At 47.7% G+C, this 461,373-nt stretch carries 232 protein-coding genes, 4 tRNA genes and 2 pseudogenes (2 of these 238 running past the window's edge); 141 read left to right on the plus strand and 97 right to left on the minus strand.

Translation table 11 applies throughout. The annotated features are described in order from the left end of the window. The 22 genes from ACOMHB_RS18745 to ACOMHB_RS18850 form a co-directional block, all read left to right on the plus strand. On the plus strand, positions 1-1,863 hold the final stretch of the coding sequence (locus ACOMHB_RS18745; RefSeq protein ID WP_448217756.1) for a coiled-coil domain-containing protein. Its footprint begins 4,146 nt before the window's first position; 1,863 of the gene's 6,009 nt are visible here — the last part of the coding sequence; the start codon falls outside the window, past its left edge; its stop codon occupies positions 1,861-1,863. An 81-nt stretch (positions 1,864-1,944) separates the two neighbouring features. After that, positions 1,945-8,247, plus strand: coding sequence for a coiled-coil domain-containing protein (locus tag ACOMHB_RS18750; protein ID WP_448217757.1), 6,303 nt, complete (start codon positions 1,945-1,947; stop codon positions 8,245-8,247). A 124-nt stretch (positions 8,248-8,371) separates the two neighbouring features. Continuing rightward, entirely contained in the window at positions 8,372-14,656 is a 6,285-nt protein-coding gene (locus ACOMHB_RS18755) for a coiled-coil domain-containing protein (protein WP_448217758.1), read from the plus strand. Between the two features lie 86 nt (positions 14,657-14,742). After that, positions 14,743-19,752, plus strand: coding sequence for a hypothetical protein (locus ACOMHB_RS18760; protein WP_448217759.1), 5,010 nt, complete (start codon positions 14,743-14,745; stop codon positions 19,750-19,752). 88 nt (positions 19,753-19,840) lie between these two features. After that, positions 19,841-24,898, plus strand: a complete 5,058-nt coding sequence (locus ACOMHB_RS18765; RefSeq protein WP_448217760.1) for a coiled-coil domain-containing protein — start codon at positions 19,841-19,843, stop codon at positions 24,896-24,898. Between the two features lie 88 nt (positions 24,899-24,986). Continuing rightward, positions 24,987-27,560 carry a hypothetical protein gene (locus ACOMHB_RS18770; protein WP_448217761.1) on the plus strand — a complete coding sequence of 858 codons (2,574 nt, stop codon included), beginning with the start codon at positions 24,987-24,989 and terminating at the stop codon, positions 27,558-27,560. Next, positions 27,557-28,834 (plus strand): IS4 family transposase, encoded by a 1,278-nt coding sequence (locus ACOMHB_RS18775; protein ID WP_448218607.1) that lies wholly within the window; start codon positions 27,557-27,559, stop codon positions 28,832-28,834. The genes ACOMHB_RS18770 and ACOMHB_RS18775 overlap by 4 nt, the downstream gene beginning before the upstream one ends. Then, complete coding sequence (locus tag ACOMHB_RS18780) at positions 28,834-33,066, plus strand: hypothetical protein (RefSeq protein WP_448217762.1); 4,233 nt, start codon at positions 28,834-28,836, stop codon at positions 33,064-33,066. Before ACOMHB_RS18775 ends, ACOMHB_RS18780 begins: the two co-directional genes overlap by 1 nt. A 263-nt stretch (positions 33,067-33,329) precedes the next feature. After that, positions 33,330-39,089, plus strand: coding sequence for a coiled-coil domain-containing protein (locus ACOMHB_RS18785; protein ID WP_448217763.1), 5,760 nt, complete (start codon positions 33,330-33,332; stop codon positions 39,087-39,089). Between the two features lie 86 nt (positions 39,090-39,175). Further along, positions 39,176-45,601 carry a hypothetical protein gene (locus ACOMHB_RS18790; RefSeq protein ID WP_448217764.1) on the plus strand — a complete coding sequence of 2,142 codons (6,426 nt, stop codon included), beginning with the start codon at positions 39,176-39,178 and terminating at the stop codon, positions 45,599-45,601. Between the two features lie 124 nt (positions 45,602-45,725). Continuing rightward, complete coding sequence (locus ACOMHB_RS18795; protein WP_448217765.1) at positions 45,726-51,557, plus strand: coiled-coil domain-containing protein; 5,832 nt, start codon at positions 45,726-45,728, stop codon at positions 51,555-51,557. A 98-nt stretch (positions 51,558-51,655) separates the two neighbouring features. Continuing rightward, complete coding sequence (locus ACOMHB_RS18800) at positions 51,656-51,889, plus strand: hypothetical protein (RefSeq protein WP_448217766.1); 234 nt, start codon at positions 51,656-51,658, stop codon at positions 51,887-51,889. 63 nt (positions 51,890-51,952) lie between these two features. Continuing rightward, the gene (locus tag ACOMHB_RS18805) at positions 51,953-53,038 is read left to right on the plus strand and encodes an IS630 family transposase (protein ID WP_448218589.1); all 1,086 of its coding nucleotides are present in this window, start codon (positions 51,953-51,955) and stop codon (positions 53,036-53,038) included. Between the two features lie 145 nt (positions 53,039-53,183). Next, a complete protein-coding gene (locus ACOMHB_RS18810; protein WP_448217767.1) occupies positions 53,184-58,949 on the plus strand; it encodes a hypothetical protein in 5,766 nt (1,921 codons plus the stop codon). Between the two features lie 83 nt (positions 58,950-59,032). Beyond that, entirely contained in the window at positions 59,033-62,011 is a 2,979-nt protein-coding gene (locus ACOMHB_RS18815) for a hypothetical protein (protein ID WP_448217768.1), read from the plus strand. A 266-nt stretch (positions 62,012-62,277) separates the two neighbouring features. Then, the gene (locus tag ACOMHB_RS18820) at positions 62,278-68,754 is read left to right on the plus strand and encodes a coiled-coil domain-containing protein (protein WP_448217769.1); all 6,477 of its coding nucleotides are present in this window, start codon (positions 62,278-62,280) and stop codon (positions 68,752-68,754) included. 87 nt (positions 68,755-68,841) lie between these two features. Continuing rightward, positions 68,842-74,196, plus strand: coding sequence for a hypothetical protein (locus tag ACOMHB_RS18825; protein WP_448217770.1), 5,355 nt, complete (start codon positions 68,842-68,844; stop codon positions 74,194-74,196). A gap of 123 nt (positions 74,197-74,319) precedes the next feature. Next, positions 74,320-79,956, plus strand: a complete 5,637-nt coding sequence (locus ACOMHB_RS18830) for a coiled-coil domain-containing protein (protein WP_448217771.1) — start codon at positions 74,320-74,322, stop codon at positions 79,954-79,956. A 331-nt stretch (positions 79,957-80,287) separates the two neighbouring features. Beyond that, positions 80,288-87,097: a hypothetical protein gene (locus ACOMHB_RS18835; protein ID WP_448217772.1), complete on the plus strand. Its 6,810-nt coding sequence runs from the start codon at positions 80,288-80,290 to the stop codon at positions 87,095-87,097. Between the two features lie 117 nt (positions 87,098-87,214). Beyond that, complete coding sequence (locus ACOMHB_RS18840) at positions 87,215-94,975, plus strand: coiled-coil domain-containing protein (RefSeq protein ID WP_448217773.1); 7,761 nt, start codon at positions 87,215-87,217, stop codon at positions 94,973-94,975. Between the two features lie 73 nt (positions 94,976-95,048). After that, the gene (locus tag ACOMHB_RS18845; RefSeq protein ID WP_448217774.1) at positions 95,049-100,508 is read left to right on the plus strand and encodes a hypothetical protein; all 5,460 of its coding nucleotides are present in this window, start codon (positions 95,049-95,051) and stop codon (positions 100,506-100,508) included. Positions 100,509-100,602: 94 nt separating this feature from the next. After that, positions 100,603-107,415 carry a hypothetical protein gene (locus tag ACOMHB_RS18850; RefSeq protein ID WP_448217775.1) on the plus strand — a complete coding sequence of 2,271 codons (6,813 nt, stop codon included), beginning with the start codon at positions 100,603-100,605 and terminating at the stop codon, positions 107,413-107,415. A gap of 90 nt (positions 107,416-107,505) precedes the next feature. On the opposite strand, the gene ACOMHB_RS18855 is transcribed toward ACOMHB_RS18850, so the two are convergent. After that, positions 107,506-107,664: a hypothetical protein gene (locus ACOMHB_RS18855; RefSeq protein WP_422411613.1), complete on the minus strand. Its 159-nt coding sequence runs from the start codon at positions 107,662-107,664 to the stop codon at positions 107,506-107,508. A 44-nt stretch (positions 107,665-107,708) separates the two neighbouring features. Here ACOMHB_RS18855 and ACOMHB_RS18860 point away from each other — a divergent pair, with 44 nt between their 5' ends. The 8 genes from ACOMHB_RS18860 to ACOMHB_RS18895 all read left to right on the plus strand — a co-directional run bounded on the left by ACOMHB_RS18860 (position 107,709) and on the right by ACOMHB_RS18895 (position 154,435). Then, entirely contained in the window at positions 107,709-114,551 is a 6,843-nt protein-coding gene (locus ACOMHB_RS18860) for a hypothetical protein (protein WP_448217776.1), read from the plus strand. Between the two features lie 78 nt (positions 114,552-114,629). Then, on the plus strand, positions 114,630-120,815 hold the full coding sequence (locus tag ACOMHB_RS18865) for a coiled-coil domain-containing protein (RefSeq protein ID WP_448217777.1): 6,186 nt from the start codon (positions 114,630-114,632) through the stop codon (positions 120,813-120,815). A 52-nt stretch (positions 120,816-120,867) separates the two neighbouring features. Further along, positions 120,868-127,143, plus strand: a complete 6,276-nt coding sequence (locus ACOMHB_RS18870) for a hypothetical protein (protein ID WP_448217778.1) — start codon at positions 120,868-120,870, stop codon at positions 127,141-127,143. Between the two features lie 71 nt (positions 127,144-127,214). Continuing rightward, complete coding sequence (locus tag ACOMHB_RS18875; protein ID WP_448217779.1) at positions 127,215-133,022, plus strand: AAA family ATPase; 5,808 nt, start codon at positions 127,215-127,217, stop codon at positions 133,020-133,022. Next, a complete protein-coding gene (locus ACOMHB_RS18880; protein WP_448217780.1) occupies positions 133,019-137,677 on the plus strand; it encodes a hypothetical protein in 4,659 nt (1,552 codons plus the stop codon). The genes ACOMHB_RS18875 and ACOMHB_RS18880 overlap by 4 nt, the downstream gene beginning before the upstream one ends. Positions 137,678-137,950: 273 nt before the next feature. Then, positions 137,951-142,846, plus strand: coding sequence for a hypothetical protein (locus ACOMHB_RS18885; protein ID WP_448217781.1), 4,896 nt, complete (start codon positions 137,951-137,953; stop codon positions 142,844-142,846). After that, positions 142,843-148,668 (plus strand): coiled-coil domain-containing protein, encoded by a 5,826-nt coding sequence (locus ACOMHB_RS18890; protein WP_448217782.1) that lies wholly within the window; start codon positions 142,843-142,845, stop codon positions 148,666-148,668. The genes ACOMHB_RS18885 and ACOMHB_RS18890 overlap by 4 nt, the downstream gene beginning before the upstream one ends. A gap of 97 nt (positions 148,669-148,765) precedes the next feature. Beyond that, complete coding sequence (locus tag ACOMHB_RS18895; RefSeq protein WP_448217783.1) at positions 148,766-154,435, plus strand: hypothetical protein; 5,670 nt, start codon at positions 148,766-148,768, stop codon at positions 154,433-154,435. 160 nt (positions 154,436-154,595) lie between these two features. Here the strand turns inward: ACOMHB_RS18895 and ACOMHB_RS18900 are convergent, their stop codons facing one another. Both ACOMHB_RS18900 and ACOMHB_RS18905 read right to left on the minus strand, forming a co-directional pair. After that, positions 154,596-155,102 carry a hypothetical protein gene (locus tag ACOMHB_RS18900; protein ID WP_448217784.1) on the minus strand — a complete coding sequence of 169 codons (507 nt, stop codon included), beginning with the start codon at positions 155,100-155,102 and terminating at the stop codon, positions 154,596-154,598. Positions 155,103-155,104: 2 nt separating this feature from the next. Further along, the gene (locus tag ACOMHB_RS18905; RefSeq protein ID WP_448217785.1) at positions 155,105-156,112 is read right to left on the minus strand and encodes an AAA family ATPase; all 1,008 of its coding nucleotides are present in this window, start codon (positions 156,110-156,112) and stop codon (positions 155,105-155,107) included. A gap of 32 nt (positions 156,113-156,144) precedes the next feature. Here ACOMHB_RS18905 and ACOMHB_RS18910 point away from each other — a divergent pair, with 32 nt between their 5' ends. Next, a complete protein-coding gene (locus tag ACOMHB_RS18910; RefSeq protein ID WP_448218684.1) occupies positions 156,145-156,312 on the plus strand; it encodes a hypothetical protein in 168 nt (55 codons plus the stop codon). Between the two features lie 206 nt (positions 156,313-156,518). On the opposite strand, the gene ACOMHB_RS18915 is transcribed toward ACOMHB_RS18910, so the two are convergent. From ACOMHB_RS18915 to ACOMHB_RS18925, 3 genes are all read right to left on the minus strand, one after another. Continuing rightward, positions 156,519-157,409 carry a nucleotidyl transferase AbiEii/AbiGii toxin family protein gene (locus tag ACOMHB_RS18915; protein WP_422413905.1) on the minus strand — a complete coding sequence of 297 codons (891 nt, stop codon included), beginning with the start codon at positions 157,407-157,409 and terminating at the stop codon, positions 156,519-156,521. A gap of 1 nt (position 157,410) precedes the next feature. Then, a complete protein-coding gene (abiEi, locus tag ACOMHB_RS18920) occupies positions 157,411-157,935 on the minus strand; it encodes a type IV toxin-antitoxin system AbiEi family antitoxin (RefSeq protein ID WP_422134649.1) in 525 nt (174 codons plus the stop codon). 290 nt (positions 157,936-158,225) lie between these two features. Continuing rightward, positions 158,226-159,116 carry an ankyrin repeat domain-containing protein gene (locus ACOMHB_RS18925; RefSeq protein WP_448217786.1) on the minus strand — a complete coding sequence of 297 codons (891 nt, stop codon included), beginning with the start codon at positions 159,114-159,116 and terminating at the stop codon, positions 158,226-158,228. Positions 159,117-159,213: 97 nt separating this feature from the next. Here ACOMHB_RS18925 and ACOMHB_RS18930 point away from each other — a divergent pair. Next, positions 159,214-159,747, plus strand: a pseudogene (locus ACOMHB_RS18930) (DUF4277 domain-containing protein); the annotation flags it as partial. Positions 159,748-159,796: 49 nt separating this feature from the next. On the opposite strand, the pseudogene ACOMHB_RS18935 reads toward ACOMHB_RS18930, so the two are convergent. Then, a pseudogene (locus ACOMHB_RS18935) lies at positions 159,797-160,738 on the minus strand (AAA family ATPase); the annotation flags it as partial. Continuing rightward, on the minus strand, positions 160,735-160,860 hold the full coding sequence (locus tag ACOMHB_RS18940; RefSeq protein ID WP_448217787.1) for a hypothetical protein: 126 nt from the start codon (positions 160,858-160,860) through the stop codon (positions 160,735-160,737). The pseudogene ACOMHB_RS18935 and the gene ACOMHB_RS18940, both read right to left, overlap by 4 nt. Before the next feature lie 469 nt (positions 160,861-161,329). On the opposite strand from ACOMHB_RS18940, the gene ACOMHB_RS18945 reads away from it, so the two are divergent. From ACOMHB_RS18945 to ACOMHB_RS19000, 12 genes are all read left to right on the plus strand, one after another. Next, the gene (locus ACOMHB_RS18945) at positions 161,330-167,221 is read left to right on the plus strand and encodes a coiled-coil domain-containing protein (RefSeq protein WP_448217788.1); all 5,892 of its coding nucleotides are present in this window, start codon (positions 161,330-161,332) and stop codon (positions 167,219-167,221) included. Positions 167,222-167,389: 168 nt separating this feature from the next. Next, positions 167,390-167,896 carry a hypothetical protein gene (locus tag ACOMHB_RS18950; RefSeq protein WP_448217789.1) on the plus strand — a complete coding sequence of 169 codons (507 nt, stop codon included), beginning with the start codon at positions 167,390-167,392 and terminating at the stop codon, positions 167,894-167,896. After that, the gene (locus ACOMHB_RS18955; protein WP_448217790.1) at positions 167,874-171,425 is read left to right on the plus strand and encodes a hypothetical protein; all 3,552 of its coding nucleotides are present in this window, start codon (positions 167,874-167,876) and stop codon (positions 171,423-171,425) included. The genes ACOMHB_RS18950 and ACOMHB_RS18955 overlap by 23 nt, the downstream gene beginning before the upstream one ends. Before the next feature lie 200 nt (positions 171,426-171,625). Continuing rightward, the gene (locus ACOMHB_RS18960) at positions 171,626-181,720 is read left to right on the plus strand and encodes a hypothetical protein (RefSeq protein ID WP_448217791.1); all 10,095 of its coding nucleotides are present in this window, start codon (positions 171,626-171,628) and stop codon (positions 181,718-181,720) included. Between the two features lie 161 nt (positions 181,721-181,881). Continuing rightward, on the plus strand, positions 181,882-186,549 hold the full coding sequence (locus tag ACOMHB_RS18965; protein ID WP_448217792.1) for a hypothetical protein: 4,668 nt from the start codon (positions 181,882-181,884) through the stop codon (positions 186,547-186,549). 200 nt (positions 186,550-186,749) lie between these two features. Continuing rightward, positions 186,750-193,076, plus strand: coding sequence for a hypothetical protein (locus ACOMHB_RS18970; RefSeq protein ID WP_448217793.1), 6,327 nt, complete (start codon positions 186,750-186,752; stop codon positions 193,074-193,076). A 117-nt stretch (positions 193,077-193,193) separates the two neighbouring features. Continuing rightward, positions 193,194-197,882, plus strand: coding sequence for a hypothetical protein (locus tag ACOMHB_RS18975; RefSeq protein ID WP_448217794.1), 4,689 nt, complete (start codon positions 193,194-193,196; stop codon positions 197,880-197,882). Between the two features lie 251 nt (positions 197,883-198,133). Next, positions 198,134-203,341: a hypothetical protein gene (locus tag ACOMHB_RS18980; RefSeq protein WP_448217795.1), complete on the plus strand. Its 5,208-nt coding sequence runs from the start codon at positions 198,134-198,136 to the stop codon at positions 203,339-203,341. 28 nt (positions 203,342-203,369) lie between these two features. Further along, the gene (locus tag ACOMHB_RS18985) at positions 203,370-210,488 is read left to right on the plus strand and encodes a hypothetical protein (protein WP_448217796.1); all 7,119 of its coding nucleotides are present in this window, start codon (positions 203,370-203,372) and stop codon (positions 210,486-210,488) included. A gap of 185 nt (positions 210,489-210,673) precedes the next feature. After that, positions 210,674-215,875, plus strand: coding sequence for a coiled-coil domain-containing protein (locus ACOMHB_RS18990; RefSeq protein ID WP_448217797.1), 5,202 nt, complete (start codon positions 210,674-210,676; stop codon positions 215,873-215,875). Positions 215,876-216,055: 180 nt separating this feature from the next. Continuing rightward, positions 216,056-217,039, plus strand: coding sequence for a transposase (locus ACOMHB_RS18995; protein ID WP_448217798.1), 984 nt, complete (start codon positions 216,056-216,058; stop codon positions 217,037-217,039). A gap of 344 nt (positions 217,040-217,383) precedes the next feature. Beyond that, entirely contained in the window at positions 217,384-218,106 is a 723-nt protein-coding gene (locus ACOMHB_RS19000; RefSeq protein WP_448217799.1) for a transposase, read from the plus strand. Here the strand turns inward: ACOMHB_RS19000 and ACOMHB_RS19005 are convergent. Continuing rightward, positions 218,103-219,667 (minus strand): IS3 family transposase gene (locus ACOMHB_RS19005; RefSeq protein WP_448215008.1). Its coding sequence is split into 2 segments (ribosomal slippage): positions 218,103-219,214 and positions 219,214-219,667, totalling 1,566 coding nucleotides; the frame shifts between segments, so codons are not numbered across the junction. The genes ACOMHB_RS19000 and ACOMHB_RS19005 overlap by 4 nt on opposite strands. Positions 219,668-219,742: 75 nt before the next feature. On the opposite strand from ACOMHB_RS19005, the gene ACOMHB_RS19010 reads away from it, so the two are divergent. The 5 genes from ACOMHB_RS19010 to ACOMHB_RS19030 all read left to right on the plus strand — a co-directional run bounded on the left by ACOMHB_RS19010 (position 219,743) and on the right by ACOMHB_RS19030 (position 240,704). Further along, positions 219,743-220,318, plus strand: coding sequence for a transposase (locus tag ACOMHB_RS19010; protein WP_448218653.1), 576 nt, complete (start codon positions 219,743-219,745; stop codon positions 220,316-220,318). Between the two features lie 572 nt (positions 220,319-220,890). Then, complete coding sequence (locus tag ACOMHB_RS19015) at positions 220,891-226,485, plus strand: coiled-coil domain-containing protein (protein WP_448217800.1); 5,595 nt, start codon at positions 220,891-220,893, stop codon at positions 226,483-226,485. Beyond that, positions 226,482-231,851 (plus strand): hypothetical protein, encoded by a 5,370-nt coding sequence (locus ACOMHB_RS19020; RefSeq protein WP_448217801.1) that lies wholly within the window; start codon positions 226,482-226,484, stop codon positions 231,849-231,851. The genes ACOMHB_RS19015 and ACOMHB_RS19020 overlap by 4 nt, the downstream gene beginning before the upstream one ends. Positions 231,852-232,052: 201 nt before the next feature. Further along, the gene (locus ACOMHB_RS19025; RefSeq protein ID WP_448217802.1) at positions 232,053-238,259 is read left to right on the plus strand and encodes a coiled-coil domain-containing protein; all 6,207 of its coding nucleotides are present in this window, start codon (positions 232,053-232,055) and stop codon (positions 238,257-238,259) included. Positions 238,260-238,376: 117 nt separating this feature from the next. Next, a complete protein-coding gene (locus ACOMHB_RS19030; protein WP_448217803.1) occupies positions 238,377-240,704 on the plus strand; it encodes a response regulator in 2,328 nt (775 codons plus the stop codon). Positions 240,705-240,736: 32 nt separating this feature from the next. Here the strand turns inward: ACOMHB_RS19030 and msrB are convergent, their stop codons facing one another. Continuing rightward, positions 240,737-241,129 (minus strand): peptide-methionine (R)-S-oxide reductase MsrB, encoded by a 393-nt coding sequence (gene msrB / locus ACOMHB_RS19035; RefSeq protein WP_422134672.1) that lies wholly within the window; start codon positions 241,127-241,129, stop codon positions 240,737-240,739. Continuing rightward, positions 241,126-241,377, minus strand: a complete 252-nt coding sequence (locus tag ACOMHB_RS19040; RefSeq protein WP_422138591.1) for a hypothetical protein — start codon at positions 241,375-241,377, stop codon at positions 241,126-241,128. Before ACOMHB_RS19040 ends, msrB begins: the two co-directional genes overlap by 4 nt. A 44-nt stretch (positions 241,378-241,421) precedes the next feature. Between ACOMHB_RS19040 and ACOMHB_RS19045 the strand changes: the two genes are divergently transcribed. The 5 genes from ACOMHB_RS19045 to ACOMHB_RS19065 all read left to right on the plus strand — a co-directional run bounded on the left by ACOMHB_RS19045 (position 241,422) and on the right by ACOMHB_RS19065 (position 245,889). Further along, positions 241,422-242,639, plus strand: a complete 1,218-nt coding sequence (locus tag ACOMHB_RS19045; protein ID WP_422138592.1) for a pyridoxal phosphate-dependent aminotransferase — start codon at positions 241,422-241,424, stop codon at positions 242,637-242,639. Positions 242,640-242,705: 66 nt separating this feature from the next. Continuing rightward, on the plus strand, positions 242,706-243,134 hold the full coding sequence (locus tag ACOMHB_RS19050; protein WP_422134674.1) for a hypothetical protein: 429 nt from the start codon (positions 242,706-242,708) through the stop codon (positions 243,132-243,134). A 101-nt stretch (positions 243,135-243,235) separates the two neighbouring features. Then, complete coding sequence (htpX, locus tag ACOMHB_RS19055; protein WP_422134675.1) at positions 243,236-244,123, plus strand: protease HtpX; 888 nt, start codon at positions 243,236-243,238, stop codon at positions 244,121-244,123. Positions 244,124-244,451: 328 nt separating this feature from the next. After that, the gene (gene rnd, locus ACOMHB_RS19060) at positions 244,452-245,597 is read left to right on the plus strand and encodes a ribonuclease D (RefSeq protein ID WP_422134676.1); all 1,146 of its coding nucleotides are present in this window, start codon (positions 244,452-244,454) and stop codon (positions 245,595-245,597) included. A gap of 43 nt (positions 245,598-245,640) precedes the next feature. Beyond that, the gene (locus ACOMHB_RS19065) at positions 245,641-245,889 is read left to right on the plus strand and encodes a YcgL domain-containing protein (RefSeq protein WP_422134677.1); all 249 of its coding nucleotides are present in this window, start codon (positions 245,641-245,643) and stop codon (positions 245,887-245,889) included. A 51-nt stretch (positions 245,890-245,940) separates the two neighbouring features. On the opposite strand, the gene ACOMHB_RS19070 is transcribed toward ACOMHB_RS19065, so the two are convergent. After that, the gene (locus tag ACOMHB_RS19070) at positions 245,941-246,252 is read right to left on the minus strand and encodes a hypothetical protein (protein ID WP_448217804.1); all 312 of its coding nucleotides are present in this window, start codon (positions 246,250-246,252) and stop codon (positions 245,941-245,943) included. Positions 246,253-246,337: 85 nt separating this feature from the next. On the opposite strand from ACOMHB_RS19070, the gene ACOMHB_RS19075 reads away from it, so the two are divergent. After that, positions 246,338-250,501, plus strand: coding sequence for a hypothetical protein (locus tag ACOMHB_RS19075; protein ID WP_448217805.1), 4,164 nt, complete (start codon positions 246,338-246,340; stop codon positions 250,499-250,501). A 49-nt stretch (positions 250,502-250,550) separates the two neighbouring features. Continuing rightward, positions 250,551-251,000 carry a YcgN family cysteine cluster protein gene (locus ACOMHB_RS19080; RefSeq protein WP_448217806.1) on the plus strand — a complete coding sequence of 150 codons (450 nt, stop codon included), beginning with the start codon at positions 250,551-250,553 and terminating at the stop codon, positions 250,998-251,000. 113 nt (positions 251,001-251,113) lie between these two features. Here the strand turns inward: ACOMHB_RS19080 and ACOMHB_RS19085 are convergent, their stop codons facing one another. From ACOMHB_RS19085 to ACOMHB_RS19110, 6 genes are all read right to left on the minus strand, one after another. Then, on the minus strand, positions 251,114-251,389 hold the full coding sequence (locus ACOMHB_RS19085) for a hypothetical protein (RefSeq protein ID WP_422134680.1): 276 nt from the start codon (positions 251,387-251,389) through the stop codon (positions 251,114-251,116). Positions 251,390-251,626: 237 nt separating this feature from the next. Next, on the minus strand, positions 251,627-252,451 hold the full coding sequence (queF, locus tag ACOMHB_RS19090; protein ID WP_448217807.1) for an NADPH-dependent 7-cyano-7-deazaguanine reductase QueF: 825 nt from the start codon (positions 252,449-252,451) through the stop codon (positions 251,627-251,629). Positions 252,452-252,542: 91 nt separating this feature from the next. Next, positions 252,543-253,256 (minus strand): ABC transporter permease, encoded by a 714-nt coding sequence (locus tag ACOMHB_RS19095; RefSeq protein WP_422137128.1) that lies wholly within the window; start codon positions 253,254-253,256, stop codon positions 252,543-252,545. Positions 253,257-253,318: 62 nt separating this feature from the next. Then, the gene (locus ACOMHB_RS19100) at positions 253,319-254,290 is read right to left on the minus strand and encodes an ABC transporter ATP-binding protein (protein ID WP_422137129.1); all 972 of its coding nucleotides are present in this window, start codon (positions 254,288-254,290) and stop codon (positions 253,319-253,321) included. Positions 254,291-254,549: 259 nt separating this feature from the next. Beyond that, the gene (locus tag ACOMHB_RS19105; RefSeq protein ID WP_422134682.1) at positions 254,550-255,455 is read right to left on the minus strand and encodes a TIGR01777 family oxidoreductase; all 906 of its coding nucleotides are present in this window, start codon (positions 255,453-255,455) and stop codon (positions 254,550-254,552) included. Positions 255,456-255,868: 413 nt separating this feature from the next. Continuing rightward, a complete protein-coding gene (locus tag ACOMHB_RS19110) occupies positions 255,869-257,563 on the minus strand; it encodes a hypothetical protein (RefSeq protein ID WP_448217808.1) in 1,695 nt (564 codons plus the stop codon). Positions 257,564-257,939: 376 nt separating this feature from the next. Between ACOMHB_RS19110 and ACOMHB_RS19115 the strand changes: the two genes are divergently transcribed. The 3 genes from ACOMHB_RS19115 to ptsG all read left to right on the plus strand — a co-directional run bounded on the left by ACOMHB_RS19115 (position 257,940) and on the right by ptsG (position 260,889). Further along, positions 257,940-258,254 (plus strand): PTS lactose/cellobiose transporter subunit IIA, encoded by a 315-nt coding sequence (locus tag ACOMHB_RS19115; protein WP_448217809.1) that lies wholly within the window; start codon positions 257,940-257,942, stop codon positions 258,252-258,254. Further along, entirely contained in the window at positions 258,254-259,258 is a 1,005-nt protein-coding gene (locus tag ACOMHB_RS19120) for a LacI family DNA-binding transcriptional regulator (protein WP_448217810.1), read from the plus strand. The genes ACOMHB_RS19115 and ACOMHB_RS19120 overlap by 1 nt, the downstream gene beginning before the upstream one ends. Before the next feature lie 194 nt (positions 259,259-259,452). Beyond that, positions 259,453-260,889, plus strand: a complete 1,437-nt coding sequence (gene ptsG, locus ACOMHB_RS19125) for a PTS glucose transporter subunit IIBC (RefSeq protein ID WP_422138600.1) — start codon at positions 259,453-259,455, stop codon at positions 260,887-260,889. 5 nt (positions 260,890-260,894) lie between these two features. On the opposite strand, the gene ACOMHB_RS19130 is transcribed toward ptsG, so the two are convergent. From ACOMHB_RS19130 to ptsI, 12 genes are all read right to left on the minus strand, one after another. Next, complete coding sequence (locus ACOMHB_RS19130) at positions 260,895-261,629, minus strand: copper homeostasis protein CutC (RefSeq protein WP_448217811.1); 735 nt, start codon at positions 261,627-261,629, stop codon at positions 260,895-260,897. 288 nt (positions 261,630-261,917) lie between these two features. Continuing rightward, on the minus strand, positions 261,918-262,619 hold the full coding sequence (locus tag ACOMHB_RS19135) for a hypothetical protein (RefSeq protein ID WP_448217812.1): 702 nt from the start codon (positions 262,617-262,619) through the stop codon (positions 261,918-261,920). Between the two features lie 326 nt (positions 262,620-262,945). Further along, positions 262,946-263,452, minus strand: a complete 507-nt coding sequence (gene crr / locus ACOMHB_RS19140; protein WP_422134688.1) for a PTS glucose transporter subunit IIA — start codon at positions 263,450-263,452, stop codon at positions 262,946-262,948. 292 nt (positions 263,453-263,744) lie between these two features. Further along, complete coding sequence (gene pfkA / locus ACOMHB_RS19145) at positions 263,745-264,725, minus strand: 6-phosphofructokinase (protein WP_422134689.1); 981 nt, start codon at positions 264,723-264,725, stop codon at positions 263,745-263,747. Between the two features lie 77 nt (positions 264,726-264,802). Beyond that, the gene (gene pyk, locus ACOMHB_RS19150; protein ID WP_448217813.1) at positions 264,803-266,239 is read right to left on the minus strand and encodes a pyruvate kinase; all 1,437 of its coding nucleotides are present in this window, start codon (positions 266,237-266,239) and stop codon (positions 264,803-264,805) included. Between the two features lie 393 nt (positions 266,240-266,632). Then, on the minus strand, positions 266,633-267,640 hold the full coding sequence (gene gap / locus ACOMHB_RS19155) for a type I glyceraldehyde-3-phosphate dehydrogenase (RefSeq protein ID WP_448217814.1): 1,008 nt from the start codon (positions 267,638-267,640) through the stop codon (positions 266,633-266,635). Between the two features lie 709 nt (positions 267,641-268,349). Next, positions 268,350-268,607, minus strand: a complete 258-nt coding sequence (locus ACOMHB_RS19160; protein ID WP_422134692.1) for an HPr family phosphocarrier protein — start codon at positions 268,605-268,607, stop codon at positions 268,350-268,352. A gap of 319 nt (positions 268,608-268,926) precedes the next feature. Continuing rightward, positions 268,927-270,309 (minus strand): N-acetylglucosamine-specific PTS transporter subunit IIBC, encoded by a 1,383-nt coding sequence (nagE, locus tag ACOMHB_RS19165; protein WP_448217815.1) that lies wholly within the window; start codon positions 270,307-270,309, stop codon positions 268,927-268,929. A gap of 315 nt (positions 270,310-270,624) precedes the next feature. Continuing rightward, entirely contained in the window at positions 270,625-271,140 is a 516-nt protein-coding gene (locus ACOMHB_RS19170; protein WP_448217816.1) for a YgjV family protein, read from the minus strand. A gap of 25 nt (positions 271,141-271,165) precedes the next feature. Continuing rightward, complete coding sequence (gene hemA, locus ACOMHB_RS19175; RefSeq protein WP_448217817.1) at positions 271,166-272,371, minus strand: 5-aminolevulinate synthase; 1,206 nt, start codon at positions 272,369-272,371, stop codon at positions 271,166-271,168. Between the two features lie 437 nt (positions 272,372-272,808). After that, entirely contained in the window at positions 272,809-275,427 is a 2,619-nt protein-coding gene (gene adhE, locus ACOMHB_RS19180) for a bifunctional acetaldehyde-CoA/alcohol dehydrogenase (protein WP_448217818.1), read from the minus strand. Positions 275,428-275,606: 179 nt separating this feature from the next. Next, positions 275,607-277,328: a phosphoenolpyruvate-protein phosphotransferase PtsI gene (gene ptsI / locus ACOMHB_RS19185; protein WP_448217819.1), complete on the minus strand. Its 1,722-nt coding sequence runs from the start codon at positions 277,326-277,328 to the stop codon at positions 275,607-275,609. Positions 277,329-278,285: 957 nt separating this feature from the next. Here ptsI and fba (ACOMHB_RS19190) point away from each other — a divergent pair. Further along, positions 278,286-279,143: a class II fructose-1,6-bisphosphate aldolase gene (gene fba, locus ACOMHB_RS19190; protein ID WP_448217820.1), complete on the plus strand. Its 858-nt coding sequence runs from the start codon at positions 278,286-278,288 to the stop codon at positions 279,141-279,143. Positions 279,144-279,515: 372 nt separating this feature from the next. Beyond that, complete coding sequence (gene fba, locus ACOMHB_RS19195) at positions 279,516-280,580, plus strand: class II fructose-bisphosphate aldolase (RefSeq protein WP_422134699.1); 1,065 nt, start codon at positions 279,516-279,518, stop codon at positions 280,578-280,580. Positions 280,581-280,762: 182 nt separating this feature from the next. On the opposite strand, the gene ACOMHB_RS19200 is transcribed toward fba (ACOMHB_RS19195), so the two are convergent. Next, positions 280,763-281,866, minus strand: coding sequence for a hypothetical protein (locus tag ACOMHB_RS19200; protein ID WP_448217821.1), 1,104 nt, complete (start codon positions 281,864-281,866; stop codon positions 280,763-280,765). A gap of 486 nt (positions 281,867-282,352) precedes the next feature. On the opposite strand from ACOMHB_RS19200, the gene nagK reads away from it, so the two are divergent. The 3 genes from nagK to ACOMHB_RS19215 all read left to right on the plus strand — a co-directional run bounded on the left by nagK (position 282,353) and on the right by ACOMHB_RS19215 (position 285,575). After that, positions 282,353-283,258, plus strand: a complete 906-nt coding sequence (nagK, locus tag ACOMHB_RS19205; RefSeq protein ID WP_448217822.1) for an N-acetylglucosamine kinase — start codon at positions 282,353-282,355, stop codon at positions 283,256-283,258. Positions 283,259-283,487: 229 nt separating this feature from the next. Then, positions 283,488-284,354, plus strand: coding sequence for a hypothetical protein (locus ACOMHB_RS19210; protein WP_448217823.1), 867 nt, complete (start codon positions 283,488-283,490; stop codon positions 284,352-284,354). Positions 284,355-284,591: 237 nt separating this feature from the next. Continuing rightward, the gene (locus tag ACOMHB_RS19215; protein ID WP_448217824.1) at positions 284,592-285,575 is read left to right on the plus strand and encodes a hypothetical protein; all 984 of its coding nucleotides are present in this window, start codon (positions 284,592-284,594) and stop codon (positions 285,573-285,575) included. A 28-nt stretch (positions 285,576-285,603) separates the two neighbouring features. Here the strand turns inward: ACOMHB_RS19215 and ACOMHB_RS19220 are convergent, their stop codons facing one another. The 3 genes from ACOMHB_RS19220 to ACOMHB_RS19230 form a co-directional block, all read right to left on the minus strand. Beyond that, a complete protein-coding gene (locus ACOMHB_RS19220) occupies positions 285,604-286,458 on the minus strand; it encodes a hypothetical protein (protein WP_448217825.1) in 855 nt (284 codons plus the stop codon). Between the two features lie 240 nt (positions 286,459-286,698). Continuing rightward, the gene (locus ACOMHB_RS19225; RefSeq protein ID WP_448217826.1) at positions 286,699-288,432 is read right to left on the minus strand and encodes a WD40 repeat domain-containing protein; all 1,734 of its coding nucleotides are present in this window, start codon (positions 288,430-288,432) and stop codon (positions 286,699-286,701) included. Positions 288,433-288,893: 461 nt separating this feature from the next. Then, complete coding sequence (locus tag ACOMHB_RS19230) at positions 288,894-289,229, minus strand: PBPRA1643 family SWIM/SEC-C metal-binding motif protein (RefSeq protein WP_422134705.1); 336 nt, start codon at positions 289,227-289,229, stop codon at positions 288,894-288,896. A gap of 431 nt (positions 289,230-289,660) precedes the next feature. Between ACOMHB_RS19230 and ACOMHB_RS19235 the strand changes: the two genes are divergently transcribed. The 10 genes from ACOMHB_RS19235 (at position 289,661) to ACOMHB_RS19280 (ending at position 303,133) form a co-directional block, all read left to right on the plus strand. Next, the gene (locus ACOMHB_RS19235; protein ID WP_448217827.1) at positions 289,661-290,674 is read left to right on the plus strand and encodes an ArsJ-associated glyceraldehyde-3-phosphate dehydrogenase; all 1,014 of its coding nucleotides are present in this window, start codon (positions 289,661-289,663) and stop codon (positions 290,672-290,674) included. 218 nt (positions 290,675-290,892) lie between these two features. Next, the gene (locus ACOMHB_RS19240; protein WP_448217828.1) at positions 290,893-291,648 is read left to right on the plus strand and encodes a metalloregulator ArsR/SmtB family transcription factor; all 756 of its coding nucleotides are present in this window, start codon (positions 290,893-290,895) and stop codon (positions 291,646-291,648) included. Positions 291,649-291,661: 13 nt separating this feature from the next. Next, positions 291,662-292,897, plus strand: coding sequence for an organoarsenical effux MFS transporter ArsJ (arsJ, locus tag ACOMHB_RS19245; RefSeq protein ID WP_448217829.1), 1,236 nt, complete (start codon positions 291,662-291,664; stop codon positions 292,895-292,897). Positions 292,898-293,139: 242 nt separating this feature from the next. Further along, positions 293,140-293,919 (plus strand): FKBP-type peptidyl-prolyl cis-trans isomerase, encoded by a 780-nt coding sequence (gene fkpA / locus ACOMHB_RS19250; RefSeq protein WP_448217830.1) that lies wholly within the window; start codon positions 293,140-293,142, stop codon positions 293,917-293,919. Between the two features lie 176 nt (positions 293,920-294,095). Further along, entirely contained in the window at positions 294,096-296,078 is a 1,983-nt protein-coding gene (locus ACOMHB_RS19255) for an amidase (RefSeq protein ID WP_448217831.1), read from the plus strand. A gap of 344 nt (positions 296,079-296,422) precedes the next feature. Next, positions 296,423-298,501 (plus strand): amidase, encoded by a 2,079-nt coding sequence (locus tag ACOMHB_RS19260; protein WP_448217832.1) that lies wholly within the window; start codon positions 296,423-296,425, stop codon positions 298,499-298,501. 188 nt (positions 298,502-298,689) lie between these two features. After that, on the plus strand, positions 298,690-300,666 hold the full coding sequence (locus ACOMHB_RS19265; RefSeq protein WP_448217833.1) for an amidase: 1,977 nt from the start codon (positions 298,690-298,692) through the stop codon (positions 300,664-300,666). 102 nt (positions 300,667-300,768) lie between these two features. Next, a complete protein-coding gene (locus ACOMHB_RS19270; RefSeq protein ID WP_448217834.1) occupies positions 300,769-301,851 on the plus strand; it encodes an SbmA/BacA-like family transporter in 1,083 nt (360 codons plus the stop codon). 140 nt (positions 301,852-301,991) lie between these two features. Beyond that, positions 301,992-302,474 (plus strand): RING finger domain-containing protein, encoded by a 483-nt coding sequence (locus tag ACOMHB_RS19275; RefSeq protein WP_448217835.1) that lies wholly within the window; start codon positions 301,992-301,994, stop codon positions 302,472-302,474. A gap of 203 nt (positions 302,475-302,677) precedes the next feature. Beyond that, positions 302,678-303,133, plus strand: coding sequence for a DUF29 domain-containing protein (locus ACOMHB_RS19280; protein ID WP_448217836.1), 456 nt, complete (start codon positions 302,678-302,680; stop codon positions 303,131-303,133). Between the two features lie 87 nt (positions 303,134-303,220). On the opposite strand, the gene ACOMHB_RS19285 is transcribed toward ACOMHB_RS19280, so the two are convergent. The 6 genes from ACOMHB_RS19285 to argR form a co-directional block, all read right to left on the minus strand. Continuing rightward, the gene (locus ACOMHB_RS19285; RefSeq protein WP_448217837.1) at positions 303,221-303,802 is read right to left on the minus strand and encodes a PqiC family protein; all 582 of its coding nucleotides are present in this window, start codon (positions 303,800-303,802) and stop codon (positions 303,221-303,223) included. A gap of 4 nt (positions 303,803-303,806) precedes the next feature. Next, positions 303,807-304,775, minus strand: coding sequence for an MlaD family protein (locus tag ACOMHB_RS19290; protein WP_448217838.1), 969 nt, complete (start codon positions 304,773-304,775; stop codon positions 303,807-303,809). Next, on the minus strand, positions 304,772-305,653 hold the full coding sequence (locus ACOMHB_RS19295) for an ABC transporter ATP-binding protein (protein WP_448217839.1): 882 nt from the start codon (positions 305,651-305,653) through the stop codon (positions 304,772-304,774). The genes ACOMHB_RS19290 and ACOMHB_RS19295 overlap by 4 nt, the downstream gene beginning before the upstream one ends. Before the next feature lie 2 nt (positions 305,654-305,655). Next, positions 305,656-306,729: an ABC transporter permease gene (locus tag ACOMHB_RS19300; protein ID WP_448217840.1), complete on the minus strand. Its 1,074-nt coding sequence runs from the start codon at positions 306,727-306,729 to the stop codon at positions 305,656-305,658. A gap of 16 nt (positions 306,730-306,745) precedes the next feature. After that, positions 306,746-306,901 (minus strand): hypothetical protein, encoded by a 156-nt coding sequence (locus ACOMHB_RS19305; RefSeq protein ID WP_422138615.1) that lies wholly within the window; start codon positions 306,899-306,901, stop codon positions 306,746-306,748. Positions 306,902-306,985: 84 nt separating this feature from the next. Further along, positions 306,986-307,444, minus strand: a complete 459-nt coding sequence (gene argR, locus ACOMHB_RS19310) for a transcriptional regulator ArgR (protein WP_422134720.1) — start codon at positions 307,442-307,444, stop codon at positions 306,986-306,988. A gap of 378 nt (positions 307,445-307,822) precedes the next feature. Between argR and ACOMHB_RS19315 the strand changes: the two genes are divergently transcribed. From ACOMHB_RS19315 to ACOMHB_RS19335, 5 genes are all read left to right on the plus strand, one after another. Then, on the plus strand, positions 307,823-308,560 hold the full coding sequence (locus ACOMHB_RS19315) for an ATP-binding cassette domain-containing protein (RefSeq protein ID WP_448217841.1): 738 nt from the start codon (positions 307,823-307,825) through the stop codon (positions 308,558-308,560). Positions 308,561-308,747: 187 nt separating this feature from the next. Then, positions 308,748-309,524: a lysine/arginine/ornithine ABC transporter substrate-binding protein gene (locus tag ACOMHB_RS19320; protein ID WP_422134722.1), complete on the plus strand. Its 777-nt coding sequence runs from the start codon at positions 308,748-308,750 to the stop codon at positions 309,522-309,524. Positions 309,525-309,577: 53 nt separating this feature from the next. Further along, a complete protein-coding gene (gene artQ / locus ACOMHB_RS19325) occupies positions 309,578-310,240 on the plus strand; it encodes an arginine ABC transporter permease ArtQ (protein ID WP_448217842.1) in 663 nt (220 codons plus the stop codon). Continuing rightward, positions 310,240-310,917, plus strand: coding sequence for an arginine ABC transporter permease ArtM (artM, locus tag ACOMHB_RS19330; RefSeq protein WP_448217843.1), 678 nt, complete (start codon positions 310,240-310,242; stop codon positions 310,915-310,917). The genes artQ and artM overlap by 1 nt, the downstream gene beginning before the upstream one ends. A 57-nt stretch (positions 310,918-310,974) precedes the next feature. Continuing rightward, positions 310,975-311,667: an HD domain-containing protein gene (locus ACOMHB_RS19335; RefSeq protein ID WP_448217844.1), complete on the plus strand. Its 693-nt coding sequence runs from the start codon at positions 310,975-310,977 to the stop codon at positions 311,665-311,667. 20 nt (positions 311,668-311,687) lie between these two features. On the opposite strand, the gene ACOMHB_RS19340 is transcribed toward ACOMHB_RS19335, so the two are convergent. After that, the gene (locus tag ACOMHB_RS19340) at positions 311,688-312,296 is read right to left on the minus strand and encodes a TetR/AcrR family transcriptional regulator (RefSeq protein ID WP_448217845.1); all 609 of its coding nucleotides are present in this window, start codon (positions 312,294-312,296) and stop codon (positions 311,688-311,690) included. A 137-nt stretch (positions 312,297-312,433) separates the two neighbouring features. Between ACOMHB_RS19340 and ACOMHB_RS19345 the strand changes: the two genes are divergently transcribed. Further along, complete coding sequence (locus ACOMHB_RS19345; RefSeq protein WP_448218654.1) at positions 312,434-314,482, plus strand: oxidoreductase; 2,049 nt, start codon at positions 312,434-312,436, stop codon at positions 314,480-314,482. 779 nt (positions 314,483-315,261) lie between these two features. On the opposite strand, the gene ACOMHB_RS19350 is transcribed toward ACOMHB_RS19345, so the two are convergent. From ACOMHB_RS19350 to ACOMHB_RS19365, 4 genes are all read right to left on the minus strand, one after another. Further along, complete coding sequence (locus ACOMHB_RS19350) at positions 315,262-315,942, minus strand: hypothetical protein (protein ID WP_448217846.1); 681 nt, start codon at positions 315,940-315,942, stop codon at positions 315,262-315,264. Between the two features lie 175 nt (positions 315,943-316,117). After that, the gene (locus ACOMHB_RS19355) at positions 316,118-316,666 is read right to left on the minus strand and encodes a BUD32 family EKC/KEOPS complex subunit (protein ID WP_448217847.1); all 549 of its coding nucleotides are present in this window, start codon (positions 316,664-316,666) and stop codon (positions 316,118-316,120) included. A gap of 40 nt (positions 316,667-316,706) precedes the next feature. Beyond that, a protein-coding gene (locus ACOMHB_RS19360; protein WP_448215008.1) for an IS3 family transposase occupies positions 316,707-318,271 on the minus strand; the annotation gives its coding sequence in 2 pieces (ribosomal slippage) (positions 316,707-317,818 and positions 317,818-318,271; 1,566 coding nt in all). Between the two features lie 37 nt (positions 318,272-318,308). Then, positions 318,309-318,827: a hypothetical protein gene (locus ACOMHB_RS19365; RefSeq protein ID WP_448217848.1), complete on the minus strand. Its 519-nt coding sequence runs from the start codon at positions 318,825-318,827 to the stop codon at positions 318,309-318,311. Positions 318,828-318,997: 170 nt separating this feature from the next. On the opposite strand from ACOMHB_RS19365, the gene ACOMHB_RS19370 reads away from it, so the two are divergent. After that, complete coding sequence (locus ACOMHB_RS19370; RefSeq protein WP_448217849.1) at positions 318,998-319,120, plus strand: hypothetical protein; 123 nt, start codon at positions 318,998-319,000, stop codon at positions 319,118-319,120. A gap of 52 nt (positions 319,121-319,172) precedes the next feature. Here ACOMHB_RS19370 and ACOMHB_RS19375 read toward each other — a convergent pair whose 3' ends face one another. After that, positions 319,173-320,300: a BUD32 family EKC/KEOPS complex subunit gene (locus tag ACOMHB_RS19375; RefSeq protein WP_448217850.1), complete on the minus strand. Its 1,128-nt coding sequence runs from the start codon at positions 320,298-320,300 to the stop codon at positions 319,173-319,175. 279 nt (positions 320,301-320,579) lie between these two features. Between ACOMHB_RS19375 and ACOMHB_RS19380 the strand changes: the two genes are divergently transcribed. Then, positions 320,580-321,110 (plus strand): hypothetical protein, encoded by a 531-nt coding sequence (locus ACOMHB_RS19380; protein ID WP_448217851.1) that lies wholly within the window; start codon positions 320,580-320,582, stop codon positions 321,108-321,110. Positions 321,111-321,232: 122 nt separating this feature from the next. Here ACOMHB_RS19380 and ACOMHB_RS19385 read toward each other — a convergent pair whose 3' ends face one another. From ACOMHB_RS19385 to ACOMHB_RS19405, 5 genes are all read right to left on the minus strand, one after another. After that, the gene (locus tag ACOMHB_RS19385; RefSeq protein ID WP_448217852.1) at positions 321,233-322,396 is read right to left on the minus strand and encodes a hypothetical protein; all 1,164 of its coding nucleotides are present in this window, start codon (positions 322,394-322,396) and stop codon (positions 321,233-321,235) included. A 137-nt stretch (positions 322,397-322,533) separates the two neighbouring features. Continuing rightward, a complete protein-coding gene (locus ACOMHB_RS19390) occupies positions 322,534-322,878 on the minus strand; it encodes a hypothetical protein (RefSeq protein ID WP_448217853.1) in 345 nt (114 codons plus the stop codon). A 197-nt stretch (positions 322,879-323,075) separates the two neighbouring features. Next, the gene (locus tag ACOMHB_RS19395) at positions 323,076-325,004 is read right to left on the minus strand and encodes a DNA topoisomerase III (protein ID WP_448217854.1); all 1,929 of its coding nucleotides are present in this window, start codon (positions 325,002-325,004) and stop codon (positions 323,076-323,078) included. Between the two features lie 130 nt (positions 325,005-325,134). Next, the gene (locus ACOMHB_RS19400) at positions 325,135-326,991 is read right to left on the minus strand and encodes a hypothetical protein (RefSeq protein WP_448217855.1); all 1,857 of its coding nucleotides are present in this window, start codon (positions 326,989-326,991) and stop codon (positions 325,135-325,137) included. Between the two features lie 823 nt (positions 326,992-327,814). Next, complete coding sequence (locus ACOMHB_RS19405; protein ID WP_448217856.1) at positions 327,815-329,623, minus strand: hypothetical protein; 1,809 nt, start codon at positions 329,621-329,623, stop codon at positions 327,815-327,817. Between the two features lie 485 nt (positions 329,624-330,108). On the opposite strand from ACOMHB_RS19405, the gene ACOMHB_RS19410 reads away from it, so the two are divergent. From ACOMHB_RS19410 to ACOMHB_RS19435, 6 genes are all read left to right on the plus strand, one after another. Next, positions 330,109-335,046, plus strand: coding sequence for an OTU domain-containing protein (locus ACOMHB_RS19410; RefSeq protein WP_448217857.1), 4,938 nt, complete (start codon positions 330,109-330,111; stop codon positions 335,044-335,046). Positions 335,047-335,408: 362 nt separating this feature from the next. Then, positions 335,409-340,481: an OTU domain-containing protein gene (locus tag ACOMHB_RS19415; RefSeq protein WP_448217858.1), complete on the plus strand. Its 5,073-nt coding sequence runs from the start codon at positions 335,409-335,411 to the stop codon at positions 340,479-340,481. Between the two features lie 529 nt (positions 340,482-341,010). After that, positions 341,011-346,167, plus strand: a complete 5,157-nt coding sequence (locus ACOMHB_RS19420) for a hypothetical protein (protein WP_448217859.1) — start codon at positions 341,011-341,013, stop codon at positions 346,165-346,167. Positions 346,168-346,357: 190 nt separating this feature from the next. Further along, positions 346,358-347,620: an SGNH/GDSL hydrolase family protein gene (locus tag ACOMHB_RS19425; protein ID WP_448217860.1), complete on the plus strand. Its 1,263-nt coding sequence runs from the start codon at positions 346,358-346,360 to the stop codon at positions 347,618-347,620. Between the two features lie 317 nt (positions 347,621-347,937). Next, positions 347,938-349,386 (plus strand): dGTPase, encoded by a 1,449-nt coding sequence (dgt, locus tag ACOMHB_RS19430; RefSeq protein WP_448217861.1) that lies wholly within the window; start codon positions 347,938-347,940, stop codon positions 349,384-349,386. A gap of 153 nt (positions 349,387-349,539) precedes the next feature. Then, positions 349,540-349,857, plus strand: a complete 318-nt coding sequence (locus ACOMHB_RS19435; RefSeq protein WP_448217862.1) for a hypothetical protein — start codon at positions 349,540-349,542, stop codon at positions 349,855-349,857. Between the two features lie 70 nt (positions 349,858-349,927). Here the strand turns inward: ACOMHB_RS19435 and purL are convergent, their stop codons facing one another. From purL to tadA, 4 genes are all read right to left on the minus strand, one after another. Then, a complete protein-coding gene (purL, locus tag ACOMHB_RS19440; RefSeq protein ID WP_448217863.1) occupies positions 349,928-353,833 on the minus strand; it encodes a phosphoribosylformylglycinamidine synthase in 3,906 nt (1,301 codons plus the stop codon). 171 nt (positions 353,834-354,004) lie between these two features. Next, complete coding sequence (locus ACOMHB_RS19445) at positions 354,005-355,177, minus strand: RNA-guided endonuclease TnpB family protein (protein ID WP_448217864.1); 1,173 nt, start codon at positions 355,175-355,177, stop codon at positions 354,005-354,007. 234 nt (positions 355,178-355,411) lie between these two features. Then, positions 355,412-355,714: a hypothetical protein gene (locus ACOMHB_RS19450; RefSeq protein ID WP_422412116.1), complete on the minus strand. Its 303-nt coding sequence runs from the start codon at positions 355,712-355,714 to the stop codon at positions 355,412-355,414. A gap of 111 nt (positions 355,715-355,825) precedes the next feature. After that, positions 355,826-356,326: a tRNA adenosine(34) deaminase TadA gene (gene tadA / locus ACOMHB_RS19455; RefSeq protein WP_448217865.1), complete on the minus strand. Its 501-nt coding sequence runs from the start codon at positions 356,324-356,326 to the stop codon at positions 355,826-355,828. 235 nt (positions 356,327-356,561) lie between these two features. On the opposite strand from tadA, the gene ACOMHB_RS19460 reads away from it, so the two are divergent. From ACOMHB_RS19460 to sctU, 9 genes are all read left to right on the plus strand, one after another. Beyond that, a complete protein-coding gene (locus tag ACOMHB_RS19460; protein ID WP_317145613.1) occupies positions 356,562-357,059 on the plus strand; it encodes a type III secretion system chaperone in 498 nt (165 codons plus the stop codon). Between the two features lie 110 nt (positions 357,060-357,169). Then, a complete protein-coding gene (gene sctN / locus ACOMHB_RS19465; protein ID WP_422134746.1) occupies positions 357,170-358,501 on the plus strand; it encodes a type III secretion system ATPase SctN in 1,332 nt (443 codons plus the stop codon). A gap of 5 nt (positions 358,502-358,506) precedes the next feature. Next, entirely contained in the window at positions 358,507-358,968 is a 462-nt protein-coding gene (gene sctO, locus ACOMHB_RS19470) for a type III secretion system stalk subunit SctO (protein ID WP_422134747.1), read from the plus strand. 27 nt (positions 358,969-358,995) lie between these two features. Continuing rightward, positions 358,996-359,730, plus strand: coding sequence for a type III secretion HpaP family protein (locus tag ACOMHB_RS19475; protein ID WP_448217866.1), 735 nt, complete (start codon positions 358,996-358,998; stop codon positions 359,728-359,730). A gap of 67 nt (positions 359,731-359,797) precedes the next feature. Continuing rightward, positions 359,798-360,823, plus strand: a complete 1,026-nt coding sequence (gene sctQ / locus ACOMHB_RS19480) for a type III secretion system cytoplasmic ring protein SctQ (protein WP_448217867.1) — start codon at positions 359,798-359,800, stop codon at positions 360,821-360,823. Between the two features lie 30 nt (positions 360,824-360,853). Further along, the gene (gene sctR / locus ACOMHB_RS19485; RefSeq protein ID WP_422134750.1) at positions 360,854-361,513 is read left to right on the plus strand and encodes a type III secretion system export apparatus subunit SctR; all 660 of its coding nucleotides are present in this window, start codon (positions 360,854-360,856) and stop codon (positions 361,511-361,513) included. 9 nt (positions 361,514-361,522) lie between these two features. Then, on the plus strand, positions 361,523-361,786 hold the full coding sequence (gene sctS / locus ACOMHB_RS19490; protein WP_317145607.1) for a type III secretion system export apparatus subunit SctS: 264 nt from the start codon (positions 361,523-361,525) through the stop codon (positions 361,784-361,786). Positions 361,787-361,800: 14 nt separating this feature from the next. Then, positions 361,801-362,592 carry a type III secretion system export apparatus subunit SctT gene (gene sctT, locus ACOMHB_RS19495; RefSeq protein ID WP_422134751.1) on the plus strand — a complete coding sequence of 264 codons (792 nt, stop codon included), beginning with the start codon at positions 361,801-361,803 and terminating at the stop codon, positions 362,590-362,592. Beyond that, on the plus strand, positions 362,589-363,644 hold the full coding sequence (gene sctU / locus ACOMHB_RS19500) for a type III secretion system export apparatus subunit SctU (protein ID WP_448217868.1): 1,056 nt from the start codon (positions 362,589-362,591) through the stop codon (positions 363,642-363,644). Before sctT ends, sctU begins: the two co-directional genes overlap by 4 nt. 24 nt (positions 363,645-363,668) lie before the next feature. On the opposite strand, the gene ACOMHB_RS19505 is transcribed toward sctU, so the two are convergent. Then, a complete protein-coding gene (locus ACOMHB_RS19505) occupies positions 363,669-364,949 on the minus strand; it encodes a DNA polymerase Y family protein (RefSeq protein WP_448217869.1) in 1,281 nt (426 codons plus the stop codon). A 202-nt stretch (positions 364,950-365,151) separates the two neighbouring features. On the opposite strand from ACOMHB_RS19505, the gene ACOMHB_RS19510 reads away from it, so the two are divergent. Further along, complete coding sequence (locus ACOMHB_RS19510; protein WP_448217870.1) at positions 365,152-366,405, plus strand: hypothetical protein; 1,254 nt, start codon at positions 365,152-365,154, stop codon at positions 366,403-366,405. Between the two features lie 317 nt (positions 366,406-366,722). On the opposite strand, the gene ACOMHB_RS19515 is transcribed toward ACOMHB_RS19510, so the two are convergent. From ACOMHB_RS19515 to ACOMHB_RS19525, 3 genes are all read right to left on the minus strand, one after another. Beyond that, positions 366,723-368,009 (minus strand): WD40 repeat domain-containing protein, encoded by a 1,287-nt coding sequence (locus ACOMHB_RS19515; protein WP_448217871.1) that lies wholly within the window; start codon positions 368,007-368,009, stop codon positions 366,723-366,725. A 124-nt stretch (positions 368,010-368,133) separates the two neighbouring features. Beyond that, positions 368,134-369,408, minus strand: coding sequence for a WD40 repeat domain-containing protein (locus ACOMHB_RS19520; RefSeq protein WP_448217872.1), 1,275 nt, complete (start codon positions 369,406-369,408; stop codon positions 368,134-368,136). 358 nt (positions 369,409-369,766) lie between these two features. Beyond that, on the minus strand, positions 369,767-371,089 hold the full coding sequence (locus tag ACOMHB_RS19525) for a WD40 repeat domain-containing protein (protein ID WP_448217873.1): 1,323 nt from the start codon (positions 371,087-371,089) through the stop codon (positions 369,767-369,769). A gap of 275 nt (positions 371,090-371,364) precedes the next feature. Here ACOMHB_RS19525 and ACOMHB_RS19530 point away from each other — a divergent pair, with 275 nt between their 5' ends. The 3 genes from ACOMHB_RS19530 (at position 371,365) to ACOMHB_RS19540 (ending at position 374,381) form a co-directional block, all read left to right on the plus strand. Next, positions 371,365-372,228 (plus strand): hypothetical protein, encoded by an 864-nt coding sequence (locus ACOMHB_RS19530; protein ID WP_448217874.1) that lies wholly within the window; start codon positions 371,365-371,367, stop codon positions 372,226-372,228. A gap of 164 nt (positions 372,229-372,392) precedes the next feature. Further along, complete coding sequence (locus ACOMHB_RS19535; RefSeq protein ID WP_448217875.1) at positions 372,393-372,923, plus strand: general stress protein; 531 nt, start codon at positions 372,393-372,395, stop codon at positions 372,921-372,923. A 285-nt stretch (positions 372,924-373,208) separates the two neighbouring features. Further along, positions 373,209-374,381: an alpha-hydroxy acid oxidase gene (locus ACOMHB_RS19540; protein ID WP_422134758.1), complete on the plus strand. Its 1,173-nt coding sequence runs from the start codon at positions 373,209-373,211 to the stop codon at positions 374,379-374,381. A 49-nt stretch (positions 374,382-374,430) separates the two neighbouring features. Here ACOMHB_RS19540 and ACOMHB_RS19545 read toward each other — a convergent pair whose 3' ends face one another. The 9 genes from ACOMHB_RS19545 to ACOMHB_RS19585 all read right to left on the minus strand — a co-directional run bounded on the left by ACOMHB_RS19545 (position 374,431) and on the right by ACOMHB_RS19585 (position 382,464). Beyond that, positions 374,431-375,408, minus strand: a complete 978-nt coding sequence (locus ACOMHB_RS19545) for a hypothetical protein (protein ID WP_448217876.1) — start codon at positions 375,406-375,408, stop codon at positions 374,431-374,433. Between the two features lie 511 nt (positions 375,409-375,919). Next, entirely contained in the window at positions 375,920-376,087 is a 168-nt protein-coding gene (locus ACOMHB_RS19550; RefSeq protein ID WP_422137131.1) for a phospholipase A, read from the minus strand. 90 nt (positions 376,088-376,177) lie between these two features. Next, positions 376,178-377,101: a hypothetical protein gene (locus ACOMHB_RS19555; RefSeq protein ID WP_448217877.1), complete on the minus strand. Its 924-nt coding sequence runs from the start codon at positions 377,099-377,101 to the stop codon at positions 376,178-376,180. A gap of 319 nt (positions 377,102-377,420) precedes the next feature. Next, complete coding sequence (locus ACOMHB_RS19560) at positions 377,421-378,344, minus strand: hypothetical protein (RefSeq protein WP_448217878.1); 924 nt, start codon at positions 378,342-378,344, stop codon at positions 377,421-377,423. A gap of 672 nt (positions 378,345-379,016) precedes the next feature. Next, complete coding sequence (locus tag ACOMHB_RS19565) at positions 379,017-379,139, minus strand: phospholipase A (RefSeq protein ID WP_448217879.1); 123 nt, start codon at positions 379,137-379,139, stop codon at positions 379,017-379,019. Further along, a complete protein-coding gene (locus tag ACOMHB_RS19570; protein WP_448217880.1) occupies positions 379,136-380,020 on the minus strand; it encodes a hypothetical protein in 885 nt (294 codons plus the stop codon). Before ACOMHB_RS19570 ends, ACOMHB_RS19565 begins: the two co-directional genes overlap by 4 nt. A 347-nt stretch (positions 380,021-380,367) precedes the next feature. Further along, on the minus strand, positions 380,368-381,426 hold the full coding sequence (locus tag ACOMHB_RS19575; RefSeq protein WP_422134763.1) for a phospholipase A: 1,059 nt from the start codon (positions 381,424-381,426) through the stop codon (positions 380,368-380,370). Between the two features lie 124 nt (positions 381,427-381,550). After that, positions 381,551-381,904 carry a hypothetical protein gene (locus ACOMHB_RS19580; protein WP_422476129.1) on the minus strand — a complete coding sequence of 118 codons (354 nt, stop codon included), beginning with the start codon at positions 381,902-381,904 and terminating at the stop codon, positions 381,551-381,553. Between the two features lie 134 nt (positions 381,905-382,038). Beyond that, a complete protein-coding gene (locus ACOMHB_RS19585; protein WP_422413226.1) occupies positions 382,039-382,464 on the minus strand; it encodes a YybH family protein in 426 nt (141 codons plus the stop codon). A gap of 167 nt (positions 382,465-382,631) precedes the next feature. Here ACOMHB_RS19585 and ACOMHB_RS19590 point away from each other — a divergent pair, with 167 nt between their 5' ends. The 5 genes from ACOMHB_RS19590 to ACOMHB_RS19610 all read left to right on the plus strand — a co-directional run bounded on the left by ACOMHB_RS19590 (position 382,632) and on the right by ACOMHB_RS19610 (position 388,083). Then, positions 382,632-383,993 carry a DUF6829 domain-containing protein gene (locus ACOMHB_RS19590; protein WP_422134766.1) on the plus strand — a complete coding sequence of 454 codons (1,362 nt, stop codon included), beginning with the start codon at positions 382,632-382,634 and terminating at the stop codon, positions 383,991-383,993. Between the two features lie 54 nt (positions 383,994-384,047). Beyond that, positions 384,048-384,713, plus strand: coding sequence for a metallophosphoesterase (locus ACOMHB_RS19595; RefSeq protein WP_448217881.1), 666 nt, complete (start codon positions 384,048-384,050; stop codon positions 384,711-384,713). 81 nt (positions 384,714-384,794) lie between these two features. Continuing rightward, a complete protein-coding gene (locus ACOMHB_RS19600) occupies positions 384,795-385,301 on the plus strand; it encodes an 8-oxo-dGTP diphosphatase (protein ID WP_448217882.1) in 507 nt (168 codons plus the stop codon). A gap of 8 nt (positions 385,302-385,309) precedes the next feature. Beyond that, positions 385,310-386,071 (plus strand): sulfite exporter TauE/SafE family protein, encoded by a 762-nt coding sequence (locus ACOMHB_RS19605; protein ID WP_422138645.1) that lies wholly within the window; start codon positions 385,310-385,312, stop codon positions 386,069-386,071. Positions 386,072-386,688: 617 nt separating this feature from the next. Continuing rightward, a complete protein-coding gene (locus tag ACOMHB_RS19610) occupies positions 386,689-388,083 on the plus strand; it encodes a hypothetical protein (protein WP_448217883.1) in 1,395 nt (464 codons plus the stop codon). Positions 388,084-388,199: 116 nt separating this feature from the next. On the opposite strand, the gene ACOMHB_RS19615 is transcribed toward ACOMHB_RS19610, so the two are convergent. After that, entirely contained in the window at positions 388,200-389,321 is a 1,122-nt protein-coding gene (locus ACOMHB_RS19615; RefSeq protein ID WP_448217884.1) for a tetratricopeptide repeat protein, read from the minus strand. A gap of 379 nt (positions 389,322-389,700) precedes the next feature. Between ACOMHB_RS19615 and ACOMHB_RS19620 the strand changes: the two genes are divergently transcribed. Beyond that, the gene (locus ACOMHB_RS19620) at positions 389,701-391,197 is read left to right on the plus strand and encodes a carboxypeptidase M32 (RefSeq protein WP_448217885.1); all 1,497 of its coding nucleotides are present in this window, start codon (positions 389,701-389,703) and stop codon (positions 391,195-391,197) included. A 159-nt stretch (positions 391,198-391,356) separates the two neighbouring features. Here ACOMHB_RS19620 and ACOMHB_RS19625 read toward each other — a convergent pair whose 3' ends face one another. After that, positions 391,357-391,749: a hypothetical protein gene (locus ACOMHB_RS19625; RefSeq protein WP_448217886.1), complete on the minus strand. Its 393-nt coding sequence runs from the start codon at positions 391,747-391,749 to the stop codon at positions 391,357-391,359. Positions 391,750-392,117: 368 nt separating this feature from the next. Here ACOMHB_RS19625 and ACOMHB_RS19630 point away from each other — a divergent pair, with 368 nt between their 5' ends. Further along, on the plus strand, positions 392,118-393,215 hold the full coding sequence (locus ACOMHB_RS19630; protein ID WP_448217887.1) for an AI-2E family transporter: 1,098 nt from the start codon (positions 392,118-392,120) through the stop codon (positions 393,213-393,215). A 60-nt stretch (positions 393,216-393,275) separates the two neighbouring features. Beyond that, positions 393,276-393,902, plus strand: coding sequence for an NUDIX hydrolase (locus ACOMHB_RS19635; RefSeq protein WP_448217888.1), 627 nt, complete (start codon positions 393,276-393,278; stop codon positions 393,900-393,902). A gap of 29 nt (positions 393,903-393,931) precedes the next feature. Here ACOMHB_RS19635 and tldD read toward each other — a convergent pair whose 3' ends face one another. The 7 genes from tldD to ACOMHB_RS19670 form a co-directional block, all read right to left on the minus strand. Beyond that, positions 393,932-395,371 carry a metalloprotease TldD gene (gene tldD / locus ACOMHB_RS19640; protein WP_448217889.1) on the minus strand — a complete coding sequence of 480 codons (1,440 nt, stop codon included), beginning with the start codon at positions 395,369-395,371 and terminating at the stop codon, positions 393,932-393,934. Positions 395,372-395,721: 350 nt separating this feature from the next. Continuing rightward, on the minus strand, positions 395,722-399,678 hold the full coding sequence (locus ACOMHB_RS19645) for a YhdP family protein (protein ID WP_448217890.1): 3,957 nt from the start codon (positions 399,676-399,678) through the stop codon (positions 395,722-395,724). A 31-nt stretch (positions 399,679-399,709) separates the two neighbouring features. After that, complete coding sequence (gene rng / locus ACOMHB_RS19650; RefSeq protein WP_422134779.1) at positions 399,710-401,182, minus strand: ribonuclease G; 1,473 nt, start codon at positions 401,180-401,182, stop codon at positions 399,710-399,712. 209 nt (positions 401,183-401,391) lie between these two features. Further along, positions 401,392-401,991: a Maf family protein gene (locus ACOMHB_RS19655; protein WP_422134780.1), complete on the minus strand. Its 600-nt coding sequence runs from the start codon at positions 401,989-401,991 to the stop codon at positions 401,392-401,394. A gap of 5 nt (positions 401,992-401,996) precedes the next feature. Then, positions 401,997-402,485, minus strand: coding sequence for a rod shape-determining protein MreD (gene mreD / locus ACOMHB_RS19660; protein WP_448217891.1), 489 nt, complete (start codon positions 402,483-402,485; stop codon positions 401,997-401,999). Beyond that, positions 402,482-403,387 carry a rod shape-determining protein MreC gene (gene mreC, locus ACOMHB_RS19665; RefSeq protein ID WP_448217892.1) on the minus strand — a complete coding sequence of 302 codons (906 nt, stop codon included), beginning with the start codon at positions 403,385-403,387 and terminating at the stop codon, positions 402,482-402,484. Before mreC ends, mreD begins: the two co-directional genes overlap by 4 nt. Positions 403,388-403,485: 98 nt before the next feature. Further along, positions 403,486-404,523 carry a rod shape-determining protein gene (locus ACOMHB_RS19670; protein ID WP_317145571.1) on the minus strand — a complete coding sequence of 346 codons (1,038 nt, stop codon included), beginning with the start codon at positions 404,521-404,523 and terminating at the stop codon, positions 403,486-403,488. Between the two features lie 473 nt (positions 404,524-404,996). On the opposite strand from ACOMHB_RS19670, the gene ACOMHB_RS19675 reads away from it, so the two are divergent. The 4 genes from ACOMHB_RS19675 (at position 404,997) to gatB (ending at position 409,340) form a co-directional block, all read left to right on the plus strand. Continuing rightward, complete coding sequence (locus ACOMHB_RS19675) at positions 404,997-405,686, plus strand: tellurite resistance TerB family protein (RefSeq protein ID WP_448217893.1); 690 nt, start codon at positions 404,997-404,999, stop codon at positions 405,684-405,686. Positions 405,687-405,959: 273 nt separating this feature from the next. Beyond that, the gene (gene gatC, locus ACOMHB_RS19680; protein ID WP_448217894.1) at positions 405,960-406,247 is read left to right on the plus strand and encodes an Asp-tRNA(Asn)/Glu-tRNA(Gln) amidotransferase subunit GatC; all 288 of its coding nucleotides are present in this window, start codon (positions 405,960-405,962) and stop codon (positions 406,245-406,247) included. 60 nt (positions 406,248-406,307) lie between these two features. Next, positions 406,308-407,759 (plus strand): Asp-tRNA(Asn)/Glu-tRNA(Gln) amidotransferase subunit GatA, encoded by a 1,452-nt coding sequence (gene gatA / locus ACOMHB_RS19685; protein ID WP_448217895.1) that lies wholly within the window; start codon positions 406,308-406,310, stop codon positions 407,757-407,759. Between the two features lie 78 nt (positions 407,760-407,837). After that, positions 407,838-409,340, plus strand: a complete 1,503-nt coding sequence (gene gatB, locus ACOMHB_RS19690; protein WP_448217896.1) for an Asp-tRNA(Asn)/Glu-tRNA(Gln) amidotransferase subunit GatB — start codon at positions 407,838-407,840, stop codon at positions 409,338-409,340. Positions 409,341-409,497: 157 nt separating this feature from the next. Here the strand turns inward: gatB and ACOMHB_RS19695 are convergent, their stop codons facing one another. The 3 genes from ACOMHB_RS19695 to ACOMHB_RS19705 form a co-directional block, all read right to left on the minus strand. After that, positions 409,498-410,553, minus strand: a complete 1,056-nt coding sequence (locus tag ACOMHB_RS19695; RefSeq protein WP_422134786.1) for an endonuclease/exonuclease/phosphatase family protein — start codon at positions 410,551-410,553, stop codon at positions 409,498-409,500. A 137-nt stretch (positions 410,554-410,690) separates the two neighbouring features. Beyond that, on the minus strand, positions 410,691-412,031 hold the full coding sequence (locus ACOMHB_RS19700; RefSeq protein ID WP_448217897.1) for a hypothetical protein: 1,341 nt from the start codon (positions 412,029-412,031) through the stop codon (positions 410,691-410,693). Next, positions 412,015-413,328 carry a hypothetical protein gene (locus ACOMHB_RS19705; protein ID WP_448217898.1) on the minus strand — a complete coding sequence of 438 codons (1,314 nt, stop codon included), beginning with the start codon at positions 413,326-413,328 and terminating at the stop codon, positions 412,015-412,017. Before ACOMHB_RS19705 ends, ACOMHB_RS19700 begins: the two co-directional genes overlap by 17 nt. A 472-nt stretch (positions 413,329-413,800) precedes the next feature. Between ACOMHB_RS19705 and ACOMHB_RS19710 the strand changes: the two genes are divergently transcribed. Both ACOMHB_RS19710 and ACOMHB_RS19715 read left to right on the plus strand, forming a co-directional pair. Continuing rightward, positions 413,801-415,411 carry an AbgT family transporter gene (locus ACOMHB_RS19710; protein WP_448217899.1) on the plus strand — a complete coding sequence of 537 codons (1,611 nt, stop codon included), beginning with the start codon at positions 413,801-413,803 and terminating at the stop codon, positions 415,409-415,411. A 248-nt stretch (positions 415,412-415,659) separates the two neighbouring features. Beyond that, a complete protein-coding gene (locus tag ACOMHB_RS19715) occupies positions 415,660-416,034 on the plus strand; it encodes an STAS domain-containing protein (protein ID WP_448217900.1) in 375 nt (124 codons plus the stop codon). Positions 416,035-416,057: 23 nt separating this feature from the next. On the opposite strand, the gene ACOMHB_RS19720 is transcribed toward ACOMHB_RS19715, so the two are convergent. Both ACOMHB_RS19720 and upp read right to left on the minus strand, forming a co-directional pair. Then, entirely contained in the window at positions 416,058-417,317 is a 1,260-nt protein-coding gene (locus ACOMHB_RS19720) for a uracil-xanthine permease family protein (protein ID WP_448217901.1), read from the minus strand. 18 nt (positions 417,318-417,335) lie between these two features. Then, entirely contained in the window at positions 417,336-417,962 is a 627-nt protein-coding gene (gene upp, locus ACOMHB_RS19725; protein ID WP_448217902.1) for a uracil phosphoribosyltransferase, read from the minus strand. Between the two features lie 291 nt (positions 417,963-418,253). Here upp and ACOMHB_RS19730 point away from each other — a divergent pair, with 291 nt between their 5' ends. Further along, the gene (locus ACOMHB_RS19730; RefSeq protein WP_422137133.1) at positions 418,254-418,811 is read left to right on the plus strand and encodes a hypoxanthine-guanine phosphoribosyltransferase; all 558 of its coding nucleotides are present in this window, start codon (positions 418,254-418,256) and stop codon (positions 418,809-418,811) included. A gap of 52 nt (positions 418,812-418,863) precedes the next feature. Here ACOMHB_RS19730 and ACOMHB_RS19735 read toward each other — a convergent pair whose 3' ends face one another. Further along, positions 418,864-420,303, minus strand: a complete 1,440-nt coding sequence (locus ACOMHB_RS19735) for an AAA family ATPase (protein ID WP_448217903.1) — start codon at positions 420,301-420,303, stop codon at positions 418,864-418,866. 120 nt (positions 420,304-420,423) lie between these two features. On the opposite strand from ACOMHB_RS19735, the gene ACOMHB_RS19740 reads away from it, so the two are divergent. The 9 genes from ACOMHB_RS19740 (at position 420,424) to ACOMHB_RS19780 (ending at position 426,208) form a co-directional block, all read left to right on the plus strand. Then, on the plus strand, positions 420,424-420,588 hold the full coding sequence (locus ACOMHB_RS19740) for a hypothetical protein (RefSeq protein ID WP_422138657.1): 165 nt from the start codon (positions 420,424-420,426) through the stop codon (positions 420,586-420,588). After that, entirely contained in the window at positions 420,557-420,847 is a 291-nt protein-coding gene (locus ACOMHB_RS19745; protein WP_448217904.1) for a PA4642 family protein, read from the plus strand. Before ACOMHB_RS19740 ends, ACOMHB_RS19745 begins: the two co-directional genes overlap by 32 nt. Before the next feature lie 50 nt (positions 420,848-420,897). After that, positions 420,898-421,347, plus strand: a complete 450-nt coding sequence (locus tag ACOMHB_RS19750) for a rhodanese-like domain-containing protein (protein ID WP_448217905.1) — start codon at positions 420,898-420,900, stop codon at positions 421,345-421,347. A gap of 156 nt (positions 421,348-421,503) precedes the next feature. Beyond that, complete coding sequence (locus ACOMHB_RS19755; protein ID WP_448217906.1) at positions 421,504-421,905, plus strand: cytochrome b562; 402 nt, start codon at positions 421,504-421,506, stop codon at positions 421,903-421,905. Further along, complete coding sequence (locus tag ACOMHB_RS19760; protein ID WP_448217907.1) at positions 421,898-422,392, plus strand: cytochrome b/b6 domain-containing protein; 495 nt, start codon at positions 421,898-421,900, stop codon at positions 422,390-422,392. The genes ACOMHB_RS19755 and ACOMHB_RS19760 overlap by 8 nt, the downstream gene beginning before the upstream one ends. A 587-nt stretch (positions 422,393-422,979) precedes the next feature. Continuing rightward, positions 422,980-423,675 carry a ZrgA family zinc uptake protein gene (locus ACOMHB_RS19765; RefSeq protein ID WP_448217908.1) on the plus strand — a complete coding sequence of 232 codons (696 nt, stop codon included), beginning with the start codon at positions 422,980-422,982 and terminating at the stop codon, positions 423,673-423,675. Position 423,676: 1 nt separating this feature from the next. Further along, positions 423,677-424,396, plus strand: a complete 720-nt coding sequence (locus ACOMHB_RS19770) for an ABC transporter ATP-binding protein (protein WP_448217909.1) — start codon at positions 423,677-423,679, stop codon at positions 424,394-424,396. After that, on the plus strand, positions 424,396-425,658 hold the full coding sequence (locus tag ACOMHB_RS19775; protein ID WP_448217910.1) for an ABC transporter permease: 1,263 nt from the start codon (positions 424,396-424,398) through the stop codon (positions 425,656-425,658). Before ACOMHB_RS19770 ends, ACOMHB_RS19775 begins: the two co-directional genes overlap by 1 nt. Positions 425,659-425,671: 13 nt before the next feature. Further along, a complete protein-coding gene (locus tag ACOMHB_RS19780; protein ID WP_448217911.1) occupies positions 425,672-426,208 on the plus strand; it encodes a DUF3299 domain-containing protein in 537 nt (178 codons plus the stop codon). Between the two features lie 94 nt (positions 426,209-426,302). Here the strand turns inward: ACOMHB_RS19780 and cls are convergent, their stop codons facing one another. From cls to ychF, 7 genes are all read right to left on the minus strand, one after another. Beyond that, positions 426,303-427,769 (minus strand): cardiolipin synthase, encoded by a 1,467-nt coding sequence (gene cls / locus ACOMHB_RS19785; RefSeq protein WP_448217912.1) that lies wholly within the window; start codon positions 427,767-427,769, stop codon positions 426,303-426,305. A 110-nt stretch (positions 427,770-427,879) separates the two neighbouring features. Beyond that, a complete protein-coding gene (locus ACOMHB_RS19790) occupies positions 427,880-428,659 on the minus strand; it encodes a TSUP family transporter (RefSeq protein ID WP_448217913.1) in 780 nt (259 codons plus the stop codon). A gap of 318 nt (positions 428,660-428,977) precedes the next feature. Further along, positions 428,978-429,052, minus strand: a tRNA-Gln gene (locus ACOMHB_RS19795). A gap of 6 nt (positions 429,053-429,058) precedes the next feature. Continuing rightward, positions 429,059-429,135, minus strand: a tRNA-Met gene (locus ACOMHB_RS19800). 7 nt (positions 429,136-429,142) lie between these two features. Next, positions 429,143-429,217 (minus strand) — tRNA-Gln (locus tag ACOMHB_RS19805). Positions 429,218-429,306: 89 nt separating this feature from the next. Next, a tRNA-Met gene (locus ACOMHB_RS19810) sits at positions 429,307-429,383 on the minus strand. A 271-nt stretch (positions 429,384-429,654) separates the two neighbouring features. Beyond that, entirely contained in the window at positions 429,655-430,746 is a 1,092-nt protein-coding gene (gene ychF, locus ACOMHB_RS19815; RefSeq protein WP_448217914.1) for a redox-regulated ATPase YchF, read from the minus strand. A 293-nt stretch (positions 430,747-431,039) separates the two neighbouring features. Between ychF and ACOMHB_RS19820 the strand changes: the two genes are divergently transcribed. The 7 genes from ACOMHB_RS19820 to ACOMHB_RS19850 all read left to right on the plus strand — a co-directional run bounded on the left by ACOMHB_RS19820 (position 431,040) and on the right by ACOMHB_RS19850 (position 436,862). Then, on the plus strand, positions 431,040-431,747 hold the full coding sequence (locus ACOMHB_RS19820; protein WP_448217915.1) for a TIGR04282 family arsenosugar biosynthesis glycosyltransferase: 708 nt from the start codon (positions 431,040-431,042) through the stop codon (positions 431,745-431,747). Next, positions 431,740-432,792, plus strand: coding sequence for a methyltransferase domain-containing protein (locus ACOMHB_RS19825; protein WP_448217916.1), 1,053 nt, complete (start codon positions 431,740-431,742; stop codon positions 432,790-432,792). The genes ACOMHB_RS19820 and ACOMHB_RS19825 overlap by 8 nt, the downstream gene beginning before the upstream one ends. Further along, positions 432,783-433,712, plus strand: a complete 930-nt coding sequence (locus tag ACOMHB_RS19830; RefSeq protein WP_422476149.1) for a radical SAM protein — start codon at positions 432,783-432,785, stop codon at positions 433,710-433,712. The genes ACOMHB_RS19825 and ACOMHB_RS19830 overlap by 10 nt, the downstream gene beginning before the upstream one ends. A 27-nt stretch (positions 433,713-433,739) precedes the next feature. Then, positions 433,740-434,213, plus strand: a complete 474-nt coding sequence (locus ACOMHB_RS19835; protein ID WP_422476151.1) for an arsenate reductase ArsC — start codon at positions 433,740-433,742, stop codon at positions 434,211-434,213. Beyond that, a complete protein-coding gene (locus ACOMHB_RS19840; protein WP_422134809.1) occupies positions 434,201-435,061 on the plus strand; it encodes an MTAP family purine nucleoside phosphorylase in 861 nt (286 codons plus the stop codon). The genes ACOMHB_RS19835 and ACOMHB_RS19840 overlap by 13 nt, the downstream gene beginning before the upstream one ends. 2 nt (positions 435,062-435,063) lie before the next feature. Further along, positions 435,064-435,777 (plus strand): glycosyltransferase, encoded by a 714-nt coding sequence (locus ACOMHB_RS19845; protein WP_448217917.1) that lies wholly within the window; start codon positions 435,064-435,066, stop codon positions 435,775-435,777. Between the two features lie 83 nt (positions 435,778-435,860). After that, the gene (locus tag ACOMHB_RS19850) at positions 435,861-436,862 is read left to right on the plus strand and encodes a D-alanine--D-alanine ligase family protein (protein ID WP_448217918.1); all 1,002 of its coding nucleotides are present in this window, start codon (positions 435,861-435,863) and stop codon (positions 436,860-436,862) included. A 2-nt stretch (positions 436,863-436,864) separates the two neighbouring features. On the opposite strand, the gene pth is transcribed toward ACOMHB_RS19850, so the two are convergent. Beyond that, complete coding sequence (gene pth / locus ACOMHB_RS19855; protein WP_448217919.1) at positions 436,865-437,458, minus strand: aminoacyl-tRNA hydrolase; 594 nt, start codon at positions 437,456-437,458, stop codon at positions 436,865-436,867. Between the two features lie 54 nt (positions 437,459-437,512). After that, on the minus strand, positions 437,513-438,145 hold the full coding sequence (locus ACOMHB_RS19860; protein ID WP_448217920.1) for a 50S ribosomal protein L25/general stress protein Ctc: 633 nt from the start codon (positions 438,143-438,145) through the stop codon (positions 437,513-437,515). A 552-nt stretch (positions 438,146-438,697) separates the two neighbouring features. Here ACOMHB_RS19860 and ACOMHB_RS19865 point away from each other — a divergent pair. The 7 genes from ACOMHB_RS19865 (at position 438,698) to ACOMHB_RS19895 (ending at position 443,598) form a co-directional block, all read left to right on the plus strand. After that, positions 438,698-439,363: a hypothetical protein gene (locus tag ACOMHB_RS19865; RefSeq protein WP_448217921.1), complete on the plus strand. Its 666-nt coding sequence runs from the start codon at positions 438,698-438,700 to the stop codon at positions 439,361-439,363. 41 nt (positions 439,364-439,404) lie between these two features. Then, a complete protein-coding gene (locus ACOMHB_RS19870; RefSeq protein WP_448217922.1) occupies positions 439,405-440,556 on the plus strand; it encodes a hypothetical protein in 1,152 nt (383 codons plus the stop codon). A gap of 161 nt (positions 440,557-440,717) precedes the next feature. Then, positions 440,718-440,876, plus strand: a complete 159-nt coding sequence (locus ACOMHB_RS19875; protein ID WP_448217923.1) for a hypothetical protein — start codon at positions 440,718-440,720, stop codon at positions 440,874-440,876. Positions 440,877-440,896: 20 nt separating this feature from the next. After that, positions 440,897-441,058: a hypothetical protein gene (locus ACOMHB_RS19880; RefSeq protein WP_448217924.1), complete on the plus strand. Its 162-nt coding sequence runs from the start codon at positions 440,897-440,899 to the stop codon at positions 441,056-441,058. A gap of 137 nt (positions 441,059-441,195) precedes the next feature. Then, a complete protein-coding gene (locus ACOMHB_RS19885) occupies positions 441,196-441,702 on the plus strand; it encodes a hypothetical protein (protein WP_448217925.1) in 507 nt (168 codons plus the stop codon). Positions 441,703-441,896: 194 nt separating this feature from the next. Next, positions 441,897-442,472 carry an IS607 family transposase gene (locus tag ACOMHB_RS19890; protein WP_448217926.1) on the plus strand — a complete coding sequence of 192 codons (576 nt, stop codon included), beginning with the start codon at positions 441,897-441,899 and terminating at the stop codon, positions 442,470-442,472. Between the two features lie 22 nt (positions 442,473-442,494). Beyond that, positions 442,495-443,598, plus strand: coding sequence for an RNA-guided endonuclease InsQ/TnpB family protein (locus ACOMHB_RS19895; RefSeq protein WP_448217927.1), 1,104 nt, complete (start codon positions 442,495-442,497; stop codon positions 443,596-443,598). 160 nt (positions 443,599-443,758) lie between these two features. Here ACOMHB_RS19895 and ACOMHB_RS19900 read toward each other — a convergent pair whose 3' ends face one another. Further along, positions 443,759-444,196: a hypothetical protein gene (locus ACOMHB_RS19900; protein ID WP_448217928.1), complete on the minus strand. Its 438-nt coding sequence runs from the start codon at positions 444,194-444,196 to the stop codon at positions 443,759-443,761. Between the two features lie 28 nt (positions 444,197-444,224). Further along, complete coding sequence (locus tag ACOMHB_RS19905) at positions 444,225-445,280, minus strand: hypothetical protein (protein WP_448217929.1); 1,056 nt, start codon at positions 445,278-445,280, stop codon at positions 444,225-444,227. 305 nt (positions 445,281-445,585) lie between these two features. On the opposite strand from ACOMHB_RS19905, the gene ACOMHB_RS19910 reads away from it, so the two are divergent. Then, complete coding sequence (locus ACOMHB_RS19910) at positions 445,586-445,699, plus strand: transposase DNA-binding-containing protein (protein WP_448218655.1); 114 nt, start codon at positions 445,586-445,588, stop codon at positions 445,697-445,699. Between the two features lie 272 nt (positions 445,700-445,971). Here ACOMHB_RS19910 and ACOMHB_RS19915 read toward each other — a convergent pair whose 3' ends face one another. After that, the gene (locus tag ACOMHB_RS19915) at positions 445,972-446,220 is read right to left on the minus strand and encodes a hypothetical protein (RefSeq protein WP_448217930.1); all 249 of its coding nucleotides are present in this window, start codon (positions 446,218-446,220) and stop codon (positions 445,972-445,974) included. 286 nt (positions 446,221-446,506) lie between these two features. On the opposite strand from ACOMHB_RS19915, the gene ACOMHB_RS19920 reads away from it, so the two are divergent. Next, positions 446,507-448,378 (plus strand): hypothetical protein, encoded by a 1,872-nt coding sequence (locus tag ACOMHB_RS19920; RefSeq protein WP_448217931.1) that lies wholly within the window; start codon positions 446,507-446,509, stop codon positions 448,376-448,378. Positions 448,379-448,552: 174 nt separating this feature from the next. Here the strand turns inward: ACOMHB_RS19920 and ACOMHB_RS19925 are convergent, their stop codons facing one another. After that, positions 448,553-449,563 carry an RNA-guided endonuclease InsQ/TnpB family protein gene (locus ACOMHB_RS19925; RefSeq protein ID WP_448217932.1) on the minus strand — a complete coding sequence of 337 codons (1,011 nt, stop codon included), beginning with the start codon at positions 449,561-449,563 and terminating at the stop codon, positions 448,553-448,555. A 551-nt stretch (positions 449,564-450,114) separates the two neighbouring features. Then, positions 450,115-461,373, minus strand: the 3' end of a protein-coding gene (locus tag ACOMHB_RS19930) for an anthrax toxin-like adenylyl cyclase domain-containing protein (protein WP_448217933.1). The gene runs 18,570 nt beyond the window's last position; only the last 11,259 of its 29,829 coding nucleotides appear in the window; its start codon lies beyond the right edge, outside the window — the gene reads right to left on this strand; the stop codon is at positions 450,115-450,117.

Consider the following 461,373-nt stretch of genomic DNA (forward strand, 5'->3'; position numbering starts at 1 on the left):
TTGCAGGCACTGGTCGGAGACGATCTGACGTTTAATCAGGCCAGTCGGATTGTAGAAGTCTTCAAAAGCCTGAAGACGAGCTTCCCGCCCTTCCCTTTTGAGCCTGTTGAAGATCAGCCTCAGAATGTCATTGAACAAGTTCAGGCTCTGGCAGACAGGGCCAGGAATGAGATGAAAACCGGGGCTCAGGAATACGACGATGAAATACGCGACATGGGCAAAAGAGCTATTCACTTCGTCGAACATGAATCTGGGGATCTGAAAGGTTTCTCGGAATATTTGGCAACCTATTCTACCAGTGGCAACAAGATCATAGCTCTGCTGCGTGAGGGACTGATCAGCAAGATTGAACTTGGGAACTACATAAAGGCCGTCAGAGGAATTGATGGTTATCAGACAGTGGACGAATTTGAACATTTCCTTGGCTACAAACACGGCATCAATCTGCCTCACTTCAAAGCCGTTATCCAGATGCTTTCCGACAAGGGTGTTGATGAATTCGTGCAGAGTGCCTTTACTCCTGTGACCGTGACTGCAACTGGCCCGGCAGGTATGAAAGAGTCGGTTGTCGGCATGAAAGAGTACGCCGTTGCGGTCATCGCCAACTATGTTCTTGACGATATCGCCTTTGACAATGGCCGCAGGACGGCAGCATTTCTGGCCAATGTTCAGGATACCCTGACACCTTACGCCAATGCTGCCGGACTCTCTGAATCAGAACTGATCAAGGCTATCCATGGCACCTTGATGCAGGCTCATGCCGCAGCGGTTGAGCAACAGCTCAATGATTACTGGGTCAAACCTTCAACCTCTCTGGTACAGGCTGTCACCTGGTACTTCTCCAGCTACAAACCGCTACTGGCGACCCGTACCGCCTGGCAGGCTGCCGCGCTGTCCCTGGCAAATATGTCGTTCCTCTATCTTCTGGATCTGACCAACCGGGGGGATTACCTGCACCGGGTGCTGACACCTTTCCAGCACTGGCTGGAAGGCTATGGTGTTGATCTTGACCGAACCGGGCAATATGCCTACCACAGCGACCTTGAACAAGTCACTGAAGTGGGCGGGCTGGCCATGCCATTGGGTAAAGCCGCTTCCTCCGTCATTCTGCTGAGAACCGGCTCTATGCTGTTTGCCCGACAGTACAACGCCAACCCGCAGAGGTATCGCAGCATTTCTCGTCTGGTGCCCGAACTAGTGAAATCCATAGGTTCCGGACAAGGGGTTCAAGTACCCCTGCTGCACAGGGCGACACCACAAAAAGTAAAAACCCTGGCCTCGGCCACCACCGGTCTGGTGCTGGGTCCGGTAGCCACGGTCGGATCATACGCCCACGGTCTTATATCAGGGTTTACCTATGCCCAAACCTTCGTGTTCGCGCTGGCGTCGGGTCTCACTTTCGATTTCTTTATGAACGACAACAAGATGCTCACTCAATGGCTCGGTGGCCCTCTGGGTCGCAGTCTTGACAAGATTAATCGCTGGCTGGGCGTGGGTGAAAGGCAAGATAACTATGTAAAACGTACGACAGTTGCTACACCTCAACGCTTCAATGAAAACGATGAAGCCTACGCAAACCGTATTAAAGCAAACAGCACCCTGTATGGCTGGACTCGACATGAAAATTACCTGCAGTTCCGTGAACGCCGTGATCGCACCATGAAACTGTTTGAGAATGGCTGGGAGAAATACTTCAGGGAGAATGTGCCTAAATGGTCGTTCTCCCATGCAGAAAGTATTCCTTACTTCTACACTCTTGGAGTCTTTTACGAATGGCAAAAGGGCGATGATCAGAAAGACGGTCATGATAAGAGAAATTACCATCAATCAAGCTTTCCATCTGAAACCTCAAGATCACCATGAGCGATTTTAAAAGTTGCTTCCTCGCCCGGTACGGCAATCACTTTCCAGGGTAATAAAAGTACTCAGCTCTGAGGTAGTGGAATGACAAATGCTCATCCCAAGGTATTAACTCTTACAGTGGCCATTGCAATCAGCTCTTCCATTGTTAGCACACAGGCGCTGGCCGATCGCAGGCTGCAGACAAAGTCTGTCAAGATTCTGGTGGATGAACATACAGAATATACCCAGAGTGACGTCATGGTTCGACCAACTCCAGGTCTTGACCAGCAGCCAATACCGAAATGCTTTACAACCACCTACCCTTATCAGGTTCGAGACAGAGTGGACCCGCACCTTCCCACTATAAGTTTTACAGAAGTTCTTCATAATATTGATGGTGGCGTTGCCACTGTTGATCTGTTTGAAACAGACGCAAATAACCTTGCTCAGAAATACACCAAAGTTCTGAAAGTGGGTGATGAGAGAGTCTTCAGATTTACCCATAACCTTGAAGAAAAGGAACTGTTCATTGAAGTCAGAGCCGGAATGACCGATCAGGATTCAGTTAAGGCTGTTCAAGCACAACATCCCGGGCTATTTGGCATGGAGCCGTTAACGAAAATCGCCACCCCTCATCAACTGGCTGACTTGCTGATAGCAGCTAATGACAGGGCAGGAGACCTCGGCACCAGTGACCACTACGTCGCCCTTGCCACCATTGAAGTAGAAAAAGTTGCAGTAAACGGACGCACCTTCATGCGTCTTATCGCATCAGGCGACCAGCCCCCTGAACTGCATAGCCTGGGTCAATCACTGTTTGTCAATGACGAGGCTCTTCTGGCAGCGGCCACCTCTGCCTATTTCCAGGTTCATGTTTTCGGAAAGGATTTACAACAGCAGGCTCTTAATGAACTGTTGGCACACAGCAAACCCGTCGGCTACGTTGTACACGTTGGCGATGGCGCACAGGTTTCTCCAGTGCCTGCGGGTTATCCAAAGCTGGAAGTCGCAGAAGCTCCGGGGGAGATTATCGTTTTTCGTGGTCAGAAGCTGAATGCCCATGACAGCGCTTTTGTAGAAAAGCTCCACAACCTCTGGCAAGAAGCTGAGGGCAATAACCCGGCCCCTGCATTGGTAGCAAAGATTAATAAATTTAAAGTCAACAACTATCAGCACATTATTCGAAACAGGCAAATGGCCGTGTTAGAGGAGCTTGCTGCACGGCACGCTGCTGAAGTGAGCGAAAGTCAACCGCCGATTCTGACAAACGAAGATAAACGGTCGGCATCTGCGCTTGCATTCTACGAATATCTCCAGCAGGCATTGGCCAGTCAAGATCGGGCAACTACAACAGTAGATTTTGAATTCACACTGGAAAACATCAGAGCCGCCTCGTCTGCCATCACGCCAACCTGGCTGCAGATTCAACTGACAAAACACTTCAGCTTCAAACCCGAACTGAGAGAACTTCTGAGTAATCAGAATCTTGTTGAGGGTATTATGGGTCTTGTACCCGTTGTCGACGAATCACAGTTCGATATTTCTTACGACAACGACCGCTTTACTTTCAAAGTCCTGAGCGACATGGCCAGGCAGCTGATTGAGAGGGAAAAGAAACTGACAGACCAGCTGAAAAGAGAATGGACACTCACCAAGGTAAACAACCACTTAAAGACCATGTTGGGGAAAGCCAGTACCATTGAAAAACAAAAGCTCGTAGTACGTCAGCTTAAGCAGCAAGCTGAGCATAAGCTTCAAGATCTTCGTGGCGGAACGGAAAGAATGCGAATCCTGTTACGGGAATATCGGCAGAAAGTCGAACGAATCCCGGAGCTGGAAAAACAACTTCGAAATGCCAGAGCGGATGCCACAAAAGCCCGCAACGCCAGACTGGCAGAAGAGCTTGGCATTGAAAATTGGGATGATAGCCAGCCGTCGGAAAAACAAACCAGACTCATCAGTGTAAAAATTCATGAAATCAACCAGGCATTGTCGGCAAGAGGACCGGCAAGAGCACCGGCAAGAGGACAGCCTGAGGGAGATTCTATAGAAACAACACCGGCGGCTCTTCAGCACCAGAGCACCAGAACAGAGGCTGACATCAAAGCCTGCTATGCAACCATTGCCATACATTTGAACCTTCAGGATTTTGATAGCAATGCAGATATTGACGTTCAACTCGACCACCTGCTTCGGAGAATTGAGGTACTGAACGCTCAATTACAAGGTGAACATATACTGAATCTTCAACAAAAAAGCCTGTTTGACAGATTTCAGTCACTGAATACCCGGGGCAATATTCGCAACGAAGATCAGGAACATTTGCTTCAGGAAATCCGGGCACTGAATGCTCAATGCTGTACGGAAGAACCTGACGTCAAAACCGGGCAGGATGGTCTGGCACTGATTTTACGTGTCAGGCTGGATGACGGCGCGATGGAAGAACACCCTGCCCTGAAAACAGCAATGTATAAGAGGTTCCGCAGTCTTGAATATTTAGATGAAGAGCTGAAAGACATCAGAACACCAGGCCACCCCAAAGCCATGCCTGCACTACTGGAGAAACTGTCTGACGTGGAAAAAGCCCTTGATATGGATGACCTCATTAGTCAGGAAGATGTGTATTACCGTCGTAACGCCATTTCTGAGGCAATTCAGGCACGTCTGGCAAAGGTCAGGCAGCGAGAGGAGGAAGTGGCTCTGAAATTTCTGAAAGCAGCAGAAGAAATACTCAAAATCGAAGTCAATAATGAAGATCACAAAACAGCAAGGCTTGACAGGGTTCGAACAAAACTTGACGGCGGTGATGTCTCAGAAGCCATGGTGGATGAGATAGAGCATTCACTCCGGAAAGAAGACATCACATTCCGGAGCAGAACAGGGAACACAAAACTCCAGGATCTTCAAAGGAGCCTTGACTTTTATGTCAAAGATATGGGCAGCGTGGCCGGGAAAAGACTGACAAGTACACTCAAAAGAGTAGAAGGGAAACTGCACATCTTCGACTTTGTACGCGAAGAGGCTGATGAAAGAGGCACGGCTTTCGTTGCTAAACTGGCCAATGATCTGGGGGTAGAACTTAGACGGAAAGCTCACCTGCCTGAAAACAGGGATGTTCTTGAAAACAAAATTTTGGCATTAATGACAGAAGTAGACCAAGCCTGTGACAATGAGGATGTCAGAAGAAACAGAAACAATAAAATCGCTCATCAACTCAGCATTGATTCCTATAAAGATGACGCCGCTATAGACGACCAGAACATTTTAATTAAAGAAAAACTCCAGGAGCTTTATGAAGAAGTTCCCAAGGCAGATGTTATCACCGATGATGAGCATATCACAGCCATTAATGCTGAGCTTGACAGGCAAATGGCTCGGCTGGGACCTAAACCCCGATATGTTCTTGATCGCGAGCTAGCCAGCGCCAGACAAACCCTACAAAAAGCTGAAAGTGAACTGGCAGCCGCTCATCGCAGGCTAATTGCTGTTCGTGGCAAACACATATTGTTTGCGGGGCATCCCGCTGAGCTACAAGATCTCTCGAATGAAGAGAACATGGCCCTCAATCAGGCAATGAAACAAGTTCAGATAGAGTTGGATCTGGCTGCTGTTGACGAACAAACCCCTGAGGAGCGACTAGGGGACTTCAGGCATTTCCTGCGGGGATACAATACAGAAGTGAGACGGGATGAAATCCTTAATGAACTGAAGGCCAAAACAGGTCTGAGCATCCAGATAAAGGGTGACTTCGATTCAGTGGCAGACGACGCTGTTGACTTTTTCAGCCTCGCAGCCTTTCCAGATTCTGATGGTCAGGATGAAGACAATGAAGCATTGGGTGAAGTGTTTGTAAACAGGAAAAAGTACTGTCAAATCGCGGAATTCCTGAATGAGCACTACAGAAAAGGCATTAAATTGGGGGAAGCACGGCGTCAACAGAGGAATGCAAAAGAGAATCTGGATCGTAAAGAAAAGGAGATGATCGATTCTGGCAACATCGATCAGAAAGCTAAAACCCTGCATATGAACGAAATGGACAGGCTGAGCTTAATATTGAAGCGAGCAAATGCTGCAGTATCAAAAGCAGAAAAGGCTCTGTTGGATCATCATAAAGCGACTCTTGACGCCACTGAAGAAACTGCGGGCCTCAAACCAGACTCTTCTGACACCCGTGAACATCGGATTAATGCCCTGAGAAACAGAAAGCTGCAACTGGGCGGGCGTGATGGTAAAGGCGGCAAGCAACATCAACTGATTCAGGAATGGATTCACCTGAAAGATGAGATTGGAGCCAGGAAAGCAGACATTAAGAGAATGAAGGAAGTCCTGAGGGCCGCAGAGGAAGCGGTGGAAAATGACGGCGGCCCCTTCCAGTTCACGCCGAGACAAGTAAAAGTTCTGACCGATATGAACACCTTCACAGAGCAGCACCCTCTCAGGCAAGAGGCTCTGGATGCTGCACTGGGCCTGGCAGAGTCAGCAATCAAAAACGGTAAAACAATACCCAACCTTGCGACCTTCGATTTTAACGATGAATTTGCACCGATTCGTTTGCAGGCGCTGGCCGGAGACGATCTGACATTTGCTCGGGCCAGTCGGATGGTGGAAGTCTTCAAGAGCCTGAAGACGAGCTTCCCTTTCGAGCCCGCAGAAGATCAGCCTCAGAATGTCATTGAGGAAGTCCATAATCTGGTGCACAGGGCCAGGAATGAGATAAAAACCGGGACTCAACAATACGACAACAAAATTCATGGCATGGGTAAAAGAGCGATTCACTTCGTCGAGCATAAACCAGGGGACCTGAAAGACTTTTCAGAATACTTCGCTGCCCACTCTGCCAGCGGTAACAGAATCATGGCTCTGCTGCACGAAGGCCTGATCAGCAAGGTTGAGCTTGAGAACTACGTGAAGGCCATCAGAGGTGTTGATGGTTATCAGACAGTGGATGAATTTGAACACTTCCTTGACTACAAACACAGCGTCCATGTAGCCAACTTCAGGAAGGTTGTCCGGATGTTGTCCGACAAAGCTGTTGAGAAACTCATGCAAAGTGCCTTTAACCCTGTAGCAGTCACAGCCACTGGCCCGACGGGTATCAAAGAGTCGGTTGTCGGAATGAAAGAGTACGCAGCTGCGGTCATCGGCAACTACGTTCTTGACGATATCGCCTTTGAAAACGGCCGCAGGACGGCAGCCTTCCTGAGCAATGTTCGGGATACCCTGACACCTTATGCCCATGCTGCCGGACTCTCTGAATCAGAACTGATCAAGGCTATCCATGGCACATTGATGCAGGCTCACGCCACAGCGGTTGCGCAGCAGCTCAATGACTACTGGGTCAAACCTTCAGCCTTTCTGGTACAGGCTGTCACCTGGTACTACTCCAGCTACAAACCCCTGCTGGCGACCCACACCACCTGGCAGGCTGCCGGGCTATCTCTTTCCAACATGTCATTCCTCTACCTTCTGGATCTGACCAACAGGGGTGATTACCTGCATCGGATGCTGACACCTTTCCAGCACTGGCTGGAACACTACGGCGTTGATCTTGACCGCACCGGGCAAGATGCCTGCCACAGCGAAATTGAAAAAATTTCTGAAGTGGGCGGGCTGGCCATGCCATTGGGTAAAGCCGCTGCCTCTGTCATTCTGCTGAGAACCGGTTCAATGTTGTTTGCCAGACAATACAATGCCAACCCGCAGATGTATCACAGCAGTTCCCGTCTGGTAACAGAACTAGTGAAATCCATGGGTTCCGGACAAGGGGTTCAGGTACCGCTGCTACACAGAGTGACACCACAAAAAGTAAAAACTCTGGCCTCGGCCACAGCAGGTCTGATGCTGGGCCCGGTAGCTATCTTCGGAACATACGCCCACGGTCTTTTATCCGGTTTTACCTACGCCCAAACCTTCGGATTCGCGCTGGCTTCGAGCCTCACTTTTGACTTCTTTATGAACGACAACAAAATGCTCACGCAATGGCTGGGTGGACCTCTGGGCCGCAATCTTGACAGGATTAATCGCTGGCTGGGCGCAGGTGAAACGGACGATGACTATATGAAACGTACAGCCATTACCTCACCTCAACGTTTCGGTGAAAACGATGAAGAGTACGCAAACCGTGTTAAAGCAAACAACACCCTGTATGGCTGGACTCGATACGAAAATTACCTGCAGTTCCGTGAACGCCGTGATCGCACCATGAAGCTGTTCGGGAATGGCTGGGAGAAATACTTCAGGGAGAATGTGCCTAAATGGTCGTTTTCCCATGCAGAAAGTATTCCTTACTTCTACACTCTTGGAGTCTTTTACCAATGGCAAAAGGGCGATCATCAGAAAGTTCATGGTCATAACAAGAGTGATGCCCCCCGATCGGGATCTCTATCTGCAACCATGACCCATTGACAGCCATGGGCGACTAACAGCCATGAGTGACTAAAAGCCATCAGCGATTTTAAAAGTTCCATACTCGCCCTGTACGGCAATCACTTTTCACGGTAACAAAAGTACTCAGCTCTGAGGTAATGGAATGACAAATGCTCACCCCAGGGTATTAAATCTTGCAGTGGCCATTACAATCAGCTCTTCCATTATTGGCACACAGGCACTGGCCGATCGCAAGCTGCAGACAAAATCTGTCAATATTCTGGCCGATGAACAAGCCGAGTATATCCATAGTGAAGTCATGGTTCGGCCAACTCCCGGACCTGACGGGCAGCCAATACCGAAATGCTTTACAACCACCTACCCTTATCAGGTTCGGGAGAGGGGTTTTGCTCTTCCCACTACAAGTTTTACAGAAATTCTTTATATGACTGATGGTGGCGTTTCCACTGTTGATCTGTTTGAAACAGACGAAAATAACGTTGCTAAAAAATACACCAAAGTTCTCAAGGTGGGTGATGAGGGCATCTTCAGATTTACACATAACCTTGATGAAAAGGAATTGTTCATTGAAGTCAGAGCCGGAATGACCGACCAGGATTCAGTTAAGGCTTTTCGAGAACTATCTTATGGGCTATTTGGCATGGAGCCGTTAATGAAAATCAACAGCCCCGGACGACTGGCTGACTTGCTGGAAGCGGCTAATGTCAGAGCAGGAAACCTCGGCTCCAGTGACCACTATGTCGCCCTTGCCACCATTGAAGTAGAAAAAGTTGAAGTGAACGGACGCACCTTCATGCGTCCTATCGCGTCAGGCGATCAGCCCCCTGAACTGCATAGCCTGGGTCAATCGCTGTTTGTCAATGATGAGGCTCTCCTGGCAGCGGCCACCTCTGCCTATTTCCGGGTGCATGTTTTGGGAAAGGATTTACAACAGCAGGCTCTTAATGACCTGTTGGCACAGAGCAAACCCGTCGGCTATGTTGTACACGTCGGGGATGGCACACAGGTTTCTCCTTTGCCTGCGGGTTATCCAAAGCTGGAAGTCGCAGAAGTTCCGGGGGAGGTTATTGTTTTTCATGGCCAGAGGCCGAATCCCCATGATACCGCCTTTGTAGAACAGCTCCACAACCTCTGGCGAGAAGCCGAGGGCAATAACCTGGCTCCTGCATTGGCAACAAAGATTAATGTATTTAAGGTCACAAGCTACCGGCACGTTATTCGAAGCAGGCAGATGGCAGTGTTAGAGGAGCTTGCTGCACGGCACGCTGCTGATGTAAGCGAAAGTCAACCGCCGACACTGACAAACGAAGATAAACTGTCGGTATCTGCGCTTGCATTCTACGAATATCTCCATCAAGCATTGCACAGTGCCAGTTATGATCGGGAAACTACGGATATAGAATTTGATTTCACACTTGAAAAAATCAGAGCCGCCTCGTCTGTCATCACGCCGACCTGGCTGCAGATTCAACTGACAAAACACTTCAGCTTCAAACCCGCACTGAGAGACCTTCTGAGTAATCAGAATGTTGTTCAGGATATTATGGATCTTGTACCCGTTGTCGACGAATCACCGCCAGATGTTTCTTACGACAACGACCACTTTGCTTTCAAAGTCCTGAGCAACATGGCCAGGCAGCTGATTGAGAGGGAAAGCATACTGTCAGACCAGCTGAAAAGGGAACGCAAACTCACCCGGGTTAATAACCACTTAAAGATCATGTTGGGGAAAGCCACTGCCATTGAAAAGCAAAAGCTCATAGTACTTCAGCTTAAGTATCAGGCTGAGCATGATATCCGAGAACATCATGACGCAACGGACAAAGAGCTAAGCCCGTTACGGGAACTTGGGCAAAAAGTCGACGGAATCCCGGAGCTGGAAAAACAAATTCGAACTGCCAGAGCGGAAGCCACAAAAGCCCGCAACACCCGACTGGCAAAAGAGCTTGGCATTAAAAACTGGGATGATAGCCAGCTGCCAGAAAAACAAGCCAAACTCATCAGTATAAAAATTCATGAAATCAACCAGGCATTGGCGGCAAGGGGACCGGCAACAGGACGGCCCGAGGGAGATTCTATAGAAACAACACCGGCGGCTCTTCAGCACCAGAGCACCAGAACAGAGGCTGAAATCAAAGCCAGCTATGCAACCATTGCCGCACGTTTAAACCTTCAGGATTTTGATAGCAACGCAGATATTGACGTTCAACTCGATCAGCTGCTTTGGAGAATCGCTTTACTGAATACTCAATTACAGGGTAAACGTATACTGAATCTTCAACAAAAAAGCCTGTTTGACAGATTTCAGTCACTGAATACCCAGGGCAATACTCGCAACGAATATCAACAACATTTGCTTCAGAAAATCCAGGCACTGAATGCCCAATGTTGTACAGAAGAACCTGACGTCAAAACCGGGCAAGATGGTCTGGCACTGATTTTAGGTATCAGGCTGGATGACAGCACGATGGAAGAACACCCTGCCCTGAAAACAGCAATGTATAAGAGGTTCCGCAGTCTTGAATATTTGGACGAAGAACTGAAAGACATCAGAACACCAGACCACCCCAAAGTCATGCCTGTGCTTCTGGAGAAACTGTCTGACGTGGAAAGAGTCCTTAAGATGGGTGACCTCATTAGTCAGGAAGATGTGTATTACCGTCGTAACGCCATTTCTGAGGCAATTCAGGCACGTCTGGCAAAGGTCAGACAGCGAGAGGAGGAAGTGGCTCAGAAATTGCTGAAAGCAGTAGAAGAAATGCTCAACATCGAAGTCAGTAATGAAGATCACAAAACAGCAAGGCTTGACAGGGTTCGAACAAAACTTGACAGCGGTGATGTCACAGAAGCCATGGTGGATGAGATAGAGGATTCACTCCGGAAAGAAGACATCACATTCTGGAGCAGAGTAGGGAACACAAAACTCCAGGATCTTCAAAGTAGCCTTGACTTTTATGTCGAAGATATGGACAGCGTGGCCAGAATACAACTGATAAGTATACTCAACATTGTACAGGGCAAGCTGCACATCTTCTACTTTGTACACGATGAGGCTGATGAAAGAGGCAGGGCTTTCGTTGCTAAACTGGCCAATGATCTGGGGGTAGAACTTAGACGAAAAGCTCGCCTGCCTGAAAACAGGGAGGTTCTTAAAAACAAAATTTTGGCATTAATGACAGAAGTAGACCAAGCCTGTGACAATGTGGATGTCAGAAGGAGCAGAAACAATGAAATCGCTCATCAACTCAACATTGAGTCCTATAAAGATGACGCCGCTATAGACGACCAGAATATTTTAATTAAAGAAAAACTCCAGGAGCTTTATGAAGAAGTTCCCAAGGCAGGTGTTACCACCGCTGATGAGCATATCACAGCCATTAATGCTGAGCTTGACAGGCAAATGGCTCGCCTGGGACCTAAACCCCGATATGTTCTTGATCGCGAGTTAGCCAGCGCCAGACAAGCAATACAAAAAGCTAAAAGTGAACTGGCAGCCGTTCATCGCAGGCTGATTACTGTGGGTGGCAAACACCTGTTATTTGCGGGCCAACCTGCTGACCTCCGGAATCTCCTGGATGAAGAGAACATGGCTCTTAATCAGGCAATGAAACAAGTTCAGATCGAGTTGAATCTGGCTGCTGTTGACGAACAAACCTCTGAGGAGCGATTGAGGGACTTCAGTCATTTCCTGCGGGGGTACAACAGAGAAAGACAAGCTGAAATCCTTGATGAACTGAAGGCCAAAACAGGTCTGAGCATCCAGGTAAAGGATGACTTCGCTTCAGTGGAAAATGCTGTTTATTGCATTGGCCTTGCCTATACGGATTCTCATGTTCAGGACGAAGACAATGAAACATTTGGTGAAGTGTTTTTAGCCAGAACAAAGTACGTTCAAATCAGGAAATTCGTGAGTCAGCACCATATAAAAAGCAGTAATTTGGTGAATGCACAGACTCAGCAGTGGAGTGCAAAAGAGAAGCTGGAGCATAAAGAAAAGGAGATGATCGATCTTGGCGACATCGATCAGAAAGCTAAAACCCTGCATATGAATGAAATGGACAGGCTGGGCTTAATCTTGAAGCAGGCAAGTGATGCTGTATCAAAAGCACACAAGGCTCTGGTGGATCATGAAGCGGCTCTTGATGCCACTGAAGAAGCTGCGGGTCTCAAACCAGACTCCACTGACACCTGTGAACAGCGGATTAGTGCCCTGGTAAAAATATATTTACAACTGGGTGGGTATGATGGTTCTGGTGGCAAGATCCAGCAACTGCTTCAGGAACAGGCTCACCTGAGAAGTCAGATTGGAGCCAGAAAAGCAGACATTGAGAGAATGAGGGAAGTCCTGAGGGCTGCAGAGGAAGCCGTGGAAAATGACGGCGGTCCCTTCCAGTTCTCACCGAAACAGGTCAAGGTTCTGGCCGATATGGAAGCCTTCACAGAGCAGCACCCTCTCTGGCAACAGGCTCTGGATGCGGCACTGGGTCTGGCAGAATCAGCAGTCAAAAGCGGTAAAACAGTCCCCTGCCTGACGACGTTCGATTTTAACGATGAATTTGCACCGATTCGTTTGCAGGCACTGGTCGGAGACGATCTGACGTTTAATCAGGCCAGTCGGATTGTAGAAGTCTTCAAAAGCCTGAAGACGAGCTTCCCGCCCTTCCCTTTTGAGCCTGTAGAAGATCAGCCTCAGAATGTCATTGAAAAAGTCCAGGTTCTGGCAGGCAGGGTCAGAAATGAGATGAAAACCGGGGCTCAACAATACGACGATGAAATACGCGGCATGGGCAAAAGAGCCATTCACTTCGTCGAGCATGAACCAGGGGATCTGAAAGGCTTCTCGAAATACTTCGCAACCCATTCTGCCAGTGGCAACAAGATCATAGCTCTGCTGCGTGAAGGACTGATCAGCAAGATTGAACTTGGGAACTACATAAAGGCCGTCAGAGGAATTGATGGTTATCAGACAGTGGACGAATTTGAACATTTCCTTGGCTACAAACACGGCGTCAATCTGCCTCACTTCAAAGCCGTTATGCAGATGCTTTCCGACAAGGGTTTTGATGAATTCTTGCAGAGTGCCTTTATTCCTGTGACTACCACTGGCCCGGCAGCTATGAAAGAGTCGGTTACCGGCATGAAAGAGTACGCAGCAGCGGTCATCGCCAACTATGTTCTTGACGATATTGCCTTTGACAATGGTCGCAGGACGGCAGCCTTTCTGACCAATGTTCAGGATACCCTGACACCTTATGCCAATGCTGCCGGGCTGTCTGAATCAGAACTGATCAAGGCTATCCATGGCACATTAATGCTGGCTCATGCCGCAGCGGTTGAGTATCAGCTGAATGATTACTGGGTCAAACCTTCAGCCTTTCTGGTACAGGCTGTCACCTGGTACTTCTCCAGCTACAAACCGCTACTGACAACCCATACCGTCCGGCAGGCTAAGGCGCTGTCCCTTGCAAATATGTCGTTCCTCTATCTTCTGGATCTGACCAACCGGGGTGATTACCTGCACCGGATGCTCATACCTTTCCAGCACTGGCTGGAAGGCTTCGGTGTCGATCCTGACCGAACCGGGCAATATGCCTATCACAGTGGAATTGAAAAAGTGTCTGAAGTGGGCGGACTGGCCATGCCATTGGGTAAAGCCGCTTCTTCAGTCATTCTGCTGAGAACCGGCGCCATGCTGTTTGCCAGACAGTACAACGCTAACCCGCAGATGTATCGCAGTATTTCCCGTCTGGTGCCCGAACTAGTGAAATCCATGGGTTCCGGACAAGGGGTTCAGGTACCGCTGCTGCACCGGGCGACACCACAAAAAGTGAAAACCCTCGCCTCGGCCACCGCCGGTCTGTTGCTGGGTCCGGTAGCCACGGTCGGAGCATACGCCCACGGTCTTATATCCGGATTCACTTATGCCCAAACCTTCGTATTCGCGCTGGCGTCGAGTCTCGCTTTCGACTTTTTTATGAACGACAACAAGATGCTCACTCAATGGCTGGGTGGCCCTCTGGGTCGTAGTCTTGACAAGATTAATCGCTGGACAGGTGTCGGGGAAACGACAGATAACTATGTGAAACGTACAACGATTGCCAGGCCCCAACGCTTCGATGAAACCGATGCAGCCTATGCAAGCCATGTTAAAGCAAATAACACCCTGTATGGCTGGACGCGACACGAAAATTACCTGCAGTTTCGCGAACGCCGGGATCGCACCATGAAACTGTTTGAGAATAGCTGGGAGAAATACTTCAGGGAAAATGTGCCTAAATGGTCGTTCTCCCATGCAGAAAGTATTCCTTACTTCTACACTCTTGGAGCCTTTAACAAATGGCCAAAGGACAATGATCAGAAAGTTCACGGTAATGATCGGAGCAATGCCCCTCAATCAGGGTCTCTGTCTGCAACCACGACTCGCTGACAGCTATGAGCCATTAAAAGCCGCTTCCTCATTTGGCTTGGTTATCAATTCGGGGTAATAGAAGTACTCAGCTCTAAGGTAGTAGAATGATAAATGCTCGCCCCAATGCATTAAGCCTTGTTGTAGTCGTTGCAATCAGCTCCGCCATCACTACTCAGGCTCTGGCGGATCGCAGGCTACAGACAAAGTCTTTCGATATTCATGGCAATAAACCCGTGGAGTTTACCTGGGGTGAGGTCATGGTTCAGCCAACTTTAGGTGATGACCAGCAGCCAATACCGAAATCTTTTACAACCACTTACCCTGATCGTACTCAAGTCAGGGCGGACTATGACATTCCTTCTGAAGGCTTTACAGACATTCTTTCTGGCATCGAGGGTGGCGTTTCCAGTGTTGATCTGTTTGAAACCAACGACAATGACATTGCCCGGAAGTACACCAAAATCCTGAAAGTCGGTAATGAAGGAATCTTCAGGTTCACCCATAACCTTGCAGAAAAAAAACTGGTCATTGAAGTCAGAGACGGAATGACCGATCAGGATTCCATTGAAGCTATTCGAAATCAATCTGATGACATCCAGCTATTAGATACGTTAACAAAAATCGCCAGTCCCGAACAACTGGCAGGATTGCTGAAGGGTGCCAATGAAAGGGCAGGAAACCTTGGTGAAGTTGATAAGTATGTCGCCCTGGCCACCGTTGCAGTAGACGAAGTTGAAGTCAATGGGCGCACCTTCATGCGTCTTGTCGCTGCTGGCGATGAGCCTCCCGAGTTGCAGCGTCTTGAGCAATCGCTCTTTATCAACGATGAAGCGCTTCTGGCAGCAGCCACCTCTGCCTATACGCAGGTTCATGTTCTGAGAGGCGATTTACAACAGGAAGCTCTGAACGAGCTGTTGTCCTATCAAAAACCCGTCGGCTATGTTGTTCACGTCGAGGATGAGACACAGGTTTATCCTCTGCCTGCGGGTTATCCAAAGCTGGAAGTGGATCAGGTTTCGGGGGAAATTATTGTTTTCCGTGGTCAGAAACAGAATCCCAGCGATATTGCCTTTGTGGAAAGCCACTATGATCTCTGGAAAAAATTTAAAGACCAGAGTACACAGGTTAAAAAAGACAAGGTTAAAAGCTATCAGTACGTTATTAGAAACAGGCAAATGGAGCTGCTGGAGGAGTTTGCTGCTGATTTGGCTGCACAAAATGATGCTGAGCTGAACGAAGATAAACTGTCGAAGCTTACCTACTATGAATCTCTTCAGCAGGCATTAGCCAGTGCCACTCCAGATGAAACCGATGAATTTGAGTTCACGACAAGGCATATCAGAGACGCCTCCTCAGTCATCAAACCTATCTGGGTGCAGTTTCAACTCATAAAAAATTTTAGCTTCAAACCTGTACTTAAAAATCTTCTGACCCACCATAATTTTGTTCAAAATTTTTTACTCTATCAGCACGAGGACTCCAGAACAGATGCTGAAATAAAAGCTCGTTATGCAACCATTGCCATGCATTTAAACATTCAGGATTTTGATAGCAATACCAATGTTGACGCTCAACAGGAACACCTGCTGCAAACATTTAAGACAATGAAAGCCCGGGAAGAAGGTCTGCGTCAACAACTTGAGGCAATGAGTTATCAGCTCGATATAGAGGATGTTTACACCCAACTCAGAAAAGACACTCTGGCAGTGGTTCTTGGTATTGATCCAGCCAAAGATACCCGTCTTGAAGACCGCGCCAGTATGGAATCACAGGTAATTGACAAGCTCTCCGAGCTTTCAAAACTGAAAATTGAACTGGAAGACATCAAAACACCCGGCCATCCCAAACTGATGCCCGAGGTACTGGAGACAATTCGTAGGGTATTAATAGCTCTGGAAGGGGGTAGATACTTCAAACAAAAGCAGAGTGTGTATGTCCTTCGTCAGTTCATTTCTATAGGCATAAATCATGACATCAGAGAGGCCAGAAAGCAGTCAGAAGAAAAGGCCCATTCCATGCTGGACCGTGTGGAAAGATTACTCAACATCGAGATCAATGAAGGTGATTATAAAACAGCAAGACTCGAAAGGATTCTTACAAAGCTTGATGCCGGTGATATCTCAAAAGACGAGCTGGATGGGATGCACAAGACGATCTGCCAGGAAGACTGTCCAGACTGGGAGGATCTGGAAGGGAACTCTTCGGAAATGGATATCAAACGCATGACAGTTCGTGATCGTCTCAACTATATAATCGAAGAATCGGATCAGCGAGCCAGAGAACAACAAGCAAGTCGTCTTATCGTTCTGGAGAACGAGCTGGATATCGACCCTCATGAAAACCCTCATACTATAGAGAGAGGCAAAAGTTTCACAGCTAAACTGGCCAGTGATCTGGAGGTAGAGTTTGAAGACGATGCCAGCCTGTCTGTCCGGCAATATGTTCTAAGCAGCAGAATTGAGGAATTATGGAATAGAGTAGAGGAACTCTATGAAGATGAGAGTGCCAGGAGAATCTGTAACAATAAAATTGCTCATCAACTCAACATTAAAGATTATGAAGATGATGCCAGGATCGACGACCAGGACTGTCTTATTGCAGCAAAACTCCGACAGCTGGATGATGAAGTTCTCAAAGCGGGTCAGCCTGACGTTAATGAGCGTATTGCAGCCATTGATGATGAGCTTGAGAGGCAGATCGCTCGCCTGGGACCAAAACCACGACACGTACTTGACCGTGAAGCAGCCACAGCCAGGTTCTTAATAGCAAGAGCTGAAAGTGAGCTGGCAGGTTTTCATGGTCGGCTGAGCAGGCTTCGTAGCAGTGAAGATTACACAAATGCCCATGGTCGGGACGAATCCCATGAAGTCGAGGGTGAACTGCTCTTAACCAGGAAAAAATACACTCAAGTCACGGGTGGGGGTGATGGTACTGACGGCAAGATCCGGCATCTGGTTCAGGAACAAGCCTATCTGGAAGATGAAATTGAAATCAAGAAAGCAGACATTGAGAGACTGAAGGAAGTCCTGAAGGCGGCTGAGCGGGCCGTCAAACATGACGGGGGTCCCTTCCAGTATTCGCCGCAACAGGCAAAAGTTCGGACCGATATGGACGCCTTCGTAAAGCAAAACTTTCTCAGACAACAAGCTCTGGAAACGGCGATGGGTCTGGCAGAATTAGCAGCAGAAAACGGTAAGACAATATCCTACCTTCCGATTTTCGATTTTGACGATGAATTTGCACCGAATCACTTGCAGGCAATGGTCGGAGACAAACTGACGCTTAAACAGGCCAGTCGGATTGTGGAAGTTTTCAAGAGCCTGAAGACGACCTTCCCGGAATCCTCTGTAGAGCCTGTTGAAGCTCTGTTCGGAAATGATCTGAAAGAAATCTTCAGGCTTGTGCGCAAGGCCAGGCATGGGATGAAAAAAGGGGCTCGACAATACGACGACGAAATTCGCAGCATGAGCAAAACAGCCGTTCACTTCATTCAGCATCAATCAGAGGACCTGAAAAGCTTCCCGGAATACTTCGCTACCCATTCTGCCATTGGTAACAAGATCATAAGTCTGCTGCGTGAAGGCCTGATCAGCAAGGTTGAACTTGAGAACTACATAAAGGCTGTCAGAGGTGCTGAAGGTTATCAGACAGTGGATGAATTTGAGCACTTTCTTGGCTACGAACACGGCGTCAGGTCGCCCGAGTTCAGGAAGGTTGTCCAGACGCTGTCCGATGAGGGGGCTGATGAATTCATGCAGAGTGTCTTTACTCCTGTGCCCGTAACCGCTTCTGGCCCGGCAGCTATGAAAGAGTCGGTTGCTGGCATGAAAGAATACGCAGCAGCGGTCATCGCCAACTATTTTCTTGACGATATTGCCTTTGACAATGGCCGCAGGACGGCAGCCTTTCTGACCAATATTCAGGATACCCTGACACCTTATGCCAATGCTGCCGGACTCTCTGAATCAGAACTGATCAAGGCTATCCATGGCACCTTGATGCAGGCTCATGCCGCAGCGGTTGAGAATCAGCTCAATAATTACTGGGTCAAACCTTCAGCCTTTCTGGTACAGGCCGTCACCTGGTACTACTCCAGCTACAAACCTCTGCTGGTAACCCACACCACACTGCAGGCTGCCGAGCAGTCTCTCTTGAACATGTCCTTCCTTTATCTTCTGGATCTGACCAACCGGGGTGATTACCTGAACCGGATGCTCATACCTTTCCAGCACTGGCTGGAACGCTTCGGTGTTGATCCTGACCGAACCGGGCAATATGCCTACCACAGCGGAATTGAAAAAGTGTCTGAAGTGGGCGGGCTGGCCATGCCATTGGGCAAGGCCGCTTCCTCCGTCATTCTGCTGAGAACCGGCGCCATGCTCTTTGCCAGGCAGCACAACGCCAACCCTCAAATGTATCGCAGCATTTCCCGTCTGTTGCCCGAACTAGTGAAATCCATGGGTTCCGGACAAGGGGTTCAGGTACCGCTGCTGCACCGGGCGACGCCACAAAAATTGAAAACGCTGACCTCGGCCACAGCCAGTCTGATGCTAGGTCCGGTAGCCACGGTCGGAGCATACGCCTACGGTCTTATATCCGGATTCACTTATGCCCAAACCTTCGGATTCGCGCTGGCGTCGAGTCTCGCTTTCGACTTCTTTATGAACGACAACAAGATGCTTACTCAATGGCTGGGTGGACCTCTGGGCCGCAGTCTTGACAAGATTAATCGCTGGGCAGGCGTGGGGGAAACGACAGATAACTATGTGAAACGTACAACGATTGCCAGACCCCAACGCTTCGATGAAACCGATGCAGCCTATGCAAACCATGTTAAAGCAAATAACACCCTCTATGGCTGGACGCGACACGAAAATTACCTGCATTTCCGCGAACGCCGGGATCGCACCATGAAACTGTTTGAGAATGGCTGGGAGAAATACTTCAGGGAAAATGTGCCTAAATGGTCGTTCTCCCATGCAGAAAGTATTCCTCACTCCTACACTCTTGGAGCCTTTTACAAATGGCCAAAGGGCGATGATCAGAAAGTTCACGGTAATGGTCGGAGCAATGCCCCTCAATCAGGTTCTCTGTCTGCAACCATGACCCACTGACAGCTATGAGTAATTAAAAGCCGCTTCCTCGTCTGGCGTGGCCATCACTTTTCAGGGTAAAAAAAGTACTTGGCTCTGAGGTAATAGAATGACAAATGCTCGCCCCAATGCATTAAGCCTTGCTGTGGTCGTTGCAATCAGCTCCTCCATCATTGCTACTCAGGCTCTGGCGGATCGCAGGCTACAGACAAAGTCTTTCGATATTCTGGGCAATAAGCCTGTGGAGTTTACCTGGGGTGAGGTCATGGTTCAGGCAACTTTAGGTGATGACCAACAGCCAATACCGAAATCTTTTACAACCACTTATCCTGATCGTACTCACGTCAAAGCGGACTATGACGTTCCTTCTGAAGGCTTTACAGACATTCTTTCTGGCATTGAGGGTGGCGTTTCCAATGTTGATCTGTTTGAAACCGACGACAATGACACTGCCCGGAAGTACACCAAAATCCTGAAGGTCGGTAATGAAGCGATCTTCAGGTTTACCCATAACCTTGCAGAAAAAAAACTGGTCATTGAAGTCAGAGACGGAATGACCGATCAGGATTCCATTGAGGCTATTCGAAATCAATCTGGTGACATCCAGCCATTAGATCCGTTAACAAAGATCGCCAGTCCCGAACAACTGGCAGGATTGCTAAAGGGTGCCAATGAAAGAGCAGGAAACCTTGGTAAAGTTGATCACTATGTCGCCCTTGCCACCGTTGCAGTAGACGAAGTTGAAGTGAATGGGCGCACCTTCATGCGTCTTGTCGCCGCTGGCGATGAACCTCCCGAGTTGCAGCGTCTTGGTCAATCGCTCTTTATCAATGATGAAGCGCTTCTGGCGGCAGCCACCTCTGCCTATACGCAGGTTCATGTTCTCAAAGACGATTTACAACAGGAAGCTCTGAATCATCTGTTGTCCTATCATAAACCCGTCGGCTATGTTGTTCACATCGAGGATGAGACTAAGGCTTATTATGTGCCTGATGGTTATCCAAGACTGGACGTGATTCAGGCTCCGGGAGAAGAGATTATTGTTTTCCATGGTCAGAAGCAGAATCCAACCGATATTGCTTTTGTAAAAGGCCTCTTCAACCTCGGGGAAGAAGTTGTCAGTAATGACCCCGCTCCAGCAGTGACGGCACAGGTTAAAAAAGACAAGCTTAAAAGCTATCAGTACATCATCCGAAGCAGGCAGATGGCGCTGCTGGAGGAAGTTGCTACTGACTTCGCTGTGCAGTTCGATGCTGAATTTGAAGAAGGTAAACTGTTGGCGCTTGCCCGCTATGAAGTGCTGCAGCAGGCATTGACCAGCGCTACCCCCAATAATGACGATGAATTTGAATTCACAGCAACACACATCAGAGTCGCTTCCTCGATCATGACGCCAACCTGGATGCAGGTTCAACTCGAAACACACTTCAACTTCAAACCGGTACTGAGAGATCTTCTGGCTAGCGAGGCATTTGTTCAAAGTGTTCAGAGAGTTATACCCCTTGTAGCCAAATTGCCTGCCGATGCTTTTGAAGACAGTGTCAAGCTGGCTACCAAAGTCTTAAACGTACTGAAAGAGAAAGGAACTCCGGGCCACCGAGCCTGGCCTGAAGTACTCTGGAAACTGGGTGCTGTGGAAGAAGCTATAGAGTTAGCAGGTCTCTATAAAGAGCAAGATGTTCATTTCCGTCGTCAGGCTATTTCTGATGAGATGCAGTCGCACATCGAAGAAATCGCAAAGTGGGCAGAGGAAGACGCCCTGCAAATACTGAAAGCAATGGAAATAATACTGAACCTCAAAGTCAAAGTCAGAGCCAAAGTTAATAAAGATGATTACAAAGCAGCAAGGATCTCCAACGTTCGTTTAAAACTTGACGACGATGATATCCCGGAAGACATACTGGATCAGATGCTGATTGCCCTCTGGGAAGAAGACAGTACACTTCTGGATGAGAGGGCTATCAAATTAGAGAGGCTTCGAGCGCGTCTTTCCTATAGTGTCGAAGATTCGAAGGAGCGAGCCAGAGATCAACAGAGACATTGGCTTGAAGCTGTAGAGGAAAAGCTGAACATCAAAACGAGTGAGCCTGATGTCACTGAGCGCATCGCAGCCATTGATGATGAGCTTGACGAACTCATGGCTCGCCTGGGACCAAAGCCCCGATACGTTGTTGATCGTGAGCTGGCTGTTGCCAGGCGAGAAATGAAAGAAGCAGGGGATGAGCTAATAAGCGCATATCGCAAGCTGGGTAGGCTTAAAGGCAAAAACGTGAAATTTGCGGGGAACCGTGCTGACATCCAACACCTCTCGGATGAAGACAACAAGGCCCTCAATCGGGATATGAAAAAAGTTCAGATCCACTTGGGTCTGGCTGCCGATGATGATCAAACCTCTGAAGGGCGAATAAAAGACATAAGACTGTTATTGCAGAAAAACAGTGCAGAAAAACGCGATGAAATGCTTGAGAATCTGAGAGCCAAAACAAATCTCAACATTGAGATAACCAGTGGTCTCAGTCTGCTGGAAGACTCTGATTACTTTATTGCCATTTCTTTTTGTGCAGATTCTCATGATCAGGAAGAAGTATTGGGTAGACTGCCTTTAACCAGAAAAAGATACACTCGGATCGCGGAATTCCTGCGTGAGCATGACAGGAGAAGTATGGAACTAGCCAATGCACGGCTTGAAGAGAGGAATGCAAAAGAGAAACTGGATCGTAAGGAAAAAGAGATTATGGATCCTGTAGCAATGGATCAGAATGCTAAAACCGTGCATGAGGACGAAATGGTCAGGCTGGGTTCAGTCCTGAAGCAAAAAAGTGATGCGGTATCAAAAGCAAAAGTCGCTCTGACGGATTATCACAAAGCAGTTCTTGACGCCACTGAAGCGTCTGCGCGTCTTAAACCAGATGCTTCTGACACCATTAAACAACGGATTAATGCCCTGAGAAACAAACAGCTACAAATGGGCGGTGATGATGGTACTGGCGGCTGGATCGGGCAACTGTTTGATGAACAGGCCCATCTGGAAGATGAGATTGAAACCTGGGAAGCATGCATTGAGACAAGGTTCAAAGCCCTGAGTGCTGCCAGGTACGCTGTCGAGAACGATGACAGTCCCTTCCAGTACTCGCCAAAACAAGCAGAAGTTCTGGACGCTATCTACAAATTCACGCAGCAGCATACTCTCAAAAAACAAGCTCTGGAAGCCACACTGGGTCTGGCAGAATTGGCAACAGAAAGCGGTAAGTTTATACAGGACACTAACTATTTCGATTTTGATGATGAATTCGCACCGGTCCGCCTGCGGGCATTGATCGGAGACGGTCTGGGGTTTGATCAGGCCAGTCGGATCGTGGAAGTCTTCAGGAACCTGAAGACGACCTTCCCGGACCCGCCTTTCGGGCCTTTAGAACATCGGCCTCTGAATGCATTGCAAACAATCGAGTGGCTGAAGTGCATGGCCAGAAATGAGCTGGAAACCGGGGCTCAACAATACGACGAGGAAATACACCGCATGGCCGCAGCAGCCATTCACCAGGTCGAGCATGAACCAGGGAACCTGAAAAGCTTCTCAGACTACTTCGCCAGCCATTCTGCCAGTGCTAAAAAAATTATCACTCTGCTGCGCGAAGGTCTGATCAGCAAGATTGAACTTGAGCACTACATGAAGTCCTTCAGAGGTGTCGGCGATTATCAGACAGTGGATGAATTTGAACACTTCCTTGGTTATAAACATGGTGTCAGGCTGCCTGAGTTCAGGAAGGTTGTCCAGATGCTGTCCGACGAGGGTATTAAGGAACTCATGCAAAGTGCCTTTAACCCTGTGACCTTGACCACCACCTGCCCTGCGGGTATGAAAGAGTCTGTTGCCGGCATGAAAGAGTACTCAGCAGCGGTCATCGCCAACTCTGTTCTTGACGATATTGCCTTTGACAATGGCCGCAGGACGGCAGCCTTTCTGACCAATATTCAGGATACCCTGACACCTTATGCCAATGCTGCCGGACTCTCTGAATCAGAACTGATCAAGGCTATCCATGGCACCTTGATGCAGGCTCATGCCGCAGCGGTTGAGCAGCAGCTCAATGACTACTGGGGCAAACCTTCAGCCTTTCTGGTACAGGCTGTCACCTGGTACTTCTCCAGCTACAAACCTCTGCTGGTAACCCACACCACACTGCAGGCTGCCGAGCAGTCTCTCTTGAACATGTCCTTCCTTTATCTTCTGGATCTGACCAACCGGGGTGATTACCTGCACCGGATGCTCATACCTTTCCAGCACTGGCTGGAAGGCTTCGGTGTTGATCCTGACCGAACCGGGCAATATGCCTACCACAGCGGAATTGAAAAAGTGTCTGAAGTGGGCGGGCTGGCCATGCCATTGGGCAAGGCCGCTTCCTCCGTCATTCTGCTGAGAACCGGCGCCATGCTCTTTGCCAGGCAGCACAACGCCAACCCTCAAATGTATCGCAGCATTTCCCGTCTGTTGCCCGAACTAGTGAAATCCATGGGTTCCGGACAAGGGGTTCAGGTACCGCTGCTGCACCGGGCGACGCCACAAAAATTGAAAACGCTGACCTCGGCCACAGCCAGTCTGATGCTAGGTCCGGTAGCCACGGCCGGAGCATACGCCTACGGTCTTATATCCGGATTCACTTATGCCCAAACCTTCGGATTCGCGCTGGCGTCGAGTCTCGCTTTCGACTTCTTTATGAACGACAACAAGATGCTCACTCAATGGCTGGGTGGCCCCCTGGGTCGCAGTCTTGACAAGATTAATCGCTGGACAGGTGTCGGGGAAACGACAGATAACTATGTGAAACGTACAACGATTGCCAGACCCCAACGCTTCGATGAAACCGATGCAGCCTATGCAAGCCATGTTAAAGCAAACAACACCCTGTATGGCTGGACGCGACACGAAAATTACCTGCAGTTCCGCGAACGCCGGGATCGCACCATGAAACTGTTTGAGAATGGCTGGGAGAAATACTTCAGGGAAAATTTGCCTGGATGGTCGTTCTCCCATGCAGAAAGTATTCCTTACTTCTACACTCTTGGAGCCTTTTACAGATGGCAAAAGGGCGATGATCAGAAAGTTCACGGTCATGACAAGAGCAATGCCCCTCAATCGGGATCTCTATCTGCAACCATGACCCACTGACAGCTATGAACCATTAAAAGCTGCTTCCTCGTCTGGCGTAGCCATCACTTTTCAGGGTATTAAAAGTACTCAGCTCCGAGGTAGTAGAATGACAAATGCTCGTCCCAATGCATTAAGCCTTGCTGTAGTTGTTGCAATCAGCTCCTCCATCATTGCTACACAGACTCTGGCGGATCGCAGGCTGCAGACAAAGTCTTTCGATATTCAGGGCAATGAGCATGTGGAGTTTACCCATGGTGAGGTCATGGTTCAGCCAACTTTAGGTGATGACCTGCAGCCAGTACCGAAATCTTTTACCACCACCTACCCTGACCGGACTGAAATCAGGGCCGAGCATGAGGTTCCTTCGAAAGGCTTTACAGACATTCTTTCTGGCATCGAGGGTGGCGTCTCCAGTGTTGATCTGTTTGAAACCGACGACAGTGACATTGCCCGGAAGTACACCAAAATCCTGAAAGTCGGTAATGAAGGGATCTTCAGGTTCACCCATAACCTTGCAGAAAAAAAACTGGTCATTGAAGTCAGAGACGGAATGACCGATCTGGACTCCATTGAGGCTATTCGAAATCAATCTGGTGACATCCAGCCATTAGATCCGTTAACAAAGATCGCCAGTCCCGAACAACTGGCAGGATTGCTAAAGGGTGCCAATGAAAGAGCAGGAAACCTTGGTGAAGTTGATAACTATGTTGCTCTGGCCACCGTTGCAGTAGACGAAGTTGAAGTGAATGGGCGCACCTTCATGCGTCTTGTCGCTGCTGGCGATGAGCCTCCTGAGTTACAACGTCTTGGTCAATCGCTCTTTATCAATGATGAAGCGCTTCTGGCGGCAGCCACCTCTGTCTATACGCAGGTTCATGTTCTGAGAGGCGATTTACAGCAGGAAGCTCTGAATAATCTGTTGTCCTATCATAAACCCGTCGGCTATGTTGTTCACGTCGAAGATGAGACACAGGTTTATCCTGTGCCTGCGGGTTATCCAAAGCTGGAAGTGGATCAGGTTTCGGGGGAGATTATTGTTTTCCGTGGTCAGAAACAGAATCCCACCGATATCGCCTTTGTGGAAAGCCACCATGATCTCTGGAATAAATTTGAAGACCAGAGTACACAGATTAAAAAAGACAAGGTTAAAAGCTATCAGTACGTTATCAGAAGCAGGCAAATGATGCTGCTGGAGGAGTTGGCTGCACAAAATGATGCTGAGCTGAACCAGGATACACTGTCGAAGCTTAGATACTATGAATCTCTTCAGCAGGCATTAACCAGTGCCACTCCAGATGAAACCGATGAATTTGAGTTCACAACGGGTCATATCAGAGACGCTTCGTCAGCCATCACGCCAACCTGGATGCAGTTTCAACTGATAAAAAACTTCAACTTCAAACCTGTACTTAAAAATCTTCTGATCCACCATAATTTTGTTCAGAATATTGAGAATTTTTTACTCCACAATGCGATGAAGGCTTTTGCTGTTGGCAAAGACACAGAGTTTGCCTCCAAAGTCGTGGCCGACATTGCCGAACAGATGCTTGAGATGGTAAGCACGCTGGAAAAGCTGAAAGCAAGAGAGGCCGAACTCGTCGAGACAGTGAAAACATCAGATGCCGGTGCCGATACCACAAAAGCACGCTACGCTCACGCGGCAGCAGTACTTGGTATTGCTGAATGGGATGGTACCCGGTCACTGGAAGAACAAGCCATAATCCTCAGAGAAAAAACTCATGAATTGCAACAATCCGTGACCGCAACAGGACTGTCTCGGGAAAAGGCTTTAAAAGAAACACTGGCAACAATTGAAGGCCGGCTCGGGATTACTTCATACAATGAAATCAGTCTGGGTGGCCGCTATGAGTTGATTATGCAGCATCTCGGTCAACAGGCAGACCAGACCGATGAGGTCTTATGGGAAAAACTGGCTATCGTTGAAGGTCAGCTCGGTCTGGTTGCAAATAAAGAAGATACTCCGGAACACCGTCAAAAGACCATCCGGAAACACCTTTGGACGATGTGTGCCGGGGTCATTCTGCAAGAAAGATTTCAGCGTCAACATCAACTAAAGCTCGAAGCACAGAAAAACTCCATTCTGAACTTTCATCACCTCATCAATCAAATGCCAATGATTGACAAAAAGGTTCGTGATGCCGTCGCAAAAGAAAGAGCCGCTTTCAATACCAGGCTCGCAGCAGAGCTGGTTATTGATGGCTGGGACGATACCCGGCCACTGGAAAAACAAGCCAGAATTATCAGAGAGAAAATTCTTGAAATGGACAAACCGGTTGCTGCAGAAGATGACTCAACAGTTGCCACAACAGGACAGTCACGGGAAAAAGCTATAAAAGCAAAACTGGCCGCCATTGAAAGCATATTCGGTATTACTCTGAACAATGGCAAGGATCTGGATGCTTTCTATCAGCACACTCAACGACACCTGCAAAAAAAAGCAGAACCGAACAATGTAGTCATCCAGAACTTTCTGACTTACATTGAAAGTAAGCTTGGTCTGGTCTCAGATAACGCACTTAGGGTAGACATTAAGCTCAAAAAAGCTTCATTTCCAGCGGCAGAACTCACCTTGAACAGCCAAAATAAAGCTTCGCGAAAAGTATCAAGGCTGAACAAGATGAGTATCGCAAATAGTAGACTAGTTCAAAAAAACTGCTGACGTGTTTCGACCGGTCTGAACTTCTCAGTATGGCGGAACAGCTTGGTTTTACTATACGACAGCGAGATATCCGCCCCTTGGACTTTATCCTTTCACTGATTGATGCCCTTGCTGGTGATGGAAACTGCGATACTCAAGCCGATCTCCACCGTAAATTTAATGAGTTGACGGGGCTGAATGTCTCCTATCGTTCCTGGGCAAATCAAGCTAAAAAAGACGCGATGCCTGCTCTTGTCCTCTGGCTATGGGTGCAGTGTCTGGAAGTCTTTACCCGCAAAGTCATGGCGTTTGATGAGGACAGTCCATTTTCAGAGTTCGAGCACATTCTGATTCATGACGGCTCATCGCAGGCTGTCTACAATGCCCTAAAGGAAACATTTCCCGGCAGGTTCTCAACGGTCAGTCCTGCTGCTGTAGAACTTCATACGACAATGGATCTTCTTACCAACAATCTGGTGCGCGTGCAGCTCACTGAAGATACCCGTTCAGAAAGAGACTGTCTGCCACCACTGCCAACCTCCATGGCTAATATCCTGATGCTGATCGATGCCGGTTATTTTGAGTTGGAACGCTTTGCTGCCATTGATGATCGGGAAGGTTCTTTTATCTGCAAGGCACCTCAGAGTATCAACCCGACGATACTCAGCGCAGTACGGGAGGATGGCAAAAATCTGAATCGCTACAAAGGGAAAAAACTTAAGGAAGTGTTGTCTGGCTTCCCTAAAGATCAATGCCTCGACCTGGATGTAGAATGGCCAGGATTCAAAGCCTGGCCATATCGTTTGGTTGTCCGCTGGAATGACAGGAAACTGAAATGGGTATTCGTTGTAAGCAACCTTAACCGGGTTGAGTTCACCCTGAATGAAGTACTTCAGGCCTATCGTCTACGATGGCAAATAGAGCTTATCTTCAAAGAGATCAAGTCCTATTCAGGGTGGCATCGTTTTAACACTAAATCAGCGACACTGGTGTTTAGCCTGATTCTGATGTCCTTCGTGGTTGTGACGTTGAAAAGGTATCTTGCCCATGCTGCACAGGCGAACCTCTATGAAAGTGGAGCCATTGAAGAAATCTCGACGCATAAGGCGATGAAAAGTGGAACCCGACTGTTTGGTAATGTCATTTTATCCCTTATGAATGCAGGAAAGTCTCTGCTCTCACATACAAGGAAGCTGCTCAACTTCTGGGCAGATAATGCGAAACGTGAACACCCTGCACGAGATGGTTGTTCAGGGCGTACAAGATTAGGTCTTTGTGCTGTGGGTGGGGCTTAATGTCTACCTTAAGAGATAACGCAAAGGGCCCGGAAGCACGTCGTCAGGCCATACAGCAACACCTGGTTCAACAGCAAACCGAGATTGAAAAACAACTTCTTCAGCAACAGAGCACCAGAGCAGATGCTGACGTTCAACAAGAACACCTGCTCCAAAAACTGAAGACAATGAGTGAACAGAATGAACGCCTGCATCAACAACTTAGAACAATCACTGCTCAACATGAACTCCTGCTTCAGAGAGTTCAGACAACGATTAATCAACAGGATACAGAGGATTCTTACAACAGGGCCAAAAAAGAGCTTCTGGCAACAATGCTCGATATTGAGCTGAGTGATGACACCTCACCAGAAATCCTCAGCGACCTGGAATTTGAATTACATATCAAGCTCCTCAAGCTTGCAGAGCTGGAAAAAGAAATCCATCACATCAAAACATCAGGCCACTCCGGCGCCGAGCCTGAAGTCATTGAGAAACTGACTGCCGTAGAAAAAGCCCTGAAGATGGATGAACTCAGTAGCGAGGAAGATCTGTATTACCGTCGTAACGCCATTTCTGAGGAGATTCAGGCATACATCACAAACGCGAGACAGGAGGCAGAGAGAGAAGCCCTGAAAATACTGGAAACGGTAGAAAAAATATTCAAAATCGAGGTCAACAAAGATCTTCACAAAGCAACAAGGTATGGGAATGTTTATGCAAAACTGAAGGACGGAGATTTCTCAGAATCCATGCTGGATGAGATGGAAAATACCCTCTGGAAAGAAAACGTCTCGCCTGCAGGCAAAAAAAGTGCAACCAGAATCTTGAAACTTATGGAGCGTCTTGCCATTCATATCCACACCCCGGATGTGGATGCCCGTATCTCAGGCCAACAGAGGAAGATGCTTGAAGCTGTAGAGCAGGAGCTGAACATCTACACGAGTGAAAACCCTTCTGCCAGAGAAAGACTCAAGAATTATATTGCCGCAAGAGCCAGGGATCTAAAAGTTGAATTTGAAAAAGGTGTCAGCCTCAATGACCAGAAGAATGCACTAAGAGACAAAATTCAGGCATTAAGAGTAAATGTAGGCGACTTCCTTGATAGTGAAGATTTCACAGTGGCTACAAACAATGAAATGGCTCATCAACTTAATATTGGTGAATATAAGGTTACTGTTTCTTTGGATGAGCAGAAAAACCTGATTAAAGAAAAACTCCGGGAGATAGATGAAGGATTCTGCATAGCAGGTCGGCCTACCATTTGTGAGCGTATCACAGTCATTGAGACTGAGCTTGACAGGCAAATGGCCCGGCTGGGGCCTAAACCCCGATATGTTCTTGATCGCGAGCTAGCCAGGGCCAGGCAAACAATACAAAAAACTGAAAGTGAAGTGGCAGCCGCTCGTCGCAGGCTGATGACTCTTCGTGGTAAACGGATATTTTTTGCGGGACACACTGCTGACATCCAGGATCTCTCGGATGAAGAGAACATGGCTCTCAATCAGGCAATGAAACAAGTTCAGATCGAGTTGGATCTGGCTGCTGGTGACAAACAGACCACCGAGGAGCAATTAAAGGACTTCAGGCATTTCCTGAGGGGATGCAGTAGAGAACGACGGGATGAAATCTTTAATGAGCTGAAGGCCAAAACAGGTCTGGTCATCCAGATAAAGGATGACTTCGGTTCAGTGGCAGATGCTGATGACTTTATTGGCATTGCAGCCTCTGTAGATTCTCTTGGTCAGGATGAAGACAATGAAGTATTGGGTGAACTGCTTTTAACCAGGAAAAAGTACCTTCAAATCGACAAATACGTGAATCAGGAACTCATAAAAAGCACTGAATTGGGGAATGCACTGATTAGAGAGTGGAATGCAAAAGAGAAGCTGGATCGTAAAGAAAAGGAGATGATTGATGCTGGCGACATTGATCAGACAGCTAAAACCCTGCATATGAACGAAATGGACAGGCTGGGTTTAATATTGAAGCAGGCAAATGATGCTGTATCAAAAGCACAAAAAGCTCTGGTGGATCATCAAGCGGCGCTTGACGCCGCTGAAGAGGCTGCGGGTCTCAAACCAGACGCCACTGACACCTTTGAACAGCGGATTTGCGCCCTGAGAATAAAAAAGATAGAACTGGGCGGGCATGATGGTAGTGGCGGCAAGATCAATCAACTGATCCAGGAATGGGCTGACCTGAGAAGTGAGATTGAAGCCAGGAAAACAGACATTGGGAGAATGAAGAAAGTCCTGAGGGCAGCAGAAGAAGCCGTCGAAAATAATGGCGGTCCCTTCCAGCTAACGCCGAGACAGGCAAAAGTTCTGACCGATATGGACACCTTCATACGGCAGCACCCTCTCAGGCAACAGGCTCTGGATGCCGCAGTGGGCCTGGCAGAATCGGCAGTCAAAAACGGTAAACCAATGCCCTGCCTTGCGACTTTCGATTTTAACGATGAATTTGCAACGATTCGCCTGCAGGCGGTCGGAGACGATCTGACGTTTTATCAGGCCAGTCGGGTGGTGGAAGTCTTCAAAAGCCTGAAGACGAACATCCCGCCCTCCCCTGTCGAGCCTGAAGAAAATCAGCCTCAGAATGTCATTGAACAAGTCATGGCTCTGGCAGACCGGGCCCGGAATGAGATGGCAACCGGGGCTCAACAATACGACGATGGAATACACGGCATGGGCAAAAAAGCCATTTACTTCGTCGAACATGAATCAGAAGATCTGAAAGGCTTCTCGGAATACTTTGCCAGCCATTCTGCCAGTGGCAACAAGATCATGGCCCTGCTGCGGGAAGGACTGATCAGCAAAATCGAGCTTGAGAACTACATGAAGGCCGTCAGAGGTGTCGACGGTTATCAGACAGTGGATGAATTTGGACACTTCCTTGGCTACAAACACGGCGTTCATATACCCAACTTCAAGGAGGTTGTCCGGATGTTGTCCGACAAGGCTGCTGAGGAATTCATGCAAAGTGCCTTTGACCCTGTAGCTGTCACAGCCACTGGCCCGACGGGTATAAAAGAGTCTGTTACCGGCATGAAAGAGTATGCAGCTGCGGTCATCGCCAACTACGTTCTTGATGATATTGCCTTTGACAATGGCCGCAGGACGGCAGCCTTCCTGAGCAATGTTCGGGATACCCTGACACCTTATGCCCAGGCTGCCGGAATATCTGAATCAAACCTGATGGAAACTGTTCATGGCACATTAATGCAGGCCCATGCCGCAGCGGTTGAACGACAGCTACCGGATTACTGGGTCAAGCCTTCGGCCTTTCTGGTACAGGCTGTCACCTGGTACTTCTCCAGCTACAAACCCCTGCTGGCTGCTCACACCACCTGGCAGGCTGCTGAGCTATCCCTCTCGAACATGTCATTCCTCTATCTTCTGGATCTGACCAACAGAGGTGATTACCTGCATCGGATGCTGACACCTTTCCAGCATTGGCTGGAATCTTATGGTGTTGATCCTGATCGAACCGGGCAATATGCCTATCACCATGAAATTGAACAAATCTCTGAGGTGGGCGGGCTGGCCATGCCATTGGGTAAAGCCGCTTCCTCCGTCATTATGCTGAAAACCGGCTCTATGCTGTTTGCCCGACAGTACAACGCCAACCCGCAGATGTATCGCAGCATTTCCCGTCTGGTGCCGGAGATACTGAAATCCATGGGTTCCGGACAGGGAGTTCAGATACCGCTGCTGCACAGGGTGACACCACAAAAAGTGAAAACCCTGGCCTCGGCCACAGCCGGTCTCGTATTGGGTCCGATAGCCACTGTCGGAACATACGCCCATGGCCTTTTATCAGGATTCACCTATGCCCAAACCTTCGGGTTCGCGCTGGCGTCGAGCCTCACTTTCGACTTCTTTATGAACGACAACAAGATGCTCACTCAATGGCTGGCTGGACCGCTGGGCCGCAGTCTTGACAGGATTAATCGCTGGACAGGCGTGGGGGAAACGTCAGATGAATATGTGAAGCGTACGGCTATTGCCGGGCCTCAAAGCTTCAGTGAAACCGGTAGAGACTACGCAAACCGTGTTAAAGCAAACAACACTATGTATGGCTGGACACGACACGAAAATTACCTGCAGTTCCGCGAACGCCGGGATCGCACTATGAAACTGTATGAGAATGGCTGGGAGAAATACTTCAGGGAGAATGTGCCCAAATGGTCGTTCTCCCATGCAGAAAGTATTCCTTACTTCTACACTCTTGGAGCCTTCTACGAGTAGCAACGGGGCAATAAGAAAGTGCCGGTGAATTAATCACGCAACAAGCAACTACCATAAGAACCACACCGGTGACAAAACATCGGTGATGGTGCCGTCTGTGAGTTCTCCTTCTCAGCCCACAGACATTTCTCCGTTAAAGTAAAAAAGCCTTGAAGCCACTCGAATAAGTGATTGACAGCCATAAGCGATTGGAAGTTGCCGTCTCGTTTGGCGTAGCAATCACTTTTTACAGTAATAAAAATACTCAGCTTCGAGGTAGTTGAATGAGAAATATCCGCCCCAATGCATTAAGCCTTGCCGTGGCCGTTGCCATCAGCTCTTCCATCATTGCTACAGACGCACTGGCTAATCGCAGGCTACAGACAAGATCTGTTGATATTTCGGGCAATGAACAAGTGGAGTTTACCCAGAGCGAGGTCATCGTTAAGCCAACGTTGGATGATGACTCGCAGCCAATAGCCAAATCCTTTACCACCACCTACCCTGATCAGGCTGAAGTCAGAGCAGGCTATGACATTCCTTCTGAAGGCTTCACAGACGTTCTTTCCGGTATCGGGGGTGGCGTTGCCAGTGTTGATCAGTTTGAGACAGACGAGAATAACGTTGCTCAGAAATACACCAAAGTGCTGAAGGTGGGTAATGAGGGGATCTTCAGGTTCACCCATAACCTTGCAGAAGAGAAACTGCTTATCGAAGTCAGAGACAGTATGACCCATCAGGATTCAATTCGGGCTGTTCGCGCTCAATCAGGGGTCGCCTGGACATTGGAACCCTCTACTGAAATGGCCAGCCCCGATCATCTGGTGAGGGTACTGAAAGGTGCGCACGAAAGAGCAGGAAACCTGGGCGAAGCCAATAACTATGTTGCCCTTGCCACCCTTGAAGTAGACGAGGTTGAGGTGGACGGGCGCACCTTCATGCGCCTTGTCGCTGCGGGTGATCAGCCCCCTGAGCTGCAACGTCTGGGTCAGTCACTTTTTGTCAATGATGAGGTGCTTTTGGCAGCAGCCACCTCTGCCTATACCCAGGTGCATGTTCTTGGGAAAGAGATACAACAGGATGCCCTGGAAAATCTGCTGTCATACCATAAACCCGTCGGCTATGTTGTGCATGTCGAGGATGAGACTCGGGCTTATCCTGTCCCTGCTGGTTATCCAAAACTGGAAGTGACTGAGACTCCGGGGGAGATTATTGTCTTCCATGGTCAGAAACAGAACCCCACCGATATTGCCCTTGTGCAAAATCTCTATCGCTTTACCAATTATTTTAACAAGGACACTGCACAGGTTAAAAAAGACAAGGTCAAAAGCTACCGGTACATCATTCGAAGCAGGCAGATGACAATACTGGAGGATTTAGCCGCAAAGCACCATGCCGGACTCAACTTCGTTGAAGAAGTCGGTGATGAGGTGGAGGAGCTTGCAGACTTTGAAGGGCTTCAGCAGGCATTAGCCAGTGCTACTTCAGATGGAGCAGATGAAGTTGAATTCACTTCACAACACGTCAAATTCACTTCGCCGTTGATCACGCCAACCTGGGTGCATATTCAACTGTTAAGACACTTCGGCTTCAAACCTGTACTTAGAAATTTTCTGGCTAACGGGCTATTTGTTCAGAATATTCATAATGATTTAATCTTTATCGCCAGTTCGCATGATTTTTCTGATGATGCTCCTGACCTGGGCGAAGGCTTTACTGCCAGAGTCATTGGTGACTTTGTCGGGCAACTGCTTGAGATGGAAAGCGCGTTGAAGAAGCTCAGGACAATAGAGACCTTGCTGGCAAAACAAAGTGAATTAACCGATCGCTTTTTGGCATCAGCCGCTCAAGGTATCGGGCAAAACTTGAGAATGGAGGAGTTAAATCAGCAACTTGTGGATGAGCTTGCGAAGACTCATGGCAGGGTAGATGCTCTAATAAACCAGATAGAGACGCTGCAACGGGAAGCCAATCAAATTCCATTGCTAAAAAAACAAGTTTATGGTGCCAGAACAGATGCCACAAAAGCTCGCAACGCTCAAACAGCAGCAGAGCTTGGTATTGAGGACTGGGATGATACCCAACCACTGGCAGAGCAAGCCAGGCTGATCAGCAGAAAAATTAATGAAATCTTCAGATTGGTAGCCGCAACAGCACAGTCACAAAAACAGGCTCTGGAGGAACATCTGGCGGCAATTGGCGCCAAGCTGATTATTGTTCCACTTGATGAAGACGACCTGGAGCCTCATCAGCAAGCCTTCCGGCAACAAATCACCAGCTCAGAGGCTAAAAAAGTAGCAGAAATAAAAAAACGCTTTACGACTATTGCCGCATATTTAAACATCAGGGATTTTGATAGCCATGCAGATATTGACGATCAGCAAGAACATCTGATTCAAACACTTATGAAAATGGCTGAGCAGCTCAATATGGAGGATTATTACACTGGGCTCAGACAAATTTCTCTGGCAGCAGTTCTGGGTATTGATCTGAATGAAGACAGAAGTCTGGAAGACCGCACCAACCTGGAGTTAATGGTACATGACAAGCTCTTCGAGCTTTCAAAGCTGGAAGACGAACTGGAAGACATCAGAACACCGGGCCACCCCAAAGTCATGCCTGAAGTATCCAGGACCCTTCTTGCCGTGGAAAGCGTTTTTGAGAAAGAAAACCTCCGTGAAGAGAACGATGTGTATTACCATCGTCAGGTCATTTCTGGAGCTATCCGGATATACATCAGAGAAGCCCGACAGCGGTCAGAGGAAGAGGCCCTGACCGTACTGAAATCTATGGAAGGGTTACTCAGCATCCACATCAATGAAGGTGATGACAAAGCAGCACGACTGGCAAGGGTTCTCTCGAGGCTTGATGGCGGTGATATCTCAAATCACGAGCTGGGTCAGATGGACAAGATCCTCGGGTGGGAAGGTAAAGGGCCAGATCTGATGGGAGATCTGGAGAAAGATCTGGAGCGGGGTCTGGTGCGGATGGATGTGGTACTCCAAAGTATTCGTGATGGCCTTACCTTCAAAGTCGAAGAATCGGATCTGCAGGCCAGAGAACGACAGGCAGATTACCTTATCGCTCTGGAGGACAAGCTGGATATTGACCCTCATGAAAACCCTGCTGCTCAGGAAAGAGAAAAAACTTTCATAGCTAAACTGGCCAATGAACTGCGTATAGGGTTTGAAGACGATGCCGACCTGTCTGACCAGAAGGATACCCTGAGAGAAAGACTTCAGGAATTAATGAAAGAAGTAGAGAAAACTTATAACAATAAAGGTGTTAAAAGGGTCAGTAACAATAAAATTGCTGATCAACTCAACATTAATGGCTACAGAAATGATGCCAGCATAAACGAACAAAAGAGCCTGATTAGAGAAAAGCTTCAACAGCTGAATGAAGAAGTTTTCAAAGTGGGTCAGCCTGACATCAATGAGCGTATTGCAGCCATTGAGAATGCTCTTGACAGGCAAATGGCTCGCCTGGGACCCAAACCCCGATACGTTCTTGATCGTGAGTTAGCGACAGCCAGGCGGGCAGTCGAAGAAGCTGGAAGTGAGCTGGAGGCTGCTAATCACAATCTGGATGCTATTCATCGCAAACAGTTGGTACCTTTGGGTAGCCATACTGACTTCAAAGATACTTCAGAAAAAGACGATACGACGTTCAATCGGGCAATGAAACATTATCAGACCGAACTGGGTCTGTCTGCAGGTGAGGAGCAAACTAATAGAGAGCGAGCAGAGGACATTATAAATTTCCTGCTGGAATTCAGTGTCGAAATACGAGATCAAATCGTTGCGGAACTGAGAACCAAAACAAATCTGGACGTCCGGATATCTGGCGACCCCGCTTCGCTGGAAGCAGCTCATTACACTATTGCTATTAAAGGCCATTCAGATACTTATGCCCGGGACGCAACTGATGAAGTCGATGCAGGATTGGGCAACAAGATCCAACAACTGATTCAGGAACAGGCCTGCCCGAAAGCTGGAATTGAAGCCTCCGGAGCAGATATTGAGAGACTGAAAAAAGTCCTGAAGGCTGCCGAAGAAGCTGTCAAAAATGATGCTGGTCCCTTCCAGTACACACCGAAACAGGCAAAGGTTCTGGACGCTATACACACATTCACTCAGCAGCACCTTCTGAAAAAACAAGCTCTGGGAGTCGCGATGAGTCTGGCAGAATCTGCAGTAAAAAGCGGTAAGACAATACCCTGCCTCAAGACTTTCGATTTTAATGATGAATTTGCACCCATTCGCTTACAGGCACTGGCCGGAGACGAACTGACGTTTACACAGGCCAGTCGGATTGTGGAAGTTTTCAAGAGCCTGAAGACGATCTTCCGGGATTATCCCTTCGAGCCTGCGGAGTATCATTTTCGGAATGCCATTGAAGAAGCTCAGATTCTGGTGCGAAGAGCCAGGAATGAAATAAAAACCGCGTCTCAACAATACGACAACGAAATTCGTGACATAGGCTCAACGGGCATTCACTTTATCGAGCATGTTCCCGGGGACCTGAAAAGCTTCCCGGAATACTTCGCTGCCCGTTCTGCCAGTGCTAACAAGATCATGGCTTTGCTGAGTGAAGGGCTGATCAGCAAGGTTGAACTTGAAAACTACATGAAGGCCGTCAGAGGTGTCGACGGTTATCAGACAGTGGCTGAATTTGAACACGTCCTTGGTTATAAACACGGCGTCAGGGTGCCTGAGTTCAGGAAGGTTGTCCAGATGCTGTCCGATGAGAGTGCCGAGGCTTTCATGCAGAGTGTCTTTGCTCCAGTGACTCTAACGGCAACGGGTCCGGCGGCTATGAAAGAGTCGGTTGTCGGCATGAAGGAGTATGCAGCCGCAGTCATCGCCAACTACGTGCTTGATGATATTGCCTTTGATAATGGCCACAGGACAGCAGCTTTCCTGAGCCATGTTCAGGATACCCTGACACCTTATGCCAATGCTGTCGGCCTGTCTGAATCAGACCTGATCAAGGCTATCCATGACACCTTGATGCAGGCTCATGCCACAGCGATTGAGTGGCAGCTGAAGGAATACTGGGTCAAACCTTCAGCCTTCCTGGTACAGGCTGTCACCTGGTACTTCTCCAGCTACAAACCGCTACTGGCGACTCATACCGTCTCGCAGGCTAAGGCACTGTCCCTCTCAAACATGGCGTTCCTCTATCTGCTGGACCTGACCAACAGAGGGGATTATCCGCACAGAATGCTCACACCTTTCCAGCACTGGCTGGAACGCTACCGTATTGATCTTGACCGAACCGGACAATATGCCTACCACAGTGGCATTGAACAAATCTCTGAACTGGGCGGACTGGCCATGCCATTGGGTAAAGCCGCGTCCTCAGTCATTCTGTTGAAAACCGGCTCTGCGCTCTTTGCCAGACAGCACAACGCCAACCCCCACAAGTATCGCAGCATTGTCCGTCTGGTGCCCGAAATGATGAAGTCCATGGGTTCCGGACAAGGGGTTCAGGTACCGCTGCTGCACAGAATGACACCACAAAAAGTAAAAACTCTGGCTTCTGCCACTGTCGGACTTGTGCTGGGTCCGGTAGCCACTTTCGGAGCATACGCTAATAGCCTTATATCCGGATTCACCTATGCACAAACCTTCGGATTCGCAATGGCGTCAAGTCTCACTTTCGACTTTTTTATGAACGACAACAAGATGCTCACTCAATGGCTGGGTGGACCTCTGGGCCGAAGTCTTGACAAGATTAATCGCTGGACAGGCGCGGGTGAAACGGACGATGAGTATTTGCAACCTGACGCTATTGCTTCACCTCAGGGCTTCAGTGAGACCGATGAAGAATATGCAAGCCGTGTTAAAGCAAACAACACCCTGTATGGCTGGACTCGACACGAAAATTATCTGCAGTTCCGTGAACGCCGTGATCGCACCATGATGCTATTCGAGAATGGCTGGGAGAAATACTTCAGGGAAAATGTACCTAAATGGTCGTTCTCCCACGCAGAAAGTATTCCTTACTCTTACACCCTGGGTGCCTTCATGAGCAACTGACAGCCATGAGCGATTAGAAACCGTTTCTCCACTTGAGGTAAAAATCACTTTTCACGGTAAACAGTACTCAGCTCTGAGGTAGTAGAATGACAAAAGCTCGCTCCAATACGTTAAGCCTTGCTCTGACTTTTGCAATCAGTTCTTCCATCATTGCTCCACAGGCACTGGCCGATCGCAAGCTGCAGACAAAGTCCGTCGATATTATAAATAATGGACATGTGAAGTTTACCCACAGTGAGGTCATGGTTCGGCCAACCCTGGATCAGGACCAGCAGCCAATACCCAAATCCTATACAACCACCTATCGTGACAAGACTGATTACAGGGCAATCTATGCCTTTCCTTCTAAAGGCTTCACAGAAGTTCTTGCTGATGTTGATGGCTGCGTTTCCAGTGTTGATCTGTTTGAAACAGGCGAAAATGGCGTTGCTCAAAAATACACCAAAGTCCTGAAAGTGGGTAATGAGGCAGCTTTCAGGTTCACCCATAATCTTAAAGAAAAGAATCTGGTCATTGAAGTCAGAGGTGGAATGACCGATCAGTATTCAGTTGAGGCTGTTCGTTACCAATTAGTTAACAGCGAATTAGAACCGTTAACGAAAATCGCCAGCCCCGGACAACTGGCTAATTTGCTTAAAGCTGTCAATTATGTGGCAGGAAACCTCGGCGCAAATCATCACTATGTTCCCCTTGCCACCCTTCAAGTAGAAGAAGTTGAAGTGAATGGGCGTACTTTCATGCGTCTTCTCGCTGCTGGCGATCAGCCTCCTGACCGACAACGTCTGGGACAATCACTCTTTGTCAATGATGATGTTCTCCTGGCAGCAGCCGCATCTGCCTATATCCAGGTTCACGTGCTGGAAGAGGACTTACAACAAAAGGCCCTTAATGAACTTCTGGCACACAGCAAACCCGTCGGCTACGTTGTCAACGTCGAGGATGACACACAGGTTTATCCTGTGCCTGCGGGTTATCCAAAGCTGGAAGTGACAGAAGCTACGGGGGAGGTGATTGTTTTTCATGGTCAGAGGCTGAACCCCCATGATATCGCTTTTGTAGAAAACCTCTATGACCTCTGGAAAAAAGCTGAAGTTAATCCCCCCTCCCCCGGAGTGGTAACAAAGGTTAAAAAATATAAGGTCAAAAGCTACCAGTACGTCATTCGAAGCATGCAGATGACAGTGCTGGAGAGGTTTGTTGCGAGACATGGTGCTACCGCTAACAAAGAGCAACCGAAGACACTTGCAGACGAAGATCAACGGATGATACATGCACTTACATACTATGAATCTCTCCAGCAGGCATTAGCCAGTGCTACTCCCTATGGCATTTATGGAAACGATGAATTTGAGCTTACACTGGAACACATCAGAGTGGTTTTGACAGCCATCACACCGACCTGGCTGCAGATTCAACTCACAAAACATTTCAGCTTCAGACCCCAGCTGAGAGATCTCCTGACTAAACAGCGTTTTGTTCAGAGCATGCTGAACCTTATAACCGGTGTCTCCGAACCACTGACCGATATTTTTCGCGACGACCCGTTTGTTTCCAAAGTCCTGAGCGATATGGCCAGACAACTGATTGAGAGGGAACTCATGCTGGAAGATCATCTGGCAACAGAAGCCGAACTCGCCCGGGTTGTAAGCCTGCTAAGGCTGGTATCAGAAGAAGTCACTATCAGTGAAAGGGAGAAACAGAGAGCAATCTATCTCCATCGGCAACTTGAGAATAAGCTTTTACATTTTCATGCCGAGCAGGAAGAACTGGAAAACCTGCTTCGGAAACTTCAACACGAAGTCAGACGAATCCCGCACCTGGAACGACATGCCCGTGATGTCAGAGCAGAAGCCAACAAGGCTTACAAAGCTCAACTGGCAGAAAAACTTGGTATTGATAACTGGGATGATACCCGACCAGCAAAAGAACAAGCCAGACTCATCTCAATAAAACTGGATGAAATCAACCAGGTGATGGCCGCAACAGAACAGTTTGACGAAGAAGCAGCAAAAGTAAAACTGGCAGCGATGGAAGGCCCGCTCGATATCATTCCGATCAATGAAAACGATCTGAGTGCACGCTTTCAGTCCATTCAACATTGTATGCAACAAAATGCAGCAGCCACCCATGTCGAGGCCCGCCACAAGCTGGCTATCGTTGAAAGTCAGCTCGGTCTGGTGCGCGTCAGTGAAGCTAGACCGGAAGCTCGTCACCAGGCCATTCTGAAGCACCTTAATCAGCAGGGAACTCTATTCCGACAGCATCTTCAGAAGACCAGTACAGAGGCTGGAAAAAGAGCTGCAATGAAAGCCCATTATGCCGCCATTGCCGTACATTTAAATATTAAGGATTTTGATAGCAATGCAGATATTGCCGTTCAACAAAAACGCCTGGTTCGGAGAATTCAGTCACTGAACACTGAACTAGGGAAGATTAACAGACTGAATCTTCGGCAGGCAGACCTGCCTGACAGACTTGATAATCAGGACAATTCACCAGACGAACACCAGGAATATATCTTTCAGAGTATCCGGGCACTGCCTGCTCAAAGGGGCATAGAAGACATTGACGCCAAACTCATTGGAGATTATGTGACAGACTTTTATGACCCTATGGAAGAAGGCAGCACAATAGAACAACGCAACACACAGATAGAAGCAACACGTAACAGGTTATTCAGTCTCGCAGATTTGGAAACAGAACTGGAAGACATCAGAACACCAGGGCACCCCATAGCCATGCCTGAAGTGCTCAGGAAACTCACTGATCTGGAAAACGCCCTGGCGATGAATATTCAGGGTAGTGAGGACGATGTGTATTATCGTCGTGACGCCATTGCCAGGGAAATTCGGTCATACATTGAACAAGTCAGACAGCAGGTAGAAGAAGAGGCGCTGGACGTACTGGAAACCCTGGAAGAAATACTCAAGATCGATGCCATTGACGATGATGACAACCAGGAAAGACTCGACAGGATTCTTGCCAGACTTGAGGACGAAGATATCACCGAAAAAATGCTGGATGACATAGACTCCCCTTACTGGAAAGGAGACATTTCACCTGCTTACGAACAAAGAGAAACAAGACCCTGGAGGCTTCAGAGATGTCTTAACTTTTTTTTCGAAGATGCGTATGAACGAGCCATAAGACAACAGACTTCTATGCTAAAAACTATAGAGGACAAGCTAAACATCGACATTAGCGAAAACTCTGCTGCTCAAAAAAGAGGTCAGGTTTTCACTGTCAAACTGGCCAAAGATCTGGATATAGCATTTGACATGGATGACGACCTGTCTGACCGAAAGGATGCCCTGAGAACCAAAATTCAGGAATTAATCGCAAAATCAAACGCACTTTACGACGATGAAGCCGCCAGAAGAGTCTGGAACAATGAAATAGCTTTTCGACTCAACATTGAGGACTATAAAGATGATGCCACCCTCGAAGACCAGAACAGTCTGATTGAAACAAAACTCCAGCGGCTGGACGAAGAAGTTGTCAATGTCGGCCTGCCTGACGTCAATGAGCGTATCGCCGCCATTGATCATGAACTTGACAGGCAAATGGCTCGTCTGGGAGCTAAGCCACGATTCGTTCTTGATCGTGATGCAGCCAGGGCCAGACGGGCACTGAAAGAGGCTGAAAGTGAGCTGACAAATGTTCATCGCAAACTGAACAGGCTGCGTGGCAAACGCGTGGTATTTGCAGGGAGCCGTGCTGAGCTGCAACCTATCCCTGATGAAGACAACACGATTGTCAATCAGGCAATGAAAAAACTTCAGACCGACCTGGGCCTGACTGCAAATGACGCACAAGTTCCCGAAGAGCGGATGGAGGACGTCAAACATTACCTGCGGGAATACAGCGAAGAAAAACGAGATGAAATCCTTGAGCAACAGAAAACCCTGACCAATGCGAATATCCTGACAGATGGAGATGACCTCAGTTTACTGGCAGAAGCTGATTACTCTGCTGTCGTTGCAGACAATAAACATACTGGTAGTCTGGACAATAACGATGAACTGTATGAAGCATTGGGTGAACTGCCTTTAACCCGGGACAAGTACGCTCAGATTTTGCAATTTCTTCGTATTCACGACAGAGAAAGCATGAAGGTGAGCAATGCACGGCTTGACGAGAGGAATACACAACAGAGGCTGGACCTTAAAAAGGAGGAGCTTAACACCGATGAGTCCACTGAGACCCTCCATAAGAACGAAATAGCCCTGCTGAATTTAGCCCTGGAGCAGAAAAGTAAAGCGTTATCAAAAGCAGAAGAAGACCTGATAGATTTTCATAAAGCGTTTCTTGACCCTTTAGAAAAAGCAGTGGGTCTTAAACCAGACCCCACTGACACCAGTGAACACCGGGTTAATGCCCTGAGAAGCAAACTGGTACAGCTGGGCGGACATGACGGTAACGGCGGCAAGATCCGGCAACTGACTCAGGAACAGGTCCGTCTGGAAGATGAGATTGAAGCCAGGAAAGCAAACATTGAGAGAATAAAGGAAGTCCTGAAGGCGGCAGAGAAAACCGTCGAAAATGATGGTAGCCCCTTCCAGTACTCGCCAAAGCAGGCAAAAGTTCTGAATTCTATCCACAGATTTTCGCAGCAGCATCCTCTCAAAAAACAAGCTCTGGAAGCCGCCATTGGCCTGACAAAAGCAGCAAAAGAAAACGGTAAGGCAACACCATCCCTTGCGACTTTCGATTTTGACAATGAATTTGCACCAGTTCGCTTGCAGGCGCTGGCCGGAGACAAACTGACGTTTATACAGGCCAGCCGGATTGTGGAAGTTTTCAGGAGCCTGAAGACGACCTTTCCGGAATCCTCTCCCGAGCCTGAAGAAGGTCAACCCCTGAATGCCTTCGAAGAAGTCCGGATTCTGACGCACCAGGCATTGTCTGAGATAGAAAATGGGGCACAAGAATACGACGACGAAATTCGCGGCTTGGGCTTGGCAGGTATTCACTATGTCGAGCGGGACCTGAAAGACTTTTCGGAATACTTATCTGTCCATTCTGCCAGTGGTAACAAAATCATAGCTTTGCTGCGTGAGGGTCTGATCAGCAAGATTGAACTTGAGAACCACATTAAGGCTGTCAGAGGTGTTGAAGGTTATCAGACAGTGAATGAATTTGAACACTTCCTTGGCTACAAACACGGCGTCAACCTGCCTCGCTTCAGAGCCATTGTCCAGGTGCTCTCCGATGAAGGGGTTGATGAATTCATGCAGAGTGCCTTTACTCCTGTGACCGTGACTGCTTCTGATCCGGCGGGTATAAAAGAGTCTGTTGCTGGCATGAAAGACTACGCTGCTGCGGTCATCGCCAACTATGTTCTCGACGATATTGCCTTTGAAAACGGCCACAAAATGGCAGCCTTCCTGAGCAAAGTTCAGGATACCCTGACACCTTATGCTCATGCTGTCGGCCTGGCTGAATCAGACCTGGTCAAAGCTATCGATAGCACCTTGATGCAGGCCCATGCCGCAGCAGTTGAGCACCAACTGAATGATTACTGGGTCAAACCTTCAGCTTTTCTGGTACAGGCTGTCACCTGGTACTTCTCCAGCTACACCCCCCTGCTGGCAACCCACACCACCTGGCAGGCTGTCGAGCTATCCCTCTCGAACGTTTCATTTCTCTATCTTCTGGATCTGACCAACAGGGGTGATTACCTGCACCGGATGCTCACACCTTTCCAGCACTGGCTGGAAGGCTATGGTATTGATCTTAACCGAACCAGCCAATACGCAAACCACATTGGCATTGAACGAGTCTCTGAAGTGGGCGGGCTGGCCATGCCATTGGGTAAAGCCGCTTCCTCAGTCATTCTGCTGAGAACCGGCTCCATGTTGTTTGCCAGACAGTACAACGCTAACCCGCATATGTACCACAGTATTCTCCGTCTGGTGCCCGAAATAGTGAAGTCCATGGCTTCCGGTCAAGGGGTTCAGGTAACACTGTTGCACCGGGTAACACCACAAAAAGTGAAAACGCTGACTTCTGCCACAGCTGCTCTCGCTCTGGGCCCGATTGCCACTGTTGGAGCATACGCCCAGGGTCTGGTATCCGGATTTAGCTATGCTCAAACCTTCGGCTTCGCTCTGGCATCGAGTCTTACTTACGACTTCTTTATGAACGACAACAAGATGCTCACTCAATGGCTGGGTGGGCCTCTGGGCCGAACTCTTGACAAGATCAGTCGCTGGGCAGGCCTGGGTGAAACGGACGATGAATATGTGAAACGTGCGTCTGTTGCTACACCTCAACGCTTCAATGAAACCGACAAAGAGTATGCAGGCCGCGTTGAAGCAAGTGACTTGATGCATGGCTGGACCCGGCACGAAAATTATCTGCAGTTCCGTGAACGCCGGGATCGCACCATGAAACTGTTTGAGAATGGCTGGGAAAAATACTTCAGGGAAAATGTGCCTAAATGGTCATTTTCCCACGCAGAAAGTATTCCATACTCCTACACTCTGAGTGCCTTCTGCGACTGGCGATGAGAAAGTTCATTTCCACCTGCAACCTCAGCAGACTACCTTAATTAAGTACTTAAAAGCTGATCCCTCTGTGTGTGTGACAATCACTTTTCACGGTAATAAAAGTACTCAGCTCTATGGTTGTAGAATGACAAATGCTCACCTCAATGCGTTAGGCCTTGCTGTAGCCGTTGTAATCAGCTCTTCGATCATTGCTGCAGACGCAGTGGCTGGTCGCAGACTGCAGACAAAATCTGTCGATATTTCGGACAATGGACATGTGGAGTTTACCCAGAGTGAGGTCATGGTTGGACCCACTTTAGGTCATAACCGGCAGCCAATACCCAAATCCTTCACAACCACCTACCCTGATCAGACTCAGGCCAGAGCGGGCTATGTCGTTCCCTCTGAAGGTTTCACGGACGTTTTTCCTGGTATTGATGGTGGCGTTTCCAGCGTTGATCTGTTTGCAACAGGTGAGAATAACGTTGCTCAGAAGTACACCAAAGTCCTGAAGGTCTCTGACGAGGAAGTCTTCAGGATCACCCATACTCTTGCAGAAAAGAAACTGGTCATTGCAGTCAGAAAAGGAATGACCGATCAGGATTCAATTGCGGCGGTTCGTGCTCAACTGGGTGACAACCTGCAATTAGAACCCCTGACAAAAATCGCCAGTCCCGAACAACTGGCCGGAGTGCTCAGAGGTGCACATGAAAGAGCGGGAAACCTCGGCGAAGCTGATAACTATATTGACCTCGTCACTATTGAAGTAGGCGAAGTTGATGTGAGCGGGCGTTCCTTCATGCGCCTTATCGCCGGAGGCAATCAGCCTCCCAAACTGCAGCGTCTGGGCCAATCGCTCTTTGTCAATGATGAAGCGCTTTTAGCAGCTACCACCTCTGCTTATATCCAGGTCCATGTTCTGGGGAATGATTTACAACAGGATACTCTGGACGCTCTGTTGTCATACCAGAAACCCGTAGGCTATGTCGTACATGTCGAGGATGAGACACAGGTTTATCCTGTGCCTGCTGGTTATCCTAAACTGGAAGTGACTGAGACTCCGGAAAAGATTATTGTTTTCCGAGGTCAGAAACAAAACCCGACCGATGTCGCTTTTGTGGAAGGTCTCCATGACATCTGGGATAAGTATGGCTGCAATGCCCCCACTCCTCAAACAACAGTACGGGTTAAAAAAGACAAAGCCAAAAGCTACCAGTACGTTATTCGAAGCAGGCAGATGGCAATGCTGGAGGAGTTCGCTGAACGGTACAATGCCGGACTTGACTCGGGTGAAGAATACGATGAGAAACTGGGGACGCTTGCATTCTTCGAATATCTTCAGCAGGCACTGACCAGTGCTACTTCAGTTGGAGCAGATGAATTTGAATTAACAATGCCACACGTCGGATTCACCTCGCTGTACATCATGCCAACCTGGATGCATATTCAGTTCGCTAAACACTTCGGCTTCAAACCTGCGCTTAGAAATTTTCTGACCAGTCAGCATTTTGTTCAGGATACTCACGAAGTAATACCCGTTTTCAACAAAGCCAATAGCGATTATTTTTATAATGAGCCGTCCAGCGATTCTTTTGACAAAGGCGATAGATTTGCCTCCAGGCTCATTGGCGATTTTGCCGGGGAGCTGCTTGAGATGGAAAGCAAGCTGGAAAAGCTGAAGACAATAGAGGCCAGGATCGCAACAGAGGATTCTTTCATCGGAGCCACAAAATCTGTTCTGACAGCGGCTCTGGGTATTGAACTGAATGAAGATAACACACCAGAAGAACGCGTCGCCCTGGAGTCAACCTTACATTCCAGGCTCTTCAGACTTGCAGAGCTGGAGAAAGAGCTGGATGACATCAGAACACCAGGCCACCCCAAAGCCATGCCGGAGGTACTTGAAACACTGAGTGACGTGGAAAAAGCCCTTGAGATGAGTGATCTTGATGAAAACAACGATGTTTATATCCGTCGCCATGGGATTTCTGAAGACATGCATAGATTCATCAGTAACGCCAGACAGCGGTTAGAGGAATTTGCTCTGGACCTTCTGAAAGCCACAGCAGAAGTACTCAACATCAAAATCAGTGAAGAGGATGACAAAATAACAAGATTGACCAAGGTTCGTAGAATGCTTGACGGCGATAACCTCTCCGATGGCATCCTGGATGAGATAGATAATACCCTCTGGACCTATCAAAGCGAAGCTATGGACGAGAAGGACCTCAAATTCATAAAGCTTGTTGCACATCTTCGCTACAAATTCGGAAAATCGGGCCCGGGTAAGCGAGCCATAGAACAACCAGAACTGCTGGAAGCAATAGAAGAAATACTCAACATCAGGTTCAATGAAGAGAATGACCAGGCAGCAAGACTTACCTGGATTCTTGCAGCAATTGATGACGATAATATACCGGAATCCATTCTGGATCAGATACATCAAACCCTCTGGAAAGAAGCCAGGACAACTCTGGACGACAGGGGTCTCAAACTAAAGATGCTTCATGCGAGCCTTGCCTATAATGTTGAAGATTTGTACCTGGATGAACAAGCCAAAGAAAATCAGATAAATCTGCTCGACGCTATAGAGTTCGAGCTGGGTATCTGTCCTCATGAAAACGTTGCCGCCAAAAAAAGAGGCCGGGCTTTCATTGCCAAACTGGCCAAAGATCTGAATATAGTATTTGAAGAGAATGATAACCTGTCAGATCAGAAGGAGGTTCTAAGAACCGAAATTCAGACATCCATGGATGAGCTACACAATGTCTTTGATGAAGGTATCAAAAGAGCCATAAACAATGAAATGGCTCATCAACTCGATATTAAGGATTATGAAGAAGACGCCACTATAGACGACCAGAACAATCTGATTGAAACAAAACTCCAACAGCTGGATAACGAAGTTTTCAATGCAGGCTGGCCTGACGTTGATGAGCGTATTGAAGCCATTGAAATTGAGCTTGACAAGCTAATGGCTCGTCTGGGCCCTGAACCCCGATACGTCCTTGATCGTAATGTTGCCTATGCCAGAAAGATATTAAAAGAAGCTGAAAGAATGCTGGCAGGTGTTCGCAGCAAACTGAGCGTTCTTTGCCGAAAAAAAATGGTAATTCTGGCTCATCCTGACGTCGGTACTGCTAGCGTGGATGAAGACGCAAAGCTTCTCATTCAGGCAATAAAAGAAATTCAGCTTGAATTAGGCCTGCCTGCAGATACCGAGCAAACCATTCGAGAGCAAATAGACGACATTAAACGCATTCTTCGAAGAGACAGTGCAAATAGACGAAAAGAAATCTTTGATAAACTGCATGCTGTCGTAAAAACTCATAACATTCGGATTAAAAGTGACCTCGGTTTACTGGAAGAAGATGATTACTATATTGCCATTTCAGCCTATGCGGATACTCATGCCCTGGACAAAACCAATGAAGTTGAGGATGAACTGTCTGTAACCAGAAAAAAATACACTCAGATCACGGAATTCCTGCATGAGCACGACAGGAGAAGTATGGAATTCACCAATGCCCGGCTTGAACAGACGAATACACAAGAGGATCTGGACCGAAAAAGACAAGAGATGATCAATGTTGGAGGCAGCGATCTGCCGGATTTAGTCCTTGAGCAGAAAAGTCAGGCTGTCTCAAAAGCAGAAAACGCTCTGAGGGATTATCATAGAGCGGCTCTTGACGCCGCTGAAGAAGCCGCAGGTCTCAAACCAGAAGCATCTGACAGCTATAAAGACCGGGTTAATGCCCTGAGAAAAAAACAGCTAAAACTGGGTGGTGATGATGGTAATGGCGGCAAGATCTGGCAACTGATTCAACAGGCCCGTCTGGAAGCTGAGATGGATGTCAGGGAAGCAGACATTAAGAAAATAAAGCAAGTCCTGAAGGCTGCAAGGGAAGCTGTCGAAAATGACGGTGGTCCATTCCAGTACACGCCGGAACAGGCAAAAGTTCGGGCCACTATGGATGCTTTCACAGAACAGCACTCTCTCAAACAACAGGCACTGGATGCTGCCCTGGGTCTGGCACAATTAGCATCAGAAAGCGGTAAGACAGTGCACTGGATTACGACTTTCGATTTTGACGATGAATTGGCCCCCATTCATTTGCGGGCGATGGTTGGAGACAACCTGACTTTTAATCAGGCCAGTCGGATTGTGGAAATCTTCACAAGGCTGAAGACGAGCTTCCCGGAACCCGTTCTCAAGGCTTCAGAAGATCAGCCTCTGAATGTCCTGGAAGAAGTCTACAGACTTGTGTCCAGGGCCAGAAATGAGATGGGAAGTGGGGCTCAACAATACGACGACGAAATTCATGGCATGGGCAAAAGAGCCATTCACTTTATCGAACATGAACCGGGTAGCCTGAAAAGCTTCCCGGAATACTTCGCTGCCCGTTCTGCCAGTGGTAACAAAATCACGGCTTTGCTTCGTGAAGGTCTGATCAGCAAGGACGAACTCGAGAACTACATAAAGGCCGTCAGAGGGGTCGACGATTACCATACAGTGGATGAATTTGAGCACTTACTTGGCTACAAACAGGGTATCAAGGTGCCTGAATTCAGGAAGGTTGTCCAGTTACTGTCCGACAAGGGTGCTGAGGAATTCATACAATGTGCCTTTAATTCTGTAACTGTGACTGCCACCGGCCCGGCAGGTATGAAAGAGTCTGTTGCCGGCATGAAAGAGTATGCAGTTGCTATCATCGCCAACTATGTTCTTGACGATATTGCCTTTGAAAATGGCCGCAGGACAGCAGCGTTTCTGGCCAATATTCAAGATACCCTGACGCCTTATGCCGCTGCTGCTGGCCTGCACGAATCAGACCTGATCAAGGCTATCCATAACACATTAATACAGGCCCATACCGCAGCGGTTGAGCATCAGTTAAGTGATTACTGGTTCAAACCTTCAGCCTTTCTGGTACAGGCTGTGACCTGGTACTACTCCAGCTACAAACCTCTCCTGGTGACTCACACCCTCTCGCAGGCTGCCAGACTGTCCCTCTCAAACATGTCATTCCTCTATCTGCTGGACCTGACCAACAGGGGTGATTATCTGCACAGAATGCTCACACCTTTCCAGCACTGGCTGGAACGCTATAGTGTTGATCTTGACCGAACCGGACAATATGCCTACCACAGTGGCATTGAACAAATCTCCGAAGTGGGCGGACTGGCCATGCCATTGGGTAAAGCCGCTTCCTCAGGCATTCTGTTGAAAACCGGCTCTATGCTGTTTGCCAGACAGCACTATGCCAATCCCCACAGGTATCGCAGTATTTCCCGTCTGGTGCCCGAAATAGTGAAATCCATGGGCTCCGGACAAGGGGTTCAGGTACCACTGCTGAACCGGGTGACACCACAAAAAGTGAAAACCCTGGCTTCTGTTACAGCCGGTTTCGTACTGGGCCCTATTGCCACTGCCGGTGTATACGCCCACAGCCTTATATCCGGGTTTACCTATGCTCAGACGTTCGGATTTGCCCTGGCGTCGAGCCTCACTTTTGACTTCTTTATGAACGACAACAAGATGCTCACTCAATGGCTGGGTGGACCTCTGGGCCGAAGCCTTGACAGGATTAATCGCTGGATAGCCGTGGGTGAAACCCGGGATGAATATGTGCAACGTACGGCTATTGCTTCGCCTCAAGGCTTCAGTGAAACCGATGCAGCCTATGCAAACCGGGTTAAAGCAAGTGACAGGATGCATGGCTGGACCCGACACGAAAATTACCTGCAGTTCCGTGAACGCCGCGATCGCACCATAAAACTGTTTGAGAATGGCTGGGAGAAATACTTCAGGGAAAATGTGCCTAAATGGTCCTTCTCCCATGCAGAAAGCATTCCTTACTTCTACACTCTTGGAGCCTTCTACGAATGGCAAAAGGGCGATGATCAGAAAGTTCACGGTCATGATAAGAGAAATGCCCCTCAAGCAAACTTTCTACCTGCGGCCCCAGCAAACTAACTTAACCAAAAGCTGCATCCTCGCCTGTCGTTGCAATCACCTTTCACAGTAATAACGGTAACAACGGTAATAAAAGTACTCGACTTTGAGGTAGCAGAATGACAAATGCCCGCCCCGATGCATTAAGCCTTGCAGTGGCCGTTGCAATCAGCTCCTCCATCATTGCTACACAGACGCTGGCCGATCGCAGGCTGCAAATAAAGTCTGTCGATATTCAGGCCAATGAACAGGTGGAGTTTACCCAAAGTGAAGTCATGGTTCAGCCAACCTTAGGTCATGATCAGCAGCCTATCCCGAAATCCTTTACCACTAGTGTAGTGCGACCTAATTAACAGTACATAAAGACTCCTAACGGTCTACTATGGATGTTATTCCAACCACTGCCTGTTTTTACTATGCGAGTTGCCACAGAGATAATACTTGATGCTTCTGAAGAAATACGACTCAGAAAGATTACTTCATCAAATACTTGCCCTCTTCGCTTGGCCCGCCGTGCCCAGATTGTTCTTCTCTCTGCAGAAGGAAAAAGCAATCTTGAGATTGCGCAAATACTGAAGATCGGTCGTCATCAGGTCAGCCGCTGGCGTGACCGATATGCTCAGGAAGGCTTCTCCGGGATTGAACAGGATCGAGCTCGCAGTGGCCGTAAAAAGAAGATTGATGCTGCTGAGATTGTGAGTCTGACCACAAACACCCTTCCGGAAAATGCCACTCACTGGAGCACCCGAACTATGGCTGCTGTTAGCGGTATCAGTGAGAGAAGTGTTCGCCGGATATGGCATGCATATGGCCTCAAGCCTCACCTGGAAAAGACATTCAAGGTGTCCCGAGACCCGAAATTTGTGGAGAAGCTTGAAGATATTGTCGGACTCTATCTGTCTCCTCCTGAACATGCGTTGGTGCTGTGCTGTGATGAAAAAAGTCAGGTTCAGGCACTCGATCGAACACAGCCTGGCTTACCGTTGAAGAAAGGGCGTGCCGCAACAATGACTCATGATTATAAACGACATGGTACAACCACTCTCTTTGCAGCACTGAATGTACTTGATGGTGCTGTCATCGGTCAGTGCCAGCAGCGTCATACCCATGTGGAATGGTTGAAGTTTCTTAAACAGATAAATAGGGAAACGGCAAAAGACAAAGAGCTGCACCTGATTTGCGACAACTATGCGACTCACAAACACCCGAAGGTGCGAGAATGGCTGGAAAAACATCCTCGTTTTCATATGCACTTTACGCCAACGTCAGCATCATGGTTAAACATGGTTGAGAGATTTTTTCGGGATCTCACGAGTCAGCGTTTACGCCGTGGTGTGTTTGTCAGTGTGCCACAGCTAGTCAGTGCGATTGATGAATATATTGAAAAGCATAATCAAAATCCAAAGCCGTTTATCTGGACTGCTAAGGCAAATGATATCTTAGAAAAAGTCGTTCGGGCTAATCGCCGGTTAAGTTGCAAAAAGAACGACGCACTACACTAGCTACCCTGATCAAACTGAAGTCAGAGCAGGTTATGAGGTTCCTTCTGAAGGCTTCACAGACGTTCTCTCTGGCATCGGGGCTGGCGTTACCAGTGTTGATCTGTTTGAAACCGACGACAATGACGTTGCTCAGAAGTACACTAAAGTGCTCAAGGTCGGCGATGAAGGTGTCTTCAGGTTCACCCATAACCTTGCGGAGGAGGAACTGGTCATTGAAGTCAGAAAAGGAATGACCGATCAGAATTCAATTGCGGCTGTTCGTGCCCAATCAGGTGACATTGAACCATTAGAACCCTTAACAAAAGTTGCCAATCGCGAACAACTGACCGGAGTGCTCAAAGGTGTCGGCGAAAGAGCAGGAAGTCTTGGCGAAGCTGATGACTATGTTGCCCTTGCCACCATCGAAGTAGAGAAAGTTGCAGTGAACGGGCGCAGCTTTATGCGTCATATCGTTTCGGGCGATCAGCCCCCTGAAATGCAGCGTCTGGGTCAATCGCTCTTTATTAACGACGAGGCTCTTCTGGCAGCGGCCACCTCTGCCTACGCCCAGGTTCACGTTCTGGGGGAAGATCTGCAACAGGAAGCGCTCGACAATCTCTTGTCGTACCATAAACCCGTCGGCTATGTCGTAAACGTCGAGGATCACACACAGGCTTATCCTGCGCCTGCTGGTTATCCAAAGCTGGAAGTGGATCAGGCTTCGGAAGAGGTAGTTGTTTTCCGTGGTCAGAAACAGAATCCAACCGATATCGCTTTTGTGGAAAGCCAGCATATCCCCTGGGAACAGCATCAGTTTCTGGAGCTCACTGCCGAGGTTAAAAAAGCCAGCATCAGAAGCTACAGGCACGTCATCAGAAGCAGTCAAATGGCGCTGTTGGAAGAGTTTGCTGCTGATTTGGCTGCACAGCACGATGCCAAACTTAACGAAGATAAACTGGCTAAGCTTGCCAAGCTTGCCTACTACGAATCCTTTCAGCAGGCTTTAACCGCTGCTAATCCGGATGGAACCGATGAATTTGAGTTCACAACAGGATACATCAGAATCGCTACATCGCTCATCACGCCAATCTGCATGCAGTTGCAGCTCATAAAAACCTTCAGCTTCAAACCCTTACTTAAAAATCTTCTGACTAACCATAATTTTTTTCAGAATTTGCACAACTTTATATCCTTCGCCAACAAAGTGATGAATCTCTTTGCTGATGCCGAAGAAACAAGGTTTTCTTCCTTTTCCTCTAAAGTCCTGGCCGACATTAGAGAACAGATGCTTGAGATAGTAAGTACCCAGGAAAAGCTCAAGGCAAGCAGGACCGAACTCATCATGACGGCCAAAAAATTAGAAGACAGGTTGACGGCAATGACCATTGCCAATGATGAGGAAAAACAGAAACTGAAGCGAACCGAACAGACACTTGAGCGTGAGTCTGATCGGCTTCGTCAAGATTTCCTGACGACGAAAAACATGATAGATCAGCTTCGGCAGGAGCTCAAACGAATCCCTGAACTGCAAAAACAGGTCAGAGATGCCCTGGCAGAAGTCGCAAAAGTTCGCAGCGCCCATGCGGCAGCAAAGCTTGGTATTGATGGCTGGGATGATACTCTGGCACCAGAAGAACAAGCCGGACTTCTGGAAAACAAAATTCATGAAACCGGCCAATCAACCTATTATGTTGCATCAGGACAGCCCTGGGAACAGGATATGAAAGTAACACTGGCAGCGATTGAAGGCCAGCTCGGCATTGTTCCGGGCAATGAAAACAATCTGGGTGGCCGCTGTCAGTCCATTCTGAATCATCTGCAGCAACAGGCAGATCAGTCCAGTGAGGTATTCCTGAATCAACTGGCTTTCGTTGAAGGTCAACTCGGTTTGGTTACGAATAGCAATGATGACCCCAAAGACCGTCAAAAGATCATTCTGAAGCAACTTTTTCTGCAATTGGCTCAGGTCAGTCAACAACAACCTCGGCGTCAATATCAACAAAACCTGAAAGCACAGAAAAACCACTTACAGAAACTGCAGCAGATGATCGATCTGATTACAACGATGAACAAAAACGTTCGTGATGCCGAAGCAGAAAAAAGAGCAGATATCAACACTCAAGTGGCAGCAGAGCTTGGTATTGATAACTGGGACGATACCCAGCCCCTGGATAAACAAGCCAGTGCCATCAGAGAGAAAATTCTTGAAATCAAGAGATCGGTTGCTGCAACAGATGGCGCAACAGATGCCGCAGCAGTGCAGCCATGGGAAGAAGCGGTAAAAGCCAGACTGGCGCCCATGGAAAGCATGCTCGGTATTACACTGAACAATGAAAACGATCTGTATGCTTACTATCAGTCCATGCAACAGCAGCTGCAACAAAAGGCAGAACTGAACAATGTGGTAATCCAGAGTGTACTGACCAGCCTTGAAAGTCAGCTCGGTCTGCCCCAGGACAATGGCAAGGATCTGGAAGACCGTCACCAGACCGCTCAGCAACAGCTTAATCAACGCCAGGCCCTGATCGCTCAACAACTTATTCAACAACAGAACACCAGAACAGATGCTGAAAAAGACGCAGAAAAGCAAATCCGCTATTCAAACATTGCCGCATATTTAAACATTCAGGATTTTGATAGCAATGCAGATCCTGACGTTCAACAAGAACACCTGATTCAAAAACTTGAGACAATCAACGCTCAACAAGACAGTCTGCGTCAGCAACTTAAGGCAATGAGTAATCAGCTCGATAGGGAGGATTCTTACACCAAAGCCAGAAAAGACGCTCTGGCAGCAGTTCTCGGTATTGATCCGTCCGAAGACACCCGTCTGCAAGACCGCACCAGTCTGGAATCAAAGGTAAATGACAGGTTCTTTGAGCTTTCAAAGCTGAAAATTGAACTGGAAGACATCAAAACACCAGGCCATCCCAAACTCATGCCTGAGGTATTGGCGACACTTCGTGACACATTAAGGGCCCTCCAGGGGCACATTTACTTCGACCAAATGGACAGTGTGTATGTCCTTCGTCAGTATATTTCTGAACATATTCGGTTTTACATCAGAGAAGCCAGACGGCAGTCGGAGGAAGAGGTCCGGGTCAGACTGGACCATGTGGAAAGATTACTCAACATCAAAATTAATGAAGCTGATTACAAAACAGTAAGACTGGAAAGGATTCTAACAAGGCTTGATGCCGATGATATCTCCAATTACGAGCTGGACGAGATGCGCAAGGTGCTCTGGTGGGATAACAGGCCAGACTGGGAAGATCTGGAGGGAAACCCTTTGGAGGTGGATATCAAACGCACGACGATTCGTGATCGTCTTAATCATATCGTCGAAGCATCGGATCAGCGAGCCAGAAAACAACAGGAAAGTCACCTTATCGTTCTGGAGAACAAGCTAAATATCCACCCCCATGAAAACCCTGCTGCTAAAGAGAGAGGCAAAAGTTTCACAGCAAAACTCCAACAGCTGGATGAAGAAGTTTTCAAAGCGGGTCAGCCTGACGTTAATGCGCGTATCGCAGCCATTGATAATGAGCTTGACAGACAACTCGCTCGCCTGGGAACTAAACCACGATACCTGCTTGACCGTGATGCAGCCAGAGCCAGGTGGTTATTAGCAGAAGCTGAAAGTGAGCTGGAAGTTTTTCATCGCCGACTGAGTAGGCTTGGTAGCAATCAAGACTACGCAAACGCCCATGGTCGGAGCGAATCCCTCGAAGTCGGGGGTGAACTCTTTTTAACCGGGGAAAAGTCCTCTCAAGTCACGGGCAGGAATGAGGGTACTGTCGGCAAAGTCCGGCATCCGGTTCAGGAACAGGCCTATCTGGAAGATGAAATTGAAATCAGAAAAGCAGACATTGAGCGATTGAAGGAAGTCCTTGAGACTGCAGAACAGGCCGTCGAAAATGACGGAGGTCCCTTCCAGTATTCGCCGGGACAGGTAAAAGTTCGGACCGCTATAAACGCTTTCGCAGAGCAGCACTCTCTCAAAAAGCAAGCTCTGGAAGCGACAATGGGTCTGGCACAGTTAGCACTGGAAAGCGGTAAGAAAATACCACACCTTTCGGCTTTCGATTTTGACGATGAATTTGCACCGATTCACTTGCAGGCACTCGTCGGAGACAAACTGACGTTTAAACAGGCCGGTGGGATTGTGGAAGTTTTCAAGAGCCTGAAGAAGGCCTTCCCGGAATCCTCTTTCCAGTCTGCTGGGGATCTGCCCGGGAATGACCTGAAAGAAGTCTACAGGCTTGTTCGCCGGGCCAGGCACGAAATGAAAAAAGGGGCTCTGGAATACGACGACGAAATTCGCAGCATGGGCAAAGCAGCCGTTCACTTCATTAAGCATCAATCAGGGTACCTGAAAAGCTTCCCGGAATACTTCGCTACCCATTCTGCCAGCGGTAACAAGATCATAAGTCTGCTGCGTGAAGGTCTGATCAGCAAGGTTGAACTTGAGAACTATATAAAAGCCGTCAGAAATGTCGACGGTTATCAGACAGTGGCTGAGTTTGAACACTTCCTTGGCTACCAACACGGCGTCAGGGTGCCTGAGTTCAGGAAGGTTGTCCAGATGCTGTCCGATCAGGGTGCTGATGAATTCATGCAAAGTGCCTTTACTCCTGTGCCCTCTACCGCCTCAGGCCCGGCAGGTATGAAAGAGTCTGTTACCGGCATGAAAGAGTATGCAGCTGCAGTCATCGCCAACTACGTTCTTGACGATATTGCCTTTGACAATGGCCGCAGGACGGCAGCCTTCCTGGTCAATGTTCAGGATACCCTGACACCTTATGCCAATGCCGCTGGAATATCTGAGTCAGTCCTGATCGAAACTGTTCATGGCACATTAATACAGGCTCATGCCGCAGCGGTTGAACGACAGCTACTGGATTACTGGGTCAAGCCTTCAGCCTTTCTGGTACAGGCTGTCACCTGGTACTTCTGCAGCTACAAACCCCTGCTGGCGGCCCATACCGCCGGGCAGGCCACCGCGCTGTCCCTCTCGAACATGTCGTTCCTCTATCTTCTCGATCTGACCAACAGGGGTGATTACCTGCACCGGATGCTGACACCTTTCCAGCACTGGCTGGAAGGCTACGGTGTTGATCCTGACCGAACCGGGCAATATGCCTATCACAGTGGCATTGAACAAATCTCTGAACTGGGTGGGCTCGCCATGCCATTGGGCAAGGCCGCGTCTTCAGTCATTCTGCTGAGAACCGGCTCTATGCTGTTTGCCAGACAGTACAACGCCAACCCGCAGATCTATCGCAGCATTTCCCATCTGTTGCCGGAAATAGTGAAATCCATGGGTTCCGGACAGGGAGTTCAGATACCGCTGCTGCACAGGCTGACACCACAAAAAGTGAAAACACTGGCCTCGGCTACAGCCGTTCTCGTGTTAGGTCCGATAGCCACTGTCGGCGCATACGCCCACGGCCTTATATCAGGGTTTACCTACGCTCAGACCTTCGGATTCGCGCTGGCATCGAGCCTGACTTTCGACTTCTTTATGAACGACAACAAGATGCTCACTCAATGGCTGGGTGGACCCCTGGGCCGCAGTCTTGACAAGATTAATCGCTGGACAGGCGCAGGGGAAACGACAGATGAATATGTAAAACGTACGACTATTGCCAGGCCCCAACGCTTCGATGAAACCGATGCAGCCTACGCAAACCTTGTTACAGCAAACAACACCCTGTATGGCTGGACGCGGCACGAAAATTACCTGCATTTTCGCGAACGCCGGGATCGCACCATGAAACTGTTTGAGAATGGCTGGGAGAAATACTTCAGGGAAAATATGCCTAAATGGTCCTTCTCCCATGCACAAAGCATTCCTTACTTCTACACTTTTGGAGCCTTCTACAAGTGGCAACAGGACAATAATAAAAAAGTGCCTGTTCCTGAGAAGTGAAATGCCCATCAATCAAGCTTTCGAACTGCCGCCTCAGACGATCAGCTTGAAACTGATGAGAAGTGGGACAAGTAGGAAAATCGATGAGCAATACCCGTCACAATGTATTAAGCCTTGCAGTGGCCGTTGCAATCAGCTCTTGCATCATTAATACAGAGGCACTGGCCGCTCGCAAACTGCAGACAAAATATGCCTGGCTTCTGGACAATGGAGGTTCTGAGGATACCCGCAATGAGGTCATGGTTCAGCCAACTTTAGGTGATGACCAGCAACCAGTACTCAAATCTTTTACCACCACCTATCCCTATGCGCCTTCAGAAAATGACGACTATTCTCGTCCCACTATAGGTATAAGTTTTACAGAAGCTCTTTATGGTATCGGTAATGAGGGCGTTGCCAGTGTTGATCAGTTTGAAACAGGCGAGAATGACGTTGCTCAGAAATACACCAAAATCCTTAAGGTAGATGGTGAGGGAATCTTCAGGTTCACCCATAACCTTGCAGAAGAGAAACTGGTCATTGAAGTCAGAGGCGGAATGACCGAGCAGGGTTCAGTTGCGTTTGTTCGTGAACATTTAGATATCAGGCCACCATTTGAACCCTTAACGAAAATCACCACCCCCATGCAACTGGCTGATCTGTTGGAAGCTGCCAGCACCAGAGCAGGAATCCTCGGCTCAAGTGATCACTATCTTGCCCTTGCTACCATTGAAGTCGAAAAAGTTGCAGTGGATGGACGCACCTTCATGCGTCTTATCGCTTCCGGCGACCAGCCCCCTGAGCTGCATCGTCTGGGTCAATCACTCTTTATCAATGATGAGGCTCTTCTGGCGGCTGCCGCCTCTGCCTACATCCAGGTTCATATCCTGGGAGAGGACTTACAACAGCAGGCGCTTAACGAACTATTGGCACACAACAAACCCGTCGGCTATGTTGAGCACTTCGAGGATAACACACAGGTTTATCCTGTGCCTGCGGGCTATCCAAAGTTGGAGATAACAGAAGCTCTGGGGGAGGGTATTGTTTTTCATGGTCAGATGTTGAATCCCCATGATGTCGCTTTTGTAGAAAACCTCTATAAACTCTGGGTACAGTCCGGAGGTAATAACCCCGCCCCTGCAGTAATCACAATGCTTAGAAGATATAAGATCAGAAGTTACGAGTTCGTCATTCGAAACAGGCAGATGGCACTGCTGGAGAAGTTTGTTGCGCGGCGCAATGCTGGCGTTAACAAAGTTCAACCGACGATCCTTTCCCGCGAAGATAAACTGGCGGCGCGTTCACTTGCATTCTATGAATCTCTCCAGCAGGCATTGGCACTGGCTACTCCAGATAAAACATATGGAACAGAAGAATTTGAGTTCACACTGGAGCACATCAGAATCGCTTCATTAGTCATCACGCCAACCCAGATGTGTAATCAACTCGCAAAACAGTTTGACTTCAAACCCGTACTTGGAAATCTTCTTAAGAACCCGCACTTTTTTCAGATTATTCGCAAGGCGATACCCGTCATCGGCGATATCAATGAAGCGCAGATCGATTCCGAAAAAGACGACGAGTTTACTTCCAAAGTCATGATTGACATGGACAGACAGCTGCTTGAGTTACAAAACAATCTGGAGCAGCAACGGGCAAAAAAGACCAAATTCAAGAAGCAGGAAGCTCTGGTCAAGCGACACCTTCAGACAACCGTTACAGACGCTGAAAAAGCAGCGACTGAAGAGTCTGTGGGACTAAAATCAGACGCTTCTGAAACCAATAAACAACGGATTAATGCCCCGAGAAACAGGCAGGCACAGCCGGGCGGGGGTGATACTGCCCCGCGCCCGGCAGGTATGAAAGAGTCTGTTACCGGCATGAAAGAGTTCGCAGCTGCGGTCATTGCCAACTATGTTCTTGATGATATTGCCTTTGACGATGGCCGCAGGACGGCAACATTCCTGACCCATGTTCAGGATACCCTGACACCTTATGCCAATGTTGCCGGACTGTCTGAATCAGACTTCATCAAGATTATCCATGGCACATTCATGCAGGCCCACGCCGCAGCGGTTGAACGACAGCTACTGGATTACTGGATCAAACCCTCAGCCTTCCTGTTACAGGCTGTGACCTGGTACTACTCCAGCTACAAACCCCTGCTGGCGACCCACACCTCCCGGCAGGCCGCCGGGCTATCTCTCTCAAACATAGCATTCCTCTATCTTCTGGATCTGACCAACAGAGGTGATTACCTGCACCGGATGCTGACACCTTTCCAGCACTGGCTAGAAACTTATGGTGTTGATCTTGACCGAACCGGTCAATATGCCTATCACCGTGGCATTGAACAAATCTCTGAGCTGGGCGGGCTGGCCATGCCATTGGGCAAAGCCGCGTCTTCAGTCATTCTGCTGAAAACCGGCACCACGCTGTTTGCCCGACAGTACAACGCCAACCCGCAAATGTATCGAAGCATTTCCCGTCTGGTGCCGGAAATAGTCAAATCCATGGGTTCCGGTCAGGGAGTTCAGATACCGCTGTTGCACAGGGTGACACCACAAAAAGTGAAAACCCTGGCTTCGGCCACAGCCGGTCTCGTATTGGGTCCGGTAGCCACTGTCGGAACATACGCCCATGGTCTTTTATCAGGATTCACCTATGCCCAAACCTTCGGATTCGCGCTGGCGTCGAGCCTCACTTTCGACTTCTTTATGAACGACAACAAGATGCTCACTCAATGGCTGGGTGGACCACTGGGCCGCAGTCTTGACAGAATTAATCGCTGGACAGGCGCAGGGGAAACGACAGATGAATATGTGAAACGTACGACTATTGCCAGGCCTCAAAGCTTCGATGAAACCGATACAGACTATGCAAACGGTGTTAAAGCAAACAACATTCTGTATGGCTGGACTCGACACGAAAATTACCTGCAGTTCCGCGAACGCCGGGATCGCACCATGAAACTGTATGAGGATGGCTGGGAGAAATACTTCAGGGAAAATTTGCCCAAATGGTCATTCTCCCATGCAGAAAGTATTCCTTACTTCTACACTCTTGGAGCCATCTACGAGTAGCAACAGGACAATAATAAGAAAGCGCCGGTGAATAAATCAGACAACTAACAACCACCAGCATTGTCACAGCAGTGACAAAACACCGGTTATGGAGACATGTGTAAGCTTACCTTCTGAGCCCACAGACATTTCTCCATTAAAGTAAAAGAGCCTTGAGGCCACTCGAATAAGTGATTGACAGCCATAAGCGATTGGAAGTTGCCATCTCGTTTGCCGTAGCAATCACTTTTTACAGTAATAAAAATACTCAGCTTCGAGGTAATAGAATGAGAAATATCCGCCCCAATGCATTAAGCCTAGCCGTGGCCGTTGCCATCAGCTCTTCCATCATTGCTACAGAGGCACTGGCCAATCGCAGGCTGCAGACAAGATCTGTTGATATTTCGGACAGTGAACAGGTGGAGTTTATCCGTAGCGAGGTCATTGTTAAGCCAACGTTGGATGATGACTCGCAGCCAATACCCAAATCCTTTACCACCACCTTCCCTGATCAGACTGAAATCAGAGCAGGCTATGACATTCCTTCTGAAGGCTTCACAGACGTTCTTTCTGGCATCGAGGGTGGCGTTGCCATTGTTGATCAGTTTGAGACCGGCGAGAATGACGTTGCCCGGAAGTACACCAAAATCCTCAAGGTGGGTAATAAGGGGGTCTTCAGGTTTACCCATAACCTTGCAGAAGAGAAACTGCTCATCGAAGTCAGAGACAGTATGACCCGTCAGGATTCAATTCAGGCTGTTCGCAGTCAATCAGGGGTCGCCTGGGCATTGGAACCCTTTACCGGAATGGCCAGCCCCGGTCATCTGGTGGGAGTGCTGAGAGGTGCGCATGAAAGAGCAGGAAACCCTGGCGAAGCCGATAACTATGTTGCCCTTGCCACCCTTGAAGTAGACAAGATTGAGGTGGACGGGCGCACCTTCATGCGCCTTATCGCCGCAGGCGACCGGCCTCCTGAGCTGCAGCGTCTGGGTCAGTCACTTTTTGTTGATGAAGAGCCGCTTTTGGTAGCGGCCACCACTGCCTATACCCGGGTGCATGTTCTCGGGAAAGATATACAACAGAGAAACCTGGAAGATCTGCTGTCAGACCATAAACCCATCGGCTATGTTGTACACGTCGAGGATGAGACACAGGTTTATCCTGTCCCTGATGGTTATCCAAAACTGGAAGTGACTGACACTCCGGGGGATGTTGTTGTTTTCCGTGGTCAGAAACAGAACCCCAGCGATATGGCTCTTGTGGAACGCCTCTATATGGTCTTTTGGGGAGGAGGCGGTGATGATCATAAGACAACTGCACGGGTTAAAAAAGACAAGGTCAAAAGCTACCAGCACATCATTCGAAACATTCAGATGACAATACTGGAGGATTTAGCTGCAAAGCACGATACCGGACTCAACTTCGGTGAAGAGTACGATGATAGTGTGGTCGAGCTTGAATACTATGAAAATCTTCTGCATGCACTGGCCAGTGCTACTTCATATGGATCAGAGGAAGTTGAATTCGCATTCAAACACGTTGAATTCACTTCGGCGTACATCTCGCCGACTTGGGTGCATATTCAACTGTTAAGACACTTCGGCTTCAGACCTGTACTTAGAAATCTTCTGACTAACCAGCACTTTGTTCAGGATATTCATGAAACTTCACTCTTTCCCAACAGTCATTATGGTGCTCCCAATAATGAACCTTTTAGTGACTCTTCTGGCCATGACGAAGGCTTTGAACCCAAAGTCATTGGCGACTTTATCGGGCAGCTGCTGGAGATGGAAAGCGAGCTGGAGAAACTCAGGACAATAGAGGCCGTGCTGGTAAAACAAAGTGAATTGAGAATGGAGGAACTAAATCAGTATGTTGAGGATCAGCTTGCGGAGGTTCATGGCAAGATAAATTTTCTGGTAACCCAGATAGAGACGCTGCAACGGGATGTCGATCAAATTCCATTGCTAAAAAAACAAGTTCATGATGCCAGAACAGATGCCACAAAAGCTCGCAACACGCAAACGGCAACAGAGCTTGGTATTGATAACTGGGATGATACCCAGCCTCTGGAAGAGCAAGCCAGACTCATCAGCAAAAGAATTAATGAAATTTACGGATTGGTCGCCGCAACAGCAGAGTTTCAAAAACAAGCTCTGGAAGAATCGCAACAAAGCACCAGCTCAGAGGCCAAAAAAACAGCACACATCAAAGCCCGTTATGCAAACATGGCCTTGCATTTGAACATTCCGGATTTTGATATCAATGCAGCTGTCGACGATCAGGAAAAATGCCTGCTTGAAAAACTTATGGCAATGCATGCTCAACAGGCAGTTCAACGTCAACAAATTAAGACAATGGGTGATCAACTCGATATACAGCAGGCTTTCATCAAGGCGACAAAAGCAGTTCTGGCTGAGACTCTTGGTATAGATCTGGAAGACCCAACCAACCTGGAATCAGTGCTGCATAACAAACTCTTCGATCTTTCAAAGCTGGAAAATGAACTGAAAGACATCAGAACACCAGGCCACCCCAAAGTCTTGCCTGAAGTATTCGAGACACTTCTTGCTGTGGAAAGCGTTCTGGAGGAAGACCCCCTCCCCGAAGAGGAAGATGTGTATTTCCATCGTCAGGCCATTTCTGAAAAAATGCGGGCACACATCAGAGCAATCGGAGAGCAGTCAGAGGAAGAAGCCCTGGCCATACTGCAATCCCTGGAACGATTACTCAACATCGAAATCAATCAAGGTGATAACAAAGCAGCAAGACTGAATAGGGTTCGTGCCAGGTTTGATGGCGGTGATATCTCGAATCACGTGCTGGATCAGATGGACAAGATCCTGTTATGGGAAGGTGAAAGACCAGACGTGGTGCGAGATCTGAAAGAAGATCTGGAGAGAGGTCTGCTGGAGACGGATCAGGTGCTCTCAGGTATTCGTCACGGTATTACCTTTAAAATCGAACAATCGGATCAGCGCGCCAGAATACGACAGGAAGAGTATCTTATTGCTCTGGAGCAGAAGCTAAATATCGACCTTTATAAAAACCCTGCTGCTAAAGAAAGAGGCAAAACTTTCATAACTAAACTGGCCAGTGATCTGCAGGTAGGGTTTGAAGACGATGCCGACCTGTCTCACCAGAAAAAGGTCCTGAGAAACAAAATTCAGGAATTACGGATAAAAGTAGTCGCAAAATATAGCGATGAAGCCGTCAAAAGAACCTTAAACCATCAGATTGCAGGTCAACTCAATATGAAGGACTATGAGGATCATGTCGGCACAGACGAACAGAACAGTCTGATTAAAGCAAAACTTGAACAGCTGGATGATGAACTTTTCAGAGCAGGTCTGCCTGACCTTAATGAGCGTATTGCAGCCATTGAGAATGAGCTTGACAGGCAAATGGCTCGCCTGGGACCTAAACCCCGATACGTTCTTGATCGTGAGGTAGCCACAGCCAGGCGAGCATTAGAAGAAGCTGAAACTGAGCACGAAGCTATTTTTCAAAAAAAAGTGGGTAGCCTTTCTGATCTCCGGTATATCCCGGATGAAGAAACGCCCCTCAATCTGGCATTGAAACAATTTCAGATCGGCCTGGGTCTGTCTGCAGGTGACAAGCAAACCGATCAAGAGCGAAAAAGGGACATCGTAAATAACCTGCTGGAATACAGTGTAGAAGCACGAGCTGAAATCATTAAGGAACTGGAAGCCAAAACAAATCTGAATGTCTGGATACAATGCTACCCCGATTCGGTGGAAGCAACTTTTTCTATTCAAACCTATCCAGTGCCTGGTCGGGACGCAACGGTTGAAGACGATAGAGCGTGGGGTGGGCTGCCTTTTACCCGTGAAAAGTACAGTCAGGTCACGGAATTCCTGCTTGAGCACGACAAGAAAGCTATGGATTTAGCCAATGCGATGGCGGCAGAGGTTATTGCACGAGAGACTCTGGCTCGTAAAGAACAGGAGCTGTTCGAATCAGGAGACGTCAATGAGAAGTCTGCAACCTCAAACAAGATCGACATGGATCCGCTGAATTCAGACCTGAATGATAAAAGTGAAACGGTATCAAATGCAAAACAAGACCTGGAGGATCATGACGCGCTTCTTGAACCCACTGAAATATCCCTCGGTCTTAAACCAGGCACTTCTGACAGCAGAGAGCAACGGATTAATGCCCTGAGAGACAAACAGTTACAACTGGGCGGTAATGATGGCACTGGCGGAAAAATCGGGCAACTGCTTCAGCAAGAAGCCCGAGAGGCAGCTGAAAATGCAGACTGGATAGCAAAAATTGCAGCCTCCAGAGCAGAGCTTGAGAGAATGAAAAAAGTCCTGAAGGCTGCTGAAAAAGCCGTCAAAAATGATGGCGGCCCCTTCCAGTACACACCGAAACAGGCAAAAGTTCTGAAAGCTATACACACATTCACTCAGCAGCACTTCCTCAAAAAACAAGCCCTGGAAGCAGCGATGGGTCTGGCAGAATCAGCAGTAGAAAGCGGTAACACAATACCCTGCCTCAAGACTTTCGATTTTAACGATGAATTTGCACCGATTCGCCTGCAGGCATTGGCAGGAGACCAACTGACGTTTAAACAGGCCAGCCGTGTTGTGGAAGTTTTCAAGAGTCTGGAGACGATCCTCCGAAAATATTCCTTCGAGCCTGCAGAGTATCAATTTCAGAATGCCATTGAAGAAGTTCAGATTCTGGTGCAAAGGGCCAGGAATGAGATAAAAACCGCATCTCAACAATACGACGACGAAATTCGTGGCATAGGCTCAACGGGCCTCCACTTTGTCGAGCATGTATCAAAGGACCTGAAAAGCTTCTCGGAATTCTGCGCTACCCATTTTGCCAGTGGTGACAGGGTCATAGCTTTGCTGCGTAATGGTATGATCAAAAATGCTGAACTTGAAAACTACATAAAGGCCATCAGAGGTGTCGACGGTTATCAGGTATCGGATCAATTTGAGTACTTACTCAGTTATAAACACGGCGTCGGGCTGCTTGAGTTCAGGAGGGTTGTCCAGATGCTGACCGATGAGGCTGCTGAGGCGTTGATCCAGAATATCTTTGCTTCAGTGACCGGGACGGAAGGCATTGACGAGCATCTGCCAGAGTACCTGAAAAGCTTCCCGGAATACTTCGCCAGCCATTCTGCCAGTGCTAACAAAATCATGGCTTTGCTTGGTGAAGGTCTGATCAGCAAGGTTGAACTTGAAAACTACATGAAAGCCGTCAGAGGTGTCGACGGTTATCAGACAGTGGCTGAATTTGAGCACTTCCTTGGTTACCAACACGGCGTCAAGGTGCCTGAATTCAGGGAGGCTATCCAGATGCTGTCCGATGAGAGTGCCGAGGCACTCATGCAGAGTGTCTTTGCTCCTGTGACCGTAACGACAATGGGCCCGGTGGCCATGAAAGAGTCGGTTGTCGGCATGAAGGAATATGCAGCCGCAGTCATCGCCAACTACGTGCTTGACGATATTGCCTTTGAAAACGGCCGCAGGACAGCAGCCTTCCTGACTAATATTCAGGACACCCTGACACCTTATGCCAGTGCTGCCGGCCTGTCTGAATCAGACCTGATCAAGGCTGTCCATGACACCCTGATGCAGGCTCATGCCGCAGCGGTTGAGTGGCAGCTAAAGGAGTACTGGGTCAAACCTTCAGCCTTTCTGGTACAGGCGGTCACCTGGTACTTCTCCAGCTACAAACCGCTACTGGCGACTCACACCGTCTCCCAGGCCACCGCTCAGTCCCTCTCGAACATGTCGTATCTCTATCTGCTGGACCTGACCAACAGGGGGGATTATCTGCACAGAATGCTCACACCTTTTCAGCACTGGCTGGAACGCTACCGTGTTGATCTTGAGCGAACCGGGCAATATGCCTACCACAGTAGCATTGAACAAATCTCTGAAGTGGGCGGACTGGCCATGCCATTGGGTAAAGCTGCGTCCTCTGTCATTCTGTTGAAAACCGGCTCTGCGCTGTTTGCCAGACAGCACAATGCCAACCCACATAAGTATCGCAGCATTGTTCGTCTGATGCCCGAATTGGTGAAGTCCATGGGGTCCGGACAAGGGATTCAAGTACCGCTGCTGCACAGAGCGACGCCACAAAAAGTGAAAACTCTGGCCTCTGCCACCGCCGGGCTTGTGCTGGGGCCGGTAGCTACTGTTGGAGCATACGCCCACGGCCTTATATCCGGGTTCACCTATGCTCAAACCTTCGGATTCGCACTGGCGTCAAGTCTCACTTTCGACTTTTTTATGAACGACAACAAGATGCTCACTCAGTGGCTGGGTGGACCTCTGGGCCGGAGTCTTGACAAGATTAATCGCTGGACAGGCGTGGGGGAAACGGACGATGAGTATTTGCAACGTACCGCCATTGCTTCGCCTCAGGGCTTCAGTGAAACCGATGAAGAATACGCTAGTCGTGTTAAAGCAAACAACACCCTGTATGGCTGGACTCGACACGAAAATTATCTGCAGTTCCGTGAACGCCGTGATCGCACCATAAAGCTGTTTGAGAATGGCTGGGAGAAATACTTCAGGGAAAAACTGCCCAAATGGTCATTCTCCCACGCAGAAAGTATTCCTTACTTCTACACTCTTGGAGCCCTTTACGAATCGCAAAAGAGCGATGATCAAAACGTTCACGGTCATGATACGAGAAATGCCTCTCAATCAAGCTTTCCACTGCAACCTCAGCAGACCACTGTGGCTGGTGAACCTTTCAGCTTGCCGGAATAGCCATGAGCGATTTTAAAAGTTGCTTCCCCGCACGGTGAAGCAACCTCTTTTCACGGCAATAAAAACACTCAGCTCTGAGGTAGTAGAATGACAACTGCTCCCCTCAATGCATTTAGCCTGGCAGTGGCCGTAGCAATCAGCTCTTCCATCCTTGCTACACAGGCGCTGGCCGATCGCAGGCTGCAGACAAAATCTGTCGATGTTTCGAGCATCAGTCATGAGGAGTTTACCCATAGTGAGGTTATGGTTCGGCCAACTTTAGGTCATGACCAGCAGCCAATACCTAAATCCTTTACAACCACTTACCCCGATCAGACTCAGGCCAGAGCGGGCTATGAGGTTCCTTCTGAAGGCTTTACGGATGTTCTTTCCGGCATTGAGGGTGGTGTTTCCAGTGTTGATCTGTTTGAAACCGACGAAAATGACGTTGCTCAGAAATACACCAAAATCCTGAAGGTGGGTGATGAAGGGATCTTCAGGTTCACCCATAACCTTGAAGAATATGAACTGGTCATTGAAGTCAGAGGCGGTATGACCGACCAGGATTCAATTGCGGCAGTTCGTTCTCAATCAGGCAATATCCAACCATTAGAACCCTTAACGAAAGTCGCCAGTCCCGAGCAATTGGCCGCAGTGCTGAGAGCTGCCCATGGCAGAGCTGGAAACCTTGGCGCAAGCGATAACTATGTTTCCCTTGCCACCATTGAAGTAAAAAAAGTTGCAGTGCACGGGCGCACCTTCATGCGTCTTATTGCTTCGGGCGATCAGCCCCCTGAACTCCAGCGTCTGGGGCAATCGCTGTTTGTCAATGATGAGGCGCTTTTGGCAGCAGCCACTTCTGCTTATGCTCAGGTTCATATTCTGGGGGAAGATTTACAACATAAAGCTCTCAACAAACTGTTGTCGTACCATAAACCCGTCGGCTATATCGTACACGTTGAGGATGACAGGCAGGTTTACCCCGTGCCTGCCAGTTATCCAAAACTGGAAGTGACTGAAGCCACGGGGGAGACAATTGTTTTCCTTGGTCAGAAGGAGAATCCGGCCGAGATCGCCGTTGTAAAAGGACTCTATAAGCACTGGGATAAACATGATTCTGATGCCGCCACTGCCACTGATGTATCAACACAGGTAAAAAAAGACAAGGTCAAAAGCTACCTGTACGTCGCTCGAAACAGGCAGATGGAAATGCTCAATGCCATGTTTACAAATCCCGGTGCTAATAAATTTAGCGAAGCCAGGCTGGAGGATCAACTGGAGAAGCTTGCATACTATGAATCTCTCCAGCAGGCATTGATCAGTGCCAGTACGGATAATGGCGATGAATTTGAATTAACCTTAGGACACGTCAGAGTCGCTTCGTCACTCATCACGCCATTCTGGATCTATGATCATCTCCTGAAAAACTTCGGCTTCAACCCCATATTCAGAAATATTCTGGGTAACCCGCACATAGTTAAGAATATTCAGAAAGTGATCCCCGATATCAGCCATAACAACCGGGCGCAGCTCGCTAATCCCGGTGAAGACGAACAGTTTGCCTCAAAAGTCATCAACGACATGTCACTCAGGCAGCGGGTTGAATTTGACTGCGCACTGGCAGAACAGCAGGCAAAAGAGGCACAACTCGCCGAGCTAAACGAAAAATTAAAAATTCATGACACCCATCAGGCAGAGGCCGTAATAAAAATTCATGACACCCATCAGGCAGAGGCCGTAACAGAACAGTTTGACGAAGTGGCTGAAAAAGAAGTTGCAGGCAAAGCCCGATTTGCAAACATTGAGAATTTTGATAGCAATGAGGATATTGACGTTCCGCAAGAGCTTCTGCTTCTGAAATACAAGGCATTGAATGAGCAAGAAGGACAACTGATTCGCGGTCTTCAGGCAGCGAAGGCTCAGATCAATTTAGTAGATTCTCAAATCAGTGCCAGAAAAGTTGCTCTGGAAAAAGAACTGGATGACATCAGAACACCAGACTATCCCAGGATCAGGTCTGAAGTCATTGAGACACTGAGTGCCGTGCACAAAGCTCTGAAAATGCCTGATTTTGATCAAAACAACGATGTCTATCTTCATCGTCAGTACATTTCTGAAGACATCCAGAAATATATCAAAGACGCCAGACAGAGGGCAGAGGAAGAGGCCCGGGACATGCTGGATGTGGTTGAAAAAGAACTCAACATCAAAGCCAATGAAGAGGATTACAGTAAAACAAGACTCACCAGGATTGTTAAAGTACTTAACAAGGGTGATCTCTCAAACAGGATACTGGACAGAATTTTGTTTGGGATAGAAACCATTCTCTTGTACCGTGAACGCAGAATGCTGGACATGAAGGATATCAAACTCATCAAGCTTCATGCGAACCTTCACTATAAAGCCGAAAACCCCGACCCGAATAAGCCTGCCAGAAAACAACGGGCCGACCTGCTGGAAGCCGCAGAAAAAGCACTCAACCTAAAAAGCTATGAAGAGGACGGCCAGATAGCAAGACTTGCCCGGGTTCATGCAATACTTGACAGCGAAGATCTTCCTGAACACTTGCTGGATCAGATAGATCAGGCCCTGTGGCAAGAAGAAAGCACAGCCCTGAACAAGAAGGATCTCAGAATCAGGAAGCTTTGTGCAATTCTTAACTATAAAGTCGAAGATTCGTACCTTGATAAGCAAGTCAAAAAACGACAGACAGGTCTGCTTCAAGCTGTAGAGAAAAAGCTGTACATCCATCCTCGTGAAAATCTTGCTGCCTGGGAAAGAGGCAAGGCTTTCACTGCTAAACTGGCCCGAGATCTGAATGTAGCATTTGCAGAGGATGACAGCCTTGCTGAACAGAGTGAGGCACTAAGAGAAAAAATTGAGGCATTAATAGAAGAGCTATACCAGACCGGCGACGACGAAGGTGTCAGAAGAGCCAGAAACAATGACATGGCTTATCAACTCAACATTGAGGATTATGAAGAAGATGCCATTATCGACGACCAGAACAGTCTGATTGAAAAAAAACTCGGACAGCTGGATGAAGCAGTTATGAATGCAGGTCTGCCTGACGTTAACGAGCGCATTGCAGCCATTGAGAATGAGCTTGACTGGCAAATGGCTCAAATGGGTCCTAAACCCAGATACGTTCTTGATCGAGAGGTAGCCATTGCCAAACGGGAGATAGAAGACGCTATAGCTGAGCTGGAGACAGTTTATCGCAGGCTGGCTGCTCATGGTCACAATGAAGTCGATAACGCATCGGGTGAACTGCCGTTAGCCAGAAAAAAATACGTTCAGATCTCAGAATTCCTGCGTGAGCACGACAGGGAAGGTATGGATGAAACCGATGCAATGCCTGGAGGGGCTGCTGCACCAGCAAATCAGGAATCAACCCGTCTGAAAGGTGAGATTGAAACCAGAAAAGCAAACATTGAGAGAATGAGGGAAGTCCTCAGGGCTGCAGAGAAGGCCGTCGAAAATGACGGCGGTTCCTTCCAGTACACGCCGGAACAGGCAGAAGTTCGGGCCGCTATGGAAGCCTTCATACAGCAGCACCCTTTCATGCAACAAGCTCTGGAAGCCGGAATAGCTCTGGCAGAGTCAGCGGCAAAAAGCGGTAAGGTAATACGCGACATTACAACTTTCGATTTTGGCGATGAATTTGCACCGATTCGCTTGCAGGCAATGGCCGGAGACAATCTGATGTTTAATCAGGCCAGTCGGATTGTGGCAATCTTCAAGAGCCTGAGGACGAAAGTCGATTGGCATCAGGGTGCCCTGATAGAAATCCAGAGACTGGTGTACAAGGCCAGAAATGAGATCGGCAAAGGCGCTCAACAATACGACGACGAAATTCGTGGTATGGGAAAAAGAGCCATTCACTTCGTCAAGCATGAACCGGAGAACCTCAAAAGCTTCTCGGAATACTTCGCTACCCGTTCTGCCAGTGGTAACAAAATCATGGTTTTGCTTCGTGAAGGCCTGATCAGCAAGGTTGAACTTGAAAACTACATGAAGGCCGTCAGAGGTGTCGACGGTTATCAGACAGTGGCTGAATTTGAGCACTTCCTTGGTAATAAACACGGCGTCAAGGTGCCTGAATTCAGGAAGGTTGTCCAGATGCTGTCCGATGAGAGTGCCGAGGCATTCATGCAAAGTGTCTTTGCTCCTGTGACCGTAACGGCAACAGGCCCGGCGGGTATGAAAGAGTCGGTTGTCGGCATGAAGGAGTACGCAGCCGCAGTCGTCGCCAACTACGTGCTTGACGATATTGCCTTTGAAAATGGCCGCAGGACGGCAGCCTTCCTGACTAATATTCAGGACACCCTGACACCTTATGCCAGTGCTGCCGGCCTGTCTGAATCAGACCTGATCAAGGCTATCCATGACACCCTGATGCAGGCTCATGCCGCAACAGTTGAGTGGCAGCTAAAGGAATACTGGGTCAAACCTTCAGCCTTCCTGGTACAGGCTGTCACCTGGTACTTTTCCAGCTACAAACCGCTACTGGCGACTCACACTGTCTCGCAGGCTAACGCGCTGTCCCTCTCGAACATGTCGTACCTCTATCTGCTGGACCTTACCAACAGGGGGGATTATCTGCACAGAATGCTGACACCTTTCCAGCACTGGCTGGAACGCTATAGTGTTGATCCTGACCGAACCGGGCAATATGCCTACCACAGGGGTATTGAACAAATCTCTGAAGTGGGCGGACTGGCCATGCCATTGGGTAAAGCCGCGTCCTCAGTCATTCTGCTGAAAACCGGCTCTATGCTGTTTGCCAGACAGGTCAACGCCAACCCACACAGGTATCGCAGCATTGTCCGTCTGGTGCCCGAAATAGTGAAGTCCATGGGGTCCGGACAAGGGATTCAGGTAGCGCTGCTGCACAGGGCGACGCCACAAAAAGTGAAAACTCTGGCTTCTGCCATCGCCGGACTCGTGCTGGGTCCGGTAGCTACTGTTGGAGCATACGCTCATAGTCTTATATCTGGATTTACCTACGCCCAAACCTTCGGATTCGCACTGGCGTCGAGTCTCACTTTCGACTTTTTTATGAACGACAACAAGATGCTCACTCAATGGCTGGGTGGACCTCTTGGACGTAGTCTTGACAAAATTAATCGCTGGCGGGGCGTGGGTGAAACGGACGATGAGTATTTGCAACGTACCGCTATTGCTTTGCCACAAGGCTTTAGTGAAACGGATGAAGAATACGCTAGTCGTGTTAAAGCAAACAACAGTATGTATGGCTGGACTCGACACGAAAATTATCTGCAGTTTCGTGAACGCCGTGATCGCACCATGAAACTGTTTGACAATGGCTGGGAAAAATACTTCAGGGAAAATGTACCTAAATGGTCGTTCTCCCATGCAGAAAGCGTCACTTACTCCTACACTCTGGGTGCCTTCTATGAGTGGCAAAAGGGCGATGTTCAGAAAGTTCATGATCATTAAGAGAAATATTTCTACCTGCAATCGTGGCCCTCTGACGGCCACGAGCGATTAAAAGTCGCTTCTTCGCCTGCAATGGCAATCACAGCTCACCGTTATAAAAATTCTCAGCTCTGAGGTAGTAGAATGAGTAAGTTTTGTCCCAATGCATTAAGCCTTGCAGTGGCTGTTGCGATCAGTTCTTTCATCATTAGTACCCAGACACTGGCCGATCGCAGGCTGCAGACAAAAGCTGTCGATATTAAAGACAATGAACATGTGGAGTTTACCCAGAGTGAGATCATTGTTCGGCCAACGTTAGGTGATGACCAGCAGCCAATACCCGGATCTTTTACGACCACCTACTCTTATTACACTGATGTCAGTGCAGGCTATGCCATGCCGGCTAAAAGTTTTACAGGTTTTGCTTCTCATTTCTGTGGGGGTGTTTCCAGTGTTGATCTGTTTGAAACAGGCGAAAATGACGTTGCTCAGAAATACACCAAAGTCCTGAAGCTGGGTGATGAGGAAATCTTCAGGTTTACCCATAATCTTGAAGAAAAAGAACTGGTCATTGAAGTCAGAAGCGGAATGACCGATCCGGATTCAGTTGCGGCTGTCCGTTTTCAATTGACTGGCATGGAATCATTGGAACCGTTAACGAAAATCGCCAGATCCGCGCAACTGCTCTGGCTGCTGGAAGGTGCTGAGAAGAGAGCGGGAAACCTGGGCAAAAGTGATCACTATGTTACCCTGGCCAGCATTGAAGTAGACAAGGTTGAAGTGAGTGGGCGTACCTTCATGCGTCTTGTCTCAGGGGGTGATCGGACACCTGAACCGGAGCGCCTGGGTCAATCACTCTTTGTCAATGATGATGCTCTCCTGGCAGCGGCCACTTCTGCCTATATCCAGGTTCATGTCCTGGGAGAAGCGTTACAACAGCAAGCTCTTAATGAACTGCTGGCACACAGCAAACCCGTTGGCTACGTCGTACACGTCAAGGATGGCTCACGGGCTTATCCTGTTCCTGCGGGTTATCCGAAGCTGGAAGTAGCAGAAACTCCGGGGGAGGTGATTGTTTTCCATAGTCAGAGGCTAAACCCGGATGATGTCGCTTTTGTAGAAAAGCTCTATGAAATATGGCAGGAAGCTGAGGGTCCCCTACCCTCCCCAGCAGTATTAACAAAAGTTAAAACCCATCAGGTCAGAGCCTACCAGTACGTCATTCGAAGCAGGCAGATGACAGTGCTGGAGGAGTTTGCTGCGCGGCAGAATGCTGTATTCAATCAGGATCAACCGACGACACTTTCAAACAAAGATAAACGGGCGATGCGTGCGCTTGCATTCTATGAATCTCTCGATCAGGCATTGGTCAGTGCCACTCCAGATAAAATACATAGAATAAGGGAGTTTGAAGTCACACTGGAAGACCTCAGAGTCGCTTCGTCGTTCATCACACCCATCTGGATGCACAATCAACTTGAAAAACATTTCGGCTTCAAACCCGTACTCAGAGATCTTCTGACTAATCAGCATTTTGTTCAGAAGATTGTCGATCATATACCCGTTGTCGTCAAATTAAAGACCGACGGTTTATACGACGATAAACGTTTTGTATCCAAAGTTCTGAGTGAAAGGACCAGACAGATGGCTGAGATGTTCAGCAAGCTGGATGAACTATATAGTGCAGAAGCCGAGTTCCTCGTGCTCAAATATAAGTTAGAGATTGAATCGGATAGAGCCGATGCCAGTGATGAGAAAAAACTGGAATGGCAACGAATCTACCAGAAAGTTAAGGCTAAACATGCATGGACTCTTGCTAAGCTGCAAGATCAGAAAAGTCTGGTAAAGAAACTTATGCAGGAGGTCAGGCAATTCCCTCTGCTGGAACAACAAGTTTCTAATGCCAATTTAAAAGCCATAAATGCTCGCCATTCTAAAATAGCAACAAAACTTGGCATGGATGACTGGGATGACACCCAACCAGAAGTTGAACAAGTCGAACGCCTCTTGAAGAAAATTGATGATATCTGCGATCCGGCTTCCATTAAAAGTCAGCTCGCCCCAATCAACAAAGCTGATCTGCAAGCCCGCCACCAGACCCAACACCTTCAGCAACAGAGCACCAGAAAAGAGGCTGACAGCGAAGCTGAAATAAAAGCCCGTTATGCAACCCTCTCTATTCATTTAAACATTAAGGATTTTGATAACAACGCAGACATTGACGTTCAAGAAGACCATCTGCTTCAGAGAATTGAGTCACTGACTGCCGAAATACAGCATGCTTATAGACTGAATGACGAACAAAAACACCTGCTTAACAAACTGCAGTCAACGAATGCTCAACTCAACCCGATTCAAGAAAGTTTGCTTCAGAAAATCCAGACACTGAATGATGATGGCGATATGAAAAAACCTGACGTCAAATTCATGCAAGACGGTATCGCAGCGATTTTGCGTATCGTAATGAGTAAAGACGACTCATTGGCAAAACACATTCCACAGATAGAAGCAATGCATCAGAGTCTTGCAGATTTGAAACAGGAACTGGAAGACATCAGAACACCAGGCCACCCCAGAGCCATGCCGTTAGTCCTTGAGAAACTGGCTGCCGTGGAAAAAGCCCTGGAGATGGATGACCTCAATAGCAAGGGCGATGTCTATTACCGTCGTGACGCCATTTCCAAGGCAATTCAGACATCTATGACAAAGGCCAGTCAGGCAGCAGAGAAAAAGGCCCTTGAGACACTGGAAGATTTAGAAGAACTAGTCAACATAAAAGTCAATGAAGGTGATGACAACACAGAAAGAGTTGTCAGGCTTCGTGCCAAGCTTACGGAGGCAAAGAAAGAGGCTCTGGAGATACTGGAAGAGTTAGAAGAAGCACTCAACAGAATAGCCAATGAAGGTGATGACAACACAGAAAGAGTTGATAGGCTTCGTGCCGGGCTTACGGACGATGACATAAACGAAAAAGCGCTGGAAGGTACAGATTATTACCCCTGGAAAGAGGCTATGTTCGAAATAAGAGGAGTAAAACGGGGGGGAATTGATGGGATTTTTGCCTTTTATGTCGAAGAAGTGGATGAGCGAGCCATAGAAGAACAGAAAAAGATACTTAGAGCTGTAGAGAACAAACTGAACATCGACATCAGCGAAAACACTGCTGCTAAAGAAAGAGGCAAGCATTTCCTTGCTAAACTGGCCGATGATCTGAAACTGGAATTAAAAAAAGATACCAGCCTGGATGACCAGAAGAATGCCCTGAGAGAAAAAATTCGGGCATTAAGGGACATAGTAGAAGGCTTCTATGACAATAGAGGTTCCAGAAAAGATACAAACAATGAAATTGCTCGTCCACTCAACATCGAGGGTTATGAAGAAGATGCCGATCTCATCTACCAGCAAAGTCTGATTGGACTAAAACTCCGAGAGCTGAATGATGAAGTTTACCTTGCCGGTCAGCCTACCGTTAATGAGCGTATCGCAGCCATAGAAGATGAGCTTGACAAGCACATGGCTCACCTGGGACCTAAACCCCGATTCGTTCTTGATCGTGAGCTAGCCAGAGCCAGTCGGGTAATAGAAGAAGCTGAAAGTGAGCTGGAGACTGCTCATCAAAAACTGGAGGCTATGTTACAACCGCACGGTGATGACAGTACTGGCAGCAGGACCCGGGAACAGGCCCGTCTGAAAGCTGAGATTGAAGTCAGGAAAGCAGACATTGAGAGAATGAAGGATGCCCTTGAGGCAGCCGGGAAAGCCGTCAAAAGTGACGACGGCCCCTTCCAGTATACTCCGGAGCAGGCAGAAGTTCTGGACGCCATCCACACCTTCACACAGCAGCACTCACTCAAGAAACAGGCCCTGGAAGCCGCCATGGGTCTGGCAGAATTAGCCCTGGAAAGCGGTGAGGCCATACCCGACTTGACGACTTTCGATTTTGGCGAAGAATTTGCGCCGGTTCACCTGCGGGCATTGGTCGGAGACGCTCTGACCTTTGATCAGGCCAATCGGATTGTGAAAATTTTCAAAAGTCTGAAGAAGACCTTCCCGGCCCCCCTTTTCGAGCCTTTAGAAAATCAGCCTTCGAATGTCCTGAAAATAATCCAGCAGCTGGTAAACAACGCCAGACATGAGCTGCAAAGCGGAGCTAAACAATACGACGACGAAATTCACGGCATGGCCAAAACAGCCATTCACTACGTCGACTATGAACCGGGAGACCTGAACAACTTCCCGGACTACCTGGCTGCCCGCTATGCCAGTGCTAACAAGATCATCGCTCTGCTGCGTGAAGGTCTGATCAGCAAGGTTGAACTTGAGAACTACATGAAAGCCGTCAGAGGTGTCGATGGTTATCAGACAGCGGATGAATTTGAACATTTCCTTGGCTACAAACATCGCGTCAATTTGCCTCACTTCAATAGCATTATCCAGATGCTGTCCGACAGAGGTGCTGAGGAATTCATGCAGATGGCCTTTAACCCCGTGCCCCTGAGTGCCACTGGCCCGGCGGGTATGAAAGAGTCTGTTGCCGGCATGAAGGAGTACGCAGCCGCAGTCATCGCCAACTATGTTCTTGACGATATTGCCTTTGACAATGGCCGCAGGACGGCAGCATTTCTGGCCAATATTCAGGAAACCCTGACACCTTACGCCAACGCTGCTGGCCTGTCTGAATCAGACCTGGTCAAGGCTATCCACGACACATTAGTACAAGCTCATGCCACAGCGGTTGAACGGCAGCTGTCGGATTACTGGGTCAAACCTTCCGCCTTCCTGGTACAGGTTGTGACCTGGTATTACTCCAGCTACAAACCGCTACTGGCGACCTATACCAGCTTGCAGGCTGCCGGGCAGTCTCTCTCAAACATGTCGTTCCTCTATCTTCTGGATCTGACCAACAAGGGTGATTACCTGCACCGGATGCTGACACCTTTCCGGCAGTGGCTAGAACACTTCAGTGTTGATCCTGACCGAACCGGGCAATATGCCTGCCACAATGGCATTGAACAAATCGCTGAAGTGGGCGGGCTGGCTATGCCATTGGGTAAAGCCGCGTCCTCAGTCATTCTATTGAAAACCGGCTCTATGTTATTTGCCCGACAGCACAATGCCAATCCTCATAGTTATCGCAGCATTTCCCGGCTGGTGCCGGAAATAGTGAAATCCATGGGTTCAGGACAGGGAGTTCAGATACCGCTGCTGCACAGGATGACTCCACAAAAAGTGAAAACCCTGGCTTCAGCCACCACCGGCCTGGTACTGGGTCCGGTCGCCACTGTCGGAGCATACGTCCACGGACTTATATCCGGGTTCACCTATGCACAAACCTTCGGATTCGCCCTGGCGTCTAGTCTCACTTTCGACTTTTTTATAAACGACAACAAAATGCTCACTCAATGGCTGGGCGGGCCTCTGGGCCGGAGTCTTGACAAGATTAATCGCTGGACAGGCCTGGGGGAGACGCAAGATGGATATTTGCAACGTACGGCTATTGCTTCACCTCAAGGCTTCAGTGAAACCGATGAAGCCTATGCAAACCGTGTAAAGACCAACAACACGATACCTGGCTGGACTCGACAGGAAAATTATCTGCAGTTCCGTGAACGCCGTGATCGCACCATGAAACTGTTTGACAATGGCTGGGAGCAATACTTCATGGAAAATGTCCCCAGATGGTCATTCTCCCATGCAGAAAGTATTCCTTACTTCTACACTCTTGGAGCTTTTTACGGTTTGCAAAAGGGCGATGATCAGAGAGTTCACGGTCATAATTAGAGAAGTGCCTCTCAATTAAGCCTTCCACCTGCAACCCTGGCAGACCAACATGACAGGTCTGGTGAACGTTTCATGCCGGAACAGGAATGAGCGATTTTAAAAATTATACCAATCGTATTTTCTAACTCCCGCAATGAGCATGGAGATTTGAGCCTTAAGACAAGGCGGCGTGAGGAGTCATAGCCTTAGCTATGGCGACGATCGCCAACGCAGGATTAAGGCTCAAATCTTCAGCGCAATAGGGAGTTAGAAAGTTCGATTGGTATTACTTCCTCGCCTGCCAGCAATCTCTTTTCAAGGTGATAAAAATACTCAGCTCTGAGGTAGAAGAATGACAACTGCTCGCCCCGATGCATTGAGCCTTGCAGCGGCCATTGCAATCAGTTCTTCGATCATTGCTACACAGGCACTGGCCGATCGCAGGCTACAGACAAAATCTGTCGATTTTCCGGACAATGGACATGTGAAGTTTATCCAGAGCGAGGTTATGGTTCGGCCAACTTTAGGTGATGACCAGCAGCCAATACCCAAATCCTTTACAACCACTTACCCCGATCAGGATCAGGCCAGGGCTGGCTACGACGTTCCTTCCAGGGGCTTCACAGACGTTCTTTCCGGCATCGAAGGCAGCGTTTCCAGTGTTGATCAATTTGAAACAGACGAGAATAGCGTTGCTCAGAAATACACCAAAGTTCTGAAGGTCGCTAATGAGGAAGTCTTCAGGTTCACTCATTGCCTTGAAAGCAACCTACTGCTCATTGAAGTCAGAATCGGGATGATCGATCCTGACTCAGTTGCAACTGTTCGTGCTCAATCAGGTAACGACCTGCATTTAGAACCTTTGACAAAAATCGCCCGTCCCGAACACCTGGCCGGAGTGCTGAAAGGCGCCAATGAAAGAGCGGGAAACCTTGGCGCAAGTAATGACTTCGTTCATCTTGCCAGTATTGAAGTCGAACAAGTGAAAGTGGACGGGCGCACCTTTATGCGTCTTGTCGCTGCAGGCGACCAATCTCCTGAACTGCAGCACCTGGGTCAATCGCTCTTTGTCAATGATGAGGCGCTTTTCGCAGCAGCCACCACTGCCTATACCCAGGTTCATGTTCTGGGGGAAGAATTACAGTATGAAGCTCTGAATGAACTATTGTCATACCATAAACCTGTCGGCTATGTTGTCCACGTCGAGGATGACACAAAGGCTTATCCTGTGCCTGCTGATTATCCAAAGCTGGAAGTGGAACAGGCTTCGGAGGAGATCATTATTTTCCGTGGTCAGAAACAGAATCCGACCGATATCGCTTTTGTCGAAAGCCACTATGAATTATGGGATGTATATAGTGTTCAAGAACTCACTGCAGAAGTTAAAAAAGCCAGAATCAAAAACTACCAGTACGTGATCAGAAGCAGGCAGATGGCGCTGCTGGAAGAGCTTGCTGCCGGGTTGGCCACACAGCAAGATGCCGGACTTGACCTGGATAAACTGTCGAAGCTTACCTATTACGAATCTCTTCAGCAGGCATTAACCAGTGCTACTCCAGATGAAACCGATGAATTTGAATTCGCAACAGGGCACATCAGGGAGGCTTCATCAGTCATCACGCCCACCTGGGTGCAGTTTCAACTCATAAAAAACTTCAGCTTCAAACCCGTCCTTAAAAATCTTCTGACTCACCATAATTTTATTCAGAATATTCAGAGCCTGATGCCCTATGTCACCGAAATGATAAACGCGGTTGCGCTTGGCAAAGGCACAAAATTTTCCCAAAAAGTTGTGGGCGACATTGCCACACAGATGCTTGAGACGGTAAGAACGCTGGAAAAGCTGCGGGCAAAAGAGGCCGAACTGACCGCAGAACAAGTCACTGATTCTTCAGCAGATGTCACAAAAGCTCGCCACGCTCATATAGCTGCAGCACTGGGTGTTGATGACTGGGATGATACCTGGTCATCAGAAGAACAAGCCAGACTCCTCAGCAAGAAAATTGATGAAATAAACCAGTCGGTGGCGGCAACATTTATCGACACAGAATTGACTCCGGAGCAAGCTGCAAAAAAAACACTGGCAGCGATTGAAGGCCAGCTCGGCATTGTTTCAGACAATGAAGACGATCTGGGTGGTCGCACTGATCTCATTCTGAAGCATCTGCAACAACATCCAGACCAGACTGGTGAGTTATTCGGGGATAAACTGACGATAATCGAAGGTCAGCTCGGTCTGGCTCCAACTAAGAAAGATGACCCGGCGGCCCGTCAAAAGATCATTCGAATGCACCTTCTGCTAAGACTGGCCAAGGTGGGTCAACAGCCACATTTTCAGCGTCAATATCAACAAAAACTGGAAGCAAAGAAAAGTCAGCTACAGAAACTTCAGCACCTGGTCAATCTACTTCCAACGATTGACAAAAACCTTCGTGATGCCGCAGCAAAAGCAAGAGTAGATATCAACACTCAACTGGCAGCAGAGCTCGGTACTGATCACTGGGACGATACCCGGCCACTGGAGGAACAAGAAAGAATCATCAGGGAGAAAATTCTTGAAATCAAAACATCTCCTGACGAAAGAAATGCCGCAACAGGACAGCCATGGGAAGAAGCTGTAAAAGCAAGACTGGCGCCCATTAAAAGCAGGTTAGACATTACTTTGAACAATGAAGATGATCTGGATACCTACTATCAGTCCATTCAACAACAGCTGCAACAAAAGGAAAAACTGAACAATGTGGCCATTCAGAAATCACTGACTGACTTGGAAAGTAAGCTCGGTCTGGCCTCAGACAACGAAAAGGACCCCGAAGTCCGTCGCCAGATCATTAAGCAACAGCTCGGGCAACAGCAAGCATTGGTCGCTCAACACCTTCGTCAGCAGCAGGGCACCAGAACAGATGCTGAAATCAAAGCCCGTTATAGAACTATTGCCGCACATTTAAACATTCAGGATTTTGACAGCGATACAAATGTTGACGCTCAACAGGAACAACTGCTTAAAAAACTTACGACAATGAAAGCCCGGGATGAACGTCAGCGTCAACAAATTAAGACAATGTATGCTCAATATGAGCTCCTGCTTCAGAAAGTTCCGTCAACGAGTGAGCAACCAGACCCAGAGGATGTTTACAATCGGGCCAAAAAAGGTGTTCTGGCAGCGATGCCCGGTGTTGAGCTGAGTGATGACATCACACCAGAAGGTCTCAAAGCCCTGGAATTGGCAGTACATTCCAGGCTGCTCAGGCTTGCTGACCTGGAAGAAGAAATAGGTCAGCCCCCGGGCCACCCCGGAGTCAAGCCTGAAGTACTTGCTAAACTGGCTGCCCTGGAAAAAGCCCTGAAGATGGATGACCTCAATGGCGAGGACGATGTGTATAAACGTCGTAACGCCATTCCTATGGAAATGGAGTTATACATGGCAAAATTCAGGCAGAAGGCAGAGAAAGAGGCTCTGGCAATACTGGAAAAAGTAGAAGAAATATTCAAAATCGATGTCAACAAAGATGATCACACAGCAGCAAGGCTTGAGAGGATTTTTACAAAACTGGACACAGGTGATTTCTCAGAATCCATGGTGGATGAGATAGAAGATACCCTCTGGCAAGAAGACATCCCACCTGTGAGGGAAAAATGGGAAAGAAAACTCGAGAAACTTAAAGGGCGTCTTTCCTTTTATATCGAAATCCCGGATCTGGATGAACGCACCATAAGAGAAGAGATAAAAATGCTTGAAGCCATAGAGGAAGAGCTGAACATTGACACAAGTGAAAATCCTGCTGCCAGAAGAAGAGACATGGATTTTATTGCTGAACTGGCTTCGGATCTAAAAGTGGAATTTGAAGAAGGAGCCAGCCTGAATGACCAGAAGGATGCCCTGAGAGGCAAAATTCTGGCATTAAAGGAAGAACTAAACAACCTCTTCGACAATGAGGATCTCACAAGAGAGACACACAATGAAATTGCTCGTCTTCTGTGCATCGAGGACTATAAAGATGATGCCTCTGAGGATGAACAGGCTTGCCTCATTGAAGACAGACTTCGGGAGCTGGATGAAGAAATTTGCATGATGAGTTGGCCTAGTATTTATGATCGTACAGAAGCCATTGAAAATGAGCTTGACAGGCAAATAGCTCGCCTGGGACCTAAACCAAGATACGTTCTTGATCGTGAGCTTGCAGTAGCCAGACAAGCAGTACAAGACGCTGAAAGTGAGCAGGAAGCTGCTCGTCAAAAACTGGATGCTATTCGTAGCACAAATTGGGTATTCGCCCAGAGCCATACTGACCTCCAAACTGTTCCGGATGAAGGCGACACATCCCTCAATCAGGCAATGAAGGATATTCAGACTGAGTTGGGACTGGCTACAGATAATGAGCAAACCTTCAAAGAGCGAGTAGACGACATCAAATACTTCCTGAGTGGATGCAGTGCAGAAAAACGCGATGAAGTCATTGAGAAAACCACAAAAGCCATGAACCTGCGAATAAAAGGTGAGCTCGGTTTACCGGAAGAAGCTGATTACTTTAGTGCCAATACAGCCTCTGAAAAAACCTGTGGTCGTGATGAAACCCATGCAGTTGAGGGTGAACTGCCTTTGACCAGGAAAAACTACAATCGGGTCACAAAATTCCTCCATGAACACGACAGGAAAAGGGCAGAATTGGCCCATGCACTGCTTGAAGAGACTGTTGCACAGGAGAATCTGGATCGAAAAAAAAAGCTGTTTAGCAATCCTGAAAACACCGCTAAGCAGGCTAAAACCGTCCATAAGAACGAAATAGCTATGCTGGATTCAGTTCTGGATCAGAAAAGTGAAGATGTATCCGTTGCGAAAAAGGCTCTGGCGAATCAGGAAGCACTTCTTGGCGCTGCTGAAAAAGCCGTGGGTCTTACACCAGATCCTGCTGACACCAATGAACAACGGATTAATGCCCTGAGAAACAAACAGATACAACTGGGTGGACATGATGGCACCGGCGGAAAAATCGAGCAACTGACCAAGGAACAGGTTCGTCTGGAAAGGGAGATTAAAAACAGACAAGCAGACCTTGAGAGAATGAAGGAAACCCTGAAGGCTGCACAGGAAGCTGTCGAAAATGACGCTAGCCCCTTCCAGTTCTCACCGGGACAGGTCAATGTTCTGGCCGCTATAAACAGCTTCACGCAGCAGCAGTCTCTCCGGCAACAAGCGCTGGATGCTGCAATCGGCCTGACAGAATCAGCAGTAAACAGCGGTAAGCTGATACCAGACCTTGCAACTTTCGATTTTGACGATGAATTTGCACCGATGCGCATGCAGGCATTGGTCGGAGACGATCTGACGTTTAACCAGGCCAGCCGGATTGTGGAAGTCTTCAAAAACCTGAAGGCGAGCATACCGCCCTCCCCTGTCGAGCCTCTGGAAGGTCAGCCCCGGAATCTCATTGAACAAGTCCAGACTCTGGCAGCCAGGGCCAGGAATGAGATGAAAACCGGGGCTCAACAATACGACGACGAAATACGCAGCATGGGCAAAAGAGCCATTCACTTTGTCGGGCATGAACCAGGAGATTTGAAAAGCTTCTCGGAATACTTCGCCGCCCGTTCTGCCAGTGGCAACAAGATCATAGCTCTGCTGCGTGAAGGACTGATCAGCAAGATTGAACTTGGAAACTACATAAAGGCCGTCAGAGGAATTGATGGTTATCAGACAGTGGACGAATTTGAACATTTCCTTGGCTACAAACAGGGCGTCAATGTCCCTCACTTCAAGGCCGTTGTCCGGATGCTGTCCGATAAAGGTGCTGAGGAATTCATGCACAGTGTCTTTACCGCTGTGACCGTGACTGCAACTGGCCCGGCAGCAATGAAAGAGTCGGTTGCCGGTATGAAAGAGTACGCAGTTGCGGTCATCGCCAACTATGTTCTTGACGATATTGCCTTTGATAATGGCCGCAGGACGGCAGCGTTTCTGGCCAATGTTCAGGATACCCTGACACCTTATGCCAACGCGGCCGGACTTTCTGAATCAGAACTGATCAAGGCTATCCATGGCACATTGATACAGGCTCACGCCGCAGCGGTTGAGCACCAGCTCCATGATGACTGGGTCAAACCTTCAGCTTTTCTGGTACAGGCTGTCACCTGGTACTTCTCCAGCTACAAACCGCTACTGGTAACCCATACTGCCTGGCAGGCCAGCGCGCTCTCCCTCTCAAACATGTCGTTCCTGTATCTTCTGGATCTGACCAACAGGGGGGATTACCTGCACCGGATGCTGACACCTTTTCAGCACTGGTTGGAACGCTATGGTCTTGATCTTGACCGAACCAGCCAATATGCCTATCACAGTGGCATTGAACAAATCTCTGAAGTGGGCGGACTGGCCATGCCATTGGGTAAAACCGCGTCCTCAGTCATTCTGTTGAAAACCGGCTCTGCGCTGTTTGCCAGACAGCACAACGCCAACCCGCAGATGTATCGCAGCATTTCCCGGCTGGGGCCCGAAATAGTGAAATCCATGGGTTCCGGACAAGGGATTCAGGTACCCCTGCTGCACAGGGTGACACCACAAAAAGTGAAAACTCTGGCCTCTGCCACAGCCAGTCTGGTGCTGGGTCCGGTAGCTACTGTTGGAGCATACGCTCATAGTCTTATATCCGGATTCACCTATGCACAAACATTCGGGTTCGCTCTGGCATCGAGTCTCACTTTCGACTTTTTTATGAACGACAACAAGCTGCTCACTCAATGGCTGGGCGGACCTCTTGGACGTAGTCTTGACAAAATTAATCGCTGGCGGGGCGTGGGTGAAACGGACGCTGAGTATTTGAAACGTACGGCTATTGCCTCGCCTCAGGGTTTTAGTGAGACCGATGAAGCCTATGCAAATCAGATCAAAGCAAATAGCACGATGTATGGCTGGACTCGACAGGAAAATTATCTGCAGTTCCGTGAGCGCCGTGATCGCACCATGAAACTGTTTGAGAATGGCTGGGAAAAATACTTCAGGGAAAATGTACCTAAATGGTCGTTTTCCCATGCAGAAAGTATTCCTTACTTCTATACCCTCGGAACTTTCTACGAATGGCGACGAGGCGATGATAAAAAAGTCCACGGTCATACAACTCGTTCCCTCGCTCTGCGTGGGAATGCATACCCCCACGTAAAAAACTGATTTTACACGCGAGATAAGGTATGGGTTGCCAGCCATGGTCTATTCTAAGTTGCTTCTTTGCCTGCTGTGGAAATCACTTTTCACGGTAATCAATCTACTCAGCCCTGAGGTAGTCGAATGACAAATGCTTGCCCCAATGCATTAAGCCTTGCTGTGATCGCTGTAATCAGCTCTTGCATCATTGGCACACAGGCAATGGCCGATCGGAAGCTGCAGACCAGATCTGTCAATATTCTGGTCAATGGACATAAGAAGTTTACCAATAGTGAAGTCATGGTTCGGCCGACTTTAGGCTTTGACGGGCAGCCAATACCCAAGTCCTATACAACCACATACCCTGTTAAAGCTGATGAAGAGAGAAAATATGCCAATGACATTCCTACATTAAGCTTTACACCATTTCTTGCTGAAATTAGTGTCGCCGTTTCCAGTGTTGATGTGTTTGAAACAGGCGAGAATGACGTTGCTCAGAAATACACCAAAGTCCTGAAGGTAGGAGATGAGGGAGCCTTCCGTTTCACCCATAACCTTGAAGAAACAGAACTGGTCATTGAAGTCAGAGCCGGAATGACTGTTCAGGATTCAGTTGATGCTGTTCGTGCATTTTATGCGCTATTTGATAATAGTGAAGAACCGTTAACGAAAATCGCCAGCCCCTTACAGATGGCTCAATTACTGGAAGCTGTCTACGACAGAACAGGAAACCTGGGCGCAAGCGATCACTATGTTGCCCTTGCCACCATTGAAGTAGAAAAAGTTGAAGTGAATGGACGTACCTTCATGCGTCTTATCGCTTCCGGCGATCAGCCCCCGGAACTGCAGCGTCTGGGTCAATCAATCTTTATCAATGACGATGTCCTCCTGGCAGCCGCCGTCTCCGCCTACACCCAGGTTTATATCCTGGAGGGGGATTTACGACAGCAGGTTCTTAATGAACTGTTGGCACGCAGCAAACCCGTCGGCTATGTTGTTCACGTCGAAGATGACACAAAGGTATACCCTGTGCCTTCAGGTTATCCAAAGCTGGAAGTAGCAGAAGCTCCGGGGGAGGTGATTGTTTTCCATGGTCAGATGCCGAAACCGGATGATATCGCTTTTGTAGAAAGCCTCTATAACCTCTGGAAAGAAGCTGAGGCTAATGACCTCGCCCCTGCATTGGCAGCAGTAGTAAAACATCAGGTCACAAACTACCGGTACGCCATTCGAAGCAGGCAAATGACAATATTGGAGGAGTTTGTTGCGCGGCACGATGCTCAAGTTCACGAAGATCAACCGATGACGCTCACAAACGAAGATAAACTGGCAATGCGTGCGCTTGTTGACTACGAATATCTCCAGCAGGCATTAGCGAGTGCTGGTGCAGCTCGCTCGACGGATCTCAGTAAATTTGAATTCACAATGGAACACATCAGAGTTGCTTCGGCGGTTATCACGCCGCCCTGGATGCATACTCAACTCCTGGAACACTTCGGCTTCAGACCCGCATTTAGAAATCTTCTGATTAACCCGCATTTTGTTCAGAATCTTGAGAATTTTATACCCGTTTTCAACGATATAAACCAAGCGCAGACCGATCCTCTTGAGAAGGACAAAAAGTTTGCTGCCCAAGTCATAGGAGACATGACCAAGCAGCTACTAAAGAAACTGGACAAGCTGCAGGAAGCAGAAGATAAACTCCTCAGAAGTCGAGACAACTTAAAGCACACTTTGGAGCAAGCCCATGTCAGTCGTAAGGAAAAACTGAAAGCACAATACCGGTATCGGAAAGTTGAGGACAAGCTTGCAAAGCTTCATGTCGAACTGGAAGATCTGGAAAATCTGAGGCTGAAACGTCTGCTGGAAGTTCGACAAGTCCCGAAACCGGAAACACAATTTCATATTATCAAAACGGAGGCCATAAAAGCGATTAACGCTCAAATGGCTGCAGAGTTTGGTATTGATAACTGGGATGATACCCTGCCACTAGACGTACAATTCACACTCATAGAAAAGATAATTAATGAAATTTACAGATCGATGGCCGCAACAGGGCAACCTGATGAAGAAACTCTAACCGCAGAACCAACGGCCATTGGTGGCTGGCGAGGCATTGCTCCGGTCAATAAAATCAATCCGCGCACCCTTCTGTTCATTCATCAACGGCTGCGACAAAACATTATACGACCCGAGCAGGAAATATTGGAAAGGCTGACTATCTTTGAGAATTATCTCGGTCTGGTTCCGGAAAACAAAGATGACCTTAATGCCCGTCACCAGGCCATTCATCAGCACCTGCAGCAGCAGATAACCGAGATCGTTCTACAACCCTTCCAGGATCAACAACAGGAAGCCAGACAAACTCCAGAGCTGGGACAACTCGTTCGGGATACCAGAGCAGATGCCATAAAAGCCCGCAACGCGCAACTGGCAGCAGAGTTTGGTATTGATGACTGGGATGATACCCTGCCACTCGAAGAACAGGCCAGACTCATCAGAAATAAAATCCAGGAAATAAAACCATCGGTTACCGAACAGTCTGAAGAAGAAACTGTAAAGGCAAAAACGGCGGGCATTGGAAACAAGGATTGCTTTATTTTGGTCAATGAAGATGAGCTGGCGACCCTGGAAGCTCAGCTGGGCATTGTCCCGGATAAAGAAGATGACCTGAAAGCTCGTCACGAGAGGCTTCTGGAAAACCTTGAGCAGCACGCAGAACTGAAAAACCGGTTACAGAAACTTCAGCAGCAAGCCGATCAGGTTCCCGACCTGGAAAGGATACTTCTTACCGTCAGGAGAATTGCCAGAAAAACTCACTACGCTTATACAGCAGCCAAGCTGGGTATTGATGACTGGGATGATACCCTGCCACTGGACGAACAATTCACACTCATAGAAAAGATAATTAATGAAATTTACAGATCGATGGCCGCAACAGGGCAGCCTGATGAAGAAACTCTAGCCGCAGAACCAACGGCCATTGGTGGCTGGCGAGGCATTGCTCCGGTCAATAAAATCAATCCGCGCACCCTTCTGTTCATTCAAAAACGGCTGCAACAAAACATTATACGACCCGAGCAGGAAGTATCGGAAAGGCTGACTATCTTTGAGAATTATCTCGGTCTGGTTCCGGAAAATAAAGATGACCTTAATGCCCGACACCAAGCCATTCATCAGCACCTGAGGCAGCAGGCGACCGAAATCGTTCAACAACCCTTCCCGGATCAACAACAGGAAGCCAGACAAACTCCAGAGCTGGAACAACTCGTTCGGGATACCAGAGCAGATGCCATAAAAGCCCGCAACGCTCAACTGGCAGCAGAGCTTGGTATTGATGACTGGGATGATGCCCAGCCACCCGAAGAACAAGCCAGGCTGATCAGAGAAAGAATTGCTGAAGTCAACCCATTCTTAGCCGCAACACCCGACGAAGACGCCGTAAAAGCAAAACGGGTAGCCATTGAAAGCGATCACGGTATTACCCCAAACAATGAAAACAATCCGGATGCCCGCTATCGGTTCCTTCAACAGCACCTGCAGCCAGGGAGCACCAGCAAAGAGACTGGAAAAGACGCTGAAATAAAAGCCCGCTATGCAATCATTGCCGCACATTTAAACATTGAGAATTTTGATAGCAATACAGATAAAGACGCTCAACACGAACGCCTGATTCAACGGCTTGATACAATGGAGGCTCAACTGCAACGGCAGCGTCAACAACTTTATATAATGGCCTTGGAACAGGATTCAGAGAACTCCTATACCATAGCCAGAAAAAATGCTCTGGCAGCGGTTCCTGGTGTTGATCTGACTGAAGACAAGACACTGAAAGATCGCGCCGGCCTGGAGTTAACAATACGCTCCAAACTCTTCAGGCTTAGAGATCTGGAAAAAGAACTGGATGACATCAGAACACCAGGCCACCCCAAAGCCACGCCTGTGGTGCTTGGGAAGCTGCTTGCCGTGGAAAAAGCCCTGGAGATGAATCCCCCCAGTGAAGAGCAGGATCAGTATCAACGCCGCCAGGCCATTTCTGACGACATCAAGTCACAGATCGCAGACGCCAGACAGCGGGCAGAGGAAGAGGCTCTGAGTCTACTGGCAGCCGTAGAACAAGTTTTCGACATCAATGTCAATGAAGATGATGACAGAGTAGCAAGACTTGTCAGGGTTCGTGCAAGACTTGGTGGCGATGACGTCTCAAAACAGATGCTGGATGAGATCGTTAACATTCTCTGTCAAGACGACACATTGGTGATGATGAAGAACTTCAAACCCGTGGTCGAGAGCCCTCACCAAAGTATTACCCCTGCTGATGAGAAAGAAGGAAGGCAAGAATGGCTTGATCTACTTGACAGGCGTCTGACCTATAAAGTCGAAGAAGTGGATCAGCGTGCCAGGGAACAACAAAATCGTTTGCTTGCGGCCCTGGAGGACAATCTGCAGATATACCCTTCTGTATACATTGCTGCCAGAGAAAGGAGCAAGGTTTTCACTACTGAACTGGCCAGTGATCTGCAGGTAAAGTTTGAACACGATGTCAGCCTGTCTGACCTGAAGGATGCTCTAACAGCCAGAATTCAGGCAATTCGGGATGAAGTCAACGAAGTCTATGACGATGAAGCTGTGAAAAGAATCCGGAACAATCAAATAGCTCATCAACTCAACGTCTGCGGCTATAAAGAGCATGAAAGTATCGACGACCAGAACGGCCTGATTAATGCAAAACTTCAATGGCTGGATGAAGAAGTTTTCAAAGCGGGTCAACCTGATGTTAATGAGCGTATCTCCGCCATTGAGGATGAGCTTGACAGGCAAATGGCCCGCCTGGGGCCCAAGCCCCGATACGTCCTTGATCGTGAAGTAGCCGGAGCCAGGCGAGCACTGAAAGCAGCTGAAAGTGAGCTGGAGACAGCTAATCGCAAACTGGATGCTATGGGTCGCAAACAATGGCTATCTGCACAGAACCCTACTGACCTACAACATCCCTCGGATGAAGATGACCCGGCTGACAATCAGCCGGTAAAAAGGATTCAGATTGAGCTGGGTCTGCCTGCAGGTGACGAGCAAACCGATGCAGATCGATTACTCATGATCGAGAATTTCCTGCTGGAACAGAGTGCAGAATTACGAGATGAAGTCCTGAAGGAACTGAGAGTCAGAACCCATCTGAACATCCAGATGCATCCCAACCCCGAATCAGTGGGAGAAGGTGAATGCATTATGTCTATTGAATACAATTCAGATAGTCATGGCCGGGACACAACCGATGAAATCGATGAAGCGCGGGATGGATTGCCTTTGACCGGGAAAAAGTTCGCCCAGGTCACAGAATTCCTGCGTGAGCACGACAGGAAAAGTAAGGATTTAGCCGAGGCAATCACTGAAGAAGCTGTTGCGCGAAAGAATCTGGTTCGTAAAGAGCAGGAGATTTTTGCGCGAGCGAATACCGTTCCTAAAGAACCGGAGATGTTCGAATCTGAAAACATTAATGAGCAATCGACAAGCTCAAATAAGCTCGAGTGGGATCTGCTGAGTTCAGCCCTGAATCAGAAAAGAGAAGCTGTATCAGAAGCAGAAAAAGCTCTGGCAGATCATCATGAAGCGACTCTTGACGCCACTGAAGAAGCCCTGGGTCTAAAACCAGACGCCTCTGGCACCCATGAACAACGGATTAATGCCCTCAGAAACACACAGAGACAACTGGGCGTTAACGACCGCAGGATCCGACAACCGATTCAGGAACTGGTCCGTCATGGTCGTCTGAAAGCTGAGATTAAAGTTAGGAAAGCAGACATAGAGAGACTGAAAAAAGTCCTGGAGGCTGCCGAAGAAGCCGTCAACAATGATGACGGGCCCTTTCAATACACGCCGGAACAGGTAAAAGTTCTGGACGCTATCCAAAGATTCACGCAAAACCCTCTCAAAAAACAAGCCCTGGAAGCTGCAATGGTTCTGGCAGAGGCAACAACCCTGAGCGGTAAACCAATGCCACTCCTTACGGCTTTCGATTTTGACGATGAATTTGCACCCATTCGTTTGCAGGCAATGGCCGGAGACGCTCTGACCTTTGATGAGACCCGCCAGATTGTGGAGGTCTTCAGGAATCTGAAAACCAGCTTCCCGCAAAGCCCTGACCAGCCTGCAGGATATCGGACCCTGAATGTCCTGGAAGAAGTCCACAGGCTTGTGCAATTGTCCAGGCAAGAGATAGAAACAGGAGCACAGGAATACGACGAAGAAATTCGTGACATGGGCTCAGCAGATAGTCACTACGTCCAACATGAATCAGGAGACCTGAAAGGCTTCTCGGAATACCTCACTAGCCGTTCTGCCAGCGGTAACAAGATCATAGCCCTGCTGCAGGAAGGTCTGATCAGTAAAGTTGAACTTGAGAACTATATAAAAGCCGTCAGATTTGTCGAAGGTTACCCGACAGTAGCTGAATTTGAACACTTCCTCGGCTATAAACACGGCGTCAATGTGCCCCACTTCAAAGCCGTTGTCCAAATGCTGTCTGACAAGGGGGTTGAGAAATTCATGCAGAGTGCCATTACTCCTGTGAGCATAAAAGCAACTGGTCCGGCGGGTATGAAAGAATCTGTTGCCGGCATGAAAGAATACGCCGCTGCTGTCATCGCCAATTACGTGCTTGATGATATTGCCTTTGACAACGGCCGCAGGACGGCAGCATTCCTGACCAATGTTCAGGACACCCTGACACCTTATGCCAATGCTGCTGGCCTGTCTGAATCAGACCTGATCAAAGTGGTCCATGGTACGTTGGAGCAGGCTCATGCCGCCGCAGTTGAACGGCAACTGTCGGATTTCTGGGTCAAACCTTCTGCCTCCCTGGTACAGGCTGTCACCTGGTACTACTCCAGCTTCAAACCACTACTGGCGACCACTGACAGCCGGAATGCGGCCAAACTGTCTCTCTCAAGTATGTCGTACCTCTATCTTCTGGATCTGACCAACCGGGGTGATTACCTGCACAGAATGCTCATACCTTTCCAGCACTGGTTGGAACATTACGGCATTGATCCTGACCGAACCGGCCAGTATGCCTATCACAGTGGCATTGAACAAATCTCTGAAGTGGGCGGGCTGGCCATGCCATTGGGCAAGGCGGCTTCCTCAGTCATTTTGCTGAGAACCGGCTCTATGTTATTTGCCCGGCAGCACAACGCTAATCCTCAAATGTATCGCAGCATTTCCCGTTTGGTGCCGGAAATAGTGAAATCCATGGGTTCAGGAGAGGGTGTTCAGATCCCCTTGCTGCACAGGGTGACACCACAAAAAGTGAAAACGCTGGCCTCCGCCACTGTCGGCCTGGTGCTGGGCCCGGTAGCCACTGTCGGAGCATACGCCCACGGCCTTATATCCGGGTTCACCTACGCCCAAAACTTCGGGTTCGCTCTGGCATCGGGCCTCACTTTCGACTTCTTTATGAATGACAACAAGATGCTCACTCAATGGCTGGGCGGACCTCTGGGCCGCAGTCTTGACAAGATTAATCGCTGGCTGGGCGCAGGGGAAACGACAGAGGAATATGTGCAACGTACGACTATTGCCAGGCCCCAGCACTTCGATGAAACCGATGAAGCCTATATAAACCTCGTTAAAGCAAATAACACCCTGTATGGCTGGACTCGACATGAAAATTACCTGCAGTTCCGTGAACGCCGTGATCGCACCATGAAACTGTTTGAGAATGGCTGGGAGAAATACTTCAGGGAAAATTTGCCCAAATGGTCATTCTCTCATGCAGAAAGTATTCCTTACATTTACACTCTCGGAACCTTCTACGACTGGCAACAGGGCAATAATAAGAAAGCGCCTGCTGGTGAAAAGACAAATGCCCCTCAATCAAGCTTTCTACCTGCTGCCTCCGCAGACTAACTTAATTAAAACCCGCCGGGTGTGACAATCACTCTTCACGGTAATAAAAATACTCAGCTCTATGGTTTTTAGAATGACAAATGCTCGCCCCAGTGCATTAAGCCTTGCAGTGGCCGTTGCAATCAGCTCTTCCATCATTAGTACACAGACACTGGCCGATCGCAGGCTGCAGACAAGATCTGTGGATATTTCGGGCAGTGAACATGTGGAGTTTATCCAGAGTGAGGTCCTGGTTCAGCCAACTCCAGGTGATGACCAGCAACCCATTCCCAAATCCTTTACCACCACCTACCCTGGTCAGACAGAAGTCAGAGCGGGCTACGACATACCTTCTGAAGGCTTCACAGATATTCTTTCTGGCATCGAGGGTGGCGTTACCAGCGTTGACCTGTTTACAACCGGCGAGAATGACGTTGCTCAGAAGTACACCAAAGTTCTCAAGGTCGGCGATGAGGGTGTCTTCAGGTTCACCCATAACCTTGCAGAGGATAAACTGGTCATTGAAGTCAGAAAAGGAATGACCGATCAGAATTCAATTGCGGCTGTTCGTGCTCAATCAGGTGACATTCAACCATTAGACCCCTTTACAAAAATTGCCAATCCCGAACAGCTGGCCGGAGTGCTCAAAGGTGCCAACGAAAGAGCAGGAAGTCTTGGCGAAGCTGATCACTATGTTGCCCTTGCCACCGTTGAAGTAAAAAAGGTTGCAGTCAACGGACGCACCTTCATGCGTCTTATTGCTGCAGGCGATCAGCCTCCTGAACTTAAACGCCTGGGACAATCACTCTTTGTCAATGATGAGGCGCTTTTTGCAGCAGCCACCTCTGCCTATACCCAGGTTCATGTTCTGGGAGGAGATATACAACAGCAGGTCCTGGAGGATCTGTTGTTTGATCATAAACCCGTCGGCTATGTTGTATACGTTGAGGATGACACTCAGGCATATCATGTAGCTGAACATTATCCAAAACTGGAAGTGACTGAGACTTCAGAGAAGATGATTGTTTTCCGTGGTCAGAAACAGAATCCAGCCGACATTGCTCTTGCGGAAGCTCTCTATTCCACCTGGCATCAATATGGCGGCAATTACCCCGATCCTGCAATAACAACACTAGTTAAAAAAGACAAGCTCAGAAGCTACCAGTACTCCATTCGAAGCAGGCAGATGCAAATGCTGGAGGAATTAGCTGCATATCAGGATATTAAATTTGATGCATATCAACCGGAGATGCTTGCGTACTATGAATCTCTTCTGCAGGCATTGACCACTGCTACTCCAGACAAGGCAGATGAATTTGAATTGACATTAGGACATATCAGAGTCGCTGCCTCGGTCATCACGCCAAGCTGGCTACAAATTCAACTCGCAAAACACTTCCGCTTCAAACCCAGACTCAGAAATCTTCTGAATAATCCGCACTTTGTTAAGAGAATTCAGGAGATCACAACCTTTCTCGCCGATATCAATCGAACAAGGATTCCCGAGGAATACGAAGAGTTTACTTCCGAAGTCATAAACAACAAGGACAGACAGCTGCTTGAAATTTACAACAAACTGGAGAAGCTGAGGGCAAAACAACCCGAAATACGTAAGCCAAACAAAAAATTGCTTCGCGCAATGGCAGCAGAGCCTGGTATTGATGACTGGAACGATATCCAACCCCCCGAAGAAAAAGCCAGGCTCATCAGAAAGAAAATGCGACCGGTTCCTGCAACAGGAAAGTCTCGGACAAAAGCTATAAAAGAAATACTGACGGCTCTTGAGAACACACTCGAAATCACTCCTGACAATGAAAACGATCTGGATTTACGCTATCAGGGTATCCAACAATACCTGCTTCAAAATGAAGAACTAATCCATGGGCCAGTCCAGCATAAACTGGCTATCTTTTTTGAAGGTCAGCTTGGTCTGGTCCCCGATAACAAAATGGACACGCAAGTGAGCAGCATTACAGAGTCTGAAAAAGACGCTGACATCAAAGCCCTCTGTGCAACCGTTGCCAGGTATTTAAACATTCAGGATTTCGATAGCGATGCAGATGTTGAAGTTCAACAAGAACGCCTGATTCAAAAACTTAAGACAATGAATGTTCAGGGAGAAACTCTGCGTCAGCAACTTAAGGCAATGAGTGCTCAGGAAGAAAGTCTGCGCGAACAACTTAACGCAATGAGAAACCTGCTCCATAGGGAAGCTTTTTACACCAGGGCCAGAAAAGACGCTCTGGCAGAGGTCCTTGGGATCAGTCCGGGTGAAGACCCCTTTCTGGAGGACCGTGCCAGCCTGGAATCAAAGGTAAATGACATGCTCTTCGAGCTTTCAGAGCTGGAAACAGAATTGGAAGACATCAAAACACCAGGCCATCCCAAAGTCATGCCTGAAGTATTGGGGACACTTCTTGCCACGTTAACAGGTCTGGAGGGAAAGAGTTATTTCTATTGCAGAGAAAAGGAGAATGTCTATGACCTTCGTCAGTCCCTTTCTGAAAAAATGGATCTACGCATCAGAGAAGCCAGAAAGCGGTCAGAGGAAGAGGCCCTGAACGCACTGCACTGCCTGGAAATATTATTCAACATCAAAGTCAATGTAAGTGATTACAAAGCGGCAAGACTGGAAAGGCTTCTTGCAAGACTTGATGCCCGTCATGTTTCAAATTTTGAGCTGGATGAAATGCGCAGGATACTCTGGGAAGCTGGCGGGCCAGGCTGGAGAGATCTGGAGGGGAATCCAGAAGAGATAAAAATCAAGCTCAACAGCATTCGTCATCGCCTCAGGTATATTGTTGAAGAACCGGATCAGCGGGCCAGAATACGACAGGCAGGTCATCTTATCGTTCTGGAGGACCAGTTAAATATCGCCCCTTATGAAAACTCTGCTGCCAGAGAGAGAGGCAAAAGTTTAACAGACAAACTGGCCAGTGATCTGAATATAGGATTTGAAGACAATGCACAACTGACTGACCGGCAGTATGCTCTGGGAGGCAGAATTCAGGAATTACGGGATGAACTGCACGAAGTCCATGCAAATGAAGATGCCAGGAGAGCCTGGAACAATAACATTGCACATCAACTCAAGGTTATAGATTATGAGGATGATGCCAGCATCGACGACCAGAACCGTTTAATTAGAGCAAAACTCCAACAGCTGGATGAAGAAGTTTTCAAAGCCGGTCAGCCTGACGTTAATGAGCGTCTGGCAGCCATTGATGAAGAGCTTGACAGGCAAGTGGCTCGTCTGGGACCTAAACCCCGATACATTCTTGACAGTGATGCAGCCAGAGCCAGACGAATGATAGCAAAAGCCGAAAGCGAGCTGGCAGATGTTCATTGCAGACTAAACAGGCTTAGTAATAATAAGGACGACACCGACCGTATACGAAGCATTAAAGCACTTCAGAGCGAGTTGAATCTGTCTGGTAAAGTGCAAACCCTCGCAGAGCGGGAACAGGCCCGTCTGGAGGACGAGATTGAAACCAGGAAAGCAGATATTGAGAGAATGAAAGGAGTCCTGATGGCGACAGAGAAAGCCATCGAAAGTGACGGCGGTCCCTTCCAGTTCACGCTGGAACAGGCAAAAGTTCTGAAGGACATTCACAAACTCACACAGCAGCACCCTCTCATAAAACAGGCTCTGGAAGCCGCTATTGGCCTGAGAAAAGCAGCAAAAGAAAGCGGTAAGGCAGTACCTGGCCTTGTCACTTTCGATTTTGACGATGAGTTTGCACCGATTCGCTTGCAGGCAGGGGTCGGAGACAAACTGACGTTTAAACAGGCCAGCCGGATTGTAGAAATTTTCAAGAGACTGAAGACGACAAGCTTCCCAGCCCCCACTCTCGAGCAACCCCGGAATGCCATCAAAGAAGTCAACTCTCTGGCGCACCGGGCATGGGATGAGACAGGAAATGGGGCACAAGAATACGACAACGAAATTCACGGTATAGGCTTAGCAGGTATTCACAGCGAAGATCCTGAACCGGAGGATCTGAAAAGCTTCCCGGAATACTTTGCTGGCCATTCTGCCAGTGGCAACAAGATAATCACTTTGCTACATGAAGGTCTGCTCAGCAAGGCTGAACTTGAGAACTACATAAAGGTCGTCAGAGATGTCGATGGTTATCAGACAGTGGACGAATTTGAACATTTCCTTGGCTACAGACACGACGTCAATGTGCCTCACTTCAAAGCTGTTGTCCGGATGCTGTCCGACCAGGGTGCTGAGAAATTCATGCTGAGTGCCTTTACACCAGTGTCCGTGACCACGACTGGCCCGGCAGCTATTAAAGAGTCGGTTGTCGGCATGAAAGAGTACGCCACTGCTGTCATCGCCAACTACGTGCTTGATGATATTGCCTTTGAAAACAGCCGCAGGACGGCAGCATTTCTGGCCAATGTTCAGGATACCCTGACACCTTACGCCCATGCTGCCGGAATATCTGAATCAGAACTGATCAAAGCTATTCATGGCACATCGTTACAGGCTCACGCCACAGCGGTCGAGCAGCAGCTCAATGATTACTGGGTCAAACCTTCAGCCTTTCTGGTACAGGCTGTGACCTGGTACCACTCCAGCTACAAACCACTATTGGTGACCCATGACGTATGGCAGGCTGCCGAGCTGTCCTTCTCGAACATGTTGTTACTCTATCTTCTGGATCTGACCAACAGGGGTGATTACGCCCACAGAATGCTCACACCTTTTCAGCACTGGTTGGAACTTTACGGTGTTGATCCTGATCGAACCGGGCAATATGCCTACCACAGCGGAATTGAAAAATTCTCTGAAGCGGCCGGGCGGCTGGCCATGCCATTGGGCAAGGCGGCTTCCTCAGTCATTCTGCTGAAAACCGGCTCCATGCTGTTTGCCAGACAATACAACGCCAGCCCGCACAGGTATCGCAGCATTTCCCGTCTGGTACCGGAAATAATGAAATCCATGGGTTCCGGACAAGGGGTTCAGGTACCGCTGCTGCACAGTCTGACACCACAAAAAGTGAAAACTCTGGCCTCGGCTACTGCCGGTCTGGTGCTGGGTCCGGTAGCCACTATCGGAGCATACGCTCATGGTCTTGTCTCCTGGTTCACCTATGCTCAGGCATTCGGCTTTGCTCTGGCGTCGAGTCTCACTTTTGACTTCTTCATGAACGACAACAGGATGCTTACTCAATGGCTGGGTGGACCTCTGGGCCGAGGTCTCGACAAGATTAACCGCTGGCGGGGCCTGGGTGAAACGGACGCTGAATATTTGAAACGTACGGCTATTGCCTCACCTCAACGTTTCAGTGAAAACGATGAAGAGTACGCAAACCGCGTTAAAGAAAATGACATGATGCATGGCTGGACTCGACACGAAAATTACCTGCAGTTCCGTGAGCGCCGTGATCGTACCATGAAACTATTTGAAAATGGCTGGGAGAATTACTTCAAGGAAAATGTGCCTAAATGGTCGTTTTCCCATGCAGAAAGTATTCCTTACTCCTACACTCTGGGTGCCTTCTACAATTTGCAACAGGGCGATGAACAGAAAATAAGCGATTGACATTGACAGCCATAAGGGATTAGCAGCGGCTTCCCCACCTGTTGTGCCAGTCACTTTTCACAGTGCTAAAAATACTTAGCTCTGAGGTAGTAGAATGACAAGTGCTCGCCTCAATGTATTAAGCCTGGCTGTGGCCGTTGCAATCAGCTCTTCCATCATTGCCAGCCAGGCACTGGGTGATCGCAGGCTGCTAATAAAGTCTGTTGATATTCTGGACAGTGTACACGTAGAGTATACCCAGAGCGAGGTCATGGTTCAGCCAACCTTAGGTGATGACCGACAACCCATACCCAAATCCTTCACAACCACCTTCACTTATCTGACTCAAACCAGAGCAGGCTACGAGGTTCCTTCTCAAGGCTTCACGGACGTTCTTTCTGGCATCGAGGGAGGTGTTTCCAGTGTTGATCTGTTTGAAACAGACGAGAATGACGTTGCCCGCAAATACACCAAAGTCCTCAAGGTAGGTAATGAGGGGGTCTTCAGGTTTACCCATAACCTTGCCAAAAAGGAACTGGTCATTGAAGTCAGAAACGAAATGACCGATCAGAATTTAATTGAAGCTATTTTAACTCAATCAGGCGACACCCAACCATTAGAACCCTTAACAAAAGTTGCCAGCCCCGAACTACTAACCGCAGTACTGAAAGGCGTCAGTGGAAGTATAGGAAACCTTGGCGAAGTTGATAATTACGTTGCCCTTGCCACTATTGAAGTAGACGAAGTTAAAGTTGACGGGCGTACCTTCATGCGTCTTATCGCAACCGACGATCAGCCCCCGGATCTGCAACGCCTGGGTCAATCGCTCTTTGTCAATGATGAAGCTCTTTTCGCAGCCGCCACATCTGCCTATACCCAGGTTCATCTTCTGGGGAAGGATTTACAACAGGAAGCCCTGAATGATCTGTTGTCCTACCATAAACCCATCGGCTACGTTGTATACATTGAGGATGACTCACAGGCTTGTCCTGTGCCCGCTGGTTATCCAAAGCTGGAAGTGAAACAGGCTCCGGGGGAAGCTATTGTTTTCCATAGTCAGAAGCAGAATCCGACTGACATCGCTTTTGTGGAAAGCCTCTATAACCTCCTTCAAAAAGACATCACTGACAACAGCATTCCTCCGGCAACAGCTCAGGTAGAAAAAGATAAGGTCAAAAGTTACCAGTACGTCATTCGAAGCAGGCAAATGGCATTGCTGGAGGAGATAGCTGTTCAGCTCAATAGTGAATCTGGCAGAGCAAAACTGATTACGCTTGCATACTATGAAACTCTCCAGCAGGCATTAACCAGTGCTACTCCGGAAAAAGCAGATAACTTTGAATTCACATCAGGACACATCAGATTGGCTTCGTCAATGGCCACGCCAACCTGGATGCACAGTCAACTCGTAAAACACTTCAGTTTCAAACCCGCCATTAAAAATTTTCTGACCAGTCAGCTCTTTATTCAGAATGTTCAGGAAGTAACAACCATTATAAGCCGTATCAACGAAATGCAGGCCGATGTCTTTGAGGACAACAGAAAGTTTGCTTTCAAAGTCACAGACGACATGGCCAGACAGCTGAATAAGATAGAAAGCGAGCTGGAAGAGCAGCAGCAGGTAAAAGAAGTCAGACTCATCCAGCTTGAAAAGGAGTTAATGCTCATAAGGAACAGAGTCTCTGATGATGTAAAGAGTAAAGTCAGACTTCTTCAACGCAGGAAACAAGTTGAGGATGAGTTTTTAGAGGTTCGTAACCTGATGAGAGGACTGCAAAACCAGTCACAGAAACTTCAGCAGGAAGTCAGAGGAATTCCAAAGCTGGAACAACGCGTACGTGATACCAGAGCAGATATCGCAGCTGTCAGAGCAAATGCCAAAAAAGCATTCAACGCTGAACTGGCAGACGATCTTGGTATTGATGACTGGGATACTAGCAAGACACTCAAAGAACAAGTCAGACTGATCAGAAAAAAAATTGATGAAGTCTTCAGGCTGACGGCCTCAATGGATCCGCCTGTGGGAGATTCTCCCAAAGAAATACTGGCGGCCCTGGAATTACGGCTTGGTATTTTTCTGGTCACTGAAAAGGATCCGGCTGCCCACTTTGAGTTCATTCAAAGACAATTTCATAAATACGCAGAACAGAACCATGAGGTGCTCCTGGAGAAAATGGGTATCGTTGAAAGAGTGCTGGGTCTGGCTCCGAAAAACAATGATGACCTGATAGGCCGTCAATATGCCATTTATCAGGCCATTGAGCAGTGCCTCAAGCAGTCGACAGTTCCGCTCGACCAGGAACATTCTTTTCCGCAACAGGGCACCAGAACAGATGCTAAAAAAGAAGCTGAAATCAAAGCCTTCAATGCAGCCACTGCCAGACATTTAAACATTAAGGATTTTGATAGCAATGCAGACATTGACTCTCAACAAAAGCGGCTGTTTCACAGATTTAAGTCACTGAATGCTGCATTAAAGCGTCTTGATGAAATGAATGTTGAACAAGATCAACTGTTTAACAGATTTCAGTCAATGAATGCTGAAATCGACGAATATCTGGAAAAGCTGCTTTGGAGTATTCGGAAACCAGATGCTAAATACCGCTCGCAAGAAGATGACGTCAAAGTCAGGCAAGATGCTGTGGCAAAAGATTTACCTGTTCCAATGGATGAAGAAAGCACAATAGAACAACGCGACACACTGATAGAAGGAACACATGGCCGTTCCTCCAGCCCTGCAAATTCAAAAGAACAACTGGACGACACCAGAAGAGCGCCCCCCTCCATAGCCAGGCCTGAAGTAACCAGAGAGCTGAGAGCTTTGAAAACAGCTCTGCAGAAGCGCCTCAGTGAAGAAAAAGATTTGTATTTCCATAGCATGGTCATTGCTGAAGACATCAAGAAATACATCAGAGAAGCCAGAAAGCAGTCAGAGGAAGAAGCCCTGATCGTACTGGAAAACCTGGAAAGTTTATTCAACATCAAAATCAATGAAGGAGATGACAAAGCAGTAAGACTTCAAAGGCTTCGTACAAGGCTTGATGATGGTGGTGATATCACGCCCTACGAGCTGGACGAGATGGACAAGATCCTGTTTTGGGAAGCTGACAGCACTGCTCAGGAGGAACCGGCAGAGAGGGATATCAGACTCGGCAGGTTTCGTGAGCGTCTTACCTTTAAAGTCGAAGAATCGCAGCAACGAGCCAGAGAAAAACAGGCAGAATATCTTGCCACTGTGGAGGATGAGCTAAATATCGATCCTTATGAAAACCCTGCCGCTAAAGAAAGAGGCAGAACTTTGACAACTAAACTGGCCAGTATTCTAGAGGTAAAGTTTGCTACAGGTGCCAGCCTGTCTGACCATCAGTATGATCTGAGACGCAGAATTAAGGTAGTACGGAATAAAGTAAACACAGCCGTTAAAGATAAAAATGATGAATCTATCAAGAGAGTCTATAACCATAGAATTGCTCATCGACTTAACATTGAAGACTATCAGGATGATGCCACTATAGCCGACCAAAACAGTCTGATTGATGCAAAACTCCAGCAGCTGGACAAAGACGTCATTGTAGCGGGCCAGCCTGATATTGATGAACGTATCGCCGCCATTGAAGATGAGTTTGACAGGCGAATGGCTCCTCAGGGATCCAAGCCCCGATTCGTGCTTGATCGTTGTCTGGCTGAAGCCAGACGAGGACTGGAAGAAGCTGAAAGTGAACTGGCAGATGTTAATCGCAAACTGAATGCTATTGGTCACAAACAAGTCGTTTTTGTGAGTCGTGATGACGTTGAACCCATCTCGGATGAAGACGACAGAGCTTTCAATCAGGCAATGAAACATATTCAGACCGAACTGGGTCTGCCTGTGGGTGATGAACAAACCCCTGAAGAACGAGTAGACGACATCAGACATTTCATGGGGGAGCAAGGTGCAGATAGACGAGATGAAATCGTTGAGCAACTGGGAGCTGTCGCAAAAGCTCTGAACATCCGGATAAAAGGCGGCCCGGGATCACCGCTAAAAGCTGACTACATTATTGCCATTTCCGCCTCTGCAGAGGCTCATGATTGGGACGAAATCAATGCAGCCGATGAAGCATTGGGTGAACTGCCTTTAACCAGGAAAAAATATTCTCAGGCCAAAGAATTCCTCCATGAGCATGACAGAAAAGCTAAGGACGCAGCATCTGCATTGTTGCAAAAAATTAGTGCACAAGAGAATCTGGATCTTAAAAAGGAGGAGATTAACCGTTCCGGAGACGCAGATCAAAAGGCTAAAACCGGACTTGAAAACAAAATGGCACTGCCGAAGACAGCCCCGGAACAAAAAAGTGACACTGAACCAGAAACATTGAAAACCCCGGAGGCTCATGAGGCAGAGATTAAAGCCACTGAAGATGCCCAGGGTCCTGAACCAGACTTTACTGAGAACAGAAAACGGGTTAATGCCCTGAGAAACAAACCTCAGGTCAGGGAATTCCTGGATAAGCATGACCGAGAAAGTATGGACGCGGCATTAGCAGAATTTCAAAAGAGTATTGCGTTGAAGTACCCGGATCATAGTAGAGAGGAGACTGAGAACGAAATTGAACCGCTGAATGCAGTCCTGAAGAAGAAAAGTGACGCTGCAGCAAAAGCTTTGGAAGTTCTGGAGGCTCATGAAGCGGATATTAAAACCACTGAAGAAGCCGTGGGTCTCAAACCAGGCACCAGTGACATCAGAAAAAGGGTTAATGCCCTGAGAATCAAAAGGGTAGAACTGGGTGGTAATGATGGTCATGGCTGCAAGATTCAGCAACTGATTCAGGAACAGGCCCGTCTGACATTTGAGAGAGAAGTCTGGAAAGCAGACATTAAGAAAATGAAGGAAAACCTGAAGACTGCTCAGGAAGCCGTCGAAAATTATCGCGCTCCCTTCCAACACACGCCGAGACAAGTAAAAGTTTTGGACGCTATCCTCGAATTCATGCAGCAGCACCCTCTCAAAAAACAAGCCCTGGAGGCTGCATTTGGCCTGACAGAAGCAGCAATAGAGTACGGAACACCTTTCCTTACAACTTTCCATTTTGACGATGAATTTGCACCCATTCGCTTACAGGCATTGGTCGGAGACAGACTGACGTTTGAGCAGGCCAGTCAGATTGTGGAAGTCTTCAGGATTTTGCAGAGGGACTTCCCGGTAAGCCTTTACAAGCCTCTGGAAAATCAGCCTGTGGATGCGCTGGAAGAACTCGAGTATCTGGTTTTCAGAGCCAGGAATGAGATGGAAACAGGGGCTCAACATTACGACGATGTCATTAAACGCATAGGCTCAACAGGCATTCAACACTTCGGGCACGAAACAGAGAATTTGAAAGGCTTCTCGGAATACTTCGCCAGCCATTCGGCCAGTGGTAACAAGATCATAGCTCTGCTACGGGAGGGTCTGATCAGCAAGGTTGAACTTGAGAACTATATGAAGATCAGCAGAAGTATTGATGGTTATCTGACAGGGAACGAATTTGAACACTTCATTGGCTGTAGACAAGGCGTCCATGTGCATCAGTTTAAAATGGTTGTCCGGATGCTGTCCGACAAGGGTGTTGAGGAATTTATGAAAAGTGCCTTTACACCTGTGCCCACGATCGCAACTGGTCCGGTAGCGATGAAAGAGTCTGTTGTCGGCATGAAAGAGTATGCCACCGCTGTCGTCGCCAACTACATACTTGATGATATTGCCTTTGAAAATGGCCGCAGGACGGCAGCATTCCTGACCAATGTTCAGGATACCCTGACACCTTATGCCAATGTTGCTGACCTGTTTGAGTCAGACCTGATAAAGATTATCCATAGCGTATTGATGCAGGCTCACGCCGCTGCGGTTGAGTACCAGCTAAAGGATTACTGGCTCAAACCTTCAGCCTCTCTGGTACAAGCTGTCCCCTGGTACTACACCAGCTACAAACCACTACTGGCAGTGACTGGGGCCTGGAAAGCTGCCAAAGCGTCCTTGTTAAACACGGAGGAACTCTACATTCTGGATCTCACCAACAGGGGGGATTATACGCACAGAATGATCATACCTTTTCAGCACTGGTTGGAACACTATGGTATTGATCTTGATCGAACCGGCCAATATGCCTACCACGGCGGAGTTGAAAAAGTCTCTGAAATGCTCGGGCTGTTCATGCCCTATGGCAGGGCCGGTTCTTCAGTCATACTGTTGACAACCGGCTCCAGACTGTTCACCAGACAGTTCCATGCCAACCCGCATATGTATCGCAGTATCTCCCGTCTGGTGCCCGAAATGGTGAAATCCATGGGTTCCGGACAGGGGGTTCAGGTACCCCTGCTGCACAGGGTAACACCACAAACAGTAAAAACGCTGGCCTCCGCCACAGCCGGTCTGGTTATGGGCCCGGTCTCCACTGTTGGAGCATACGCTCATGGTCTTATATTCGGATTTACCTGCGCTCAAATGTTAGGTTTTGCACTGGCGTCTAGCCTCACTTTCGACTTCTTTATGAACGACAACAAGCTGCTCACTCAATGGCTGGGTGGCCCCCTGGGCCGCAGTCTCGACAAGATTAATCGCTGGCGGGGCGTGGGTGAAACGCACGATGAATATTTGCAACGTACGGCTGTTGCCTCTCCTCAACGCTTCACTGAAACCGATGAAGAATACGCAAACCGTGTTAAAGCAAACAACACGATGTACGGCTGGACTCGACATGAAAATTATCTGCAGTTTCGTGAACGCCGTGATCGCACCATGAAACTGTTTGAGAATGGCTGGGAGAAATACTTCAGGGAAAATGTGCCTAAATGGTCGTTTTCCCATGCAGAAAGTATTCCTTACTCCTACACTCTGGGCACCTTCTACAATTGGCAACAGGGCGATGACAAGAAGGCGCCTGTTCATGGTAAGAGAAACGCCTCTCAATAAAGCTTTATATCGACCACCTCAGGCGAGCTCGAAACTGATGACAAGTGGGGCAAGCAGGAAAAGTAGCATAAGCGGAAAAGTCCTGTTGAATTAATCAGGCAACAGGCAACGACCTGCAATGACCGCTAAGACGCTAACGTCAAGTGTCACCTTTCCTTCTGAGCCCGACTTCTGAGCCAGCAAAGTCTGAAGCCAATCAAACAAGCGATTAAAAGCCGCTTCCTCATTGGTTGTGGCAATTTGTGGCAATCGATTTTCACAGTACTGAAAATACTTAGCTCTGAGGTAGTAGAATGACAAATGCTCGCCCCAATGCGCTGAGCCTTGCAGTGGCCGTTGCAATCAGCTCTTTCATTATTGCTACCCAGGCACTGGCCGATCGCAGGCTGCAGACAAAATCTGTCGATATTTCCGACAATAAACATGTAGAGTTTACCCACAGCGAGGTCAGGATTCAGCCAACTTTAGGTGATGACCAGCAACCCATACCCAAATCCTTCACAACTACCTACCCTGATCAGACTCAGGCCAGAGCAGGCTATAACGTTCCTTCTGAAGGTTTCACGGACGTTCTTTCTGGCATCGAGGGTGGTGTTTCCAGTGTTGATCAGTTTGAAACAGGTGACAATGACGTTGCTCAGAAATACACCAAAGTTCTGAAGGTTGGTAATGAGGGGATCTTCAGGTTTACCCATAACCTTGCAGAAAAGGAACTGATCATTGAAGTCAGAGACAGGATGACATCCCGGAATTCAATCAGGGCTGTTCGCGCTCAATTGGCCGACACCGAACGTTTAGAACCTCTGACAAAAATTGCCGACCCCGAACAACTGGCCGGAGTATTGAAAGCCGCCAGTGAAAGAGCAGGAAGCCTTGGCGCAGCGGATAAGTACACTGTTCTTGCCTCCATTAAAGTAGACGACGTTGAAGTGAACCGGCGCACCTTCATGCGTCTCGTCGCTTCAGGCGATCAGCCTCCTGAACTGCAGCGGCTGGATAAATCGCTCTATATCAATGATGAGGTTCTTTTAGCCGCAGCCACCTCAGCCTATACCCAGGTTTATGTTCTGGGAGAGATTTTACAACAGGAAGCTCTGAATGAACTTTTGGCATACCAGAAACCTGTCGGATATGTTGTACACGCTGAGGATGAAACAGAGGCTTATTATGTGCCTGATGGTCATCCAAGACTGGAAGTGACACAGACTCCGGGGGAGATTATTGTTTTCCGGGGTCAGAAGCAGAATCCGACCGATATTGCTTTTGTACAAGGCCTCTTAAACCTGAGAGAGGAAGATATCGCTGATACCCCCGCTCCAGCAGTCAGGGTAAAGGTCAAAAAAGACAGGCTCAAAAGCTATCAGTACATCATCCGAAGCAAGCAGATGGCAATGCTTGAGGAGTTTGCTACGGATCTGGCTGCCTATTTCGGTGTTGAATTTAAAGAAAATAAACTGTTGATGCTTGCACGCTATGAAGCGCTTCAGCAGGCATTGACCAGTGCTAATCCCGATAATGCAGATGAATTTGAATTCACACCAGCACATATCAAAGTCGCTTCCTCGGTCATGACGCCAATCTGGATACAGGTGCAACTCGAAAAGCACTTCAACTTCAAACCGTTACTGAGAGATCTTCTGACCAGCGAGCAATTTGTTCAACAAGTTCAGAAAGTTATACCCGTTGCAACGGAATTGTCTGCCGATACTTTTGGAGACGACGCCAGGTTTGCTACCCGAGTCTTTGGCGACATGACCAGACAGCTGCTTGAGATGGAAGACAAGCTGGAGGGGCTGAGTTTAAAAGCAGGCAAACTCGGCGAGCTTAAAAACTTCTTACAGTATTTAAGTGAAATAGCCAATATCAGCGTAGCGAAAAAGCAGAGAGCACAAGAACTCAAGAGGCTAATTGACGAGCAGCTGGAATGGCTTTTTCAAGATTGGAAACACGTGAAAAAATGGGTCGATAAACTTCGCCAGGAAGCCGATCAAATCCCGGAGCTGGAACAACAAGTTCGTGTCGCCAGAGTGAAAGCCACAAAATTTCGCAACTCTCAACTGGCAGCAGAACTTGGCATTGATGACTGGGATGATACCCAGCCCGACAATGAGCAAGAGAGACTCATCATAGAGAGGATTGATGAAATCATCAGAGCAGTTGCCTCAACGGCTGCCGTAACAGAAAAGTCTAAGGAAAAGACAGTTAAAACAAAACTCGCGGCTATTGAGGATCTGCTGGGTCTGGATCCGGATAACCAGGATGATCTGGAAGCTCGTCATCAGGCCATTAATCAGCAACTTGAGCAACGGGTAGCTCAGGCAGGTCATCAAGTTTTTCAGCATCAACAACTGGAAAACCGATTATGGTTAAAGGATCTTCAGGAAGAAGTCAGTCGAATTCCAGCGCTGCAAAAAGAATTTCGTGACTCAATACTGACAGAAAGAGAAGATTACAACACTCAAATGGCAAAAGAGCTTGGTATTGAGAACTGGGATAATACTGAACCACCAGAAGAGCAAGCCAGACTCATCAGACAGAAAATTAATGAAATCAGCCGACCTGTTGCGACAACAGATGCCCCGACAGAACAGCCTCGGGGAGACGCTGTAAAAGCAAAACTGGCGGCCATTGAAAACGAGCTTGAGATTAATCCAGCCAGTGAAAACGATCTGGATGCCCGCTACCACTTTATTCAAGAGCACCTGCAAGAAAAGTTAGAACTCACTGATAAGGCAATCGACAACAGACTGGCTACCATTGAAGTACAGCTCGGACTGATCCCGAATAACGACAATGAGCCGGAAGTCCGTTGCCAGACCATTCAAAAACAACTGAAGCAGAAGCTGAAGCTGGCCCAGTTCGATAAGGAACTTCTTCAGAGCACCGGAACATATAGTGAAGAACTGACTGCAGTCAAAGCCCGCTATTTAAACATTGCTGCGCAATTAAACATTGAGGATTTTGACGGCAATGCCGAAATTTTTGCGCAGCAGGATCGCCTGCTTATGAAACTACAGACCATCAATGCGCATCAAAAACACCGGCTTAAGAAACTTGAGGCAATCAATGTTCAGGACGGGATGAAAGAAGCTTCCCTCAAGGTCAGGGAAAATGCTCTGGCGAACATTCTCGGTATTGAGATGAATGAAGAGCGCACATTAGAGGATCGAAGCGCCCTGATAGATGCAGCCTATAGCAAGGTTATCGAGTTTGCAGATTTGCAAGAAAAACTGAAAGACATCAGAACTCCGGGGCACCCCAGAGCCAAACCGGAAGTCCTCCGGAAACTGGGTGCTGTAGAAAAAGCTCTGAAGATGAAAGACCTCAATGAAGAGGACGATGTCTACCACCGTCGTCAGGCTATTGCTGATGACATGCAGACATACATCAAAGAAGCTGCCCAGCGGGCAGAGGAAGAGGCTCTGGAAATACTGGAAACAATGGAGGAAATACTCAACATCAAAGTCAATGAAGATGATGACAAAGCAGCAAGGCTTTGCAACGTGCGCTTAAAACTTGACGGCGAAGATGTTTCAGAAGACCTGCTGGATCAGATACATAATGCCCTCGGAGTTGAAGTCAGAACACTACTGGATGAGAAGGCTATGAAACTCGATTGGCTTCGAGTGCGTCTTGACTATAAAGTCGAGAGTTGGGAGGAGCGAGCCAGAGATCAACAGACAAAATGGCTTAAAGCAATAGAGGAAAAGCTGAACATCAAACCGGATGAAAACGCTTTTGCCAAAGAAAGAGACGAGGTATTGGTTTTTAGACTGGCCAGGGATCTGGAGGTGGAATTAGAAAAAGATACCAACCTGTCTGACCAGAAGGATGTTCTGAAAGCCAGAATTTACGCATTATTGGATGAAGTAAACGAAGTCTATGAAGATGAAAGTGTCAGAAGAGACAGAAATAATGCAATGGCTCGTCAACTCAACGTTGAAGACTATAAGGACGATGCCAGCATCGACGAACAGAACAGTCTGATTGAGCAGAAACTGTACCAGCTGGATGTCGAAGTTAAAAAAACGGCTGAGCCTGATGTCGATGAGCGTATCGCCGCCATTGATGATGAGCTTGACAGGCTAATGGCAGGCCTGGGACCTAAACCCCGATACGTTCTTGATCGTGAACTGGCCACCGTCAGGCGAGCAATAAATGAAGCTGAAAGTGAACTGACAGATGATCATCGCAGACTGGCGACTCTGAATCCTCATCGCAAACCATCGTTGTTTGAGATTCACGATGGTGTCCAGCCTGTCTCGGATGAGGACGGCAGCGCTCTCAATCAGGCAACGAAACGAACTCAGAGCAAATTGGTTCCGTCTGCAGATGATAAGAAAAACCTCGAAGAACGTTTAGAGTACTTAACACGTTTACTTCAGATGATCGATGCCAAATTACAAGGTCAGGACATTGATACACTGGAAGCTGCTGCAAAAGATCCGAACATCCAGACAAAAGGTGACTCCGGATCACTGAAAGCATTTGATTATCTCATTAAAGTCTCCACAAGTTCTCATGAGCCTGACGTAATCGATACCGCCGACGAGGCATTGGGGGAACTGCCTTTAACCAGGAAAAGGTACTCTCTGATCACGCAATTCCTGCATGATTACGAGAGGAAAATTGTCGGTCTGGCCTCTGAAATGGTTGAAATGAATTCTGCACAAGAGAATCCGGATCCTGAAAAGCAGAAGACTACCGATTTTGGAAGCATCGATGAGAAGGCTGAAACCAGGAATAAGAACGAAAGAGAGCAGCTGATTCCCACCCCGAGGAAGAAAAGTGATTTTTTTTCAAGAGCGAAAAAAATTCTGTCGGAGAATGAAGAGGCTCTTGAGGTCACTGAAAAAGCCCTGGGCCTAAAGCCAGACCCTTCAGACACCAGTGCACAACGGCTTATTGCCCTGAGAGACAAACGGATAGAACTGGGCGGGTTTGATGGTACTGGTGGCAAGATCCAGCAACTGATTCAGGAACAGGCCCGTCTGGAAGCCAGGATTGAAGCCGGGAAAGTAAACATTGAAAGAATGAAGGAAACTCTTAAGACTGCAGAAAACGCCGTCCAGAATGAGGGTGGCCCCTCTCAGTTTACACTGAAGCAGGAAAAAGCCCGCAAAGCTATGCTCCTGTTCATGCAGCAGCACTCTCTCAAGAAGCAGGCTCTGGAAGCCGCAATGGGTTTGGCAGAGTCTGCAGAAAGGAATGGTAAGTTAGTACCCTACCTTGCGACTTTTAATTTTGACGGTGAATTTGCACCGATTCGCTTGCGGGCTATGGTCGGAGACGACCTGACGTTTGATCAGGCCGGACGGATTGTGGAAATCTTCAGGAGCCTGAAGACTCAATCCCCGGCAACCCCACTGGAAGATCAGCCTCTAAGTGCCCTGGAAGAAGTCCAGCGTCTGATGGACAGTGCCAGAATGGAGTTGAAAAAAGGCACACAGCTATACGACGATGAAATCTTTGGCATGGGCTCAGCAGCCATTCATTACGTAGCGCATGAACCAGGGGACCAGAAAAGCTTCCCGGAATACTTCGCCAGCCATTCTGCCAGTGGTAACAAGCTCATCACTTTGCTCCGTGAAGGTTTGATCAGCAAGGTTGAACTTGAGAACTTTATGAAGGCCGTCAGAGGTGTCGATGGTTATGAGGTAGAGGGTGAATTTGGACACTTTATTGCCTGCAGACACGGTGCCGACATGCTTCACTTCTGCAAGGTTGTCAGGATGCTGTCCGACAAGGGTGCTGAGGAGTTTATGCAGAGTGCCTTTATTCCTGTGACCGTGACTGCCCCTGGCCCGGCAGGTATGAAGGAGTCTGTTGCCGGTATGAAAGATTATGCAGCGGCTGTCATCGCCAACTACGTGCTTGACGATATTGCCTTTGAAAATGGCCGCAGGACAGCAGCATTTCTGGCCAATACTCAGGATACCCTGACACCTTACGCCAATGTTGCCGGACTATCGGAATCAGAACTGATCAAGGCCATTCATGACATATTGATGCAGGCTCATGCTGCAGCGGTTGAGCGCCAGCTAAAGGATTACTGGGTTAAGCCTTCAGCCTTTCTGGTACAGGCTGTCACCTGGTACTACTCCAGCTACAAACCCCTACTGGTGTTGGCTGACGCCTGGCAGGCTGCAGTACTATCGCTCACAAACATGTCTTTCCTCTATCTCCTGGACCTGACCAACAGGGGTGATTACACGCACAGGATGCTGACACCTTTCCAGCACTGGATGGAGCGCTACCGTGTTGATCTTGACCGAACTGGCCAATATTTCGGGCACACTGAACTTGAAAAACTCTCTGAACTGGGCGGGCTTGCAATGCCGCTGGGTAAGGCTGCTTCTTCAGTCATTCTGCTCAGAACCGGCTCCATGTTGTTTGCCAGACAGCACCATGCCAACCCCCGGATGTATCGCAGCATTTCCCGTCTGGTACCCGAAATAGTGAAATCCATGGGTTCCGGACAGGGGGTTCAGGTACCGCTGCTGCACAGGGTGACCCCACAAAAAGTGAAAACGCTTGCCTCTGCCGCAGCCGGTGTCGTATTAGGTCCGGTAGCCACAGTCGGATCATACGCCCACGGACTTCTATCTGGGTTCACCTATGCTCAAACCTTTGGATTCGCTCTGGCGTCGAGTCTCGCTTTTGATTTCTTCATGAACGACAACAAGATGCTCACTCATTGGCTGGGTGGACCTCTGGGGCGAAGTCTTGACAGGATTGATCGCTGGTGGGGCCTGGGTGAAACAGACGATGAGTATTTGCAACGCACCGCTGTTGCTTCGCCTCAGGGCTTCAGTGAGACCGATGAAGAATATGCAAGCCGTGTTAAAGCCAACAACACGATGTATGGCTGGACTCGACACGAAAATTACCTGCAGTTCCGTGAACGCCGTGATCGCACCATGAGACTATTTGAGAATGGCTGGGAGAAATACTTCCGGGAAAATGTACCTAAATGGTCGTTTTCCCATGCAGAAAGTATCCCTTACTCCTATACTCTTGGCGCCCTTTACCAATCGCAAAAGGGCGATGATCAGAAGTTTCACAATCATGATAAGAGAAATGCCCCTCAATCAGGCTTTTTACCTGCAACCTCGGCAGCATACAGTCTTGATTAAAAGCTGCTTGTCCGTCCAATCATTTTTCACAGCAATATTTTTCACAGCAATAAAAGCACCCTACTCTGAGGCAGCAGAATGACAAATGTCGGCCCCAATGCATTAAGCCTTGCAGTGGCCATTGCAATCAGTTCTTCTGTTATTGGAACAGAGGCACTCGCTGATCGCAGGCTACAGATAAAATCTGTCGATATTCAGGGCAATAAACATGTGGAGTTTATCCAGAGTGAGGTCATGGTTAAGCCAACTTTGGATCATGACCAGCAGCCAATAGCCAAATCCTTTACCACCACTTACCCTGATCAGACTCAAGTCAGAGCAGGCTATGACGTTCCTTCCGAAGGCTTCACAGACGTTCTTTCTGACATCCAGGGTGGCGTTTCAACTGTTGATCAGTTTGAAACAGACGACAATGACGTTGCTCAGAAGTACACCAAAATCCTGAAGGTGGGTAATGAGGGGATATTCAGGTTCACCCATAACCTTGAAGACAGCAAACTGGTCATTGAAGTCAGAGACGGAATGACCCGTCAGGATTCAATTGAGGCTGTTCGCACTCAACCAGGTGGTATCCGACCATTGGAACCGTTAACAAAAGTCGCCAGTCCCGAGCAACTGGCCGGGGTGCTGAAAGGCGCGCATGAAAGAGCGGGAAATCTTGGCGAAGCTGATCACTATGTCACCCTTGCCGCCCTTACAGTAGGTGAGATTGAAGTGAACGGGCGCACTTTTATGCGTCTTATCGCTGCAGGCGATCAGCCTCCTGAACCGGAGCGTTTGGGTGAATCGCTCTTTGTCAATGATGAGGCGCTTTTCGCAGCAGCCACCTCTGCCTATACCCAGATTTATCTTCTCGGAGAAGATTTACAACAGCGAGCTCTGGATAAGCTCTTCTACTACAATCAGCCTCTTGGCTATGTTGTCACTGTCGAGGATGACACTCAGGCTTATCCTGTGCCTTGGGGTTATCCAAAACTGGAACTAACTGAGGCTACGGGAAAGGTTATTGTTTTCCGTGGTCAGAAGCAGAATCCGACCGATCTCACTTTTGTGGAAAGCCTCTATGCCCCCTTGGATGGATTCGACCTTAATGATAATGACCCCATTGCACAGTTTAAAAAAGGTAAGGTCAAAAGCTACCAATACGTCATTCGAAGCAGGCAGATGGAGCTGCTGGAGAAGTTTGCTGCTGATTTAGCTATACAGCACGATGCTGAACTTGAAGAGGATAAAATAGTATTGCTTGCGTACTATGAATCTGTTCAGCAGGCATTAACCATTGCTACTTCATACGGAACCGATGAATTTGAACTCAAAGTAGGACATGTCGGTGCTGCGTCATCGGCTATTGCGCCGGGCTGGATGTTGTTTCAACTCGAAAAACGCTTCAGTTTCAAACCCGCATTCAAGGATCTTCTGACGAGTCGACATTTTCTTCACAACGTTCAAAAAGGTACAGACTTTGTCAACAAACTGATGCAGCAATTTGCTATTGGAGAAGATACAACATTTGTTAAAAAAGTGATTGGTAACGTGGCCCGTCAGCATCTTGAGTTAGAAAACACGCTGGAAGAGGAGCTGGCAAAAGCGGCCGAACTTGGCGAGCTAAACAAAAAATCACTTCACGAAATGAAGGAAGACGTTGAAAGAATGGCTATTGCCATTGATCAGAATGAGTATAAGCTCAGAGTAGAGCAAATCGAACAGAAACTTGAGAAGAATATTGAGCTGTTTGCTATCGAACTGAAAGATCTGAAAAATCAGAATCAGATGCTTCAGCAGGAAGCCGATCGAATTCCATACCTGAAACAAGAGGTGCTTGACGTTGCAGCAAAAACCATAAGGGCTCGCAACACAGAACTGGCAATAGAGCTTGGCATGGCTGACTGGGATGATACTCAGCCACCCGAAGAACAAACCAGACTCATCAAAAATAAAATCCATGAAAACAATCAGGCCAAAGCCGCAACATTTACTGCAAGTGGACAGCCTGATAAAGAAACTGTAAAAGCAAAACTGGCAGCCATTGAAAGCGAGCTCAGTATCACCCCGGTCGATGAAAACAATCTGGATGCCCGCTTTCAGTCTATTCAACAGCATATGCAACATCAGGCAACACTGGCCAATGAGAGAACCCGGCGCAGACTGGCTACCATTGAAGGTCAGCTCGGTCTGAGCCCGGATAACGACGCTGACCTTGAAGCCCGTCACTGGGCCATTCAGCAGCGCATTCGGCAGCAGGGATCGGAGGTGTTTCAACATCTTCAGCAACAGAGCACCAGAACAGATACTGCAAAAGCAGCTGAAATCAAAACCCGCTTCGCAACCATTGCCGCACGTTTAGACATTCAGGATTTTGATAGCAATGCAGATATTGAGACTCAACAAGAATGCCTGCTCGAAAAAATCAAGACAATGAATGTCCAACCAGAACGCCTGCATCACAGTACTCAAACAATCAATAAACAACAGGACTCAGAGAATTCTTACACCAGGCCCGAAAAATCTGCTCTGGCAGCGCCCCCTGGCCAAGACCAGAGTGAGCTGAATGAAGTCATCACGACAGAAGAGCTCAATGCTCTGAGGTCAACAATGCATTCCACGCTTCTCAGGAATGCAGCACTGGAAGAGCAACTGAAAGACATCATCACACCAGGCCAGTCCAAAGCCACGCCTGAAGTTCTTGAGACACTTCGTGCCGCAGAAAGAATTCTGCAGCAGAGTCACGTCAATGAAAGGGAAGATATATATTACAATCGTCAGATCATTTCTGAAGACATACGTCGATACATCAGTGAAGCCAGACAGCGGGAAGAGTCAGGGGCCTGGATCATATTGCAACTCCTGGAAGACAATCTCGGCATCGGTCACAGAGTCAGTGAAAGTGATGGCACAGCAGCAAAACTGGCAAGGGTTCTTACAAAACTTGATGGCGGTGATGTCTCAAATGACCAATTGGCTGACATAGACCAGCTTCTCCGGATGGCAACTGACAGGCCAGATCTGGAGGGTGATCCGGTGCCGGTGGATGTCTTGCTCTCCGATATTCGTGACTGTCTCAACTTATTGATCAACGAATCGGATCAGCGAGCCAGAAAACGACAGGCAAATCAGCTTATCGCTTTGGAAAACGCGCTAAGTATCTCACCTCAACATCGGGATGAAGAAGTGTTCAAAGTGGGTCAGCCTGAGGTTAATGAGCGTATCGCAGCCATCGAGAATGAGCTTGACAGACAAATGGCTCGCCTGGGACCCAAGCCCCGATTCGTCCTTGATCGTGATGTCGCCTTGGCCAAACGAGAAATTAAAGGAGCTGAAAATGATCTGGCAGCTTTTCATCACAAACTGAATAAGCTTCGTGGCAAAAACCTGGTATTTGCGGGGAACCTTGCTGATCTCCAACATATCCCGGATACAGAAAACCTGGCTCTCAACCAGAGAATGAAAGAAGTTCAGATCGACTTGGGTCTGGCTGCAAGTGACGAGCAAACCACTAAAGAGCGACTAAAAGACATCAGGCATTTCCTGCAGGAATCCAGTGCAGAAAAACGAGATGAAATCCTTGGGGAACTGAGAATCAAATCAGGTCTGGACATCCAGACAACAGGTGACCCCGGTTTAGAGGAAGCATCTTATTATTTGATTGCCACCGCATCCTGTGCAGATTCTCATGGTCAGAACGAAGACGATGAAGCCTTGGGTCAACTGCTTTATAACAGGAAAAGGTACACTCAGCTCACAGACTTTCTGCGTGAACACGACAGGAAGAGTATGAAAGTGACCATTGCAAAGAATACACAAGAGTATCTGGAGCGTAAAAAATGCGAGGTTATCGATCCAGGAGACTTCGATGAGCAGGCTAAAGCCGAACGGGAAAACGAAATGGCCTGGCTGAATTTAGCCCTTGAGCAATCCAGTGATGCGGTATCAAAAGCAGAAACCGCTCTGACGGATTTTCATAAAGCGGTTCTTGAAACCACTGAAAAAGACGTGGGTCTTGAACCAGCCCCTGCTGACACCCTTGAACAAAGGCTTAATGCCCTGAGAAACAGAAAGGTAGAGTATGGAGGAAATGATGGTTATGGTGGCACTGTCCGACACCTGATTCAGGAACAGGCTGATCTGCAAGGCAAGATTGAATTAAGGAAAGCAGACATTGAGAGAATAAAAGGAGTCCTTAAGGCTGCAGAGCAAGCTGTCGACAGTGACTCTGGTCCCTTCCAGTACACGCCGAAACAGGTAAAAGTTCTGGACACTATCCGTAAATTCACGCAGCAGCACCCTCTCAAAAAACAGGCTCTGGAAGCCGCAATTGGCCTGAGAAAAGCGGCAAGAGAAAGCCGTAAGTTAGCACCCACGCTTTCAGCTTTTGATTTTGACAATGAATTTGCAGTGATTCACATACAGGGGCAGCTCGGGGACAAACTGTCGTTTGAACAGGCCAGTCGGGTGGTGGAAATTTTCAAGAGCCTGAAGACCTTCCCGGAATCCACTCTCGAGCCTATTGCAAATCGACCTGAGAGTGCTATCAAACAGGTCGAAACTCTGTCGGCATGGGCCACCCGTCAGATAGAAACAGGGGCCCAACAATACGACGACCTGATTCGCGACATGGGCAAAACAGCCATTCACTTCGTCGAGCATGAACCTGGGGGCCTGAAAAGCTTCCCGGAATACTTCGCCAGCCATTCTGCCAGTGGTAACAAGATCATCACTTTGCTCCGTGAAGGTTTGATTAGCAAGGTTGAACTTGAGAGCTACATAAAGATCATCCGAATTGTAAAGGTCGTCAAAGGAGGTGCCCCTGGTTATCCGGCACAGGGCGAACTTGATTACTATATTCGCCACAAACACGGCGTCGACACGCACCACTTCTGGAGGGCTGTCAGGACGCTGTCCGAAAAAGGCGCTGAAGAGTTTATGCACAGCGCCTTTATTCCCGTGACCGTGACTGCAACCGGCCCGGCAGGTATGAGAGAGTCTGTTGCCGGTATGAAGGAGTACGCAACAGCTGTTATCGCCAACTACGTGCTGGATGATATTGCCTTTGAAAATGGCCGCAGGACAGCAGCATTTCTGGCCAATATTCAGGATACCCTGACACCTTACGCCAATGCTGCCGGAATATTGGAATCAGAACTGATCAAGGTTACCCATGACACATTGATGAAAGCTCAGGCCACCGCAGTTGAGCTTCAGCTAAAGGATTACTGGGTCAAACCTTCAGCCTCTCTGGTACAGGCTGTCACCTTGTACTACATCAGCTACAAACCACTACTGGCAGCGACTAAGACCTGGGATGCTGCCGGAGTGTCCTTGTTAAACACGCTGGGCATCTACATTCTGGATCTCACCAACAGGGGGGATTACATGCACAGAATGATCATACCTTTTCAGCACTGGTTGGAATACTATGGTATTGATCTTGACCGAACCGGCCAATATGTCTACCACGGCGGAGTTGAACAAGTCTCTGAAATGCTCGGGCTGGCCATGCCCTTTGGCAGGACCGAATCTTCAGTCATACTGCTGGCAACCGGCGTTATGCTGTTTACCAGACAAAACCATGCTAACCCGCATATGTATCGCAGTATTACCCGTCTGGTGCCCGAAATAGTAAAATCCATGGGTTCCAGGCAAGGGGTTCAGGTACCTCTGCTGCACCGGGTGACACCTCAAAAAATAAAGACTCTGGCCTCGGCCACAGCTGGTCTGGTGCTGGGTCCGGTAGCCACTTTCGGAGCATACGTTCATAGCTTTTTATTCGGAATCACCCATGCACAAATCTTCGGATTCGTACTGGCGTCAAGCCTCACTTTCGACTTTTTTATGAACGACAACAAGATGCTCACTCAATGGCTGGGTGGACCTCTTGGACGTAGTCTTGACAAAATTAATCGCTGGTGCGGCCTGGGTGAAACGTACAATGAGTATTTGCAGCGTACCGCTATTGCTTCACCTCAGGGCTTCAGTGAAACCGATGAAGAATATGCAAGCCGTGTTAAAGCCAACAACACCCTGTATGGCTGGACTCGACACGAAAATTACCTGCAGTTCCGTGAACGTCGTGATCGCACCATGAAACTGTTTGAGAATGGCTGGGAGAAATACTTCCGGGAAAATGTACCTAAATGGTCGTTTTCTCATGCAGAAAGTATTCCCTACTTCTTCACTCTCGGAGCCTTTTACGAATCGCAAAAGAGCGATGATCAAAAATTTCACAATCATGATAAGAGAAACGCCCCTCAATCAAGCTTTCCGTGATACGAGAAATGCCCCCTCAATCAAACTTTCTACCCAGCGCTGAGGTATCCGGATGACAAATGCCCGCCCCCGTGCATTAACCCTTGCAGTGGCCATTGCCATCGGCTCTTCCATCATGGCAACTCAGGCACTGGCGACACGCAGACTTCAGACAAAATTTGTCGGTATTCAGGACAATGGACAAGTGCAGCTCTTCCGGAGTAATGTCATAGTTAAACCAACTCTTGATGATAACCAGCAGCCAATACCTAAATCCTTTACCACCACCTACCCTGATATGTCTCATTTCAGTGACGACTATATCTTTCCTACTTTTATAGGCGTTCTTCCTGGCATCAACGAGGGCGTTTCCATTGTTGATCTGTTTGAAACAGATGAGAATAGCGTTGCTCAGAAATACACCAGAACCCTGAAGGTGGGTGATGAGGGCGTCTTCAGGTTCACCCATAACCTTGAAGAAGAAGAACTGGTCATTGAAGTCAGGGCCGGAATGACCGATCGGGATTCAGTTGCCGCTGTGCTTGAGCAAATGGAAGGCTTCGAATCACTGGAACCCTTAACAAAAACTGCCTCACCCTACATACTGGACGAAGTGCTCGTAGCTGCCGGAAACAGGGCAGGAAAACTCGGCACAAGTGATCATTATGTTGCCCTTGCCACCATTGAAGTAGACAAGGTTGCAGTGAATGGGCGCACCTTCATGCGTCTTGTCGCTGCAGGCGACCAGCCCCCTGACCTGCAGCGTCTGGGTCAGTCACTCTTTGTCAATGATGATGTTCTGCTGGCAGCCGCCACCTCTGCCTATTTTCAGGTTCATGTACTGGAACGGGATATACAACAGCAGGCTCTTAATGAACTGTTAGCACACAGCAAACCGGTCGGATATGTTGTGCACGTCGAAGATGACACGCGAGCTTACCCTGTACCTGCCGGCTATCCAAAGCTGGAAGTAACAGAAGCGCCGGGGGAGGTTATTGTGTTCAAGAGTTATTCACAGTATCCGACCAATGTCGCTTTTATAGAAACCCTCCTTAAATTCTGGCGAGAAGATGATGGTAAAAACCTGCCTGATGCAATAAAAACACAGGTTAAAAGCTATGAAACCAGATACTACCAGTACATCATCCGGAGCAGGCAGATGGCAGTGCTGGAGGAGATGGCTGCAAAACACGAACATCACGATGGTGAATTTAGCCTGTATCCAATGGCGATGCTTGCATACTATGAATATCTCCAGCAGGCATTGACCAGTGCTACTCCCGATAGTGCCTCTCAATTTGAATTCGCATTGGAACACATCACAACAGCTGCATCTGTCATCACGCCATCCTGGTTACATTTTCAACTCGAAAAACACTTCGGCTTCAAGCCTGTACTTGGAAATCTTCTGACTAAGCATCGCTTTATTGACACGTTAATACCTGTTGTCGGCGTAATCAACAAAGAGCAATCCGATGCTTTTGGGAACGACGAAGCCTTTGCTGGCAAAGTCATTAGCGACATAGCCAGACAGCTGCCTGAAATGTACAACTTAATGGAGGAGCTACATATAAAAGAAGCCAAAATCCTGGAGATCAACAATGAGTTGCAGCATGCAGTGGATACGCAGGTTGCTGGAGTAAAGGAAAAATTCGAAGCACTGGAAATCAAGGTACGAATCAATGATGAGCTTGAAAAGCTCCGTTTCAAACTGGCATCCCTGAAAGACCAGGAACAGAAACTTCGGCAGGAAAGTAAACGACTTCCAGCCCTGGAACAACAATTTCATAATGCCAGAAATGTTTACAATTCTGAAAAAGCAGCAAAGCTTGGCATAGTTGACTGGGATGATTCCCTGCCACTAGAAGAGCAAGCCAGACGAATCATAGAAAGAATTAATGACATCTTCGCAGCAGTTATCGCAACAGAACCGCGTCAGCAAGAAACTGTAGAACCCAGTCTGACGGCTATTGAACGTCAGCCCCGTATTATTCCAGAAAATGAAAACCATCCGGATGCCCGCTCTCAATCCCTTTCACAGTACCTGAAGCAGCAAGCAGCTGAGGTCGAGCAGGAAAATTTTCAGCAACGAAGCATCAGAACAGAAGCCGAAAAAATAGCGGCAACCAAAGCTCGCTTTGCAACCCTTGCCGAACATTTAAACATTCAGGATTTTGATGGCAATGCAGATATTGACGTTCAGCTGGAATGCCTGCTTGATAAAATCGAGACAATGGCTGCGCAACAAAAAAGCCTGCTGCAAATAGTTGAGACATTGAATGATCAATTGGATATAGAGAATTCTTATACCAGGGCCAGAAAAGCTGCTCTGACAGCCGTTTCAGGTATTGAGCTGAGTGGAGACAGCACGCCAGAAGACCGCAAGACACTGGAATCAAGGGTAAACTTCCAGCTCCACAGGCTTGCAGAACTGGAAGCAGAACTGGAAGCAGAACTGCAAGACATCATAACCCCTGGCCACCCCAGAGCCAGGCCTGAAGTAATTGAGACACTGAGATCCGCAGAAAATGTCCTTGAGATGAATGACGTTGATGAAAACGATGGTGAGTACCTCCGTCGTGATGCCATTTCTGAGAAAATTCAGACATACATTGCAGAAACCAGCCAGAGGGCAGAGCAACAAGCGCTGGTTGCTCTGAAAACCGCAGAAGAAATACTCAAGATCAATGTCAACGAAGCTGATGACAAAGCAATCCGACTTGAAAGGGTTTGTACAAAACTTGACAACAATGGTGTTTCGCAAGCCACGCTGGATACCATAGAGCAAACCCTCTGCAAAGAAGACATCACACCTGCCGACCAAAGGGATCTGCAACGCGAGAAGCTTCATCGGCGTCTTACTTTTCATGTCCAGGAGCCGGACAGGCAAGCCAGAAGACAACAGAAAAAGCTGCTTATAGCAATAGAAGAGAAACTGCAGGTCGACTCCGTTGTAAAAAATGAGGCTATAGAAAAGGGTAAAGCCTTCCTCGCCAGGCTGGCCAATGATCTGGGGGTGAAATATGAAAACGATGCTCACATGACTTACAACAAGTATCAAATTAGCGAAAAAATTATGGCATTAATGGACGAAGTTGACGAAGCCTATGTCCATGGGGATGTCAGAAGAAACAGAAACAATGAAATTGCTCATCAACTCAACATTGACGACTATAAAGATGACGCCACCATAGAAGACCAAAACATTCTAATCAGTAAAAAACTGCAACAGCTGGATCAAAAAGTATACCAGGCAGGTTTTGCTGAGGTTAATGAGCATATCACGGCCATTGAGAATGAGCTTGACAGGCAAATGGCCCGGCTGGGACCAAAACCCCGATACGTTCTTGATCGTGCAGTAGCCAGAGCCGAGCAAGCAGTAGAAAAAGCTAAAAGTGAGCTGGGGTCTGCTTATCAAAAACGGGATGCTATTGATGTCACACAGCTTTTGCTTAGCTTGAACCCTGTTGTCCGCCAAGGAATCTTGGATGAAGAAAAAGAAGCTCTCAATCAGGCAATAAAACAACTTCAGGTCGAGTGGGGTCAGACTGCAAGTGATGAGCAAACCCTTGAAGAGCGAGCAAAGGACTTCAAGCACTTCCTTTTAGAGCGAAAAAAAACCGTAAAACATTTCCTGCGGAGTTTCAAAGGAAGTCGAGATGAAATCGCTGAGAAAGTGAAAGCCAGAATAGATCATGAAACTCAGACAACAGATGACACCATTTTACTGAAACAAGCTTATTCCTCCATTCATTCTGACGGCAATTATAGAGACAGGATTATTCACAAAGCAATCGATGAAATCGATGAGGTATTGGATGAACAGACTTTAATCAGGAAAAAGTACGCTGATGTCACAGTATTCCTGAATGAGCACGACAGGAAAAGTATGGAATTGACCAATACCCGCCTTGAAGAGGGGAATGCGCAGGAGGGTCTGGTTGCTAAAAGACAGGAGATTATCCATTCCGGAGACATGGAGCCGGGTTCAGCCCTGAAGCAGAAAAGTGAAGCTGTATCAAAAGCAGAAGTCGCTCTGAGGGATTATCATAAAAAAGCTCTTGAAACCGTCGAAGAAGCCGTGGGTCTTAAACCAGACGCTACTGCCCCCCTGGAACAACGGATTGATGCCCTGAGAAACAGACAGTTACAACTGGGCAGTGAAAACGTTATCAGCGACAAGGTCCGGCAACTGATTCAGAAAAGGGCCTCCCTGGATGGTGAAATTGCAACCAGGAAAGCACACATTGAGAGAATGAAGGCTGCCCTGGAGGCTGCCCAGAAAGCCGTCGAAAATCAAGGCGGTCCCTTCCAGTACACGCCGAAGCAGGCAAAAGTTCTGGACGCTATCCAGACATTCACGTGGCAACAACCTCTCAAACGACAAGCTCTGCAAGCCGCAATGGGTCTGGCAGTAATAAACGGTAAGACAATACCCCATCTTCCGGATTTCAATTTTGACGATGAATTCGCGCCCATTCACTTGCAGACAGTGGTCGAAGACTTAACGTTTAAACAGGCCAGTCGGATTGTGGAAGTCTTCAAGACCCTGAAGAGGGATTACCCGGCCTACCCTTCCGAGCCTGCGGAAGATCAGCCTGTGAATATTCTGGAAGAAGTCCAGAATCTGGTACATAGAGCCAAGCATGAGATGGAAACAGGAGCACCAGAATACGATGACGAAATTTACGCCATCGGCTTAGCAAGCATTCACTTCGTCGAGCGTGAACCAGAGGACCTGAAAAGCAGCTTCTCGGAATACTTCGCTACCCATTCTGCCACCGGTAACAAGATCATAGCTCTGCTGCGTGAAGGTCTGATCAGTCAGGTTGAACTTGAGAACTACGTGAAGGCCATCAGGGGCGCCTATGGTTATCAGACAGTGGCAGAATTTGAGCACTTCCTTGGCTACAAGCACGGCGTCAATGTGCCTCACTTCAAAGATGCCGTCCAGATGCTGTCCGACACGGCTGCCAGGGAATTCATGCAGGATGCCTTTACGCCTGTGACAGCAACTGGCCCGGTGGCTATGAAAGCGTCGGTTGCCGACATGACAGAGTACGCTGCTGCAGTCATCGCCAACTATGTTCTTGACGATATTGCTTTTGACAATGGCCGCAGGACGGCAGCTTTCCTGACCAATGTTAAGGACACCCTGACACCTTACGCCAATGCTGCCGGAATATCTGAATCAGAACTGATCCGGGTTATTCATGGCACCTTGAAGCAGGCTCATGCTGCAGCGGTTGAACAGCAACTCAATGATTACTGGGTCAAACCTTCAGCCGCTCTGGTACAGGCTTTTACCTGGTACTTCTCGAGCTACAAACCGCTACTGGTAGCCCATAACGCCTGGCAGGCTAACTTACTCTCCCTCTCAAACATGTCGTTACTCTATCTTCTGGATCTGACCAACAGGGGGGATTACCTGCACAGGATGCTGACACCTTTCCAGCACTGGTTGCAACACTACGGTATTGATCTTGACCGAACCTTCCAATATTCCGAACACAATGACATTGAACAAGTCTCTGAAGTCGCAGGGCTGACAATGCCATTGGGCAAGGCCGCTTCCTCAGTCATTCTGCTGAGAACCGGCTCTATGCTGTTTGCCAGACAGTACAACGCCAACCCCCTCATGTATCGCAGCCTTTCCCGTCTGGTACCCGAAATAGTGAAATCCATGGGTTCCGGACAAGGGTTTCAGGTGCCGCTGCTGAACAGGGTGACACCACAAAAAGTGAAAACCCTGGCCTCTGCCACAGCCGGTCTGGTGCTGGGTCCGGTAGCCACTGTCGGAGCATACGTTCACGGTCTGGTATCCGGGTTTACCTACGCTAAAACCTTCGGCTTCGCTCTGGCATCGAGTCTCACTTACGACTTTTTTATGAACGACAACAAGATGCTCACTCAATGGCTGGGTGGACCTCTGGGTCGTAGCCTTGACAGGATTAATCGCTGGCGAGGCGTCGGTGAAACGCAGGACGATTATGTGAAACGTACGGCCATTGCCACACCTCAGCGCTATGTTGAAACCGATGAAGAGTACGCAAGCCGAGTCAAGGCAAATAACACCATGTATGGCTGGACTCTGCACGAAAATTATCTGCAGTTCCGTGAACGCCGTGATCGCACCATGAAACTGTTTGAGAATGGCTGGGAGAAATACTTCAGGGAAAAAGTGCCTAAATGGTCATTTTCCCATGCAGAAAGTATTCCTTACTCCTACACTCTGGGTGCCTTCTATGAGCAGCAACAGGGCGATGATCAGAAAGTTCAGGGTCATGACAAGAGAAATACTCCTCAATCAAGCTTTCCACTTGCCGCCCCGGCAGACCACCCTGATTGAAAGCTGCTTTCACTCCGGTTGTGGTAATCACTTTTCACGGTAATAAGAGTACCCAGCTCTGAGGCAGCAGAATGACAAATGCCCGCCCCAATTCATTAAGACTTGCAGTGGCAATTGCAATCAGCTCTTCCATTGCTGCTACACAGGCAGTGGCCGATCGCAGGTTACAAGTCAGGTCTGTCGATATTCAGGGCACTGGACATGTGGAATTTACCCAGAGTGAGATCATAGTTAAGCCAACTTTGGGGAATGACCAGCAGCCTATACCCAAATCCTTTACAACCACCTACCCTGATCTGACTCGGGCAAGAGCAGGCTATAGGGTTCCTTCTGAAGGTTTCACGGATGTGCTTTCTGGCATTGAGGGCAGCGTTTCCAGTGTTGACGAGTTTGAAACAGACGAAAATTATGCTGCTCTGAAGTACACCAAAGTCCTGAAGGTTGGCAATGAGGGGGTATTCAGGTTCAGCCATAACCTTGAAGACGACAAACTGGTCATTGAAGTCAGAAACGGAATGACCCTTCTGGATTCAATTGCGGCTGTTCGTGCGCAATCAGGTGATATCCAACCATTAGAACCGTTAACAAAAATCGCCAGCCCACAACAACTGACCGGATTACTCAGAGGCGCGAATGAAAGAGCAGGAAACCTTGGCGAAGTTAATCATTATGTTGCCCTTGCCACCATTGAAGTAGATGACGTGAAAGTGAACGGGCGCACCTTCATGCGTCTTATCGCAGCGGGCGATGAGCCTCCCGGGTTGCAGCGCCTGGGTCAATCGCTCTTTGTCAATGATGAGGCACTTTTCGCGGCAGCCACCTCTGCTTATACCCAGGTTCATGTTCTGGGGAAAGATTTACAACAGGAAGCCCTGAATGATCTGTTTTCATATCATCCACCCGTCGGCTATGTTGTCAACGTTGAGGATGACACAAAGGTTTATCCGGTGCCTGCTGGTTATCCGAAACTGGAAGTGACTGAGGCTCCGGGTGAAACTATTGTGTTCCATGGTCAGAAACATAATCCGGCCGATATCGCATTTGTGGATGGCCTTTACGACACCTGGGCGAAAGGATTTGCCTGCACCTCCTCCTCTGAAACAGCAGTAAAGGTTAAAAAAGACAAGGTCAAAAGCTACCAGTACACCATTCGAAGCAGGCAGATGGCACTGCTGGAAGAGTTAGCTGCAGGGCACAATGCTAAACCTGACGGAGGTGGACAAACGACGCTTGCTTACGAAGATGAACTGAGAACACTGTCATACTATGAATATCTCCAGCAGGCATTGTTAACCAGTGCTACTTCCGATGGAGTGGATGAATTTGAACTCACAATAGGACACATCGAGGTCACTTCATCGGTCGTCACGCCAACCTGGATTCATAATCAACTCGAAAAACACTTCAGCTTCAAGCCTGCACTTGGAAATCTTCTGACTAACCCGTTATTTATTCAGAATATTCTGAAAGTGATACCGGATGGCAGTCATACCGATCAGGCACAGACCGATGTTCCCGGGGACTTGGAAAAGTTTACTTCCAAAGTCATGAGAGATATTTCCAGACAGCTGATTGAGGTGGAAAGCCAACTGGAAGCCCAGCAGACACAAGAAAGACAAATGATCCAGCTTAGAGTCCACTTAAAACACGCCACGGAGAAAGACGCTGCCACCGAAACGGAAAAACCCTTAGCAATTGTGCTCAATCAGGGAATTGAGAATGGGCTTGCAGAGACCCGAAAAGCGATAGGAGAACTGCAAAACCAGTTAAATAAACTTCAGCAGGAAATCAAACGAACGCCAAAGCTGGAACAACAACTTTGTGATGCCAGAGAAGAGGCCAGAAAAACTTACAACAGCCGAAGGGCAGTAGAACTGGGTATTGATGACTGGGATGATACCCAACCACTCGAAGAACAAGCCAGATGCATCGAAAAAAGAATTGATCAAATCCATCAGACGGGGGTCGCAGCAATTACTGGAAAAGGACCGTTTTATGAAGAAGCTGTAAAAGTAACATATGCAGCCATTAAAGGCCGTTTTGGTCCTATCCTGAGCGATGAAATCGATCAGGGAACCCTCTTTCAGTATATGCAACGACATCTGCAACGGAATACAGACCCCATCGATGAAGAGATTCGGCTGGCTGAAATTGAAGAAGAGTTCGGTCTGACTCCGAAAAGCGAAAACGACCTGGAAGCCCGTCACCAGGAAATTCTGCAGTACCTTCACGAGAAGGCGATTAAGCTCATTCAACAACCTGATCAGAATCGACAAGAGCAGGAAGAACAGAAAAACCCGTTACAAAAACTTCAGCAGATAACCGATCGAATTACAGCGCCGAAACAACAAACTCATGATGCCAGAGCAGATGCCATAAAAGCTCTCAATGCTCAAACGACAGAGGACCCCGGTATTGATGACCAGGACAATACCCGGCCACCAGAAAAAAAAGCCAGGCTTATCAACCAGAAAATTCATGAAATCAGGCAACCGGTTACCACAACATCAATTGCCCCAACGCCGGTTAGCACAGCGCCGGTTAGCTCAACAGCAGTTGCCGCAACGATGGTTGCCGCAACATCAACTGCTGCAACAGCACACTCTGGGGAAGTCACCACACTGGACAACCGCGCCATCCTGGAGTCGACAATAAGAGACAAGCTCTCCAGAATTAAAGAGCTGGAAGAACAACTGGAAGACATCAGAACACCAGGCCACCCCAGAGCCATGCCTGAAGTACTCAAGATATTGAGTGACGTAGAAGAAGCCATGGAGATACATGACCCCAATCAAAACGACGATGTGTATCTCCGTCGCCAGTCTATTTCTGAAGAAATGCAGGAATTCATCACAAAATCAAGAGAGTGGGCAGAGGAAAAAGCTGAGGACCTGCTGGAAGCCATAGAAGAAGTATTTAACATCGAAATCGATGAAGATGATGACAATGCAGCAAGACTTGCCAGGGTTCGTGCAAGGCTCAATGACGATAATATCCCGGAGTACATGCGGGATAAACTACAAAATATCTGGCAGACAGACAACCTGCGTGTGGCCTTTGAACTTGTGTACTTCAAAGAAGATCCCGAACCTGAAAGCCCTGATGCTCATATTATCTTTTCTCGTGGGAAGCAAAGGCGGCCAAAATGGCTTGATATGCTTCGCAGGTGTCTTACCTATAAAGTCGAAGAGGTCGATAAGCGAGCCATTGAAGGATATGGCTATTATCCTGATCTTACCGACGCAGAACGCAAACTGAAAATCTGCTCTGATCAAAACGTTGCAGCTAAAGAAAGAGGTCTGGCATTGACTGCAAAACTGGCCAGAGACCTGGAGGTAACCTTTGCAGAAAACCATGTCAGCCTGCTGCGTCGCCAGAAGTCTGTTCTGAGAGCAAAAATCCGTGAATTACTGAATCAAGTTCACAAAAACTATGATGATGAAGTTGCCAAAAGAGCCTGGAACAATGAAATGGCTCATCAACTCAACATTAAAGACTATCAAGATGATGCCATTATCGACCTCCAGACCGATCTGATTGATGAAAAACTCCGACAGTTGGATGTTGAAGTTTTTAAGGCGGGTGAGCCTGACGTTTATGAGCGTGTAGCCGTCATTGAGAATGAGCTTGACAGGCAAATGGCCCGCCTGGGACCTAAGCCCCGATATGTTCTTGATCGTGAGGTGGCCAGCGCCAGAGAGGAAATAGAATGGGTTGAAAGTGTGCTGAAGTTAAAACTGGCTACTCTTCGTCGCGATCAGAAGTTGTGTGAAGGGAGCCGCACTGACCTTCAGGTTCAGTTGGAAGCTGAGATTGAAACCAGGAAAGCAGACATTGACAGACTGAAAGTAGTCCTGGCGATTGCGGAGAAAACGGTCGAAAATGACGGTGGCCCCTTCCAGTACACACCGAAACAGGTAAAAGTTCTGGACGCCATCCACACATTCATGCAGCAGCACCCTCTCAGGAAACAGGCTCTGGAAGTCGCAATAGGCCTGGAAGTATTTGCAGCAAACAGCAAGAGGCTGGTATATCTCAAGGGTTTCGATTTTGACGATGAATTTGCAACCATCCTCTTGCAGGCAGAGGTTGGCAAAGATCTGACGTTTGACCAGGCCAGCCGGGTAGTGGAATTCTTCAAAAGTCTGAAGAGGAACTTCCCGGTAAACCCCTCAGAGCCTTCAGAAGATCGGCACGTGAATATCCTGGAAGAAATTCAGAATCTGGTTCACAGAGCACGGAATGAGATAAAAACAGGGGCTCAACAATACGACGACCTGATTAAAAGAACAGGCTCAGCAGGTATTCACTCCGTCGAGCATGAACCGGTTGACCTGAAAGGCTTCTCGGAATACTTCGCCAGCCATTCTGCCACTGGTAACAAGATCATCACTCTGCTGCGTGAAGGTCTGATCAGCAAGGTTGAACTTGAGAACTACATAAAAGCCGTCAAAAGAATCGACAGTTATCAGACAGTGGATGAATTTAAACACTTTCTTGGTTACCAACATGGCGTCAGATTGTCTGGGTTCGAGAGCCATGTCTGGAAACTGTCCGATGAGGGTGCTGAGGCACTTATGCAGCGTGCCTTTATGCCTGTGACCGTGATGGCATCCGGTCCGGCGGGAATGAAAGAATCGGTTGTCGGCATGCAAGAGTACGCAGCGGCAGTCATCGCCAACTACGTGCTTGACGATATTGCCTTTGATAATGGCCGCAGGACAGCAGCTTTCCTGAGCCATGTTCAGGATACCCTGACACCTTATGCCAATGCTGCCGACCCGTCTGAATCAGACCTGATCAAGGTTATCCATAACGCATTGATGCAGGCCCATGCCGCAGCGGTTGAGCAGCAGCTAAAGGATTACTGGGTCAAACCTTCTGCCTTCCTGGTACAGGCTGTCGCCTGGTACTTCTCCAGCTACAAACCGTTACTGGCGACTCATACTGCCTCGCAGGCTACCACGCTGTCCCTCTCAAACATGGCGTTCCTCTATTTGCTGGACCTGACCAACAGGGGGGATTATCTGCACAGAATGCTCACACCTTTCCAGCACTGGCTGGAACGCTACCGAGTTGATCTTGACCGAACCGGCCAATATGCCTATCACAGTGGCATTGAACAAATCTCTGAAGTGGGCGGACTGGCCATGCCATTAGGTAAAGCTGCATCCTCAGTCATTCTGCTGAAAACCGGCTCTATGCTGTTTGCCAGACAGCACAACGCCAACCCCCGGAGGTATCGCAGTATTTCCCGTCTGGTGCCCGAAATAGTGAAATCCATGGGTTCCGGACAAGGGGTTCAGGTACCGCTGCTACACAGAGTGACACCACAAAAAGTAAAAACTCTGGCTTCTGCCACCGCCGGGCTTGTGCTGGGTCCGGTAGCCACTGTCGGAGCATACGCCCATGGTCTTATATCCGGGTTCACCTATGCCCAAACCTTCGGATTCGCCCTGGCGTCGAGTCTCACTTTCGACTTTTTTATGAACGACAACAAGATGCTCACTCAATGGCTGGCTGGACCTCTTGGACGCAGTCTTGACAAAATTAATCGCTGGCGGGGTCTTGGCGAAACGGACGATGCGTATTTAAAACGTACCGCTATTGCATCACCTCAGGGCTTCAGTGAAACCGATGAAGAGTATGCAAGCCGCGTTAAAGCAAACAACAGGATGTATGGCTGGACGCGACACGAAAATTATCTGCAATTTCGTGAACGCCGTGATCGCACCATAAAACTGTTTGCGGATGGCTGGGAGAAATACTTCAGGGAAAATGTACCTAAATGGTCGTTCTCTCATACAGAAAGTATTCCTTACTCCTACACTCTGGGTGTCTTCTTCGAGTCATTCGGCAGCTCTGAGGTAGTAGAATGACAAATGTTCGCCCCAATGCGTTAAGACTTGCAGTGGCCGTTGCAATCAGCTCTTCCATCATTACTGCACAGGCAATGGCCGATCGCCGACTGCAGACAAGATCTTTCGGTATTTATGCCAAAATACCTGTGGAGTTTACCCAGCGCGAGGTCATAGTTCAGCCAACTGTAGGTGACGACCGGCAGCCAATACCCAAATCTTTCACAACCATCTACCCTTACCAGACTCAGACCGTAGCGGGCTATCATTTTCCTTATGAGTGCTTCACGGATGTTCTTCCCGGCATTGATGGCGGCGTTTCCAGCGTTGATCAGTTTGAAACAGGCAAGAATGACGCTGCTCAGAAATACACCAAAGTCCTGAAGGTGGGTGATGAGGGGGTCTTCAGGTTCATCCATAACCTTGCAGAAAAGAAACTGGTCATTGAAGTCAGAAACGGAATGACCGATCAGGGCTCCATTGAGATTGTTCGAACTCAGTCAGGTGACATCCAACCATTAGATCCGTTAACAAAAATCGCCAGCCCCGAACAACTGGCTGCAGTGCTGAAGGGGGCCCATGGAAGAGCAGGAAAGCTTGGCGAAGTTGATGACTATGTTGCCCTTGCCACAGTTGAAGTAGACCGGGTTGAAGTGAATGGGCGTACCTTCATGCGTCTTGTCGCTGTCGGCGATCAACCTCCCAGGCTGCAGCGTCTGGGTCAAACGCTCTTTATCAATGATGAAGCACTTTTAGCAGCAGCTTCCTCTGCCTATACCCAGGTTCATGTTCTGGGAAAAGAATTACAACAGGAAGCTCTGAACGATCTGTTATCATTCCATAAACCCGTCGGATACGTTATACACGTCGAGGATGACACACAGGCTTATGCTGTGCCTGAGAATTGTCCAAAACTGGAAGTGACTGAGGCTCAGGGAGAGGTTATTGTTTTCCATGGTCAGAAGCAGAACCCGGCTGATGTCGCTTTTGTAGAGCTTCTGTATGACATCTGGTTGCAATGGTATGACTGCAATTGCCCCCCTTCTGAAGCAATAACACGAGTTAAAAAAGACAAAGTCAAAAGCTACCAAAACATCATTCGAGGCAAGCAGATGGCACTGCTGGAGAGGATAGCTGAACAGCACAATCCTGAACCTGGCAAAGATGAAAAAACGACACTTGCCATCAAAAAGAAACTGTCAATGTTCTCATACGAACAGCAGCTGACGACGCTTTTATACTATGAATATCTTCAGCAGGCGTTGACCGTTGCTATGCAAGATGGAGCAGATGAATTTGACCTCTCAATAGGACAGATTAAAGTCACTTCATCGATCTTCACGCCTGCCTTGATGTTTAATCAACTCGAAAAAAACTTCAGCTTTAAACCTGCACTGGAAAATCTTCTGAATAACCAGCGCTTTATTCAGGACATTCATGACCTGATGCCTGCTTACAATCGTATCAACCAAGAGCTGGGTGATACTCGTGAGACTAAAAAAAAGCTTGTTTTCAAGGTCGGAAGCGAGACTACCAGACAGATAATTGAGACGGAAAACAATCAGAAAATATTGCTGTTAAAAGAATACGGTCTCACCCATCTTAGACGGCAAGTGCTGTTTAAAATAGAAAAAACCACTACCAGTGAAAAAGAACATCTCAGAATAGCTCAACTCAAAAAACGAATTGATGATGAGCTTATGCAGCTTCGTTATGAGCAGCAACAACAGAACAACCTGTTACAGAAACTTCAGCCGGAAGTTGAACGATTTCCAGAGCAGAAACAACAAATGCGTTTTGACCTGACAACAGCTCGCAACGCTCAAATGGCGGCAGAGCTTGGTATTGATGACTGGGATGATATCCAGCCATTTAGAGAACAAGACCGACTCATCAAAAAAAAAGTGCTCAAAATCAACCAATTGGTTGCCGCACTATTTGCCGTAACAGGGCAGTCTGATGAAGAAGCTGTCAAAGCAAAAGCGGTAGCCACTGAAGGCGAGTGCAGTATTGTTTCGATCGATGAAAACGGTCTGGGTTACCTTCAGTTCATTCGACAACTGCTGCAACAAGACATACAAGTAACCAATGAGAAAGTCCCTAAAAGACTGGCTGTCTTTGAAGTCAGGCAGCTGGAAGCTCAGAGTGATCAACAACCTGTTCAGCAACAGAGCACCAGAACGAAACTTCAGCAGAAAGTCGAACGAATTCCAGAGCTGGAGCGACAGACTCATGATGCAACAACAGACACCACAAAAGTTCGCAACGCTCAACTGGCAGCAGAGCCTGGTATTGATGACCGGGATGATACCCGACTACCCGAAGAACAAACCAGACTCATCAGAAAAAGAACGAATAAAATCAGGCAATTGATACACGCAACAGCACTGCCTGATGAAGAAGCTGTAAAAGCAAAAACACCGGCCACAGAAGGCAAGCGAGATATAACTTCGGTCAATAAAGGTGACCTGCGTATCCTTCAGTCCTTTAAACAATACCTGCAACAAAAGAAAGAACTAACCGAGCGGATAATCCATAAGAAGCTGGCTCACATTGAAGTTCAGCTCGGTCTGGTTCCGGATATCGAAAAGGACCCGGAAATCCGTTGCCAGGCCATTCATCAACACCTCAGGTTACAGGGCCTTCAGATGGCAAAAGAAATGACAGAACGGAGAAACTGGTTAAAGAGTCTTCAGGAGCAAACCGATCGAATCCCACCTATGAAAAGAGTAATTAGTGTCGCTGTAGAAGAAATCAGTCAAGATTACATCACTCAAATGGTGGCAAAGCTTGGTATTGATAAACGGGATGGTACCCAGCCACCAGAAAAACAAGCCAGACTCAGCCACCAGAACATTCATGAAATCAGTCAACCTGTTACCCCGGCATCGATTGCCCCAACATCGATTGCCCCAACACCGGTTGTCGCAACACCGGTTACCCCCACACCGGTTGCCGCACACTCAGGCATGCAGGATTTTGATGCTCAGACAGATTCTTTCAGCCATGCCAGAAAAGACACACAGCTATACGACGATGAAATTCTGGACATGAACTCAGCAGCCATTCATTACGTTGAACATGAGCCAGAAGATCTGAAAAGCTTCATGGAATACTTCTCTGCCCGTTCTGCCAGTGGCAACAAGATCATCACTTTGCTCCATGAAGGGCTGATCAGCAAGGTTGAACTTGAAAACTACATGAAGGCCGCCAGAGATGTCGGCGGTTACGAGATTGAGCAGGAATTTGAGCACTTCCTTGGCCATAAACACGACATGGGGGTGGCTGAGTTCAAATCCGTTATCCAGATGCTGTCAGAAAAAGGTATCGAGGAATTCATACAGACTGCCCTCACTCCTGTGACCGCAACCGCTCCGGCAGGTATGAAAGAGTCTGTTACCGGCACGAAGGAGTACGCAGCTGCGGTCATTGCCAACTACATTCTTGACGATATTGCCTTTGACAATGGCCGCAGGACAGCAGCTTTCCTGACCCATCTTCAGGATACCCTGACACCTCACGCCAATGCGGCCGGAATATCTGAATCAGAACTGATCCAGACTATCCATGGCACATTGATGCAGGCTCATGCTGCCGCAGTTGAGCAGCAGCTCAATGATTACTGGCTCAAGCCTTCAGCCTTCCTGCTGCAGGCAGTGACCTGGTACTACTCCAGCTACAAACCACTACTGGTGACTCATACCGCCTCGCAGGCTACCACGCAGTCCCTTGCAAACATGTCATTCCTCTATCTGCTGGACCTGACCAACAGAGGTGATTATCTGCACAGAATGCTCACACCTTTCCAGCACTGGTTGGAACGATACGGTGTAGATCTTGACCGAACCGGACAATATGCCTGCCACGGCAGGATTGAAAAAATCTCTGAAGTGGGCGGACTGGCCATGCCATTGGGTAAAGCCGCAGCCTCAGTCATTCTGCTGAAAACCGGCTCCATGTTATTTGCCCGACAGCACAATGCCAATCCTCATAGGTATCGCAGTATTTCCCGTCTGGTGCCTGAAATAGTGAAATCCATGGGCTCAGGACAGGGAGTTCAGATTCCGCTGCTACACAGAGTGACACCACAAAAAGTAAAAACTCTGGCTTCTGCCACCGCCGGTCTGGTGCTGGGTCCGGTAGCCACTGTCGGTGCATACGCCCACGGCCTTGTATCCGGGTTTACCTTCGCCCAAACCTTCGGACTCACACTGGCGTCGAGTCTGACTTTCGACTTTTTTATGAACGACAACAAGATGCTTAGTCAATGGCTGGGTGGGCCTCTGGGTCGTAGTCTTGACAAGATGAATCGCTGGACAGGCCTGGGTGAAACGCAGGATGAATATGTGCAACGTGCCGCTATTGCCTCGCCTCAGCACTTCAATGAAACCGATGCCGCCTATACGAATCGTGTTAAAGCGAGCAACAGAATGCATGGCTGGACGCGTTACGAAAATTACCTGCAGTTCCGTGAACGCCGGGATCGTACCATGAAGCTGTTTGCCGATGGCTGGGAGAAATACTTCAGGGAAAATGTGCCTAAATGGTCATTCTCCCACTCAGAAAGTATTCCTTACTCTTACTTGCTGGGTGCCTTCTTCGAGCCAAAAGCAGCGCTGACTGATCACAAGGTTGAGAAGTTCGATCATGACAAGAATACCCGCGACGAACTTTGATATCAGAAACCAGAGGATGCCCCCCTTCATAACTATCCAAATGGAACCAGTATCAGGGACTACATACTGGTTTCTTTCAGAATGGGCTATCGGCTAAATTCACTCACCAGCTTAACGTATTTGCCACTGTGAACTAAATTCACTCAACAGCTTACCGCCACAACCATGAACGATTGACAGCCTTGAGCGATTGACAGCCTTGAGCGATTAAAAATCGCTACCTCTCCCGGTGTGAAAATCGCTTTTCACGGTACTCAGCTCTGAGGTAATAGAATGACAGATGCCCGCCGTAATGCATTCAGCCTTGCTGTGGCCCTTGCAGTCAGCTCTTCCATTATCGTTACACAGGCACTGGCCGAGCGCAGGCTGCTGACAAAATCTATCGATATTGTGAAAGATGGACAAGTGGAGTTTACCCGGAGTGAGGTCAGGGTTCAGCCAACTTTAGCTGAAGACCGGCAGCCAATACCCAAATCCTTTACCACCACCTACCCCGATCTGACGCCAGCCAGAGAGGGCTATATCGTTCCTTCTGATGGCTTTACAAACATTCTTTCTGCCATCAGTGCTGACGTTTCCAGCGTCGACCTGTTTACAACAGGCGAGAATGATGTTGCTCAGAAATACACCAAAGTCCTGAAGGTAGGTGATGAGGAAGTCTTCAAGTTCACCCATAGCCTTAACGAAAAAGAACTGGTCATTGAAGTCAGAAGCGGAATGACCGATCAGGATTCAGTTGCGACTGTGCATAATCGATTTCCTGGCATCGAACCATTAGAACCGCTAACGAAAATTGCCGGGCCCGGAGGACTGGCTAATGTGCTCGAAGCTGCCAGTATCAGGGCAGGAAAACTCGGCGCAAGTGACCACTATGTCCCCCTTGCCACCATTGAAGTAGAAGAAGTTGAAGTGAACAGACGTACCTTCATGCGTCCTCTCGTCGCAGGTAATCAGCCTCCTGAACTGCAACGTCTGGGTCAGTCACTCTTTGTCAATGATGATGTTCTCCTGGCAGCAGCTACCTCTGCCTATATCCAGGTTCATGTCCTGCAAGAGGCTTTACAACAGAAGGCGCTTAATGAACTGCTGGCACACAGCAAACCCGTCGGATATGTTGTACACGTCGAGGATGACACACAGGTTTATCCTGTGCCTGCCGGTTATCCAAAGTTGGAAGTGACAGAAGCTCCGGGGGAAGTGATTGTTTTTCATGGTCAGATGCAGAGTCCGGATGATGTCGCTTTTGTAGAAAACCTCTATAAATCCCAGGCACAAATTGGGGCTAATCACCCGGCTCCTGCAACAGCCCGGGTTAATAAACATAAAGTCAAAAGCTATCAGTACGTCATTCGAAGCAGGCAGATAGCAGTGCTGGAAAAGATTGCTGCTCAGTTGGCTGCTGCCGACCTTGACGAAAGTCAACTGATTACGCTGGCCTACTACGAATCTCTCCAGCAGGCATTGACCAGTGCTACTTCAGATCAGGCAGAGGGATTTCAGTTCGCACTGGAACACTTCAGAATTGCTTCGTCAGTCATGACGCCAACCTGGTTGAAGATTCAACTCTCAGAGCACTTCAGTTTCAAACCCGCACTTAGAAATCTTCTGACTAACCAGCATTTTGTTCAGAATATTCTCAATACCATACCTGTCTACTCCCATTTAATGACCGATTTTTTTTACGAAGACGAACAGTTTGCTGCCAAAGTCCTGAGTGACATGGCCAAAGAGCATATTAAACTGGACAGCAGGCGAGAACAGCTACAGATCTCAGAGGCCAGGCTCTCCCAGCTTAAAAGTCAGTTGCAGCACGAAACGGAAAGAGCTGACGCCGGTGATAAGGAAAAACAGAAAGCACGAAGTCCCTGTTGGGAAGACGGGAATGAGCTTGAAAAGCCGGAAGAAACAATAACCCAAATCCCAGGCCACCGCAAAGCCAGGCCTGAAGTACTCAATAAACTGAAAGCCGTGGTAAGAGCCCTTGAGGACGACCGCCTCAGTTATGAAGACGATGAGTATCTCCATCAACAGATCATTTCTGAAGACATACAGAAATACATCAGAGAAGCCAGAGAGCGTTCAGAGGAAAAGGCCCTGAACATACTGGCAAGCATAGAAAAAATGTTCAACATAGAAATCAATGAAGGTGATGACCAGGCAGCAAGACTTGAGAGGGTTTATAAAAGGCTTGATGGCGGAGATGTCTCAGCTGACGACCTGGATAAGATGGACAAGATCCTCTGGGAGGATTTCAGCACAGCCCCGGAAGATCTGGAAGGAAGGGATGTCAGACTCAACTCGATTCATGGGCGTCTTACTTTTAAAGTCGAAGAATGGGAACAACGAGCCAAAGAACAACAGACCTATTATCTTTCGTCTTTAGAAGATGAGCTGGAGATCTACCCTTATAAAAGCGATGCCGCTATAGAAAAAGGCAAGACTCTGACTGCCAGACTGGCCAATGATCTGCAGGTGGAGTTTGAAAAGGATATCAACCTCTCTGACAAGAAGCATATTCTATTAGCCAAAGTTTGGGCACTCACTGATGAAGTCTCAGATGTCTATGAAGATGAAAGTATCAAAAGAGACAGAAACAATGAAATAGCCCATCAACTCAACATTGAAGACTATCAGGATCATGCCACTATTGACGACCAGATCAGTCTTATTAAAGAAAAACTCACACAGCTGCGTAAAGAAGTTCTCGGGGCGGGCAAGCTTGATGTTAATGAGCGCATTGCGGCTATAGAGGACGAGCTTGACAAGCAAATGGCTCGCCTGGGATCTAAACCCCGATACGCTCTTGATCGTGAGTTAGCCACAGCCAGGCGCTTATTGGAAGAAGCTGAAAATGAGCTGAAAACTGCTCATCAAAAACTGGATGTTATGCGCATCAAACAACTTGTATTTACCGGGACCCGTGCCTACCTCCGACGTATCTCGCAACAACCCACTCTTAGCACCATTGAAGAAGCCGTGGATCTTGAACTGGACACTACTGACAGCAGTGAACAACCGGTTAAGGCCCCGGGAAAAAGACAGACACAAGCGGGCGGTAATGGTGGTACTGGCAGCAAGATGAGCCAGCAACTGACTCAGGAAAAGACCCGTCTGGAAGCTGAGGTTGAAGCCAGAAAAGCAGACGTTGAGAGAATGAAAGAAGTCCTGAAGTCTGCAGTGGAAGCCATCGAAAATGACGGCGGCCCCTTCCAGTTCACGCCAAGACAGGAAAAAGTTCGGGCCGATATGCACGCCTTCGTGCAGCAGCACTCTCTCAGGAAACAGGCTCTGGAAGCCGCAATGGGTCTGGCACAATCAGCAGCAAAAAGCGGTAAGGCAATACCCTGCCTTACGAGTTTCGATTTTGACAATGAATTGGCACCGGTTCGCTTGCAGGCACTGGTCGGCGATGAACTGACGTTTGCCCAGGCCAGCCGGATTGTGGCCGTTTTCAGGAGCTTTAAAACCAGCTTCCCGGAACCTTCTCCCGAGCTTATGGAGGATCAGTCACAGAATGTTCTGGAAAAAATCCAGTCGCTGGTGCAAAGGGCCAGGAATGAGATACAGAAAGGGCCTGAACAATACGACGAAGAAATTCACAACCTGGGCAAAACCGCCATTCACTACGTTGATCATAAATCAGGTGACCTGAATAGCTTCACGGAATACTTCGCCAGACATTCTGCCAGCGGTAAAAAGATCATGGCTCTGCTGCATGAAGGCCTGATCAGCAAGGTTGAACTTGAGAACTACATAAAGGCCATCAGAAGAGTCGATAATTATAAGACAGTGGATGAATTTGAACATTTCCTTGGCTACAAACACGGCGTCCAGTTGACTCACTTTAAGGCCGCCTTACGGATACTGTCTGACAAAGACGTTGAGAAATTCATGGAAAGTGCCCTTACTCCTGTGACCGGGGCTGACCCGACGGCTATGCAAGAGTCTGTTACCGGCATGAAAGAGTACGCTGCTGCAGTCATCGCCAACTATGTTCTTGACGATATTGCCTTTGACAATGGCCGCAGGACGGCAGCTTTCCTGACCCATGTTCAGGATACCCTGACACCTTATGCCCATGCTGCCGGAATATCTGAATCAGAACTGATCCAGACTATCCATGACAACTTGATGCAGGCTCATGCCGCAGCGGTTGAGCAGCAGCTAAAGGATTACTGGGTCAAACCTTCAGCCTTCCTGATACAGGCTGTGACCTGGTACTTTTCCAACTACAAACCCCTGCTGGTGACCTGCAGTGCCCGGCAGGCTGCCGAGCTGTCGCTCTTGAATATGTCGTTCCTCTATCTTCTGGATCTGACCAACAGGGGCGATTATACGCACAGGATATTGACACCTTTCCAGCATTGGCTGGAACGCTATGGTGTTGATCTTGACCGAACCGTTCAATATGCCTGCCACAGTGCAGTTGAACAAGTCTCTGAAGTGGGCGGACTGGCCATGCCATTGGCTAAAGCCGCTTCCTCAGTCATTCTGCTAAGAACCGGCTCCATGCTCTTTGCCAGACAGCGCAACGCCAATCCTTACAGATATCGCAGCATTTCCCGCCTGGTACCCGAAACAGTGAAATCCATGGGTTCCGGGCAAGGGGTTCAGGTGCCACTGGTGCACAGGCTGACACCGCAAAAAGTAAAACAACTGGCCTCTGCTACAGCCGGTCTGGTGCTCGGTCCAGTAGCTACTATCGGAGCATACGTTCACGGTCTTGTATCCGGGTTTACCTATGCTCAAACATTCGGATTCGCACTGGCATCGAGTCTTACTTTCGACTTCTTTATGAACGACAACAAGATACTCACTCAATGGCTGGGCGGACCTCTGGGCCGGAGTATTGACAGGATAAATCGCTGGCGAGGCATCGGCGAAACCGACGATGAATATGTGAAACGTTCGGCTATTGCCACGCCTCAACGCTTCAATGAAACCGATGAAGAATATGCAAACCGTGTTAAAGCAAACAACACGATGCATGGCTGGACTCGACACGAAAACTATTTGCAGTTCCGAGAACGCCGGGATCGCACCATGAAACCGTTTGACAATGGCTGGGAGAAATACTTCAGGGAAAATGTGCCGAAATGGTCATTCTCCCATGCAGAAAGTATTCCTTACTCCTACACTTTGGATGCTTTGTTCGAGGTAGTAGAATGACAAATGCTTACCCCAGTGCATTAAGCCTCGCAATGGCGATTGCAATCAATTCTTCCATCATTGCTACACAGGCACTGGCCGACCGCAGGTTGCAGACAAAATCTGTTGATATTCAGGGCGACCGACATGTGGAGTTTACCCAAAGTGAGGTCATAGTTCGGCCAACTTTAGATGATAACCAGCAGCCAATACCTAAATCCTTTACAACTACCTACCCTGATCCTGATTTCTCTGGACTCAGAGTGGGCTATGTCAGCCCTGCCGGAGGCTTTACAGACATTCTTTCTGATTTCGATTGTCATGTTTCCAGTGTTGATCTGTTTGAAACCGGCGAGAATGACGTTGCTCAGAAATACACCAAAGTCCTCAAGGTGGGAGATGAGGGAGTCTTCAGGTTCAGCCATAACCTTGAAGAAAAGAAACTGGTCATTGAAGTCAGAGGCGGAATGACCGATCAGGACTCTGTTAAGATGGTTCTTTCTCAATGGGCTGACATGAAATCCCTGGAACCTTTAACGGAAATCGCCAGACCCACACAGATGTTAGCAGTGCTGGAAAGCGTTGATGAGAGGGCAGGAAACCTCGGCTCGAGTGATCACTATGTTGCCCTTGCCACTATTGAAGTAGACAAGGTTGATGTCAGTGGGCGTACCTTCATGCGGCTTATCTCGGGGGGTGAACGGCCTCCAGAACCGGAGCGTCTGGGACAATCGCTCTTTGTCAATGATGAGGTTCTCCTGGCGGCGGCCACCTCTGCCTATATACAGGTTCATGTACTGGCAGGAGAGTTACAACAGGAAGCTCTCAACAAGCTGCTGTCATACCATAAACCCGTCGGATATATAGTACACGTCGAGGATAACATGCAGACTTACTCTGTGCCTGCCGGTTATCCAAAACTCGAAGTGACCGAGGCCCCCGGAGAGGTTATTGTTTTCCATGGTCAGAAACAGAGCGCGACCGATATCGCTTTTGTAGAAACCTTCAATAACCTCCTGAAAGAAGCTGAGGGTAATGACCCCGTTCATAAAGTAACAACAGAGATTCAAGAACATAAGGTCAATAGCTACCGATACGTCATTCGAAGCAGGCAGTTGGCAGTACTGGAAGAGTTTGTTGCACGGCACGAAGCCGGAGTTAACAAAGATCAAATGACACTTGCACAGGAAGATAAATTGACGGCGCTTGCGCTTGCCAACTATGAATCTCTGCAGCAGGCATTGAGCAGTGCGACTCCGGATCAAACACATAAATTTGAGTTCACACTGGAACACATCAAAGCTGCTTCGTCAGTTATCACGCCAACCTGGATGCAGGACCAACTCTTAAAACACTTCAGCTTCAAACCTGTACTCAGAGATCTTCTGACTGACCCGCATTCTGTTCAGAAGATGCTGAGCTATATACCCACTGTCGTCAGTTCCGCCAACAACATGGACCGACAGCTGACTGAGGTCGATGACCAGCCGGAACAACTAGTCCGTGATGCCAGAAGTGTTTACAACTCTGAAATGGCAATACTGCTTGGCATAGATGACTGGGATGATACCTGGTCACCGGATGAGCAAGCCATTCGTCTCCTGGAAAAAATTAACGACATGCACAGAGCGGTTGCCGACTCTCACTTCATTCAACAGTATCGGCAACAACAGACAGACCTGTCAGACCCGGAGAAACTGGCACTGGTGACAGAGAGGCAACCAGGCATCAGCACAGAGGCTGAAAAATCAGCTGAAATCAGAGCCCGCTTTGCAGCTCTTGCCGAACATTTGAACATTCAGAATTTTGATAGCAATACAGATATTGACGCTCAACAAGAACGCCTGATTCAGAGCATTCAGACCCTGAATGCTCAAGTCACTGAGGACGAAGCTTTCATCAAATTAAGGAAAGATAGCGTGAGGGAGGTTCTTGGTTTTGGACTGACTGAAGGCAACAGGTTAGAAGACCGTCAGGTACTGTCAGAAGACACTAAGCGCGGGGTCGACAGACTTGCAGGTGTGGAAAATCCCCCCGAATTCAAGCTTGAAGTACTTCATAAACTGAGTGCTCTGGAAGCAGCCCTGGACATGGATGTCCTCGATAGAGAAGACGATGAGTACAGTCGTCGTCAGGCCATTTCTGAAGAAATTCAGACATTCATCACAAAAGCCAGACAGCGGACAGAGGAAGAGGCACTGGAGTTACTGAAAAACGCCGAAGGAATCCTCGGGATCGAGGTCAATGAAGGTGATCCCAACAAAACACGACTTCACAGAATTCTTATAAAACTTGTCAGCAATAATATCACCGAAAAAAAACTGGATCATATAGAGCATGCCTTCAGGCAAGAAGACTTCAAACCTGAGAACGAAAACCGGGAAGATAAAATTCGGAGGCTTGTTAAACGTCTTGTCTTTTATATCAAAGACGCCGGTCATCGAGCCTTACAGCAACAGACAAGGATGCTTGAAACTGTAGAAGACGAGCTGGGTATCGACACAAGTAAAAACGTTGCTGCTAAAAAAGCAAGCCGGACTTTCATTGCTACACTGGCCGATACTCTGGAAATAGAATTTGAAAAAGATGCCAGCCTGAATGAACAGAAGGAAGTTATGGCAGCCAAAATTCAGGCACTGATTTATCAGCTAGACGAACTCTACGATAACGAAGGTATTATAAGAACCAGAAATAACGAGATTGCCCATCGCCTTGGCATTGGGAACTATAAAGACGATGCCGCTGTGGATGTTCAGTCCAATCTCATTAAAGAAACTCTCCAATATCTGCATGAAATCGTTTTAAAAGTAGATCAGCCCGACGTTCATGAGCGTATCGCAGCCATTAATGAAGAGCTTGACAGGCAAATGGCGCGCCTGGGACCTAAGCCTCGATTCGTCTTTGAACGTGATCTGGCCATGGCCAGTCGCGCATTAAAAGAAGCTGAAAGCGAGCTGAATGATGTTCATCGCAAACTGAATGAAATTCGTGGCAAAAATGTGTTATTTGCGGGGAACCGTGCTGACGTCCAACATATCTTCGATGAAGACGACACGCTTTTAACTAAGGCAATGAAACAATTGCAGACCGGCCTTGGCCTGGCTGCAGGTGATGAACAAAGACCTGCTGGGCGAATTGAGGACATCATGCATTTCCTGGGGAGGTACAGTAAAGCGACACGGAATGAAATCCTTGAGCAACTGGGAGCCAAAACAAATGCGAACCTCGAGATGAAAGGAGATGTCGAAAGTTTTCGGGAAGATGATGATTACTTTTTTATCTTTCGGAGCAATCCAGATAATAATGATCAAGACCAAGATGATAAAGTTGCTGAACCATTGGGTGAACTGCCTCTGGCCAAGGCAAAGTACATTCAAGTCAGGCAATTCCTGCGTCGTCACGACAAGAAAAACAGGCAGGTGACCAGTGCACTGCTTGAAGAGAGGAATGCACGAGAGAATCTGGAACTTAAGAAAGAGGAAATCAAGCGTTTTGAAAACACCGATGAGAAGACTGAAACCGTATACAAGAAAGAAATAGTTCAGCTGAATAAAGCCCTGGAGCAGAAAAGTAAGGCTGTAGCAAAAGCAGAAGAGGACCTGGAGGATCTTGAAGCCCGTCTTGACTCGATGGAAAGACTCATCGGTCTTAAACCAGACGCCACTGACACCAATGAATACCGGGTTAATGCCCTGAGAAACAGGCTGACAGAGCTGGGCGGTGATGATGGTAGTGGCGGCTATATCCAACAACTGACTCAGGAACAGGCCCGCCTGGAAGAGGAGATTGAAACCAGGCAAGCAGATATTGAGAGGTTAAAGGAAGCCCTGGGGGCTGCAGAGGAAGCCCTGGGGGCTACAGAGAAAGCTCACGAAAATGAGGGTAGTCCCTGCCAGTACACGCCGGGGCAGTTAAAAGTTCTGACCGATATGCACACCTTCATGGAGCAGCACCCTCTCAAGAAACAAGCTCTGCACGTCGCATTAGGTCTGGCAGAATTAGCAGCAAAAAAACCTGAGAATATACGCCCTCTTACATGTCTCGACTTTGACGATGAATTTGCGCCAATTCGCTTGCAGGCGTTGGCCGGAGACGATCTGACGTTCAGTCAGGCCGGTCGAATTGTGGAATTCTTCACGCGTTTGAAGACAAACTTTCCGGAATGCCCTTTCGAACCTGTTGAAGATCGGCCCTTGAATATTCTGGAAGAAGTCCAGACTCTGGCAAACAGGGCCAGAAAAGAGATGAAAACCGAGTCTCAACAATACAACGACGAAATTAACGACATGGCCAAAACAGCCATTCACTTCGTCAAAGATGCACCAGGGAAACTGAAAGATTTCCCGGAATACTTCGCTAGCCATTCTGCCAGTGGTAACAAGATCATAACTCTGCTGCGTGAAGGCATGATCAGCAAGATTGAACTTGAGAACTACATGAAGGCCATCAGAGATGTCGACGGTTATCAGACAGTGGATGAATTTGAGCACTTCCTTGACTACAAACACGGCGTCGATATGCCTCGCTTCAGGAATATTGTCCGGATGCTGTCCGACAGGGGGATTGATGAATTCCTGGAAAGTGCCTTTAACCCTGTGACGGTGGCTGGCGCGGCGGGTATAAAAGCTTCTGTTGCCGACATGAAAGAATACGCATTTGCTGTCATTGCCAACTATGTTCTTGACGATATTGCCTTTGACAATGGCCGCAGGACGGCAGCGCTTCTGGCCAATGTTCAGGATACCCTGACACCTTACGCCAATGCTGCCGGACTCTCTGAATCAGAACTGATCAAAGCTGTCCATGACACATTGATGCAGGCTCATGCCGCAGCGGTTGAGCAGCAGCTCAATGATTACTGGGTCAAACCTTCAGCCTTTCTGGTACAGGCTGTCACCTGGTACTTCTCCAGCTACAAACCCCTGCTGGCGACCCAGACCACCTGGCAGGCTGGCACACTGTCTCTCTCAAACATGGCATTCCTCTATCTTCTGGATCTGACCAACAGGGGTGATTACCTGCATCGGGTGCTCATACCTTTCCAGAACTGGTTGCAAGACTATGGTGTTGATCTCGACCGAACCGGGCAATATGCCTATCACAGTGGAATTGAACAACTCTCTGAAGTGGGTGGGCTGGGCATGCCGTTGGGTAAAGCCGCCTCCTCCGTCATTTTGCTGAAAACCGGCTCCATGCTGTTTACCCGACAGTACAACGCCAACCCGCAGATGTATCGCGGCATATCCCGTCTGGTACCGGAAATAGTGAAATCCATGGGTTCCGGGCAAGGGGTTCAGGTCCCGCTGCTGCACAGGGTGACACCACAAAAAGTAAAAACTCTGGCTTCTGCCACAGCCGGTCTGGTACTGGGCCCGGTAGCCACCTTCGGAACATACGCCCACGGTCTTTTATTCGGTTTTACCTACGCTCAAACCTTCGGGTTCGCCCTGGCGTCGAGTCTCACTTTCGATTTTTTTATGAACGACAACAAGATGCTCACTCAATGGCTGGGTGGCCCTCTGGGCCGAACCCTTGACAGCATTAATCGCTGGCAAGGCAGCGGTGAAACGCGGGATGAATATATAAAACGTACGCTTATTGCCACGCCTCAACGCTTCAGTGAAACCGATGAATCTTATGCCAACCGTGTTAAAGCAGGTAACACAATGTATGGCTGGACCCTCCATGAAAATTACCTGCAGTTTCGTGAACGCCGTGATCGCACCATGAAGATGTCTGAGAATAGCTGGGAGAAATACTTTAAGGAAAATGTACCTAAATGGTCGTTTTCCCACGCAGAAAGCATTCCATACTCCTACACTCTTGGAGCCTTTTACCAATGATAAAAGGGCGATAATGAGAAAGCGCCTGTTCATGATAAAACGAATGCCCCGCAATCAAGCCTCTCCTTCTGAGCCCACAGACCTCTGAGGTATTGGAATGACGAATGCTCGCCCCAGGGCTTTAAGCCTTGCAGTAGCCATTGCCATCAGCTCTTCGATCATTGCCACACAGACACTGGCCGATCGGAAGCTGCGGACAAAATCTATCAATATTCTGGTCAATGGACATATGGAGTTTACCCACAGTGAAGCCATGGTTCGGCCAACTTTAGACCCTGACCAGCAGCCAATACCCAAATCCTGTACAACCACCTACATTGCCCTGGCTGCAGACAAGGAGAACCAGGTCCTTCCTGCCGTAAGCTTTACACAAGTTCTTTCTTTTGTTGATGGCGTCATGTCCATTGTTGATCTGTTTGAAACAGACGAGAATGACGTGGCTCAGAAATACACCAAAGTACTGAAGGTAGGTGATGAGGGAGTCTTCAGGTTCACCCATAACCTTGAAGAAAAGGAGCTGGTCATTGAAGTCAGAGCCGGAATGACCGATCAGGATTCTGTTGAGGCGGTTCGTGCTGGATTCCCCTGGCCACTTCACGGCGCCCAATCATTAGAGCCCTTAACGAAAATCGCCAACCCCTTTCGACTCAATGATTTGCTGAATACTGTCTATGACAGAACAGGAAATCTCGGCACCAGCGATCACTATGTTGCCCTTGCCACCATTGAAGTAGAAAAAGTTGCAGTGAACGGGCGCACCTTCATGCGTCATATTGCTTCGAAAGATCAGCCCCCTGAACTGCGGCGCCTGGGTCAATCACTCTTTGTCAATGACGATGTTCTCCTGGCAGCTGCCACCTCTGCCTATATCCATGTTCATGTCCTGGGAGAGGAGTTACAACAGCAGGCTCTTAATAAACTGTTAGCACACAGCAAACCCGTCGGCTACGTTGTACATGTCGTGGATGACAAGCAGGTTTATCCTGTGCCTGCGGGTTATCCAAAGCTGGAAGTAGCAGAAGTTCCGGGGAAGATGATTGTTTTCCATGGACAGAAGCTGAACCCCCATGAAATCGTTTTTGTAGAAAACCTCTATGAGCTATGGAATGAAGTTGAGGGTCATACCCACGCCGCCGCATTGGTAACACAGGTTAAAAAATATAAGGCCAAAAGCTACCGGTACGCCATTCGAAGCATGCAGATGGCAATACTGGAGGAGTTTGTTGCGCGACACGGTGCTGAGCTGCCGACGACGCTCACAAACGAAGACAAACCGGCAATGCATGCGCTTGTTTACTACGAATATCTCCAGCAGGCATTAGCCAGTGCGACTCCCGATCATACGATTTTTGCCAGTGAATTTGAATTCACACTGGAACACATAAGAGTCGCTTCGTCGGTCATCACCTCACCCTGGGTGCATACTCAACTGGTAAAACACTTCGGTTTCAAACCTGTACTCAGAAACCTTCTGATTAACCCACATTTTGCCAGGAATATTCAGAATTCTGTACCCGTTATCAACGATATCAACCAGGTGCAGACCGGTTCTCGTGGTAACGACAAAAAGTTTGCTGCCAAAGTCATAAGAGATATGACCAGACAGCTGCTTGAAAAACTGGAGGAACTACAGGCAGAAGAAGAGGAACTCGTCCAACTTCATAACAACTTACGGCGCACAACAGAGAGAGCGAATGTCAGTCAGAAGGAAAAACTGAGAGCACAGCAGCGCTATCGGGAAGTTGAGGAGGAGCTTGCAAGGGTTCAAATCGAGCTGGAAGATCTGGAAAATCAGGAACTGAAAATTCTGCAGCAAGTTCAACGAATCCCGGAGCTGGAAAAACAAGTTCGTAATATCAGGGCAGAAGCCACAAACGCAGTTAACACTCAAATGGCCGCAGAGCTTGGTATTGATAACTGGGATGATGCCCAGCCACCAGAAGAACAAGCCAGGCTCATCAGAATGAAAATTTATGAAATCAAACAATGGGTGGCGGCAGGAAGATCCAGTCTGGAAACTCTGACGGCAGAACTGGCCGTCATTGAAGGCCAGTTCGGTATTATCCCGGTGGATGAAAACGATGTCGATGCCCGCTATCAGACCATTCAACAGCATATGCAACAAATGCCAGACCCATCTGATGGCGCAGCCTACCTGAAACTGGCGCGCATTGAAAATCGGCTCAATCTGGCACCAGATAACGAAGCTGATCTGGTAGCACGTCACCAGGCCATTCTTGATCGGTTACAACGGCATCTTCTGGCCACCAGCACAGTGGCTGCAATAAAAAGCCAATATAAAACCTTTGCCGTACATTTAAATGTTGAGGATTTTGATGTCGATGCAGATATTGACTTTCAGCAAAAAAGCTTGCTCCAAAGAATTAAGACAATGGCTGTCCAAGAACAATTTCTGCTTCAAAAACTTAAGACAATGGAGAGTTACGAAGACATCATTTACGAGAATCATGAGTCTTTGGCTGAGAAAACCCAGAAATTGAGCAATCAACAATATCTGGAGAATTCTTACACCAGGGCCAGAAAAGATGCTCTGGCAGCGGTACTTGGTAAAGAGCTGAGTCCAGACAACACACCAGAAAACCGTGACCTTCTGGAATCAACAGTCAATGCCAAGCTCTTCGAGCTTGTAGAGCTGAAAAAAGAACTGGATGACATCAAAAACCCCGCCCCCCCCAAAGTCATGCCTGAAGTACTTGGGAAACTCAGAGCCGTGGAAAGCGCCCTGAAGATGGATCTCTTCTCTGTAGAAGACGATGCTTATCTCCGACGCCAGGCGATTTCTGATGTTATGCAAACCCATATCAAAGAAGCCAGACAACGATCGGAAGAAGAGGCCCTGAAGATACTGGAAGCCTTAGAAGAATTATTCAACATCAAAATCAATGAAGGTGATGACAAAACTGCAAGATTAGACCAGGTTCGTATAAAACTTGCTGGCGATCAGATTTCGGAATACATGCTGGACCAGATGGATAAAGTCCTTTGGGAAGATGGCAGCACAGCTTCGGAGAAGATGGTGGCCAGGGTCAGACTCAACAATATTCGTGAGCGTCTTACCTTTAAAGTCGAAGAGTCGGATAAACGAGCCGAAGTAAAACAGGCATTTTATCTAATGGCTATAGAAGAAGAGCTAAAAATCGACCCTTATAAAAGCTTTACTGCTATGGAAAAAGGCATGGCTTTAACCACTAAGCTGGCCGATGATCTGGGGGTAGAATTTGAAAAGGATCTCAGCCTGTTTCAGCGCAGGCGTGATCTATGTATCAAAACTTTTGTACTGATGGATAAGGTAAACGAAGACTATGAAGATGAAAATGTCAAAAGACTCAGAAACAATGAAATGGCTCATCAACTCAACATTGAAGACTATAAAGTTCATGCCCCTGTTGAGGAACAGAACAGTCTGATTACAGAAAAACTCATACAGCTTAATGAAGCTGCTTTCAGAGGGGGTCGGCCTGATGTTAATGAGCGTATCTCATTCATTGAGAATGAGCTTGACAGGCAAATAGCGCGCCTGGGACCTAAACCCCGATACGTTCTTGAGCGTGAGCTGGCCATCGCGAAACGAGTATTAGAAGAAGCTGAACGTAAGCTGTCGGTCCGGGAACAGGCCCGTCTGGAAGATGACATTAGAACCAGGGAATCAGACATTGAGAAAATGAAGGAAGTCCTGAGTAATGCCGGGAAAGCCGTCGAAAATAATCCTGGTCCCTTCCAGTACACGCCGAAACAGGCAGAAGTTCGTGACGCTATCCAGACATTCGCGCAGCAGCACGCTCTCAATAAACAAGCTCTGGAAGCCGCATTTGCTCTGGCAGAATCAGCAGCAAAAAGCGGTAACACAATACCCAGTCTTACAAGTTTCGATTTTGACAACGAATTTGCACCGATTCGCATGCAGGCACTGGTAGGTGACGAACTGACGTTTGCCCAGGCCAGTCGACTTGTGGAACTCTTCAAGCGCCTGAAAACGAGTTCTCTGACGGCCCTGGAAGAAGTTCAGATTCTGGTGCACAGAGCCAGGAATGAGATAAAAACCGGAGCACAAGAATACGACGACGAAATTTACGGCATGGGTAAAACAGCCCTTCACTTCGTCGAGCATGAACCAAAGGACCAGAAAGGCTTCTCGGAATATTTCGCTGCCCATTCTGCCAGTGGCAACAAGATCATAGCTCTGCTGCGTGAAGGTCTGATCAGTAAGGTTGAACTTGAGAACTACATGAAAGCCGTCAGAGGGGTCGACGGTTATCAGACAGTGGACGAATTTGAGCACTTCCTTGATTATAAACACGGCATCAGGGTGCCTGAGTTCAAAAAGGTTGTACAAATGCTGTCCGACAAGGGTGTTGAGCAGTTCATGCAGGCTGTCTTGACTCCTGAGACCCTGACTGCCAATGGCCCGGCAGGTATGAAAGAGTCGGTTGCTGGCATGAAAGAGTACGCAGCTGCTGTTATCGCCAACTATGTTCTTGACGATATTGCCTTTGACAATGGCCGCAGAACAGCAGCATTCCTGGCCAACGTTCAGGATACCCTGACACCTTATGCCAATGCTGTTGGAATATCTGAATCAGAACTGATCAAGGCTGTCCATGACACATTGATGCAGGCCCATGCCGCAGCGGTTGAGCAGCAGCTAAAGGAGTACTGGGTTAAACCTTCAGCCTTTCTGGTACAGGCTGTCACCTGGTACTACTCCAGCTACAAACCTCTTCTGATAGATCGTAGCGCCTGGCAGGCTGCCGGGCTGTCCCTGTCAAACATGTCCTTTCTCTATCTTCTGGACCTGACCAACAGGGGCGATTATCTGCACAGAATGCTCACACCTTTCCAGCACTGGTTGGAACACTGCGGTGCTGATCTTGACCGAACTGACCAATATGCCTACCACAGCAGAATTGAACAAATCTCTGAATTGGGCGGACTGGCCATGCCACTCGGCAAGGCCGCTTCTGCAGTCATTCTGCTGAAAACCGGCTCCATGTTGTTTGCCAGACAGCACAACGCCAACCCTCAAATGTATCGCAGCATTTTCCGTCTGGTGCCGGAAATAGTGAAATCCATGGGTTCCCGACAAGGGATTCAGGTACCGCTGCTGCACAGGGTGACACCACAAACAGTGAAAACGCTGGCCTCCGCCGCAGCTGGTCTGGTGCTGGGTCCGGTAGCCATCACCGGTACATACGTCCATAGCCTTTTATCAGGGTTTACCTATACCCAAACATTCGCATTCGCGCTGGCGTCGAGTCTTACTTTCGACTTCTTTATGAACGACAACAAGATGCTCACTCAATGGCTGGGTGGACCTTTGGGTCGCAGTCTGGACAAAATCAATCGCTGGATAGGCATGGGCGAAACAGACGATGAATATGGAAAACGTACCGCTGTTGCTTCGCCTCAACGCTTCACTGAAACCGATGAAGACTATGCAAACCGTGTTAAAGCAAGCAACAGTTCGCACGGCTGGACCCGACACGAAAATTACCTGCAGTTCCGTGAACGCCGGGATCGCACCATGAAGCTATTCGAGAATAGCTGGGAGAAATACTTCAGGGAAAATGTACCTACATGGTCATTTTCCCATGCAGAAAGTATTCCTTACTCCTACACTCTGGGAGCCTTCTACAAGTGGCGACAGGGCGATGATCAGATAGCTCCTGTTCATGATAACAGAGGTATCTCTCAACCAAGCTTTCTGACTGTTGACTCAGGCGCTCAGTCTGAAACTGAGCAGAAGTGAGATTACTCAGCTGAAGTGCCTTCATGATGGAGGGTGTTGCGAAATCCCGGCCAGCCGTGCGGAACCACTCTAAACAGAGGTGTTCTAGTTGACCTTCGGTCATCATAAGAAAGTTCGCAGAAGAACGGGGCAAGTCACCCCGAAAAAATGGAAAAAAATGTTATTGGCAGAGGGCTTTTCTTTGAGCGATGTCCCGATTTAAAACTTGAATATTGGCTTCCTTAATATTCCAGACTTTTAAAAACCAGGTTGAAAACTTCTTTCTAAGCTTATCAGTAAGGCCGGGTAAAAACATCGGTGGCACGCCCGGAATGACCAGTACAAGCTGAATGGTCAAACCCGACCAATCAGAGTTTTTAAATTCTGCAGGCAGTTCCTTATTGATCGGCTGATAACGTCCGGCCAGCCCCAAAACAGCGAGTTGCAAAGAGTTATAGAGTTTTTCATAAATCGCTTGCAACTCAGCTTCAAACGCCTCTTTGCTTTTCTGTTCATTTGGGAACGTTGTCTTTGCTTCCAACACCCATAAGTTATTACCAGCGTCGATGTAAAGAAACTCGGCCTTTTTTATCCCTTCACCAACGCCAATGGCTCCCTGAGCATTCTCAATACGATAACAACGGTCATCCTCAAAACAGAACGACAAACCGGATTCTGTAAACTCCAAGATCAGGCTACCCCTATTTCCTGCTCAAACAGTCGAATGGATTCGTTGATGATTTCGTTATCGGGCATACCCTCATTCAGAGAGGTTTGCTGCCACTGTCCATCGGTGCAAATCATGACCGGGATGTCCATCTCTTCTCGCTGCGCCATGATGTAGAGCTTTTTCACCACAAAATAGGAGTGACTGGCGATGAAAAACTGTACGCCCAGTCTGGCAAGGGCATCAATAATATTAAACAGCTTGGTAATGGCTGTCGGGTGCAATGCTGACTCAGGTTCGTCGATAAAGATGATGGAATTTTCTGTGAGGAATCCGTTGCGGATTAAAGTATCCAGAATACCAATCTTCTTCACGCCTTCAGCCGTGGCATTGATGGAGTAGCGAGCTTTTTTATGCTTGTAAAACCAATCACTGCGCTGGCGATCATACTCGATACGACCGCCATCAAACATTGACTCAAGCTGCTGGCTGGTTTGAGAGAGGGCTGAATTGGATTTGTCGGCGGGCATCTGTTTCTGCAAGGCGACAACCAGATCAGAGTAAGTGCTATCAAAGCCGAACACCCGATCCTGATAGGCCAACTGGAAAATAATTTTATCCAGCGACAGCACTTCCTTGGGCGGCAAAAAAATTGAATTGGCACTGCGACGCTCAGAAATTTCTACATCGACTTGCTTGGTTGTGTCCGGGCCAAAACCGAAAGTAATCGGCGGCAGGTCTTTCAGGGTTACGGAAGCTGAAAGTTTTTTGCTTTTCCCTTTGGTGACAATATCCCCAAGTTTATCCGGTTGAAACGTCCAGTAGAGCTTTTCACTCAATACCTCGGATGCTGAGCGGCGATCATCGCCCCGTCCGGTTTCTTCCAGAGTGCGCACGGCAGCGTAGAGTGCCTTCATCAGCCAGGTTTTGCCAGAGCTGTTAGGCCCGATAATCAGGTTGATCTGACCAAGGTTTTCTGCAGTGCCCTTTTCCAGCGGCCCGAGGTTATTAAACTCAAACGCCTGTATCATTTTGTTATCCACTTTTTGCGGCGACAGAGGCAATGGTTCCTGAGACTGAGGTAGACTACCACCTCTACAGGAACGCTTCCTGCATTGAGCATATCACTTTCTGGTGGGTTTGCCTTGGTTGGGGAAAAGCCCTGCCAGAACCCAACAGCAAGATGGGTATTTTTCTGTTTCCAGGGGCTGAGTGTATTAACGGTCAATAATCAGGAGGAACATGTGATTGGCTTGAAGGAAAGGCAGTGGACGATCGTTCAAATTTTGGGCATTTTTTACGAGTCCATGTATTCCTGATAGGGGTGGTGAAAGGCGGTTATATGGATGTCCTGTTTCACTTCTGAGAACCAGCAATGTTCAAAAGGCCGGTATGACTGTCAGAATTAAGAGTTGAGTATTTTAATGAGCAGTAATGTCAAAGGCTCATGTCAAACTTGTTACGGGGCTCGTCGCCATCAAGAAGAAGCTTAGCCATGGACTTGATCTCGTTCTGGATGTAATCCCAATACTCCGGATTGTCGAGTGTTCTCTGCTTTATGCTTTCAGGAACAAAGCGACTTATCTCAGTATTGAAATTAATGCGTACCTCATCGTCTTTTAATATTTTGGTTACTTGGTTGCTGAGCATTTCCATGAAGTCTTTCCTGTTTTTTTCTCTTGCTTCCAGTTTTTTATTGACTAGCTCTGCAGAGACATCAATTCCTTTTTGTTTTATCCAAACGATATCCCAGACATCACGAGGTTTTATGTGTCTGGCCCGATAGGCCAGAGCAATAAACTTGTCCGCCAACGTCTCTTCGAGAGACTGGACCGGTACCAGCAGGCCTTCGGTGGGCGTCACAATATTGTAGTGATTGATCAGGGGTCTTTTTTTCGCGTCAAACGAGGGAATGGCGCAGATGTCTATGTGCATTTTCTGCCTTGGCAGATCAGGCCGGTTGGCCTCCTTCTCTATGCTGATTTTCCACGACGACGTGTCGCCCTGCTCATCTTGGTCAGGCTTGTTGACCCAAACGTTGGTCTCGTACTTGTTCTGGATGAATTGTTGGATTTCGGTTTCCAGCCCGTCAAAGTCGGAGGGCTTGAAATCAAGCCCTCCATTAAAATCCAGATCTTCCGACAAACGGGAGCTGTTATGGCACATCCTGAGTGATGTGCCCCCTATGAAGGTGAGTGACTGCATAGCCCCTTGCTTAACCAGCACGTGCACAATGTCGTGATGAAGAATTTCCTTCTCGATCACTGGCGTGATGGCTGCATATTCCGGATTTGCTTCCACGATTCTTTTTAGTTGTTCCTTTAGCACATTAGCTCTCCAGCATATGGGTATTTCTTTTGCAGTTCTTTAGGTCTTTGATGGCTTGCGAGGATTGTGCCCTGTACATGCCAACAGATTCATCAAAATACAGGTTTGGTGCAATATTTCTGATAGTTTTTTTTGAGTGAGTGAATTCAATGACGCCATAGGGTGTTGAGAAGGTGCCGCTGCGGCCTTTCGTCACAATCGTCAGCCTTCCCATGGGTATTTGAGAGATGTCCCCAGTATGACTAAGTTGACTCTCAAGGCTTATGTAGCTTATGACATTGGCGCGAAGTTTTTTCGCTATCTTATAGATCGCAGTCGTTGGGTCTGGAGGCGTCAACGTGCTCTCAAACACGCCTTTGGCGACCCTGCGTATCAAGCCTTTTTTTGCACAAACAGTGAGAAACTTGGTGAACGCGGGAGTGAGTCTCTCGCCAACCATATAGGCTAACTCTGCCGCTGTGTTGATACCACCTCCCGCTTTGGTTGACTCTGATAGTGCAGCAACTAGTCTATCTTTCTTGGTCATAAAGGTCTACATATTGTTACCTATAATGTAATTTATTGTAGACCTGCATTTGATTTTGTCAAAGAGAAAAAATAAGGACATCCATAAAATTCGCGCCGAACCAGAATCTTCAATCGGGCTCGAAAAAAAAATGAGGACATCCAAAAAGAGAAAAAATGAGGACATCCAAAAAGAGAAAAAATAAGGACATCCAAATAAAGAAAAATAAGGACATCCAAACAGAAAAATAAGGACATCCATAAAATTCCCATCTCAAAAGCTCAGAAGATGGGAACGCCTGAAAGCCGTGTTTACAGGATAATACAATACCCTTCATTTGTTCCCTTCGCCGCCCCGGCCTCGGTAAGGGCTTCCGCGCAGTCATTGTTGCCCATTTCAGTTGCGACGGACAGCGGGGTGGTGCCATCCGACAAGGCGGCGTTGAGATCCGCCCCAGCCTTGATCAGGAGTCTCACGCAATCGATGTTATTTTGTTGAGCAGCTATGAACAGAGGGGTGTCGCCATCCGAAGTCCGAGGGATGTTGAGATCCGTCCCGGCGTTGATCAGGAGTTCCACGCATTCGGTATTGCCTTTCGCAGCGGCGGCGAACAGTGGGGTGGCGCCATCCGAAGTCCGAGGGATGTTGGGATCCACCTCGGCGTTGATCAGTATTTTTACACAGTCGATATAGCCAGTCACAGCAGCTAAGAACAGCGGGGTGGCGCCATCCTCATCCCGAGCAGTGTTGACGTCTGCGCTGGCGTTGACCAGACGTTCGACGACGTCAGTTTGCCCCTCGCGGGATGCCAACATCAAGGCAGTGAGACCATTATTCATAACGGCATTAACATTGACACCTTCTGCCAGTGACTTCTCCACCTGATCCAAATCCCCGTCAGAACAGGCATCATAAAATGTCCAATCGGGGAAAAATGTATCCGGGTGAGATTCACTGGTGTTCTCATTCACCACAGGCATCGGGTCTTTCCGACACATTGCGCAGCGACGTGAGCCGATGGGCTGATCAACAAAACACCTCGAAATACAGTCCAGATCGAAGCGATGGCCGCAACATTGGGTTTTGACGACCACAGGCGCTACATAACGGTCATGGAAGTGAGCTAAACAAATAGGACAGGGATCGGCTTCCAGTGTCCATGGGGAGAGGGTAGCGAGCAATGCCACATACAAGAAGAACATCTGTGTTGGTCAATAAGTAGTGTGGGTTGGATACAAAAAAAGCAATGGTAGTACATTTGTATCTGCCTTTCACCACACCGATTGATATCTGCCTAAAATCTGTTGTCAAAGAAATAAACAGACATTCAGGTACACCAACAAGCCTCAAGCCCAATACCAGTCTAAGAACCTCAACCACCTTGGCTTGGGTGCCGCTACGTGTCGGGAGTTAAAGATAGCCGAATACATTGATGCCCGTATCACAAATGACTCCGATGTTCGTAATGTCACTATTGGACAAGCTGTAGTCGCAATGATCATCAATGGCTTGGGCTTTACGGGGCAAACTCTGTACATGCTCCCTGAGTTTTTTGAGGATAAGCCGATTGACCGCCTTATCGGGGAAGGTACACAGGCTGAACACTTGAACGACAAGGTACTTGGTCAGGCTCACGACAGTTTGTACGACGCTGGTGTTAGCGACTTGTATCTCAACAAAAAGCGCGGACTTAGTGAACGGAAAACACTGTCCCGAAAGATGCAAAAGCAGTCATTGAAAGAGGCCCGTGATCTGGAGAAGCTGAGCAAAAAGGCCTTTTTGTGCCGGGACGATGCATTGAAGGCTTTTGCCTTGTGGCAGAAACAATCGTTACCTGGCCACCCTGTTCGGCATAACTGCAAAACTCCTCCGCCAGCTCCACCAACAGGCTAGGGTAGAGCTGGTTTTCCGGCTCCTCGACACAGAGCAATGGATGGGGCGACGGGTCGTTCAGCAACAGCAAATAAGCGAACATCTTGATGGTGCCATCGGAGACATAACGAGCCACAAACGGGTCTTTAAAGCTGCCATCCTGAAATTTCAGGACAATGCGCCCATCGTCAGTTTCTACTGCCTGTACATCTTCAACTCCCGGCACCCGCTGTTTCATTTTATCCAGTACATGCTGGAAAATATCCGGGGGTTGCTCGTAGAGGTACTGGGCCACCAGCGCGGCATTTTCCCCTCGGGGCGATAAATGCTCTGCATAGCCAGCGTCCCGTGCCTGGCGGGCATCGCTGATATGAAAATCGGAGACATGCCAGTTTTCAATAAGCTGGCGAAAGGCATTGGCCGCCCGGAATCGCTGAAATTGCCCGAGTCCTTTTACGGCCAGAATATCCGGACTATCCAGCGTCTGCTCTTCCCGTTCCAGCTCTGAATCGGCTTTATTAAAGTCTTCTTCATTGAGAATGGCGTAACCGCGACCTCTCCGGAAATCCAGAAAATGAAACGGTGAACCCTGACTGCCCCGCTTATAACGGAGTACCTCCCGGGCAACAATAGGCCGACCTTTGTCCTGTCGAATTTCCAACAGATAAGTCACCAGTCGATCAACGCCGCCAATGGGTAAGCGAAACTGCAGGGTAAACTCGATAGGCTGATCAATACCACCACGGGTGGCGACTTCCCGAAACCCGCCCCGTTTCTGAAGGGCGGTGCGGACATTACCGTGCAGGGCATCCCTGAGAAAACCAAACACATCAAACAGGGTGGTTTTACCGCTGCCATTGGCGCCGACAAACACGCACATGCCGGGCAGTTTTTTCAGCTCCACATGCTGAAAAACCTTGTAGTTTTTGATTGTCAGGGACTCAAGCTTCATCCGGCGGCTTCCGTCAGTGGCTGTTGTTGTGATCGTTGTCCTTCCAGAGTATCACTTTCTGGCGAGTTTGCCTTGGTTGGAGTGGTGTCGGGTAGAGTCAGTTTTTCAGGGGAGGTATGCATTCCCGCGCAGAGCACGAGAACGAGTTGAAAAATAGGCCTGAACGGTCATTTTCCCATGCAGAAAGTATTCTTTACTCCTACACTCTTGGAGCCTTCTACAAGTGGTAAAAGGGCGATAATAAGAAAGCTCCTGTTCATGATAACAAAGGTATCTCTCAACCAGGCTTTTTAACGACCGCCTCAGGCGCTCAGCCTGAAACTGATCAGAAGTGAGGCAAGTGCGAAATCCCCGGTGAATTAATTACACGTCAAGTAATGACCAGCAATACTGAACCAGTGCCCCATGAAACACCGGTGATGGTTCCAGGCTTAACGTTTCCTTCTGAGACCACATAGGTTTCTCTGGTAAAAGAACCTGAAGCTGCTCTAACAAGCGATTAACAGCCATGATTAATTAGAAGTCGCTTTCTCGCCCGGTTTGGCAATCACTATATACGGTAGTGGAAGTACTCTGCCCTGAGGTAATAGAATGACAAACACTCGCCCCAATGTATTAAGCCTTGCTGTAACCGTTGCAATCAGTTCTTCTATTATTGCTTCACAAGCATTGGCCGAGCGAAGGCTGCAGACAAAATCTGTCGATATTACCGGCACTGGACATGCGGAGTTTACCCATAGTGAGGTCATGGTTCAGCCAACCTTGGGTGATGACCTGCAGCCAATACCCAAATCCTGCACAACCACCTACCCCGATCAGACTCAGGCCAGAGCTGGCTATGACGTTCCCTCTGAAGGATTCACAGACGTTCTTTCGGGCATCGACGGAGGTGTTTCCACTGTTGATCTGTTTGAAACAGACAAGAATGACGTTGCCCGGAAATACACCAAAGTCCTCAAGGTTGGTAATGAAGGGATCTTCAAGTTCACTCACAACCTTGCAGAGGAACGACTGGTCATTGAGGTCAGAGACAAAATGACCCATCAGGATTCCATTGCAGCTGTACACGCTCGATTAGACGACAACCGGATATTAGAACCGTTAACGAAAGTTGCCAGCCCCGAACATCTGGCGGCAGTTCTGAAAGGGGCGAATGAAAGAGCAGGAAACCTGGGCGAAGTTGATGACTATGCTGTCCTTGCCACTCTTCAAGCAGGAGAAGTGGAGGTGAACGGGCGCACCTTCATGCGTCTTATTGCTGCAGGCGACCAGCCTCCTGAACTGCAACGTCTGGGTCAATCGCTTTTCGTCAATGATGAAGTGCTTTTAGCAGCAGCCACCTCTGCCTATGTCCAGGTTCACGTTCTGGGTGAGGGTCTGCAACAGGAAGTACTGAATAAGCTGTTTTCATACCATAAACCCGTCGGCTATGTAGTACACACTGGGGATGATACGCAGACTTATCCTGTACCTGCAGGTTATCCAAAACTGCAAGTGACTGAGGCTCCGGGAGAGATTGTTGTTTTCCATGGCCAGAAGCAGAATCCAACCGATATCGCTTTTGTGGAAGGACTCTTTGACATCGTGGATAAAGCTGATGCTAATCCCCCCGTTACTGAATTATCAACACAGATTAAAAAAGACAAAGTCAAAAACTACCAGTACGTTATTCGCAGCAGGCAGATGGAACTGCTGGAGAAGTTAGTTGCGCGGCTCGATATTACAGTAAACAAAGCTCAACCGATGAGGTTTGCATTGGAAGATCAGGTGGCGACACTTGTGCTTGCATTCTATGAAACTCTCCAGCAAGCATTGACCAGTGCTACTGCAGATCAGGCAGATGAATTTAATTTTTCAATAGAACACTTCAGAGTCGCTGCGTCTCTCATTACGCCAGCCTGGATGCATAATCAACTCGCAAAACACTTCAGCTTCAAACCCGCACTGAGAGATCTTCTGACTAACCAGCATTTTGTTCAAAATTTTCTGAACCTTTTACCCGCTGCCTATGTATTAAAGACCGATGTTTCTCACGAAGGAGAACTTTTTGCTTCCAGAGTCTTGAGCGACATAGCCAGACAACTGATTGAGAGGGAAAACAAGCTGCAAGAGCTGCTGCAAAATGAAATCGAACTCACCCGGGTTAGAAATCAGTTAAAGCTCACATCGGAGAAAGCCATTAAAAGTGAAAGGCAAAAGCGCATAGCACTTCAATTTAAGCAGCTGGCTGATAAGGAGCTTGATCAGCTTGTTAATGCAATGGAAGAACAGCAAAAACAAATACGGAAACTTCGGGAGGAAGTTGCACGAATCCCGGAGCTGGAACAAGAAGTTGCTAATGTCAGAGCAGAAGTCATAAAGGCCCGCAACACTGAACTGGCAACAGAGCCTGGTATTGAAAACCTGGACGAAACCCAGCCACCAGCAGGACAGACTGAGGAAGATTCTGTAGCGGTTCCGAAAATACTTGAGACACTGAGAGCTGTGGAAAAAGCCCTTGAGATGATGGGCCTTACTCAAGATGACGATGTGTATCTTCGTCGCCAGTACATTTCAAACAACCTACAGATGTACATCAGAGACCACAGACAACTGGCAGAAGAAAAGGCCCTGGACGTACTGGAAGTCGCAGAAGAAAAGCTCAACCTCCAGGTCAATGACAAGAATGATAAAACAACAGGAATCAGAGAAGATACGTCGCTGACAGAGCAAGAGAACCTGGACATACTGACAGCCTTGGAAGAAACCTCCAATATGAAAGTCAGTAAAGAGGATGGCATAGAAAAAAGGCTCGCCAGAATTTTTATAATACTTGACAAGGTTGATCTCTCAAATGAGGTACTGAATGAGATACTGGATGGGATAGATATCATCCTCTGGATGCATGAAAGAAAAATTCATCCAGACGCTAAAGATATCAAACGTAACAGGCTTCTTGCTCACCTTCACTATAAACTGGAAGACCCTGACCCGGATATGCCAGCCGGAGAACAAGGGACCGATCTGCTGCCAGCCGTAGAAAAAATACTCAACATCAAACTCAATGAAGAGAATGACAAAGCAGCAAGAATTGCCCGGGTTTGCAGCCTGCTTTACGACGACGATGTCTCAGAAGCTATGCTGGATCAGATAAGTCAGACCCTCTGGAAAGATGACAGCACAGCTCTGAACGAGAGGGATCTCAATCTCAGCAAGCTTCGGGCAATTCTCGAATATAGAGTCGAAGATTCGTCCCTGGATAAGCAAACCATAGAAAAACAGGCAAGTTTGCTTGCCGCCATAGAGGACAAGCTGAACATCGACATGAGCAAAAGCTCTGCTGTTAAAGAAAGAGGCAAGACTTTCACTGTCAAACTGGCAAAAGTTCTGGATGTAGCATTTGACATGGATGACGACCTGTCTGATCAGAAAGATATCCTGAGAACCAAAATTCAGGAATTAATCGAAAAATCAGACGCTCTCTACGACGATGAAGCTGCCAGAAGAGCCTGGAACAATAAAATAGCTCATCAACTTAACATTGAGGATTATCAAGAAGATGCCTCTATCGAAAACCAGAACAGTGTGATTGAAACAAAACTCCGACAGCTGGAAAAAGAACTTCTCAATGCGGGCCAGCCTGACATCAATGAGCGTATCACAGCTATTGAAAATGAGCTTGACAAGCATATGGCCCGCCTGGGACCTAAACCCCGATTCGTCCTTGATCGTGAGCTAGCCGTCGCCAGACGGGTACTACAAAAAGCTGAAAGTGAGCTTACAGAGGTTCATCGCAAACTGAGAGGTCTGGCTCGCAAACCAGTTATATTTGATTTACGGGATGAGGCTGATAGCGCTATTACCATTAGAGCCAACGTACAGACTTCTGGCGGGGACGAAACTGATCAATTCGATGAAACCTTGGGGGAACTGCCTCTCATCAGGAAAAAGTACGCTCAAATTACGGAATTCCTGCATGAGCACCACAAAAAAAGTATGGAAGTGACCTATGCACGGCATGAAGAGAGGAATGCACAAGAACACCTGGATCTTAAAAAACAGGAGATGATCCATTCTGAAAATATTGATGAGAAGGCTAAAGCCTTACAAGAGAACGAAATAGCTCGCCTGGATTTAGCCCTGAAGCAAAAAAGTGATGCCGTTTCAAAAGCACAAGAGGTTCTGAGGGATTATCATAAGGCAGCTCTTAACGCTATTGAAGAAGCCATGGGTCTTAAACCTGACTTTACTGACAGCAGTGAACAACGGGTTAATGCCCTGAGAAACCATCAGGCAGAACTGGGCGGGCATGATGGTAACGGCGGCAAAATCCAGCAACTGACTCAGGAACAGGCCCGCCTGGAAGGTGAGATTAAAACCAGGGAAGCAGACATTGCAAGAATGAAGGAAGACCTGAATGTTGCAGAGCAAGCCGTGGAAAATGATGGCGGTCTCTTTCAGTTTACGCCCAGACAGGTAAGAGTTCTGACCCGTATACAAGACTTCATGCAGCAGCACACTCTCAAGAGACAAGCGCTTGAAGCCGCCATAGGTCTGACAGAATTAGCAGTGAAAAGCGGTAAGCCAAAACTCCAGTTCACGACGTTCAATTTTGACGATGAACTTGCGCCTTTTCACCTGCAGGGACTGGTCGGAGACGGTCTGGCAGTTGGTCAGGCCAATCGGATTGTGAAAGTCTTCAGGAGCCTGAAGAAGACCTTTCCGGCCCTCCATAACTTTCCGGCTCACCCTGAGCCTTTAGAATTTCAGCCTCCGATAGTCCTGACAAAAATTCAGTGGCTGGTGAACGATGCCCGGGATGAGCTGCAAAACGGGGCTCAAGAATACGACCAAGTCATTAGCGGCATGGGCGAAATAGCCATGCACTTCGTCGAGCATGAAGCAAAGGACCAGGAAGGCTTCCCGGAATACTTCGCTAACCGTTATGCCAGTAGTAACAGGATCACAGCTCTGGTTCGTGAAGGTCTGATCAGCAAGGTTGAACTTGAGAACCACATGAAGGCCGTCAGAGGTGTCGATGGTTATCAGACAGTGGAAGAATTTGAGCACTTCCTTGGCTATAAACACGGCGTCAATCTGCCTCACTTGAATGCCGTTATCCTGATGCTGTCCGACAAGGGTGCTGAGGAATTTATGCAGATTGCCTTTACTCCTGTCACCGTCACTGCAACGGGCCCGGCAGGTATGAAAGAGTCGGTTGCTGGTATGAAAGAGTTCGCAGCTGCTGTCATCGCCAACTACGTTCTTGACGATATTGCCTTTGACAATGGCCGCAGGACGGCTGCATTTCTGACCCATGTTCAGAATACCCTGACACCTTATGCCAATGCCGCTGGCCTGTCTGAATCAGACCTGATCATGGCTCTCAATGATACACTGATGCAGGCACATGCTGCAGCCCTTGAGCACCAGCTGACTGATTACTGGGTCAAACCTTCAGCCTCTCTGGTACAGGCTGTCACCTGGTACTTCTCCAGCTACAAACCTCTATTGGTGACCCGTACCGCTCTGGAGGCTGCCAGGCTGTCCCTGACAAACATGTGGTACCTCTATCTTCTGGATCTGACCCACCGGGGTGATTACCTGCACCGGATGCTGACACCTTTCCAGCACTGGCTGGAACATTACGGTGTTGACCTTGACCGAAGACGGCAATATGCCTCCCACACCAGCATTGAACAAATCTCTGAAGTGGGCGGACTGGCCATGCCCCTGGGCAAGGCCGCTTCTTCAGTCATTCTGCTGCAAACCGGCTCTATGCTGTTTGCCAGACAATACAATGCCAACCCACACAGCTATCGCAGCCTTTCCCGTCTGGTGCCCGAAATAGTGAAATCCATGGGTTCCGGACAAGGGGTTCAGGTACCGCTGCTAAACAGGGTAACACCCGAAAAAGTAAAAACGCTGGCCTCTGCCGCAGCCGCTCTGGTGCTGGGTCCGGTAGCTACTGTGGGAGCATACGCCCACGGCCTTATATCCGGATTCACCTATGCTCAAACCTTCGGATTGGCCCTGGCGTCGAGTCTCACTTTCGACTTCTTTATGAACGACAACAAGATGCTCACTCAGTGGCTGGGTGGACCTGTGGGCCGCAGTCTTGACAATGTGAAGCGCTGGAGATGCGCGATAAAAACGCGAAATAAGTGCGCGAAACCCAAGGCAATTGCTTTACCTCAACGCTTCAATGAAACCGATGAAGAGTATGTAAACCGTGTTAATGCAAAAAACACGGTGCATGGCTGGACGCGGCACGAGAATTACCTGCAGTTCCGTGAACGCCGTGATCGCACCATGAAACTGTCTGAGAAAAGCTGGGAGAAATACTTTAGGGACAATGTGCCTAAATGGTCATTCTCCCACGCACAAAGTATTCCCTACTCTTACACCCTGGGTGTCTTCTACGATCGGAAGGCGGCAGCAACTGATCATGACGTTGAGAAGTTCGATCCAGATAAAAATAAGAACACCCGCAACGAACTCTGATGAAAGGGATAAGCTTACCGGATTTGCCGCAATGAACTAGATTCTCTCAACGGCTTATCGAAACAGCCATGAGCGATTAACAGCCATGAGCAATTAGCAGCCGTTTCACCGCCCAAGGTGTAAGTCACTTGCCACAGTAATAAAAATACTCAGCTATAAGGTAGTAGAATGACAAATGCCCGCCCCAATGCATTAAGTCTTGCAGTGGCCGTTGCAATCAGTTCTTCCATCATTAGTTCACAGGCACTGGCCGATCGCAAGTTGCAGATAAAAGCTGCCAATATACCGGGCAATGGACATGTGGAGATGACCCTGAGTGAGGTCAGGGTTCAGCCAACTTCAGGGGATGACCAGCAACCAATACCCAAATCCATCACCTACCCTGCTCAGCCTCCTGACAGGTTTAGCCATCACTTTAATTCTGTGGGCTTTACGGAAGCTCTTGCTGACGCTCTTGAGGACGTTTCTGTTGTTGATGTGTTTGCAACAGACGAGAATGACGTTGCTCAGAAATACACCAAAGTCCTGAAAATGGGTGACGATGGCATCTTCAGGTTTACCCATAACCTTGCAGAAAACGAACTGGTCATAAAAGTCAGAAGCTACCAGTACGTCATACGAAGCAAGCAGATGGCTCTGCTGGAGGAGGTTATTGCACGACACGGGTGGATTTAACAATGACCAACCGCCGACGATGACAAACGAAGACAGGGAGGCGATGCATGCATTTGGATACTATGAATTTCTTCAGCAGGCATTGGTCAGTGCCACTCCTGCTGCAGCGGCTCGAACGAATCAATTTGGGCTCACACTGGAACACATCAGGCTCACTTCATTAGCCATTACGCCAACCTGGCAGCAGATTCAACTGGCAAAATACTTCAGCTTCAAACCCATGCTCAGAGATAGTCTGACTGAACAGCATTTTGTTAAGAGTATTCTGAATCATCTACCCTCTGTTGACGCCTCACAAAGAAATGCCCTTCGCAACGACGACCCGTTTCTGTCCAAAGTCCTGAGCGATATGACCCAACAGCTGATTGAATGGGAAAGCTCACTGGCAGAGAATCTGGCAACAAAAGGCGAACTCATCCAGGTCAGAAAGCAGTTAAAGCTCATAACGGAGAAAGACATCAGAACACCCGTTGACCCAGAAGCCATGCCTGAAGTCATTGAAAAACTGACTGCCGTGGAAAAAGCCCTGGCGATGAATATCCTCGGTAGAGAGGACGATTTGTACTACCGTCGTGAAGCCATTTCCGGGGAAATTCAGAGATACATCACAAAAGTCAGTCAACAGGCAGAGGGAGAGGCACTGAAAGACGCGAATGAGCGAGCCATAAGACAACAAAAAGCGATACTAAAAACGTTAGAGGACAGGCTGAACATCGACATTAGCGAAAACTCTGCTGCTAAAAAAAGAGGCAATAGTTTCACTGACAAACTGGCAAAAGATCTGCATGCAGCATTTGACATGGATGACGACCTGTCTGATCAGAAAAATACCCTGAGAACCAACATTCAGGAATTAATCGAAAAATCAGAGGCACTCTTCGACGATGAAGCTGCCAGAAGAGCCTGGAACAATGAAATAGCTCAGCAACTCAACATTGAGGATTATAAAGCAGATGACCCTATCGAAAACCAGAACAGTGTGATTGCAACAAAACTCCGACAGCTGGACAAAGAAATGATCAATGAGGATCAACCTGAGGTTAATGATCGTATCGCCGGCATTGAGAATGAACTTGACAGGCAAATGGCCCGGCTGGGACCCAAACCCCGATATGTTCTTGAACGTGAGCTAGCCAGAGCCAGACAAGCAATACAAAAAAGTGAAAGTTGGCTGGAAAGAATGGATGAAGTCCTGAGGACAGCAGAGGAAGCCATCGAAAATAACGTCGGTCCATTCCAGTTCTCGCCGAGACAAGCCAACGTTCTGGCCGATATGGGCACCTTCACGCAGCAGCACTCTCTCAAACAACAGGCTCTGGATGCCGCACTGGGTCTGGCAGAATCAGCATTAAACAGCGGTAAGGTAATACCAGACCTTACGACTTTCGATTTTGACGATGAATTTGCACCGATTCGCTTGCAGGCACTGGCCGGAGACGAACTGACGTTTAATCAGGCCAGTCGGATTGTAGAAGTCTTCAAGAACCTGAAGAAGATTTTTCCGCTCACCCCTGTCGTACCTATGGAAGATCGGCCTCCTGCCGTGGCTAAAAAGCAACAGTCTCTGGATGCTGCACTGGGTCAGGTAGAGTCAGCAATCAACACCGGTAAGACAATACCCAACCTTGCGACTTTCGATTTTGACGATGAATTTGCACCACTTGGCCTGCAGGCGCTGGTGAGGGACGATCTGACATTTGATCGGGCCGGTCAGATTGTGGAAGTCTTCAAAAATCTGAAAACGAGCTTCCCTGCCGAGCCTCTGGAAGATCAGCCTCAGAATGTCATTGAACAAGTCCAGGCTCTGGCAGACAGAGCCTGGAATGAGATGAAAACCGGGGCTAAACAATACGACGACGAAATTCACAGCATGGGCAGAAGAGCCATTCACTTCGTCGGGCATGAACCAAAGGACCTGAAAGACTTCTCGGAATACTTCGAGGCCCATTCTGCCAGCGGTAACAGGATAATGGCTCTACTGCGGGAAGGTCTGATCAGCAAAATTGAACTTGAGAACTACATGAAAGCTGTCAGAGTTGTCGATGGTCATCAGACAGTGGATGAATTTGAACACTTCCTTGGCTACAAACACGGCATCCATATGACTGAGTTCAGGAAAGTTGTCCAGATGCTGTCGGATCAGGGTGCTGAGGAATTCATGCAGAGTGCCTTCACTCCTGTAGCCGCTACTGCAACTGGCCCGGCAGGTATGAAAGAGTCGGTTGTCGGCATGACAGAGTACGCAGCTGCAGTCATCGCCAACTACGTTCTTGATGATATTGCCTTTGACAATGGCCGCAGGACGGCAGCGTTTCTGGCCAATGCTCAGGAGACCCTGACCCCCTACGCCAATGCTGTCGGGATGTCTGAATCAGACCTGATCAAGATTGTCCATGACACATTGATGCAGGCTCATGCTGCGGCGGTTGAGCGGCAGCTGTCGGATTACTGGATCAAACCTTCAGCCTTCCTGGTACAGGCTGTCACCTGGTATTACTCCAGCTACAAACCACTGCTGGTGAGCACTAACGCTCGGCGGGCTGCCGAGCTATCCCTCTCAAACATGTCGTTCCTCTATCTGCTGGACCTGACCAACAGGGGTGATTATCTGCACAGAATGCTCACACCTTTCCAGCACTGGCTGGAACGCTACGGCGTTGACCTTGACCGAACCGGCCAATATGCCTATCACTGCGGCATTGAACAAATCTCTGAAGTGGGCGGACTGGCCATGCCACTGGGCAAAGCCGCTTCATCAGTCATTCTGTTAAAAACCGGCTCTGCGCTGTTTGCCAGACAGTACAATGCCAACCCACACAGGTATCGCAGCATTTCCCGTCTGGTGCCGGAAATAGTGAAATCCATGGGTTCCGCGCAAGGGGTTCAGGTACCGCTGCTGAACAGGGTGAGACCACAAAAAGTAAAAACGCTGGCCTCTGCCACAGCCGGTCTGGTGCTGGGTCCGGTAGCCACTGTCGGAGCATACGCCCAGGGTCTTATATCCGGGTTCACCTATGCTCAAACCTTTGGCTTTGCTCTGGCGTCCGGTCTCACTTTCGACTTCTTCATGAACGACAACAAGATGCTCACTCAATGGCTGGGTGGACCTCTGGGTCGTAGCCTTGACAGGATTAATCGCTGGCGCGGCGTCGGTGAAACCCAGGATGAATATCTGAAACGTACGACCATTGCGACACCTCAACGCTATAGTGAAACCGAAGAAGAGTACGCAAGCCGCGTTAAGACAGACGACACTGTGTATGGCTGGACTCGACACGAAAACTACCTGCAGTTCCGTGAACGCCGTGATCGAACCATGAAACTGTTCGAGAATAGCTGGGAGAAATACTTCAGGGAAAATGTGCCCAAATGGTCGTTCTCCCATGCAGAAAGTATTCCTTATTCCTACACTCTGGGTGCCTTTTTTGAGTCGGGGACCGCAGAGCCTGAGCAACCTTCCGCAACCGTGAAAGCAGCACCGGTTGGGGGAGGTATGCATTCCCACGCAGAGCGTAGGAACGAGTTGTAATTTCACTGGCATTGAACTTTGCCACGTGAATTAAATTCGCTTAACAGCTAGCGGATTTGCCACTGTGAACTAAATTCTCTCAACAGCTTACCGGAACAGCCATGAGCGATTGACAGCCAAGAGCCTTTGTAAGCTGTTTCCTCGCCAGGTGTGGCAAACACTTTTCAATGTAATCAAAGTACCAACTCTGAGGTAGTAGAATGACAAATGCCCGCCCCAATGCATTAAGCCTTGCAGTAGCCATTGCCCTCAGCTCTTCCATCATCAGTACACAGGCAATAACCGAGCGCAAGCTGCAGACAAAATCTCTTGATATCTCTAACGAAGGACATTTGTCGTTTACACAGAGTCTGGTCAGTGTTCAGCCAACTTTAGCGGGTGACCAGCAACCAATACCCAAATCCTTTACCACTACTTACCTTGATCAGACTCAAGACAGAGAAGGCTATGCGGTTCCCTCTGAGGGTTTTACAGACATTCTTTCTGCCGTTAGTGCTGACGTCACCAGTGTTGATCTGTTTGAAACAGGCGAGAATGACATTGCTCAGAAATACACCAAAGTCCTGAAGGTAGGCGATGAGGAAGTCTTCAGGTTCACCCATAGCCTTGAAGAAACGAAACTGATCATTGAAGTCAGAGCCGGAATGACCGACCAGGAGACCGTTGACGCTGTTCGTGATCAATTAACGGTCAAACCGTCATTAGAACCCTCAACGAAAATAGCCAGACCCGAACAACTGCATGCAGTCCTGGAAGGTGCCGATGACAGAGCAGGAGACCTCGGCACAAGCAACTACTATGTTGCCCTCGCCACCATTAAAGTAGAACCCGTTGAAGTGAATGGGCGAACGTTTATGCGTCTCATCGCTTCGGGCGATCAACCCCCTGAACTGAACCGCCTTACTCAATCGCTCTTTGTCAATGATGAAGCGCTTCTGGCCGCAGCCACCTCGGCCTACATCCAGGTTCATGTCCTGAAAGAGGAGTTGCAACAGGAAGCTCTTGATAGACTGCTGGCACTGAGCAAACCCGTCGGATATGTTATGCAAAGAGAAGATTCCACAAGGGTTTACCCTGCGCCTTCGGGTTATCCAAAGCTGGTACCCAGTCATACTCTGGAAGATACTATTGTCTTCTATAGTCAGAAACTGAATCCAGCCGATGTCGCTTTTGTAGAAAACCTCTATAAACTTCTGGCAGAAGCTGAGCCTGATGGCCTCACTCACGCAACAACAAAGGTTAAAACATATAAGGTCAAAAGCTACCAGCATGTTATTCGAAGCAGGCAGTGGGCACTGCTGGAGGAGTTGGCTGCCCAGGGCAATACTGAATTCAGCAAGGATAAACTGACTTCGCTTGCATACTATGAATCTCTCCGGCAGGCATTATACAGCGCCAGGCCTTATAGAACGGATGAATTTGAACTCACATTAGAACATCTCAAAGTCACTTCATCAGTCCTCACGCCAACCTGGATACATTATCAACTGGTAAGACACTTCGGTTTCCGTAGCGCAATGAAAACTCTTCTGACTGACCAGCGCTTTATTCAGAGTATGGAGGAATTGATACCCTTTATCAGAGTTATCCACAAAGTGCAGGTCGATGGAGATGAAGAGTTTGCTGCCAAAGTCGTGAAAGGCATGTCAGCGCAGATGATTAATACCTATAACAAAATAGAGGCGCTGCGGACAAAAGAAGGCGAGTACAACAGGCTTCTAAAACACCTGGAGGACAATGCAAAGGAAAAACTCAGAGCCCTTGAACTCAAACATGAGCTTGCGCAGAAGGCTGAAGATGAGCTTGCGCAGAGTCGTAAAGCGCTGGAAGAACTGCGAAACCGGTCACAGAAACTGCAGCAGGAAGTCGAACGAATTCCGGCATTGGAAAAACAAGTTCTTGATGCCAGGGCAGACGCCTCAAAAGTATACAACAGTCAACTGGCAAAGGAGCTTGGTATTGAGAACTGGGATTATACCCAGCCAACCGAAGAACAAGCCAGAATAATCATAAATAAAATTGATGAAATCAACCAAATGGTGGCGGCAACAGGAAAAGCTGATTTTTATAAACAGGCTATACGTATGGAAATGGCAGCCATTGAAACCATTTTCCAAATTACTCCGGCCGATAAAGACGATCTGGATGCCCGCTTCAGTTCCATTTACGAGCAGTTGCTACAAAAGTCAGAGCCAGCCTTTAAGGGGGCTCAACAGGCACTGGCTATGGCAGAAGATAAGCTCGGCCTGACAGCGGATAACAAAGAAGACCTTATAGCCCGCTTCCGTAGCATTCTCGAACTTCTCAGGCAGATGGGGCGCGAGTCCGCTCAACAACTTTTTCAGGATCAACAGGAGCAGGAAGAACAGAAAAACCAGTTACAGAAACTTCAGCAGGAAGCCAAACGAATTCCAGAGCTGGAACAAAAGGTTCATGATGCCAGAACAGATGCCACAAAAGACCGCAACGCTCAAACGGCAGCAGAGCTTGGTATTGAGAACTGGGACGATACCCTGCCACTGGAAGAACAAGCCAGACTCATCAGAAAAAAAATTCAGGCAATCAAACCATCGGTTGCCGCAACAGAAGAGCCTGATGAAGAAACTGTAAAAGCAAAACCGCCGGGCACTGGCAACAAACGTCGCATTATTTTGGTCAGTGAAGACCAGCTGCAAACCCTTATGCTCACCCGCGAGCAGCTGCAACAAAATCCGGAACAACCCGACGAGGACTTTCGGGAAAAACTGTCTAACCTGGAAGACCAGCTCGGCTTGGTCCCGAATAAAGAAGAGGACCTGGAAGCCCGTCATCAGAACATTCTGAAACACCTTGAGCAAAAGACATTTGATGCCTATCAACGAGAGCAGAAAGAACGAAAAAAACGCTTAGAGATGCTTCTGCAGATAGGAGAGGAAAACCAGTTAGAGAAACTTGTGCAGAAAGCCGGTAGGGTTCCAGAGCTGGAAAAGGAACTTCTTACTGTCAAGAGATATGCCAGAAAAATTCGCTGCGCCCAGAGAGCAGCAAAGCTTGGTATTGATGACTGGGATGAAGCCCGGCCACTCGAAGAACAACGCAGACTCATAGAAGAAAAAATTAATGACATATACAGATCAATGGCCGCAACAGGCCATCCTGATGAAGAAACTGTAACAGCAGAACCGGCGGCCATTGGTGGCAGGCGTGTTATTGCTTCGGTCAATAAAAACAATCCGGCGATCCTTCTGTTCATTCAAAAGGAGCTGCAACAAAACACCAAACTATCCGATGAGGAAGTGCAGGAAAAACTGACTATCTTTGAAAGTCATCTCGGCCTGGTTCCGGAAAACAATGATGACCTTGAAGCCCGTCATCGGGCCATTCAGCAACACCTCAAGCAGCAGGCACCCGAGATTGTTCAACAACCCCTTCTGATCACCCACGAGCAGCGGCAACAAAATCCGGAACAACCCGACGAGGACTTTCAGGAAAAACTGTCTGACCTGGAAGACCAGCTCGGCTTGGTCCCGAATAAAGAAGAGGACCTGGAAGCCCGTCACCAGAACATTCTGAAGCACCTTGAACAAAAGGCATTTGATGTCAATCAAAGAGAGCTGAAAGAACGGAAAAACCGGTTGGAGAAGCTTCTGAAGACTGGAGTAGAGAAACTTGTGCATAAAGCCGATACGGTCCCAGAGCTGCAAAAGCAACTTCTTACTGTCAGGAGAATTGCCAGGAACACTAACTACGCTCATACAGCAGCAAGGCTTGGTATTCATGACTGGGACGATACCCTGCCACTCGAAGAACAACAAAGACTCATAGAAGAAGAAATTAATGATATATACAGATCAATGGCCGCAACAGGTCAGCCTGATGAAGAAGCCGCAACGGGAGAGCCAGCGGCCATTAGTGGCAGGCGTGGGATTGCTTCGGTCAATAAAAACAATCCGGCCACCCTTCTGCTCATTCAACAGCGGCTGCAAGGAAACACCAAACTGACCGATGAGGAAGTTCGGGAAAAACTGACTATCTTCGAAGATCATCTCGGCCTGGTTCCGGAAAACAATGATGACCTCAAAGCCCGTCACCGGACCATTCAACAGCACCTCAAGCAGCAGATAACCGAGATCGTTCAACAACCTTTTCAGAATCAACAGCAACAGGAAGACAAACGAATTTCAGAGCTGAAACGACAAGTACTCACTGCCAGAGCAGTTGCCACAAAAGTTCGCAACGCTCAACTGGCCGCAGAGCTTGGTATGGAGGACTGGGATGATACCCAGTCACCCGAAGAACAAGCCAGGCTCATTAGAGAAAAAGTTAATGAAATGAAACCATCGGTTGTCACAACAGCTCAGTCTGATGAAGAAACTATAGAGGCGGAACCGTCGGCCATGCAGATAGGAGAGGAAAACCAGTTAGAGAAGCTTGTGCAGAAAGCCGATATGGTTCCAGAGCTGCAAAAGCAAATTCTTACTGTCAGGAGAATTGCCAGGCAGGCTAATTACGCTCATACAGCAGCAAGGCTTGGTATTGATGACTGGAATGAACTCCTGCCACTCGAAGAACAACACAGACTCATAGAAGAAAAAATTAATGACATATACAGATCAATGGCCGCAACAGGTCAGCCTGATGAAGAAGCTGTAACGACAGAACCTGCGGCCATTAGTGGCAGGCGTGGGATTGCTTCGGTCAATAAAAACAATCCGGCCACCCTTCTGCTCATTCAAAAGCGGCTGCAAGGAAACACCGAACTGGCCGATGAGGAAGTTCGGGAAAAACTGACTGCCTTTGAAAGTCATCTCGGTCTGGTTCCGGAAAACAATGATGACCTTAAAGCTCGTCACCAGGCCATTCAGCAACACCTGAAGCAGCAGGTAACAGAGACTGCTCAACAACCTTTTCAGAATCAACACCAACAGGAAGACAAACGAATCTCAGAGCTGGAACAACAAATACTCACTGCCAGAGCCGATGCCACAAAAGTTCGCAACGCGCAACTGGCAGCAGAGCTTGGTATGGATGACTGGGATGATAGCCAGTCATCCGAAGAACAAGCCAGGCTCATTAGAGAAAAAATTAATGAAATAAAACCATCGGTTGCCACAACAGGACAGTCTGATGAAGAAGCTGTAAAAGCAAAACCGCCGACCATTAGCCAAAAGCGCGGCATTACTTCGGTCGATGAAGAAGATCCGGCTGCCCTTCATTTCACTCCACGGCGACAGCGCCTGGAACAAAACGAAGAACTACCCTATCCGGAAATTCTGGAAAGACTGACTTTCTTTGAAAATAAACTCGGCCTGGTTCCGGAAAACGAAGATGACCCTGAAGTCCGCCTCCTGAGCCTGCATCAGGGCATTCAGAAGGAGTCACGCAGGGCTTATCTGCAACATGTTGAGAACCAGGAAGAACTGGCAAAACGGAGAAACTGGCTAAAGTTTCTTCAGGATGAAGTTAATCGAATTTCAATACCGAAAAAAGAAGCCCCTGAGTCAATGGAGGAAAACAGAAAAAATTACAACATTCAGTTGGCAGCAGCGCTCGAAATTGATGACTGGGATGATACCCAGCCACTGGAACAACAAGACAGCCTCATTAGACAGAAAATTCGTGGTCTCAAGCAACCGGCGACCGTAGCTCAGATTACCGCATCATCAATGACCCCGACAACGATTGCCCCAACACCGGTTATCGCAACATCATTGGTGACTGCAACATTATCGGTGACCACAACGAATGCCGCAACCGCACAAACTCCGCAAGAAGCTTTCAAAGAAACTCTGGCGGCCATTGAAAGCAGGCACAATATTACTCCAGACGACGAAAATGATCTGCTTGCCCGCTGTCAGTTTGTGCAACAGTACCTGCAGCAAAAACATGCAGAATTAGCCGATTTTAGCGAAGTCAAGAATAAACTGGCCTGGATTGAAGGTCAGCTCGGCCTGACCCCTGGTATCGAAAGAGACCCGGAAGTTCGCTGTCAGACCATTAGGCAACACCTTGGGGAGCAGAATGCCCAAATCGCTCAACAACAGCAGTTTCTTCAGCAACAGAGCATAGGCACAGAGGCTGAAATAGAAGCTGAAATCAAAGCCCGCTATGCAACCATTGCCGCACATTTAAACATTGAGAATTTTGATAGCAATGCAGATATTGGCGATCAACAAAAACATCTGCTTCAAGAACTCAAGAAACTAAATCTTCAACAGGATCTGCTTCTTTCAAAACGGAAACCACAATTCCCTGATACCAGAGAAGAGGACTATGGAGATGTTGCCGGTATATCGGTTACCGTAAAATCCATTGCCTCAAGACCGGTTAGCGCAACGCCGGTTGCGACAGCTTCGATTGCCCCAACACCCGTTAGCGCAATGCCAGTTGCAACGGCTTCTATTGTCTCAACACCCGTTAGCGCAATGCCGCTTGCAACAGCTTCCATTGCCTCAACACCCGTCAGCGCAACGCCGTTTGCAACAGCTTCCATTGCCTCAACAGCACACTATCAGGAAGAAAAATTAAAGAAAAAACTGCCTGCCATTGCAAGCTGGTACGATTTTACTTCAGACAATGAACCGGAAGTCCTTCATAAATCCGTTAAACGAGACATTAAGCAGCGGTTAGCCCGGATCACTCAACAAAAGCAACATCTTCAGCAAAATCTTCAGCAACTTCTTCAGCAACAGAGCACTGGGACAAGCGCTGAAAAAGAAGCTGAAATAAAAGCCCGCTTTGCAACCATTGCTGAACATTCAAACATTGAGGGTTTTGATAGCCATGCAAATATTGACGTTCAACAAGAACTCCTGATTCAAAAATTTGAGGAAATAAATGCCCGGGAGCAAGATCTGCGTCAACAACTTTATGCAATGGCCAATCAACAGGATATAGAGCATTCTTACACCCTGGCCAGAAAAGATGCTCTGGCAGCGGTTATTGGTTTAGATCAGGTTCCTGAAGATCGTGCCGCCCTGGAGTTAATAGTTCATGACAAGCTCTCCCAGCTTGGAGAGCTGGAACAAGAACTGGAAGACATCAGAACACCAGGCCATCCAAAAGCCATGTCTGAAGTATTGAGAACACTTCGTGCCGCAGAAAAAGTACTGAAGAATGAACGCCTCACTAAGGAGCAAGATGTGTATTTGCGTCGCCTGTACATTTCTGCAGACATGAGGGCATTCATCAGAGAAGCCAGAAAGCACTCAGAGAATAAGGCCCTGATGACACTGAGTTATCTGGAAAACTTACTCAACATCAAAGCCGATGAAGATGATCACAAGGCAGCAAGACTGAAGAGCGTTCTTACAAGGCTTGATGATGGTGATATCTCCAATTATCAGCTGGATCAGATGGACATGAACCTCTGGCCGGAAATTGACAGGTCGCGGGAAAATCTGGAGCAGGTGAGAATGGATCTCAGACTCTTATGTATTCGTGATCGTCTTATCTTTATAGTCAAAGAATCGGATAAGCGAGCCATAGAAAAACAGGCAGAGTACCTTGTTGCTCTGGAGAAAGAGCTCAATATCGATCCTGATAAAAACCCTGCTGCAAAAGCAAGAGGCAAAACTTTCCTGGCCAAACTGGCCACTGATCTGCAGATAGAGTTTTATGACGACGATTCAAAACTGTCTAAACAGTACGCACTGAGAAGCAGAATTCAGAAATTAAGGGTAGAAGTAAACGAAATCCATGACGATGAAGGTGTCAGAAGGATCAAAAACAATAAAATTGCTGAGCAACTTGATATTAAGGACTATGGAGATGATGCCGGTATAGACGAACAAAATAGTCTGATTGAGGCAAAACTTGAGCAGCTGGAGGCAGAATTTTTCAAAGCGGTCCAGCTTGACGTTAATGAGCGTATCGCAGCTATCGATGATGCGCTTGACAGGCAAATGGCTCGCCTGGGACCTAAACCCCGCTACGTTCTTGATCGTGATGTTGCCATGGCCAGGCGAGCAATACTGGCAGCTGAAACCAAGCTGGAATGGCTTCATCGTAAGCTGAATGATCTTCCACGCAAAAAATTGGCCGTTATGATTGCCAATGACGTTCACCCTGTTCCGGATGAAAACGACGAAGCTGCCGCAAAAAATCTGAACACCCGGATAAAAGATGACCTCGGATCACTGGCAGAGATTCAGGAACAGGCTCGCCTGGAAGGTGAAATTGAAACCCAAAAAGCAGACATTGTGAAACTGAAGGAAGCCCTGAATACTGCAGAAAAAGCCGTCATAGGTGATGGCGGTCCCTTCCAGTACTCCCCGGATCAGGAAAAAGTTCTGAACGCCATCCACAAATTCACGAAGCAGCACCCTCTCAAAAAACGAGCTCTGGAAGCCGCAATTGGCCTGACAGAAGCAGCGATAGAGCGTGGCAAGGCAATACCATTCTTTACGAGTTTCGATTTTAACGATGAATTTGCAGCCATTCACCTGCAGGCAATGATCGGAGACAAACTGACGTTTGAACAGGCCGGTCGGATTGTGGAAATTTTCAATGACCTGAAGGCCACCTTCCCGGAATCCCCATCCGGGTCTGTAGAAGATCAACCCCGGAATGTGCTGAAAGAAATCGAGATTCTGACGGACAGGGCCAGGATGCACTTAGAAGCCGGGGCCCGACAATACGACGTCGAAATTCGCGGCATGGGCTTAGCAGGCATTCACTACGTCGAGCAAGAATCAAAGGACCTGAAAAGCTTCTCGGAATACTTCGCTACCCGTTCTGCCAGCGGTAACAAGATCATTGCTCTGCTGCGTGAAGGTCTGATCAGCAAGATTGAGCTTGAGAATTACATGAAAGCTGTCAAAGGTGTTGATGGCTATCAGACAGTGGATGAATTTGAACACTTCCTTGGCCACAAACACGGCATCAGGGTGTCTGACTTCAAAGCCGTTGTCCAGATGCTGTCCGACCAGGGTGTTGAAGAACTCATACAGAGTGCCTTTACTCCTGTATCCGTGACTGCAACTGGCCCGGCGGGGATGAAAGAATCGGTTACCGGTATGACAGAGTACGCAGCGGCTGTCATCGCCAACTACGTTCTTGATGATATTGCCTTTGACAATGGCCGCAGGACGGCAGCCTTCCTGAGCAATATTCAGGATACCCTGACACCCTATGCCAATGCTGTCGGGATGTCTGAATCAGAGCTGATCAGGATTGTCCATCACACATTGATGCAGGCTCACTCCGCAGCGGTTGAGCAGAAACTCAATGATTACTGGGTCAAACCTTCAGCCTTCCTGGTACAGGCTGTCACCTGGTACTACTCCAGCTACAAACCTCTTCTGGCAACTCATAGCGACTGGCAGGCTGCCCAACTGTCCCTTGCAAACATGTCATTCCTCTATCTTCTGGATCTGACCAACAGAGGTGATTACCTGCACAGAATGCTCACACCTTTCCAGCACTGGCTGGAACGCTACGGTGTTGATCTTGACCGAACCGGCCAATATGCCTATCACAGCGGCATTGAACAAATCTCTGAAGTGGGCGGGCTGGCCATGCCACTGGGCAAAGCCGCTTCTTCAGTCATTCTGTTGAAAACCGGCTCTGCGCTGTTTACCAGACAGTACAATGCCAACCCCCGCAGCTATCGCAGCCTTTCCCGTCTGGTGCCGGAAATAGTGAAATCCATGGGTTCCGGACAAGGGGTTCAGGTACCGCTGCTAAACAGTGTGACACCACAAAAAGTAAAAACGCTGGCCTCTGCCACAGCTGGTCTGGTGCTGGGTCCGGTGGCCACTGTCGGAGCATACGCCCACGGACTTCTATCCGGTTTCACCTATGCTCAAACCTTCGGCTTCGCTCTGGCGTCGGGTCTCACTTTCGACTTCTTTATGAACGACAACAAGATGCTCACTCAATGGCTGGGTGGACCTCTGGGCCGTAGCCTTGACAGGATTAATCGCTGGCGCGGCGGCGGTGAAACCCAGGATGAATATGTGAAACGTACCGCCATTGCCACACCTCAACGCTATAGTGAAACCGATGAAGAGTACGCAAACCGCGTTAAAGCAAATAACACGATGTATGGCTGGACTCGACACGAAAACTATCTGCAGTTCCGTGAACGCCGGGATCGCACCATGAAGATGTTCGACAATAGCTGGGAGAAATACTTCAAGGAAAATGTGCCCAAATGGTCATTCTCCCACGCAGAAAGTATTCCTTACTCCTACACTCTGGGTGCCTTATTTGAGTCAGGGACTGCGGCGCCTGAGGCCGCCTCCACAGCTATGAAAGCAGCACTGGCTGATCACGAGTTTGATAAAGGTAAAAATACCCGCGACGAACTTTGATATCAGAAACCAGTACAAAACTCCAACAACGCGTTCTCACGCTTTTAGGCCCTGTGGCTGCGTGGGAATGCATACCTCTCCAGAAAATCGGACTCTGCAGCAGATTCTCTCAACGGCTTATCGAAACAGCCATCAGCGACTGACAGCTCTGAGGTAGTAGCATGATCAATACTTGCCCCAATGCATTACGACTAGCAGTGGCCGTTGCCATCAGCTCTTCCATCATTACTACAGACGCACGTGCCGAGCGCAGTCTGCAGACAAAATCCGTCGATATTTCGAACAATGGATATAGTGTGTTTACCCAGAGTCTGGTCAAGGTTCAGCCAACTTTAGGGGATGACCAGCAGCCAATACCCAAATCTTTTACCACCATCTACCCTGACCAGACTCCAGTCAGAGAAGGTTTCAGGGTTCCTTCAGATGACTTTACAGACGTTTTTTCCGGCGTCAGTACTCTTGTCTCCATTGTTGATCTGTTTGAAACAGGCGAGAATAACGTTGCTCAAAAATACACCAAAGTACTGAAGGTGGGTGATGAAGCCGTCTTCAAGTTCACCCATAGCCTTGAAGAAAAGGAACTGGTCATTGAAGTCAGGGGCGGGATAACCGATCAGGTTACCGTTGACACTGTAAGTGATCAATTGGCTTGCATCTCATCATTAGAACCCTCAACGAAATTAGCCAGACCCGAACATCTTTATATAGTGCTGGAAGCTGCCAATGACAGAGCAGGAAACCTGGGCACAAGCGATCACTATGTTGCCCTTGCCACCATTAAAGTAGAACAAGTTGAAGTGAATGGGCGTACATTCATGCTTCTTATCTCAGGGGGTGATCAGCCACCTGAACTGAAGCGTCTGGGTCAATCACTCTTTGTCAATGATGAAGCTCTCCTTGTTGCAGCCACTTCTGCCTATATCCAGGTTCATGTTCTGAAAGAGGAATTACAACAGGAGTCTCTTAATAATCTGATGGCACACAGCAAACCCGTCGGATATGTTGTACACGCCGAGGATAACCCGGAGCTTTATCCTGTGCCTGCGGGTTATCCAAAGCTGGAAGCAGTGCAAGCGCGGGAAGACATTATTGTTTTTCATGGTCTGACGCAGAATCCAGCCGATGTCGCTTTTGTAGAAAACCTCTACAAACTCCTGAAAGAAGCTGGGGCTAAAGACCCAGCTCAGACAGTATCAACTAAGGTTAAAAAATATAATGTCAAAAGCTACCAGCATATTATTCGTAGCAGGCAGATGATACTGCTGGAGGAGTTAGCTGCACAGCACGATGCTGAATTCAGTAGAGATAAACTGATTTTGCTTGCATACTATGAATCTCTCCAGCTGGCATTAAGCAGTGCTACGCCAAGTAGCGCCTATGAATTTGAATTCACATCAGGACACTTCAAAGTAACTTCGTCTGTCGTCACGTCAACCTGGATGCATTATCAATTGGTAAAATACTTCGGCTTCAAACGCACACTTAAAAATCTTCTGACTGACCAGCGATTTATTAAGAATATGGAGAAAGTGATACCCATTCTAAGCGATATCGACAAAGCACAGGCCGATACTGGTGACGACGAGAAGTTTGCTGCCAAAGTCATGGAAGACATGTCCAGGCTTCTGAGTGTGACCTATAAAAACATAGATGAGCTGCGGGAAAAAGAAGGCGAATTTAATCGTATTCTAAACCATTTAAAGTGCATAGGTGAGATAGAAACTGGCTTTGAAAGGGAAAAACTCAGAGCACTTAAACTCAAGCAACAAGCTGAGGATGAGCATGCACAGACTCGTAAAGTGCTGGAAGAACTGCAAAACCAGTCACAAAAAATGCTGCAAGAGGTCGAACGAATAGCGCTGGAACAACAAGTTCGTGATGCCAGAGAAAAAGTCACAACAATTCACAACACTGAGCTGGCTGAAGAGCTTGGTATTGATAACTGGGATGATACCCAGCCACCAGAAGAGCAAGCCTCACGCATCAGAGAGCGAATTAATAAAATCTTCACAGCAGCTGCCGCAACAGGACAGCCTGAAAAAGACACCGTAAGAACAAATCTGGCCGCTATTGAAGGCCAACTCGGTATTGTTCCAGATAATGAAAACGATCTGGATGCCCGCTTTCAATCCATTCAACAGCACCTGCAACAACACCTGCAACAACAAGAAAAATTAACTCATAAAGAAGTCTGGAACAGACTGACTAACTTTGAAGGTCAGCAACATCTTCAGCATATACAAAAGCTGGAAAAACAAAAAAACCGGTTGCAGGAATTTAAGCAGAAAGTTGATCATATGCCAACGCTGAGAGAAAAAGTCCGTGCCCCCCTATTAATAACCATGGAAGATTACAACTTTCAACTGGCAGATGAGCTTGGTATTGAATTGGATGTGTTCGAGTTACCTGAAGAGCAGGCCAGACTCGTCAGCAAAAAAATTCGTAAAATCAGCAAATCGGAGCAGCCTCAGAAAGAGGCTGTAAAAAAAATACTGGCGTCCATTGAAAGCGAGCATGGTATTACTCCAAAAAATGAAAATGATCTGGCTGGCCGCCTTGAGACTATTCAGCAGGAACTGCGATATCAACTGCAAGAAGAGACAGATCTGATCGACAATAGAATCCACTACGACCTGGCTGACATTGAAGGTCAATTCGGCCTGGTTCCGGATAACGTAAATGACCTGGAATACCGTCAATACACTCTTCAACAGCATCTGAAGCAGCAGATAGCCGAGGTCGGGCAAGAATATCATCGGCAACTGAACATCAGAACAGAAGCTGAAAAAATAGCTGCAACCAAAGCACGCTTTGCAACCATTGCCACACATTTAAACATTCAGGATTTTGATAGCGATGAAGATATTGACGTTCAGCAGGAACGCCTGCTTGAAAAAATCCAGACCATGGAGGCTCAACAAAAAATCCTGTTTCAGAGAGTTGAGGCATTAAATGATCAACAGGATATAGAGAATTCTTACATCCGGGGCCAGCAAAAAGCCGAACATGAAGTACTTGAGACACTCAGTGCAGTAGAAGAAGCGAGGGCTGCAAAGAAAGCCGTCAAGAATGATAGCGGTCCCTTCCAGCTCTCGCCAAGACAGAAGCACATTCTGTACATTATGGGCCACATCGTACAGCAGCACCCTCTTAAGAAACAAGCCCTTGAGGACGCAATGGGTCTGGCAGAGCTGGCAGTAGAGAGCGGTAAGGAAATACCCGACCTTACGACGTTGGAATTTGACGATGAATTGGCACCGATCCGCCTGCAGGCAATGATCGGAGAAGGCCTGATCAGCAAGATTGAACTTGAGAACTACATAAAGGCCGCCCGGGCTGTCGATGGTTATCAGACTGTGGCTGAATTTGAACACTTCCTTGGCTACAGACACGGCGTCAAGCTGCCTCACTTCAAGAGCGTTGTCCAGTTGCTGTCTGACGAGGGTGTTGAGGTGTTCACAAAGAGTGCCTTTACTCCTGTAACCGTGACGGCGACTGGCCCAGCGGGTATAACAGAGTCTCTTGACGGCATGAAAGAGTATGCAACGGCTGTCATTGCCAACTACGTTCTTGATGATATTGCCTTTGACAATGGCCACAGGACGGCAGCCCTCCTGACCAATATTCAGGATACCCTGAAACCCTATACCAATGCTGTCGGGATGTCTGGAACAGACCTGATCAATATTATTCATGACACATTGATGCAAGTTCATGCCGCAGCGGTTGAGCGACAGTTGTCGGATTACTGGGTCAAACCTTCAGCCTTCCTGGTACAGGCTGTCACCTGGTACTACTCCAGCTACAAACCGCTTCTGGTTGTTCATACCCACTGGCAAGCTGCCAATCTGTCCCTGGCAAACATGTCATTCCTCTATCTGCTGGATCTGACCAACAGAGGTGATTACCTGCACAGAATGCTCACACCTTTCCAGCACTGGCTGGAAAGCTACGGCATTGATCTTGACCGAACCGGCCAATATGCCTACCACAGCGGCATTGAACAAATCTCTGAAGTGGGCGGACTGGCCATGCCACTGGGCAAAGCCGCTTCATCAGTCATTCTGTTAAGAACCGGCTCTGCGCTGTTTGCCAGACAGTACAATGCCAACCCTCAAAGCTATCGCAGCCTTTCCCGTCTGGTGCCGGAAATAGTGAAATCCATGGGTTCCGGACAAGGGGTTCAGATGCCGTTGCTGAACAGTGTGACACCAGAAAAAGTAAAAACACTGGCCTCTGCCACAGCCGGTCTGGTGCTGGGTCCGGTAGCCACTGTTGGAGCATACGCCCACGGTCTTATATCCGGGTTCACCTATGCTCAAACCTTTGGCTTCGCTCTGGCGTCGGGTCTCACTTTCGACTTCTTTATGAACGACAACAAGATACTCACCCAATGGCTGGGTGGACCTCTGGGTCGTAGCCTTGACAGGATTAATCGCTGGCGGGGCGTCGGTGAAAGCCAGGATGAATATGTGAAACGTACCGCCATTGCTACACCTCAACGCTATGGTGAAACCGATGAAGAGTACGCAAACTGCGTTAAGAAAGACGACACTGTGTATGGCTGGACCCGAGACGAAAACTACCTGCAGTTCCGTGAACGTCGGGACCGCACTATGAAACTGTCTGAGAATAGCTGGGAGAAATACTTCAGGGAAAATGTGCCCAAATGGTCATTCTCCCACGCAGAAAGTATTCCTTATTCCTACACCCTGGGTGCCTTCTTTGAGTCAGGGACTGCAGCGCCCGAGCAACCCTCCGCAACCCCGAAAGCAGCACCGGTTGGGGGATGTATGCATTCCCACGCAGAGCAAGGGAACGAGTTGTAATTTCACTGGCAGTGAACTTTGCCACGAGAATTAAATTCGCTTAATGGCTAGCGGATTTACCACTGTGAACTAAATTATCTCAACAGCTTACCGGAGCGGCTATGAGCGTTAAAGAGCTATGAGCCTCTGTAAGTTGTTTCCTCGCCAGGTGTGGCAATCGCTTTTCACGATAACCAAAGCACCAACTCTGAGGTAGTAGAATGACAAATGTCCGCCCCAATGCATTAAGCCTTGCAGTAGCCATTGCCATCAGCTCTTCTATCATCAGTACACAGGCGCAAGCCGAGCGCAAGCTGCAGACAAAATCTCTTGATATTTCGAACAGTGAATTCGTGTCGTTTACCCAGAGTCTGGTCAGGGTTCAGCCAACTTTATCGGGTGACCAGCAACCAATACCCAAATCCTTTACCACTACTTACCCTGATCAGACTCAAGCCAGAGACGGCTATACGGTTCCCTCTGATGGTTTTACAGACATTCTTTCTGCCGTTAGTGCTGGCGTCTCCAGTGTTGATCTGTTTGAAACAGGCGAGAATGACATTGCTCAGAAATACACCAAAGTCCTGAAGGTGGGTGATGAGGAAGTCTTCAGGTTCACCCATAGCCTTGAAGAAACGAAACTGACCATTGAAGTCAGAGGCGGAATGACCGACCAGGACACCGTTGACGCTGTTCGTGATCAATTAACTGTCATACCGTCATTAGAACCCTTAACAAAAATAGCCAGACCCGAACAACTGTATGCAGTGCTGGAAGGTGCCGATGACAGAGCAGGAAACCTCGGCACAAGCGACCACTATGTTGCCCTTGCCACCATAAAAGTAGAACCCGTTGAAGTGAATGGACGAACATTTATGCGTCTTATCGCTTCGGGCGATCAGCCCCCTGAACTGAAGCGACTGGGTCAATCGCTCTTTGTCAATGATGAAACGCTTCTGGCCGCAGCTACCTCGGCCTATATCCAGGTTCATGTTCTGAAAGAAGAGTTACAACAAGAGGCTCTTGATAGACTGTTGGCACTGAGCAAACCCATCGGATATGTTGTGCACGAAGAAGATTGCACAAAGGTTTATCCTGCCCCTTCGGGTTATCCAAAGCTGGTACCTGGTCATACTCAGGAAGATACTATTGTTTTCTACAGTCAGAAACTGAATCCAGCCGATATCGCGTTTGTAGAAAACCTCTACAGCCTCCTGACAGAAACTGAGCCTGATGGCCTCACTCACGCAACAACAAAGGTTCAAAAATATAAGGTCAAAAGCTACCTGCATGTTATTCGAAGCAAGCAGTGGGCACTGCTGGAGGAATTAGCTGCCCGGAGCGATGCCGGATTTAGCAAGGATAAACTGACTTCGCTTGCATACTATGAAGCTCTCCAGCAAGCACTGGTCAGCGCTACGCCTCAGATAGCAGATAAATTTGAACTCACATTAGAACATCTCAAAGTCACTTCGTCAGTCATCACGCCAATCTGGATGCACTATCAACTGGTAAAATACTTCGGTTTCTGTGGCGCAACGAAAAGTCTTCTGACTGACCAGCGCTTTATTCAGAATATGGAGGAATTGATACACGTTATCAGAGATATCTACAAAGTTCAGGCCGATGCTCCCGGAGATGAAGAGTTTGCTTCAAGAGTACTGAAAGCCATGTCCCGGCAGATGTTGATTGACACCTATGACAAAATAGATGCGCTGCAGAAAATAGAAGGCGATTACATCAGGCCTATAAAACACTTGGAGCTCACAGCAGAGAAAGACAGGGACAGTGAAAGGGAAAAGCTCAGAGCACCTGAACTCAAGCAACAGACTGAGCATGGGCTTGCAAAAACTCGTAAAGCGCTGGAAGAACAGCAAAACCCGATACAGAAACAGCAGCAGGAAGCCAAACGATTTCCGTCGCGGGTACAACTAGTTACTGATGCCATGGAAAAAGCCACAAAAATTCGCAACGCTGAACTGGCCGAAGAGCTTGGTATTGGCAAATGGGATGATACCCAGACATCAGAGGAGCAAGCCTCACGCATCAGAGAGAGAATTCATAAAATCTTCAGTGCAGTTGCCGCAACGGGACAGCTTGAAGAAGACACTGTAAGAACAAATCTGGCCGCTATTGAAGGCCAGCTCGGTATTGTTCCAGATAATAAAAACGATCTCGATACCCGCTTTCAATCCATTCAACAGCACCTGCAACAACAGGAAAAACTCACCGATAAGGCCGCCTGGAACAGGCTGGCAAACATTGAAGGTCAGCACCGTAAGCAGCATCTTCGGCATCTGCAAAAGCTGGAAAAACAAAAAAACTGGCTACAGGAACTGAAGCAGAAAGTCGATCGAATTCCAGTGCTGAGAGAGGAACTTCGTGATCCCGTAATAGAAACCATAGAAAATTACAACGAGCAACTGGCAGATAAGCTCGGTATTGACAACTGGGTTGAGACCGAGCCAACAATGGCAGAACAAGCCACAATCATCAGAAAAGAAATTCATAAAATCAGCAAATCGGGACAGCTTCCGCAAGAGGGTTTAAAAGAAATACTGGCATCCATTGAAAGCAAGTACGATATTACTCCCAACAATGAAAACGATCTGGCTGCCCGCATTGAGTCCATTCAGCAGCAGCTGCAACAGGAACTGCAACAAAAGACAGAACTCATCGACGACTTAATCTGCACGAGACTGGCTAACTTTGAAGATCAGCTCGGCCTTCCGGATAACGATTATCACCTGGAATACCGGCAATATGCCCTTCAACAACACCTCAAGCAACGGATAGAACAGGTTGGGCAAGAACATCTTTTGCAACTGAGCATCAAAAGAAAAGCTGAAAAAATAGCTGCAACCAAAGCACGCTTTGCAACCATTGCCGCACATTTAAACATTGAGGATTTTGATCGCAATGCAGATATTGACGTTCAACAAGAACGCCTGCTTGAAAAAATCAAGACAATGGATGCTCAAAAAGAAATGCTGTTTCAGAGAGTTGAAACATTGAGTGATCAACAGGATATAGAGAATTTTTACACCCGGGCCAGAAAATGTGCTCTGGCAGCCGCTCTTGATATTGATCTGAGTGAAGACAATACACCAGAAGATCGCAGAACCCTGGAATCAACGGTCAATCTCAAGCTCTTCAGGCTTGCAGAGCTGAAAGAAGAAGTGAAAGAGTCCAGAACCCGGGGCCACCACAAAGCCAAACCTGAAGTACTCGAGACACTCAGAGCCGTAGAAGAAGCCCTTGAGATGAGCGACGTTGATGAAAACGATAGTGTGTATCTTCGTCGCGAGGACATTTCTGAAAACATGCAGGAATTCATCACAGAAGCCAGAGAGCGGGCGGAGGAAGAGGCCTTGGAAATACTGGAAGCCCTGGAACAAGTATTCGAGATCAAAAGCAATGAAGGTGATGACAATGCAGCAAGGCTTGCCAGAGTTCGAACAAGGCTTGATGGCGATCTTTCAGAGGTCATGCAGAATAAGATACATAGTATTGTCTGGCAAGAAGACAGCAGCCTTGTAAATATGAAGGATCTCAAACCCGAGAGCCTTGATACAGATATTACCCTTTCTTATCCAAAAAAAGGGGGGCCAGAATGGCTCGATATACTTCGCAGGCGTCTTACCTATAAAGTCGAAGAGGTGGATGAGCAAGCCAGTGAAATACAGACAAATTATCTTGCAGCTATAGAGAACAGGCTAAAGATCTACCCTCATGAAAACAATGCAGCTGAAGCAAGAAGCATGGTTTTCACTGCCAGGCTGGCCAGAGACCTGCAGGTAGAGTTTGCAAACGATGCCAACCTGCCTGATCGGAGGGATGCCCTGAGAGCCAGAATCAGCACATTATTGGATGAAGTGTACCAAGACTATGAAGACGAAGCGGCCAGAAGAGCCTGGAACAATGAAATCGCTCATCAACTCAACATTAAAGCCTATAAAGATGATGCCACTATCGACGATCAGGTCCGTCAGATTGATGCAAAACTCCGACAGCTGGATGATGAAGCTTTCAGTGCCGGTGAGCCTAACGTTCAAGAGCGTATTGCCGCCATTGAGGATAAGCTTGACAGGCAAATGGCCCGCCTGGGACCTGAACCCCGATATGTTCTTGATCTCAAGGTGACCAGAGCCAGACAAACAATGCAAGAAGCTGAAAGTGAGTTGGAAGCGGCTAATCAGGAACTGAATGCTATTCGTATCAAACACCTTGCATCTGCCGGAACCTTTGCTTTCCTGAAACATATCCCGGATGAAGCAGTTCCTGATATTATTGAAAAAACCGTGGCTGTTAAGCCGGAGTCCGCTGATACCAGTGAACGATGGGTTAAGGCCCTGAGAAACAAGCAGTTACAACTGGGCGGTGATGATGGCGCTGGCGGCGAGATCCGGCAACTGATTCAGAAACACGCCTTTCTGGAAGCAGAAATTGAAACCAGAAAAGCAGACTTTGAGGGAATGAAGGATGCCCTGAAGGCTGCCGAAAAAGCCGTCGAAAATGATGACGGCCCCTTCCAGTACACGCCGAGACAGGCCGATGTTCTGGAAGCTATCCACAAATGCATGCAACAACACCCTCTTAAACGACAGGCTCTGCAAGCCGCAATGGGTCTGGCAGAATCAGCAGCACAAAGCGGTAAGATAATGCCCTGTCTTACGACTTTCAATTTTGACGATGAATATGCGCCCATTCACTTGCAGGCACTGGTCGGAGATAAACTGACGTTTAAACAGACCAGTCGAATGGTGGAAGTCTTCAAGCACCTGAAGACGACCTTCCCGGAATCTTCTCACCAGCCTCTGGAAGAAGTCCAGACTCTGGTACACAGGGCCAGGAATGAGATGAATAAAGGGGCACAACAATACAACGACGAAATTGACGGCATAGGCTCGGCAGGCATTCACTATGTCGAGCATGAAACGGGGGATCTGGAAGGCTTCTCGGAATACTTCGCCAGCCATTCTGCCAGTGGTAACAAGATAATAGGTCTGCTGCGTGAAGGTCTGATCAACAAGGTTGAACTTGAAAACTACCTAAAGGCCATCAGAGGTGTTGATGGTTATCAGACAGTGGATGAGTTTGAACATTTCCTTGGTTATAAACAGGGTGTCAAGGTGCCCGAGTTCAGGAAGGTTATCCAGATGCTGTCCGATGAGGGTGCTGAGCAATTCATGGGGATTGCCATTACTCCTGTGACCATGACCGCAACTGGCCCGACAGCCATGAAAGAGTCTGTTGACAGCATGAAAGAGTACGCCGCTGCTGTCATCGCCAACTACGTTCTGGATGATATTGCCTTTGAAAATGGCCGCAGAATGGCAGCATTTCTGGCCAATGTTCAGGAGACCCTGACACCTTATGCCAACGCTGTCAGCCTGTCTGAGTCAGAACTGATCCAGGCTATTCATGACACATTGATGCAAGCTCATGCCGCAGCGGTTGAGCAGCAGCTCAATGATTACTGGGTCAAACCTTCTGCCTTTCTGGTACAGGCTGTCACCTGGTACTACTCCAGCTACAAACCACTGCTGGTGAACACTAACGCCCGGCGGGCTGCCGAGCTATCCCTCTCAAACGTGGCGTTCCTCTATCTGCTGGACCTCACCAACAGGGGTGATTACCTGCACAGAATGCTCACACCCTTCCAGCACTGGTTGGAACGTTATGGTGTTGATCCTGACCGAACCGGCCAATATGCCTACCACAGCGGCATTGAACAAGTCTCTGAAGTGGGCGGTTTGGCTATGCCATTGGGCAAGGCCGCTTCTTCAGTCATTCTGCTGAGAACCGGCTCCATGTTGTTTGCCAGACAATACAATGCCAATCTGCAGAGGTATCGCAGCATTTCCCGTCTGGTGCCTGAAATAGTGAAATCCATGGGTTCCGGGCAAGGAGTTCAGGTACCACTTCTGAACAGGGTGACACCACAAAAAGTAAAAACACTGGCCTCGACCACAGCCGCTCTGGTGCTGGGTCCGGTTGCCACTGTTGGAGCATACGCCCATGGCCTTATATCCGGATTCACTTATGCGCAAACTTTTGGATTCGCTTTGGCGTCGAGTCTCACTTTCGACTTCTTTATGAACGACAACAAGATGCTCACTCAATGGCTGGGTGGTCCCCTGGGCCGAAGTCTTGACAAATTTAACCGCTGGCGAGGCGCGGGTGAGTCTGACGATGAATATGTGAAACGCACGGCTATTGCCACGCCTCAATACTTCAGTGAAACCGATGAAGAGTACGCCTACCGTGTTAAAGCCAACAACACGATGTACGGCTGGACGCGACATGAAAATTATCTGCAATTCCGTGAACGCCGGGATCGCACCCTCAAACTGTTTGAGAATAGCTGGGAGAAATACTTCAGGGAAAATGTGCCTAAATGGTCGTTCTCCCATGCAGAAAGTATTCCTTACTCCTACACTCTGGGTGCCTTATTTGAGTCCACAACCGTAAAAGCAGCACCGGTTGGTCTTGAGGTCAAGAAATTCGATCTTGATAAAAATAAAAATACCCGCGACGAACTTTGATATCAGAAACCGCTAGAAAACTCTGGTTCCCGTGCTTTCAGGCCCTGTGGGTCCTTGCGTGGGAGCGGGTTGTTCACTTTTCACAGGAATCAAAGTAATCAGCTTCGAGGTAGTAGGATGAAAAATACCTGCCCCAATGCATTAAGCTTTGCAGTGGCCCTGGCAACCAGCTTTTCCATCATGAGTACAGAGGCACTGGCCGTTCGCAAACTTCAGACATACGCCTATATTCTGAACACTGGAGATTTTCAGTTTCCTCGAAGTGAGGTCATGGTTCAGCCAACTTTAGGTGATGACCGGCAGCCAATACCCAAATCTGTTACCACCAGCTACCCTTATGAGCCTCCACCTTCAAAATGTCACCCTCGTATCTCTCCCACTATAAGCTTTTCAGCAATTCTTTATGGTATTGGTGACGGCGTTTCCAGTGTTGATCAGTTTGAAACAGACGAGGGTGGCATTGCTCAGAAATATACCAAAGTTCTTAAGGTAGGTGATGAAGGAATCTTCAGGTTCATCCACAACCTTGAAGAAAAGGAACTGGTCATTGAAGTCAGAGGCGGAATGACCGATCAGGATTCAGTTGCGGTTGCTCGTGGTAAATTATTTTCTACATCATTAGAACCGTTAACGAAAATCGCCAGCCCCGCGCAACTGTCTGACGTTTTGAAAGCTGCCGTTGCAAGAGCAGGAAACCTCGGCTCAAGTGATCACTTCGTTGCCCTTGCCACCATTGAAGTTGAAAAAGTTGCAGTGAATGAGCGTACCTTCATGCGTCTTATCGCTTCGGGCGATCAGCCCCCAGAACTGCGACGCCTGGGTCAATCACTCTTTGTCAATGATGAAGCCCTCCTGGCGGCTGCTGCCTCTGCCTACATACAGGTTCATCTCATGAAAGAGGACTTACAACAGCAGGCGCTTAACGAACTTTTGCTACACAACAAACCCGTCGGCTATGTTGTACACGTCGAGGATGACACACAGGTTTATCCTGTGCCTAAGGGTTATCCAAAGTTGGAAATAACAGAAGCTCCGGGGGAGGATATTATTTTCCATGGTCAGATGCAGCGTCCGGATGACGTCGCTTTTGTAGAAAAACTCATCAAACTCTGGGTAGAAGCTGAGGTTAATAATCGCATAGTCATAACAGAGCTTCTCAGAAATAAGATCAAAAGCTACGAGTTCGTCATCCGAAGCAGGCAGATGGCACTGCTGGAGGAGATTGTTGCACGACACGATATCGGCGTTAACAAAGATCAACCGACGATGTTTTCTAACGAAGATAAACTGGCGGTGCGTTCCCTTGCAAATTACGAATCCCTCCAGCAGGTATTGGCGCTGGCTGCTCCAGATAAACCATATCGAACACGTCGTCGTCCATTTGAGTTAACACTGGAAGACATCACAGCCGTTTCATCAATCATCACGCCAACCCGGATGTATGAGCAACTCGAAAAACACTTTGGCTTCAAACCCGTAGTTAAAAATCTCCTGATGAACCCGCACTTTCTTCAGCATATTCGGAAAGTGATGCCCGTTAGCGGCGATATCAAACCAGCGCAGATCGATCCCGAAAAAGACGAAGAGTTTACTTCCAGAGTGATGACCGACATGGCCAGACAGCTGCTTGAATTATCCAGGAACCTGGAAGACTTGCGGGCAAGACATGCCACACCGGGCATGAGAACAGAAGCTGAAAAAACAGCTGCAACCAAAGCTCGTTTTGCAACCATTGCCGCACATTTGAACATTGAGGACTTTGATAGTGATACAGATATTGACGCTCAGCAAGATCGCCTTATTCAAAAACTGGAGACAATGAAAGCTGAAGCACAAGATCTGCGTCAACAAATCAATCCTATGACCTTCCGACTCATTGTGGAGGATTTACACACCGTTACCAGGAAACATGCTCTGGCTCAGGTACTTAGCATTAATCCAAACGACAACACCGCACTATCAGACCGTGAAGCCGTAGAGTCAGCAGTATATACCAAGCTTAACAAGCTTAAATTTCTGGACACATATCTGGATTACGTCAGAACAGATCACTCCGAAGTTATACCGGGAGTCCTTAAGACACTGAGTGACGTGGAAAAAGCCCTTCAGATGACTGTTCCCGATGAAAATGATGATGTCTACCTTCGTCGCCAGAGCATTTCTGAAGAGCTGCAGGATTTCATCGGAAAAGCCAGACAACGGGCTGAGGAAAAGGCTCTGGCGATACTGAAAGCCATAGAAGAAATACTCGATATCAAAGTCAATGAAGGGGATGACAAAACAACAAGACTTATCAGGGTTCGAAGAATGTTTGACGGCGATGACCTCACAGATCATAGGCTGGACAGGATAGATAATACCCTCTGGGCAGATGAAAACGCAGCTCTGAACGGAAAGGATCTCAAAGTCGCGAAGTTTCTTGCCTATCTTCACTATAAAATCGGAGGCCCTGACCCGGATAAGCGAGCCAGAGAACAACAGACAGATCCGCTGGCAGAAGTAGAAGAAGCACTCAACCTGGACTCCATTGAACGAAAGGACAGAGCAACAAGGCTTGCCATGGTGCTTAAAATGATTAACCACCCTGACGCCGGAGAATACCTGCTGGGTGAGGTAGACCAGGCACTCTGGAAAGAAGACAGCAAAGCGCTTGACGAGAGAGGTCTCAGACTCAGGAAGCTTGATGCGAGCCTCACTTATAAAGTCGAAGATCCGTACCATGATAAGCAGGTCAGAGAACAACAGGCAGGGTTCATTGCAGCCGTAGAGAACAAGCTGCATATCCATCCTCTTGATTACGTGGCTGTCATAAACAAAGTCAAGGCTTTCACAGCGAAACTGGCCAGTGATCTAAGGATGAACTTTGACGAGGATACCAGCCTGTCTGACCAGAAGGATGCTTTAATAGCCAGAATTCAGACATTTCGGGATGAAATCAACGAAGGCTATGAAGATGAAACAGCCAGAAGAGTACGGAACAATGAAGTGGCCCGTCAACTGAACATTAAAGACTATAACGATGATGACAGTATAGACGACCAAAATAGTCAAATTAAAGCAAAACTCCAACAACTGGACGACAAAGTTATCAAAGGGGTTCAGCCAGATGTTAATGTGCGTATCCTGATCATTGAGAAAGAGCTTGACAGGCATATGGCTTGCCTGGGACCCAAACCCCAATACGTTCGTGAGGTAGCCACAACCGGACAAATATTGGAAGAAGCTGAAAGTGAGCCGGAGACCATTCATCAAAAACCAGAGGGTGATGATGGTATTGTTGGTGTGCTGCGAGAAGGTCTGATCAGCAAGGTTGAACTGGAAAAGTACCTAAAGGCCATCATAGGTGTTGATGGTTATCAGACAGTGGCTGAGTTTGAACATTTCCCTGGTTATAAACAGGGTGTCAAGGTGCCCGAGTTCAGGAAGGTTATTCAAATGCTGTCCGATGAGGGTGCTGAGCAATTCATTGAGATTGCCATTACTCCTGTGATCGTGACCGCAACTGACCCGACGGGCATGAAAGAGTCTGTTGACGGCATGAAAGAGTATGCCGCTGCTGTCATCGCCAACTACGTTCTGGATGATATTGCCTTTGAAAATAGCCGCAGAACGGCAGTATTTCTGGCCAATGCTCAGGAGACCCTGTCACCTTATGCCAATGCTGTCGGCCTGCCCGAATCAGAACTGATCCAGGCTATTCATGACACATTGATGCAGGCTCATGCCGCTGCGGTTGAGCAGCAGCTCAATGATTACTGGGTCAAACCTTCAGCTTTTCTGGTACAGGCTGTCACCTGGTACTACTCCAGCTACAAACCACTGCTGGTGAACACTAACGCCCGGCGGGCTGCCGAGCTATCCCTGTCAAACATGGCGTTCCTCTATCTTCTGGATCTGACCAACAGGGGTGATTACCTCCACAGGATGCTTACACCTTTCCAGCACTGGTTGGAACGTTATGGTGTTGATCCTGACCGAACCGACCAATATGCCTTTCACAGCAGCATTGAACAAATCTCTGAGGTGGGTGGGCTGGCCATGCCATTGGGTAAGGCAGCGTCCTCAGTCATTCTGCTGAGAACCGGCGCTTTGTTGTTTGCCAGACAATACAATGCCAATCCGCAGAGGTATCGCAGCATTTCCCGTCTGGTGCCTGAAATAGTGAAATCCATGGGTTCCGGGCAAGGGGTTCAGGTGCCACTTCTGCACAGGGTGACACCGCAAACAGTTAAAACGCTGGCCTCCGCCACAGCTGCTCTGGTGCTGGGTCCGGTAGCCACTGTTGGAGCATACGCCCATGGCCTTATATCCGGATTCACTTATGCGCAAACCTTTGGTTTCGCTCTGGCGTCGAGTCTCACTTTCGACTTCTTTATGAACGACAACAAGATGCTCACTCAATGGCTGGGTGGCCCTCTGGGCCGAAGTCTTGACAGGATTAACCGCTGGCGAGGCGTGGCTGAGTCTGACGATGACTATGTGAAACGCACGGCTATTGCCACACCTCAATACTTCAGTGAAACCGATAAAGAGTATGCCTACCGTTTTAAAGCCAACAACACGATGTATGGCTGGACACGACATGAAAATTATCTGCAGTTCCGTGAACGCCGGGATCGCACCCTCAAACTGTCTGAGAATAGCTGGGAGAAATACTTCGGGGAAAATGTACCTAAATGGTCGTTCTCCCATGCAGAAAGTATTCCTTACTCTTGCACTCTGGGTGCTTTCTTCGGGTCCGGGACTGCAGCGCCTGGGCAACCCCGGGCAACCGTAAAAGCAGCACCGGTTGGTCTTAAGAAGTGAGTCACAGCGTGGGAACGAGTTCCGGACATTGAACTTTGCCACTGAGAATTAAATTCGCTCAACAGCTTAGCGGATCTGCCAGTGTGAACTAAATTCTCTCAACGGCGTACAGAAACGGCCATGAGCGAACAGCCATGAGCGATTGACAGCCATGAGCGATTGACAGCTATTGGTTATCAGGAGTCGCTTACTCGCGAGGTGCGGTAATCACTTTTCACGATAGTCAAAGTACTCAGCACTGAGGTAGTAGAATGACAAATATTCGCCCCAATGCCTTAACACTTTCAGTGGCCATTGCAATCAGCTCTTCCATGATTGGCACACAGGCACTGGCGGATCGCAGGCTGCAGACAAAATCTGTCGATATTCATGGCAATGGACATGTAGAGTTCATCCAGAGTGAGGTCATAGTTCAGCCAACTTTAGACGACGACCAGCAGCCAATACCCAAATGCTTTACTACCACTTACCCTGATCAGACTGAAGTCAGAGCGGGTTATGACATCCCTTCTGAAGGTTTCACCGACGTCCTTTCCGGCATCGAGGGTGGCGTTTCCATTGTTGATCAGTTTGAAACAGACGAGAATAACGTTGCTCAGAAGTACACCAAAGTTCTGAAGGTCGGTAATGAGGGGGTTTTCAGGTTCACCCATAACCTTGCAGAAAGGAAACTGCTTATCGAAGTCAGAGACAGGATGACCCATCAGGATTCAATCAAGGCTGTTCGCGTTCAATCAGGCAACACGCAAACATTAGAACCGTTTACGAAAGTTGCCAGCCCCGAACATCTGGTCGGAGTGCTCAAAGGTGTACATGAAAGAGCAGGAAACCTTGGCGAAGTTGATAACTATGTTGCCCTTGCCACCCTTGAAGTAGACAAGGTTAAGGTGGGGGGGCGCACCTTCATGCGCCTTATCGCCGCAGGTGACCGGCCTCCTGAGCTGCAGCGTCTGGGTCAATCGCTTTTTGTCGATGAAGAGGTGCTTTTGGCAGCGGCCACCTCTGCCTATACCCAGGTTCATGTTCTGGGGGAAGAGATACAACAGCAAGCTCTCAACGAACTGTTGTCGTACCATAAACCTGTCGGCTATGTTGTTCACGTCGAAGATGACACACAGCCTTATCCTGTGCCTGAGGGTTATCCAAAACTGGAAGTGACTGAGGCTCCGGGGGAGATTATAGTTTTCCGCAGTCAAAAACAGAATCCAACCGATCTCGCTTTTGTGCAAGGTCTCAATGACATGTGGGCGCAAGAATCTGGCTACTGCCCCCCCTCTCAAGCAAAAACACAGATCAAAAAAGATAAGGTCAAAAGCTATCAATACATCATTAGAAGCAGGCAGATGGCATTGCTGGAGGGGTTAGCAGCAGTGCACGCCGGACTTGAAGAAGATGGAGAAATGACGCTTGCATACGACCATGATCTGATGACGCCGCTGTCACAATATGAATATCTCCATCAGGCATTAGCCAGTGCAAATTCAGATGGAGCGGATGAATTTGAACTCACAATAGGACAGATCAAAATCGCTTCGACGGTCGTCACGTCGACCTGGATGCAGAATCAACTCAAAAAATACTTCAGCTTCAAGTCGGCATTCAGAAATCTACTGACTAATCAGTTCTTTATTCAGAATATTCAGAAAGTGAGACCGGATGACAGTGATATCCTCCAAGTGCAGGCCGATGATCCCGGGGACGAGGAAGAGATCGCTTCCAATGTCTTGAGCGACAAGCCCAGTAAGCTGATTGAGATAAAAGTCAGGCAAGAAGAGCTGCTGGCAAAAGAAAGAGAGCTCACCCTGCTTAGAAACCAGTTAAAGCAGACAACCGATAAAACCAGTACCAGTGCAAAGGAACAACTAAGAGCACTTCAACTCAGTCAACAAATTGAAGATAAACTTATACAGTTTCATCAGGAGCTGGGACAACAGAAAAACCAGATACAAACACTTCAGAGGCAAGTCAATCGAATTCCAACACTGGAAAAAAAACTTAGTAACATCAGAGCGTATGCGTTACTGGCTCAATACTCTGTAACAGCATCAAGGCTTGGTATTGATGACTGGATTGACACCCTTCCACTGGAAGTGCAATCCAGGCGCATCAGTGAAAGAGTTAATGAAATCTTCAGAGTATACGCCGCAACAGAACAGCCTGATGAAGAAGCGTTAAAAGCCAAACCGGCGGCCATTGGCGGCAAGCAAGGTATCGCTCCGGTCAGTAAAAAAAATCTGGCTATCCTTCAGTCCATTCAGCAGCAGCTGCAACAAGCCCTTAGACGACCCGAGTTACTCGATTCGGAAAAACTGACTACCTTTGAAGGTCAACTCGGGATTACGAACAGCCAACATGACCCTTTAGAGCGTCGCCGTACCATTCTGCAGCACCTCAAGCATGAGGCCATTAAGATTTTTCAAACACATATTCAGAATCAACAAGAGCACCAGGAACCGAAAAAATGGTTACAGAAACTTCTGCAGGAAATCGAACAAATTACAGAATTGAAACAAGAGGCCCATGATGCCAGCGCAGGTGATCTGAAAGTTCGCAACGCTCAAATAGCAATAGAGCTTGGTATTGATTACTGGGATGTTACCCAGCCACTGGCAGAACAAGCCAGGATCATTAGAAAAAAAATTCTTGAAATCAAGCAATTGGCTGGCGCAACAGCACAACCTGATAAAGGAGCTGTAAAAGCAAAAGCGTCGACCAATGAAGACGATCTTGCCAGCCTTCAGTTCATTCGCCCGCCAAAGCAACAGCGACTGCAACAAAACGAAGAGCCAACTGATGGGGAAATCCGGGAAAGACTGGCTTTCTATGAGGGTAAGCTTGATCTGGTTCCGGAAAGCGAAGACGACCTTGAAGCTCGTAACCTGGGACTTCAGCAGCGCATCATGCAACTGTCAATTGAGATCCATCAACAAAATATTGAGAATCAGCAAAAGCTGGCAAAACGGAGCACCTGGTTACACTTTCTTCAGGAGGAAGTCGACCGAATTCCAATACTGAGAAAAAAAACTCGTGAAGTAACAGCTGCAGCCATACAGGATTACAACACTCAAATTGCAGCAAAGCTTGGTATTGATAACTGGGATGGTACCCAAACCCTCGAAGCACAAACCAGACTCATCAACCAGAAAATTAATGAAATCAAGCAAGCCGCTGCAGCCACATCAGCTACCGCAACTTTGATTATCCCAACACCGGTTACCGCAACAGCGATTGCCCCAACTTCAATTGCCCCAACTTCGATTGCCCCAACACCGGTTACCGCAACACCAGTTGCCACAACGTCGGTTGCCGCAACACCAGTTACCGCAACAGAACAGACTCAGATCCGGCAACTGACTCAGGAACAGGCCCGTCTGGAAGCTGAGATTGACGTCAGAGAAGCAGATATTGAGAGAATGAAGGCTGCCCTGAAGGTTGCCGGGAAAACCGTCGAAAATGATGGTGGTCCCTTCCAGTACACGCCGGGACAGGTAGAAGTACTGACCGATATGTACGACTTCATCCACCAGCACGCACTCAAGAAACAGGCTCTGGAAGCCGCAATGGGTCTGGCAGCGTCTGCAGCGAAAAGCGGTAAGGTGATACCCCAGCTTTCGACTTTCGATTTTGATGATGAATTTGCACCCATTCGCTTGCAGGCCATGGTCGGAAAAGATCTGACATTTCATCAGGCCAACCGGATTGTAAGAATCTTCAGGAACCTGAAAAGAAACTTCTCACCCTCCTCTTTCGAGCTAGTCGATGATCAACCTCAGAACGTCCTGGAAGAACTCGGGATTCTGGTGCAGAGGATCAGAAATGAGTTAGGCAAAGGGCCTCAACAATACGACGAAGTCATTAATGGTATGGGCAAAACAGCCATTCAATTCGTCAAGTATGAAGAAGAGGACCTGAGAAGCTTCATGGAATACTTCGCGACCCGTTCTGACAGTGGTAACAGGATAATAGCTCTGCTGCGTGAAGGTTTTATCAGCAAGGTTGAACTTGAAAACTACATAAAGGCCGTCAGAGGTGTTGATGGTTATCAGACAGTGGATGAGTTTGAACACTTCCTTGGTGATAAACAGGGTGTCAAGGTGCTGGAGTTCAGGAAGGTTATCCAGATGCTGTCCGATGAGGGTGCCGAGCAATTCATGAAGATTGCCATTACTCCTGTGACCTTGACTGCAACTGGCCCGGCGGGCATGAAAGAGTCCGTTGACGTCATGAAAGAGTATGCCGCTGCGGTCATCGCCAACTACGTTCTGGACGATATTGCCTTTGAAAATGGTCGCAGAACGACAGCGTTTCTGGCCAATGTTCAGGAGACCCTGACACCTTATGCCAATGCTGCCGGCCTGTCTGAATCAGAATTGATCCAGGCTATCCATGATACCTTGATGCAGGCTCATGCCGCAGCGGTTGAGCAGGAGCTAACTAACTACTGGATCAAGCCTTCAGCCTTTCTGGTGCAGGCTGTCACCTGGTACTACGCCAGCTACAAACCGCTACTGATAACCCATACCGCCCGTCAGGCTGCCGAGCAGTCTGTCATAAACATGTCATTCCTCTATCTGCTGGATCTGACCAACCGGGGTGATTACCTGCACAGAATGCTAACACCTTTCCAGCACTGGTTGGAACGTTATGGTGTTGATCCTGACCGAACCGGCCAATACGCCTACCACAATGGAATTGAACAGGTCTCTGAATTGGGCGGTCTGGCCATGCCATTAGGCAAGGCCGCTGCTTCAGTCATTCTGTTAAAAACCGGTTCCATATTGTTTGCCAGACAGTACAACGCCAATCCGCAGATGTATCGCAGCATTTCCCGTCTGGTACCTGAAATATTGAAATCCATGGGTTCCCGACAAGGGGTACAGGTGCCGCTTCTGCACAGGGTGACACCACAAAAAGTGAAAACTCTGGCCTCGACCACGGCCGCTCTGGTGCTGGGTCCGGTAGCCACTGTCGGAGCATACGCCCATGGACTTATATCCGGATTCACCTATGCCCAAACCTTCGGATTCGCTCTGGCGTCGAGTCTCACTTTCGACTTCTTTATGAACGACAACAAGATGCTCACTCAGTGGCTCGGTGGCCCCCTGGGACGAAGTCTTGACAAATTTAAACGCTGGCGAGGCATGGGTGAATCGGACGATGACTATGTAAAACGCACAGCTATTGCCGCGCCTCAATATTTCAGTGAAACCGATGACGAGTATGCCTACCGTGTTAAAGCCAACAACACAATGTATGGCTGGACACGACATGAAAATTATCTGCAGTTCCGTGAACGCCGGGATCGCACCATCAAACTGTTTGAGAATGGCTGGGAGAAATACTTCAGGGAAAATGTGCCTAAATGGTCGTTCTCCCACGCAAAAAGTATTCCTTATTCCTACACTCTGGGTACCTTCTACGAATGGGGTGACAAAAAGATGAGAAATTTTTCACGGTAATCAAATTACTCTGCTCTGAGGTAACAGAATGACGAATACTCGCCCCCATGCATTAAGCTTTGCTGTGGCCGTTGCAGTTAGCTCTTCCATCATAAGTACACAGGCACTGGCTGATTCAAGGTTGCAGATAAAATCTGTCGATATTTCGGACAATGGACAGGTGGAGTTTACCCAGAGTGTGGTCATAGTTCAGCCAACTTTAGGTGATGATCAGCAGCCAATACCCAAATCCTATACAACCACCTACCCTGATCAGGCTCAAGCCAGAGCGGGCTACGAGGTTCCTTCCGAAGGCTTCACAGACGTTCTTTCTGGCATCGAAGGGGGGGTTTCCAGTGTTGATCAGTTTGAAACAGACGACAATGACGTTGCTCAGAAATACACCAAAGTCCTCAAGGTGGGTGATGAGGGAGTCTTCAGGTTCACCCACAACCTTGCAGAAGAGAAACTGGTCATTGAAGTCAGAAAAGGTATGACCGACCAGCATTCAATTGCGGCCATTCGTGCTCAATCAGGTGACATCGAATCATTAGAACCATCAACGGAAATCGCCAATCCCACACAGCTGGCCGGAGTGCTGAATGGTGCCCATGGAAGAGCGGGAAACCTTGGCACAAGCGATCACTATGTCGCCCTGACCACCATTCCAGTTAGAAAAGTTGAAGTGAACGGGCGCACCTTTATGCGTCATATTGTTGCGGGCGATCAGCCCCCTGAACTGGAGCACCTGGGGCAGTCGCTCTTTGTTAATGATGAGGCTCTTTTAGCAGCAGCCACTTCTGCCTACATCCAGGTCCATGTTCTGGGAAAAGATATACAACAGAAAGCGCTCAAAAAACTGCTGTCATACCATAAACCTGTCGGCTATGTTGTACTCGCTGAGGATGACACACAGCCATATCCTCTGCCTGAGGATTATCCAATGCTGAAAGTGACTGAGGCTCCCGGAGAGGTTATTGTTTTTCACGGTCAAAAACAGAATTCGGCCGATGTCGCTTTTGTGGAAGGTCTCTATGACATGTGGGTGCAGGAATCTGACTACAGTCTCCCCTCCAGAGCATCAGCACAGATTAAAAAAGATAAGCTCAAAAGCTACCAGTACACCATTCGAAGCAGGCAGATGGCACTGCTGGAGGATTTAGCGGCACAGCGCAATGTCGAACCTGACGAAGATGGAAAAATGATACTTGCTTGCGAAGGCGAACTGAGGGCGCTGTCACATTATGAATATCTCCATCAGGCATTGACCATTGCAACTAAAGATGGAGCCGATGAATTTGAACTCACAACAGGACAGATCGAAGTGGCTTCCTCGGTTGTTACATCAACCTGGATGCATGATCAACTGGAAAAACACTTTAGCTTCAAACCTGCAATCAGAAACCTTCTAACGGATCAATTCTTTATCGAGAGTATGCGGGAAGTGATACCGGATGGCAGTGATATCATCCTGGCGCAGACCGATACTTCCGGGGACAAGGAAGAGTTTGCTGCCAAAGTCACGAGCGACACGCCCGAACAGCTGATTGAGATGAACACCAGGCAAAAAGAGCAGCTGACAAAAGAAAGCGAACTCATCCAGCCCGGAAACCAGTTAAAGCTTACAACGGAGAAAAACAGTAACAGTAAAAAGGAAACAGCAAGTGTGCTTAAACTCAGGCAGCAAACTTTAGGTAAACTTACACTGTTTCATCAAGAGCTGGAACGACAGAACAAACTGATACAAAAACTTCAGCTGCAAGTCGATCGAATTCCAACGCTGGAAAAAAAAACCAGTAGTGCCAAAACCCATGCCTTGATAGCTCAGTACGCCACAATGGCAGCACGGCTTGGTATTAATGACTGGGATGATAGCCTTTCAATGGAAGAGCAATCCAGACGTATCATTGAGAGAACTAATGAAATCTTCAGAGTATACGCCTCAACAGGTCAGTCTCATGAGGAAGCGGTAAAAGCAAATCCGGCGATCATTGGCGGCAAGTGCATTATTGCTTCGGTCAATAAAAAAAATCTGGCTACCCTGCATTCCATTCAAAGACAGCTACGACAAAATGCTAAACTGCCCAACGCTCAAGCTTTGGAAAAACTGACTGCCTTTGAAGGCCAGCTCGGCCTGGTGACGAATAACCGATGTACCCCTGCAGACCGTCGCAGGGCCATTCAACTGCACCTTATGCATCAGGCCATTGAGATTTTTCAAACACATATTCAGAACCCACAAAAGCATGAAGAACCGAAAAAATGGTTACAGAAACTTCTGCAGGAAATCGAACAAATTCCAAAGCTGAAACAACAAGCTCGTGATGCCAGAGCAGATGCCTTAAAAGTTCGCAACGCTCAAATGGCAATAGATCTCGGTATTGATCACTGGGATGAAAAACTGCCACCTGAAGAACAAGCCAGCATCATTAGACAAAAAACTCTTGAAATCAGGCAATTGGCTGCCTTAACAGAACTGCCTGATAGAGAAGCTTTGCAAGCAAAAACGTCAGCCATTGGAAGCAAGAGGCGTTTTGTCTGGGACAATAAAGAGGATCTGGCTGCCCTTCGGTTCATTCGCCCGTCAAAGCAACAGCGGCTGCAAGATAACGAAGAACTAACTGATGGGGAAATTCGGGAAAGACTGGCCTTCTATGAAGGTAAGCTCGATCTGGTTCCAGAAAACGAAGATGACCTTGAGGCCCGCAACCTGGGGCTTCAGCAGCGCATCAAGCAGCTGTCACTGGAGATCCATCAACAAAATGTTGAGAATCAGGAAAAGATCGTAAAACGGAGCACCTGGTTACGCTTTCTCGAGGAAGAAGTCGACCGAATTCCAGTGCTGAGAAAAAAAGCTCGTGAAGCAACAGCTGCAGCCATACAGGATTACAACAGTCAAATTGCAGCAAAGCTTGGTATTGATAACTGGGATGGTACCCAAACCCCCGAAGAACAAGCCAGAATCATCAGCCAGAAAATTAATGAAATCAAGCAACCCGCTGCAGCCACATCAGCTACCGCAACATTGATTGCCCCAACATCGGTTACCGCAGCACCGATTGCCCCAACATCGGTTGCCCCAACACCGATTGCCGCAACATCGGTTGTCGCAACCTTAATTGCTCCAACACCGGTTACCGCAACACCGGTTGCCGCAACGTCGGCTGCCGCAACATTGGTTGCCGCCAATTCCCAGCCTGTTCTATCTCTGGACAAGTCAAGACTAACCGTTGGCGATGTCTCGCAGAACCTGGCTGCCGTTGAAAGTCAGCTTGGTTTGGTCCCGGTCGACTTAGCAGACCTGGAAGCCCGTCAACAGGCCATTGAACAACACATTGAGCAGCTGAATGCCCAGGCCCGTGCAGAGGCTGACAAAGCTGCTGCAATGAAGGCCGACTATACAACCATTGCCGTACATTCTGACATTGATGATTTTGATAGCAATGCAGATATTGACGTTCAACAAGTAAGTCTGGTTGAAAAACTGGAGGCAATGAAGGCTAAAGCGCAATCTCTGCGTCAACAACTTTATACTACGAGCAAGCAACTCGATGAGGAGTTTCTTTACACTGCTGGCAGAACAGCTGCTCTGGCTGAGGTTCTCGGTGCTGATCAGAATGACAACACCTTACTATTTGACCGCGCCGCTGCGGAGACAGCAGTCGTTATCAAACTTCTCAAGCTTAAATTTTTGGACACACAGCTGGATTACATCAGAACAGGCCACTCCGAAGTGATGCCTGAAGCCCTTGAGACATTGAGTAACCTGGAAAAAGCCCTTCAGATAAGAGCCCCTGATAAAAACGATGACGTGTATCTTCGTCGCCAGGCCATTTCTGAAAACATGCAGAGGTTTGTCAGAAAAGCCATACAACAGTCAGAGGAAAAGGCTCTGGAGATACTGAAAACCTCAGAAGAAATACTCAACATCAAAGTCAATGAAAAGGATGACAAAACGACAAGATTTAACAGGATTCAGAGAATGCTTTACGGCGATGATCTTACAGATCAGACGCTGGATAAGATAGATAACACCCTCTGGGCAGATGAAAACACAGCTCTGGACGGGAGGGCTCTCAGACTCGAGAAACTTCTCGCGCATCTTCACTATAAAATCGGAGTCCATGCCCCTGATCAGCGGGCCAGAGAACAACGGACTGATCCGCTGAGACAAGTAGAAGAATTACTTAAGGTCGACCTCATTGAACGGGATGACAGAGCGCTAAGACTTGCCAAGGTTATTAATATATTTGACAGCGATTCTGTCAGAGAACAGCTACTGGATCAGATAGAGCAAACTTTCTGGAAAGAAGACTGCAAAGCTATCGACGAAAGAGGCCTCAGACTCAAAAAGCTTGATGCTAGTTTTACTTATAAAGTCGCAGATCCTTACCATATTAAGCTGTTCAGAGAACTGGAGAAACGTTCACTTGCAGCCATAGAGCACCAGCTGAAAATCCCCCCTCTTGATTTCATTACTGCTTTAAGAAAAGTCAGGTTTTTCACAGCTAAACTGGCCAGTGACCTGATGATAAACCTTGACAGGGATGCCAGTCTGTCTGACCAGAAGGATGTCCTGATAGCCAGAATTCAGGCATTTCGGAATGAAGTCAACCAAGCCTATGACGATGAAGCAGTCAGGAGAGTCCGGAACAATGAAGTGGCCCGCCAACTCAACATTAAAGGCTATAACGATTATGCCAGTATAAACGACCAAAATAGTCTAATTAAAGCAAAACTCTTACAGCTGGAAGAAGAAGTTATCGACAAGGTTCAGCCAGACGTTAATATGCGCATCCAGATCATTGAGAACGAGCTTGACAGGCATATGGCTCTCCTGAGACCTAAGCCCCGATACGTTCTTGATCGTGAGGCAGCCACAGCCAGACGAGTATTGGAAGAAGCTGAAAGTGAGCTGGCGACTGCACATCAAAAACTGGATGCTATGGCACAACCGGACGGGGATGATGCCAGTGACAGCAAGATCCGGCAACTGACTCAGGAACAGGCCCGTCTGCAAGCTGAGATTGAAGTCAGGAAAGCAGACATTGAGAGAATGAAGAATGCCCTGAAGGCTGCCGGGAAAGCCATCAAAAATGATGGCGGCCCCTTCCAGTACACGCCGGGACAGGTAGAAGTTCTGACCGATATGTACGACTTCATCCACCAGCACGCGCTCAAGAAACAGGCTCTGGAAGCCGCAATGGGTCTGGCAGCATCTGCAGCCAAAAGCGGTAAGGTGATACCCTGGCTTTCGACTTTCGATTTTGACGATGAATTTGCACCCATTCGCCTTCAGGCAAAGGTCGGAAAAGATCTGACGTTTCATCAGGCCAGCCGGATTGTAACCGTCTTCAGGAACCTGAAAAGGAACTTCCCACCCTCCTCTGTCGAGCTGCTAGATCATCAGCCTCAGAACGTCCTGGAAGAAGTCGGAATTCTGGTGCAGAGGATCAGAAATGAGTTGGGCAAAGGGCCTCAACAATACGACGAAGTTATTAATGGTATGGGCAAAATGGCCATTCACTTCGTCAAGTATGAAGAAGAAGACCTGAAAAGCTTCCTGGAATACTTCACTACCCGTTCTGCAACTGGTAACAGGATAATAGCACTGCTGCAAGAAGGTCTGATCAGCAAGGTTGAACTTGAAAATTACATTAAGGCCGTCAGAGGTGTTGATGGTTATCAGACAGTGGCTGAGTTTGAACACTTCCTTGGTGATAAACAGGGTGTCAAGGTGCCGGAGTTCAGGAAGGTTATCCAGATGCTGTCCGATGAGGGTGCCGAGCAATTCATGCGAATTGCCTTTACTCCTGTGACTGTCACTGCAACTGGCCCGGCGGGCATGAAAGAGTCCGTTGACGGCATGAAAGAGTACGCCGCTGCGGTCATCGCCAACTACGTTCTGGATGATATTGCCTTTGAAAATGGTCGCAGAACAGCAGCGTTTCTGGCCAATGTTCAGGAGACCCTGACACCTTATGCCAATGCTGCCGGGCTGTCTGAATCAGAACTGATCCAGGCTATCCATGACACCTTGATGCAGGCTCATGCCACAGCGGTTGAGCAGGAGCTAACTAACTACTGGGTCAAGCCTTCAGCCTTTCTGGTGCAGGCTGTCACCTGGTACTACGCCAGCTACAAACCGCTACTGATAACCCATACCGCCCGGCAGGCTGCCGAGCAGTCTGCCATAAACATGTCATTCCTCTATCTGCTGGATCTGACCAACCGGGGCGATTACCTGCACAGAATGCTCACACCTTTCCAGCACTGGTTGGAACGTTATGGTGTTGATCCTGACCGAACCGGCCAATACGCCTTCCACAATGGAATTGAACAGGTCTCTGAAGTGGGCGGTCTGGCCATGCCATTGGGCAAGGCCGCTGCTTCAGTCATTCTGTTAAAAACCGGTTCCATATTGTTTGCCAGACAGTACAACGCCAATCCGCAGATGTATCGCAGCATTTCCCGTCTGGTACCTGAAATAGTGAAATCCATGGGCTCCCGACAAGGGGTACAGGTGCCGCTTCTGCACAGGGTGACACCACAAAAAGTGAAAACTCTGGCCTCGACCACGGCCGCTCTGGTGCTGGGTCCGGTAGCCACTGTCGGAGCATACGCTCATGGACTTATATCCGGATTCACCTATGCCCAAACCTTCGGATTCGCTCTGGCATCGAGTCTCACTTTCGACTTCTTTATGAACGACAACAAGCTGCTCACTCAATGGCTGGGTGGTCCTCTGGGCCGCACTCTTGACAAGATGAATCGCTGGATAGGCTTGGGGGAAACGCAAGATGAATATGAGCAACGTAACGCTATTGCCTCGCCTCAACGCCTCAATGAAACCGATGAAGCCTATACAAACCGGGCTAAAGCCAGCAACAGCATGTATGGCTGGACTCGACACGAAAATTATCTACAGTTCCGCGAACGCCGTGATCGCACCATGAAACTGTTTGAGAATGGCTGGGAGAAATACTTCAGGGAAAATATGCCTGAATGGTCATTCTCCCATGCAGAAAGCTTTCCTTACTCCTACACTTTGGGAGCTTTCTTCGAATGGCGACATGGCAATAACAAGAAAGCTTCTGTTCATGATAAGAGACAGAACCCCGCTGAATGCGTCATGCAACCAGCAACCAGTTACACCACTGAACGATGAAATACAGGTGATGGCTGCAGGTGTGAGCGTTTCCTCCTCCAGTCCACAGAGGTTTCTCTGCTAAAAGAGCCTGAAGCTATTCACACAAGCAAATGACAGCCATGAGCGATCACAAGTTGCTTCCTCGCCTGGTGTGGTCATCACTTTTCGCGGTAATAAAAAGTACTCAGCTCTGAGGTAGTAGAATGACAAATGCTCGCCCCAAAGTATTGAGCCTTGCTGTGGCCTTTGCAATCAGCTCTTCCATCATTGCCACAGAGGCACTGGCCGGTCGCAGGCTGCAGATAAAACCTGTCGACATTCAAGACAATGAACATGCGGAGTTTATCCAGAGTGAGGTGGAGGTTCGGCCAACTTTAGGTCTTGACCAGCAGCCAATACCCAAATCCTTTACAACCACCTACACTCCTCAGGTTGAGTTCAGGGAGGGCCATATTTGTCCTTCAAAAAGCTCATTTGTCGGCCTTTGTTTTTATTTCGATAGAGGCGTTTCCATTGTCGATCAGTTTGAGACAGGCGAGAATGACGTTGCTCAGAAATACACCAAAGTCCTGAAGGTGGGCGATGAGGGAGTCTTCAGGTTTACCCATAGCCTTGACGCAGAGGAACTGTTGATTGAAGTCAGGGCAGGAATGACCGATGAGGATTCAGTTAACTCTGTTCGTGCTGGATTATCTGGCGGCCAACCATTAGAACCGTCAACGAAACTAGCCAGCACCGAAGAACTGTATTCAATGCTGTTGTGTGCCGATGACAGGGCAGGAAGCCTGGGTTCAGGCGATCACTATGTCGCCCTTGCCACCATTAAAGTAAAACAGGTTGCAGTGAATGGGCGTACATTCATGCGCCTTATCTCAGGGGGTGCTCAGCCTCCCGGGCTAAAGCGCCTGGGCCAATCGCTCTTTGTTAATGATGGGGCTCTGCTGACGGCTGCCACTTCTGCCTATATTCAGGTTCACGTCCTGGGAGGAGATATACAACAGAGGGCTCTCAATGAACTGTTGGAACACAACAAACCCGTTGGCTATGTTGTACACGCCGATGATGACACGCTGGTTTATCCTGTGCCTTCGGGTTATCCAAAACTTGAAGTGACTCAGACTGCCGAGGATATCATTATTTTCCGTGGCCATAATCCGAATCCAGCCGATGTCGCTTTTGTAGAAAACCTTCTTAACCTCAAAGAAGCTGAGGCTCACAACTCCGCTAATCCAGTATCAGTTCTTGTTTTAAAATCTAATGTCAAAAGGTACCTGCGGTTCATTCGAAGCAGGCAGCTGGCGCTGCTGGAGGAGTTTGTTGCGCGGCACAATGCTGGAGTGAACGAAGATCAAACGACGCTTGCACGCGAAGATAAAGAGACGGCGCTTGCACTGGCAAAATATGAATCTCTGCAGCAGGCGCTGAGCATTGCTGAACAAGATGAAACATTTCGGTTTGCGTTCACAGCAGACCACATCAGAGCTGCTTCGTCACTCATCACGCCAATCTGGATGCAGGCCCAACTCTTAAAACGCTTCAGCTTCAACCCTGTACTCAGAGACCTTCTGACTAGCCAGCATGCTGTTGAGAATATTCTTAATCATATATCCACTGTCGTTAAATTAGAGACCGACGGCATACACGACGACGAACAGTTTGCTGTCAAATTCAAGGACAACATGGCCAGACAGCTGGCTGAACGGGACAGCGACCTGCAAGAGCTTCTTCAGAAAGAGGCAGTCGAACTCTTGCAGCTTGAATACAGGTTGCAGCGGGCACCGGAAATAGCCGATACCGGCGATGAGATAAAACTGGAAGTGCAACAACTCCTTCAGATCATTAAGGGTAAAGTTGCAAAGCTTCTTGTGCAGCTGGAAGATCAGCAAAGCCTGCAAAATACAATTATTCAGAAAATCGGGCGAATTCCTGAGCTGGAACAGGAAGTTCTTTTTGCCAGAAGTCTTTACAACGCTGAACTGGCAGTAGCACTTGGCAAGGATGACTGGAGTGATACCCGGTCACTGGATGAGCATGCCAGACGCCTCCTGGAGAAAATTAATGGTATGCACAGAGCGGCTGCCTCAGCAGGACAGCCTCAGGAAGAACCTGAAAAGACGACACTGAATACTCAAGCCACTAAAGAAGCAACTTTCGTCAAACTCAGACAAGATGCTCTGGCTGAGGTTCCTGATCCTGAACTGAATGAAGACAGTAAATTACAAGACCGTCAGGCACTGAATGTACTGGAATCCGTAGAAAAACTACTCAAGATCAAAGTCAATGAAGGAGATGACATGACAGCAAGGCTTGAGAGGGTTCGAACCAGGCTTGTCAGGCAAATGGCTCGTCCGGGATCTCAACCAGGATACGTTCCTGATTCAGAGGTAGTCAAAGGCGACATAGAAGAAGCTGAAAGTGCGCTGGAGGAACTTCATCGCAAACTGGATGCTGTTCATGGTAAACAAGTGCTATTTGCACATTCTACTGACGTCCGCCCTGACACGGTCAGAGATACCACTGCTCTCAATCAGGCAATGAAACAAATTCAGACCGGGTTGGGTCTGACTCAGGATGATAATCAAACCCCTGAAGACCTGATAGACGGCATTAAACGTTTTCTGAAAAGAAACAGGGACGAGACAGATAGACGAGTTGAAACCTTTAAGAAACTGGGTGCTGCCATCAAAGATCTCAGACCCCCTTTTGAGAGTGACCCTGATAAAATGTCAGAAGAGGATTACATGAATGCTGTCAGAAACTATGTAGCCGCTTATGGTCGGGATGAAGTCGATTTCGCAATAGGCGAACTGCCTGAAACCAGAAGAAAGTACACTCAGGTTACGAAATACCTGCATGAGCACGAATTTAGAGAAATGGAATTGGCTCATGCACAATTTCGAGAAAAACAAGCACAAGAGGCTCTGAATAGAAAAAATCAGGACATTAACCATTCCAAAGACATTGATCCGCAAACTAAAACCTCACTTGAGGACGAGAGAGCTGAGCTGGATTTAGTCCTGGAACAGAAAAAAACGCTGAAGTCAGAAGCACAAAAAGCTCTGGAGGATCATAAAGCGAGCCTTAAAGCCATTGAAGAAACTGTGGGCGTTAAACCAGATTCTACTGCTAACTATGATGACCGGGTTAATGCCCTGAGAAACAAAAAACTGGAACTGGGTGGGAATGATGGCAATGGCGGCAGGATTCAGCAACTGATTCAGGAACAGGACCGTCTGGAAAGTGAGATTGAAGCCAGAGAAGCAGATATTGAGAGAATGAAGGAAGTGCTGAGAGCGGCAGGCAAAGCCGTCAAAAATGACGGCGGTCCCTTCCGGTATACCCCGGGACAGGTAAAAGTTCTGGCCGAGATGCACGACTTCATAAAGCAGCACTCTCTCAAGAAACAAGCTCTGGAAGCCGCAACAGGTCTGGCAGCCTCTGCGTTAAACAGTGGTAAGGTCATACCCTGTCTTACCACTTTCGATTTTGACGATGAGTTTGCCCCCATTCGCTTGCAGGCGCTGGTCGGAAAAGACCTGACGTTTAATCAGGCCAGTCGGATTGTGGGAGTTTTCAAAAGCCTGAAAAGAAGCTTCCCGCTCTCCCCCTCTGAGCCAGATATCATGGAACAAGTCGAGAGTCTGGCGCACAGGGTCAGGAGTGAGATAGGAAGTGGGGCTCAACAATACGACGAGGTCATTAACGGCATGGGCGAAACAGCCATTCACTTCGTCGAACATGAATCAGGAGACCTGACAGACTTCTCGGAATACTTCGCTACTCATTCTGCCAGTGGTAACAAAATTATAGCTCTGCTGCGTGAAGGACTGATCAGCAAGATTGAGCTTGAAAACTACATGAAGGCTGCCAAAGATGTCGGTGGTTATCTGACAGCGGCTGAATTTGAACACTTCCTGGGCAACAAACATGGCATCAATGTGCTCCGCTTCAAAGCCGTTGTCCAGATGCTGTCCGATGCAGGAGTTGATGAGTTCATACAGAGTGCCTTTACTCCTGTGGCCGTTACTGCTATAGAACCGGCAGGAATGAAAGAGTCGGTTGCCGGTATGAAAGAGTACTCTGCCGCGATCATCGCCAACTATATTCTTGACGATATTGCCTTTGAAAATGGCCGCAGGACGGCAGCCTTTCTGACCAATGTTCAGGATACCCTGACGCCTTATGCCAATGCTGCCGGCCTGTCTGAGTCAGACCTGATCAAGGCTATCAATAGCACCTTGATGCAGGCTCATGCCGCAGCGGTTGAGCACCAGCTGAATGAGTACTGGCTCAAACCATCAGCCTTTCTGGTACAGGCTGTCACCTGGTACTTCTCCAGCTACGCCCCCTTGCTGGCGACCCACACCACCTGGCAGGCTACCGAGCTATCCTTCTTGAACATGTCATTCCTCTATCTTCTGGATCTGACCAACAGGGGTGATTACCTGCACCGGATGCTCACACCTTTCCAGCACTGGTTGGAACGCTTCGGTGTTGATCTTGACCGAACTGACGAATATGCCGACCGCAGTGGAATTGAACAAGTCACTGAAGTGAGCGGACTGGCCATGCCAATGGGTAGAGCCGCTTCCTCAGTCATTTTACTGAGAACCGGCTCCATGTTGTTTGCCAGGCAGTACAACGCCAACCCGTATATGTACCACAGTATTTTTCGTCTGGCACCCGAAATAGTGAAGTCCATGGGTTCCGGACAAGGGCTTCAGGTACCACTGCTGCACCGGGCGACACCACAAAAAGTAAAAACCCTGGCCTCGGCCACAGCCGGTCTGGTGCTGGGTCCGGTAGCCACTGTCGGAGCATACGCTCATGGCCTTATATCTGGATTCACTTATGCTCAAACCTTTGGATTTGCTCTGGCGTCGAGTCTCACCTTCGACTTTTTTATGAACGACAACAAGATGCTCACGCAATGGCTGGGTGGACCTCTGGGTCGAAGCCTTGACAGGATTAATCGCTGGCTCGGCCTGGGGGAAAACCGGGATAAATATGTGAAACGTACGGCTATTGCTTCGCCTCAACGCTTTAATGAAACCGATGAGGCCTATGCAAAGCGTGTTAAAGCAGGCAAAAAAATGTATGGCTGGACGCGACACGAAAATTATCTGCAATTCCGTGACCGCCGTGATCGTACCATGAAGTTGTTTGAGAATGGCTGGGAGAAATACTTCAGGGACAATGTGCCTAAATGGTCATTCTCCCACGCAGAAAGTATTCCTTACTCCTACACTCTGGGAAACTTCAATGATTGGCAAAAGAGTGATGATCAGATAAATAACCCTCAAACCAAATCAACCACCATCCCCACAGCCGAGAAAGCAGCGCTGGCTGGTCTTGAGGTTAAGAAGTCCGATCTGGAAGACAAGAATACCTATGACGAACTTTGATATCAGAAACCAGTGAATGACCCCTTTAGAAAAGAAGAAAAAAAAAGAAAAAAAATAAAAAAAAAGATAAAAAAAAAGACACCCATAAAAAAAGAAAAAAGACACCCATAAATTTGCTTTACCACCCATCTGGTCTACTTTTTCACCCATCACTGATTTTTTACCCAAACAGGTGAGTCCATGGCTCAGGCCCGCAATACACTGATTGACCCCAGCTCAACGCCCTATTACCACTGCATGGCAAGATGTGTTCGTCAGGCTTACCTCTGTGGAGAGAACCACCTGACTGGCAAGAACTACGAGCATCGCCGCCAGTGGGTGGTGGATAAACTCCGGGAACTGGTTTCAGTCTTTGCTATCGAAGTCTGCGCTTACGCAGTCATGTCAAACCATTATCATGTGGTTTTGCACATCAATCAGTCATCTGCCAGAGGCTGGTCACGGAATGAAGTGCTTCATCGTTGGACAACCTTGTTCAGAGGTCCGCTTCTGGTGCAAAGGTATCTGGCCGCTGACAGACTGGGCAGCGCTGAGTTGGCCCGTATTGATGAATATGCTGAGGAATACCGGCGTCGTTTAATGGATATCAGCTGGTTTATGCGCTGCCTGAATGAATACCTTGCTCGTGAGGCCAATAAAGAAGACCAGTGTAAAGGACGCTTCTGGGAAGGTCGCTTTAAAAGCCAGGCATTGCTGGACGAGGCAGCTTTACTGACCTGCATGACCTACGTTGACTTGAATCCGATTCGGGCTGGAGAAGTAGAAACACCCGAAGAGTCCGACTACACGTCGATTCAGGAACGAGTGGATCAATTTACACATTCTGAGACTAAAAATCAGCCGCTGACCCTGAAACCTTTTTGTTTGCAGGGCCAGAACACGGACGTTGCCCTTCCCTACCTTCTTCATGACTATCTGGAACTGGTTGACTGGAGTGGCCGGATTGCCAAGACAGATAAGAAAGGTTCCATCCCGTCGTGTACCCCTCCTATTCTTCAAAGATTGGACATTGATTCGAATGAGTGGCTAAAAACCATGCAATGGAATAATCGTTTTTATCGGGCAGTTGGCCGTTTGGAGGCGATGAAGGCCTTTGCACTTGAAGCCGGACAGAAGTGGCTTCGAGGTTTAAACGCCTGCAGTCGTTTGTACCTGACAGGTTAGCGTAGAAGTCAGTTAAGACGTCAAAGACCCTCGCTTTATCTCTCTTCGACTTATGTCGGAATGGATTTGTACTGCCTGAGTTATGGCTTGAAAGACTCTGTGCGTTTAATGGCTCTGTGTGGCTCGTTGATACGCTACTTGAGGATAGATTTTCTGATACTTTTTGGGAATACGGTTTTTGAGTGTCTTATTTTTTTATTTGAGTGTCTTATTTTTTTATTAATTTTGGCTCTTCAGGGATATCTGTGGGTAAAAATGAGTCAATTTGATAGGTAGAAGCACCAGCGGCTGATTTTTGATAGTTTTTTTGTTAGCAGACAAAATAACCACAAGAGACACCGCTGATGCTAATAAAAACTATCCTCAATAAAGTTCATAAACTCAAGTCATTTGTTTATCAGGATGTGAAACTTGGCTTCTACCAAGGCTCTGAAGTATTCAATGTAGCCGTTGTTCCACGAAAGAACAGTCACGCTATCTGCTCAGGATGCCAGAAACCTGCTCCGGGCTACGATCATCTTTCTGAGCGTCGTTTCGAGTTTGTTCCTCTCTGGGGAATCAGAGTTTTCTTGCTCTATAGAATGCGCCGGGTGGAATGTAAGACGTGCGGCGTAAAGGTTGAGCAAGTCCCATGGGCTGAAGGTAAGAAGGAGCTGACCAAAGCCTATATGCAATTTCTGGCAAACTGGGCCAGAAAGCTGTCTTGGAAAGAGGTTGCCAGTACTTTCAATACCTCATGGGAGAAAGTATTTCATGCTGTGGAGTACATGGTTGAGTGGGGCAAAGCGCATCGTTCACTCGACAATATCAAGGCCATTGGCGTTGATGAAGTGGCTTACCAGGTCGGACATAAATACCTGACAGTGGTTTATCAGATTGATCGCAGTTGCACCCGGCTATTATGGGTTGGTCAGGATCGTACTGAAGCCACAATTAGAAACTTTTTCTTCTTTTTTGGCCCTGAGCGTAGTCAACAACTGAGGTATGTCTGCTCTGACATGTGGAAGCCCTATGTAAAGGCGATCGCGGAGTTTTTCAAGATAGTTGTCCCGAAAACTGAATTTTAGGCTGCCTTTTTCTCGTTAATTCTTGCTTCAGACAACCGCTCAGGATTCAGTGCAACCGCACCTACAGGCTCCCAGTTTCTGATAACTCCTGACCAGCGCGTTGGATTAGCTTCTCGCGCTTTGGTATACACCTGTTTCCGGTGATTCAGGATTTCCTGATCTCTTTTCTCATGCCGTTGCGCAGGTGTCACAAAGCGGATTGAGCTATGGCGGTGTTCATTGTTATAAAAGCGCTCAAACTTCAGCATCCACTGTCGACTGTGTTCTAACGTCAGAAAACCTTGAGATGGCCACTGAGGACAGTACTTCACCGTTTTAAAGATCGATTCTGCAAATGCGTTATCGTTACTCACCCTTGGGCGACTATGAGAGGGAATAATGCCCAATTCCTCAAGCTTGGCCTTAAAGGTACTCGACGTCATTGGAGCCCCATTGTCTGAGTGCAGTACAAGCGGTGTTTTAGTGCATTTTTCAGCCACCATTGTCCGGTTAATCAGTTCACTGGCTAACTCACCAGACTCACGGCTATGAATCTCCCAACCAACAATCTTACGACTGTAAACGTCCAGTATCAGGTAGAGGTACCAGAACTGGCCGCGTACCCTGGAAGGTATGTAACTGATGTCCCAACACCAGACCTGGTTAGGGCCAGTAGCAACATAGGTTGTCGGCTTGTTGCTTTTCGATCGCTTTCTTGAACGACCGCGGTGGTGCAACTGACCATACTTTTTCAACACACGGTAAAAGCTAGATTCAGAAGCAACGTATACTCCCTTGTCTGCAAGGGCTGGCACGATCTGCGATGGTGGCAGGCTCGCATACTCATCTTCATTACTGATAGTCAGAATACGTTGCTCCTCTTCCTCAGTCAGTTTGTTAGAGGGTACCGGGCGCAAGGCATCCGGGCGTTTGTCCGTTAACACTGCACCATTGTCATCGCGCCAGCGATTCAGTGTTTTCAGGGATATTTCCAATTGTTCAGCAGCCTTCCAGCGAGAAGCGCCGTTTGCTATAGCCTCATCAAACCATGTCAGCAGTTGGCGGCGCTTATCGACAGGTGTCAGTTGTCCTCGCTGTCTATCCCGTAGAAGGCATCGAGCTTTTTTGATAGCACCAGCAGGGCTGCAGCTTCTGCCAACGCCTTGTCTTTACGGCGAAGCTCTTTTTCAAGGCTCTGATTGCGCTTACGCTCTTGTTTTAATTGCTTGCTTTCCTGGTCTGCACGCTGAGAAGCCTGAACAGCACCTGAAATACAAGCGTGCTTCCACTCCTTGACTTGTTGAGGATAAAGCCCTTTTTTACGGCAGTATTCACTTAACTCTGTTTCTGACAAAGCAGCGGTTTCGACGACCACGGCAAACTTGCTTTCAGCAGACCATTGTTCTGATTTTTGTTCGTTCCCTGGCACAGGTAATCCTTTGTCCCGTAGTTTTTTACGCCAATTATACAGGGTTTGTTCGCTGATACCTTCCTCTCTGGCAACATCCGGCACAGAGCGATTGTGTGGTGGTAACAGTTTTTTCAAAACAGCTGATTTACGTTCCTCTGAAAAACGAGGCATATTCAACGTCCATCGCCCACTGTCTAGCTTTTATTGGTTAATCAGTGAGCGGGACAACTATCCTGACACAGCGGGATCGCCGAGTTTGCCAATCAGGCGCTGCATATTCTGGATCGATTTCACATTGTGGCCATGCTGAACAAGGCCATCGATGAGGTCAGGGCATCAGAACACAAACAGCTTCAGGCTGATGGCTATGAGCCTGTTTTGAAAAAGACCCGTTGGTGTCTGCTGAAACGGAAGGAAAACCTGACCGAGAAAGAAGAGATCAAGTTAAATACAGTGCTTCAGTATAATCTCAAAAGTGTCAGGGGCTATCTGCTCAGAGAGGAGTTTCAAGTGTTCTGGGGTTACATATCACCACACTGGGCAGGAAAGTATCTGGACCGGTGGTGTACAAGAGTCATGCGGTCAAAGATAGAGCCGATGAAGAAAGTAGCTAAAACTGTTCGGCGGCACAGGCCACTGATCCTGAATTGGTTCAGGGCAAAAAAAGCATTTTCCAGCGGAATTGTGGAAGGTCTGAACACCAAGATAAAACTCACTACGAGAAAATCGTATGGTTTCAGAACCTATAGATGTGCAGAAATCGCTTTATATCATGCACTGGGCAACCTGCCCGAACCAGAAATGCCCCACAGATTTTGCTGACGAGGCTTAATTTTTATGGGTGTCTTATTTTTCTCTGACGAGGCATTTTTTTATTAATTTTTATGGGTGTCTTATTTTTCTTTTTGATACGCTACTTGAGGATAGATTTTCTGATACTTTTTGGGAATACGGTTTTTGAGTGTCTTATTTTTTTATTAATTTTTATGGGTGTCTTATTTTTCTTGTCTCATTTTTTCATTATGGGTGTCTTATTTTTTTTTATTAATTTTTATGGGTGTCTTATTTTTCTTTTTTATTCTTTGGGTGTCTCATTTTTTCATTATGGGTGTCTTATTTTTTTTCTGCAGAAAGCATTCCTTACTTCTACACTCTTGAAGCCTTCAATAAATTGCAAAAGGATGATGAACTGTAAGTACACGGTGATGATAAGAGAAACACCTCTCAATCAAGCTTTCCACCAGCAACCTCAGCAATTCACCATGAAACAGGTGAACACTTCAGCTTACCGTATCAACCATGAGCAATTAACAACCATGGGTGATTTTGAAAGTTGCTTCCTCGTCTGGTGCAACAATCACTTTTCACGATAACAAAAGCAGTGAGATCGCAGAATGACAACTATTCACCCCACTGCATTAAGCCTTGCAGTGGCCATTGCAATCAGCTCTTCCATCATCAGTACACAGGCACTGGCCGATCGCAGGCTGCAGACAAAATCTTTTGATATTCTGGACAATGAATCTGTGGAGTTTATCCAGAGTGAGGTCATAGTTCAGCCAACTTTAGGTCATGACCAGCAACCCATACCCAAATCTTTTACAACCACCTACCCCGATCAGACTGAACCCAGAGCAGGCTACGAGACTCCTTCTGAAGGCTTCACAGACGTTCTTTCCGGCATCGAAGGTGGCGTTTCCAGTGTTGATCTGTTTGTAACGGACGATAATGACGTTGCTCAGAAATACACCAAAGTCCTCAAGGTCGGTGATGAGGGAATCTTCAAGTTCACCCATAATCTTGCGGAAAAGAAACTGGTCATTGAAGTTAGAAAAGGAATGACCGATCAGAATTCAATTTCGGCTGTTCGTGCTCAATCAAGTGATATCCAACCACTGGAACCGTTTACGAAAGTCGCCGACCCTGAACATCTGGTCGGCGTGCTGAAAGGTGCGAATGAAAGAGCAGGAAGTCTTGGCGAAATTGATAACTATGTTGCCCTTGCCACTATTGAAGTAGACCAGGTTGAAGTGAAAGGGCGCACCTTTATGCGACTGATCGCTGCAGGCGATGAGCCACCAGAACTGCAACGTCTGGGTCAATCGCTCTTTGTCAATGATGAGGTGCTTTTAGCAGCAGCCACCTCTGCCTATGCCCAGGTTCATGTTCTGAGAGAAGATTTACAACAGGAAACTCTGAATAAACTCTTGTCCTGCCAGAAACCCGTTGGCTATGTTATCTACGCTGAGGATAACACGCAGGCTCTCCCTGTGCCTGCAGGCTTTCCAAAACTGGAAGTGACTGAGACTCCGGGGGAGATTATTGTTTTCCGTGGTCAGAAGCAGAATCCGACGGATATCGCTTTTATGGAAGCTATCTATGACGTCTGGATGGAAGAGTTCCGCAACAGTCCTCGCCCTCGAGAAACGATACAGATTAAAAAAGACCGGCTCAAAAGCTACCAGTACAACATTAGAAGCAGGCAGATGGCAGTGCTCGAGGAGTTAGCTGCAGAGCACGAGAAGGGCATTGTCAGTACAACAGGTACGTCTTTTTTATACTTTGGCAACGTGGTGACACTTGCATACTATGAATATCTCCAGCAGGCATTGACCTGTGCCTGTTCAGATCGAGCCGATGAATTTAAATTAACAATACCACAGATCAGATTTGTTTCGTCGTTCATCACGCCGACCTGGATGCATGTCGAACTTGTCAAACGCTTCAGCTTCAAACCCGTACTTGGAAACCTTCTGAATAACCGGTATTTCATTCAGAATATTCATCAAATAATTAAATCCGATACCACCGTATTTTCTGACGATTATTTTGACGATCCTTCCAGCGAACAGGAAGGCTTTGCTTCCAAAGTCAAGCGCAAATTTGCCATGCAGCTGATTGAAATGGAAAACGAGCTGGAAAAGCTGAGGGTAAAAGAGCCCGAACTCACCGATGAAGACGAATTAACAGAACTAATACATTACTATGAGGTTAAGCTTGAACAGCTTCGAGCCAGAGTAGAAGAGCAGGAAAACCAGATAAAGACACTTCGATGGGAAGACGATCAAATTCAACTGCTAAAAAAACATGTGCGCAATGATGCCGCAAAAGCTCACAACGCGCAACTGGCAAAAGAGCTTGGCATTGATGACTGGGATGTCACTCAACCCCCCGAAGAACAGTCCAGACTTATCAGCAGAAAAATTCATGAAATCCACCAATCAGTTGCCACAAAGCTTGCTGCAACAGAAGCTGGAACGCCAAGCCATCGCCCTGAAGTACTTCGGAAACTGACTGCTGTAGAAAAAGCACTGAACATGGTCGACCTCAATAGCGAGGGGGATGTCTATGATCGCCGGAACGCCATTTCTGAGAAAATTCAGACATACCTCAAGGAGGCCAAACGGCGGACAGAAGAAGAGGCGCTGGATGTGCTGAAAACTGCAGAAGAAATACTCGAGATCCAAGTCAGTGAAGGTGATAACAACCTGAAACGACTTGACAGGGTTCGTGATAAACTTCTGGAGGATGATGTCATCGAAAAAATGACGGAGTATCAATTTCATGCCCTCTGGAGAGAAGATCCCAAACCTGATTACAAAAGAAGGAAAGGTACACTTGAGAGGCTCCAGCTTTGCGTGCGTATTACCTCTTATGTTGAAACGGACGAGCTAGCCACAAGACGACAGATAAGGATGCTTGAAGCTGTAGAGAACAGGCTGGGCATCGACAAGAACGAAAACGCTCCTGCTATAGAAAGAGGCAAGGCTTTCATTGCTAAACTGGCCGACAATCTGGAAGTGGAATTAAAGAAGGATGCCAGTATGCGTGAACATATGATTGTTCTGTTAAAAAGCCTTTCAGAATTAAAGATTGACGCAATCAGGCGCTGTAAAGATGAACCTGTCTCAGGAGATAAAAACAATGCCTGTCAGAATGACCGGATCAGTCTCCTTGATAAAACATTCTCAAAAATGATTAGAGACGTTTTCAACGTCGATAAGCCCACCATTAATGAACATATCGCAGTCATTGAGAATGAGCTTGACAGGCAAATGGCTCTGCTGGGGCCAAAACCCCGATGCGCTCTTGATCACGAGGTAGCCAGAGCCAGGCGAGCAGTGATGGAAGCTGAAAATGAGCTGGAAAAAGCAAACTACAATATGGATGTTTTGCTCCAGCGTACCCCGGAAGACATTGCTATCAATCAGGCAATGAAACAGTATCAGACCCAGCTGGGTCTGTCTGCAGGTGACGGGCAAACCAACAAAGAGCGGGCAGAGGACATCATATATTACCTGCTGGGATACAGAGCAGACATACGAGATAAAATCATTGAGGAGCTGAAAGCCAAAACCAATCTGCGCGTCTGGATAAAAGGCGACCCCGCTTCGCTGGAAGAAGCTGATGATTACGTTCTTACTTTTAATGGTTATTCATATACTCCGGGTCGGGAAACAACCGGTGAAATGGAAAGATTGTGGAATGAACTGCCTTTAACCAGAAAAAAGTACACTCAAGTCACGGAATTCCTGCGTGAGCACGACAGGAAAAGTATTTATTTAGCCAATGCAATGGCTGAAGAAGTTGCTGCACGAGAAAATCTGGTTCGCAAAGAACAGCAGATGTTCGACTATGAAAACATCAATAGGAACCCATCGAGCTCGGATAAAATCGATCGGGATCGGCTGAATTCAGCCCTGACTCATAAATATCAAGCTGCATTGATTGCAAAACAGGACCTGGCGGATCATGACGCGCTTCTTGAAGCCACTGAAGCAGCTGTGGGTCATAAACCAGACGCTTCTGACACTAATGAACAACGGATTAATGCCCTGAGAAACAAACAGGTAGAACTGGGCGGTGACGATGGTACTGGCGGCAAGATCCGGCAGCTGATTGAGGAACCGTCCCTTTATATGCGTCTGGAAGCTGAAATTGAAGCCAGTAAAGCAGACGTTGCAAGAATGAAAAATGTCCTGAAGGTTGCCGAAGAAGCCGTCAAGAATGACCGCAGTCCCATCCAGTACACAGAGAGACATGCAAAACTGCTGACCGATATGAACGACTTCATGCAGCAGCACCCTCTCAAAAAACAAGCTCTGCAAGCCGCAATTGGCCTGCACGTAGCAACAATGGAGAGCGATAAGGGAATGCCATATCTTCCGGTTTTCAATTTTGACGATGAATTTGCATCCATTCGCGTAAAGGCATTGGCTGGAGACACACTGACATTTAAACAGGCCAGTCGGATTGTGGAAGTTTTTAAGAGCCTGAAGACCAGCTTTCCGAAATACCCTGTCCAGCCCCTGTACGGTCAGCCCAGGGATGCGCTGGATGAAGTTGATATTCTGGTGCTCAAGGCCATGTCTGAGATGGAAATAGGGTCTCAACAATTCAAGGACGACATTCGCGCCATGGGCAAAACAGACATTCACTTCGTCGAGCATGAACCTGAGGATCTGGAAAGCTTCTCAGAATACTTCGCTACCCATTCTGCCAGTGCTAACAAGATCATAACTCTGCTGCGGGAAGGCTCGATCAGCAAGGTTGAATTTGAGAACTACATAAAGGCCGTCAGAGGTGTTGATGGTTATCAGACAGTGGCCGAATTTGAACACTTCCTTGGCTACAAACAGGGTGTCGACGTGCCTCGCTTCAAAGTCGTTGTCGGGACACTGTCTGATGAGGGGGCTGAAGAATTCATGCAGACTGCCTTTAATCCTGTGACCGTGGCGGCCACTGACCCGGCAGGTATGAAAGAGTCTGTTGTCGGCATGAAAGAGTATGCAGCTGCGGTCATCGCCAACTACGTGCTTGACGATATTGCCTTTGAAAATGGCCGCAGGACGGCAGCCTTCCTGAACAATATTCAGGATACCCTGACACCTTATGCCAATGTTGCTGGCCTGTCTGAATCAGACCTGATCAAGGCAATCCATAATACATTGATGCTGGCTCATGTCGCAGCGGCAGAGTGGCAGCTATGGGATTACTGGGTCAAACCTTCAGCCTTCCTGGTACAGGCTGTCACCTGGTACTACACCAGTTACAAACCCCTGCTGGCGACCCATACCGTCTGGCAGGCTGCCAATCTGTCGCTGTCAAACATGGCATTCCTCTACCTTCTGGATCTGACCAACAGGGGTGATTACCTGCACCGAATGCTCATACCTTTTCAGCACTGGCTGGAACGCTATGGTGTTGATCTTGACCGAACCGCGCAATATGCCCACCACAAAGGAATTGAAAAAGTTTCTGAACTGGGGGGACTGGCCATGCCATTGGGCAAGGCCGCATCTTCAGTGATTCTGCTGAGAACCGGCTCCATGCTGTTTGCCAGACAGTACAACGCCAACCCGCAAATGTATCGCAGCATTTTCCGTCTGGTGCCCGAAATAGTGAAATCAATGGGTTCCGGACAAGGGATTCAGGTACCCCTGCTGCACAGGGTAACACCACAAACAGTGAAAACGCTGGCCTCCGCCACAGCGGGTCTGGTGCTGGGCCCCATTTCCACTGCTGGAGCATACGCCTATGGTCTTATAGCCGGATTTACCAGTGCTCAAACCTTCGGATTTGCTCTGGCATCGGGTCTCACTTTCGACTTCTTTATGAACGACAACAAGATGCTCACTCAATGGCTGGGTGGCCCCCTGGGCCGCACTCTTGACAGGATTAATCGCTGGCGAGGCGCAGGTGAAACGGACGATGAATACGTGATGCGTACCGATACTGCTTCGCCTCAACGCTTCGGTGAAACCGATGCAGCCTATACAGACCGTGCTGAAGCAAATGACATGATACATGGCTGGACTCGACACGAAAATTACCTGCAGTTCCGTGAACGCCGCGATCACACCATGAAACTATTTGAGAATGGCTGGGAGAAATACTTCAGGGAAAATGTACCTAAATGGTCGTTTTCCCACGCAGAAAGTATTCCTTACTCCTACACTCTGGGTGCCTTCTTCGAGGTAGTAAAATGACATGTCTCCGCCCCGGTGTATTAAGCCTTGCCGTGGCCATTGCCGTCAGCGCTTTCATGACAGGTACACCGGCATTGGCCGGTCGCAGGCTGCAGACGAAATCTGTCGATTTTTTTAGCTATGAACATGCGGAGTTTACCCAGAGTGAAGTCACTGTTCTGCCAGCTGTAGGGGATGACCAGCAGTCAATACCCAAATCCATTACCACCCTCTACATTGATCCGAAACATGACAGAACGAGCTACAGTATTCACTCTGTAGGCTTTACAGACATTCTTTATAATATTAAGGGTGGCGTTTCCACTGTTGATCAGTTTGAAACAGGCGAGAATGATGTTGCTCAGAAATACAGCAAAATTCTGAAGGTGGGTAATAAAGGAATCTTCAGGTTCACTCATAACCTTGAAGAAGAGAAACTGGTCATTGAAGTCAGAGGCACAATGACCGACCAGGATTCAGTCTCGGCTGTCCATCGTCGATTAGATGGCTGTCGATTATTAGAATTTACGAAAATCGCCCACCCCCAACTGCTGCATGCTGTGCTGGGAGTAGCTGATGACAAAGCCGGAGACCTTGGCGCAAGTGATCACTATGTCGAACTTGCCACCATTGAAGTAGAAAAAGTTGCAGTGAATGGGCGTACCTTCACGCGTCTTATCGCTGCGGGCGATCAGCCTCCTGAGCTGCAACGTCTGGGTCAATCACTCTTTGTCAATGATGATGTTCTTCTGGCAGCCGCCGCCTCTGCCTATATCCAGGTTCACATTCTGAAAAGGGATTTACAACAGAAAGCGCTTAATAAACTGTTAGCACACAATAAACCCGTCGGATATGTTGTCCACGTCAAGGGTGACAGACCGCTTTATCCTGTGCCCTCGGGTTATCCAAAGCTGGAAGTAGCAGAAGCTCCGGGTGAGGTTATCGTCTTCCATGGTCAGAAGCCGAATCCGCATGATATTACTTTTGTAGAAAACCTCTATAACCTCTGGAAAGAAGCGGAGGCTGACAACCCCATCCCGTCAGTGGCAACAATAGTTAGAAAAGGTAAGGTCGAAACTTACCAGTTCGTGATTCAAAGCAGGCAGATGGCAGTGCTGGAGGAGATTGCTGCGCGGCACGGTACTGAACAGCCAATGACGTTTACAAACGAAGATAAACAGGCAATCAATACACTTGCATGCTACGAATTTCTCCAGCAGGCATTGGTCAGTGCAACTCCAACTCAAGCATCTCCAGCCGCTCAATTTGAGCTCACACCAGAACACATCAGAGTCGCTTCGTTAGCCATCACGCCAACCTGGCTGCAGATGCAATTCGCAGATCACTTCAGCTTTAAACCCGTGCTTGGAGATCTTCTGACGAACCAGAATTTTGTTCAGAGTATTCTGAACCCCTTTGCCGCCGAATCACAGACCGATGTTGCTTACCAGGACGATTCGTTTGTAGCCAAAGTCAGTGCCGACATGGCCAGACAGCTGATTGAGAGGGAAGAAGTCCAGGCACTTCAACTCATTCAAAATCAAGCTGAGCATTACCTTGCACGGACTCTTTCATTGCTGGAAGGACGGCAAAACCAGTTACAAAAACTTCAGCAGGAAGTCGCGGAAATTCCGGCACTGAAACAGGAAGTTCGTAATGCCAGAGAAAAAGCCATAAAAATTCGCAACATTGAGCTGGCAGAAGCACTTGGTATTGATCACTGGGATGATACCCAGTCACTTGAAGACCAGGCCATACGCATCAGAGAGAGACTTAATGAGAAAGACACTGTAAAAACAAATCTGGCCGCTATTGAAGGCCAACTCGATATTACTCCAGATAATGAAAACGATCTGGGTGCCCGCTTTCAGTCCATTCAACAGCACCTGTCGGCACTGATACAGCCAATACACGACAGGGTTAATATTCTTACAGATTCAAAAGAAAAACTGGAAGACATCAGAACACCAGACCATACCAAAGCCATGCCTGAAGTATTAGAGAAACTGATGGCTCTGGAAAAAGCCCTGAAGATGGACGACCTCGATAGAAAAGACGATGTCTATGACCGTCGTCACGCCATTTCTGAGGAAATTCAGACATACATCACTGATGTCAGACAGAATGCAGAGGAAGAGGCGCTGCGTATACTGAAAATCATAGAAGAAATCGTCGGGATCAAAGTCAATGAAGATGATGGCAATGCAGAAAGACTTAACAGGGTTCGTAGCAAACTTGAGAGCAATGATGTCACCGAAAAAATGCTGGCTGATATAGATTACAGGGTCCGGAAAAAAAACATCGCACCAACGTACGAAACAGGGAAATTAAAACTTGCGAGGCTGCAAGGGCGTCTTAACTTTCTTGTCGAAGACGCTGATGAGTTAATCACAAAACAACAGATAGTGCTGCTTAAAGTTGTAGAGGAAAAGCTGAACATCGACATTAGCGAAAACTCTGCGGCTGAAGAAAGAGGCCAGCATTTTATTGCTACACTGGCCGATGTCCTGAAAGTAAAATTTAGAAAAGATGCCAGCCTGGATGAAAAAAAGGATGCTCTAAGCACCAAAATTTGGTTATTAACGGATGAAGTGGGCGAATTCTATGACCATGAAAGTGTCAAAAGAGACAGAAACAATGAAATAGCTCGTCAACTCAACATTGAGAATTATAAAGAAGATGCTCCTCTCAAAGACCAGAACCGTTTGATTACAGCGACACTCGAGCAGCTGGATGAAGAAGTTTTCAATGCGGGTCAGCCCGATGTTAATGAGCGCATTGCAGCCATTGAGAATGAGCTTGACAGGCTAATGGCTCGCCTGGGACCTAAGCCCCGATACGTTCTTGATCGAGAGCTGGCCAGAGCGAAAGTAAGCATAGAAGAAGCTGAAACTGAGCTGGAGGAACTTCATCGCAAACTGGATGTTGTTGATCGTAAACAGGTGGTATTCACAGATTCTACTGACGTCCCCACCGACAGAGATAAATACATTACGGATCTCAATAAATCACTGAAACAAATTCATGCCAGGTTTGGCCTGACTCAGAATGATAATCAAACCCCTGAAGACCTATTAAACGACATCGAACGCTTTCTTCAGGAAAGCGAATACTATGCAGAAAAACGGGTTGGCCTCATTCATCAACTGAACACTATCATTAACGCCGTGAAAATCCCTTTTGAGTTTGACTATGATAATCATTTAGAAGGAGCTAATTACATTAATGCCATTAGAGACTATCAAGCGTCTCATGGTAAGGATAAAGTCAATCACGCAGAGGGTGAATTGCCAGAAACCAGGAGAAAGTACACTCAGGTTACACAGTTCCTGCATGAGCACGATTTTAGAGAAATGGAGTTGGCCAGTGCCAAGGATGAAGAAAAGCAATCACAAGCGCCTCTGGATACTGAAAATCAGGCGATTGACAACTCCAAAGACATAGATTCGAAAACTAAAACCAAACTTGAGCACAATAAAGAAATAATGGACAAAATAGTAAAAATATCAAAAGCACTGGAAGCTCTGGAGGATTATGAAGCAAGTCTTAAAGCCATTGAAAATAATCTGGGTCTTAAGCCAGACTCCACTGCTACCCATGACGCCCGTATTGATGCCCTGAGAAACAAACAGCTGGAACTGGGTGGGGATGATGGTTTTGGCGGCAAGATTCTGCAACTGACACGGAAACAGCAGAATCTGAAAAGAGCAGCAGAGGGCAAAAAAGCGGAATTAGAGATATTAAGGGAAGCCCTGAGAGCTGCAGAGGAAGCCGTCGAAAATGACGGTGGTCCCTTCCAGTACTCACCAGAGGAGCTGAAAAGCTTCTCAGAATACTTCGCTACCCATTCTGCCAGTGCTAACAAGATCATTACTCTGCTGCAGGAAGGCTCGATCAGCAAGGTTGAATTTGAGAACTACATAAAGGCCGTCAGAGGTGTTGATGGTTATCAGACAGTGGCCGAATTTGAACACTTCCTTGGCTACAAACAGGGTGTCGACGTGCCCCGCTTCAAAGTCGTTGTCGGGATACTTTCCGATGAGGGGGTTGATGAATTCATTCAGACTGCCTTTAATCCTGTGACCCTGACGGCCACTCACCCGGCGGGTATGAAAGAGTCTGTTGTCGGCATGAAAGAGTATGCAGCTGCGATTATCGCCAACTACGTGCTTGACGATATTGCCTTTGAAAATGGCCGCAGGACGGCAGCCTTCCTGAACAATATTCAGGATACCCTGACACCTCATGCCAATGTTGCTGGCCTGTCTGAATCAGACCTGATCAAGGCAATCCATAACACGTTGATGCTGGCTCACGTCGCAGCGGCCGATTGGCAGCTATGGGATTACTGGGTCAAACCTTCAGCTTTTCTGGTACAGGCTGTCACCTGGTACTACACCAGTTACAAACCCCTGCTGGCGACCCATACCGTCTGGCAGGCTACCGATCTGTCGCTGTCAAACATGGCATTCCTCTACCTTCTGGATCTCACCAACAGGGGTGATTACCTGCACCGTATGCCCATACCTTTCCAGCACTGGTTGCAAGGCTACGGTGTTGATCTTGACCGAACCGGGCAATATGCCTACCACAGTGGAATTGAACAAGTCTCTGAGGTGGGCGGGATGGTCATGCCATTGGGCAAGGCCGCGTCATCAGTCATTCTGCTGCAAACCGGCGCTATGCTATTTGCCAGACAGCACTACGCCAACCCGCACAGGTATCGCAGCGTTTCACGTCTGATGCCCGAAATAGTGAAATCCATGGGTTCCGGGCAAGGGGTTCAGGTACCCTTGCTGCACAGAGCGACACCACACAAAGTAAAAACTCTGGTCTCGACCACAGCCGGTCTGGTGCTGGGTCCGGTAGCCACTGTCGGAGCATACGCCCATGGCTTTATATCTGGACTCACTTATGCTCAAACCTTTGGATTCGCTCTGGCATCGAGTCTCACTTTCGACTTTTTTTTGAACGACAACAAGCTGCTCACTCAATGGCTGGGTGGACCTCTGGGCCGCAGTCTTGACAAGATGAATCGCTGGACGGGCGTGGGTGAAACGCAGGATGAATTTGTGAAACGTACCGCCATTGCCTCGCCTCAACGCTTCAATGAAACTGATGAAGCCTATACAAACCGTGTTAAAGCAGGCAACAGGATGCATGGCTGGACTCGACATGAAAATTATCTGCAGTTCCGTGACCGCCGTGATCGCACCATGAAGATGTTCGAGAATAGCTGGGAAAAATACTTCAGGGAGAATGTGCCCAAATGGTCATTTTCTCATGCAGAAAGTATTCCTTACTCCTGCACTTTGGGTGCTTTATTCGAGTCAGGGACTGAAGCGCCTGAGGAAGCCTCTACAGCCATGAATGCATTCCTTCCCTGAAAAACCACTCAATCATTGAGCTTTGCCACTGCGAACTGAATTCGCTTCTGGCGGATTCCTCACTTTCAACTAAATTCACTCAACAGCTTACCGGAACAACCATGAGCGATTGACGGCCATGAACCGCTATAATGTGCTTCCTCTCCAGGTATGGCAATCACTTTTCAAGATAACAAAAGTACTCAGCTCTGAGGTGGCAGAATGACAAATACCCGCCACAATGCATTAAGCCTTGCAGTGGCCGTTGCGATCAGCTCTTCCATCATTAATACAGAGGCATTGGCTGCTCGAAAACTGCAGACTAAAGCCTATATTTTGGGCAGCGGAAATGTTGTGAAACTTCGTAGTGAGGTCATGGTTCAGCCAACTTTAGGTGATGACCAGCAGCCAATACCCAAATCTTTTACCACCACTTACCCTTATGAGCCTTCAGAAGGACACGGCTTTGTCTCTACTACTATGAGTTTTACAGAAGTTCTTTATGGTATTGGTGATGGTGTTTCCAGTGTTGATCAGTTTGAAACAGGCGAAAATGACGTTGCTCAGAAATATATCAAAGTTCTCAAAGTAGGCGATGAGGGAATCTTCAGGTTCACCCACAACCTTGAAGAAAAGGAACTGGTCATTGAAGTCAGGGGCGGAATGACCGATCAGGATTCCGTGGAGGTTGCTCGTGATCAATTAGTTTGGAGTTCATCATTACAACCGTTAACGAAAATCGCCAACCACCTGCAACTGACTAAAGTTTTGAAAGCCGCTGCAGAAAGAGCAGGAAACCTCGGCTCAAATGATCACTATGTTGGCCTTGCCACCATTGAAGTTGAAAAAGTTGAAGTGAATGGGCGCACCTTCATGCGCCTTATCGCTGCGGGCGATCAGCCCCCTGAACTGCACCGTCTGGGTCAATCACTCTTTGTCAATGATGAGGCTCTCCTGGCAGCTGCCGCCTCTGCCTATATCCAGGTTCATGTACTGGAAGAGGATTTACAACAGAAGGCTCTAAACGAACTACTGGCATACAACAAACCCGTCGGCTACGTTGTGCACACCGAGGATGATACACAGGTTTATCCTGTGCCAGTGGGTTATCCAAAGTTGGAAATAACAGAAGCTCCGGGGGAGGATATTGTTTTTCATGGTCTGATGCAGAATCCGGACGATGTCGCTTTCGTAGAAAACCTCTATAAATTCTGGATAGAAGCTGAGGGTAATAATCCCGCCCCTGCAGTAAAAGCAGAGCTTAACAAACGCAGGCTCAAAAACTACCGGTTCGTCATTCGAAGCAGGCAGATGGCGGTGCTGGAGGAGTTAGTTGCACGGCGCGATGCAGACGTTGACAAAGATCAACTGACGGTACTTTCAAACGAGGATAAACTGGCGGCGCGTTCGCTTGTCTATTACGAATCCCTCCTGCAGGCATTGGCGCTGGCTTCTCCAGATGAGGCATATGGATCAGGTGAATTTGAGTTCACACCAGAACACGTCAGAGTCGCTTCATTAGTCATCACGCCTACCCGGATGCACAGACAACTCTTACAACACTTCGGCTTTAAACCCGTACTCAAAAATCTTCTGATGAACCCGCACTTTTTTCAGCATATTCGCAAAGTGTCACCCGTTATTGGCGATATCAAAGAAGCACAGATCGATCCTGAAAAAGACGAAGAGTTTACTTTCAGAGTCATGACCGACATGGCGAGACAGCTGTTTGAGTTACACAACAACCTGGAGGAGCTGCGGATAGAACATGCCAAACTGGGCAAGCTAAACGAAAAAATATTTCGTGAAACGGCAGCAGAACTTGGTATTTATAATTGGGATAATACCCAGACACCAGAAGAACAAGCCAGACTTCTCAGAAATAAAATTCATGAAATCACCCAGGAGTTGGTCACAACCTTTGCTGCAGTAGAACAGCCTGACTATGAAATTATAATTACAATACTGACAGCCGTTGAAGATCAGTTCGGTATGACCCCGAACAATAAAAACGATCTTGTTGCCCGCTTTCAGTCTGTTCGGCAGCATATACAACATAAGACAGACCTGACCGACGATGAGGCTCCGCAGAGACTGACAAACCTTGAAAGTAATCTCGGCCTGATCTCTAACGACAAAGATACCCCGGAAACCCGTCAGCAGGCCATTCTGCAGCTCCTTGAACAGCAGGAAGCTTTGGTCCAGCGATATCTTCTCCCGGGAACCATTATAGAAGCTGGAAAAGCAGCTGCAATCAAAGCCCGCTATGCAACCATTGCCGCACATTTAAACATTCAGGATTTTGATAGCAATGCAGATGTTGACGCTCAGCAAGAACACCTGCTTCAAAAAATCGAGGAAATGAATGCTCACAAACAACTCATGCTTCAGAAAATCAAGACAATGGATATTCAACAAGATGTCCTGCTTCATAGAATTCAGACACTGCATGATCAAGAGGATTCTTGGACCGGGGCCAAACAAAATGCTCTGGCAGAAATTCTTGGTATTAAACTGAGTAAAGACAACGTAGAAAAGAATCAGGACGTCCTGGAAAAAGCGGTATTCAGGGTGGTCCACAATCTTGCGCGCCTGGAAAAAGAACTGAAAGAGATCAGAACGCCAGACCACCCCAAAGCCAGCCCTGAAGTACTTCGGAAACTCACTGCTGTGGAAAAAACCCTGAAGATGGTCGACATCGATAGCGAGGGCGATGTGTATGATCGTCGGAACGCCATTTCTGAGAAAATTCAGACATACTTTAACGGGGCCATGCAGAGGGCAGAGGAAGAGGCGCTGGATACGCTGAAAACCGCAGAAGAAATACTCGTGATTCAGGTCAGTGAAGGTGATAACAAACTGGAACGACTTGACAGGATTCGTAAAAAACTTGATGACAATAATGTCCTCAAAAAAATAACGGAGCAGCAGTATTATGCCCTCTGGAGAGAAGATACCAAACCTGCTGATTACAAAAAAAGGAAAGGTAAACATGAGAAGCACCTGCTTTATTCCCATCTTGCCTTTTATGTCGAATATGCAGATCAGCTAGCCAAAGGACGACAGAAGGTGATGCTTCAAGATTTAGAGTACGATCTGGGCATCGACCCGAATGAAAACGCTGCTGCCAGGAAAAGGGACAAGGCTTTAATTGCTAAACTGGCCGATGATCTGAAAGTAGAATTAAAAAAAGATGTCGGCCGACAAAAACAGGTGCAAGCCCTAAAGTCCAGAATTTCGGAATTACGGTTAAAAATATTCCACCGCTATGAAGATGAAGGTTTATCAAGAGATGTAAACAATGCAATTGCTCATCAACTCAACATTGAAGACTATAACAATAATGCCTGTGTTAATGATCAGATCAATCTCATTGAAGAAACACTCTGTAAAATGACCAAAGAAATTTACAAAGTGTTTCGGCCTACCTTTACTGAGCGCATCGCAGTCATTGAGAATGAGCTTGACAGACAAATGGCCCGACTGGGGCCAAAACCCCGATACTTACTTGATCGAGAGGTAGCCAGAGCCAGGCGAGCAGTAAGAGAAGCTGAAAATGAGCTGGAAACGGCTGACCGCAACATGGATATTTTTCTCCAACATGCCCGGGGTAATATCGCTCTCAATCAGGGAATGAAACAACTTCAGACCGAGCTGGGCCTGTCTGCAGGTGACGAACAAACCAATAAAGAGCGAGCAGAGGAGATCATAAATTTCCTGCTGGGGTACAGTGATGACGTACGAGACAAAATCGTTGAGAAACTGAAAGCCAAAACAAATCAGTACGTCCGGATACATTTCGACCCCACTTCGCTGCAAGAAGCTGACTACGTTTTTCTTGTTAATGGCTATACATACACTCCGCTTCATGCCGCAGCCGATGAAATCGATGGAGTACGGGGTGAACTGCCTTTAACCAGAAAAATGTACGCTCAGGTCACTGAGTTTCTGCATGAGCACGACAGGAAAAGTATGGATTTAGCCAATGCAATGGCTGAAGAAGTTGCTGCACGAGAAAATCTGGTTCGCAAAGAACAGCAGATGTTCGACTATGAAAACATCAATAGACACCCATCAAGCTCCGATAAAATCGATCGGGATCGGCTGAATTCAGCCCTGAATCATAAATATCAAGCTGCATTAAGTGCAAAACAGAACCTGGCGGATCATGACGCGCTTCTTGAAGCCACTGAAGCAGCCCTGGGTCTCAAACCTGACGCTTCTGACACCAATGAACGACGGATTAATGCCCTGAGAAACAAACAGCTAGAACTGGGCGGTGATGATGGTACTGGCGGCAAGATCCGGCAACTGATTGAGGAACCGTCCCGTCAGATGCGTCTGGAAGCTGAACTTGAAGCCAGGAAAGCAGACGTTGTGAGAATGAAAAATGCCCTGAAGGTTGCCGAAGAAGCCGTAAAGAATGACCACAGTCCCATCCAGTACTCTGAGAAACAGGCAAAACTGCTGACCGATATGAACGATTTCATGCAGCAGCACCCTCTCAAAAAACAAGCTCTGCAAGCCGCAATTGGCCTGAACCAGGCAGCAATGGAGAGCGATAAGACAGTACCATTTTTTTCGGTTTTCAATTTTGACGATGAATTTGCATCCATTCACGTGCAGGCAATGGCCGGAGACAAACTAACGTTTAAACAGGCCAGTCGGATTGTGGAAGTTTTTAAGCGCCTGGAGACCAGCTTTCCGAAATCCCCTGTCATCCACCCGGAAGGTCAGCCCGAAGATGTGCTGGAAGAAATCGAGATTATGGTGCTCAACGCCATGTATCAGATGGAAATAGGGTCTCAACCATTCAAAGACGAAATTCGCAACATTGGCAAAACAGCCATAGACTTCGCCGGGCATGAAACGGAGGAGCTGAAAAGCTTCTCGGAATACTTCGCTGCCCATTCTGCCAGTGCTAACAAGATCATCACTCTGCTGCGGGAAGGCTTGATCAGCAAGGTTGAACTTGAGAACTACATAAAGGCCGTCAGAGGTGTTGGTGGTTATCAGACAGTGGCCGAATTTGAGCACTTGCTTGGCTACAAACACGGTGTCGACGTGCCTCGCTTCAAAGTCGTTGTCGGGATACTGTCTGATGAGGGGGCTGACGAATTCATGCAGACTGCCTTTAATCCTGTGGCCGTGACGGCCACTCACCCGGCGGGTATGAAAGAGTCTGTTGCCGACATGAAAGAGTATGCAGCTGCGATCATCGCCAACTACATTCTTGACGATATTGCCTTTGACAATGGCCGCAGGACGGCAGCCTTCCTGAGTAATATTCAGGATACCCTGACACCTTATGCCAATGTTGCTGGCCTGTCTGAATCAGACCTGATCAAGGCAATCCATAACACATTGATGCTGGCTCATGCCGCAGCGGTTGAGTGGCAGCTCAAGGATTACTGGGGCAAACCTTCAGCCTTCCTGGTACAGGCTGTCACCTGGTACTACACCAGTTACAAACCCCTGCTGGCGACCCATACCGTCTGGCAGGCTACCGATCTGTCCCTGACAAACATGGCGTTCCTCTACCTTCTGGATCTGACCAACAGGGGTGATTACCTGCACCGGATGCTCATACCTTTCCAGCACTGGTTCGAACACTATGGTGTTGATCCAGACCGAACCGCGCAATATGCCCACCACAACGGAATTGAGAAAGTTTCTGAACTGGGCGGACTGGCCATGCCATTGGGAAAGGCCGCTTCTTCAGTGATTCTGTTGAGAACCGGCTCCATGTTGTTTGCCAGACAGTACAACGCCAACCCTCAAATGTATCGCAGCATTTTTCGTCTGGTGCCCGAAATAGTGAAATCAATGAGTTCCGGACAAGGGATTCAGGTACCCCTGTTGCACAGGGTAACACCACAAACAATGAAAACCCTGGCCTCCGCCACAGCGGGTCTGGTTCTGGGCCCGGTTACCACCGTCGGAGCATACGCTCACGGTCTTATAGCGGGATTTACCAGTGCTCAAACCTTCGGATTTACTCTGGCATCGGGTCTCACTTTCGACTTTTTTATGAACGACAACAAGATGCTCACTCAATGGCTGGGTGGACCCCTGGGCCGCACTCTTGACAGGATTAATCGCTGGCGAGGCGCAGGTGAAACGGACGATGAATATGAGATGCGTACCGATACTGCTTCGCCTCAACGTTTCGGTGAAGCCGATGGAGACTATACAGACCGTGTTGAAGCAAATGACATGATACATGGCTGGACTCGACACGAAAATTACCTGCAGTTCCGTGAACGCCGCGATCGCACCATGAAACTATTTGAGAATGGCTGGGAGAAATACTTCAGGGAAAATGTGCCTAAATGGTCGTTTTCCCATGCAGAAAGTATTCCTTACTCTTACACTCTGGGTGCCTTCTACAACTGGCAACAGGGCGATGATAAACAAACAACTCGATGAGGGAGAGCCGGGAGGTCAGGACCCCGAAGAAGCAGATTAAATTCGGGCTGTTGTTGCGCTGTCAGGAAAATACAGGTAAAACGAATCACAGAGTAATAATTAAAAAAAGCGTTTCTAATGCCAATCCGTTTCAGGGATCGACTGTCGTTTAAACAGGCGCGTAACACCGTTGTCATTGCCTTTATCCTGGGGCTGTTCCTGAGTCTGTATCTCGTGATCATCGACTACCGGTCTCAGGTCCGGCAAATTGATGCCACCATAGAAACCTACATTGGTATCACCCGGACTCCAGCGGCCCGCATTGCCTACAACATCGATAAAGAGCTGGCCAACGAGCTGGTGTTGGGACTTATTAAATCGCCCACCATCGTCAGGGCAGAAATTGTTGAAGCATCGGGTGCAATCCTTGCCGCTGTCAGTAAAGAGCCGCAACAGGATAAAGCCCGCCCCTTCACCGATATGCTGTTTGGTGCCAGCCGAACCTATATCCGGGAGCTTGAGGTTCCCTTTGATGAAGATGAACCCCTCGGCTGGCTTAAAATCGTTGCCGACACCCGCCCTATCAGCACTCAGTTTTTTGATCGGGCCATCTTTATCCTGGTGACTGGCCTGATCAAAACCTTCCTGCTTTCACTGGTTCTGTCCATCATGTTTTATCACATGTTGACCAAGCCTTTGCTGAACATGACAGAAAAAATGGTTAAGCACCCGGAAAACACTAGCAAGGTTCAGCTTCCGCAGCCCGGGGGGCATGAGAATGACGAGATCGGCCTGCTGACCCGCACTGTCAACCATTATTTGAACAACATTCATCACCATCTGCACCACCGGCGACTGGCTGAGGAACAGTTACGTGAACATCTGGCTGAACTGGAAACCATTATTGCCCGGCGGACCAGGGATATTCGCAAAAACAACCAGGCCCTTGAGAAGACCAACCGCCAGCTTGAGAAAGCGCGCAGTCAGGCACTGGAAACTGCCAGTCAGCGAGCCAGGCAGCTGTCCAGCCTGAGTCACGAAATCAGAACACCACTCAATGCAGTTCTGGGCATGCTGAGTATTGCCCTCAACGACGAACTGACCGAATTACAACATCAGCGTTTAACCATTGCCAGAGATTCTGGTACTCATTTGATCCGTCTGCTCAACGATATCCTGGATCTTTCCCGACTTGAGTCGGGGAAGATGATTCTTGAAGAAATCCCTTTTGACCTCAGAAACTCAATGGAAGATATTGTCGTGCTTGCAGGACAATCCACATTCACCAAAAGGGTTCCGATCTATTGTGATATTGATCCTACCCTGCCGGAAGAAGTCCTGGGTGACCCAACCCGTTTTCATCAGGTCATTTCCAACCTGATAGGCAATGCTGCAAAATTTACCGATGAAGGTGACATTCGTATCTGGCTCGATTGCCAGAAAACCTCCGAGAATCATCTTGATATTATGGTGAACATCAGTGATAGCGGTATCGGCATCCCTGAATCAGCCCTGGACGAAATTTTCAAACCCTTTGCCCAAGCCAGCAGTGATACCAGTCGCCGTTTCGGGGGCTCCGGTATGGGCCTGCCTTTGGTCCAGTCCATAGTCACTAACATGGGCGGACAACTGTCTGTTATATCAGAGCCCGGAGAAGGCAGCACATTTTCTGTCCGTTTACCATTCCGATATAAATCAAGGGAAGAAAAAGTATCGGTTTCTGCTGATATCAAGAGTAACCAGATTGTGCTCAATGGCTCAGAAGCTCTGCAAAGCTGTTGTTCTCATCTTCTGGCCCATTGGGATATCAGCCACCGACAGACCTCGAACAACAAAATCGGTGACCTGTCCGACTGGGCAGATATTCTGATTACAGAGAATGAAGATCTGGCCAGAAATGCCGGTCAGGATAATCCGTCACTAAAAGTGATTTATGCCTCTCATACACCTCTGGATAACGGCCCGGACACCCTGGTCTGGCTGCCACTCCCTCTGACCCGGAAACTGTTTATCCAGGCACTGGAGAAGACCCGGACTATCCGTCATCAGGTCTCCCAACCGTTACCTGACACAGTGAAAATCCAACAGCAAAAAAACTGGGATTATTCGGTTCTGGTCGTCGAAGATAATCCCATCAACAGAATGGTGGCGGAGGGAATGCTTGAGCAGCTGGGCTATAAGGTAGAGCTGGCTCATAATGGCGAGAGCTGTCTGGCAGCCTGTCAGCAAAAAAACTATGACCTGATTCTGATGGACTGCAACATGCCAATTATGGATGGGTATACCACCACCCACAGACTGCGGGATCAGATAGCAACCAGAAAGACGCCCATCATAGCCTTAACCGCCAACGCTATGAATCAGCACATAAAGCAATGCCTGGACGCAGGCATGAACGACCATTTGGCTAAACCTTTCAACAAGGAGCAGCTTGAAAGCACTCTGACCCGCTGGTTAATAGCCTGATGGACAGTGTGTACACTGTTTTTTTGCGCAATTCAGTTGTCTGCTTTGAACTGAAGAGCGACTGAATTCATGCAGTACCTCAACCCTGTAGGCTCAGGCCCATCAGGAAATACATGCCCCAGATGCGCGTTGCAGGCTGAACACACCACTTCTGTCCGCTCCATACCCAGGCTTTTGTCTTCAAGGTAATTGACCGCCTCCTTATCCACGACTTCCCAGAAGCTGGGCCAACCACAGCCAGCATCAAATTTGGTCGTGGATTCGAACAGGATTTGATCACAGCAGACACAGCTATAACGACCCAGGCCATCAAAATGAACGTACTCACCAGAAAAAGGCCGTTCGGTACCCTTTTGCCGACAGACATAATACTGCTCTTCAGTCAGCTCTGACTGCCATTGGGCATCGGTTTTTTCAACTTTCATACCACCTCCAGCTTCTTTAACGGAAATATCCGGATTGGGTCGTGCACTGTAGCCTTAAAGCGATCATAATGGCCACCTGATTCCCTGCCAGAGAGAACATTTTTTACCCACTCTTGTCTATTTATAGTCAGGTTTATAATCAGATTGATGATGTTCCAGAGAATCCCATGACCTGATCCACAACGATCGGAACTGACGCCACTCATTAACGGAGCAATACTCAGGCAGCCCTGAGTAACAGATAACATACAAAAAGACAATGAGCCTTATATCGGCCACAGGAAAAGAACCCATGAAGGATATTGAGAAGTCCCTGAAACTGGCAAACGTCTGCTACGAAATACGTGGTCCTGTATTGCGCGAAGCCAGAAGACTGGAGGAGGAAGGCCAGCGTGTTCTGAAACTGAACACAGGCAACCCTGCGCCTTTTGGCTTTGATGCACCTGAAGAGATTATTCAAGACGTCATTCTCAACCTCCCCAACTCCCAGGGCTACACCGACTCCAAGGGTTTGTTTTCGGCACGCAAGGCCGTAATGCACTACTGTCAGCAGAAAGATTTTCCCGGTGTCGAGCTGGAAGACATTTTTATCGGTAATGGCGTCAGCGAACTGGTCGTCATGGCCATGCAGGGATTACTGAACAACGGTGATGAATTGCTGATCCCGGCGCCGGACTACCCTCTCTGGACTGCGGCGGCTAACCTTTCAGGAGGCCGAGCGGTTCACTACCTCTGTGACGAGCAATCTGACTGGTACCCTGACCTGGATGATATTCGCAGCAAAATCACCGCCAAGACCCGGGGCATTGTTGTCATCAACCCTAACAATCCAACGGGTGCCGTTTACCCACCTGAGCTGCTGCAGGAAATCATTGAGATTGCCCGCCAGCACAGCCTGATTATTTTTGCTGACGAGATCTACGACAAGATCCTCTTCGATGGAACAGAGCACACTGCCATGGCATCGCTGGCGGATGATGTGTTCATGATCTCATTCAACGGGCTCTCCAAATCTTATCGTGCAGCCGGTTTTCGTTCTGGCTGGATGGTTGCCAGTGGTCCCAAACATAAAGCCAGGGACTACCTGGAAGGTCTGGAAATGCTGGCCTCCATGCGTCTGTGTTCCAACGTTCCTGCCCAGCATGCTATTCAAACGGCACTGGGGGGTTACCAGAGCATCAATGACCTCGTTCTTCCCGGCGGCAGACTCCTGGCACAGAGAGATGTGATCTACGAGCGCCTGAATCAGATACCCGGTGTCAGCTGTGTCAAACCCAGGGGAGCCCTTTACGTGTTCCCGAAACTGGACCCGAAAAAGTATCCGATTCACGACGATGAACAGCTGGTACTCGACCTGCTGATTCAGGAAAAAATTCTGCTCGTACAGGGTCGTGCCTTCAACTGGCCGGACCCGGACCATCTCAGGATAATTACCCTGCCCCGGGTTGAAGATCTGGAGATGGTGGGCGATAAACTTGAACGATTCCTGAGCCGATACAAACAATCATAATCCTGGCCGTGACTCAACGGCCCGTTTGCTACCGATTACTGAATTCCAGACACTCACATTCTGAACATGGCTGACATCCACATCGACGACTTTTTTCATGATTGTGCCAAGACACTGGTACATCTCTACAATGTCTTCCCGCGGCTGACCTCTCTGTACGTCGACGACATCATTACGCCCGTGCCCGTGGATGAATTCGGATTACCCGGCAAGCGACACCAGGCCTGCTTTGACAGTTTTCTCTGGCTGGCCAGAGAAGGCTACATACACTACTCCGAAAGAGTTCGGCTGGAAGGGCTGGACCAGGTGGTTCTGACTGAAAAAAGTTTCCTCAGGCTCGGTATGCCAAGCCTGAAAACCGAATTGGAAGACCTGCCAGAACCGATGCTTCAGAAACAGAGGACTCTGGGCTGGCAGTTTCGTGAAACATTAAAATCCGGGACCACCCACCAGCTGAACCTGCTCTGCCAGCACTTTTTCGCCTGCAAAGCCTGAAGGAGTGTAAACATTGTTAAATGTGACGGGCTGAGGATTGAAATCCGGACTCAACGCCTCCATATTCCAACTATCCAACTAACAAAGGCAACCATTCGGTAATGAAAAGAATTCTGCTATTTCTTGCAACTAACCTTGCTGTCATCGCAGTCGCCAGCATCACGCTTAACATCCTTGGCGTGGGTAGCTATGTCACAGCCCAGGGACTCGATATGAAGTCACTGCTGGCTTTCTGTGCCGTTTTCGGTTTTGCCGGTTCATTGGTTTCTCTGCTCCTTTCCAAAACCATGGCCAAGATGGGCACAGGCACCCAGGTTATCGATCAGCCCCGAACAGCCCAGGAGCGCTGGTTGATGGATACGGTCAAAGAGCTGTCTGAAAAAGCGGGCATTGGCATGCCGGAAGTGGGTATTTTCCCATCCCCGGAAACCAATGCTTTTGCCACCGGCTGGAACAAAAACGCCTCACTGGTTGCCGTGAGTCAGGGATTATTGGATCGTTTCAGCCCGAGGGAAGCAAGAGCCGTTATTGGTCACGAAATAGGTCACGTTGCTAACGGTGACATGGTGACGCTGGCGCTGATTCAGGGTGTTGTGAACACCTTCGTGATGTTCTTTGCACGTATCATCGGCTATGCCGTAGACAGCTTCCTCCGTCGTGATGAAGAAAACAGTGGCCCGGGTATTGGCTTTTATGTTGTCAGCTTTATTGCCGAGATTGTTCTGGGTATTGCCGCCAGCGCCATCGTGATGTGGTTCTCCCGCAAGCGAGAATTCCGTGCCGATGAAGCCGGTGCCGAGCTCGCAGGTCGTGGTGATATGATTGCCGCTCTGGAAAGACTGAGAGCTGAATACGACGCACCCAGTGCGATGCCTGCCACCATGACTGCCTTCGGTATTCGCAAGAACGGTCAGGGTGGCCTGGCCGCACTGTTCTCCAGCCACCCTCCTCTTGAAGATCGAATTCAGTCGCTGCAATCCCATCGCTGACAGGGTTTCTTTTATCGCACCCACTCCACAAGGCTCGCTGATGCGGGCCTTTTTATTACGAAAGCACTTCTGCTTCAGGATTACGAATACACACTTAGTCAAGCCAATGATGCATGTCTGCTCTGGCCTTCTTGATTCGGTAAATGTTCATAATTATTGTTTAATTCGATTGAGGATATACGTTTCAGCTTCTTCATGGGGGATGAGAGTATCTGAGCCATCTTGTCCACGAATTTACTGACTTTCTCATCAAGCCCTGGAGAATATTGTTTTGGCTTCAGAGACAAGCTCCTTATAATAGGCTTTTATTTCTAATCCAGCTGCTTATATGCCTATTGAACATCCTGACCCCATCTGGGTCCTCGACAGCGAAAGCCTTAACCATTACTGCCAGCAGTGGCTTGAGCTGGATGCCATTGCACTGGACACAGAGTTTATTCGCACTGATACCTTTTACCCTATTCCCGGACTGATTCAGGTGGGTACCGGTGACAGAGTTTTCCTGATTGACCCACTCAGTGTTCAGGACTGGGCTTCCTTTGGCCGGGTTCTGCAATCCAAATCTGTCATCAAAGTCCTTCACGCCTGCGGAGAAGATCTCGAAGTTTTCAATATTCTCACCGGCTGCCGCCCAGTTGCATTGCTGGATACACAGCTTGCTGCGGCCTATGCAGGACTGGGACATTCATTAAGCTACCAAAACTTGCTAAAGGCGCTTCTGGAAGTGGACCTGCCCAAGGATGCCACTCGCTCAGACTGGCTTCAGCGACCACTGACTGAAGCCCAGATCAGCTATGCCACGCTCGATGTCGTTCACCTGCTGGAAGCTTATGAGCTATTACTCGAAAAAATGAAAGGCAAGCCTCAGTTGCAATGGCTTAACGAGGATTGTGACACCTTGCTCAGCTCGCCATTGTTTCCGGTCCCCGGCGAAATCTGGAAAGATGTTAAACGTGCCTGGCAATTGCAGCCTCAACAACTGGCGGTTTTACAGAAGATCTGTGAATACCGTGAACTGGAAGCCCGAAAAACCAATACCCCGCGCAACCGGGTCATCCCCAAGGGAAGCCTGTGGCCAATTGCCCGTTATATGCCGGAGAATATACGTTCACTCTCTTCCATTCAGGATATGAAACCCAAAACGCTTCGAAAATACGGCGGGATTATTCTGAACCTGGTCAAACAGGCCAAAGACAGTCCGGAAGCTGACTATCCGGAACAGCTCCCTGCCCCCCTGCCGAAAGCCGCCCGCGACTATGGCAAACTGATCAAGGCCTGGGTGACTCACAAATCAGATGAGCTGAATGTACCTGCAGAGCTGTTATTCCCGGGAAAAATGTCTAACGCACTCTTACGTCAGTGGCAAAACAGTGGCCGTTTTTCGATGCCAGAGAGCATTAAAGGCTGGCGACAACGGGAAATTGCCGAACCCCTGATTCTGGCTATGAAAGAGTACAAAGAGAACCAGAGATAATTACTTCCCAGACTCCAGGCAAATTCAAGATAGTATTAATATTATGTCTAAAATTCTTGCTTCCATTTTCAAAAGCAGCAAACGCAACGAGATGTACCTTTACGTTGACAAGCGTGATCAACTGAAGAAAGTCCCTGAAGCCCTTCATCAGGCTTTCGGCAAAGCTACCCATGTGATGGATATTCTGCTGACACCTGAGCGCAAACTGGCCAGGGCAGACATTGAAAAAGTGATGACCGGGATTCAGGAAAAGGGGTTTTACCTGCAGATGCCCCCAGCCGAAGAAGACTAAGTAACTGGTTAGGTACTTACATTCAACACCTTCCTGAAGAACTGCTGAGCTTTAACGACCCGCTGTGAAAACAAGGGTATAGAGCCCGGTTTGTCCTGAGCCCTGACATTCAGGCAAGCCAGTGGGTACCACCACAAACTGCAAAAACAAGGTTGCAGACAGAGTTGACTCAGAAATATTCGTCAACTCCGTTAATGGCGTGATAGCCAGTGCAGTGCTATACAGACTCGTGCAAACGGCAACCAGTTCGCCAGGGTCTATGAGACGCTCACAAAAAAACAAAATTGTCTGCTCGGTAACCCGATCACTGCTTCTGCTAGTGACGATGGTGTTTTGGGAATCGCTGCTTGCGTTGGGGCTCACCGGCTCAAGTCCGCTGCCAGCACATTCCTTATATGCCAATAAGCTGGCTAAACCTGAACAGCCCGACCCTTTTCCGGTCGGGTTTATGCTGTTCGCTTTCAGTTTGCTTCAGCTACTGCCAAATATCAGTCCTCCTGAGTCGCTTCAACTGCCTCTCCTACCCGATTGGCCAATAAAACAAACACGCCGCATTGATCGGGTGACCTGGTCCCCTGAAGCGCCTGAGAAGACGACCAACATGCCCATTGCCATGGGTGCTGCCGGGGGAGATGATGGTGATAAGCCACCTGATGGAAACAACTGGAATTCTGACCCGGAACCCCAGCCTGACCTTATCCTTGTTCCTGATCCTGTTCAAAAATGCCAGCAACAAAAAAGACAACTGCTTCGAGTATTACGAATAAAACGACTATGGGCTACTATGACGGGCCAAACAACGCTGGCCCGGATTATGTCAGACCGGATCATGGTCATTGAAGCCGACCTTCTTGATCTGGAAAGGTCAGGCCCTGCCAGGGTTCAAACGGGGCTGGTTCAGTCATGGCTGGCAGAGAATGGTCAGGAACTCAGTGTTTACTGTGAAATCATTTCTGGCAAATATTCTGGCCGACAGGCGGCTTCCGGCGACAAGAATCAAACCTCCCGAACGACCAAAGAACCAACAACTGCGGCCACAGCTCAGAACAGCCAGAGGAGCCGGGTCGCTGCCCGTAACCAGAGAACCGGTTCAATAGACGGCAGCGATCGTGGAGGCAATGAGCCACCGGGCCCCTCAGCTCAGCAGGATACCGGAAAACCCGCTGTCACTTGTTCGAAGTGTGACAAGGCGCTGAATCAACAGGAATTAAGACGTGTAGCCAATGAGACAGCAGCTTCAGCATTTTTATGCAACCAGTGCCTGTCGGACACTCACAGTAAAAAAAGGGCAAGACCAGCCCACCATGAAACAGAGCCGGATTCATCAGAACCCGCTCAGAAAAAAAAGAAAGACGCGGGTAGAAAGAGAAAGATTTCACAAGCAGCCGCTGCACCACCGGCCAAAAAAAGTAAACCGGCAGACACTCAGACCCCCGACGACCCATTAGAAAAAGTAAAAGAAAACATCAAATACAAATTAAGCAAGGAAGATCTGGAAAAAGTGCAAACTTTGATTGCGGTATTCAAGAAAAAAAACATCACTGTCAAGCACACTTTTTATAAGCTACTTGGTTTCGTAGAGAGAAAGTATTTTGATGGTTTCTTCGATAATGCCACTGCGTTTTTTGGGCACCTTCCTGAAAGCATCAAAAATACCGGCTTGCTGACCAGCATGCTGCATAATGTGAAAAAATATATCCGTAGCTTTGCAGAACGTAGCCAGGATGAACTCGAATATTTGGCGAGTTTGGAGGTATTGACTTCCCTCTCTTCCATGAACAATTGCAAAGGCATACCCAGGCAGGAGGAAGTAGAAGAAGTGCTGGACTGGCCGGAATGGGTAGACCAGAATGGCGAGTTTGATAGGGAGCGGTTCCAGTCTTTCTCGTCCATGTACAACACAAAAGGCTTGCCCGAACATAAGGATGTGGAAGAGGTGCTTAACTGGTCGGAGTGGAAGGACAAGGATGGCCAGTTCAATATAAAGTTGTTCCGCTGCTTCTCATCCATGAATCATGGCAAAGGAAAGCTCAACTATGAGAAAGTGAAAGAAATATTGGGCTGGCCGGAATGGAAAGACAAGTATGGCAAGTTCAATATGGAGCTGTTCCGCGCCTTCTCGTCCCAGAATAGTTGCAAAGGCATGCTTAAACATGAGGCAGTGGAAGAGATCCTTGGCTGGCCGGTATGGAAAGACAAGGATAGCGTGTTCAATTTGGAGCTGTTCCGCGCTTTCTCATCCATGAATGGTGGCAAAGGCATGCTCAAAAAAAAGGAAGTGGAAGAGGTGCAGGCCTGGCCGGAATGGAAAGACAGGGATGGCGAATTCAATATGGAGCTGTTCCGCGCTTTCTCGTCCCTGAATAGTTGCAAAGGCATGCCCAAACATGAGGAACATAAAAAATTAAAAGCAATGCTGGACTGGCCGGAATGGAGAGACGAGGATGGCCAATTCAATATGGATTTATTCCGCTCTTTCTCGTCTATGTTAACCAAAAAAGGTATGCCCAAACACAAGGAAGTGAAAGTGGTGATGGGCTGGCAGGTATGGAAAGACAAGGATGGCGAGTTCAGTATGGAGCTGTTCCGCACCTTCGCGTCCATGAATCATGCCAGAGGCTTGCCTGAACATGAGGAGGAAGTGAAAGAGGTTTTGGGCTGGCAGGTGTGGAAAGATAAGTATGGCGAGTTCAGTATGGAGCGACTCCGCATCTTCTCGTCCATGATTCATTCCAGAGGCTTGCCTGAACATGAGGAGGAAGTGAAAGAGGTTCTGAACTGGCCGGAATGGAAAGATAAGCATGGCGAATTCAGTATGGAGCGGCTCCGCGCATTTTGTTCCATGAATTTTAGCCGGGGCATGCCCAGATATGAGCAAGTGAAAAAAGTGCTTGGCTGGACGGAGTGGAAAGACCAGGATGGCGAGTTCAGTAAGGAGCGGTTCCGTGCCTTCTCGTCCATAAATTATGGCCAGGGCGTGCCCAAACATGGGCCAGTGAAAAAAGTGATGGACTGGATAAGCTGCGGGGGGGCACCCAACCATCTGTTATTGCAAATTATGGCCAGGCTCTGGGCATCAGAAGGGCTACCTGCTATTGAAGAGCTGAAATACCAGGAAACACAACTGAAACAGTGGCTGTTGACAGCATCTACTGAAGAAAATAGCGGCTTGGATAACGACCTGGATAATGAAGAGAATGACAAATTCAATCGCCAGCTAAAAACAGTTTCCCTTTATCTTTCCACCCCTAAACCAGACTGGTTAATCAACTGGGCGGTTTTAAAACAATTTCACCACCGTGAAAAGACTAAACCCGCTCTGATGCTGGAATCATTAATAAGGCTTCTGTCTTCTTATGGAGGGAAAGGCGTCAGGAACTATCTTAAAGCTAATCAACGGAACCGGGATTTTTTGTGGCGTCATTCGGGTAAAACCACGCCTTTGCACGTGTTAAAGAAGACAATGGCTTTGTTTTCTTCAGATGAATACAGAGAGCGTTATGTCTACTTTGTCAAGCGGCTGATGTCATTGCCGGGTAAAAACCAATGGCAACAGCTCTCAGCCCGGTTGCAACAACTATCGGGATTGCTGAAACACGACTCTATGAAAAGACTCTACTGGGAAATCCTGCAACCCTTATCAAAGGATGATCAACTGCGTTTTCTGGATGCCAGCCATGCCCGGGCTGTATTCGATCTGTTTCCTTCTTTGAGCGCCCTGCAAAAACTCAGCGAAGAGCATTCCTCTCAATATTTAAAACGGCTGCTTGAAGCCTGCCTTCGACTAAAAACCCATGACATCACCAAAAAAGACATCCAGATACTGTTTGAAGCCTTACTTAAAACCCATAGTCTTCTGCCCTGGGATCAGGATATCCCCGATCACTTTCTGTCCGGGATGCGTTCAACCGATAACAACAATGTTGAGGTAACTGTCTCTGGATACATCCAGTCAGGAAAACAGTTGGCCCTGAGCTACATAGCTGTGCTGATGCAAAACCTCAACGAGATGTCTTTTACCGTCAAAGGGCAGCGGCTTGAGGTTGAGGTGCTGGGTGACGGTGTTCAGACCTACCGCTTTCCCATGCCACAGCTGAAAATACGGGATGAAAAAATAGAAATCAGCAACTGGACAGAGGAGCAACTCAGGATTTTTTTGAAAATCACCGGGATGTCTGAACGTTATTATCTGACAGCAGATGAGTGGCAAAAGCGTTTAAAACCCGATTGCCCGGTATACATCCAAAGACGTAAAGCCAATGAAGCCTGTGAGCCGGTGAGTGAAACGGAAGCACAAAGCATTAACCTGCCAGACAGCGAAAGAGAAAAACAGGCCTTTGACAGTTTGTGGTTAAAGCTAAACCAGACAGAAATTTTTGGCACCGAAATTCTGAATTTACTGGACGAGTATGGGGATGAAATGGAGCTTATGCATACGGTGACCGTCCTTAAAAAAGCCAAAATCGATATCGCTGACGACATACTGGAAGGCTGGAGGCAACGGGCATGCAGTAAAATAGAGCAGTTAAAAAAGCGGGACCCTTTATTATCAGATATTGCTCCTGACGTTTATCAGAGCTGTCAGGAACTGGAGTTGTTTAATGAGCATTAGTCCGTTAGTTTCCCAGTCACACGACACTGTAAATAATCAGCATTGCGATATGACAATACCTTTCTGGCAGACCAAATCCCTCGAACAGATGACCCCTGAAGAATGGGAGAGTCTTTGCGATGGCTGTGGTCGCTGCTGCCTGCAAAAACTTGAAGATGAGGAGACAGGAGAGGTTCACAACACCTCTCTGGCCTGCCAGCTGCTGGATATTCGCAGCTGCCGGTGTTCAGACTATGAACACCGAAAGGAAAAGGTTCCTCAATGCCTGAAACTTACAGCCGGTGATATACCTCATTTTCACTGGTTGCCAGACACCTGTGCCTACCGACTCCTGGCCGAAGGTAAACCGCTCTTCGACTGGCACCCTCTGATATCGGGAACTCCGGACAGCGTTCACCTGGCTGGCATTTCCGTCAGGGCCTTTGCGCAATCAGAAACCTCGGTACCTGAAGAGGATTGGGAAGATTACATTATCCCCATGCGGCCTGTTGAAAGTTGAGTCACAAGCAAACGAAGTGGCCTCTCCTGCCAGGTTTTTGCTGGCTCCCAGTGTCGGGGAGCCGTTATTTGCCCTTGGCGGAGTTACAGGTCAACTGTGTCAGATCGACTGAGCTATGGGGAGAAGTAATCCAGTACCTCTGTATAGTGGACGCAGCCCCGAATCACAATACCGATATGGCTGGGGAAGAAGTTTGTTGGAGCTGGGTAGCCCTGCACCAGATAAGGAAGAAACTGTTGTCTGCTGGACAACCAGAGAATACCCCAGCCGTTTGATAAAAGTATTAAACTAGCCACTGAATGATAGTCATAAGGACTGCGGATAACATAGCCTGCGGCAAAACTTTTACAGGAAAGACAAAGAGCAGTAAGAGCTATATATTTTTTCATATCGGTAGAGAACCTCCATATACCAAAGAATATAAGTACCTGGCCAGTTGATTTCGCATATTCTGGCGAGTGGATTTTTTCATCCTTCAAGGCGCAACGACGGGCGCGTAGCCATAGCTACGCAACCAGAGTTGAAACGCAGAAGAATGGAAAAAGCCGCCGTCCAGAATATGCGAAACCAACTGGTTAGGTACTTATATGGACCAACTTACTGATCTTGCAACTCAAAACCTGACTTTATTGCCTGATCAGACGCCCATCATCCTGCCCGGCCTGATCAGTGCTGCGCCAAGGGTTAATATCCAGCCCCCCCCGGCGAACATAGCGGGCATAGACGGTCAGGGACTCCATTTTGAAACGGGCCTGTATTTCTGTGAATACTCTTTCCACACATTGCTCATGAAATTCCTGATGCCCACGGAATGAACAGATAAACTTCAGAAACGACTCATGACTAATGGCTTCTCCCTTATATTGAACAACCACAGTTCCCCAGTCTGGCTGCCCGGTCACAGGACAGTTGGACTTCAGCAGATGAGAATGGATAGTTTCTTCCCGAATGCCTTCAGCCTTTTGCAAAAGATCAGGTGTATAGTCATAGCAATCAATAACCACATCCAGCTCATCCACTCCGGTGCCGGGAGCCGATTTGAATCCGAAAGCTTCCATTTCAGCAATCGTCATCAGCTTTACTCTGACCGGCGCACCTGCAGCCTGGCTGAGATCCTTTTCCATAACCGCCTGAACCTGTGCCACAGAATCAAACTGAGTCTGGTTGAATGAGTTCAGATAAAGCTTAAAGGACTTGGATTCAATCAAGCTGGGAGACTGGCAGGGCAGCTCAAAGCGACCGATCATTGCCAACGGCTTACCCTTGGCGTCAAGCCAGGACAGCTCATAACCAAACCAGACATCACTGCCTGCAAAAGGGAGGTTATCGGGGTCCAGCCCCAACTCCAACTGCTTCTCCCTGCGGGGAATAGGGAACAAAACTTCCGGATTATACTCCGCCTGATACTCACTGTTTTTCCCCAGCGGGGAAGCATTCACTAATTCACTCATAACTTCACTTGACTCAATCCTGTTTGCCCGGCAACCCGGCCAGATCAGTATCCTCTGGAAAAAACGAGGCCTGAAAAGCCTCGCTTCAAATTCAGTTTCGAAGGCCTTTGCCCACTCGCAGAAGGTGGAGAGCCCAGGCGGCCAGTATTACGATAGCCAGAACCATCACAACAAAAGCCCAACCTAAACTGATACCACTGTCCTGTCCCAGGATTCCATATCGAAAGGCATTCACCTGATACAGGATAGGATTCAGCAGCGAGATGGATCGAAATGGCTCTGGAAGCACGTCTATCGAGTAGAAAACACCTCCCAGGTAAGTAAGAGGCGTCAGTACGAAGGTCGGGATGATGGCCACATCGTCAAACTTTCTGGCAAACACTGCATTGATGAAACCACCCAGTGCAAACAGAGTTGCAGTCAGGAAAACAGCCAGCAGGGTAATAAGAATATGATGTACCTGTAGTTCTACGAAGAAAGCGCCCAGTAGCATAACCAGAACACCTACGTAGACCCCCCTGACAACACCACCCATGGTGTAACCGGCCAGAATCACCCAGTTCGGTACGGGTGACACCAGCAACTCTTCAACACACTTCTGAAACTTGTTACTGAAAAAGCTGGAAGCCACATTAGTGAAGCTGTTGGTAATCACCGCCATCATGACCAGACCCGGTACGACAAAGGTCATATAATCAAAGCCACCCATCTCGCCCACTCTGGAGCCAATAACAGCGCCAAAAATAACGAAATACAAAGACATGGTCATCGCCGGTGGCAATAGCGTCTGTGGCCAGATCCGCATGAAACGACGAATTTCTTTAGTGAAGATCGTATTAAATGCAACCAGGTTATATTTCCACTCACTCACTGTGCACTTCCTCCCTTCACGGCCGCGCTGTCCTTTGTTTGTCCTGAAGCCGCTAAAGCATCCGAAGTCAGACTGACAAACAACTCCTCAAGACGGTTGGACTTGTTTCTCATACTGGCCACTTCAATTTGATATTCACTCAGCTGCCGGAACAGGTCATTAACCCCCTGGTGCTTGCCGACCTCAACTTCAATACTGTGGTTATCCAACTTCTTGACAATATAATCCGCAAGGGTCGGCAGATCTCCAATCGGCTGTTTCAGATCCAGCACAAAACTTTCTTGTTGCAGTTTGCCCAGCAGAGCCTTGGTGCTGGTGTTCTCGACGATCCTGCCACTGTCAATGATGCCGATATTGCGGCAGAGCTGCTCGGCTTCCTCAAGGTAATGAGTAGTCAGGATAATCGTGGTGCCCTGCTCGTTGATCTCCCTGAGAAAATCCCAGAGAGAGCGACGAAGTTCAATATCAACTCCGGCGGTCGGTTCATCAAGAATCAGTAGTTTTGGCTGATGAATCAGGGCTCTGACAATCATCAAACGTCGCTTCATACCACCGGACAACATTCTTGAAACATTGTGTCGTTTATCCCACAGGCCCAGCTGCTTGAGATACTTCTCAGCACGTTTGCGGGCTTCTTTTGCCGATATGCCGTAATAGCCGGCCTGCGTCACAATGATATCTTCAACTTTTTCAAACTGGTTGAAGTTGAACTCCTGGGGAACGACGCCCAGCATCCGCTTGGCCTTGACAAGGTCAGTATCAATATCGTGCCCGAATATTGAAACCTCGCCTGAAGTCTTGCGAACCAATGATGAAATAATACCAATAGTGGTTGATTTGCCAGCACCATTGGGTCCCAGCAGGGCGTAAAAATCGCCTTCTTCAACTGAGAGATCAATCCCTTTCAGGGCTTGAAATCCATTGTCGTATTGTTTTCTAAGATTCTGTATTTTCAGTGCCTGGGGCATGCTTCTATAGTCCGTATTATGCAGGATTTCTTCTCCATCAGAGCCTCTGCACAGTTTCACTCTTGCTTTACCCTGCTTCCTTTTCATCCATTGCGTGAAGTCAAACAGAGGCGATTAGTCTTGGCAGTTACTTTGAACGTTTTTCCATCATCAGGAAATAGAAAAATATCCTGTTGCTTATGGCTGTCAGTACTTAAAAGAGGGTCATTTTATTATAAAACGACGAAGTAAACGGCACTTTTTAGAGCATTTTTTCACGCTATGCTCTGATCAACTGCGTCAGTGCCGGTTTCAATTGTGGATAGGTGAACTGATAGCCTTCAGCCATCAGACGCTCTGGATAAACATTCTGGCCTTTCAATACCATTTCAGAAGATTCCCCCAACATCCACTTCAGAACCCTTGCTGGCATTTTCAACAAGGCGGGACGATTGAGAGTACCAGCCAGAGCCATCGCAAAGTCTTTATTGCTGACCGCTTCAGGGGCGGTGGCATTAAAAGCACCCTCAGCTGATTCATTCTCCAACAAAAACAGCAGCGCATTCACCATATCTTCCATGTGAATCCACGACATCATCTGTTGGCCAGAACCCAGCGGACCTCCAATCCCTAAACGAAAAGGAGTCATCATTTCATGCAACGCACCTCCTTCGGGGTGTAACACAACGCCAGTTCTGACCAGACAAACCCGTACCCCCAGACCTTTGGCACGCTCGGCAGCCTGTTCCCAGCGCACACAGAGCCCTGAAGCAAAGTCGTCTCCTGCGCCGGAAGACTCGTCCAGACGGGCCGCATCATCCCTGCCACCATAAAACCCGATGGCAGAGCCACTGATCAGGCAGCCTGGTCGGTTTTCCATTCGTTCAATCAGGTCAACCAGTTCTGAAGTCAGGGCGACCCGGCTATCGAGCAACTGTGTTTTTCTCGAGGGTGTCCAACGTTTATCCATTACCCCCTCACCGGCCAGATTGATAACGGCATCGAAAGCCACAGAAGGATTCACTGCCGTCAAAGACTTCACAGAACTCACTTCAGGGGTCAGCAGACGTTGGACACCCACGGCATCCTGCCTGCTTAAAATGGTCAGCCGATGCCCTCTTGACAAAAGCCTGGCCACCAGTCGTCGGCCAATAAATCCTGTTCCCCCGGTAATCAGTATCTGCATAAGATTAAGTCCTGAAAAAAAACCTTGAGATGGTATTAAAACGTCTTCGGTCCCACGGGACAAAAACCCATGGTTCCATAGTAAACAGCCATGGGGGTCAGAAACAATTTTTCACTGACGATTTTATTACAGAAAGAATGAACTCCGGGCAGTTTTTTTACCCATAAAAAAATACCCGTGGTCCCCTCAAACCCGGGTATTTGATCGGCTGGCTTGTCACTGGCTCCCGCTTCTTTTTTTTATGTCCTTAATTCTCTGGCGCTTTTTATTATTTTTCTTGATTGCCTGAGTGATTTCATAATACGTACTAGCCACTATCAAAACCTTGACCTACATCAATAAAACTTCGGTTTACACTTACCCGTCCATCCAAGCCTGACATGCGACACACTCTGAAAGAGCGGAGAAACAAATTAAGGTCTGAGGTTATCTTTCTGGTCCATATCAACGGGCTTGCGTTTTCGATGTATTCTTTTGTGGATCGACAAGGCTTGAGCATTATTGCAGACAGCCCCGCATGACCGCTGCTGACCATCCTCCCCGAACTCTCTCAGGTTACAGATTTTTTGTCCGCTATGGCTTCTGTTTTTGTGAGACAACAGGATTCCGGCATTTTCGCAGACTCTCCCACATGTCTGTGAATGCCCATCTTCTCCGACCACGATTTCGTCACAGGTTTTTTGCCCACTGTGTACTTTGACTTTGTGACTCCACATGGCTTTAGCATTCTTGCAAACCATTCCGCATGGCCGTGGCTGGCCGTCCTCCCAGACTATTGTTACATCACAGGTTTTTTGCCCGCTATGGTATGCGACTTTGTGATTCGCCAGGGCTTGACTATTCTTGCAGACTACTCCGCATGGCTGCGGCTGGCCATCCTTCCCGACTACTGTGGCGTCACAGGTCTTTTGCCCGGTATGGTATTGGCTTTTGTGTGACGACAGGCCTTTAGCATTCTTGTAGGTCCTCCCGCATGGTCGATGCAGGCCATCCTCCCCAACCACAATCGCATTGCAGGTTTGTTGCCCGGAGTGAATTAATCTTTTGTGATACGCCAGGGCTGTAGCACTCTTGCAGACCATCCCGCATGACTGCCGCTGTCCATCCTCCCCGGCTACTGGTACATCACAGGTTTGTGGCCCGGAGTGGATTCCTCTTTTGTGATCGAATAGAGCTTTTGCATTCTTGCAGACCGTTCCACATGGCTGTGGCTGGCCATCCTTCCCAACCCTGATTGCATTACAAGTTTTTTCCCCGCTGTGAATGCTGCGTTTGTGACTTAAAAGCACTTTGTTATTCTTGAGGACCTTCCCGCATTGCCGCAGTTGACCATCCTCTCCAACCAGGATCACGTTGCAGGTTACTTGCCAGTCAGGGTCAATTGTATTAGCTGTTCCTGCTGCCGTTGAATCTGAGGCGACCCCGTCTAAGGCGACCCCGTCTATCAAGTTGCAACGATAACAGTGTGCATTGGTCAAATGGTTGCATAAGCTGTGTTCGGGTGTTGCTACAGTGCTGTCTGTCGAACTTTCTTCACAATTCTGCACTCCGCTAACCAATGAATCGGAAAATTGTCGAAATCGACAGACGCCATGACAGGGCTGGACAAAACAATTTAAACCCAACGAATGCTGGTGTCGTTCAGAGCCTCCGTTCCCGTCACTGTAGTCAGTATCCCGGGGGCGGATGAAAGAACCTGTTCGGTGGCGGTTGACTGGTGGTCCTTGCTGGCTGGATGGTTCTGATGGCTGGTGTTGTTGCTGATCCTGTTCTGAGCCAAACATAAATGCCGCCTCTTGTTGTTCAATCGGGTTAAACAGCGGTGAATCTATGTTCCAATAGCCTTTCAAAAGCCAACTGACAGTGACAATCATTTCTACAGATAACCATGAATAAGGGGTTGAGCTTAGAGTAATGATTGTTTTTGCCCTGTAGTTGCCAGGTTTTTGTCGTTTGTTATCAGCAGGAAAATCGGGTTCTTCATAAACGTCTGTGTCGGTAATCTCTAGCGGGTTGTCAGACAATGTTCGCAGTTCACGCTTTATAGAAAAGCTCTGTTTTGAAAAATCTACAATCTGTTTAGACTCGAAAATAAAATGCTCTGTCAAAGATTTAGCCTGACAAATGGCAGACAACAGCGACAGCAGCACAATAAAGAGTGAGTGTTTAATAATCCTATCCCTGTCTTCTGACCTACAGAGAGAAAGGATAGATCAAGAAAATAAGTGTGTTTTTGTGTTTTCCTAATACCAGACATCTGTTTGTTGTTGACCTGATTCTCATCGACGAAGTCCATAATTTGGTTTTTTGACTTATATCAACCATTATGAGGCCGGTCGATAAAACCGGTTACATCTAAAAACACACAGCGCAGACCGGTGTCCTGACTATCTTTACCTTAAAACATTTTCTGAGTGCTTCAGGCGATTAACCAGAAGTCCACAAAGCTCTCCGGATAACTGTATAACCGACAGGAGTAAGACCATGGATCTAGAGTCCGCCGTAATGGAGATCATCGTTAGCTCTGGCCAGGCCCGCAACTGTGCTTTCGAAGCTTTGTCCAAAGCAAAAGCCGGAAACTACGAAGGCGCCGAAGAGATCATGGCTCACGCCCGGGAAGCCGCAAAAGTGGCTCACAGAATCCACACTCAATTGCTCGAGGAAGACCAGGGCGAAGGAAAAACCCCGATGACTCTGGTAATGGTTCATGCCCAGGACCATTTAATGACATCCATGCTGGCCCGGGAAATGGTTCAGGAGTTGATAACACTTCACAAAAAAGTCGATCAGAAGCAATAATGGCAACCATTAAAGATGTCGCTGAGCGAGCCAAAGTATCCCGCGCTACGGTATCCAGGGTACTGAACAACACCGGACAGGTAAAGGAGACAACTCGTCTGAGAGTAGAGTCCGCCATCGACGAACTGAATTATCATCCAAATCCTGTTGCCCAGTCACTGGCGAGCAATACCACCAATACCATCGGCTTGATGGTCTCGTCCTTCCGGGGTGTTTTTTTTGGTGACCTTATGGCAGAGGTTCAGCAGGTCGCAGACTCTGCAGGTAAAGTGATGATCGTCACCCAGGGCAAGCACAGTGCTGAAAGCGAGCGTGCCGCTATCGACCACCTGATCAACATGCGGGTTGACGGATTACTGCTGCACGTCCGTTACCTGGGTGATGATGAGCTGATTAACATTGCAGAAACCGCTCCGCCCTTTGTACTTCTGGATCGTTACGTCGATGTCCTGGCCGACCGCTGCGTCACCTTTGATCACATCAAAGCCAGCGACAACACCGTAGAACTGCTTCTGAAAAATGGCCACACCTGTATTGCCTGTCTGGCCGGAAAACTCGCCAAGTCAAAAGCAAAAGAACGTTTCCAGGGTTATGCCAATGCCCTTACCCGGCATGATATTGCCCTGGATATGGACCTGATCACTGAAGGCAACTATACGAGACAAGCCGGATACGAAGGCACCAGGCAACTACTCACAACCGGCAAACCTTTTACTGCTGTATTTGCTTGCAGCGAAGAGATGGCGGCAGGTTGTATGGACGCCTTTCGTGAAAACAACATCCGTGTGCCCGAAGACGTTTCTCTCATCAGTTATGACAGTGTGGACCTTTGTACTTTCCTGACTCCACATGTCACTGCATTGCATTTTCCAATGACAGAGATGGCCAGATTTGCCGGAGAACTCTTGATGAACCGGCTACGGGAGGAGGGTTTTAGCAGGCCGGAAAGCACCCATTTTGAGGGCGAGCTGCGCCTGAGAGATTCAATAGGAAGGCTCTGTTAGTTTTACTTCAGTTTGTCAAAGGACTTTCATCCTGGACTGTCGCCGCCCTCAGCGGCGCACGTGCCCGGACTTGCAATACACCCAGGAAAGAAGATGTTTTTTTCTACGCTCATGGCTGTTTGGTCTATTCTTCCATAAATCCGCGAGTCTTCGGTTTGCTCTCAGATCAGAATCGTCTCCCCGGAGTTTCTCCAATGGTCAAATCTGCATTCGGCACACTTCAGCAGATAGGTCGGGCGCTGATGCTGCCTGTAGCCGTTCTGCCTGTTGCAGGGATACTGCTGGGCGTCGGCAGTGCGGGCTTCAACTTTATTCCAGATCTCGTCTCCAGCGTCATGGCCCAGGCCGGCGGCATGGTTTTCGGAAACCTGCCCATTATCTTTGCCATTGGTACTGCTATTGGCCTAACTGATAATGACGGTGTTTCCTCAGTAGCGGCAACTGTCGGCTACGTGGTCATGCTGGGAACCATGGGCGTTATGGCCTCAGAGCTGGGAGTTGAGCCCAGTTCTGTTATGGGAATAGATACCATTGATACCGGTGTTTTCGGTGGGATCGTTGTTGGTATGTTGGCCTCATGGATGTTCAGACGCTATTACAAAATCAAACTTCCGGATTACCTGGGCTTCTTTGCAGGAAAGCGCTTTGTTCCGATCGTCACTGCCATAGGAGCTGTCTTCCTTGGCATTCTCCTCAGCTTTATCTGGCCCCCTATACAACAGGCTATCGACGCCTTCTCTCAATGGTCAGTGACTGAGAACCCGGTTCTGGCTGGCTTTATCTACGGTGTGGTTGAACGTGCCCTGATTCCATTTGGCCTACATCATATCTGGAATGTGCCCTTCCAGATAGAGATGGGTGAGTTCATTGATCCATCAACAGGTAACGTCTTCAGAGGTGACATCGCGCGATTCTTTGCCGGTGATCCTACTGCCGGATTTCTGGCAGGCGGCTATCTTTTCAAAATGTTTGGCCTACCTGCTGCGGCCATTGCCATCTGGCATTGCGCCAAATCTGAGAATAAACAAAAAGTCGGTGGCCTTATGATGTCAGCGGCGCTTACCTCATTGCTCACTGGTATCACCGAGCCCATAGAGTTCTCATTCCTTTTTGTCGCTCCGATACTTTATGTGATTCATGCGCTGCTGGCCGGACTGGCTTACGCCATTACCAATTACCTCGACATCAAGATGGCCATGTCATTTTCCAACGGCATGATCGATTATCTCCTCTATTACAGCATAGCCACCAGACCCGCCTGGATTATCGGCCTGGGACTGATCTACGCAGTCCTCTATTATGTAATCTTCAGAGTTATGATCACGCTGCTGGACCTCAAGACACCCGGGCGAGAAATTGAATCAGAATTATCAGCGAAAGTGGTTCCATCCAGTGAACTGGCCAGGGACCTTATTCTGGCCTTTGGTGGCAAGGGAAATATCAAGAATCTGGATGCCTGCATCACTCGTTTGAGAGTCACGGTTAACAACCCTGACAAGGTTGATCAGGAGGCCATTAAACAGCTGGGAGCCACGGCTGTAGTGGTGATAGGTCAGAATATGCAGGCTATCTTTGGTACTCAGTCCGACAATATCCGAACCGAGATGGAAGAAGCCATTAAGGCCATGTAGACCGGCTAAAAGGATTCTACTGCTGCACACAGGGAACGGACTCTCTCCACCGATAACTCCCCTTCATCAAGAACACTGCTGTACGCGTGAATGCTGGCTGAATGATTCGCTACTGGCAGCTGTTGTAGTATCTTTCCGATATTTTCCGGATCAACCCCGCCACCGACGACCACCTCCAGCCTGTTTTCAGCTTTCAACATAAGTTGCTCGAGCATCCTCACACCTTCAAAGGCACCGTCAGCAGAACCCCAGGTTGTACCACTACTCAGAATACGATCCACACCATATTGAATCAGTACATCCAGGCTCTCAAACATATTGGGCGTAGCATCCAGTGCACGATGAAAAGTCACAATCAGATTTCGGGTCTTGGCGGTATCGACCAGTCGGCCCAACACATCACGATTAATGGTATTACCTGGAGGCGCAAGAGCGCCAATGACGACACCATCAGCACCTGCCTTTGCAGCATCACAGATCTGCTGTTCCATAAGCAGAACCTCTTCAGTGCCGAATGAAAAGTCGCCACCCCGGGGACGAATCATGCACAGTAAACCACAGCGATCCTGAAAGGCTTTCCGGGCGGCTTCCAAAGCTTCTATTGTGGGAGTAGTGCCTCCCACGGACATATCGTCACACAACTCTATACGTGCTGCGCCCCCCTCGTAAGCGGCTGCAACAGAGCGGTAAACATAGTCTGGATTCAGACTGTTGATGCAGATCTCAACAGGTATTGACAATGTATGACTCCTGGCTGGATATCAGTTATAGAAGTCTGGCCTACTATTTAAAGTGACTAAATTAAAGTGACTGAATTAAAGTGACTAAAAACATAGACAGGACAACTCTGACAATAATAACCAGATTGTCACAGACTGCTCAGGAAATCATAGTCTTTACAAAAAAAATCTCACAAAATTGAGAGTGGTGGTCTTCATGGGCTAACAGGAGAGTTTAAGAGAAAGCTGGCAACCCTTAACCAGAGCCACGGCTAACCATACGACGCAAACCTTTTATTTAGCCATCCATCAAGGCAACTCACCCGTCATTCTGAGCACATCATCAATCAGCATCTTGTCCAGCTTCTGTTTCTGCTTAAGCATTTCCATCTTACCCGGGCTGACCCAAACCTTGTAACTTTCAGGCTCACCCTCGGTAATCGCTGCAGGCATTGTAACGGTATATTCCTCATAGGATGGGTCCATAACAAAATAGGGCACAGGATGAAGAAAATCGCCAAAACATCCCCCTGACTGATACCTCATAAGGTCATCATAATAAGACGACATATAAGAGGAATAGGCTGATCTTGCTCCCATACACCCGTTGCCTGAGCTTTTTTTGACTATGTCATCGAGGCCCCATATCTCTGCTGTCTTGGCAGTTTCTTCCTGCGGAGGAAGAACGATTCCGGCAAGTTGGGTAGCCTGACTGACCTGCAGGGTTTCAAGACGCTTGAGCTCTGCAACCAATTCCTGATGGGACATCTTGTTCAAGCGAGCCTCACGAGCCTTGTCGTAAGACAGATAGCTGTCCCCATTCAAGAGCGGGTCTCCGTCCAGGTATTTGGACACTGTCTCGCTTCTGACAAAGTCCAACTCATCAATAACAACCTGCAAACTTTCTGCCTCCCCAGGCTCTTCCGTGGGTACAGACACTTTTTGGAATGAAAAAATCAACAGCAGGAAACCGGTAAACACCATCACTAAAAGTGACACAATTCCTTTCATATACACCTCCTTCAGCCTAATCGCATAGGGTTTTTATTATGGGGATAAGTCACGACAGGCGGTTACTACGCATTGCTTTTCAGGACGTAAACTGCATTTCTAAATTCATACCTGTCTATATAGTGAGACAACGAGTTACCCAAAGGGTTCAATCGCAAACAGGATAGAGGAAGGAAGATAAGTCTTCACTAACGGGGTGGTCAGGGATACTAACTGGCAGGGAAAGCTTTAAGGCTTTAAGGCCAGACATTTTAAAAGCCGACAGAGAACCGGCTTCAGGGTATGGCTGATTTTTTTGTTCAAAAAATAATAGTCTTTGTAAAGTTTTACTTCATTTTGACCACCAGCAACTTGTCGTTGCCCTGAACAACAGAGCCCGAAGATTTTTCCAGAGAGGCTACATCGTCCATGTTGGAGATCACAACGGGCGTAATAATACTTTTGGCATTCTCTTTCAGAAAGTCCAGATCCACTTCGATGATGGGATCTCCAGCCATGACTTGCTGGCCTTCGCTGGCAATACGCTTGAAACCCTCGCCCTTCAGCTCAACGGTGTCGATACCAAAGTGAACAAACAGCTCAACCCCGGTTGGCGTCTCCATGCTGAAGGCATGATTGGTTTCAAAGATTTTGCCAATCTCACCATCGCAAGGGGCTACCATGACTTTGCCGGTGGGATTAATGGCGATACCATCACCTACCACCTTGTCAGCAAAAACAGGATCAGGTACTTCTTCAATTGGTACAATGTCGCCGGTCAACGGTGCTCTGATCACCGTTCCCTGACTGGCACCCAGCCCCATACTTTTCTTGAGAGAGTCAAAAAGGCCCATCACTTTCACCTTCTACTTCAAACGCATTGATTTTAGGAGCCTTTGAGTAATCAGGCCAGTTAACCTGACTGAAACTCCCGATTCCTTTCCAGATTAACAGCTGAAACGGCAGATCACAGCTGTTATACCAATCGAACTTTCTAACTCCCTATTGCGCTGAAGATTTGAGCCTTAATCCTGCGTTGGCGATCGTCGCAGCTAAGACTATGACTCCTCACCCCGCCTTTTCTTAAGGCTCAAATCTCCATGCTCATCACGGGAGTTAAAAAGCACGATTAGTATTATATGCCATTTATACTGTAACTATGTCCGCTACTTTCAACAGTTGGCTGTCAATCTCATTGTGTTTGCTAATGGCTTCCTTCAAGGGTGTATGGACAATCTTCTGATCACGTACACCCACCATCACTCCACTGACACCGTCAAGCAGAGCTTCCACAGAAGCCACCCCAAGACGACTGGCCAGGACACGATCATAACAGCTGGGCTTGCCACCGCGCTGAATATGGCCCAGCACCGTCACTTTGACTTCATAGGCCGGGAAGTTTTCTTCCACAGCCCGGGACAGTTCAAAAACACCACCGGATTTATCACCTTCTGAAACCACTACGATACTGGATGTTTTCCCGGCTCTGCCGCTGCTTTCAATAGAGCCCATCAACTGATCTATGGGCTTCTGATCTTCCGGAATCAAAATATCTTCTGCACCCGCAGCAATACCGGCGTTCAATGCGATAAAGCCTGCATCACGACCCATAACTTCAATCAGAAACAGACGATTATGAGAGGTGGCGGTATCACGAATCTTGTCAATCGCCTCGACCACGGTATTCAGAGCGGTGTCATAACCGATGGTGAAATCGGTTCCGAAGATATCGTTATCAATAGTGCCGGGAACACCAATGCAGCGAAGACCATGCTCTTGTTCCAGCAGCATGGCACCCGTGAAGGAACCGTCACCGCCAATAACAACCAGTCCATCCAGTCCGGCGGCAGAGGCATTCTTATAAGCAGCAGCCCGTCCCTCCGGAGCACGGAATTCCTGACAACGGGCAGACTTCAGGAATGTCCCACCCTGGTTGATAATATTGGCCACTGAACGCGCATTCACTACCTTGAGATCGTTTTCAATCAGACCTTTGTAACCTTCATAAATGGCTACCGGCTCAACCCCGTAAAAGATGCAGCTACGTACTACGGAACGAATGGCAGCATTCATGCCAGGCGCATCGCCACCTGAAGTAAGCACACCAATTTTTTTTAGTTCTGCCATGATCTGCTCATCTCCTGAATCCCGTAAGGGAAAGCGTGAGGCATGCTGCCCAGTCAACATGCCTGAATTGACTGAAATTATTTCACAGTAACGATCTGCATGGTGTTGGTACCGCCCTCAATTTCACAGGACTCACCCTTGGTCAGAATAATACGGTCGCCGGATTCCAGCAGGCCACGACCTTTTAGTTCGGCAATAGCACGCTGATTCACTTCAGGACCGTACTGGCTGCCACTGTCAAAAGCGACCGACTCCACCCCACGGTAAAGTGCAACGCGGCGCTCGGTGGTTTTGTAGCGAGTCAGGGCAAAAATGGGCAGGCTGGTATTAACACGGGACATCCAAAGAGGAGTCGCACCGGTTTTGGTCAGGCAAACGATCGCTTTTACACCTTCCAGACGGTTAGCCGCATGCATGGCAGCCAGCGCAATGGCGGCATCGGTTTCACCGGCATAGGCCTTATCCAGGTTGCTTCCGGAGATCATTTCAGGATGTTTTTCAGCGCCCTGACAAATACGGGCCATGGCTTTGACGACTTCATGTGGACGCTTGCCTGTTGCTGTTTCACCGGAGAGCATGACTGCGTCGGTGCCATCGAGAACGGCATTGGCCACGTCAAACACTTCAGCACGGGTTGGCTGTGTGTTGTGAATCATGGATTCCATCATTTGTGTGGCGGTAATGACAGGACGGTTCAGTCGACGTGCAACGTTGATCATCTGTTTCTGAACACCAATCAGTTCAGCGTCACCAATTTCCACCCCCAGGTCACCACGAGCTACCATGACCGCGTCTGAGGCCCGGATCACTTCTTCCAGCAATTGAAAGCTTTGAACCACTTCAGCACGCTCAATCTTGGACAAAATGGCAGCAGTACCACCGGCTTCAGCCAGCAGCTTGCGAGCCTGTTCAACATCACTGGCACTGCGAACGAAAGACACAGCCAGGAAATCCACCTCCAGAGAGGCAGCCAGCTTGATGTCTTCCTTGTCTTTTTCGGTCAGGGCATCGGCAGAAAGACCCCCACCGGCCAGGTTGATACCTTTGTTATTAGACAGCTCACCACCATCCAGAGTAGTGGTTACAATGCGCGAATCTTCAATCGACTTAACCTGCAGGCTCAGACGACCGTCGTCCAGCAACAGCACATCGCCCACCTTGCAATCGTTTGGCAGATTCTTGTAAGCCAGACCGACCTGGGTTTCATCACCGGCATCAATAGGCAGCTCTGCATCCAGAACGAACTCAGCGCCGTCGGGCAGAAAGATCTTGCCATTCTGGAAACGACCAATTCGAATTTTGGGCCCCTGCAGGTCACCCAGAATCGCAACACTGCGACCCAGACGGGCAGCGATATTGCGAATGCGCTCTGCACGGACACGGTGATCATCAGCATCACCGTGGGAGAAGTTCAGTCGAACAACGTTGACACCGGCTTCAATCAGCTTGGTGAGCTGTTCTTCGGACTCTGTAGCTGGTCCGAGTGTGGCAACGATTTTTGTGCGTCTGAGCATGATATCCTCTCGCGAATTCGCCACGAACCGACCCAGCACGATGAAACTACTTAAAGGAAGAGTCGACCGGGGCATAAATGCCATACGGCAGTTTGACAACAATTTTTAAGTGAGGAACGTTCGAAGTGTAACGTTCCTGCATCTGCTTATCTTGATAAAGCAGCAAAAAGGAGAGTGTGTACCTGAAAGCCAGTATGCCAATCTGAGCCCATTATAGATGGCAGGCTAATCTACCATCGTCCAGAAGGCAGGTTGAGAGGTTAATTCCCGGCCAGCTTCATAAACACCTTCTTCTTTTTGCCACTCAGTCTCAGGAATCCAATGCCCTGTTATCAGAGCATCGGCATCAACCTGAAAAGCCTCACATCAGCGAGGCTTTTCAATGATCTGGATTCAGGCGCCCAGCAGCGCTTTAGCAGTATCCAGCATTCGGTTGGAAAAACCCCACTCGTTGTCGTACCAGGACATAACCTTCACCAGGTTACCCTGAACGCGAGTCTGTGTGGCATCAAAGCTGGAAGAGAATGGGCTGTGGTTAAAGTCCATGGAAACCAGAGGCTCATGGTTTACGTGCAAAACCTTGCCCATCGCTTTGGAAGACTTGGCAGCAGAAGCAATGATTTCGTTGACTTCTTCAGCAGAAGTTTCACGACTGGCCACAAAACTCAGGTCTACCAGAGATACGTTGATGGTAGGTACACGAACGGCCATACCGTCAAACTTGCCTTTCAGCTCCGGAACCACCAGGCCAACCGCTGCAGCGGCACCGGTAGCAGTCGGGATCATGTTCTGTGCAGCAGCACGGGCACGATACAGGTCACTGTGGTATACATCGCTGAGACGCTGATCATTGGTGTAGGCGTGAATAGTGGTCATCAAGCCTTTTTCAATCCCCAGAGCATCGTTCAGAGGCTTGGCAATGGGAGCCAGGCAGTTGGTGGTGCATGAAGCGTTAGAGATAACGGTCATGTCAGGAGTCAGAGTGTCGTGGTTAACACCATAAACGATGGTGGCGTCTACTTCCTTGCCCGGAGCAGAGATGATGACTTTCTTGGCACCAGCATTCAAGTGAGGTTTGCAGGCTTCCTTGGAACGAAATACACCGGTGCATTCAAATACAACGTCTACACCCAGAGCGGCCCAGGGCAGACTGGAAGGATCACGCTCAGAGAATGTCTTGACTTCGTCACCATTTACAAACAGTGCACCTTCACCCTCCTCAACCTGAGCGTCGAAACGACCATGTACAGTGTCGTACTTGGTCAGGTGAGCATTGATTTTCGCATCACCCAGGTCATTGATAGCAACAATCTGGAATTCTTCACGGCGACCTGCTTCGTAGAGTGCACGCAGAACGTTGCGACCGATACGACCATAGCCATTGATTGCGATTTTGATCATGACGTCTCCAATACCCTTAGTCACAGCGGGATAACCCGCCAGTTCATTAGTAAATAGGATTTCCGGTGTAAATTCAGCCTCGTGAAAATACCTAACCCCCTTGCCACACAAGGGCTAACAGGCTTTTTCAACAATCAACAGAGTTGATAACTCTGCCCAACATACAGTCACACCAAAGGACACTTTTATTCACGGAACACAACAAAAGTTATCCGTATTAAACCACCAGGACTTGACACAGGATTGGAACGACGTTACAAATACGCTCAACAAGACACACATAATCGCACACTTGAAAACATCGTTCCCCGGCAAATCTTTACTGGAGGATCGTAATGTACCTGTTAAAGAGTACACAAAGAGCCGGAATTCTCTGTACAGAAGGCAATCTGAAGAGAATCCGGAACATTTTAACAAGTAACAACACCTGACAATTTAACTCACCAGAGCGCATTACCCGCCAGCTATCCAACAGACATACTTGAGAACATGCCTCAGTATTGCCTCGTGAATGACATCGCCCCGATGTATTCGTTCAGATACACCCGGTACGTGATACTTTCTAGAGAATACCCGCAACCGCCTTAGTATTACAGGCATTTTTGCAGCAGCAAACTAATCCGTCAGAGGACGACTCAATCATTTCCTGATTCACGACTGCTTTATTCCGAGAGACAACCCGGCCGGAGAGGCCAGGTCAGCAAAGAGCTTACTTCAAAGTAATGATAAACTCTGCCAGATGCTCTACAGCCTTTTCAGCGCCGTCACCTTCGCCGATGATGGTCACTGTTGAGCCTTGAGTCAGCCCCAGGGTCTGCAGTTTAAACAAACTCTTGGCACTGGCCTGCTTGCCACCTGCTTCCAGTTTGATGTCACAGTCAAAACTCTTGGCTTCTTTGACAAACTGAGCAGCTGGACGAGTATGAAGGCCATTCTCAGCCGTGATCACTACATCTTTCTTAAACATATTCGGTCTCTCTCTAACTTGAGCACCTGTCAGGAAGCAAGAGGCTGGACAGGCCTGACTCTAAACGGATGCATCAGAATAAAGATACACTATCTGTCTGCTTTAATTCAGACGCTGAGCCTGAATTTCAGAACCTAAGCCGACAGGAAATATTGATTCACCCAGTCATTCGGCAAGTCGAACATACTCCAGGTATACTCCGCACCATAACCTAAGAATCAGACAGCCCTGACTAAAAAGGTATCCGGATTTTCCCCTAAACTGCTTTGCAGGGAAAGACCACTAAAAGCTTCTTTGAGTCAGGGCAAAATAGCTATTGTCAAGCCATCAGGGCGTTTATTTCACCCGCAATGATCTCAGCCTGAGGCCCAAGAATCACCTGCAGGTTATTTTCACCCAGCTTCACCACACCTTTGGCACCCATGGCTTTCAGGCCAGCTTCATCGATCAGGTCACGATTGGCCAGAGTCAGACGCAGACGGGTGATACAGGCTTCAACAGAGGTCAGGTTGCCCTCACCGCCCAACAGTTCGATGAAACGCAGAGCGCGCTCCGAACCACTGACTGCTTCAGAAGATCCTGCTGTTTCCGGCTCCTCGTCTTCGCGCCCCGGTGTCTTCAGGTTGAAAGCCCTGATAGCGAAATAGAAAACACAGAAGTAAATAACAGAGAAAGCCAGACCAATGAACACCAGGGTCACAGGCTTGGTAGCCAGCCCCCAGTTCAGAGCCATATCCAGGGCACCCGCAGAGAAACCAAAGCCATGCAGAACACCAAACATATTGGTGATTACCAGAGATAAACCTGTCAGCACGGCATGAACAGCGTAGAGACCTGGCGCCAGGAATACGAACATGAACTCCAGAGGCTCAGTGACACCGGTCAGGAAGGCAGTAGCACCGACAGACAGCAGAACACCACCCACACGGGCACGATTTTCTTTAGGCGCCGCCAGATACATAGCCAGCGCAGCAGCTGGCAGACCGAACATCATGACCGGATAGAAGCCCGCCATAAAAGTACCGGCAGTGGGGTCACCGGCAAAGAAACGAGGCAGATCGCCCGTAACTACCTCACCGGCAGCATTGGTGAATTCACCGAAGCCAAACCAGAAAACAGAGTTCACAACATGGTGCAGACCTACCGGAATCAGGCCACGGTTCAGCACTCCATAGGCAAACTGTCCAATGGGGCCAGACTCAGAGATACCATTAGCAAATGCATCAATGGCAGACTGGATGACTGGCCATACATAACCTGCTGCTACAGAGACCGCCAGAGCAATCAGACCGGTCATGATCGGAACCAGACGCTTGCCACCAAAGAACGCCAGATAGGGTGGCAGTGCCACCGCATGGAAACGGTTGTAACTATGACCGGCAATAATACCGGCAATAATGCCGCCAAAGAATGACATATCAATGTCGGCATTGATGGTCTTGGCCCCGGCAGTCAGGACAAAATAGCCAACTGCACCCGCCAGCACCGCTGCACCGGCATCGTCCTTTGACAGTCCGGCAGCAATACCCATCGCAAACAGCAAAGGCAGGTTACTGAAAATAGCGTTACCCGCTTCTGCGACAAAGGCAATATCCAGCAAGTCAGGCTGCCCAAGACGCAACAGGATTGCCGCAATAGGCAGAGTGGCGATGGGCAGCATCAATGCCTTACCCAATCTCTGCATATAGCCAAGAATGTTCAAAATAGTTACCCCTTAGATATTAACGTCACTGCACAAACCTCAATCAAAACCCCATGGAACTCAAACAGGCAGACAGTTGATGGGCAGCGCATGGTTTGGGACGAAATGTAACCGGTCACAATGCACCAGTTCAACTGTGTTGTGAAGGTTTCGTAAAGAGATTAACCGGTTATTGACCCAGAGCAAAAAAGCAAACAGAACATGTGGCATCAGTAGTCATATATGACACACCACAATAGAGAGCACCTCAATGAGGTGCTTAAGCGATGGGAGCCAGATGTCTGTTCATTAGCTGGAATGAAACAGACGTAAAGCTCAGTACTCGGACTTTGTCACTATTGGGCTCTTGTTGTAGAACCTCAGGTAGGCCACGATGTTACTGAGCAGGAACAGCACTTCCATGACGACGGCCATCGGGGACAGGACAAGAACGTTGTGGCTCAACCAAACTACCGCACCCACCATCATGATCAGTCTCATCTCACGATCGTCTTTACTGAATGCGCCTATCGTTTGCAGGCAGGAGCCGACGAACGCCACGAGACTGATGAAAGACTCGTAGGTAACAAAGAGTGTCACACCATTGACAATCAAAAACAGGTTTCTTACCCCGGGCCGAGACGTAAAGTAACTGGTCAGATAGCGTATTGACGCAATCGTCATAACCACGGCCGCTGTGAAAGCATTGAGCAAGTAAAAGTGCGTCGCAATCAACGCTCCCGCAATAAACAGGCACAACACCACGTGTTTGCGTGTTTTGAACTGGAAAGACAACAGGTCAAACACAATAGCGATGGATACCAGGATCTGTGAAAGCGTGTAATTATCCATGTTTACAACCCTTGTTCACTCTGGCTCACCCAAGCGCAACAGTTTGATCGATTTCTAGCTCAACGAACACGCTCTTGATTGCCTCAGCGAGGTGACGAATATGCGTCTCGGTGTGATTGGGCGTTGCATTGATCCGGAAGCGCTCGGTGCCTACCTCGACGGTTGGTGAGTTGATCGACTGAATGTAAATCCCATGCTTGCTCAGCAGCAGATCGGCCGCTTGTTTGCATTTCCGGGCGTCGCCGATCTTGACTGGCAAAATGTGCGTTTCTGAGCATCCCATGATGGGAATGCCCAACTCCGCAAAAATCGCGCGCAAGAGCGCTGTATTGAACTTGAGCTTCTGGCGCTCAGAGTCCGAGGCTTTCAAGTGGTTGATGCTGGTTAAACAGGCTCTGGCGATGCTTGGAGGCAATGAAGTGGTAAAGATAAAGCCGGACGAAAACGAGCGAATAAAGTCGATAATGGTTCGGTTGCCAGCAACGTAACCACCAATCACGCCGATGGCTTTCGCCATGGTACCTTGTATGATGTCGATATCCGATTCGTGGCCCAAGGCCTCCGCAATACCCGCCCCGCGTGCGCCGTACATACCTATGGCATGTACTTCATCCAAATAAGTCAAGCATCTGTATTTCTTCGCTAGTGTAACAATCCCAAAGATGTCGGCAATGTCACCATCCATAGAGTAAACGGATTCAAAGATGATCAGTTTCGGGCAATCGATGTCGACGGTTTTCAGAAGTGACTCGAGGTGGTCTGCGTCATTGTGTCTGAAGATGTGCTTTTGGTTTTTAGATGAGCGAATGCCATTAATGATGGAGGCATGATTCTTTTCATCAGAAAAGATTATTAGCTCTGGGAACATCCTCAGTAAACATTGCAAGGTGGCATCGTTTGAAGAGTAACCGGTCGGGTAAACCAGTGCAGCTTCTTTTTGATGCCAGTCTGCAATCGAGACTTCCAATTCAGTGAGGTATTGGTGCGTGCCACCAATATTACGAGAGCCGCCGGAGCCAACGCCATGCTGTTGGATGGCATCCACGGCGGAGGCCATGACCAGATCATTCTGAGACATACCCAGATAGTCGTTACTGCACCAGACCGTGACGGGCTTGCCGTTGGATAACGCACGAGGGTAATTGCCTCCAATGCGATTGATGTCCGTAAATATTCTGTATTCGCCGGATTGTTTTATGCGAGCCAATTGGCTTTCCATTATTTCATACATCAGCAATTTGCTCTTTTTTTGTTATGTCTCATGCTTATTTTATTGCGAGATGTAACAAACTGAAATAATTCAAAACATCAAATTATCCAATATAATCATTCACTTATTGCATTCGAGATAGGACATAGCCTCGCGACCATACTCCTGCCAGTGGGCTCACCCAAAAGAACCACCTCATCAGGTGCTCACAGAAGTATACTTGAATCACTCAGCACTTAATGACCTCCTCATCCAACCGCTAATACCAAGCCAATACGCCAGCACGTCATAAACATCGGAGCCTCTCTGGCTAATGCTTGCCGGATAACGTTAGGCTCTTCGCTTTCGCCCCTTTGATTTCTTGTATTTGCCAACAGTCCATTGAACCAGTGTGACTCCAGATAGTTCAGAGCCGCCTTCAATGCTGATGTGTGGAACGCCCCACAGCAAAAACAAGATCACTCACCGTAATAAGCTTTCCTCAGCAAAGTTTCCAGCTCAGAGATCAGTGGCATTCTTGGGTTTGCCGTAGTGCACTGATCTTCAAAAGCATGATCAGCCAGCATTTTGACTTTTTCCATAAACCCTTTCTCAGAAACCCCCAGCTCTTTCAGAGATAAAGGCATCCCCAGCCGCTTCATCAATTTACGAACAGCATTGGCCAGGGATTTGACTCCTTCTTCAGGGGTTTTACAGGGCAGGCCCAGCGCCCTGGCCACTTCGGTATATTTCTCATGGGCGATGTAATGATCGTATTTCGGGAAAGAAGCCACCTTGGAAGGATTCGGACACCCGTTGTACTCAATCACATGAGGCAACAACAGTGCATTGGCCAAACCATGGGGAATATGGAACTCATGCCCCAAATTATGAGCCATAGAGTGATTGATACCCAGGAAAGCGTTGGCAAAGGCCATACCGGCAATGCAGGAAGCATTATGCATCTTTTCCCTGGCTACCTTGTCAGCTTCTTCGCAGGATTTCGGCAGATACTCAAAAACCAACTGAATCGCCTTCATAGCCAGAGCATCCGTATAATCTGACGCCATCACAGAGACATAAGCTTCCAGTGCGTGAGTCAGGACATCCAGACCTGTGTCAGCGGTCACCTTTTTGGGCACCGTCAGCACCAGATTCGGGTCCAGAATGGCTACATCAGGCGTTAACTCATAGTCGGCCAGAGGATACTTGATGCCTTTCTCTTTATCGGTAATAACGGCAAAGGAAGTCACCTCAGAGCCGGTTCCGGACGTTGTGGGAATAGCCACCAGTCTGGCTTTCTTGCCCAGTTTCGGGAACTTGTAAACCCGCTTGCGGATATCAAAAAACTTCTGGGCCATACCCGCAAAATCAGCTTCTGGCTGCTCGTAGAACAACCACATGCCCTTGGCCGCATCAATAGGAGAGCCACCACCCAGAGCAATCACGACGTCCGGATTGAACAGCGCCATATCCTCAGCACCCTCGCGAATAGTCGCCAGACTCGGATCGGCCTCAACCTGATTAAATACCCTCACCTGCACTGGCACCGGACGTTTTCTCAGGTGGTACCGAACCTTTTCAACATATCCCAGACTCTGAATCACCTCGTCTGTCACGATGAACACACGAGAAATGTCGGGCATTTTTTCAAGGTATTGCAGGGAGTTGGCTTCGAAATAGATTTTTCTGGGCACTTTGAACCATTGCATATTAACCCTGCGCTTGGCCACGCGCTTGACGTTGATGAGGTTAACAGCAGAAACGTTGGACGTCGTACTGTTCCCACCATAGGTGCCACAACCCAGAGTCAGGGAGGGCATGTTGGTGTTATAAATATCACCAATAGCACCATGGGTGCTTGGTGAGTTAATGATAATACGACCGGCCTTCATCGCCAGCGAGAATTCATCAATCACATCATCGTTCTGGGAGTGCAGAACAGCGGAATGCCCGAGACCACCAAAGTTCAGCATCTGGTCGGCCAGCTCAATACCATGTTGGGTATCCCTGGCCTTGAGAAAGCCCAACACCGGCGAGAGCTTCTCGCGGGACAGGGGAAACTCGGGCCCAACCCCTTCAATCTCAGCCGCGATAACCCTTGTCTCTTGCGGTATTTTAATATCTGCCAGCGCAGCAATATCGGATGGCTTCATCCCCACAATCTTACTGTTGACATGGCCATCAATAATGACCACTTCAGCCAGGCGGTCGGTCTCTTTGGGAGAGGTGAAATAGACATTCAGCCTCTTCATCTCTTCCTTGAAAGAAGCATAAACTTCGTCGTGTACTATGGCAGCCTGCTCGGAGGCACAGATCATTCCGTTATCAAAACTCTTGGACAGAACCAGATCATTGGCGGCCTGCTTGATATTGGCAGTGCGATCAATAACACAGGGCACATTACCCGGACCCACCCCCAGAGCCGGCTTGCCAGAAGAATAGGCGGCCCGAACCATACCTGAACCACCGGTGGCGAGAATGACTGAGATCTCGGGATGGGTCATCAACTTCTGAGTGGCCTCCAGCGATGGATGCTCTACCCAGAGTATGCAATCTTCTGGCGCTCCTGCCTCTATGGCCGCATCGCGAACAATTCTTGCCGCTTCTGTTGAACATTGTTGTGCCGAAGGGTGAAAAGCAAAAACAATAGGATTACGCGTCTTGGCAGCAATAATAGACTTGAACATGGTGGTGGAGGTGGGGTTTGTCACTGGCGTGATACCACAGACAACGCCTACTGGTTCAGCCACCAACATGAAATCCTCCTCCTCATTATCTTCAATCACACCGACAGTTTTATCGTATTTGATAGAATGGTAGATGGACTCAGTCGCAAAGATGTTTTTGGTGACCTTATCTTCGAGGATTCCCCTTCCGGTTTCCTCAACGGCCATTCTCGCCAGCTCCATGTGAGCAGACTGCCCTGCCAGAGCCATAGCCCGTGTCACCCGGTCCACGTCTTCCTGGTTGAGCTTCAGGTATTTTTCTCTCGCTATCCCGGCTCGCTTAAGCAGACCATCCAGCTGCTCATCCACACTGGACGCACTGTCGTGTTTTTTCTCCCTGGCCTTGGCTGCTGATTTATTACTCACCATGAGAAGCACCTCACACTGTCGTTTATTAAGGCAAAATGACTCTCTAAGACATAGTTGGTTCGAAATATTCTTACTCTTGGGCACTGTGTCCGGGTTATCGGACTCTAATCCGGAACTGTTTGTCTACTGACTTTCTCTGGCAATTCTGAAAAAAGGGAGCCCATGCCCCCCCCTGTCGGTCATTGAATAAATGCATCAAGGGCTGCTTGCACATCCTTGATGGTAGGTTGATTCACCACATCATTGGCCAGCTTCTGCAATGCTTCGAAACGCTGCTCTCTGAGCACTTTTTTAACCCTGGGAATCGACGTAGCACTCATACTGAACTCGTCCAGCCCTAAACCCGCAAGTATCAGAGCGGCACGCTCATCGCCCGCCATTTCTCCACACATACCGGTCCACTTGCCTGCTTTATGAGAGCAATCAATCACCCGTTTGATGGCACGCAGTACAGCGGGTGACATAGGTTCATAGAGATCAGCAATCATTTCATTGCCACGATCCACAGCCAGAACGTACTGGGTCAGGTCATTGGTACCGATACTGAAGAAGTCCACTTCTTCAATCAGCAGGTCGGCAATCATAACCGCAGCAGGGGTTTCCACCATGATTCCTGCCTCAACATGGTCATCAAAGCCCACGCCTTCATTGCTGAGCTCAGACTTGACCGTTGCCATCATGGCATTCAGCCGACGGGCTTCTTCTACGGAAATGACCATGGGGAACATAATCTTCAGTTTGCCAAAAGCACTGGCTCTGAAAATGGCACGTAACTGGGTGTTAAGAATTTCAGGCTTGTCAAAGCACATTCGAATGGCTCGCCAGCCGAGAAACGGATTCAGTTCCTCAGGCAGATCAAGATAGGGCAGCTCCTTGTCACCACCGATATCCAGAGTGCGGATAATTACCGGCCGCCCCCCCATGGCTTCAGCAACGGCCTTATAAGCCTCGAACTGCTCTTCTTCCGAAGGCATTTGAGTGCGGTCCATAAACAGGAACTCGGTTCTGTAGAGACCCACACCTTCAGCACCATGACGATCAGCTCCTCCGATATCCTTGACCGTACCAATATTGGCACAGACTTCGAAGGCTTTACCGTCCAGGGTCTCGCAGGGGAGATCCTTAAGCTTGGTCAGCTCAATACGTTCTTCATCCAGCTGTTTCTGAAGCGTCCGGTAGTAATCCAGCGCAGAGGCATCAGGATTCACCAGCACTTTATTGTTGACGGCATCCAGTATCACCTGGTCACCACTCTGGATTCTGTCAGTCGCCACCCTGGCTCCAACAATGGCGGGCAACTCAAGAGAACGAGCCATAATAGCAGAGTGAGAAGTACGACCACCGACGTTGGTCACAAAACCCCAGACCTTTTTGAGATCAATCTGGGAAGTATCAGAAGGAGTCAGGTCATTGGCAATAATAATAGAACCCTCTTCCACCTCCTCCAGAGAGGTTACAGGAATACCCAGCAAATTCTTCAGCATCCTGCGCCCTACATCCCTGATATCCGCTACACGCTCACGCAGATAAGGGTCGTCCAGCTCTTCCAGCATACTGACATTAGCCATAATGGCGTCATTCAGTGCAGCATCTGCCGGTTTCAGCGAACGGATTGCTGAAATAACTTCTTCTTCCAGCTCTTCGTCTGTTGCCACCAGAATGTGACCTTCAAAGACTTCAGCTTCCTCTTCCCCCAGTTTGCCTGCAGTTTTATCACGAATGGCTTCAAGCTGCTCAACTGTGCGATCTCTGGCCTGCCTGAAGCGAGTGATATCCGCCTCGACCTCAGAGTTGTCCAGAACGCCATCGCTGATCTGTATTTCGACCTCTTTCAGCACAAAGGCGTTACCAATGGCCACGCCGGAAGACGCAATGATGCCTGAAAACATGATCTTACCCACTCAAAAAATTACCTGCCGGGAAAAACAGCCTGCCCGTCCTCTTCTCATGATGAAAAGTGACGCAAACTGTTCTTCTCGGCTCATAGCTGCTCAGCTACCGGAGTATCCGGCTTGTAAGCGACAGGATACAACCGGCAATCAATCACACAAACCCTGACATAGCTCGACAAATTATTTCAAAACGTGCACCTGAATACAGAGTTTCTTACAAACTTCATTGCTTATAGAGAGACCCATTCCAAGATAGTGCATCATCTAATTAATCGCCTGCCGTATGATGAACAGTCACAGTAAAACAAACACCATCAACAAGCGGTTCACAATGCTTTCAAACCATACAAAGCCCACTGCCATGTAATGTTTTTCATTAATAAACCGGATCAATCCACTAACATCCAGGGCTGCTTCAGGGAGGCGACGTTATTTAGTACTTCAATCCCAAAAAAAGACGTGACACTCCTTCAGGAAATACTAAAAAAGCCCCCACCTTCTCACAAAAAATTGCTCCACACCTTAATAGGATTGACCTCCAGCCAATATACGCATTACTACCTAACACCTTGTTAACAGACCGCTGCAAGCATTTTTTTACGACATACTTCAATAAAATACTCAGAATTTTCATACACTCTACCCAAAGACTCTTTTCATTAAACGACAACCTTATTTTAATAAAGAGGAAATATAATTCTTGTCAACATAAGCCCCCTGAGAGGATCAAGGCATTAATAAGCTGAAAAAATTCTTAAGCTCTCTTTCTATATAACTGGAGAAAGATAAAGTTTTTTTGTTAGACTTCAGGCAAGCCAAGTTTCCGGCCTCTGGATTAATTTGCATCACAGCATAAACAATTCAGTTTGTACGGCTCAGTATGAAAGTGTTATCAAACTTCATCGTTGTGTGATACTCAAACTGATTCAGACTCAGCTCTCCCAACCACTGACCGAGGAAACCTTTATGGCACTGGTATCCATGACCGAAATGCTGAAAAAAGCTCTGGAAGGCAAGTACGCAATTGGCCAGTTCAATATCAATAACCTGGAGTGGACTCAGGCTATACTGACTGCCGCCCAGAAAACCCGGTCTCCCGTTATTCTTGGTGTATCTGAAGGCGCGGCTCGTTATATGGGTGGCTTCAAGGTGATTACCGCGATGGTCAATGCCCTGATCGAGAGCATGAAAATTACTGTACCGGTTGCTATTCATCTGGATCACGGTTCCAGCATTGAAAAATGCAAAGAAGCCATCGAAGCCGGTTTCTCTTCCGTGATGATCGACGGCTCTCACGGCCCATTCGAAGAGAATGTTGCCATGACCAAAACCGTGGTTGAGTATGCTCATGCTCTTGGCGTATCCGTTGAAGCGGAACTGGGTGTTGTTGGTGGTCAGGAAGACGACGTTGTTGCAGACAGCTGCATCTACGCTGATCCACAGGAATGTAAAGAGCTGGTTGAACGCACTGGCGTAGATTGTCTGGCCCCTGCTCTGGGTTCTGTTCACGGCCCGTACAAAGGCCTGCCAAATCTGGGCTTCGAAGAAATGTTGCAGGTTAAAGAGCTGACGGGGGTGCCACTGGTTCTGCATGGCGGCACAGGCATACCGACTGCCGATATCCAGAATGCCATCAGCCGTGGCACCGCCAAGATCAACGTAAACACAGAAAACCAGATCGCCTGGACTAACATGGTTCGCAAGGTCCTGGCCAACGACGCTGAAGTTTACGACCCACGTAAGGTCATTGGCCCGGGTAAAGAAGCCATCATTGAAACCGTCATGGGTAAAATCCGTGAGTTCGGCTCCGAAGGCAAAGCCTGATTTAAGTACTCAACCATACGAAATCATATTTTCTGACTTCTTGTTCAGGCACTCGCGGCAACTGCTCCTGCGTTGCTCTAGCTCCTGCATCCATGCAGTCGTGATGCGTTGCAACTCTGGTCACATAGCTTGCTATGTTCCCGTCGTTGCGCCTTGCAGAGCACCTGCCCAATAAGCCAGAAATATTCGATTCCGTATGGCTGAGTACTTATCAGCCCGGTAGTTCAGACTAACGGGCTTATTATTTGCCCACCTCTTTCTTATCTGAACTAGTATTCAGATACCCGAAGCCGTTCATGTTTTGCACCACTCCCAAGAAACAGGGATAATAGCCACCGAATTCAATCACCCCTTGATTAGCAGGAGCAGGCAATGGCCCTGATCAGCTTGCGTGAGATGCTCGACCACGCCGCAGAAAACAACTACGGTGTCCCCGCGTTTAATGTCAACAACCTGGAACAGATGCGCGCCATTATGGAGGCTGCCGACGAGACTGACTCCCCGGTCATCGTCCAGGCTTCTGCAGGCGCCCGTAAATACGCAGGTGCCCCTTTCCTGAGACACCTGATTCTGGCCGCCACTGAAGAGTTCCCCCATATTCCAGTCGTTATGCATCAGGATCACGGTACCAGCCCCGCTGTATGCCAGCGTTCCATCCAGCTTGGCTTCACCTCCGTGATGATGGATGGCTCACTGAAAGATGATGGCAAAACACCGTCTTCCTACGATTACAACGTTGATGTAACGCGTCGCACAGTAGAAATGGCACACGCCTGTGGTGTTTCTGTAGAAGGCGAACTGGGTTGCCTGGGCTCTCTGGAAACCGGACAGGCCGGTGAAGAAGACGGCGTCGGCGCAGAAGGCACCCTGTCACACGATCAGCTGCTGACAGACCCGGATGAAGCGGCAGAATTTGTAAAAGCCACTCATGTGGATGCCCTGGCCATTGCCTGCGGTACCAGCCACGGCGCCTACAAATTCACTCGTCCACCGACAGGCGATATTCTGGCGATCGACCGTATTCGTGAAATCCACCAGCGCATCCCGAACACCCACCTGGTGATGCACGGCTCCTCTTCTGTTCCCCAGGAATGGCTGAAAGTCATCAACGAAAACGGTGGCCAAATCCCTGAAACATACGGTGTACCGGTGGAACAGATTCAGGAAGGTATTCGTCACGGCGTTCGCAAGGTCAACATTGATACCGACCTGCGTCTGGCGTCTACGGGCGCTATTCGCCGCTTCATGGCAGAAAACCCTTCCGAATTTGACCCACGAAAATATTTCGCAGTGGCCACCAAAGCCATGAAAGATATCTGTATTCAGCGTTATGAAGCGTTCGGCGCTGCAGGTCAGGGTTCAAAGATTGGCAACACCAGTCTGGAAAGCATGTTTATTCGTTACGGTAAGGGTGAGCTGGACCCAAAAATCCAGTAAAACGGCCGTCGCTTGATTATCAGGTAGGGTAAGGCTCTCGCCTCAGCCCTCCTGCAAATACTGGGTTAAAAAGTGGCTCGAAATGCTCATTTACTCGCTTTAAACGACACTTTTTCGCCACTTTTTGCCTAGTTTCAGCTTTGCTCGCTAGTTTTGCGACAGCCTCGATAGGGCGGGAAGTGTCAGCGCCGTGAAATCAGGTGCCTTAACACTGACCCGGCAAATTTCAGAGTGGCAGAAAAAGAATCAGCACCAGACCTGGCCACATGCAAAGCCCTTACCTGAGAAAGGGGATAGGCCGACGGGTACGATTTGATTGGTTGCCTTTGTGACAAAAACGGCGTTCCTCTCGACCAGAAAACAGGGTCAGTAGAGGATGAGTCGTAACCATCAGCCGGGCCTGTTGGCCAGGTGTGGGCAGGAATAGGGAAACCCGGAGGATTGCACCTGGTTAGAATATCAGACCTGGCTGGCGTGATTATCTGCAATTCGGGCAAACAGGCATCTTCAGTTTGTACCACTGAGCGCCAGGCCAGAACAGGCGTCGATATCTCATTATTCTGCCAGTCTCTGCGGCTCAGTTTCAGAATCGGTTGCCTGCGAGCAGCATCGAGCTCAGCAAGATATTGCTGTTCATCAACATTCGCAGCTTTACAGGAATCTGAATATATATCTTCTATCGTTGTATTTTCAGAATCCTGCTTTGTCATAGCGTCTACGGCAAAGTTAGTTCGCAAATCACTTTGCCAGATTGACTCCATATCAACGCAAACTTTGCCCTCGTGGACCTTAACGTCGGTAAATACGTAACCATAACTAGCCATCTGGTCTGCCGAGGGCCATCTTGGGAACTTGTCCAATAGGCAGATGCCATCTTCGTTAAAGTAAGAGAACACTCTCAGATGGCGCTCAAAGGCTTGCGCATCACGGAGTTCTGAAAAACCATGGAGCACGATAATATCCATGGTGGACAGTTCCTTGATTTTTTCCGGGCCCAGGAAAGATTCATGAGGCAGTTGATGAAGGAACAGCAGCCGGGTGCCAGGGTTAAGCTGAGCAACTTTTCGTTTTCCTGAATCAAAAGAGACCAGGCAACAACCTATATGGTCAACAGTTGAATGCTCGATGAGGCTGTTACTGGCCTCCCTGGTAGTAAAGGTCTGATGCCCGGAACCATGACGCCAGAATAACTCAGAAGCATTGCGACCCCGGGATACAGAAACATTGTCACGCTCGTTGTAGCGCCAGTCTTCACGGAACGTGGAGATATGCGAAATTGGTCCCACTAGAAAAAATCCTCAATTTTTATCCGGGCGCACGCCTCTGGAAAGTGATAGATAAGTGTTTGACCATACAACAATGAAAAAGTTTCACCTTCGATTGGCAATTTACTGAATTCAAGGCCCCTCTAATGGCTTCCTTCAGACCATCCCGTTGGCCAGCAACGCCCTTGTCATTCGGATTGCCTTCCCCTCTCAGTCCCGGCGGTTCAGGCTTGTTTCAGCCTGACGGGTTTGCCCGCTTCGCTGGGCATAAAAAAAGCCAACTTCCTGCGGGGTTGGCTTTTTTTATGCTTGAACTGCTTTAAATCATTAAACTCAACTGAGAATTAATGTTATAAAGCACTGCAGAATTTTTGCCGCAATATTTTTTCCGGAACAAACCCATATCTGAAAGGACCCGGCCTATGAAACCAACCGGTGTCCGCTCAAGCCGTAGCCTGTGCAGGTTTGTTTTCTATCGCAGCCATCAAACAGATTCAGGAGTGAGCCATGCTGTATGGAGTGGATATCGGTGGTACTAAAATGGAGCTGGCCGTTTTTGATCATGAGCATAACAAACTCGTGAGCAAACGCTTACCCACACCGACCGACTCCTACGATGCCTTTAAAAAAGCCATACGGGAGCTGGTATTAGAAACCGATCGTGAATTAAACACACGAGGTAGTGTAGGTATTGGTATTCCCGGATTTGTTAATCCTGATACCGGCAAGGCTCAGTGCGCTAATGTGCCCTGTACCAACAACCAGAATCTGCAAGTTGATCTTGAATTACTTCTGGATCGCCCCATCAAAATTGAAAATGATGCCAACTGCTTTGCCCTGTCGGAAGCCATTGGCGGAGCAGGCGATAAAATCCCTACGGTTTTTGGTGTGATTCTCGGAACCGGTTGCGGTGGCGGTCTCTATATCAACGGCAATATTCATGATGGTAGAAACAACCTGGCAGGCGAATGGGGACACACACCACTGCCCTACCATGTTTTCAAACTGGCTGGCGAAAACTTCCCCATCGTCAAGTGTGGCTGTGGCATGCACGGCTGTCTGGATAACTACTTGTCAGGCAGAGGTCTGGAGCTGGCATATAAGCATGTCGCCTCCGAGTCCCGGTCAGGCAAAGACATAGTACAACTATACCGCCATCATGATGCCCGGGCAGAACGAGCTGTTGAGATTTATTGTGAACTGCTCGCTTCGGGACTGGGTGCCATGATCAATATTCTGGACCCCGGTGTCATTGTTCTGGGTGGCGGCCTGTCAAACTTTGATGAACTCTACGAACTGGTTCCTCCTCTGCTGCGAAAATACACTCTGAACATCGGACAACTGCCGGAGATTCGTAAGGCAGAATTCGGTGATGCCGGGGGTGTACGTGGTGCTGCTATGCTGAATGCCTGATTTCTGAAAAAAGTCTACGCTTTCCTGCATGTCTTATTCGTCTGCTTTATTCTTCTGATAGTAAGAGGCACCAATGACTCCTTACCAAAGGCTTGCAGGATGCCCGGGCTGCAATAAACAGTTCTTAAAAGCCGGCGCACTGATAATCAGACACCTCGGGACTATCCAGCTCATGGTTCTGTTCAGTTTTTGTTTTCACATGTCAGTGCAAGCGGATGACGGGGTTCAGATGAGTAAAATCCATGAAAACTGTCATAAAGCCATGCGGGACCGTCATCATTTCGACCCCTTTTATTTCCCCAAACGTCTGAGATGCAAAAGCGTCCTTTACACTGAAAAGGATATCTTTATCAAGAAGACCGCATTCGTGCCTCCCAACAGACTGGAATACACCTGTAGCCCACCCGCCAGAAATACCTCTGAGAAAGCCCAGTTATCTGATTGTCAGGCAATATCAAATAAAACCGTCCCCCCCAGCCGAGCCGTCAAAATACCCGACTACCCCTACCCAATCGTACTCATCAAAGACGATATCTATCTGCATCCCACGCAGACCCTGTCAGAACTCATTACCTCTGTCCTGTACAACGGTGGCAATCTGGCTGCTGTCTTCTTCCATGGCATGATCTACTGGGATATATGGCAAAATTATCAACTCTCTGACAATTCCATCGCTTTTCGACTGATGATGCTCGGCGTAGTCTGGAACTCCCTTGCAATCTATAAACACGGCCTGCATGCCATTAACACTCATCGCGAACATGAATTCACCACCTGGGAAACCGTTTTTGAAATGATCAGCATGCCCATTGAAATAGAGCTTGAAGCACCAGAAGTCATTAAGGCATTAAAATTATTACCAACTTTCCGGAACGATATCTATTTAACGAAAGATTTCCCGGACGACATCTATTTAATGAAAGAGCTGGTATTTTTTGGACTCACCTGGCTGAACTGCTATGTCACTGCAACTTCCTGGATTTCATACTCCCTGGACAATGCTTACCATGAGTACTGCCCGACCCTGGCTTCTGCCCCCGAAAACGCCCCCTGCATCAAACAGATAGAAGAAATGCACGTTCTTCTGGATCAATAGATTCCCACGTAACAAAAAACTTTACCCGGAATGTCTGACTGAAACAGGATGACCTGCTGCAGGTCTGAGCTTTTCCAGAAGGTCTCTGGCAACAGAAACAGAAATGTTTTTTTTCATTGAGATGAACTTAGCGGGTGTCGCAAAACTCCATTGTGCAAAAACCATTCTTTTTTACAATTTATCAAAAAGGTCTACGCTTCGCTGAAGATCTGATCCTTTAGAAAGGAAAAGTCACCGATGAATTCTTCCCATAATCCTGCAAGATGCCCGGGCTGCAATAAATTGCTTTCAAAAGTCAGCTCACTGAAAATTAAAATGCTTAGCACTGTTAAGCTCATTGCGTTACTCGGCTTTTATTTTCATATGGCGACACATGCGGACGACGGTGTTCAGATGAGTAAAACCCATGAAAGCTGTCATAAAGCTATGAGGGATCGTCATCAGGTTGACCCCTTTTATTTTCCCAGGCACCTGGTATGCCATACCATCCTTTCAAATAAGGAGCGTTGGATCTTCGAGAAAACTGTTTTTGTGCCTCCCAACACACTGGAATACGCATGTTACTCATTTCCCTCATTGACCTTTAACAGCTCTGGGAAAAACCTGCTCCCTGACTGTCAGACACTGTTGAAAATAGCTACCTACAGCAACCATGTCTATGAAATCCCCGACTACCCTATCGTGCCCATCAAAGATGATATCTATCTACATCCAGAGTCTTTATCAGAACTCGCTACTTATGCCCTGTACAATGGGGGTGGCAACCTGGTTGAAATTTTCTTCCATGGCATGATCTACCAGAAAATATGGAACACTTATCAGCTATCAAACAGTGTCTATGCCTTTCCGATGATGATGCTCGGCATGGTTTGGAACTCCCTTGAAGCCTATAAACACAGCCTGTACATCAACATCCATCGTAGCGAATTCAGCTTTTGGGAATTTGTGCTTGAATTGTTCAGTAATTGCATTGAGATAAGCCTTGGCACGCCAGATATCTTTGATGCCTTAAGCTTCTGGCCTAAGACTTTCCGGGGCAAGATTGAGGCAATGAAAGAAATAGCATTCTTTGGGTTGATCTGGATGAACTGTATGATCGCTTCACCCGCCCGAACTCCTAATCCCGGTTATGATGAGAATTGCCCTGACCCGGCTTCTACCCCCTCAAACATCCGCTGCAGCAAACAGATAGAAGAAATGCACGTTCTTCTGGACCAGTGACTTTGATAAAATCGTCGCAATCATTTAGTTACGAAATATCATCAATCCCCTGCAGGGCTGCCTGTAAGTCGACTAACTGCCCCTTTACTTTTTGATAAGTTTCATAGATTTTGATGGTTTCTTGCAGTTTGACATCATCCTCAAGTGACCTTCTGTCTGGATCATAAATAGCTGCAGCATCTTTTGCCAACTCCAATGTCTTCATTAATTCCGCGCAAATACTGACGTTACTGAGTGATTTGGGTGTAGGGCCAGCCTCAGGCTGGCGATTGACAGCCTGACTGCGATGATCCCCTGCAGACTGTGCATTTACAGTATCCACCTGCTTGTTCAGTTGCGCACTATGGTATGCGACTGTTGACTTTTTTACGGTACCGCGACGCATAGCCATGGCGTAGTTAATTACGTCCCGGGCGGCTTCCGAATCGATATCCACCCGGGGGACGTAAGTTTCCCATTTGCGGCTGATTTTAAGACACTCAAGTCGTAATTCGATAATGGCGTCGGTCAGCTGTTTTTTTTCTTCCTGACGTGCAGCAAGCTCAACCGACAGATTGCATTCTGTTGAACTCTCAGGGGCCTTTGCCTCTGGGGCCCTCGCTGCTGCCTTTGCATCTTTCTCCCGAACACCAACCAGAAAAGGGGAATCCTCAGGCACCTCAGGAAAGGTAATGGTGCACTCGTCCAGTTTTTTGGGTGCAGCATTTTGCTGTCTGTCGGAAGGAATATAGGGAAGAACATCTTTCGGCACGACAGGTAGCGTGTCAGTTATAGAATCATCGTCGTCTGGATCACGATTCAGGACTTCATGGGCAGCCGCCATGAGATCTTGCATGAAAGCCTCGTGACCAGGAATGGCCAAAACGGGAAAATTGGGTACCATATAATCACCACATAACCACCATGAAAAACATTTACTCCCAGAAAAAATGCCGAGAATAACTGACAGAACCACCAGAAATTTCCTGAAATTCACACCATACCCTCCAAAGGATATGCAGCCTTCAGAGTAGACCAACCTGTAAACTCTGGTTCCCACGCTTTCAGACCCTGAGGGTTCCTGCGTGGGGAATACAAAACCCTATTATGAAATTAAACAACCACAAGAGGTGATAACAAAAAATCAATTACCCATCCTTATTTCAGTGATTTTCACCATCTGATCATCACTGGCGGTTACCACATAGCGACCATCGTTAGTGAAGGCTGCTGAGTTGACTGCATCCTGATGCGAAATGGAGGCTTTCTCTACCCATGACCCATCGATCTCCTGACCAATGATTTTCGCCGTTCCATCTTTACTCGCGGTTACCACATGGCGACCATCAGCGCTGAAGATGGCTGAATTGACCTCGTCGTCATGAGCAATGGACGCTTTTTCTTCCCAGACTCCATCGGCATTCAAACCATAGATTTTCACCATTTTGTCGCGGCTGGCAGTCACCACATGGCGGCCATCGGCGCTGAAAGTGGCTGATATCACCGATCTCTGATGGCGAATGCTGGCTTTTCGTGCCCATGATCCATCGGCTTTCTGGCCATAGATTTCCGCCGAACCATCTTCACTGGCAGTCACCACATGGCTGCCATCGGGGCTGAAGCTAGCTGAATTGACCAAACGATTATGGCGAATGTCCGCCTTTTCTTTCCACGATCCATCGGCGTTCTGGCTATAGATTTTCACCATGTCATCACAGACGGAGGGGTAGGGGTATGGATCCATACTGTTTGCATACATTTGACCGACGGTCACCACATGAGTGCCATCGGGGCTTAAGGTGGCTGAGAAGACATGACAGTCAATGTCATGGGCAATAGTGTCTGTCTGCAGCCATGACCCATCGTCCTCCTGACAATGGATTCTCAACTTATTATCATTGCCAGTGGTTATCACATAGCGTCCATTAGTACTGAAGGAGGCAGACTGGACCGAACCTTCATGGGAAAGGCTGGCTTTTAGCACCCAAAATCCATTGGCATCCTGGCCATAGATTTTCGCCGAGCGATCACCGCTGGCGGTCACCACAAAAGTACCATCGGGGCCGAAGATCGCTGACTTGACCTTACGGCCATGAACAATGGTCACTTTTGCTTCCCACGATCCATCAACCTGCTGACCATAGATTTTCACTGAGCCATCATCACTGGCGGTGACCAAATGATTGCCATCGGGGCTGAAGGTGGCTGAATTGATAAAATCAGCATGAAAAATGTTTACTTTTACATCCCATGATCCACTGATGTCATAACCAGAGATTTTCGCTGTGTTATGACCGTTAGACGCTGTCTTGGTCACCAGATGGAGGCAGTCGGCGCTGAAGGTGGCCGATTCAACCCGGCCGCCATGAGAAATCTCGCTTTTTTCAGCTAATTTAAATGTTTCACATTTAGACATCAGTTCACTAATGGTGAAATAGAAAATAGCAGCAAATTCATTACTCTCCCGACGTGCAATAAGTGACTTGATTAGCGCCTCATCATTCGTAAACTGTCCCAACCAATCCTGGAGCTGGTTGTCATCTAATGCACTGACGATTGTTTCCAGTCGAGCCTGATGTGCCGAAGGAAACCGGTCATACCAGACTTTTGCCAGAATATCGCCGTCTTTGATAGCATTTTTGAGGTTGGTGCATGTCCGTTTTAGAAGGGTTGCAGTTGGAAGATCCAAAGAGTCAATGATTTTATACTTCAATTCTAAGGGCATTTGCTCCAATAAAGATTCACACTGGCCAGATGTATTAATGTCTCTGCCCATTCCGATTCCGGTTGGCGGCTCTGATTGAGATCGCCCTGAGTGTGTCTGTATTGAATCGACAATTTTGGAATTGTCATTAATTTGCCTGATTTCTGGTGTCATTTCCAGCTCCTCTAAAATTTGTATTTGTCCTTATTTTGAAACGACATTAAAAGTGGATATGACAGGTTGGACACGGATTTGTAATAAAAGTTCATACTATGTTGGTAATGACAACCAACAGTGCTTGTGTTTTTCATCAAACACACTGGGTGGCGCCGCTTAGCGCCAGCTCACTCCGCTAAAGATTCCGGGCTTCAGTAATCAATAACAGTCTGCACTGGTCCAAATCAGCGAAGTCGATAATCCGCTGGATAGGATAAATTAACTCCAGAATCACCATTCGTTATAAATGCTTGCAGCTTCACAGATGCCAGAGTTACAAAACGATAGGGCAATAATCAAGGTGGGAGACAGTCGAGTCCGGTGGCAAATGAACTACCACCAGGTAACCAACAGAGCCTTTTGAAGTGAAAGCCGCCTGAAAAGTCTGGCAGGTTCTTATGTAGCACAGTGCCAGGCTATTATGATCGGCCACAGCACTTCTTGTATTTCTTACCGCTACCACAAACACAAGGATCGTTGCGACCCGGTGTTTTTTCTACCACCCTGGTGGTTGGCAGGTTCTTCAGTAACTCCAGATCAGAGACATCTTCCTGCTTCTCTTCATCTATCTCAATGGTGTAAAACCAACCATTCTCTTCAAAAATGGCCGACAGCTCCTGCTCACGCTCTTCATTCTGAACAACCACACTGGCAGGATTTTTCTCAGTACCCAGCCGGGCTGTTTTCTTACGCTCGAAACCCCGGTTGTGTTTATCCGCAAGGTTCATCAGACGGTTGCCTTCGGCATAAAGCATAGGTAGCCCACCACATTTGATCGTAAATTTTGTATCCGTACCCGATAACCTCTGAGCAGGGATAGCCAGTAAAACCGACGTAATCTACTGGATTTGAAAGGATTTAGCCAGAAGTCTGATGAATTTTTAGTCAAATTGCTCATTACTCAGCTTCCAGGGCCACGACTTCACGCCAGCGAGCCCTGATGACCAGTTCAAGAATGCCACCAGTGAAAACCGGGTCTATCCTTTCATCCATAGCCGCTATCTCCATAGAAATCTGCTACCAAGAGCTTTTTAGCCATGCAAACCCAACTTAAGTCCCGCAGGTAGAATGACTGAAATCAACGCGTAATACTTGACACTCTTTTTTTTATATTTGATTATCCGCATATTCAAATATTAAAACTTGTTCTTCAATTCATAAAACAACCTGAAGCAGTGAGGTCATCATGGCAGTAAAAGTAGGTATTAATGGTTTTGGCCGAATCGGCCGTCTGGTGCTGCGTGCAGCTTTTGACTGGCCAGAGCTGGAGTTTGTCAGAATCAACGATGTAGCAGGCAGTGCCTCAACCCTGGCGCACCTGCTGGAGTTTGATTCTGTTCAGGGTCGCTGGTCACGCAATATTTCAGCCACTGACAACCGCATTAACGTTGATGGCAGGACGATCACCTGCAGTCAGATAAAAGAAATAGACGACCTGGACTGGTCAGACTGCGATGTGGTTATTGACGGCACCGGCGTTCACAAGAAAACGTCAATCCTGCAAAAATACCTCAACCAGGGCGTCAAGAGAGTGGTTGTAACCGCTCCTGTCAAAGAAGAAGGGGTTCTGAACGCCGTTATGGGTGTTAACGATCACCTGTTCGATCCGGAAACACACCGAATTGTAACGGCTGCATCCTGCACCACCAACTGCCTGGCACCTGTCGTAAAAGTTATTCACGAAAACCTGGGCATTGTTCGTGGCAGCATGACGACTATTCACGACATCACCAACACCCAGACCATTCTCGATGCTCCGCACAAGGATCTGCGTCGTGCCAGAGCCTGCGGTATGTCACTGATTCCCACCACCACCGGCTCTGCAACAGCCATCACCCACATCTTTCCGGAATTGAAGGGCAAGCTGAATGGCCATGCTGTCCGTGTGCCTCTGGCCAACGCTTCTCTGACCGATATGGTGTTTGAAGTGGCAAAAGACACCCGTATTGAAGAAGTGAACAGTCTGCTGAAGTCAGCCGCCGAAAATGAACTGGAAGGCATTCTCGGTTACGAGGAAAGGCCCCTGGTTTCTATCGATTATCTGGGCGATACCCGCTCCAGTATTGTCGATGCGCTCTCAACCATGGTGGTCAATGATCGAATGGTGAAGATCTATGCCTGGTACGACAATGAGATGGGCTATTCAGTCAGAACGGCTGAACTGGCCAGAAAAGTCGGGCTAGCAGCCTGTCGGACTTAAGCGTCCGTAGCGAGGATTGCAAGAAATTGAGGATAAAAATCTCTGTTTCTGAGGAGAATAGCGAGCTATTTGACGAAGAAACAGAGATTTTTAGACCAATTTATTGCAACCGCAGTAGGACAGTCTTAAGTCCGACAGGCTGCTAGGAGGCTGAGTTAATTTCAAACCCGGCCCTGAGCCGACCAAACCGAGTGTTATACGACGGACATTTATTACCGATGATGCCACTGTTTTCTATCTTGTTTCTCTGTACCGGAAACTCGGCCCGCTCTCAGCTGGCAGAAGCCATCTTTCGCAATATGGCCGATGATGACTTCAGAGTTTTCAGTGCCGGAACCCAGCCCCAGGGTATTGATGACAGAGTCTTTCAGACGCTGAAAAAACGGGGCATCGCCGCTGATGGCCTGACAAGCAAGAGCCTGGAGGATCTTGATGAACAGCATTTTGATTATGTTATCACCCTGTGTGATAACGCCAAGAACGAATGTGCTCACTACCCTCAATCGGACGCACTGTTACACTGGGATCTTGCAGACCCCAGACGACAGGAAGGTCTGAGCCCGTTTGAAACTACTGCCGACATTCTGGAAGGACACATCAAACTGTTTCTCCAGCTGAATACCCCCGGTGTTATCAAAAATGATTCCAATCCGGTCGATTTTTTCAAGCTGCTTTCTGACAATACACGACTGCGTATTCTTATGCTGATTGAGGATGAACATGAACTCTGCGTCAATGATCTGGTAGAAGCCCTTCAGGAAAGTCAGTCCAAGATTTCCCGTCATCTGGCACAGATGCGTTCTTTAAAAGTGCTGGGCTCCCATCGCCGTGCCCAGAACATTTTCTATCGCCTCAATCCCAATCTTCCACCCTGGATGAAGCTGATTCTGGCGGTAACAAGAACCGGCCAGCCGGACTTTATTAACCAGGAAAAGATCCGCCTGAAAGCACAGGCTTCAGACAGCAGCAGATAGGTCGGAAAGTATAATGTTAAAGAATCTGTCGTATGACCTCAGACAGTACTTGCTGGTGACGTTCAATTACTGGAATTTCACCCTGACCGATGGCGCCCTCCGGATGCTGGTGGTACTGCATTTTTACAGTCTCGGCTATCAGTCTCTGGAAATAGCCATGCTGTTTCTGTTCTATGAGTTCTTCGGTGTGGTAACCAACCTGGTTGGCGGCTGGCTGGCGTCCAGGCTGGGATTGAACCGCACGATGAACTTCGGCCTTGGCCTGCAGATTTTTGCTTTGTTGTTGCTTAGCGTACCTTCCCAGTGGTTATCGGTGCCACTGGTCATGTTTGCCCAGGCCCTTTCAGGTATTGCCAAAGACCTGAATAAAATGAGTGCCAAAACGGCCATCAAAAAACTGGTCAGTAGCAAACAACAGGGTAAGCTGTACCAATGGGTCGCTATCCTGACAGGATCAAAAAATGCTCTGAAAGGCGCTGGCTTCTTTCTGGGTGGTGCACTTTTATCACTGATTGGCTTCAGAAATACACTGTTTGCCATGGCGACAGTTCTGGCTCTGGTTCTGATTATGAGTCTGATCTGGCTGAACCGGGACTTCGGCAAGTCCAGAGCAAAAGCGAAATTTAGTCATATATTTTCTGACAACCGCGCCATCAACATCCTCTCAGCAGCCAGAATGTTTCTGTTTGGCTCCCGGGATGTCTGGTTTGTCATTGCCCTGCCGGTCTATCTCTCTGGTGTCTTTGGATGGAGTCACTCTGAAACCGGTGGCTTTATGGCCCTTTGGGTGATGGGTTATGGGTTTGTGCAAGGGCTGGCGCCACGAATTACCGGCAATGAAAGTGACTCACCTCCCGGACGCAGAGCTGCCACTGTCTGGGCAGCAGCACTGTTATTATCCGCAATAGCTGTTGCCTCGGGCATCCAGCTGGAATGGCACCCTGAGCTGACTATTATTGCCGGACTGCTGGTGTTTGGTGCCATCTTCGCTATTAACTCCTCACTGCATTCATACCTGATTGTCAGCTATGCCCGGGAGGATGGAGCGTCCATGGATGTGGGATTCTATTATATGGCCAATGCCATGGGTCGACTGACGGGTACCCTATTATCAGGATGGCTGTTCCAGTTGGGTGGACTGACTGTCTGCCTCTGGGTATCCTGCCTGTTTGTTGCCTTGACTACATTGATCTCCCTTGGCCTGCCGAGGCTGCATCCTCATGCTCCCTCTCCCGTTAACAAGCTTTAAGACACAGGCTGAATCCATAAAAATATGCACAAATGTACCAATAAAGCCGCTAATTTAGTCAACATCCAGTTTGAAAAGGTCAAGAGAGTGTCAGAACCCACAAAAAAAGCTCTGAAAAGTTCAATTACTATAATCCCTGTGCCATTATTCAATATTTAATCATCAGGGCAGGGTTCTCCCTGTCTATACCGGGTCTAAGCCCTTGACTGGCAGGACTTTGACCAACCCATTGGAGAAAAATAGTGAAAAAGGTTCTCAAAGTAACCACGTTGGCCGCAGTAGTTGCTCTTGCCGCAGGTTGTAGGGAAAACACCCAACCCGTTACTGAAGAAGTCAAGCTGGAATCCCCTGAGCAGAAAGCCGCCTACGCAATGGGGGCTTCGCTAGGCAACTACGCAGATCAAACCCTCAAGCAGCAGGAAGAAATGGGTATCACCATTGACCGTGAACTGCTCAAGAAAGGATTTATGGAAGCCTTGAATGGCGAGAGTAAGCTGAACGATGAAGAGATTCGCACCGCCCTGCAGGGTCACGAAGAGCGTATCCGACCCATCATTGAGAAAAAGGTTCAGGAGCGTCTGGACGAAGACCGCAAGAAGGGAGAAGACTTCCTGAAGGAAAACGCCAAGAGAGAAGGCGTGAAAACCACTGATTCAGGTTTGCAGTACGAAGTCATTGAAGCCGGTAAAGAAGATGCAGCAAGGCCGGGCCCTGAAGACCAGGTCACCGTTCACTATACGGGCACCCTGATCGATGGCACCGTTTTCGACAGCAGTGTTGAGCGCGGCCAGCCAGCTACCTTCCCTCTTAACGGCGTGATCAAAGGCTGGCAGGAAGGTCTGCAATTGATGCCGGAAGGCTCCAAGTACAAGCTGTATATTCCAGCTGAACTGGGGTACGGTGATCAGGCTGCAGGGTCCATCCCACCAGCTTCTACACTGATCTTCGAAGTTGAACTGCTGGATATCGCTGACGACAGCGATAAAACCAAAAATGACAAAAACAGCACTGACAAGAAGTAATTCCTGACTATCGTTTTCAGTCAGTCAAAAAGGCCGGAGATCTTCCGGCCTTTTTTTATGTTAAAAAATGAGTACAGGTCGATACCAAAGAGAATCTGAAACGTTGTCGGCTCCCATTAATCTATACTGGTCTCCTGCTTAGAAAATTGTCAAAGAAACTCTATTGAGGAACTACAATGCAGCGTTCAGGTGTAGCTCTTGTATTGACTCTTCTTCTGGTGGCGGCCGTTAGTTATGGCTATGTCTTGTCCGATCCTGTTCTTGTTGATATTGACCATCGTACCGGTCAAAAGCCTTATATCACCAGAGACTATTATCCTGACTGGCTGAGTTCTTCAAAAAGCCTTTCCGGATTTTGGCTGTCCTATGCCCGACAATGGTTAGTGGATCATGGGAGTACCAATGAACAGTTTGAGCTCATCAAAAGTGAGTTGTTCATCAGCGACATAAACCCAGAAGATCCTGTGCTTTTCTCCGACGCAGAATTATCAGCACTCAATGCAGGTATTCCCGGCAGGCCTGAACGGCCACCTTTTGAAGAGGCTTCCTCTTTAGACACTGGCTTTCGCGGCAGTCCAACTGCCAGGATATCCGAGCTTTTTGATCGTGCCGGTGGCATTGATGACATTCAACAATTGTTTGCAGAACAAAAACTAACCCCATCCAGGCTGGTTGAAGATATTTATCTCTGGTACGAAAAAAAGCTGCCAGAAGGCATGAAGGATGTGCTGATCGAGCAAGACAAAGATCTGGCAATGAGAGTAGCTGAATTCTCAGATCGGCGATGGCTAAAGTGTATTTCAGAATACCGGGGTGTTATTGAAGAGTGTAAAAAACAGCGGATTATCGGTGAGCTGGAAGGCATTCCTATTGCCGTAAAATCAGAAGTCAATGTTGCAATGTATTACCCAACCGCAGGCGTTTATCGTAGAAAAATGTTCTATCGTTCGCCTTTTAAAAAGGTGTATCAAGATACTGAATCTGAAGTGGTCAGATTGTTAAGGAGTGAGGGTATTATTATCCTAGGGCTAACCCATCAACATATTTTCGGGCTTGGGGCAACGGGAGAAAATCCTCAATTTCCCAGGATCTCTAATCGATTCAGTCCTTCTCATATCCCGGGTGGATCATCAAGTGGCAGTGCCCTGATGGTTGCCCTTGGCCTGTCACCGCTAACAGTAGGTACTGATAGTGGAGGGTCTGTAGCCATTCCTGCCTCATTAAATGGTTTACCCGGTCTTAAACCCACCACAGACAAACTGTCCACCAAAAATTATGACATCTCAGCGCCGGGTCTGACGGCTATTGGACTTATTGGTGACCGTTTTAAAGATATTGCCCTCGGTTATCAGGTTTCAAGCGGGCGTCATCCCACCCTTCAGGTGGCTGAGGTTTTGAAGACCCTCAAAATAGGTCTTGATCCTGAGTGGCTTGAACATGCAGATAAAGAAGTTTCAAAGAAGACATTTGAATGTCTTGACCGACTGGCAACCAGACTTAAAAAACGCCAAAGTCGCAAAGACAGCCTCTTTGTCAGAATGCAATTTATGCCTGAAAACTTCAGAAAACGGCTCTGGGCGACACATATGATCCTGTTTGGGCATGCAGCAGCGGAGAGAAAATTTAAATTTATGGACTCAGGCTTAATACCGTATGAAACCCAAGTTGCTCTGTTGATGGGCAAGGCCCTGTCTTATGAACAAGTCCAGCGAGCCAAACAAAACCAGAGAGACCTGGTCGGTCATTTTGAAAACAATATATTTTCAAAAGTTGATGTTATTGCCATGCCTACGACCTTAACGCCTGCTACAGCCAAATTGAAACACTGGCTAACAAATACAGCTGGCGAGTTGAATTTTGCCACCACGTATCTTCTGGCATTCAATGCTTCGCTGGCCAACCTGACAGGCAGCCCAAGGATAACCATCCCCTGCGGCTTTAATCATGAAGATCTGCCTTTTGGTCTTCAGCTAATGGGTGCTTTTCATAGTGAATACCTGTTGCTTGCAATTGGTAATTTGCTTGAACAGGAAATGGACGGAGAACTCAGAAAAAAGGCGGATAGCAACACGTTTTTGAAACGTTTTAAACCCTATCAAAAACTCTCCCCTGATGATGGTGGCAGTGTGCCTTATAAAGTCAGGAAAGGAGATTTGTAGCTATTGCGCACCATGATGGTCAAAATTCCTTTCGCAGCACTGCTGCTTCCGCTGCCATCCCTTCGAAGTTGACTGCTGGATATCGCTGATGACAGCGATAAAACCAAAAATGACAAAAACAGCACTGACAAGAAGTAATTCCTGACTATCGTTTTCAGTCAGTCAAAAAGGCCGGAGATCTTCCGGCCTTTTTTATGGTCAATTCACAGCTTTGCGAGAAAAATCCGAGTTAAAAAATGAGTACAGGCCAATACTAAAGAGAACCTGAAACGTTTCCGGCTCTCGTTAATCTATACTGGACTCCTGCATAGAAAATTGTCAAAGAACTCTATTGAGGAACTACAATGCAGCGTCCAGGTGTAGCTCTTTTATTCAGTCTTCTTCTAGTGGCGGCCGTTAGTTATGGCTATGTCTTGTCCGACCCTGTTCTTGTTGATATTGATCGTCGTACCGGGCAAAAACCTTATATCACCAGGGACTATTATCCTGACTGGCTGAGTTCTTCAGAAAGCCTTTCCGGATTTTCGCTGTACTATACCCGAAATTGGGTAGTGGGTCTTGGGAGTATCAATGAACAGATTGAGTACATCAAAAGGCAGTTGGTCATGAGCTGCATAAACCCTGAAGATCCAGTGCTTTTCTCCGACGCAGAATTATCAGCACTCAACGCAGGTATTCCGGGCAGGCCTGAACGGCGACCTTTTGAAGAAGGTCCTTTTGAAGAGGCTCCTTCTGAAGAGGCTCCTTCTGAAGAGGCTCCTTCTGAAGAGGCTCCTTCTGAAGAGGCTCCTTCTGAAGAGGCTCCTTCTTTAGACAATGTCTCTCGCGGCAGTCCAACTGCCAGGATATCCGAACTTTTTGATCGTGCCGGTGGCATTGATGACATTCAACAATTGTTTGCAGAACAAAAACTAACCCCTCCCAGGTTGGTTGAAGATATTTATCTCTGGTACGAAAAGAAGCTGCCAGAAAGTATGAAGGATGTGCTGATTGAACAAGACAAAAATCTGGCAATGAAAATGGCTGAAGCCTCGGATCTGCGATGGCGGAATTGTACTTCAGCATACCTGGGTGTTATTGAAGAGTGTAAAAAAAAACGGATTATTAGAGAGCTGGAAGGTATTCCTATTGCCGTAAGCTCAGAAATCAATGTTGCAGGGTATTACCCGACCGCTGGCCTTCGTCGCAAAATGGCCTATCATCCGACCTTTTACATGGCGTTTGAAAATACTGAATCTGAAGTGGTCCAACGGTTAAAGAGTGAGGGAGTTATTATTCTGGGGTCAACCCATCAACATATTCTCGGGCTTGGAGCAACGGGAGAAAATCCACAATTTCCCAGGATCTCTAATCGATTCAGTACTTTCCATGTCGCGGGTGGATCATCCAGTGGCAGTGCCCTGATGGCTGCTCTTGGCTTGTCGCCATTAACAGTAGGTACCGATAATGGAGGGTCTGTATCCATTTCTGCCTCATTAAATGGTTTACCCGGTCTTAAACCCACCACAGACAAACTGTCCACCAAAAATTATGACTACGCAGTGCCGGCTCTGACGGCTATTGGACTTATTGGTAACCGTTTTAAAGATATTGCCCTCGGTTATCAGGTTTCAAGCGGAATTCATCCCACCCCTCAAGTAGCTGAGGCTTTGAAGACTCTAAAAATAGGCCTTGACCCTGATTGGCTTGAACATGCAGATAAAGAAGTTTCAGAGAAAACATTTGAATGTCTTGACCGATTGGGAACCCAACTTAAAAAACTGCAAAGTCACAAAGACAGCCTCTTTGTCAGAATGCAATTTATGCCTGAGAACTTCAGAAAACGGCTCTGGGCGACCCATATGATCCTGTTTGGGCATGGTGCAGCGGAGGGGAAATTCAAATTTGTAGGCAAAACTGATGGTATGGACTTACCCCATGAAACTGAAATGGCTCTGTTGATGGGCAAGGCCCTGTCTTATGAACAAGTCCAGCGAGCCAAACAAAACCAGAGAGACCTGGTCGGTCATTTTGAAAACAATATATTTTCAAAAGTTGATGTTATTGCCATGCCTACGACCTTAACGCCTGCTACAGCCAAATTGAAACACTGGCTAACAAATACAGCTGGCGAGTTGAATTTTGCCACCACGTATCTTCTGGCATTCAATACTTCGCTGGCCAACCTGACAGGCAGCCCAAGGATAACCATCCCCTGCGGCTTTAATCATGAAGATCTGCCTTTTGGTCTTCAGCTAATGGGTGCTTTTCATAGTGAATACCTGTTGCTTGCACTTGGCAATTTGCTTGAACAGGAAATGGACGGAGAACTCAGAAAAAAGGCGGATAGCAACACGTTTTTGAAACGTTTTAAACCCTATCAAAAACCATCCCCTGATGATGGTGGCAGTGTGCCTCATAAAGTCAGGAAAGGAGATTTGTAGCTATTGCGCACCATGATGGTCAAAATTCCTTTCGCAGCACTGCTGCTTCCGCTGGCGCCCAGGAGTCTGGTGGCACCCTCGTTTGGGCGAGGGTTTGAACGTTTTTGCTAAAAAGGCTCAGACTCCGAGTGTTCTATACTTCGCTCCTGTTGAAAAAATTGTTAATGATAATCTATTGAGGAACTCTAATGCGGCGTTCAGGTGTAGCTCTTGTATTCACTCTTCTTGTGATGGCAACCGGCAGTGATGGCTATGACTTATCTGACCCTACTCTTGTTGATATTTATAACCCTTGCCGGCAAAAGCCTTATATTTCCTGGGACTATTACCCAGACTGGCTAAGCTCTTCACAAAACCTTTCCGGATTCTGGCTGTCCTTTGTTCGAAGTTGGGTAGTGGGTCATGGGACTGTTGATCGACAGATTGAGTTCGTCAAAAGTCAGTTGGTCATGAGTGGCATAAACCCTGAAGATCCTGTGCTTTTCTCTGAGGCAGGATTGACGGCTCTCAATCCAGGTATTCCGCACAAGCCAGAACGGGCTCCTTTTGAGGAGACAGCTTCTGAAAAGACATCTCCTGAAGAGACAGGCTCTCGTGGCAGCCCAACGGGCAGGATATCCGAACTTTTTGATCGTGCCGGTGGCATTGATGATATTCAGCAATTGTTTGCAGAACAAAAACTAACCCCTTCCAGGCTGGTTGAAAATATTTATGACTGGTACGAAAAACAGCTGCCTGAAAGCATGAAGGATGTGCTGATTGAGCAAAACAAAGATCTCGCCATGCGTACGGCAAGGGCCTCCGATCAGCGGTGGCTAAAGTGTATTTCAGCGTATAATGGAGTTATTGAAGAGTGTAAAAAGCAACGGATTATCAGCGAGTTGGAAGGTATTCCTATTGCTGTAAAATCAGAAGTCAATGTTGCAGGCTATTACGCGACCGCTGGCGTTAATCGAAAAAAAATAGCCGATCAATCGCTTTTTCCCATTGTCACTGAAGAGACTGAATCTGAAGTGGTACGATTGTTAAAGCATGAGGGTGTTATTATCCTGGGCCTAACCAATCAACATCTTTTCGGGCTTGGGGCAACGGGAGAAAACCCCCACTTTCCCGGGGTCTCTAATCGATTCAGTTCTTTCCATGTCGCGGGTGGATCATCCAGTGGCAGTGCCCTGATGGTTGCCCTTGGCCTGTCGCCATTAACAGTAGGGACTGATGGTGGTGGCTCTGTATCCATTCCTGCCTCATTAAATGGTTTACCCGGTCTCAAACCCACATCTGACAAGTTGTCCACCAAAAATTACATCAACGCTGAGTTAGACATGGTGGCTATTGGGCTCATCGGTAAGCGTTTTAAAGATATTGCTCTGGGCTATCAGATTGCAAGCGGACGTCATCCCACCCTTCAAGTAGCTGAAGCTTTGAAGACTCTAAAAATAGGCCTTGATCCTGACTGGCTTGAACATGCAGACAAAGAAGTTTCAGAGAAAACATTTGAATGTCTCGACCGATTAGGAACCCGACTTAAAAAACTGCAAAATCGCAAAGACAACCTGTTCGTCAAAATGCAGTTTACCTCTGAGAATTTCAGAAAACGGCTCTGGGCAACCCATATAACCCTGTTTGGGAGCTGGGCAGCGAAGGGGAATCTCAATTTTTTGGGCAAAGGTATACCTTATGAAACTGAAATGGCCCTGTTAATGGGCAAAGCCCTGTCTAATGAACAGGCCGAACGAGCCAGACAGAACCAGAAAGTGCTGGCAGATCACTTTGAAAAAAATATCTTCTCAAAGGTTGATGTTATTGCAATGCCAACAACGTTAACGCCTGCTCCGGCCAGAGTGAACCACTGGCTAACAAATACCGCTGGCGAGTTGAATTTAGCCAAAGCTTACCTTCTGGCATTTAATACTTCACTGGCCAACCTGACAGGAGGTCCCAGGGTGACCATTCCCTGCGGCTTTAATCATGAAAACCTGCCTTTTGGCCTTCAGTTAATGGGAGCAATTGACAGCGAATATCTGCTGCTTGCCATTGGCAGTTTGCTTGAGCAGGAGATGGCTGAAGAACTCATGAAAAAGGCAGAGAGCAATACGTTTTTGAAAGGTTTTAAACCCCATGAAAAACCATCCCCTGACGCTCATCTGCCCCATAAAGATTTATAGCTATTGTAAACGGGCTGATAGCGGCTGCTGCACCAAAAAATGAACGATTTGAATCCTCAACTGTCAAAAGTTATATACACAATGCAATAGAGGAGTGCAGGGATGCTGAAGTGCTTTTTCTTGTCAAAACAGTGGGCCATATGGGCCTGGGGAGGGCTTGCCGCCCTGCTCACCTCTATATTTATTGAAGTCAGCATGATGGTCAGAATGAATGAATGGTATGGCGAGATGTGGAATATGATGCAGCTGGCCAAACCGGAAACCATTGACCGTTTCTGGGAACTGATTCTTCTATTCTGCGCCATAGTTTTTCCCTATATTTTACTGAGAACCCTTTCCAGCTTCCTTTCACAGCACTTTTGCTTCCGCTGGCGGCAGGCCATGACCCTCGCTTACCTGCCCTTCTGGCAAAAAGTAGATAGTGACATTGAAGGCGCCTCCCAACGCTTGCAGGAAGATCCCCAGCGTTTTGCCAGAGTCACCGAACTGCTGGCACTGGGACTGTTTCGCTCCATTCTGACATTGATCGCCTTTATCCCCATTCTCTGGACGCTCAGTGAGGAGATTTGTGGCAAGCTGGCGGACTGGCTCAACAGCCCCGCTTTTGCGGAGAACTATGATAAAATTCCGCTATCCCTGAAAGGCATGGAAATCATGAGTCAGATACCTGGTTCCCTGCTGTGGTTTTCCTGCCTGTTGTCTTTCAGCGCCGTCATCATCTCCTACGTTGTGGGCATCCGCCTGCCCGGCCTTGAATACAACAACCAGAAAGTCGAAGCCCGCTTCAGAAAACAGCTGGTTTATGCTGAAGACGATAAAACCTACGCCAACACTCCAACGCTGCTGGAGCTGTTTACGGGACTGCGTTTGAACTATTTTCGACTGTTTCTCAACCACTCCTACTTTTCACTCTGGCAAAACTTCTTTTTCCAGTTTGTGTCTATTGCCGACCTGATGGTCATTGGTCCGGGTGTTATTTACGGCATCATCCTGATGGGGACTTTAAACAGAGTGTCCCATGCATTTAGCAGTGTTTCAGACAGCCTTTCCTACTTTACTGAAAACTGGGCAAACGTCACTGAGTTGTTATCCATTGTTAAACGCCTGAGAGAGTTTGAAGTGAATATCGGTTATCGTTCTGAATCGGGGTCGTCCGGACTGTTTAAAACTCAATACAAATCTTAACTCTGCGCTCGCATTGCTCCTGCATCCATGCGCAGCAAATTGGTCGGCCTTCTGGATCTTTCCGGGTCGTTTAATATCCTTCATAACTAAAGCATCGGCCACACTTCAGAAAGCAAATCTATCACGGGGGGCTTAATAATATGAAAATTAATATAATCAGACATTTTTTAATTCTTCTAATTACTTTTTTTATTTCAAATGCGGTATCTGCCCAATCAATCTGTCCTATTTGTCTTGAAATATTGCACTACGAGGATAAAGGTATTTCTTTATGCTGTCAGCATGAATTTCATGAGCGTTGTATTTCACGCTGGAATAAAAGAGAGAAAAAAGACACATGCCCAATATGCAGAAAGGAACTAATCTATCATCACGATTTGCATATTTTAAAAGCTCATGACTTATGCGGAAAAGTTCCTTACATTAAAATTGAAATCACACCCCACCTTTGCTCTTTTTCTGAACTTTTCTCTGTCAGATCAAGAGTAGATGAGGTTTTATCTGTAATCTTAAAAAAAGAAATTGATATGAGATTGGAAGAAGAAATAGAACGCTTAAGATTGAAGATCATTAATTTACATCTTGTTGACGATGATGACGATGACGATGACGATGACTTGTGAAAGCATTACAGTCGTTCTGTGCTATCAAGCTGATTGAAACCGGAATGCTGACCTGCCGTGTTGACGTGTCTGATCCAGTAAAATTGCGGCCCCGGTGCGACCCAATAGCCGGTTCAGTAGCGATCTACGCTGGTTGGTATTGATGGGAATGACATTACAATACTTGTCCTATACTCTGCTGTAGTTAACGGGGGAGTTACATCATGGATAATGATCAGAAAACACTTTACGAGTCCGACTTCTATAGTTGGACTAAACAGCAGGCTCAACTCATTAAAGAACGCCGGTTCGACGAACTTGATCTCGATAACCTTGCTGAAGAAGTGGAAGATATGGGGAAGCATGAGCCGCGTTCATTAACCAGTCACCTGATGCAACTGCTCATGCACTTATTAAAATGGCAATACCAGCCAGAGCGACGTTCAAGAAGCTGGCGGGACTCCATCATTTTACAAAGAGCCAAGGCTAAAGATGTACTTGATGAAAACCCCGGTCTGAAGCCCAGGAAGGCAGAACTGTATAAAAAAGCCTACCAAAAAGCCGTCGTCCTTGCGGCCAAGCAAACCGAGTTGCTCCTTAAAACCTTCCCTTCAGAATGTCCGTGGACGTATGAAGAAGTCATGCACGATGACTTTCTTCCAAAGGACCCGCCGCACTAGTAGGCTGACCGAGAATAGCGCCCGTCCAGGCGACCCCGTCTGGGCGACCCCGTCTGGGCGACCCCGTCTGGGCGACCCAACAACTCTTCAATGCTGAGCAACAATGCCCTTCTCTATTCGCTGACTCAGATCAGCCAGCAAATAACTGAAGCTTTTAACCCATTGCTCAGGAGTGCTTCCTTTTGGGAGATTTCTGGTTAACCTGACGGTGCGAAATTCAACGCTTGCCTGTTTTTTAAGGAGGGTAAAACTGGCATCCAGCTCCATGTTATTGCCAGACCAGGCCAGATTATTAATGTCAACTGCCACAGCAATATCAGGTGCCTGACTCCTCAACCAGGGTCCGGCCTGAATATCAGAGTGAGGAAATAATGCCATCAGATTCTGAGTCAGGGTACGTGTGATTGCATCCTGTAGTGGTTCACCCCAACGCTGATTATCGAAGCGGATAAGTTTGTACCCCCCGTCGTTTATAATCAGACCAGATCGATCCATCCAGCCCGGGATTCTGGCCGGAGCCACTCCGATTGACGATACTCTAGTCTGACCGGACTCCCCCTCAACTACCGGCTTCAGAGTGTAGTACTGAAAAGGTCTGACTTGACTCACGCAGGCCGACATAAGAAACACGGCAATCAGAGGCAGAAACCATTTAACATGACTTTTCATGACATTACTCCCCTGTATCTCTGCCCAACAACACTGAACCCGGCTGTTCTTCCAACAACTCTGCCAGCTCCCTGACAGCATCTGCCGAGCGACTGATATCCTTACTGCTGCGATCCAATTGATACATCAGAGGCGAGTCAGGTGCCAGGGTATCACTCAGTTCCATTGTCGTTTGCTCCAGTGCTTTCAGGACAGCTTCTACAGAGGATAATACCTCGCTTACCCGACCAAGCGTTTTTGGCAGTTCTCTCTCAATAGCCTGAGACATCTGGTTCATGCTATCAGCCATAGGGACAAATTCATCCCTGATGTCTGACATGCTTTTAGCCATATCCTCTGACATAGCCCCAAACTGTGAAAAAGCCTTATTGAGTTTTGTCGGCATCTGCTGAAATGCCTGACTGCTACTGATGGTATTCAGGTTGTGGGCAATACTTTTCAAGTCTGCTATAAGCGCAGGCAGGTTCATTTCGTCCAGATCTTGAGTAATGGTTTCAAAATCAGTGGGCACCGTCGGGAGCTGAGGGTATTGTGTAGAGACAGGAATCGTTCGCGCACTGGTTTTGTAGAAGTCCACTTCGACGTACAACAATCCTGTGAGAAGACTCTGGGTTTTGAGCTTGGCTGCCAGTCCCCGGAACACCAGTTGCTTCATGATATCTTCAGGAACTTTTCCTCCCTTACCAATAACCATGTCCGGATAGATATCGATAATCACCGTATTTAATAACTCTTCCTTGTCCACATACAGCTGGGTGCGGATATCCGTGACTTCACCAATTTTGACCCCTCGCAGCGTAACAGGAGCTCCAATATTCAGACCCATAACACTACTGTCGTAGATCAGCTCATAACGCTCTTTGCTGTGACTGGAGTAACTGCCCTGGCCTACAAACATGGCAAGACCCACTGCCAGTCCGATCATGGTAATCACGAACAGACCGGCAAAAATGGAGTACCTTTTTTTATTCATCGTCCTCTTTCCCCGGAAGCCCGCTGATGGCTCTTTTCAGAAGCCCGCTGATGGCTCTTCTCAGAAGCCCGCTGATGGCTCTTCTCAGAAGCCCGCTGATGGCTCTGCCCTCGGGACAGAAAGTCTCTGACCAGGGGCTGAGAGCTGTGATTCAGCATATAGGACGGAGCCCCCGTATCCAGCTGTGTTTTAGTCTGCGCATCGAGAAATACGCCATTGGAGCCTATGGCAAAAATACTTTCCAGTTCATGGGTTACGATCACAATCGTTACTCCCAGTGACTGACTGAGCTGAAGAATCAGATCGTCCAGCCGCCTGGCACTGAGAGGATCAAGACCGGCTGACGGCTCGTCGAAAAACAGCACGTCAGGGTCCAGAGCCATAGCCCTGGCCAGACCGGCACGCTTGGCCATACCACCACTGATTTGTGACGGATAATAGTTTTCATAGCCTGCCAACCCGACCAGAGCCAGCTTGTAACGCACCAGATCGAATACCTCTGCCGGTTTCATCCGGGTATATTGGGTGAGAGGAAAACCGACATTTTCTGCCAAAGTCATGGCACTGAACAGGGCACCACTCTGATAAGTGACTCCCCACCGCTTCCGCATTTCCAGCTGCTGGTTGTCTGTGGCAGAAAAATAGTCCCGCCCCTCATAGGCAATGGTTCCGGCGGCTGGCTGATAGAGTCCGATCATATGCTTGAGCAAAGTGCTTTTACCACAACCACTACCTCCCATGATCACAAACACATCGCCTTTGTGAACCTTAAAGGTCAGGTCCTGCTGTATAAGGTTGCTGCCGTATTTCATAGTCAGCTGGCTGACTTCTATTGCTGCGCTTTTTCTATCCGTAGCTTGGGGACCTGGCTGCTCCATTATCAAATACCCATCTGGAAATAGAGAATATTCAGACCTGCATCCGCGACCACCAGATAGACAATAGCAGTAACCACCGCCGTAGTGGTTGCCTTACCCACTGCCGCAGAAGAGCGGCCACAGGCCAGTCCGGCCTGACACCCGGCAAAACTGATCAAAATAGCGAACACCAGACTTTTAAATAAGCCTGTCATCACATCGGCCATGGCGAAGGAACCGGAAAGCTGATAAAAATACTGGGTGAAGGTGATGTCCATACTGAGAGCCACAGCCGAGCCTCCCAGCATTCCCAATACATCGCTATAAAGCGTCAACAATGGCATGGCCACAATAAGGGCCAGCATTCTCGGAAGCACCAGATAATCAACGGTCTTGATGCCCAGCGTGGTAAGAGCATCAACCTCTTCATTGACCTGCATGGTACCCAGCTGTGCGGCGTAGGCAGCGCCTGTTCTACCGGCCATGATGATAGCGGTCATCAAAGCCCCCATTTCCCGCACCATACCAATACCCACCAGATCAGCCACGTAAACTTCAGCACCAAACTGTCGTAACTGGACTGTCCCCAGGTAGGCCAGAATCATGCCTACCAGAAAGCTCAGTAAGGTCACGATGGGTAATGCCGCTGGCCCGGTCTGATGCAAAAACTGAAAAAAGTCACCAGGTCTGACATCGCTGCGCAACCTGAACATTCTGATTATTCCGAGCGTGATATCGCCCAAAAAAAGAACAACATTTTCCAGCCACTGAAACACTCCTTTCGTCAGGAATTGCAGTGACTGCAATGAAAAAAAAGTCTTTTTAGTCGAAACGTTTTCCACAGGAACTGCGATGGCCAACTGATGAAGGTTCTGGACATCTTCCGGCAACCCGGAGAGTAACAACTTTATATTATTACTATCACAGTGTCGTTGAAGCTTGAGCAACCAGGCACAAAACAGCGAATCCCATTGAAAGGAAGCGTCGGTCAGGAGATCAAGCGTCTGGAGGTCCCCTGAAATCAGTTCAGAAAATAACTGCACAGCATCAGGTAACGCCTGATACCGGTCCCAACTACCGGACAGGATCGCACTCATGTGTTCTGGATTAACGTTATGCGCTATCTTGAAACCGGGTGATGCCATCGACTCTGGAAGCACTGAAAAAATGAGCCACAAGCATATAGACAAAAATGAACCGGGTAAATATGCCTGTGGCAGGCTTTACCCAGCCCATCAGCTCATTCAGCAACAGTTCGGGTCCGCTCAAAATTATTAATTCATTGACGTACAAAACAGCATCTCGCACTCACGTTCTGCGAGGATGTCAATCAGTCCAATGATAATCAGGGTGTTACATAAACAGCTTGACGATACCGTCCTGAAGCCTGTCAATTTCAGCAGAGGAAACGGGAGCTACAAAAATAGTGTCGTCGCCCGCTACACACCCCAGGATACCATCGGAGCGGCCGACGGAATCCAACAGCCGTGCGATCATCTGGGCAGCCCCCGGACTGGTTTTGATCACGATCAACATGCCGTTGTTAGCTACGTCTTCCACCAGATCTCTGACGGCAATATTGGAATCCATTTTCCCCAGTTCCGGGGGCAGACAATACACTTGTTCATTGCGGGCATTGCGAACACGAACAGCACCGTGGCGACAAAGTAACCGGGAAACTTTTGACTGACTGATATTATCAAAGCCCTGACTCTGAAGTTGCTCAACGATCTGGCTTTGGGACCCGCAGCGCTCTTCTTTAAGCAGCTGTCTGAAAGCCTTAATGAGTTCTTCCTGTTTTTGACTGGCCATAACCTTTGTTCATTGCTCCTGAATTCCCAGGCAGTAGTGACCAGAATCCCTGGCCTCTTCTGGATAAAAAAGCACCAATTATGAATAAGTATTCTAAAAATACTTGATTTTATCCATGATCGTATAAGAGAATCTATTTTTATGTGAACCAGTCGTCTGTTCGGCCTATGCTTTTCTGGCAAGAAAGGGTTAAGCTCAACGGACTCCGTCAGCCCTGAAGCCTGCCCATATCATAAAATCGGGACAGGCTTTTTTGTGCAAGCGCGACAAACACCTTGCACGGGGCAGGACTCTCACACAGTCATGAGCACAAAACATTCCCGCTGCATCTCATACCCGGCAAAGCGGGAATTCTCACAAAATGGCAGATGAAAGGCAATGGGCATAGTCGTAGAGGGCCTCAGCAAAGCATTTGGCTCCACACAGGTTCTTAAAGATATCAGTTTTAATATTCCCCGGGGTGAAACCACCGTTCTTCTGGGGGCCAGCGGTGCAGGTAAAAGCACCCTGCTGCGCATGCTCAACCTGCTGGAAACACCCGACCAGGGCACCATGAAAATCGCTGATATGGCGTTTAATTTCAACAACGGCCATAACAGCAGGCACCTGAACAAACAGGCTTGCGCCCTGAGACGCAGGGTAGGCATGGTATTTCAACAATACAATCTCTGGCCACATATGACCGTGCTTGGCAATCTGATTGAGGCTCCGGTTGTACAGGGTATGCCCAAAGAGCAAGCCACCACCAAAGCCAGAGAACTGCTCGAGCGTGTTGGCCTGTCTGAAAAAGCCGACGCCTGGCCTTCTTCGCTGTCGGGTGGCCAGCAGCAACGGGTAGCTATTGCCCGCTCCCTGATGCTGTCGCCAGACGTTCTTTTATTCGATGAGCCCACTGCGGCTCTTGATCCGGCTATCACCAATCAGGTGGTAGAAGTGATCAGGGAGCTGAGCCAATCCGGTATCACCCAGGTAGTTGTCACTCACGAAGTCGAATTTGCGCGAAAAATTGCCAGCAAGGTGATTTATCTTGAAGATGGTCATATTGTTGAAGATGGATCATCCGATCACTTTGCTCACCCCCGGACAGAGGCTTTTCGCAGCTATCTGGAACATTGACCCACCGGAGACAGCGTCTCCGACCATTGCAGCCAGGTGCTGATGCAGATAAACACTCCTTTCGTCCTGAGCTTTTTGAAGGATGGTGTCACCGCACTTCAACAAGTCTGCTGTTTATGGAATGGAGCCTTACGCCTGACTGCACTGGCTTGTTTATAGACTTTCATGATTTCTGGAGTATCAAAAAATGAAAAAGATGTTCGCTTCCCTGCTGGCGACCAGTGCTTTGACTGTTGCCACGCTCATTGGCGCTCAATTCACTCAGGCTCAGGCTGTCGAGACTATTCGCTTTGCCACAGAAGCCACTTATCCTCCTTTTGAGTTTGTGGGTAAAGACAATCAACTGGAAGGGTTTGATATTGATCTGGCCAAAGCCATCTGTAACGAACTGAAAGCAGAGTGTACGTTCAGCAATCAGTCCTTTGACAGCCTTATTCCCAGTCTGAAGTTCCGCCGTTTTGACGCAGTGATTTCAGGGATGGACATTACTCCAGACCGTCTCAAGCAAGTCGACTTCAGTGGCCCTTATTATGAGAACTCGGCCATCTTTGTCACCGACAAAAACAAGGGATTAACGTCTATTGAAGCGCTCAAGGGTCACTCTGTGGGTGTTCAGAACGGCTCAACCCATCAACAGTATCTGATCGAAAAGCTGGAGAGTCAGGGTGTTAAGGTCCGTCCTTATGACACATTCCAGAATGCTTTCCTGGATATGACCAGTGGCCGGGTTGATGCGGTCTTCGCCGATACTGCGGTTGCCAGAGAATGGATGAAAGAAAGAGGCGAAGGTCTCTATGCCCAGGCAGGCCCAGAGGTGAAAGATGCAGATTATTTTGGCATCGGCTACGGGATTGCAGTCAGAAAACAGGACAAACTGAAGGAAGAAATTGATTCTGCCCTGAAAAAACTGAAAGAAAACGGCACTTACCAAAAAATCTACGACAAATACTTTAACAAAGCCTGAACTGCATCCTGCCCAGTTGCAGTCTCTTTATTAACTGACAGACCCATGTACCCATGCTTGATCTATTCTTCAATGCAACTCTGATGACGCTGGGACTGGCGCTTTCTTCCCTGCTTCTGGGCCTGATACTGGCGGCCCTGCTGGCTTTGGGTGAACTGAGCCGTTTCCGGTTGCTTAGATACCTGACCGTTTCATGGGTCACTCTTATCAGAGGAATGCCCGAGATTCTGGTGGTCTTCTTTATCTATTTCGGTGCGACACACCTGCTCTTTCTGCTCACCGATGAGTTTATAGAGATCAGTCCTTTCACAGCCGGTACCCTTGCCCTGTCGCTGATCTTTTCAGCCTATGCCAGCCAGACTCTGCGGGGTGCTTTCATGGCCGTTCCCAGGGGGCAGTCGGAAGCGGCCAAAGCTCTGGGTATCAGCTCTGTCCGCTGTTTTTATCGAGTGGTACTGCCCCAGGCCTGGCGCCACGCACTACCCGGGCTGGGCAATCAGTGGCTGGTGCTTCTGAAAGATACGGCACTGGTCGCCCTGATAGGCGTGACGGACCTGCTACGTCAGGCACAACTGGTTTCATCCCAGACTTATGAACCTTTTACCTGGTACGCAACAGCTGGTGCCATCTATCTGTTGATCACCCTGATCAGTCAACATTGCCTGAACAAGATGAAGCAGAAAACCAGTCAACATATCAGGACGGTGAACGTATAATGCCGGAATCCTTGTATGAATACCTGCCCCTCCTATCAAGAGGTCTTCAGACCACCCTGGAGTTGACCTTAGTCAGCTTGCTGGCTGGTCTGGTCATGGCCTTGCTGTTTACCCTGATCCTTTCCTTGCGTTTTAAACCTCTGGTCTGGCTGGTTCGACTGCAAATCCTGATGTTTACGGGCACCCCCCTGCTGGTGCAGATTTTTCTGATTTATTATGGTCCGGCTCAGTTTCCGATACTACAGGAAACAATATTCTGGTCATTACTCAGCGAACCCTGGTTCTGTGCCATGCTGGCTCTGGCCCTGAATAGCGCGGCTTATTCCACTCAACTATTCAAGGGTTCTATTGATGCGGTCTCTGCCGGTGAGTGGGAAGCGGCTATGGCGCTGGGTATGACGCGCCAGCAGGCTTTGACCCGGATCGTACTGCCCCACGCGATTCGCAGGGCATTGCCAGCCTATGGCAATGAAATGATTCTGGTTATGAAAGGAACCTCACTGGCCAGTACCATTACCTTAATGGACCTCATGGGTTATGCCGCTCGCCTGAATGCCCAAACATACGACACCCTTACAGTTTTTTCACTGGCGGGTCTTATCTACCTGACTCTGACTGGAATCCTGACACTGATAATAAGGTGGATAGAGCGCAGGGCCCTGGCATTTTCCCGCTAAATCGTAAAGGTTTTGCCGCCTGTCAGGGGCGGCAGACAACCTCATCAGGAATATACATTGCAATGTCTACTCCGGCCTCTCAAAATCCTGTCAGCCACTCTGCCATTAATACTATTATTTTCAGGCATTCAGGCTGAAGGTACTGCCCAACCCTGCCGACAGTTCTCCCTGAATGGATATGGACGCGATCAGAGCAAAACCATGCAGAACTGCCTGAACGACATAAAAGCAAAAGCCAGCGTTTTTTATCAGCAGCAGGACCCTTACCACAACCTGAGGCATGGAGAACGAGTGGTAAAATACGCCCTGAAGATCAATCAGTATGAATCGGGTAATTCCTTTCTTGTTGAAGCGGGTGCCTGGCTCCATCAATATCATGACCATCTGGAGCAACTCGATAAACTTTTGAAAGAAACCGGATTGAATCCCGTCGTTCAATCTCAGCTGTACGAGATTGTCAGGCTGTGCCGTCCTCATCTGATTTCCGGGCGTTCCCCCTTAGAGGCGAAAATTGTCTTTGATGCCGATGCCATGGACCTAATGGGAGCCCGGGGCATAGCCCGTGAGCTGGCCTGTAACCTTGAAGTCAGAAAACTCCCCTACGATCAGGCGTTGATGCAAACCCGAAGAGTACAGAACCTTTTTGAAGAAAAACTGATGACCGAAACAGGTCGATCCATGGCTCAAAATGATATCAAAATGGCTCGCCTTTTCTGGCGTAGCTTTGATGAGTCCGAGCGGCCCTTATGAATCAGAGCAGCTAAAAGCAGCTATGTTGACTTCATATTCTGTACCAGTAACCTTGCCGCTACATCGCACATGCTATTGATGGAGGCTTTATCCAGATAAACCCCATCAATTAATAAACGACTTAAACCGTGCAAACTGCCCCAGGATACCTGGGCTACCCGCAGGGCATCCTGATCCTGACTGAAGCTGTCACCCGGTAAGTATTTTTTGACAAAGTCAGCATAACGCTGAAAAGCTTCAAATGAGATTTTACTGAGTTCATCAGTGGCTTGCCCATTCTTCCAGATAGGTCGGCCAAACATCAGGTCATACTGTTCGGCATGATTCTGGGCAAAATCGATGTAAGCATAGGAAAACTCACGAAACCAGGCTTCAAGATCGTCGGGGACTTCTGTCAGCCTGCTTCCCAGTTCCTGGTACCAGTGATTGAACCCTTGCTCTGCGATGGCACATAAAAGTTCATTCTTATCTTTGAAATGATGGTAGGCCGCAGTTCTCGAGACACCAACAGCTTCAGCCAACCCACGCATAGAGAGCTTCTCAACGCCTGACCCGGCGATCATCCGGGTTGCCTCATTAATCAGGCTTTGTCGTAAGTCTCCATGATGGTAATTCTTCTTGGCTGACATATTTTTACTCAAAGACAGTGCTCTGTATCAGAAAATGAATACTCAATCTTGACAGTGTCAACATACAGTCTTATCTTGACGCTGTCCAGATAAGATAATTACAAATGTCCCTTAAAAAACCTGATGAGGATCTGTCGATGACCACCTCCCCACACAGCTCTGAGCCCCATAAGCTCTACCCTCACCTGCTGGAACCACTGGATCTGGGCTTCACACAGTTGAAAAACCGGGTGCTGATGGGCTCCATGCACACTAACCTGGAAGAGCATCCCGGTGGCTACGAGCGGCTGGCCGCTTACTTTGGTGAGCGCGCAAAAGGTGGCGTCGGTCTGATGGTGACCGGCGGCATTGCGCCCAACTGGGAATCCGGCGGCTTGCCCAACGCAGCCCAGATTACAACAGAAGAAGAGATTGCCGGTCACAGCCTGGTCACCCGGGCCGTACACAACGAAGGCGGCAAGATCTGTATGCAGATTTTGCACACCGGCCGCTATGCCTACCACCCTAAAGCCATTGCTCCCAGTGCCCTGCAAGCACCGATTGCGCCTTTTCCTCCCAAAGAGCTGACGCCCGAAGAGATAGACGGCCAGATTGAAGACTTTGTGCAATGTAGCCTGAATGCCCGGAAAGCGGGCTATGATGGTGTTGAAATCATGGGTTCGGAAGGTTATTTCATCAACCAGTTTATCGTCGCTAAAACCAACCACCGTGATGATGACTGGGGTGGACGTTACGAAAACCGCATTCGACTGCCCATTGAAGTCATTCGTCGTGTAAGAGAAAAGACCGGCAAAGACTTTATTATTATTTATCGTCTCTCCATGCTCGACCTGGTTGAAGGCGGCAGCAGCTGGGATGAGATTGTAGAGCTTGGCAAAGAGATCGAAAAAGCGGGTGCGACCATTATCAACACCGGTATTGGCTGGCACGAGGCTCGCATTCCCACCATTGCAACCATGGTCCCCCGTGCTGCTTTCACTTGGGTCACTGCAAAAATCAGAAAAGAGTTAAGCGTTCCTGTTATTACCTCCAACCGTATTAACATGCCAGAAGTGGCTGAAACGGTTCTGGCCAGAGGCGATGCCGACATGGTTTCCATGGCTCGCCCTTTGCTGGCTGACCCAGAGTGGGTTAAAAAAGCTGAAGAGGGCCGTGCTGATGAAATCAACACCTGTATCGCCTGCAATCAGGCCTGTCTGGACCATGCTTTTGAATTGAAACTGGTCAGCTGCCTTGTTAACCCCAGAGCCTGTCATGAGACCGAATTAAACTATCTGCCTACTGACAAGCCGAAAAAGCTTGCGGTGGTGGGTGCTGGTCCCGCCGGCCTCTCTTTTGCGACAACTGCCGCATACAGAGGCCATGATGTCACCCTGTTTGAGGCTGCTGACAAAATCGGTGGCCAGTTCAATATTGCCAAACAGGTACCGGGCAAGGAAGAGTTCCATGAAACACTTCGATACTTCCAGCGTCAGTTAGAGCTCACCGGTGTAAATCTGAAACTGAACACCCGGGTTTCTGCCAGTGAACTGGAAAACAGCGATTTTGATGAAATCATCGTAGCGACTGGCGTTACACCACGTACACCCGATATTGAAGGATTGGATCACCCCAAAGTTCTGACCTACCTGGATGTCTTCAGGGGTGCAAAAGTCGGTAAAACCGTAGCAGTGATCGGTGCTGGCGGAATTGGTTTCGATTTGAGTGAATTTATTACCCAGAAAGGGCCTTCACACAGCCTGGATGTCGAAGCCTTCATGAAAGACTGGGGGGTTGATATGAGTCTCAGCAACAGGGGTGGTCTGGCTGCTTCCGGCTCCCGGGAAGAAGAAAGTTCACGGGAGGTTTACCTGCTTCAGCGCAAAAAGACGAAGCCGGGAGCCACCCTGGGTAAAACCACCGGATGGATTCACCGAACCGAAATGGTCAAGCGTGGCGTGAAAATGGTGCCTTCCTGTGAATACCACAAGGTAGACGATAGTGGTCTTCATGTCTCCATTGATGGTGAGCCAAAGGTTCTGGATGTGGATAACGTAGTCATCTGTGCAGGGCAGTTACCTCTCAGAGAACTGGCTGACACTATCACCAGCAAGCCTGTTCACCTTATCGGTGGTGCCGACGTCGCTGCCGAACTGGATGCCAAGCGAGCCATTAACCAGGGGGCTCGCCTCGCCGCAGAAATCTGATCCGGCTATGGCTATGTGTGGATAGACTCACACTCTGTTGACCTGAGGTTGCCCTGAGCATGTCGAAAGCTGCGACTAGCCCGGGGCGATCGTAATAAATAAAAGAAAAAAATAATGGCTCTTCAGGGATATCTGTGGGTAAAAATGAGAATAATAAAGGGATAATAAAGGGACACCGGATAATAAAGGGACACCCAACAAATAATAAAGAGAATAATAAAGGGACACCCAATAAAATAATAATAAAATAATAAAGGGACACCCAACAAAAAATAAAGAAAAATAAAGGAAAAATAAAAAATAAAAGGACACCCAAAGGTTAATAAAGGGACACCCAACAAAAATAAAGAAAAATAAAGGAAAAGGAAAAATAAAAGGACACCCAAAAAAAATAATAAAAGGACACAGAAAATAAAAGAGAAAATAAAAGGACAGCCTTATATTTGATGGATGTCCTTTAAACATTTTGGATGTCCTTTAAACATTAAACACTTCTTTTTTGGATGTCCTTTAAACATTCTTTTAAACATTCTGACAGGAAAGCTCGACTTCAGTAGGGTGAACGAAGCCTGCTTACCCACTGAAAATTCAAAAGAACCAAAATTTTGATACTTCGCTCTGAGCTTGTCAAAGCCTTTGACAAGCTCAAGCACTTGGCAACAATGATTAAAGTGATTCTATTAGCTCCTGAAGACTCTCCTGAACGGCTTCGGGCCACTGATCCACATAAAATTTATCAGTTTTTTCTTAATGGCAGGAATGCCAGCCTCTCCCTTTTATTAACCGCCGGGTCTCTCGTAACTGGAGCATTTGAACTTTCTAATACACATACCGACACCATCTCCAAGAGTGAACCAACGGAACCATCCGGTGCAGCTGCCAACCTGTGCTATAACAAAATAGGATGTAACCAAAGCAACCACAGCAGCCGCCCCGACCCCGATCCATAGTCCGGCTTCAGAGACGGTGTTTTTCCAGTTCTGGCAGCTGCCTGTCAGTTCATCAAGATAAGATTCGGTTTTGTCACAAGCAGGCTGTGAAAGAACCGAAATATGATACTTGGGGTAGATATATTGCCATTCCGAGCCGGTGACTGTGCAGGGTAATCTCTCTGAGCCGGTATCCTGCATGTTTTCATGACCCTTGAGCAAAGCAGTGCGGATGGCTTCGCGGTCAAGACACTTTTTCATTGCCTGAATATCAAGCCGTGAAGCCTTGTCGGCTTTGGTTGTAAAAATAGTGCGTTCCCACTGAAACACAGTTTCCCCTGTTGATGCATTGAGCGCACAGCCGCCCAGGCAGTCAATCGGATGATTTTTACAAACCTTTTCTCCGTTCGGGCAGGAAGCATCAAATATAATGCCATTACTGTTTCCTTCCACAATAGGGTTTGCTGCTACCAAAGCAGAAGAAAGGCTCGCAAAAAGTAGCAAAATGTTTTTGTTCAGGGGATTGAGCATGATTATTTTTTACTCCAATTTAAAAAACATAGAAATTCGCCTGCATCGCTCATACAGGCTGCTTAAAAATGGCATAAAATCAGCCATATTCAATTTGAAAAACAAATCAGTATTGGCCAGTCAGCAACAGGAGACACTGAAGCCTCCTGCTTTGTGCAGCGGCTTGTTACTTGATTCAAGGCTTACGGTACGATGGTGTATAGTTAATCTGCACGACCTGAAGTGACTCAATTTGCTTTTTAAGACTCTCCTGAACATCTTCCGGCCATTGACTTATATAGGCCCTGGTAAAGCCATCCTTTGATATCTGACTTCCGTTCATCTCTAAGAACAGTTGATTCAGATCGTAAAACACTCCCGATGGTTCCAGAACAGAAACAGAAAGCCCTATGGTATCAATCAGCGAGAAACCCGACTTTTCATCATAAAAAATATTATTGAAGTTCGGATCTCGATGAACCGCCCTGGAAAGGGTATAAATCCCATCGAATTTCGAAACCCTGTGACGCAGGTGAAATTTCGCCAGAATTTGCCCAAGCTCGGAAAACAATGCTTCAATATCAAAACTGCTTGAGGGCCTGCGGGACTCAGCAACCCAATCCCGAAGAGAGCGCCCTTTTACGGCTTTGAACAGTGAGTGCATCCTCCCCCCGATCAATCCACTCCACTCATCAAAACCAAAAGCCACCGGCTCTTCTTCAGGCACAAAGTAGCATTCAGCCACTTTCGGAGTTTTTCAAGATAGTTGTCCCGAAAACTGAATTTTAGGCTGCCTTTTTCTCGTTAATTCTTGCTTCAGACAACCGCTCAGGATTCAGTGCAACCGCACCTACAGGCTCCCAGTTTCTGATAACTCCTGACCAGCGCGTTGGATTAGCTTCTCGCGCTTTGGTATACACCTGTTTCCGGTGATTCAGGATTTCCTGATCTCTTTTCTCATGCCGTTGCGCAGGTGTCACAAAGCGGATTGAGCTATGGCGGTGTTCATTGTTATAAAAGCGCTCAAACTTCAGCATCCACTGTCGACTGTGTTCTAACGTCAGAAAACCTTGAGATGGCCACTGAGGACAGTACTTCACCGTTTTAAAGATCGATTCTGCAAATGCGTTATCATTACTCACCCTTGGGCGACTATGAGAGGGAATAATGCCCAATTCCTCAAGCTTGGCCTTAAAGGTACTCGACGTCATTGGAGCCCCATTGTCTGAGTGCAGTACAAGCGGTGTTTTAGTGCATTTTTCAGCCACCATTGTCCGGTTAATCAGTTCACTGGCTAACTCACCAGACTCACGGCTATGAATCTCCCAACCAACAATCTTACGACTGTAAACGTCCAGTATCAGGTAGAGGTACCAGAACTGGCCGCGTACCCTGGAAGGTATGTAACTGATGTCCCAACACCAGACCTGGTTAGGGCCAGTAGCAACATAGGTTGTCGGCTTGTTGCTTTTCGATCGCTTTCTTGAACGACCGCGGTGGTGCAACTGACCATACTTTTTCAACACACGGTAAAAGCTAGATTCAGAAGCAACGTATACTCCCTTGTCTGCAAGGGCTGGCACGATCTGCGATGGTGGCAGGCTCGCATACTCATCTTCATTACTGATAGTCAGAATACGTTGCTCCTCTTCCTCAGTCAGTTTGTTAGAGGGTACCGGGCGCAAGGCATCCGGGCGTTTGTCCGTTAACACTGCACCATTGTCATCGCGCCAGCGATTCAGTGTTTTCAGGGATATTTCCAATTGTTCAGCAGCCTTCCAGCGAGAAGCGCCGTTTGCTATAGCCTCATCAAACCATGTCAGCAGTTGGCGGCGCTTATCGACAGGTGTCAGTTGTCCTCGCTGTCTATCCCGTAGAAGGCATCGAGCTTTTTTGATAGCACCAGCAGGGCTGCAGCTTCTGCCAACGCCTTGTCTTTACGGCGAAGCTCTTTTTCAAGGCTCTGATTGCGCTTACGCTCTTGTTTTAATTGCTTGCTTTCCTGGTCTGCACGCTGAGAAGCCTGAACAGCACCTGAAATACAAGCGTGCTTCCACTCCTTGACTTGTTGAGGATAAAGCCCTTTTTTACGGCAGTATTCACTTAACTCTGTTTCTGACAAAGCAGCGGTTTCGACGACCACGGCAAACTTGCTTTCAGCAGACCATTGTTCTGATTTTTGTTCGTTCCCTGGCACAGGTAATCCTTTGTCCCGTAGTTTTTTACGCCAATTATACAGGGTTTGTTCGCTGATACCTTCCTCTCTGGCAACATCCGGCACAGAGCGATTGTGTGGTGGTAACAGTTTTTTCAAAACAGCTGATTTACGTTCCTCTGAAAAACGAGGCATATTCAACGTCCATCGCCCACTGTCTAGCTTTTATTGGTTAATCAGTGAGCGGGACAACTATCCTGACACAGCGGGCTTTCAACATAGGGGTAATCATAAAGCCAGTTTCAGCATAACCTTTCAAAATAAACTGCTGACCGTTGATCCGTATCGTGTTCAACGAAAACACCGAAGGAGAACGAGCCAGAAAAGCTATGAACTCAGCTTCATCCGTGTTGTCAGTCGCCCACTGTAAGCCCTTGTAACGCACAGGAATTTGTTGCCATTGGCTGGCGTTGTTCCCCGGCCAACGCCAGTTGAAATAATCTTCCAGGTCAGCTTGCCAATCATCGCAGGACATTGTTGCAGGATGTATGGCTTGGGTTTTTCTTAATAGCTTCAAAGCTTCTGCGCAGTTTTTACTGGCAGTCAGAGACTGACAAAATTCACTGTCCAGTTTCGGCTTCCAGAGTTCAAAGGGTTGGATACTACAGGATTCATCATCCCCGGTTACTGGCGACTGCGGTGTCTCGGGCCATGCAAAATAAGCAGCTGCAGACGCAAACAGCAAGGCCAAAGGGAACCGATAACCTCCACGACTCCATGGCTCTGTCGGACAACTTTCCAAAGAAAAAGAATATGTGGACTGCATTAACAGCAGGAGGGTCAGCATAATAAAAAATAACGGCCCAAAGGCTAAGCGGTTTCGCGGCATAACATGTTCCTGAATCAGATATTGGTTATTCTATGACCGTAATTACTCCAGAGAGTTCAACAACCATCGAACATCGTTCGATGATTCAGATTCATGCTGCCAGCCTGATTACGGTTCTATATTTAGTCCAGACCGGTAAAAAAGACGCCCTTTAACCCCCTTTTTGGCCTGGGTAGCAAGCTCAGGGCAAACGTCTCGTTGCAAGATTTAAAGTGACTCTATTTCCTGCTTGAGATTCTCCTGAGCTTCTTCTGGCCACTGACCTACATAGGCACTGATAAAGCTATCCTTTGATATTCTGTGTTTGTCCATATTCTTGAACAGCATAATAAGGTCATTATGTACTTTAGACGGTTCCAAAACTGAAACAGAAAGCCCGATGGTATCAATCAGAGAGAAGCCCGACTCTTCATCATAAAAAACATTCTGGAAATTCAGGTCATGATGAACTGCTCTGGAGAGGGTATAAATTCCATCCAAATCCGAATCTCTGTGACGCAGGTGAAATTTCGCCAGAATTTGCCCAAACTCCGAGAACAAGGCACCAAGGTCAACCTTACTTGAAGGTTTACGGGACGCATCCAGCCAATCATGGAGTGAGCGCCCTTTCACGGCTTTGAACAGGGAGTGCATACGCCCCGCGACCCATCCGCTCCACTCATCAAAACCAAAAGCCACGGGCTCTTCTTCTGGCACAAAGTAGCATTCTGCCACTTTCAACATGGGGGTAATCATAAAGCCAGTGTCCGCATAGCCCTTCAAAATAAACGGCTGACCGTTGATCTCGATCCTGTCCAACGAAAACACCGAAGGAGAACGAGCCAGAAGAGCTATGAACTCAGCTTCATCCATGGTGTCAGTCACCCACTGTAACCCTCTGTGATGCACAGGATTTTGTTGCCATTGGCTGGCGTTGTTCCCCGGCCAGCGCCAGTTGAAATAGTCTTCCAGATCAGCTTGCCAATCATCGCAGGACATTGTTGCAGGTTGCATGGCTTGCGTTTTTCTTAATAGTTTCAAAGCTTCTGTGCAGTTTTTACTGGCAATCAGAGACTGACAAAATTCACGGTCCAGTTTTGGCTTCCAGAGTTCAAAGGGCTGGATAGTACAGGATTCATCTTCCCCGGATTCTGGCGAGTGTGGTGTCTCGGGCGATGCAAAATAGTTAGCTGCAGACGCAAACAGGACGGCCAAAGAGAACCGATGCCCTCCAGAGCGACGGCATGGCTCTGTATGATAACTTTCTGAAGAAAATGAAGGTGCCGTCTGCATTAAGAACAGTGAAGTCAGCAGAATAGAAAGTAACTGCCCACAGGCAAAGCGGTTTGACGGCATAAAGTACTCCTGAATCAGATCCTGATCATTCTATGACCGTGATAACTCCAGAGAGTTCAACGGCCATCGAACATCATTCAACGATTCAGATTCATGCTGCCAGCCTGAGTAAGATTATTTGGTGAATCCTGATCGGCAAAGAAGAGGCTCACTGATCCACGTTGACGCTTTGGTTTCTTAATAACATTGCTGTTATCAGGTCTAACTGATAAGGAACTAATTTTTTTAATACGCGTCAAAAATATTAATTATTTATAAAAAATCATGTGGGGTATACGAATGATAGGTGCTTGCAAAGAAAAAACTTTGAGCTTTTCTAACTCTACTGATCACATGTCAGAAAATACTGGTGCAAAAAAAACTGTTTATTTATGTAAAGAGTTCAATGAAGAAGGAAAACTTTTAGCCAGAAATAATAAAATACCACTTCTGAAAAGAAAATGTTCGCTGGTAAAAAAAATAGCTGGCAATTGCATATCTATTTTTGATAGATCCGTTTCCAGAGTCTGCGGGTCTATTGAACTGGCATTCAGTGAATGTAAAGATATGATTCATTTTAAATATATTATTAGACCTGTATATAAATGCTTGTCTTCAAGAGTAGGACGCCCGATTGCCACAATCGCAACATTTTTTTTAGCCGATTGCCTATTTCATAAGCCCCCCGCATATTTAATGCAATATATGAACAAAGGACAAATAAAACCTGATTATACTGACCTTTATTCAAACATGTGCTGGACAGCTCTTGGTTGCATGGTGGCATACTCTAAATATAAAAATCACCGACCCAATTCAGATACAAATTAGTAATTTTTACTTTTGAAAGCTTTTGAAAGCATGAAAGATCGAAGTATCGATTTCATGATCTACCAGATAATTCAGCGTGTATTCAAAAGACCCCGACTGCCGCTTTGGCTTCGATAACAGGCTCAGGGCCAACGTTTCGGGCTATATCCCGACTTCAGCATCAATTGAAGTAATGCCAAGTCCTCCTTGATAACTGCCTGAGTCTCTTCTGGCCACTGACTTGCGTAAGCCCTGATAAAGCCTCTCTTTGATATCCTGCTTCTGTTCATATCTTCAAAGAGCTGACTCAGATCATGGATCATTTCGGAGGGTTCCAGCACTGAAATAGAAAGCCCAATGGTATCAATCAGCGAGAAACCCGTCTTTTCATCATAAAAAACATTCTTGAAATCCAGGTCATGGTGAACCGCTCTGGATAGAGTATAAATCCCATTGAAATTTGAAGTTCTGTGACGCAGGTGAAACTTCGCCAGAACTTGCCCAAACTCCGAGAACAAGGCATCAAGATCAACCTGGCTTGAGGGTTTGCGAGACTCAGCAACCCAGACCCCAAGAGAACGCCCCTTCACGGCTTTGAACAGGGAATGAATACGCCCCCCGATTAGCCCACTCCACTCATCGAAACCAAAAGCCACCGGCTCTTCTTCGGGTACAAAATAACATTCAGCCACTTTCAACATAGGGACAATAATAAAGCCACTGTTGATATAGCCTTTCAGGATAAACTGCTGACTGTTGATCTGTATCGTATTCAACGAATAGATCGAGGCAGAGCGAGCCAGAATACCTATAAAGTCAGCTTCTTCGATGATGTCAAGCACTTGCTTAAAAGCCCCTACAGGTATTTGCTGCCATTGGCTGGCGTTGTTTCCTGGCCAACGCCAGTTGAAATAGTCTGCCAGCTCAGCTTGCCAGTTATGGCAAGCCACTGTCGCAGGCTGCATAGCTCCCGTTTGCCTTAATAGTTCCAACGCTTCTGTGCGGTCTTTCAGGGAAACCAGGGACTGACAGAATTCTCTGTCCAGCCTGGGCTTCCAGAGTTCGAAGGGATGAATACTGCAGGATTCATCCTCATCGGATAAAGTAACGTTCGGTGTCTCAGACCATGCGTAATAAGTAACTGCAGAGACAAACAGGGCTGCTAAAGGAAACCTATAGCCTCGAAAGCCACTGCATTCGCTTGTCTGACAACTTTCTGAAGAAAACGACAGAGACGACTGCACAGACAGAAGAAGGATTAGCAGAGCAGAAAGAACCTGCCCATGGGTAAAGCGGGTTGGCAGCATGAGGTGTTCCTGAATCAGTTACTGGTAATTCTTAGACCCTGATTACCCCAGAAAGTTTAACTACCGCGATCGAACATGATTCAGATTCATGCTGCCAGCCTGAATGTGGTTAGCTTTAAGCCCGGATCAGCAGGTATTCAGCCGGACTCTGGCGCTCTCGTTTCGGCATCTCCTGGCAGACTGCCACCGGTTTTTGGCTGGTCGAGGGTGCAATTCCAACCCCAACCTTCCTGTTTTTTCACAAATTCTGAGGCTTGACCTTCGCAATAGCCTTCAGTGTAAGTGGCGTTCCAGAGTGTCTTTTCATCACTGCCTTTGGTGTAGCGGACCTGACAGGGCAGGCTGGATTCACGCTGAAGATAGATGACGCTTATCTTTCGTTCCTGATTGCTGCGGTCACAGGTGTATGAGTAATTATCCGATGCGGATGCCAGTCCGGTCATACCCAACCCAACCAGAATGGCCAGAAAAGCTCTGTACATGGGGGATCATCCTGTTCGAATCATATCAACCATCCCAGAAACGTTGGCTGAGTCAGCCCAACGAATCTGCCCGTGTAGGATCAAAAGAACCACTGGGGCACTCTAACACAGCCTTTGCCAGAAACTGAAAATTCTTGGACAAACATCTTACCAGGCAGAAACGGAACGCTGAATTCGTTCACATTCAGGGATCTTTGTCAGGAGGCTCGAGGAGAGTTTTTTCTACGCCGGGTTTTCTTCTTGAAGCGGTTTGGCGATACCGGAGGCAACCCCTGTACATTAATGGTTCCACACTGCCCGGCCTCCCGCAACAACTGAACCAGATGCTGTTCCAGCTCACTCATAAAAGTCTGATAAGAGCCTTTTTTCTCTACAATCTGATTCAGTGAGGCTTCCCAGCGGGCGGTCATGTCAGGACGACTGACAGGCTCGGGCAGAGCTTTTATCAATGCTTTCCCGGTCTCTGTAGCATGAATGTTTTTACCCTGACGGGTAAGATATTTCCTATTGAACAATAATTCTATAATGCCTGCCCGGGTGGCTTCGGTACCCAGACCGTCGGTCTCCTTGAGCACCTTCCTGATCCCGGTATCTTTAACATAGCGGGCAATACCGGTCATGGCCGACAGCAGAGTGGCGTCGGTGAAAGGTCTGGGTGGCTGAGTTTGCTTTTCTGCCAAATCCGCATCCTTGCAGAGCAGTGCCTGCCCCCTGTGCAATTCCGGCAACCTCTGACCGTCCTCTTTATCCTCAGAGACGGACGGCTTGCGGGGAAAAATGGCTTTCCAGCCTTCTTCCTGCACCTCCCTGCTGCTGGCCGTGAATTGCCCGCCTTCCAGGGTGACACTGACTTTACGAGCTAAAAACCGGTGATCCGGATAAAACTGTGCCACATACTGTCTGGCGATGAGGCCATATAAGTTGCGCTCCCGGTCACCCATTTTGTAGAGATCAGTTCTTCGGGTGGTCGGGATAATACCGTGGTGTGCGCTTACTTTGCTGTCATTCCAGGCTTTGCTTTTGCGGTCGGGTAATGCACCGTCCACAGCACTGGCCAGTTTTTCATCATTGCTTCGTATCGCGCCAAGCACTTCCGGTGCCTCCCTGAAATGCTCCACAGGCAGATAACGACAATCCGATCGGGGATAAGTCACCAGTTTCTGCTCATAAAGCTTTTGACAGACATCCAACACTTCCTTGGCACTCATCCTTAACTGTTTGGCAGCATCAATCTGAAGAGCGGAAAGTGAATAGGGTAACGGTGGCGATTCCTTGCCAAGTTTCTTCTCCAGCTTAGTGACTGTCCCCTCCTTGCCCTGAATCCTGCTGACAACATTTTCCGCCAGTCGACGATCAAGTACACGGCCCTCGTCATCCATCCAGGGCTGGCAGGCTTCACTGGGTTGCCATTTTGCCTTGAAACACTCACCCTGGTCAGTCACCAGCAGGGCAAAGACTTCGAAATAAGGTTTGGGTTGGAAATCGGCAATATCTTCGTCTCTTCGAACCACCAGGCCCAAAACCGGAGTCTGTACCCGACCGACAGAAAGCAAACCGCCATAACCTGCCTTTTTGCCAAGAACGGTATAGGCACGGGTTAAATTGATACCATAGAGCCAGTCGGCACGGGAGCGTGTCAGAGCGGAAACAGAGAGAGGTACAAAATCAGAATTGCTCTGCATTCGATCGAAGGCTTTCTTAACTGCCGGACCGTTCAAGTCATTCACTAAAAGACGACGGACACTTTTTCTGCGGGTTGGTGAAAGTTTGAGATAATCCAACACTTCATCGACCAGCAACTGCCCTTCCCTGTCCGGGTCTCCGGCATGAACGATGACATCAGCCGTTTTCAACAGCTTACGAATCACAGATAACTGGGAGCGAGTGTTTTTTCGTGGTTGCAGTTGCCACTGCCGGGGAACAATAGGCAAATGTTCAAAACGCCATTGCTTGAAGGCAGGGTCATACTGTTCAGGCTCAACCTGCTCCAGCAGGTGGCCTATACACCAGGTGACGACATCACCGGATGCGGTCTCTATGTAGCCATCCTGTCGTTTATGGGGGCGGGGCAAAACATCGGCTATGGCTCTGCCCAGACTGGGTTTTTCAGCAATGATTAAACGCATCAGGTCAACAAAAGTTACATCAGATCAATGGTACAGCTGCCTATAATAAGTTTCTTTCTGGCCGTATCATAGCCCTGAATAAGCACACAGCCCAAGGCTTCAGCCTTTTTCAAGTATCTGGCCAGTTGGTTCAATATACGTTCAGCAATGATAGCAGGTACTCCCTGAGCCTTGAGTCATTAATTAACTTGAAGAATTCGTCAAGCTGTTCTTTATCATAACCGGTATTCTGATCGAATATGTGCTGAATCAGTACCTTGGTTGCCAAAATATCACGAATATCCTTGCTTTCTGTGTTTTTGATTTCATCAAATAATTCATTGTTCTCACCCTGTACCAACTTTCTCTTAACTTGTGTATCGAGACGCCAAACTTCTGCATTGGGGCAGTGGACCAGCCATACAACATCCAGCAGATCAGGCATGGCGTTTTTTGCCTTAATGATTTGCTTGTTTGTCTGACGACGAAGCGGTGAGTCCTGGTTAAATTGATTCAGTGCTGCTGCCTTTATTTCTGGCTGATAGTCATTCACGAAAAATGACTCAAGACCTGTGCCTTGCCAGAATGATTGAAGATGTTCGTTCACCTGAGTTTGAAAATGACGCCATTGGTAAAAAGGAATCTTATTCATTGTGATGGCTTTGGTCAGGTTGATATCTCCTGTAACCAGGGTTAATGGTTGAGAGAAGTAAGCCAGAGCATTGTAAGCATTGTCGTTATCAATAAAACCAGAATCGATAAACGTTATTTTTCTATATTCAGAGACAGTAGGGTCACAATCGCTATACGTTATTTTTTTATATTCAGAGGTTGTGCGCTGACAATAGCTATTTGATGCACTGTTTGATTTGTAATGAACATTGCCAAAACCCAGTTCACTGAGCATTTCTTTAAAGGATTCTGTTGATAACATTGACCATTTAAGGTCGGTAACAATTTTTATGTCACCCGGATCTATTCTTCTGATAATCTCCAAATACTCTTTCAAGAAGGCTTCATCGTCGTAATAAGCGGTATAATACGACACGTTCTGAATAGCTTCTGCCTGAGCATCCAAATCACTATGACCCGTAAGAGCAAGTCCCAGCCATGGCCTATCTTGCAGTAATTGCTTTAAATCTTCATACAGTGAAGTTGACGTTTTGTCATCTGAAATTTCGTAATTATCAACTTTCTCGATCAGTTCTGAGTTAAAGGGTAACCCAAGGTGCAGTTCACCCAGACCAAACCTTGGCGTAGCAATAGAGAACTTATGTTGTTCTGTTTTAATTGAGCACTCTGTAAGATTTTGACACAAATCATAACCTTCAAACCGAAAGTCCGAGATGTAGTTCATGGTTTGACGATTCAAAGGCATAGATTCAAGGCTACTGACTCCAGATCTTTGGTGAAAATTTTCTACCAGCCATAAACTGACAATAAAGCTCTCAGCCAAACTCTTGCCTCCGGCACCAATATTAGAATACTGACCAATTCCCAACCAGTTGGATGTACTGGGGATTCTCATTCCTGCCCAGGTTGACAGGGAGAGGGTAAAACTTCCGAACTCCATCTGCATCGAACTGGTGTCGTATTCCTGCCTTTTATCCTTAAAAATCCAATTAATTTTCAGATCAGAAGCTTCAGAAAAAACACGGTAGAGCTTTTTTTTCTGAGATTGAGTGCTCTGTACAGTCAATTCAACAGGAATATTGTTAAAAGCTTTATCACGACGAAGCTCTTTGTTGACTTCCAGTAAACAGGCAAAGTCATCCAGACCATCTTCGGCTATTGTTGCCAAAATCAGTTTTGGCTCATTGGGATAATAAACATAGGGCCTTGCATTCAGTGCCAGCAACCATTTGACTAAGGACGATTTGAGGTTGATCTCCCTGTCATCCATATCGACTTGTGTAGCGCAGACCGATGATGGCAAAAAATTAAGGAAAAGAGCCAGTAACAAAATCATCATTAATGTAAAAGTTTTGTAGACGTTTTTTAGCTGCATAATGTATCAGACCTCCTATGAAACAAGCGTACCTGATACCGACAATTTTTGCGGGTTACGATTATTTGCATCAGATAATTGAGAAATCAACGCCTGTATTGAGGCAGGCTGTTATAAGTACCTAACCATAGAATCTCTCTGCTGAAAGCTAAAACCTGACATCTTTCCTGATCGATTCGATGTAGCAATCACAATCAGAGTGTATGATAGTTCCGTTAACAGGATAGAAATAGTAGTTCATTTTTTATGAAGTGCATCAATATCACAGGAAGATTTTTTAAATGACATCAACCCGATTGAAAGCCATGTGATGTATTTCCTGAATTTCCTCAGATATAAAAGATGAACAAATGACAAAAAACTTTAGTTCCAATCATAGGTAAGCAAATGTTTTTGAAACAAGCTACTCTTCACTCGCTAAAGATTTTAGTAAAGAGTACCCAGCCAGTGACGTTCAATAGACAAAATTTCAAGAAATTAAAAGTACTCAGCCATACGGAATCGAATATTTCTGGCTTATTGGGCAGGTGCTCTGCAAGGCGCAACGACGGGAACATGGGGGCGGGGCAAAACATCGGCTATGGCTCTGCCCAGACTGGGTTTTTCAGCAATGATTAAACGCATCAGGTCAACAAAAGTTACATCAGATCAATGGTACAGCTGCCTATAATAAGTTTCTTTCTGGCCGTGTCATAGCCCTGAATAACCAGACAGGCCAAGGCTTTGACCTTTTCCTAAGTATCTGGCCAGTTGGGTAAGTTTCTTTCTGGTCCTGTGTTAGCCCCGAATAACCAGACAGGCAGGGTCTCCGGGGTTTCTAGTGCTAATGTTTGTTTAGCAATGGTATCAGGTATTCTCTGAGCCTTGGATTCTGAATTAACATGAATAATTCGTCAAGCTGGTATTGATTAAAGCCCGTACTCTGATCACGACTGTGCTGAATCAGCACTTTGGTAGCCAAAATATCCCGTATATCCATACTCTCCGTCTGTTTGATCTCATGGAACAATTCATCGTTCTGCCCATTCTCCAATCTCTCTCTGACCTGTGTATCAAGATTCCAGAGTGCATGACTGGGACGATGGACCAACCATATAACATCAAGTAGACCGGGTATGGCGTTGTGCGCACTAATAATTCGCCTGTTTATCTCACGACGAAGCGGTGAATCAAGGTTAAATTGGTTAAGTGCTGCTGCTTTTATTTCCGGCTGATAATCATTCACAAAAAATGACTCAAGGCCTGTGCCTTTCCAGAGTGATCGGAGATGCTTATTCACATCAGTTTGAAAGTAGTGCCATTCGTAAAAAGGAATCTTATTCATTGTGATGGCCTTGATCAGGCTCATATCTCCTGTAACCAGAGTGAGTGGCTGAGAGAAGTAAGCAAGAGCATTGTAAGCACGCTCGTTATCGATAAAACCAGGATTGATAAAAGTAATTTTTCTATATTCAGAGCCAATGCGATGAAAATAGATGCCAGACCCACCTCTTGATTTGTAATGTATAGTGCTAAAGCCCATTTCATACAACATTTCCCTAAAGGCTGGCGTGCTTAATATTGTCGATTTAGTGGGGGTAACAATTTTTATTTCACCCGGCTCTATTCTTCTGATAATGTCCAGATACTCTTTCAAGAAGGCTTCATCTTGATAATAAGCAGTATAATACGACACGTTCTGGATAGTTTCTGCCTGAGCATTCAAATCACGATGCCCCGTAAGAGCATACCCCAGCCATGGCTTATCTTGCAGCAATTGCTTTAAATCTTGATGCAGCGAAGTTGATGCTTTGTCCACTGACATTTCGTAATCATCAATTTTTTCGATCAACTCAGAGTTAAAAGGCAACCCAAGGTGCAGTTCACCCAAGCCAAATTTTGGCGATGCAATACAGGATTTATCCTGAGCTGAATCAAGGGAATATTTCAAGTAGGGATGATTAACATTATGATTATAATGTTCTGGGTCTGAGAGGAACCTTCTATTTCGACGACTCAATGTCAGATTAGCAAAATTATTAACACCAGAACTCTGATAATAATTTTCTGTTAACAATAAATCGTCAGTAATACTAACGTCCAAGCCTTTATCCATAGCCTCAATATTAGAAAAGTGACCAATTCCCAACCAATTGGATGTTTTGGGGACTCTCATTTCTGACCAGGTAGACAGAAAAAGGGAAAAGCTTGCAAACTCCATCTGCATCAATCCAGTCAAGTATTCCTGCCGTTCATCTTTATAAATCCAATTAATTTTCAAATCAGAAGCTTCAGAAAAAGCACGATAGATCTCCTTTTTTTGAGATTCAGTGCTTTGCACTATCAGTTCAACAGGAATGTTGCTAAAAGCTTTATCATTACCAAGCTCTCTGGTTACTTCCAGTACATAGGCAAAGTCATCTGTACCTTCTTCGGCTATTGTTGCCAAAATCAACCTTGGGTCATAGGGAATAAAGCTGTATGGCCTTTTGTTCAACGCAAGAAACCATTTGATTAAAGAAGATCCGGGGTTGATCTCCCTGTCACCCATTTCGACTTCTGTAGCGCAGATAAATGATGCCATAAAACTAAGCATTACTGCTATTAAACACATTGTTGCTGTAGAATTTTTGTGGAAGCTTTTTAGCTTCATAATGTATTAGACCTCCTGTGATACAAGCGATAAGCGCAACTCATATCAACAATTTTTTAATGGGATATAACTGTTAGCTTGAAATAAAACAGATATAGTAGTTCATTTTCACTGAGACACATCAGTATGACAGGACATGTTTTTGTTGAATAACAATAGCCTGATCTGAAACCATGTCATATATTTCCCGAAAAAACCCTGAAACTGTATGGACTGAATGAAGAACACTCAACGTTATACGGAAAAATTATGATTCATCATAGAACCCAATTCGAAAAAATCAGCCTGGACGGAGTAGTTTCCTCCGATATAAAAGAGGATCAAATAAGAATAAACTTTAGTTCCAATCATAGTAAGGCAGATACTTTTAAAACAAGCTACTTTTAAAACAAGCTACCCTTCACTCGCTATAGATTTTAGTGAAGATTACCCAGCCAGTGACGTTCAATAGACAAAATTTCGAGAAATTACAAGGATTACTTAGTATGGCTTTTACCGCATTAACCAGATTTAATAAGAAAAGTATTAAGACTATCCTATTGTCAATAAACCTGATAACAGGGAGTGCTCTGGCAATAACCGATGATCAAAAAAGCTTACTAAAACAACTCACTCTTCAAGAGTATGAAGAACTTGATCAAGAACTCAAAGAAAAAAATTTGTATGTGCAGGCTAAATTTTACATTGATAAAGCGATGGCAGGTGTTAATAGAAGAAAAAGAAATGTTTTTTTTAGAAGAAAAAATAGGGAAATAGCTAAGAAAATGGGGGTTAAGGCTAGTCATAATACAATCAAGTTTGGTATGCCTTATACCCTACTAAGGACGTTTAATCTTGTTCAGGCAATGATTCACTATGGTAAAGTAGAACCTATTAAGCAAATACCAATAGCCGATACTGATCAAGTAATGCCTCATAAAACTAATAAAGCAGCCAGTGTCGTTGAAGACTATGTAGACAAATTATTGGAAAGAGCTAAACAAACGCCCACAACGGATACTAGTATGGTAAACCTCTTCTATGAAGACCGAAGTCATCAAAAAGAAGGAACAAGTATTATTAAGACAGAAAAAAATAAAGACTTTAATTTTCAATCAATATACCCAAACAACAATCTATATCATCTAATTCGCTTAGCAAATGATCCAGACTTCCATCCAGATCATCAACTGCACCTGCTACGTAATGGTGAATTTGTTTTGACCCATGTCAATATAATTCGGCAGGGAAATTTAGAAGATGGAGATAAAATAATCTACCTGGATAAATTCAGACCATGTAAACCTGAACCAACATCACCCACGAGAAACTCCGCATCCAGAGCCAGAGAGATTTATATTGCTGTTGATAGACTTCAAGCCTTTCTTGATAAGAGGTATCCAAACAAATTCATATTCATCATCAATGAACAAAATTTTTTTCAGATTTTATTGGATTTTGTAGCACCCTATGGTTGGTGGAAAGATGCATTTTTTAGAATAGAGTTTAATTTTGATAATATTGGCAACGAAGGACCACAAGTTTATGTTAAATATGCACCAAGGGTAGCCAATCTTTATGGTGAACGCCTTTGCCTGATGCAGATTTATAAAAATTCTGAAAGATTCAATCCCGGCTATAGCAAATGGTGGTGGTCAAATTGTTGCAGACGTGTGCGCTATGGATCGGACATTTTTACTGTAGAAGAGCTTATTTTAAACGTTATAAATCATATTACAGCTGACTTCGAGATAAGATCAGAAGGTATTCTTTCTCGCAATAAGCATAGCGAGCTCCCCCAGGATTTAATTATAAAAGAAAAAATCAAAGTCAACGATCAAGCAAAAGAGGTCAACAAGTCTGTTTATGTAGAAACAGATCACAATAAGATAAAACAAAGTGTACATAAAACATTAAAAGATGGAGAAGATCCAGTTTTTGATTACTTGTTTTTTGATGACGAGTCCGATGCAGAATTCGATAATACAGAATCAATAAGAACAGATATTTTTATTCCTGTTGAAATGTATGCTGAAGCTAAAATTGTAGAATCTGATTACACCTCAATTAGAGATTTTGATGACCTGATATATGAAGCCAGAAAGAAGTCGGGATTTAAAATACCAAAAGACATTAAACCTGTTGTTTATTATAACAATGAAAAGCTGGATGAGAATAATTACAAAAGAGCTTTGGATCGTATAAGGAATGAGAATATAAAATATATAAAAAAAGAAAGAATAATAAAAAAGAACAAAAAAAAGCATAACGCCCTGACGATGATAGTTAAAGTCCCTGAATATGAAAGTCGAGCTTTTGAAAAAGCTACAGCTAGTTCACTCACCCATTATATTCCAGAAAACCCGTATCAGAAGCCGCTCGATTGTCACAAGCCAGCTTGCATATTTGAGGTAGGCAAACCCATAAAATGGGAGATACATTTAGTTGAAAATAAGAAATTGGCAAAAGCTAATAATATGCTTTATCAATACAAACTTATTTTACCTTTAGAAACACAAAAGACAACAGAACGCTACAGAGGAGGAGCTCAGTATGGAAGTTGCGCCAATGTCTGGATACCCACTATTAGAGATAACATGTCAGATGTTGAAAAGAAATTCGCTTTGATGTCAATGTATGATTTATCAAGAAATAAATTTAAAATTCCAAACAATCTCAAAAAAAACTCTGTTTCAAACCTTGGTAACAATATTATTACCAAATCATTATTGACGCCACAGAACGATTTCTGGTTGCCAACTCAGGCCAATTTGGAATTTTTGCTGCAAAGAGTTCAAATGTCTCTCCTTCTCAGTAATGAGGACTACTCAATTGCTGAGGAAAATAATGTTTTTTTTGAAGGTCTCATTAGTGGAAATATTGATGAGAGTGTTATCAAGGATTTGGGATTTTTTATTGGCTACCTGGCTCCAAGTCTGAGATATGTATCAAGAATGAATAATCCTGACAAGGTAGAAATTATTTATCGTATTGTTTTAAACTATCTCATTGAATTTTGTGTCAGGACTCTGACCTCTAACGAATTTGACGCAAGTTCTGAAATAGTCAAAAAACTTATAGAAAAACCGGAGCAATTTAGCCTGAAGAGCTTGGAAGACATCCACAATTACAACAAAAAAGATATTTCTGTAGCTTTTAACGTATTACAAATTGTTGATTTCCTTTTCGGAAAAACCCTCTTTAATCCTTTTTATAAAGAGGCTTCCGATTTTTATTTTTATGATAATGAGCTAGAAAGTCTTCAGCTTAATATCAAGAATATTCATAAAATTATTGATGGTGGAAAAAATCTTATTCCACTATTTTTCAGTCAACTGTTGCCAGCCGCAAGGTATTTCTCAGGTGGTCTTGATTTCGAAAGCAACAATTTTTTAAATAAATTCACTTTAAGTATTTTGGAAAAATTTTCAAGTCGAACAACAAATAAAGATATAAAAGCTTCACTGCAACTTTTCCTGAAAAAAACAGGACCAAAGCCGGATATTTTCAGTAAAGAAAAAACGGAGGAATTAATCACTTTATTCAGGAGAAATACTCCGAATCTCTTGGTTAATGCTCTGAATGAACAAGGTAGTTTCGAACAAACCTGTTACCATTGTGGTGAACTTTATCAAACTGAAAAACCTATAAGAGGAAAAGGGAGTCGTAAAAACAAAAACACGGGTAAGTCAAAAGAAACCCTCGTCAGACCTTTTCACAGAGCCTGCATGGAAAAAGACAGACGCATCAGGCAGCAAGCAGGGCAGTTATTTAAAGAGATGGAAAAGAGCTATCCCAAAAAACAGCTATATGGTCCTGATTATCACTATAACCCTGTCCCCGACGGTTTTGAGCTGATAAGAATCAATGGCGATGGTAACTCTATGTACTCGTCCATTGCAGAGATATTCAACAGGCATGCATGGTCAGAACAAGCGGCTCAATGGAACCAGCAAACAGTAAGAGAGATCATGGATTATAATCTTCGTGAGATTTTTTCCACGATACAGGCTCATCCCGACAAACACAATCTGATGCAGGAGCTTGAGCTACTCTTGGGGATCGATGCTGGCATTATTCCAGCGATCCTCGATAACAATTTTATTACTGATTCAGCCTCTTTCGCCCACCCAGAATCAGACAGATTGCAACAATTTGGCGCTGCCCGGCTGATTGCCCTGCTAGTACCGACACAGGGTGTCTGGTTCCCGGTGATTACACAAGGTCAGGCTGGGCCTTATCATGAGATTTATGACCTGAGGCGCTGGGTCAATTTTGCTCCTGACCTTTTGGCTATGCTATTACAAAACGAAAACTATACCTTTCCTGATCTCTCTGAAAGTCAAAGGGCAACACTTTTACAGTTGTTGTTAAACCAGAATTTCGATCAAGCCAAGCTCTTCGTCTCCCATATTCTGAAAGCCTCCTATCAGTCTTCAGCTTATCTTATCCACTACCCTGGTTCAGTAGCTCTCATAGAACACTTTGATGCAGCAGTAAGCATTGAAAATTCCCGGAATATCGAGGTTGGAGAGACTTTTGAAGCTCTTTCCATCGATGAAAATAATAGAAGAATGAGGTCTGATACTGTTTCTTCGGTTTCAGCCAATAAGACTGACAGTGAGACATCAGAAAATCACGACCCCTTATTGTTAATGATTCAAACCAGTTTTGAAATGATAAGTATTAATGGTGATGGTAACTGTATGTACTCGTCTATCGCAGAGATATTCAACCGGAATGAGCAGTCAGGACAAGCAGGCATATGGGACCAGCAAACAATAAGGCAGATTATGGATTACAACCTGCGTCAGATTTTTTCCACGATTCAGGACCATCCTGACAAGGAAAAACTGATGCAAGAGCTTGAACTACTGTTGGGGATCGACGCAGAGGTTATTCCAGCCATTCTCGATAATAAGATCATTACTGAATCAGCTTCTTACGCTCAATCGGACTTAGCCAGATTACAACAATTTGGCGATGCCCAGCTGATTGCATTGCTAGTGCCGACTCATGGTGTCTGGTTCCCCGTGATTACACTAGGTCACCAAAGCTCTCATCACGAGATTTATGACCTGAAGCGCTGGGTAAGCTTTACTCCTAATCTTTTGGCTATTCTGTTACAAGACAAAAATTATGATTTTCCTGATCTCTCTGACAGTGAAAAGACGATACTTTTACGGTTGTTGTTAAGCCAAAATTTTGATCAAGCCATACTCTTCGTCTCCCAAATTCTCACAGACTCCCATCAGTCTTCAGCTTATCTTATCCACACTCCCAGTTCAGAAGCTCTCCTGGAACACTTTGATGCGGCAGTAAGCATTGAAACGCCCCCAAATGTGGAGTTTAATTCGTCACCAACTGTAGAGGACCATAACCCCCTATCGTTAATGATTCAAGCCAGGCTTGCAGTCCACACCACACCAACCAATACTCTATAGGTTAACAACCTCCCTGCCCGCTCAAGAGGTTGTCACCAAAAGCCGGTAATCGGGATTACGAATAACTTAACGGCTTTCCTATATGGCTGCATACCGCTTCAGCACCCCTTCCAGACGAGCCTAAACTACACGACAAATTCAACTGTTTCTTTCATAGAATTGACAAAGATAGCTGCAATGAGGCGGCTGGTAAGCGTCGTGTAATCCATAGGCTCTTATTCACTTGAACATGAGTTCCAGTAATGGCAAAGCAGATGTTTTTAAAACAAGCTACTATTTACTCGCTACAGGTTTCAGTAAGGAATACTCAGCCTGTGACGTTCGATAGATAAAATTTCAAGATATTGTAAGGCTTACTAAGTATGGTTTTTACAGTGTTGACCAAATTGAATAAAAAAAGTGTTCCTCTTATCGTTTTATCGATAAATCTGATTTCAGCGAGTGCGCTTGCAATAAACGAAGATCAAAAAAGCATACTAAAACAACTTACCCTTCAAGAGTATGAAGAACTTGATCGAGAACTTAGAGAAAAAAAATTGTATGTGCAATCTGAATATTACATAAATCAAGTGATGACTTCTATTGACAGAAGTAAAATAAATCTTTTTTTTAAAAGAAAAAACAGGAAAATCGCTAAGGCAATGGGGGTGAAGGCTAGTGATAATACCGCCAAGTTTGGTATACCTTACACCCTGCTAAGAACGTTTAATCTTGTTCAGGCAATGATTCATTATGGTAAAGTAGACTCTATCAACCAAACACCAATAACAAATATAGATAAAGCAAAACTTGATAAAAGTAATAAGGCAGTTAATGCTGTTGAAAAATATGTAGACAGATTAATATCAAAAAGAACTGAGCAAACGCCCATAACAGATATGAATTCGGTAAATCTGTTTTTTGAAGACCGAAATCTTAATCATAAAATAACGCGTAATATTAAGGGATCAAAAAACAAAGACTTTGATTATGATTCAATATGTCCAAAAGACCATCCAGATTATAAAAAACACCTGCTACACTTGCGAGACGAATTTACAGACAAGAGACTACACCTAGTTCGCAAAGGAGAATTTATTTTGACCCATGTCAATATAATTCGGCAGGGAAATTTACAAGATGGAGATAAGATAATCTACCCATACCGCTTTAAAAGATTCAAACCTGGCGCAATATCACCCAAAAGAAATTCGGCATCCAGAGCCAGAGAAATTTATATCGCTATTGATAGGCTTCAAAACTTTCTTGATAAGAGGTATCCAAAGAAGTTTAGATTCAGTATCAGTGAAAAAAATATGTTTAAGGTATCACTGGATTTTGTAGCACCCTATGGTTGGTGGAAAGATGCATTTTTTAGAATAGAGTTTTATTTTGACAATATTGGCAACGAAGGACCAGACATTTATGTTCAATATGCACCAAGAGTATCCAATCTTTATGGACATGTTCTCTGTCTGATGCAAACTTATAAAAATTCTCAAAGAACCAGTGACGGCCCTCCCAAAATGTATGGTGGCATGGACCAGTGGTGGTGGCATCATTGTTCCGGACATGTGCGCTATGGATCGGAAAATTTTTCTGTACAAGAGCAGATTTTAAATGTTATCAACTTTCTGACAGCTGACTTCGATATAAGATCAGAAGGTATTCTTTCACATAATACTGATGGAGAGAAAACTCAGGATGTGATTACAAAAGAAATAATCAAAGTTAATACTCTGGCAAAAGATATTGAAACGTCTGTTTATGTTGAAACAGATCCTAATAAGATAAAAAAAAATGTACGTAAAAGAATAAAGCCAGACAAAGATCCAAGCTTTGATTATTTAATTATGGATGATGAGTTCGATAATGCAGAGAAAACAGAATCAATAAGGCCTGATATATTTATTCCTGTCGAAATGCATGGTGAAGCTCAGCTTGTAGAACTTCACTCTACCTCGATTAGAAATTTTAATGATCTGATATATAAGACCAGAAAGTGTTCGGGATTTAAAATACCAAAAAATGTTGAACCCACTGTTTATTATAAGAATAAAGAATTGAACGAGCATAATTTTCAAAACGTTTTATATGACATTAGGAGCAAGAATACAAAAAAGAAGAAAAAAGAAGGAAAGATAAGAAATAATATCCTGACACTGATTGTTAAAGTCCCTGGTTATGAAAGGCTAGCGTTTGAAAATGCTATAGCCAGTTCGGTTAACTATTATGTTCCAGATAATCTTCGTCGACTGACGTACAACGACAGACATAACGAAAGCGTGGAAGTCGAAGACATAGCCAAGAAAGGAAAACCCATAAAATGGGAAATACATTTAGCTGAAAAAAAGAAATTAGCAAAAGCTAATACTATGCTTAACCACTACAAACTTATTTTACCTTTAGAAAAGCAAAAGACAACAGAACGCTACAGGGGGGGAGCTCAGTATGGAAGTTTAGCCAATGTCTGGATACCTACTATTAGTGATGACATGTCAGATGTTGAAAGAAAATTTGCTTTGATGTCAATGTACGACTTATCGAGAAATAAATTTAAAATTCCAAATAATCTTAAAAAAGACTACGTTTCAAATCTAGGGAATAACATTATTACCAAAGCACTACTAACACCACATAACGATGTGTGGTTGCCAAATCAGCCCCGTCTAGAATTATTACTGCAAAGAGTTCAGATGGCTCTCCTTATAAGTCACGAAAATTATTCAATGGCTAAGGAAAAAAATGTTTTTTTTGAAAGTCTCATCAGTGGAAATATTGATGAGAATGTTATCAAGGATTTAGACTTTTTTATTGGAGAACTGGCGCCAAGCTTGAGATACCTATCCAGAATCAATTATCCAGATAAGAGAGAAGTCGTTTATCGTATTGTTTTAAACTATCTCATTGAACTATGTGTCAGGACTCTGACCGCTAACGAATTTGACGCAAGTTCTGAAATAGTTAGAAAACTTATAGAAAATCCGGATCAATTTAGCATCGAAGACATCCACGCTTCCAACAAAAAAGGTTTTTCTGTAGCTTTTAATGCATTACAAATCGTTGATTTCCTTTTTGCAAAAACTATCTTTGATCCTTTTTATAAAGAAGCTTCTGATATTACTTTTTATGAGAATGAATTAGAGAGCCTACAGTTTAGTATCAGGGGTATGCGTAAAATTATTGATGCTGAGAAAAATCGCATTCAACTATTTTTCAGTCATATATTGCCAGCAGCAAAGTATTCCTCCGGTGATCTTGATTTTGAAAGCAATGATTTTTTAAATAAATTTACCTTAAGTATTTTGGAAAAGTTCTTAAGTCGAACAACAAATGAAGATATAAAAGCTTCACTGCAAGCTTTTCTAAACAAAAAAGAACAAAAGCCAGATATTTTCAGTAAAGAAAAAACCGAGGAACTAATCTCTTTATTCAGGAGAAATACTCCAGAGCTTCTGATTAATGTTCCGAATGGACAAGGCGGTTTCAGGCAAACCTGTTACCATTGCGGTGAAGTTTATGAAACTGAAAACGCCATTAGAGGTAAAGGTCGCAGTACAAACCGAAAGACCAAAAAAGCAAAAGAGACGCTGGTAAGACCTTTTCATAAAGCCTGCATGATTGAAGACAAACGCATCAGGGAACAAGCAGGGCAATTATATAAAAAGATGGAAAAGGGATACCCCAAAACACAGATTTATGAACCCTACTATTCTCATCATAATCCCGTCCCCGAAGGTTTTAAGCTGATAAGGATTAATGATGATGGTAACTGTATGTACTCGTCCATTGCAGAGATATTCGACAGGAATGGACCGTCAGAACAAGCAGGCAAATGGAATCAGCATAGGGTAAGGCAGATTATGGATTATAACCTTCGTCAGATTTTTAACATTATTCAAGGTCATCACGACAAAAACAAACTGCTGCAGGAGCTTGAGCTACTATTGGGGATCGATGCAGATGTTATTCTAACTCTACTCGATAACAATGTTATTACTGATTCAGCTTCATTTGCTCATTCGGATTCAGGCAGATTGCAACCATTTGACAATGTCCAGCTTATTCCCTTGCTAGTGCCGACACAGAGTATCTGGTTTCCGGTGATTACACAAGGTCACGATGGGCCTTATCACGAGATTTATGATTTGAAGCGCTGGGTCAATTTTGCTCCTAACCTTTTGGCTATGCTGTTACAAAACAAAAATTATACCTTTCCTGATCTCTCTGAAAGTCAAAGGGCAACACTTTTACAGTTCTTGTTAAAGCAGAATTTCGATCAAGCCATGTTCTTCGTCTCCCAAATTCTGATAGCCTTCCATAAGGCTTCAGCTTATCTTATTCATTACCCAGGTTCAGTGGGTCTCATGGAACACTTTGATGCAGCATTAAGCATTGATACTCTCCAGAATATAGAGGTTGATGAGGCTTTTGCGGCTCTTTCCATCGATGAAAATAATAAAAGAATGAGGTCAGATTCTGTTTCTTCGGGATCATCCACTGAGACTGACAGTGAGACTTTAGAAAATTACGACCCCCTATTATTAATGATTCAAACCAGTTTTGAGCTGATAAAAATTAATGGTGATGGTAACTGTATGTACTCGTCCATTGCAGAGATATTCAACCGGAATGACCGGCCAGGGTATGCAAGTGCATGGGACCAGCAAACAATAAGGCAGATTATGGATTACAGCCTGCGTCAGATTTTTTCCACGATTCAGGACCATCCTGACAAGGAAAAACTGATGCAAGAGCTTGAGCTACTATTGGGGATCGACGCCGACGTTATTCCAGCCGTTCTCGATAACAATGTCATTACTGAATCAGCCTCTTTCGCGCAATCGGCCTTAGCCAGATTGCAACAATTTGGCGATACCCAGTTAATTGCATTGCTGGTGCCTACGCAGGGTGTCTGGTTCCCGGTGATTACACAGGGTCAGCATGGGTCTCATCACGATATTTATGACCTGAGGCGCTGGGTAAGTTTTGCCCCTAATCTTGTGGCTATTCTGTTACAAGACGAATATTATGAATTTCCTGATCTCTCTGAAAGTCAAAGGGCAATGCTTTTACAATTGTTATTAAGCCAAAATTTTGATGAAGCCAGGCTCTTTGTCTCCCAAATTCTGACAGACTCCCATCAGTCTTCAGCTTATCTTATCCACTCCCCCAGTTCAGAAGCTCTTCAGGAACACTTTGATGCGGCAGTAAGGATTGAAACGCCTCTGAACATGGAGGTTAATTCTTCAAAAAACAATCTGAATGTTGAGTCTTTTGAAGATCTTTCCCAAGATGGAATTAACAAAAGAATGAGACCTGATCCCGCTTCTTCAGTTTCAACCAATGAAACAGACAGTGAGACACTACAAGACCACAGCCCTTTATCGTTAATGATTCAAACCAGAGCTGAAGCACTTCTTACCTTGCCAGGCACACCGGCCAATTTCATGTAAGTTATCAACCTCCCCGTACACTGAACAGTGTGTCAATAAAAGCCGGTTATCGGGACTATGAGGTAACTTTACCGGCTTCCCAGTGTCTCGCTACATGGTGTATCAGACACACTAAGTACCTGGCCAGTTGGTTTCGCATATTCTGGCGAGTGGATTTTTTCATCCTTCAAGGCGCAACACAGGCGCGTAGCCATAGCTACGCAACCAGAGTTGGAACGCAGAAGGATGGAAAAAGCCGCCGTCCAGAATATGCGAAACCAACTGGTTAGGTACTTATGTGATGTGAGCCTGACCTGAACGAAAAATCCCACTGTTTGCTTCAGAGAATGAACAAAGATACCACATTGAAGCGGCTGGTTATCGTCTTGTAATCCATTTGGCCCTATTCACCTAAACATCAGTTCCATTAATAGGAAAGCAGATGATTTTAAAACAAGCTACTATTCACTCGATACAGTTTTTAATGAGGAGTACTCAGCCAGTGTCGCTCAATAGACCAAATTCCAGAGAATTATAAGGATCGCCAGGTATGGTTTTTACTGCGTTAGCCAAATTGAGTAAAAAGAGTATTCATCTTATCTTTTTATCAATAAACCTTATATCAGGGAGTGCTCTTGCAATAAACGAAGATCAAAAAAGTATACTAAAACAACTTACTTTTCACGAGTATGAAGAAATTGATCGAGTACTTAAAGAAAAAAATTTGTATGTGCAAGCTAAATTTTACATTGATAAAGTGATGTCAGGCGTTAATCGAAGAAAAAGAAATAATTTTTTTAAAAGCAAAAATAGGGAATTGGCTAAGAAAATGGGGGTTAAGGCTAATCATAATACGACCAAGTTTGGCATACCTTACACCCTGTTAAGGACGTTTAATCTTGTTCAGGCAATGATCCATTATGGTAAAGTAGAATCTATCAAACAAACAACAATAATAAATTCAGACCGATTAACACTTGATAAAATTAATAGAGCAGTCCGTGTTGTTGAAGACTATATAGACAGATTATTATCAGAAAGAGCTGAGCAAACGCCCACAGAGGACATGGAATTGATAACTCTGTTCTTTGAAGACCGAAATTGTGCAAAAAAAATAACGCGCATTATCAAAGCCCAAAAAAATAAAGACTTTAATCTTCAATCGCTATATTCAGTCAACCATCCTGAATATGAAATATACATGCAACGTAGTCCAAACTGCCGGTCATTGCATCTGCTACGCAATGGAGACTTCATCTTGACCCATGTCAATATTATTCGGAAAGGAAACTTACAGAATGGAGATAAAATAATTCACACAGTTCCCTTAAAAAAATTCAAACCTAACCCAATATCACCCAAAAGAAATTCCGCATCCAGAGCCAGAGAGATTTATATCGCTATTGATAGACTTCAAAATTTTCTTAATAAGAGGTACCCAAAGAAATTTAAATTCAGTATCAATGAAGAAAATATGTTTATGGTAACACTGGATTTTGTAGCACCTTATGGTTGGTGGAAAGATGCATTTTTCAGGATAGAGTATTATTTCGACAATATTGGCAACGAAGGACCAGTCATTTATGTTAAATATGCACCAAAGGTATCCTATCTTTATAGCCATAATCTTTGCCTGATGCAGACTTATAAAAATTCTCAAAGAGTCAGTGAAGGGCCTCCCAAAATCTATGAAGGCTTTGATCAATGGTGGTGGTTTCATTCTTCCGGACGTGTTCGCTATGGATCTGAAAACTTTTCTGTAGAGGAGCAGATTTTAAATACCATCAATTTTCTGACAGCCGATTTCGATATACGATCAGAAGGTATTCTTTCAAAGACCAGGTATCTAACACCTCCTCAGTTTGAAGGTATTCTTTCAGAGATCAGGTCTCTAACAAGCACCCAATTTCTTATCACATATGAAATATTCGAAGTTAATACTCTGGCAAAAAAAAACAACAATTCTGTTTATGTAGAAACGGATTATAACAAGATAAAAAGAAGTGTGAATGAAAGAATAAAAGATGGAGAAGACCCAGATTTTGATTATTTAGTTATTGATGATGAGCTAGATAACTCAGAGAAAGCATTATCACTAGGGACAGATATTTTTATTCCTGTTGAAATGCACAATGAGGCTGAGATTGTAGAATCCACTTATACTTCGATAAGAAATTTTGACAATCTAATAAATGAGGCCAGGAAGAAGTCGGGATTTAAAATACCAGAAAATGTTAAACCTATTGTTTATTATAAGAATGAAAAACTGGATGAGTATAATTTTCCAAAGGTTTTACATGATTTAAGGAAGAGAAATATAAAAAAGAATAAAAAAGAACAAAAGGAAGGAAAAATAAAAAATAACATCATCACGATGATTGTTAGAGTTCCTGGTTATGAAAGGCCAGCGTTTGAAAATGCCATAGCCAGTTCTGTTACCTATTATGTTCCGGAAAATCCTCGTCAACTGACGTATAATGAGAAACATAACCAAAACTACCAATTCAAAACCACAGCTAATAAAGGCAAACACATAAATAACGATATAGGTAAACCCATAAAAAGCAAGGTAGTTAAACCCATAAAATGGGAAATACACTTAGCTGTAAAAAAGAAATTGGCAAAAGCTAATACTATGTTTTATCAATACAAGCTTATTTTTCCTTTAGAAACACAAAAGACAACAGAACGTTATAGAGGAGGAACTCAGTATGGAAGTTTTGCCAATATCTGGATACCCACTATTAAAGATGATATGTCAGACGTTGAAAAAAAATTTGTTTTGTTGTCAATGTATGACTTATCAAGAAATAAATTTAAAATACCAAACAATCTCAAAAAAGCCTCCGTTTCAAATCTGGGTAATAACATTATTACCAAAGCATTATTAACGCCACAGAATGATGATTGGTTGCCCTCTCAGGCCCATTTGGAATTATTGCTGCAAAGAGTTCAGATGTCTCTCCTTATAAGTCATGAAGATTATTCAATTGCCAAGGAAAACTACATTTTTTTTGAGTGTGTTATCAGTGGCAATATTGATGAGAAAGTCATCAAAGATTTGGGATTTTTTGTTGGGCACCTGGTTCCGAGTCTAAGATACGTCTCAAAAATCATTGGTCCAGATAAAGTAGAGGTTATGTATCGTATTGTTATAAACTATCTTATTGAAGTCTGTGTAAGGTCAATTACCTGTAACGAATTTGACAGAAGTTCTGGTATAGTCAAAAAAATTACAAAAAAACCAGAACAATTTGGCCTGGAGGACGTTTACACTTCCAACAAACAAGGTATTGCTTTAGCTTTTAATGTGTTACAAATTGTTGATTTCCTTTTTACAAAAACCCTCTTTACTCCTTTTTATAAAGAGGTTTTCGATTTCGTTTTTCATCAGAACGAGTTAGAAAATCTTCAGATTATTATCAAGGGCATGCGTAAAATTATTGATGGTAAAAAAAACCCTATCCCACTTTTTTTCAGTCACTTGCTCCCTTCCGCAAGACATTACCCGGATAGTTTTAATTTCGAAAACAACGTTTTTTTAAATAAGTTCACCTTAAGTGTTTTGAAAAAAACCGTAAGTCGAACAACAAATAAAGATATAAAAGCTTCATTGCAAGCTTTTCTAAAAAAAACAGAACAAAAATCGGATATTTTCAGTAAAGAAAAAACTAATGAATTAATCTCTTTATTCAGAAAAAATACTCCCAGGATTCTGATTAATGTTCCAAATGGACAAGGTGGTTTCAGACAAACCTGCTGCCATTGCGGTGAAGTTTATGAAACTGAAAATCCCATACGAGGGAAAGGACGTCATACAAACCGAATCACTAAAAAAACAAAAGAACCGCTGATAAGGCCTTTTCATAAAGTCTGTATGATTGAAGACAAACGCATCAGAGAACAAGCAGGGCAATTATATAGAAAGATGGAAAAGGGATACCCCAAAACACAGGTTTATGAACCCTACTATTCTCATCATAACCCCGTCCCCGAGGGCTTTGAACTGATAAGAATTAATGGCGATGGTAACTGTATGTATTCGTCAATTGCAGCGATTTTCAACAAATATGAACCGTCAGGACAATGGAACCAGAAAACAATAAGACAGATTATAGACTTTAACCTTCATCAGATTTTTTCCATGATTCAAAATCACCCCTACAAGGATATACTGATAGAGGAGCTTGAGCTGTTATTGGGGATCGATGCCGACATTATTCCAGCGGTTCTCGATGATAATGTCATTACTGACTCAGCCTCTTTCGCACAGTCTGGGTCAAGCACATTGCAACCATTTGCCAGTGCTCAGTTGATTGCCTTGCTAGTACCTACACAGGGTGTCTGGTTCCCGATAATTACACAAGGTCACGATGGACCTTATCAAGAGTTTTATGACCTGACATACTGGGTCGATTCTGCTCCCAACCTTTTGACTATGCTGTTACAAAACGAAAATTATACCTTTCCAGATCTCTCTGAAAGTCAAAGGACAACACTTTTACAGTTATTGTTAAACCAAAAATTCGATCGAGCCAAGCGCGTCATCTCTCAAACTCTGGCAGCCTCCCATCAGGCTTCAGCGTATCTTATCCACTACCCCGGTTCAGTGACTACCTTGGAACACTTTGATGCAGCAGTAAACATTGTCACGCCTCAGAATATGGAGATTGATGAGGCTTTTGAAGCTCTTTCCAACGATGAAAATAATAGACAAATGAGGTCCGGTTCTGTCTCTTCGGTTTCAGCCAATGAGACTGACAGTGAGACTTTAGAAAATAACGACCCTTTATTGTTAATGATTCAAACCAGTTTTGAACTGATAAAAATTAATGGCGATGGTAACTGTATGTACTCGTCCATTGCAGAAATATTCAACCGGAGTGGGCGATCAGGACAAGCAGGCGACTGGAACCAGCAAATAATAAGGCAAACTATCGATTATAACCTTCGACAGATTTTTTCCACGATTCAGGCTCATCCTGAGAAGGAAAAACTAATGCAAGAGCTTGAGCTATTATTGGGGATTGATACTGACGTTATTCCAGCCGTTCTCGATAACAATGTCATTACTGATACGGCCTCTTTCGCTCAATCGGATTTAGCCAGATTGCAACAATTTGGCGATTCACAGCTTATTGCACTGCTCGTGCCGACACATGGCGTCTGGTTCCCGGTGATTACACAAGGTCACCATGGGTCTCATCACGAGATTTATGACCTGAAGCGCTGGGTAGTTTTTGCTCCTAACCTTTTGGTTATGCTTTTGCAAAACAGCAATTACACATTTCCCGATCTCTCTGAAAGTCAAAGAGCAATGCTTTTACACTTGTTGTTAAAGCAAAATTTCGATCAAGCTAATCTCTTCGTCTCCCAAACTCTGACAGACTCCCATCAGTCTTCAGCTTATCTTATCCACACCCCCAATTCAGAGGCTCTCCTTGAACACTTTGATGCGGCAGTCAGGATTGCTCCCGACCGGAATATAGAACTTGATTCGCCACAAATCGCTCAGCTCGATGAGACTTTTGAAGAAATTTCTATCGATGGAAATGATAAAAGAATAAAGTTTGATTCTGCTTCTTCTGTTTCAACCAACGAGACTGACCCTAAGACTTCACAGGATTACAACCCCTTATCGTTGATGATTCAAAGGATCACAGGGGCATTCTCTACCACTTCAGGCACACCCACCAATACTCAGTAAGTTAACAACCTCCTACATCCCACAGCGAGTATCGAAAATCTTACCAAAAAGCTGGTAACCGGGATTTTAAAGTAGCTTTATCGGCTTTTGCATGGCAACAGGGCCAAAATAAAGATTAATACAACCGCACGGGGAGAGTAATCCACTATAATCCTCAGCTTTTTAGTAACTGCTCTATTAGGGTTTCAATATGATTCGTAGTTGGCTGGGTCTGGTATTACTGCTGTTGTCGTTACCCGGTTTGGCATATGAAAAACTTTTTTATCCCAAATTCACCGAACGTTTTTGCTCGCAGGAGGCACAGCCTGTCAGCAATGTCTTTGTGGTGGGTGACAGTAGCGTTGATTCGGGTAATTTCTATAACTACAGTCGATTCCTTACAGGTAGCGGTACACTGAATGAACGTCAAATGTCACTTTATCCCTGGAGCGGTCGTATGTTACCGGGCTTTATTTTTGGCAGTTTCTGTGGTGCCATACCTGGTGCCAATTATCATGGAGGGCGTTTTTGTGATGATCTGATGGCACCAGAGCTTATTGCCAGAGCCCTTTATCTGAATACCTCCAATAAAACCGAGTTTGTCGATCAGTCACATGGTGGCAGTACGGTGGTCGGTTTTTCAGAGGTGTTAACGGATTTTTTCTGGTCGTTTCTGTTTGGTGAAAGTCAGTTGGCCAATATCAGTTTTCTCACCAATAGCATCAGAGGTGGAAAGCCTATTCTGAGTTCGGTCGAGGAACAGATAAATCACCTTGTGCAACATCATGCACCCTTTTCTGAGGATCAGATTTTTATGTTAGCCGGTGGCGCTAATGATTATCTCAACCGTTACTGGAATTATCGTCTGGTGGTTACCAAGCTGTCAGCGGCTATTGAAAACCTCTATGCCCATGGAGCCAGAACCATTTTCTGGGGAACGGTTCCCGATGTCACTAAAACCCCCTGTTTGCGCAATTCAGAAGATCGTCAGGAAGTACGTGAGGTGATCGTCAATCATAACCGATTGGCTACGAAAGCGTTTTTTCGGCTGAAAAGACAGTATCCTGACCTGTTACTCCTGTTTTTCGATTACAACAGAATGTTTGACATTTTGTTAGAACATGCCCGCCAGCAAGATGTTGACACTGAAACCCCCTGTCTCGATGTCACCTTCAGAGGCTGTTCTGATAATGCCCAGGTAGATATCTGCGAGAGTCACAAGGCGAGCCCCTGCAAAAACCGCAGTGATCATTTTTATGTTGATTCCGTTCATCCATCAAGTACGGTACAGAACTGGATATTCAACTTTAACTGCAAAATGCTGTCTATGCTCAACTATGAAGTGAAGTGCCCGGAGATAGATCGCAGGCTTGCTGACGATCTGCTGCTGCATTATTTTACCGGCAAGCCAGGCTATCTGGAGCGGGAATATGTTCAGTTGATATTTGAAGGGCGATGTCCGGCAGAATTCTAGCAGCCTGTCGGACTTAAGCGCCCGTAGCGAGGATTGCGAGAAATTGAGGATAAAAGTTTCTGCTTCTGAGGAGAATAGCGGGGCTATTTGACGAAGAAGCAGGAATTTTTAGACCAATTTATCGCAACCGCAGTAGGGCAGACTTAAGTCCGACAGGCTGCTAGTCCAATCTTGAACGGCTGTTGCTTGAAAAGCATCTATAATATTCCCTTTCATTCCTTTGGCTAAAACCCTATGTCCTTAACCTGCTGGCTTTTAGCCTATAGAGAGCCAGGTCAAACCTCACCTTCAAACAGATCCTGCCGACTATGATCAGCATGAACTATCTGACTAAACTCACCTGCACTCGCCCAAGACTCAGTTCTGTCGAACCGGATCGGGACCTGTTAACTGAAACAGAAAGCAACCGGGGGCGAATCATTCAGTCAGCGGCCATACGTCGGCTGCAACAAAAGACTCAGGTTTACCCTCTGGAAACCAATGCCGCTGTTCGCAGTCGCCTGACGCACTCTCTGGAAGTGCAACAAACCGGTCGTTTTCTGGCACAGACGATTCTGCAGCGCCTGTCAGAAAGCGGCCAATTAACATCGCTGGGATTAGACAATCAGGACACGGCTTTTATAAATCTGGTAGAAATGGCCTGCCTGATGCACGACATTGGCAACCCTCCATTCGGTCATTTTGGCGAGGCGGCTATCAGCCGCTGGATGCAGGATAAAGCCGGGCTATGTTATGAAAAAGCGTGCAAAGGTCAGAAAGCCCGGTCAGCCTTACTGGAGTCAACCCTGCTGCCAGACTTGTCTATTTACGAAGGCAATGCCCAGGCGTTAAGAATTATTCATCACCTTCAGGATCTGAACCTGACCTATTCCCAGATGGGCGCGCTTATGAAATACACCCGTACGCCCTATGAGCCCAGACCCGACAAAGGCTCACCCGATGCCTATCGCAAGAAAAAGCCGGGTTACTTCTTTTCCGAAGCCATTCTGGTCCGTGACATCTGGCAGCATCTGGCTATCAATGAAGGTTGTCGCTTCCCTCTGGTTTATATCATGGAAGCCGCCGACGATATTTCCTACTGCATTGCCGATCTGGAAGATGCGGTCGATAAGGGGATTCTCTCTTTCCGCGATCTTCGCTTCAGTCTCTATGAAGTCTGGGAGGAATTTACTGAATATAACGAGTATTTGCCCAATATCATGGAGTCTGCGGTCAAGAGAGCCGGCAACAACAAGCAGGAATTTATTATCCGGCTGCGCACCCGGTTGGTAAGAGATCTGGTGGATTATGCTGCAAATCGTTATCTGCAAAAGCATCAGGCGATCTTTGACGGGACGCTCGATGAGCCTCTGATTGACGGCCAGTCTGACCAGCATCTGGCACTGCAGACCCTGAAAACCGTTGCTATCCGCTATGTCTTTACCAGCATGGAGAAGGAAACTCCGGAACTCAGGGGCTACTCTGCCCTGATGGGACTGATGGATATTTTCCAGCCTTTGCTGGAACTGAGCCGTGAAGAATTCGCCAGTCTTACTGAAAAAGATTCCAGCCGACATTTTATCGAGCAACGTCTTTACCACCGCCTCTCTGGCAAACATAAAATGGCGTATCACCGGGCAGTGAAATCATTGCCTGGCAGCAATTACTCCGCTCAAGAACAGGATGAGCTGGAATGGTATTACCGGGCAAGATTATTGATTGATTACGTCAGCGGGATGACCGATCACTTTGTGTTAACCGAGTTTCAAACTCTTTCTGCTATCTGAGTCAAAAAGCATAAGTCGTCATTGTTCAAGCCTCTCACTGGAACTCTTTATTAGAACGAATGTCTAACAATTAAGCGTTCATTAAAAATTCAAGTCAAATCCTGACTTTCTGGTGAACTGATCTTTGACTATTTAAAAGAAGGAGTAAATTCTATGAAAAAATTCATTCTGGCAGTCCTTTTGGCTTCAGCGTCTACCATGGTTGGTGCAGAAATGCGAAAAATAGACGAGCATACGCAAGCGGAGACGTGGTATATGAGGAGCGCAGTAAGCTACTTTGACACAGTTTCTCAACAATATTGTCTGGTGGTTTTAGATAATTTTTATAGTGGCAAAAATTCGCTTATGGACTGCAAAAGTGTCCATGAACTCTCAGAGCAGGCACAAAGAAACATTCTCGGCGACGCCTATGTACCAAAATCTGGCGCTGGCGCGTGTGATGCCTCTTCGGATAGTTGTCCCAAAAACTGATTTTTAGTGATTAAGCCGGATACTCATCGAGTACCCAGCTTAATCAATTGCTTTACTACTCGCCCAACATTCAATCAACCCAGACCCGGGCATTCCTGAACATTCTCATCCAGGGTGAATCTTCACCCCAGGTATCCGGATACCAGCTGTTCTGAACCGCCCTGAATACCCTTTCCGGATGAGGCATCATAATCGTCACCCTGCCATCAGCCGAGGTCAGACCCGTGATCCCCTGAGCAGAACCGTTAGGGTTGTAGGGGTAACGCTCAGTAGCCCGTCCCTGATTATCCACGTATCTGAGGGCCAACTGACCACTGGCAGACAGTTTCCGGATTTGGTCAGCCTTTTTGAACTCGGTGTAGCCTTCACCGTGAGCCACCGCAATAGGCATTCTGGAACCTTCCATACCTCTGAAGAGAATGGACTTGTTCTGCTGGACTTCGACCATCACGGTTCTGGCTTCAAACTGCTCAGACTGATTACGGACAAAGTGTGGCCAGTGCTCTGCACCCGGAATCAATTCATGGAGATTGGATAGCATCTGACAACCATTGCAGACACCCAGGGCAAAACTGTCCGGACGATCAAAGAAAGCCGCAAACTGGTCACGGGCCATGCTGTTAAACAGCACTGATTTCGCCCAGCCTTCTCCCGCACCCAGAACATCACCGTAGGAGAAACCGCCACAGGCTACCAATCCTTTGAATTCTGTCAGGTTACGGCGACCGGAAAGAATGTCACTCATGTGAACATCCACTGCCTGAAAGCCAGCCTTATCAAAAGCCGCTGCCATTTCCACATGACCGTTAACACCCTGCTCCCTCAGAATGGCTACCTGAGGTTTGCTGGCGCCAGTGGCAATAAATGGAGCAGCAACATCCCTATTGATGTCGAACGGCAAAGAGGCATGTAAGCCTGTGTCGCCGTCATCCAGCAGGTTATCAAATTCCTGACGGGCACATTCAGGATTATCTCTCAGAGCCTGCATGCGATAGCTGGTTTCAGCCCACCAGCGCTGGTATTTAACCCGGCTTTCGCTACTGATCAGCTCGCCATTGAAGACAAAGTTGATGCGCTGATCCGGTCTCAGAGAGGCAATGGTATGCACGCAGGAAGCCAGACCCAGCCCAGCCAGAATATCCTTAACTTTACCTTTGTCTGCACGACGAACCTGCAGAACGGCGCCCAACTCTTCGTTAAACAGGGCGGGGATAATGGCCGCTTCATCGCCCGCCAGCTTATTCAGATTCACCTCAATACCGGTATGACCGGCAAAGGCCATCTCAACCAGTGTGGTAAAGAGACCACCGTCTGAACGGTCGTGGTATGCCAACAGCAGGTCTTCTTCCAGACATTGCTGGATGGCAGTAAAGAACCCTTTGAGGTCTTGCGCAGAAGAAACATCAGGCGCCACATCACCAATCTGACCATAAACCTGTGCCAGAGCAGAACCACCCAGACGGTTTTGGTCACGACCCAGATCCACCAGCAACAGATCAGTCTCACCTTTATCGGTACGCAGCTCTGGCGTAACGGTCTTGCGGATGTCTGTTACGGGAGCAAAAGCCGAAATCACCAGCGACAGAGGCGAGGTAACACTCTTTTCTACATCGCCGTCTTTCCAGCTGGTGCGCATGGACATAGAGTCCTTGCCTACAGGAATAGCAATACCCAGTTCCGGGCAGAGTTCCATACCAACCGTTTTACAGGTTTCATAGAGTCTGGCGTCTTCACCCGGATGACCGGCAGCGGCCATCCAGTTTGCCGACAGCTTGATATCACCCAGCTTGCCAATACGGGTGCTGGCGATGTTGGTAATCGCTTCACCGATCGCCATACGACCTGAGGCAGGCGCATTGACCAGAGCCAGAGGGGTTCTCTCCCCCATGGACATAGCTTCACCCGTGAAGGTATCAAAAGCAGTAGCGGTGACCGCACAGTCAGCAACAGGAACCTGCCATGGGCCAACCATCTGCTCACGGGCTACCAGACCGGTAATAGAGCGGTCGCCAATAGTAATCAGGAAGTTTTTGCTGGCGACGGTTGGCAGCTTGAGAACTCGCTCAGACGCTTCTTCCAGAGTCACACCGGAAAGGTCCAGTGCATCCTGTTGAATAGTTTCTGCCTGCACATCACGATGCATGCGGGGAGGTTTGCCCAACAGAACGTCCAGAGGCATATCCACTGGCTTGTTATCAAAGTGGCTGTCTTCCACCAACAGGTTTGGCTCTTCAGTGGCCTCACCCACAACGGCATAGAGACAACGCTCTCGTTGACAGATGGCTTCAAACAGCTCCATATTTTCTGGAGCTACCGCCATCACATAACGTTCCTGGGATTCATTACACCAGAGCGCCAGGGGGGACATGCCTGGCTCATCATTCAGAATATCCCTGAGCTGGAAGCGACCACCACGGCCACCATCGCTGACCAGTTCTGGCAGCGCATTGGACAGGCCACCCGCACCCACGTCGTGGATAAAGACGATGGGGTTTTCATCACCCAGCTGCCAGCATTGGTCAATCACTTCCTGGCAACGACGCTCCATCTCGGGGTTATCACGCTGAACGCTGGCAAAATCCAGATCTTCCTGACCTTCACCGGAAGTCATGGAAGAGGCTGCACCACCCCCCAGACCGATCTGCATGGCCGGACCACCCAGAACAATCAGCTTGGCGCCAACGGTAATATCAGCTTTCTCAACATGAGCGGCGCGGATATTACCCAGACCACCTGCCAGCATGATGGGCTTGTGGTACCCCCTCACTTCTTCGCCAGCAGAGCCTTTGGCTGTGGCTTCAAAGGTACGGAAGTAACCGCAAAGGTTTGGACGACCAAACTCGTTGTTAAAGCCTGCACCACCCAGGGGACCTTCCAGCATAATATCCAGGGCAGTCACGATCCGATCCGGCTTGCCGTAGTCTTTTTCCCAGGGCTGTTTGTAGCCGGGAATATTCAGATTGGATACCGAGAAACCGGTCAGCCCCGCCTTTGGCTTGGAGCCTCGACCAGTAGCCCCTTCATCACGGATCTCACCACCGGCACCGGTAGCAGCACCGGGCCATGGCGAGATGGCCGTTGGATGGTTGTGTGTTTCCACTTTCATCAGGATATGAATGTCTTCCTGATGATACTGGTAATCTTTCTTTTCAGGAGACGGGAAAAAACGCCCGGCTCTGGAGCCTTCAATAACAGAGGCATTGTCTTTATAGGCCGAGAGCACACCTTCACTGCTCATAGTGTGGGTGTTACGGATCATCTGGAACAAAGAATGATCTTGCCGCTCACCGTCAATGGTCCAGGTCGCGTTAAAAATCTTATGGCGGCAGTGCTCGGAGTTAGCCTGGGCAAACATCATCAGCTCAACATCAGTGGGGTTCCTGTCCAACCCCTCATAGCTGGTGACCAGATAATCGATTTCATCTTCTGCCAGAGCCAGTCCAAGGGACTGGTTGGCGGCAACCAGAGCCTCACGTCCGCCTTCAAGAATATCCACACGGGTCAGGGGCGCTGGCTCGGTTTCTGCAAAGAGAAGCTCTGTTTCTCTGGCATCAGCCAACACAGCCTCGGTCATGCGGTCATGAATCAGGCTGGATACTACTTCTTTCTGGTGTTGACTGAGGCCTTCTTGGGCAGACACATAATAAGCCAAACCGCGCTCAATACGGTGAACCTTGCTGAGACCACAATTTTCAGCAATATTGGTGGCTTTGCTGGACCATGGGGAAATAGTGCCTGGACGGGGTACGACAAGAAACAAAGTGCCTGAGCACTCACCTTCCTGCATCCGGGGACCGTAGGTCAGCAGCTGTTTCAGAACTTTCAATTCCTGGTCGGACAGTGCCTCGTCGACCCGGGCAAAGTGCTGGTATTCAGCAAAAACACCGGTAATTTCGGGGATCCTGTGTTGCAGGGTTTCAAGCAGCTTTTGGCTACGAAACGGCGAGAGAGCCGGAGCACCACGCAAAATGAGCATGTTAAAAACTGTCCTCGACTGGACTCAGGGAGATAATCAGGGGCGCTATGATAATCGAAACCTAGGTATGGAAACCAGTGATTGATCTATGGATCTTGGCAGGTTTTCCCTTCAATGGTTCCCATCTATCTGTGACTGCTCCCCGCCCTGTCGGGCGAGGCTTCTGACTTCTCAGGCAGCAACCGGCAATGTGCCGGATTTACGCTTGCCTCCATCAGCAGAGACGGACAGACCTTCCGCCTTTAACTTCAAAATGCCTTGATGTTTTATGTTGATAGCGGCGTTAATATCCCGATCATGGACAGCAACGCATTCACACGTCCATGAGCGAGTTTTGAGCGGCATTTCCTCTCGCTTGCGACCACAGCAGGAACAGGTTTTTGATGAGGCAAACCACTGGTCAATTTTCACCAGATGTTTACCGGCCTGTTTTGCTTTGTAGTCGAGCTTAGTCACAAGGGAGTGCCAACCTGCATCAGCAATGGATCGGGCAAGGCAATGGTTCTTGAGCATGTTCTTGACCTTCAGCGTCTCCACAACCACCGCTTGGTTATCGTCAATGAGTTGTCTGGACAGTTTGTGCTGGAAGTCGTTACGGGCAAAGGCGACACGTTCATGCGCCTTTGCTACAAGGAGTCTGGCTTTGGCTCTACCTTTAGAGCCTTTCTTGCATCGTGATAGTTTTTTCTGTTTTCGCTTCAGGTTGCGTTGTGCTTTCTTCAGAAAGCGGGGATTGCCAGTCTTATGGTCGGTACTGGTAATGGCAATGTCAGTTAACCCAACATCCACACCGACTATGCAAGAACTTTGCAGATCGGCTACTGGCTTCGCTTCAGACGCACCATCTTCAGCCAGTACAGAAGCGTAGAACTTACCTGTCGGTGTTTTGCTTAGGGTAATCGACTTGATTTGTCCGGTAATTTCCCGGTGTATCCTTGCTTTAATTGGCTCGCACTTGGGTACTTTGATCCAGTCGTCACCTGCCGAAACAGAAGTGCAATGGTAGCTGCTTTGCTTACCATGCTTTGACTTGAAACGGGGAAAACGAGCTTGCAGCTTCGGATTAAAGAAGTTCTGAAATGCCTTGTCCAGATTGATAATGGACTGCTGCAAGGCAATCGAATCAGCTTCTTTCAACCATAAGTATTTTCGGCTTTTCTTGGCAATTACCAACAAGGGTTTCAAGTCTTTTTTCGGGGCAAGGTTCTGCTCTCGCACCTTGTAGTAATGGTTCTTGATGGCCAGAGCTTTATTCCAAACCTTACGCACAGCACCAAACTGACGGTTTAAAAAATCCGCCTGCTCTGGTGTTGGGTAGATGCGTACTTTAGTGGCTTTCAACATAACTCTTTACAAGTGAGTGCTCATTATTACAATGCCCGAAATAATATACTTATTACAGGTTATTTCAATTGACTGCGTACCAGCTTGCAGGCGGAACGCTCTGCGTTCCCGTCTTATATCCCCGCCCGATTGGGCGAGGATTTACGACGATTTTGCTAAAAATGCAGCTTGAGTGTACTTTCAGAGATAAATGTAAACTGAGTATTTCTTCCGTCCGGGTTAACACACTGAAATTCAGTTTTTGGGACAATAGCCTTTAGAAACTCCACTTTCGCCAGCGCAGGATTTTGGTACGTACATGTTGCCAAGAATGTTTCTTTGAGCCCGCTCTGAAAACTTATGGATAGGTTTGCAATCCAAAATCGAATGTTTAGGGTCAACAACCAGCAGACAGTACTGTTCAGACACTGTGTCAAAATAACTCGTCATGGTTCTTGAGTCCCAATCACTCAATAGCTTCCGTTCAATTTCTCGTATTTCTGCAGCAGCCATGATAGGTGCTACAACCAGTGGGATCGCCAGAATAAGTTTTTTCATCAAAATATACTCCTATTCACAAAGATAAGTTCACCCAAAAGTCAGGATTTGGGTTGCTCCTTCAATGAAAGGCTAATTCTAGGACAGTCCCTCTTAATAAAAAGTTTCATCTCAGCATAACTTCAAGCGCCTCTTCTCTGCTTTTTTGGCCTCACGTCGGGCTCTGAAAAAAGAGGAAATGATTTCGCTGCACTCCTCTTCAAGGACTCCGGAAGTCATTTCCACCCGGTAATTCATATAGGGCAGCTCTAAAGTCCGGCTCTGACTGACCAGAGCCCCTGCCTTGGGCTCCAGTGCACCAAAAATCACCCGCTTTACCCGACTGTGGATAATTGCTCCGGCACACATGGTGCAAGGCTCAAGAGTCACGTAGAGTTCACAATCCACCAACCGGTAGTTGTTGAGGGTGGCAGCCGCTTCCTGCAGGGCGAGCACCTCAGCATGGGCCACCGGATTGCAGCCACTGATGGGCTGGTTATACCCTCGACCTATGATTTCGCCTCCCCTGACCACAACGGCCCCGACCGGAACTTCGTCTTTTTCCCGGGCTTTTTCTGCTTCCTTCAGGGCCTCGCGCATCCAGAGGCTATCGGTACTGTTTTGATCTGCCAAAAAAGAATCTCACTACTCAGGGAATAAAACTGCCATGAGCTGAATATTTAAAAAAAGTTGAAACAAGTATACAGACGTTCGTCACTTTGACCGATAAAAACTCTAATCGGGTCTTGGAGTTCCCCAGAGCAGGTAATCAGGAATTCTCCAACGCAAGACAAAAGAGCGATATATACTGAAAGTTACTTATCGTTATTTCAGTTTCTGACTAAGAACCATTGGAGGGTCTGTTCGAATGAGTTACAAGCAAAATGTAGAAGAGAATATACAGCATTTTGCAGAGAGCATCGGTCTGGGTGAGCTCAGCTTGAATGAACACGATGCCTGTGGTCTCTGTTTTGATGACACCCTGATCGTAAACATGGAATACCTGGAAGAAGACGAAGCTCTGGTATTCGTTTCTTCAGTAAAACCCATGGACGCTCACGACGACGCCAAAACCAGCCTGTATGAAAAGCTTCTGTCACTCAACCTTCAGCATCACAGTATGCAGGGTGCCTTCCACGCCCTGAATCATGACAAGTCTGAAATTCTGCTGATTCGCTCTATGCAGGCTTCATCGGACTACGGTAACTTTGAATCCACTCTGGAGAAGTTCGTCAACACGCTCGAGTGGGTGATCTCCGAAGTGAATAATACGGAAAGCGATGGGACTGCCCCACCCAAAGATAGTGGCCCAAAGCCCCCTCCCACCGCTCCTGGCGGACCCGGAGACATGGGCATGATGGTCTGACTCTTGATCAACACATCAAAAAAGAGGGCTTATTCAGCCCTCTTTTGCTTTCTAGCTGATCAAACCCTATAGGGCGACAAAAGCAACGACTGGCAGAGGAGACAGGGATCGTGGCCGAAGCACTTAACTACCTCACTTCAGCGCTTCAAAATGCGGTTGAAAGCAGTCGGCTATTAGATATTCGTGGCCGTGTTACCGAAGTACAGGGCATGATCATCAAGGCGGCGGTTCCCGGTGTCAAGATTGGCGAATTGTGTGAGCTGGTGACTCCAAACGATGACAAAACCAGCTATGCCGAGGTGGTAGGCTTTCAGGGTCACGAAACGGTACTCTCGCCCATGGGTGAAATCATGGGTATCTCCTCCACGACAGAAGTGATTCCTACAGGTAAGGTTCACCATGTAGGCGTTGGCTCTCATCTTCTGGGACACGTGCTTGATGGTATGGGAAACCCTCTGAATCCGTCAGCCTTCGAAGGCGTGGAGCCTGAAACCTGGTATCCGGTTTATGCCGACAGCCCTGACCCGATGACCCGCCAGATCATTGATAAACCCTTACCTCTGGGCTTGAGAGTTCTGGATGGCGTCCTGACCTGCGGAGAAGGACAGCGTATGGGTATCTTCGCAGCCGCTGGTGGCGGTAAGAGTACGCTGCTCTCGATGCTGGTGAAAGGCGCTGAGGTTGATGTCACCGTACTTGCGCTGATCGGTGAAAGGGGACGGGAACTCAGGGAATTTATCGAGCATGATCTCGGCCCGGAAGGCGTCAAAAAGTCCGTTATCATCGTTGCCACTTCCGATAAATCTTCCATGGAAAGAGCCAAGGCTGCCTACACCGCCACGGCTGTTGCAGAGTACTTCAGAGACAAAGGCAAAAAAGTCCTGCTGCTGATGGATTCCGTCACCCGTTTTGCCCGTGCCCAGCGTGAAATAGGACTGGCAGCCGGTGAGCCACCTACCCGTCGGGGCTTTCCACCTTCGGTCTTTGCCACGCTGCCCAAGTTAATGGAACGTGCCGGTATGTCTGATACAGGCTCAATCACGGCGCTCTATACCGTGCTGGTAGAAGGTGATGACATGACTGAACCGGTAGCGGATGAAACCCGATCCATTCTGGACGGTCATATTATCCTTTCCAGAAAGTTGGCTGCCGCTAACCATTACCCTGCTATTGATGTTCTATCCAGCGCCAGCCGTGTCATGAATGCCATCACTCCGGAAGAGCACAAAGCCGCTGCGGGCAAACTCAGGGAACTTCTGGCCAAGTTTGATGAGATTGAACTGCTGGTTAAGGTCGGTGAGTACAAACCGGGTTCAGATCCGGTGGCTGATGAAGCCTTGCGGAAAATAGACGCCATACGAACCTTTCTGAAACAGCGCACCGACGAATTCAATGACTATGACACGACCATCCAGCAGCTGCGTCACGTCGTTGGAGTCTGATCTGAATGCTGCACGAACTTCTCAAGGTTAAGCAGATTCGTGAAAAGTCTGCTCAGGACCAGGTGCGTAAGTGTGAATACCGTTTGGAACAGGCTCAGCTGGAAGTCAAAAACAAAGAGCAGGAACTGGAAGAGTACATTGACTGGCGCTGTAAAGAAGAACAAAGGCTCTACGATAACATTATCAATACCGAGGTAAAGCAGAACGAACTTGATCAGCTGAAAGCCAATGTAGCCAGGATGCGTGAAAAGGATGTACTGCTGGAACAGGCCATCAACGAAGCCAGACAGGATGTCGAGAAGGCCAAAGAGCAGCTTGAACAGGCCCGTGAAGATCATATGAAAGCCATGCAGGCTGTGGAAAAGTTTGAAGAGTTTACCAAAGTTCAGGACGAGGAAGCCGCAAAAGAAGCCGCTCGCCTCGAAGACCTGGAAATGGAAGAATTTACTGTTCGCCCGAAATCCTAGGGTCTACAGATCGCAAGGAGGCCAATTATGCAGCCCACCAACGCTAATCAGAATGTTCAGCAGAATAACAACAACCAGCCTACCCAGAATCAGAGCCAGAAGGTGTCTGAGGATCAGGCTTCTGACTTTTCCAAAAAGATGAAAAAGAAGGAAGACCCGAAAAGCGCCAAAGGGGAATCCAAAGACGGTCAAAGCCTTGAAAGCCTGATGGCAGAACGCAGAAAAAGTGCCAAGGAAGCCCTGGAAGGCAAGTTTAAAGATCAGGGTAGTGGTCGTGAAGGTCAGAAAGGTCAGGAAGAAGGTGCCATGAAGTCTATGCTTGAGAGCAGTGACCATGTGATCGGTCAGGTCAGGGAAACTCAGCAGGCCTCAGAAGCTCAGCTGAAAAGCATCCAGGCGGTCAGTGGCCCCAAAGAGATCAATGAAGTCATCAACAAGCTGGTTGATAAAATCATGGTGTCTTCAAAAGACGCTATCCAGGGTGCCGAAGTTCGAATCACACTGAAAGACAACATTCTCCCAGGCACAGAAATCCGTATTCAGAGGGTTTCTGGTGAACTGCAGGTCACCATGAATACCTCCTCAGCAGATTCCCACAACTTCCTGGTAGCCAACGAAGCCAGCTTGATGAAAAACCTGGAAAAGCTGGGCGAAAAAGTTCAGGTCAATATCAACCTGTCTGGCGATGGCAACGAACAGAATGACGGTCGTTCCCAACAGGAGTACGTGGGTGAAGAAGATCAGGAAGACAATGATTCCTAGTCGGACTTAAGACTGTCCTACTGCGGTTAATTCCGACAGGGACTCCCAAAAGAGCGGATAAACACGAATGGAAGCGATACCACTGAAGTTTGAAACAATATCAGCCACCGAGCTTCAGTTGGGGCAACTCCTGTGTCATCGCAAAGCCCGCTACCAGATTCAACTGAACGCTATCGAATTCACTGTCTCCCTTGCCGGTCTTGGTCACCAGACATCCAGTTGGCAGGCTGATCTGGAACTGGCGGGTTACCCCGGCAAACTCTATCTGGGCCGACAGGTTCTGGATTTTCTTCTACCCAAAAAACTCGACCATCAAATCATTAAAAAACTGCCCGAAAGCCTTCGTGACGCTGCTATTGCCAGTAGCCTGACCCCCCTGTTTAATTTTCTGGGTCAGATGTTAGGTCAGTCTGTCACGCTCAGTCATCTCAAACCTGCAGAGGCGACAGACGCTCCTCTCATTGCAGTGGATCTTGAAGCCGAAAACATCCGCTCAACTATACAGATTGAGTATTCCGAGGTAATAGAGAACCTCTTGAAGTCAATTCCGCCTCATCAATCTACCTCGCTGCCCGATATACCTTTATGGGTAACCCTGCAAAAAGGCAGCACCTTACTGAATCGCAGTGAACTCAATGACCTGGAAGAAGGTGACATTGTTTTTCTGGAAAAACACGTCAGTGACTCAGAGGTGATTGTAGGAATCAAACAGAATGTTGCTTTTTTGGGCACTCTCGAGGATACCCGGGTCACTATTTCACAGAGGCTTCAGGCTATGGAAGAACATTATGACCAGGGCTACACGGATTATGAAGAGCCTATGCCGGAAGGTGAAGCTCCTCAAGCACCTGCAGGCCCTGTTGATCTTCACGACCTGCCAGTGACACTCATGTTCGAAGTGGGTGAGCAACAACTGACATTCGCAGAACTGCAAAGCCTGACGCCAGGCTATGTTTTCCAGCTCAGTAACCCCATAGAAGCACCGGTCAGGATCAGAGCCAATGGCCAACTCATTGGTAGATGTCAGCTGGTAGAAATTGAAGGCCGACTCGGAGCCCGGATCACAGAGCTGACGGGTAAGACTGAATCCTAAGCAGTACATCAATTAAAGCAGGTTCCCGCCATGGAAAGCGGCATTCTGAATTTAACCAGCCCATTTTATTTAATGGTGCCACTGGCACTGATGGCGCTGATTCCATTCATGGCAGTCATGGGCACTTCTTTTTTGAAGCTGGTGGTGGTTTTTTCCATTCTCAGAAACGCCACCGGTCTCCAGCAGATTCCACCTAACATTGCCATGAACGCCCTGGCCATTATCCTGACACTCTATATCATGGCACCTATAGGCTATGAGTCTTATGAGTTGCTGGAACCTGAAAAAATTAATTTTGAGGATCTTTCCTGGATCGAGTCTGTCAGGCTCGCCAGCGCCCCTTACAAGCAATTTCTCAAAGACAACACCAACGAAAATGAGCGTAACTTCTTTCTGAAATCGGCACGCCTTCTGTGGCCAAAAAAATACCAGCAGGAACTCTCGGGCGATGACTTGATTGTGCTGCTGCCCTCTTTTTGTATCACGGAATTGACCAAGGCATTCCAGATTGGCTTTTTGCTCTATTTGCCCTTTATCGTCATTGATCTGATCGTCTCAAACATCCTGCTGGCCATGGGTATGATGATGGTTTCGCCCATGACCATCAGCTTGCCTTTCAAATTACTCCTGTTTGTCTTGCTGGACGGCTGGACCCGTTTAATTCAGGGGCTGGTATTAAGTTATGGCTAGGAAAAGAACATGGTAGATTCGGACATCATCCAGCTCACAGCCCAGGCGCTGATGCTGACTCTGATTTTATCCATGCCGCCTATCATTGCCGCGGCTGGCGTAGGTCTGCTGATCAGTTTGATTCAGGCCCTGACTCAGATCCAGGAACAAACCCTGCCCTTCGCCTTCAAGCTGATTGCCGTCATCATCAGTATCTTTGCTACTGCCCGATGGCTGGGCATTGAGATTTATCATTACTCTCTGGCCATCATGAACAAAATCCCGGACCTCTAACCGGATAATCCGCCATGGTCATCCCAATAGATGAGCTAAAAGAGTGGTTTTATGTATTTACCATGGGCACGCCCAGAATTGTTGCCCTGTTCACTCTGATTCCTTTCCTGCACAAGCGCATGCTGGGGGGTGCCATGATGAGAAATGGCATATGCGCCTGCATGATCCTGTTTCTCCATCCTATGCTGGCAGAACACAAACCCGATGACACCATCACCATTTATGCCACTGCCGGAATTGTCCTGAAAGAAGCGTTTATCGGAGCCATTATCGGATTTTGTATCACCATCCCGTTCTGGGCACTGGAATCAGCAGGTTTCTTCATTGATAACCAGCGGGGTGCTTCCATGGCCAGCGCCCTGAACCCTCTGTCCGGTGCCGAAACTTCACCCATGGGTGTTTTGTTCTCCCAGGCCTTTACCGCCATTTTCATGACCAGCGGCTTATTCCTGCTGTTGTTGCAAAGTCTTTTCATCAGCTATGAGGTATGGCCTGTATTCAGTTTCTATCCCAGGTTGAACCCTGAAGCCTCCACTTTTTTCCTGAACCAGTTCAACCTGATTATTGGCCTGGCCATGTGGCTTTCTGCTCCTGTCGTTATCGCGATGTTTATCACAGAATTTGGTATCGCCCTGATCAGCCGCTCAGCCCCCCAGCTTAACGTATTTATTCTCGCCATGCCGATCAAATCCGGTGTCGCGGCAGCCATCCTGGTGATTTACGTCAGCACGATTCTGAAACTGGCCAAAAAACATGACGAAGGCATTCCCATGGTCTTTAAAACCCTGGGAGAGCTCTGGAAATGAGTGCTGAAAAGACAGAGAAACCCACTCCGAAAAAGCTGCGTGACGCCCGCAAAAAAGGTCAGGTAGCCAAGAGCAAGGAAGTCTCCAGCACCTTTGGCATTATCGCTGTGTTCTGCACCCTCTGGTTTATGAGCGATACCTACCTCACGACCATTCAGGAAATGGTGATCCTCCCGGCAACGGTTTATAACGAAAACTTTCAGGACGCTTTCAAAATTGTCACACAGGGCATTCTTGAAAAATCCATTGAGCTTCTGCTACCTCTGGTCATGGTATCCATGCTGTCTGCCATCATAGGCAACATCATGCAGTTTGGCTTTCTGCTGGCCGGTGAATCGGTAAAACCCGACCTCAAAAAGATCAGCCCAATTGCCGGATTCAAGCGCATCTTTGCCATCAAAAACCTGGTGGAATTCTTCAAGTCTGTTATCAAGATTGTGTTTCTTTCCATCGTTGTTTATTTCGTTATCAGAAACAGCCTCGCTGATATGTTCAACCTCCCCTACTGTGGTAGTGACTGTATTCTTCCTGTTGTCGGGGTCCTGATGAAAAAGCTGATGATCTATGCCATTGCGGCTTTCATAGTGATCTCTGTGCTGGACTATCTTTTCGAGAAGCAGCAGTTCACCAAAGAAAATAAAATGTCCAAGGATGAAGTCAAGCGCGAACACAAAGAGATGGAAGGTAGCCCTGAAATCAAAGGTAAACGAAAAGAAATCCACCAGGAAATTCTCAACGAAGCAGAAAACACCAAGAAGTCAGACGTGGTGATCAAAAACCCGACTCACCTGGCGATCGGCCTGCACTACAAACAGGATGTGACGCCACTGCCGGTGGTAACGGTTAAAGGCCGGGGTGGACGTGCACGCTTTATTGTGAAAATTGCCGATAAGGAAGGCATCCCCGTTATGGAGAATGTCCCCTTGGCTCACGCCTTGTTTGATACGGACATTGCCAGTTACATCCCCAGCGATTTGATTGAACCGGTGGCAGAAGTCTTCCGATGGGTAGAAGATCTCAAGGAAAAACAGGGCATCTCAGACGATTCTTGAGATTGAGCTTGTCAAAACATCCACTCAACTCTCCAAAGTATTCCTGGGTCCCGCTGGCCGCCAGGCCGGTGAGATAACATTGGGCATTTCCGAGCGATTCAGCAAGAGGGCCTTGCACAGAGCGAACTCTCCATAACGATGGTTGACCTCATCAATGGTCGCCAGCAGTTTTTCTTTTTTAGCATCTTCTTCCGTAAACAGCTCTCCCTGCCCGTATTTGGGTTGAGGGTCCAGGGCTCCAACGTGTACCTGGTGCACGCCCTGGCTTCTCTCACCCTGATCCCAATAGACATCCAGAAAAAAGTCCGCCAGTGCCATGATCTGGTCGCCATCGGATGTCGGGGTTGTCGTTCTCAGCTTTTTGCTGACCCAGCCTCCGGGCGTATTCATGCCAATGGCAAACAACCGGGCTTCAAAGTCATAGCGTCTGAGACGGGCAGCCACTTTTTCACACATATGCAACAGATAGGTTCTCAGGATGGTTTTATCCCGGGTATTTGGCGGAATCACCTTGCCATGCCCGATGCTCTGGGGCACGCCCACTTCTTTATGCAGTGGCTCCGGGTCCATGCCCTGGGCCATCAGCCAGATACGCTTACCCAGATTACCAAAACGATTGCCCAGCACGCTGATGGGCACTTTCTGCATATCACCACAGCGATGCACCCCGTATTGAGCCAGGTAACGTCCAATGCCTGACCCTACCCCACACAGGTCAGTAACCAGCACATTCGACAAGGTTTCGCGAGCCTGATAGGGGTGGACAATGGTCAGTCCGTCCGGCTTCTGCTGCTTGGCTGCCCACTTGGCGGTGCTCTTGTCACCACTGATCCCCACTGAACACAGCAGGCCGGAAGCCTCAAAAACGCACGCCTTGATCCTTAGACCTATCTCGGCCACCGGGCAATCATAAAGCGACTGACAGCCGGTCAGATCGAGAAAAGCCTCGTCCACCGAGAAGACTTCTATTTCTGGCGTGATGTTTTCCAGAGCTGCCATAATGCTGGAAGAAATCTGGGCATAACGATAAGGCCGGGAAGGTGCCTGGATCAGGTCAGGTGCCAACCCTCTGGCCTCACGCAACCTCATCCCGGTTTTGATGCCCCGGGCACGGGCCTCATAGGAGGCGGTAATGATGCAAGTCCCTGATCGGCCATTGGTGACACACACCGGCTTTTGCTGCCATTGAGGCCGATCCAGCTGCTCAATGGAGGCAAAAAAGGCATTCATATCCACCAGCGCAATCATTCTGGGCCAGGGCTTGTCTTTTACAGAAATACTGTTCATGCATACAGTATTATTCACCTGAAGCTTCCAGACAACCCCCTCTTTGATTGATTTTTTTTATCGCCCCCGAAACAGAGGCGTAACCGCGTCAATTGAGGCGAATGGTTGCTGTTTTATAAGGTCTTCCGGTTTCGTCAGCACTGCTGACAGAGATGTTATGCAAGCCTTTGTCTGAATCTCGTACGATCAGCTTTACATTGGTTCACACGGGGAAGTAGCCATGTTCAAACACGCAAGGATCGTCTTTCAAATCGTACTGACACTGTTCAGCTTTTTCGGCTTCAACGAAGCCGTTCTGGCGGCCAGATACCGCACCACGGTCTACGTAAGCAATTTCGACGCCCGGATGGCGGTTGCTCACACCGGCATCGAAACGCCTGCCTTTGCAGGTTATGCATCTTCAGGCAAAGATGCTCATCTGGCCGAAGATCCCGGCAATATCGCATTCAACGAATCGCCACTAAAACTGTTGGAAAGCGCATTAAAAGACATGTTGGAACACTCGAAGCTGGCGCCCAACAGCAGCACGGATCTCGTTATTGGTATCGCTGGCTACGATTTCTATCGCCAAAAGCCAGCACCTGAACCAGGCCAGCTCTCAAAATATCGATCTCTGTTGACTCAAAACTGTCCGGTTAGTCAAAATCGGGAGGCTTACTTCACCTGTATGGCAAAGGCTCTGTTCAGGGAACACGGGGTGATGGTGGAAAACGTAAAGTTGGTGGGCGACCATACCCTGATGGCCGCCAGTGCCAAAAGCTGGTTGCACAGAAACCATAAAGCCAGCAGACATTTCGACCTGATTCAGGCCACCACAATAGCGGTGCCTTACCAGGTCAAAAACGGCCAGATCACCCCCTGGTCTGCCAGATTGCCGAAATGGCTGAGTATGGCGGGGGGTTACTGGAATATTGGCCAGGCCAGCCAGAACGCCTGGTTCAGCCCTGTACCCTGCAAAAACAAAAGTTATCTTCCCTATATGGCGTCACAGCCAATCCATCAGGCCCTGTTCGCCAGCGACTATGTGCAGGAATATGGTAAATACAAAGGTGATCCCTATGCCATGATGAAGCGCTGGGGCCGCACAGGTATCAATACTCTGGGTTACCAGGTCAGCCAGATCTACAACGACGGCAACCGTCAGGATTATCTCAGCGGCCAGCATGCAGTGAGCCGCAGCAACTACGACAAGGCCCGAAGTCAACTGAAAGACCTTTTCCATGAGGTTATTGAGCAACTGGCCACTATTATCAACATCAAGCAGAGCGAATATTATCCGGGGCAGAGTCCGGAACACCCTATTGTCATCCTGGGAGAGTTCTCTGCCGACGTTCTGGAAAAGGCAGAAAACAGAGACCTGCTACTGAAGAGCCTGCCGAAAGAAGCCCGCTGTCGGGTGGATATTGTTCCCGGAGACACCTTCTTCCATAACCTTTCAGGCGGTGGGCTGCGTATTCTGGAGAAAGATCGTTAGTTCTGCTGACCAGACGGTCATTAAGCAGGCTTTGAAGGAAAGGTAAGCTGTAAGCTGTAAATCAATAACAGCAATAGCATTCAAGGATAGCAAGGAGTTGGCTATGTACTCATGTATGATCACCAAATCACCGGACACTGCAGTTTGCTCTAAGTGCATTTTCAGAGGGCAAAAAGCAAACCAAAAACTGGCTGTATGATAGTGCTTCGAGGGAGTATCCATATTTTATTCCGGAGCCAGTGCAGTCGGCTCCGTGGCAAAAAACTCTATAGCCAATATGTGTGATCTCTATGAGAACGAGAAGTTGTCCAAAAACATCATTGCAATATCATCCCCTGAAGAACCGTTGTTAATAATGTGACTAGCGAAAGGGCTATGTATGTCGAAGAGCTATGTAATTCTGTGCCGTTTTCTATGCTGACTTTTATCCAGGTTTCCTTAACAGCTTCTGTTGTCGGTGCTCTTACACCATCGACCCGATACATCATGATCTTTCCATCATACCCCCCGGTGACCAGCCATTTGCCATCGCGGCTGTACACAACCGTCGGTGACCTGCCGGAGGGCAGGGTGTGCAGGTGAGAGAACGGACTGATTCCCTCAAAAACACTGACCTCGCCATTGCCATCGCCATCGCCATTTTTGTGGCCAACTACCAGCCGGGTGCCACTTGGGTTATAGGCAAGGCTCGATACCTGGCCTGATACGGATAGAGTGTACAGGGTGTTGTTCGGGTTCATCCCGTTATAAAACCTGACCTGTCCTAACACATCCCCGGATGTCAGCAGGGTGCCGTTGGGATTGTAGGCTACAACCGACATCCGGCAGCACGAATCCAACAGGGTTTTCAGAAGATTGTACGGACTGGTCCCGCGATAAGTTCTTACCTTTTGGAAACTTTCAGCCACTGCCAACTGACTGTTGATGGGGTTGAAGTCAAGATCTTCTATACGACTACGACTTGGTAGTTGGGACAGGGTTTTCACGTAGGTGAACAGATTGGTTTCGTTCTTAAGATAAAGCCTGATATTTGTATCATCTCCCCCGGCTGCCAGCAGGGTGCCGTTCGGGTTAATGGCAACGGTTCGTAGATCTTTTGGCACTTCGGACAGGGTTTGCTGGTGGCTGAACGGGCTCATCCCTCCAAAAATATTGACCGTGTCATCATCCCCCCCGGTTATCAGCTGAGTGCCGTCGGAGCTGAAAGTAACGCTTCTTATCCATTTTGTTGCGTGATGGGTATGCACGAGTCTCGGGTATCCTGAGGCACTCACATTAAAGATTTGCAGGGCTCCTGAAATCGCAAACTTTCTCCCATAACCAATGAAATCGCCAGAACCTATTCCCACAGCTATGAGCGTATTGTTTTTATTCCATGAAATACTCAAAGCCCTGTGAGGAGGACAATGTGTTGGCGCAGGAGCAGTGGGCGTTGAAGCGGGTATTTCCGGTAGCTGGTTCGGATCTACTTCAATTTCATAGAATAATTGAGGAGGGATTTCTGTTGGCTGCATTGAGCTTGTCGTTTGAGTCTGCGCTTCTAAGCCGCTTACTGTCAGTGAGATTATCAGGCTTGCAGTCGTCAGGCCCTTCTCAATATTCATTACCTTCCTCCAGCTTTATATCAACACTTCGGACAATGTCCAAGACCGGTATGGTCATGAGAGAAAACAGCGAAAATAGAGAGACAAGATTTCTCCGGAGTCGGAGAGAAGTTGTCCAAAAAAATCATTGCAATACCATTCCCTGAAGAACCGTTGTTAATAATGTGACTAGTGAAAGGGTTGTGAATGTCGAAGAGCTATGTACTTCTGTGCCGTTTTTTATGCTGGCTTTTATCCAGGCTTCCGTAACAGCTTCTGTTGTCGGTGCTCTTACACCATCGACCCGATACATCATGATCTTTCCATCATACCCCCCGGTGACCAGCCATTTGCCATCGCGGCTGTACACAACCGTCGGTGACCTGCCGGAGGGCAGGGTGTACAGGTGGGAGAACGGACTGATTCCCTCGAAAACACTGACCTCGCCATTGCCATCGTCATTGTTCTGCCCAACTACCAGCCGGGTACCACTTGGGTTATAGGCAAGGCTCAATACCTCGCCTGATACGGATAGAGTGTACAGGGTGTTGTTCGGGTTCATCCCGTTATAAAACCTGACCTGTCCTACCATATTCCCGGAGGTCAGCAGGGTGCCGTTGGGATTGTAGGCAACAGCCAACATCTGGCAGCACGGATCCAACAGGGTTTTCAGAAGATTGTACGGACTGGTCCCGCGATAAGTTCTTACAATTCGGTGACGTTCAGCCGCTGCCAGCTGGCTGTTGATGGGGTTGAAGTCAAGATCTTCTATACCACTTGGTGCGTGGGACAGGGTTTTCACGTAGGTGAACAGATTGGTTTCGTTCTTAAGATAAAGCCTGATATTTGTATCATATCCCCCGGCTGCCAGCAGGGTGCCGTTCGGGTTAATGGCAACGGTTTGTACATCGCCTGGCGCTTCGGACAGGGTTTGCTGGTGGCTGAACGGGCTCATCCCTCCAAAAATATTGACCGTGTCATCATCTCCCCCGGTTATCAGCTGAGTGCCGTCGGGGCTGAAAGTAACGCTTCCTATCCAGTTTGTTGCGTGATGGGTATGCACGAGTCTCGGGTATCCTGAGGCACTCACATTAAAGATTTGCAGGGCTCCTGAAATCGGACACTTTCTCGCCTCGTCATAGATATCCCCAGAACCTATTCCCACAGCTATGAGCGTACTGTTTTTATTCCATGAAATACTCAAAGCCCTGTGAGGGGGACAATGTGTTGGCGCAGGAGCAGTGGGCGTTGAAGTGGGTATTTCCGGTAGCTGGTTAGGATCTACTTCAATTTCATAGAATAATTGAGGTGGTATTTCTGTTGGCTGAATCGAACCTGACGTTCGAGCCTGTGCCTGTAGACAGCTTACTGCCTGTGAGATAATCAGGCTTGCAGCAGTCAGCCTCTTCACAATGTTCATCAGCCTTACACCTTGTATCTGAGCATTAATATCCTAGCTTGTTGTTCACCCGGTGTTGGAAAAAGAGTATCCGAACTTGAGCTTCTTGATCATAAAAAGATTGAGCGTTGTATTAATGCAGACGTTCGTACTCAATCAGAAGTCCATACCTGCCTTGGCTGCACATTCTGGAGAAAGATCGTTAGGTCTGCTAATCAGACGGTCATTAAGCAGCTTTTGAAAAAAGGGTAAGCTGAATATCAATAAGCTTTCTATCAATACTTCGGATAATGTCCAAGACCGGTATGGTCATGAGAGAAAACAGCGAAAATAGAGAAACAAGACTTCTCCGGAGTCGGAGAGAAGTTGTCCAAAAACATCATTGCAATATCATCCCCTGAAGAACCGTTGTTAATAATGTGACTAGCGAAAGGGCTATGTATGTCGAAGAGCTATGTACTGCTGTGCCGTTTTCTATGCTGACTTTTATCCAGGTTTCCTTAACAGCTTCTGTTGTATTGGCCTCTGTCGTAGTGATTTTTGTTGTACTGGCTTGTGTTGTAGGTGCTCTTACACCATCGACCCGATACATCATGATCTTTCCATCATACCCCCCGGTGACCAGCCATTTGCCATCGCGGCTGTACACAACCGTCGGTGACCTGCCGGAGGGCAGGGTGTACAGGTGAGAGAACGGACTGATTCCCTCAAAAACACTGACCTCGCCATTGCCATCGCCATTTTTGTGGCCAACTACCAGCCGGGTGCCACTTGGGTTATAGGCAAGGCTCAATACCCGTTTCCGGCCTGATACGGGTAGAGTGTACAGGGTGTTGTTCGGGTTCATCCCGTTATAAAACCTGACCTGTCCTACCGTATCCCCGGATGTCAGCAGGGTGCCGTTGGGATTGTAGGCAACAGCCAACATCCCGCAGCACGAATCCGACAGGGTTTTCAGAAGATTGTACGGACTGGTCCCGCGATAAGTTCTTACAATTTGGTGACGTTGAGCCGCTGCCAGCTGGCTGTTGATGGGGTTGAAGTCAAGATCTGCTACACTACTAACCCGTGATGCTTGGGACAGGGTTTTCACGTAGGTGAACTGATTGGTTTCGTTTTTAAGATAAAGCATGATCTTTGTGTTATATCCCCCGGCTGCCAGCAGGGTGCCGTTCGGGTTAATGGCAACGGTTCGTAAATCTCTTAGCGCTTCGGACAGGGTTTGCTGGTGGCTGAACGGGCTTATCCCTCCAAAAATATTGACCTTGTTATCATCCCCCCCGGCTATCAGCTGAGTGCCGTCGGGGCTGAAAGTAACGCTTTTTATCCAGTAGTTTTTTGCGTGATGGGTACGCACGAGTCTCGGGTATCCTGGGGCACTCACATTAAAGATTTGCAGGGCTCCTGAAAGCCGACACTTTCTCGTATCGTCATATTTATCCCCAGAACCTATTCCCACAGCTATGAGCGTACTGTTTTTATTCCATGAAATACTCAAAGCTCTGTGAGGGGGACAATGTGTTGGCGCATGAGCAGTGGGTATTTCCGGTAGCTGGTTCGGATCTACTTCAAATTCATAGAATAATTGAGGTGGTATTTCTGTTGGCTGAATCGAACCTGACGTTCGAGCCTGTGCCTGTAGACAGCTTACTGCCTGTGAGATAATCAGGCTTGCAGCAGTCAGCCTCTTCACAATGTTCATCAGCCTTACACCTTGTATCTGAGCATTAATATCCTAGCTTGTTGTTCACCCGGTGTTGGAAAAAGAGTATCCGAACTTGAGCTTCTTGATCATAAAAAGATTGAGCGTTGTATTAATGCAGACGTTCGTACTCAATCAGAAGTCCATACCTGCCTTGGCTGCACATTCTGGAGAAAGATCGTTAGGTCTGCTAACCAGATGGTCATTAAGTAGCTTTTGAAAAAAGGGTAAGCTGAATACCAATAACAGCATTCAAGGATAGAAAGGAGTTGCCAATGAACTCATGTATGACCACCAAATCACCGGACACTGCAACAGGCAGTACACTGCAATTTGCTCTCAACGCATTTTCAGAGGGCAAAAAGCAAGTCAAAAGCTGGCTGTGTGATGGTGCTTCGAGGGCAGTATCCATATTTTATTCCGGAGCCAGTGCAGTCGGCTCCATGGCGGAAAACTCTATAGCCAATATGCGTGATCTCTATGAGAACGGCATGTTCTTTGAGTGGGACTGGGATGAAACGGATATTGGTGACAGGCAGGCATCCGTTGCTGACGCCACCTGCTATATCAAAGAGCCGTCCAGCAAAGAGCCCCCTTTAAGAGAGCAGCCCTTAAAAGAGCGACCTGCGAAAGCGCCATCACGTATTCCTCGTCCAGTAGGCCAGGTAAAGAAAAACCCAGACCATGCCTTTATGACGGCTCTTGCCAAGCCTCACCCGATCCCTCTCAATACTCCGGGAGCAGAAGTCGCTGAGCGTTACCAAAAAAACATCCGCACGGTAGTTTTCGGTGATAAAAATGAACGCAAGCCCAAGGCACAACAGAAAGCCCTCTCTGCAGATTTTCTGGCCAGACAAAACGCACTGGTCGAAGCCAGAAAAAAATATGAGGATAACCTGAAAGCTCCTGTAGCCCGGGATAAAAGCGGCAAGGTTAACCCTGAAACAATCAAACGGCTGGCACAACCCAAACACACCCGGACAAAGGGTGAGAAAAAAGCCATTCGTGACTTTACTCAACAAGAGTTTGCCAACCACGCTTTTCCAAAACTGTATCTGAGACAGGACTTTGAAAAGAACCGCCCGCTGGAAGGCCAGAACAGGCAGAAAACCAGGGTTAGAACCACCACCGCGAAATAATTGAGAACACTCCTTTTTGCCAGGACTTGCTCCTGGCTTTTTTTTGCAAATAAACGATACTGGAAGTCTAAATTCGACTGTTATTGGACATTTGACCACTATTTGACGGATACCGAGAATCAACTATTTTTCCTAGAGTGCTAACTTCCATCTGGAGCACTACGATGAAGACACCAAACACCTGCGTTGCTACCTACAAAACCCATAATGCGGCCGATGATGCGGTTAAAAGCTTGCAAAAAGCTGGCTTTGAGATGAAGAAAATTTCAGTGGTTGGTAATGACTACCATACCGAAGAACACGTAGTAGGTTACTACAACACCGGGGACCGGATGAAAGCCTGGGGCAAGATCGGTGCCTTCTGGGGTGGTCTGTGGGGTATTTTGTTTGGTGCTGCGTTTTTTGTGATTCCTGGCATTGGGCCCATGGTGATCGCAGGACCGCTGGTATCAGCCATTGCCGGCGGGCTTGAAGGTGCGGTTATTGCCGGCGGACTTTCAGCTCTTGGGGCTGGTCTGGCCAGTATGGGGATTCCTAAAAACAGCGTTGTCCGCTACGAGAAATCTCTGTCTGCCGGTAACTTTCTGCTGCTGTATAACGGCACAGAGGAAGAGGTTGCGACGGCCGCCGCGTTACTGTTGGAAAAGACTGACCATGACGGTGTCGAAACCCATAATGAAGCTGACGCCGGATAATACCAGGTTCTCCCTAAACATGAACTGCGCAACCATTTTGAACAGCTGGATCTTCACTGGGATTCCTTGCAACAGCTCTGCCGTTAGTCATCATCCCGCCTTGTCCAACTGTCCAAAATAGCTTGTTCGACATCATAAGAAGAACTGACCAGCAGCTATGCAAAACCGGTGTGCATTTTTTCGGTCTGTTGTTGATCTGCTCCAAATCGGTGCTATACCTAAAACGCCAAGTATTTTTCATGATCCAACTACAGACTGTCACCGACGACAGGCCAGTGGAAAACCATGCGCCTGAAACACTGCCACAACACCAGAGACTTCCGGGAACTCGCCCGAAGACGGTTGCCCTCCCCCATTTTTCATTACATTGACGGCGCTGCGGATGATGAGACCACACGGCGAAGAAATACCGAGGCCTATTCCAACTGTGACCTGGTACCCAATGTTTTGAGAGGTGCAGAGCATGTTGATCTCTCTACCCGGGTTATGGGGCTGGATCTGGACATCCCTCTCTTCTTATCGCCCACCGCACTGCAGTGTCTCTTTCATCATGAAGGTGAGATGGCTGTAGGAAAAGCAGCAGAACAGTTTGGCACGCTTTTTGGCCTTTCTTCTCTGGGCACCACCAGCATCGAAGAGATTGCCTCAACCATTAAAACCCCGAAGCTGTTCCAGCTTTACGTACATAAGGATAAGGGGCTGACCCGCAACATGATAGACCGATGCAAGGCAGCCAACTTCGATGCCATGGCATTAACGGTGGATACAGCTGTGGGAGGCAACAGGGAAAGGGATCTTGTCACCGGTTTTACCATCCCCCCCAAACTGACATTGAAGAGTCTGCTGAGTTTTACCTGTCATCCGGCCTGGGGTCTGAATTACTTGTCCCATGGTGGCTTTGAGCTGCCTCAGCTTCAGGACTATGTTGGCGAAGGCACCAGCATTACCCTTTCGATCGGTAGCTACATCAATACCATGCTGGATCAAAGTATGGACTGGCAGGCAGCTGAAGAGATTGTCCGCTACTGGGAAAAGCCATTGGTATTGAAAGGTATCATGTCGGTTGAAGATGCACGCAGAGCCGTAGATATTGGCGCTGCAGCCATCATGATTTCCAACCATGGTGGCCGACAGCTGGATGGCTCACGCTCTCCCTTTGACCAGCTGGCAGAAATCGTAGATGCCGTTGGAGATCGAATTGATGTGATATGCGACGGTGGAATACAGAGGGGAACACACGTTCTTAAAGCTCTGTCAATGGGCGCCAGAGCCTGTTCAGGTGGCCGCCTGTATCTTTATGCTTTGGCGGCGGCCGGAAGAGCTGGCGTTGAAAAGGCTCTGGGTAATCTGTGCAGCGAAATGGAGCGGGATATGAAACTGATGGGTTGTAAAAGCATTTCAGAGTTGAACCGGAGTAATCTCCGGTTCCGACCAGAATTCGCCTATCATTCCCGGTGACTTGAGTGAGTGTCTTAACGATTTAACGATCTTTTATAGCGTCAGAATATCAATGTTGCTTTTCTTTATTAAGCATTTTGGCCAACCCTGTGCGCATTGATATTTTTTTTCCCGGAATGGTTCTAAGCATAATGGATAACCGTTCGGCATCAAATTTGTGAGTGTAGCTTCTTCCCGTAGACACAATATAAACATTCTCTTTACTGGTACCCGTCATTATAAATACAGCCCTGAAGCCCATAGTGGGAAATACTTCATTTTTATTAACGACTCTGGACAGACTTACAAAATCAGAAGCTGTTTCCTCTAACATTTTTCTTTCGGCAAAGTCTACCCCATGAAGGGTTAACGCGTAATTTGAATCCTGATAGCCTGCCAGACACACTTTGGAATGTTTAAGAATCCATTCAAATGAAAGCATTTTTTTGTAATCATCGAATGTTGAGCCTTCATCATTGCTTTGAGTTGTACTTTCGGCATTAAGTATTAAGTGTTGAGCATCAGGAGGTTGGCAAATATCGTTCGACGTAAGGCATTCCAGAGTAGCTGCTTTGTGACTGAAAGAATAAACATAGACAGACTCAATATCAGCAGCTTTTATTAGTTCCTGACGAACAGTATACTCGTCATTGAACAATTCAATCATATGGTCTTTTATTGCGCCAAAGATTTGATTGACCTTCTCCAGTTCATCATCAGAAAGAGCATCCGTGTTTATACTCCCTCTGCTTAAAGAGAATAATCTGGATTCATAGTCTTCGGGCAGAGTTTTCCCATCTAACTCCATCAGCTCGTTGATGATCCTTTTTTCCAGGCCGGAAATTCGAAACTGTGTTTCTATGCCTGTCCCTCTATTGACTGGTTGAGACAATTCCAAACCTGTTTCAACAGATTGATGCGTTTCCAATACTCTTTCAACAGATTGTTGCAGTTCCAACCCTGTTTCAGTCTGGGTATCTGGAACATCTTTTGAAAAAAAACCAAAAAGATATGCCGCTCCTGCTAATGCAACAGCTTTTAATAACATCTGCCTAACCTTCTTTTTTGAACGTCTACTTAAAGCGAGTAAGTACCTAACCAGTTGGTTTCGCATATTCTGGACGGCGGCTTTTTCCACCCTTCTGCGTTCCAACTCTGGTTGAGTAGCTATGGCTACGCGCCCGTCGTTGCGCCTTGAAGGATGAAAAAATCCACTCGCCAGAATATGCGAAACCAACTGGCCAGGTACTTATTTCATTAATTGATAGCTCTGGGAGCCTGACCGATTAGAACCCGGTTACTGCCTCTCACTGGGAAAGACCTTCTTCCCACTGGTTTGAGATAAAAACTTTCACCGATATTTTTGATCCCAAAACCGAAATTAAGCTTACTGAACTCTCTGGTTACTATTGCTTTTTGGGTGGATGGCTTTGATTCTGCACAGGAATATATGAAGTGTGGTGATACTGACAAAAGATAAACCCCGATAATATTAAAGCGTCACACGTTATTGGCGATTGACGCTTTGGAGTGTAGCTGAATCTTTGTAAAAGGCAATATTATGGCCAATCGGTCAGCATCACACCCATGCTGTTTCGGTTCAGACTGAAATTGTAATCAATCAGGCTTTCATCATAGCCATTAGAGTATTGGACATAGACGCGGAAACGGTCATTAAGAGGGAAGGACCAGCCCAGTGGTAACTGGGCCTTTGTTATCAGAAAAATGAAGGTTACTGCTAAGCATCGTAAAAAATTTAGTGTTTAAAGAGTTTATAGCCAAAATGAAGCTCGCCATGTCCGATAAACTTTTCAATATCAAGATTGATTTTTTTTATGAAGCCTTTTTCCGATTCCTGTAAACTTTGATATTTGTTTTCCCGGAATGGTTTTGAGTAACTCTGATAACTGTTCGGCATTGTGCCTGCCAGTGTACCTTCTGCCACTACTTAGAATATAAAGGTCCTTTTTATCAGGATCAGTCATTACAAATAAAGCCCTATATCCCAAAGCGGGGAATTCTGGTTCTTCATCGATGATACTGGCGAGCGATATAAGACCAGAAATTCTTTCTTGTATTAACTGTTTTTTGCTGAAGTTTACCCCATCAATGAGGTTCATGTAAGACGTACTATAGTAGTTGTAAATCAAACGTTCGTCTATGGTTTTTTTCATAATCAAATCAAATGCAAACATGTTTTTATAATTAGCCAGAACTGAGTTTTTATAACCCAATTGAGTTATATCTTTAAATCTATGCTCTGTGTATTTGGCACTATCAGGCTGGCAAATATCGTTCCATGTGAGACATTCCAGAGTGGTAGCACTGTGGCTAATAGAGTAAATATAGACAGCCTCAATATCAGCAGATTTTATTAGTTCCAGATCAATTTCATCGCTGTGCCGGTATAGCCCAATGACATGGTTTTTGATTGTGCTAAAAACTTCATTTAACTCACCTAACTCAGCATCAGAGAGACTAGCAGTATCCAGATCGCCCTTACTTAAAGTGAACAATCTGGTCTCATAGTCTTCAGGCAAAGTTCTCCCGCCTAAATTTTTCAGTCCTTTGATGATTGTTTTTTCCAAGTTGGAATTTCGATATAGTGACTGTATGCCCGTACCATTATTTACAGGTTGATAAACTTGCTCTTCTGTTTCAGTCTGAATATCTGGAATATCCTCTGAAAAATAATCTAGAGCAAAGTAAACTGCTAATCCTGCGAGTATTTGTGCTTTCATGTCAACACCTCCATTTTATACATTTATTCTGAGCGTTCGCATTTCAGAAAGTCATGGCTTCAGATAGTTAACTATCCAGGGATAAATTCTGAAAGAGTCTCAATTCTGCAGTCAGCTCCGTTTAAAAACGACCTTCTTCCTCCGGTTTGAGATAATCTGAAGCCTCCCATAGTACTTTAGACATCAGAACCTCAATTAAATTCCCCTGAGCACCCTAATTATTATTTCTTTGCAGTTATTTGATTTGCTTTAGCGCAGTGTGTGTCTGGAATGGCAATAGCCTAAATGGAGCTCACCATGTCCCATAAACCTTTCAATATCAGGGTTGTTTTTTTGTATGAAGCTTTTTGGCCAGCCCTGTGAGCATGGATATTTGTTTTCCTGGAATGGTTTTAAGCATATTTGATAACTTTTCAGCACCAAATTTGTGAGTATAGCTTCTTCCAGCAGTTTGAATATAAAGATCTTTTTTAGCTGGATCAGTCATTATAAATACGGCCCTGAAACCCGCAGTGGGGAATGCCTTATTTTTTTCAACGACTCTGGACGCCTCTATAAAACCAAGACATGCTTCATGCAATGATTTTTTTTGGGTAAAATCCGCCCCAGAAAGATAATACCCGGGATCTGTTTCCCGATAGCCTTTCAGACTCGCTTTAGATTGTTCAAGAATCCATTCGGATAAAAACATGTTCTTATAATTATCAAAAATCGAATCTTCGTTATTGCTTTGAGCTGTGGGCTTACCTTTAAACGTTATGTGTTGGGTATTTGCAGGTTGACAAAGATCGTTTGATGTAAGGCATTCTAGAGTAGCGGCTTTGTGACTAAAAGAGTAAATATAGACAGCCTCAATGCCATCAGCTCGAGCTTCTTCCAGATTAAAAGTATCCTTGCCTTTAAAGAGCTCAATCATGTGACTTTTTATTGCGTTAAAAATTTGATTCACCTTATCCAGCTCATCTTCAGAGAGAGCATTAGTGTCTATACCCCCTCTACTTAAAGTGAATAGTCTGGACTCATAGTCTTCAGGAAAAGTCATTCCATCTAAATCCATCAGCTCGCTGATGATCTTTTTTTCTATTCCGGAGGCTCGATAGAGTGTTTCTACACCAGTCCCTCCATTTACAGGCTGATGCACTTCCAAGCCTGTTTCAGTCTTTTTGGCGCGTTTATCGGGTGCATTTCCTGAATTACAATAATGATATGCTATTGCTGCTGCTATAAGAATATTTACCGCCATGTTTTCCAGTCTCCTCTATTGTCTGCCTGCTTGAAGGTTGGGTTTCATTAAGTCATAAGTACCTAACCAGTTGGTTTCGCATATTCTGGACGGCGGCTTTTTCCACCCTTCTGCGTTCCAACTCTGGTTGCGTAGCTGTGGCTACGCGCCCGTCGTTGCGCCTTGAAGGATGAAAAAATCCACTCGCCAGAATATGCGAAACCAACTGGCCAGGTACTTAACTTCAGGAGCCTTAACGAGCATAGTGTTCCTTCTGACGCTGATCAGGAATGTCCTACTTCCAATGGTTTGAGATGAACCGTTTTCAGTGATACTTTTTTCAGTGATACTTCTGCCCCTGAAACCAGAACCAGGTTCACTGAACTCTCTGGTTATTATTTCTTTATAAATCGATGGTTCTGCTCCCACACGGGGACATAGAAAGAATGGCAATACTATCAAGAGGTGAACCCCACTTACTGAAGCGTCCCATGCTATTGGTGATTGACGCTCCAGTATAGTCGAGTCCTCGTGAAACGCACTTTATAGTCTGTCGGTCAACATCACCCCCATACTGATCCGGTTTACACTGCCGTTGTAATCAATCAGGTTCTCTTCATGGTCATAAAGGTAATGGCAAAAACCCCTGAAATAGTCATTAGGAGGGAAGGAGCAGACCCGTTGCACCGCTCCTTAGTTATCAGAAAAACAAAGGTTGTTTCTGAGCATCATGGAATTCTGGTATTCATCCAGCTTATAGCCAAAATAAAGTTCACCCTGTCCCATGAACTTTTCAATATCAGGGTTATTTTTCAATTAAGCTTTTTGGCCAACCCTGTGAGCATTGATATTTGTCTTCCTGGAATGGTTTTAAGCATATTTGATAGCTGTTCGGCATCAATTTTGTGAGTGTAGCTTCTTCCAGTCGTTTGAATAAAAAATTCTTTTTTAGCAGGATCAGACATTACAAATAGAGCTCTGAAACCCATAGTGGGGAATGTTTCATTTTTTTCAATGATTCTGGATGCCGTTAGAAAATCAGAATTATTTTCATATAATATTTTTTTTTGGGCAAAGTCGACATCAAGAAGGAAGTCTCCGGGACTTGATTCCCGATATTTTTCTCCCCCTTTGGAATTCTCAAGAATCCATTCTGCTGAAAACATTTTTTTATAATCATCCAATATTGTGTCTTGATTATTACTTTGAGTTATCAGCTGGGTTTTAGCGGGTTGACAAATATCGTTCAATGTAAGACATTCCGGAGTCGCAGCTTTGTGACTAAAAGAATAAATATAAACAGCCTCAATATCAGCAACTTGTACCCGTTCCAGATCAAAAGTACCACGGCCTTTGAACAACTCAATCATATGGCCTTTTATGGCGTCAAAGATCTGATTTACCTTATCCAGTTCACCATCATTAAGTGCATTCGTTTTTATATTTCCCCTACTTAAACTGAACAATCTGGATTCATAGTCTTCAGGCAAAGTTTTACCCTCTAAATCCATCAGCTCTTTTATGATCGTTTTTTCCAAATCAGAATTTCGGTAAAGTGTTTCTACACCTGCCTCATTATTTACAGACTGAAGCACTTCCAAAACTGTTTCATTCGTTTTCGTCTGATTGTCTGAAACATATCCTGAAAGAAAATGATAAAGATATGTCACTGCTACAGCTATGATAATATTTGCCATCTTGCCCAGTCTCCTTTTTTTGTCCGCCTGCTCAGAGCTGACGTTTCATCAGGTCATAGCTCAAAAGCCCGACCTATAACAGCGCCGTTAGTCACTCTAATCAGGAACAATCATATTTCATTGTTTTGTGATACAGCGTTTTCAGTAATACTTTGAACCAAAAACCGAAATTAAGTTCACTGAACTCTCTGGTTATTGTTTCTTTGCCGACGGATGGTTTTGCGCCCACACGGAGATACACAAGGAATGGCGATACTATCAAGAGATGAACCCCACTGATACTGAAAGCGTCCCATGCTATTGATCATTGACGCTTCAGTATAGTCGAGTTGTTGTAAGAAGCACTGTCACAACCAGTCGGTCAACATCACACCCATACTGATCCGATTCACACTGGCATTGTAATCAATCAGGCTCTCTCCATAGCCATTAAAGTATTGGAAATAACCCCGGAAACGGTCATTAAGAGGGAAGGACCAACCCAGTTGCACCGCGCCTTTGTTATCAGAAAAACGAAGGTTGTTTCTGAGCATCATGGAAATCTGGTGTTCGTCCAGTTTATAGCCAAAATGAAGCTCACCATGCCCCATGAACTTTTCAATATCCGGGTTATCATCCCCCTCGGTATCGTTCGGGTTATTGGGATCTTTTTCAGGTTCCGGAATTCGATACCAGGGCTTGAAGCTCATGTAAAAATCACCCTTTTCCAGCAGGAAATTCAGGTAGGCCCGATTCCAGCTTCGGGATAGATTGCCCGACCGGCCATTAGACTGGTGAGACAGGCCGACCACTACAGCCCTCAAGTCCATACCCAATACCGAATAATCGACCGGGAATATTGCAAAGACCTCCGGTTCATGATTCGTTTCCCGAAAGGGTGCCGAGTTGCTGTTGTAGGCCTGCCACCAGGAAGTGTTGGTATAGGCGACATAAACATTACCGTAACCATTCCACAGACCTTCCCAGACAGGCGCTTTCAGACTCAGCTGAAACTTGATTTCAGTTGACGACAATTCCTCACCTACTTCATTGTACGGTGCCTTGTTAACATTGCTGTTCCAGGAAACCGGAAGCACATAATTGGGCCGATGGGGAGTAATCACGAAACGATTATCAAATGCCTGACGTTCCCCTCTGACTCGCTCATCAAAAGCGCTTTTCTCTCCCTCCCGGGCCATATCGGAATCACCTGCAACGACTGACAGAGCATCTTCTTCGGAGGGTTTGCTGCAAACGGCCCTGATCTCCGCCATTGTGATCTGGTCATCGGCTTCCATAGCCTGTTTCAGGAGGCATTGTTCATAGAAGCTTGATGAAAAAGCCAAAGCGGGCAACAGACTCAGGACTGTAACTGCAACCCACAAAGGTCCTTGTTTGAATGAGACAGGCGTCGCATTGTTATCCATGGTTGAAACTCTTTTTCTTCCTAATGAGTACAATGAGCCGAGATGTCGGTGCGCGACTGGGCTCATCACAGGGCAATCTGAAGCTTTACTGCATGAGCGAACATAAATCCCTGACTCTGCAATCTCAACCCTTTTCCGCTAGTGTTGTGTCAAGACATTCATTTTTTTTCATATCGTAGTCAGGCCAGGGAGCCAGAACCGCCATCAGACTGATAATGCCGATGACCACAAGATAGTATGCAGGTCCCAAGTGCCCGAAAAACAGCCCTTCCAACGGTCTGGTTAAATACCTTGCAGCAAGGGCAGCAAAACTTCCCAGCAGGGACGTCAGCTGATCCGAGGCAGGAAAAAAATGCCCGGCGATATAACTGGCCATCAGGGCATAGATCAGGAAACCATAAAGCTCCAGCATAGCAACCATGGAGACAGCCAGAGCCAGTTTGTACTGTTCACTGGGTGCAGTAATGCAACGCCGCATAAGTCACTCTAATGTTGGTCAGGGAAAAGCCCACTGTCCCAGACAGGAAGGTTAAAAAGAGCAGTGACTCAAGGTTAGACCATTGTGCCCCCCCGGGGCTGGTACAAGAAAAACCACCTGCTATTGGAGAATCATCAGCTGGCGGGAAAATCGGCTGAGGCCTGGCCAATGGGAGAAGAGTGGATATGTGCTATTTTCCATGCTCCCTGGTACTGTCTCAAAACGTGTGTCGCCCGCAGAAACTGTAGTTCTACCACCGCCCACTCAACATCCCTGAGCCGGGTTTCCAACTGCCAGGTACTGCTGCAGGAAATCTGGTCTGGTCCCTCCCAGGCAGACTCAATTCGGTATTTAACAGACAGGATTTCGAACTGGTTGAAGAGGGTTTCATACCAAAACTTCAAGGCATCATGACCGTTAATCTGGGCTCCCTCTGAGCTCCAGAACAGCAGCTCTTCTTCTGGTGCATAATGATCCAGCATGCCAACACTGTCCTGCTGAATATAGTTTTCAGCCTGCAGATCAAACAATGATCGGATGGTCTCTCTGGAGTCCGCCATGCTGTCCCCTCCTGAATAGTGCCCTGTTCCTGAAATATTCATATAAAACTGCAGGTAGAGTCAACGCAGGTTTCTTGACGGAATTTTCATAAGCGGATTCAAAAACCCTGAAGCAAACTCCAAGCCTGTTGCTATGCTTAGGCATCTCACCCACTACCCTTTCAGTTATGAAAACATTATTAAAGCCTCTTTTTATTTTAATGCTGATTCTGCCTGGCTGGCAGGCTCAGGCCAGTGAAGCCGTCAACCTGATCAGAGAATACATCAGCGTCACCTATGGTAAGGATCTGAATATTACCAGCAGCCAGATAGAGCAGCTAAGCTGGGTCATGGACAATCCCAATGTCACCCCTGAAATGTCGGCGGACCAGCTACCCTCCAATATACATTCGGAAGTCCCTCGTGCCCTGTCGCGCCTTTATTCACTGCAGTTGCTGAGATCCGGTACACAAAAGGACTACGATGCATTTATCCTGCCTCAGAAAGATCTGGATAAGCCGGTCTTGAGTCTTGAACACTTCAACCAGCTATCAGCGCTCATTCGTGGACTGGACGAGGAGTCCTACGAAACACTGGCTGCGGCAGCGATCATCAGCGCCGTTACCCTGTCACCGACCGCGAGGGAGCGGGCCTCTGCAGTCCTTGGTACCAAACTCCCCGAAGACAGTACCCGTTTCCTTTCGGTCACGGCGAAAAAAGCCACCAGTATCTACCCGCTGGCTAAAGAAGTTGCCAGTAAATACCACTCCGATGGCCGTAAATTCACCATTGTGTTCCTGCCGGAAAGTCATCTGCGCCATATGATGTACGACGAAGGTTCATTGAATATGTACAGCACTCTGAAAGAGGGCTTTCGCAGTGGCACACTGAAGCCCGGGGACCTGAACCTCTGGTATGCCTACTGGGTAGATAATATTGCCGGCTTCAGAGGTCACATCAGTGCCAAAGGCTCTCTTTACCTGACAGAGAACACTTACCGGGCAATGAACCAGATCAAAGAAGAACTGGACAAGCTGCAGAAAGATCCCGGTTTTAATCCCATTCCTTCCTACCTGACAGCGCGAGCCTGGTGGTTGAACCTGTCAAACAATAGCGGGCTATCGACTCAGGAAATCGAGGCTCTTGGTGCTCTGGCTGCAATGATGAGACTCTTTACTCCGGAAGAAGGTAAGCAGTTGCTGAAAGCTTTCAACAAGTTGCCCGAAGAAAAAAAGAAACTCTGGGTCGATCATATCCAGTCTCAGCTTAAGACCACCGATTACGCTACACCGACTTATGTACCTGCGCTAATGGCTAACGCTATGATTCTCAGCAATCTGGCCGAAACAGTAGAGAAGGTGTTGCCTTTTTACCTTAATGCCCTGGATACCGCTGCCGAGGCAAGAAAAAACGGCGAACTGCCCAAGAGTACACCACTGTCGTTCAGGGTTTTGGCCAATGACAAACAGGTGAAGGTTATACTCAGGTCAGCACCCATCGGGATACAGATTGATCCAAAATCGGGTCTGGCAACACTCAAAGGAACTTAACACGACCCGTGTCTACTTCTAACTCCAGAAGCAATGGACTGCAAAGGAGCTATCATGTTTCTTCAAACCTTTGGACCCAACTTATCAGGAAGAGATTTCGCAATCGGCGACCTACACGGCATGTACGACTTGCTCTTCGAAACTCTGGAGCGTGTGGATTTTGATTTTAAGGTAGATCGTTGTTTCAGTGTTGGAGACCTGATTGACCGGGGTCCTGATTCGCCCGGTTGCCTCTCCCTGATCCATGAACCCTGGTTTCACCCTGTCTGCGGCAATCACGAAGATACCCTGAGGACCATTGCCCGAAACCCTGAGTCATCAGCTATTCTGGCAGACTGGGTCCTCAACGGCGGTCGCTGGCATCTTAAAGTTTCTGCAAAAAAAATGGGGGAGTATGCCGACTGGATTGATACTTTGCCCTACCTGATACTCGTTGAGCATTCTAATGGCAACAAACTGGCGATCTGTCACGCAGAATACCCATTGAAGCAATGGAATCCGCGCAATATAGAGACCGATCCGGAACTGACCCGGCAATTGATGTGGTCGAGAACAAAAGTACAAACCGGAAACACAGACTGGGTTGAAGGTGTTGATCATATCATCTGTGGCCACACCATTGTCGAAGATCCTACAACCCTCGGTAATACCCACTTTATTGACACCGGGGCTTTCAGGTCCAACACTCTGACACTGCTGCCACTGTCGCAACTTAAATAAAGAGAAAAAATTAACCCGCCATCTTTTTCAGCTCTGCTTTATACTTGGGACTTTGAGATATCGACAAAGCAAAAGCCTGACATGCAGCCCATAACCGCCAGAACACTGTCCGACATCGACTGGGAAAGCTGGAAAGCGCAGGATCCTGCTACCCTGACGTTTATCGTTAAAAGTGACCATATTCTTTTAATTCGTAAAAAGCGCGGACTGGGAGCCGGTAAAATCAATGGGCCCGGCGGCAGGCTTGAAGAGGGTGAAACCACACTGGAGTGCGCAGTGCGTGAAGTTCAGGAAGAACTTAAAATCACCCCGCTGAATATGACCTTCCATGGCGAATGCCTGTTCCAGTTTGTCGATGGCTACTCCATTCATGTCTACGCCTTTTCCGCTTCTGACTACGATGGTATTCCCGAAGAAACCGACGAGGCGATTCCCCTGTGGTTCCATATCAAAGATATTCCTTATGATGAAATGTGGGAGGATGACCGCTACTGGTTACCGCTGTTGCTTAAGAAAAAGAGTTTTATCGGTCGCTACCTGTTCAACAAGGATAAAATGCTGGATTACGAAATCGAACTTCTCACCTGACTTTTCCCATGTTTTCAGCACCGCTGTCGTCCATACCAGAGCTGCCCTTCTTTATAACGGCTATCCCGGCGGTCGTTATTACGGGGCTGGGCAAGGGAGGCATGGGCAATGCTCTGGGCATGATTGCCGTGCCACTTATGTCGTTATCCATGCCTCCCGTTCAGGCTGCCGCAATCCTCCTGCCCCTGCTGTTAGCTATGGACGGATTCGCCGTCTGGGGATGGCGGAAGCACGTGGACTGGACTGTGTTCAAGATCATTATTTTTCCTGGCCTGTTCGGCCTGTTGCTGGGCCTGATGGTGTTTGCATCCCTCAGTGAACAGGCTGTCAAAGGCATGATCGGTATCATTGCCATTTTGTTTTGCCTGAAGCAATGGTTCGGTCACTACTTTCACTCACCCCGCAAGCCGGGAACACTGTCCGGTATCTTCTGGTCAACCGTCAGTGGTTTCACCAGTTTCGGCATTCACTCCGGGGGACCTCCCCTGAGTGTTTACATGCTGCCGTTGAAGCTTAAAAAGGAATTTCTGGCAGGCACCATGGCGATCTTTTTTGGTTCTCTCAACCTGGTCAAATGTCCTGCCTATGCTGCCCTTGGCGAGTTCACCCCAGATAACCTGCTACTGTCTTCTTTGTTGCTACCTGTTTGCCCTCTGGGTGTCTGGCTTGGAATGAAGATGGTTAAAACCATCTCTACTGATTTTTTTTACAAGGTTTTATACATCTGCCTTTTTCTAACAGGGCTGAAGCTTCTAACCGGCTTGTTCTAATAAAAAATTGCAGAAACCAAAAGTTTGTTGACTAGCAGCCTGTCGGACTTAAGCGTCCGTAGCGAGGATTGCAAGAAATTGAGGATAAAAATCTCTGTTTCTGAGGAGAATAGCGAGCTATTTGACGAAGAAACAGAGATTTTTAGACCAATTTATTGCAACCGCAGTAGGACAGTCTTAAGTCCGACAGGCTGCTAGAATAAACGAGCCCATTGCTTGGTCAGTTTATTGGTTTACTGCCGAGGTAATTTAAATCAGATATTGGAATATTAATGCAGGTATCCAGCTGACCAAAGTTCAGGAACAACACCAGGACAGCATTGAAGCTTTTCAGTTGAATAACATTCAAGGTTTATCAAGTGTCCAAAAAAGAATTGTTGCTCTCAGAACCTTCTAACCATTCAAGCAGTTACTCGTTTCTCCTCGTTCCCACGCTTTGCGTTGGAATGCATACGGGGAGCTGGTCACACTCCGATGCAGCAGCGTGGGAGCGAGTTGAAATGGTACGGAGATTAACGCTTGGCTGCACTAATCGTTAACGAAAGTCTCACTCACTTAATCCACCTGAGTTTTCAGCCGATACAGCATTATAAGGTGAATACAAAGATGATAAACCAATGGATCAAAAGCCAATGGGTCGTATGGAGGGGTGCAAGCATACTTACAGAATGACTCTGGATCAAGGCGAGAGTCGTATTGCTGCGGTTAGCAGGGCTGCTAAAGCACTAATATTTGGATATCGGGTCAGTTCGGTGGACAATTCCCGGCGATATACTCCATCGCCTGAAGCCCCTGGTTCTACCTTGGAGGGGAAAAGTGTTTTGGCAAGGGATGTGGTAGCCACGGCCCCTTCACCGGTTTTAAGTAAGCGTGCCCCGGTTCACTTTTCCCGGGCTATTTTATCTGCTTTTTCTTCTGAGACGGAGACGGATAAGCATCAAGCAGCGTATCTCACAGAATGTGTTAGTTATAATTCCAAATCGGGTGAGATTGTTCCGAAAACGTCATGGATTGGCCGACTGTTCAGGCCAAAGCATAAAGAGCCAACGCGTGTTGAGGTCAATGATAGTTTCAAAGCTGCACTTCAGAATGCTTTTCCTGACGCTGACGTCAATAAGGTATTTGATGCTTTTTTTTCTCAGGGGTATGACCCCGCAACGCACAAAATAACCGAAAAAGAGGCTCTGTTGCTATTAAATGCGTTGAAGCTGCCTCCACAGAAAGATTCTGCACAAGAGCCTGAAAATGATGCTGTTGATTATACGAGTGATGCATTGGTGTTTCAATTCGATAAAGCATCGAATTCGATTATGTTGGTAAATGATCTGCGTTCCTATCTAATAGGAAGAAACGGGTTGAACGCTTCTAACACTGCTTATCAGACTGACTTTGATGTTCAGTTCGGTCAGGATCATACTGCTTTGCGCCAGAAGATATCCCATAGCTTCTTTAAAAAAGCCGTAAAAGACTGGATTGAAGGTATGGGAGGTGATTCTGACAATGCCGGTCTTATTTTCAGAGCAGCCCGGGAGCTTGCGTTGGGGATTAAAGGAAAACCCGAGTCATTCAAGGGTGAAGACGGGATTAAAATGGTAAAGCTAATGGGGAGTTCACCTGTACTCAACCTGTCTCAGGCAGGAATGCAGCAATTTTTTCCAGGTGGTAAAAACTTTTCTGAATTACTCGAGCTGGTGGCAAAAAAGATTCAGTACAGCAATGTATCTTTACCTGCTCTTACTCCCGAGCAAGAACGCCAGTTTGTAGCAAACTGTCGGGGTGCCGTGAGAGAGAAAGTCAATAAATCCATCTGGGACTCAAGAGAAAAACTGGAGAAGTTCAAAAAAGAAGGAAGACAGATTACAACTAATTTGATCTCGGATGCCGCTATTGGTTCTTTGTTGTTCACGAATGAACTCAGAAAAATTGCCGTCAATGAATATATCAAGCTGGTGTCAAATGCCTATTCTGAAACTCTGTATAATAAACTGAAAAACCGCCACAGTGATGGCTAAACACGATCTTCTCGTTCCCATGCTCTGCGAGGGAATGCATACGGGGAGCTGGTCACACTCCAATGCAGCAGCATGGGAGCAAGTTGAAATGGTACGGATATTAACGCTTAGCTGCACTAATCGTTAACGAAAGTCTTATTATCAATCGCAGCCAGCAAAGCTCTTGCTCTTTTCCCATCCTCCCTGGCATTCATGCGATCAGACAGAGCCAGTGATTTCAGGACTTCCGCTCTCGCCGTGTCCCAATTTTCCAGACGATGATGAACTTTTGCCGCCATGTAGTGAGTTAGCATCCGGGTACGTGGACTCTCAGCCCCAGCAAGGGCTTCAAGTTTTTTTACAGATTCAATAACAATCAGAGCACTGTCGTAGTCACCTTCAAGGTAATCAATTCTTGCCAACCTCAAGTGTGTACGGACGATTTCGTAATGATTTTTCAGATGATGATAGAGGGCAAGAGATCTCACCAATGCTATTCTGGCACGACCCAGATCAGGTTTATTCGAATCACTGAGAAACGCACCCAGATTATAAAGCGTCGTAGCCTTAAGGTACGGGTCAACGGGCTGGTGTTTCTCTATCACTTCCATGCCTTTTTTGGTATAGTCAAGCGCCGCCTCGTCCCGACCCTGAGCCCTGGCCACCCCGGACAAATGAGCCAGGCTGGCAATGTATCCATCCCACTCTTCGTGCTCCTGAGCATAGTTGCTGGCTTCCTCAGCCACTTTGCGAGACTGGTCATAATCACCCTGATAGAAGTAAATGGAAGCCACCGCCAGAGCAATTCGAACCCGGTCCTGAAAACGCGAGTGCATAGCCGCTTCCTGCATCCCCTGGGGGCCCAATTGGATATAGGTCTGCCAACAGCCTTGCTCCTTCATTTCGTAGCCATTGCGCAACAGCCAGTCGACCAATTGTCCTGACTTGCTCTCAGGTGGTTGAAATTTTTGACAAACAGCAGGGTCTTCATCAGACACCTGCCCGCTGACTGAGGGTGTCGCAAAACTCCAACAACTTGTTCCCACGCTCTGCGCGGGAATGCACACCCCTTCCTGAAAACCGGACTCTTCAGCGTGAGCCAAGGTATGGTTTCCTACGCTGAAGCATGGGAACCAGAGTTTTGCGACACCCTCAATCGCTGCAGGAGCAAAGAGAACAGCGCACAAAAGCACAAAGCGTTTTACTTTATATTTGTGATAATAAGGTTTTGAAACAGTCAGAAAAAACGGCTTTGGCATAAATTCAGACTCCATCTTACCCGTAATAAATAGCCGACAGAAAAAGGAGTCTAGCAGCCTGTCGGACTTAAGACTGTCCTACGCGGCAACTGCTCCTGCGTTGCTCTAGCTCCTGCATCCATGCAGTCGTGTGGTTGCAATAAATTGGTCTAAAAATCCCTGTTTCTTCGTCAAATAGGTCGCTATTCTCCTCAGAAACAGAGATTTTTATCCTCAATTTCTTGCAATCCTCGCTACGGACGCTTAAGTCCGACAGGCTGCTAGTATAGGATAACCATTCTGCACTGGATGAAGCTTCGCTCTGTCAACGGCCAAAAGCCGGGATGATTACTCGACAGAATTCAACCGTTACAATAACCAAAACAATGGAACCAGAACTATGAACCAGGCTTACAACCATCTTGTAGAACGTTTCAACAAGCTTTACCGTTTCCAACATCTGTCTGCCATGGCGAGCTGGGATCAGGCAGCCATGATGCCTTCCGGGGGCAACCAGGCCCGCTCTGAAGCCCTTGCAGAACTCTCCAGCCTGATACATCAACTGCTGACTGAAGAACAGGTTAGCCAATGGCTTCAGGAAGCCCGGGAAAAAGCTGACGACCCGGTCATACAAAGTTCTATCCGGGAAATGGAACGCAGTTGGAGAAAGGCTTCGGTCATGCCAGCAGATCTGGTCAAAGCTCAGTCTCTGGCCAGCTCGAAGTGCGAACATGCCTGGCGAACCCAGCGCCCGGAAAACAACTGGCAAGGCTTTTCCGAAAACCTGAAAGAAGTCGTCAAACTGGCCCGTGAAGAAGCCAGTATCCGCTCCGCTGCTTCCGGTGCCAAAGGCTACGATGCCATGCTCGAGCTTTATGAACCCGGTATGACCTCAAAAGAGCTGGATGTTCTTTTTGGCAATCTCAAGAGCTGGCTGCCAGAAACCCTGCAAACCGTTGTCGAACAGCAAAAAAATGATTCTCTGATAGCCAGTCAGGGCCACTACCCGACTGAAAGCCAGAAAGCCCTGGGGCTGGATGTAATGAAACTGCTGGGTTTTGACTTCGACCATGGCCGACTGGACGTCAGTGTTCACCCATTCTGTGGAGGGGTTCCGGAAGATGTTCGCCTCACAACCCGTTATAACGAACGAGACTTCGTTGAATCCCTGATGGGAACCATCCACGAGACAGGTCATGCCCGCTATAACCAGAATCTTCCGGCAGATCTGAGGGCGCTGCCGCTGGGCTCTTATCGTTCCATGGGGGTCCACGAAGGCCAGAGTCTGTTTTTTGAAATGCAACTGGGCCGCAGCCCCCAGTTCCTGCATCTGATAAGGCCTCTGATCGTGAAACATCTGGCAAGAGGTCAGGAAGATGAACGTTTCAGCCAGACCAATCTTGAGAAGATCTACAACCGGGTAAAGCCCGGCTTTATTCGTGTTGATGCCGATGAAATAAGTTATCCCATGCATGTGATCCTGCGTTATGAAATCGAGAAGGCGTTGATCGAAGGAGACCTGCAGGTGGATGACCTGCCCCAGATCTGGAATGAGAAAATGCAGGCTTACCTGGGTCTATCCACCGGCGAAAAGCATAGCACCGGCTGCATGCAAGACATTCACTGGCCAATGGGCGCTTTTGGTTACTTCCCGAGTTATACTCTGGGTGCCATGTATGCAGCCCAGCAGTTTGCTGCTGTTAAACGACAATTACCCGATGTAGAAAGTCGCATCGCTAATGGTGATCTGGAGCCGGTATTTAACTGGCTGACAGAAAACATCTGGCAGCAGGGCAGCAAGCTGGAAACCCACGAACTTTATACTAAGGCTACTGGCGAGCCACTGAATGCAGATCACTTCAAACAGCACGTTTTGAGTCGTTACCTGAACACCTGATGACTCGCTCCCCTTAAATTTCCGGACCCACTCATTCCGAGACCGGGTTCAGGTTTACCGTGAGCAGCAGCGGGATCGGGTCTTGAATCTCAAACATAACCAAAAGCAGCAGGATCAAGACCTGACGCCCACCCACGTAGCGGTGGGAGTGAATGTCAATTACAATGTTGATGGGTCAGGAAAAATGGATAAAGATTTGATTTTCCCATTTTCATCAAGTACAAAAACATCAACATATGAGTTATTAATGCCCTCAATATTCAGAGTTAAACTTAACACGCAGTCATTCAAAAGCTGTTGATTAACGACATCATACTTGACATCTTTGTCTTTATGACAAAATAAGTTTTTAGCTGTAATCTCTCCATATTTGGGTGAATACACCAAGTCATCTTTGTTGCTGAATAATGGCAGTATGCCATTGCATTCGTTACCGTTCTTGAGACTTTCTACATATGTCTTTGTGACTATTGTGCAATTGCCAGAGAAGGCAAGGTTAGATGTCAATGCGATCATTGATATTAAAAACAAGCATGAGATATTTTTAATCATCTTTAGCCCCACATAGTTGGATTTTAGTGCATGATCGACTTTTTAATTTGCACGACAATACCAAGACCAGTCCAATGGCCCTGGCACCCTGTGTAATGAGATCAGGCACAACTTTATTTTTGATGGTTTCCTCAAAATGCTGTATATAGTCATTGCGATGTTCCCTTTGCCAGGATTAAGCTCGACTTGACCTAATGCGGCTTCATCTGCGATACATCCAGGCAAGCCTGTTTAGAAAGCATTTTAGTAGAATGACGGCAACTTTCTTACTAAGTTAGCCAAGGTGGATCGGCGTAGCATTCGCCCTGGACTCTTCATGGCTGGCAACGATGATGACAATCAATTTTTGCAAGCAGAGGAGTCAGATCTTGAGTCTTGAACATATGCAAAAGGAGCAAGAGTCAAGTATGCAATCAGCCGAAATACAGAACATTAGTCGCTATTTAGTGACAGCTGCTTCACTGGTGATCATTCTTGCCGGTATCCGTCTGGGCAGTGAAATACTCTCCCTCCTGCTGTTTTCCTACTTCCTGGCGATCCTTCTGAACCCTGCTATCAATGCCTTGAGCCGACTGCATATTCCCAGGGTGCTGGGTATTTTCTTGGTGGTCTCGGTGCTTATCATTACTATGATGATGATTGTGGCTTCCATTGGCAGTGCGTTACAGGAATTTGCCAGGGCACTGCCAGGGTACAAGCAGCAAATGATCGATATGTTCCATCAGATCAGTGACACACTGGCACAGCGCAACATTAATCTGGATCTGAAATCCATCACTGAACCACTGGATACCTCGTCCCTGTTTGGCTTTTTAACGTCCATGCTAAGTCATATGGGCAGTGCCACCAGTTATGCTTTTCTGATCTTTCTGACGGTTATATTCATGCTGGCCGAGGCTCCGCTGCTAAAAAATAAGCTGGTCCGCGCCATGCCCAATCCGGACCAGCAACTGAAAGATCTCGAAAGATTTGTTGCCTCGGTCAATCATTATGTTGCCCTGAAGACGGCAATCAGTCTGCTCACCGGATTGCTGGTCGCTCTGATGCTATGGTCACAAGGGGTTAACTTTTACCTGCTCGGTGGCATTCTGGCTTTTGCCCTGAACTTTATTCCAAACATTGGTTCCATACTGGCGGCGATACCCGGTATTCTAATCACTTTGCTGCAACTGGGTTTTTCTGAAGCGATATTTGTTTCAACAGGCTATTTCGCGATCAACATGCTGATTGGTAACATGCTTGAGCCCAGAGTTTTGGGTAAAGGGCTTGGCCTTTCATCCATGGTCGTTTTTTTATCGTTACTGATCTGGGGCTGGTTACTGGGTCCCATTGGCATGCTGCTCTCAGTTCCATTGACCATCAGCATAAAAGTACTGCTGGAGTCCTCACCCGGTAGCCGAAGGTTTGCTGCGCTTCTCGGATCTGGTCGGACAAAAGAGGAAGTAGAAGCTGAACTGTCAAAGTAATACTCAGCTCCAGCCGACTGTACTAGAGTGAACAGATTCATCAATGGACAGGCAAATATCATGCAGAAAAATCCATGGATAGGCTGGGCTGAAAAGATTCGCGCTATAGCCCAAAACGGAATAACTTATGCTGATGGCGACTTTGACCTGGAGCGCTACCATCAGCTCCAGGGCATTGCCCACGAAATGACGGCACTTCTCGCCGGTGCTCCCATTGAAAAAGTTGATCATTTTTTTCTTCCTGAGAATGGCTACACCACACCCAAGCTCGATATCCGGGCCGGGGTGTTTCAGGAAGGTCGTATCCTGCTGGTGAGAGAGCGCTCTGATGATCGCTGGGCCCTGCCGGGTGGCTGGGCCGACGTCTGTGAGTCTCCGGCCCTGGGAGCAGAACGGGAAACTCTGGAAGAATCAGGGTATGTTGTCAAAGCCGGGAAGCTGGTGGCTGTTCGCGATGTTCATAAACATCCCTACTACCCCACAAACCCCCATCACCTGATCAAAATGCTGTTTCTCTGCGAACTCAAGGGCGGTAGTCCCACTGCCAATATCGAGATATCAGAGGTCGGCTTTTTCGAACCGGATCAACTCCCACCTCTTTCACAGGGGAGAACCATTGCTTCTGACATCGCTTTGCTGAAGCAACATCATGAAAATCGTGAACTGCCCACAGAGTTCGATAGGTAGGCAGTTTCACCGGCCACTTCCCATAATGATCAGGCCGTTCCGCCTACCGTGATTTCATCAATCTTAAGCGTAGGCTGGCCCACGCCAACAGGCACAGACTGACCGTCTTTACCGCAGACGCCAATGCCCGGATCCAGCTCAAGATCATTGCCAACCATAGACACCTGATTCATCACATCGGGACCGTTGCCGATGAGGGTAGCGCCTTTAACCGGGGTAGTGATCTTGCCATTCTCAATCAGGTAAGCCTCACTGGTAGAGAATACAAATTTGCCAGAAGTAATATCGACCTGACCACCGCCCATATTGGCAACATAGATACCTTTGTCAACACTGGTAATAATCTCACCCGGATCGCTCTTGCCGGCCAGCATGTAAGTATTGGTCATTCGCGGCATGGGCAGATGAGAATAAGACTCCCGACGTCCATTACCCGTTGGAGCGACACCCATCAGACGAGCATTCAGCTTGTCCTGCATGTAACCTTTCAGGATACCGTTCTCAACCAGAACCGTTGATTCGGTCGGTACGCCTTCGTCGTCAAGATTCAGGGAACCTCTGCGGCCTGTCAGAGTGCCATCATCAACAATGGTGCACAGTGGGGAAGCAACTCTTTCACCGATGCGACCCGAATAGGAAGAACTTCCCTTACGGTTAAAGTCGCCTTCCAGACCATGACCTACGGCTTCATGCAAGAGAACACCCGACCAGCCCGGAGCCAATACCACTGGCATGGTCCCAGCCGGAGCAGCAACGGCCTCAAGATTCACCAGAGCCTGTCGCACCGCTTCACGGGCGTAGCCCAAACCTTTGTCATTCCGGATAAACTGCAGATAGTCACCACGGCCACCACCACCGGCAGAACCTCGCTCAATACGGCCATCTTTCTCGGCAATGACACTGACGCTCATACGAACCAGCGGGCGAATGTCTGCTGCCAGTGTACCATCAGAAGCAGCCACCAGAATCACTTCATGGGCCCCCGCCAGGCTGACATTCACCTGCTTAACCGCTGGATCCGCTTTTCTGGCTTCCTGATCAACAGCCTTGAGCAGTGCCACTTTCTCTTCACGGCTCATAGAATCCAAAGGATTATCCATGCCATATAAAGCCAGTGGCTGGCTGCGGTTCCAGGCCTGAATCTGATGTTCCTGCCCCTGACGGGCAATACTGCGAGCCGCACCCGCAGCCTGCTCCAGGGCCGGTAATATAATTTCGTTGGAATAGGCAAAACCGGTTTTCTCGCCGCTGATAGCACGTACACCCACACCCCGGTCTACATTGAAGCTGCCTTCCTTGATAATACTGTCTTCCAACGACCAGGCTTCATGGCGTGTGGACTGAAAGTAGAGGTCCGCAGCATCTACCGAATGGCCGAGAATACTGTCAAGTACTCTGCCCAATTCGTTGTTACCGATATTTGCCGGCGCCAGCAAATGATTTCGCGCCTGTGTAAGAATGTCGGTCATAGTTTATTCAGGCCTTTGCTATTATCCATAGCCTGCCCTGGGAGGCTGGCCGAGAATAGACTGCCCTACGCGGCAACTGCTCCTGCGTTGCTCTAGCTCCTGCATCCATGCAGTCGTGCGGCGGCAGCAAATTGGTCTGAAAATCAGCTTTTGTTCGTCAAATAGCTCGCTATTCTCCTCACAAAACCGAATTTTCATCCTCAATTTTCTGCCGTCCTCGCTACGGGGTCGCCTAGACGGGCGCTATTCTCGGACAAGCTCCTAGTGGATTCGGAGCGGGCAGACATAGTGAGATTGTCACACCTATGGATAGAAAAAGCATTCTCATTTTGCTCAATCTTGTTTCTGACTCAGGGTTTTTTCCGCTTGGGAATCTCTGTCTGGTCTGGTTTTCGGGCTTTGCCTGAGAATAACCGATCCAGAGTCACTTCAGGATTATCAAAAGAGCCTTTGATCCGGTAGCGAATACTGGCCAGCTGATCCACTTGTTTGCCCACCAACACATCCGCCAGATAAATCAGACCAGCCACCTGAGGCGCAGACCCCAGCAAAACACTGAGTATTGGCAAATTAGACGATAGAGGAAGTGTAATAACCAGGCTCATATCCATCCTCTCGGAAAGAGTGTCTATGTGACCATCCAGCTTGAAGTTCGATGAAGGCCCCTGAATTTCAAGAGGCTTATCGAAAGTAATAACCCCTTCGTCGAACCGCACGCCCCCATCCATACGGTCAAAACTGATGCCTTTCTTGTAGAGGTCAGAAAAATCGAGCCGCAAACGCCGGGTCAGTGCCTCCATATTCAGGATGCCGAACATTTTCAGGGCTCCGGCCCCCCCTTCCAACTTCTGCAGGGTGCCACTTTCCAGTGTCAGTCTGACGGCACCTGTCAGTGACGCCATATTGATCCCCATCGGAGGTCCATCCCAGGCCAGTTTTCCTTCAATGGTCGTCTTCTCTGCGGAAACAAATGGTGAGATACCCAGAGCTTCCTGAAGAGCCTGAATTCCCGACCCCGTCAGATGCTCATTAAAAAAAGTTCTCTGCTGACCATTGATATAGGTCCAATCCAGATCTCCGGATAACTCCATCTTCTGCAGATTGATTTTCAGATCCTCAATACGTTTACCATCAGGAAAGGGTCTCAAACCAAAAGCAACTGAACCCAGATTCCTGCTGCCTAACTTAAGAGAGCTAATGGAGACATCAGCATTGGGCAGATCTAAAGGCCGGATATCAGCCAATACACCTTTATGCCCGGCAGTAGCTTCATTCTTTGCAGGATCTTGGGAAAAATGCAGCTTTTTCAAATTCAGTTGGTAGGGTTGCTTCTGATCCTCAGGTATTATCAAACTACCATCTATCGTGTCACTGCTTAAATCAAGACGTGTGCCACGGGCTTCATGAAACAGGTTAAACACCAGATTATTCAGAGTTTCTTTATTGCAGATGAGTCGGTCAATCTTCAATTGACGGACTTCTATCTGACTCACCAGAGTCTTTTCTGTTGTGTCACCCGGCTGCCCTTCAAACTGACGTTTCCATGGCATCAGATCAAGTTTGGATAGTTGCCCGGACAGTACAATTTTATCGGGCTTCATAGTCGGCAATTTACCTTTATTGCCAAGCAGAACGACAGCAGACTTATACTTGAAACCATTCTCAAACTGAATTCTGGCCTGTGCTGTCCTGCCAAGAACTATATCCAAAACAGCAGTATCCAGTTCACCTCGATGAGTGAATTGATTAAGACGCAGTTCAAAAGGCACTGTCTGGCCAGCCGCTACTTTTAGAGGCGCCGGAAGCTCGATTTCCATGCCTTTCATGTCACTGGTCACTTTCAACTGAAGGTCAGCAGGCTTGCCGCCCAGTATTAACTCGCCTTTGTAGTGACTGGCACCTTCGAGAAAACTGAGAGCATCCAGCTGAAGCCATTGCTGAAGTCCTTCAGCAGAAACAGAACCGTTCCAGTGGACATGGACTTCAGGCTCAGTTTTATTCTTCATATCGGTGTAAACTCGAGCCTCAACAGCATCACCCAGAAAGCGACCCCTCACTTTTTCAGCAGACAATCCGGTTTCAGTACTGAAATTCAAGACACCTTCAATGTCTTCAATCTGGATGTCCGCCGCATCTATGCCGAAATACGCTCCCGATGTTTCCATACTTACGTCAACTGACGTATCTATGGTACGCTCAAGTGGAATCCCTAACTGAATGCTGCCATTCAGGTCTCCACGAATCGTCCACTTCTTTGCTTCTCCCTTCAGCCGCTGAGCTATGGGGGTCTCTGTCAAGAGCTTTTCGAGATCCGTGCCTGTAGCGGCCACCTGACCAGAGATATTCAAATCCAGATTTTTATCCAGCGCCAGATCAGCCTGGACATGACTGAGCTTTGCAGCCAATAACTTTGCTGAGGCCAATTCAATCTTGATGTTGTCGTTATCCACCCACACCTGTCCCCGGGCGTCATAGACTTCTGGCCAGTCAGGATCATAATCCAGACGCGCTTTATTGACATCGAAATAGAGTCCCCACTTCACAGCATCAGAGTCGTCAGTGTCTTCCAGCGGACCACCGTAGGTAAAGCGCCCTTGGTAAATTTCGGCCCCTTTGATACTGGAATCAAGCCACTCGACCAGCTCTTTTGAAAGCGTTGGCAGATGGCTGGGCAGGTATTTTGGCGTATAGCTGGCATCACCGTTTTTCATGCCCACATTCAGGTCCATGACAATGGGCTCCTTGCCATCCAGAGGAATATCGAGCCTCAGCCGACCACTGAGATTACCCTCGGGTGCTTTTATAGTGATATCATCGCTACTCAGCTGAAAGAAATTCTTCTTATCCAGTACATCCCAACTCAGCCTTGCCTGGGCAGTATCAAAGTGCCAGACATCGCGAAACAGTTTGGTCAGCCCCAATGTAAAATTTTCTGTATCCAGGTCAAAATAGCCGCTGATCATGCCCATTTTTAGATGGCCATTGACGTTTGAAGCAGACGGTGCTCCCTCCCAGGCAGCCACTGAAACGCCTTTCAGTTTCGCAGAAAGATCCAGCTGCTCCCTAAGTGGCTTATCAGGGTGGTATTGGGCAAATATGTTATCGAGCTCACCTGCCGGGTTGAGAATAGTGAACAGTTCATCAGCCAGCTCTGGCATTAGCTGAGTATTGACCAGAAAAGATTTGAGCACTGCCAGATCAACAGAGTTAACCGAAGTCGTGTAAGTCGGCTCTCTTTCCCTCTTGCCATGAATCTTGATGTTAAGACCAAGATGATGCGCGCCGGACGTCAGACTCATATTTTGCAGCCCAAGCTGCCAGTCTGTACTTCCAATCAGATAATTGCTCGCCAGTGAAAGCTCAGTCGACAAAGCAGCATTCGGCAGCAGTTGCTGATCTTTCTGGTAGACAATCGATGGCAGATTCAAATCTCCCTGCAACTGCCACTGACCATCGAGATATTGCCACTCAGCATCGAGATTCAATTGTGCGGTTTTCAACTCCGTGCTTTTCAAATGAGCGGCTTTCAACTGAAGAATGTCTTGTGAAAAGAGCGCAGACCAGGGAGCCAGGTCCAGTGCACTGGCCTTGATAAGCCCGGTCCAGGTCATGTCATTTCTTTCAATCCCCTTGCCCAATGCTTTGAACTCCAGACTCCCTTGTTGTGTCACAATTCTGGTCTGAAGATGCTTTAGATCTGACGCTTCTTCAACCAAGAAAAAATAGCGGGTATCAATAATCAGCGGCTCACTGCCATAAGGCTGCATTGTCAGGGAAAAATTGGTGACATCAATGTGTTCCTGAAGCTGTAATAACTCCAGAGTTTTGTGCAGGTTAAAGCCCTTGCCGTCGTCACGGATGTATTGAACTCCTCTGAGTGACCACACGCCATCACTGTCGCTTTCAATGGCCAGAGTGACACCTTCTGCTTCCAGATAGGAAAAGACCGGAGCCCGGTTCATCAGACTGGCTTTAAAATCCAGCTCGAGATCAAGGCGCTCGATAGCAAAACCGGGAGCTTCAGAAGCATTGCCCTGAAGCGTCAACCCTTTGATGTTGAGAGTAGGAGTACCCCCAGCCCAGTTGGCGTCCAGCTGATCGACAGCGAAAGAAGTGTCGAGCGTGTTGTTAAGATATTCAACCAGATAGTCTTGCAACAAGGGCAGGGATCCGATAAAAATCCGGACCCCGGCCACCAGCAATACAATTAAAAGAAGGGCCGCCATGACCAGGCGAAAGCTCCATAGAGCGGCAGACTTGAGGTAAGTTACCAGTCTTGAATCTGACCTCATAAAATACCAGGCCATCTGTTTTTCATTGACGAGTTCCTATTCCCGGTTATACCAGCACCACATCAAACTGTTCCTGGCTATATATGGGTTCAACCTGGAAACGAATCGGTTTTTGAATAAATTCTTCGAGATCTGCCACATTACTTGACTCTTCATCCAGCAGGCGGTCCACCACCTGTTCAGATGCCAGAACGGTGTAACTCTGGCTATCATAAGCGCGAACAGCTCGAAGAATTTCTCTGAAAATTTCATAGCACACTGTTTCAGCTGTTTTCAATGTGCCACGACCATCACAGGTTGGACAGGGTTCACAGAGCACATTCTCCAGCGACTCCCGTGTTCTCTTACGGGTCATTTCCACCAACCCCAGTTCACTCACGCCAGTGATGTTGGTTTTGGCGTGATCTTTCTCCAGAGATCTCTCATAGGTTCTCAGCACCTGCCTCTGATGCTCCGGGTCTTCCATATCGATAAAATCAATAATAATAATGCCACCCAGGTTTCGCAGTCGTAACTGCCGGGCAATGGCTACAGATGCTTCCAGATTGGTCTTAAGGATAGTTTCTTCGAGGTTACGATGACCTACGAAAGCCCCTGTGTTGACATCAATCGTGGTCATGGCCTCAGTCTGGTCGATAATCAGATAGCCGCCTGACTTCAACTGCACCTTGCGACTGAGCGCCTTGTTGATTTCGTCTTCGACCCCAAACAGATCAAAAATTGGACGCTCGCCCGGATAATATTCCACCCTGCCATCCACCAGGGGCACCAGTTTTTTGACAAACTTGGAGACCTTATTGAAGGTCTCCCTGGAATCAATTCGGATTTTCTCGATATCTGGTTCCACCAGGTCACGCATAGTTCTCAAGTGCAGAGGCAAGTCTTCATAAATCGTGGCCGGAGCCGTGTTTTCCTTAACCGTTTCTTCAATGGTCTGCCATAGCCTTCTCAGGAAAAGAATATCGGCCTTCACTTCTGCCTCGGTAATACCTTCTGCTGCTGTTCTGAGAATAAAGCCGCCTTTCTGATCTTCCCCGTCGTCACTCATGCCTTCTTCAACCAGCTTTCTGAGACGCTCGCGCTCTTCTCCATCTTCAATGCGCAGGGAAATGCCTACATGATTATTATGAGGCATCAGTACCAGATAGCGGGCCGGGATAGAGATATGTGTGGTCAGGCGGGCACCTTTTGTTCCCAGGGGATCTTTGGTAACCTGGACAACCAGCGACTGACCTTCATGAACGAGCGCGACAATCGGTCGCTCCGATTGATCATCATTGTCTCTCTCATTGCGGGGAGCAATTTCACTGGCATGAATAAAAGCGGCCCTTTCGAGACCGATATCCACGAAAGCAGCCTGCATTCCGGGGAGAACCCGGACTACTTTGCCCTTGTAGATATTACCGACAATGCCTCGACTACAGGCTCTCTCAATGTAAATTTCCTGAAGTACCCCATTTTCAACCAGCGCCACACGCGATTCCATTGGCGTGATATTCATCAGAATCTCTTCACTCATTCCCTTCCCCTTGAGCTGGTCAGCCTCCCAGAGCCCTTCGGACTTAAGGCCATCTTGGCTGTAAGTCCGAAGGGTTCAAAATTCAATGACAATCCTGACCTGCCAGAAAAACTAAAAAAACAAAACAAATACCTGAAAACGATTTGCCAGACCGAAGGAGCCTTGTCTGGCAGGAAAGCTGTTGAACAGTCTCCCGAGGTTCTTTCTGATCAGTTTTTTACTGACTGAGAGTGCCATGGGCTAATGCCCAGATTCTGAAGCAGATCTGCGGTTTCCTTAACGGGCAAACCCACCACGCCGGTGTAGCTTCCCGTTATGCTGTCTACCAGAACGGCTCCTTTTCCCTGGATACCGTAAGCACCGGCCTTATCCATTGGTTCACCGGTGGCGACGTAAGCTTCTGCCACTTTCCGATCAAAAGCAGCCATTCTGACCACTGTTCTGGATACTCTCACAGATAGATTATTACCATCAGTGACCGCAACTGCTGTGAATACCTCATGGCTATTCCCACTTAATGACAACAGCATATCACAGGCTTGTGGCTCATTTTCGGGTTTACCGAGTATTTTCATTCCCAGAATCACTGATGTATCAGCTGCCAGCACAGGTCTGGCTGGCAAATGGTCAAGAGTAAGCTGCTGCCATCCGGCCAGCGCTTTTTCTTCAGCCATTCGGGTAACATAGGCTTCAGGAGCCTCGCTCAAAAGCGGAGTTTCATCAATCCCGCAATGAATCTGCTGAAAGGCAATACCGATCTGTTGGAGAAGTTCCTTTCTGCGCGGCGACTGGGAAGCAAGATAAATCATGATAATCAGGTCACTCTGAAGTTTCGCCTCAGTGCCCCTAAAATAGCAGACACCCATGGCCAAAATGCGGCGCTGGTGAGGGCCGGCGCCAGATACCAGAGGGTCGGCGGCGTTCTACCCAGGGCACTGCGAATCCACAAATTCAGCAACTGATAAAAACCGACAATCACAAACACCATAAAGGCCTGCTGCCACCAGGGGAACATTCTCAAACGGCGGTGCAGACCCAGCACAATCACAGCCACCAGCAACAATCCCATAGAATTCTGACCAAAGGTTGTTCCCAGCACAACATCCATCAACAAGCCGGTGAAGAAAGCAAAAAATAATCCGAAACGCTCTGGAAGAGCCAGGACCCAATAAAGCACCACCATAGCCACCCAGGATGGCCTGGCAATGGAGATCCAGGCTGGCAGAGGTAAAATACTAAACAGGAAAGCAACCAGCACGGAAAACCAGACAATCCAGTGAGCATTGGCTTTCTGCATACTCATGGGCTCTCCTTCTTGTTAGCCTCAGGTGCCAATTTCGGTTCCATGTCTTCGTTTGAACGGAAGACCAGCAGAACAAAACGTGTCCTGTTGACTTCAGCCATCAGCTGAACCTCGATCCTGGCGAACGCCTCCCCTGGTGTACGCACTATTTTCCTGACTTTCCCCAAGGGGTAGCCCACCGGGTAAATCTGTCCCAGACCCGAACTGGTCAAAAGGTCACCTTCCTTAATATCCACTGTGTCGGAAATATGAAGCAGCTCGACAGAATCCATACTGCCGGTGCCTACGGCAATGGCACGATAGTCACTGCGATTAACCTGGACAGGAACCCTGCTGGCAGTATCTGTGACCAGCATGACCCGGCTACTGACCGGATTAACGGCAATCACCTGCCCCATAACCCCGTGGGCATCAACAATGGCCTGACCTCTGAACACCCCGTCGGTAGAACCTTTATTGATCGTCACGATATGTTCATAGGGGTCCGGATCAATACCAATGATTTCAGCCACCAGAACCTGCTCATCCACAAGTTCGGATGAATTCAGCAATTCCTTCAGGCGTAGGTTCTGGGCAGTCAGAGATGCCAGCTTCTGAACTTTTTGTTCAAGAATCAGGTTACGGGCTTTCAGCCGGGTATTTTCTTCAAGCAGCTCACTTCGGGAAGTCACCAGTTCATCAGCTATGCTAATAGCCCGGGAGGGCAAATCAGAGATCCACTGCAGGGGGGTAACAGCCATTGTTAACCAGGAGCGTGCAGTAGAGAGGTACTCATAACGGTGATCAACAAACAGCAGGGCAATACAAATACTCAGCAAAAAGACAAAACGTGTCGCCAAAGACTGTTGCTGGCTAAATATCGATTTAATGGCTGGCTCCTGTGATTTGCACGGAGAACTCAATCTTTTAATTTCACAAAAATACAGGCTTCACTCATAACAACAGGCCAGGCGGAAACCGCTTGGCCTGTTGTTTGGCTGGAAAGCAACCCAAATGACGTTCAGTCGGTGGACAGTAAATCCATACAATGTTTGTCCATCATTTCCAGAGCCCGACCACCGCCACGGGCAACGCAGGTCAGCGGGTCTTCAGCCACCAGCACGGGCAGGCCGGTCTCTTCACTGATCAGTTTGTCCAGGTCACGCAACAAGGCACCGCCACCAGTCAACACCAGACCTCGCTCGGCAATGTCGGAAGCCAGTTCCGGTGGAGACTGTTCCAGTGCACTTTTAACCGCCTGAACAATCGCACTCAGGGACTCCTGCAGGGCATCAAGAATTTCACTGCTGTTCAGGGTAAAGCTGCGGGGAATACCTTCAGCAAGATTACGACCACGGACGTCGATTTCCATTAACTCATCACTGGCATAAGCAATAGCAATCTCTTGCTTGATGCGCTCAGCGGTTGAGTCACCAATAAGGCTACCATAGTTGCGGCGAACATAGGTTACGATCGCATCATCAAAACGGTCTCCACCCACTCTTACAGACTCGGAATAGACAACACCGCTCAGAGAGATAATGGCAATTTCAGTGGTACCACCACCAATATCGACTACCATGGAGCCACTGGCTTCTTCTACCGGCAAACCAGCACCAATAGCGGCTGCCATGGGCTCTTCAATCAGATAAACTTCACGGGCACCAGCACCCAGAACGGATTCACGAATGGCTCTGCGTTCCACTTTGGTGGACTTGCAGGGAACACAGACAAGTACTCGAGGACTGGGCTGTATAAAACTGTTCTCATGCACTTTGTTAATAAAATGCTGAAGCATGCGCTCGCAGACATCAAAGTCTGCAATCACACCATCTTTCATGGGCCGGATGGCAGTAATATTGCCTGGTGTTCTTCCCAGCATACGCTTGGCATCAGCGCCTACCGCGACTACGCTTTTCTGTGGCCCCAAGTTTCGAATGGCCACAACCGATGGCTCATTCAGGACTATTCCCTTTTCGCGGACATAGACCAATGTGTTAGCCGTTCCCAAGTCGATTGACAAATCGCTGGAAAACAGACCCCGTAACCTTTTCAGCATTTTCTGTATTACCTTGATTCAAGGCTTTCTTTAAATGCCGCAAACTCTATCAATGCACAGTACTCAGAGCAAGCAACAATTCCGCAATATGTATGGTCCAATAAGAGTTACTCAGGGTCAAAATGGAGGATTGCCACTTAAGCTATTCAACACAGACCATAGATTAACCTAATGCAGATAGCTTGCGTTCTCAATGGCCGCCATTCATAATTTTGAAATAAAATAAAAAATTATGAACCTGCTCCTCACCTTTTTCGAACTATTTGAGCTATACTCGTTTCCAATTAAAAATCACATGCCTTGCGCACTTCATACAAAAAAGCCCGAACTTCTGACATTAGTGATGGCTTACACTAAAACTTTTGATAATCCTTACCCGATGCTAACAAACCTTTACCCCGCCTATTCATGCTAAGCAGACGAACACACGTATAGTAACCCCGTTATGAGCACAATCTGAACGGGAGGCCGTTATGGATTTTAAAGGTTTATTTAATCAAGTTGTTAGCTCAGGTTCTTCCCTGATCAGTGAAGGTAAACACAAACTTGAGGGAGAACTGGAAACCTCTTCATCAGACAGCGAAGGCGGCTCTATTTTTTCTGGCTTCGGAAAAGGTGCACTGACTGGCGGTGCTTTGTCTCTGCTACTTGACGCCAAAAAAGGCTGCACGATGGCAGGTAAAGCAGCCGAAGCGGGTGGTGCAGCAGCCCTGGGAGCATTAGCACTGAAAACCTACAAGGGCTGGGCCAATCAGCCTGAAGATAACCAACAAGACTCCAGCGATCTGGAATTGCAGCAGGAAAATGAAGAAAGGCAGAATCAGGTGATTCTGATGGCGATGATTGCCGCCGCCAAAGCCGACGGCCACGTGGATGAAGCCGAAAGAGAAAGAATCTATAAAGCCTTCGAGTCAATGGGAACCAGTCAAGAACTGAATCAATTTGTACAGCAGGAATTGAAGAAACCTCTTGATCCGGCAGAAGTAGCTAATGAAGTGTTCGGTCCTGAAGAAGCCTCTGAGGTCTATCTTGCCTCCCTTCTCGTTGTGGATGAACAAAATGCTATGGAAAAAAACTATCTTGAGGAACTGGGTAGACAGCTGAAACTCGAGCCTGAGTTGGTTGAAAAACTCGAAGCCCAAGCCCATGTGCAAGCGGCGTAATACCCTGAAGGGACCACAAAGTCCGTTCGTCTTTGTGGTTCCGACTCAAACCTGCTTCTGACGATTTGGTCCTGACTTCTCAACACCTCTTCCCAGACTGACTCGACACCCATGACTTCTGTCTACAAGAATTAATCTCGACTGCATCTTGAGATTCACCTTCATAGCCCATACATTTAGCCTTTATTCTTCACGTCCAGCTCTCTCTTAGCCTCAAAAAGCAGGTGAAAGCTGGGTATGACCGCTTTTTAAAGCCCGAATTCGGAGATAGCCATGGCCATTGATGCCTCTGAAATTCAGAAGCTTGCCCATTTGGCGCGCTTGTCCATAGACGACAATCAGGTAGAGACCACTGCCAATACCATCAGCCGCATTCTCGAACTGGTTGACCAGATGCAGAAAGTTAATACCAATCATGTTGAACCCATGGCTCACCCATTGGGTGCCATCCAGCGCCTGCGCGAAGACGTTGTGTCTGAAGAGAATAATCGCGAGCAGCTGCAGAGCTGTGCACCGGCCATTGAAGACGGACTCTTCCTGGTTCCCAAGGTGATTGAGTGAGCTGGCTCGATACCAGAAACCTCAACCCTTTACACTGTTTTAAAGCGATTACCCAGAATCATGTACGATAAATCACTCTCAGAACAAAGCCGCGCCCTGGCCGACGGGGAACTGTCCAGTGTTGAGCTGACCCAGCTCTATCTTGAGCGAATCAAACAGCTTGATGGCAATTACAACAGCTACATAACAGTGACCGAAGAACTGGCACTGAAACAAGCCAGGGCTGCCGACGAACGTCGTGCAACAGGCGATGCCTTGGCATTGACGGGTATTCCTCTAGCCCATAAGGACCTGTTTTGCACAGAAGGTGTAAAAACCACCTGCGGCTCCAAAATCCTGGACAACTTTGTAGCGCCTTATGAATCAACGGTTACCCGAAAATTCAAGGAAGTCGGCTCTGTCACGCTGGGTAAAACCAACATGGACGAGTTCGCCATGGGTTCCTCCAACGAAAACAGTCACTACGGTGCTGTGAAAAACCCCTGGGATACCCGGGCCATTCCCGGCGGTTCCTCCGGTGGTTCTGCAGCCTGCGTTGCAGCACGACTGGCAGCCGGTGCCACCGGCACTGATACTGGCGGCTCCATTCGTCAGCCAGCTTCTCATTGCGGTATCACGGGCCTTAAACCTACCTACGGTCGTGTATCCCGTTACGGTATGATTGCTTATGCATCCAGTCTGGATCAGGCAGGCCCTATGACACAAACCGCCGAAGATGCGGCCCTGATGCTGAACGTAATGGCTGGCTACGATCACCGTGACTCTACCTGCCTGGATCGTGAAGTGCCCGATTATACAGCCAATCTGAATGAGTCTCTGGACGGTCTGACAATAGGCTTACCAAAAGAATATTTTTCAACGGGCCTCGACTCTGAAGTTGAACAATGTGTGCGAGACGCCGTTGCTGAATTCGAAAAGCTGGGGGCCAGGGTCAAAGAAGTCAGCCTGCCTAATCTGGAGCTGTCCATTCCTACTTATTACGTAATTGCACCGGCTGAAGCTTCTTCCAACCTGTCACGCTTTGACGGTGCCCGCTTTGGTCACCGCTGTGATAATCCTGTTGACCTGATGGATATGTACAAGCGCAGCCGTAGCGAAGGTTTTGGTGAAGAAGTCAAACGTCGTATTTTGGTGGGTACTTACGCACTGTCTGCAGGATACTACGATGCTTACTACAAAAAAGCCCAGAAGATTCGTCGCCTGATCCGTGATGACTTTATAAATGCTTTTGAACAGTGTGACATTATCATGGGACCTAATGCTCCGACCTCGGCCTTCAACATTGGCGAGAAGAGCAACGACCCTGTTGCCATGTATCTGTCCGATATTTACACACTGTCTGTTAATCTGGCGGGTCTGCCCGGCATGTCGATACCAGCCGGAATGGCCAGTGGCCGACCAGCAGGTTTGCAGATGATTGGCCGTCACTTTGATGAGTCCCGACTGCTGAACGTTGCTCACCGCTTCCAGCAGGCCACCGACTTTCATAAACAGTTCCCAGTTAATGGTTAACAGTGGACGGTAGATTGTGCTTCAGACTTACCTCCTGAGAGACAATTTACAACGGATTACATTTCGAGGATTTGAAAAGTGTCTCAAACAACTCCGAGTCAACAGACCACTGATCACTGGCCACTGTCAACAGATCAATGGGAAACCGTTATCGGCCTGGAAATTCACGTTCAGCTGGCCACCAAAACCAAGATTTTCTCCGGAGCTTCTACTGCTTTTGGCGCCGAGCCCAACACTCAGGCCTGTGCGGTCGATCTGGGCCTGCCGGGCGTCCTGCCGGTGGTGAACGAAGAAGCCATTAACATGGCCATCAGGTTTGGTCTGGGTATTGATGCCGAGATCAACCAGGTTAACGTTTTCGAACGCAAGAACTACTTCTATCCTGATCTGCCAAAAGGCTATCAGACCACTCAGCTGGAGAAGCCCATTGTCGGTGCAGGTCACATAGAGATTACTCTGAAAGACGGCTCGACCAAAACCGTTCGTATTCATCACGCTCATCTGGAAGAAGATGCGGGCAAGAGTCTGCACGAAGATTACCACGGCATGACCGGTATCGACCTCAACCGTGCTGGCACACCTCTGATTGAGATTGTGACAGAGCCCGACATGCGTAATGCCGAAGAAGCAGTCGCCTTCGCCAGGAAACTGCACTCTATCGTCACCACACTCGGCATCTGCGATGGTGACATGTCCCAAGGCTCCATGCGCTTTGACGTAAACGTCTCTGTACGCCCAAAGGGTCAGAAAGAGCTTGGTACCCGCACCGAAACCAAGAACCTGAACTCCTTCAAGTTCATGGAAGCAGCAATCCTGAAAGAAGTGCAACGTCAGATCGATCTGATAGAAGACGGTGGCGAAATCATTCAGGAAACCCGTCTTTATAACGGCGACACCGGCGAAGCCCGCTCCATGCGCAGCAAGGAAGAGGCCAACGATTACCGTTATTTCCCCTGCCCGGACCTGCTGCCGATTGTGATAGAAGACAGTCGTCTTGAAAAACTCCGTGCTGAAATGCCGGAAATGCCAGATACCAAAAAAGCCCGCTTTGTCAGAGAGCTGGGGTTGAGCGAAGTGGATGCTGAAATTCTGTCAGGCGATCAGGCGACGGCCACTTTCTTTGAAACCGCTGCGAAAATCAGTGGTGACGCCAAACTCGCTGCCAACTGGGTTCTGGGTGAAGTATCCAAGTCCCTTAATGCCAAAAGCATTGCAATTTCAGACAGCCCTGTTTCTGCTGAAGCACTGGCAGGCCTGATTGCCCGCATCAAGGACAACACCATTTCTGGCAAGATCGCCAAACAGGTTTTTGAAGCCTTGTGGAATAGCGAAGGCAAAGATGCGGATGAAATCATCGAGAAGAAAGGTCTCAAGCAAGTGACCGATACAGGCGCCATTGAATCCATGATTGATGAAGTACTTGCTGCCAACGCCCAACAAGTCGAAAACTATCGCGCTGCACCTCCCGAAAAGCGTGGCAAGATGATCGGCTTCTTCGTGGGTCAGGCCATGAAAGCCTCAAAAGGCAAAGCCAATCCGGGTATGGTTAACCAGATTCTCAAGAAAAAGCTGGACGCCTGAGAGTTATTTTCCGATTCGGAGACAATCAACCAACTCACCCCAAGGAGGCAGTCGCAAAACTCCAACAGCTCTTTCCCACGCTTTGCCCTACAGGACCTGAAAGCGTGGAAACCAGAGTTTTTCGACAGCCTCGAAGAGGAATATGAACCTTAAAGATTTATTCCTCAGTGAAATACAGGATACCCTCAACGGGATAATGATCCGAAAGCACACCTAATCGGGTATTTGTTTGATTGGCCTGTAAAATTCTCAGGTAACCACTCACTGGACAGACATTTCTCCTGTCACAAAGAATATTATCCAGAGTACCCTGATGAGGACCTTTTCCTTTGGCCATTCCATTGCTATGGATGTCAAAGGAATAGGGCAAAGAGGTATTGGTAAAATCAGCTGCCTGGCGGCTGAACAGGGTTTCCAGCATGATTTGAAAATATTCACCCCCTTCAGATTCTCCGTCTTTTCTACCCGCATCAGAATTAAAGTCCCCCATGTAAATGACTGCTTCATGGCTGGGTATATTCAATTTACTCTTGATCTCCCCAAGATAATCGTAGTGCCTGATCAGACCTTTGTATTCATCTTCGCTATCAGTTTGCACCGTTTGCAAATGGAGACCAAACACATGCAAATTTCCACTTTGGGTTGGCACCTTGATATACCAGGCACCGACAGCACACCACCCCTGGTTGCCTGCCGGCATTGGAAAGACAAATTCACGCATCTCAAGAATCGGCGCCTTGCTATAAATCACTACCCCGCCATTGAATAGCCTTCCATACAACAGCCATTCCCACCCTTCACCCAAAACAGGCGTCATGTAATAACCTGCCTGCCTCATTCCCTCATTGACGACGTCTCTGAGATACTGATCACCCAATTCCTGAAGCGAGACAATGTGATAATCCCTCTTGCTCATATAATGGGCAATTTCCTGCGCCCTCATTTCCGGATCGTTCATGTCCTGGCTACCAAACCACCACATCAGGAACTCAAAAAAGTCATAGGAAGTCATCAGATTCACATTCCAGGTCAATAGTTTGAGAGGCAAACACTGATCAGAGACACTCAAGGGACAGGTCGTGGGAGGGCTGGTGTAGACGGGAATGGATTCCATACTTTTTCGTTTTCCAGAAGCATCCGGCAAAGGCGAACCTGCAACTGCAAGGATACTCACCCCAAAAAGTAAAGCCAGAAGGGCACTGAACTCTTTCATCAAGCTTGCTCACTGACTGGAAAATCAAATTTACAGGATAGAAGCTCTCGAAAAAAAGCATAGAAGAAAATCAGGGGCTACTGACCGGGGCGTACGCCTTCAGCTACTAGTAAAAAAATGGAACCACAAGAAGGAGATTAATGGCTGTTTTTGGCACTCTTCATATTATTAGCCTTCCTGAAGAATTCGGTGAAGCCGTCCTGAATATTTTGCAGCTCTTTATAAATAAACGATTGATGTCTTCCATCATAACCTTCAGTTTTGATCAACTTTTCCAGATCATCGAAACGTGTCTGAAGATCAACACTGTTGCTGATGAGCTTTTTAGCTTCAGCATCAATTGCTTCATAGCTTTCCCAAAACGCCTCACAGGATAAATTGGCTGATTGAAGCCTGCCATGGAGCTGCTTCAATTCACTCACATCCACCTTTGTCTCTGCAACTGCCTGCTGCTCAGGCCAGACCCAGCCACACATCCAGCTACCAACACTTCTTACCGCTTCCGTCAATTTAGGGACGTATTTACCCACTATTGCCACCAACATCAAGGTTCCACCTATCGATTTGGCCGTTTTGACTAGAGGATGGTAGCTGCCGGCGTAGAGTCCCGCTACACCCAGATGCTGGTCCAGAAGGGAAGACGTAAAGTATTGAATAAAATGCCCGGGATAGCCGGTTTTTGAAAAAGCTTCCTGAGCAAAATCAACACAATTAAACCCAATCCCTTGAAAGATACAACTTTCCTCTCCTTTATCACAGGCATCGGCGTACTCTGAGATATACTTCTCAACTCTTATGGCTTCCTGTTGAGAGATAAAGAAAGTGACTTTAGGGATATCATTAATTTCGTTATGGTAATAAGTTTTAAATTCGATAGCTTCATCCAACACAACCCCCTGCTGTGTTTTGGAAAGAATTTCATATGAATATCTGTCAACTCCAACAGAACACGACACCTTTCCCTGAGATCTTCTGCCCGCCAACTTGGCCCCTCCAGACACTACAGAGGCCAGTAAGAGTCTGCGAACCCGCCCAAGATCCCCAACAACTTCCCGCACAGGACACTGATTATGATCAACGAAAGGCTCGAGCACTTCGTCAACAGGGTCTGGTTTCTCATCTCTCGGTACTCGAGGATCAGCGGGGGGAGCCTCAGAATGAGACAGGGAGTCCAGTTCATGATCATCATCAAGACTACCTTCTGCATTCTGTGGTATCACTTCCCACCGAGTATTCGAAACAGGATAGAGACCGCGAGCAATGTCTACGCCTCTGGCTTTGTTTTCAAGCCTGACAAAACTGTGGCTATAGTCGAGGTAAACGGTCAGCCTACAAGAAGGGTTGTCTGCCCTTGTCACATTGCGAGTATTGAAAGTTGCCGAATCACGTAACAGGACGCCGGATTGAGAAAGATCACCGGTATCCATCGGCCCGGGAGGCAGAGCCCCTGTCTGAAGTTTACTATGCCCGTCGTCCATGCCAACTCTCCTTGCTGTTATGAGCGTTCTTCATGTCAGCAGCCTCCCTGAAGAATTCGGTAAAGCCGTCCTGAATATTTTTCAGCTCTTTATAAATAAACGATTGATGTCTTCCATTATAGTCTTCTGTTTTGATCAGCTCTTCCAGATCATCGAAACGCGCCTGAAGATCAACACTATCGCTGATCAGCTTTCTGGCTTCAGCATCTCTTTCACTATAATTTTCCCAGAATACCTCGCAGTATAAATTGGCTAATTGAAGGCTGCCATGAAGCCGCTTCAACTCACTCACATCCACCTGTGTCGCTGCGATTGCCTGCTGTGCAGGCCACACCCAACCACAGATCCAACTGCCAACACTCCTGACAGCTTCCTTCAGCCTGGGAACTGCGCATTTGCCAACCACGACCGCCAACATCAGTGTTCCAGCTATCGAAGCGGGATTTTTGACCACAAGATGACAGCCAACTGCGTAGAGTCCTGCCATGCCCACGCTCTGCGACAAAATTGAAGGGGTGAAATATTCAATAAAATGACCGGAATAGTCCGTTTTTGAGAAAGCTTCCTGAGCAAAATCAACACAGTTAAACCCAATCCCTTGATAGATACAACTTTCCTCTCCTTTATCACAGGCATCGTCATACTCTGTGATATACTTCTCCACCGCCAATGCTTCCTTCTGAGAAATGAAGAAAGTAACTTTGGGGATACTATCAAAACCCTCATAGGCATAGCTGAAGGTTTCATCAGAAAGTCGCCCCTGCATTTTCGAAAAAAGCACTCTATGAACACCAATTAACGCCAATGCCCGCCCTACGTGTGTTCTGCCCGCCAGCTTTGCCCCTAAAGGCGCTGCGTAGGTCAGATAAAGTTTGGATTTCAATTTATCATTATTACTCTCAACCACTGGACACTGATTACGATCAACGCGAGGCTTTTGCACTTCCTCCATAGGAGCTGGTTTTGATACCAAGGGACTAACAGGAAAAGTCGCAGAATTGAACAGGGTTTCCAGCCTGAGCTTATTACGAAGATTAGCTTTCGATGCAACAAACCGGGCTGGGTAGAGACCTCGGGTAATGTCTACTCCTCTGTCCTTGTTCTCAAGCCTGACAAAGCTGTGGCCATTGTCGAGGTAAACAGTCAGTTTACAAGAAGGGTTATCCGCCCTTGTCACATTGCGAGTATTGAATGTGGCAGAACGACCTGATCCCCCCCTTGAATGAAGCTCATTACCCGTGACCGATGGCCTCAGAGGTTGACTGACTGTGAAAGATTGACTGGATCCAGCGTCCATACTCAGACTCCTTATCTACAAAAACCACATCCTAAGTACTATTAAAGGTGAACAGGTTCTGATCATTCATCGTAAAAATGCCTAAGCTCACGATCAGTCGTGCCACGGAAGAATTAATTGTCAAATCCCTCCCTAAACAAGCCCTGTTACCTGCTTACCATGGACTCAGGGGTTTCAACTTAATTGACAAACGTCTTTTAAAATGAAATTCAAATCAAATAAAAACTATATCCTTATAACTAAATTTGTAAAAAAATCCTGTTTCAGAGTATTATGCCGACCAGATTTTCTGGGAATATAGTCCAGCTTATCTTTTTGTCAGGATCTATTGCCTGACTCATCCGTCGCATTCATTTGCTAAACGACCACAATCACAAGCATTTAACGAATGAGTGTTACTCATGGCCAGGCTGTCAAAACTACAAGCAAAGATGCTGGCTAAAAAACTACTAAAACTGTTTGGAGCGGAAGTATGTCGTACCAGTCCGAAACTCTCCCAACAGGTGATGCAAATAATAGCAAAAATAATAGCACCGCCTTTGATCGTTTCCTCGCTACGGTAGAGTGGCTTGGCAACCTGTTACCCCATCCAATTACCCTGTTTGCCCTGTTTGCTGTGGGTATTGTTATTATCAGTGGTATCGCCTCATGGGCAGGACTGAGTGTCGTTGACCCCCGTCCGGAAGGAGCCGCAGGCCGTGCAACAGATGGCATGATCCATGTTGTCAACCTGCTGACAGGTGATGGCCTGCGGATGATTGTGACCAGGCTGGTTACCAATTTCACCGGCTTTGCTCCTCTGGGCACCGTACTGGTTGCTCTCATGGGTGTTGCTATTGCAGAACACTCCGGGTTGCTAAGTGCACTGGTTCGCTCCCTGGTGATGAAGGCATCCCGCAACACCGTAACCATGATTGTTGTGTTTGCCGGTATTCTGTCCAATACCGCTTCTGAACTGGGCTACGTGGTTGTTATTCCTCTGGCTGCCATGATCTTCCACTCACTGGGAAGACACCCTCTGGCCGGTCTGGCTGCCGCTTTTGCCGGTGTTTCCGGGGGGTATAGCGCTAACCTGCTTCTGGGCACTGTTGATCCACTGCTTTCCGGCATCACAGAAACGGCCGCCAGAATGATTGACCCGGCTTATGTCGTGGGTCCTGAAGCCAACTGGTACTTCATGTCGGTCAGTGTATTCCTGATCACCTTCGTAGGTACCTGGGTAACCAACAAGATCATTGAGCCTCGTCTGGGCAAGTACAACGAATCAGAAGCTTCCGTTGATCTTTCTGAAGACAAAATGGAAGACGTCACCGACCTTGAGAAACGCGGCCTGAAACGAGCTGGAATGGCATTACTGGTCTTGGTGGGTGTTATGGCTCTCACCATTGTTCCCGAGTGGGGCGTTCTCAGACACCCTGAAACGGGTGCTGTTGCAGGCTCTCCATTCCTTAAGGGCATTGTTGCCATGATCCTGATCTTCTTTGCGATTCCCGGCTTTGTCTACGGTAAAACGGTAGGCACGGTCAAGAATGACAGAGACGTAATCGATTGCATGTCCAAGAGCATGAGCACCATGGGCATGTACATTGTCCTGGTGTTCTTTGCTGCCCAGTTTGTTGCTTTCTTTGGCATGACCAATCTCGGCACCATCTTTGCGGTACTGGGTGCGGAATTCCTTCAGAACATCGGCCTGACCGGCCCACTACTGTTCGTTGTTTTCATCCTGATGTGTGGTTTTGTAAACCTGATGATTGGCTCCGCTTCCGCGCAGTGGGCCGTAACTGCACCAATCTTTGTGCCAATGCTGATGCTGGTAGGCTACGCGCCTGAAGTCATTCAGGCCGCCTACCGTATCGGTGACTCAGTCACCAATATCATCACGCCAATGATGAGCTACTTTGGCCTGATCGTTGCCTTTGCTTCACGTTATAAGAAAGACCTCGGTATTGGCACTCTGATCTCCATGATGCTGCCTTACTCAATGTTCTTCGTGATTGGCTGGAGTGTGCTGTTCTTCATCTGGGTCTTCGTAATGGGTCTGCCGGTTGGACCTGGATCGGCGACTTTCTACAGTGCTGGCTAACTGACTGACAGGACATTTAAGACAGGGGTGATGGTTCACCCCTTTTTTATTGCTCGGAAATAAGTCAGAGACACCAGCGAATCTCAAACCTACCGCTCCATCGGAACAGCTAAACCCACAAAAAGACCTGCCGGTAAAAGCTGTTCAGCTGAAATTGTCAGCAATGCTGTCAACCTTGTTATACCAATTGCTTCCAACAGATCCTAGGATATCTCGCAACAAAGCAGCCATTTTAAAGGAGTAAGACTATGGCCTTATCCATCAATCTGGAAGATCATTACAACTACACCCTGCTGGAAGTTCGGGGTAAAGTAGACGCTGCCACCTCACAAATGCTGGACCGAGCCATCGAAGCCGCCACCTTTGAGGGCAATCACCACCTGATTCTGGACTGTTCTCAGCTATTCAGCATCAGCAGCGAAGGCCTGAGAGTCTTACTCAACACCCGAAATTCATTGAACCGGATTCACAGCATCACGCTTTGCAATGTCTCAAGATCCATCCATTCACTGCTGGAACTGACGGGCATCTCCAGATTCATCAACATTGCCAAAGATCTGGATGAAGCTGAATCTATGCTGTTAGAATCTAATACCGAGCTGGACAGAATCAGTTTCAATTAGTTTTGTAACAGGATCACTTGCAATCAGGCATCTGTAGACTGAAACTTATCTTCCCTGTCGGCATGAGGCAAGATCGCATTCAGCAAAACGGCGGTAATGGCACAAAGGCTAACGCCTTTCAGAGTGAACCCACCCATCGACAAAGCCAGATCACCAATACCAAACACCAGAACAACTGACACAATCACCAGATTGCGTGGCTTGCTCAGATCCACCTGAGCCTTGATCATGGTACTGAGACCGACAACAGCAATAGAGCCGAATAACAGCATCATGATTCCACCCATCACCGGTGTTGGAATCGTAGCCAGAAAGCCACCGACTTTGCTGATAAACGCCACTGCAACAGCCATGATTGCAGCCCAGGTCATGATTTTGGGATTGAAAGCTTTTGTCAGCATCACCGCACCGGTGACTTCTGAGTAGGTAGTATTGGGAGGGCCACCCAACATGGCCGCAGCAGAAGTGGCAAAACCATCACCCATCAGGGTATTTTTCAGACCGGGCTTTTCGAGGTACTTCTTACCGGTAACCGAACTGATCGCCAGCATATCGCCAATATGCTCAATAGCTGGCGCAATCGCGACTGGTACCATGAACAGAATGGCATTCCAGTTAAACTCCGGGGCCGTAAACGCAGGAACAGCAAACCATGGACGATCAATAACCGGCTGAAAATCCACAACCCCCATAAATAACGCAGCAATATAACCAACAGCGATTCCACAGATAACCGGAATCAGTTTGAAGATACCGCCGGCCATGGTGGAAACGGCCAGTGTTGTCACCAGAGCGACGCCCGCCAGCAACAAGGAGGTATTGGGATCAATCGATGAGTTGGCATCACCGCTGGCCATGTCAACGGCAACAGACGCCAGCCCGAGACCAATGACCATAATTACCGGACCCACCACTACCGGAGGAAATAATCGATAAAGGATGCCGCTTCCCCGCAGGCGAATGATAAAGCTGAGCACAACATAAAACAGCCCTGCTGCCATCATGCCGCCCAATGTTGCAGGCAGGCCCCAACTTTGAACACTAAACGTAATAGGCGCAATAAAGGCAAAAGAAGAGGCCAGAAAGATAGGCACCTGCCGTCTGGTACATAACTGGAATATCAGCGTACCAATACCAGCGGTAAAGAAAGCAACATTTGGGTCCAACCCGGTCAATAAGGGCACCAGTACCAGAGCACCGAAGGCGACAAACAGCATCTGTCCCCCCAGCAACATCTGTCGCCATACTGGCATTCCATCATCTGCCGGGTTTATATCAGTCATAATCAGTTTTTCCCTTCACTATTTAGTTCCGAAGATTTTATCTCCGGCATCGCCCAGGCCCGGCATGATGTAACCCTGGTCATTCAAACAATCATCCACCGAGGCAGTATAGATTTTGACATCCGGATGAGCTTCAAGCACTTTCTCTATACCCTCCGGAGCCGCCACCAGCACAAGGCAGCGGATTTCCTTGCAGCCGGCTTTCTTGAGCATATCAATAGTGGCCGTCATGGAACCACCGGTAGCCAGCATAGGGTCTAATACAAGAGCAATTCGCTCATTGATATCCTTAACCAGCTTTTCGAAGTAAGGAACCGGCTCAAGGGTTTCTTCATCCCGATACAGACCTACGACACTGACCCGGGCACCCGGCACCAGATCAAGCACTCCATCCATCATACCCAGACCTGCCCTGAGAATGGGAACAATAGTAATTTTCTTACCTTTGATCTGCTTGACGGTGACGTCTCCGGCCCAGCCATGAATAACATGATCTTCCAGCTCAAAATCTTTGGTCGCTTCGTAAGTTAGCAGCGAACCCACTTCATTAGCCAGTGTCCGAAACCCTTTCGTACTGATACCCCTGGTGCGTAAAATGCCCAGCTTGTGTTGTACCAGAGGGTGCTTGATTTCTTGTACGCTCATGTCAGCTCCCGATGCCTTCCACTTAATACTGACTCTACCGATTTGACGGGCTTGAATCTTTTTATTTTTACACAGCCCTTATGACCCACCTATAAGTTTTTCTCACAGCAAACCGAAGTAAGCTATAACTTGCTGTTCACATCTAATGTAGGTATCGTTGCCCTCTTTTTTCCACGGTTCAACTTTTGTCTGCGCTGCCTGGAACCCGATTCATTGCTTGCCCATCAGGCAGTTTCCGGAGAAAGCCAGTTGTTAGCCAATGACGAGTTATTACAACGAGGTTCCCAACCCATGTCTGTTGATCTCGACCATATCCAGCAAGTCCTCAACGAGGCTGACTGCCTGTACAATGAACAACAGATAGAAGACGCCATTAAAAATATGGGCAGCGCTATTACTGAACAACTGTCTGGTAGTAATCCACTGGTTTACTGTGTAATGAATGGTGGCATGGTCATTACCGGCAAGCTGCTCACTCACCTGCAGTTCCCCCTGGAAGCCTCATACGTGCACGCCACACGCTACCGTGATCAATTAACCGGTGGCCGTCTGGACTGGAAAGTACGCCCTTCACAGGACATGAAGGGCAGGACAATTCTGATCGTTGATGACATTCTTGACGAGGGCCACACTCTGGACGCCATTGTCGACTTCTGCAAGGAACAAGGTGCCGAGAAGGTTCTGACCGCCGTTCTGGTTGACAAGCTGCATGACCGCAAGGCTCGCCCCGGCCTCAAGGCAGATTTCTCAGGTCTTGAAATTGAAGATCGTTATATCTTTGGGTATGGGCTGGATTACCAGGGCTACTGGCGAAATGCCAACGGCATTTTTGCTTTGAAGGGTCACTGAAAATTGAGTGAGCTGAACCAGTTTACCCGGTGGTAGACTGGTTCAACGCCTTTTAGCTTATTCTTCCCTGCAAACCTTTTCTGATTGCAGCTCGATCAAGTTCAATTTTCCCGGGAAATGCATTGCGCATTTCATAAATTTTTCTTATTTCTTTACTCTCCCCATTGAGAATTTCATTTATGCTTTCTCTGAAACCTCTGCCCTCAGCGGCGTGGTCCCTGGCCTCAATGGCTCGATCATATTCTTCCTGAAGCACTTGCTTTATGCTTTGATAAGAATTTACCTTACTGTTAAGGCTCTTTAACTCTTCCTGAAGCTCCACCTTCCTCTGACTGAATGACGCCTCTATTCGTGCTTTGCTCTGCTGTTTCTGCTGTGGACTCAATTGAGTATTACTCTCAACATTATTCAGCCACCGTTGTCTGGAGCTTACGATTCCCTCAAGCTTGCGTGTCACTCCCGAGATTTTGAACTTCCTTAACTCATTCTCCATTCTGTGGGAGTCCAGTTCTTTTCTTTTACTATCTACTGCTTCTTTCAGTGTTTTTATATTTGTTCGATACTCTTCGGACTTTTGCTGAATTGCCTTTTTCGTTTTCATTTGAATAGTCTCTACCTGAGCATTGAGATTTCCAAGGCGAAGCTCGGTTTCCTGACCAGCCTCTGCGTCAACCCTTGGTTTCAGGGATTGACTCAGCTCCCTGATCTCCTTTTTCAGCTCAGCTTTTTTGCCTGGCTCATCTCCATTGCCTTTTATACTTCTTAACTCTTCAAGATCAGAGTTGTAACTCTGAAAACCAGGATCTTTATCAAAGGCAGCTTTTAACTCATTCAACATCTTCACTCTGTCACCAAAAAATTGCCCCTTGGAAAAGTCGTAGGTTTTTCCATCCGGAGCCGGAAACTTACCTTTTTTGGGAGGATTTTCCGGTGCCGCATAAAGCGCGAGTGACTTGGCGTACTTTTTATCAAAACTTACCAGCTTTTTCTCCAGAGAATTGGCTCTTTCTTGCAGCCCGCCCAGTTGCACTATCTTTTCATTTCTGGTGGAAAGCTCTTCTCTCAAACCATTGTTGCGAACCCTATTGATCAGATCCTGAGGAACAGGCTTCCAGTTTTCATTCTTTAATGAACGCTTCAACTCGCCAAAGATATGAACCACCTTTTGCTTTAAGGTCGGTTTGGTGATTTCTTTAGCTGGGCTGACAGAGCCTGATGGCTCTTTTTCTAAATGATTTGATTCAATGTGCTTTCGACCCTCTACTACTTCGCTCTTTCGTTCGTACAGCGAAATGTCAGATGAGAGTGATTGAAGTGAACTGCTGTGTGTCGGGGGAGATGAAGGGAGAAAATTGGGATGATTACGCACTTCGATACTGCGATTCATACTCTGGGCTTTCGTCCTGGCTCCTCCTTCAATACCCTGAGAAACCTGCTGCCCAGTTTTTACCGGACTTTGCCCCCCAACTGAACCTACTGCTGCTGCTGACATCCTTGTTACCTCTGATTCATTCAGTCTATTCCTTTGTAAAATTAAGTATCATCTAAAGTTGAGGCGCTTATTTAAAAAATCTATACCATTTCGGAATAATTCAGATTACTTGAATAGGGCTTGAGCAACTATAAATGCCATAATCGCCACTTTTCCGACAATCCCGGTGAAAGTATCAAGATTAAGATTCCTGAAAGTTTAAAATCCATCGTGTACAATGCCGGCAAACAGCCAAAAGCTATCAGGAATAACGATGAAGAAAGACAAACAGAAAGTCATTGGTGAAGTGCTGAATGATGAGCGAATCAAAGAACTGCTTACCCTTCAGGCACCAGCCGGAGAAGATCGCGCCCTACACATTCTGACCCGTGCTTATCGTGCACTGCGAGCAGAGGACTTTGAACGATTCCTGCACTTTTACTCGGAAACAGGTCTGGAGATCAATCCAGTGACACCAGAGGGCAGCACCTTTCTATCGCTACTGGAAACACACCATCATGCCGCACCCTATGCCCAGGCTTTAAAGAACTTCGGAGCCAACTAGCGACAGGCCATCTATACTCTGTGCTTTAGTAGTAAACCGGAGATCCCCCCATGTTCGCTTCATGGTTAAGAGACCCACGTATGCTGGCTTGCGCAGCGATCCTGCTGAGCACCAGTGTGACAGCTTCAGATAACGCAACCACGGAAGACAGGCTCGCCGCCTACAACAGGCACTACCCCGCCATCTCTTACCCTGACTTGCGCAAGGCAGTCGATGCTGGCGAAGTGTTTCTTCTTGATACTAACAGGGGGGAGACCTATACCATGGGTCACCTGCCAGATGCCTACTCTCTGACAGACAGAGCCACTCTGGAGAGCCAACTCCCCATCCTGAAAAACTACCCCATAGTTGTTTATTGTGGTGGTCCACAATGTACATCCTGGTTTGCCGGAGCAGATTTTGCTGCGGCTCGGGGTTATACCAACATCATGCACTTCAGAGGAGGTCTGAAAGACTGGAAAGATCAGGGCGGTAGTCTGGCAACCAGAAAAACAGAATAACTTCATGTCGGTAAATGTCTGAAAGTGTTCGGATATTTTATGACATGCCCTTCAGTGACAGTGCCTTTAAATCAAAAAGTTTTACACAACTAGCCTTCTTATTTCTTGCAAGAATCATTATGATGCCCGAGCGAAATGTTTATACGGAAAGTTAATATGAAATCGCTTGCCAAAGCCCTCTTTATACCACTGGCACTGTCCGCTTCATTGATGGCTTCCATGCCTGCTTCAGCTCATAGCCATGGCCACGAAGGTCATTCTGATGAACTGAACACTGAAATGAAAAAAATGGGCTTCAATTTCAAACGCTCCGGCTCTGCTAAAACCATTGAAGACATGCAGAGCTACCTAACTGAATTCCGTACACACGCCGAAAACGCCAGGGAGACCGGCTACACTGATGCGCCTGAGGAATTCCGAAAAGGCATTGATCAACTGCTGACCGGACTGGCCGGGGTTCAGGCTGCTCTCGACAATAAAGATCTGGATCTGGCCAAACAAAGAATGAAAAAGCTCAATGACATCAGAAAGAAATACCACAGAAAGTTCGATGTCTAAAAAGTTTCAATGGCCACGAACCGTTCAGTTGATTCACTGGACGGTTGCATTACTCTTTTTCAGTAATCATTTTCTGATTGACGGGTACAGCGAGTACCATGCGTATTCTGGCTGGGTCATCCTTGCCCTGGTAGGACTCAGACTGCTTTATGGCGTGACTTTTGCCCCGGCACCTGCTCGCCTCCGGGACATCAAACCCTCATTCTCGGGCATCAAACAGCACCTTTATGAGCTGAAAACCCGGCAACAGGGTAAAAATGGCCACAACCCAATGGGAGCGATTGCTGTCTGGCTGATATGGATTGCTCTGGCCCTGGCTGCGTTTACCGGGTGGCTGCAGGATACCGACTTTGGCTTTGAACACAATGTTTATGAATGGCACTCCATGCTGGTGAATGGCCTCTATTACTTTGTCGGCCTGCACTTACTGGCAGTGTTCATTACCTCTTGGCTGACCCGTCGAAACCTGGTCAAGACAATGCTCTGACAACAGACTTTAGCTTAGCCAGGAAAGTTCGTTTTATAGTTCACGGCAAGCAATTCGACTAAACGCAAATGACTGCGTCTTCTAGTATTGCTTTTTGTTAGGGCTTTAGAGAATAATTCGGACCATTACTTCATACGTGTCGATAACATGACTGAATGCTAACCATAAGCCTGATAAACACTGCCCACAGACAAAGACCAAATCCTCTTCGATTTTGTCTGATTTGTGTCGTTTATTTGCTGGTTATCCAGTACTCCGTCAGTCACACGCATAATCCCCCTAAGGACTTTAGTTCTAGTTATCACAATCTGCTCCAACAACTGTCACTGAATGATCATGCCGATCACTGGCACGGGGATCAGCATCATTCAGCGGGCTGTCAGCTGACTTCCCAGGCACCTCCATCCCCCGGACTGTTTGCTGCAGAACGTTCGTTCTTCACTCCCTTCAACAGTGCAGAAAAAACCCGCTCCGTTTCTCTGGAAACCCCCACCAAAAGGCTGACCCGGGCTCCGCCGGCCTTTATCTGATGTCATCAATAAACCAGAAAACCTATTTATCAGATAAGTGCCTCTACGAGTGACATTATGCAAACTTTTACTAAACTGGCTGCCGGTATTGCCTGCGGAGTCCTGTCCCTGGCTGTCTATTCCGCAAATGGAGAGCAGCGTCACGTTGACGCCCATGTTCACGGACAGGGTGAACTGAACTTTGCAGTCGAAGGTTCTGAAATTCACCTGGAACTGAAAATGCCTGCCAATGATGTGCTGGGCTTCGAGACCATTACTACCGATAAACAACGCCACCAGCTCCATGAAGCTCTGGAAAAGCTGGAAGCCGCCAGCCTCTGGAGCATGACCCCTGCCGCTTCCTGCAAACTGGTTAGCGCCAAAGCTTCCTCAAGCTCTGTTGATCACGATCATGGTCATGAAAAAGCTCATAACGACGATCACGGAAATCATGAAAAAGATCATAACAGGCATGATCACCACGATGAGCACGCATCTCATGGCCATGATGATGAGCACGATCATCACGGTGAGCATGCCTCTCATGACCATCACGGTGAACACAACCATGAAGAGCATGAGAGCGAAAGCGGGCATATGGATATCTCAGCTAAGTACGTCTTTGAATGTGGCAATGCCAATCAGCTGAACACCATCAGCACCTCAATCTTTGAAACATTCGAGCGCAGCGAATCCTTAAGTGTTCAGGGCTTCACCCAAAAAGGTCAGATGGCTGCCGAAATGACCAAGAGCAAGCCAGAGGTTCGCTTCTAAGATGACTGACTCCCGCTCTCAAGTTATTGAACTCACAGCTGTTGAGTTCAGCTGGAAAGCAGGAATACCTGTTCTGGATATTCCTGAACTGACTGTATCCAGAGGCGAAAAGGTCTTTGTCCGCGGCCCATCGGGTTCCGGCAAAACCACACTACTGGGACTGCTCGGCGGCGTCATTACACCGGAGCGGGGACAGGTCAACGTGCTGGGGAACGACATTAGTCGTTTTTCCCCGGTGCAGCGCGATCGCTTCCGTGCTGATCATATTGGTTTTATCTTCCAGATGTTCAATCTGATTCCCTATCTCTCTGTAATAGAGAACGTCACTCTGTCTCTGGGCTTTGCCAAAAAGCGCAAAAGCAATCTCGCCAGTATCGCTGGCAGTGAGCAGGATGAAGCAAGACGTCTTCTTAAACATCTGGAACTGGACGAATCCATACTGCATCGTCCCGTTACAGAACTGAGTATCGGACAGCAACAGCGAGTTGCCGCCGCCAGAGCTTTGATTGGCAAGCCTGATCTGATCATTGCCGACGAGCCTACTTCAGCACTGGACACAGATACCCGGGAAGCCTTCATCAATCTGCTGTTCGCAGAATGTGAAACAGTAGGCAACACCCTTCTATTTGTCAGCCACGACCGTAGCCTTGAATCGTTATTTGATCGCAGCATTGTGCTCAATGAAATTAACCGGGCCAGCAAAGTCAAAGAGGTGGACTGATGCCGATTTTAAGCCTGGCTTTAAAGAGCCTTAAAAACCGAAAAACAACCGCCTTGCTGACTATATTTTCCATTGCCGTCAGCGTAGCCCTGCTATTGGGGGTTGAACGTATCAGGGTCGAAGCCAAAAACAGCTTTACCAGCACCGTGTCAGGGACGGATTTGATTGTGGGAGCCAGAAGCAGCTCTATCAATCTTCTGTTGTATTCTGTTTTCCACATTGGCAATGCCACCAACAATATATCCTGGGAGACTTATCAGGATCTGACGTCTGCCCCGGATGTTGCCTGGTCTGTTCCCATTTCCCTGGGTGACTCCCACCATGGCTATCGGGTCGTGGGCACCTCCCACGACATGTTCAGTCATTTTCGATACGGCGATGATGAATCACTGCAACTGTCCGAGGGCCAACCTTTCAATGCCTTATACGACGCTGTACTTGGATCTGAAGTCGCTGCCAGTCTTGGCTATGAAGTCGGTGACAGCATTGTTCTGAGCCATGGCATAGAAAGTAAGAGTCTGCTGCCTCACGATGATAAGCCTTTTAAGGTTTCCGGCATTCTCAAGCCAACAGGCACGCCCACGGACAGAGTAATTCTAATCTCTCTTGAGGGGATCGAAGCCCTGCATATCGACTGGGTAAGTGGTGCACCACCCATTGCCGCATTCTCGGTGTCCGCTGCAGAGGCACAGGCCATGAATCTGCAGCCCGCCAGTGTTACCGCCTATTTCGTTGGCCTGAAATCCCGTATTGCCGCTTTCCGATACCAGAGGAAAGTCAATGAATACCGGCAGGAAGCCATGACCGGCATTCTGCCCGGTGTTGCTCTTCAGGAACTCTGGCAACTGGTTGGTACCGCAGAAAAGGCACTGCTGGCGGTTTCCATCATGGTGGTCCTGGCAGGTCTGATGGGCATGCTGACTACGATTCTCACTTCTCTTAATGAAAGGCGCCGGGAGATGGCCATTCTCCGCTCTGTTGGCGCAAGGCCGATCCATATCTTCACGCTGATGATCACTGAATCTGTCGTTTATGCGGTGTCAGGAACCCTTCTGGGCTTCCTTATACTCTATGGACTGCTATTCGCTATTCAGCCCGTTGTGCAACAAATGCTGGGGCTGCACCTGGCCATCAGTGCTCCGGGCACCTTTGAATGGTCATTGGCCGGAATGATCATTGTCTGCGCCATTGTTTTGGGCATAATCCCGGCCTGGCGCGCCTACAAAAACTCTCTTGCCGATGGCCTGACCATAAGGGTCTAAAATGAACATCATTATGAAAACAGGAAAATCCCTGATACTGACAACGCTGCTGGCCCTGTTGCCAGTCACCACCGTTCAGGCCAAGCCGGTGGAAAAGCCTGCAACCCAAGCAGAAGTCATAGAGATCACCTGGGACGAGCTGATGCCTGCACCGGATCAAAAAGTCGTTGACAGTTATCAGGCCGGAGAGATGAGTAAAGATGATGTCATCGCCTATCTGGATAAGCTGGGCAAGACGCCCGTTGCAAGACTGGACAAACGCACGGTAAAAATCCCCGGGTACCTCGTGCCACTCAATCTGGATAAAAACCAGAGAGCGACTGAGCTGTTACTGGTACCAACCAAGGATGCCTGCATCCACGTACCAGCACCACCGCCTAACCAGACCATTTATGTGAAATTCAAGAATAAGGAAAAAGGCATCAAAGTCGAGGAAGCGGGCCGCACTCCTTATTGGCTGGTTGGAACCCTGCATGTTGAGACCACTCACTCAGAGTACACTGAAACCCTTTACTCCATAACGGTTGACTCGCTGGAAGTCTATAAATAAGGCGAACTGTTTCAGTTAAAAATCTTTATTGATCAAAACATGGATGTTCTTAAACGACGCAGTAAGTACCAGGCCTGCTGGTTAGGTAATTACTTCACAACAAAGGACTTAACAGCTGAAAAAGACTCTCCAGAAACCGCCTGGTGACAGACCTTCGGCTCCATAGAGACAAACGAACACGCTCGGAACTCTGCATATACTGATCCAGAAGCGTCGCCACGGTCTGGCTGAAGGCTCGGTCGTAGATGATCATGGTCACTTCATAATTCAGCCAAACGCTGCGCATATCCAGATTTACGGTACCAAAAAGAATGGTCGATCGGTCCACCAGAACACATTTGGTATGCAGCAATCCTCCCTTGAACTGCAATATTTTCACCCCTGCGTTTAACAGGTCTTCGTAATAGGAACGACTGGCATAGTGAACCATTCTGGAGTCGTTTGTGCGAGGAACCAGTAACTGAACGTCCACCCCTCTCATGGCCGCTGACTTCAGGGCTGTCAGCAATGATTCGTCCGGAACAAAATAAGGCGTAGATATCAGCAGCTCTTCCTTACTTTCGTAAATTGCGGTAAGCAAAACCTGATGGAGCCTTTCCCGGTTGATACCCGGTCCTGATGGCAGTACGTGAACATCAGCACCGGTGTAACTGTCAAGACAGGAAGGTGGAAACTCGTAGGTAGCATTAAACGACGAATGTTTTTCACCCGTTTCAAGCGCTTTATCCCAATGAGCAATCACTGCCATAACGTGTGCAGGTATACCTTCTACCCTGACCATGGCGTCAATCCATTGTCCGACATTAGCCTTCTGACGAAAATGAACAGGATCGACCAGGTTAAAGCTGCCACTCCAGGCAATTTCATCATCAATCACGAGAATTTTGCGATGGTTGCGAATATCAAGGCGCTCAAACAGCATCCTTAAAAGACCAACCGGCATGGACCCGGTAACACTGATGCCCTCCAGACGGAAACGTCTTGCCCACTCACTTCGAAGAAACTGACGACTGCCCACTGCATCAAGTATTACCATACAGTCAACACCCCTCCGTGAAGCTCTGATCAGAGCCTCTGCCAGAACCTTGATTCTCCCCTTGGGCTCACAGATGTAAAACTCCAGTACAATGCTGCATCTGGCTTTCTCTATGTCCTGTAACAGGCCATGAAGAATGGTATCGGTTTCATGAAACAGCTGAAGCTTGCTACAAGGCAGCACTGGAATACCCAGGGTCTGCTCCGCCAGCTTGTAGATCCCTGTATGAGGAGTATTGGAGGGATACTCAAGCTGCCGCTGGGTAATCACTCTCGAAAGGTGGCTAGACCACTGTTCGTAGTCAGGATACAGACTCTCCAGACGTCGGAGCCTTCTTCTCCCAAGGCGCCTTGAGCCAAACAGCAGGTAAAAGAAAAAACCGGCTACCGGCAGAATGAACAGCAACAGTACCCAGGCCAGAGTCACGCCTACCGGCCTGCGCTGCATAATAATGTGAATTCCGAAGGCGATGATCAGGGCAAGATAGATTCCCCCAAACAATGCACTGAGCCAGCTGTTGTCCATTCAAATATCTGAGTGACGTTATTCTTCACAAACAGTTATAAGACTCCAGGGCGAGGAGCCTGCAGGACTATCTATAATAACGCTAAACCTTCACTTTCGCAGAAAAAACGTCAAAACAGCAAATGTCCGTATTCGTCCCACATGAGTTTGCCGGTCATAACCAGTGAAATAACGACGATCATGGGACGAATAATCTGCTGACCACGCTTCACAACCATTCTCGATCCCAGTCTGGCGCCAATGAACTGACCTATCAGCATAATTCCCCCTACGGCCCAGACAACCTGACCACCCAATATAAAGAACAGCAGGGAAGCCACATTACTGGTACAGTTCAGAACCTTGGTATGAGCCGTCGCCATTGTCAGGGAATAACCAAGGAGGCTGACAAAGGCTATGGCGAAGAAAGAGCCCGTGCCCGGGCCGAAGAAACCATCATAAAAGCCGACTCCCAGCCCTGCTGAACAGGCAAAAGCGGTCAGGCTCATTCTGGCAGAAGAAGCTTTAGTATTTCGGACACTGGGGGAGAGAATAAAGTAAGCAGCTATACCCAATAACAGGAAGGGAATAATCTGCTTCAAAACCGAAGCATCAATCAACTGAACCAGAATCGTGCCTGCGGCACTGCCAACAAAGGTCATGAAAATGGCAAAACGCATTTCCCTGAGATTCACCAACCCTCTTCGAATAAAATAAACACTGGCAGAGAAAGAGCCGCCTGTTGACTGTAATTTATTGGTCGCCAGAGCCTGTGCCGGAGAAAGCCCCACCGCCAGAAGCGCGGGGACTGTAATCAATCCGCCGCCGCCTGCAATGGAGTCAACAAAACCAGCCAGGATCGCAACAAAAAACAGCAATAACCCCCAATCAAGAGTAAATACAAAATCCAAAACAGGCCTCAACTTTATGATGCGTCAGGTATTTGTCGTCCAGCAAATAACCCAAACGTTTTTTCTTTAATGACGAAATGTCTTTTTTTATTGGATCGAATCCAAACACGAATGAGATTATCTTGATGTTTTGAGTGCCTGGCTATCCGCAATGACAACAGATCAACATTCATACAAGCAACTTCATGCTCAGAACGGCATCTGCACCCCGAAATTCACCTTCCTGATCAAATCAAGTTGGGTATTACTTACACATTGAGGTTTTAAAAGTCACTGAAACGAAAAAGCCCAACCTGTTTCAGTCGGGCTTCAGAGAAATGGCTGGGGTGGAGGGATTCGAACCCCCGCATGGCAGGATCAAAACCTGCTGCCTTACCGCTTGGCGACACCCCAGTAAAATGGTAGCTAGGGGCAGATTCGAACTGCCGACCCCAGCATTATGAGTGCTGTGCTCTAACCAACTGAGCTACCTAGCCATTTTTATGGCTGGGGTGGAGGGATTCGAACCCCCGCATGGCAGGATCAAAACCTGCTGCCTTACCGCTTGGCTACACCCCAGCAAATACGAAATGTTTTATAGGGTATGGACATTCCGTGTACACTTTCGACCCTACGTTAGCAGTCGCCTGCCTGCAAGCTCCTGAATATGGTAGCTAGGGGCAGACTCGAACTGCCGACCCCAGCATTATGAGTGCTGTGCTCTAACCAACTGAGCTACCTAGCCGCCGAAAGATGGTGCGCATTTTCAGGATTTAACGCTGTCCTGTCAACTGTTTAAGCGGCTTTTTTAGGAACTTTCAGAAAACCCCTACCCCTGTTTCGTATTTCTGCGGGTACTAGGCATGCGCCTTATTCAAAGCCTTATTATTTTTTCAGAACGGACTGTTAATGCTCCTATTAATACCATCCCGGATAAGAGCAATAATGACTCTCCAGAAGTGAATGACCCGGAATTAAAAAGGATAGGGCTATCTGGTCAGACAACCCCAATTGCATCAGACATTGAAACGGAAATGCATAACATCGCCATCTTTGACGATGTAATCCTTGCCTTCCACTCTCAGACGACCTGCTTCCTTGGCCCCCTGTTCACCGTTGTACTGAACAAACTCATCGTAAGCCGTCACTTCCGCGCGAATGAACCCACGCTCAAAGTCAGTGTGAATCACACCTGCAGCCTGAGGCGCCGTCGCACCGATCTTCACAGTCCAGGCACGCACTTCTTTAACTCCGGCAGTGAAATACGTCTGCAGTCCAAGAAGTTCATACCCCCCCCTGATCACACGATCCAGGCCTGGCTCTTCCATACCCAGATCGGCCAGAAATTCATCCCGCTCTTCATCTTCGAGCTCAGCAATCTCAGCTTCCAGCTTGTTGCAGACTGTCACCACGACAGAACCCTCGCTCCTGGCGATGTCACGAACAACGTCCAGATAAGGGTTATCTTCAAAACCATCTTCATCGACGTTGGCAATGTACATGGTGGGCTTTGTCGTCAGAAGATGGAATGTTTTGGTCAGCTTCTGCTCTTCATCGGTCATTGCCATGGATCGAACAGGGTGGCCTTCTTCCAGATGGGGAACAATTCTTTCCAGCAGGGCTTTCTGGGCCTTGGCATCCTTGTCGCCGCTTTTGGCGACACGAGTGACTCGCTGCAGCTGTTTTTCACAGCTTTCCAGATCCGCCATGGCCAGCTCGATATTGATAATGCCGATATCCGCCGCCGGATCAATTTTATTGGCCACATGAATAACATTATCATTCTCAAAACAACGTACTACGTGGGCGATAGCATCAGTCTCACGAATATTGGCCAGGAATTTGTTGCCCAGACCTTCACCCTTGGAGGCACCTTCTACCAGGCCGGCAATATCGACAAATTCCATGGTCGTGGGCAACACACGCTCTGGCTTAACGATCTCAGCCAGCTTGTTCAGACGCGGATCGGGCATGGCCACGACACCCGAATTTGGCTCGATAGTACAGAAAGGGAAGTTCTCTGCATCAATCCCTGCCTTGGTCAAAGCATTGAACAGTGTTGATTTGCCGACGTTGGGCAGACCAACGATGCCACATTTAAAGCCCATAAAAAGTTACCAGGGGAAATTCAATAAAAATTTGGGACAGGATTATAAAGCCCGACCTGAATTGACACCAGTATTATGCCCGACTGCTCTTTCCGGATTTATACTGACTCACATCAGAACGCTTTCCCTACCGGCAGAACAACACCCGGCAGGTTAGCCAGACAACCCTGAAGAGACCTTTAAAAAAAACCGCAGCCTTGAATCCAAACAACTGTTTCCGCAGTATAGTTACGCAATAGCAGGCCGGAGTCTGGCTCCTGCGACCACATAAGCGAAATTAAAATCAAAGAATAATGACAAGCTACGAACCAAGTCTGATAAAAAAGGCAACATTGATACTTGTGTGCAAAAAGCCCGCCTTACACCAGGGAAAACAACGCCTTGCTGCTGACATGGGAACAGAACAGGCTCTGACGGTTGCTCAGCACCTGCTAGCCTGTGCACTGGAAGATTTATCAGAGTGGCCAGGCCAGAAAGTTATTGCTCCCTCTCATGAAAGCGACTATGACTGGGCCAGTCAGCTTCTGAAGGGCAACGACAACCTGGTAGTACCCCAGGGCTCTGGCAACCTCGGTGAGAGACTGAACCACATCGACAATGAGCTGAGACTTCAGGGAAAAGAAAACCTCATCTATATTGGCAGTGACTGTCCGACACTCAGCCTCAAAGACCTCTCTGACACGGCACAAAAGCTCAAGACCTATGACACAGTATTCAGCAAGGCCAGTGATGGCGGCGTCACCATCATGGCCAACCGAACTCATTGGCCTGACCTTTCAAAGCTGCCCTGGAGCACAGGCTCTCTGGGAGTGTCACTGACGAGTCTTTGTCGTCAATCCCGCTTATCCGTCGGCTACGCTCCTTCTGGCCAGGATGTTGATCATTTAAAAGATTTGCTCGGAGTGCTCCCCGAACTGAATCGTGATAATCGACCTGCCCGAAGGGCTCTGTCAAAATATATTCAATCTATTTTCAAGCAAGGAAAAACCTCTCATGCATGAAACAGTACAGAATTACTATGGCAAGACTCTGCAAGGCAGCGATGACCTGCAGACCAATGCCTGCTGCACCGATACAACCATGCCACGCCACCTGAAAAGTGCCCTTGCCAATATTCATGACGAGGTTCTGAGCCATTACTATGGCTGCGGACTGGTCTGCCCTGAGCAGTTGCAAGGCGCCAGAATACTCGACCTTGGTTCCGGATCAGGTCGTGACTGTTATGCCCTGGCTCAAATGGTCGGAGAAGAGGGTTATGTCGTCGGTGTCGACATGACAGACGAACAGCTTGCGATTGCCAACCGACATGTCGAATACCACCGGGAAAAATTCGGCTATGCAAAAGCCAACACCGAATTCCACAAAGGCTATATTGAAAAACTGGATCAACTGAACCTGGAAGAAAACAGCTTCGACATGATCATTTCAAACTGCGTGATCAACCTTTCTCCGGACAAGGAAGCAGTGTTGAGAGAAGCCTGGCGTCTGCTGAAACCAGGCGGTGAACTTTACTTCTCTGACGTCTATTCTGATCGCCGCATTCCTGCTGAACTGGTCGATGATCCGGTGCTTTACGGAGAGTGTCTCAGCGGTGCCCTCTACTGGAATGACTTTTTGAATCTGGCCAAAAAGGCCGGTTTCACTGACCCCAGACTGGTGGAAGATAAACCTGTCACTATCAATAACCGTAAGATTGAAGCTCAGGTCGGTGATATCCGGTTTTTCTCGGCGACTTATCGATTGTTCAAACTGCCAGAGCTGGAAAGTCATTGCGAGGACTATGGACAGGCTGTGATCTATAAAGGCACGATTGATCACCATCCCAACACTTTCAATCTGGATGGGCACCACCCTATTACCAAAGGCAAGGTTTTCCCGGTTTGCGGTAACACCTGGAGAATGCTGCACGATACAAGATTCCGTGAACACTTCGAGTTCATTGGTAACTTCAGCACCCATTATGGCATTTTTGAGGGCTGCGGAACCTCGCTGCCCTTCTCATCTTCCACCCATGAAAACAAAGGAAGTGATGGCTCATGTTGCTGACAGGAACGCCTCCAGACACTAAAAGCCAGGATTGGCACTTTACGCCTGATGGCAGCCCCAGAGGTTATATCAAACCTCATCAACTGAAAGAGCTCTGGTTTCATACCGGAACCCGTTGCAACCTTTCCTGCAGCTTCTGTCTGGAGGGTTCAAGTCCGGCCAGCAAGAGGCTGGACGCCCCGACTCTGACAGAAGTAAAACCCTACATTGATGAATCACTTGAACTGGGGGTTGAACAATTCTCTTTTACGGGAGGAGAGCCTTTTGTCATTAAAGACATTATCCGAATCCTGGACTATGCCTCCCAGCATCGCCCCTGCCTGGTTCTGACTAATGGCACGACCCCCATGATCAAAAGGCTTGATGAGCTGACTCGTTTGAGCAGTAACCCTTACCCCATATCCCTGAGAGTCAGCCTGGATCATCCAAACGCTGAACAACATGACGCAGGACGAGGTGAAGACAGCTTTGCCATCGCTCTTTCAGGACTGAAACTACTGCATGAAAATGGCTTTAACATCTCCGTCGCCAGACATATGGAAAAAGACGAAAACACGGCAGTGGTTGAACAGGCCTTCAGAGATCTTTTTGAACTGAACGGTTTGCCCATCAACCTGAAACAGGTGGCCTTTCCGGATTTCCTGCCTCCCGGTTCTTTACCGGATGTTCCCCACGTCAGCACAGACTGTATGACCCGCTATCAGACAGAAGAAAGTCGTCGTCAGTTTATGTGCGCGTTTTCCAAAATGATGGTCAAACAAAACGGGCAGATGCAGGTTTACGCCTGCACACTGGTGGATGATGATACTGAGTACAACCTTGGCAAGAGTTTACGGACGAGCCTGAGTGAAACCATCAGTATGAAACACCACCGTTGCTACAGCTGTTTTGCTTTTGGCTCTTCCTGCAGCGAACTCTGATTGTCTGCTCAATAACAGGAGATTTTGATGGCTAAAACCCGGATACTGTTCCTCTGCACTGGCAACTCCTGTCGCAGCCAGATGGCGGAAGGCTGGGCCAAAAACCTGCTCCCTTCAGGTTATGAAGCATTTTCCGCAGGCATTGAAGCCCACGGGCTCAACCCATCTGCAGTCAGGGTCATGCAGGAAGCTGGCGTTGATATCAGCCGACAGCAGTCGCAAACCCTCGATGATCTGGGTCAGGAAGATTTTGACTTTATTATCACCGTTTGTGATCACGCCCACAAAACCTGTCCAACACCCAGACAGGGGCAGATCATTCTCAAGTGTTTTGATGACCCTCCCCGGCTGGCTGAATCGGTGAAAACAGAAGAAGAATCATTAACAATCTATCGTCGTGTAAGAGACGAGATCAGAGCATGGGTCAATCAGCTTCCCAGCCTGATCCAACAGATGTCTGATGAAAAACACAATGAAAAGGAAACCCAATGCTGGCAGTGATTGGTGGAACAGGCATCTACAGCCTGGATGGACTTGAAGTATTAAATGAGCAGACGATTGAAACACCTTATGGCCCTCACTCAGGTCCAATAACAACAGGTCTTTTTAATCAACAAAAGCTGTTGTTCTTGCCCAGACATGGAAGCGGCCACCAACTTCTGCCTCATGAAATCAATTATCGGGCCAACATCTGGGCATTAAAAAGTCTGGGTGCGACCCGGGTGATAGGCCTTTCTGCGGTTGGCAGTCTGCAGGAGGAGATTGCGCCGGGCGAATTATCGCTGGTCAGTCAGTACTTCGACTTCGTAAAAGGACACCGGGAAAAAAGCTTTTTTGGTAACGGTCTTGTCGCTCATGTCTCCACCGCAATACCAAGCTGTCATCAGCAATCAGAACAACTGCTCAATGCTGCTAACCTGGCAGAAATAGGACTGCATACAGATAAAACCTATGCCTGCGTTGACGGTCCCAGGCTGGGTAGCCGTGCAGAGAGTCTGTTCCTGAAAAACGCCGCTCAGTGCGATGTTGTCGGCATGACTAATGTGCCTGAAGCGTTTCTGGCACGGGAAGCTCAGCTTTGTTACACAACAATCGCTATTGCCACTGATTACGATTGCTGGAAAGATGACCCTTCAGCCCACGCCAGCGTTGAGCAGATCATTGCCAGATACGGCAAAAGCCTGACACTGGCTAAAGCGTTGTTAGGGCAATATCTGAAACAGCAGGAAGAAACACCTCATGACAGCACTTATTGCCAATGCAGGAGCGCACTGAAATCAGCAGTACTCTCTCCTGAGAACAAGCTTGGCCAGAAGCAGAAAGCATTGCTGGAAGTGCTGCAAAGATAATTATGCCCAGCCTATCTGTAATCGTGCCACTGGGCCCTGGTGAGACGCAGTGGCCGACGCTTCTTGAACAATTGAGTCTTCTTCCCGCAGGCAACGAGGTGATCCTTGTTGGCTATGACGACGATCAGCGTCCTGCCAATCTGGATCAGCTTCCGGACCCTTTGCTTCACCTCAGGTGGATTTGGTGTACTGCAGAACAGGGACGTGCCTGCCAGCTCAATGCAGGTGCAGAGAAAGCGACAGGGAATCACCTCTGGTTTCTGCATGCAGACACAGTATTGGACAAAAAGAACATCCAAAGCTTACTGAATGCCATTGCTCAATATCCCAGACACTTGCTCTACTTTGATCTCTGGTTTTACGACAAAGACACTTGCTGGTTATCCATCAACGAATGGGGAGCCAGATTCCGCTCCGATATTCTGGGATGCCCCTATGGAGATCAAGGGTTTTGTCTCAGCCGGACACAATTTTTCGACCTCAAGGGTTATCCCACCGGCACTTTCTACGGTGAAGATCATGTATTTGTCTGGAAAGCCCGACAAAACAGGATCCTTCTCCACTCCTGTGGCACCAGGCTGGGTACCAGTGCAAGAAAGTATCATGATAAAGGCTGGCTAAAGCTGACCCTGAAATACCAGCATCTCTGGCTAAAGCAAGCGACACCGGAGTTTTTTAAATGGCTCAGGGTAAAACTGGACAGGGGAAGGGCATGAACGGATTCATTAACCTGACTGGTCAGATTTGGCTTATGTACTAGGCTTGACTGATCATAGCCCTAACAAAAGCCATCAGACGAATGCCCAACAAAAGCAAAACTGTAGCCGTCATCTGCGGCGGCCTGTCTCCCGAAGCCGATGTATCCAGACTCTCCGCAAGCCGAATCACGCCCTGTCTGGAAGAACATTATGGCAGAGCCATCCACCTGGAGCTCGACGAAACGCTTCCGGAACAACTCGTAGCCCAACAGGTTGATGTTGCTTTCCCGGTCGCCCACGGTCCTTATGGTGAAGATGGCCGCCTGCAGGGGCTTCTGGATATTATGGGCGTTCCCTACGTAGGTTCCGGAGCCCTGGCAAGCGCCTGCTCTCTGGATAAGGTGGTTACCAAACGTCTGCTTCAGTCTGTCGGCATCACAATGGCCAGAGACAGAGTCGTCTATCGCAGCGAAAACTATGAAGATGCTACTCTCGACTGTATCGAATCCCTTGGGCATAAGGTCATCATCAAGCCGCCTGGTCAGGGTTCCGGTATTGGCGTCCAGTTTGCCATGGGTTATGAAGACCTGATGAGCAAGCTGAAAACCGGCCTGCAAATGGATGAAAAACTATTGGTTGAAGAGTTTGTTGCCGGACGCGAAATCACTGCCGGTATCCTCCATCTGGATGACTACCAGACCCTGCCCGTTACCGAAATCACCACACCAGACGGTGCCTGGTATGACTATATACACCGCTATACACCCGGTCTTAGTGATCATGTGATTCCCGCCAGAATCTCGGATGAGCAGTATCGAAAAGTTCAGCAGATTGCACTGAAGGCACACCAGATTCTGGGCTGTCAGGACCTGAGTCGCTCTGACTTTATCGTTCCTGAATCAGGAGAGCCAGTCTTTGCAGAACTCAACAACCTGCCGGGAATGACCCCAACCAGCCTGTTTCCGGACGGTGCCAGACATGCAGGAATACCCTTTGATACCCTGATCTGCAAACTGGTGGATCAGGCTTTGAAACGGGGAGAAAGCATTCGCAAAAGAAGAGAGTACTGGCCAATCCCGAAACTGAATATCAGGCCACCGTGAAGTCAGGCTTTAAAGGTATGTAACTCTTGAACGGCCTTGGCACGAGCACCATTAAAGGCCTCGGGGGAGATGCGGATGGCTTCGTCAATCACCGAGTCGATCTTCAGTCGATCCGACACGGAGGGCTTGTTCAGCACATAATTAATCACTTCCTTGCTCTGACCCGGATGACCAATCCCCAGACGCAAACGCAGAAAGTCCTTGTTATTTCCCAGCGCTGAAATAATGTCCCGAAGGCCGTTGTGTCCACCGTGGCCACCGCCCTGTTTCAGGCGACCAATACCCACCGGCAAGTCCAACTCATCGTGAACAACAAGAATAGATTGAGGGGGAATCTTGAAGAAGGTACTGATAGCGCCCACCGCCTGACCACTGCGATTCATGAAGGTGGTCGGGTTTAGCAGACGGACATCCTCTCCAGCGATGGTAATGCGGGCAGTCAGACCAAAGAATTTCTTCTCGGGTTGCAGGCTGACGCCGTAGGCTCGAGCTAACTGCTCCACATACCAGAATCCGGCATTATGGCGAGTATCATCGTATTGAGCACCGGGGTTGCCGAGTCCGACAACCAGCCTGATCGAGTGATCCTTCGCCATAATATCCTCCATAGCCCTGACCTGCGTTAACAGCGCGGGGCCATAAAAAGCTGATTACTCTTCGCCGCCTTCTTCTTCAGAGGCTGCTTCTTCAGCTTCTTCTTTGCCACCACGGGTAGTCTGAACAGATGCAACATCCAGATCATGACCTTCGCCCTGCAGCAAAGCAACCAGTTCAACACCCTCAGGCACGGTCAGGTCGGTCAGGTGAATATGACCACCCAGCTCGACATTAGCCATATCGACTTCGATGAACTCAGGCAGATCAGCAGGCAGACATTTAACTTCTACTTCAACACGAGCGTGAGTGATAGCGCCACCGGCTTTGACACCGACACAGCTATCTTCGTTCAGGAAGTGCAGTGGGATGTGCGTGGTGACCGCGTGAGCAGCGTCAACGCGCAGGAAGTCCAGGTGCATGGCATAGTCTTTTGCAGGGTGACGCTGAAGATCCTTCAGAATAACCTGCTGGGAAGCGCCTTCTACATCCAGGGTAACGATCTGGGAGTAGAAAGATTCAGATTCCAGTGCCTTACGAATAGCACGGGCTTCCAGAGTAATTTGAGCAGGTTCCTGCTCACCACCGTAAATAACGGCAGGTACCAGTTCTGCACGACGCAGGCGGCGGCTCGCACCTTTCCCTACGTCCTTGCGTGCAACAGCGCTCAGAGCGATAGCTTCAGACATTTTTCTTTCTCCAAAGGAATACCCTGATATCTTGCGACCAGATACCGGGGCTTTAATAAAGGCGCCATATCATACCGGCAATTGGGGCAATTGCAAAAAAAGTTTGGGTTTTACAGCAAGTCACCAATATTTCCCTAAATGTCAGTCGGAGTGGTAAAAGACAGCTACTATGTTAACCGCGAAAGAAAACCATAAGCGGACATGGGGAAGCCAATGCAGCTCAGCGTTAACATCCGTAACCTTTCAACTCGCTCCCATACTACTGCATCGGAGTGCGGTCGGCCCACGATAACTGCGGGCTTGCCTCGGGGTAGTTCATTCGCCAGATTTTTCGGTGTAGCCTGTGTTCTTTTAACGTTTATCTGTATTCAGGCTTATGCGGAGGATTTGTCGCTGACACTCCCGGACAGTGCCTACAAAGGAGATCATGTCTCATACAGTCTTTACTGCGGTTTGGATGAGTCGATCCAGCTCGAGCTCAAAATCGGTGATCACTGCGTATTTTCTTTTGATTGCTCTAACATTCGGGATGGCCGATGCAATAAGAACCTGATGCAAGGAGAAGGTTATAATTGCGCAGCATTATCAATCGATCATCGCTATTACCCGGTTTATAAAACGAAAAAGATTAATTCTAACTATTCACAAGTCAGCTGTGTCTCTGGAGTGGGTTGTTCAAATAATAAGTGTCTGAGATGCACGTATGCGCAGGCTTATTGCTCTATCCCTAATGAAGTGGGCTGCCCCAGAAAGAAATGCCCTAAAGGACACTGTGTCATCAGAACGGTTGGTTATATTGCTTATAGTCACATCAGTTTTGATTTTACGATGCCAGAAGGCTCTGTGACGCTGAGCAACTTCCATTGCAAAAAAAATACAGGTTCGAGCAAGACAAAAATCGAAAACTTTGTCATAAAGGACAGTTCTTCCAGCACAATAACCGGAATCAATATCAGTTGTGGCGAAAAAGGCAACCCTGTATTGAAATGGCAAAAGATTGATCCTGCTAATACTGGATTTATTTCAGTGGATCTTCCAGGGCAAGTGGATTCATTGATAAGGCCTGCCAATGAAACTGAGTTGCAAATTCTTGATTTCATGGAAAGCCGATCTCTGTCAAGTGGTTTGATCAAGCTAAAAACCATCTTCTTTACACGAGAAGGCAAAAGATATGGTAAAGAAGCAAGCGTATTCTTTAATGCAAATTCCTGTCATTAAAATGGGTCACTTCGAGTGGCTACGTTAAAGGCGAATCCATAATGAACAGTTTCTTATATCCAACGGTGAAAAAAAAATTACATAATAAATCAATTGTTTGCTCATTATTATTTAATACGGGTTGGATGTATGCCTGTATGCTGTTGATAATAATGCCTGCCCGTTCCCAAACCCTTACGACATTGAGTTCCAACCGGCTTTGTCCCGGAGTTGACCATATACTTCTGAAATTACAGTGTGGCACAGACCAACATCCGGAATTCTCTGTTACCACCCGAACAGCCGCGGGTGGTTGTACGACACATTTTGACTGCTCTCGCACCCTTTATAGACATAAGGATGGAACTCACAGATGCCTGGAGAAAACAGATAATGGCAGTGTTTCATGCCCGATATTAAATTACAGTTATACGGATGAGCGACAAAACATACCTGATTTCCAGCAGCTGGCAGCAGAAACCTATGAATTTTCTGATTATAACTGCGGTCATTCGATCAATCGTCGATGTCGTTGCTACGATCGCAACGATCGCTACGATCGCGATAAAGCAAATGCATTTTGCGTTAAAAAATATTCTTGCTCTCGTTGCTCCCCCCCTCAAAAAGGTTCTGTTAATGCCGGTTACAGTGATTTAATCATTAATACACTGATGCCTGAGGGTTTGATCGAATTTCATAACATTAAATGCTGTAGAGACAGGCACGATTCAGGTTCTTTTCAAAGTTCCACCGAGTCTGAGTGCAATGCATTTAAAAATATTAAATTCAATCATTCAGTGCCTGAGCATGTCTATCACCCGGAAATAAAATACTTCGAAAAAAAGCCTGTTTTATCATGGACGGCAACCTCTGATGCCGAGCTATTCATGATTAATTTTGATGGTGACAGCTACTATACAGAAAAAACAAACATCGTTATTCCAAATGCATTACGAAATTATAAAGGAAATATTACGATAACCTCAGTGACAATTAATGAAAAAACACAAACGTCATGTCCCGGAAAGGGTACCGAACTATTTTTTAATTCAACAGCACTTGTTACTGAGTTAATGGAGGTTGTAAACTCCAACTCGTTATCCAGCTCGATACTGCCATCAGAAATTGAATCAGCCAGATCATCTTCAACAGGGTATTCCCCGACAATGTTCAAATTAATGACAGCGCTTATTATAAGGGCGTTATGTATTTAACAGGGAAAATAAAATCTACCTTTAGTCGGCTCGACCACCTACCCGGCAAGTAAGTTGAATCAGGTTTGGCGGTATGGCGTTAAAATTAAAAATCAGGCAGATCATACTCATATCACTCAAACCCTTGAGAATATCTGTCATTGGTTTAAGGAGCAGTATCAATGAAAAAACAGGATCTACAGGCCATTGTCGTTATTGATGGTATTGAAGATCTGTTCCCTAATGTCGGCGACGTTCCGGAAGAAGCTCAGGCCATAAAAAACTGCTTGAATTGCCTAACCGATTTCGTGAGATACGCAACTGCGCTACAGGTATTGTGATTTTCATAAGGGAAGATTATGTGGAAGCAGTTACTCCACAAAATCTTGGCCAGTTTGTTGAACGTTACGAACCTTACCAGTTGCAATGGGATGCGGATGCATTTCTTCGGTTGGTTTACTGGACTTGTGGGCAGGCTGGGTTAACTTTTGCACAAGATCCTGTAGGTATTCTGATTCTTTAATGACAATTTTCGCTCATTTTTTGTTTTTGCAAATATACAGTGCTATTTTACTTGAACTAAGAAAACCGTGAGATTAGTTCACCATGAGACTCATAAATACGATTTTACTGTTAATAATATGTTCAATTTCATGTAATTTGAATGCGACGGTACTTTCAGCTGCTTCTCGCTTCATCAAACTCTACGACAATGGATTTACAAATTCATTTCATAAAGGCGCAGACAGTCATCAAACATTTTTGAAAGCTTTTGACAGCCCTGGGTTTTCAGGAATGGAGCCAGCAATTCGAATGATGATAGCAGTACTTTCAAGTGAAACCGAACATGGCTCAAAAGATCCAAAAGATCTATATTTTGAGCAATTAAAGGCATCACCAAAGGTTTCTTTACATCCTCATCCTAATTGTTTTAGTTTTACGATGTCTCTTGATCCTATATCTGGACCAGGTGGTGTGCTTGATCTTACCTTTCAGAACATGCAAAAAAACAAATATTTAGAGGAGCGGTTGAAGCTTATCTTGATAAGAAAATTTAAAATACTTGATGAAAGTAGTGAATTTATGAAGTTATTTAGTGATTTAGACATAATGGAAGATTTTCAAGAACTAAAGAGCGAAATTGAGGGGTTAAGTCAATCCGAATAAAAACATGACCTATATGGACCATCGTTCTTTCTACGCTTCCCCCGTCAATCCTGGCGGATGCCACTCTATATCTACCGCTTCGGAGCTGTGCATTACTACTCCGCCCATTAATATCAAACAGTCAAATAAAATTGCAACAATCGCAAAATCAATTACGCCAGACACAAGATAAATCGTCAAAAGGTGAATTTATCTTGTGGGGTTCAACTACAAAGCTAGCCAAGATTGAAGGCGTAACCAGCCAAACTATAAGACGCAAGATCGAAAGCGGTCACTACGAAAAAGTGAAGCAAACCAGTGGTGGTCACTTCCGCATATTCATTAACCAGCAAAGGAAGATATGCTATACAAGAGTGAGTTCTGGAAAGCAAAAATCCAGCATTGACACGCAAAAGCGTATCTTACTCAAAGAGCACCCTGATGCAGAATTTATCAGCGACATTGCCAGTGCTTTCAACTTTAAGCGAAAAGGACTGCAAACCATTCTGGAATCAGCGGTGTGCGGAAATCCAACCCATATTGTGGTTGCCACAAAAGATCGCCTTGCCCGATCAGGATTTGAACTTATCAAGTGGCTTGTTGAATTATCGGGAGGACACATCGAAGTTTTGGATGACCCGGATAACGCCTGTGAGCCATTCGACACCCAAGAGCTTATCGGTTTCATTACCTCATTCTGCAATAGCCACTACGGGAAGCGATCTGCTAAAAGACGCAAAGGACGCGAAGATAGCAGCGTCAAAAAAGATCAGGTTTTACCCAGAGAATAAGCAAGCCTATCACGATGCCCTGATGCTCTATCGGAGGTCGTACAACCTTGCTGTTGAGCGTTTCCGCAATGATGACTATAAAGATGCCAGCGGAAAATTCATCAACATGCGACCCGCCATTAAAGCTCAAGTGGAGCAGGAGCAAAAAGAAAGTGGCAGGGCTTATAACTCGATTGTTTCTGATAATGGAACACTGGCGGCAGCGGCTACATTCAAAGCGGTCTGCAAGCACAACAAGAAGCTCAAGGGAGCTAAAGAGGGCTTTGCAGAAATCAGTTTCAAAAGCCGCAAAGGTAGCAGGCACTCATTCTCTATTGACCGTTTGCCAAAGGGATTAAATCCCTGCGTACAGGCTCTTGGCAAGATTCACCTGACAGAGGATGTGCCAGCAGAAGCGATTGGTAAATCTTGTGTCGTAACCTACGACAAAGGTCGCTGGTTCATTCAGGTTCAACAATATATTGAGCTAAATCCCGAAATCCAAGGGAAGGTTAGATGCGTTGGAGTTGACCCCGGAGTTCGCACCTTTGCCACTTGCTACAGCGAAAAAGAGGCGTTGATAGCGGGTGATAACGTTGCAAAAACAAAGCTGTTCCCACTGATGAAGCAAGTGGACAGCTTGGTCAGTCAAAAGCAAAAAATCCTGAACACGCAAAAGGGCGTTAAGTTCCCCGACATGCCCCAGTGGGCAAGAGATCGGATTATTCATTTCAACAGGGAAATTGACCGGCTGAAATGCAAAAAGGATGACATTATTCTTGATCTGCATAACCGGCTGGCGTTCGAGCTGGTGTCGAACTACGACGTTGTATTTTTGCCAACCTTTGAGACAAGAGGTATGGTCACACGCAAAGATAAGAAGGTTCGAACCTTGCGCCGTAACACCTGCCGCCAGATGCTTGACCTCAATCATTACCAATTCAAAAAGCGGCTTAAGTGGTACGCAAAAAAGTATGGAAAGCATGTGGTTGATTGCAACGAAGCCTACACATCCAAGACTCGATCATGGAACGGGATCATTGACGAAAAATTAGGTTCTTCCAAAGTTATTAAGGGTGAGGGCTTCACCGTTGATCGTGACATCAACGGTGCCAGAAATGTCTTTCTTAAGTGTTTGACAAGGTAGCTTGAACCTTAGCCATAACAGCGAGTGTTGCGCTCGTTGCGGTTTTAATCAAGAGCAGGCTATATGCTTTCTTAAACATGGGGCCATGATTTGATGCTCCGGAATATCAGGGTGCTACTATCAGTCATTGCAGTCGGCATATAGCTGAGGCGAGATAATATTATCGACTACTACTTCTGATAAGGCCGAAAGAACAGCCACTGCGACCCAGACTAATTGTTGAGAATACAACCGACCATTTAGTAGGCTGGCATTTTTCCTTATACGTTGTCGTTACCTGCTCTGTTCTTTTTCCATTTTTAGTGATCACTTTTATTTTGTATTCAGGTGCCCACATCAGCTCAACATCAACGGCGGCACTGGAAATAAACGACTCCAAATATGAGTCCATTGATACACCCTGAACAATGCTTCCCCAGCTTATTGTTGCTTCTCCTTTTATGAAGTCACCCAGTGCCACTTTTTTTACTCCCTGCTTCCCAGCTAAATCAAATGAGAACTGAAAGCCGCTGTCCTTGGAAAACTTGTCTTTACGCTTTATTTTTGTCTCGCCTTTGGCAGCATCGTAGACACCTGAAACTAACTCAATTTTACCCAATCAGGGCTTTTTATAAAGAGGGATGGCTTTAAAAGCTCGCTGCAATAGCAGCCACAGATACAACCAAAAGGCTAAAGACTCCCGCTGTTAAGGAAGCAGCGCCACTGTTACTGCATGTATTTGCGCTGCAATTTCCTTTTGTGACACATTCACATGAACCTGACTGCAATTTTTCAGGTCTGCTGTAAACAATTTTACATCCACTAGAGCAACCACAGGCTGTGCAATCGCTACAATCCCAAGTGTCAACTTCGAAACCCAATTCGACACCGAAGAGCTTACAACCAGTTGCTGATCCTTTAGACTCACTTTTGCTTGTATGAGGCAAACTAGCTGCTGTCACGTTTAAGCTAGTAGGCAAAACAGTTGTTGTCTCGTTAGACTCGCTTTTGCTTGTAGTAGGCGAACCAGTTGTTGTCCCGTTAGACTCCCTTTTGCTTCTAGCAGACCGCTTACTAATATGTGTTGCTTGTTTATGAGTATTTCCGACACAAGCACCAGCCCCATCAGCCAGACAAACCACCTTCTCACCTGATATAACAGGGCTTCCAGGAGGGAGGTTAGTATCAGAGTGAAGCGGTTGGAACTGCACCCCATGTTTCACCTCTATATCACCTAAGCGAACGGTTGCGTGCCCGACAGTAAGGCTCTCCCCCTGTTGCAGGAAGTAAGCCTGTGGTTCATTACCAGAGGCACCAAGCCCTGTAACAGAGAACAAGCTATTTGGGCTTACCGCTCGGTGTAGCGAGGCGGAAAGAATCCCTTTCGCTGTTTCATCGGTATTAATAGCGGACAGATGCCCAATGCTTTGTCGGCTGTTATCCAACAGGTTTACTGTACCACCCATACTAACCTGTTCAGCTATGGTTTTAGCGCAGGCTGGCGCAGTAGCAACATGGCCAGAGGAAAGTAAAAGACCTTGGCAGGGCAGGCTCTCAGAAGACGGTCGGACTTCCGAGATGGAGGACGACGAAAAGGAGACTAAATAATCAGGTTTAGTGTTGAGAACAGAGCTGGCATGTACTGACAAATAGCTCAGTAGATTTATAGCTAATACAAGAAAGCGAGAGACAGAGTAAATCACAAGCTACACTCCCGAAATGGCACGGAAACACAACAAACATCGCACTTCCAAAAACAGAGTAAAGAGAAAGAGCTAACACTATTCGTTCGCAGCGGAAATTATAGTCACTTATCAGGGCAGTGCTTTTCAATTATCCTCAAACCCATAAAATTCCAAAGACAAAAAACGACACAAAGGAAATTTAGCAAAATCGTCGTCAACCCTCGCCCAATCGGCTATCACTTAGTCACAAATTCTATACTGGGTTTAACCTCTGAGATGAGTCAAGACCATGCTTCCACTGTCTCCTCAACAATGGGCTGAACATACTTTCGAGTTGCGCAGAATTAGGTGATAAACGTCGTGCAAAGAGACTAACCCGTGTAGCTGCTGAACTAGCTGCCCACACGGCCTCATCTTTAGCCTCCTCATCGTCGTAAAAAACAATGTTCACTTTCCGACGGATATTAACCGAGGAATCAGCTCAGGCTATAGATTCAACAATATGGCCAGCGAGGCTATGACGCCCAAAACATTGGTCGCTGGGATTGTATCCGCTGATGAAGTAGAAACCGCGTTGATACTGAAAGTCGCATTGGTAGTCGCATTGGTAATAGAAACAGAGGACTGAGGGCCAGTCATGCAAACAGCTGAGCCAAAGTAGAACTGACCCTCGACGTTGGTCAGTCCAGTCAAAGCAATGGCTTTGGAATCATTGATAGGAGTCCAGCCATTCACGATCTTGCAAAGTGTCGGTGCACTTTGCAAGGTGATAGAGTGGGCAACTACTCTGTCTTCGGAGCAGCATGTAAGCCTGTGGCGGCAGAGCCGCTACTTGCAGGAGCAGCATAAGAAGCGATTTCACAAAGCCCGCAACCTGAAAAGAGAAACGGGTTTGTTGGCAACCAGGTTCACCTTTGGGTGAGGTTGCCCTGTGTTCAAAAATCGGAAGCTTGTTCATAAAATGAACAAAAATCAACCAAAAAGTAGCACCCACAAATGAGTAGGCTAAATTTCAATCAAAAAATTTTGGCTGCTGCCTGCTGAATTGAATTACTTGTGGGTTTTCGGGCAGGGACTATTTAACAGAGAAAGTCAACTAAAAAGCCTTAATTCCGACCAACACCGGGAAGCTCCACAATGCCTGAGCAATAATAAAGTCAGCAGCCCTCTGGGTATTTGTATAAAATATTTCAGTTCGCTGAATTTTGGTAAAAAGCACTTCCTGCCTGAGGAGCCTATTTATAATGAGCCTGCATACCAATCTGGCAGGAAGGTTAAGGAATACCAATCTGCGCAAGAGTCATGGACTTTTCCCGGTTTTTGAAGCCGTCGTTAACTCTCTGCAAGCTCTTGAAGAAAACAACAATTTGCTCACAGGCGGCACTGTGACACTAAAAATACTACGTAGTCAGCAGGCTTCCTCTGGGCTTGACGACTCTGAGCACTGCTCAGAAATAGTCGGCTTTGAAATTCACGACAATGGCATAGGCTTCAACGAAGAAAACATGGCATCGTTTGAAACCCTTGACTCTGATCATAAGATAGGAAAAGGGTGCCGGGGAGTGGGTCGTTTACTGTGGCTCAAAGCATTCGATAGAGCGGATGTTACCAGTGCCTTCAAATCAAACTCGTCAGGTATCGTTAAACGGCAATTCTCGTTCAGTGCCGCTCAGGGGATAAAGACTCAGGATCCTGAGCCTGACCCGAATGGCGAAGGGCCTTTCTCTATCCTCACATTATCTGGCTTCGATAAAAAGTATCGTGATGCCTGCCCAAAAACGGCGACCAGCATCGCTAATGCTTTATTAGAACATTGTCTTTGGTATTTTGTCAGAGAAGATTCTGTACCCCGCATAACCATAAAGGATGGGACTGAAACTATTGCCCTGGAAAACTTGTTTGATCAGTACATGCATAGCAAAGCCAGTAAAGAAACTATTGATATAAAAGGCTATGCGTTCAGGCTGACCCACATAAAATTTCATGCTTCGACCAAAAAGAAGCACTCTCTCGCCCTTTGCGCGGCTAACAGGCTGGTGCAGGAAATTCCCATTAGTCATCAAATCCCGGGGCTGTTTGGCAAAATATCGGATGAGGCTGGTGAGTTCATCTATACCTGCTACATTTCATCCGACTATCTGGACGACCATGTTCGTCCAGAGCGCACTGCATTTGATATAGCTGATGATATAGGGGGTATTCTTGAGGATGTCGAAGTCAGTTTCAAAGATATGCAGCGTCATGTTCTGGCCAGAAGCAAGCAGTACCTGAGCAATTATCTGAGTGAAAACCTGAAAGCAGGTCGTGAGAGAATCAACGAGTTCGTCTCAGAAAAAGCCCCCAGATACCGACCGGTAATGCACCTGATCAATCAACAGGAGTTTTCTGTTGACCCGAGAATGAGTGATAAAGAACTGGATACATTGTTGCATAAACAGTATTCCGATGCTGAGCGCCAGTTGCTGGCAGAGGGTCACGAGATCATGAATCCGGCCATTGAAAATGACATGGATTTATATCAGAAAAAACTGAAAGCATACCTCAAAAAAGCAGAAGATTTTAAGAAGTCAGACCTGGCCAGCTATGTCTCTCATCGACGTGTAATTCTTGACTTGTTAGAGAAATACATTGGACAAATGGACAACGGGAAATATGTTCATGAAGAGCTGATTCATCAGCTTATTATGCCCATGCGGAAAACCTCTGAAGAAGTCTCCACAGATGCCTGCAACCTCTGGCTTATTGATGAAAGACTGGCTTTCCACGATTTTCTGGCCTCCGATAAATCACTTCGATCCATGCCCATTACCGATGATAGTTCTACGAAAGAGCCTGACTTGTGTGCACTGAACATTAACGACAACCCCATTTTAGTTTCTGAAAAAAAATCAATGCCCTTAGCCTCCCTGACAGTGGTTGAGATCAAGCGACCTATGAGGAATGATGCCTCAGAGGGAGAAGACAAAAACCCTATTGAGCAGGCTCTTGGCTACCTGAAGCGCATCCGTGAAGGCAAGGTAAAAACCACATCAGGCAGACCTATCAGGAACAGTCTGGAAATACCTGGCTATGTCTATGTCATTAGCGACCTGACCGTTACTAAAAATCTAACATAATCTGTAATTATCTAGACTTATCTACGCCATCACCATGGATGCACGACGAATCGTGTCTAACTCCACTCTTGCGTAGGGTTTAAGGTCGAGCTGTAACGTGTCTCGACCATAATTATCAAGGTTCAAACTTGCACTGTAATCTCTGTCATGCAGGGTTTTACATTTTGGACACCGTCACTCACGATCAGACAGAGTGAGATTGTCGTTTATGTAGTCGCAAGTATGAACCGCACACTTCTTCGAGCTGGGAAAGAACCGATCTGCAATCACAACCTGGCAACCTCTCAGCTCTGCCTTGTATTCAACAAGTTCTCTCAGCATACCGAAACCTGCGTCACTGATTGCTCTTGCCAGTTTGCGGTTTTTTACCATGCCTTTTACATTCATATTTTCGATGGTGATTATTTTGAATCTTGAAGTCAGATAATCACTTACCTCATGCAGTACGGCTGATCGCTGGTTACTTATCCGGTAATGCAGTTTGGCAACCGCTCGCTTGGCTTTCGCATAGCGGTTGCTTCCCTTTGTTTTGCGGCTTAACGCCTTCTGTTTCCTGTTCAGGCGTTTCAGAGAGCATTTCAGTTTCTGATTAGCAGCAAAGGTTTTGCCATTCGAGCAAATAGCTAAATCTTTGATGCCAAAATCAACGCCTACAGACTCATTGCTTTGTGCTTTTGGGTCGTAATCCTGAGTGTCCACCAAAATAGAAGCGAAATACTTTCCGGCTCGCTTACTGATCGTCACCTGACAGGGTGTGCCAGTGAATCTCAGCTCTTGTCGCATTTTGATTCGGGTTTCCAGCTTCTCAATGCGAAGTGTTCTGCCATCAACATCGAACTTGGGCTTTTCTCTGAGAGAAAACCTGTCGTGTAGTCCTCGCTTCTTGAATCTTGGATAACCGGCTTTTTCTCCTTTCTCCACCCCACGAAAGAAGCGAGTATAGGCATCATCAAGATCGTCGATTGTGTTCCTGGTTACACGTTGGCTGACTTCGGCATACCAGGGAAACTCAAGCCTGAGTGCTTTGTATTTTTCATTCGCAGCTTTCTTTGACCATTTAACGCCTTCTTGACTGAAATGGGCTAACAGTTGATTGAACGCATGACGACGAGAACCGCAAGCCCTATCAAGATAATCGGCTTGTTGTTTGGTCGGTCTGAGTTCAATCTTGTGAGCTAACAACAACTTGCAAAGTCTCAAGCATCTTTTCGTATAACCTGATTCGCTAACCTTTTGCAGAACAGTGGGCTTCCAGTAACTCTTGCAGCCTGTCTAAGTCTGGCTTTTGGTCGTGACCGGATACTCTGCAGTAGCGCGTAGGCGCAGCTTCTTTACTGTAGACCATCAATTCAGATACGTCGTAGTAACGAGTTCTGCCTTTGGTCTTTCTGGCAGGAAGCAGCTCACCTATACTTTCGTAGTGTCACTGGTTCTGTACCAAGTAAACGAGCTGCCTCACCTATCTTCATTAATATCTTATCGTTGTTTGAGATCGTATAAGATAGTTTCAGATTATAATAGATTACTGCGAACTGTTTTTAACCCCAACCATGGTAGAACGCTGCGAGCTGACGAGCCTGACCGAAACCTATGATGGAATGGGGTTCTTTGGTTATAACAAGCCTCGAAATGCTTTCATTGAAGTCGTATCTTATGATCGCCTGCTGCAATCGGCAAAAGAGAGGAACCGGGCTTTCTTTGACCAGCTCGGGTTACCTGCGTAGTCACGGAAATACTCACCCCGCAAAGGAAGTCGAAACCAGCGGCACACTCCGGGTGGCAGTCGGCGAGATTGATGGCGAAACCGACGTTTGAAACTTATTTTCAAACTGGTTAATACTCTGAATAAGAATATTCAGGTCATCCTTTTGAATGCTGTCATCTCTATAACGAATACCGGTCAGGCGCGGCTGGTCAAAACTGTCTTTTCCTGATTTGGATTTCCCGGTGATATAAAACAGGTCTTCTACTTCCTTACCCTCATCACCATGTTTGAATTTGACTTCAACTTCAACTACGCCAAGACTTTCCGTTACAGTGATGTCATTGATAGCTACATCGCCAAAATCCAACTCCAGATTGCCCTCTCCCAATACCTGTATAAGGTCCACGCCGCCCCATTGTTCGTATTGATAAACCATTTTGCCTGGGGACCGATGCCTTATATGATCATCTCCAGGCCCTGATTGAACCCGCCCATTTAAGGCGGATGAGCCCAGCTCAAGGGTGTTGTCAAAGTCATCTCCCTTTAATAAAACATCAGTCTTACTGTTCCATTTAAAATCCCTGATCTCTTGAAGAAGCACGTCCAGTGTCTGACCCGATGTTACCCGTTGCTCATCAAGATCGACCTCAACTGGCTGGCTGTACTCGTTTGCCATTGCAGCCGCCGGGCCCTGGCATGGCGTGTAACAGTCGATGGTTTCTCCATAAGAAAAGGGTGTTAACTCGGTTATATTGTAATTTTTGCCCCCTTCGGTATCCCATACTAAACCTGTTACATTACAAGGCAAAAAGCATTCAGTCTGGTTGAGCAAAGAAGAAGAAACAGTCGGGATAAGAGAGGCACCAGTAGGCACCAGAGGCAAGCAAAGCGCAGAGCAGTTTCCCAATACCGACCATTGATCACCCAGAGGAACCTGCAGTTGCGGTGCCTGGTGATAATCAAGCAACTCGACAGAACTTTCATTGCACTGAAGTCCATTGTACGAAAACTGACGTTTATTACTGGTACTCGAATCCCTCCCACTGCCTGCAGGTGAGCCACTGGAAAAACATGGAAGGGATTCAAGCTCTTTGAACTCAGGCTCAGTGGAGTTGTTTGCCCTGGCAAGCAGATCTTCCCCCCCCGGTATCTTGGTTAATTCAGGCGCCTCCTCCTTAAGAACAGTCAATGAAGTATTAGGAAACACAAGGGGCTGAACACTTGGCTTTAATTGGGTAGGAGTCGGTGTTACCTGAGTAAACTGAGTATTTTTTGTGGGGGTAAGTCGATTTTCGACAGTAGCCGCAGGCTTTGCAGTTGCAGCTACCGGAGCGATGGTGGTCACTGAACCCGCAGCATCAGGGCTAACCTTTGGCTCCGTTAATTCAGCATCCTTCCGAAAATTTTCCAAAGATTTCATGCTTTGGTTCTCAACAAAGTCGGTATGATCCAGAGTTAAGCGCTGCTGACCCACGGTGACAGTTTTTGGCCCGCCCCCTTTGACCACCACACCCAGCTCAGGGGAATCGATTCGTTTTAACCGAGTCAACTTTCCGCTGGGTGTTTCTGCCAGCAAAGCTGCGGTTCTGGCGTTAACGCTGCCAGCCACCAAAACCACCGCGTCCAGCCAACCTCTGGCACTGTCCCCAATCTGCGTTCTGCTGCGTAAAGCCCTGGGCAAAGGAGCAAGCACTTCAGACTGGATAAGCTGGCCATTTTGATAAATCATCAAATCGTTCTGATTCTGGGACACCAGCAGGTGCGTTTTTTTGCCCGGTGGGAAAAAGTCATTGGCGTCAATCCTTCGTTCTTTCCCTTCAGACGACAATACCCTTATAACCAGATCCTTCCCCTGACTGACCAGCAGGGTCATTGCCCCCTTGTCGCTGTCCGTCAAGTCAGAAAAATCAAACAACTCAACCTCGGCAGATCCAGACACATCTCCAGACACATCTCCAGACACACCAGGACTGACAAAACAGGACAGTGTCATCTGTCCGCCCGTCAGAATATTCTCAAACGTTGTTGCTGGCTCAAACTTTTGCACCATCAGGTCGGACAACTTGATGCCCGGATAGTTAAAATGGACGTTCTCAAGCCCGGTTCCATCTTCCTTGCAGGAGATAGTCACCGAGTTCCAACCGGTATCCAGCAGTCGCACAGTTCCGGTGTCACCAACGACAATGGTTTCAAGCCTGCCCCCGGTTTTAACCTGCACATCTCCCAGAGTAACCGTTAACTGTTTCACCTCCGGTGGTGGGATAAATTGGCCAGAACCGGATACCTGCCAGTGGATAGACTCGAATCCGGACACTGAGCCTTTTACCTGCCCATCCACAACAATGTGCTGTTGGTTGCCATCAACAATAAACGACGTACCGACGGAGACTTTGGGGGCAAGCACCAGCGAATCATAGCCCTCACCGCCTCCGAGATAACCCCAGCGTAAATCCGTTACCGTGAACTGATCATCACCGCCCAGCCCAAAAAAGGCACCTGTCTCCCCTGATGAGTGCCACTTGTCAGCGCCCGAAGAACCCAAGCGTACTATACAGTCTGACGAGGACGCAGCAATGTCAGTCAACGGGCAGAACCCAGCCGTTTTCTCAAACACATTACGGGCACTAAGCTGCAGCAAGTGTTCATCACTGATGTCCTTGTTTGACCCGGAAAGCAACACCTGTCCGTAAGCCCGGGCCAACCCGCGCCAATCCATGGCCGACAGGGAACATATTGCCTTTGTCCCTCTGGTGGGCTGAACGGTTGGGCAGCTTAATGTGACCAGTGGATCATTCTCATAATTATCCCAGACAACCGGCCACAACTGGCCCAACGTCATTCCCAGGGGAAAATGGTTTCCGCCAAAGAACAGCAGCAACTGTCCCTGGCGTTCCAACACCCTGACCTCCTCAAGTCTTGCCTTGTTGAGGATTTGTGAGGGTTGTGGAAAATCGCGGGTGAGCGACCAAACGTCTTCCAACCGCAAAACTCTATGATCCAGCTGAATGCGCTCAACCCGATCCGAATGGTTGCTATTAAAATAATTCTGATATCGTCTCCGATCCGAAACGCTGGTCAAAGAAGCCGTTTTCAGGCTTTCGCCATCCTTGAAAAGATAAATCATCAGGTCATCATTCTCTTTACGAAAGACAACCTGACTATCTTGATTAACGTTCACCACCAACAAATCGGCGTGCCCCGGAGCCTCGACAATCTCACTGTAACCATCGCCCTGCTGAAACAACCCTTTTTTGCTGTTTTTATCCGCAACAAAGACGTGTCGTCCATCCGATTCAGGAATCATACCCGGCAAACGTTCAATAGACTGGAGCCAGTCACGAACCGTATCCTGACCATCAAGGTAGTACCTGGCACCCAACTCCAGATAGTCAGGATAATGAGTCAGAGCCACTTCAACTGAATCACACTCAGACGACAGCTTCACCAGGTTTCCGCTGGGGGATTTGGCCAGCTGACTAATGGCCTCATCAGCCATCGGATGATCGACCACCATCAGCCCGGCAACGCTCAACGTTGCGTTACTGGGGTTTTGAGTGCCCACCGCTTCCCGACCCAGAAAATTCATGAGCCTGATCATCCGTTTTGGCACATCAACCCTGACGCCTTCCAAAACGTTTTTCCCATCTTTATAAATGCCCACACTGCCCGTACGATTGACCCGCAGTGCCATGTGCAACCACTGGCCATCCTGAAAAAAATCAGGCACCCGCCTATGAAAGGTGGTTTCAGCAGCCGCATCAGAAAGGGTCAGTTCCAGATCATCACGGCCCGTTTTATCCACCCTGATGCCATGACGACCAACGGCATCAGCAAAATAAATAATGGGAAGAAAGGCCTGATCCAGACCAGAAACCCGCAACTGCAATGACAGTGTCATGGCTCCACCCGTCACCAGGCCCGGTATTTCCAGCCATTGACTTCTTTCAGTTAACTGCCGGGCATTCTTGAAGCCTGCACTATTTTCACCAGTGAGGGGCCCGCCATGGCTGACCAGTTGCCCTGGCTCAACGGACTGCCAGGAAACGGACCTGAGCTGTTCTGGCGGAGATGGCAAAGAGAGCGCGAAGGTTTGTGATTGGTCCGGATCAAAACTGACAAAAACCCTGGCTCCTTCACCCGCAGCAAGCTGGTTATGGCCTGATCCCGGATAGACATCCGCTGTCGCATTGCGCACGAGGAAAGTATCGTGCCCCTCTTCACCGTAGAGCTGGTAGTGGCAGCCAGAACCCCCTTCCGTCTGGTTGGGTTTCCGACAGCCCAGTGCCAGCAGGTCATCATTGCCGATACCAGCATAAATCACCTGATCGCCAGCCTCTGCAATCAGGATGTTGTCCAGACGGATATCCTTTATCAATCGGTCCTGATAAAAAAGCTTTAAATCTTGCTTGGTCAGGGGAGCCGCAGACGTTTTGTTGCCTTTTTCAGTATCCTCAATGCGCAGATAAGGAAAGTGCTGGTGGAGTGCTTCGACAAAATGCCCGGTGTCCAGGCTGCCATCAGGACGGACTCTTCTTGGCACAGCATCCAGGGTGATGGTTACCCAGTACTGTCCCTGGTCTTGAAAGGCCAGCTGACTGAAATTCCGATTCAGTACCAGCCCAATAGTGTCAAAGGTAGCCCCTTTACCCCTGAGCATCAGCATATTGCCATTATCCGGGTCAGCAATCTCTGACCCCCTGGCCTGCCAGTCGATGAGATAAAAATCCTTGCCTATATCGCCCATCAATCGGTCAGAATCCTGATCCGCAATCATTTTGTCATCGCCAGGGCCACCATAATGAACATCGAAATCTGGCCCACCCACCGTGGTACTGCCCAAGGTACCGTTACGAAGGCTGGCATGGAGCATGTCGTTCCCTTTGCCACCGTTCAGGGTTCCCCCCTCTGATAGATCCACCAGGCGGTCATTGCCATCAGCCCCATTGGCTAAATGTTCGGCCAACGTCAGGAAAAGGACATCGTCACCCTGGCTGCCAAACAGGTTTTCAATGTCGTATAACTGATCTTTGATGCCTGGCGCTCTGGGTAAAGTCGATTTCTCCTCATAACGAAAGACGACAAAGCCTGAACGACAGGTGGCCGAAACATTGGCTGGCCTGCCAATGGTGTCGTCATTTGGACAAGGCAACCCGGCCTGTTCGACATAGCCTGACCAATCCGGGTCAAACCAGCTGGTGTCATTGAACCTGCCCTGACTATCTGACAGTGCCTGATAATCCTGTAGAACCATAATACCCGTAGTACCGGGGGGTAATACCAGGGCCTGATAATCGACGGTATCCGTGCCATTGTCGCCATAAACCCGATGGGTCCCCTCAAACAGCAGAAAGCGATCGTTGCCTCCTCTGCCATGGACTTCCTGCTTGTCGCCTGCCCGGGGAGTGAAAACATTATCAAGCTCATCGCCGTAAAGGTTATCGCTACTCTCACTGCCAGTGACCCGCTCAAATCCCCCGAGATGAAATAGCTCTCCGTTTCCAATCCTCGCTTTGCCCGCTTGCAGATCCACCCTGACGCCCTGACGGGTTTCAAACACCAGGGTATCGATGCCGCTACCACCATTGAGGCTGGGTTTTACCGGCTCCTGCCCGGAATCCAGAACAATAACCAGATCATCGCCTCCGCCCATATCCACAGTGTCGTCACCACCGCCCGTGGTGTACTGCTCGTTATCGTCCGATCCGGAATAATGATCGCTATTGCCAGTACCAACAATATGGTCAATTCCGGTAAACCGATCTGAAAATGATTTGTCGGGAGATTGTCTGTTATTGGCTTTCCATGTATGAAGAACTCTTCCGCTGGCCATATCCACCGAAATAGAATCCAGCGTGTAGGGAATAAAGGGCCGACTTTTCAGCCAGGTCCGGGTCATCACCTGATACAAAAGCGTGTCGTATCCGGGACCGGCGGTAATGTTGTTACTTCCCATTCCTGTGGAGAACTGATTATTTCCCCCCATATCAATTAAATGATTATTACCGCTGCCCCCGATAATTCTATTATTTTCATCGAGATTTCCGGTAATCTTGTCATCACCGTCCTGAGCGACCAGAGTCGTTACATTTTGTACCTGCAAGCGACCATCTTTCTTGCAGGTTAAATCGATGGTCACTGATGGCGAATGAATTGTTGAGTATTCAACCGACCATTGAGTAGGCTGGCATTTTTTCTTATACGTTGTCGTTACCTGCTCTGTTATTTTTCCATCTTTAGTGATCACTTTTGTTTTGTGTTCCGGTGCCCACTTCAACTCAACTTCAACGGCGGCACTGGAAATAAACGACTCCAAATCTGAGTCCATTGATTTATCCTTAACAATGCTTCCCCAGCTTATCGTGGCTTCTCCTTTTATAAAGTCACCCAGTACCACTTTTTTTCCCTTCGGCTCCCCGTCAAAATCAAATGACAACTGAAAGCCGCTGTCCCTGGAAAACTTGTCTTCACGCTTTATTTTTGTCTCGCCTTTGGCGGCATCGTAGACACCTGAAACTTTTAGCTTTAATAAATTATTGGCAAGATCTAACACCAGGCGGACAGGTGCAAAATCTGCGCACCGGAGTGGAGATCTGGCTATTGGTTTTGAGCCCGGAACAGGCAATCGTTTGAATGTTAATTCAATACGGGGCCTCAGAGTACTGATTAGCAGATCCCTGCCTCCTCCGCCCTTAATCAGATGCTGGGTGTGAGTGGTACCAGAAAAATAAATTTCATCATTGCCTTTGCCACCCTCGACAATATGGTTCCCAGCCTTCAGGAAAACCTTATTACTTCCTTCATGCAACTGCATTTTCGTGGTTCCACCATCGGCCAGTACAGTGTCATTCCCCCCGCGGGTATACACCAGGTCGTTGCCAGCCCGGGGAATAAAGGTAGTGCTTTCATCATTCCCATCCATGATATCGTCGTGATCGGTTCCTTCGAAGACTTCGACATTGTCATACACATCTCCCCAGTCTTTAGCCGAAAATTGCTTTCTGTTAAGCCTAATGGTCAAGCCCTGTTTACTTTGGGCGTATGAGACCCTGTCAATACCTGGGCCGCCATCGACGTATTTCCGGCTTTTATCTGTGGCCTTAATAGATATGGTATCCCGCCCGGCTCCGCCATAGACTTCATCAAACTCACTCCCGGTGACAATCTGGTCATCGCCAGATGATCCCTTGAAGAAATTACGGCCACTCTTACCTACCATCAGATTGTTCTGGTCATCTCCGATTATTTTGGTGCTGTAAGCACTGCCAACTACGTTTTCAATATTTTTGACCTCCCCCTGGGTTCCGATAAAATCCATAAGACCCGCGTAAAATCGAACCACCGGGTTATTAAGGTGAGTGTAACGCCTGCTATTACTCTTATCGTAAAAGGATTTAAGGTTGGCATATTCAAGCAACTGTGTATGATTAAACTCAATCAGGCGATCCTTTTTATCACTCAAAAAGTACATAGTGATTGAACGATCCTTCTTCTCCTTGAGCCCCTTGGTATGTATATACAGAGCTCCGTCGTAAACTTCGTCTTCTTTAATATAATCAATGCCCGCCACTCCATAAAAAACACAGCAATTTTCAAGAGTTTTATATGCTGAACTTCGAGCACAACGGGTCTTTTGATGAAGCAACTGACATCCGCCACCGGGCATTTTTTTTTCATTTACAACCCCATAAATTCGTCCTTTTGCATCAGCCTTCAGGCTGTTGTAAGAATGATGACGATACTTATCCACATTCAGGGCAAAGATGTCTTTTTTAGACTGGGACTTATAAAGCTTTTTGTGCTCTTTAGCGTCCCAGTGCTTAACTTCCTTTCTGCGAAGAAGGGCGATAACAACATCACCCACTTTATAAAGTTCTTTTGCAGGGAGTTCTTTGAAAGGTTGAATATCAGTACCAGTTTCACTGAACGGCACCACATCCTCATCATCAGGGCAACCTGAACGACTTCGGGATATGTCAGTTTCACCTTTGCAGTTTTTCAGTCTGGAATAATTATGAACCAGGAAGGTCGTGGGGTCACCTGCATAATTGATAAAGTTAATACCTGAATCGTGAACCCGCAGGCTATCTTTACCTTTCTTCTGCAAACCATACAGGTCCTTCAAGATACCGAAGTCATTGCCCTCCTGCTTTTTCCGCTCTAACAGTTCAACCAACCGGTTGGTGAACGTTTGTTTTGAGAGATCTACCTCAAACAGATAGGGGAAACCATCCTGCCCCGTTTTCAGCGCTTCCTGATTAAACCTGGCAACCACACCAGAAGAACTAAAGGTTGCTTTTTCATAGCAGAAGACGCAGTGATATTGGAGCTTTGAGAAATCATTAATCTTCCGTACCCCCAAATCAGTTCTCAGGCACTGTACCTGATTCATGCCCTTGAAATGGGTCTCAAACAGAGGGCTGGGCAAGACCAGAGTGTCCTTACCGGCCTCACCGTCAATAACAGCAAACCCGGTACCGGGGCTTATTTCATCGTTACCTTTCCCTCCCTCCTGAACTACTTTACCGAGAGTATGCACGAGCCTGTCATTTCCGGCACCCCCACTCTGAAACACTCCCCCCACCAGCAGGTCATTACCAGCGCCACCGAAGGCTTTCCCCTGGTGCATCTCGAGGAAAATCTTATCTTCGCCCCCCAGTCCATGAACTTCTTTATTGCCTTTTGCCACCACATAGTCGTCTTTATCCGTGGTGCGCGCCACCAGCTTTTTGGACAGTGCATCCATATCCCAGATTTTAATGCCTTTTTCACCGCTGCTCTCTAAATCCTTGACGACCTGGTGTCGTAAAGTTCGCAAATCCACTTCATAGGTTTTAAAGCGATCTTTAAGATGCTGTGCTGCCGTTTCCCTCCAGGCAAATCGGCTATAGCCTTCCTCTGCTGCGTCCCCGGCCAACTTATCGATAAAGTCTGTAAACGCCTTACTCGTCATCAGGGCATCAAAGTCCTGACGGGCATTGGTGGGCGGGATAAAAAGACCGATGATGGTCTGAACCAGTCCAAGCAGGGTGGAAATGATATCCAGTACAAAACCAACCGGTGCCAGAATCACCGAGGCTTCCATAACCGTACTGACCGTATCCAAAGCAAGACCAATGCAGTCCAGTGCAGCATTCACTGCATAAAATGCCACCTGGGCACTATTGCCTGCCTCACTGGCATCCTTCGCAGCCATGACACTGGAAGCCAGGGCGGCCGCACCTGCCGCCACGGCAACAAAGCCTCCCACCATGGGAACAAATCTGGCCAACCGGGATGTGGTTTTCGCCGATAATTTGATGGCGCTTTTCCCTACCAGCCTTGGCGCATTTTCAATGGCCGCACCGGCAAGACCCAGCCCTTCGTCGGCAAAGCCGGCAGCTTTGGACAGTATCGAGTGGGACGTTCTGGACAAACTGAAAATGCTGCCAGTGTATCCCAGTGCCACCCCGGCAATCCCCGTGGCATAGGTTTCTGGTGACAGATAGTCCCGATATTCATTCAAGTTGCGCAGCGACACCGAGCTTTGGGCCAGGCCCGTTATCCCCATACCCACACCGAACGCCATCTGAGCCTTGCCAAACCAAGGCTTGGCGCCCAGTTTTGCCTGAACGTTCTGAAATTTTTTCAGGGTTGGGGATTGGTCAACGTTGTGTTTCCTGAGCAAGCGGTCAATCATGTTTTCCCGCAAAGCCCCGGCCTGTTTCAGGGCATCACTGCTTTCATGGCTGCCTTTTTGATCCACCATGGACTCGACAATGGCCTTGAATTCGTCGCTGCCCTTGATAGCCTCCCTCAAGTCGCTGATGTCTTCCGCAAACGCCTCGCTGTATATCTTCAGAACACTGTCTATAGCCACGTCCACAGAACTGGCTTTACCCTCCGACAACAACTCCAACAGCTTGGTCATCACCTTCTGCTGGAGTTTGCTGTCATCTGCGGGGCTGACTCCCGAAACGGCAGCAAATCTCTGGTTGGCAAAGAGATTAATGGTTTTCAGCAGCTCTGCCGCCTTGCCCTCAGTACCCGATGCCATCAGTTGCTGTTTTAGCGCCTCCAACTCCCTGCTGGTCAGGGCTTTATCCAGCTCATCATCCACCTTGTCAAGGGTTTGGATGACAGAGCGACCACAGCTCTCACCCGTAGCCCTGCGACAAGTAACCTTGGTTATATCCGGCTCCGGCTTGGGCAGGTTCAGTGTTCTGCTAAAAGCATTAAGCCGTTTGCGAAAAGGCTCCTGGCCGATATTCCAGTGGCTCTGATCGCCGGACATGGTTTGCAGTAATTTAACGCTGTTTGAAATTCTCTGATTCAGTAATTCAACGCTGTTCGAAATTTTCTGTTTCAGTAACCGCGCACTGTCTGCACTGTCACTTCTGCCAAATGCGTCCAATTCTCTTACTAACCCGGCGGCTGTTTCCAGACGATCCAGTTTGGCCGCCACGTCCAGGCGGGCTGGCATTACCCTGACCCTGCCCGGATCGTTGATCGCGAGACCTTCAGGATTATTTCGAACCCCGAGAGCTACCAGACTATCGGTATGTTTTCCGCCAATCGCCTTGTCCAGCTCCTTAAACAGCTTTAAGGCACCAACAGCCACCAGCCCCTGTGTCTTTGTGGTGCCAATAACCATTCGGTTTTGCCGGGTATCCACCCAGGAGGCATCCAGAGTCAGAGTTGGATTTAAGTCCAGTTCAACCCGTGTTCCCCTGACATCCAGCGACAATTTCTCTACACCAGTCAGCCTGCTTAAAGCGTCCACCCGCCGGCACTGAACGTCTTCAAGGCGTTCATCTGCTGCCAACTGTCCGGCAATATCATTGAATTCAAGTTTCAGCAGCTCAGCAGCCAGTTTAGAACGCGCTTGCCATTGGCTCTGATCCGCAACAATGCCTGTTTTTTGCTCTTGACTGACCCAATCAATCAATACCTGCCCAAGTCGGTTCCGATCATTGGGACCCAGCTCACCGACTCTTCTGGTAATGTCTTCAGTCAGGGACTGCGGGGGGTCGTCGGTAACATCGCTGAAAACCGTTTCCAGATTCTTAATAAAGGCCAGAGTTTCTGAATCTGAGCCACCAATGCCCGACTGCCGGGTTAATTGCAATAATCCATCCACTTCCTCTGACTCAAGGTTTTGCCTGGCGGCCACTCGCTCGATATCGACACTCACCATGCCAAACACCTGGTCACCACTCTTTATCAATGGCTGGCGTTGCTGTTCGTTAATGGCTACCGGGTCAATGACAGAGCCGCTGGTTCGCGGGCTTAGCGACATGGGCTCAACCGGTAA

Source organism: Endozoicomonas sp. 2B-B, assembly GCF_053470045.1.

Bases quoted from the DNA above. Each gene is read 5' to 3' on its own strand.
- ACOMHB_RS18750 (WP_448217757.1), top strand. From the start codon at position 1,945: ATGACAAATGCTCATCCCAAGGTATTAACTCTTACAGTGGCCATTGCA.
- ACOMHB_RS18755 (WP_448217758.1), top strand. From the start codon at position 8,372: ATGACAAATGCTCACCCCAGGGTATTAAATCTTGCAGTGGCCATTACA.
- ACOMHB_RS18760 (WP_448217759.1), top strand. From the start codon at position 14,743: ATGATAAATGCTCGCCCCAATGCATTAAGCCTTGTTGTAGTCGTTGCA.
- ACOMHB_RS18765 (WP_448217760.1), top strand. From the start codon at position 19,841: ATGACAAATGCTCGCCCCAATGCATTAAGCCTTGCTGTGGTCGTTGCA.
- ACOMHB_RS18770 (WP_448217761.1), top strand. From the start codon at position 24,987: ATGACAAATGCTCGTCCCAATGCATTAAGCCTTGCTGTAGTTGTTGCA.
- ACOMHB_RS18780 (WP_448217762.1), top strand. From the start codon at position 28,834: ATGTCTACCTTAAGAGATAACGCAAAGGGCCCGGAAGCACGTCGTCAG.
- ACOMHB_RS18785 (WP_448217763.1), top strand. From the start codon at position 33,330: ATGAGAAATATCCGCCCCAATGCATTAAGCCTTGCCGTGGCCGTTGCC.
- ACOMHB_RS18790 (WP_448217764.1), top strand. From the start codon at position 39,176: ATGACAAAAGCTCGCTCCAATACGTTAAGCCTTGCTCTGACTTTTGCA.
- ACOMHB_RS18795 (WP_448217765.1), top strand. From the start codon at position 45,726: ATGACAAATGCTCACCTCAATGCGTTAGGCCTTGCTGTAGCCGTTGTA.
- ACOMHB_RS18800 (WP_448217766.1), top strand. From the start codon at position 51,656: ATGACAAATGCCCGCCCCGATGCATTAAGCCTTGCAGTGGCCGTTGCA.
- ACOMHB_RS18805 (WP_448218589.1), top strand. From the start codon at position 51,953: ATGCGAGTTGCCACAGAGATAATACTTGATGCTTCTGAAGAAATACGA.
- ACOMHB_RS18815 (WP_448217768.1), top strand. From the start codon at position 59,033: ATGAGCAATACCCGTCACAATGTATTAAGCCTTGCAGTGGCCGTTGCA.
- ACOMHB_RS18820 (WP_448217769.1), top strand. From the start codon at position 62,278: ATGAGAAATATCCGCCCCAATGCATTAAGCCTAGCCGTGGCCGTTGCC.
- ACOMHB_RS18825 (WP_448217770.1), top strand. From the start codon at position 68,842: ATGACAACTGCTCCCCTCAATGCATTTAGCCTGGCAGTGGCCGTAGCA.
- ACOMHB_RS18830 (WP_448217771.1), top strand. From the start codon at position 74,320: ATGAGTAAGTTTTGTCCCAATGCATTAAGCCTTGCAGTGGCTGTTGCG.
- ACOMHB_RS18835 (WP_448217772.1), top strand. From the start codon at position 80,288: ATGACAACTGCTCGCCCCGATGCATTGAGCCTTGCAGCGGCCATTGCA.
- ACOMHB_RS18840 (WP_448217773.1), top strand. From the start codon at position 87,215: ATGACAAATGCTTGCCCCAATGCATTAAGCCTTGCTGTGATCGCTGTA.
- ACOMHB_RS18845 (WP_448217774.1), top strand. From the start codon at position 95,049: ATGACAAATGCTCGCCCCAGTGCATTAAGCCTTGCAGTGGCCGTTGCA.
- ACOMHB_RS18850 (WP_448217775.1), top strand. From the start codon at position 100,603: ATGACAAGTGCTCGCCTCAATGTATTAAGCCTGGCTGTGGCCGTTGCA.
- ACOMHB_RS18860 (WP_448217776.1), top strand. From the start codon at position 107,709: ATGACAAATGCTCGCCCCAATGCGCTGAGCCTTGCAGTGGCCGTTGCA.
- ACOMHB_RS18865 (WP_448217777.1), top strand. From the start codon at position 114,630: ATGACAAATGTCGGCCCCAATGCATTAAGCCTTGCAGTGGCCATTGCA.
- ACOMHB_RS18870 (WP_448217778.1), top strand. From the start codon at position 120,868: ATGACAAATGCCCGCCCCCGTGCATTAACCCTTGCAGTGGCCATTGCC.
- ACOMHB_RS18875 (WP_448217779.1), top strand. From the start codon at position 127,215: ATGACAAATGCCCGCCCCAATTCATTAAGACTTGCAGTGGCAATTGCA.
- ACOMHB_RS18880 (WP_448217780.1), top strand. From the start codon at position 133,019: ATGACAAATGTTCGCCCCAATGCGTTAAGACTTGCAGTGGCCGTTGCA.
- ACOMHB_RS18885 (WP_448217781.1), top strand. From the start codon at position 137,951: ATGACAGATGCCCGCCGTAATGCATTCAGCCTTGCTGTGGCCCTTGCA.
- ACOMHB_RS18890 (WP_448217782.1), top strand. From the start codon at position 142,843: ATGACAAATGCTTACCCCAGTGCATTAAGCCTCGCAATGGCGATTGCA.
- ACOMHB_RS18895 (WP_448217783.1), top strand. From the start codon at position 148,766: ATGACGAATGCTCGCCCCAGGGCTTTAAGCCTTGCAGTAGCCATTGCC.
- ACOMHB_RS18905 (WP_448217785.1), bottom strand. From the start codon at position 156,112: ATGATACAGGCGTTTGAGTTTAATAACCTCGGGCCGCTGGAAAAGGGC.
- ACOMHB_RS18910 (WP_448218684.1), top strand. From the start codon at position 156,145: ATGGTTCCTGAGACTGAGGTAGACTACCACCTCTACAGGAACGCTTCC.
- abiEi (WP_422134649.1), bottom strand. From the start codon at position 157,935: ATGACCAAGAAAGATAGACTAGTTGCTGCACTATCAGAGTCAACCAAA.
- ACOMHB_RS18925 (WP_448217786.1), bottom strand. From the start codon at position 159,116: ATGTTCTTCTTGTATGTGGCATTGCTCGCTACCCTCTCCCCATGGACA.
- ACOMHB_RS18940 (WP_448217787.1), bottom strand. From the start codon at position 160,860: ATGCATACCTCCCCTGAAAAACTGACTCTACCCGACACCACTCCAACC.
- ACOMHB_RS18945 (WP_448217788.1), top strand. From the start codon at position 161,330: ATGACAAACACTCGCCCCAATGTATTAAGCCTTGCTGTAACCGTTGCA.
- ACOMHB_RS18950 (WP_448217789.1), top strand. From the start codon at position 167,390: ATGACAAATGCCCGCCCCAATGCATTAAGTCTTGCAGTGGCCGTTGCA.
- ACOMHB_RS18960 (WP_448217791.1), top strand. From the start codon at position 171,626: ATGACAAATGCCCGCCCCAATGCATTAAGCCTTGCAGTAGCCATTGCC.
- ACOMHB_RS18965 (WP_448217792.1), top strand. From the start codon at position 181,882: ATGATCAATACTTGCCCCAATGCATTACGACTAGCAGTGGCCGTTGCC.
- ACOMHB_RS18970 (WP_448217793.1), top strand. From the start codon at position 186,750: ATGACAAATGTCCGCCCCAATGCATTAAGCCTTGCAGTAGCCATTGCC.
- ACOMHB_RS18975 (WP_448217794.1), top strand. From the start codon at position 193,194: ATGAAAAATACCTGCCCCAATGCATTAAGCTTTGCAGTGGCCCTGGCA.
- ACOMHB_RS18980 (WP_448217795.1), top strand. From the start codon at position 198,134: ATGACAAATATTCGCCCCAATGCCTTAACACTTTCAGTGGCCATTGCA.
- ACOMHB_RS18985 (WP_448217796.1), top strand. From the start codon at position 203,370: ATGACGAATACTCGCCCCCATGCATTAAGCTTTGCTGTGGCCGTTGCA.
- ACOMHB_RS18990 (WP_448217797.1), top strand. From the start codon at position 210,674: ATGACAAATGCTCGCCCCAAAGTATTGAGCCTTGCTGTGGCCTTTGCA.
- ACOMHB_RS18995 (WP_448217798.1), top strand. From the start codon at position 216,056: ATGGCTCAGGCCCGCAATACACTGATTGACCCCAGCTCAACGCCCTAT.
- ACOMHB_RS19000 (WP_448217799.1), top strand. From the start codon at position 217,384: ATGCTAATAAAAACTATCCTCAATAAAGTTCATAAACTCAAGTCATTT.
- ACOMHB_RS19015 (WP_448217800.1), top strand. From the start codon at position 220,891: ATGACAACTATTCACCCCACTGCATTAAGCCTTGCAGTGGCCATTGCA.
- ACOMHB_RS19020 (WP_448217801.1), top strand. From the start codon at position 226,482: ATGACATGTCTCCGCCCCGGTGTATTAAGCCTTGCCGTGGCCATTGCC.
- ACOMHB_RS19025 (WP_448217802.1), top strand. From the start codon at position 232,053: ATGACAAATACCCGCCACAATGCATTAAGCCTTGCAGTGGCCGTTGCG.
- ACOMHB_RS19030 (WP_448217803.1), top strand. From the start codon at position 238,377: ATGCCAATCCGTTTCAGGGATCGACTGTCGTTTAAACAGGCGCGTAAC.
- msrB (WP_422134672.1), bottom strand. From the start codon at position 241,129: ATGAAAGTTGAAAAAACCGATGCCCAATGGCAGTCAGAGCTGACTGAA.
- ACOMHB_RS19040 (WP_422138591.1), bottom strand. From the start codon at position 241,377: ATGTTATCTGTTACTCAGGGCTGCCTGAGTATTGCTCCGTTAATGAGT.
- ACOMHB_RS19045 (WP_422138592.1), top strand. From the start codon at position 241,422: ATGAAGGATATTGAGAAGTCCCTGAAACTGGCAAACGTCTGCTACGAA.
- ACOMHB_RS19050 (WP_422134674.1), top strand. From the start codon at position 242,706: ATGGCTGACATCCACATCGACGACTTTTTTCATGATTGTGCCAAGACA.
- htpX (WP_422134675.1), top strand. From the start codon at position 243,236: ATGAAAAGAATTCTGCTATTTCTTGCAACTAACCTTGCTGTCATCGCA.
- rnd (WP_422134676.1), top strand. From the start codon at position 244,452: ATGCCTATTGAACATCCTGACCCCATCTGGGTCCTCGACAGCGAAAGC.
- ACOMHB_RS19065 (WP_422134677.1), top strand. From the start codon at position 245,641: ATGTCTAAAATTCTTGCTTCCATTTTCAAAAGCAGCAAACGCAACGAG.
- ACOMHB_RS19075 (WP_448217805.1), top strand. From the start codon at position 246,338: ATGCTGTTCGCTTTCAGTTTGCTTCAGCTACTGCCAAATATCAGTCCT.
- ACOMHB_RS19080 (WP_448217806.1), top strand. From the start codon at position 250,551: ATGACAATACCTTTCTGGCAGACCAAATCCCTCGAACAGATGACCCCT.
- ACOMHB_RS19085 (WP_422134680.1), bottom strand. From the start codon at position 251,389: ATGAAAAAATATATAGCTCTTACTGCTCTTTGTCTTTCCTGTAAAAGT.
- queF (WP_448217807.1), bottom strand. From the start codon at position 252,451: ATGAGTGAATTAGTGAATGCTTCCCCGCTGGGGAAAAACAGTGAGTAT.
- ACOMHB_RS19095 (WP_422137128.1), bottom strand. From the start codon at position 253,256: ATGCGGATCTGGCCACAGACGCTATTGCCACCGGCGATGACCATGTCT.
- ACOMHB_RS19100 (WP_422137129.1), bottom strand. From the start codon at position 254,290: ATGCCCCAGGCACTGAAAATACAGAATCTTAGAAAACAATACGACAAT.
- ACOMHB_RS19105 (WP_422134682.1), bottom strand. From the start codon at position 255,455: ATGCAGATACTGATTACCGGGGGAACAGGATTTATTGGCCGACGACTG.
- ACOMHB_RS19115 (WP_448217809.1), top strand. From the start codon at position 257,940: ATGGATCTAGAGTCCGCCGTAATGGAGATCATCGTTAGCTCTGGCCAG.
- ACOMHB_RS19120 (WP_448217810.1), top strand. From the start codon at position 258,254: ATGGCAACCATTAAAGATGTCGCTGAGCGAGCCAAAGTATCCCGCGCT.
- ptsG (WP_422138600.1), top strand. From the start codon at position 259,453: ATGGTCAAATCTGCATTCGGCACACTTCAGCAGATAGGTCGGGCGCTG.
- ACOMHB_RS19135 (WP_448217812.1), bottom strand. From the start codon at position 262,619: ATGAAAGGAATTGTGTCACTTTTAGTGATGGTGTTTACCGGTTTCCTG.
- crr (WP_422134688.1), bottom strand. From the start codon at position 263,452: ATGGGCCTTTTTGACTCTCTCAAGAAAAGTATGGGGCTGGGTGCCAGT.
- pfkA (WP_422134689.1), bottom strand. From the start codon at position 264,725: ATGGCAGAACTAAAAAAAATTGGTGTGCTTACTTCAGGTGGCGATGCG.
- pyk (WP_448217813.1), bottom strand. From the start codon at position 266,239: ATGCTCAGACGCACAAAAATCGTTGCCACACTCGGACCAGCTACAGAG.
- gap (WP_448217814.1), bottom strand. From the start codon at position 267,640: ATGATCAAAATCGCAATCAATGGCTATGGTCGTATCGGTCGCAACGTT.
- ACOMHB_RS19160 (WP_422134692.1), bottom strand. From the start codon at position 268,607: ATGTTTAAGAAAGATGTAGTGATCACGGCTGAGAATGGCCTTCATACT.
- ACOMHB_RS19170 (WP_448217816.1), bottom strand. From the start codon at position 271,140: ATGGATAATTACACGCTTTCACAGATCCTGGTATCCATCGCTATTGTG.
- hemA (WP_448217817.1), bottom strand. From the start codon at position 272,371: ATGTATGAAATAATGGAAAGCCAATTGGCTCGCATAAAACAATCCGGC.
- adhE (WP_448217818.1), bottom strand. From the start codon at position 275,427: ATGGTGAGTAATAAATCAGCAGCCAAGGCCAGGGAGAAAAAACACGAC.
- fba (WP_448217820.1), top strand. From the start codon at position 278,286: ATGGCACTGGTATCCATGACCGAAATGCTGAAAAAAGCTCTGGAAGGC.
- fba (WP_422134699.1), top strand. From the start codon at position 279,516: ATGGCCCTGATCAGCTTGCGTGAGATGCTCGACCACGCCGCAGAAAAC.
- nagK (WP_448217822.1), top strand. From the start codon at position 282,353: ATGCTGTATGGAGTGGATATCGGTGGTACTAAAATGGAGCTGGCCGTT.
- ACOMHB_RS19210 (WP_448217823.1), top strand. From the start codon at position 283,488: ATGAGTAAAATCCATGAAAACTGTCATAAAGCCATGCGGGACCGTCAT.
- ACOMHB_RS19215 (WP_448217824.1), top strand. From the start codon at position 284,592: ATGAATTCTTCCCATAATCCTGCAAGATGCCCGGGCTGCAATAAATTG.
- ACOMHB_RS19220 (WP_448217825.1), bottom strand. From the start codon at position 286,458: ATGGTACCCAATTTTCCCGTTTTGGCCATTCCTGGTCACGAGGCTTTC.
- ACOMHB_RS19225 (WP_448217826.1), bottom strand. From the start codon at position 288,432: ATGACACCAGAAATCAGGCAAATTAATGACAATTCCAAAATTGTCGAT.
- ACOMHB_RS19230 (WP_422134705.1), bottom strand. From the start codon at position 289,229: ATGCTTTATGCCGAAGGCAACCGTCTGATGAACCTTGCGGATAAACAC.
- ACOMHB_RS19235 (WP_448217827.1), top strand. From the start codon at position 289,661: ATGGCAGTAAAAGTAGGTATTAATGGTTTTGGCCGAATCGGCCGTCTG.
- ACOMHB_RS19240 (WP_448217828.1), top strand. From the start codon at position 290,893: ATGATGCCACTGTTTTCTATCTTGTTTCTCTGTACCGGAAACTCGGCC.
- arsJ (WP_448217829.1), top strand. From the start codon at position 291,662: ATGTTAAAGAATCTGTCGTATGACCTCAGACAGTACTTGCTGGTGACG.
- ACOMHB_RS19255 (WP_448217831.1), top strand. From the start codon at position 294,096: ATGCAGCGTTCAGGTGTAGCTCTTGTATTGACTCTTCTTCTGGTGGCG.
- ACOMHB_RS19260 (WP_448217832.1), top strand. From the start codon at position 296,423: ATGCAGCGTCCAGGTGTAGCTCTTTTATTCAGTCTTCTTCTAGTGGCG.
- ACOMHB_RS19265 (WP_448217833.1), top strand. From the start codon at position 298,690: ATGCGGCGTTCAGGTGTAGCTCTTGTATTCACTCTTCTTGTGATGGCA.
- ACOMHB_RS19270 (WP_448217834.1), top strand. From the start codon at position 300,769: ATGCTGAAGTGCTTTTTCTTGTCAAAACAGTGGGCCATATGGGCCTGG.
- ACOMHB_RS19275 (WP_448217835.1), top strand. From the start codon at position 301,992: ATGAAAATTAATATAATCAGACATTTTTTAATTCTTCTAATTACTTTT.
- ACOMHB_RS19280 (WP_448217836.1), top strand. From the start codon at position 302,678: ATGGATAATGATCAGAAAACACTTTACGAGTCCGACTTCTATAGTTGG.
- ACOMHB_RS19285 (WP_448217837.1), bottom strand. From the start codon at position 303,802: ATGAAAAGTCATGTTAAATGGTTTCTGCCTCTGATTGCCGTGTTTCTT.
- ACOMHB_RS19290 (WP_448217838.1), bottom strand. From the start codon at position 304,775: ATGAATAAAAAAAGGTACTCCATTTTTGCCGGTCTGTTCGTGATTACC.
- ACOMHB_RS19295 (WP_448217839.1), bottom strand. From the start codon at position 305,653: ATGGAGCAGCCAGGTCCCCAAGCTACGGATAGAAAAAGCGCAGCAATA.
- ACOMHB_RS19300 (WP_448217840.1), bottom strand. From the start codon at position 306,729: ATGAGTGCGATCCTGTCCGGTAGTTGGGACCGGTATCAGGCGTTACCT.
- argR (WP_422134720.1), bottom strand. From the start codon at position 307,444: ATGGCCAGTCAAAAACAGGAAGAACTCATTAAGGCTTTCAGACAGCTG.
- ACOMHB_RS19315 (WP_448217841.1), top strand. From the start codon at position 307,823: ATGGGCATAGTCGTAGAGGGCCTCAGCAAAGCATTTGGCTCCACACAG.
- ACOMHB_RS19320 (WP_422134722.1), top strand. From the start codon at position 308,748: ATGAAAAAGATGTTCGCTTCCCTGCTGGCGACCAGTGCTTTGACTGTT.
- artQ (WP_448217842.1), top strand. From the start codon at position 309,578: ATGCTTGATCTATTCTTCAATGCAACTCTGATGACGCTGGGACTGGCG.
- artM (WP_448217843.1), top strand. From the start codon at position 310,240: ATGCCGGAATCCTTGTATGAATACCTGCCCCTCCTATCAAGAGGTCTT.
- ACOMHB_RS19340 (WP_448217845.1), bottom strand. From the start codon at position 312,296: ATGTCAGCCAAGAAGAATTACCATCATGGAGACTTACGACAAAGCCTG.
- ACOMHB_RS19345 (WP_448218654.1), top strand. From the start codon at position 312,434: ATGACCACCTCCCCACACAGCTCTGAGCCCCATAAGCTCTACCCTCAC.
- ACOMHB_RS19350 (WP_448217846.1), bottom strand. From the start codon at position 315,942: ATGCTCAATCCCCTGAACAAAAACATTTTGCTACTTTTTGCGAGCCTT.
- ACOMHB_RS19370 (WP_448217849.1), top strand. From the start codon at position 318,998: ATGACCGTAATTACTCCAGAGAGTTCAACAACCATCGAACATCGTTCG.
- ACOMHB_RS19375 (WP_448217850.1), bottom strand. From the start codon at position 320,300: ATGCCGTCAAACCGCTTTGCCTGTGGGCAGTTACTTTCTATTCTGCTG.
- ACOMHB_RS19380 (WP_448217851.1), top strand. From the start codon at position 320,580: ATGATAGGTGCTTGCAAAGAAAAAACTTTGAGCTTTTCTAACTCTACT.
- ACOMHB_RS19385 (WP_448217852.1), bottom strand. From the start codon at position 322,396: ATGCTGCCAACCCGCTTTACCCATGGGCAGGTTCTTTCTGCTCTGCTA.
- ACOMHB_RS19390 (WP_448217853.1), bottom strand. From the start codon at position 322,878: ATGTACAGAGCTTTTCTGGCCATTCTGGTTGGGTTGGGTATGACCGGA.
- ACOMHB_RS19395 (WP_448217854.1), bottom strand. From the start codon at position 325,004: ATGCGTTTAATCATTGCTGAAAAACCCAGTCTGGGCAGAGCCATAGCC.
- ACOMHB_RS19400 (WP_448217855.1), bottom strand. From the start codon at position 326,991: ATGCAGCTAAAAAACGTCTACAAAACTTTTACATTAATGATGATTTTG.
- ACOMHB_RS19405 (WP_448217856.1), bottom strand. From the start codon at position 329,623: ATGAAGCTAAAAAGCTTCCACAAAAATTCTACAGCAACAATGTGTTTA.
- ACOMHB_RS19410 (WP_448217857.1), top strand. From the start codon at position 330,109: ATGGCTTTTACCGCATTAACCAGATTTAATAAGAAAAGTATTAAGACT.
- ACOMHB_RS19415 (WP_448217858.1), top strand. From the start codon at position 335,409: ATGGTTTTTACAGTGTTGACCAAATTGAATAAAAAAAGTGTTCCTCTT.
- ACOMHB_RS19420 (WP_448217859.1), top strand. From the start codon at position 341,011: ATGGTTTTTACTGCGTTAGCCAAATTGAGTAAAAAGAGTATTCATCTT.
- ACOMHB_RS19425 (WP_448217860.1), top strand. From the start codon at position 346,358: ATGATTCGTAGTTGGCTGGGTCTGGTATTACTGCTGTTGTCGTTACCC.
- dgt (WP_448217861.1), top strand. From the start codon at position 347,938: ATGAACTATCTGACTAAACTCACCTGCACTCGCCCAAGACTCAGTTCT.
- ACOMHB_RS19435 (WP_448217862.1), top strand. From the start codon at position 349,540: ATGAAAAAATTCATTCTGGCAGTCCTTTTGGCTTCAGCGTCTACCATG.
- purL (WP_448217863.1), bottom strand. From the start codon at position 353,833: ATGCTCATTTTGCGTGGTGCTCCGGCTCTCTCGCCGTTTCGTAGCCAA.
- ACOMHB_RS19445 (WP_448217864.1), bottom strand. From the start codon at position 355,177: ATGTTGAAAGCCACTAAAGTACGCATCTACCCAACACCAGAGCAGGCG.
- ACOMHB_RS19450 (WP_422412116.1), bottom strand. From the start codon at position 355,714: ATGAAAAAACTTATTCTGGCGATCCCACTGGTTGTAGCACCTATCATG.
- ACOMHB_RS19460 (WP_317145613.1), top strand. From the start codon at position 356,562: ATGAGTTACAAGCAAAATGTAGAAGAGAATATACAGCATTTTGCAGAG.
- sctO (WP_422134747.1), top strand. From the start codon at position 358,507: ATGCTGCACGAACTTCTCAAGGTTAAGCAGATTCGTGAAAAGTCTGCT.
- ACOMHB_RS19475 (WP_448217866.1), top strand. From the start codon at position 358,996: ATGCAGCCCACCAACGCTAATCAGAATGTTCAGCAGAATAACAACAAC.
- sctQ (WP_448217867.1), top strand. From the start codon at position 359,798: ATGGAAGCGATACCACTGAAGTTTGAAACAATATCAGCCACCGAGCTT.
- sctR (WP_422134750.1), top strand. From the start codon at position 360,854: ATGGAAAGCGGCATTCTGAATTTAACCAGCCCATTTTATTTAATGGTG.
- sctS (WP_317145607.1), top strand. From the start codon at position 361,523: ATGGTAGATTCGGACATCATCCAGCTCACAGCCCAGGCGCTGATGCTG.
- sctT (WP_422134751.1), top strand. From the start codon at position 361,801: ATGGTCATCCCAATAGATGAGCTAAAAGAGTGGTTTTATGTATTTACC.
- sctU (WP_448217868.1), top strand. From the start codon at position 362,589: ATGAGTGCTGAAAAGACAGAGAAACCCACTCCGAAAAAGCTGCGTGAC.
- ACOMHB_RS19510 (WP_448217870.1), top strand. From the start codon at position 365,152: ATGTTCAAACACGCAAGGATCGTCTTTCAAATCGTACTGACACTGTTC.
- ACOMHB_RS19515 (WP_448217871.1), bottom strand. From the start codon at position 368,009: ATGAATATTGAGAAGGGCCTGACGACTGCAAGCCTGATAATCTCACTG.
- ACOMHB_RS19520 (WP_448217872.1), bottom strand. From the start codon at position 369,408: ATGAACATTGTGAAGAGGCTGACTGCTGCAAGCCTGATTATCTCACAG.
- ACOMHB_RS19525 (WP_448217873.1), bottom strand. From the start codon at position 371,089: ATGAACATTGTGAAGAGGCTGACTGCTGCAAGCCTGATTATCTCACAG.
- ACOMHB_RS19530 (WP_448217874.1), top strand. From the start codon at position 371,365: ATGAACTCATGTATGACCACCAAATCACCGGACACTGCAACAGGCAGT.
- ACOMHB_RS19535 (WP_448217875.1), top strand. From the start codon at position 372,393: ATGAAGACACCAAACACCTGCGTTGCTACCTACAAAACCCATAATGCG.
- ACOMHB_RS19540 (WP_422134758.1), top strand. From the start codon at position 373,209: ATGCGCCTGAAACACTGCCACAACACCAGAGACTTCCGGGAACTCGCC.
- ACOMHB_RS19545 (WP_448217876.1), bottom strand. From the start codon at position 375,408: ATGTTATTAAAAGCTGTTGCATTAGCAGGAGCGGCATATCTTTTTGGT.
- ACOMHB_RS19555 (WP_448217877.1), bottom strand. From the start codon at position 377,101: ATGAAAGCACAAATACTCGCAGGATTAGCAGTTTACTTTGCTCTAGAT.
- ACOMHB_RS19560 (WP_448217878.1), bottom strand. From the start codon at position 378,344: ATGGCGGTAAATATTCTTATAGCAGCAGCAATAGCATATCATTATTGT.
- ACOMHB_RS19570 (WP_448217880.1), bottom strand. From the start codon at position 380,020: ATGGCAAATATTATCATAGCTGTAGCAGTGACATATCTTTATCATTTT.
- ACOMHB_RS19575 (WP_422134763.1), bottom strand. From the start codon at position 381,426: ATGGATAACAATGCGACGCCTGTCTCATTCAAACAAGGACCTTTGTGG.
- ACOMHB_RS19580 (WP_422476129.1), bottom strand. From the start codon at position 381,904: ATGCGGCGTTGCATTACTGCACCCAGTGAACAGTACAAACTGGCTCTG.
- ACOMHB_RS19585 (WP_422413226.1), bottom strand. From the start codon at position 382,464: ATGGCGGACTCCAGAGAGACCATCCGATCATTGTTTGATCTGCAGGCT.
- ACOMHB_RS19590 (WP_422134766.1), top strand. From the start codon at position 382,632: ATGAAAACATTATTAAAGCCTCTTTTTATTTTAATGCTGATTCTGCCT.
- ACOMHB_RS19595 (WP_448217881.1), top strand. From the start codon at position 384,048: ATGTTTCTTCAAACCTTTGGACCCAACTTATCAGGAAGAGATTTCGCA.
- ACOMHB_RS19600 (WP_448217882.1), top strand. From the start codon at position 384,795: ATGCAGCCCATAACCGCCAGAACACTGTCCGACATCGACTGGGAAAGC.
- ACOMHB_RS19605 (WP_422138645.1), top strand. From the start codon at position 385,310: ATGTTTTCAGCACCGCTGTCGTCCATACCAGAGCTGCCCTTCTTTATA.
- ACOMHB_RS19610 (WP_448217883.1), top strand. From the start codon at position 386,689: ATGGATCAAAAGCCAATGGGTCGTATGGAGGGGTGCAAGCATACTTAC.
- ACOMHB_RS19615 (WP_448217884.1), bottom strand. From the start codon at position 389,321: ATGCCAAAGCCGTTTTTTCTGACTGTTTCAAAACCTTATTATCACAAA.
- ACOMHB_RS19620 (WP_448217885.1), top strand. From the start codon at position 389,701: ATGAACCAGGCTTACAACCATCTTGTAGAACGTTTCAACAAGCTTTAC.
- ACOMHB_RS19625 (WP_448217886.1), bottom strand. From the start codon at position 391,749: ATGATTAAAAATATCTCATGCTTGTTTTTAATATCAATGATCGCATTG.
- ACOMHB_RS19635 (WP_448217888.1), top strand. From the start codon at position 393,276: ATGCAGAAAAATCCATGGATAGGCTGGGCTGAAAAGATTCGCGCTATA.
- tldD (WP_448217889.1), bottom strand. From the start codon at position 395,371: ATGACCGACATTCTTACACAGGCGCGAAATCATTTGCTGGCGCCGGCA.
- ACOMHB_RS19645 (WP_448217890.1), bottom strand. From the start codon at position 399,678: ATGGCCTGGTATTTTATGAGGTCAGATTCAAGACTGGTAACTTACCTC.
- rng (WP_422134779.1), bottom strand. From the start codon at position 401,182: ATGAGTGAAGAGATTCTGATGAATATCACGCCAATGGAATCGCGTGTG.
- ACOMHB_RS19655 (WP_422134780.1), bottom strand. From the start codon at position 401,991: ATGATTTATCTTGCTTCCCAGTCGCCGCGCAGAAAGGAACTTCTCCAA.
- mreD (WP_448217891.1), bottom strand. From the start codon at position 402,485: ATGAGTATGCAGAAAGCCAATGCTCACTGGATTGTCTGGTTTTCCGTG.
- ACOMHB_RS19670 (WP_317145571.1), bottom strand. From the start codon at position 404,523: ATGCTGAAAAGGTTACGGGGTCTGTTTTCCAGCGATTTGTCAATCGAC.
- ACOMHB_RS19675 (WP_448217893.1), top strand. From the start codon at position 404,997: ATGGATTTTAAAGGTTTATTTAATCAAGTTGTTAGCTCAGGTTCTTCC.
- gatC (WP_448217894.1), top strand. From the start codon at position 405,960: ATGGCCATTGATGCCTCTGAAATTCAGAAGCTTGCCCATTTGGCGCGC.
- gatA (WP_448217895.1), top strand. From the start codon at position 406,308: ATGTACGATAAATCACTCTCAGAACAAAGCCGCGCCCTGGCCGACGGG.
- ACOMHB_RS19695 (WP_422134786.1), bottom strand. From the start codon at position 410,553: ATGAAAGAGTTCAGTGCCCTTCTGGCTTTACTTTTTGGGGTGAGTATC.
- ACOMHB_RS19700 (WP_448217897.1), bottom strand. From the start codon at position 412,031: ATGGACGACGGGCATAGTAAACTTCAGACAGGGGCTCTGCCTCCCGGG.
- ACOMHB_RS19705 (WP_448217898.1), bottom strand. From the start codon at position 413,328: ATGGACGCTGGATCCAGTCAATCTTTCACAGTCAGTCAACCTCTGAGG.
- ACOMHB_RS19710 (WP_448217899.1), top strand. From the start codon at position 413,801: ATGTCGTACCAGTCCGAAACTCTCCCAACAGGTGATGCAAATAATAGC.
- ACOMHB_RS19715 (WP_448217900.1), top strand. From the start codon at position 415,660: ATGGCCTTATCCATCAATCTGGAAGATCATTACAACTACACCCTGCTG.
- ACOMHB_RS19720 (WP_448217901.1), bottom strand. From the start codon at position 417,317: ATGACTGATATAAACCCGGCAGATGATGGAATGCCAGTATGGCGACAG.
- upp (WP_448217902.1), bottom strand. From the start codon at position 417,962: ATGAGCGTACAAGAAATCAAGCACCCTCTGGTACAACACAAGCTGGGC.
- ACOMHB_RS19730 (WP_422137133.1), top strand. From the start codon at position 418,254: ATGTCTGTTGATCTCGACCATATCCAGCAAGTCCTCAACGAGGCTGAC.
- ACOMHB_RS19735 (WP_448217903.1), bottom strand. From the start codon at position 420,303: ATGTCAGCAGCAGCAGTAGGTTCAGTTGGGGGGCAAAGTCCGGTAAAA.
- ACOMHB_RS19745 (WP_448217904.1), top strand. From the start codon at position 420,557: ATGAAGAAAGACAAACAGAAAGTCATTGGTGAAGTGCTGAATGATGAG.
- ACOMHB_RS19750 (WP_448217905.1), top strand. From the start codon at position 420,898: ATGTTCGCTTCATGGTTAAGAGACCCACGTATGCTGGCTTGCGCAGCG.
- ACOMHB_RS19755 (WP_448217906.1), top strand. From the start codon at position 421,504: ATGAAATCGCTTGCCAAAGCCCTCTTTATACCACTGGCACTGTCCGCT.
- ACOMHB_RS19760 (WP_448217907.1), top strand. From the start codon at position 421,898: ATGTCTAAAAAGTTTCAATGGCCACGAACCGTTCAGTTGATTCACTGG.
- ACOMHB_RS19765 (WP_448217908.1), top strand. From the start codon at position 422,980: ATGCAAACTTTTACTAAACTGGCTGCCGGTATTGCCTGCGGAGTCCTG.
- ACOMHB_RS19770 (WP_448217909.1), top strand. From the start codon at position 423,677: ATGACTGACTCCCGCTCTCAAGTTATTGAACTCACAGCTGTTGAGTTC.
- ACOMHB_RS19775 (WP_448217910.1), top strand. From the start codon at position 424,396: ATGCCGATTTTAAGCCTGGCTTTAAAGAGCCTTAAAAACCGAAAAACA.
- ACOMHB_RS19780 (WP_448217911.1), top strand. From the start codon at position 425,672: ATGAAAACAGGAAAATCCCTGATACTGACAACGCTGCTGGCCCTGTTG.
- cls (WP_448217912.1), bottom strand. From the start codon at position 427,769: ATGGACAACAGCTGGCTCAGTGCATTGTTTGGGGGAATCTATCTTGCC.
- ychF (WP_448217914.1), bottom strand. From the start codon at position 430,746: ATGGGCTTTAAATGTGGCATCGTTGGTCTGCCCAACGTCGGCAAATCA.
- ACOMHB_RS19820 (WP_448217915.1), top strand. From the start codon at position 431,040: ATGACAAGCTACGAACCAAGTCTGATAAAAAAGGCAACATTGATACTT.
- ACOMHB_RS19825 (WP_448217916.1), top strand. From the start codon at position 431,740: ATGCATGAAACAGTACAGAATTACTATGGCAAGACTCTGCAAGGCAGC.
- ACOMHB_RS19830 (WP_422476149.1), top strand. From the start codon at position 432,783: ATGTTGCTGACAGGAACGCCTCCAGACACTAAAAGCCAGGATTGGCAC.
- ACOMHB_RS19835 (WP_422476151.1), top strand. From the start codon at position 433,740: ATGGCTAAAACCCGGATACTGTTCCTCTGCACTGGCAACTCCTGTCGC.
- ACOMHB_RS19840 (WP_422134809.1), top strand. From the start codon at position 434,201: ATGCTGGCAGTGATTGGTGGAACAGGCATCTACAGCCTGGATGGACTT.
- ACOMHB_RS19845 (WP_448217917.1), top strand. From the start codon at position 435,064: ATGCCCAGCCTATCTGTAATCGTGCCACTGGGCCCTGGTGAGACGCAG.
- ACOMHB_RS19850 (WP_448217918.1), top strand. From the start codon at position 435,861: ATGCCCAACAAAAGCAAAACTGTAGCCGTCATCTGCGGCGGCCTGTCT.
- pth (WP_448217919.1), bottom strand. From the start codon at position 437,458: ATGGCGAAGGATCACTCGATCAGGCTGGTTGTCGGACTCGGCAACCCC.
- ACOMHB_RS19860 (WP_448217920.1), bottom strand. From the start codon at position 438,145: ATGTCTGAAGCTATCGCTCTGAGCGCTGTTGCACGCAAGGACGTAGGG.
- ACOMHB_RS19865 (WP_448217921.1), top strand. From the start codon at position 438,698: ATGCAAGGAGAAGGTTATAATTGCGCAGCATTATCAATCGATCATCGC.
- ACOMHB_RS19870 (WP_448217922.1), top strand. From the start codon at position 439,405: ATGAACAGTTTCTTATATCCAACGGTGAAAAAAAAATTACATAATAAA.
- ACOMHB_RS19875 (WP_448217923.1), top strand. From the start codon at position 440,718: ATGAAAAAACAGGATCTACAGGCCATTGTCGTTATTGATGGTATTGAA.
- ACOMHB_RS19895 (WP_448217927.1), top strand. From the start codon at position 442,495: ATGCTCTATCGGAGGTCGTACAACCTTGCTGTTGAGCGTTTCCGCAAT.
- ACOMHB_RS19915 (WP_448217930.1), bottom strand. From the start codon at position 446,220: ATGAACAAGCTTCCGATTTTTGAACACAGGGCAACCTCACCCAAAGGT.
- ACOMHB_RS19920 (WP_448217931.1), top strand. From the start codon at position 446,507: ATGAGCCTGCATACCAATCTGGCAGGAAGGTTAAGGAATACCAATCTG.